General features: G+C 61.4%; 442 protein-coding genes, 7 tRNA genes and 3 pseudogenes (2 of these 452 only partly in view). 214 read left to right on the forward strand and 238 right to left on the reverse strand.

Translation table 11 applies throughout. The features are described from left to right. Positions 1-499: the 5' portion of a ribose-5-phosphate isomerase RpiA gene (gene rpiA / locus V8P86_RS03405; protein WP_336325834.1), read on the reverse strand. The gene continues 182 nt to the left of window position 1, outside the view; 499 of the gene's 681 nt are visible here — the first part of the coding sequence; the start codon lies at positions 497-499; the stop codon falls past the left edge of the window. Between the two features lie 97 nt (positions 500-596). On the opposite strand from rpiA, the gene V8P86_RS03410 reads away from it, so the two are divergent. After that, positions 597-667: transfer RNA gene (locus tag V8P86_RS03410), tRNA-His, on the forward strand. Between the two features lie 502 nt (positions 668-1,169). After that, entirely contained in the window at positions 1,170-2,960 is a 1,791-nt protein-coding gene (locus V8P86_RS03415) for an ABC transporter ATP-binding protein (RefSeq protein WP_442909364.1), read from the forward strand. 17 nt (positions 2,961-2,977) lie between these two features. Here the strand turns inward: V8P86_RS03415 and V8P86_RS03420 are convergent, their stop codons facing one another. Further along, positions 2,978-3,934: an alkaline phosphatase family protein gene (locus V8P86_RS03420; protein ID WP_336325836.1), complete on the reverse strand. Its 957-nt coding sequence runs from the start codon at positions 3,932-3,934 to the stop codon at positions 2,978-2,980. Between the two features lie 216 nt (positions 3,935-4,150). Between V8P86_RS03420 and V8P86_RS03425 the strand changes: the two genes are divergently transcribed. Continuing rightward, a complete protein-coding gene (locus tag V8P86_RS03425; RefSeq protein WP_336325837.1) occupies positions 4,151-5,542 on the forward strand; it encodes a nucleotide sugar dehydrogenase in 1,392 nt (463 codons plus the stop codon). 2 nt (positions 5,543-5,544) lie between these two features. On the opposite strand, the gene V8P86_RS03430 is transcribed toward V8P86_RS03425, so the two are convergent. Then, entirely contained in the window at positions 5,545-6,528 is a 984-nt protein-coding gene (locus V8P86_RS03430; protein ID WP_336325838.1) for an SDR family NAD(P)-dependent oxidoreductase, read from the reverse strand. Positions 6,529-6,579: 51 nt separating this feature from the next. Then, entirely contained in the window at positions 6,580-7,665 is a 1,086-nt protein-coding gene (locus tag V8P86_RS03435; RefSeq protein WP_336325839.1) for a DegT/DnrJ/EryC1/StrS family aminotransferase, read from the reverse strand. Between the two features lie 101 nt (positions 7,666-7,766). Between V8P86_RS03435 and neuB the strand changes: the two genes are divergently transcribed. Continuing rightward, positions 7,767-8,807 carry an N-acetylneuraminate synthase gene (gene neuB / locus V8P86_RS03440; protein ID WP_336325840.1) on the forward strand — a complete coding sequence of 347 codons (1,041 nt, stop codon included), beginning with the start codon at positions 7,767-7,769 and terminating at the stop codon, positions 8,805-8,807. 16 nt (positions 8,808-8,823) lie between these two features. Next, positions 8,824-9,651 carry a sugar phosphate isomerase/epimerase family protein gene (locus V8P86_RS03445; protein WP_336326292.1) on the forward strand — a complete coding sequence of 276 codons (828 nt, stop codon included), beginning with the start codon at positions 8,824-8,826 and terminating at the stop codon, positions 9,649-9,651. 12 nt (positions 9,652-9,663) lie between these two features. On the opposite strand, the gene V8P86_RS03450 is transcribed toward V8P86_RS03445, so the two are convergent. Beyond that, a complete protein-coding gene (locus V8P86_RS03450) occupies positions 9,664-10,308 on the reverse strand; it encodes an acetyltransferase (protein ID WP_336325841.1) in 645 nt (214 codons plus the stop codon). Positions 10,309-10,401: 93 nt separating this feature from the next. Here V8P86_RS03450 and V8P86_RS03455 point away from each other — a divergent pair, with 93 nt between their 5' ends. The 4 genes from V8P86_RS03455 (at position 10,402) to V8P86_RS03470 (ending at position 14,959) form a co-directional block, all read left to right on the forward strand. Then, a complete protein-coding gene (locus V8P86_RS03455) occupies positions 10,402-11,109 on the forward strand; it encodes an acylneuraminate cytidylyltransferase family protein (RefSeq protein ID WP_336325842.1) in 708 nt (235 codons plus the stop codon). Positions 11,110-11,265: 156 nt separating this feature from the next. Then, complete coding sequence (locus V8P86_RS03460; protein WP_336325843.1) at positions 11,266-12,696, forward strand: sulfatase; 1,431 nt, start codon at positions 11,266-11,268, stop codon at positions 12,694-12,696. 299 nt (positions 12,697-12,995) lie between these two features. Next, a complete protein-coding gene (locus V8P86_RS03465) occupies positions 12,996-14,033 on the forward strand; it encodes a hypothetical protein (RefSeq protein ID WP_336325844.1) in 1,038 nt (345 codons plus the stop codon). A 224-nt stretch (positions 14,034-14,257) separates the two neighbouring features. Next, positions 14,258-14,959 (forward strand): hypothetical protein, encoded by a 702-nt coding sequence (locus V8P86_RS03470; protein ID WP_336325845.1) that lies wholly within the window; start codon positions 14,258-14,260, stop codon positions 14,957-14,959. Here the strand turns inward: V8P86_RS03470 and V8P86_RS03475 are convergent, their stop codons facing one another. The 3 genes from V8P86_RS03475 to V8P86_RS03485 form a co-directional block, all read right to left on the reverse strand. Beyond that, the gene (locus V8P86_RS03475; protein WP_336325846.1) at positions 14,960-16,081 is read right to left on the reverse strand and encodes a glycosyltransferase family 4 protein; all 1,122 of its coding nucleotides are present in this window, start codon (positions 16,079-16,081) and stop codon (positions 14,960-14,962) included. Between the two features lie 72 nt (positions 16,082-16,153). After that, complete coding sequence (locus tag V8P86_RS03480; protein WP_336325847.1) at positions 16,154-17,758, reverse strand: alkaline phosphatase family protein; 1,605 nt, start codon at positions 17,756-17,758, stop codon at positions 16,154-16,156. A gap of 82 nt (positions 17,759-17,840) precedes the next feature. Further along, a complete protein-coding gene (locus V8P86_RS03485; protein ID WP_336325848.1) occupies positions 17,841-18,947 on the reverse strand; it encodes a glycosyltransferase family 4 protein in 1,107 nt (368 codons plus the stop codon). A gap of 121 nt (positions 18,948-19,068) precedes the next feature. Between V8P86_RS03485 and V8P86_RS03490 the strand changes: the two genes are divergently transcribed. Further along, positions 19,069-20,463, forward strand: a complete 1,395-nt coding sequence (locus V8P86_RS03490; RefSeq protein WP_336325849.1) for a sulfatase — start codon at positions 19,069-19,071, stop codon at positions 20,461-20,463. A gap of 9 nt (positions 20,464-20,472) precedes the next feature. On the opposite strand, the gene V8P86_RS03495 is transcribed toward V8P86_RS03490, so the two are convergent. The 4 genes from V8P86_RS03495 to V8P86_RS03510 all read right to left on the reverse strand — a co-directional run bounded on the left by V8P86_RS03495 (position 20,473) and on the right by V8P86_RS03510 (position 23,507). Next, positions 20,473-21,444, reverse strand: a complete 972-nt coding sequence (locus V8P86_RS03495; RefSeq protein WP_336325850.1) for an alkaline phosphatase family protein — start codon at positions 21,442-21,444, stop codon at positions 20,473-20,475. A 208-nt stretch (positions 21,445-21,652) separates the two neighbouring features. After that, positions 21,653-22,450 (reverse strand): site-specific integrase, encoded by a 798-nt coding sequence (locus V8P86_RS03500; protein WP_336325851.1) that lies wholly within the window; start codon positions 22,448-22,450, stop codon positions 21,653-21,655. 120 nt (positions 22,451-22,570) lie between these two features. Continuing rightward, positions 22,571-22,768, reverse strand: coding sequence for a hypothetical protein (locus V8P86_RS03505; RefSeq protein ID WP_336325852.1), 198 nt, complete (start codon positions 22,766-22,768; stop codon positions 22,571-22,573). A gap of 124 nt (positions 22,769-22,892) precedes the next feature. Continuing rightward, positions 22,893-23,507: a metallophosphoesterase gene (locus V8P86_RS03510; RefSeq protein ID WP_336325853.1), complete on the reverse strand. Its 615-nt coding sequence runs from the start codon at positions 23,505-23,507 to the stop codon at positions 22,893-22,895. Between the two features lie 318 nt (positions 23,508-23,825). Here V8P86_RS03510 and V8P86_RS03515 point away from each other — a divergent pair, with 318 nt between their 5' ends. Further along, positions 23,826-24,848: a DUF4332 domain-containing protein gene (locus V8P86_RS03515; RefSeq protein ID WP_336325854.1), complete on the forward strand. Its 1,023-nt coding sequence runs from the start codon at positions 23,826-23,828 to the stop codon at positions 24,846-24,848. Between the two features lie 239 nt (positions 24,849-25,087). Here the strand turns inward: V8P86_RS03515 and V8P86_RS03520 are convergent, their stop codons facing one another. Beyond that, positions 25,088-25,519: a hypothetical protein gene (locus V8P86_RS03520; protein ID WP_336325855.1), complete on the reverse strand. Its 432-nt coding sequence runs from the start codon at positions 25,517-25,519 to the stop codon at positions 25,088-25,090. Positions 25,520-26,795: 1,276 nt separating this feature from the next. Here V8P86_RS03520 and V8P86_RS03525 point away from each other — a divergent pair. Further along, positions 26,796-27,959, forward strand: a complete 1,164-nt coding sequence (locus V8P86_RS03525) for a right-handed parallel beta-helix repeat-containing protein (RefSeq protein ID WP_336325856.1) — start codon at positions 26,796-26,798, stop codon at positions 27,957-27,959. A 439-nt stretch (positions 27,960-28,398) separates the two neighbouring features. Here the strand turns inward: V8P86_RS03525 and V8P86_RS03530 are convergent. The 3 genes from V8P86_RS03530 to V8P86_RS03540 form a co-directional block, all read right to left on the reverse strand. Continuing rightward, positions 28,399-28,575, reverse strand: a tRNA-Trp gene (locus tag V8P86_RS03530). A gap of 47 nt (positions 28,576-28,622) precedes the next feature. After that, entirely contained in the window at positions 28,623-28,850 is a 228-nt protein-coding gene (locus V8P86_RS03535) for a DUF5795 family protein (protein ID WP_336325857.1), read from the reverse strand. A 44-nt stretch (positions 28,851-28,894) separates the two neighbouring features. After that, positions 28,895-29,800: a DUF5794 domain-containing protein gene (locus V8P86_RS03540; protein WP_336325858.1), complete on the reverse strand. Its 906-nt coding sequence runs from the start codon at positions 29,798-29,800 to the stop codon at positions 28,895-28,897. 479 nt (positions 29,801-30,279) lie between these two features. Between V8P86_RS03540 and guaB the strand changes: the two genes are divergently transcribed. Both guaB and V8P86_RS03550 read left to right on the forward strand, forming a co-directional pair. Beyond that, the gene (gene guaB / locus V8P86_RS03545) at positions 30,280-31,764 is read left to right on the forward strand and encodes an IMP dehydrogenase (RefSeq protein WP_336325859.1); all 1,485 of its coding nucleotides are present in this window, start codon (positions 30,280-30,282) and stop codon (positions 31,762-31,764) included. 68 nt (positions 31,765-31,832) lie between these two features. Beyond that, the gene (locus V8P86_RS03550; protein ID WP_336325860.1) at positions 31,833-32,270 is read left to right on the forward strand and encodes a GNAT family N-acetyltransferase; all 438 of its coding nucleotides are present in this window, start codon (positions 31,833-31,835) and stop codon (positions 32,268-32,270) included. A gap of 2 nt (positions 32,271-32,272) precedes the next feature. On the opposite strand, the gene V8P86_RS03555 is transcribed toward V8P86_RS03550, so the two are convergent. Continuing rightward, complete coding sequence (locus V8P86_RS03555) at positions 32,273-32,728, reverse strand: SHOCT domain-containing protein (RefSeq protein ID WP_336325861.1); 456 nt, start codon at positions 32,726-32,728, stop codon at positions 32,273-32,275. A gap of 132 nt (positions 32,729-32,860) precedes the next feature. Between V8P86_RS03555 and V8P86_RS03560 the strand changes: the two genes are divergently transcribed. Further along, entirely contained in the window at positions 32,861-33,682 is an 822-nt protein-coding gene (locus tag V8P86_RS03560; protein WP_336325862.1) for a YihY/virulence factor BrkB family protein, read from the forward strand. 1 nt (position 33,683) lies between these two features. Here V8P86_RS03560 and V8P86_RS03565 read toward each other — a convergent pair whose 3' ends face one another. Next, complete coding sequence (locus tag V8P86_RS03565) at positions 33,684-34,496, reverse strand: ArsR/SmtB family transcription factor (protein ID WP_336325863.1); 813 nt, start codon at positions 34,494-34,496, stop codon at positions 33,684-33,686. Positions 34,497-34,736: 240 nt separating this feature from the next. Between V8P86_RS03565 and V8P86_RS03570 the strand changes: the two genes are divergently transcribed. Beyond that, positions 34,737-34,871, forward strand: a complete 135-nt coding sequence (locus V8P86_RS03570; RefSeq protein WP_336325864.1) for a ribbon-helix-helix domain-containing protein — start codon at positions 34,737-34,739, stop codon at positions 34,869-34,871. 39 nt (positions 34,872-34,910) lie between these two features. Beyond that, on the forward strand, positions 34,911-36,077 hold the full coding sequence (locus V8P86_RS03575; RefSeq protein WP_336325865.1) for a 3-dehydroquinate synthase II: 1,167 nt from the start codon (positions 34,911-34,913) through the stop codon (positions 36,075-36,077). Between the two features lie 36 nt (positions 36,078-36,113). Here V8P86_RS03575 and V8P86_RS03580 read toward each other — a convergent pair whose 3' ends face one another. The 5 genes from V8P86_RS03580 to V8P86_RS03600 all read right to left on the reverse strand — a co-directional run bounded on the left by V8P86_RS03580 (position 36,114) and on the right by V8P86_RS03600 (position 38,875). Then, positions 36,114-36,485, reverse strand: coding sequence for a hypothetical protein (locus V8P86_RS03580; RefSeq protein WP_336325866.1), 372 nt, complete (start codon positions 36,483-36,485; stop codon positions 36,114-36,116). Between the two features lie 45 nt (positions 36,486-36,530). After that, a complete protein-coding gene (locus V8P86_RS03585) occupies positions 36,531-36,974 on the reverse strand; it encodes a DUF7575 domain-containing protein (RefSeq protein ID WP_336325867.1) in 444 nt (147 codons plus the stop codon). A 91-nt stretch (positions 36,975-37,065) separates the two neighbouring features. After that, a complete protein-coding gene (locus tag V8P86_RS03590; RefSeq protein WP_336325868.1) occupies positions 37,066-37,746 on the reverse strand; it encodes a type I 3-dehydroquinate dehydratase in 681 nt (226 codons plus the stop codon). A gap of 48 nt (positions 37,747-37,794) precedes the next feature. Then, positions 37,795-38,067: a hypothetical protein gene (locus tag V8P86_RS03595; RefSeq protein ID WP_336325869.1), complete on the reverse strand. Its 273-nt coding sequence runs from the start codon at positions 38,065-38,067 to the stop codon at positions 37,795-37,797. A gap of 58 nt (positions 38,068-38,125) precedes the next feature. Then, positions 38,126-38,875: a DUF429 domain-containing protein gene (locus tag V8P86_RS03600; protein ID WP_336325870.1), complete on the reverse strand. Its 750-nt coding sequence runs from the start codon at positions 38,873-38,875 to the stop codon at positions 38,126-38,128. Positions 38,876-38,928: 53 nt separating this feature from the next. On the opposite strand from V8P86_RS03600, the gene V8P86_RS03605 reads away from it, so the two are divergent. After that, positions 38,929-40,059, forward strand: coding sequence for a hypothetical protein (locus V8P86_RS03605; RefSeq protein ID WP_336325871.1), 1,131 nt, complete (start codon positions 38,929-38,931; stop codon positions 40,057-40,059). A gap of 9 nt (positions 40,060-40,068) precedes the next feature. Here V8P86_RS03605 and V8P86_RS03610 read toward each other — a convergent pair whose 3' ends face one another. Further along, positions 40,069-41,034: a transcription initiation factor IIB gene (locus V8P86_RS03610; RefSeq protein ID WP_336325872.1), complete on the reverse strand. Its 966-nt coding sequence runs from the start codon at positions 41,032-41,034 to the stop codon at positions 40,069-40,071. Positions 41,035-41,306: 272 nt separating this feature from the next. On the opposite strand from V8P86_RS03610, the gene V8P86_RS03615 reads away from it, so the two are divergent. Beyond that, positions 41,307-43,754 carry a penicillin acylase family protein gene (locus V8P86_RS03615; protein WP_336325873.1) on the forward strand — a complete coding sequence of 816 codons (2,448 nt, stop codon included), beginning with the start codon at positions 41,307-41,309 and terminating at the stop codon, positions 43,752-43,754. Then, positions 43,751-44,089 carry a hypothetical protein gene (locus V8P86_RS03620; protein ID WP_336325874.1) on the forward strand — a complete coding sequence of 113 codons (339 nt, stop codon included), beginning with the start codon at positions 43,751-43,753 and terminating at the stop codon, positions 44,087-44,089. The genes V8P86_RS03615 and V8P86_RS03620 overlap by 4 nt, the downstream gene beginning before the upstream one ends. A gap of 1 nt (position 44,090) precedes the next feature. Here V8P86_RS03620 and V8P86_RS03625 read toward each other — a convergent pair whose 3' ends face one another. Together V8P86_RS03625 and V8P86_RS03630 are read right to left on the reverse strand one after the other, a co-directional pair. Beyond that, positions 44,091-44,663 carry a DUF7524 family protein gene (locus tag V8P86_RS03625; RefSeq protein WP_336325875.1) on the reverse strand — a complete coding sequence of 191 codons (573 nt, stop codon included), beginning with the start codon at positions 44,661-44,663 and terminating at the stop codon, positions 44,091-44,093. A gap of 33 nt (positions 44,664-44,696) precedes the next feature. After that, the gene (locus V8P86_RS03630; protein ID WP_336325876.1) at positions 44,697-44,891 is read right to left on the reverse strand and encodes a methytransferase partner Trm112; all 195 of its coding nucleotides are present in this window, start codon (positions 44,889-44,891) and stop codon (positions 44,697-44,699) included. Between the two features lie 162 nt (positions 44,892-45,053). Here V8P86_RS03630 and V8P86_RS03635 point away from each other — a divergent pair, with 162 nt between their 5' ends. Next, positions 45,054-47,378: a PAS domain S-box protein gene (locus tag V8P86_RS03635; protein ID WP_336325877.1), complete on the forward strand. Its 2,325-nt coding sequence runs from the start codon at positions 45,054-45,056 to the stop codon at positions 47,376-47,378. Between the two features lie 21 nt (positions 47,379-47,399). Here V8P86_RS03635 and V8P86_RS03640 read toward each other — a convergent pair whose 3' ends face one another. Next, complete coding sequence (locus tag V8P86_RS03640) at positions 47,400-48,764, reverse strand: adenylosuccinate synthase (protein WP_336325878.1); 1,365 nt, start codon at positions 48,762-48,764, stop codon at positions 47,400-47,402. 182 nt (positions 48,765-48,946) lie between these two features. On the opposite strand from V8P86_RS03640, the gene V8P86_RS03645 reads away from it, so the two are divergent. Continuing rightward, positions 48,947-49,252, forward strand: coding sequence for a hypothetical protein (locus tag V8P86_RS03645; RefSeq protein WP_336325879.1), 306 nt, complete (start codon positions 48,947-48,949; stop codon positions 49,250-49,252). Positions 49,253-49,286: 34 nt separating this feature from the next. Here V8P86_RS03645 and V8P86_RS03650 read toward each other — a convergent pair whose 3' ends face one another. Next, complete coding sequence (locus V8P86_RS03650; RefSeq protein WP_336325880.1) at positions 49,287-51,695, reverse strand: DUF7527 domain-containing protein; 2,409 nt, start codon at positions 51,693-51,695, stop codon at positions 49,287-49,289. 78 nt (positions 51,696-51,773) lie between these two features. After that, entirely contained in the window at positions 51,774-53,474 is a 1,701-nt protein-coding gene (locus V8P86_RS03655) for an acyl-CoA mutase large subunit family protein (RefSeq protein WP_336325881.1), read from the reverse strand. A 179-nt stretch (positions 53,475-53,653) separates the two neighbouring features. On the opposite strand from V8P86_RS03655, the gene V8P86_RS03660 reads away from it, so the two are divergent. Both V8P86_RS03660 and V8P86_RS03665 read left to right on the forward strand, forming a co-directional pair. Beyond that, positions 53,654-55,066: a selenium-binding family protein gene (locus V8P86_RS03660; protein WP_336325882.1), complete on the forward strand. Its 1,413-nt coding sequence runs from the start codon at positions 53,654-53,656 to the stop codon at positions 55,064-55,066. A 102-nt stretch (positions 55,067-55,168) separates the two neighbouring features. Beyond that, positions 55,169-55,480 carry a 2Fe-2S iron-sulfur cluster-binding protein gene (locus V8P86_RS03665; protein WP_336325883.1) on the forward strand — a complete coding sequence of 104 codons (312 nt, stop codon included), beginning with the start codon at positions 55,169-55,171 and terminating at the stop codon, positions 55,478-55,480. Positions 55,481-55,513: 33 nt separating this feature from the next. Here the strand turns inward: V8P86_RS03665 and V8P86_RS03670 are convergent, their stop codons facing one another. The 11 genes from V8P86_RS03670 to V8P86_RS03720 form a co-directional block, all read right to left on the reverse strand. Then, positions 55,514-56,305, reverse strand: a complete 792-nt coding sequence (locus tag V8P86_RS03670) for a CBS pair associated ParBc domain-containing protein (RefSeq protein ID WP_336325884.1) — start codon at positions 56,303-56,305, stop codon at positions 55,514-55,516. A gap of 46 nt (positions 56,306-56,351) precedes the next feature. Then, positions 56,352-57,896 (reverse strand): DHH family phosphoesterase, encoded by a 1,545-nt coding sequence (locus V8P86_RS03675; RefSeq protein ID WP_336325885.1) that lies wholly within the window; start codon positions 57,894-57,896, stop codon positions 56,352-56,354. A 50-nt stretch (positions 57,897-57,946) separates the two neighbouring features. Then, entirely contained in the window at positions 57,947-58,375 is a 429-nt protein-coding gene (lrpA1, locus tag V8P86_RS03680) for an HTH-type transcriptional regulator LrpA1 (RefSeq protein WP_336325886.1), read from the reverse strand. 119 nt (positions 58,376-58,494) lie between these two features. Further along, entirely contained in the window at positions 58,495-59,433 is a 939-nt protein-coding gene (locus V8P86_RS03685) for a thiamine pyrophosphate-dependent enzyme (protein ID WP_336325887.1), read from the reverse strand. Between the two features lie 15 nt (positions 59,434-59,448). Beyond that, positions 59,449-61,341, reverse strand: coding sequence for a 2-oxoacid:acceptor oxidoreductase subunit alpha (locus V8P86_RS03690; RefSeq protein ID WP_336325888.1), 1,893 nt, complete (start codon positions 61,339-61,341; stop codon positions 59,449-59,451). Between the two features lie 239 nt (positions 61,342-61,580). Next, positions 61,581-62,786 carry an acyl-CoA dehydrogenase family protein gene (locus V8P86_RS03695; RefSeq protein ID WP_336325889.1) on the reverse strand — a complete coding sequence of 402 codons (1,206 nt, stop codon included), beginning with the start codon at positions 62,784-62,786 and terminating at the stop codon, positions 61,581-61,583. 58 nt (positions 62,787-62,844) lie between these two features. Continuing rightward, positions 62,845-63,447, reverse strand: a complete 603-nt coding sequence (locus tag V8P86_RS03700; RefSeq protein ID WP_336325890.1) for a chemotaxis protein CheC — start codon at positions 63,445-63,447, stop codon at positions 62,845-62,847. Between the two features lie 114 nt (positions 63,448-63,561). Then, the gene (sppA, locus tag V8P86_RS03705) at positions 63,562-64,554 is read right to left on the reverse strand and encodes a signal peptide peptidase SppA (protein ID WP_336325891.1); all 993 of its coding nucleotides are present in this window, start codon (positions 64,552-64,554) and stop codon (positions 63,562-63,564) included. Positions 64,555-64,602: 48 nt separating this feature from the next. Then, the gene (locus V8P86_RS03710) at positions 64,603-64,857 is read right to left on the reverse strand and encodes an HAH_0734 family protein (protein WP_336325892.1); all 255 of its coding nucleotides are present in this window, start codon (positions 64,855-64,857) and stop codon (positions 64,603-64,605) included. Positions 64,858-64,905: 48 nt separating this feature from the next. Further along, positions 64,906-65,259 carry a twin-arginine translocation signal domain-containing protein gene (locus V8P86_RS03715; RefSeq protein WP_336325893.1) on the reverse strand — a complete coding sequence of 118 codons (354 nt, stop codon included), beginning with the start codon at positions 65,257-65,259 and terminating at the stop codon, positions 64,906-64,908. A gap of 316 nt (positions 65,260-65,575) precedes the next feature. Next, positions 65,576-66,169 (reverse strand): hypothetical protein, encoded by a 594-nt coding sequence (locus V8P86_RS03720; protein ID WP_336325894.1) that lies wholly within the window; start codon positions 66,167-66,169, stop codon positions 65,576-65,578. Between the two features lie 179 nt (positions 66,170-66,348). On the opposite strand from V8P86_RS03720, the gene V8P86_RS03725 reads away from it, so the two are divergent. The 3 genes from V8P86_RS03725 to V8P86_RS03735 all read left to right on the forward strand — a co-directional run bounded on the left by V8P86_RS03725 (position 66,349) and on the right by V8P86_RS03735 (position 71,917). Continuing rightward, the gene (locus V8P86_RS03725) at positions 66,349-67,890 is read left to right on the forward strand and encodes an NADH-ubiquinone oxidoreductase-F iron-sulfur binding region domain-containing protein (RefSeq protein ID WP_336325895.1); all 1,542 of its coding nucleotides are present in this window, start codon (positions 66,349-66,351) and stop codon (positions 67,888-67,890) included. Continuing rightward, positions 67,887-71,234, forward strand: coding sequence for a formate dehydrogenase subunit alpha (gene fdhF / locus V8P86_RS03730; protein ID WP_336325896.1), 3,348 nt, complete (start codon positions 67,887-67,889; stop codon positions 71,232-71,234). Before V8P86_RS03725 ends, fdhF begins: the two co-directional genes overlap by 4 nt. Positions 71,235-71,305: 71 nt before the next feature. Further along, a complete protein-coding gene (locus V8P86_RS03735) occupies positions 71,306-71,917 on the forward strand; it encodes a molybdenum cofactor guanylyltransferase (protein WP_336325897.1) in 612 nt (203 codons plus the stop codon). 12 nt (positions 71,918-71,929) lie between these two features. Here V8P86_RS03735 and yqeC read toward each other — a convergent pair whose 3' ends face one another. The 6 genes from yqeC to V8P86_RS03765 form a co-directional block, all read right to left on the reverse strand. Further along, a complete protein-coding gene (gene yqeC / locus V8P86_RS03740; protein WP_336325898.1) occupies positions 71,930-72,670 on the reverse strand; it encodes a selenium cofactor biosynthesis protein YqeC in 741 nt (246 codons plus the stop codon). A 389-nt stretch (positions 72,671-73,059) separates the two neighbouring features. Beyond that, positions 73,060-73,130, reverse strand: a tRNA-Pro gene (locus tag V8P86_RS03745). A gap of 48 nt (positions 73,131-73,178) precedes the next feature. Continuing rightward, positions 73,179-74,114, reverse strand: coding sequence for an RNA-guided pseudouridylation complex pseudouridine synthase subunit Cbf5 (locus tag V8P86_RS03750; RefSeq protein WP_336325899.1), 936 nt, complete (start codon positions 74,112-74,114; stop codon positions 73,179-73,181). Continuing rightward, entirely contained in the window at positions 74,111-74,695 is a 585-nt protein-coding gene (gene cmk, locus V8P86_RS03755; protein ID WP_336325900.1) for a (d)CMP kinase, read from the reverse strand. Before cmk ends, V8P86_RS03750 begins: the two co-directional genes overlap by 4 nt. 44 nt (positions 74,696-74,739) lie before the next feature. Further along, the gene (locus V8P86_RS03760) at positions 74,740-75,624 is read right to left on the reverse strand and encodes a DUF106 domain-containing protein (protein WP_336326293.1); all 885 of its coding nucleotides are present in this window, start codon (positions 75,622-75,624) and stop codon (positions 74,740-74,742) included. 47 nt (positions 75,625-75,671) lie between these two features. Further along, positions 75,672-76,322, reverse strand: a complete 651-nt coding sequence (locus tag V8P86_RS03765) for an adenylate kinase (RefSeq protein WP_336325901.1) — start codon at positions 76,320-76,322, stop codon at positions 75,672-75,674. A 99-nt stretch (positions 76,323-76,421) separates the two neighbouring features. Between V8P86_RS03765 and hemE the strand changes: the two genes are divergently transcribed. After that, positions 76,422-77,429 carry a uroporphyrinogen decarboxylase gene (gene hemE, locus V8P86_RS03770; RefSeq protein ID WP_336325902.1) on the forward strand — a complete coding sequence of 336 codons (1,008 nt, stop codon included), beginning with the start codon at positions 76,422-76,424 and terminating at the stop codon, positions 77,427-77,429. 5 nt (positions 77,430-77,434) lie between these two features. Here hemE and hemG read toward each other — a convergent pair whose 3' ends face one another. Next, positions 77,435-78,772 carry a protoporphyrinogen oxidase gene (gene hemG, locus V8P86_RS03775; protein ID WP_336325903.1) on the reverse strand — a complete coding sequence of 446 codons (1,338 nt, stop codon included), beginning with the start codon at positions 78,770-78,772 and terminating at the stop codon, positions 77,435-77,437. A 2-nt stretch (positions 78,773-78,774) separates the two neighbouring features. Continuing rightward, complete coding sequence (gene hemH, locus V8P86_RS03780) at positions 78,775-79,821, reverse strand: ferrochelatase (protein ID WP_336325904.1); 1,047 nt, start codon at positions 79,819-79,821, stop codon at positions 78,775-78,777. 172 nt (positions 79,822-79,993) lie between these two features. On the opposite strand from hemH, the gene V8P86_RS03785 reads away from it, so the two are divergent. Beyond that, a complete protein-coding gene (locus V8P86_RS03785; RefSeq protein ID WP_336325905.1) occupies positions 79,994-80,944 on the forward strand; it encodes an AAA family ATPase in 951 nt (316 codons plus the stop codon). On the opposite strand, the gene V8P86_RS03790 is transcribed toward V8P86_RS03785, so the two are convergent. Genes V8P86_RS03790 through V8P86_RS03805 form a run of 4 tightly spaced genes read right to left on the reverse strand, consistent with a single transcriptional unit; the run spans position 80,945 to position 85,453 of the window. Next, positions 80,945-81,457 (reverse strand): DUF7519 family protein, encoded by a 513-nt coding sequence (locus V8P86_RS03790; RefSeq protein ID WP_336325906.1) that lies wholly within the window; start codon positions 81,455-81,457, stop codon positions 80,945-80,947. It abuts the gene before it with no gap. After that, entirely contained in the window at positions 81,454-83,361 is a 1,908-nt protein-coding gene (locus tag V8P86_RS03795) for a DUF58 domain-containing protein (protein ID WP_336325907.1), read from the reverse strand. Before V8P86_RS03795 ends, V8P86_RS03790 begins: the two co-directional genes overlap by 4 nt. Next, entirely contained in the window at positions 83,354-84,250 is an 897-nt protein-coding gene (locus V8P86_RS03800; RefSeq protein ID WP_336325908.1) for a DUF4129 domain-containing protein, read from the reverse strand. Before V8P86_RS03800 ends, V8P86_RS03795 begins: the two co-directional genes overlap by 8 nt. Before the next feature lie 57 nt (positions 84,251-84,307). Further along, positions 84,308-85,453 (reverse strand): ABC transporter substrate-binding protein, encoded by a 1,146-nt coding sequence (locus tag V8P86_RS03805; RefSeq protein WP_336325909.1) that lies wholly within the window; start codon positions 85,451-85,453, stop codon positions 84,308-84,310. Between the two features lie 169 nt (positions 85,454-85,622). On the opposite strand from V8P86_RS03805, the gene V8P86_RS03810 reads away from it, so the two are divergent. After that, positions 85,623-87,578 (forward strand): ATP-binding protein, encoded by a 1,956-nt coding sequence (locus V8P86_RS03810; RefSeq protein ID WP_336325910.1) that lies wholly within the window; start codon positions 85,623-85,625, stop codon positions 87,576-87,578. Between the two features lie 64 nt (positions 87,579-87,642). Continuing rightward, the gene (locus V8P86_RS03815) at positions 87,643-89,469 is read left to right on the forward strand and encodes an acyl-CoA dehydrogenase family protein (RefSeq protein ID WP_336325911.1); all 1,827 of its coding nucleotides are present in this window, start codon (positions 87,643-87,645) and stop codon (positions 89,467-89,469) included. A 394-nt stretch (positions 89,470-89,863) separates the two neighbouring features. Here the strand turns inward: V8P86_RS03815 and lipP1 are convergent, their stop codons facing one another. Then, complete coding sequence (lipP1, locus tag V8P86_RS03820; RefSeq protein WP_336325912.1) at positions 89,864-90,802, reverse strand: LipP1 family hormone-sensitive lipase; 939 nt, start codon at positions 90,800-90,802, stop codon at positions 89,864-89,866. Between the two features lie 116 nt (positions 90,803-90,918). On the opposite strand from lipP1, the gene V8P86_RS03825 reads away from it, so the two are divergent. Continuing rightward, the gene (locus V8P86_RS03825; RefSeq protein WP_336325913.1) at positions 90,919-91,440 is read left to right on the forward strand and encodes a hypothetical protein; all 522 of its coding nucleotides are present in this window, start codon (positions 90,919-90,921) and stop codon (positions 91,438-91,440) included. Positions 91,441-91,449: 9 nt separating this feature from the next. On the opposite strand, the gene V8P86_RS03830 is transcribed toward V8P86_RS03825, so the two are convergent. Further along, on the reverse strand, positions 91,450-92,445 hold the full coding sequence (locus V8P86_RS03830) for a glutathione S-transferase family protein (RefSeq protein WP_336325914.1): 996 nt from the start codon (positions 92,443-92,445) through the stop codon (positions 91,450-91,452). Between the two features lie 161 nt (positions 92,446-92,606). On the opposite strand from V8P86_RS03830, the gene V8P86_RS03835 reads away from it, so the two are divergent. Both V8P86_RS03835 and V8P86_RS03840 read left to right on the forward strand, forming a co-directional pair. Then, positions 92,607-93,137, forward strand: coding sequence for a 50S ribosomal protein L16 (locus tag V8P86_RS03835; RefSeq protein WP_336325915.1), 531 nt, complete (start codon positions 92,607-92,609; stop codon positions 93,135-93,137). Positions 93,138-93,225: 88 nt separating this feature from the next. Further along, positions 93,226-93,999, forward strand: coding sequence for an SDR family NAD(P)-dependent oxidoreductase (locus tag V8P86_RS03840; protein WP_336325916.1), 774 nt, complete (start codon positions 93,226-93,228; stop codon positions 93,997-93,999). 33 nt (positions 94,000-94,032) lie between these two features. Here V8P86_RS03840 and V8P86_RS03845 read toward each other — a convergent pair whose 3' ends face one another. The 5 genes from V8P86_RS03845 to V8P86_RS03865 are packed head-to-tail and all read right to left on the reverse strand — an operon-like array spanning position 94,033 to position 96,307. After that, positions 94,033-94,785, reverse strand: coding sequence for a proteasome assembly chaperone family protein (locus V8P86_RS03845; protein ID WP_336325917.1), 753 nt, complete (start codon positions 94,783-94,785; stop codon positions 94,033-94,035). Between the two features lie 4 nt (positions 94,786-94,789). After that, positions 94,790-94,972 (reverse strand): RNA-protein complex protein Nop10, encoded by a 183-nt coding sequence (locus V8P86_RS03850; protein WP_336325918.1) that lies wholly within the window; start codon positions 94,970-94,972, stop codon positions 94,790-94,792. Positions 94,973-94,998: 26 nt separating this feature from the next. Continuing rightward, positions 94,999-95,853 (reverse strand): translation initiation factor IF-2 subunit alpha, encoded by an 855-nt coding sequence (locus tag V8P86_RS03855; protein ID WP_336325919.1) that lies wholly within the window; start codon positions 95,851-95,853, stop codon positions 94,999-95,001. Next, positions 95,850-96,023 (reverse strand): 30S ribosomal protein S27e, encoded by a 174-nt coding sequence (locus V8P86_RS03860; RefSeq protein ID WP_336325920.1) that lies wholly within the window; start codon positions 96,021-96,023, stop codon positions 95,850-95,852. The genes V8P86_RS03855 and V8P86_RS03860 overlap by 4 nt, the downstream gene beginning before the upstream one ends. 2 nt (positions 96,024-96,025) lie before the next feature. Then, positions 96,026-96,307: a 50S ribosomal protein L44e gene (locus V8P86_RS03865; protein WP_336325921.1), complete on the reverse strand. Its 282-nt coding sequence runs from the start codon at positions 96,305-96,307 to the stop codon at positions 96,026-96,028. 128 nt (positions 96,308-96,435) lie between these two features. On the opposite strand from V8P86_RS03865, the gene V8P86_RS03870 reads away from it, so the two are divergent. Then, the gene (locus V8P86_RS03870; protein ID WP_336325922.1) at positions 96,436-97,473 is read left to right on the forward strand and encodes a sensor histidine kinase; all 1,038 of its coding nucleotides are present in this window, start codon (positions 96,436-96,438) and stop codon (positions 97,471-97,473) included. Between the two features lie 2 nt (positions 97,474-97,475). On the opposite strand, the gene V8P86_RS03875 is transcribed toward V8P86_RS03870, so the two are convergent. After that, the gene (locus V8P86_RS03875) at positions 97,476-97,910 is read right to left on the reverse strand and encodes a universal stress protein (protein ID WP_336325923.1); all 435 of its coding nucleotides are present in this window, start codon (positions 97,908-97,910) and stop codon (positions 97,476-97,478) included. 168 nt (positions 97,911-98,078) lie between these two features. Between V8P86_RS03875 and V8P86_RS03880 the strand changes: the two genes are divergently transcribed. Next, on the forward strand, positions 98,079-99,689 hold the full coding sequence (locus V8P86_RS03880; RefSeq protein ID WP_336325924.1) for a Na+/H+ antiporter NhaC family protein: 1,611 nt from the start codon (positions 98,079-98,081) through the stop codon (positions 99,687-99,689). 55 nt (positions 99,690-99,744) lie between these two features. After that, positions 99,745-101,379: a potassium channel family protein gene (locus V8P86_RS03885; RefSeq protein ID WP_336325925.1), complete on the forward strand. Its 1,635-nt coding sequence runs from the start codon at positions 99,745-99,747 to the stop codon at positions 101,377-101,379. Here the strand turns inward: V8P86_RS03885 and V8P86_RS03890 are convergent, their stop codons facing one another. Both V8P86_RS03890 and trkA read right to left on the reverse strand, forming a co-directional pair. After that, positions 101,380-102,894 carry a TrkH family potassium uptake protein gene (locus V8P86_RS03890; RefSeq protein ID WP_336325926.1) on the reverse strand — a complete coding sequence of 505 codons (1,515 nt, stop codon included), beginning with the start codon at positions 102,892-102,894 and terminating at the stop codon, positions 101,380-101,382. Positions 102,895-102,910: 16 nt separating this feature from the next. Then, positions 102,911-104,248: a Trk system potassium transporter TrkA gene (gene trkA / locus V8P86_RS03895; protein ID WP_336325927.1), complete on the reverse strand. Its 1,338-nt coding sequence runs from the start codon at positions 104,246-104,248 to the stop codon at positions 102,911-102,913. A gap of 315 nt (positions 104,249-104,563) precedes the next feature. Here trkA and V8P86_RS03900 point away from each other — a divergent pair, with 315 nt between their 5' ends. The 7 genes from V8P86_RS03900 to V8P86_RS03930 all read left to right on the forward strand — a co-directional run bounded on the left by V8P86_RS03900 (position 104,564) and on the right by V8P86_RS03930 (position 111,624). After that, the gene (locus V8P86_RS03900; protein ID WP_336325928.1) at positions 104,564-105,445 is read left to right on the forward strand and encodes a bacteriorhodopsin; all 882 of its coding nucleotides are present in this window, start codon (positions 104,564-104,566) and stop codon (positions 105,443-105,445) included. Between the two features lie 141 nt (positions 105,446-105,586). Further along, on the forward strand, positions 105,587-107,584 hold the full coding sequence (locus tag V8P86_RS03905; RefSeq protein ID WP_336325929.1) for a bacterio-opsin activator domain-containing protein: 1,998 nt from the start codon (positions 105,587-105,589) through the stop codon (positions 107,582-107,584). Positions 107,585-107,744: 160 nt separating this feature from the next. Continuing rightward, positions 107,745-108,536 (forward strand): lycopene cyclase domain-containing protein, encoded by a 792-nt coding sequence (locus V8P86_RS03910; RefSeq protein WP_336325930.1) that lies wholly within the window; start codon positions 107,745-107,747, stop codon positions 108,534-108,536. A gap of 17 nt (positions 108,537-108,553) precedes the next feature. Further along, positions 108,554-109,591 (forward strand): Brp/Blh family beta-carotene 15,15'-dioxygenase, encoded by a 1,038-nt coding sequence (locus tag V8P86_RS03915; RefSeq protein WP_336325931.1) that lies wholly within the window; start codon positions 108,554-108,556, stop codon positions 109,589-109,591. A 49-nt stretch (positions 109,592-109,640) separates the two neighbouring features. Further along, the gene (gene ribH / locus V8P86_RS03920; protein ID WP_336325932.1) at positions 109,641-110,057 is read left to right on the forward strand and encodes a 6,7-dimethyl-8-ribityllumazine synthase; all 417 of its coding nucleotides are present in this window, start codon (positions 109,641-109,643) and stop codon (positions 110,055-110,057) included. Beyond that, entirely contained in the window at positions 110,050-111,207 is a 1,158-nt protein-coding gene (locus tag V8P86_RS03925; RefSeq protein WP_336325933.1) for a pyridoxal phosphate-dependent aminotransferase, read from the forward strand. The genes ribH and V8P86_RS03925 overlap by 8 nt, the downstream gene beginning before the upstream one ends. 66 nt (positions 111,208-111,273) lie before the next feature. Further along, entirely contained in the window at positions 111,274-111,624 is a 351-nt protein-coding gene (locus V8P86_RS03930) for a DUF7113 family protein (protein WP_336325934.1), read from the forward strand. 1 nt (position 111,625) lies between these two features. Here V8P86_RS03930 and V8P86_RS03935 read toward each other — a convergent pair whose 3' ends face one another. The 3 genes from V8P86_RS03935 to V8P86_RS03945 are packed head-to-tail and all read right to left on the reverse strand — an operon-like array spanning position 111,626 to position 113,905. Further along, on the reverse strand, positions 111,626-111,910 hold the full coding sequence (locus tag V8P86_RS03935) for a zinc ribbon domain-containing protein (protein ID WP_336325935.1): 285 nt from the start codon (positions 111,908-111,910) through the stop codon (positions 111,626-111,628). A gap of 39 nt (positions 111,911-111,949) precedes the next feature. Then, positions 111,950-113,209: a DNA double-strand break repair nuclease NurA gene (locus V8P86_RS03940; protein WP_336325936.1), complete on the reverse strand. Its 1,260-nt coding sequence runs from the start codon at positions 113,207-113,209 to the stop codon at positions 111,950-111,952. A gap of 33 nt (positions 113,210-113,242) precedes the next feature. Then, complete coding sequence (locus V8P86_RS03945; RefSeq protein WP_336325937.1) at positions 113,243-113,905, reverse strand: DUF7547 family protein; 663 nt, start codon at positions 113,903-113,905, stop codon at positions 113,243-113,245. Between the two features lie 129 nt (positions 113,906-114,034). Here V8P86_RS03945 and V8P86_RS03950 point away from each other — a divergent pair, with 129 nt between their 5' ends. After that, positions 114,035-114,202, forward strand: coding sequence for a hypothetical protein (locus tag V8P86_RS03950; RefSeq protein ID WP_336325938.1), 168 nt, complete (start codon positions 114,035-114,037; stop codon positions 114,200-114,202). A 195-nt stretch (positions 114,203-114,397) separates the two neighbouring features. Here V8P86_RS03950 and dpsA read toward each other — a convergent pair whose 3' ends face one another. Beyond that, complete coding sequence (gene dpsA / locus V8P86_RS03955) at positions 114,398-114,943, reverse strand: DNA starvation/stationary phase protection protein DpsA (RefSeq protein ID WP_336325939.1); 546 nt, start codon at positions 114,941-114,943, stop codon at positions 114,398-114,400. 261 nt (positions 114,944-115,204) lie between these two features. Here dpsA and V8P86_RS03960 point away from each other — a divergent pair, with 261 nt between their 5' ends. The 4 genes from V8P86_RS03960 to V8P86_RS03975 all read left to right on the forward strand — a co-directional run bounded on the left by V8P86_RS03960 (position 115,205) and on the right by V8P86_RS03975 (position 118,561). Then, a complete protein-coding gene (locus tag V8P86_RS03960; protein WP_336325940.1) occupies positions 115,205-115,804 on the forward strand; it encodes a PH domain-containing protein in 600 nt (199 codons plus the stop codon). 89 nt (positions 115,805-115,893) lie between these two features. Continuing rightward, positions 115,894-116,217, forward strand: a complete 324-nt coding sequence (locus V8P86_RS03965) for a thiamine-binding protein (RefSeq protein ID WP_336325941.1) — start codon at positions 115,894-115,896, stop codon at positions 116,215-116,217. A 100-nt stretch (positions 116,218-116,317) separates the two neighbouring features. Continuing rightward, the gene (locus V8P86_RS03970; RefSeq protein WP_442909365.1) at positions 116,318-117,226 is read left to right on the forward strand and encodes a DMT family transporter; all 909 of its coding nucleotides are present in this window, start codon (positions 116,318-116,320) and stop codon (positions 117,224-117,226) included. An 84-nt stretch (positions 117,227-117,310) separates the two neighbouring features. Then, positions 117,311-118,561: a methyl-accepting chemotaxis protein gene (locus V8P86_RS03975; RefSeq protein ID WP_336325942.1), complete on the forward strand. Its 1,251-nt coding sequence runs from the start codon at positions 117,311-117,313 to the stop codon at positions 118,559-118,561. A 17-nt stretch (positions 118,562-118,578) separates the two neighbouring features. Here the strand turns inward: V8P86_RS03975 and V8P86_RS03980 are convergent, their stop codons facing one another. Continuing rightward, positions 118,579-118,824: a glutaredoxin family protein gene (locus tag V8P86_RS03980; protein WP_336325943.1), complete on the reverse strand. Its 246-nt coding sequence runs from the start codon at positions 118,822-118,824 to the stop codon at positions 118,579-118,581. A gap of 123 nt (positions 118,825-118,947) precedes the next feature. On the opposite strand from V8P86_RS03980, the gene V8P86_RS03985 reads away from it, so the two are divergent. Both V8P86_RS03985 and V8P86_RS03990 read left to right on the forward strand, forming a co-directional pair. Beyond that, positions 118,948-119,085 carry a hypothetical protein gene (locus V8P86_RS03985; protein ID WP_336325944.1) on the forward strand — a complete coding sequence of 46 codons (138 nt, stop codon included), beginning with the start codon at positions 118,948-118,950 and terminating at the stop codon, positions 119,083-119,085. A gap of 49 nt (positions 119,086-119,134) precedes the next feature. Next, the gene (locus V8P86_RS03990; RefSeq protein ID WP_336325945.1) at positions 119,135-119,305 is read left to right on the forward strand and encodes a hypothetical protein; all 171 of its coding nucleotides are present in this window, start codon (positions 119,135-119,137) and stop codon (positions 119,303-119,305) included. Positions 119,306-119,318: 13 nt separating this feature from the next. Here V8P86_RS03990 and V8P86_RS03995 read toward each other — a convergent pair whose 3' ends face one another. Beyond that, positions 119,319-119,600, reverse strand: a complete 282-nt coding sequence (locus tag V8P86_RS03995; RefSeq protein WP_336325946.1) for a DUF7111 family protein — start codon at positions 119,598-119,600, stop codon at positions 119,319-119,321. Between the two features lie 108 nt (positions 119,601-119,708). Here V8P86_RS03995 and V8P86_RS04000 point away from each other — a divergent pair, with 108 nt between their 5' ends. From V8P86_RS04000 to V8P86_RS04015, 4 genes are all read left to right on the forward strand, one after another. Then, positions 119,709-120,341 (forward strand): DUF8528 domain-containing protein, encoded by a 633-nt coding sequence (locus V8P86_RS04000; RefSeq protein WP_336325947.1) that lies wholly within the window; start codon positions 119,709-119,711, stop codon positions 120,339-120,341. A 2-nt stretch (positions 120,342-120,343) separates the two neighbouring features. Then, positions 120,344-120,628 (forward strand): PadR family transcriptional regulator, encoded by a 285-nt coding sequence (locus V8P86_RS04005; RefSeq protein WP_336325948.1) that lies wholly within the window; start codon positions 120,344-120,346, stop codon positions 120,626-120,628. Positions 120,629-120,714: 86 nt separating this feature from the next. Beyond that, positions 120,715-121,161 carry a DUF5793 family protein gene (locus tag V8P86_RS04010; RefSeq protein ID WP_336325949.1) on the forward strand — a complete coding sequence of 149 codons (447 nt, stop codon included), beginning with the start codon at positions 120,715-120,717 and terminating at the stop codon, positions 121,159-121,161. A 52-nt stretch (positions 121,162-121,213) separates the two neighbouring features. After that, the gene (locus tag V8P86_RS04015; RefSeq protein WP_336325950.1) at positions 121,214-121,822 is read left to right on the forward strand and encodes an undecaprenyl diphosphate synthase family protein; all 609 of its coding nucleotides are present in this window, start codon (positions 121,214-121,216) and stop codon (positions 121,820-121,822) included. A 6-nt stretch (positions 121,823-121,828) separates the two neighbouring features. Here V8P86_RS04015 and V8P86_RS04020 read toward each other — a convergent pair whose 3' ends face one another. After that, entirely contained in the window at positions 121,829-122,503 is a 675-nt protein-coding gene (locus tag V8P86_RS04020) for an HD domain-containing protein (protein ID WP_336325951.1), read from the reverse strand. 113 nt (positions 122,504-122,616) lie between these two features. On the opposite strand from V8P86_RS04020, the gene V8P86_RS04025 reads away from it, so the two are divergent. Next, complete coding sequence (locus V8P86_RS04025) at positions 122,617-123,117, forward strand: pyridoxamine 5'-phosphate oxidase family protein (protein WP_336325952.1); 501 nt, start codon at positions 122,617-122,619, stop codon at positions 123,115-123,117. A gap of 29 nt (positions 123,118-123,146) precedes the next feature. Here the strand turns inward: V8P86_RS04025 and uppS are convergent, their stop codons facing one another. Further along, on the reverse strand, positions 123,147-124,055 hold the full coding sequence (gene uppS / locus V8P86_RS04030; RefSeq protein ID WP_336325953.1) for a polyprenyl diphosphate synthase: 909 nt from the start codon (positions 124,053-124,055) through the stop codon (positions 123,147-123,149). Positions 124,056-124,148: 93 nt separating this feature from the next. On the opposite strand from uppS, the gene V8P86_RS04035 reads away from it, so the two are divergent. The 8 genes from V8P86_RS04035 to V8P86_RS04070 all read left to right on the forward strand — a co-directional run bounded on the left by V8P86_RS04035 (position 124,149) and on the right by V8P86_RS04070 (position 131,304). After that, positions 124,149-124,343 carry a cold-shock protein gene (locus tag V8P86_RS04035; protein ID WP_336325954.1) on the forward strand — a complete coding sequence of 65 codons (195 nt, stop codon included), beginning with the start codon at positions 124,149-124,151 and terminating at the stop codon, positions 124,341-124,343. Between the two features lie 134 nt (positions 124,344-124,477). Then, positions 124,478-124,915, forward strand: coding sequence for a DUF5778 family protein (locus tag V8P86_RS04040; RefSeq protein ID WP_336325955.1), 438 nt, complete (start codon positions 124,478-124,480; stop codon positions 124,913-124,915). A gap of 57 nt (positions 124,916-124,972) precedes the next feature. Further along, entirely contained in the window at positions 124,973-125,614 is a 642-nt protein-coding gene (locus V8P86_RS04045) for a precorrin-2 dehydrogenase/sirohydrochlorin ferrochelatase family protein (RefSeq protein ID WP_336325956.1), read from the forward strand. Beyond that, positions 125,611-126,975 carry a glutamyl-tRNA reductase gene (gene hemA / locus V8P86_RS04050; RefSeq protein WP_336325957.1) on the forward strand — a complete coding sequence of 455 codons (1,365 nt, stop codon included), beginning with the start codon at positions 125,611-125,613 and terminating at the stop codon, positions 126,973-126,975. Before V8P86_RS04045 ends, hemA begins: the two co-directional genes overlap by 4 nt. 38 nt (positions 126,976-127,013) lie before the next feature. Continuing rightward, positions 127,014-127,292 (forward strand): 4a-hydroxytetrahydrobiopterin dehydratase, encoded by a 279-nt coding sequence (locus tag V8P86_RS04055; protein WP_336325958.1) that lies wholly within the window; start codon positions 127,014-127,016, stop codon positions 127,290-127,292. A 101-nt stretch (positions 127,293-127,393) separates the two neighbouring features. Beyond that, positions 127,394-128,146, forward strand: coding sequence for an ABC transporter ATP-binding protein (locus tag V8P86_RS04060; protein WP_336325959.1), 753 nt, complete (start codon positions 127,394-127,396; stop codon positions 128,144-128,146). Next, complete coding sequence (locus V8P86_RS04065; RefSeq protein ID WP_336325960.1) at positions 128,147-130,525, forward strand: CPBP family intramembrane glutamic endopeptidase; 2,379 nt, start codon at positions 128,147-128,149, stop codon at positions 130,523-130,525. A gap of 47 nt (positions 130,526-130,572) precedes the next feature. After that, positions 130,573-131,304 (forward strand): hypothetical protein, encoded by a 732-nt coding sequence (locus tag V8P86_RS04070; protein WP_336325961.1) that lies wholly within the window; start codon positions 130,573-130,575, stop codon positions 131,302-131,304. Here V8P86_RS04070 and larC read toward each other — a convergent pair whose 3' ends face one another. Both larC and V8P86_RS04080 read right to left on the reverse strand, forming a co-directional pair. Beyond that, positions 131,305-132,624, reverse strand: coding sequence for a nickel pincer cofactor biosynthesis protein LarC (gene larC, locus V8P86_RS04075; RefSeq protein ID WP_336325962.1), 1,320 nt, complete (start codon positions 132,622-132,624; stop codon positions 131,305-131,307). Positions 132,625-132,668: 44 nt separating this feature from the next. Beyond that, complete coding sequence (locus V8P86_RS04080; protein ID WP_336325963.1) at positions 132,669-133,097, reverse strand: universal stress protein; 429 nt, start codon at positions 133,095-133,097, stop codon at positions 132,669-132,671. Positions 133,098-133,238: 141 nt separating this feature from the next. Between V8P86_RS04080 and V8P86_RS04085 the strand changes: the two genes are divergently transcribed. Further along, a complete protein-coding gene (locus tag V8P86_RS04085) occupies positions 133,239-135,461 on the forward strand; it encodes a CDC48 family AAA ATPase (protein WP_336325964.1) in 2,223 nt (740 codons plus the stop codon). Positions 135,462-135,639: 178 nt separating this feature from the next. Here the strand turns inward: V8P86_RS04085 and V8P86_RS04090 are convergent, their stop codons facing one another. Continuing rightward, positions 135,640-137,196 carry an acyl CoA:acetate/3-ketoacid CoA transferase gene (locus V8P86_RS04090; protein ID WP_336325965.1) on the reverse strand — a complete coding sequence of 519 codons (1,557 nt, stop codon included), beginning with the start codon at positions 137,194-137,196 and terminating at the stop codon, positions 135,640-135,642. A 102-nt stretch (positions 137,197-137,298) separates the two neighbouring features. Here V8P86_RS04090 and V8P86_RS04095 point away from each other — a divergent pair, with 102 nt between their 5' ends. Beyond that, a complete protein-coding gene (locus V8P86_RS04095; RefSeq protein ID WP_336325966.1) occupies positions 137,299-138,423 on the forward strand; it encodes an acyl-CoA dehydrogenase family protein in 1,125 nt (374 codons plus the stop codon). A 6-nt stretch (positions 138,424-138,429) separates the two neighbouring features. On the opposite strand, the gene V8P86_RS04100 is transcribed toward V8P86_RS04095, so the two are convergent. Further along, entirely contained in the window at positions 138,430-139,293 is an 864-nt protein-coding gene (locus V8P86_RS04100) for a 3-hydroxyacyl-CoA dehydrogenase family protein (protein ID WP_336325967.1), read from the reverse strand. A 99-nt stretch (positions 139,294-139,392) separates the two neighbouring features. Here V8P86_RS04100 and V8P86_RS04105 point away from each other — a divergent pair, with 99 nt between their 5' ends. The 4 genes from V8P86_RS04105 to V8P86_RS04120 all read left to right on the forward strand — a co-directional run bounded on the left by V8P86_RS04105 (position 139,393) and on the right by V8P86_RS04120 (position 143,038). Further along, entirely contained in the window at positions 139,393-139,713 is a 321-nt protein-coding gene (locus V8P86_RS04105) for an EthD family reductase (RefSeq protein ID WP_336325968.1), read from the forward strand. Between the two features lie 201 nt (positions 139,714-139,914). After that, a complete protein-coding gene (gene purH, locus V8P86_RS04110) occupies positions 139,915-141,528 on the forward strand; it encodes a bifunctional phosphoribosylaminoimidazolecarboxamide formyltransferase/IMP cyclohydrolase (protein ID WP_336325969.1) in 1,614 nt (537 codons plus the stop codon). Between the two features lie 191 nt (positions 141,529-141,719). Further along, positions 141,720-142,136, forward strand: a complete 417-nt coding sequence (locus V8P86_RS04115) for a hypothetical protein (RefSeq protein WP_336325970.1) — start codon at positions 141,720-141,722, stop codon at positions 142,134-142,136. Between the two features lie 50 nt (positions 142,137-142,186). After that, positions 142,187-143,038 carry a phosphatase PAP2 family protein gene (locus tag V8P86_RS04120; protein WP_336325971.1) on the forward strand — a complete coding sequence of 284 codons (852 nt, stop codon included), beginning with the start codon at positions 142,187-142,189 and terminating at the stop codon, positions 143,036-143,038. Positions 143,039-143,044: 6 nt separating this feature from the next. Here V8P86_RS04120 and V8P86_RS04125 read toward each other — a convergent pair whose 3' ends face one another. The 3 genes from V8P86_RS04125 to thiC form a co-directional block, all read right to left on the reverse strand. Then, positions 143,045-143,974, reverse strand: a complete 930-nt coding sequence (locus V8P86_RS04125; protein WP_336325972.1) for a ribonucleotide-diphosphate reductase subunit beta — start codon at positions 143,972-143,974, stop codon at positions 143,045-143,047. Between the two features lie 70 nt (positions 143,975-144,044). After that, positions 144,045-145,085, reverse strand: coding sequence for an NAD(P)/FAD-dependent oxidoreductase (locus V8P86_RS04130; protein ID WP_336325973.1), 1,041 nt, complete (start codon positions 145,083-145,085; stop codon positions 144,045-144,047). Positions 145,086-145,199: 114 nt separating this feature from the next. Next, positions 145,200-146,642 (reverse strand): phosphomethylpyrimidine synthase ThiC, encoded by a 1,443-nt coding sequence (gene thiC / locus V8P86_RS04135; RefSeq protein ID WP_336325974.1) that lies wholly within the window; start codon positions 146,640-146,642, stop codon positions 145,200-145,202. Positions 146,643-146,737: 95 nt separating this feature from the next. On the opposite strand from thiC, the gene V8P86_RS04140 reads away from it, so the two are divergent. Beyond that, positions 146,738-147,364, forward strand: coding sequence for an RAD55 family ATPase (locus V8P86_RS04140; RefSeq protein WP_336325975.1), 627 nt, complete (start codon positions 146,738-146,740; stop codon positions 147,362-147,364). Positions 147,365-147,383: 19 nt separating this feature from the next. On the opposite strand, the gene V8P86_RS04145 is transcribed toward V8P86_RS04140, so the two are convergent. The 9 genes from V8P86_RS04145 to V8P86_RS04185 form a co-directional block, all read right to left on the reverse strand. Further along, positions 147,384-148,112, reverse strand: a complete 729-nt coding sequence (locus V8P86_RS04145) for an SDR family NAD(P)-dependent oxidoreductase (protein ID WP_336325976.1) — start codon at positions 148,110-148,112, stop codon at positions 147,384-147,386. Positions 148,113-148,181: 69 nt separating this feature from the next. Beyond that, on the reverse strand, positions 148,182-149,009 hold the full coding sequence (thiM, locus tag V8P86_RS04150; protein WP_336325977.1) for a hydroxyethylthiazole kinase: 828 nt from the start codon (positions 149,007-149,009) through the stop codon (positions 148,182-148,184). Further along, positions 149,006-149,671: a thiamine phosphate synthase gene (thiE, locus tag V8P86_RS04155; protein ID WP_336325978.1), complete on the reverse strand. Its 666-nt coding sequence runs from the start codon at positions 149,669-149,671 to the stop codon at positions 149,006-149,008. The genes thiM and thiE overlap by 4 nt, the downstream gene beginning before the upstream one ends. Before the next feature lie 58 nt (positions 149,672-149,729). Continuing rightward, a complete protein-coding gene (locus V8P86_RS04160; RefSeq protein ID WP_336325979.1) occupies positions 149,730-150,320 on the reverse strand; it encodes a riboflavin synthase in 591 nt (196 codons plus the stop codon). A gap of 53 nt (positions 150,321-150,373) precedes the next feature. Next, positions 150,374-152,218, reverse strand: coding sequence for a UvrD-helicase domain-containing protein (locus tag V8P86_RS04165; RefSeq protein WP_336325980.1), 1,845 nt, complete (start codon positions 152,216-152,218; stop codon positions 150,374-150,376). 50 nt (positions 152,219-152,268) lie between these two features. Continuing rightward, positions 152,269-152,565: a DUF7521 family protein gene (locus V8P86_RS04170; RefSeq protein ID WP_336325981.1), complete on the reverse strand. Its 297-nt coding sequence runs from the start codon at positions 152,563-152,565 to the stop codon at positions 152,269-152,271. A 48-nt stretch (positions 152,566-152,613) separates the two neighbouring features. Next, entirely contained in the window at positions 152,614-152,961 is a 348-nt protein-coding gene (locus V8P86_RS04175) for a helix-turn-helix domain-containing protein (RefSeq protein ID WP_336325982.1), read from the reverse strand. Between the two features lie 125 nt (positions 152,962-153,086). Then, positions 153,087-154,622 (reverse strand): sodium:solute symporter family protein, encoded by a 1,536-nt coding sequence (locus tag V8P86_RS04180; RefSeq protein ID WP_336325983.1) that lies wholly within the window; start codon positions 154,620-154,622, stop codon positions 153,087-153,089. Further along, the gene (locus V8P86_RS04185) at positions 154,619-154,855 is read right to left on the reverse strand and encodes a DUF3311 domain-containing protein (protein WP_442909347.1); all 237 of its coding nucleotides are present in this window, start codon (positions 154,853-154,855) and stop codon (positions 154,619-154,621) included. Before V8P86_RS04185 ends, V8P86_RS04180 begins: the two co-directional genes overlap by 4 nt. 123 nt (positions 154,856-154,978) lie before the next feature. On the opposite strand from V8P86_RS04185, the gene V8P86_RS04190 reads away from it, so the two are divergent. Then, entirely contained in the window at positions 154,979-155,422 is a 444-nt protein-coding gene (locus V8P86_RS04190) for a hypothetical protein (protein ID WP_336325984.1), read from the forward strand. A gap of 87 nt (positions 155,423-155,509) precedes the next feature. On the opposite strand, the gene V8P86_RS04195 is transcribed toward V8P86_RS04190, so the two are convergent. Together V8P86_RS04195 and V8P86_RS04200 are read right to left on the reverse strand one after the other, a co-directional pair. Beyond that, complete coding sequence (locus tag V8P86_RS04195) at positions 155,510-155,695, reverse strand: HVO_0416 family zinc finger protein (protein ID WP_336325985.1); 186 nt, start codon at positions 155,693-155,695, stop codon at positions 155,510-155,512. Positions 155,696-155,824: 129 nt separating this feature from the next. Continuing rightward, a complete protein-coding gene (locus V8P86_RS04200; RefSeq protein ID WP_336325986.1) occupies positions 155,825-156,358 on the reverse strand; it encodes a YkgJ family cysteine cluster protein in 534 nt (177 codons plus the stop codon). Between the two features lie 93 nt (positions 156,359-156,451). Between V8P86_RS04200 and V8P86_RS04205 the strand changes: the two genes are divergently transcribed. From V8P86_RS04205 to V8P86_RS04220, 4 genes are all read left to right on the forward strand, one after another. Beyond that, positions 156,452-157,237: a hypothetical protein gene (locus V8P86_RS04205; RefSeq protein WP_336325987.1), complete on the forward strand. Its 786-nt coding sequence runs from the start codon at positions 156,452-156,454 to the stop codon at positions 157,235-157,237. 2 nt (positions 157,238-157,239) lie between these two features. Continuing rightward, positions 157,240-157,773: a gluconate 2-dehydrogenase subunit 3 family protein gene (locus tag V8P86_RS04210; protein ID WP_336325988.1), complete on the forward strand. Its 534-nt coding sequence runs from the start codon at positions 157,240-157,242 to the stop codon at positions 157,771-157,773. After that, the gene (locus V8P86_RS04215; protein ID WP_336325989.1) at positions 157,766-159,400 is read left to right on the forward strand and encodes a GMC family oxidoreductase; all 1,635 of its coding nucleotides are present in this window, start codon (positions 157,766-157,768) and stop codon (positions 159,398-159,400) included. The genes V8P86_RS04210 and V8P86_RS04215 overlap by 8 nt, the downstream gene beginning before the upstream one ends. Before the next feature lie 284 nt (positions 159,401-159,684). Further along, on the forward strand, positions 159,685-160,848 hold the full coding sequence (locus tag V8P86_RS04220; protein WP_336325990.1) for a tyrosine-type recombinase/integrase: 1,164 nt from the start codon (positions 159,685-159,687) through the stop codon (positions 160,846-160,848). A 57-nt stretch (positions 160,849-160,905) separates the two neighbouring features. Here the strand turns inward: V8P86_RS04220 and V8P86_RS04225 are convergent, their stop codons facing one another. The 7 genes from V8P86_RS04225 to V8P86_RS04255 all read right to left on the reverse strand — a co-directional run bounded on the left by V8P86_RS04225 (position 160,906) and on the right by V8P86_RS04255 (position 166,821). After that, a complete protein-coding gene (locus V8P86_RS04225; protein WP_442909348.1) occupies positions 160,906-161,253 on the reverse strand; it encodes a DUF7344 domain-containing protein in 348 nt (115 codons plus the stop codon). Positions 161,254-161,473: 220 nt separating this feature from the next. Then, a complete protein-coding gene (locus V8P86_RS04230; protein ID WP_336325992.1) occupies positions 161,474-162,553 on the reverse strand; it encodes a hypothetical protein in 1,080 nt (359 codons plus the stop codon). Between the two features lie 338 nt (positions 162,554-162,891). Further along, entirely contained in the window at positions 162,892-163,023 is a 132-nt protein-coding gene (locus tag V8P86_RS04235; protein WP_020222123.1) for a hypothetical protein, read from the reverse strand. A 495-nt stretch (positions 163,024-163,518) separates the two neighbouring features. Then, the gene (locus V8P86_RS04240) at positions 163,519-163,839 is read right to left on the reverse strand and encodes a transcription factor S (RefSeq protein WP_336325993.1); all 321 of its coding nucleotides are present in this window, start codon (positions 163,837-163,839) and stop codon (positions 163,519-163,521) included. A gap of 424 nt (positions 163,840-164,263) precedes the next feature. Further along, on the reverse strand, positions 164,264-165,022 hold the full coding sequence (locus V8P86_RS04245) for a DUF8135 domain-containing protein (protein WP_336325994.1): 759 nt from the start codon (positions 165,020-165,022) through the stop codon (positions 164,264-164,266). Then, entirely contained in the window at positions 165,019-165,894 is an 876-nt protein-coding gene (locus tag V8P86_RS04250; RefSeq protein WP_336325995.1) for a hypothetical protein, read from the reverse strand. Before V8P86_RS04250 ends, V8P86_RS04245 begins: the two co-directional genes overlap by 4 nt. A gap of 81 nt (positions 165,895-165,975) precedes the next feature. Further along, positions 165,976-166,821 (reverse strand): RAD55 family ATPase, encoded by an 846-nt coding sequence (locus tag V8P86_RS04255; RefSeq protein ID WP_336325996.1) that lies wholly within the window; start codon positions 166,819-166,821, stop codon positions 165,976-165,978. An 87-nt stretch (positions 166,822-166,908) separates the two neighbouring features. Here V8P86_RS04255 and V8P86_RS04260 point away from each other — a divergent pair, with 87 nt between their 5' ends. Beyond that, on the forward strand, positions 166,909-168,564 hold the full coding sequence (locus V8P86_RS04260; protein ID WP_442909349.1) for a uracil-xanthine permease family protein: 1,656 nt from the start codon (positions 166,909-166,911) through the stop codon (positions 168,562-168,564). 3 nt (positions 168,565-168,567) lie between these two features. Here the strand turns inward: V8P86_RS04260 and V8P86_RS04265 are convergent, their stop codons facing one another. Then, positions 168,568-169,539, reverse strand: coding sequence for a beta-ribofuranosylaminobenzene 5'-phosphate synthase family protein (locus tag V8P86_RS04265; protein ID WP_336325997.1), 972 nt, complete (start codon positions 169,537-169,539; stop codon positions 168,568-168,570). 131 nt (positions 169,540-169,670) lie between these two features. Here V8P86_RS04265 and V8P86_RS04270 point away from each other — a divergent pair, with 131 nt between their 5' ends. Genes V8P86_RS04270 through V8P86_RS04280 form a run of 3 tightly spaced genes read left to right on the forward strand, consistent with a single transcriptional unit; the run spans position 169,671 to position 172,488 of the window. Further along, complete coding sequence (locus V8P86_RS04270; RefSeq protein ID WP_336325998.1) at positions 169,671-170,915, forward strand: aminotransferase class V-fold PLP-dependent enzyme; 1,245 nt, start codon at positions 169,671-169,673, stop codon at positions 170,913-170,915. 46 nt (positions 170,916-170,961) lie between these two features. Further along, entirely contained in the window at positions 170,962-171,480 is a 519-nt protein-coding gene (locus tag V8P86_RS04275; protein ID WP_336325999.1) for a hypothetical protein, read from the forward strand. A 60-nt stretch (positions 171,481-171,540) separates the two neighbouring features. Further along, entirely contained in the window at positions 171,541-172,488 is a 948-nt protein-coding gene (locus V8P86_RS04280) for an AEC family transporter (RefSeq protein ID WP_336326000.1), read from the forward strand. Between the two features lies 1 nt (position 172,489). On the opposite strand, the gene V8P86_RS04285 is transcribed toward V8P86_RS04280, so the two are convergent. Beyond that, a complete protein-coding gene (locus V8P86_RS04285) occupies positions 172,490-173,263 on the reverse strand; it encodes an enoyl-CoA hydratase/isomerase family protein (protein WP_336326001.1) in 774 nt (257 codons plus the stop codon). Positions 173,264-173,382: 119 nt separating this feature from the next. Between V8P86_RS04285 and V8P86_RS04290 the strand changes: the two genes are divergently transcribed. From V8P86_RS04290 to merB, 3 genes are all read left to right on the forward strand, one after another. Further along, positions 173,383-174,384: an aldo/keto reductase gene (locus V8P86_RS04290; RefSeq protein ID WP_336326002.1), complete on the forward strand. Its 1,002-nt coding sequence runs from the start codon at positions 173,383-173,385 to the stop codon at positions 174,382-174,384. Between the two features lie 5 nt (positions 174,385-174,389). Continuing rightward, positions 174,390-175,436, forward strand: a complete 1,047-nt coding sequence (locus tag V8P86_RS04295; RefSeq protein ID WP_442909366.1) for a dipeptide epimerase — start codon at positions 174,390-174,392, stop codon at positions 175,434-175,436. A gap of 96 nt (positions 175,437-175,532) precedes the next feature. Then, positions 175,533-176,165: an organomercurial lyase gene (merB, locus tag V8P86_RS04300; RefSeq protein WP_336326004.1), complete on the forward strand. Its 633-nt coding sequence runs from the start codon at positions 175,533-175,535 to the stop codon at positions 176,163-176,165. A gap of 23 nt (positions 176,166-176,188) precedes the next feature. Here the strand turns inward: merB and V8P86_RS04305 are convergent, their stop codons facing one another. Both V8P86_RS04305 and V8P86_RS04310 read right to left on the reverse strand, forming a co-directional pair. Further along, the gene (locus tag V8P86_RS04305) at positions 176,189-176,431 is read right to left on the reverse strand and encodes an amphi-Trp domain-containing protein (protein WP_336326005.1); all 243 of its coding nucleotides are present in this window, start codon (positions 176,429-176,431) and stop codon (positions 176,189-176,191) included. 98 nt (positions 176,432-176,529) lie between these two features. After that, positions 176,530-177,165, reverse strand: coding sequence for a helix-turn-helix domain-containing protein (locus V8P86_RS04310; protein WP_336326006.1), 636 nt, complete (start codon positions 177,163-177,165; stop codon positions 176,530-176,532). A 177-nt stretch (positions 177,166-177,342) separates the two neighbouring features. Between V8P86_RS04310 and V8P86_RS04315 the strand changes: the two genes are divergently transcribed. Further along, positions 177,343-177,750 carry a DUF5518 domain-containing protein gene (locus V8P86_RS04315; protein WP_336326007.1) on the forward strand — a complete coding sequence of 136 codons (408 nt, stop codon included), beginning with the start codon at positions 177,343-177,345 and terminating at the stop codon, positions 177,748-177,750. A gap of 2 nt (positions 177,751-177,752) precedes the next feature. On the opposite strand, the gene V8P86_RS04320 is transcribed toward V8P86_RS04315, so the two are convergent. The 3 genes from V8P86_RS04320 to trmB all read right to left on the reverse strand — a co-directional run bounded on the left by V8P86_RS04320 (position 177,753) and on the right by trmB (position 180,466). Continuing rightward, a complete protein-coding gene (locus tag V8P86_RS04320; RefSeq protein WP_336326008.1) occupies positions 177,753-178,436 on the reverse strand; it encodes a DUF7504 family protein in 684 nt (227 codons plus the stop codon). After that, positions 178,433-179,338 carry a GAF domain-containing protein gene (locus V8P86_RS04325; RefSeq protein WP_336326009.1) on the reverse strand — a complete coding sequence of 302 codons (906 nt, stop codon included), beginning with the start codon at positions 179,336-179,338 and terminating at the stop codon, positions 178,433-178,435. The genes V8P86_RS04320 and V8P86_RS04325 overlap by 4 nt, the downstream gene beginning before the upstream one ends. A gap of 72 nt (positions 179,339-179,410) precedes the next feature. Next, positions 179,411-180,466, reverse strand: coding sequence for an HTH-type sugar sensing transcriptional regulator TrmB (gene trmB / locus V8P86_RS04330; RefSeq protein WP_336326010.1), 1,056 nt, complete (start codon positions 180,464-180,466; stop codon positions 179,411-179,413). A gap of 163 nt (positions 180,467-180,629) precedes the next feature. On the opposite strand from trmB, the gene V8P86_RS04335 reads away from it, so the two are divergent. Both V8P86_RS04335 and infB read left to right on the forward strand, forming a co-directional pair. Beyond that, positions 180,630-181,085: a DUF7992 family protein gene (locus V8P86_RS04335; RefSeq protein ID WP_336326011.1), complete on the forward strand. Its 456-nt coding sequence runs from the start codon at positions 180,630-180,632 to the stop codon at positions 181,083-181,085. 86 nt (positions 181,086-181,171) lie between these two features. Beyond that, positions 181,172-182,980 carry a translation initiation factor IF-2 gene (gene infB, locus V8P86_RS04340; protein WP_336326012.1) on the forward strand — a complete coding sequence of 603 codons (1,809 nt, stop codon included), beginning with the start codon at positions 181,172-181,174 and terminating at the stop codon, positions 182,978-182,980. A gap of 24 nt (positions 182,981-183,004) precedes the next feature. Here infB and V8P86_RS04345 read toward each other — a convergent pair whose 3' ends face one another. Beyond that, positions 183,005-183,733 (reverse strand): GIY-YIG domain-containing protein, encoded by a 729-nt coding sequence (locus V8P86_RS04345; protein WP_336326013.1) that lies wholly within the window; start codon positions 183,731-183,733, stop codon positions 183,005-183,007. Between the two features lie 231 nt (positions 183,734-183,964). Then, positions 183,965-184,201: an HVO_2901 family zinc finger protein gene (locus V8P86_RS04350; protein ID WP_336326014.1), complete on the reverse strand. Its 237-nt coding sequence runs from the start codon at positions 184,199-184,201 to the stop codon at positions 183,965-183,967. Positions 184,202-184,717: 516 nt separating this feature from the next. On the opposite strand from V8P86_RS04350, the gene V8P86_RS04355 reads away from it, so the two are divergent. The 3 genes from V8P86_RS04355 (at position 184,718) to V8P86_RS04365 (ending at position 188,642) form a co-directional block, all read left to right on the forward strand. Next, positions 184,718-186,424 carry a nitrite/sulfite reductase gene (locus tag V8P86_RS04355; RefSeq protein ID WP_336326015.1) on the forward strand — a complete coding sequence of 569 codons (1,707 nt, stop codon included), beginning with the start codon at positions 184,718-184,720 and terminating at the stop codon, positions 186,422-186,424. Continuing rightward, positions 186,414-188,135, forward strand: a complete 1,722-nt coding sequence (locus V8P86_RS04360) for a Coenzyme F420 hydrogenase/dehydrogenase, beta subunit C-terminal domain (RefSeq protein WP_336326016.1) — start codon at positions 186,414-186,416, stop codon at positions 188,133-188,135. Before V8P86_RS04355 ends, V8P86_RS04360 begins: the two co-directional genes overlap by 11 nt. Positions 188,136-188,210: 75 nt before the next feature. Beyond that, positions 188,211-188,642: a JAB/MPN domain protein-containing protein gene (locus tag V8P86_RS04365; protein ID WP_336326017.1), complete on the forward strand. Its 432-nt coding sequence runs from the start codon at positions 188,211-188,213 to the stop codon at positions 188,640-188,642. On the opposite strand, the gene V8P86_RS04370 is transcribed toward V8P86_RS04365, so the two are convergent. Further along, positions 188,630-188,839 (reverse strand): ribbon-helix-helix domain-containing protein, encoded by a 210-nt coding sequence (locus V8P86_RS04370; protein WP_336326018.1) that lies wholly within the window; start codon positions 188,837-188,839, stop codon positions 188,630-188,632. The genes V8P86_RS04365 and V8P86_RS04370 overlap by 13 nt on opposite strands. A gap of 88 nt (positions 188,840-188,927) precedes the next feature. On the opposite strand from V8P86_RS04370, the gene V8P86_RS04375 reads away from it, so the two are divergent. Continuing rightward, positions 188,928-190,106 (forward strand): inorganic phosphate transporter, encoded by a 1,179-nt coding sequence (locus V8P86_RS04375; protein ID WP_336326019.1) that lies wholly within the window; start codon positions 188,928-188,930, stop codon positions 190,104-190,106. Here the strand turns inward: V8P86_RS04375 and cheB are convergent. From cheB to V8P86_RS04410, 7 genes are read right to left on the reverse strand one after another with little or no spacing between them, the layout of a single operon-like run. Beyond that, positions 190,101-191,204 carry a chemotaxis-specific protein-glutamate methyltransferase CheB gene (cheB, locus tag V8P86_RS04380; protein WP_336326020.1) on the reverse strand — a complete coding sequence of 368 codons (1,104 nt, stop codon included), beginning with the start codon at positions 191,202-191,204 and terminating at the stop codon, positions 190,101-190,103. The genes V8P86_RS04375 and cheB overlap by 6 nt on opposite strands. Before the next feature lie 38 nt (positions 191,205-191,242). Further along, positions 191,243-192,370, reverse strand: a complete 1,128-nt coding sequence (locus V8P86_RS04385; protein WP_336326021.1) for a sensor histidine kinase — start codon at positions 192,368-192,370, stop codon at positions 191,243-191,245. Positions 192,371-192,424: 54 nt separating this feature from the next. Continuing rightward, entirely contained in the window at positions 192,425-193,000 is a 576-nt protein-coding gene (locus V8P86_RS04390; protein ID WP_336326022.1) for a response regulator, read from the reverse strand. After that, a complete protein-coding gene (locus V8P86_RS04395; protein WP_336326023.1) occupies positions 192,997-194,046 on the reverse strand; it encodes a PAS domain S-box protein in 1,050 nt (349 codons plus the stop codon). The genes V8P86_RS04390 and V8P86_RS04395 overlap by 4 nt, the downstream gene beginning before the upstream one ends. A gap of 54 nt (positions 194,047-194,100) precedes the next feature. Further along, on the reverse strand, positions 194,101-194,844 hold the full coding sequence (locus V8P86_RS04400; protein WP_336326024.1) for a metallophosphoesterase: 744 nt from the start codon (positions 194,842-194,844) through the stop codon (positions 194,101-194,103). Beyond that, entirely contained in the window at positions 194,845-196,527 is a 1,683-nt protein-coding gene (locus tag V8P86_RS04405; RefSeq protein ID WP_336326025.1) for a hypothetical protein, read from the reverse strand. Further along, the gene (locus V8P86_RS04410) at positions 196,524-197,801 is read right to left on the reverse strand and encodes a Single-stranded DNA binding protein (RefSeq protein ID WP_336326026.1); all 1,278 of its coding nucleotides are present in this window, start codon (positions 197,799-197,801) and stop codon (positions 196,524-196,526) included. The genes V8P86_RS04405 and V8P86_RS04410 overlap by 4 nt, the downstream gene beginning before the upstream one ends. A gap of 100 nt (positions 197,802-197,901) precedes the next feature. On the opposite strand from V8P86_RS04410, the gene V8P86_RS04415 reads away from it, so the two are divergent. The 6 genes from V8P86_RS04415 to glmS all read left to right on the forward strand — a co-directional run bounded on the left by V8P86_RS04415 (position 197,902) and on the right by glmS (position 204,924). After that, positions 197,902-198,912, forward strand: a complete 1,011-nt coding sequence (locus V8P86_RS04415; RefSeq protein WP_336326027.1) for a DUF2249 domain-containing protein — start codon at positions 197,902-197,904, stop codon at positions 198,910-198,912. 76 nt (positions 198,913-198,988) lie between these two features. Further along, positions 198,989-199,804, forward strand: a complete 816-nt coding sequence (locus tag V8P86_RS04420) for a hypothetical protein (protein WP_336326028.1) — start codon at positions 198,989-198,991, stop codon at positions 199,802-199,804. Between the two features lie 54 nt (positions 199,805-199,858). Then, entirely contained in the window at positions 199,859-200,641 is a 783-nt protein-coding gene (locus V8P86_RS04425) for an MOSC domain-containing protein (RefSeq protein WP_336326029.1), read from the forward strand. 66 nt (positions 200,642-200,707) lie between these two features. Continuing rightward, positions 200,708-201,778: a phosphotransferase family protein gene (locus V8P86_RS04430; protein ID WP_336326030.1), complete on the forward strand. Its 1,071-nt coding sequence runs from the start codon at positions 200,708-200,710 to the stop codon at positions 201,776-201,778. A 126-nt stretch (positions 201,779-201,904) separates the two neighbouring features. Continuing rightward, complete coding sequence (glmU, locus tag V8P86_RS04435; RefSeq protein WP_336326031.1) at positions 201,905-203,098, forward strand: bifunctional sugar-1-phosphate nucleotidylyltransferase/acetyltransferase; 1,194 nt, start codon at positions 201,905-201,907, stop codon at positions 203,096-203,098. Next, a complete protein-coding gene (gene glmS, locus V8P86_RS04440; protein WP_336326032.1) occupies positions 203,098-204,924 on the forward strand; it encodes a glutamine--fructose-6-phosphate transaminase (isomerizing) in 1,827 nt (608 codons plus the stop codon). The genes glmU and glmS overlap by 1 nt, the downstream gene beginning before the upstream one ends. Before the next feature lie 6 nt (positions 204,925-204,930). Here glmS and V8P86_RS04445 read toward each other — a convergent pair whose 3' ends face one another. Beyond that, positions 204,931-205,221: a 50S ribosomal protein L21e gene (locus V8P86_RS04445; protein ID WP_336326033.1), complete on the reverse strand. Its 291-nt coding sequence runs from the start codon at positions 205,219-205,221 to the stop codon at positions 204,931-204,933. A gap of 426 nt (positions 205,222-205,647) precedes the next feature. Here V8P86_RS04445 and V8P86_RS04450 point away from each other — a divergent pair. From V8P86_RS04450 to V8P86_RS04460, 3 genes are all read left to right on the forward strand, one after another. Continuing rightward, positions 205,648-205,719, forward strand: a tRNA-Ala gene (locus V8P86_RS04450). A 263-nt stretch (positions 205,720-205,982) separates the two neighbouring features. Beyond that, complete coding sequence (locus V8P86_RS04455; RefSeq protein WP_336326034.1) at positions 205,983-206,144, forward strand: hypothetical protein; 162 nt, start codon at positions 205,983-205,985, stop codon at positions 206,142-206,144. 475 nt (positions 206,145-206,619) lie between these two features. Beyond that, entirely contained in the window at positions 206,620-207,525 is a 906-nt protein-coding gene (locus tag V8P86_RS04460) for an EamA family transporter (protein WP_336326297.1), read from the forward strand. A 394-nt stretch (positions 207,526-207,919) separates the two neighbouring features. Here V8P86_RS04460 and V8P86_RS04465 read toward each other — a convergent pair whose 3' ends face one another. Beyond that, positions 207,920-208,138 (reverse strand): pro-sigmaK processing inhibitor BofA family protein, encoded by a 219-nt coding sequence (locus V8P86_RS04465; protein ID WP_336326035.1) that lies wholly within the window; start codon positions 208,136-208,138, stop codon positions 207,920-207,922. Positions 208,139-208,609: 471 nt separating this feature from the next. Continuing rightward, complete coding sequence (locus V8P86_RS04470; protein ID WP_336326036.1) at positions 208,610-209,980, reverse strand: cytochrome P450; 1,371 nt, start codon at positions 209,978-209,980, stop codon at positions 208,610-208,612. Positions 209,981-210,322: 342 nt separating this feature from the next. Here V8P86_RS04470 and V8P86_RS04475 point away from each other — a divergent pair, with 342 nt between their 5' ends. Continuing rightward, complete coding sequence (locus V8P86_RS04475; protein WP_336326037.1) at positions 210,323-211,597, forward strand: adenosylhomocysteinase; 1,275 nt, start codon at positions 210,323-210,325, stop codon at positions 211,595-211,597. Positions 211,598-211,656: 59 nt separating this feature from the next. Continuing rightward, positions 211,657-211,896: a glutaredoxin family protein gene (locus tag V8P86_RS04480; protein ID WP_336326038.1), complete on the forward strand. Its 240-nt coding sequence runs from the start codon at positions 211,657-211,659 to the stop codon at positions 211,894-211,896. Here V8P86_RS04480 and V8P86_RS04485 read toward each other — a convergent pair whose 3' ends face one another. Further along, positions 211,897-212,325, reverse strand: coding sequence for a cupin domain-containing protein (locus V8P86_RS04485; RefSeq protein WP_336326039.1), 429 nt, complete (start codon positions 212,323-212,325; stop codon positions 211,897-211,899). A gap of 86 nt (positions 212,326-212,411) precedes the next feature. Here V8P86_RS04485 and V8P86_RS04490 point away from each other — a divergent pair, with 86 nt between their 5' ends. Then, positions 212,412-213,299 carry a hypothetical protein gene (locus tag V8P86_RS04490; protein ID WP_336326040.1) on the forward strand — a complete coding sequence of 296 codons (888 nt, stop codon included), beginning with the start codon at positions 212,412-212,414 and terminating at the stop codon, positions 213,297-213,299. A 1-nt stretch (position 213,300) separates the two neighbouring features. Here the strand turns inward: V8P86_RS04490 and V8P86_RS04495 are convergent, their stop codons facing one another. After that, positions 213,301-215,433 carry a CDC48 family AAA ATPase gene (locus V8P86_RS04495; protein ID WP_336326041.1) on the reverse strand — a complete coding sequence of 711 codons (2,133 nt, stop codon included), beginning with the start codon at positions 215,431-215,433 and terminating at the stop codon, positions 213,301-213,303. Positions 215,434-215,519: 86 nt separating this feature from the next. Between V8P86_RS04495 and V8P86_RS04500 the strand changes: the two genes are divergently transcribed. Next, entirely contained in the window at positions 215,520-215,654 is a 135-nt protein-coding gene (locus V8P86_RS04500; RefSeq protein WP_336326042.1) for a DUF7128 family protein, read from the forward strand. Here the strand turns inward: V8P86_RS04500 and V8P86_RS04505 are convergent, their stop codons facing one another. Genes V8P86_RS04505 through V8P86_RS04515 form a run of 3 tightly spaced genes read right to left on the reverse strand, consistent with a single transcriptional unit; the run spans position 215,655 to position 217,542 of the window. Beyond that, positions 215,655-216,080 carry a DUF5796 family protein gene (locus V8P86_RS04505; protein ID WP_336326043.1) on the reverse strand — a complete coding sequence of 142 codons (426 nt, stop codon included), beginning with the start codon at positions 216,078-216,080 and terminating at the stop codon, positions 215,655-215,657. A gap of 40 nt (positions 216,081-216,120) precedes the next feature. Next, the gene (locus tag V8P86_RS04510) at positions 216,121-217,107 is read right to left on the reverse strand and encodes an arsenic resistance protein (RefSeq protein ID WP_336326044.1); all 987 of its coding nucleotides are present in this window, start codon (positions 217,105-217,107) and stop codon (positions 216,121-216,123) included. A 9-nt stretch (positions 217,108-217,116) separates the two neighbouring features. Then, positions 217,117-217,542 carry a hypothetical protein gene (locus tag V8P86_RS04515; RefSeq protein WP_336326045.1) on the reverse strand — a complete coding sequence of 142 codons (426 nt, stop codon included), beginning with the start codon at positions 217,540-217,542 and terminating at the stop codon, positions 217,117-217,119. A 211-nt stretch (positions 217,543-217,753) separates the two neighbouring features. Here V8P86_RS04515 and V8P86_RS04520 point away from each other — a divergent pair, with 211 nt between their 5' ends. Together V8P86_RS04520 and V8P86_RS04525 are read left to right on the forward strand one after the other, a co-directional pair. Continuing rightward, the gene (locus V8P86_RS04520) at positions 217,754-218,605 is read left to right on the forward strand and encodes a shikimate kinase (protein ID WP_336326046.1); all 852 of its coding nucleotides are present in this window, start codon (positions 217,754-217,756) and stop codon (positions 218,603-218,605) included. After that, the gene (locus V8P86_RS04525) at positions 218,598-218,909 is read left to right on the forward strand and encodes a chorismate mutase (RefSeq protein WP_442909350.1); all 312 of its coding nucleotides are present in this window, start codon (positions 218,598-218,600) and stop codon (positions 218,907-218,909) included. The genes V8P86_RS04520 and V8P86_RS04525 overlap by 8 nt, the downstream gene beginning before the upstream one ends. Positions 218,910-218,957: 48 nt before the next feature. On the opposite strand, the gene V8P86_RS04530 is transcribed toward V8P86_RS04525, so the two are convergent. From V8P86_RS04530 to V8P86_RS04540, 3 genes are all read right to left on the reverse strand, one after another. Continuing rightward, positions 218,958-219,344: a PIN domain-containing protein gene (locus tag V8P86_RS04530; protein WP_336326047.1), complete on the reverse strand. Its 387-nt coding sequence runs from the start codon at positions 219,342-219,344 to the stop codon at positions 218,958-218,960. Next, positions 219,341-219,586: an AbrB/MazE/SpoVT family DNA-binding domain-containing protein gene (locus tag V8P86_RS04535; RefSeq protein WP_336326048.1), complete on the reverse strand. Its 246-nt coding sequence runs from the start codon at positions 219,584-219,586 to the stop codon at positions 219,341-219,343. The genes V8P86_RS04530 and V8P86_RS04535 overlap by 4 nt, the downstream gene beginning before the upstream one ends. Positions 219,587-219,890: 304 nt before the next feature. After that, a complete protein-coding gene (locus V8P86_RS04540) occupies positions 219,891-221,285 on the reverse strand; it encodes a PAS domain S-box protein (protein ID WP_336326049.1) in 1,395 nt (464 codons plus the stop codon). A gap of 216 nt (positions 221,286-221,501) precedes the next feature. On the opposite strand from V8P86_RS04540, the gene V8P86_RS04545 reads away from it, so the two are divergent. The 3 genes from V8P86_RS04545 to V8P86_RS04555 all read left to right on the forward strand — a co-directional run bounded on the left by V8P86_RS04545 (position 221,502) and on the right by V8P86_RS04555 (position 223,587). Next, positions 221,502-222,173: an HD domain-containing protein gene (locus V8P86_RS04545; RefSeq protein WP_336326050.1), complete on the forward strand. Its 672-nt coding sequence runs from the start codon at positions 221,502-221,504 to the stop codon at positions 222,171-222,173. A gap of 238 nt (positions 222,174-222,411) precedes the next feature. Next, positions 222,412-222,552 (forward strand): rubrerythrin-like domain-containing protein, encoded by a 141-nt coding sequence (locus tag V8P86_RS04550; protein WP_336326051.1) that lies wholly within the window; start codon positions 222,412-222,414, stop codon positions 222,550-222,552. A 165-nt stretch (positions 222,553-222,717) separates the two neighbouring features. Then, entirely contained in the window at positions 222,718-223,587 is an 870-nt protein-coding gene (locus V8P86_RS04555; RefSeq protein WP_336326052.1) for a hypothetical protein, read from the forward strand. A gap of 25 nt (positions 223,588-223,612) precedes the next feature. Here V8P86_RS04555 and V8P86_RS04560 read toward each other — a convergent pair whose 3' ends face one another. The 4 genes from V8P86_RS04560 to V8P86_RS04575 all read right to left on the reverse strand — a co-directional run bounded on the left by V8P86_RS04560 (position 223,613) and on the right by V8P86_RS04575 (position 228,930). Beyond that, entirely contained in the window at positions 223,613-225,652 is a 2,040-nt protein-coding gene (locus V8P86_RS04560; RefSeq protein ID WP_336326053.1) for a DEAD/DEAH box helicase, read from the reverse strand. A 45-nt stretch (positions 225,653-225,697) separates the two neighbouring features. Beyond that, positions 225,698-226,075, reverse strand: a complete 378-nt coding sequence (locus tag V8P86_RS04565) for a cupin domain-containing protein (RefSeq protein ID WP_336326054.1) — start codon at positions 226,073-226,075, stop codon at positions 225,698-225,700. A gap of 84 nt (positions 226,076-226,159) precedes the next feature. Beyond that, positions 226,160-227,551: a two-component system sensor histidine kinase NtrB gene (locus V8P86_RS04570; protein WP_336326055.1), complete on the reverse strand. Its 1,392-nt coding sequence runs from the start codon at positions 227,549-227,551 to the stop codon at positions 226,160-226,162. Between the two features lie 110 nt (positions 227,552-227,661). Continuing rightward, a complete protein-coding gene (locus V8P86_RS04575; RefSeq protein WP_336326056.1) occupies positions 227,662-228,930 on the reverse strand; it encodes an MFS transporter in 1,269 nt (422 codons plus the stop codon). Positions 228,931-229,080: 150 nt separating this feature from the next. On the opposite strand from V8P86_RS04575, the gene V8P86_RS04580 reads away from it, so the two are divergent. Next, positions 229,081-230,430 carry an outer membrane protein assembly factor BamB family protein gene (locus V8P86_RS04580; protein WP_336326057.1) on the forward strand — a complete coding sequence of 450 codons (1,350 nt, stop codon included), beginning with the start codon at positions 229,081-229,083 and terminating at the stop codon, positions 230,428-230,430. Positions 230,431-230,432: 2 nt separating this feature from the next. On the opposite strand, the gene V8P86_RS04585 is transcribed toward V8P86_RS04580, so the two are convergent. After that, a complete protein-coding gene (locus V8P86_RS04585) occupies positions 230,433-232,277 on the reverse strand; it encodes a S9 family peptidase (protein ID WP_336326058.1) in 1,845 nt (614 codons plus the stop codon). 101 nt (positions 232,278-232,378) lie between these two features. Here V8P86_RS04585 and V8P86_RS04590 point away from each other — a divergent pair, with 101 nt between their 5' ends. After that, a complete protein-coding gene (locus tag V8P86_RS04590; protein WP_336326059.1) occupies positions 232,379-232,519 on the forward strand; it encodes a DUF7557 family protein in 141 nt (46 codons plus the stop codon). Between the two features lie 6 nt (positions 232,520-232,525). Here the strand turns inward: V8P86_RS04590 and V8P86_RS04595 are convergent, their stop codons facing one another. The 4 genes from V8P86_RS04595 to cyaB form a co-directional block, all read right to left on the reverse strand. Next, positions 232,526-233,710 (reverse strand): tRNA sulfurtransferase, encoded by a 1,185-nt coding sequence (locus tag V8P86_RS04595; protein ID WP_336326060.1) that lies wholly within the window; start codon positions 233,708-233,710, stop codon positions 232,526-232,528. 74 nt (positions 233,711-233,784) lie between these two features. After that, complete coding sequence (locus V8P86_RS04600; RefSeq protein ID WP_336326061.1) at positions 233,785-234,165, reverse strand: CBS domain-containing protein; 381 nt, start codon at positions 234,163-234,165, stop codon at positions 233,785-233,787. Between the two features lie 81 nt (positions 234,166-234,246). Continuing rightward, positions 234,247-235,449: a methionine adenosyltransferase gene (locus V8P86_RS04605; protein ID WP_336326062.1), complete on the reverse strand. Its 1,203-nt coding sequence runs from the start codon at positions 235,447-235,449 to the stop codon at positions 234,247-234,249. A gap of 75 nt (positions 235,450-235,524) precedes the next feature. Beyond that, a complete protein-coding gene (gene cyaB / locus V8P86_RS04610) occupies positions 235,525-236,085 on the reverse strand; it encodes a class IV adenylate cyclase (RefSeq protein WP_336326063.1) in 561 nt (186 codons plus the stop codon). A 312-nt stretch (positions 236,086-236,397) separates the two neighbouring features. Here cyaB and V8P86_RS04615 point away from each other — a divergent pair, with 312 nt between their 5' ends. Next, positions 236,398-237,342 (forward strand): FKBP-type peptidyl-prolyl cis-trans isomerase, encoded by a 945-nt coding sequence (locus V8P86_RS04615; protein ID WP_336326064.1) that lies wholly within the window; start codon positions 236,398-236,400, stop codon positions 237,340-237,342. A gap of 82 nt (positions 237,343-237,424) precedes the next feature. Here V8P86_RS04615 and V8P86_RS04620 read toward each other — a convergent pair whose 3' ends face one another. Next, a complete protein-coding gene (locus V8P86_RS04620) occupies positions 237,425-238,045 on the reverse strand; it encodes a fibrillarin-like rRNA/tRNA 2'-O-methyltransferase (protein ID WP_336326065.1) in 621 nt (206 codons plus the stop codon). After that, positions 238,042-238,890, reverse strand: a complete 849-nt coding sequence (locus V8P86_RS04625; protein WP_336326066.1) for an NOP5/NOP56 family protein — start codon at positions 238,888-238,890, stop codon at positions 238,042-238,044. Before V8P86_RS04625 ends, V8P86_RS04620 begins: the two co-directional genes overlap by 4 nt. Positions 238,891-239,082: 192 nt before the next feature. Here V8P86_RS04625 and V8P86_RS04630 point away from each other — a divergent pair, with 192 nt between their 5' ends. From V8P86_RS04630 to V8P86_RS04650, 5 genes are read left to right on the forward strand one after another with little or no spacing between them, the layout of a single operon-like run. After that, complete coding sequence (locus V8P86_RS04630) at positions 239,083-241,128, forward strand: AMP-dependent synthetase/ligase (protein ID WP_442909351.1); 2,046 nt, start codon at positions 239,083-239,085, stop codon at positions 241,126-241,128. A gap of 54 nt (positions 241,129-241,182) precedes the next feature. Continuing rightward, a complete protein-coding gene (locus V8P86_RS04635) occupies positions 241,183-241,734 on the forward strand; it encodes a hypothetical protein (RefSeq protein ID WP_336326067.1) in 552 nt (183 codons plus the stop codon). A gap of 37 nt (positions 241,735-241,771) precedes the next feature. Further along, positions 241,772-242,263 carry a cyclic pyranopterin monophosphate synthase MoaC gene (moaC, locus tag V8P86_RS04640; protein ID WP_336326068.1) on the forward strand — a complete coding sequence of 164 codons (492 nt, stop codon included), beginning with the start codon at positions 241,772-241,774 and terminating at the stop codon, positions 242,261-242,263. 60 nt (positions 242,264-242,323) lie between these two features. Then, entirely contained in the window at positions 242,324-243,157 is an 834-nt protein-coding gene (locus V8P86_RS04645; protein WP_336326069.1) for a molybdopterin synthase, read from the forward strand. A 53-nt stretch (positions 243,158-243,210) separates the two neighbouring features. After that, positions 243,211-243,543: a carboxymuconolactone decarboxylase family protein gene (locus tag V8P86_RS04650; protein ID WP_336326070.1), complete on the forward strand. Its 333-nt coding sequence runs from the start codon at positions 243,211-243,213 to the stop codon at positions 243,541-243,543. A gap of 30 nt (positions 243,544-243,573) precedes the next feature. On the opposite strand, the gene V8P86_RS04655 is transcribed toward V8P86_RS04650, so the two are convergent. The 4 genes from V8P86_RS04655 to V8P86_RS04670 all read right to left on the reverse strand — a co-directional run bounded on the left by V8P86_RS04655 (position 243,574) and on the right by V8P86_RS04670 (position 249,991). Further along, positions 243,574-244,509 carry a TorD/DmsD family molecular chaperone gene (locus tag V8P86_RS04655; RefSeq protein ID WP_336326071.1) on the reverse strand — a complete coding sequence of 312 codons (936 nt, stop codon included), beginning with the start codon at positions 244,507-244,509 and terminating at the stop codon, positions 243,574-243,576. Between the two features lie 2 nt (positions 244,510-244,511). Then, positions 244,512-245,720 carry a 4Fe-4S dicluster domain-containing protein gene (locus V8P86_RS04660; RefSeq protein WP_336326072.1) on the reverse strand — a complete coding sequence of 403 codons (1,209 nt, stop codon included), beginning with the start codon at positions 245,718-245,720 and terminating at the stop codon, positions 244,512-244,514. A 2-nt stretch (positions 245,721-245,722) separates the two neighbouring features. Continuing rightward, entirely contained in the window at positions 245,723-249,298 is a 3,576-nt protein-coding gene (locus V8P86_RS04665) for a molybdopterin-dependent oxidoreductase (RefSeq protein WP_336326073.1), read from the reverse strand. A 261-nt stretch (positions 249,299-249,559) separates the two neighbouring features. Further along, a complete protein-coding gene (locus tag V8P86_RS04670) occupies positions 249,560-249,991 on the reverse strand; it encodes a universal stress protein (RefSeq protein WP_336326074.1) in 432 nt (143 codons plus the stop codon). Between the two features lie 113 nt (positions 249,992-250,104). On the opposite strand from V8P86_RS04670, the gene V8P86_RS04675 reads away from it, so the two are divergent. From V8P86_RS04675 to V8P86_RS04690, 4 genes are all read left to right on the forward strand, one after another. Then, positions 250,105-250,713, forward strand: coding sequence for a universal stress protein (locus V8P86_RS04675; protein WP_336326075.1), 609 nt, complete (start codon positions 250,105-250,107; stop codon positions 250,711-250,713). A gap of 88 nt (positions 250,714-250,801) precedes the next feature. After that, positions 250,802-251,662: a universal stress protein gene (locus V8P86_RS04680; RefSeq protein ID WP_336326076.1), complete on the forward strand. Its 861-nt coding sequence runs from the start codon at positions 250,802-250,804 to the stop codon at positions 251,660-251,662. Positions 251,663-251,737: 75 nt separating this feature from the next. Continuing rightward, complete coding sequence (locus V8P86_RS04685; RefSeq protein ID WP_336326077.1) at positions 251,738-253,699, forward strand: hybrid sensor histidine kinase/response regulator; 1,962 nt, start codon at positions 251,738-251,740, stop codon at positions 253,697-253,699. Positions 253,700-253,874: 175 nt separating this feature from the next. After that, a complete protein-coding gene (locus tag V8P86_RS04690) occupies positions 253,875-255,815 on the forward strand; it encodes a bacteriohemerythrin (protein ID WP_336326078.1) in 1,941 nt (646 codons plus the stop codon). Here the strand turns inward: V8P86_RS04690 and V8P86_RS04695 are convergent, their stop codons facing one another. The 3 genes from V8P86_RS04695 to V8P86_RS04705 form a co-directional block, all read right to left on the reverse strand. Beyond that, positions 255,816-257,456, reverse strand: a complete 1,641-nt coding sequence (locus V8P86_RS04695; RefSeq protein ID WP_442909367.1) for a methyl-accepting chemotaxis protein — start codon at positions 257,454-257,456, stop codon at positions 255,816-255,818. Between the two features lie 174 nt (positions 257,457-257,630). Then, positions 257,631-258,833 (reverse strand): Mrp/NBP35 family ATP-binding protein, encoded by a 1,203-nt coding sequence (locus tag V8P86_RS04700; protein WP_336326080.1) that lies wholly within the window; start codon positions 258,831-258,833, stop codon positions 257,631-257,633. A gap of 64 nt (positions 258,834-258,897) precedes the next feature. Then, complete coding sequence (locus V8P86_RS04705) at positions 258,898-259,350, reverse strand: alpha/beta hydrolase family protein (RefSeq protein ID WP_336326081.1); 453 nt, start codon at positions 259,348-259,350, stop codon at positions 258,898-258,900. 13 nt (positions 259,351-259,363) lie between these two features. Here V8P86_RS04705 and V8P86_RS04710 point away from each other — a divergent pair, with 13 nt between their 5' ends. After that, positions 259,364-259,669, forward strand: coding sequence for a hypothetical protein (locus tag V8P86_RS04710; protein WP_336326082.1), 306 nt, complete (start codon positions 259,364-259,366; stop codon positions 259,667-259,669). On the opposite strand, the gene V8P86_RS04715 is transcribed toward V8P86_RS04710, so the two are convergent. The 3 genes from V8P86_RS04715 to V8P86_RS04725 all read right to left on the reverse strand — a co-directional run bounded on the left by V8P86_RS04715 (position 259,653) and on the right by V8P86_RS04725 (position 263,418). After that, positions 259,653-262,256 carry a PAS domain-containing protein gene (locus V8P86_RS04715; RefSeq protein ID WP_336326083.1) on the reverse strand — a complete coding sequence of 868 codons (2,604 nt, stop codon included), beginning with the start codon at positions 262,254-262,256 and terminating at the stop codon, positions 259,653-259,655. The genes V8P86_RS04710 and V8P86_RS04715 overlap by 17 nt on opposite strands. A 63-nt stretch (positions 262,257-262,319) precedes the next feature. Then, the gene (locus V8P86_RS04720) at positions 262,320-262,997 is read right to left on the reverse strand and encodes a class I SAM-dependent methyltransferase (protein ID WP_336326084.1); all 678 of its coding nucleotides are present in this window, start codon (positions 262,995-262,997) and stop codon (positions 262,320-262,322) included. Positions 262,998-263,070: 73 nt separating this feature from the next. After that, positions 263,071-263,418 carry a hypothetical protein gene (locus V8P86_RS04725; protein WP_336326085.1) on the reverse strand — a complete coding sequence of 116 codons (348 nt, stop codon included), beginning with the start codon at positions 263,416-263,418 and terminating at the stop codon, positions 263,071-263,073. A gap of 106 nt (positions 263,419-263,524) precedes the next feature. On the opposite strand from V8P86_RS04725, the gene V8P86_RS04730 reads away from it, so the two are divergent. Then, positions 263,525-263,755 carry a DUF7472 family protein gene (locus V8P86_RS04730; RefSeq protein ID WP_336326086.1) on the forward strand — a complete coding sequence of 77 codons (231 nt, stop codon included), beginning with the start codon at positions 263,525-263,527 and terminating at the stop codon, positions 263,753-263,755. Here the strand turns inward: V8P86_RS04730 and priL are convergent, their stop codons facing one another. Then, complete coding sequence (gene priL / locus V8P86_RS04735; RefSeq protein ID WP_336326087.1) at positions 263,756-264,826, reverse strand: DNA primase regulatory subunit PriL; 1,071 nt, start codon at positions 264,824-264,826, stop codon at positions 263,756-263,758. A 114-nt stretch (positions 264,827-264,940) separates the two neighbouring features. Here priL and V8P86_RS04740 point away from each other — a divergent pair, with 114 nt between their 5' ends. Further along, positions 264,941-265,429, forward strand: a complete 489-nt coding sequence (locus V8P86_RS04740; protein ID WP_336326088.1) for a hypothetical protein — start codon at positions 264,941-264,943, stop codon at positions 265,427-265,429. Here the strand turns inward: V8P86_RS04740 and V8P86_RS04745 are convergent, their stop codons facing one another. Beyond that, a complete protein-coding gene (locus V8P86_RS04745) occupies positions 265,430-266,887 on the reverse strand; it encodes an RtcB family protein (protein ID WP_336326089.1) in 1,458 nt (485 codons plus the stop codon). Between the two features lie 88 nt (positions 266,888-266,975). Between V8P86_RS04745 and V8P86_RS04750 the strand changes: the two genes are divergently transcribed. The 15 genes from V8P86_RS04750 (at position 266,976) to V8P86_RS04820 (ending at position 278,962) form a co-directional block, all read left to right on the forward strand. Next, positions 266,976-268,184: an acyl-CoA dehydrogenase family protein gene (locus V8P86_RS04750; RefSeq protein ID WP_336326090.1), complete on the forward strand. Its 1,209-nt coding sequence runs from the start codon at positions 266,976-266,978 to the stop codon at positions 268,182-268,184. A gap of 398 nt (positions 268,185-268,582) precedes the next feature. Beyond that, positions 268,583-269,980, forward strand: a complete 1,398-nt coding sequence (locus V8P86_RS04755) for an ABC transporter substrate-binding protein (protein ID WP_336326091.1) — start codon at positions 268,583-268,585, stop codon at positions 269,978-269,980. Positions 269,981-270,022: 42 nt separating this feature from the next. Beyond that, complete coding sequence (locus tag V8P86_RS04760) at positions 270,023-270,865, forward strand: branched-chain amino acid ABC transporter permease (protein WP_336326092.1); 843 nt, start codon at positions 270,023-270,025, stop codon at positions 270,863-270,865. Continuing rightward, entirely contained in the window at positions 270,858-272,033 is a 1,176-nt protein-coding gene (locus V8P86_RS04765; RefSeq protein ID WP_336326093.1) for a branched-chain amino acid ABC transporter permease, read from the forward strand. The genes V8P86_RS04760 and V8P86_RS04765 overlap by 8 nt, the downstream gene beginning before the upstream one ends. Beyond that, on the forward strand, positions 272,033-272,761 hold the full coding sequence (locus tag V8P86_RS04770; protein WP_336326094.1) for an ABC transporter ATP-binding protein: 729 nt from the start codon (positions 272,033-272,035) through the stop codon (positions 272,759-272,761). The genes V8P86_RS04765 and V8P86_RS04770 overlap by 1 nt, the downstream gene beginning before the upstream one ends. Beyond that, positions 272,762-273,478, forward strand: a complete 717-nt coding sequence (locus tag V8P86_RS04775) for an ABC transporter ATP-binding protein (protein WP_336326095.1) — start codon at positions 272,762-272,764, stop codon at positions 273,476-273,478. 115 nt (positions 273,479-273,593) lie between these two features. After that, on the forward strand, positions 273,594-273,788 hold the full coding sequence (locus V8P86_RS04780) for a cold-shock protein (protein ID WP_021043552.1): 195 nt from the start codon (positions 273,594-273,596) through the stop codon (positions 273,786-273,788). 106 nt (positions 273,789-273,894) lie between these two features. Further along, on the forward strand, positions 273,895-274,776 hold the full coding sequence (locus V8P86_RS04785) for an MBL fold metallo-hydrolase (RefSeq protein WP_336326096.1): 882 nt from the start codon (positions 273,895-273,897) through the stop codon (positions 274,774-274,776). Between the two features lie 53 nt (positions 274,777-274,829). Beyond that, positions 274,830-274,994, forward strand: a complete 165-nt coding sequence (locus V8P86_RS04790) for a hypothetical protein (RefSeq protein WP_336326097.1) — start codon at positions 274,830-274,832, stop codon at positions 274,992-274,994. A gap of 49 nt (positions 274,995-275,043) precedes the next feature. Beyond that, positions 275,044-275,952, forward strand: coding sequence for an acyltransferase (locus V8P86_RS04795; protein WP_336326098.1), 909 nt, complete (start codon positions 275,044-275,046; stop codon positions 275,950-275,952). A 102-nt stretch (positions 275,953-276,054) separates the two neighbouring features. Continuing rightward, on the forward strand, positions 276,055-276,651 hold the full coding sequence (locus V8P86_RS04800; protein WP_336326099.1) for a hypothetical protein: 597 nt from the start codon (positions 276,055-276,057) through the stop codon (positions 276,649-276,651). Positions 276,652-276,801: 150 nt separating this feature from the next. Next, the gene (locus tag V8P86_RS04805; RefSeq protein ID WP_336326100.1) at positions 276,802-277,077 is read left to right on the forward strand and encodes a DUF7577 domain-containing protein; all 276 of its coding nucleotides are present in this window, start codon (positions 276,802-276,804) and stop codon (positions 277,075-277,077) included. 3 nt (positions 277,078-277,080) lie between these two features. After that, positions 277,081-277,800: an Nmad3 family putative nucleotide modification protein gene (locus V8P86_RS04810; RefSeq protein ID WP_336326101.1), complete on the forward strand. Its 720-nt coding sequence runs from the start codon at positions 277,081-277,083 to the stop codon at positions 277,798-277,800. A gap of 42 nt (positions 277,801-277,842) precedes the next feature. Continuing rightward, positions 277,843-278,529: an RAD55 family ATPase gene (locus V8P86_RS04815; protein WP_336326102.1), complete on the forward strand. Its 687-nt coding sequence runs from the start codon at positions 277,843-277,845 to the stop codon at positions 278,527-278,529. A gap of 37 nt (positions 278,530-278,566) precedes the next feature. Beyond that, a complete protein-coding gene (locus V8P86_RS04820; RefSeq protein WP_336326103.1) occupies positions 278,567-278,962 on the forward strand; it encodes a DUF8057 family protein in 396 nt (131 codons plus the stop codon). A gap of 6 nt (positions 278,963-278,968) precedes the next feature. On the opposite strand, the gene V8P86_RS04825 is transcribed toward V8P86_RS04820, so the two are convergent. Further along, a complete protein-coding gene (locus tag V8P86_RS04825) occupies positions 278,969-279,256 on the reverse strand; it encodes a DUF5789 family protein (RefSeq protein WP_336326104.1) in 288 nt (95 codons plus the stop codon). 169 nt (positions 279,257-279,425) lie between these two features. Between V8P86_RS04825 and V8P86_RS04830 the strand changes: the two genes are divergently transcribed. Together V8P86_RS04830 and V8P86_RS04835 are read left to right on the forward strand one after the other, a co-directional pair. Continuing rightward, positions 279,426-280,199 carry a PHP domain-containing protein gene (locus V8P86_RS04830; protein ID WP_336326105.1) on the forward strand — a complete coding sequence of 258 codons (774 nt, stop codon included), beginning with the start codon at positions 279,426-279,428 and terminating at the stop codon, positions 280,197-280,199. A gap of 57 nt (positions 280,200-280,256) precedes the next feature. Further along, positions 280,257-280,421 (forward strand): DUF6757 family protein, encoded by a 165-nt coding sequence (locus V8P86_RS04835; RefSeq protein ID WP_336326106.1) that lies wholly within the window; start codon positions 280,257-280,259, stop codon positions 280,419-280,421. A gap of 75 nt (positions 280,422-280,496) precedes the next feature. Here V8P86_RS04835 and V8P86_RS04840 read toward each other — a convergent pair whose 3' ends face one another. The 7 genes from V8P86_RS04840 to V8P86_RS04870 all read right to left on the reverse strand — a co-directional run bounded on the left by V8P86_RS04840 (position 280,497) and on the right by V8P86_RS04870 (position 289,440). Then, the gene (locus V8P86_RS04840) at positions 280,497-280,727 is read right to left on the reverse strand and encodes a DUF8119 family protein (protein ID WP_336326107.1); all 231 of its coding nucleotides are present in this window, start codon (positions 280,725-280,727) and stop codon (positions 280,497-280,499) included. Positions 280,728-280,828: 101 nt separating this feature from the next. After that, a complete protein-coding gene (locus V8P86_RS04845) occupies positions 280,829-281,293 on the reverse strand; it encodes a universal stress protein (protein ID WP_336326108.1) in 465 nt (154 codons plus the stop codon). 2 nt (positions 281,294-281,295) lie between these two features. Further along, complete coding sequence (locus V8P86_RS04850; protein WP_336326300.1) at positions 281,296-282,999, reverse strand: sodium:solute symporter family transporter; 1,704 nt, start codon at positions 282,997-282,999, stop codon at positions 281,296-281,298. Next, entirely contained in the window at positions 282,999-283,469 is a 471-nt protein-coding gene (locus V8P86_RS04855) for a DUF4212 domain-containing protein (protein ID WP_336326109.1), read from the reverse strand. Before V8P86_RS04855 ends, V8P86_RS04850 begins: the two co-directional genes overlap by 1 nt. 24 nt (positions 283,470-283,493) lie before the next feature. After that, positions 283,494-285,470, reverse strand: a complete 1,977-nt coding sequence (gene acs, locus V8P86_RS04860) for an acetate--CoA ligase (protein ID WP_336326110.1) — start codon at positions 285,468-285,470, stop codon at positions 283,494-283,496. Positions 285,471-285,638: 168 nt separating this feature from the next. Continuing rightward, positions 285,639-287,351 (reverse strand): bacterio-opsin activator domain-containing protein, encoded by a 1,713-nt coding sequence (locus V8P86_RS04865; RefSeq protein WP_336326111.1) that lies wholly within the window; start codon positions 287,349-287,351, stop codon positions 285,639-285,641. A gap of 148 nt (positions 287,352-287,499) precedes the next feature. Further along, on the reverse strand, positions 287,500-289,440 hold the full coding sequence (locus V8P86_RS04870) for an acetate--CoA ligase (RefSeq protein WP_336326112.1): 1,941 nt from the start codon (positions 289,438-289,440) through the stop codon (positions 287,500-287,502). Between the two features lie 161 nt (positions 289,441-289,601). On the opposite strand from V8P86_RS04870, the gene V8P86_RS04875 reads away from it, so the two are divergent. Continuing rightward, positions 289,602-290,402 carry an SAM hydrolase/SAM-dependent halogenase family protein gene (locus tag V8P86_RS04875; protein ID WP_336326113.1) on the forward strand — a complete coding sequence of 267 codons (801 nt, stop codon included), beginning with the start codon at positions 289,602-289,604 and terminating at the stop codon, positions 290,400-290,402. A gap of 96 nt (positions 290,403-290,498) precedes the next feature. Beyond that, entirely contained in the window at positions 290,499-290,621 is a 123-nt protein-coding gene (locus tag V8P86_RS04880) for a hypothetical protein (RefSeq protein WP_336326114.1), read from the forward strand. 92 nt (positions 290,622-290,713) lie between these two features. On the opposite strand, the gene V8P86_RS04885 is transcribed toward V8P86_RS04880, so the two are convergent. Further along, a complete protein-coding gene (locus V8P86_RS04885) occupies positions 290,714-291,727 on the reverse strand; it encodes a deoxyhypusine synthase (protein ID WP_336326115.1) in 1,014 nt (337 codons plus the stop codon). Positions 291,728-291,904: 177 nt separating this feature from the next. Between V8P86_RS04885 and V8P86_RS04890 the strand changes: the two genes are divergently transcribed. Beyond that, positions 291,905-292,588: a class I SAM-dependent methyltransferase gene (locus V8P86_RS04890; RefSeq protein WP_336326116.1), complete on the forward strand. Its 684-nt coding sequence runs from the start codon at positions 291,905-291,907 to the stop codon at positions 292,586-292,588. 27 nt (positions 292,589-292,615) lie between these two features. On the opposite strand, the gene V8P86_RS04895 is transcribed toward V8P86_RS04890, so the two are convergent. The 8 genes from V8P86_RS04895 to V8P86_RS04930 all read right to left on the reverse strand — a co-directional run bounded on the left by V8P86_RS04895 (position 292,616) and on the right by V8P86_RS04930 (position 298,268). Continuing rightward, complete coding sequence (locus V8P86_RS04895) at positions 292,616-293,383, reverse strand: Nif3-like dinuclear metal center hexameric protein (protein WP_336326117.1); 768 nt, start codon at positions 293,381-293,383, stop codon at positions 292,616-292,618. Between the two features lie 39 nt (positions 293,384-293,422). Further along, positions 293,423-293,995: a DUF447 domain-containing protein gene (locus V8P86_RS04900; protein ID WP_336326118.1), complete on the reverse strand. Its 573-nt coding sequence runs from the start codon at positions 293,993-293,995 to the stop codon at positions 293,423-293,425. A 1-nt stretch (position 293,996) separates the two neighbouring features. After that, on the reverse strand, positions 293,997-294,866 hold the full coding sequence (locus V8P86_RS04905) for a triphosphoribosyl-dephospho-CoA synthase (protein WP_336326119.1): 870 nt from the start codon (positions 294,864-294,866) through the stop codon (positions 293,997-293,999). Beyond that, on the reverse strand, positions 294,863-295,633 hold the full coding sequence (locus V8P86_RS04910) for a tRNA-dihydrouridine synthase (protein ID WP_336326120.1): 771 nt from the start codon (positions 295,631-295,633) through the stop codon (positions 294,863-294,865). The genes V8P86_RS04905 and V8P86_RS04910 overlap by 4 nt, the downstream gene beginning before the upstream one ends. Continuing rightward, positions 295,633-296,625 (reverse strand): 2-phospho-L-lactate transferase, encoded by a 993-nt coding sequence (gene cofD / locus V8P86_RS04915; RefSeq protein ID WP_336326121.1) that lies wholly within the window; start codon positions 296,623-296,625, stop codon positions 295,633-295,635. The genes V8P86_RS04910 and cofD overlap by 1 nt, the downstream gene beginning before the upstream one ends. Before the next feature lie 129 nt (positions 296,626-296,754). Then, entirely contained in the window at positions 296,755-296,973 is a 219-nt protein-coding gene (locus tag V8P86_RS04920) for a hypothetical protein (protein WP_336326122.1), read from the reverse strand. A gap of 116 nt (positions 296,974-297,089) precedes the next feature. Further along, positions 297,090-297,488, reverse strand: a complete 399-nt coding sequence (locus tag V8P86_RS04925) for a hypothetical protein (protein ID WP_336326123.1) — start codon at positions 297,486-297,488, stop codon at positions 297,090-297,092. A 147-nt stretch (positions 297,489-297,635) separates the two neighbouring features. Further along, positions 297,636-298,268 carry a helix-turn-helix transcriptional regulator gene (locus V8P86_RS04930; RefSeq protein ID WP_336326124.1) on the reverse strand — a complete coding sequence of 211 codons (633 nt, stop codon included), beginning with the start codon at positions 298,266-298,268 and terminating at the stop codon, positions 297,636-297,638. 140 nt (positions 298,269-298,408) lie between these two features. On the opposite strand from V8P86_RS04930, the gene V8P86_RS04935 reads away from it, so the two are divergent. Then, positions 298,409-299,026: a hypothetical protein gene (locus V8P86_RS04935; protein ID WP_336326125.1), complete on the forward strand. Its 618-nt coding sequence runs from the start codon at positions 298,409-298,411 to the stop codon at positions 299,024-299,026. A gap of 15 nt (positions 299,027-299,041) precedes the next feature. On the opposite strand, the gene nreA is transcribed toward V8P86_RS04935, so the two are convergent. From nreA to V8P86_RS04950, 3 genes are all read right to left on the reverse strand, one after another. Beyond that, on the reverse strand, positions 299,042-300,298 hold the full coding sequence (gene nreA, locus V8P86_RS04940) for a DNA repair protein NreA (RefSeq protein WP_336326126.1): 1,257 nt from the start codon (positions 300,296-300,298) through the stop codon (positions 299,042-299,044). 40 nt (positions 300,299-300,338) lie between these two features. After that, on the reverse strand, positions 300,339-301,271 hold the full coding sequence (locus tag V8P86_RS04945; RefSeq protein ID WP_336326127.1) for a WD40/YVTN/BNR-like repeat-containing protein: 933 nt from the start codon (positions 301,269-301,271) through the stop codon (positions 300,339-300,341). Between the two features lie 85 nt (positions 301,272-301,356). Continuing rightward, a complete protein-coding gene (locus tag V8P86_RS04950) occupies positions 301,357-302,322 on the reverse strand; it encodes a transcription initiation factor IIB (protein ID WP_336326128.1) in 966 nt (321 codons plus the stop codon). A 161-nt stretch (positions 302,323-302,483) separates the two neighbouring features. Between V8P86_RS04950 and rnhA the strand changes: the two genes are divergently transcribed. Together rnhA and V8P86_RS04960 are read left to right on the forward strand one after the other, a co-directional pair. After that, complete coding sequence (rnhA, locus tag V8P86_RS04955) at positions 302,484-303,080, forward strand: ribonuclease HI (protein ID WP_336326129.1); 597 nt, start codon at positions 302,484-302,486, stop codon at positions 303,078-303,080. Continuing rightward, complete coding sequence (locus V8P86_RS04960; protein ID WP_336326130.1) at positions 303,073-303,681, forward strand: DUF7108 family protein; 609 nt, start codon at positions 303,073-303,075, stop codon at positions 303,679-303,681. Before rnhA ends, V8P86_RS04960 begins: the two co-directional genes overlap by 8 nt. Here V8P86_RS04960 and V8P86_RS04965 read toward each other — a convergent pair. Further along, complete coding sequence (locus tag V8P86_RS04965; protein ID WP_336326131.1) at positions 303,665-304,024, reverse strand: PadR family transcriptional regulator; 360 nt, start codon at positions 304,022-304,024, stop codon at positions 303,665-303,667. The two genes, V8P86_RS04960 and V8P86_RS04965, sit on opposite strands and share 17 nt — an antisense overlap. Before the next feature lie 217 nt (positions 304,025-304,241). Between V8P86_RS04965 and V8P86_RS04970 the strand changes: the two genes are divergently transcribed. Further along, positions 304,242-304,775 carry an inorganic diphosphatase gene (locus tag V8P86_RS04970; protein WP_336326132.1) on the forward strand — a complete coding sequence of 178 codons (534 nt, stop codon included), beginning with the start codon at positions 304,242-304,244 and terminating at the stop codon, positions 304,773-304,775. A 57-nt stretch (positions 304,776-304,832) separates the two neighbouring features. Here V8P86_RS04970 and V8P86_RS04975 read toward each other — a convergent pair whose 3' ends face one another. Continuing rightward, complete coding sequence (locus tag V8P86_RS04975; RefSeq protein WP_336326133.1) at positions 304,833-305,237, reverse strand: universal stress protein; 405 nt, start codon at positions 305,235-305,237, stop codon at positions 304,833-304,835. 214 nt (positions 305,238-305,451) lie between these two features. On the opposite strand from V8P86_RS04975, the gene V8P86_RS04980 reads away from it, so the two are divergent. Beyond that, complete coding sequence (locus tag V8P86_RS04980; protein ID WP_336326134.1) at positions 305,452-305,940, forward strand: cupin domain-containing protein; 489 nt, start codon at positions 305,452-305,454, stop codon at positions 305,938-305,940. 154 nt (positions 305,941-306,094) lie between these two features. After that, entirely contained in the window at positions 306,095-307,543 is a 1,449-nt protein-coding gene (locus V8P86_RS04985) for an ABC transporter substrate-binding protein (RefSeq protein WP_336326135.1), read from the forward strand. 4 nt (positions 307,544-307,547) lie between these two features. On the opposite strand, the gene V8P86_RS04990 is transcribed toward V8P86_RS04985, so the two are convergent. Together V8P86_RS04990 and V8P86_RS04995 are read right to left on the reverse strand one after the other, a co-directional pair. Beyond that, positions 307,548-308,600, reverse strand: a complete 1,053-nt coding sequence (locus tag V8P86_RS04990; RefSeq protein WP_336326136.1) for a M42 family metallopeptidase — start codon at positions 308,598-308,600, stop codon at positions 307,548-307,550. A 69-nt stretch (positions 308,601-308,669) separates the two neighbouring features. Continuing rightward, positions 308,670-309,578: a haloalkane dehalogenase gene (locus V8P86_RS04995; protein WP_336326137.1), complete on the reverse strand. Its 909-nt coding sequence runs from the start codon at positions 309,576-309,578 to the stop codon at positions 308,670-308,672. Between the two features lie 226 nt (positions 309,579-309,804). Between V8P86_RS04995 and V8P86_RS05000 the strand changes: the two genes are divergently transcribed. Continuing rightward, positions 309,805-310,521, forward strand: coding sequence for an SDR family NAD(P)-dependent oxidoreductase (locus V8P86_RS05000; protein WP_336326138.1), 717 nt, complete (start codon positions 309,805-309,807; stop codon positions 310,519-310,521). A gap of 387 nt (positions 310,522-310,908) precedes the next feature. Here the strand turns inward: V8P86_RS05000 and V8P86_RS05005 are convergent, their stop codons facing one another. Beyond that, the gene (locus V8P86_RS05005) at positions 310,909-311,106 is read right to left on the reverse strand and encodes a hypothetical protein (protein WP_336326139.1); all 198 of its coding nucleotides are present in this window, start codon (positions 311,104-311,106) and stop codon (positions 310,909-310,911) included. Between the two features lie 448 nt (positions 311,107-311,554). Between V8P86_RS05005 and V8P86_RS05010 the strand changes: the two genes are divergently transcribed. Beyond that, positions 311,555-312,901, forward strand: coding sequence for an alkaline phosphatase family protein (locus V8P86_RS05010; RefSeq protein ID WP_336326140.1), 1,347 nt, complete (start codon positions 311,555-311,557; stop codon positions 312,899-312,901). Positions 312,902-312,928: 27 nt separating this feature from the next. Here the strand turns inward: V8P86_RS05010 and V8P86_RS05015 are convergent, their stop codons facing one another. Further along, positions 312,929-314,002 (reverse strand): tubulin/FtsZ family protein, encoded by a 1,074-nt coding sequence (locus tag V8P86_RS05015; protein ID WP_336326141.1) that lies wholly within the window; start codon positions 314,000-314,002, stop codon positions 312,929-312,931. Between the two features lie 144 nt (positions 314,003-314,146). On the opposite strand from V8P86_RS05015, the gene V8P86_RS05020 reads away from it, so the two are divergent. Continuing rightward, positions 314,147-315,250, forward strand: coding sequence for an aminotransferase class V-fold PLP-dependent enzyme (locus V8P86_RS05020; protein ID WP_336326142.1), 1,104 nt, complete (start codon positions 314,147-314,149; stop codon positions 315,248-315,250). On the opposite strand, the gene V8P86_RS05025 is transcribed toward V8P86_RS05020, so the two are convergent. Further along, positions 315,251-315,904, reverse strand: a complete 654-nt coding sequence (locus V8P86_RS05025; protein WP_336326143.1) for a hypothetical protein — start codon at positions 315,902-315,904, stop codon at positions 315,251-315,253. A 101-nt stretch (positions 315,905-316,005) separates the two neighbouring features. Next, the gene (locus V8P86_RS05030; protein ID WP_336326144.1) at positions 316,006-316,992 is read right to left on the reverse strand and encodes a preprotein translocase subunit SecD family protein; all 987 of its coding nucleotides are present in this window, start codon (positions 316,990-316,992) and stop codon (positions 316,006-316,008) included. 202 nt (positions 316,993-317,194) lie between these two features. Here V8P86_RS05030 and V8P86_RS05035 point away from each other — a divergent pair, with 202 nt between their 5' ends. Further along, entirely contained in the window at positions 317,195-317,896 is a 702-nt protein-coding gene (locus V8P86_RS05035; RefSeq protein WP_336326145.1) for an endonuclease III domain-containing protein, read from the forward strand. Between the two features lie 125 nt (positions 317,897-318,021). Here the strand turns inward: V8P86_RS05035 and V8P86_RS05040 are convergent, their stop codons facing one another. Then, a complete protein-coding gene (locus tag V8P86_RS05040) occupies positions 318,022-318,753 on the reverse strand; it encodes a helix-turn-helix domain-containing protein (protein WP_336326146.1) in 732 nt (243 codons plus the stop codon). Positions 318,754-318,811: 58 nt separating this feature from the next. Between V8P86_RS05040 and V8P86_RS05045 the strand changes: the two genes are divergently transcribed. The 4 genes from V8P86_RS05045 (at position 318,812) to V8P86_RS05060 (ending at position 322,210) form a co-directional block, all read left to right on the forward strand. Beyond that, positions 318,812-319,921 carry a hypothetical protein gene (locus V8P86_RS05045; protein WP_336326147.1) on the forward strand — a complete coding sequence of 370 codons (1,110 nt, stop codon included), beginning with the start codon at positions 318,812-318,814 and terminating at the stop codon, positions 319,919-319,921. Between the two features lie 128 nt (positions 319,922-320,049). Then, the gene (locus tag V8P86_RS05050; protein ID WP_336326148.1) at positions 320,050-320,943 is read left to right on the forward strand and encodes an NAD(P)H-binding protein; all 894 of its coding nucleotides are present in this window, start codon (positions 320,050-320,052) and stop codon (positions 320,941-320,943) included. Further along, entirely contained in the window at positions 320,940-321,629 is a 690-nt protein-coding gene (locus V8P86_RS05055; protein ID WP_336326149.1) for a DUF7530 family protein, read from the forward strand. Before V8P86_RS05050 ends, V8P86_RS05055 begins: the two co-directional genes overlap by 4 nt. A 140-nt stretch (positions 321,630-321,769) precedes the next feature. Beyond that, positions 321,770-322,210, forward strand: coding sequence for a hypothetical protein (locus V8P86_RS05060; protein ID WP_336326150.1), 441 nt, complete (start codon positions 321,770-321,772; stop codon positions 322,208-322,210). A 122-nt stretch (positions 322,211-322,332) separates the two neighbouring features. Here V8P86_RS05060 and V8P86_RS05065 read toward each other — a convergent pair whose 3' ends face one another. Then, the gene (locus V8P86_RS05065; protein ID WP_336326151.1) at positions 322,333-324,045 is read right to left on the reverse strand and encodes a sensor histidine kinase; all 1,713 of its coding nucleotides are present in this window, start codon (positions 324,043-324,045) and stop codon (positions 322,333-322,335) included. A gap of 119 nt (positions 324,046-324,164) precedes the next feature. Here V8P86_RS05065 and V8P86_RS05070 point away from each other — a divergent pair, with 119 nt between their 5' ends. The 3 genes from V8P86_RS05070 to alaS all read left to right on the forward strand — a co-directional run bounded on the left by V8P86_RS05070 (position 324,165) and on the right by alaS (position 328,452). Further along, positions 324,165-325,139, forward strand: coding sequence for a replication factor C small subunit (locus V8P86_RS05070; protein ID WP_336326152.1), 975 nt, complete (start codon positions 324,165-324,167; stop codon positions 325,137-325,139). 1 nt (position 325,140) lies between these two features. Beyond that, positions 325,141-325,587: a nucleoside deaminase gene (locus tag V8P86_RS05075; RefSeq protein WP_336326153.1), complete on the forward strand. Its 447-nt coding sequence runs from the start codon at positions 325,141-325,143 to the stop codon at positions 325,585-325,587. Positions 325,588-325,674: 87 nt separating this feature from the next. Continuing rightward, complete coding sequence (gene alaS, locus V8P86_RS05080; RefSeq protein ID WP_336326154.1) at positions 325,675-328,452, forward strand: alanine--tRNA ligase; 2,778 nt, start codon at positions 325,675-325,677, stop codon at positions 328,450-328,452. Between the two features lie 6 nt (positions 328,453-328,458). On the opposite strand, the gene V8P86_RS05085 is transcribed toward alaS, so the two are convergent. After that, on the reverse strand, positions 328,459-329,262 hold the full coding sequence (locus V8P86_RS05085) for a GIDE domain-containing protein (RefSeq protein WP_336326155.1): 804 nt from the start codon (positions 329,260-329,262) through the stop codon (positions 328,459-328,461). A 103-nt stretch (positions 329,263-329,365) separates the two neighbouring features. On the opposite strand from V8P86_RS05085, the gene V8P86_RS05090 reads away from it, so the two are divergent. Both V8P86_RS05090 and ppsA read left to right on the forward strand, forming a co-directional pair. Beyond that, the gene (locus V8P86_RS05090) at positions 329,366-330,259 is read left to right on the forward strand and encodes a PhzF family phenazine biosynthesis protein (RefSeq protein WP_336326156.1); all 894 of its coding nucleotides are present in this window, start codon (positions 329,366-329,368) and stop codon (positions 330,257-330,259) included. 110 nt (positions 330,260-330,369) lie between these two features. Next, positions 330,370-332,643: a phosphoenolpyruvate synthase gene (gene ppsA, locus V8P86_RS05095; RefSeq protein WP_336326157.1), complete on the forward strand. Its 2,274-nt coding sequence runs from the start codon at positions 330,370-330,372 to the stop codon at positions 332,641-332,643. 34 nt (positions 332,644-332,677) lie between these two features. Here ppsA and V8P86_RS05100 read toward each other — a convergent pair whose 3' ends face one another. Together V8P86_RS05100 and V8P86_RS05105 are read right to left on the reverse strand one after the other, a co-directional pair. Next, the gene (locus V8P86_RS05100) at positions 332,678-332,872 is read right to left on the reverse strand and encodes a hypothetical protein (protein ID WP_336326158.1); all 195 of its coding nucleotides are present in this window, start codon (positions 332,870-332,872) and stop codon (positions 332,678-332,680) included. A 112-nt stretch (positions 332,873-332,984) separates the two neighbouring features. Beyond that, a pseudogene (locus V8P86_RS05105) lies at positions 332,985-333,203 on the reverse strand (3-hydroxyacyl-CoA dehydrogenase NAD-binding domain-containing protein); the annotation flags it as partial. 102 nt (positions 333,204-333,305) lie between these two features. Here V8P86_RS05105 and V8P86_RS05110 point away from each other — a divergent pair. Next, a complete protein-coding gene (locus tag V8P86_RS05110) occupies positions 333,306-334,103 on the forward strand; it encodes a class I fructose-bisphosphate aldolase (RefSeq protein WP_336326159.1) in 798 nt (265 codons plus the stop codon). A 2-nt stretch (positions 334,104-334,105) separates the two neighbouring features. Further along, positions 334,106-334,954, forward strand: coding sequence for a class 1 fructose-bisphosphatase (locus V8P86_RS05115; protein ID WP_336326160.1), 849 nt, complete (start codon positions 334,106-334,108; stop codon positions 334,952-334,954). A 33-nt stretch (positions 334,955-334,987) separates the two neighbouring features. On the opposite strand, the gene V8P86_RS05120 is transcribed toward V8P86_RS05115, so the two are convergent. Together V8P86_RS05120 and V8P86_RS05125 are read right to left on the reverse strand one after the other, a co-directional pair. Further along, positions 334,988-335,437 (reverse strand): MaoC family dehydratase, encoded by a 450-nt coding sequence (locus tag V8P86_RS05120; protein WP_336326161.1) that lies wholly within the window; start codon positions 335,435-335,437, stop codon positions 334,988-334,990. A gap of 44 nt (positions 335,438-335,481) precedes the next feature. Then, on the reverse strand, positions 335,482-336,672 hold the full coding sequence (locus V8P86_RS05125; protein ID WP_336326162.1) for a hypothetical protein: 1,191 nt from the start codon (positions 336,670-336,672) through the stop codon (positions 335,482-335,484). A gap of 78 nt (positions 336,673-336,750) precedes the next feature. Here V8P86_RS05125 and V8P86_RS05130 point away from each other — a divergent pair, with 78 nt between their 5' ends. From V8P86_RS05130 to V8P86_RS05180, 11 genes are all read left to right on the forward strand, one after another. After that, a complete protein-coding gene (locus tag V8P86_RS05130) occupies positions 336,751-337,605 on the forward strand; it encodes an HpcH/HpaI aldolase/citrate lyase family protein (protein WP_336326163.1) in 855 nt (284 codons plus the stop codon). Positions 337,606-337,685: 80 nt separating this feature from the next. Continuing rightward, positions 337,686-338,942: a Glu/Leu/Phe/Val family dehydrogenase gene (locus tag V8P86_RS05135; RefSeq protein ID WP_336326164.1), complete on the forward strand. Its 1,257-nt coding sequence runs from the start codon at positions 337,686-337,688 to the stop codon at positions 338,940-338,942. Between the two features lie 39 nt (positions 338,943-338,981). Beyond that, positions 338,982-339,461, forward strand: coding sequence for an SRPBCC family protein (locus tag V8P86_RS05140; protein ID WP_336326165.1), 480 nt, complete (start codon positions 338,982-338,984; stop codon positions 339,459-339,461). Between the two features lie 46 nt (positions 339,462-339,507). Then, complete coding sequence (gene phoU, locus V8P86_RS05145) at positions 339,508-340,182, forward strand: phosphate signaling complex protein PhoU (protein WP_336326166.1); 675 nt, start codon at positions 339,508-339,510, stop codon at positions 340,180-340,182. A gap of 202 nt (positions 340,183-340,384) precedes the next feature. Further along, complete coding sequence (locus V8P86_RS05150) at positions 340,385-341,146, forward strand: DICT sensory domain-containing protein (RefSeq protein ID WP_336326167.1); 762 nt, start codon at positions 340,385-340,387, stop codon at positions 341,144-341,146. Between the two features lie 44 nt (positions 341,147-341,190). After that, a complete protein-coding gene (locus tag V8P86_RS05155; protein ID WP_336326168.1) occupies positions 341,191-341,709 on the forward strand; it encodes a DUF7549 family protein in 519 nt (172 codons plus the stop codon). A 79-nt stretch (positions 341,710-341,788) separates the two neighbouring features. Next, on the forward strand, positions 341,789-343,432 hold the full coding sequence (locus V8P86_RS05160) for a type II/IV secretion system ATPase subunit (protein ID WP_336326169.1): 1,644 nt from the start codon (positions 341,789-341,791) through the stop codon (positions 343,430-343,432). A gap of 2 nt (positions 343,433-343,434) precedes the next feature. Next, positions 343,435-345,933: a type II secretion system F family protein gene (locus tag V8P86_RS05165; protein ID WP_336326170.1), complete on the forward strand. Its 2,499-nt coding sequence runs from the start codon at positions 343,435-343,437 to the stop codon at positions 345,931-345,933. 42 nt (positions 345,934-345,975) lie between these two features. Then, positions 345,976-347,343, forward strand: a complete 1,368-nt coding sequence (gene thiD / locus V8P86_RS05170) for a bifunctional hydroxymethylpyrimidine kinase/phosphomethylpyrimidine kinase (RefSeq protein ID WP_336326171.1) — start codon at positions 345,976-345,978, stop codon at positions 347,341-347,343. A gap of 40 nt (positions 347,344-347,383) precedes the next feature. After that, entirely contained in the window at positions 347,384-348,040 is a 657-nt protein-coding gene (locus V8P86_RS05175) for a class I SAM-dependent methyltransferase (protein ID WP_336326172.1), read from the forward strand. Positions 348,041-348,080: 40 nt separating this feature from the next. Further along, positions 348,081-348,773 carry an SDR family NAD(P)-dependent oxidoreductase gene (locus tag V8P86_RS05180; protein WP_336326173.1) on the forward strand — a complete coding sequence of 231 codons (693 nt, stop codon included), beginning with the start codon at positions 348,081-348,083 and terminating at the stop codon, positions 348,771-348,773. Positions 348,774-348,799: 26 nt separating this feature from the next. Here the strand turns inward: V8P86_RS05180 and V8P86_RS05185 are convergent, their stop codons facing one another. Further along, positions 348,800-351,040, reverse strand: coding sequence for a DUF7282 domain-containing protein (locus V8P86_RS05185; RefSeq protein ID WP_336326174.1), 2,241 nt, complete (start codon positions 351,038-351,040; stop codon positions 348,800-348,802). A gap of 205 nt (positions 351,041-351,245) precedes the next feature. On the opposite strand from V8P86_RS05185, the gene V8P86_RS05190 reads away from it, so the two are divergent. Continuing rightward, a complete protein-coding gene (locus V8P86_RS05190; protein ID WP_336326175.1) occupies positions 351,246-351,497 on the forward strand; it encodes an MTH865 family protein in 252 nt (83 codons plus the stop codon). A 108-nt stretch (positions 351,498-351,605) separates the two neighbouring features. Beyond that, positions 351,606-351,678 (forward strand) — tRNA-Gln (locus V8P86_RS05195). 242 nt (positions 351,679-351,920) lie between these two features. Here V8P86_RS05195 and V8P86_RS05200 read toward each other — a convergent pair. Next, on the reverse strand, positions 351,921-352,406 hold the full coding sequence (locus V8P86_RS05200) for a hypothetical protein (protein WP_336326176.1): 486 nt from the start codon (positions 352,404-352,406) through the stop codon (positions 351,921-351,923). Between the two features lie 343 nt (positions 352,407-352,749). Between V8P86_RS05200 and V8P86_RS05205 the strand changes: the two genes are divergently transcribed. The 4 genes from V8P86_RS05205 (at position 352,750) to V8P86_RS05220 (ending at position 356,237) form a co-directional block, all read left to right on the forward strand. Then, entirely contained in the window at positions 352,750-353,124 is a 375-nt protein-coding gene (locus V8P86_RS05205; protein ID WP_336326177.1) for a thioredoxin family protein, read from the forward strand. A 151-nt stretch (positions 353,125-353,275) separates the two neighbouring features. Further along, entirely contained in the window at positions 353,276-353,557 is a 282-nt protein-coding gene (locus tag V8P86_RS05210; protein ID WP_336326178.1) for an ArsR/SmtB family transcription factor, read from the forward strand. A gap of 100 nt (positions 353,558-353,657) precedes the next feature. After that, complete coding sequence (locus V8P86_RS05215; RefSeq protein ID WP_336326179.1) at positions 353,658-353,963, forward strand: DUF8036 family membrane protein; 306 nt, start codon at positions 353,658-353,660, stop codon at positions 353,961-353,963. 213 nt (positions 353,964-354,176) lie between these two features. Continuing rightward, complete coding sequence (locus tag V8P86_RS05220; RefSeq protein ID WP_336326180.1) at positions 354,177-356,237, forward strand: DUF7282 domain-containing protein; 2,061 nt, start codon at positions 354,177-354,179, stop codon at positions 356,235-356,237. Positions 356,238-356,297: 60 nt separating this feature from the next. On the opposite strand, the gene V8P86_RS05225 is transcribed toward V8P86_RS05220, so the two are convergent. Continuing rightward, entirely contained in the window at positions 356,298-357,179 is an 882-nt protein-coding gene (locus V8P86_RS05225) for an alpha/beta fold hydrolase (protein WP_336326181.1), read from the reverse strand. Positions 357,180-357,374: 195 nt separating this feature from the next. On the opposite strand from V8P86_RS05225, the gene V8P86_RS05230 reads away from it, so the two are divergent. Then, a complete protein-coding gene (locus tag V8P86_RS05230; RefSeq protein WP_336326182.1) occupies positions 357,375-360,089 on the forward strand; it encodes an efflux RND transporter permease subunit in 2,715 nt (904 codons plus the stop codon). A gap of 21 nt (positions 360,090-360,110) precedes the next feature. Here V8P86_RS05230 and V8P86_RS05235 read toward each other — a convergent pair whose 3' ends face one another. Then, positions 360,111-361,031 (reverse strand): SDR family NAD(P)-dependent oxidoreductase, encoded by a 921-nt coding sequence (locus V8P86_RS05235; protein WP_336326183.1) that lies wholly within the window; start codon positions 361,029-361,031, stop codon positions 360,111-360,113. A 124-nt stretch (positions 361,032-361,155) separates the two neighbouring features. Here V8P86_RS05235 and V8P86_RS05240 point away from each other — a divergent pair, with 124 nt between their 5' ends. Both V8P86_RS05240 and V8P86_RS05245 read left to right on the forward strand, forming a co-directional pair. After that, positions 361,156-363,252 (forward strand): acetate--CoA ligase family protein, encoded by a 2,097-nt coding sequence (locus V8P86_RS05240; protein ID WP_336326184.1) that lies wholly within the window; start codon positions 361,156-361,158, stop codon positions 363,250-363,252. Further along, a complete protein-coding gene (locus V8P86_RS05245; RefSeq protein ID WP_336326185.1) occupies positions 363,249-364,310 on the forward strand; it encodes a phosphotransacetylase family protein in 1,062 nt (353 codons plus the stop codon). Before V8P86_RS05240 ends, V8P86_RS05245 begins: the two co-directional genes overlap by 4 nt. A gap of 5 nt (positions 364,311-364,315) precedes the next feature. Here the strand turns inward: V8P86_RS05245 and V8P86_RS05250 are convergent, their stop codons facing one another. From V8P86_RS05250 to V8P86_RS05280, 7 genes are all read right to left on the reverse strand, one after another. Continuing rightward, positions 364,316-364,519 carry a hypothetical protein gene (locus tag V8P86_RS05250; protein ID WP_336326186.1) on the reverse strand — a complete coding sequence of 68 codons (204 nt, stop codon included), beginning with the start codon at positions 364,517-364,519 and terminating at the stop codon, positions 364,316-364,318. 42 nt (positions 364,520-364,561) lie between these two features. After that, on the reverse strand, positions 364,562-364,762 hold the full coding sequence (locus V8P86_RS05255) for a hypothetical protein (RefSeq protein ID WP_336326187.1): 201 nt from the start codon (positions 364,760-364,762) through the stop codon (positions 364,562-364,564). Positions 364,763-364,891: 129 nt separating this feature from the next. Next, positions 364,892-365,272, reverse strand: a complete 381-nt coding sequence (locus V8P86_RS05260) for a secondary thiamine-phosphate synthase enzyme YjbQ (protein WP_336326188.1) — start codon at positions 365,270-365,272, stop codon at positions 364,892-364,894. 51 nt (positions 365,273-365,323) lie between these two features. Continuing rightward, positions 365,324-367,342, reverse strand: coding sequence for a SpoVR family protein (locus V8P86_RS05265; RefSeq protein WP_442909352.1), 2,019 nt, complete (start codon positions 367,340-367,342; stop codon positions 365,324-365,326). Further along, the gene (locus V8P86_RS05270) at positions 367,339-368,670 is read right to left on the reverse strand and encodes a YeaH/YhbH family protein (protein WP_336326189.1); all 1,332 of its coding nucleotides are present in this window, start codon (positions 368,668-368,670) and stop codon (positions 367,339-367,341) included. Before V8P86_RS05270 ends, V8P86_RS05265 begins: the two co-directional genes overlap by 4 nt. Then, positions 368,661-370,940, reverse strand: coding sequence for a PrkA family serine protein kinase (locus V8P86_RS05275; RefSeq protein WP_336326190.1), 2,280 nt, complete (start codon positions 370,938-370,940; stop codon positions 368,661-368,663). Before V8P86_RS05275 ends, V8P86_RS05270 begins: the two co-directional genes overlap by 10 nt. A gap of 3 nt (positions 370,941-370,943) precedes the next feature. Then, positions 370,944-373,013 carry a PrkA family serine protein kinase gene (locus V8P86_RS05280; protein WP_336326191.1) on the reverse strand — a complete coding sequence of 690 codons (2,070 nt, stop codon included), beginning with the start codon at positions 373,011-373,013 and terminating at the stop codon, positions 370,944-370,946. A 415-nt stretch (positions 373,014-373,428) separates the two neighbouring features. Here V8P86_RS05280 and V8P86_RS05285 point away from each other — a divergent pair, with 415 nt between their 5' ends. Both V8P86_RS05285 and V8P86_RS05290 read left to right on the forward strand, forming a co-directional pair. Continuing rightward, the gene (locus tag V8P86_RS05285; protein WP_336326192.1) at positions 373,429-373,809 is read left to right on the forward strand and encodes a DUF5820 family protein; all 381 of its coding nucleotides are present in this window, start codon (positions 373,429-373,431) and stop codon (positions 373,807-373,809) included. Positions 373,810-373,876: 67 nt separating this feature from the next. Continuing rightward, positions 373,877-375,181 (forward strand): hypothetical protein, encoded by a 1,305-nt coding sequence (locus V8P86_RS05290; protein ID WP_336326193.1) that lies wholly within the window; start codon positions 373,877-373,879, stop codon positions 375,179-375,181. A 27-nt stretch (positions 375,182-375,208) separates the two neighbouring features. Here the strand turns inward: V8P86_RS05290 and V8P86_RS05295 are convergent, their stop codons facing one another. From V8P86_RS05295 to V8P86_RS05305, 3 genes are all read right to left on the reverse strand, one after another. Then, positions 375,209-378,895: a carboxypeptidase regulatory-like domain-containing protein gene (locus V8P86_RS05295; protein WP_336326194.1), complete on the reverse strand. Its 3,687-nt coding sequence runs from the start codon at positions 378,893-378,895 to the stop codon at positions 375,209-375,211. Positions 378,896-379,348: 453 nt separating this feature from the next. Continuing rightward, complete coding sequence (locus tag V8P86_RS05300) at positions 379,349-380,620, reverse strand: PrsW family intramembrane metalloprotease (protein ID WP_336326195.1); 1,272 nt, start codon at positions 380,618-380,620, stop codon at positions 379,349-379,351. 113 nt (positions 380,621-380,733) lie between these two features. Continuing rightward, positions 380,734-381,591 (reverse strand): UbiA family prenyltransferase, encoded by an 858-nt coding sequence (locus V8P86_RS05305; protein WP_336326196.1) that lies wholly within the window; start codon positions 381,589-381,591, stop codon positions 380,734-380,736. A 142-nt stretch (positions 381,592-381,733) separates the two neighbouring features. Between V8P86_RS05305 and V8P86_RS05310 the strand changes: the two genes are divergently transcribed. Beyond that, positions 381,734-382,441, forward strand: a complete 708-nt coding sequence (locus V8P86_RS05310; RefSeq protein WP_336326197.1) for a DUF7978 family protein — start codon at positions 381,734-381,736, stop codon at positions 382,439-382,441. A 195-nt stretch (positions 382,442-382,636) separates the two neighbouring features. Here V8P86_RS05310 and V8P86_RS05315 read toward each other — a convergent pair. Then, positions 382,637-382,710 (reverse strand) — tRNA-Lys (locus tag V8P86_RS05315). Positions 382,711-382,759: 49 nt separating this feature from the next. Continuing rightward, complete coding sequence (locus V8P86_RS05320) at positions 382,760-383,416, reverse strand: hypothetical protein (RefSeq protein WP_336326198.1); 657 nt, start codon at positions 383,414-383,416, stop codon at positions 382,760-382,762. A gap of 312 nt (positions 383,417-383,728) precedes the next feature. Between V8P86_RS05320 and V8P86_RS05325 the strand changes: the two genes are divergently transcribed. Further along, positions 383,729-385,180, forward strand: coding sequence for a DHH family phosphoesterase (locus V8P86_RS05325; RefSeq protein WP_442909353.1), 1,452 nt, complete (start codon positions 383,729-383,731; stop codon positions 385,178-385,180). Positions 385,181-385,324: 144 nt separating this feature from the next. Here V8P86_RS05325 and V8P86_RS05330 read toward each other — a convergent pair whose 3' ends face one another. Beyond that, positions 385,325-385,630, reverse strand: coding sequence for a PRC-barrel domain-containing protein (locus tag V8P86_RS05330; RefSeq protein ID WP_336326199.1), 306 nt, complete (start codon positions 385,628-385,630; stop codon positions 385,325-385,327). Positions 385,631-385,737: 107 nt separating this feature from the next. Between V8P86_RS05330 and V8P86_RS05335 the strand changes: the two genes are divergently transcribed. Further along, on the forward strand, positions 385,738-386,385 hold the full coding sequence (locus V8P86_RS05335) for a metal-dependent hydrolase (RefSeq protein WP_336326200.1): 648 nt from the start codon (positions 385,738-385,740) through the stop codon (positions 386,383-386,385). Positions 386,386-386,391: 6 nt separating this feature from the next. Here V8P86_RS05335 and V8P86_RS05340 read toward each other — a convergent pair whose 3' ends face one another. Continuing rightward, positions 386,392-387,540: a pyridoxal-phosphate dependent enzyme gene (locus tag V8P86_RS05340; protein ID WP_336326201.1), complete on the reverse strand. Its 1,149-nt coding sequence runs from the start codon at positions 387,538-387,540 to the stop codon at positions 386,392-386,394. A gap of 42 nt (positions 387,541-387,582) precedes the next feature. After that, a complete protein-coding gene (locus V8P86_RS05345; RefSeq protein WP_336326202.1) occupies positions 387,583-390,048 on the reverse strand; it encodes a heavy metal translocating P-type ATPase in 2,466 nt (821 codons plus the stop codon). A 248-nt stretch (positions 390,049-390,296) separates the two neighbouring features. On the opposite strand from V8P86_RS05345, the gene V8P86_RS05350 reads away from it, so the two are divergent. Beyond that, positions 390,297-391,589, forward strand: coding sequence for an RNA-guided endonuclease InsQ/TnpB family protein (locus tag V8P86_RS05350; RefSeq protein WP_336326203.1), 1,293 nt, complete (start codon positions 390,297-390,299; stop codon positions 391,587-391,589). Here the strand turns inward: V8P86_RS05350 and V8P86_RS05355 are convergent. Beyond that, positions 391,572-392,009 (reverse strand): CBS domain-containing protein, encoded by a 438-nt coding sequence (locus tag V8P86_RS05355; RefSeq protein ID WP_336326204.1) that lies wholly within the window; start codon positions 392,007-392,009, stop codon positions 391,572-391,574. The genes V8P86_RS05350 and V8P86_RS05355 overlap by 18 nt on opposite strands. Before the next feature lie 110 nt (positions 392,010-392,119). Here V8P86_RS05355 and V8P86_RS05360 point away from each other — a divergent pair, with 110 nt between their 5' ends. Beyond that, a complete protein-coding gene (locus V8P86_RS05360) occupies positions 392,120-393,265 on the forward strand; it encodes a hypothetical protein (RefSeq protein ID WP_336326205.1) in 1,146 nt (381 codons plus the stop codon). Between the two features lie 27 nt (positions 393,266-393,292). Here V8P86_RS05360 and V8P86_RS05365 read toward each other — a convergent pair whose 3' ends face one another. The 3 genes from V8P86_RS05365 to gatC form a co-directional block, all read right to left on the reverse strand. Then, positions 393,293-393,667 (reverse strand): hypothetical protein, encoded by a 375-nt coding sequence (locus tag V8P86_RS05365; protein WP_336326206.1) that lies wholly within the window; start codon positions 393,665-393,667, stop codon positions 393,293-393,295. 89 nt (positions 393,668-393,756) lie between these two features. Continuing rightward, entirely contained in the window at positions 393,757-395,034 is a 1,278-nt protein-coding gene (gatA, locus tag V8P86_RS05370; RefSeq protein ID WP_336326207.1) for an Asp-tRNA(Asn)/Glu-tRNA(Gln) amidotransferase subunit GatA, read from the reverse strand. Between the two features lie 2 nt (positions 395,035-395,036). Continuing rightward, a complete protein-coding gene (gene gatC, locus V8P86_RS05375; protein WP_336326208.1) occupies positions 395,037-395,315 on the reverse strand; it encodes an Asp-tRNA(Asn)/Glu-tRNA(Gln) amidotransferase subunit GatC in 279 nt (92 codons plus the stop codon). Between the two features lie 182 nt (positions 395,316-395,497). Between gatC and V8P86_RS05380 the strand changes: the two genes are divergently transcribed. Then, complete coding sequence (locus tag V8P86_RS05380) at positions 395,498-396,475, forward strand: transcription initiation factor IIB (protein ID WP_336326209.1); 978 nt, start codon at positions 395,498-395,500, stop codon at positions 396,473-396,475. On the opposite strand, the gene V8P86_RS05385 is transcribed toward V8P86_RS05380, so the two are convergent. Continuing rightward, positions 396,472-396,858: a hypothetical protein gene (locus tag V8P86_RS05385; protein ID WP_336326210.1), complete on the reverse strand. Its 387-nt coding sequence runs from the start codon at positions 396,856-396,858 to the stop codon at positions 396,472-396,474. The two genes, V8P86_RS05380 and V8P86_RS05385, sit on opposite strands and share 4 nt — an antisense overlap. Before the next feature lie 62 nt (positions 396,859-396,920). After that, on the reverse strand, positions 396,921-397,733 hold the full coding sequence (locus tag V8P86_RS05390; protein WP_336326211.1) for an alpha/beta fold hydrolase: 813 nt from the start codon (positions 397,731-397,733) through the stop codon (positions 396,921-396,923). Between the two features lie 434 nt (positions 397,734-398,167). On the opposite strand from V8P86_RS05390, the gene V8P86_RS05395 reads away from it, so the two are divergent. The 3 genes from V8P86_RS05395 to V8P86_RS05405 all read left to right on the forward strand — a co-directional run bounded on the left by V8P86_RS05395 (position 398,168) and on the right by V8P86_RS05405 (position 403,225). After that, positions 398,168-399,919 carry a hypothetical protein gene (locus V8P86_RS05395; protein ID WP_336326212.1) on the forward strand — a complete coding sequence of 584 codons (1,752 nt, stop codon included), beginning with the start codon at positions 398,168-398,170 and terminating at the stop codon, positions 399,917-399,919. Between the two features lie 287 nt (positions 399,920-400,206). After that, positions 400,207-402,258, forward strand: a complete 2,052-nt coding sequence (uvrB, locus tag V8P86_RS05400; RefSeq protein WP_336326213.1) for an excinuclease ABC subunit UvrB — start codon at positions 400,207-400,209, stop codon at positions 402,256-402,258. A 55-nt stretch (positions 402,259-402,313) separates the two neighbouring features. Continuing rightward, positions 402,314-403,225, forward strand: coding sequence for a hypothetical protein (locus V8P86_RS05405; RefSeq protein WP_336326214.1), 912 nt, complete (start codon positions 402,314-402,316; stop codon positions 403,223-403,225). A 17-nt stretch (positions 403,226-403,242) separates the two neighbouring features. Here V8P86_RS05405 and V8P86_RS05410 read toward each other — a convergent pair whose 3' ends face one another. From V8P86_RS05410 to V8P86_RS05430, 5 genes are all read right to left on the reverse strand, one after another. Next, positions 403,243-404,328: a glutamate--cysteine ligase gene (locus V8P86_RS05410; RefSeq protein WP_336326215.1), complete on the reverse strand. Its 1,086-nt coding sequence runs from the start codon at positions 404,326-404,328 to the stop codon at positions 403,243-403,245. 83 nt (positions 404,329-404,411) lie between these two features. Then, positions 404,412-405,110: an RNase P subunit p30 family protein gene (locus tag V8P86_RS05415; protein WP_336326216.1), complete on the reverse strand. Its 699-nt coding sequence runs from the start codon at positions 405,108-405,110 to the stop codon at positions 404,412-404,414. Continuing rightward, positions 405,110-405,541, reverse strand: coding sequence for an RNA-binding protein (locus V8P86_RS05420; RefSeq protein ID WP_336326217.1), 432 nt, complete (start codon positions 405,539-405,541; stop codon positions 405,110-405,112). Before V8P86_RS05420 ends, V8P86_RS05415 begins: the two co-directional genes overlap by 1 nt. Before the next feature lie 6 nt (positions 405,542-405,547). Then, positions 405,548-405,727, reverse strand: coding sequence for a DUF1918 domain-containing protein (locus V8P86_RS05425; RefSeq protein ID WP_336326218.1), 180 nt, complete (start codon positions 405,725-405,727; stop codon positions 405,548-405,550). A gap of 71 nt (positions 405,728-405,798) precedes the next feature. Continuing rightward, on the reverse strand, positions 405,799-407,124 hold the full coding sequence (locus tag V8P86_RS05430) for a glycerate kinase type-2 family protein (RefSeq protein WP_336326219.1): 1,326 nt from the start codon (positions 407,122-407,124) through the stop codon (positions 405,799-405,801). 89 nt (positions 407,125-407,213) lie between these two features. On the opposite strand from V8P86_RS05430, the gene V8P86_RS05435 reads away from it, so the two are divergent. Further along, complete coding sequence (locus V8P86_RS05435) at positions 407,214-407,900, forward strand: protein sorting system archaetidylserine synthase (RefSeq protein ID WP_336326220.1); 687 nt, start codon at positions 407,214-407,216, stop codon at positions 407,898-407,900. Positions 407,901-407,904: 4 nt separating this feature from the next. Here the strand turns inward: V8P86_RS05435 and V8P86_RS05440 are convergent, their stop codons facing one another. The 3 genes from V8P86_RS05440 to V8P86_RS05450 all read right to left on the reverse strand — a co-directional run bounded on the left by V8P86_RS05440 (position 407,905) and on the right by V8P86_RS05450 (position 411,142). Beyond that, positions 407,905-409,050 carry a DUF5305 domain-containing protein gene (locus V8P86_RS05440; RefSeq protein WP_336326221.1) on the reverse strand — a complete coding sequence of 382 codons (1,146 nt, stop codon included), beginning with the start codon at positions 409,048-409,050 and terminating at the stop codon, positions 407,905-407,907. 48 nt (positions 409,051-409,098) lie between these two features. Next, entirely contained in the window at positions 409,099-410,223 is a 1,125-nt protein-coding gene (locus V8P86_RS05445) for a signal peptidase I (RefSeq protein ID WP_336326222.1), read from the reverse strand. Between the two features lie 76 nt (positions 410,224-410,299). Then, positions 410,300-411,142, reverse strand: coding sequence for a hypothetical protein (locus V8P86_RS05450; RefSeq protein ID WP_336326223.1), 843 nt, complete (start codon positions 411,140-411,142; stop codon positions 410,300-410,302). 633 nt (positions 411,143-411,775) lie between these two features. Here V8P86_RS05450 and V8P86_RS05455 point away from each other — a divergent pair. The 3 genes from V8P86_RS05455 to V8P86_RS05465 all read left to right on the forward strand — a co-directional run bounded on the left by V8P86_RS05455 (position 411,776) and on the right by V8P86_RS05465 (position 413,791). After that, on the forward strand, positions 411,776-412,375 hold the full coding sequence (locus tag V8P86_RS05455) for a hypothetical protein (protein WP_336326224.1): 600 nt from the start codon (positions 411,776-411,778) through the stop codon (positions 412,373-412,375). Positions 412,376-412,388: 13 nt separating this feature from the next. Beyond that, positions 412,389-412,931, forward strand: a complete 543-nt coding sequence (locus V8P86_RS05460) for a hypothetical protein (RefSeq protein ID WP_336326225.1) — start codon at positions 412,389-412,391, stop codon at positions 412,929-412,931. A 272-nt stretch (positions 412,932-413,203) separates the two neighbouring features. Further along, the gene (locus tag V8P86_RS05465; RefSeq protein WP_336326226.1) at positions 413,204-413,791 is read left to right on the forward strand and encodes a DUF7344 domain-containing protein; all 588 of its coding nucleotides are present in this window, start codon (positions 413,204-413,206) and stop codon (positions 413,789-413,791) included. A 4-nt stretch (positions 413,792-413,795) separates the two neighbouring features. Here the strand turns inward: V8P86_RS05465 and V8P86_RS05470 are convergent, their stop codons facing one another. The 3 genes from V8P86_RS05470 to V8P86_RS05480 form a co-directional block, all read right to left on the reverse strand. Continuing rightward, positions 413,796-414,641, reverse strand: coding sequence for a hypothetical protein (locus V8P86_RS05470; RefSeq protein ID WP_336326227.1), 846 nt, complete (start codon positions 414,639-414,641; stop codon positions 413,796-413,798). Positions 414,642-414,680: 39 nt separating this feature from the next. Next, positions 414,681-415,589: a hypothetical protein gene (locus tag V8P86_RS05475; RefSeq protein ID WP_336326228.1), complete on the reverse strand. Its 909-nt coding sequence runs from the start codon at positions 415,587-415,589 to the stop codon at positions 414,681-414,683. An 85-nt stretch (positions 415,590-415,674) separates the two neighbouring features. After that, complete coding sequence (locus V8P86_RS05480; RefSeq protein ID WP_336326229.1) at positions 415,675-416,253, reverse strand: response regulator transcription factor; 579 nt, start codon at positions 416,251-416,253, stop codon at positions 415,675-415,677. A 376-nt stretch (positions 416,254-416,629) separates the two neighbouring features. On the opposite strand from V8P86_RS05480, the gene V8P86_RS05485 reads away from it, so the two are divergent. Continuing rightward, positions 416,630-417,427: an RIO1 family regulatory kinase/ATPase domain-containing protein gene (locus V8P86_RS05485; RefSeq protein ID WP_336326230.1), complete on the forward strand. Its 798-nt coding sequence runs from the start codon at positions 416,630-416,632 to the stop codon at positions 417,425-417,427. A gap of 85 nt (positions 417,428-417,512) precedes the next feature. Further along, entirely contained in the window at positions 417,513-418,520 is a 1,008-nt protein-coding gene (locus V8P86_RS05490; protein ID WP_336326231.1) for a TIGR04024 family LLM class F420-dependent oxidoreductase, read from the forward strand. Between the two features lie 3 nt (positions 418,521-418,523). Here V8P86_RS05490 and V8P86_RS05495 read toward each other — a convergent pair whose 3' ends face one another. Both V8P86_RS05495 and V8P86_RS05500 read right to left on the reverse strand, forming a co-directional pair. After that, positions 418,524-419,240, reverse strand: coding sequence for a type 1 glutamine amidotransferase (locus V8P86_RS05495; RefSeq protein WP_336326232.1), 717 nt, complete (start codon positions 419,238-419,240; stop codon positions 418,524-418,526). A gap of 85 nt (positions 419,241-419,325) precedes the next feature. Continuing rightward, complete coding sequence (locus V8P86_RS05500; protein WP_336326233.1) at positions 419,326-420,120, reverse strand: alpha/beta fold hydrolase; 795 nt, start codon at positions 420,118-420,120, stop codon at positions 419,326-419,328. 107 nt (positions 420,121-420,227) lie between these two features. Between V8P86_RS05500 and V8P86_RS05505 the strand changes: the two genes are divergently transcribed. Further along, on the forward strand, positions 420,228-420,716 hold the full coding sequence (locus V8P86_RS05505) for an acyl-CoA thioesterase (RefSeq protein WP_336326234.1): 489 nt from the start codon (positions 420,228-420,230) through the stop codon (positions 420,714-420,716). A gap of 26 nt (positions 420,717-420,742) precedes the next feature. On the opposite strand, the gene V8P86_RS05510 is transcribed toward V8P86_RS05505, so the two are convergent. Beyond that, the gene (locus V8P86_RS05510) at positions 420,743-421,153 is read right to left on the reverse strand and encodes a Rieske (2Fe-2S) protein (protein ID WP_336326235.1); all 411 of its coding nucleotides are present in this window, start codon (positions 421,151-421,153) and stop codon (positions 420,743-420,745) included. Positions 421,154-421,199: 46 nt separating this feature from the next. Next, positions 421,200-422,741, reverse strand: a complete 1,542-nt coding sequence (locus V8P86_RS05515; protein WP_336326236.1) for an alpha/beta hydrolase family protein — start codon at positions 422,739-422,741, stop codon at positions 421,200-421,202. Positions 422,742-422,863: 122 nt separating this feature from the next. Here V8P86_RS05515 and V8P86_RS05520 point away from each other — a divergent pair, with 122 nt between their 5' ends. Together V8P86_RS05520 and V8P86_RS05525 are read left to right on the forward strand one after the other, a co-directional pair. Next, positions 422,864-423,220, forward strand: a complete 357-nt coding sequence (locus V8P86_RS05520) for an RNA polymerase Rpb4 family protein (protein WP_336326237.1) — start codon at positions 422,864-422,866, stop codon at positions 423,218-423,220. Between the two features lie 115 nt (positions 423,221-423,335). Continuing rightward, complete coding sequence (locus V8P86_RS05525; RefSeq protein ID WP_336326238.1) at positions 423,336-423,740, forward strand: hypothetical protein; 405 nt, start codon at positions 423,336-423,338, stop codon at positions 423,738-423,740. Between the two features lie 46 nt (positions 423,741-423,786). Here the strand turns inward: V8P86_RS05525 and V8P86_RS05530 are convergent, their stop codons facing one another. The 3 genes from V8P86_RS05530 to V8P86_RS05540 all read right to left on the reverse strand — a co-directional run bounded on the left by V8P86_RS05530 (position 423,787) and on the right by V8P86_RS05540 (position 426,168). Continuing rightward, a complete protein-coding gene (locus V8P86_RS05530) occupies positions 423,787-424,659 on the reverse strand; it encodes a DUF6159 family protein (protein ID WP_336326239.1) in 873 nt (290 codons plus the stop codon). A 96-nt stretch (positions 424,660-424,755) separates the two neighbouring features. Continuing rightward, the gene (locus V8P86_RS05535) at positions 424,756-425,727 is read right to left on the reverse strand and encodes an LLM class flavin-dependent oxidoreductase (protein WP_336326240.1); all 972 of its coding nucleotides are present in this window, start codon (positions 425,725-425,727) and stop codon (positions 424,756-424,758) included. 42 nt (positions 425,728-425,769) lie between these two features. Next, positions 425,770-426,168: an acyl-CoA thioesterase gene (locus V8P86_RS05540; RefSeq protein ID WP_336326241.1), complete on the reverse strand. Its 399-nt coding sequence runs from the start codon at positions 426,166-426,168 to the stop codon at positions 425,770-425,772. A gap of 104 nt (positions 426,169-426,272) precedes the next feature. On the opposite strand from V8P86_RS05540, the gene V8P86_RS05545 reads away from it, so the two are divergent. The 3 genes from V8P86_RS05545 (at position 426,273) to V8P86_RS05555 (ending at position 428,607) form a co-directional block, all read left to right on the forward strand. Next, positions 426,273-427,088, forward strand: a complete 816-nt coding sequence (locus tag V8P86_RS05545) for a lipoate--protein ligase family protein (RefSeq protein WP_336326242.1) — start codon at positions 426,273-426,275, stop codon at positions 427,086-427,088. A 53-nt stretch (positions 427,089-427,141) separates the two neighbouring features. Continuing rightward, complete coding sequence (locus tag V8P86_RS05550) at positions 427,142-427,969, forward strand: deoxyribonuclease IV (RefSeq protein ID WP_336326243.1); 828 nt, start codon at positions 427,142-427,144, stop codon at positions 427,967-427,969. A 128-nt stretch (positions 427,970-428,097) separates the two neighbouring features. Next, entirely contained in the window at positions 428,098-428,607 is a 510-nt protein-coding gene (locus tag V8P86_RS05555; protein ID WP_442909354.1) for a phosphate-starvation-inducible PsiE family protein, read from the forward strand. 43 nt (positions 428,608-428,650) lie between these two features. On the opposite strand, the gene V8P86_RS05560 is transcribed toward V8P86_RS05555, so the two are convergent. Beyond that, complete coding sequence (locus V8P86_RS05560; RefSeq protein WP_336326244.1) at positions 428,651-430,546, reverse strand: S9 family peptidase; 1,896 nt, start codon at positions 430,544-430,546, stop codon at positions 428,651-428,653. Between the two features lie 160 nt (positions 430,547-430,706). Here V8P86_RS05560 and V8P86_RS05565 point away from each other — a divergent pair, with 160 nt between their 5' ends. Then, positions 430,707-431,237 carry a hypothetical protein gene (locus tag V8P86_RS05565; RefSeq protein ID WP_336326245.1) on the forward strand — a complete coding sequence of 177 codons (531 nt, stop codon included), beginning with the start codon at positions 430,707-430,709 and terminating at the stop codon, positions 431,235-431,237. A gap of 38 nt (positions 431,238-431,275) precedes the next feature. Then, complete coding sequence (locus V8P86_RS05570; RefSeq protein ID WP_442909355.1) at positions 431,276-432,064, forward strand: class I SAM-dependent methyltransferase; 789 nt, start codon at positions 431,276-431,278, stop codon at positions 432,062-432,064. 13 nt (positions 432,065-432,077) lie between these two features. Here the strand turns inward: V8P86_RS05570 and V8P86_RS05575 are convergent, their stop codons facing one another. After that, positions 432,078-432,731 carry a DUF7095 family protein gene (locus V8P86_RS05575; protein WP_336326246.1) on the reverse strand — a complete coding sequence of 218 codons (654 nt, stop codon included), beginning with the start codon at positions 432,729-432,731 and terminating at the stop codon, positions 432,078-432,080. Positions 432,732-432,840: 109 nt separating this feature from the next. On the opposite strand from V8P86_RS05575, the gene ncsA reads away from it, so the two are divergent. Next, a complete protein-coding gene (gene ncsA, locus V8P86_RS05580) occupies positions 432,841-433,821 on the forward strand; it encodes a tRNA 2-thiolation protein NcsA (protein ID WP_336326247.1) in 981 nt (326 codons plus the stop codon). Positions 433,822-434,028: 207 nt separating this feature from the next. Here ncsA and ftsZ read toward each other — a convergent pair whose 3' ends face one another. The 3 genes from ftsZ to V8P86_RS05595 form a co-directional block, all read right to left on the reverse strand. Further along, positions 434,029-435,216, reverse strand: a complete 1,188-nt coding sequence (gene ftsZ / locus V8P86_RS05585) for a cell division protein FtsZ (protein WP_336326248.1) — start codon at positions 435,214-435,216, stop codon at positions 434,029-434,031. A 2-nt stretch (positions 435,217-435,218) separates the two neighbouring features. Then, on the reverse strand, positions 435,219-435,431 hold the full coding sequence (gene cdrS / locus V8P86_RS05590; protein WP_336326249.1) for a transcriptional regulator CdrS: 213 nt from the start codon (positions 435,429-435,431) through the stop codon (positions 435,219-435,221). 231 nt (positions 435,432-435,662) lie between these two features. After that, positions 435,663-436,268, reverse strand: coding sequence for a double zinc ribbon domain-containing protein (locus tag V8P86_RS05595; RefSeq protein WP_336326250.1), 606 nt, complete (start codon positions 436,266-436,268; stop codon positions 435,663-435,665). A gap of 131 nt (positions 436,269-436,399) precedes the next feature. Between V8P86_RS05595 and V8P86_RS05600 the strand changes: the two genes are divergently transcribed. From V8P86_RS05600 to V8P86_RS05610, 3 genes are all read left to right on the forward strand, one after another. After that, a tRNA-Tyr gene (locus V8P86_RS05600) sits at positions 436,400-436,473 on the forward strand. A 1,285-nt stretch (positions 436,474-437,758) separates the two neighbouring features. Then, positions 437,759-438,523 carry a cell division ATPase MinD gene (minD, locus tag V8P86_RS05605; RefSeq protein WP_336326251.1) on the forward strand — a complete coding sequence of 255 codons (765 nt, stop codon included), beginning with the start codon at positions 437,759-437,761 and terminating at the stop codon, positions 438,521-438,523. Next, the gene (locus V8P86_RS05610) at positions 438,520-439,062 is read left to right on the forward strand and encodes a DUF8054 family protein (protein WP_336326252.1); all 543 of its coding nucleotides are present in this window, start codon (positions 438,520-438,522) and stop codon (positions 439,060-439,062) included. Before minD ends, V8P86_RS05610 begins: the two co-directional genes overlap by 4 nt. 1 nt (position 439,063) lies before the next feature. Here V8P86_RS05610 and V8P86_RS05615 read toward each other — a convergent pair whose 3' ends face one another. From V8P86_RS05615 to V8P86_RS05655, 9 genes and pseudogenes are all read right to left on the reverse strand, one after another. Then, complete coding sequence (locus V8P86_RS05615; RefSeq protein ID WP_336326253.1) at positions 439,064-439,294, reverse strand: helix-turn-helix domain-containing protein; 231 nt, start codon at positions 439,292-439,294, stop codon at positions 439,064-439,066. A 96-nt stretch (positions 439,295-439,390) separates the two neighbouring features. After that, a complete protein-coding gene (locus tag V8P86_RS05620; protein WP_336326254.1) occupies positions 439,391-439,942 on the reverse strand; it encodes a DUF7261 family protein in 552 nt (183 codons plus the stop codon). Then, positions 439,930-440,340 (reverse strand): DUF7262 family protein, encoded by a 411-nt coding sequence (locus V8P86_RS05625; protein ID WP_336326255.1) that lies wholly within the window; start codon positions 440,338-440,340, stop codon positions 439,930-439,932. Before V8P86_RS05625 ends, V8P86_RS05620 begins: the two co-directional genes overlap by 13 nt. After that, positions 440,333-441,004, reverse strand: coding sequence for a DUF7263 family protein (locus tag V8P86_RS05630; protein WP_336326256.1), 672 nt, complete (start codon positions 441,002-441,004; stop codon positions 440,333-440,335). Before V8P86_RS05630 ends, V8P86_RS05625 begins: the two co-directional genes overlap by 8 nt. After that, positions 441,001-441,462: a DUF7266 family protein gene (locus V8P86_RS05635; RefSeq protein ID WP_336326257.1), complete on the reverse strand. Its 462-nt coding sequence runs from the start codon at positions 441,460-441,462 to the stop codon at positions 441,001-441,003. The genes V8P86_RS05630 and V8P86_RS05635 overlap by 4 nt, the downstream gene beginning before the upstream one ends. Next, on the reverse strand, positions 441,455-442,168 hold the full coding sequence (locus tag V8P86_RS05640; protein WP_336326258.1) for a DUF7289 family protein: 714 nt from the start codon (positions 442,166-442,168) through the stop codon (positions 441,455-441,457). Before V8P86_RS05640 ends, V8P86_RS05635 begins: the two co-directional genes overlap by 8 nt. Beyond that, a complete protein-coding gene (locus V8P86_RS05645) occupies positions 442,168-444,066 on the reverse strand; it encodes a type II secretion system F family protein (RefSeq protein ID WP_336326259.1) in 1,899 nt (632 codons plus the stop codon). The genes V8P86_RS05640 and V8P86_RS05645 overlap by 1 nt, the downstream gene beginning before the upstream one ends. Next, a pseudogene (locus V8P86_RS05650) lies at positions 444,066-444,929 on the reverse strand (ATPase, T2SS/T4P/T4SS family); the annotation flags it as partial. The pseudogene V8P86_RS05650 and the gene V8P86_RS05645, both read right to left, overlap by 1 nt. A 734-nt stretch (positions 444,930-445,663) precedes the next feature. Further along, positions 445,664-445,848, reverse strand: a pseudogene (locus tag V8P86_RS05655) (IS5/IS1182 family transposase); the annotation flags it as partial. A gap of 620 nt (positions 445,849-446,468) precedes the next feature. Between V8P86_RS05655 and V8P86_RS05660 the strand changes: the two are divergent. Continuing rightward, positions 446,469-447,279, forward strand: the 5' portion of a protein-coding gene (locus V8P86_RS05660; RefSeq protein ID WP_336326260.1) for a hypothetical protein. Its footprint extends 344 nt past the window's final position; 811 of the gene's 1,155 nt are visible here — the first part of the coding sequence; the start codon lies at positions 446,469-446,471; the stop codon falls past the right edge of the window.

Raw genomic sequence — 447,279 nt, forward strand, 5'->3', positions numbered from 1 at the left:
GGCCGTCTTTCCGTTCTGCGGCCCGGAGTTGTGGCTCCCCGTCGAGGCCCTCAATGCGACTGGCGACGGTCGGCCGCGCGTCGGGCAGCACTTCGACCGGGACCGGATGGTCGAGTATCTCCGCTTCCTTCGTCGGATCGGCGACGATCAACAAGCGATCGGCGGCGCTATCGACGATCTTCTCGCGAGCGTGGGCCGCCCCGCCACCTTTGATCAGCGTCGTCCCCGCGAACTGGTCCGCCCCGTCGATTGCGATATCGGGCCGGTCGTCTTCGAGAGTAGCCAGCGGAATGCCCGCCTTGTGTGCGCGCTGACGTGACTGGTAGGAGGTCGGGATGCCAGTAATATCGAGGCCTTCATCGATCCGGTCACCGAGGTGATCGATTGCGAAGCCCGCAGTACTCCCGGTTCCGAGTCCAACAGTCGTGCCCGATTCGACGGCTTCGGCCGCGCTCTCGGCGGCCCGTCGCTTCTGGTCGTCGGTGCCACCACGTTTCATACCGCTTGCTCGCTGCCCGCGGTGATAAAATCTTCCGGGACGGCTTGAGGAAGTTCGTAACGTATATTTGTCCCACTGGGTTACGTGGAGATGCGTGTCCGGGCTGGGGTAATGGTATCCTTTAGGCTTGTGGTGCCTAAGACGCGGGTTCGATTCCCGCGCCCGGACCTTTTGTAAGGTGTGAGAGCGAATATCGTAAGATTTCGACTGCGAACCGCGAATGCGTGAGTAGTGAAGAGTGAGAATACTGTCGTGAGGGAAGTGTACTCTGGAAGTCGCAGCAGCCGTGCAGAGCGAGGGTGGCCGTCTTCCTCCGGTGAGGTTCTTCGCGCCCGGACCTTCTTGCGAAGAACGGATGTGATGAGCAGACGGTCCACGGCACGGGAATCGAAGCCACGAGGTCGCAGCACACGCAATGAGCGTAACCATCTTCTTCCGGTGAGGTTTCGCGCGCCCAGACCGTTCCGGAAATAAAGAAACCGAAACGGCAGAGAGCCAATCGAAAACTCTGAATTTCAGGACTAATATTATGTACGAACGAAGCCTGAGAGTGTGGTCCTCATGCTCTTGTGGGTCGTTGCATCCAAACTGCTTCAAATTCTGTTTCCCTTGTTCCCAGTGGAGAGAACACTACGTTTTTAGCTATCAAGTGGAAAATGGAGATGAGCGAATGGCAGACGTACAGGATATCACATGGCGGCAAAAGGGTGCTGCGCTCCTCCGAGTTGCAAAGTACCGACCGCGATTCACCGCAGGAATCGTCTTTCTCGGAGGGATCGTTGCCCTTCTCGAAGGAATCGGACTGAGTTTTATTTACCCCATCATGGAAGTCGCCCAAGGTGGGGAGGTGCAGGCCCAAGATGCGATTATGAGTGCGTTTCTGACAATCTACGATATCGCTGGCATTCCATTCAACCTTGGCTTGTTGATTGTCGGAATAGGTACAGTGATGACTGTTCGATTCACCTCGTCGTTTGTGGTCGCTTGGTTTAGGGCGCGGCTACAACAGGAGTACGAGCGCCATCTGCGAACGCAAACCTTTGAGCGGGCGCTCAACGCAAGGGTTGGGTATTTCGACGAGCGTGGTTCTGACGACATTCTGAACGCGATTATTACCGAAACGCGATACTCGGGCCGAGTGATCAAGCGAGCGGTTCTCTCACTGGAAACGATGTTTCTCACCCTCGTCTACCTCTCTATTATGTTCTATATCGCACCGTTGATGAGTGTCTTCGCGCTTGGATTGCTCGGAGGAATTACCTTGATAATGCGGTTCGTCATCGAACCGGCGTACACTGCTGGATCTCGGGTCGCGGAGGCAAACGAAGAAGTCCAGCAGGCGGTACAGACTGGCACACAGGGAATTCGCGATGTTAAACTGTTCGGGCTTGCCGAGGAAGTACTGGACAGTTTTAAAGAATCGATAACTAGGTATACTCGTTCAGAAGTTGACCTCCAGCGCAATGAGGCCGCATTACAGAATTTCTACGACCTCGCCGCCGCACTCTCCCTTTTCGTACTCATCTATCTCGGGTTTCGGTGGTCTGAACTCTCACTGGGGGCACTCGGTATTTTCCTGTTTGCAATGTTCCGTCTCTCACCACTGGTAAGTCGACTGAATAGCCAAGTATACGGGCTTGAAGGTGATCTCTCTCATTTAGTCCGAACACAAGAGTTCGTTGATGAACTAGAGGAGAAAAATGAATCTGATGGCTCGCGTCAGATCGGAGAGATCAGAACCGTCAGTTTCGACGATGTGTGCTTCTCTTACACCGAAGAAGAGACCGTGCTGCGAGAACTCTCCTTAGAGATCCAGAAGGGAGATTTCGTCGGCTTCGTTGGCCAATCTGGCGCCGGCAAGTCTACAATTGTGTCACTGCTTACCCGGATGTACCACCCAGATGCTGGAGAGATCCGTGCTAACGGCGTTCCGATAGATGAGTACGATCTCGACGCGTGGCGCTCCCGTATTGCCGTGGTACGACAAAACCCGTATATATTCGACGATACACTCGAACGAAACGTGACGGTTGGGAATCGAGATGCGACGCGAGAAGATGTAAGACGTGTCTGCCAGATCGCAAACGTCGACGAGTTCCTTGACGATCTGCCGAACGGCTATGACTCTCAACTTGGCGACGATGGAGTACGGTTATCAGGCGGGCAGCGCCAGCGTGTTGCCTTGGCAAGAGCACTGCTGAGAGATGCCGACTTCCTTATATTGGATGAGGCAACGAGTGATCTAGACTCCAATCTAGAACGAGAGGTCCAGACTGCCATCGAAGCGATGGACCGGGATTATGCCATCGTGACAATCGCACATCGACTCTCGACGGTCAAAAATGCCGACCGGATCTATACGCTGGACGACGGCGAGATCATCGAAGAGGGAACTCATCGGGAGTTACTCGCGGACGACGGGGAGTATGCGGAACTGTACGCTATTCAGTCACAAGGATAGCCAATTTGAGTCGCAACTCAGATCTTGTACCCGAGGCTACGTAATCTCTGGTCAATAGAATGTTCGTCACCAACTGTGAGCTCACCGTCAGGTTCTTCAACAACAATGTCTCTGCGCTCGTCGTGATCAACGACGAACCACGGGACTTTGGTTAGAGTATCGCTGTAGTAGCTGGACGGGTGAGCATACAGTTTGATCGGGACAGGGAAACCTCGTTCACCGAGAAAATCGCCGTGGTCTGCCGAAATCACGGTTTTCCCATCGAGATGGGGCAGGAGATTCGAGACGGCATCGAGCGCAATATCGACATTTTCTGCGTACGCTTTCCGAATGAGTTCGTCCGAGGCCGAGAGCGTTCCTTGGTGTCCGCCGTCTCCCCATCCGAGTGGTAACTCGTCAAAATGTTCGATACCAGTCGGCCCAATAAACGGGATGTGTGGCTGGTGGTAGTGGATGATGTGTCGCTTGTGTGGATACTGCTTGACCATTCGCTTGGCCTCTGCTGTTGTCGACTCTGGTCGCACCCACCCGCCCCGGCCAGCGTCCGCAAACTTATAGTAAATCTCGTCATCTCGATTCAGTTCGTGATTATCTTTTATAATCCGTAAATCGTGGACAGAAAAGCCGTCTTGGAGAAAAACTTTCTCATACCATCCATTGGCTGACGTGATGACTAGATCGTGATGTTGCTGGTTACTCAGGTTAGCCCGAACGAACTCGCTACTTGACGATCCGAGCGACTGAAACGGAGTGAGATTGCCCGAAAACGTATTTTTTTGTCGAAAATAATCATATCGGCAAGAGTCAATGATGATTAAATTATCCCAATCTTTCTCATGGATGGACTGACCGGCTGGGTTGTATTCCGCATCACTGTCGCGGTACCACCAACGGTTGATGTCCTTCCCAACGATATGGTACGCTCTCTGGGGATCTTTGAGACCGTTGATCACGCTCCGCCATCCGTCATACATTGATAAGCGTAGGATCCGTCTTACGTTATAAATATGTTACTTTTTGCCGAAACAATACACACAAAATCACAGCGAGTGCATTTCTAGTTTCGTAAGTTACGAGACCGATCTGAAGTATATCGCCGATAACGTCAAACAGTGAATTCCCCGGCATACGATAATTCAGACAGCCCTTGAACCAGAACGTACTTGACCGTCTATATCAAGGGAGATAGTATGGAAACAGACGGTCTCTCTACTTGTGTGATTGGACAGGGGTACGTCGGATTGACGTTGACATCGGTAATGGTGCGCTCAGGGTACGATGTGCTTGGGGTAGAGAAAGATCCTGAAAGGCTACAGAAACTACAGGCTGGTGAACCTCACTTCGAGGAGCGAGGTCTCGAAGAAACGATACAATCGCACCAGTCGATGGGTCGACTTAGATTTAGACAGTCGCTGGAGGGACTCAATGCATCAGAATATTCGATATACATTATTGCGGTCGGATCACCACTCGAAGGCGGAAAACCAGACACGAGTGCGCTCGAATCTGCAGTCGACGAAACAGCGAACGTCGTCGAGCCGGGCGACACGGTCATCATTCGAAGCACGATCTCTGTTGGCACGGCAGACCGGATGCTCGACCGGTTGATCACACAGAGCAGTCTCGATTCACGTCAACAGCTATATTACCTCCAAGCACCGGAACGGACGGTTCAGGGCGACGCGCTAGCCGAGATTCGTGACCTGCCACAGATTGTCGGTGGCTACAATGAAGCGTCGACGAATCGAGGGGCGGAGATATTCAGCGAGATCTCGGACGTGATAATCGATGTCGATTCCCTGGAAGCCGCGGAGATGATCAAACTCTTCGACAACACGTACAGGGACATCAATATCGCAATCGGGAACGCATTCGGTCAGATTGCACGCCAGCACGGACTCGACGGCCAGCAGCTAATCAAGCTCGCAAACTCCGGCTACGGCCGTAACAATATCAAGCAACCTGGTGCGGGCGTCGGTGGTGGATGTCTGCCCAAAGATCCGTACCTACTCATCGAGAGTATGGAGACAGCAGCAGGTGACGGACTTGATTCGGAGGTCCGCCAGCTGATCGAAACTGGACGGCAGATCAACGAATCGATGCCGGAGGTCACGCTGTCTCAGGCAAACGAAGCTCTTCAGAGGACAGGACGAGAGAGTAACACAAAGACGCTCGTTCTCGGTGTAGCATTCAAGGGTCGTCCGACGACAAACGATACCCGCAATACACCTGCCGAGCCGGTGATCGAAGGATTGAGTGAGTACGGGACTGTCGATGCATACGACCCCGATGTCGAGGATTGGAAGATAGAGAGCTTGGGTGCCAACCCGGTTTCACCCGATTCGGAGTTGACCGGCCTGTTCGAGGAACGGACGTACGACCTCGTTGCACTGCTAAATAACAATCCGGCCTTCGAGGATATCGATCTCTATCGGACGTACCAAGGGATGGCAGAAGAGCCAATTATCGTCGACGGTTGGGATGTCTTCCCGACACGAACGGTAATCGATCTCGGATTCCACTACGAAGTAGTCGGTGGCGTGAGCTACGATCCAACGACATCCGACACCAGCGGCGAGTGAAGTTACTGTTCGGAGTTACGCCACTGTGCTGCCGATTCGCCGGTGAAATACTCACAGTACCAATCGAAGGTCTGTTGCAGCCCTTCATCGAGTGAGACAGCTGGTTCGTACCCGAGTTCGTCTCGTGCCCGAGAAATGTCAGGTTGGCGGCGGCGCGTCGATCCCTCCAGTTCTTGAGAATCCGTATGTTCAACCTCGGGCGAGAAACCTGCGATAGCGAACAGGCGCTCTGCAAGTTCATTGATCGTAATTTCGTCCTGCGTACCGATATTGTAGATACCGCTCGCAGCTGAAGGGCTCGTACCAGCACGATAAAACCCGTCGACGGCATCGTCGATATAACAGAAGCTTCGTGTCTGCTCACCATCCCCGTAGATTGTGAACGGAATATCGGTGACGATTTGCTCGATGAACTCAGGGATAACGTGATCTTCTCCCATGGCTTCGCCGTAGACGTTGTGCGGGCGAAGAATAGTAAATCCGGTATTCGTCTGCTCGAGACCGTTCACGACATACTGCTCGCCGAGAATCTTACTGCCAGCATAGGAGAAGCGTGAATTCGTCGGATCCATAATCTGCAGTGGATGGCTCTCTGGCGTCGGGAACGTTGTTGGGTACCCGTACACCTCAGATGATGACGCAAAGACGAGACGGTCACAGTCGCTGTTTCGGACGGCACGAATTACGTTTTGCACACCAGAGACATTCACCTCCATGACATCAACTGGACTGTCGTAGAAGTTCTTTGTCCCGTTCACCGCTGCGAGATGATAGACGAGATCCGGGGAATCGATCGCTGCTTCGACCGACTGGTACTCTTTGATATCTCCCTCGATAAATTCGATGCTATCCGCGACGGGGTCGAGGTTCGTAACTCGACCCCGACTAACGTTATCAAGTACCGTTACGTCGTGACCTTCGCTCACCAGTCGTCGAACCAGACGGGAGCCGATGAATCCAGCACCTCCAGTTACGTGAACGTCCATGCACAGTGTTCATCTAGGAGAAATAAATACATCACGCTGTTCTTGTAGTGATCACACTACCGCTTCGATAACGTTGCAGACCTGTGTAATCTCGTCATCACTCAGAAGTGGACTCGAAGGCAAGTTCACCCCCCGCTCGTACAACTCCATCGCGACCGACTGTGTTGTGTCGTGGTGGGCTCGATACGGTGGCTGATCATGCAACGGATAAAAGAATGGGCGTGTCTCGATATCTGCACGCTGGAGGGCTTCAACCACCTCGTTCTGAATAGAGGATGACTCGAAGATTGGAGTGTTCATCCAGTACGTCGGGGACATCGACGCTGGTTCCGCTTGAAATCGAAGAGGTAATTCAGAGAGTTGCTCGCGGTACGTATCGGCCACGCGTCGCTTTTCGCTAATGATCTCGGTCGCTCGTTCAACTTGGCCGACGCCGATGGCAGCCTGCATGTTCGTCAGCCTGTAATTGTATCCAATCACTTCGTGATAGTATTTTTTCTCGCGGGACATCCCATCACGTCTGTACAGGCGTATACGGTCTGCCAACTCGTCGTCGTCGGTTGTGATCATGCCCCCTTGGCCGGTCGTGAGTATCTTGTTACCGTAGAAACTGAAACAGCCGACATCACCGATCGAACCAACGGACGAGCCGCGGTACTCTGCACCGTGTGCCTCGGCGCAGTCTTCGACTACGAACAGACCGTGGTCTTCAGCAGTATCTAACAATGGATCCATGTCACACGGATAGCCATAGAGATGAACAGGCATGATCGCCGCAGTATCGTCCGAAATAGCGTCCGTAACAGCCTCAGTATCGATGGTGAACGTCTCTTCTGACACGTCGACAAATATTGGATCGGCACCAACCCACTTCACGACGTTGGCACAAGCGATCCAAGTCGTGTCTGGAACAATCACCTCATCACCGGGACCAATGTCGGCGGCGACGAGCGAGAGATGGAGTGCAGCGGTCCCTGTCGAGACAGCGAACGCGTGATCCACTCCGACGAAATCAGCAAAGTCGTCCTCAAACTGCTCAACATAATCACCCGCAGGCGAGATCCAACCTCGCTTAACGGCGTCCGTGACGTATTCCAGCTCTCGTTCACCTATCAACGGTTCAGCGACCGGAATCATGATCTGATGGAGAGTGTCGTGTAGATTAAAACCATTGATCACGATACCGCGGTTCAGAGAGAGACGGAAGATTGATTCCGTCAGATCAAGGGTAGTAGTGTATGAACAGGATCGGTAGATCCGAGCAACAGGCTTGTGAGGTCATCGCCGAGGCCGGGATCAATCATAACGGAGACCTCGGTACAGCAAAGCGTCTAGTCGACGCGGCCGCCGATGCAGGTGCAGACACAGTCAAGTTCCAGACGTTTCAAACCGAGGAAATTGTCACACGCGACACAGAGCGCGCGGGCTACCAGAAGCGTGCTGGAGATAGTAGTCAGTACGAGATGTTAGAAGCAGTCGAACTGCAAAAGAGCGATCATTTCGCTTTGCAAGAATACTGTCAAAACCGCGGCATTGAATTTCTTTCGACACCGTACGACCCAGGGAGCGTCTCTCTACTCGAAGAACTTGATGTTGACCGATATAAGATTGCCTCTGCCGACATCATCAATAAGCCACTCCTGAAATCGGTTGCGGATACCGGCAAACCAGTGATTCTTTCGACCGGCATGGCCAGTCTCGGAGAGATTGAACGTGCCGTCGAGTTTCTGCAGACTCACGGTTGTGATTCAGTCGTACTGATGTACTGCGTTTCGTGCTATCCTGCAACGCCAGACGATATCGATATGCAGTGTATCGACACACTTAGGCGTACGTTTGGTGTTCCTGTCGGGTTCTCCGATCATACTCGGGGAACATCGGTCCCGATCATCGCGGCCGGAAACGGTGCTTCCGTGATCGAAAAACACTTTACGCTCGACCGCAGCATGGAAGGCCCGGACCACGAGGCCTCGCTCGAACCCAGCGAACTTGAGCGGATGGTCAACGGGATACGGACTGCAACGGCGGTGGAGGGCGACGGGACAATCAAGCAGCCACCGTGCGAACGAGAGAACCGTCCGCAAATGCGGCGGAGTCTCCACGTCTGTCGTGACATCTCAGCAGGGGCGGAACTGGCGGAAGACGATTTGATCGTTGTCCGTCCCGATGACGGAATCTCACCATGGAAGATAGACGATGTCGTCGGCTGTACAACGAAACGAGATCTAAAAGCCCAAGAGTCCGTAACCTGGAACGACATAAGGAAGCGGGCCGTATAGAGTAATTTACCAGATGATGCCGAAGCTATACGCATCGACAACGTGCTTAGGCGGAAGGTCGTATGCCGAGACGATAGACGCATACAGGACAGCGGGGATTGATGCTGTCGAACTTGGGTATTGTCACGACACGGGGTTCGACGTAGGAACGCTTGTTACGCAGTGTTCCTTTGATCTGACTGCGCACAACTATTTCAGACCAGTCCCTGAGGAGTTCGTCCTCAATATTGCCTCTCAGGACGACAGTCTGCGACAGCGCAGTGTAGAGTACGTGCGTGACAGTATCGATTTTTGCGCACAGCATGAGATCGACCGGTACACGTTTCACGCAGGATTTCGGGCCGATCCTGACGAGAATCTTCGATTCGACACGGCAGAGCTCTCACCCGTTTTGCCGTGCATGGAGACGTTCGTCGACTCCCTCGAAACTCTCGTGCCGTACGCAGAGCGCCGCGGCGTATCCGTCGCCATCGAGAACAACGTCGTCGAACCACGACACCTCACCGATGAAGGGTCAGTGGTGCTGTTAGCCGATCCAACTGAGTTCGAGATGCTGTTCGACCGTATTGAAATAGACGTGTTACTCGATATCGGCCATCTAAAAGTAGCAGCAGAGACACTTGATTTCGACGCCGAAGAATTTCTCGATATCGTCACACCACAGGTCAGTCACATTCACCTGCACACAAACGACGGCACGCACGATGCACATCAACCGGTTCGACCGGGCTGTTGGGCATTCGACGTCTGGAAGCGGTTCAACGACACCCCGACAACTGTCGAAGCACGGTTCGACACACTGGAAGAACTCATCGAGTATCGCCATCGCCTCATCGAACACTAGAGACTGAACGAATCAGTCAGACTCCTCATCGTGTTTTATCTCGGCTGGCGCACCGGCTACTGTCTTCCCTGCTGGGATATCGTCGAGGATCACAGAGCCAGCACCTGCTGTAACCTCTTTTCCGATCTCGACGTAGTCACGTACCGTCGATCCCATTCCGATGAATGTGTTACTGCCGACAGTCACACGACCAGCTACTGTCGTCCCTGGTGCGATATGTACATGTGGTCCAATGACAGTCTCGTGGTCGACGATACTTCCCGTATTGAGAATCGTGTTCTCACCGATTTCGACGTTCGTGGAGACGTTGACCCCGGCTGCGATGACTGTTCCCGCCCCGACCGTCGCAGTCTCCGAGATTACTGACTCGGGATGAATTGCGCTCACAGGTTCGAGACCCCTGTCTAACAGCGCCTCGAAATGTCTCTGACGAATCTCGTTGTCACCGACAGCGATGATGAACCCACCGACATCCTGCTGCTTGACGACCTCAGGAATAACGTCGTGATCACCGAGAACGGGGATGCCCATGATCGTCTCTTCTGTCCCTCGGGGCGTATTGTCCACGAAAGCGACGACATCGACGTTTTGATCATGCCGAAGAATATCGTACACGACACGCGAGTGTCCCCCAGCGCCGACAACGATGGTATTCACGTTACCATTGTACTGCACTGGCATCTATATGATTTATGGTGTTTGTTGGGGCCTTCATAATACTATTCTGATGGTGGCGGTAAAGTGCTGAATATGGCAAGAAAAGTACTCGGAGTAATCCCCGTTCGTGGTGGTTCAAAACGTGTTCCAGACAAGAATATCAGGACTGTTGGTGGGAAGCCACTCGTCGCTCACGCAATCTCACACGCCGAAAAGTCGACAGCGATTGATCGCGCGGTCGTCTCAACCGACGACCCCACAATACGTGACGTTGCAGAGTCCTACGGCGGTACGGTGCCCTTCGAGCGACCTGCGGAATTAGCTACTGACACAGCAACGAGCGACGATGTTGTGCTTCACGCGCTGGACTGGTTCGAGCAAAGAGACGAGCAGTTCGATATAGTAAGCATGGTTCAAGCGACGAGTCCATTTCGGACGCCAGGGGACATCGACGCTGCAATCGAACGATTACAGGATACGGACGGTGATTCCGTTATTTCGGTCTCAGAGTTCGACATCCCACCGGTTTGGGCCGTCACTGAAAATCAAGATGGACAGCTACACCCGTACCTCGACGAGGGGTACCTCTGGACAGACGACCTTCCGCGAAGCCAGGATACCCCAGCACTGTACCATCCGAACGGGGCAGTATTTGCAGCGTACGTGGATGCATTTCGCAAAGAAGAGAGTTTTTACACCGAGAAAACGGTAGGGTACAAAATGCCGCGGTCTCGCTCACTCGATATCGACGAGCCCTTCGATCTCGACATGGCCAAAGCGTGGGCCGAGTATCAAGAGTGAGTTACCAACCAAACTGTTCTGTTGGTTTTCCCCGAGTGTTGGGAACAGAAACCAGTCTACTACCATTGTGAGTGCCTAAATAGTGCTGTCGGTTGTTGCTGAGATCGATAGCAAGCCCGATGCGTTTATTAGCTGAAGACAGAGTATCTTCACAGTGTGAGTGCGCAGCACCCGAACATCGTCTGGGTCACGTTAGATAGCATCCGTGCGGATCACACCTCGGTAAATGGGTATCACCGAGAGACAACCCCGGAACTCTCTCGCATTGCGAAGACAGCCGCTGGAAACAATTTCTCTCACGCAATTGCACAGAGTACAAGAACACCGGTATCGGTACCATCAATGCTGACAGGACTCTACCCATCCAGTCACCGGATGGTTGGTGAGAACTCCGGCGACAGGCTTCCAGAGTCGATGGTAACCGCACCGGAACTGTTCGCTGAACGTGGCTATCACACCATCGGGATTGCGGAGAACGGATACGCTGGCAGGCTGAAAGGATTCGATACTCGATACGACGACTTCGTCTCGATCAACGCAGACGCACAGCAGTTGTTGTCGGAGCATCTGCCGTCGATGGTGAAGTATCTGTTCAATATCCGGTCACACGGGCCAGGCTTCTCGCCGTATAAGTCGAAACACGGCGAACAGACCTCGTACTTCACGAGTGACATTCTCAAGCGAAAACTGAGACGGCGGCCGGACAAACCCGTCTTTTGCTACGTTCACTACAACGACTCACACCATCCGTACATCCCACCGATTGCGTACCGTGATGAGTTCCTCGACGGGATCGACGCATCGGGAACAGAAGCAGTGACGTTCGCTAAACGGATGAACGAAGAACTGTACGAGTGGATGGCAGACGGTATTCAACTTTCTGACCGGGAGTGGGAGATGCTCTTTGCGATGTACGACGCGACGATCAAGTACATGGACGCCTGTGTGGGCGAGTTGTTCGGTTTCGTTCAGGAACAGTTGGGAGAGACGATCTTCGTCGTGACTTCAGATCACGGCGACCTGTTCGGCGAGGCGGGCCTGCTCGGTCACCACATCGTGCTTCACGACGGAGTAATCAACGTCCCGCTGGTGATCCACGGGCTCGACGGAGTGAGCCATCACACCGACCGGCCGACACAACATATCGACGTGATGCAAACATTGTTATCGGTCGCCGGTGCTGACACCCAACAGTTCCAGGGGATCGATCTCAGACGAGAGTCCAGAGAAGTGGCAATCAGCCAAGATCACAGAAGAACCGTCGACGACGACAGCGCACGGAGCTACGACCGGATTCGACAGTACAACCCGGATATCGACCTGTCACATCTGCCGAAATCGCTTACGACTGCTCTTCGGACGACCGAGTACAAGCTGGTTCACACTGAGGAGTTCGAGAAACTGTATCGGCTCCCCGATGAAACGACAGATGTCAAAGGCGAAGAGCCGTCGGTGTACAGAGAGCTAAGCGAACACTACCGTGAGTGGAAACAAGAGACAGAAAACAGATTCAAGGCGGAACCAGAGGCTGTCGAATTGGACGAGGAGATGGAACAGCACCTCCGAGATATGGGCTATCTCGAATGAGAACTGTTCGAAGGTGTCCCAATCGAAACGAAGCCACTGCCGGTTCATTCGCCAATGTTCCCCCGTAGACGAGAATGGGCAAAAGAGTCGAACGCCGTCAGGAAAATCGTGCGCGCCCAACATACTACGCGGAAACAGATAACGAACCACTCGGCGAATGAGCAATCTCCGGTTCCTCCTTCGAAACGGCACTGCTGCACAAGCAGCCGTGTATGGCCGATCAACGTGTCGCCAGAAGGAATGCAAGTGTTCTTGTGTACTCGTCAGGGTAGTATCGTGCAGCGGGAGAGACAACGAGCGTGAGAGACAAATTACAACGAGCCAAGCGGGCGTACAACGCTGAGGGGCTTGGTGGCCTCGCCACCGGGATATTCAATCACTTCCGGAGACCAATCGAAAAACAGACCGTCAGCCGAACCCGGTTCGAGATTCCGTACTACGTTCGCAAGCACAACAAGCGAGCGAAGCGATTTACTAGACTTTTGGCTGAGAGAGGGATCGGCCCACGGATTGCCGAGGCTGGCCTTTCCGATTACAAGTCGAGTGATACGCTGTTTATTCTTGGCTCTGGGTCTTCCATTACGCAGATTACCGACGCACAGTGGCAACACATCGACGAACGTGATTCTGTCGGGCTTAACCGCTGGCCAATTCACGAGTTTACACCGACGTATCACGTGTTCGAGACCCGGATGGAACCCGAGTACGAGGAATTTACACGAACGTACTGGAACCTGCTGAACAGCAGGCAAGCGGCATACGAGAACATTCCAATCATCCTAAAAGACGTGAGTACGGTGTACCGGCGCTTGGAACCGGACGACCTTCCAGGATGGCTCGCTGGAAACCTGATTGTCTCCTGTGATAGCTCCTACAACAATATCGTTACACCAGCATCGAGTGTCGAACGGAACGAAGCACTGCTACAGCATCTATACGACCGAGGTCACTTTAATTCGGGAGAGTTCAACATCCTCTACCGAAAGCGGGGCTCGATATCGTATCTAATACACTTTGCACTGTGTCTGGGGTACGAGAATATCGTCCTGTGCGGCGTGGATATGGTGGACTCAACGTACTTTTTCGACGAGCGAGAAGCCCACTATCAAGAACAGGGGATCCCGATTCCACGGCCGCCATCTGCCACACACGACAATCACAACAACGAAGAGACACATAAGACAAACGACCCCGATGCGGGGCAACTAACTCTGGAGAAGGTTATTTACTCGCTGCGTGAAATTGTACTGAAAAACGAAGGAGTCACGATATACGTGGAGAACGAAAAGTCAGCGCTACACCCACGGTTGCCCCTGTATCCCTACGAGGAAGTATAGTGGGAACTGGGCGATCAACGAGCATCGGTAGACGTTCCGAGCGGTTTATATTGGCAGCAACTGTAACCAATTCTTATCGGATAGTGAACGAACGAATTGATTATCGGGCACGGAAATGGCTATTACAGCGATTCACCACTGACCGAAATTCGAACCAACTCCAACGGGTTGAGGCAATCGATTGGGACATCCTTGTCATTCTTGATGCGTGTCGAGTCGACACGTTGCGAGAGGTTGCCACATGGCCCATCGAAACCGCAGTCTCGCCGGCCAGTTGCACGCCAGAGTGGCTTCAGAAAGTCGTGGAACGCGGTGCGTTCGACGGGAGTCACGTTCTGTCGGGGAATCCACAGTACGAGAAAATCGAGTCGACGACAGACGCGACAACTGTCGAGCGGTGTTGGGAGAGTGACTGGGATAGCCAACGGCAAACAGTGCTTCCGGAGCCGATTCTCGACCGGGCGACCGAGGTAGCCGAAGAAGCAGACAGTGTGGTCGCACACCACCAACAACCGCACTGGCCGTACGTTGCGAAACTGGACGAAGAGTGGCTACTCGCGTACGACGATCTCGGATCGTGGCAGGGGTCGGACGGTGAGGTTGACTCTGTACAGGTTGCGATGCAACGGGGACTAATCTCGGTACGAGAGGCACAACGAGCGTATCGGGCATCGGTACAGAGCATCTGGGAGACACTCGTTCCATATCTGGTTCGCTGGATCGAGCGAGGAAATACCGTCGTCGTGACCGCGGATCACGGAGAGACGTTCGGGCGACTGCAGGACTTTCTGTTCTACGAGCATCCGTGTGGCTGTCACCTTCCGCCGCTAGTGAACGTACCGTGGGCGGAGTTTCGGCCAGCCGAGACGACCGAAACGGGCGACGATCTCGAAGACAGGCTTCGAGCGCTCGGATATGCAGACTAACTACGCCGTGACGTACTGACTCAGCACCGAACGAATGAGTTCGGCACGGTGTTCGTAACTGTATCGCCGGTCGGTCTCGTCCGGGTTGATTTCACGGTATTTGTCGGCTGCGGCCTCCATAACGGTCGACAGATCTTCCACGTCTCCAGCTTCGTAGGTGAGAATCCGTGGCTCGGTCTCGGCCACTTCTGTGATCGACGGTACGTCTGTTCCGACAACGACCAGCCCCGAAACGAGATACTCGAACAGTTTCAGCGGAGAAGTGTACTTCCTCGCTCGGAGATCAGCGGGCTGTTGGACGACAACGCCCACGTCGGCCGCCTTGAGATACTCAAACACACGTTGCTGTGAGACATGGCCCACGAAGTGAACCGCCTCCGCAACACCAGTGTTTGCCGCGTATGTCTGATATCGCTCAACGTTGGATTCGTCTCCACCCACGATGTACAGCGAAGCCGACCGATGCTGCGTCACGGCGTGGAATGCGTCGATCAGACACTCGATATCGTATTTACTCGCGTAGAGGCTGCCTGCGTATACGAAAACCGGACCATCTTCATCGATTCCGATTTCCGTCCGGAGTTGGCGCTTCGAGGCAGTCGGAACGTGGTCGGTGTTCGCAGCATCCCAGACAACGGCGTCTACGGTAATGCCGAGTTGTTCGAGGTCTTCTCGGATGCCGTTAGAAATCGTAACGACGCCATCGGCGCGGTTCAGTCGTCGGCGCTCGTCGGCCTCGCTCAAGTCTCCGAGTTGGGCGTAGGACTTGTGTGCTTCGTAGACGACGGGTGGGTGGAGGCGACGCGGGATCAGGCGGAGAAATCGGAGAAACGAGACATCCCTCGTGTAGATGGCGTCAATTCCTGCTCGGATACTGTGAGCGAGCGAGAGTGCGTAGTAAGCGGCGCGATCCAGCGTATCGTTACTGAGGGAGAACGGGCGACTAACTAACCGACCGTCGATTGAGAGGTCGTGATAAGATAAGTACTCGTGGACCGACTGCGGAGCAAACAGCGTCGGTGTACAGTTGATTGCGGAGAGAGCGTTGACCGTATTTATTATCTGTGTCCCAGAGGAATTTTGTTCTGCATATTCTGAGTGATAGAAGTATCCAACGTTCATTACGGGAGATATGTATGGCTCACAGCGTGGGATATATTGGTTTTACTCATTAGCAGACAGTAGAGCACGAACTCACAGGTAGCCAAGATCCTCTAACCGGTCAGTAACCTCCGTTCGATCCTGTGAGTACGAAGCAGAGCGACCGAACGGAACGTCGTCGTACCGCTGCTGCTCGATAGGTTTTGAAAGGATGTCTCTGGTCAGCGAGTCCGCGAGTCGCTCCGGAACGGGAGCTTCAAGCGCGCCAAACAGCATCGGCGCGACAGCGAGCAGCGAAATCGGGCCGTCCGGCCGTCGGTCGATCGATGGTCCGGAAGCCACGAAAATCCCATGCTGTTTGTGGTTGTGTGAGTCAATCGACCGCATCGCCCGGCCGTGGAAGTTCGTCGAAATTTCGTGATCCATGCTGGCTGTCTGGAACAGGATATCACAGGCGTGCTCAGCGTACGGTCCATCGTAGACTGCCTCACGAGGCTTGACTGACTCGAAGACCTTCTCGCCGCGATCCGTCTCTAGATTCGAGAGCAACTTAACCAACTCGTCGCGAAGTTGTTCGTACTCGGCTTCCGTGACGACACCTGACTCGTCTCGGCCCGCAAGATTGATTCGAATCCCCTGCTCAGAGGTCCGGCGACAGTACGCCTGTGACGCCCGCCAATCGACGCCTTTTGCCAATGACTGTGTGACCAATTCTGGGAGTACATCGATAATCTGTTGCTCGATACCGAGACGCTGTGCGATTCGGTATCCTTGTTGTGGTCCGAGGCCGATTCGCCCGAGGAGGTCACTGACGCGTGCAAGCGCGGCCATCGAGTCACTCTCTCCGCCGTCTTCGTCCGATTTGACTCCCGAGAGTTCGAGATTGGTTGGATTTGCAGTCGTCTCGACGTAGCCGTGCTCTTCGAGAATGTCGTTGAGATAGAGTTCACCGCTCGTCGGCCCCATCCCGTGATCCGAGACGAGTACCACGGTTGTCTCGTCGTCGACGTGGTCGGTCAGTCGCCCGACGAGATCGTCAGTGGCACGGAATACCCGTCTGAACACCGCCTCTTCAGAGAAGTTGTGGAACACGGTGTCGGTCTTCTGGACCTGGATAAAAGCAAAATCCCAGTCGGTCGTCTCCATGAGATACGTCGCTGCCGATGCTCGAGAGCGGATCAACTCGGCGTACTCTGAGGCCGTCGGCTCGTCTTCGGAAGTTTCAGAAGAAGCGTAGATCCGGTATGGCTCACCGAGCGCATCCGAGAGTTCATCACGAATCCCCTCTGGATGGCCGCCCTCGTCAGCAGGAGCGAGATAGCCGGGAACGACGACGCCATCGATCTGTTCGGCGGGATGGGTGACCGGCACGTTGAGGACGATACTCGTCCGGTCAATTGCCGAGAGGTAGTTCCAGATAGCGGGGGCATCGACATCGTTGCGGGAGACAATCTCGGCCTCGTCGGGATAGCTGTCTCGGTAATCGAAGAAGTCGTACACGCCGTGGGTACTGGGGTCCAATCCAGTGTACATCGACGGCCACGCACTTCCAGTCCACGGCGGATGAGTCGCGGTGAGTGGTGCTTCGACCCCACCGTCTCTGAGTGCGGTGATGTTCGGCAGATCGTCCGTAAACCGGTCGAGATACCGAAAATCGACACCGTCCAAACCAACGACCAGAACCTGTTCAGACCCCATATTGGCCTGTGTTTCGGGGTGAGGTGTGATGTGTGCTTCGGTAGTCGAGAGCAGAACGTGAGCGGCTTTTTTGTACTGCGTGTTAGAGTAACTCGGTGTACGCTTCGAGATAGTGCCTAGTCGTCTGTTCTAGTGTGTACTGATCGCGGATCAGTCGTTCTGCCGATTTCCCGAGCTCCATTCGCAACTGTTCGTCTTCGACGAGAGTGACGAGATTGTCGGCCACGTCCTCCGGATCGTTTAGATCGTGAAACTGTGCGACCTGTCCGAACGGCTCGGTGAATTCGGGAATCTCGGAGAAGAGACAAGCGTTACCGAGCGCAAGCCCTTCGAGCGCAGCAACACAGAATCCCTCCCATCGGGAAGGCATCGCATAAATATCTATCTCGTCCATCATTTTGTACACCTGCTCACGCTCGTCGAGAAATCCGAGGAGGTGGAGTCGGTCGCTGTGACCCGTTCGCTCAATCTGTGCCGTCAACTGCTCACGTAACTCACCATCACCGGAGATGACGAGTTCGATCGGTCGGTCACTCCGGTTGTTTGCTCGGCCTACTCCGTCGATGAGTACGTCGTGGGCTTTCTGTTCGGTAAGCATTCCCGCAGAACCGACCACTATCGCGCTTGAGCCGATCTCAGTGGCGTCGTAAATACTCCACTCTCGGTTCGTCGCTGCTTCGAGTCGGTCGAGGTTGACGCCGTTGTTGATGACACTGACTTTCGAGTCGGCAAGCAGTGTTCGTTCCCAGCGAAAGAGCGACTCGCGGACAGACTCCGAGACGCAGGCGACCGAGTCGACGAGTGGATTTGTTAGCCCATTTGCGGCCCGACCTTTCCGCGTAAATCCATCGTGGTTATTGTGTTCGGTATGGATAATGGGTTTTCCGAGTCGTGTCGCGATGAGTTTCGCGTAAAATCCCGAATGAGGATGGTGTGTGTGGATGAGATCGTACCCCTCGAATACTGATTTGACCGTCGCATACTGTTCGGATGTGATCCGGAAAGTGTCTGGGACATCGAGACAAACTGTCTCGATACTGTCGATACCCTGGAAGGTGTCAATATCGAACCACGAGAGGACACCGACGCGGCCGAAGGAATCGAGCGAGGCTTGTGTCGTTGCGAGATCACCCGGCATACTCGTGTCACCGAGCGCGTTGACCACATGACAGACGCTGAGCCGCTCCATTGGCCACCAATAAACGAAGATACCAGAAATGAGTTGTGGGATGACACGGGTAGTATCTCATGGTGTGCAAGAGCGAGTGATTGAAATACTGACCAGCCATTGATCCCATCAAGATGACCGCATGACAGAGAAGCCCAATATTATCTGGTTGACTCTCGATAGCGTGCGGTACGACCACACGACGATGAGTGGGTACGACCGCAATACGACGCCGGAGATTCGGGCCATCGCAGACCGTACTGACGGAGTCTCTTTTTCGTCGTGTTTCTCACACGCACGGTCCTCTCCTGCCTCTGTCCCCTCGATTCTGAGCGGGACGTATCCGTCCCGACACAGAACGTATTTCGGGAACAGTCGACAGCTTCCAAGCGAGTTATCGCTGATATCAGAACTGTTAGGCGATGTGGGCTACCGGACAGTCGCGCTGTCGAACAACGGCTACGCGAGTTCACTGACCGGGCTTGACCGTGGATTCGATGACTTCACGCTTCTCGGCTCTTCTCCCGGTGAAATCCTGGAGAGTGCAGGACTCAAAAATCTCGTCAAATACGCTGCCAACATCCGACGACACTCTGTCGGATTCTCGACGGACTCTCACGCCCATTCCGCCGGCTATCTGATGAACGAACTCGCAAAAGAAGAGCTCAAATCTCCCGACGAGCCACTCTTTTATTACATTCACTACAACGAACCTCATCGTGCGTACTACCCGCCACTGCCGTATCTCAACCGATACACTGACGAGATCAAGATGGACGGTCGGGAGGCGGCCTCAGTCGCGATGGAGATTCATCACAACCTGCTCGATATCGTCGCCAACGGCTGTGATCTCAGCGAGGCCGAGATGGAGGCGCTCCTCGCGATGTACGACAGCGAAATCGCCTACACCGATCAGTTGGTCGGCGAACTGTTCGACGTGATCGAAGAACACCTCGGGGAAACGATCCTCGTCGTGACTGCCGACCACGGTGAGCTATTCGGTGAGGACGACATGCTCGCTCACAAGTACAGCATGCACAACGCTGTGCTCCACATTCCGATGGTAATCAAGGGGATTTCTGATCTCTCTGACGATGGCATCGTTCAGCATACGGATGTCGTGCGGACGCTACTGGAAATTGCGGGCGCCGAGACGGAGACGATTCAGGGGGTCGATCTCCGAACCGATAGCCGCGAGTACGCGATTAGCCAATCGGGCGCGAGTGACCTGACGCCGCTGCTCGAACGGAATCCCGACTACGATCGGTCGAAATTCTGTACTGAAGAGTACTCAGTAATCCAGGACGGGGAGCACAAATACAGCCAGCGGCCAGACGATCCACGGCTGTACCGGCTTCCGGACGAGGAGACAAATCTCATTGACTCTGCAGAGGAACAGGCCACAGAGATGGCTTCCTGGCTCGAAGAGTGGCTCGAAACGGAGGGGGAGGCGGTCGGTTCGGGAACCGAAGCCGAGGTCGACGAAGAGATGCGGTCACGACTCGCTGATCTCGGATATCTCGATCACGAAATGTAGAGTGCGTGGCTACATGTAGCCCAGATCTTCGAGTTGTTCGCGAACTTCCGACGAATCGCCAAGTTCGGTGTCTTCCTCTCGACCCTCCGGCGTGTGATCATGGCTGTCGAGTTCTGTCTCGATAGCCTGGCGCACGTCGAGCACGCTCGCGACACCGTCGATAATGTCCGGATCCGTCGCGGCGATCATCGCCGTCTCCGTGTGCAGGCCGTCCTGTAAGCCGTGATCGCTGACGAGGACGAGTTCGTCGTCCTCGCCGAGGTCGCCACGAAGTTCACCAACGAAGTCGTTCAGTTCATCGTACGCACGCTCTTGGAGGGCTGGCCGGTCGTAACTGACGTGACCGACGAGATCGAGACCGCTGGTGTAGCCGAAGACGAGTTCGTACTGTTGGCCTCTGAGTGCTCGCCGGACTCGTGCGGTTCGGATCATCGTCATCTCCAGACACTGTTCGTAGAAGGCAACGGGATCGGCGGAGGTGTGACCGCCCTTCGCTTCGGGATCACGCTCGAACAGTTCACCCATCTCTCGGCGGAGTTGGTGCTCTCGGTCTTCGCTGTCGGAATCAGTGACGTAGTTCGGGATGCCGATTGTCTTCGAGTCATAATCGTCGAACACCGTCGAGAGGTCGTTGTCCGCGTAGTACGAGGCTGGTGTTCGGAATGCGTCTTCGTCAGTCTGGTTGAGCAACAAGGCTCCGAGTTGTGTCTGCACCGAGTCCGGCAGGACGTAGTCACCGGCTTTGCTTCCCATGCGGAGCACCGGACTGTCCCACGCGACGCCATCGTCGAGAACGAGTCCGTGCTTGTCCGGTCGAACGCCGGTGATGATCGTCGGCCAGAGTTCGTGCGTGCTCGGCTCTCCTTCGACGCTGTTGATCGTCTCGATCGGGGCGTGTGCCGCGAGCGTGAGATGCGGGTGCTCCTCAGGATCGACGAGGTCGGGGTCGAGCGCATCGATCCCGAAGACGACGACTGTCATACGCTTCGTAGCCTACCGGCGGAGTAATAGATTTCGGCTTTTCGGATCGACAGTGACCTCTGAAACTGTGGTGTGCAGAGGGTTCCACGAGTGCTGTTCGGTCTGAGAACGTCCGATATCGTTCGCGGAAGGAATCGGCTCGGAGGGTTGTCATGTTCTGAGCGCTTGATGGTAATACATCCGAGAGCGTTCGTTTCCGGCATCTGAATCATGCCTGGTCCATCATCTCGCAGATATCAAGGTCAGTTTCAGCCTCCTGTCGTCGTTCGCGGAACTCCTCTGCCTGGTTGGCCTGGTCGTAGTACTGCTTGATCACCGGGATCGTCGCGTTCGCGCGCTTCGAGACCAACTCAACCGGATAGCCCATGTTGAGTTGCCACGTGATCGAACCTGTCCGGACCGCGTGTGGTGATCGCGAGGAAGGGCACTTCGAGCAGTGCGTACGCGTCGTGAAGTCACAGGTCGGTCGGCGATTGCCGTGGGGGCACTCCTGCCAGAGACACGGCTGAGTCGCCTGATAGCACTTCGCGCGAATAGTCGACTTCGAGGCGCGTCCCTCCCGCGTCGCGAACAGTGGCTCGCGGCCGTGATCGTCACGGGCGTCCGCTCGTTCGCGCGCGATGTAGAACTGTAGCACATCGACGACGTTGTCCGAGAGGCCAACGTAGCGCTCCCCACGGTGTTTGTTCTTCAGCGGTGTCTGGGTCGACGGCCGGTGCTTGAACGAGAGTGACTGCTCGTCAGGGTCGAAATCGTCGAGATCGAGCGCTTTCACCGCGCCCATTCGAGCCCCGACGTGCCAGATCACCTCCAGCACTGCGTGCATGCTGGTGCCGTAGTACTCCTGGCTGTCCCGCAGCAGTTCCAGCGCCGCCAGGGCATCTTCCTGTGCGAGTCGTGTTTCGCTCTGTTCTTCGCTCCAGGAGAGGTTCGGTACGTCGATTGCATCTGAGAGACCGCGCTCGACGAGGTCGAGTGTCTCGAGATACTCAATCCAGAGTCGCACCGTGTTCAGCCGACTCTTGATCGTGGTCGGGGCAAAGCCCTGATCGCGCAAGGAGAGCTGGTACTCGTCCAGCGTCCACGCGTCGAGATCAGCGACAGTCTGTAGATCTTCCTCGATGGCCTACTTGAGAAACTGGGTCATCCGCGAACGATAGCCCCGCAGCGTCTCCTCGGTGGCATCGGTCTGTCGTTTGCGCAGCCAGCGGTCGATGGCGGCCTCCAGTGAGACATCTTCGGCATCGGGGCGACTCTCAGGCATCGTCGGTAGCACCTCGGGGTTCCAGCGCGTGATCGTCACGGTGGCGGATCGTGTACGCACACGATGGCCGGTGGCCGTACTCACAGTCTTTCTTCGCCGAGCGGGTCACCTTGCGACTGCACTCGAGACACCAGAACTCACGGCTGGTCAGTCGGGTCGTCAGCGTGGTGGTGTTCGGAACGGCTCATCCCAGCACCTCCGTCTTGTAGTTCGGGGTGTGCTGACTGCCGTAGCCAGCATCGACGGCCGGGCCGATGACGCGCGTGACCAGCCCGTCGCCCCCAGCACCCGCGTGAGCGTAGACGACGTTGTACCCCTGATACGCCGCGACGATCACCCCTGCTAAGATCGACGCGATCAGGGCTTCGCGATCGGACTGGTCCACCTGTCCAGAGTACCAGGTTGTGTAATTGAAGTACTCCGGTGAGAGGGCAACAGCCTCGTGATTCCCCAGCGTTACTCTGACCCGTCCCGGTGGGGCCTGTCTCAATAGCCGGGCAACCAGTGCCAGTGCTTCTTCATTACGCGGCCCGCGATCGACGAGATCGCCATTGAAGAGGAGAATGTAGTTGTGATCCGCCCAGTGGAGGCGGCCGTCCTCGTCTTCGTCGACGAGAGGATCGTATTCACGATGGTCGGAGAGTGTCAACAGCGCACTGCGGGCATCGTCGCGGTAGCCGTGAATATCGCTGATGCTGACGATAGCAGGTGCTGACCGCTCGCCTGTCCGCACCTCCTCAGCTGTGTCTCGACCCTCGCCAGATTCGATCTCTGCCGAGTGGTTGTTGACTGACTTCACGCACGTGCGTAGGGACACACGGAATAAAATACGCGGCCGTATTGGTGCCGACAACTAGACGAGGATTCACGAGTTCTCTTGAAGCTACAAACACTGTGTTAAGTGACTCAGACCCAACTAATCAGCGCGTTGTGCTGCGCAAGATACACTGGGTTACACTATCGACGGGCAACCACACTTGCCCGCTATCTACGCTATGTAAAGCGTTCGATCGGATCAGACTACTGCAGACCAGTGCTTTGCCGGTTATCAATGGGCAAAGTACTGTCACGTCAGTAGTTGATGAGTTATTTTATAAGTGATACTGGATACACAGATATGGTCGAACTCAACGAGAGGGAGATTCGCGAACGGATTCGAGCATTATCTGGTCCCGAATTCGAACGGTTTGTGGCTGCACTCTGGGAGCTACAGGGGTGGACGACAGAGGTAACTGATAGGCGCGGTGATCGGGGGCGGGACATCATTGCGCGCCGAAACTTCCCATTCGAGCTCACGTTGAAAATCGAAGCCAAAGCATGGAACGAGGAGACTAATATATCCAGTCCGACCATCCGACAGTACTCCATCTTGCCCGGCGATGAGGCGGATCATGCTGTCGTGGTCACCAGTAGTTCGTTTACCGGACCTGCCAAGCAGAGCGCCGAACAAAATGAGATTAAGTTAGTCGGCAGTACCAAACTGGTAAAACTCGTGCAGAAACTTGGTGCGGAACCATTGCTGACCGACGATGTTGCTGTGGATGACTGGGAGCACGTACGGTCAGCGAAACATCTCGACTGGACAGTCGATACGCTGGGAGAGAGTGAGTCTGTCGAAATTATTCAGGGCATCGGCCAGCAACGCGCCGACGTACTGGCTACTGCTGGTATCCATACTGTTGCCGATCTTGTAGTTGCGGATGTTGAACAGCTCGTCAACCAGACGCCGTTCGCCGAGTCCCGTCTCCGACGGTGGATCAATCTCGCAGCCTTTCACCGTGGAAGTGAACGGCCAGATGTAATCGATGGAGTTGGGCAGGAGGCAGTCGAAAAGTTATCCAAAGTGGATATCTACACCGCGGATGAGTTACAAACTGCCTGCCCAAAAGAAATCGCTGCCGAGATTGAGATTGACGAACGAACGCTCAAACAGTGGGTCGGTGATGCAGCATATCGTGATGTTACTGTGGTGACTGAACTTCCGAGAATCGGCTCCGAGCGTGCTAGAGAGTTAGCCAAGGCGGATATCTTTACAGTCGATGACCTCGCTGAAGCCGAGCCAGAGGATGTAGCGAATCAAACCGGTCTTTCAGGAAGCTTTGGAAATGAATTGATTCAGCAGGCACAGACACATCAGTAGTAACAGACCGTCGGGGAAATATCCGGCCCAGCTCCATTGACTGTAGTCTATTTTCCCTGTCCTGTTTCAGCTTTAGCGTGTCAGAGGAACATTCACACCGACCTGCTGCGGTCCAGCCTCTGGGAGCGGAAATGTCGGGGCAAAGAGGGTTACAGAAGACAGTGCAAGATGTAGGTCGCGTATTCAGAACCAGAAAGACTCCGAAAGTAGGAGGTACACTCATATCTGCTGCGACGCTCTTAGCCCCAAAGGTACCAGTCGCCACTGGCGTCTTTTACTGCAATGGCAGTCTCACGGTGAGTGTCACCATTGGTTTCTGGATTGGACTCCGCGACAGAAATCTCAGTCCGGTACCGTTTTGCATCCTCTATACTGTCGCTTAGTGCTGACGGACTTGGGCCAGACTCCCAAATCACCGCTCGATCAACACTCACCGTTTCAAATCCATTCAGATCGAAGTCATGGTCATAGTCCGCTTCAGGATGCACGTATGCGTTGGCTGCGGCCTCTCCCCAGTCGGCAAGCGTGTGATAGTATTCCATAATAGCATCAAAGACGGTTGGTGTTTGCCTTCGGTCAGGCGCTTCTTGTGGTTGCTTGACTGGTTCTCCCGGAAGCGAGACTGCCACCAGACTCCCGACGCTCCCAACTAAGAATGCCCGTCGTTGCATATCGTACAATTTATCAGCAGAAAAGTAAATCTGTCTTTTTTATTGCTTGGACCGATCACCGAGGCAGTCGAGTCGCAGTCTTGTAGAACAGCGCCTCCTGAGTCATTTCATAGCTATGGAAGTTAGCGGGGTTCTGCTAAATGGATACTCTGTATCTTGCACGGAGGTGCTGAAGAGTTTCTGATAGACAGTACCCTTCGCTGGTTACTGTCTCACCTGTACTGATCGTTCAAAGACAGTGGACAAATCGGGAATCTCTGAGGAAAGGGCCGGAATGGTCGCTGAGTGTGACGATTTCGGAGCCAACCGCCCCGAGATCGTCAAAGCCGCCCTCACAGCGATCGTTCAATCCGAGACGAGTCACGTTGAACAGGTACGAGAAATAATTATTCGGAAACGAAGGGCACTCTCTAACTAATTTTAAACTGCGTGCACTAAGTGCACGTAGTTCTAATCTACTAACCCACTATAATAGTAATCAAGATGACTGTAGTGTGTGAAGAGTTCTATGACACGTTTGTGCTGGTCTATTTTCGATTGGCTTGGTGATGCCGTCATCCTGCCTGTCCTCGCTGCGAGTGTCACAGTTGGTGCCGGATTCGGCGCACTCACGACCTTTTCGCCGCATTCATTCGAGAGAGCCGGAAGCCTCGGCTACCTCGTCGGGATGGGCGGTATCGAAGTGTTCCTCACATCCGAGAGTCCCGTTCACTTCTTATTATACGGCAGCATCCTGATTGGCATGGGGATTGGTGTCCTGTTTGGTGCGGTCGTAGAGCGTGAAACCAGGGCATCTACTAACGGTGAAAACACCCCCGAAGCGTAGTCAGGTTTCGTTTCGTCCATTCCTATACTGGCTGCAGACAGCTTCACCAACCCGATGACTGGTTAAATATATTCAACAGAACGATGTATCCCGGAATGCTCTGTCAGCTTCTTCTGTAGTGGGGTCGCCCATTCAGACAGCCTTATCGCGGCGTATCCCCGTGCTCTTGAGTCACTCCTGCGATTCAGCGTATTTTTGCAGTTCCGACTGCCAGTACTGAGAATCAGCAGAATGCAGTACGGTAAGGCATTACAACTAAGCTGAGGTCAGTAGATATTCTTGATTACTGAGAGATAATTGGAAAATAACAATTTACGTAGGTATTGAATAAGATAATGCCCCACTTTCGGGGAGTGACAGAGAATGAATTCTTCGAACGAATCCAACAGCGGGGGTGTATCGCGGCGTACAGTAGTTCGACGAGGACTGCTTACGTCTGCAGCAGTCGCAGTGGGAGTGCCAGCAATATCTAGCACGACTGCTGCAGCGAAAATTTCAGTCCCAAGTGACTACAGCAGTATCCAGGCAGCGGTAGACGCTGCTTCACCCGGTGATAGAGTCGTCGTCGATAGCGGAACGTACCGCGAACAGGTACTAATCAATAAATCACTTGCTCTTGAAGGCCGGGGCGCTACCATCGAGCACCCGGATTCTCCCGACGCGTTCACGATCCCTGAGAGTGGCCCGTCGTGGGAACCAACCGTTTTCGCCTACGGTGGAACTACCTCGAGCGGCGCAGTGTCGGGGGCTGAAACTATCGATGTTTCTGTTTCGGGATTCCATATTGACGGGCGCGACCGACAGCCTACCGCTCGGCGCAAACCAGCTCTGCTCTATCGGAACGTGAACAGTCCCGACAAGGCACGAGTTGAGAATAACGTCATCAAGAACATGGGGGTCGGAGGGAAGGAGACCTTCGGGATTCTAGCATACGGCGATACGAGCGTCGCAATTCGAAATAATACTGTGAACAATTACGAGCGTGGCGGGATTGGTGCGAACGGGGACGGCGGTGCTCACCCATCACCGGAGGTTACCATTCGGAACAACACGGTCACGGGGAGTACGGGTCTCGGCGAAGCGTGGGGGCCAAACGGGATTCAGGTCGGGTTCGGTGCCACAGGCATCGTCAAAGGCAACACTGTCACGGATAACAGATACAGCAATGAGGATCCCGTTGCGTCTGCCATCCTTGTTTTCGAGAGTGACGGAATCGTTGTTCAGGATAATGTCATCGAGAACGCCGATATAGCGCTCTCGATTGGCTCATGGGGGTGGTTCCAGTCGTCAGCTGATAATACCAAAGTGAAAGACAACACCGCCGAGCAAGTCGAGTACGGTGCGCTCATGGAATCTGTTGCCGAACCGTACGGTGGCGCTCTCACGCAGATGGCTCCGTCGGTCAACAACACGAAAGTAATGCAAAACGACCTCACGGGCGAAGACGACCCGGAGGGCCAGATTGGCGTCGGTATCATCGTGGAAGACAATATCGACAACGAATTCGATCCCGAGGCCTGGAACAACAAGGTTCGGAAGAACACGATCTCGAATTTCGAGACTGACATAGAAGATCAAGGTTCGGCGACGAAGATGAATCCGGCAAACCCCTGAGTGCGGAGGTGAAGCGCTTACTCCGGGGAAGATGTTCGGCGATGCAGTCACGGCCGATCCAACCCCGTTCGGAACGGCTTTGAAGCTGAATTACGACAATGAACCAGACGCGAAAACGGTAGAGTTGCTGGCAGACGTCTGAGGTACGAGTCAGGATTCGAGCAGTTGTCCAGTACCATAGCCGGACTGGCGACGTCATTGGTGACTGCGTAGTCACAGACGACCATGGATATGGGGAAAACGTATCCACCGTGAGACGCTCATAAACACTGGGAAATCCTCCTCGCGTTACGGACTTACGGCTCACCGTGTGGTTCGCTGAAAGTAAGTGGGCTCGGAGGGATTATGAACCACGGTCACTCCGCTTTGCTTCGTTCCCTGCTTCAAATCCCTCCGCGGTTCAGATTTCACTCCTCACCGTAGTTCGGAGTAGAAATCATGGGCTCGGAGGGATTTGAACCCCCGATCGGCTGATATCTCCGGTGTGTGCCTCGGTACTCCAGAGGGTCATCAGCGCGGTCGGTGATCAGCCGGCCGCTCAGTATATCAGCTGGAGTATCGTCCCTGGCACGTAGCCTCTGGAGTCAGCCGCCTTCCCGGACTAGGCCACGAGCCCGCAGCCACACGTTGGGTGAGTTCTCGTAAATGGATTTCGATTACGTATCAGTCTCGGTCGGTCTCGGACCACTCACAGTCTTGGCACTTCCAGCCGGTGACGAACTCCATCGCGGAGGGCATGTAGCCGACTTCGAGGACGCTCCCACCGCAGTCGGGACACTCGCGGTCGGCATCGGTAATCGGTTCGGCGTCCATCACGTCATCGTCTTCGATGATCTCCGCGAGTTTGTTGGGTGTGACCATACGTCCCTGCACGACACGATTGTCAGCCATATCTGTATCTGGCACTCCCTATCCTAAGAGTTGGCGCTACGGGCTCACAACCACGGCAGTCGTTCTTGCTCGTCGGCGTCGGGTTCGGGATCGGGGGCCGGCGTCTGCTCGCTCGGATCCGACGGCCCGTCAGTCTCGGCGAGATCTGCCTGCCCGCCGTCGGACATCGCTGCTGTGATGTCGATATCATCGGGGTGATAGACCGCATCGCGCTCCCGTGCGCTCCCAGGATCGAATGCCAGCACTGCCGTCACTACGAGCACCAGAAGCGCCACGGGAGCCTCGCTCGGGAGGAGACCGATGATCGACAGCGAAAGCACGCCGAGCGCCACGGCACTCCCGAACCGGAATCGGTCGAGTTCGACCGCGTTGCGGAGCCACGGACTCGTCAGCGCCAGCACGAGCGCGAAGGTCACGCCGACGCCCGCAGCAGCCATCGCGCGAACGATCAGGCCGAGGTCGGTCTGGACACTGAGTGCGATATTCGCCGGCGAGAAACTCGCGACGAGACCGAGCAGGATGACGATTGCCGGCCCGGGGAGATACTCGCCGACACGCGAACTGGCTGTCGAGGCCGCGACCGAGAGGATCACGAGTGCGGCGAATCGCTCGAAGATCCCGATGTTCAGCATCGTCGCAAGCGTCGGGGCAAGGGCGGCCTGGATCCCCGCGAGCGTAATCAGGACAGCACCGACTGTGAGGACGATTTTGGCCTGCTCGCGGGGACTTTCGTTCATCTCGGCGAGGATAACCGCGACCATCGCACTCCCGCCGAAGATCAACAGGCCGACCTCGACGATGCCGACTATCGTGTCGAGCGCGCCCCCGAGAACGAGGGCGACGAAGACACCGTCGAATAGTGGGAGGGCCATCACGATAACGAGCAATCTGGTCGAACTGCTGACCCAGCGCTCGACGTTCAGCGCCCGCGGATGTCTAGAACTGCTCATACGCTAGCGAGGGCCCTCACCCGTGGTCTGTGGGTACTCGCTGCCCCCGGTAAGCCTCCCGGGGCTGTCGGCGCTCCGACCGCCGGATGAGTGCCATCGAACCCCGAAATTGGACCACTCCGTTGTAAAATTACGTCCCTTTGTGAACGCCTTCCCGCTGCTGGCCGGGAAACTCGTCTGCTGAGCGCTTCCTCCGCTGGTGGGACGAACGGAGTACATATTTCATTATACAGTATTATTGGTTAAAATGATTGCGTGAGAAGCGGACACACACATCAAGAATCGACGGAACAAGTTGGCAATCGTTGTCCGTTGTGGGGAGAGTGTGTACAGACTCGTACAAACCGGACGGTTATACCGGATCCGTCAATTGGCTTGCTGGTATGGTTTCGGGTGAGACAGTACTTCTCCAGTGAGTCAAATTCCCAAGAAGGAGTCCATCTCGCAACGTTTTTGGGCGACGCCGTCGGACGGCTTACATGGCGAACACTTCCGAGCCTTTCTCAGAGAAACTGCGGGTGCCGGAGGCGCTGACCTTCGACGACGTACTCCTGCGTCCGAAAAAGAGCGCAATCGAACCCGACGAAGCGGACACGACCACGCGCGTCTCGAAAAACGTCAGGTTGAACATTCCTGTGCTGTCGGCAGCGATGGATACCGTCACCGAGAGCGAGATGGCCATCGAGATGTCCCGTCACGGCGGCCTCGGCGTCCTCCACCGAAACATGAACGTCGAGCAGATGGTCGCGGAAATCGAGCAGATCAAGCAGGCCGACGAACTCATCATCCGCGATGTCGTGACCGCCTCACCGGGACAGACGATCCGTGAGGTCGACCAGATGATGAACGAGGCGGGCGTCTCCGGCGCACCGGTTGTCGACGACGAGGACAATGTCCTCGGAATTATCTCCGGGACAGACATCCGACCGTATCTCGAAGTCGGCGAGAGCGACGAAGTGCGCGAAGCGATGACCGACGAGGTCATCACCACCGGCGAGGACGTGTCTCCCCGCGAAGCGCTCGAACTGATGTACGAACACAAAATCGAGCGTGTCCCCATCGTCGACGAGGACAACCGCCTCACCGGACTGATGACGATGGCGGGTATCCTCCAGCGTCGCGAGTACGACAACGCGGTCCGTGACGAGAACGGCCACCTCCGCGCCGGCGCAGCGGTCGGCCCCTTCGAGATGGACCGCGCACAGGCCGCCGACGACGCAGGCGTGGACGTGCTCTTCATCGACTGCGCGCACGCACACAACGCAAACGTCATCGAGAGCGCCCGGGAAATCAAAGCCGAAGTCGACGCAGATGTCGTCGTCGGCAACATCGGAACCCGGGAGGCCGCCGAAGATGTCATCGACTTCGCCGACGGCGTCAAGGTCGGCATCGGTCCCGGATCGATCTGTACGACCCGCGTCGTCACTGGATCGGGGATGCCACAGATCACGGCTATCGCGCAGGTCGCCGACGTAGCCAGCCAGCACGACGTGCCAGTGATCGCCGACGGTGGTATCCGGTACTCCGGCGACGCAATCAAGGCCGTCGCGGCGGGCGCTGACGCCGTGATGATGGGCTCGTACTTTGCCGGCACAGACGAGGCGCCGGGCCGAGTCATCACGATGAACGGCAAGAAGTACAAGCAGTACCGCGGGATGGGCAGCGTCGGCGCGATGCAGTCCGGCGGCGGCGACCGTTATCTCAAAGACGACGACAACGACGAGGAGTTCGTCCCCGAGGGTGTCGAGGCCGCAACACCGTACAAGGGCACACTCGAATCCGAACTCCGCCAACTCGTCGGCGGGATGCAGTCGGGCATGGGCTACGTCGGCGCGGAGTCGATTCCGGTCTTCAAAGAGCGCGCGGAGTTCGTCCGCGTCTCCTCGGCCGGCCAGCAGGAGAGCCACCCCCACGACGTGGTCATCACCGACGAGGCACCGAACTACAGCCCCGACGGTAGCTAATTGGACTCGGGGCGGCGAGAGACACGATGGCGTAAGAATCAGTGTCCCCCGGATAATACTCCGGGGCAATGTCGTATCACGTCAGTCGGATCCCAGGGTCCGGCACACTCGAAGACGCGTTTGCAGTGCGACGCGCAGTCTTTATCGACGAACAGGATGTCGCCGAAGAGATCGAGATGGACGGCAGAGACGAGGATGCGATCCATTTTGTCATCGTCGACGCGGAGACGGACACGGCCGTCGGCACGGCGCGACTCAGACCCCCCAACGGCGAGTACGCCAAACCAGAACGGGTCGCAGTTCGGGAAACCTACCGTGGCGAGGGACTCGGGGCGCGACTGATGGGACTGATCGAATCTGAGGCCCGGACCTTGGGCTGTGAGCGGTCCGTCTTGCACGCTCAAAAGCAAGTCGTCGAGTTCTATCGCGGACTAGGATACGAGGTGACCAGCGACGAGTTCGAGGAAGCCGGCATCGTCCACGTCGAGATGGAGAAACGGCTGTAGTGTTACTCCCGTTCCATCGAGCGGTCTCGTGAGCGCTCGCTCTCGCTGGCATCGCGATCACGTGCCGGGGAGCGTGACTCTCGGGCATGTGATTCGACATCTTCGAGTGTCTCGGTTTCGAGCAATCGTTCCAGTTTTCGCTCGAACTGCTCGTCGGTGAGTTCCCCATCCGCATACCGACGGCGGAGCCGTTCGAGAGCGTCGTCGCCGTCCGCGTCGGCGGGCTCCGAGTCCGTCCTCGCAGTCTGGCGGCCCTGCACGAACTCCGCCTCTTCCTCCTCGTCGAATAACATCGACACGACGGGGACGACGGCGATGTATCCGAATAGCATGACTGCGAGCCACAGTTCGCTGGCGAAATCGAGCATCAGCATCCCCAGCCACGTCCCGGTCACGACGACAGCAGCGATTCCGGAGGCGTTCGCTCGTGCGCGCTCGCGCACCGAATCGTCAGTCATCTGTACTCATCCTCTTGGTAGCTGGACGTATTCTGTGGGAGCACATAGTACTGTGGGAGATACGCGCGGCTTACTCTCAGTACGAGGTTTCTTCTCATAGGTGTCCGGCGGCTATCAGGGCGGGAACACCTGATGGAACGAGTCCCGTCAGTTGCGTTAATGCGGACCATCGTCTCGCTCGGAATGAGCAGAGATATCTCGTTTCTCGCGGGTGCAATCGCATTTTTTGCGTTTCTCTCACTCATCCCGGCGATATTGCTGGTCGTGACAGTGGGGTCGCTGGTCGGCGGCGACCAGTTTGCGATGCGGATCATCGATAGTATCGGAAGCTATCTCTCTGCGGAAGGAAGCCAGATCCTGACGAGTGCACTGACCGACGCCAGTGGACTCACGCGGATCTCACTCGTCAGTGGAGTGGTGTTGTTCTGGAGCGCACTGCGGGTATTTCGGGCGATCGATATCGCGTTCGCCAGGGTATACGAACTCCAGGGGACGACCCCGTTACTCGACCAAATCAAAAACGGTGCCATCGTCATCGGCGTGATCAGTGTCGGGGGAGTTGCATTACTCCTCACAGATCTGGTCATCGACAGGGTTGCCGGAGGGATTGTCTCGATGCTTGCCCTCTGGATGCTGTTGCTGTCCGGACTGATCGTCGTTCTCCTGCCGCTGTACTACATCCTGCCACCGATCAGACGGCCGATCACGGAGATTCTCCCCGGGACACTCGTGGCTGTGGTTGGGCTAGTCGTCTTACGGCAGACGTTTCAGTTCTACGCTGCCCGGGCCGGACAGTACGAGGCCTTCGGTCTGGTCGGGGCCGTCCTCCTCTTTCTGTTGTGGCTGTATTTCGGGTCGCTGATACTGGTCGCCGGAGCAGTCGTCAACGCTGCCGTGGCAGACCAGAAGACGAACGGGCGGTCATCCTCGGCTTCCGACGGGGTAGATCACTGAGCTACTCGGGTGTCCCGTACCACGCCCACAGTGCCGTGAGAACGACCAGTCCACCGAGAAAGAACGCCAGTCCCACTGCAATCGCTGGGTCGAGTCCGAAGATGTCTGCCGAGGAGGAGACAGTCTCGTTTTGAACCTGCGTCGCGTTGCCGCCGTCGGTGACCAGAACCGGCGACTCGGTGAGGTTCTCCTCGATCAGCACATCGGTCTCCTCGGGGTCGAACACCGTCTCGTTCTCGGTGGTGTCTTCCGTCGCGATTCCGACTTCGTCGTCCCCCGAAGACGGCTGGTCTGACGGATCGACCGTCTGCACGTCGAGATTCTCGCCCCCCTCCGAGTCGAGATTATCGACGGAGGTCGACTCCGAACTGGAGTGGACTCGGCTCGCGGCCCAGGCGACGAGCAGACTCGACGGCGCGAGGATGCTCGCCACCCCGACGAGCCGGTTGAAAATCGACCGGATCGACCGCTCTTTGTCTTTCCCTGCGAACAACACCAGCGATTCGTCCGTCGGGGCGTACACATCCATCTCCGACCCGCGCTCGGAGTACCAGGTGTCGACGGATTCGACTAACTCGACGTCTTTGAGTTTGCCGAGATGGTACTGGACGTTCTGGACGGAAGTGTCGGTCTGCTCGGCGAGATCGGAGGCCGTCTGGGGTTGCTCGTGCAAGGCGAGGAAAATCTCGCGGGTCGTCCCGGCGGCCAGCGCCTCGAATACTTCGTCTGCGGTGTCGTCGTCGAGGTCGAGAAATCGGGGGCCACCCTGCTCCTCCTGGGTGACTGTGTCCCGCAACGGGAAGATACTGCTCATGATTCGTGTATCGGGTTACAACAGCCGTATAAAAAACTCTGTTCGAGGTCCAAAGAGCTGTTTTAGCTATCTCGCGGGTGGGTACAACGGCCCTTTGACCCGAGCGACGACAAGAGAACAGTCATTGAACCCGGCTCCGTCTGGCGACTGATCGATTCGGAACGGTGACTCCCCACCGCCGTCAGCCACATGTCAGACGGCCACAGAAAGTTTATTTCGATCGCTGTCGAGGGCCACAGTATGACCACAGAGAGCGACCACGTCGAACTCGACGTTGCCCTCCCGGAGGATCTGCTGGCAGAATTGGACGAGTACCGCGCCAGTCGTGGCTATCCACCACGGTCGGCCGTCGTGACCGAGGCGTTGCGGGAGTAATCCGCCACGTTCAAGCCACCCCGACGCAAGCGTACCCACATGACACGTGCTGTCTGGCTCAAGGCCGACGACGAGGTCGGTGACTGGGAGCAACGGAAAAAACGGATCACCGCCGGCCTCGAGGCCGGCGTCGACTGGGTCCTCGTCGATCAGGCCGATGTCGAACGCGTCCGCGAACTCGGCGAGGTCAACATCGCCGCCTTCGGCGGCGGGGATGTCCACGTAATGGAAGCCGAAGACGACACCGCCGAACCGGACGCCACCATCGTCGGCAAAGACGGCGAGGGCGACGGGACCGTCGACCTCCCCTCTGATTACTCTGGATCAGCCGACCTCTCCGCACTCCGCCGCGTCGAGGAGATGCCCTACGGCGGCTACGTCAAGATTCTCGACACCGAGTACGAGACCTTCGCAGAGGAGGTCGCCCGCGAGGCCGAGTACACCATCATCATCGGCAGCGACTGGCAGATCATCCCGCTCGAAAATCTGATCGCTCGCATCGGCGAGGAAACCGAACTGGTCGCGGGCGTCCGCACGGCCGAGGAAGCTCGAACGGCCTACGAAACGCTCGAACTCGGGTCCGATGCGGTCTTGCTCGACACCGACGACCCCGACGAGATCCGCAAGACCGTCGAGGTCCGCGACGAAGTCGAGCGCGAAACCCTCGACCTGCAGTACGCCGAGGTGACCGCCATCGAACAGACCGGGTCGGCAGATCGCGTCTGTATCGATACTGGCTCGCTGATGGAACACGACGAAGGAATGCTCGTCGGCTCGATGTCTCGTGGACTCTTCTTCGTCCACGCGGAGACCGCCGACTCGCCGTACGTGGCCTCTCGTCCGTTCCGGGTCAACGCCGGCGCTGTCCACGCCTACGTCCGCTCACCCGGCGGGGAGACGAGCTATCTCTCCGAACTGTCGAGCGGCGACGAGGTTCAGATCGTCGACGCCGACGGCAACACCCGCGAAGCCATCGTCGGTCGCTCGAAGATCGAAAAACGGCCGATGTTCCGCCTGCAGGCCGAGACCGAAGACGGCGACCGAATCGAGACACTGATCCAGAACGCCGAGACGATCAAACTCCGGACGCCGGACGGCCGCAAAGCAGTGACCGATCTGGAGGAGGGCGACGACGTGCTCATCTACTACGAAGACACCGCACGTCACTTCGGCGAGGCCGTCGAGGAGAGCATTATCGAGAAGTAACGACCGAACGGCCCAAACAGCCAGCAGACACGTAGCTTACTCCACAACCCGAAGCAACACCGAAACCGGATTTTCGACGCCGAGTAGCACACAGCCCAACAGCACCAGATACGTGAGCAGTCCCCAGACTGCGACCGCCAGCAGCCACGGGACGAACTGGACTGCGATCACGGCCGCCGCGAGGACGAGACAGAGCGCGGCGACTGGCACGCCTCGTCGTTCCCAGACGCCCATTGCACGGGACGGATATCGCAGAAAGACGAGTTCGACAGCGACGGCAACCGCGACCCCGGCCGCGATTCCGAGCAGATCGACTAGGACGCCGATGCCGACAGTCGCTGCTGCGAGGGCAACCAGTCCGCAGAGTCCGCCGAGTGCCAGCGCTCCGTCGCGATACTGCGGATGCACAGTTCGCGTTCGGTCGGCGGCGAAAAGAGGGTTTGCCCGACGAGGTCACTCCTCGATGTCAGAATCGATTTCCGTCGTACACCAGTGACAGAAGTCGATGTCCTGATCGATTTCTTTCCCGCAGTTGGGACAGCGCTGTGGCGTCTCACCGGCGGCGATGCGTTCCGCGCGCTCGATAAGTTCGTTGCGCCGCAGCGCCATTAGATACACGTCGACGATACAGAGTGCGAGCACGCCCGACAGGAGGACAATCGACTCCAGCGGGAGAGACTGAAACGGCGCGATAGCCGCATCGAGAGAGACGGACTCCGGCCACTGCTCACGCGGGACAGCGAGAACAGCACCGAGCAGCGTCAACGCCACCCAGAGAATCGCTCGGCCCCACAGGCGCAAGTAGAGGTGCCCGAGTCCGGGCACGAGCATCGTCAGTACGACGGCGAACCACGGCCGTTTCCGGGAGTGGTTCCGCTTCGAGTCTTCTGTGGCCACTACGTAACAAGGGAATGTCCGGAGTGTTCAATCTTCCGTCCGCAGCCGTCGACTGGCGACCAGCACCGCCAAGGCCGTCGGACGAGCGGTTTCAGGCGTCGTCGTCGAGCGCGTCGACCAGCGAGCGGAGCTGTTCAAGATGGTACTGCCCCGGCGCGGTCGCTGCCTCGGGGTCGACCGGCGCGTAGCCGATCCGTGAACCGTACAGCGGCGCGACGGCCCGTGAGTGCCGGCCTGCCTCACCCATCGCCATCGTCGCGACGGTGTTGCCAACCGCAGTCTGCTCGTGAGTGACAGCCAACAGATCGAGTACGTCAGCCCGTGACTGTGCCGTGACGGCGAGTTTCCCGATATCTCCGTGTTCGCAGGCCGCATCCAGTTTGGCCGCGAGTTCGTCGCGCTCCGGCGTCTCCTCGAAATCGTGGACGGAGACGATAATAGACACGTCGGTCCCGGTAGCAGCCTCGATGACCGGCTGGCAGTCCTCGACAGCGGCGAGTTCCACGTCGACAGCAGCCACGTTCGGCTGGTCGACGGCGCGGGTGAGCCGGTCGATCCGTTCGGGTGTGTCGGCGGACTCGCCGCCTTCCCACTCGACACGGTCGGTGACGATCAGTGGTAGTTCCCCATCGTAGGCCGCCAGCCCGTCGAATCCCGCTTCGCCGAGATCCATGCGATACTCTACGGCGTCGGCGTGGTCGCGGGCCGCCGGCTCCTCGCTCAGTTCTGCCGTACTCGCCGCGAGCACGAACTCCGCGAAAGAGAGTGTCATATCTGCACTACTCGGGAGCATTTCAAAAGTGGTGTGGATCCGCGGGACTCAGGCCTCTTCGATCTCGAAGTCCTCGATGGATTTCCCTTCCCGGACGACGCCATTGCTCACGAGGAACTTCTCGGCACGACTCAGTCGCTCCCAGTCGAGATGCTCCGGCGGGGACTCCTCGAAGGCGCGGTACTGCTCGAACACGTCGTCGTTGATGAATCGGGCGAACTCGCCACATTCCTCGCAGGTCGTCGAGAGATGAGAGACATCGTAGCTCCGCGTGATCGTCCAGTCCAGACAGTTCGAGCATCGGTACGTCCGCTCAGCCATACGTTCAGCAGGGGCGCGAGAAAAATGAGTGTGTGGTTTCGGCCGGTAGTCCTCGGCGCTACTCCCCGGCTTGTCGGTAAACGATTTCCATCGGCAGTCCCGTCTCGTCGCGCTCGGGTGTCTCGGGCAGCGTCCGAAGTCCCGCCTCGTCACCGCGGGCTGTCAGCGCAACAGCGAAGGCGTCGATCAGGTCGTCAGTCGAGCAGTTCGCCCCGTCGATCTGCTGAGTTGCCGTCCAGATGTGGTCGTACACGTCGGCCTCGCGGTCGCGGAGCACACGGACCCGCTCCCAGTACGCCCGTCGTGGCTGGCCGGTCTTCGAGTACTGCATCGGCTGGCCGGCAAACGCCCAAAAGCACACTTCGGGATGGCACTCGCGGAACCGGTCTCGGGCGGCAGACGATCCTCGGAGCAGATCGTCTGCCTCGGCGATTTTCGGTGCGATCCCCCAGCTCTGGCGATTGAGACTCCCCGTAGTTCGGGCTTCCTGCGTGGCTTTCGCGGCCTCGTAGGACTCCTCGTGGGCGGCCGCGCGGATCGGTGTCGGAAAGACGCTGTGATGGCGACGGGGGCTGAGCCGCTTGCGCGCCTCGGTGTCACAGGCCCGTGGCTCGCTTGATTCGCTCCGGAGTCCGATCGGCACGTCGACGAGAATCCGCTCTGCCTCCCGGTGGTCTTCCCAGAGGTCCCGCAGGGTTGGGGAAAACGACGCGCCCTCGAACGCGGAGTCGGAGTAAGCGACTGCGATCCAGCCGTCGGGACAGCCGTCGACGCCGAGATACATGCTCGGGCCTTCGACTGTGGCCACATCATCACTTCGATGCGTACCGTGATAGCCCTCCAGCCCGTATTGGTGGGTGAATGGCAGCGCGGGCACTCCTGGCGACTCGGAACGGACCACTGACACCCGGCTTCGAGGCAGTCGTCTCCGCGCTCGGATACGAAGTCGTGGACGTGCTGGCAACTGACGGCCCAGAGGACAACCAGTACTATCTGCCGCCGGGACTCGTCGAAAAGCTTCGCAGCCGAATCGCGGGGACAGGGGCCGAATATCTCGCAATCGATGGGATCGCCCACGAGGGACAGATTGTAGACCTCGATACGGCCTTTCCGTCCGTGACAATCAGAGACCGACGGGATGTGGTCGCGGAGCGACTCGCGAGTGGCGATAATCCCGCAGCAGAGGCCCAACTGGCGCTTCGGGAGCGACAGATCGAACTCCGGCGGGCGCGCCGTGACCAGCGCGAGCAGTCGACGACCGGGCCAAGCGGGACGAGTGGGACTGTCTCTGAACTCGACGGGGCCTGTAAACGACAGGCCATGACCCTCGCGAACCAGCAGAAGACCCAGCGACGGCGAATTATCGAATCCTACGAAGGCACCGATACGCACGTCGCGGTCGTCGGGCAGATCACGGCACCGACGACGACGTGCTGGGAAGCACTCACCGGAGAGCAGGGAGAGAGCGGACCCCTCCGTCCGGCGACACCGACGACAGCGCTCACCGAAATCGGGTCACACGCGGTCGCAGTGACGGACACGCCCGGTTCGATTGCCGGGGAGAGCGAGCGGCTTGCCGAGGTGATGCCGGGAACGGCCGCCGCGATCGACCGGGCCGATATCCTCCTCGTGGTCAGTTGGTCGGCGGATCGCGATATCGATGCGCTGCTCTCAGTCGACGAGTTCCAGGGGGCCGTCGTACAGTGCCCGGAGCCAGCGGATGCTGGTGGTGTCTCGGATCGACCGAGCGACTGGGGAGAGCAGATCAGCGATGCGATTCGAGCAGCGCTACCGACGACGCGGATTGGCGTCGCCCTCCCGTACAGTGACGAAGGGCACGCGCTGGTGTCGACGCTACACGAGGAAACGACTGTGGAGACAATCTGGTACGAGGACGAGATTCGGCTGCTGGTCGAGATGCCGGATTCAGCGGTCGAAACGCTCGGTCGGCGGATCGAAGCAGTCGACGGCGAATGGATCGAAGAGAACTGAACGCAGAACTCAGGCCATCGGGATGTCCTGCTCGGCTTCGAGCAGTTCGTGATAGCGGTTGCGGATCGTCACTTCGGAGATATCCGCGACTTCGCTGACTGCGGCTTGAGTCGTCTTTTCGTTTGTGAGCAGCGCAGCGGCGTAGACGGCAGCGGCGGCCAGTCCGACCGGCGATTTACCGGAGTGAACGCCTTTCTCCTTGGCGTTCTGGAGCAGTTCGCGAGCGCGGCGCTCGGCTTCCTCCGAGAGTTCGAGTGAGGAGGCAAACCGCGGAACGTAGCTCTCCGGATCTGCCGGCTGGACTTCCAGACCGAGTTCCCGGACGACGTAGCGATAGGTCCGGGCGATTTCGCTTTTCTCGACCCGGGACACGTCGGTAATCTCGTCGAGCGAACGAGGCACGCCGGCCTGTCGGGCCGCGGCGTAGACAGAGGCCGTCGAGACGCCCTCGATGGAGCGGCCGGGCAGAAGATTCTCGTCGAGTGCTCGCCGGTAGATCACGCTTGCAGTCTCCCGAACGTTCTCGGGGAGACCGAGTGCACTCGCCATCCGGTCAATCTCACCGAGGGCCTGCTTGAGGTTGCGCTCCTTAGAGTCACGAGTGCGGAATCGCTCGTTCCATTTGCGCAGGCGCTGCATCTTCTTGCGCTGTTTGCCAGAGAGGGCGTTGCCGTAGGCGTCCTTGTCCCGCCAGTCGATGTTCGTCGACAGCCCCTTGTCGTGCATCATGTTGGTCGTCGGCGCACCGACGCGGGATTTCTCGTCTTTCTCCTTTGAGTCGAAGGCACGCCACTCGGGACCGCGGTCGACCGAATCCTCTTCGATGACCAGTCCGCAGTCCGTACAGACTGTCTCGCCGTGTTCGTCGTCGGCGACGACGTTACCGCCACATTCCGGGCAGTCGAGTGAGGCGTCAGCTTTCTCGTCGGTCTGTTCCTGTTCTGTCGTCCGTGTCCGCGTATTTGGATTACTCATTGTGAATATAACCGGGCGAAACGGCAGGAATCCCGGGGCAATAGCTAAGTATTCGTTCGTCCGAAAGATATTTAAAAATACCGGAATCCTCAGATCACATCGGGAATCAGCCCCCGACGGGCGGATATCTTCGAACCTTCATCATTATTTTAAATGTGAATTATCCGCAGTGTTCGACAGGTGCGGACCGCAAAGAGATGCAAGCGAGTGGTTTCGGGGTCGGCTGTGTCGGAGTGACATGACTTACAAGCAGGGGGCTCAACAGTGCTGGCATGGCTGCAGAACGGAGCAGACGCGCCCTCCTTGGGGGGCTCGTGGGAGCCGGTGTTGTTGGGGGATATCTCTCGCCCATCGGTGACGTACTCGAACAGTTCGCGCCGCTTTCGGGTGATGTCTGGGGTGCCGCAGACCCGGATCGGCCAGAGACAGTCGAGAGCCCGTACGGGGAGGCGTCGGTTAGCTACGACGACGAAGGTGTGCCACATATCGAGGCTGACGAGGAGCAAGCACTGTATTATGCTGCCGGCCACGTCCAGGCGATCGATCGCGGATTCCAGATGGATCTACAGCGCCGGCTGTACAGCGGCGAACTGGCCGAGGTCGTGGGCGAGGCTGCCGTCGAATCCGACCGGTTTCACCGCAGGCTTCGGTTCAGAGACGCCGCCGAAGCGACCGCCGAGCATCTCGAAGGAACCGTGGCCGAGCCGATACTCGAAGCCTTTGCCGAAGGAGTTACCGACGGGTACGAGGACGCCACGCTTCCGATTGGGTTTCAGTTGCTCGATTACGAGCCCGATCCGTGGACGCCGACGGATTCGATGCTCGTCGAAAAGATCATCGCCTGGCAGCTGACCGGGAGTTTCAGAAGTCTCCGCCGGGAACTCCTCCGAGATGAGTTCGGGGAGGAACTCGCTGACGAACTCTACCGGGCGCGGATGGATCACGATTCGCCGATCATCCGCGAACAGTACCGCACAGAACAGTACCGGATCGACGAGGCCGAACGCCTCTACAGTAATGAGCCAGCCGAGCAGACTGCTGAGGATTCCGTCGAGCGAACCACGAGCGGCACCGTCGACCGTACGCTTGTCGCGTCGCTCACGCAGTTCGAGCCCCAGCAGAATCTCGGCTCGAATAGCTGGGTCGTCGACAGCGACCTGGCCAACGGAGACGCTCCGATTCTGTGTAACGATCCACATCTGCGTCTCCAGGCCCCGCCAGTGTGGTACGAGATGCACCTCGAGGGGCCAGATCACCGTGTCCGAGGGGTTGCCTTTCCGGGGGTTCCCGAGGTGGTTATCGGTGAGACCGATTTCGCGGCGTGGGGCTTTACTAACGCCAACAACGACGTAATCGACTTCTACAGCTACGACAGCGACGGCGATACCTACCAGTACGGCGACGAACGCCGGGAATTCGAGGAACACGAAGAGGAGATTGCGGTCGCAGGGGCACCCGACGAGACGGTTACCGTCCGTCGAACCGTCCACGGGCCTGTCCTCGAAGAAGCGGAACAGGAAGTTGCAGTGGCGTGGACTGGCCACGCCGCGACCGAAACCACCATCGCGCTCTACGAGTTAACACGCAGCAGTTCGTTCGAGGAGACACTGTCGGCAGTCAGGAAGTTCGAATCACCGACGCAGAATTTCCTCTATGCGGATCAGGACGACAACACGCTGTACTATATGACCGGCCGGCATCCGGTTCGCCAGCCGCCAGACGAGACCGTCTCGTGGGACGATTCAGCCGCAATGAACGCCGATGGTGTCTTCGACGGTTCCGCACGGGAAGGGGAGTGGCGCGGCTTCGAACCATTCGAACGACCGAGTTGGGACGGCTTCGTCCCCTTCGCAGAGAAACCACACGTCAAAAACCCGGAGTATCTCGCCACCGCCAACCAGCAGATCATCCCTGACGAGGAACTGCCCTACTACTTCGCGGCGTCGTACGCCGATCCCTACCGCGGCGAGCGAATTTACGATCTGCTCGACAGCCGCGTCGAGTCGGGCGACCCGCTCGATCTGGAGTTTTTACAGACGGTCGGGCGAGACGTTCGGGACGGCCGTGCGGCGACGATCGTCGACGCAATTGTCGACGCCGTCCGCGACGAAGACGATGCGCTGCAGGACGCCGCCGAAACCCTCGAGGACTGGGAGTATCACATGGAACACGACTCCGAGGCGGCGCTGATCTTCCAGCGCTTTGCCGATGCATACCGGGACGAACTACTCGGAGAGAACTTCGACGAGGTTGGACTGGACGAGGAATTCTACCCTGAAGACGGGCGCATACTCGAACTGCCGCCGGACAGCGACTGGTTTGGACCTGGCGGCAGAGCGCCGGTGGTACGGCAGGCACTCCGCACGGCACTGGAGACTATCGACGACAACGATGAGGAGACCTACGGCGACATGTCCCACACTGGACTGATCGGACATCTCACCGAACTAGAGTTCATGGGCTATGACTCCTATCCTCGCGGCGGGTCGGGCTGGACGGTCAGGAACTTCGGGACGCGTGGTCCGTGGGGTGGTAGCTGGGAGATGCAGGTGGATCTCGACGGCGACTATCTGGCAATTCTCCCCGGCGGCAACTCCGGGCGGTACTACTCCGAGCAGTACCAGAGCCAACTGCAACGCTGGGCCAACGGCGAGTATCGCAGCCTGAGCCGCGAACTCGAAGGTGATCTGGCGACGGATTACGTCGGAGGTGAACAATGAGTGTGGCCTCGACGGTCGGCCGAGTTCGGACTGATCCGTTCGTCCACTGGGTTGCAGTACTCGTGGCGACGCTGGCCGGCCTCGCCCTCGCGAGCGTCCACTGGATCGGCCTCGTTGCTGGCGGCGCGCTCGTCGGAGTCGTCGCACCGAACCTGAAACGCGCACTGTTTGCCGGACTCGGATTTGGAATTACAGCCCTCCTCGTCTGGTTCGGCTTCCTTTTCGTGACCGGGACGTTAGGAAAGGTGCTCGCGACCGGGCAGTTCGTCTGGATTGCCGTGGCGGTCGGGGTGGTAGCTCCGCTCGTGGGCAGTCTTCTCCGGGGCGTGGGCTGAGTTAGAGTGGATCGTTATCACGTATCAGGAAAAAGAGCGCGCTGAGGACACCGCCAACCACGACAACGCCGCCGACCAGTAGGACAGTCCCGTCGAACAGCAGGGCAGCGACGGCGAACAGAACGACCGCGAGCGCGCCCAGCCCGAGCATCGGGACGGCCGGTGAGAGCGAGAGATCTGTGTCGTCGGTCTTGGGCTGGGGCGTGGCGAGAGATTCGTCGACCTCGACGGTGTTCGCCTCGGGGTCCGGTTTGCTGACCGTCACGTCGACCCAGCGGGTCTGGGAGCCGTACGCCGAGGCGACTTTCAGTTTGCCGAGCAGTTCGTCGCCGTCGATCCGGTCGGTGTCGACGGCGACCCGGACGTATCGCTCGGACTCACCCTCGACGTAGTGGTTGCCGGCGTCCAGTGTGGCGACTTCCGAGAGGGCGTCGTCGAGGTGGAGATGGATATGTAGAGCTTCGGCGTGGTTGATGAGCCGAACGTCGAACGAGCCAGTCGTCTCGAACGAAGGTGGAACCTCGAGGCTGTGGAGTTCCTCGCGGCTGACGTGGACGGGAAGCGGATCTGGCACGCCTGAATCTCGGTCCGGCGAGTAGAAAAACCTTCAGGCTGGCGACTCCTCGCGCATGTCCGGCGGGAGCAGATTCGGAATGCCATCCTCGATTGGGTAGGCCTCGCCACACTCGGTGCAGGTGAGCGTCCCTGTCAGGATTTCCTCCTCGTCACGCTCGGTCACGTCGAGTTCGAGATCGTGTTTATCGAGTGGACAGCACAGGATCTCCATCAGGTCTTCTTGCATACTTCCGAGTTGGCCGGCGTGGTGAAAAGCGTTTGCGCTTCCAGCCGTGCCCGCGTTATCAAATAAATCACAACAGGATTCAGATATATATACCGTGTTGCTGAAACAGTCGTATGATCGGTTTCGCGGAACAGTCGGCGACATCGGTCTGATAAGAAGTCAATGAGACTCCGACGAGCGTTCGCGATCGTCGTTGCACTGGTCGCGGTAGTGCTGGGTGTGGCGGTCGTCTCGGGGTTTCAGTTGTACGAAGACGCCGTCTCCGAACAGGAACAGGAGTCACTCGAAACCACCGCCGAAGCCACGGCCACGCAACTCGATGGATTGCTCGCCGAACGGACTCGCACGATCCAGCTATACGCGACGGATCCGACGGTGCGCAACGACACCCAACACCGGCGGGTAACCTTACAGCGGCTCGTCCAGCAAACCCCTTATCAGGGAATCTCTGTCATCATGGCCGAGGGGGAGATGGTCGCAATCGAGTCGAAAGGATTGACAGAGCAAAATCGGACAGCGCTACTCGGCTCGGACTTCAGCGACCGGACCTACTTCCAGCGGGCAATGGCGGGCGAGACCTACGTGAGCGAGCCCGTCGAAGCAGCGACCGGGAATCTCATCGTCACGGTGTCGACACCGATCCGTGACGACGACGAGATCGTCGGCACACTCAACGGTGCACTCCATCTCAGGGGCGGAACCTTCTTCGAGTCGTTGTCCGTACTCGAAGGGACCGACAGCGAACTCCGGATCACGGACGGAGACGAGCGGCTGTACGCCTCGGAATCGTTCGCCGAGAGTACAGCAACGTCGGCAGACGCAACCGTCGATTCGACCGGCTGGATCGTCACGGCAGCCCAGCGAGACACCGGTTCGCAACAGACACAACTCGCGACTGGGCTGCAGTTCGGTGCCGGGATGCTCGTACTCGGCTCACTGATCGCGTTCGGCATGTGGTTCAAACGGTCGAATCTCAACCAGATCGAGGAGTTACTGGCTGGCTTCGACCGCCTCGCGGAGCGGTCTTACGGGACACAGATCTCCGTCGGCGGCGCACAGGAGTGGGACGAGATCGGTACCCGGTTCAACGAGGTGAGCGAAGAACTGGCGCGACACGAGCGCGAACTGAAACGGTACCGGGAGATTGTCGAGCGGGTGAGCGACCCGATCACGATTCAGGATACAGACGGCCATCACAGGCTCGCGAATCACGCCTTTACCGAGTTCTCGGGCTACTCGCGCGACGAAATACTCGATGCAGACGAATCGCTGTACATGGACAGCGAGGCCGCCGCCAGGATCGAGAAAAAACGCCAGGAGGCACTCGAAACGGAACGCCCGAGTGAGTTCGACATCTCGATCGAATTCGAGCAGACGGGCGTCGAAGCGACGTTCAACACCCAGTTGTACCCGTACTACGACGAAGAAGGCACCCTGTCAGGAACGCTGTCGGTCTACCGGGACATAACCGACCTCAAAGAGCGCGAAGCGGAGCTCAGACAGTACAAACGGGGGGTCGACGGAGCGACAGATCTGATCTGTGCAGTCGACTCGGACCGACGGTATCTGTTCGCGAATCCGCAGTACTGTGCCTATCACGGCCTCGACCAGGAGACGGTCCCAGGGACGCTGACGAGCAATGTCTTCGAGGGCGAGTCCGAAGCCGAGATCAGGAAAAACGCCCAGCGGGCGCTGGACGGTAAGACAGTGAAATACACGATGACGCGGACCCATCCGACCGGGGGCAAGCGGATTCTCGACGTGCGGTACTACCCCCTCGACGAAGACGACGAGACCGGGTTCGTCGCCGTCCTGCGGGACGTGACCGAACGCGAGGAACGAGCCCGACAGCTCCGCGTCGTCGACAGAGTACTCAGACACAACCTCCGCAACGATCTCACAGTGATCAGCTTGGAAGCCGAACGGATCAGCGCCGGGTCGGACGGCACCATCGCCGAGGCCGCCGAGACGATTCAGGACCACGCCGATGGACTGTTGACGACCAGCGACAAGTCACGGACGATCACGGAGATCCTGAGCGAGAAGGCCGACAGCCGCCAGATCGAGGTGACGGAGCTTCTCGAACGGATCGAAGCGGAGATCGACGACGCAGACGCAGAGATCACGGTGGATTCACCACCCGAGGTGACCGTCTCGGCGGCCGCGAATCTCGACGAAGCGATCGACGAACTGGTGACGAACGCAATCGCTCACAACGACCGACCGAAGCCCTCGGTCGACCTCTCCGTCGAGGAGTGCCCCAATCGCGTCCAGATCTATGTCGCCGACGACGGGCCCGGCATCCCGCAGATGGACCGGGACGTGCTCGAAAGCGGCCGGGCAATCGATGACCTCTATCACGGAAGCGGTCTCGGGCTCTGGCTGGTGCACTGGATCGTCCAGCGTTCGGGCGGTTCGGTCACCGTCCGGGATCGAACCCCGCGAGGCACCGTCGTCAAAATCGAACTCCCGAAAGACGACGAGTAACCGCGGTAAAAGGTGAATCGCTTACTCGAAGGGGCGCTCGCGAACGACGGACTGTTCGCGGCCCGGGCCGACGCCGACGGCGTAAATCGGCGTGTCGAGTTCGTCGCTGATGTATCCGAGGTATGTCTTGGCGTTTTCCGGCAGTGCGTCGTAGCCGTCCTCTGCGACCTGCTCCCAGTCGGCATCCTCCCAGCCGTCGAAGGTGCGCAGATTCGGTTCACAGCGACCCCACTCCTCGGTGGTCGCGGGTACCGTCTTCACTTCTTCGCCGTCGAGGTCGTAGGAGTGGCCGACTTTGAGTTCGTCGAAGCCAGCCAGCGTGTCGACGTGGTTGACTGCCAGTCCAGTGAAGCCGCTCGCTCGGGTCGCGTGGCGAAGAATCGGCATATCGAGCCAGCCGACGCGTCGGGGGCGACCGGTGACAGTACCGTACTCGCCGCCTGCTTCGCGGATCTCGGTTGCGAGTTCTTCTTCCGCCGGGTCAGCCTCGCCGGCGTAGCCGGGCGTATCGCCCTCGACGCCGGCGAGTTCGGTCGGCATCGGGCCGCTTCCGACACGCGAAAGATACGCCTTCACGATGCCGATGATCTCACCGCCCCCGATAACGTCGGGTCCGAGACCTGTCCCCGTCGCCGCGCCGCCCGCGGTCGGGTTCGAGGAGGTGACGTAGGGATAGTTGCCGTGGTCGATGTCGATGAGCGTCCCCTGCGCACCCTCGAAGATCACCTTGTCGCCATCGTCGATGCGGCCGGCGAGGAAATCCCCCGCATTGACGAGCATCCCTTCCTCCGCCAACCGTTGGCCGTACTCGCGGTACTCCTCGTACAGCGCGTCGATATCGAACTCCTCGCCGACGTCGACGCCGTAGACATCTTCGGCGAGGGCGCGTTTCTGCGGGACGACGTATTCGAGTTTTTCTCGAAGCACCTCCGCGTTGGTCAGGTCGCCGATGCGGACGCCACGGCGGCCGGCCTTGTCCTCGTAGGTCGGGCCGATGCCGCGGCCGGTCGTGCCGACTTCTTGATCGTCTTCGCTTTTGACATCCTCTTCGATCCCGTCGAGGATCCGATGGTAGGGAAAGATCACGTGTGCACGGCGGGCGACCCGCACGTCAGGGTCGAGGCCGCGTTCGGCCAACGTATCGAGTTCGTCGAACAGCGTTCGCGGATTGACGACACAGCCGTTGCCGAGCACTCCGATCTTCCCACGGACTGCCCCGCTGGGAACGAGCGATAGCTTGTACTCCACGCCTTCGTGTACCACAGTGTGGCCGGCGTTGTCCCCGCCCTGATACCGGGCGACGACATCGGCAGGTTCGCCGTAGAGATCGACGATCCCACCTTTGCCCTCGTCGCCGAGTTGCGCGCCGACGATTGTAACGGTCATCACGGCTCAATTCCCGCCAACGCGGTAAACCGATTACGGTCCAATACGGCGAACAATCCCCGAAGCCTTTATACCCACCCTTGGCGAACGTCCCCATAGCGCGACCCGCCGGTTGGATTCTGCGGAAAAGTCACTGGCCGACAACAACCTTTAAATCCGGCCACCACAAGTTAACAATTGTCATGATAGACAGACTCGAAAAAGAAGTGGATATGCTGGAACGCCATCTCCAAGTCCTGCGGATGGTAATCGAAAACGAGCCGATCGGGATCGTCAAGATGTCCAACGAGACCGGCTACCCGCATCACAAGGTCCGGTACTCGCTCCGTGTTCTCGAAGAGGAGAACCTCATCGAGCCATCGAGCCAGGGTGCGATCACGACTGAAGACACCGAGGAATTCGTCGAGGATCTCGACGGCAAGATCGATCACATCGTCGAGAAACTCGACGGAATGAAAATCGACGAAGTCGCGGAAGTCGAAGGCTGATTCAGAATAGCTGAAGCCGCTGTTTGTGCGCTCGTTAGAGTTCCGGAACCGCGAGGTGGAAGTTTTCGTTTCGCGCCTCGACCAGACAGAGATGGTAGCCGCGCTTCCGTGAGAGATTGACGAAGCTTTTCCGCTTGTCACGGCTGAGCAGGCCGCCCTGTGTCGCGTCGCTTGCGATTTCAAGCGCACCCGGATCGAAGAAGCTCTCGGTCACGAGGAAGGCACCCGAGAAGCCGTCGGTGGACTGGCCGACTCGCTCCGCGGAGGTGATCAGCCGTTCCATCATCGACTCCGTCGTGGCCTCACGAGTGTCGTTGAGGTTGGCCGCCAGCAGCGGATTGCCCATCCGGTCGCGGAGGACAACGTCGAAGGCCTCCTGACTCTGGGTTTCCTGGCCGTCCTCGGTGTAGGTTACCTCGACGACACCGGAGAGTTCTGCGCGGTCGATCCGTGGGAGTACGTCGTAGAGGTCGGAAAGGGCCTTCTCGTGGCCCGTGTCGCGGATCTCGAAGAGCAGTTCCCGGACGACCCAGCGGACGAACTGGTATTCGAGCGTGGATTCGAGGAACTCGTCGTAGGACTGGCCGCCGACCGCGACGGCGTTGGCGTCGAACTGCGTGTGTTTCTCCAGTCGGAGATTCTCGTTGACCTCGTCTTTGCGCGTACTCGCGCCGTGCGCTTTTTCGAGCGTCGCCTTCCCCTTGGAGCGATAGCGGACGAAGATGTCCGTTCCGGCCAGCGCCTCGTCGGCCGTCAGCCGCTGGTCGGCGTCGGTCGCCGCGCCGAGTTCCTCTTCGAGTCGTCTAAGATCGCTCTCCAACTCTTCGACCTCGGCCTGGAGGTCGTCGCGCTCGTCGCGGACGTTTTCGAGTTCGGCTTCCAGGTCGTCCCGTTCCGTTTCGACTGATTGCAGTTCGGCCTCCAGGTCGTCGATCTCTTCGTCTTTCTCGGCGATTTCCTCTTCGAGTTCTTCGAGTTGCTCGCTATCGATCGCTGGCTCTGCAGGCTGTGGGTCGGCAGGGCTGTCGGGCTCCGCCGGCGGCGCCGCGCGCTGTTCGGCCGGGGCTGGATCGGACTGCGGCGGGCGCTGCTCCCCGGGAGACGGCGCTGGCTCTGTGGGCTCCGGTGCCGGTTCGGGCTGGGGCTTTTGGCCCCCATTCTGTGGCGGGCTGCTCTCGCTTTTTGCGGCTGAGCCGCCGCTCGGGGAGGGGATCGGATCGCTCGACTCCTCGGCGACATCCGGGACAGCGGTCTGATCGGGATCGAGCGACGGGATCGCTTGCGTCTCGACCTCCGCCGCTGGTGAAGTACTCGTCTGCTGGGACTGGCCGTTCGTCTCCTGACGCCGCTGAGACCGGGTCGGTTCCTGTGGCGACTGCGGCGTGCCGCGGGCCTCGGTGTTTCGCTGGCGGCCCGCCTGTCCCGCTCCGCCACTGGCCTGGGCCGCACGCTCGCGAGTCCGGTCCGTCTCCGGAGCGGCCGCCTGCTGGTCGCGTCGCTCGCGGGGCTCGGATTCGGGTTCCGGCGAGGACTCGGCCGTGCTCTGCTGGCCCTGCTCGGTGGTCTCCTGTGTGTCCGACTGGGACGCTTCGCGCTTGGACTCCGAGTGACGAGGCTCCGCATCCGTCTGTTCGCTGGTCGCGGTTGGTTCACTCTCCGCGGCCGCGTCCGGTTCAGCCTCCGCATCCGCCCCGGCGGACTGGGCTTGCTGTTGGACCGAGCCGCCGCTTTCCTGCGCCGCCGCAGGTTCGGCTGGCTCAGTCTCTGTCGGCGGTGCCGAGCCGTCGGCAGAGTCGTCCTGGGAAGTAGACGACGCTGGCTCCGTCTCGTTGGGGTTCTCGCTGTGCGTACTCGCGTCGGCTCCCGCGCTCGCCGCCGACTCGGTGCCGGCTGGCTCGTCGTCTTCGGGTTCGGGAATATCGATCGGGTCGATGTCGACCGGCCGGACCTCGTAGATGCCGACTTCGTCGTCGGCCGTCTCGAAGGCTTCGTCGCCCTCGATCAGTCGACCCGACTCACCGACGTAGGCGACGCTCATCGACGTGCCGGCGTGATAGACGAGATAGTAGTCGCCGCTGAGGACGTTCTCTGAGAGTTCGATGAATCCGGTGAAGCCACCATCAGAGAGCGTCTTGTCGACTTTCGAGATGCTCGTATCCTCGGTGTAGTATTTGGCGCGCACTTCGTCGCTGCGCTCCTGCATGACCGCCAGAAGCGGAAGGGCGTCCGTCGGGGCCTCGTAGACGGTGCCGCCCGACTGGAAATCCTCGATATCGCCGCGGGCAATGCCGACGACGACACCGCGTGTCATGTAGAGTTCGGCCCCGCTAGCCCGGACAACACCGGAAAAGTCGCTGTCGGCGAGGTCCTGTAATTCGCGGTACCCGCCCGAAAACGACCTGTCGTCCCAGGAGTTTACCTGATCGACTACGCGCGTACTCATTGTTTCCCACAAGTTAGATTGGGAGTATATACTTTGCGGGCGAACGGCCGTCCAGTCCGGGTGACTGGTCCCCGGCGACTATGCGACATGGACTGTCTCCCGGTATGCGCCGTACTGCTGCTCGAACACACTCATGATCTCACCCATGGTCGCGTAGGCCTTGACTGCCTCGATTACCGCTGGAACGACATTTTCTTCGGCCTCGGCCGCCTCCGCGACCGCGTCGAGTGCGTCCTCGACAGCCCCCTCGTCACGCTCGGCTTTGACCTCGGCGAGGCGCTCACGCTGGCGCTTCTGGACATCTTCGTCGACTTTCAGAATCTCCGGTTCGGTGTCCTCCTCGATGCTGTACTCGTTGACGCCGACGACCGTCTCTTCACCCGCTTCGACGCGTTGCTGGTACTCGTAGGCAGCGTCCTGAATCTCCCGCTGGAAGTAGCCTTCCTCGATGCCGTTGAGGACGCCCTCGCGCATCGACCCGTCGCCCATCCGTTTGATTTCCTCGATATACGCCATCGCCTCGGCTTCGACTTCGTCGGTCATCGACTCGACGGCGAACGATCCGCCCATGGGGTCGACGATGTCGGCCGCACCGGATTCGTCGGCGATGATCTGCTGGGTTCGCAGCGAGACACGGACGGCATCCTCGCTGGGCAGCGCCAGCGCCTCGTCGTAACTGTTGGTGTGCAGGCTCTGGGTCCCGCCGAGCACCGCTGCCAGCGCCTGAATCGTCACGCGCACGACGTTGTTCATCGGCTGCTGGGCGGTCAGGGACTGCCCCGCGGTCTGGGTGTGGAACTTCATCATCCGGGCCTCGTCGGTCTCCGCGCCGTACCACTCGTCCATGATCCGCGCCCAAATCCGCCGGGCCGCACGGAACTTCGCCACCTCCTCGAACAGCGAGTTGTGCGAATTGAAAAAGAAGGAGAGCGTCGGCCCGAACTCGTCGACATCCAGCCCGCGGTCGAGACAGTCCTCGACGTAGGCCATCCCATCGGCGAGCGTGAAGGCCAGTTCCTGCACGGCGGTTGACCCGGCCTCCCGGATGTGATAGCCCGAGACGGAGACGGGCTTGAATTTGGGGGTCTCCTCGGCGGAAAACTCGATCACGTCGGTCGAGAGTTTGAGCGAGGGCTCCGGCGGGACGACCCACTCCTTCTGCGCGATGAACTCCTTGAACATGTCGTTCTGGAGGGTGCCGCGGATCTCTGCGCGGTCGACGCCCTGCTGGTCGGCCAGCGCGAGATACATTGCGTAGATGACGACGGCGCTGGGATTGATCGTAAACGAGGTGGAGATTTCGCTGAGGTCGATGCCGTCGAAGAGAATCTCCATATCGCGCAGGGTATCGACCGCGACGCCCTCTTTACCGACTTCGCCGTTGGCCATCCGGTTGTCGGAGTCGATGCCCATCAGCGTCGGCATGTCGAACGCCGTCGAGAGCCCAGTCTGGCCTTCGTCGATCAGGTAGTGGAAGCGCTCGTTGGTCTCCTCGGCGGTACCAAAGCCAGCGAACTGGCGCATCGTCCACGTCCGCCCGCGGTACATCGTCGGATAGACGCCGCGGGTGAAGGGTGGCTCCCCCGGAAAGCCGAGGTCCTCGTCGAAATCAATATCAGCGATGTCCTCCGGCGTGTACAGTCGATCGACCCCCATATTCGAGACGGTCGCAAACCGATCCTGTCGTTCCCCGTGTTTCGAGAGGACCGGATCGAGCCGTTCGGATTCCCACTCCTCCCGACTCTCCTGTATTCGTTTGAGTTCGTCTTCGTCGAACATACCACGACGTTACGGGCGGGCCGCCCATCAAGATACCGCCGATTCGAGACAGAGGAGCGACTAGCCGACTCCGGAGACATCCCTGTCGGGACGAGAGAGGTCGCGTTCCCATAGCCTGAACAGCTCACGTCTCACTGCATCCCCTTACTTTTTTGATTTTTACGGCCGTCAGTGTACCTATGAGTGACGCCGAGCCACCAGCAGGTGACGGTAGCACCGACCACGACCACCACGACCACGACCACCACGACCACGTAGGGCCGGGCTACGCGACGCCGCAGGCAGCCATCGAGGAGGCCGACCGAGAGAAACTGGCGTACGTGATGGGGCTGTACGTCGGTACCGACGTCGACGCCCCGGATTTCGTCGCTGTCGTCGACGTGGACCCGGAATCGGACACCTATCAGGAGGTTATCGACCGGATCGAGATGCCCAACAGGGGGGATGAACTGCACCACTTCGGGTGGAACGCCTGTTCGTCGTCGTGTCATGCCGAAGGGCTAGAGCGCAGCCACCTCATCGTCCCCGGCCAGCGCTCCTCGCGGATTCACGTCATCGACGCAACCGACCGCCGCGAGCCGGAGATCGAGACGGTTATCGAACCAGAAGAAGTCTTCGAGTACGACCTCTCGGCGCCGCATACGGTCCACTGCGTCCCCGGCGGCAACATCGTCATTAGCATGCTCGGCGACGCCGATGGCGAGTTGCCTGGTGGCTTCCTCGAACTCGGTGAGGACTTCGAAATCAAGGGTCGCTGGGAGAACGACCGCGGCGAGATGGAGATGAACTACGACTACTGGTACCAGCCACGACACAACGTGATGATCTCCAGTGAGTGGGCCGCGCCGAAGACCTATTACCCCGGTTTCGATCTCGAAGACGTCGAAAACGGGGACTACGGGCGCAGTCTACACGTCTGGGACTGGGACGAGCGCAGCCACGAGGCGACGCTGGATCTGGGCGAGGAGGGTCAGATTCCCCTCGAAGTTCGATTTCTGCACTCCCCGGAGTCCACCCACGGCTACGTCGGCGCAGCGCTGTCCTCGAATATCTTTCACTTCTACGAAGACGGCGGCGACTGGCACGCCGAGAAGGCAATCGACTTCGGGGCCCGCGAACATCCCGATTGGGACATGCCCGTACCGCCGCTCGTGACGGATATTCTCGTCTCGATGGACGACCGCTACCTCTACGGCTCGAACTGGCTCCACGGCGAGCTCTGGATGTACGATATCTCCGACCCTGCCAACCCCCGCAAGGCTGACTCGATCTCGCTGGGCGGGTACTTCGGCGATCGCCAGTCGTTGGGTGACCGCGATCTGGTCGCCGGCCCGCAGATGCTCCAACTCTCGCTGGACGGCCAGCGCCTGTACTGGACGTCTTCGCTGTTTTCCTCGTGGGACAACCAGTTTTTCCCTGAGGAGGCCGAGAAAGGTTCGGTGATGCTCAAAGCCGACGTCGATCCGCGCAACGGGACGCTGACGCTGGACGAGGACTTCATCGTCGACTTTGCCGACATGCCTGCGGGGCCGGCCCGCGCCCACGAAATTCGCTGGCCTGGTGGTGACTGTACCAGCGACGTCTGGCAGTGACACGGTCCGACATGAGACCTGACCCAGCACCGCGAGCAATGCCACAGACGGACCCACCCGACGCGGGATCGAGGGCACAGACGAGAGAAGCCGAGCCGTACGATGTATACGATCGACCTGATCCGAGACGACACCACGACACGAATCGAGGCGACGCCGGAGCAGACGGTGCTTGAGGCTGCCGAAGACGCCGCCGAGAGCCTCCCGTTCGGTTGTCGCACAGGCGCGTGTGGCACCTGCACGGGACGGCTGGTCGCAGGCGATATCGACCACCGGCGACCGCCGCGAGCGCTCAAGGAGGCCCACCTCGAGAAAGGCTACGCGCTGCTTTGCATCGCAGAACCCCGGTCAGACTGCCGCATCGCCGTCGGCAAGGATGTCGTCGCCGAACTCGTCGATAACCCCTGGAAGTGACTGAACAATCGTCCGAAGAACCCAGAATAAGCGCTATTCCTGCAACCGCTGAGTCCGCTCGACGAGCGGGTGGTGGGCGTAATCGACCGCGTCGATATCCGCGACAGATTCCAGATTTTCCTTGCGGGCAGTTTCTGCCATCCCGAGTTCGACTGGCTGGCTGATCTCGATAATGTAGGCGTCCATCTCCTCGATACCGAGTTGGCTGGCGGCCTTCACACGGTGGTGGCCGTCGGCGAGCAACAGATCACTCGGCGTATCGATGACGACCAGCGGTTCGGCCAGCCCCCGTTCGAGTTCGTACCGTCGGCCTTCGAGTTCGTCGGCGTAGACCTTCCCCTGGGTCGGCGTGAGTTTCGAGAGATCGACATCCCGGCGGGTCTCGGACGCCTCGATATCGTGGATATTCTGCAGCGTCTTGACGAGTTTGTCGACCTTCCCGGGCGTGGCGCGTTCGATCTGGCTCCGGATGACGTCAGAGTTAGAGATGATGCCGACGAGGTTGCCGGCATCGTCAACGACGGGGAGCCGGCGGATACCCGAACGGAGGATGACACGGGCGGCATCGTTGAGCTTCATCTCGGGGTGGGCGACAAGCAGATCAGTCGACATAATCTTGAAAATCGGCTCGTGTTCGTCCTCGAGCAGTAGATCACGGGCGCTGACAAAGCCTTCGACGTGACGGCCGTCACAGACCGGATAGCCGCTGTGGTTTTCGCTCTTTGCGATACGCTCTGCAACGTCTCGAACCGTGTCTTCGGGGGCGACCGTCGCGACGTCTTGAGTCATATAATCGCGGACGGTCGGTTTCTCTTGGTCTGCCATTACCCCCTCTGAAGAACGGGGGCCCGAAAAGCCTCTCGTCTGTCAGCTACGAATCGTCGGGCTGATCGGCTGGTTCCCGGCCGAGTGAGAGATTCCGGGGCCCCTCGCCGAGATACTCCTCGTCGACTTCGGTTTCGGTCGCGTACGGGCTCTCTGCGGGCGTGCCGACATCTGAGCTGAGTACGTCCAGAAACCGCGAGGAGACCATCTCCTTGACGATATTGTGGAGCGACTCGTCTCGGTCGTCGGTCGCACCGAGCACGCCGAGTTCGATCTGTGCGCCGGCCATATCGACGTGACCGCCGGCGCTGCCGATCTGCCCGAATGCGTCCCGGAGCGTCTCGCCGAGATCGATCTCCGCTCCGCGAGTACGCGCCGAGATGAAAATCTTCCCGTCCTTGATCCCGTAGACCAGAACTGTCGTAATTCCGTCCAGATTCAGCAGTCGGTCGGCGGCCTGTGCCAGCGCGTCCCGTTCGGAGAGTTCGCCGACACAGGAAAGCAGTACAGGTCCCTCGACCCGCCGGTTGCTGATCGCGTCGGCGATGGTGCCGAAGGTCCGTGGGCTGATACTCGGTGATTCGATCCGTTCTAACATCGCGAAGTCCACCGCCGAGACCAGCCGTGCACCGGCCCTGAAATCCTCCCGCGAGACTTCCCGAGAGAAGCCGTCCGTGTCGACGTGAATACCGAACATGAGCGCGGTCGCGAGGTCCTCCTCGAAGGAGATGTTGAACCGGTCGAGGTAATCGACCAGCAGCGTGCTGGTCGCACCGACGCCGCTGCGAAGATCGACAAACCGGGCGTCGACGGGCGAGCGCGGCGGGTGGTGATCGATCACGATATCGATCGGCAGATCTGACGGCAGTTGATCGTTGACGCTGGGCCGGGAGTGATCGACCAGCGCGATCCCGTCGAACTCCGCGAGGTCCTCGTCTGGGTCGAGATTCCGGAGTTCCATCCCGAGTACGTTGACGAACGCGCGGTTCTCCTGGTGAGTGATTTCGCCGTAGTAACAGACCTCGGTCGGACAGCCAGCCGCCTCGGCCAGCCGGCCGAGTGCGAGTGCGCTCGCGAGTGCGTCGGGATCCGGATTGTCGTGAGTCACGACGGCAAGTCGGTCGATATCGCGGAGAATACGCTGTAGCTGTCGCATCCGCTGTCCCCGGTCACCGATCCGTTCGGAGATGTGTTCTGTCAGGGCTTCAGCGGGATCGACGAGTCGATCTGTGGAGCCGGCCAGTTGGTCGGTTCCGGCGGCGGATCGCACCGTCTGCTCCGGCCCGTCGGCGGGCCAGCCGGTGTAACTGACCAAGTACGCCTCCGGGAAGACGCTCTGGACGGCAGCCGTGAGTCGCTCGTTTCGGTCGCGGTTCTCGTCAAACACACCGACGAGGTTGGGGGTTTCGAGTCGGGTGAGATCCTCGCCGTCGAGGCTGTCGAACTCCGCGACCGAAATGCCCTGCTCTGTGAGCGAGTCGGCGAGGGCGGAGTCGTCGGTCCCGACCTGCAACCGTCCGGGCTGCTCGTGAATAGACTGGGCGACCGTCCCGAGAAGTGAGCCGCCGCCCAGAAGCAGCCACTGGATCATAGGTAACGTTGTGGATGAATCCGTAAAACATCCGGCGGTTCCGCGTCGGATTATTTGAGACGCTCCTGCAGGAAAGAGGGGTGGGCCGCGCTGACACCGTCTAGTTCCATGATTTCGTCGTTGATGATCTCGCCGAGGGAGTCACCGTCTGGCGCTCGGATCTCGGCCATCAGGGTGTGATCGCCACTCGACGTGTAGAGAGATTCGATGGAATCGAGTTCTTTCAACGCCCGAGTCACCTCCACGTACTGCTCGCTCTCGACGTCGACACCGACGATAGCGATAGACTGGCCGGAGAGTTTCTTGGGATCGACGTCGGCAGAGTAGCCGACGATCACGCCCTCCTCTTCCAGTTTCTGAATATACTTGCGGACAGTGGGCTTGGAGACGTCCGCCCGCTCGGCGATCTCCGCGTACGATGCCTGCGCATCCTCCTCTAAAACCGATAAAATACGTTGTTCCGTAGCCTCTGCGCTCATACTCTACTCTTTCACACCACCAGAAAAATATCTTCCGAATCCATAAGTGAACTTTTCCCGGACAAACCCGGAACAGATTCCGGCCGTTCGACCGTCTGTCCGTGGTCGTGAGAAGTCGGTCAGGTGTGTCGGCCGAGCAGTTCGTCGGCGGTCCGGGCCCACTCTGCGTCCTCGTCGAAGTACCGTTCAGCGAGGGGATCGGCCGGCATCTCACCGGTTTTGCGTTTCTCCTCACCGTAGGAAAGTCGGTTATCGTCGCGGTAGAATCGACCGGTCAGGACCTCACCCTCGTAGAGTCGGTTCTCGGCTTCGTACATCATGTCGGCCGCCTCGCGGCGGTTGTTGATATCGAAGTCGAACTCGTCGTCCTGCTGGATGTCGGTGTACGGGACGTACTCCTTGGCGTCCTTGTTCCAGGTCGGACACTGGGTCAGGAAGTCGATGTGAGCGAAGCCGTCGTGCTGGATGGCCTCGGCGAGAATCTCCTGGGCCTGCCGCGGGTTCGTCGCCGCCGTCCGGGCGACGTAGGAGGCCCCCGAAGCCAGCGACAGTGTCAGCGGCCGCACCGGATCTTTCGCGCTGCCGCTGGGCTGCGTTTTGGATTTGTGTCCCTTCGGGCTCGTCGGTGAGGTTTGCCCTTTCGTCAGCCCGAAGATTTCGTTGTTGAACACGATATATGTCATGTCGTGGTTCTCCCGGGCGGTGTGCATGAAGTGGTTGCCGCCGATGCCGTAACCGTCGCCGTCACCGCCTGCCGCGACCACTTCGAGACCGGGATTGGCGAGTTTGGCCGCGCGTGCGACCGGGAGCGAGCGGCCGTGGATTGCGTGATAGCCGTAGCTCTCGAAATAGCTGGAGAGTTTGCCCGAACAGCCGATGCCGGTCACGAGCAACACCTCTTCGGGCGTGCGACCGACTTCCGGCATCGCCCCCTTCAGCGCCTTCAGGACCGCGAAGTCACCACAGCCCGGACACCACGTCGGCTGTGGCTCCACCCCCGGTGTGAAGTCGTCTTTCTCTGCCTGTTCCTCGGTATCGATGGCCGTGAATGCTGTCATCTGTGATCACCTAAATTAATCTCCCGCCGCCGGTTCGAGGCGCATGTTTCCGGTCAGTTCCGCGCTGCCGGAGAAACTCGACTCGAAGCCGTCGACGATTTCGCCGGGCTCGAACGGTTCGCCGTCGTATTTGAGCAGACTGGTCAGTTTCCGGCCGAACCGACCGAGTTCCTTCTGTGTCAGCCCGCGGAACTGCGCCGACGCGTTCATCTCGACGACAAGACACTCCTCGACGCTTTCGAGGAACGCGGTCACTTCGCTCTCCGGATAGGGCATCAGATCGCTGACGCCCAGCGCCTTGACGCTCTCGCCGCGTGCGTTGAGTCGGTCGACGGCCTCGAAAGCGGTGTCCTGCTGGCTCCCCCAGACCAGAATCCCGTGAGTCGCCTCGGACGGTCCGTAGTGGGTCTGGTGCGAGGAGTCCATCTCGTCGAGGTCCTCCCGGATGGAGGTGAGTTTGCGCATCCGACGATCCATCTGTGCCTTGCGGTTGTCCGGCGATTCGGAGATGTGTCCGACCTCCTGTGACTCGTTGCCGGTCACGAGGTGCCGGCCTCCCTTCTGGCCGGGAATCGACCGCGGATTCGAGCCGTCTTCGACGTCGTGGCGGTACCGCTGGAACTTCCCGGAGGCGTCGTGAGCCGCCTCGGCGAGTTCGTCCTCGGTGAGCACGCCCTCCATGCCGGCGGTTGGCTCGCGGTCGAAGAAATCGACCGGCACAGTTCGGAGTTCGCCCTGAATCTTCTGGTCGTAGACGACGATAGCCGGCAGATTGTAGCTGTATGCCAACTCGAAGGCCTTGCGCGTCTGGTCGTAGGCTTCCCGGACGTTCGCCGGCGCGAAAACGACCCGACACGAGTCGCCTTGACTCGTGTACAGGACGTGTTCCAGGTCGGCCTGCTCGGGTTTGGTCGGCATCCCCGTCGACGGCCCGGCCCGCATCGCCTCGACGAGCACGATCGGTGTTTCTGTCATCTCCGCGAGTCCGAGCGGTTCGCTCATCAGCGCGAACCCGCCACCGGAAGAGCCAGACATCGCCTTCGCACCCGCATGCGAAGCGCCCAGCGCGAGCGCGGCGGCCGCAATTTCGTCTTCGACCTGCTCGGAGATGCCGCCGAAATGCGGCAGGTTCTGTGACATGATCGTGAACACGTCCGTCCACGGCGTCATCGGATACCCGGAGATGAACCGACAGCCCTCGTCGAGGGCACCGTAGGCGATGGCGTTCGAGCCGCTGAGCATCGCCATCTCCTGGTCGTGGTCGCCTTCCGGCACGCGGAGGTCGTGTGTGATGTCGAACTCCTTGGCGCGGTCGTAGGCCTTCTGGAGGATATCGAGGTTCTGCTCTTGGTTCTCGCCACTCATCGCCTCCCTGATCAGTCCCTCGAAGTGCGTCGTGTCGATGTCCAGAAGCGCCGCCGTGATACCGATTCCGGCCGTGTTACGCATCACTTCTCGGCCGTGCTCGCGGGCCAGCGCGCGCAGGTCGACCGGGTAGACGTGCCAGTTGTTCTTCTCGGCACGCTCTTCGAGTCCGATCTCGGCGACTGCCTCCTCGTCGATCAACCCTGTATCGTAGACGATCACGCCCCCCTCGTTCAGGTCGTCGAGATGCTCGGTCAGTGGCTTCATCTCCTCGTCGCCGTAGTAAGCGTCCTCGCTCGGGTTGCGCGCGAAGCTATCTCCCAGCGAGAGGAGGAAATTGAAGCCGTCGCCACGCGAGCGGACGCGCTGTTCGCCGGCACGCACTTCGACGTACGTATGACCGCCACGGATGCGCGACGGATAATGCCTATGTGTGAAGATGTGCAAACCAGCCCGCATCAGCGCTTTCGCGAAGTTCTGACTGGTCGAATCGATTCCATCGCCTGATCCCCCGGCGATCCGCCACATCAGTGTGTCACTCATGGTGACCACCTCTCAATCCATGTACACCGCATACCTATACTGTGACGGCCTCGTGACTAAAACCTTGCTACAAAATAACATTCAACATGGTTAATCACCACAAATAACCGGGAAAATATGGGCGCAACTATGTGGAGAGTAGACAAAAACGAAGAAGATCCTAAACGATTGTTCAGGAAAAACCGGGATCGTGGTTGCGGGAGTCCCAGCGCAGCGACTCCCATATCAGGTCGTTGAGATTACCGCGGGGCCTGGCTGTAGATCAGATTTCGCTGGATCGGGTTCGCACCTTCGTAGATGACCGGCACACGAACGTCGCGGTAGACTCGTGAGATGCGGTTTTCGTTCAGCACGGAGCGGCCGCCGTGCAGTTGCATGCCACGTTCGGCACATTCGGTCGCGGCCTCGGTCGCGGTGGTTTTCGCGAGTGCGGCCCAGTAGCCGGGTCGGTCACCGTTCGCGACTTTTTCGACGGCGCGCCAACTCAGCGCACGCGCCGATTCAAACTCCATGCGCATCTCCGCGAGATCATGTTGGACAGACTGGAAATTGTCGATGGTGCGGCCGAAGGCCTCCCTGTCGTGAACGAACGCCGAGGCCTCTTCGATTGCGGCGGCCGCGAGGCCGAGACCGTGTCCAGCAACGACCGCGCGGCCGTGGTTGAAGAAATCAGCCATCACGTAGAAGCCCGCCCCTTCGTTGCCGACGAGGTTCTCTTCGGGAATCCGGCAGTCGTCGAAGGTGATGTGTGCCTGCTTGGAGGCACGATAGCACATCTTCTCGGGGATGTGCTCGGCGTGGTAGCCGGGAGCGTCGGTGGGGACGATAAACAGCGAGAAATTGCCGTAGCGGTTGTCCTCGTCGTGGCCCGTGCGGGCGTAGATCGTCAACCAGTCGGCCTCGACACCGTTGCCGACCCAGTACTTCTCGCCGTTGAGCACCCACTCGTCGCCGTCCTGGGTCGCCTCGGTCGACCCAGGGCTCGCTGAGCTTTGCTCAGGGGTGTCTTTCTCGGCGGTCGTCTGCATCCCGGCCATGTCGCTGCCGGTCTCGGGTTCGGAGACGCCGAGTCCGGAGCGCATCTCGTTTTCGGCGACGGGACGAAGATACTCTTCTTTCTGTTCTTCGGTCCCGTGTTCTTCGACGATGGTCGTCCCGAAGCCCGGAAGTTGCAGCGAGAGACCGAGTCCGGCGTCTGCTTTGTAAAACTCCTCAGCAATCGCGAGTTGCTCGTAAATAGAGAATCCGCGGCCGCCGTACTCCTCACTGATGGACTGGCCGACCAGTCCGGCCTCCTCGCCTTTCTTGACGATTTCCTCGGGATACTCGCCGCGGTCGAAGTACTCCTCTGCGTTGGGTTCGATGTGTTTCTCGGCGAATTCACGGGCCTCCTGTTTGACATCACGTGCGTGCTCCGGAACAATACTCTCTTCTAACAAATCCATATCAATGGTTAGGAGAGGAGACAAATAAAGAGCAGACCTACGAGGTTTGGGAGAAGAGTCAGACTTCGATTTCCTGCATCAGACTCACGAGTTCGTCGAGTTCCGGGAAGGTGTAGACTTTGACGTTGATGTCGGATTCCAGCGCCTGCACTCGCGAGTCGAACATCAGCGCCATCTCGTCATCGCGGTCACCGACGAGTTCGTTGACCATGCCGCTGCCGGGGCCGTAGGTGAACGTCGGCGTCGACATATCGATGGTCGTGTTCAGCACGTTCGCCCACCCGTCGATGAAACCAGAGGTCATGATGTTGCCGATTTCTTGGATCGCCGACCGCTCCATATCGGTGAACCCGTCGCTCGACTCCTCGCCGTTGCCCATATCGCCCATCATGCCGTGGGCGAGTTTCTTCGCGTCCTCAGCGTTGAACAGAAAGAGGATGTGGCCGTAGGGTCGTTCGGTCATCTCGATGCTGATGCCGATCTGTTTCTCGTCGCCGACGTGGGCCCGGATATCGGGGATGTCGATAAAGTTGATCTTGGTAATCTCCATTTCGGTCTCCATCCCGGTCATCTGACTGAGATGGTCGGCCACCGTGTTCCCGCCCTGCTTGGCCATCTTGTTGAACAACCCCAGCTTCCGAATATCGATCATCAGGCTCATGAATGAGTCGTTGTGCTCTCATTTTGCGCCGACCTATATAATACGTGTCCTCGAATTTTCGCAGGCGAGAATTGGCCGACGAAGCGGTCAGAGCGGCCGCAGACAGGCAGCCGGTTAGCGGAACCTGAAGCGGTTGCCGTCGTCGGTAAAGAGACTGGCGATGCCAGCGCCGAAAGCGAAGGCGAACCGCTGCGCGCCGAGTTGGACGCGCTGGGCCAGCGGAGACTGCGGCTCGAACTCCCGAACGGCAACCTCTGTGCCGAGTCGGTCTTCGAGCGTGTCGACCACGTCCTCTTTCGTCCCGAGTTCGTCGACCAGTCCCTCCTCGGCCGCTTTCGAACCGATGTAGACGCGTGCCTCGGTGGCTTCGAGGGCCTCTTTGTCCATCTCGCGGCGCTCGGCGACGTTCGAGACGAACTGCTCGTAGTAGTCGTCGATCAATCCCTGCAGATACTCCCGTTCGTGTGCTTCGAGTTCCTTCAGCGGCGTGCCCGCGTCTTTGTACTCGCCGGCGGTCAGTTGTTCGTACTGGATCCCGAGTCGGTCGGCCAGTTCCGCGGCGGTGACACGCGAGCCGATGACACCGATTGACCCGACGATACTGCCCTCCCGGGCCCAGATTTCGTCACAGCCACTCGCGATTTCGTAGCCACCGCTCGCGCAGGTGTCCGTTGCGTACGCAATTGTCGGCCCGTCGAACTGCTCCGCGGCGAGTTTGATATCCTCGCTCGGGACGATTTCGCCGCCGGGCGTGTTCAGCCGCACGATGAGTGCGTCCGCACTCCCGTCGGCGTCGGCGCGTTCGATCTGATCGACGATTCGATCTGCGCTGGCTCCGGTCGGCGGCGAGCCGAGCCCGCCGCCTGCGTTGCGGGTGATCGCTCCCGTGACGGCAACTTCCGCGACGTTGTAGGAGGGAACGATCGAACTGGCGGTCGAGCCAGCGATTCGGATCACCAGCGGTGCCAGAAGGACCACCAGCAGAATGCCTGCAAGCTCCAGGCCCGAACTGGGATACCAGAGAAACAGCGCCCAGCCAGCAGCCGCACCGATCGTTACGACCGCGACGAACACGACGACTCGAAGGATACTCTTGAGAAGCCCCATCGCTGTCCGTTCAGTTGGGCCCCGGAAATAAAAATCACGCCACTGGCGTCAGGCCGCCGCTTCGAGGACCGTGATCTCCTCGGCATCGGCCGCCTCGACGTCGAGATGCATCGGGATGTACTCTCGGCGTTCGTAGCTCTCTTTTTCTTCGGGCTGGCCGACGGTACACCACAGTTGCACCTCATCGGGGCCGTTCCACTCACACTGGCGGTTGATCCCGAAGCAGACGAACTCGGTACCCTCGTACTCGATGGTCGCACCCTTCCGGATGCCGGGGTCCCCGTGGATGATGAGTTTCTGCATACCGAACCGTTCACACAGTGCAGGTATAACAACTTCGGGTTTGCTCGATCAGGCGGGTTCGACCAGCGCCTCGAACCGGTCGGTGCCCTCCGGGGCCTCTATCGGGATCGTCAACTCGACCGATTCCCCGCCTTCGATTTCGTGAACCTCATCGACGCTTTTGATCGGCTCGTCGTCGCTGTCGAGTGCCCTGATCGTCACCAGAACGTCGCCTGTCGCCCCCTGATTTTCGACAGTCACCGTCGCAGCGACCGTTCGCCGACCCGACGTTGCAATTCGTTGCTCCATCTCGACTAACTCTGGATCGGGTTGGCCGACGAACAGCCCCGTACAGCCGCCGACGCCGCTCGCCACGGCGACCGTCGCGAGCGTAATCGCATCCCGGCGAGACCACTCGACCATGGACCGCACTCGGGTGTACCCGGGAATAAATGTGCCGGGTACGGCCGTTGTCAGAGTAAACGATTGATTGGTTTCAAAGAGTTTATTACCAGCGGATCAATAGAGGCAGATGGGCCTTGGAAGAGCACCCAACCCCACACTATCGAGAGATTCACTCCTGGATCTGGTTTGCAGCCATCATCGGTAGATACCACCCAGGGCCCCAACCCTTACATGCCGGCCAAACGCCGACCTGAACTGCTCGCGCGTCTGGCCGCATACCCCACTGTCTTTGAACTGTGAGTAGTCACCCGGGTGAACACGGCCACTCAGGTTTTCACCTGTCGCGACGACGCCCGTAGCGACGCGACTGCCGTCGCGGTCCGGATTCCGAGCTTGCTTCGTTAGACGCGGACGATTCGCCAGGAGCGCCAATTTCCGGAATTTCACGGCCGAGGTCGCCCACAGCGTCGGGGACTAGATCATCCTCGCCGTCTTCCTCGTCGACCCGATTCCAGGCTCGCAATCCCATCTTTCGGAGTCGGCGAACCTGTGGCAGCGTCACGAGGGTCACGACCAGCGAGGATGCCCCGAGCAATCCCATGAACAAAAGCGCCGCCGCGAGCAGGAGTTCGCCGTCGAGATACCGGTTCAGTCCGAAAAAGAAAAAGCCGATGCTGAATCCGGCTTCGATTTTCGCCTCCAGTAGCGAAATCGTCTCGTCGAACTTGGCGAGGCGGTTGTCGACAGCCGTCAGTGTCTCGTTGGCTTCCCGGACCGCCTGTTCCGCGTCGCCCTCGATTTTCTCGACGCGTTCGAGTGTCTCGTCGGCATTTTCGACCAACGTCTCGGCATTTTCGAGCGCGTTCACGAAGCCCTCGTCGCCGAGGATGTTCATCATCCTGAGCATATTTCCGAGGTCGGAGGCCATACCGTGAGCAATGGAGCCTGAAGCTTTGATTTTGGGGTGGACCACCAGTCAAGAAAACCGGCAGACGAAGCAGAAACCGGCGCCGCTGCCCCGCTGGCTTTCTCCCACGTGGAGACTTTCCCGACGGCCCAGCGTCGACGTCGGATCATTTTTTGCGTTCGGAGAACAAGTGATGTGCGATGAATTCACAAACGGCTGCGGCCGGGATGGAGCGGGGGCTGCGGGTCGCCGCCGCGCCCGCCGATCCGGGTCGTGAGGCGCTACTTGAGGCGGCACGGGGGACCGCCGAGGAGGTTGAGATCGTTGGGACCGGCTCGATCGGACAGCCAACTCTGGAGCCGCTGGTTCTCGCGACCGTCGACGGCCGCACCGCATTGTTGCCGACGCCGGGAGAGGAGGCGGTTCGGGCGGCTGTCGACCGACTGGCAGGCGGCGATCTTCCCGAGTCCGCATCATACGTCATCGAACACGAGACGGAAACGAAAACACTGCCAGTCCCCGATGACGGCCCGCTCGCGGTCGGACAGAGACGAGTAACTGCGTCCTGCGGCTGGCTGAACCCGCTCGCTTCCGAGGACTGGGACCTCTGCTCGGCCAGCGCGGACGCGAGCGAAATCGCCAATCTGGGAATCAGAGCACGCGGTCGGGGAGACGCGGTCGCAGATGACTCGGCGGCGACTGCCTGGGAGCAGGCCCGCGAGAGCGACGGCGACCCGTTGGTGGTGGTCAACGCCCACGAGTCCGACCAGCGCTCACGGGCAGACCGGTTGTTACTCGAAAGTTCGCCCATCGCCGTCCTCGACGGGGCCGCGGCCGTCGCGGGTGCTGTCGGCGCCGAGAGGGTGATCTGCTATCTGAACGAAGCCGACGACGACCTTCGCGAGCACCTCCGAGCGGTCGTCGACGCGGCAACAGATCTCCCCGTCGACACCGAGATAGCGACCGGGCCGGACCGATATCTCGCCGGCGAGCCGACGGTCGCGCTGGAGGCGATGGAAGAGGCGGATCGGCTCGAACCGCGGCTGCAGCCACCGGGGCCGGCAACCCACGGGCTGTACGGTCGTCCGACAGTGCTCCACACGCCCCGGACCTTCGGACAGATTCGGGCCGCGCTGGCGACACCCGAGGTCTTCGACACCGGCGCGGACGACCCCGGCACGCGACTGGTGAGCGTCACCGGCGATGTCGAGGAGCCCGCTGTCGTCGAACTCCCGACCGACGGGTCGCTCGCGGCGACCCGAGAGGCAGTCTCCGTCGACGGACGCTTCAAGATGGCCTGCGTCGGCGGCGCGCTGGGTGGACTCACGCGGGATCTTTCAGTCCCGCCGTCTGCCCCTGCGCTCCGGAGTGCTTCGCTCGGGACGAATGGGGTGGTCGAACTGTTCTCCGACCGTCGGTGCCCACTCGCAGTCGCCGGTGAGCGCGTCCAGTTCGCCGCCGAGGAGAACAGCGGCCGGTGCGTCCCCGGTCGGGAAGGGACAGTCCAGTTGACCGGACTGCTGCGCGATATCTACGACGGGACAATCGAGACGGAGAAACTACGCGAACTCGGCCGCGTCATGGAACGCTCTGCGAACTGTCAGATCGGCGCACAGGCACCACGGCCGGCACTCACCGCCGTCGAAGAATTCAGTTCAGAGATCCGTGCCCACGCCGATGGCCGCTGCCCGAGCGGCGCCTGTGAGGTCACTACGAGCGGATTTCACGGAGAATCAGTATGACGACAAATCAGCATCTCCCACGAACGCCAAACGTACAGAATCCCCAGCGAGAGACGCCGGTCACCGAGACATTCGAGAGCGGAACCGCGAACGATCCCGAGGTTGGCACACGGGACGACGAATCCACGACGCTCACTGTCGGCGGCGAGACGGTGACGGTTCCACCGGGGTCGACGATCATCGACGCGCTCCGGGCGCTCGACTCGGTGGCCGTCGACACCGGTGCCGACGGTATCGAGGACGGCGGCGTCGCCATCTCCGAGGAGGCGGATATCGCGGCACTCTGCTATTTCGACCGGACGGGCGATTGCAGCGACGAAATCGGACCAAGAAGCGAGTGCCGGACCTGCATGGTCGAGACCGACGAACACGGGCTCGTTCCCGCCTGTTCGTTCCCGGCCGAAGACGGGCTGTCGGTCAGCGTCGACGCGACGGAGGCTGTCGAGGCGCGGTCGGTCAATCTCGACCTCGTGCTCTCGAATCACAACCTCCGGTGTACGACCTGCAACGGCAACGGCCGCTGTGAACTCCAGCAAACGAGCGTCGAGCAGGGTGTCGAACACCCGCGGTACGGTGTCTTCGACGAGCGCGATCAGTACGAACCGCTGGACAGCACCTCGTCGTTCATCCAGATCGACCGCAACAAGTGTATCCTCTGCAACCGCTGTGTCGAGAGCTGTAACGACGTGCAGGTCGAAGGCGTCCTCCGGATCGAGGGGTCCGCAGGGGACACGAGAATCGCCTTCCAGAACGGCGCCGAGACGATGGCCGACTCGACTTGCGTCTCCTGTGGCCACTGCGCCACGGTCTGTCCGACCGGCGCGCTGACTGAGAAGGACATCAGCGGGACGACGACGCTGCCCATCCCTGGCTTCACCCAGGAGAACTCGGTCGGGACGGTAAAGCAACACGAGAACGTCGAGACCATCGACGACACCACAGCGCCGAATCGGTCGTTCGAGAAGCCACCGGGCAAGGGGGACGGACTCGGAACACTGGCCGACGGTGACTCTGCCATCTCTCGTGCGGCCGAGCGCGCGGAGTCGACACTCCGGACTCTCGCCAGCCAGTACAAACGCAGCGTGGTACAGATGGGTGAACACACCGCCGAGAACATCGCGGCGCGGATGCTTCCGGAGGGGCTACTCTTCGATATCGCGACGACTGTCGCCGACGTACAGATGCGACGGGTCGACCGCGAGGAGACGACCTGTGGGTTCTGTTCGGTCGGCTGTCGCTTCGAGATGTGGGGCAAAGGCGAGGAGTATCTCGGCGTCGAACCGGTTTCGGACCCTGACATGGCGCCGGCAAACAACTTCTCGACCTGCGTCAAGGGGAAGTTCGGTCACGAATTCGCCAACAGCGAGAAGCGACTCACGGAGCCACTGGTTCGCAACGACGAGGGCGAGTTGGAGCCAGCCTCGTGGGACGAAGCACTGGAGTACGTCGCTCGCGAACTGGATGGGATTCAGGAAGATCACGGAATCGACGCCGTCGGCTGTCTCGCCTCCTCGAAGGGGACCAACGAGGAGGCCTACCTCGTCCAGAAGTTCGCCCGTGAGGTGCTCGGCACCAAGAATATCGACAACTGCGCACGGCTCTGTCACTCCTCGACGGTCGCGGCACTCCAGCAGACGGTCGGCTACGGCGCGATGACCAACCGCATCAACGAAGATGTCGGCGAGGCCGACGCGTACCTGCTCACTGGCTCGAACACGACCGAATCACATCCAGTGCTGGCGACGCGGATCAAGCAGAACGTCCGCGAGGGAGCCGAACTGGTCGTCTTCGATCCCCGGAAGATCGGAATCGCTGAACACGCCGATCAGTTCACCCGGATCGAACCCGGCTTCGACACTGCCTGGATCAATGGTCTCATCCGCTATATCGTGGAAAACGACCTCCACGACGAGGCCTTTATCGAACGCAACACGACCGGCTTCGAGGAGGTCGTAGAGAAGGTCCAGCCCTTCACCCCCGAAAAAGTCGAGGAGCTAACTGGTGTTCCGCCCGAGGAGCTGAAGAGCGCGGCGGAGACGCTCGCCGCTGCCGAGGACGTGGTGATCGGTTGGGCGATGGGAATCACCCAGTCCAGTCACGGTACGCAGAACGTGCTCGCGCTGGCGGACCTGGCGCTGGTTCTCGGGCAGGTCGGCAAGCCCGGTGCCGGCCTCTCGCCGTTCCGCGGGCAGAATAACGTCCAAGGCGGTGGCGGTGACATGGGAACGCTGCCGGGCAGTCTCCCCGGGTATCAGGACGTGACCGACGACGAAGTGCTCGACAAGTTCGAGCGGGTCTGGGAACGTCGTCCGCCGGACGAGCCGGGTCTGAAGGTTCCGCAGATGTTCGACGAGATCCACGAAGGCAACCTCCGCGGGATGTACGTCGTCGGGGAGAATCCGGCGCTGTCGGAACCGGATATCAGTCACGCCGCCGAGGCGCTGGAGGAACTCGACCTGCTCGTCGTGCAGGACATCTTCCTCACGGAGACGGCAGAGTACGCCGACGTGGTGCTCCCGGCGGCGGCTTCGCCGGAGAAACACGGCACCTTCACCAACACCGAGCGACGGATCCAGCGCGTGCGGCCGGTCTCCGATGCACCCGGGAAGGCTCGGCAGGACTGGGCGATCCTCCAACAACTCGCGAACCGGCTCGGCTACGGCTGGGAGTACGATCATCCCCGGGAAGTCATGTCGGAGATCAACGATCTCGCACCGATCTACGGCGGTGTGACCTACGACCGCCTGGAGGCGGGCGACGAACACGGCCTACAGTGGCCCTGCCCGGACACCGAGCATCCGGGGACGCCCTATCTCTACGATTACGAGGACGGCGAGTTCAACTTCGGCGACGGCAAGGCTCGATTCGTGCCCGCGGACGCCCAGCGCCCGGGCGAGGAAATCGACGAACAGTATCCGCTGACGCTGACCTCCGGGCGGGTGCTCTATCACTGGCATACGGGCCAGATCACCCGCCGCGTCGAGGGGTTGATGAGCCACGTCGGCGAGAGTTTCGTCGAAATCCACCCCGACACCGCTGCCGAACTCGGCGTGGCAGACGAGGAGTACGTCCGCGTCGAGTCCCGCCGCGGCGAAATCGTCGTCAAAGTCGAGGTGACCGACCGTGTCGGACCCGGCACACTCTTTATTCCGATGCATTTCGCCGCCGGCGCGGTCAACAAGCTCACTCAGGAGAATTTCGACCCACAGGCCGGAATTCCCGAGTACAAAGTTGCGAGCGTCCGGGTGGATCCGCTCGGCCCTGACGCTGACGCAGCGGTGTTGCGGCGCCCCGACGTGGGCCGTGGCTCCGAGGGGACCGACACCTCGGCGGACGACGACTGATCGCAGACGTCGATTTTTGTTCGCGACAGCACGCCGTGAGAGTCATGCCTCGCGGTCCCGAACGGCCGGGTATGCGAGGTGGCGTTATCGTCGCGGGTGGACGCTCGACGCGCTTCGGTGAAACTGACAAGGCCGTGGCCGCACTGGCCGGCACGCCGATGATCCGCCGCGTCGCGGACCGCCTGCAGCCAGTCGTAGACGAACTGGTGATCAACTGCCGAGACGATCAACAGCCCGCGATTCGCGACGCGCTGGCTGGCTATCCGCTGGCAGTCAGCTACGCACTCGACGAAGAACCGGATCAGGGACCTGTCGCTGGAATCCGCAACGGATTGACTTCTGTCGAATCGGAGTACGCGACGGTCGTTGCCTGTGATATGCCCTTCGTCCAGTCCGACGTGCTCTCGCTTCTGTTCGAGCGGGCGGAGGGTCACGACGCGGTCGTCCCTCGACTCGACGACGGATGGCTGCAGACCACACAGGCGGTCTACCGCGCGGACGCAATGGGCGCGGCTTGCGAGGCAGCCCTCGCCGAGGGGAATCCGCGCGTTCTCGCTCCACTGGAGAATATCGAGTACGTCGTCGTCGAGGCCGACGAAATCGAGTCGGTCGGCTCGACACAGAGCTTCGAGAACCTCAACACTCGCGAAGAGTTTGAGGAGGCTGCCGACCGTCTGGCCTGACTCCCGACAGCGCTACTCGATCACGTCGACGACCGGGTTGTCCGCGACGAGACTCGTGAGCACGACCCGCGGTACGTCCGCGCGGTCGAGAATCCCTCGCGCGATGTCGCGCCCGACACCCGCTAGTTCCTCGTCGTCAACCTTGTTGAGAACCGGAATCGCAGTCGCGCCCTCGGGAACTCCTTTGAGTCCCCCATCGGGACTGGCGACCACTGAGGCCACGTCCGCCGGGGTGATTTGCTCACCCTCGCTGAGGCCGGTGATGGTGGCGACGCGCTCGGGGCGATGGACGGTTTCCTCGCTGAGTGGCTCGCCGACCGCGTGGACGCTCGCGATGGGGAGAACAGTGTCCGTCGATTCCGGAAGCTGTGGCTCTTCGTTGCCGGGTGCTTTGAACTCCCTCGTCCGAGCACCGTCGGCTTTGGTCAACAGGACATCCGCGACATCCGACCGGGCCAGTTCGTCGACGACGGCGGTGTCGTATCCCCGGTATCTCGTCTCCCCGTCGCGTTCTGGGACCACGCCGAGCGGGTATTCATCGGTGGCCGCCAGCGCGGCCACTGGATCCTCGGTCGTGACGACGTTGCTCACCTGCTCGTCGAAGATCGGGATGCGGACCGTCGCGGTGACGACGCTGCGGAGACCTGCTTCGGCGGCCCGGTCGGCGAGGGTGTACAGCGCGGTTTTCTTGCCCCCCGCGCCGACGACACAGACGAGTCCTGATCGGGCATCGAGAGCGTCGAGAAGGTCCATATTTGGGGATGAGCCGGAACTACCTAAGACGTTGTGGAAGCCAAGTGTGTCCAAGCAAATCGCGCCCTCTAGATGGATTCAAGAGGGAGTCCAGTACATCGCGGACATCTGGGTGATAGTCCAGTAGATATGGACCGAACAGAGTGCGGTACAAGCATCCGCCGAGCTGCGCGAACGGCGACGCCGTGAGCGCGAAGCGAGGCGGTTCACCGAGTCTGAACGGAGTGAGGACTCGGCAGTTTTTCCCCAAGTTTTTGCAAGGAGCGGTTCGCTCTTCGAGCGAACCCGACGCAGCAAAAAGTGGTATGGGACCACCGAGGACTCGCTTCGCTCGCCCTCGTAGTCCCACGTTTCCATGCGTCGCTCGCGGGCTCGCTCCTTTGGAAAAGTGGGACCGCCGAGATTCGAACTCAGGTCCGACGCACCCCATGCGCCGAGGATACCGCTACCCCACGGTCCCGCGTTTCGAGTAGACGACGGTCCCGGGATTAAGGCCTTCGATTCGCAGTCACACCAGCACCCGTTCGAGTTCCACGACCGTGCCCGATTCAGCCTCCGGATCGCCGACGAGCGTCCCGAGACAGACTGCCGACCCGTTCGGCGTGAAACAGGCAATCAAATCTCCCTGAGTCGGTTCACTTCCGTCCAGCGGCGCAGACTCGCTGTCGATCACACCGGGCGCGTAAACCGGCGCGCCCTCGGCAATCTCGCGGGCAGCACTGGGGGCGACGATCAGCCGCGGCAGCGAGCGCAGAGCCTCCTCGGCCGGCGAAACCACCTCGCGAATCCACTGCTCCTCGCCGTCCTCGGCCCAGAACGCCAGCGCGTCGGCGAACTCCTCCATCGTCACCAGAGCACTGTCGTCGAACTGGCCGGTCATGCTTCGCCGGAGGTCGCCCATGTGCGCGCCCGTCCCGAGGGCGAGGCCGATGTCGTGGCAGAGCTTTCGGATGTACGTCCCCGCCTCGCAGCGAATCCGCAACAGGGCCTGTCGGCCGTCGCGTTCGAGCAATTCGAGGTCGTGAATCCGGCGAGTCCGCAACTGCCGTCTGACGGCGCTCTTCAGTGGTGGCTTCTGGTAGAGGTCGCCCTCGAACTCCGCGAGCGTCGTCTCGAAATCCGACGGCGGTGGTCCCTGTAGTTCGAGAACCGCGATGTACTCCTTGTCGCTCTTTGCGAACACCTGTGCGAGTCTGGTCGCGTCGCCGAGCAGCGACGGCAACGAGCCGGTGACTTTCGGATCGAGCGTGCCGGTGTGCGCGACACGGTCGAGAAGGGACTCCGCGGTGTCACCAGCAGCCTGCTCGACAGCGTCGTTGACGAGGCGTTTGAGCCAGTCGGCGACCTGATGAGAGGTCGGTCCCGGCGGTTTGTCGAGATTGCAGACGCCGAAGGCGAGCAACTCCTCGACAGAGCGCTCACCAGGTGGATCGCGGAGTGTCATTCGCCGAAGTCGTACTCAATACCGGTGACGGGTGTCTTGCCTTCGTCGGTGCCCTCGTCGTAGGTCTCGACGGCTTGCAGCGCGAGATCAGTGACGCCGTCGGGGCCCCAGCGAGCAGTGTTGATGACGAGATCGTAGATTCCCAGATCGTCGATATCGATGCCGTAGTACTCCCGATAGCGGAGGGCTTCGCTGTCGGCGCGGGCCTGGGTTTCCTCGCGGGCCTGCTCGACAGATTTCTCCTCGCGGTCGGCGATCCGTTCGGCACGAACGGCAAGCGGTGCGTCGAGCCAGAGCCGAAGGTCGGCGTACTCGCCGGCCATCCAGCCAGCCAGCCGAGATTCGAGAACGAGATGGTCGCTGTCGCGGGCCGTCGAGCGCAGGCGGCGATCCAGATCACGGTCGATCTGGTCGTCCTCTTCCGCACGACGATTCAGTTCGAGTGGCGTCAGATCGCGTTCCTCGGCAATCGAGCGAAAGATATCACCGCCCGAGACGTGTTCATATGAAAGCTCCGCAGCGAGCGAGGCAGCGAGTGTGCTCTTGCCCGAGCCTGCGGGGCCGGATACGGTAATCAACATACGAAATATGACGCGGTGGGGCTAAAAGAGGTTGCGTGTTTCGATCAGCCAGGCGTCGTCTGCACGTTCAGGGCCTTTCGCATGATCTGGCCGAAGCCCAGCGAGCAGACGAAATACCAGATGATCCAGACTTCCATCGGACCGACCAGTTGCGTCCGCCACGAGGATATCTCTCCCGCGATGGGGAGCACGAGTGCCGGCGAACCGCCTGCGATGCCGACGTCGATGGTCATCCAGTACAGCCAGAGGAAGACTGGAATGGTGAACAGCATGATCCAGACCATCGGTCGGAACTGCGCTTTGAAGACGCCGAGGTTCTCCGACATCATCTCCATCTGCTCTTCTTGAATCTTTTCGAGCGCCTCGTCGTCGCCGCGCTCTTTGGCCTTCTCGCGGCGTTCCTTGAGTTTCTCCGTCTTCTCGCGGTACTCACCCATCACTTCCGTGTTGCCGAGATTGTCCTGGAAAATCGCCGAGGCGAGACCAGTCATCACTGCAAGAACGAGGATGACCATGTAGAACGGCAGGAGTTCGTTGAGCGGCCCGACGATCAGGTCAATCGTGCTGCCGATCATCTGTCGGACAGATCCAAACGCGTAGCCCGCGAAGAGGCCGACTGCGCTCATCGCTGCCAGTTTGTCGTAGGTCGTCCACGACATGTCCTGATCCGAGCCGTCGGTCGGATCCGCCTCGTCGAGCGCTTCGCGGATCCCATCAGGATCCTCGACGACGAAGCCCTCGCCGTCGGCGTCGGTGAGCATCCCTTTCTCGATGAGTCGTCCCCACTCACCGCTGGTGATGTCGTCGGAGACGTCGCTCCAGGTCACCGTCCCCTGCTCTTCGGCGACTGAGAGGACCTCCTGCAGAGCATCGGTCATATGCTCGCCTTCCTCGGCGAGTTCGTCTACTTTCTGTGCGGTCCGTGGCATTGTGTGCATCTAAGCTGTCCGAGTACTATCAAGCTTTTACTCCTCGATTACTCGGCACGTTCGTCGACAGTTGCGTTGATCTCTTCCCAGACTTCGTCGGGAGTCTGTTCGCCGTCGATTGCGACGAACTCCTCGCGACCCTCGTAGTGGTCGATCACGGGCTGGGTCTCCTCGTCGAAGACGTCGAGTCGGTTCTCGACGGCGTCGCGGGTGTCGTCGTCGCGCTGGATCAGGTCGCCGCCACACTCGTCACAGACTCCCTCAGTTTCGGGCTGGTCGAACTCGACGTGGTAGTTCTCGCCACAGTCGTCACAGACCCGCCGGCCGGTGAGTCGGTCGATCAGTTCCTCGCGGCCGACCGACAGCGAGAGGATCACGTCGAGGTCAGTCATCGATTCGAGTTCCTCGGCTTGGTCGGTGTTTCGCGGGTAGCCGTCGAGGACGAAGCCGTCGGCGTTCGACAGTGCCTCGTCGACGATTTCGTTGACGACCTCGTCAGGGACGAGATCGCCCGCCTCCATGTACGCACGCGGGGTATCTCGATCCGTGTCGAGGTGGCTCAGATCCATGTCCTTGTTGGCTCGGAGCGCGTCGCCAGTCGTGATGTGGTCGACGCCGTACTCCGAGACGAGATTGCTACTCTGTGTTCCTTTGCCTGCACCTGGCGGGCCGATGATGAGAATCCGTGGCGCTGCCATAGACGTAGCTTCCAAGCCTGTCGTTAAATGATTATCCAAATTCGCCTGCGACCCGCGCTATCAAAAGCCCTTAACTCCCCACAGTCGAACCAGTGAGCAATGGATCATCTCCTCGTCCGTGCTGCCCGTGGGGAACACACCGAACGGCCGCCAGTCTGGCTGATGCGCCAGGCCGGCCGACATATCCCCGAATATCGCGACCTCCGCGAAGAATACAGCTTTCTCGAAGCCATCAAGACGCCCGAAGTCGCCACCGAAATCACGCTGCTCCCGTGGGAGTACTACGAGCCAGACGGCGTCGTGATGTTCTCAGACATCCTGACTGTCCTCGAACCGCTCGGCTTCTCCTATCACATCGAAAGCGGCGTCGGCCCGGTGATCGAAGACCCCGTCAGCGGTCCGGACGATGTGGACCGCACCCACGGCGACGTGACGAAAGAACTCGATTACGTCGGCGAACTGCTCGTCAACCTGAACCAGCGCGTCGGCGACGAAACCGCAGTGATCGGCTTCGCCGGCGGCCCCTTCACGCTGGCCTCCTACGCCGTCGCTGGCGGGCCGAGTCGGACGAACATGCCGCTGCGACGACTCCGCGCACAGCATCCCGAAGCCTTCCGGACGCTTTTGCAGTCGTTCACCGACATCGTCAAAGACTATCTCCAGTTCCAGGTCGGCAACGGCGCGGATGTCGTTCAGTTGTTCGACACCTACGCCGGGACGCTCACCCCGGAGGATTACCGGGAGTTCGTCCTGCCGCTACACCAGGAGATTTTTGAGGCCGTCGACGCCCCGACAATCGTGTTCGTCCGCCGGATGAACGGCCGACTCGATCTGCTCGACGAGTCGGGTGCGGACGCCGTCGGACTCGACTGGACGGTCGATATGGGCGAGGCCCGCGAGACGCTCGGAGACACGCCCGTACAGGGCAATCTCGATCCCTCCTATCTCTTCGCCGACCCGGACTTCGTCCGGGAGAAGACCCGCGAAGTCATCGAGAAGGCCGGTCCGCAGGGACACATCCTCAATCTCGGCCACGGCGTCAACAAGGAAACGCCGGTCGAATCCGTCAGGGCCTTCGTCGAAACTGCGAAAGAAACCGAGCGGTAGCGGAGTTAGTCGTCGCTCGGGGCCGCTGTCGTCGAACTGTCTGCGTTCGTGAGCGACCTCGAATCGAGAGTTTCGGCTCGCTCCGTCAGCGATTCAGCGAGTTCCTGCGCCTCGCGCACGCGACTCGGAATCCCCATCCGCGCGGTGTAGTTCGTGGCGAGATCGATTCCTTCGGGTGTCTCGACGTCTTCGAGCGTCCACCACGACTGGTCCCACGCCGGGAAACCGGGTTCGAGGCGAGCAACGTCGATGACCGACGACTCTGCGCCCGTGACAGTCTCGAACTCTTCTTGAGCGATTTCGGCCAGTCGCTCGTCGTTCTCTTCCAGCAGTTCGGGTTCGTGCATCCCGCCGAGGAAGATCGTGTGGACGCCGTCGCGGTCGAACATGCTCGCGTTCCAAGAGGAGCCGAGCGTGTGCAGATCCTCGCCGTAGCCGACCTGATAGCCGAAGCCCTCGCGGCCGAGGTCGGATTCGAGATAGACCAGCGCGAGCGGGTTGTACCGAAGCGAGTCGAGGTCCTCGACGCCGGTTGCGATTCCGTCGAGCAGGTCGGCCGTCGCGCTTGCTGGCGTCGTGCAGACGACGTGATCGAACTCCTCCGTTCCTGCTGGCGTCTCAACGCGGTACATCGTCCCCGTGCTACGCTCGACCGGTTCGAGATCGGTCACTGGCGTCTCTAGTTCGATCCGGTCGCTGTAGGCTTCGGCCACGGCGTTGGGGAGTTGTTGCATCCCCTCTTCCATCGACGCGGGCGGGGCCTTCTGTCCCTGTCCGACGCGTTTTCGGAAGGCCTGCAGGAAACTCCCGGCCTTCTCCTCGCGTTCCATGAGGCTATCGAGGGCGTAGGCGGCGGGCATCTCTGCCGGGTCCGAGCCGTAGATGCCGCCGTACAGCGGCCCGATGAACTTCTCGTAGGCCTCCTGTCCGAACTTGCGGACGAACAGATCCCGGGCCGTCTCCTGTTCCATCCCCGGACGGGTGAAGACCTCCGCGAGCAGGCGGGCCTTGCCCGTCCAGGAGAGCAGATCGGTTCTAAAGAATTCTTCGACAGACAGCGGTGCGCAGCCGAGTTTCCCGTCGGCGTAGACGTACAACTTCTCGTCGCCGGCCTCGACGAAGGCGTCCTCGATGCCGCCCGCCGCCGCGAGCTCGGCCACGCCAGGCGTCTTGCGCATGCGCTGTGGCCCCGCTTCGAGGACGTGGCCGTCCACATGGCGGGTCTGGATGACGCCGCCAGCCTCTTCGCTGGCCTCGAAGGTCACCGAGTCGATTCCCGCCTCGGCGAGGTAGTGCGTCAGCGCCAGCCCAGTGATTCCGCCGCCGATGATCCCAACTCGCATGCTCATTCTCGGGGCGCGTTCAGACACATCGTTCCCGGTTCGTCCCGGCACTGGCACTGTCTGAACTGATAGTAGGAAGCGTCGAAGTCAGTGATGAACGGTTCGACGAGATCCGCGAAGACCTCACCGATGCGTTCGTCGTCGTGGGGAATTGGAACGCGGTAGAAGTCCAGTCCTTCCTCCTCGGCCTCTTCTTTGAGTTCGACATCCAGTTCCGAGAGCGTCTCACTCTGCTCGTGGAGGAAACTGACCGGTTCGACGACGACGCGTTCGGCGTCGATGTCTTCGATCAGATCCTCGATTTCGGGTTCAGTCCACGGAATATCGCGATTCGAGTGGTTCTGGAAGCCAAGATGATAGTCGTCGACTCCGAGTAGGGAGGTCGTCACGTCACAGAATTCCTCGACGTAGATGTCGTAACGGCTGCCTTCTTCGAGATAGTGTTTCGGCGTCCCGTGGGCAGAGAAGACGAGCGCGGTGTCCTCGTCGTTCAGGTCGAGGCCCTGCTCGGTCGCGAACTCGTCGATGTTCTCCGCGCGGATCCGGTTGTAGGTCGGGTGTTTGTGCCAGCCAGTGATCGCGTCCTGTTCGACATCCCACTCCAAATCCTCGATGACCTCGTCGAGTTCGTCCAGCGAGATGACGTTCGTCGAGGGACCACAGAGCGGATAGATCGGCAGGCCGATCAGGTGGTCTACCTCGTCGTCCATCGCCTGCTCGGCGGCGTCGCCGATGAACGGTTCGGTGTACTGCGTGCCAAAGTAGGTGTTCACGTCGTAGCCGCGCTCGCGGAGAACTTCCTCGGTCAGTTCGACCTGTGCTTTCGCCTGCGGATTCAGCGGGGAGCCACCGATGTCTTCGTACTCCTCCATCAGCCCCGGGAGGCGTCGCTTGGCGAGGGTACGGGCGCGTTCACGGGCCGCCTCCTCGGAGTCGGCTTCCTCCAGATCCGCGTTCGCGAAGAAGATGCGTTCGAGATAATCGAGGACGCGCTCACGATCCGGTTCGGACGGTTCGCCGAAGTTCAGCATCGCAACGCCGGTAGTCATACTCAGCATTTTGACCTGGTAAATGTATGTCTGTCGCTTACTCCCAGGTTGTCGGCATTCTCTCGGGCCGAAACGGGACACAACAGTGAAGTGTCGACCAGTCGAAACACGCGCCAGACGGAAAACCGCAGTGACCCGGTCCCCGCACCCGGGCGAGTGTTCTCAGAGAATTATGAATACAGACCAACCGGCCCACGATTGTGACGCAGTGATCGACTCGGTGAGTGCAGCGGTCATCAGCGACCGGCGCTTTCTCGAAACGGTATTGCTGGCGATGCTCGCTCGCGGTCACGTCCTCCTCGAAGATGTCCCCGGCACGGGCAAGACGCTGACTGCACGGAGCATGGCGCGAGCGCTCGGCCTCTCCTTTTCGCGAATTCAGTTCACGCCCGACCTGCTCCCCGCGGACGTGACCGGCACCTACGTCTTCGACGAACAGGCCGGCGACTTCGAGTTTCGGGAGGGCCCGATCTTCGCGAACGTCGTCCTCGCGGACGAGATCAACCGCGCACCGCCGAAAACCCAGTCGGCACTGCTCGAAGCGATGGAGGAACGACAGGTGACCGTCGACGGCGAGACGCACGACCTGCCTGAGCCGTTTTTCGTCATCGCGACGCAGAACCCCGTCGAGCAGGAAGGAACCTTCGCGCTGCCGGAGGCACAGATCGACCGCTTCATGATCAAGACGAGTCTGGGCTATCCCGAGTTCGACGGCGAACTTGACCTGCTCAAACGCCGAGACGGGCGGGACACGCGGAGCCCGACAGTCGAGACAGTCCTCTCGACGCAGGAGGTGCTCGATCTGCAGTCCCACCCCGAAGAGATCCGCGTCGACGAGGATCTAATGCGGTATGTGCTGGAACTGACACGTGCGACGCGGTCAGATTATCGCGTCTCCATCGGCGTCTCGCCCCGTGGCTCACAGCGACTGTTCGAGGCCGCCCGCGCCCGGGCAATGCTCGACGGTCGCGAGTTCGTCACGCCAGATATGATCAAGCGGATCGCCAAGCCAGTGCTCGCCCACCGACTCGTGTTGACCGCCGAGTCACAGGTCGACGACGTTGACAAGCGGGCGATCATCGACGACATTCTCGCGGAAACGCCAGTCCCGACGATCGAGTGATCAGCTAATCGGCTGCTGGCGGCGCAACGCGACGAAGAGGACGACGACCGCCAGCAGCAACCCGACGACCGCCGAAATCGGCTGCCCGCCGGTTCCCAGCGCGTAGACGAGATAGCTCACGACAGCGACGGCGACCCCGGCGAACGAACTCGTGGCGACGTGGATCAGTTCGAGTCGCCGAGTGTCGGCCTCTCGGCCGAGTTGTGCGCCGAGATCGATCGCCGTCGCGGCGAAGTCGTAAGCGAGGACGGCCGCGAGAACACCAACGAGGACGACAGCCACCGGTGGATCCCTCACGCCGGCCGCGACAGCCCCGGCGAACAGACCGATCGGCCCGACCGTCGCCAGCGACCGCGAATTCCGGACAATTCCCACGACGAGCGCGACGAGTCCGAATCCGGCGAGTCCGAGCGCGAGTCCGGAGTACGGACCAACCGAGACGAACCCGAGGACGCCGGTTAGGAGGGCTGCAGCACTGCTCAGCCGTGTCGGCTGGCGAGTAATCTCCTTCATGGGTCTCGCCCCCGGAAGCGGGCTTCCAGCGAGTCGGTCGGTCGCCAGTCGATGACGGGAATGGACGCTCGCCGGAGTTCAGTCAGGGTCAGCGCACGCCGGAGAGCGAGGAGTGTCTGCGCAGTCGTCGCCCTGCCGGTCGGATCCGGGCTGATGACGGTCACCGGGAAGCCGCGGGCGTCGAGATCACGGAGCGTCCGTGCTGTCGTGGGATTACACAGCGGCGAGAAGACGATCAACTGCGTGCCCGGGTCGAGACGCTGTCGAAGCTGTCTGAGCCACGTCTTCGAGCGTCTGGACCGCTCGGGCGGCGAGGGAGCGAGTGCGGAAGAGGTGCCGAACAGTTCCCGTGCGCGTTCACGGTGTGCGCTGCCGGTCCCGGGAGCCAGCCAGCAATCCGCGTCGCCCATCGCCGCGATACCAGCTTGATTACCATCGTCGAGCAATCGCTCGAAGATCCGCGACGCCCCCGCGACCGACCGGTCGACGGCGTGGGCGGCCGCCGGGGCCGGACCGACGTAGGCAGACTCCCGAACGTCGATCAGCAGGACGACCGACGCGGCCCGCTGCTGGCGGAAGTCGACGGTCGCGAGTTCGCCGGTCCGAGCGCGGTAGTTCCAGTCGATCCGGCTCAGCGGATCGCCAGGCTGGTACTCCCGGATGGTCTGAAAGGTGATCCCGGAGCCGCCTGTCTCGGTCTCGATCTGTCCGGGCAGACCCGTAACCGCCGGCTGGAGCGGCACCGACTGCTGAACCGGGTGGATCGACGGCAGACAGTCGATTGTAGTTTCGTCGGTCAGATACACGTCCCGTTCAACCGATCCCGGTAGGTTCCGGACCAGCGCCAGCGCAGGACTGAACTCGTGGTGGCCCCGGGTCACCGTCACAGTGTAGGAGAGTGTCGCCGTCTCGCCGGGGCGGAGAACCGTCCCTAACCGTGGCGAGCCGTCTGTCACGGCCAGCGAATCGGGTACGCCGTCGGTCAGGCGGAGGTCGGCGAGCAGACGTGATCCCTCGTTGGTGAGCCGAACTGTGATCTCCACCTCGTCGCCGGGCTCGGGGCTCGGTTCGTCGATGCTTCGTTCGAGAGAAAGGGAGATTCCATCGAGAGAGTGCGTGCGGGCGTAGGCAACGTAACCGACGCCGATGCCAGCCCCGAGTAACACCGCCGGCGAGCGGGTCAACACGCCGACACCGAGACAGACCAGCGCAGCGAGTCCGACCCCGAGCCAGTGTCTGGTCAGTCGTCGCCGGCCAAGCGTCATCGGTCCGTCGACCTCGAATGTACCCGGATCGACGGTCGTCTCGCCGAGTGTCTCGAAATCGATCTCGCTGTCTGTCGGTTGGGAGAACTCGCTGTCCGGAGACCGGCCGGCGACTTCGAGTAGCGCCTCGACCGTTCGGGCCTGTGGATCGACAGTCGGCTCTCGTCCCACGAGACTGCGAAGCTGTTCTCGAAGCGATCCACCTCGCTCGCGGTCCGCGAGGTGGTCCGCGGCAACCGGATCGTCCGTCCACGTCCCCTCCCGAATCGCCGCCGCTGCCGCTGACTCCGAGCGGTCGCCGTAGCGCGAGAGGACGGTAATCGCGACCTGCTCGAACCCCTCCCGAATATCCGCGCGTCTGGAAACGGAGACCTCGGGGAAAGAGTTCAACACCGCGGACAGACTCTCTCCCGGGACGGTCGTCGGCCGGGTGAGTTCGACATCGGGCGTCTCGGCCCGTGTGACCGTCTGCTCGCGCCGTCGCTGGAAGATAGAGAGCGCGTACAGGAGCACCGCGACCCCGAGAACGACAGCCGTGGCATCGCCGAACGGGAGTCCGAGTGTGTTCGGTGCGACGAGTTCGACGACGGCTATCGCGAGCAGCGCGAATCCGACTAGATAGTAGTACCGCCTACTCATCCGTATATCTCCGTTCGATCCGGCGGAGTGTCTCGACGGCCTCGGCCTCACGATCCGCTGTCGCCGTGTACCCGCCGTAGCGCACCGCCTCGAACAGTGCGGTCAGGTCGGCCACGTCATCGTCGGCCATCCCTCGCTCGGCGGCTGCCTCCGCGAACTCCCGCGGCGTCGTCGATTGCTCGGACGGTACGTCGAGTCGGTCGATCATCTCGCTGTAGGCCTCGTAGACCTGATTATCCAGTGGTTCGTCGCCGTCTTGATTCTCGATCCGGTCGGCGACTCGGCCGGCAATTCTGCCCACGTCGCTCACGTCGTCGTCGACAGCAGCCTCGTCGTCCGGCTTATCGTCATCAGCGACAGAGGAACGGCGATCCGATCCGGTGAACAGGTACGCAGCGAGACCAGCGAACCCGACGACAGCGACGATCAGTACGAGATTTCGGACCGACCGCAGTTCGCCACTCCCGGAGCCGTCCCCACCGGCGAGGCCGGAGAGGCCGCCGAACAAGCCGCCAATCGTGCCGTCCGGTGCGGTGAGCAAAGAGAGCAACTGCACGAACAGCCACAGGATCACTACCGCGCCGATCAGCAGCCCGGCGAAAACGGCCGCCCGTTTGCGATACAGTAGCCCGTAGACGAGACAGCCGAGGGCGAGGAGGACGAACAGCGCGGCGATAAGCCGGGCGACAATGGGCGGAAGTTCGTCTCCGCCGCGGGGGTCATCGAGATCGAAATCCGGCGTCCCCGAGAGGTCCGGTATGCCGCCGCCACCTCCGCCGGAGCCATCGGAGCCGGTTTGCACCGTCGAGTTCAGCGTCGCCGCAGAAATTCCGAGTGCGAAGACCGCAACCACGGTGATCAGGAGGGCAGTCCGTGTCCGGGGGTCCATCGTGTGGCGTTCGTTGCCGGGCTAACTTATGACTTGTTCGATGTTTCAGCCTGAGAATCACTCGAGATTTCCGTCGACGATGTCGGCCACGCGCTCGCGGTCGAACAACTGATCGTCGACATCGTAGAGCTGATTTGCGGCCCGCTCTGTGAGAACGAGATTCGTGATCGGGCCTTGATAGAGAGAGCCACCCCGGTAAACGTCGCCGTTCTGAACGGCGGTGAGTTCACTCGCCACGTCGTGCTCGCGCATGAACGAGACCACCGTCTCCTCGAACTCCGCCGCGGATCGGTGTTCGTTCCCCCGAAGCAGGAGCACGTCGGGATCGATTTCCAGCAAGGTTTCGTAATCGACCTGCCCGCGGTTGTTGTGGAAGTCCTTGACGCTCGTCGTCGCAAAGGCATCCTCGACACCGAGATCACGCCACTGTTTGAAACTCGTTCCCTCGTCGATGAGATACGGCGAAAACTTCGTGGGTTCGTCCGCCGGCTGGGGCCACATGATGGCGACGGAGGGTCGCTCCTCTGCCGGTGGGACCACGTCGTCGAGAGTCGACTGAAACTCCTCGTGTAGCGACTCGAAAGCCTCGTAGCGCTCGGTTTCGCCGAAGAGTTGAGCGAGTTTCTCGAAGGCTTCGTAGAGGCCGAGATACTCGTAGTCGTGCCACTTGTACCCGCGGGAGAAGATGCTGTTGCCGAAAAACGGCGTCCCAGCAGACTTGATCTGATCGATGTCGTCCTGGTCCAGACTCTTCGAGCGGCCGACGAGGAAGTTCGGGTCCATGACGAACACCTCGACGTTCTCGCCGAGTGCGAGGAATTTCTCGACGCTCAGTTCGCTCGTCCACAGCGAGTCGATACCGCTACCGTCGACGCTCACGCCCGGAATCTCGTCGTAGTATTTGGTGTGATACCGGCGGGCGAGATAGACCGCTTCCGGCGGATCCTGACCGAGCGCGATGCCCATATCCGCCCAACTGCCGTTGTTCGCAGCCCACGTCTCGGGCGGGTCCTCGAATTCGAGTTCGCCGACTGGTTCCATCGTCACGGTCCCGTCGCCCGCAGGCTGATTATCCGAGTCGTCGCCGTCTGCGGGGTCGTCTTCTACCGTACAGCCAGCCAGGGCGGTTCCAGCCGCAACCGTACCACCAATCTTGAGAACTGTTCGACGTGTCGATCCACGTGCGGAAACGTCGTGTGCCATATTTTAGGCTAGCCTAAACCACATAAAACAGTTTCCTTTCTTAGGTGGGCCTAAATCACGAGTGGAGTTTTCGTCTTTCGCTTTCCGTTGGACCGCCGTCATTCGAGGGAGCGCGTGTCCGCCGTCTGTCTGACGGAGAGTTATGGATGAGGCTCGTTCTGTTCAATACATGAGCGAGACGGAACAGATCACAGTCGCCGAGCGGAGTAGCGGATTCGGCGGCGACGGGGAAGTTGGGACGGAGATTTCCCTCCCCGTCGTCGAGTTGCTGACCGGGCGTGGCTTCGTCACCGGCAAGTCCGGCAGCGGGAAATCGAACTCGGCGAGTGTCATCGCCGAGAAACTGCTCGACAACGGATTCGGACTACTCATCGTCGACATCGACGGCGAGTACTACGGCCTCAAAGAAGAGTACGAGATTCTCCACGCGGGCGCAGACGAGGAGTGTGACATCCAGATCACCGCCGACCACGCCGAGAAACTCGCCTCGCTGGCGCTCGAACAGAACGTCCCCATCATTCTCGATGTCTCCAGCTATCTCGACGAATCTGAAGCCGAAGAGGTGCTGACTGCGGTCGCACGGAGTCTCTTCGCCAAGGCGAAAAAGCAGAAACAGCCCTTCCTCCTGCTCGTCGAAGAGGTTCACGAGTACATCCCCGAGAACGGCTCTGTCGGCGAGTGCGGCCGAATGTTGATCAAAATCGGCAAACGCGGGCGCAAACACGGACTCGGCATCTGTGGCATCAGCCAGCGCCCGGCCGACGTGAAGAAAGATTTCATCACCCAGTGTGACTGGCTGCTGTGGCACCGGCTGACCTGGAACAACGACACCAAAGTCGTCGGCCGGATTCTCGACAACGACTACGCCGACGCGGTAGAGGACCTGGACGACGGCGAGGGCTTTCTGATGACCGACTGGGCCGAATCGATCCAGCGAGTCCAGTTTTTCCGCAAGCAGACCTTCGACGCGGGCGCGACCCCCGGCCTCGACGACTTCGAGCGGCCGGATCTCAAAAGCGTCAGCGACGATCTCGTCTCCGAACTGGAAGAGATTTCCGACGAGAAAAAACAGCAGGAAAACCAGATCAAGGAACTGCGGGAGGAACTGGACCAGAAGAACTCCCGGATCGCCGAACTCGAACGCGAGTTGCAGGACGCCCGCGATTTGAGCCGAATGGCCGAGCAGTTCGTCGACTCGCTGGTCGAGGAGGTCAACGGCGTGCAACCCGGCCGAACTGAACGCGAGCGAATGCAACGCTCCGCTATCGACAGCCACCAGACGCATTTCGAGGACCCCGACGACGAGGAGTCGACGACCGAGACCGACGAACCCGAACTGCAATCAGACGACGAGAGCGACGGCAACGGCGGCGATGCGTTCGCCGACGACGAGATGTTCGGGGACGGAGCCACTGCCGAGGACGGACTGTTCGCGGACGAGACAGACGAAGCCGACGATGCCGCCGACGCGAGTGCCGACGAGACAAACACGCCGACAGTCGAGAGCGAGGACGGCAGTGCAGAAGCGTCCGCGCCTGAGGAGGCAGACATCGCCTGGGCGGCCGACGCCGAGTTCGCCTCGACCGACGGCGGCACTGTCGCCCAGAACGGCGCGTCGAGTGAGTTCAGCGCCGACGCGGTGCTGGAGGCGCTCAACTCGGTCGACGAGATGGGTACGGCGACGGAAGGCGAGGGGATGACGGCACGGGAGGAAATCGAGCGGACGCTCCGCGACGACACCGAATTCATCGACGCCGACCAGAGCGATTCCAGAGCACCGACGGAAAACGAGGACGCAGACCTGGTCGTCAGGGAACTGAAAGCCGAAATCGCCGGGTTGGAGACGAAAACGCGGAAGATGCTGGAGTTCTACCGCGAGACGGGACCGGAGACGCCGCTGAACGCGCACTTCTCGGCCGGCGGCGACGGAAGCCGAACCGACGCCTACGCGCACAACCGACGGCTCAGGACGAAGGGACTTATCGAACACGCAGGCCGGGGCCACTACAACTACCGCGTTCCCGACCTGCTCGCCGAGCGATTCGAGGACAGTGATCTCTCCGTCGACGAGGAGACGTTCGAGGAGTACGTCGCCGACATCGAGCAGTCCGCACTCCGGGACTGATCGTTTTTGAACTGCCGGATGGATACGCGACAACCCTTATTTTCCGGGTGTGTGATGTGGGCATATGGGTCAGGAGTACGGTCAGTACGAGGAGGGGAGACATCTCAACTACTGGGCAATCGACGAGACAGCCCAGCGGGAAATCGAACGCGTCTACGACGACGACGATTTCGAGTGGGCCGAGCCGAGACTGGACGAACTCGGCTCGATCATCGGTAACGTCGTCGCCGACAACGCGGATTACGTCGACAAACACGGTCCGGAACTGCACAGCTACGACAAACACGGCAACATCCAGAACTTCGTCCGCTACCCGGCCGAACAGATCGAGAACGAGCAGTTAGTCTACGAGACGGGACTGATCGCGGACTGTTTCCAGACGCCGCCGGATCGAGAGGAGAAGCTACCACTGACGCACTTCCTCTCGATGTTCTACATGCTCACCTACGCCGAGGGGAGCGGGTTCGGCTGTCCGGTCGCGATGACCGCGGGCGCGGCGCACGTCCTCGAACTGTTCGACGACGGTGACCTCGAAGCGTACTACGAGGCGCTGACGAGCCGCGAGCACAGCGAGATGATCGAGGGCGCGATGTTTCTCACCGAGGAGCAGGGCGGCAGCGACGTGGGAGCCAACGAGACGACCGCCGAGTACGACGAAGAGGCTGGCTGCTGGCGACTCACTGGCGAGAAGTGGTTCTGTTCGAATATCGACGCCGAGGGAACGCTCGCACTCGCCCGCACACCCGATGCACCCGAGGGTACCGAGGGCCTCTCGATGTTTCTCGTCCCGCACGGCGACCCCGACGACGGCGTCATGACGAAGGGCAAACGCCAAGAATTCGATGGCCCGCCGCCGGCCGACGCAGTGAACGATCAACTCTACCGCCGACTGAAGGACAAACTCGGGACGACGGCCGTGCCGACCGGCGAGGTGGAACTAGAGGACACGAAGGCCTATCTCGTCGGCGAGGAGGAGAACGGCTTCAAGCAGATGACGGAGATGCTGAACCTCGAACGGCTCTCGAACGCGACGGGGGCCTGCGGGATCATGGCCCGCTCGCTGCTGGAGAGCAAGATCCACGCCGCCAACCGCGAGGCTTTCGGCGAGACCATCGATCAGTACCCGCTGATGCGCGGTGATCTGGTCGATATGGCCGTCGACCACGAGGCTGCGACCGCGTTCACCTTCGAGGCCGCCCGCCTGTTTGCCGAGCGCGAGCAAGCCGTCCGGAACGGTGAGGAAGCCGACGAAACCTACCGGCTGATGCGGCTGTTGATCCCGATTGCCAAACTCCGAACGGCGCGGATGGCCATCGACACCGCTTCCTACGCGATGGAGATCCAGGGTGGTAACGGCTACGTCGACGACTTCGTCACCAACCGCCTGCTCCGGGACGCGCAAGTGTTGCCCATCTGGGAGGGCACCGAGAACATCCTCGCGCTCGACGTGTTGCGCGCGCTCGAACGCGAGAACGCACACGAGCCGTTTATGCAGGTGATGCAGGAACGGCTGGACGGTATCGATCACCCCGCGCTGGAGGAACACGCCGACATCGTCGAGTCCGAATATCAGCAGTTGACGATGGCGCTTGGCGAACTCGCGACGGCCGACGGCGACTACGCGCAACTGCAGGCCAAGCGGCTGTCGAACTACATCTTCGACGTATTCACGGGGGCGCTGCTTTTGGAGGAAGCACAGGCAGAACTCGAAGACGGCGACGGACGACTCGCGCTGGTTGCACAGCGCTTTATCGACCGAGAACTGGCCGATCAGGACGGCCGTGGAATCACCAACGGCGACCGCTTCCCGCTGGAACAGTTCGACGCTGTCGTCCGGTTCGCATCGATCGAGCCTGATGCGCTCGTCGAGCGCGCAGAAGCCGACGACTAGCAGCGATTAGCGCGGGATATAGGGATTGAACTGGATCGCGATTCGTCTCAGTAGATCGTGTCGCTGTTCTGAAGTACCCGTTTCAGATCCACTCGCAGGCGTTCCGGTGTGAAACTCCCGGCCCCCGCAGTCCGGACACTCCTGTGTGAAGGAGTCGAACTGCCGCCCGCAGTTCAGACACGCGTACGATCGGTCCCCTCTCCGATCAGTCGTCGCTCCTTGCAGGTCGTCCGTCCCCGTACCGACTGGCTGTCGCTCTGTTCCCCCCACTGAATCCAAGTCTCCTGGTCGTGCATTCATTGACCTGGCAGTCCGGTGGTGGAATCCGGACTACTTTAGTAATAACATCCTACTCTCGGAACTCGCGGGGTGCGGGCAGTCGACGGCGCGGCCCTCACTCGAAGGTGGCTCGGAGTTGTTCGCCCATCCGGTCGATTGCCTCGACGCCGTCATCGAGGTGTTCGTACAGGCTGACGAAGGCGTGGATCTGCGATTCGTAGTGCATGTGTTCGACATCGACGCCATCCTCGGCGAGGCGGTCGGCGTAGGCGATTCCCTCGTCGCGGATCGGATCGAAGCCGGCGGTGATAACCGTCGCGGGCGGCAGGCCCGAGAGATCACGCGCTCGCAGCGGGAAGGCGTACTGGTTGCCGTGGTCGGCGTCGTCGACGTACTGGTCGAGATACCACTCGACGCTGTCCAGTTCCAGCAGATAACCCGACTCGTTCTCGTCGTAGGAGTCGAACCACCGCACCAGCGGCGAGTTCGTCGCCGGATAGATCAGCAGTTGGTGGGCCAACTCGGGGCCGTCGCGGTCCCGGGCGGCAAGCGTCACCGCGGCGGTCAGGTTCCCCCCGGCGCTGTCTCCGCCGACTGCGATTCGGTCCGGATCGCCGCCCAGATCCGTCGCGTACTCGGCGGCCCACTCCGTCGCCGCGTAGCAGTCCTCGAACCCGGCCGGGAACGGGTGTTCCGGCGCGCAACGATAATCGACCGAGACGACCAGTGCCTCGGCGCGGTTCGTGAGTCGTCGGCAGAGACCGTCGTAGCCGTCGAGTGAGCCCCGAACCCACCCGCCGCCGTGGAAGAAGACCAACACCGGATGCGGCCCCTCACCCTCCGGCGCGTAGATTCGCAGCGGAACTGGCCCGTTCGGCCCCTGAATCTCCGTGTCCATCACCTCGCCAACGTCCTCCGGATTTTCCACCTCGAAGAGGTCGTCGAGCATCTCGCGGCCCTGCGAGACCGACAGCGTGAACGTCGGCGGCGTGATTCCCGCCCCGAGTGTTTCCAGTAGCGCTTCAGTCTGTGGATCGAGTTCCCCATCACTCATACCAGTCGCCACGAAGGCGCGCCTCTTAATTCGGTCGGCGGCCTCCGGCATTGCAGATGGGATACATTCATCATGATTAATTATTTTATTATCCAGCTCATACCACGTCGTAATTCATGGCAATCAGCGATCATTACGGGCGGGAGATAGACAGTGAGTCCGCGTTCGACGTGCCGGTGGCCTGGCGTGGGGGAGCAGTTTCGGGATGTGTCGCGACACTTGCGACGATGCTCGTGATTTTGCCGATCGAACCCGAGATGTTCAGCGAGACGATTGCGGGGATGTACGGACTGGAGGGGGTGATGGCGGTCGGCGTCCTCGCTCACGTCCTCCACGGCACGCTGTTCGGACTCCTCTTCGCGGGCGTGCTCTCAGACCCGGGCGTGGTGGGGATCACGAACTGGCTGTGGAAGACCGTCCTCGCAGGAATTATCTTCGGCCTCTCGCTTGCGGTGATGGCGACCGGGTTCGTCCTCCCGGCCTGGGCGCAGTTTGTCGGCCTGACCGACCCGCCGACGATGCCGTACGTGACCAGCACACTGCTGGCGTGGCACGTGCTGTACGGGGCGGTTCTCGGAGTCGTCTTTCCATTCCTCGAAAACCCGGATTCGGTCCTCAGATCAGTGCTCGGCTGGTAACGGGTCGATTCAGGCCAGCGTGAGCGCTTCCGGCGGACCGCCGAGGAGTTCGTCTCGGTCGTGTTCGGCCTCGAAGTCGAGGTCGGGGCCGGCGGCGATGATCCGGGTCGGCGTCACATCGGGGTGAGTCGTGTAGTAGTGTTCCTTGATGTGATCCATGTTGACCGTCTCGGCGACACCGTCGGTCTGGTAGAGGTCACGCAGGTACGGCCAGAGGTTGTCGTACTGCTGGATCTGCTTTTTGTTGCACATGAAGTGGGTGTGATAGACCTGATCGAAGCGGATCAACGTCGTGAACATGCAGATATCGGCCTCGGTGAGTCGGTCACCGGCGAGATAGCGCTGGTCGGCGAGCACCTCGTCCCAGTGGTCGAGCGCGTCGAACAACTCGGTGACAGCCTCGTCGTAGGCCGACTGTGACTTGGCGAAACCAGTTCGGTAGACGCCGTTGTTGATCGGCTCGTAGATTTCCTCGATGATGCGGTCGACTTCCTCCTGATACCCCTCGGGATAGAGGTCCACGTCGCGGCTCGCGACATCGTCGAACTCGGTGTCGAGCATCCGGAGGATTTCTTCGGACTCGTTGTTGACGATGGTCTCTTCCTGTTTGTCCCACAGCACCGGGACGGTCACGCGGCCGGTCATGTCCGAATCGGCTGCCTGATAGACTTCCCGGAGATAGTCGCTGCCGTGGATGCTGTCAGTCGTGCAGCCCTCCTTCTCGGGCGTGAACTGCCAGCCGCCATCGTCGCGGAACGGATCGACGTAGTCGATGCTGATGGCGTCTTCCAGCCCCTTCAGTTTGCGAACGAGCATCGTCCGATGGGCCCACGGGCAGGCGTTGCAGACGTAGAGGTGATACCGGCCAGCCTCTGGCTGGAAACGGGCGTCGGGGTCGTTCTGGATCCGATCCCGGAAGGAAGTCTCGGAGCGCTCGAACTCCCCGTCCTCGTTGGTTGTTTCGTAGGCGTCGGTTCGCCACTCGCCGTCGACGAGCATATTCATGACTCTTAGTTGGGTCTCTCACCTCATAAGGAGGGTAGTGAGTGCCGTGTCACCATCATGTCCGTTTCCGGAAACAACTGCGGTATGAGAGGGGTAGACAGGACGGCCCGACTCCGAAGGCTTTATCCTCGCTGTTGGCCACGTTCGTTTAAGAACAAATTATGTCCGAGAAGCCAGCTTCGATGTACCGGGACATCGACAAGCCCGCATATACGCGACGGGAGTATATCACGGGCATCCCCGGCTCGAAAATTGCACAGCACCAGATGGGCGACCGAAACAAAGACCCCGAGGATTACCCCGTCCAGATTTCGCTCGTGGTCGAGGAGACCGGCCAGCTCCGGCACGGATCGCTGGAGGCCTCGCGGCTGTCCGCGAACCGCTACCTGATCCAGGAACTCGGCGAGCACAACTACAAGATGGTGCTCCGGAAGTTCCCACACCAGGTGCTCCGAGAGAACAAACAGGCGACCGGCGCAGGTGCGGACCGTGTCTCCGACGGAATGCGTCAGGCCTTCGGGAAAATCGTCGGCACCGCCGCACGAATCCAGTCCGGCGAGCGCCTGTTCACAGCCTACTGCGACGTCGACCAGGCCGAAGCCGTCAAGGAAGCGTACCGACGTGCGTACAACAAGATCACGCCGCCGTGCCGGATCAAAGTCGAACGCGGCCAGGAACAGCTGATCGCGTAACGACTCGGTCTTCTTCCGTTTTCTCCGCGCCGAGCGACTGCTATGCTGGTACCCTAGCTATTAGTGTCGTACATTGGTACAGACTCACATGGACCTACTACGGGGGAAGACGGCGGTCATTACGGGGGCAGCGAGTGGGAACGGACGGGCAATCGCTCAGTCGTTCGCCGAACAAGGTGGGGCAATCATCGTTGCCGACGTACAGTCTGAGCCACGGCAAGGGGGAACCCCGACCCACGAACTGATCACCGAAGCAGGTGGTGACGCCACGTTCGTGGAGTGTGATGTGACCGAGTACGAGGACTGTGTCGCGGCAGTCGAGGCCGCCGAGGAGTTCGGCGGTATCGACGTGATGGTGAACAACGCGGGTATCGTCGGTCCGCAGGGACCGCTGGTCGAACTGGATTTCGAGGAGTACCAGCAGTTGATGGATATCAACCTCACTGGCGTCTTTCACGGCGCAAAAGCGGCCGCACTCCAGATGATCGAACACGGAAACGGCGGCAGTATCATCAACATGTCGAGCGTTGCCGGGATGAACGGCTACGGCGAGATTACGCCGTACTCGGCGGCGAAAGGAGGCACTCGACTGTTCTCCTACGCACTGGCGAACGAACTCGGCCCCGACGGCATCAGAGTCAACGCGGTCCACCCCGGCGTCATCGAAACCGCGATGACTGTCGAGGATCAGCCAGTCGTCGGGACCGAGGAAGGCGAGCAACTAAAACAGATGATTCCCTTGCGGCGGTTCGGCGACCCAGAAGATGTTGCTGGAGTCTGTGTCTTTCTCGCCAGCGATCTGTCGTCGTACGTCAGCGCCGAATCTATCGTCGTCGATGGCGGAAACCTGAACAGTTCCTGAGAACTTCGTCGGTTTCGCTCACAATTGTCCGGATCAGCCGATATACCGCAGATCCTCGTCCGACGGCGTCGGCGTCCCCTGCTCCATCTCCTGAATCTTGCGGACGACTTCCTCCATCTCGTCGGCGCGGTCTTCGAGCGAACTGTAATCGACCTCGAAACCGAGGATCTCCTGCAACACTTCGAGGACAGCCTGTGCGCTTTTCGGATCGACCAGATAGCCGCTGGTCTCGCCCATCAGACAGGCCGCGGGCAGATCACGGCGCTCGCCCAGTCCCAGCAACAGGCCGCTGACACCGACGATACCACCGGCGGGTTCGTCGCCGCGGAACTCCACACCCACGTCTTCGAGTTCGTCGCGCTGGTCGTCGTCGTTGATCGCACCGATCACGTCGTACTCCTCGATGAGTTCGCCCGTCGGGACGCCGCCGAGGGCGAAGGCTCTGCTCGCGTCGAACTCGTCGGCGATATCGAGCACGGCGTCGGTCAGGCCGTAGTGACCGACGGTATCCTGTGCCTGGTGATCGCCGGTCAGTACAAGCAGATCCACGTCATCCACGGAGACGGCGTGAATTTCCGCACTGGCCAACTGTGTCCGGCCCTCGTCGACGCTGACCTGTGGCGGCAGGTGTGTCGAGTAGACGCGGCGGACCAACTCTCCGTCGAGTTCCTCGACGAGATGCTCCGCTGCGAGTTTGCCGACGTGGCCGACGCCCGGCAGTCCCTCGACGAACACTGGATCTGATAGGTCTGGTTCCCCAACCGTTTCGACCTCGAACTCGTTCATACACTCACTCCCGGTTGCGCCGCTTAAGAGCGCGTCGATACTCCCCATATGGGTCCTCGGGCGAAAACGGCGCTGGGGCGCTGTTGATTGCCTCGGCCCCGCATTCGGGACAGGACTCGCCGAGAGTGTAGACCGGTCGGTTGTGAGTCGATTCCCAGACAGAACAGACGCGAATATCTGATTTCATTGGGCGATACGTTCGCTGAATCCGGATTATTCGTCGTCGGAGCGGCGTTCGCGGTGGAACTCGCCCGAGCCACCGTGCTCTGCGATCTGGGCGCTCGCGCGTTCGGCGCTGGCTTCCAGTTGATCTTCGGCGGTCTTGTAATCGGGCGCCTGCACCTCGATGCGGTACTCCGGTGCGCCGACGTAGGTGACCTCCAGATCGACCTCTTCGGGAATATCGGAAGACCCATCTTCCGACGACTCGTTCGAGCCGTCGCTGCTCACGGGACTCTCGCCGTTCCCTTCGGCGGCCCGCAGAGCCTCCTGGACGGCGTCGACCCCGTCACCAGACGGGCAGGTGAGATCGACGTAGCCGCTGACGGTGACGTATGGAACAGAGACGTTCTCGCGTGCCGTCTCGACGATGGCGTCGATCTGGTCCTCGTCCAGATCAACGTCGTCGAGGGCTTCGTGGCCGTGGATCGCGGCCTTCTCGAAGCCGTCGTACAGCGAACCGAAGTCGGCGAGGATGGTGTTTGCAATCGTCGAGTACTCCTCGTCGGAGATATCTTCGCCGAAGGCGATTTCCATCCAGTTGTCCGCCTTCTGCTCGTTTTTCCACTCCTGAATCTTGTTTTTGCGCTGGTGGTCGCTGACGTCTTTGATCGAGAGATCGATCTGCTGGGCGCTCTCGTCCACGTCGAGCACCTTCGCGACGACCCGCTGGTCGGTGTTGACGTGATCGCGGACGTTTTTGATCCACCCGGAGGCGACCTCGCTGATATGACAGAGGCCGCGCTTGTCCTCGTACTCGAGCAGATCGACGAACACGCCGAAATCCTCGATCTCGTCGACGCGACCGACGACGAGTTCACCGGATTCGGGCCAGCCGCTGAACTTCATCGGGCCTCGACGGTCTCGGTGACCTCGCCTTCGAGAATCGCCTCGCCGCCGGTCGGCTTGGCGAGCGTGTGCCCGCAGACCGCACACGCGACGGTGCTTGCGGCTTTCCCGAAGACGATCTGTTCGTTGTCACAGTCCGGACAGGCAACGGTGTAGAAGCTTCCTGCCATTGTTATTCCTGGAATGTGAGTCGACCGGCGCGCCATCCTTCACGCTGGTGGGCTTTGCCACAGTCGCTGCAGCGGTAACTCAACTGGGTCTTTTTCGTCGGCTTGTCTCCACCGGGGACCTTCGAGAACTTGCCGTCGTTCCCGATGCCGGACTGGCGTTCGCGCTGGCGGTCGTTGACTTTCTTCATTCCCGACGAGCGACCGGACCGGACCTTCTCGACCTCGTGTTCGTGGTGTTCGTTACAGTGCGGACAGTACGTATTCATTCGTCGTGGCATCTCCATAGATATCGACCTTGCGGGCAGTTCGATACGAGTCCTTAAAATCCCCACGTTTCGGCCCCGAGGCGATTTTCCACCGAGTGGGAGACTCCCGAAGGTTTAGACGTGCCAGTGGGGTACGGCCGGACGAGATGGGTCGCGCAGAGTCGCTGGTCGACAACGTGCTCGTTGTCCTGGGAGCGGGACTCACAGTACTGACGATGCTGGCCGTCGGACTCGCCGGTCCGACGGAGTTGACCGTCTGGGTACAGGCGACACTTCCGATCGGAATCGCCCTCTGGATGCTGGTATACGGCGCATCGACCCACGACGAGATGGGCGACCTCTCCTCGCGCACGATTCTCTCGTGGTTCGGAATCGGCGTGTTAGTCTTTTTCGGGGTCGGATTCTGGTTCGGACAGGTCAGCCGCCATTTCGAGACGTCGTTCGGACTCGCGGTGTTCGCCTCGCTCGTGACGGGGGGTGCGCTGGGCGCGCTGATCGGGGTCTACGCGGCACGGCTTCGCCGTGCCAACGCCGAACTCGAACGGCGAAGTGAGCGGCTGTCGGAGTTCGCCAGCATCGTCTCACACGACCTCCGAAATCCGATTACTGTCGCCAGCGGACAGGTCGAACTGCTCGAAACCGACAACGAGCGGACCGAGCGGATCCAGCAGTCACTGGACCGGATGGAGCGAATCATCGACGGGATCCTGACGCTGACCCGCGAGGAAGGCGATCCCGACATTGTCGACGGGGTTGACCTGGAGACAGTTGCGCAGGAAGCCTGGGGGACCGTCGAAACCGACGGGGCGACACTCGACATCGAAGCTACCAGAACGCTCGCTGCCGATCCGGATCTGCTCGCCGAGATGCTCGAAAACCTCTTCCGGAACAGTATGGAGCACGGTATGCCGGAAGAGGGCGGCGAGCACGCCCCCGACGGCTCGGAGGTGCCGCTGCTGACCGTTCGCGTCGGCAGTAGGGAAGAGGGCTTCTTTGTCGCCGATGACGGGCAAGGAATCTCGTCGGAAGACACCGAGCAAATATTCGAGACGGGCTATTCGACCGGCGGGAGTTCCGGGCTCGGATTGATGATCGTCTCGCGGATTGCGGAGACCCACGGGTGGACGGTGTCCGTCGGCGAGAGTCGAGACGGCGGTGCCGAGTTTCGCTTCACGATCGACTAGCGCTACTCCTCGGGTTCGACGCGTGGCAGGGCGACCACCGGCAGATCTGCCTCTGTGACGAGTTTGAGTGCCGGATTGCCCGAGAGAAACTGTACGAGTCGGCTCCCGCCGCGGGTCTGGTAGGCGATTGCCGACGCGTCGACCTCCTCGGCCGCCTCGAAGATTGCCTCGATCACGTCGCGGCTGTAGGCGGTGTGTTCCGCGGCATCGGGGAAGATTGTCCGAACAGCCTCGTAAACGTCCTCCGCCAGCCCTTCGGACTGCTCGACTGGCGTCTTGTCGGGAACGCCCCCGCCTTTTTCGACGACATGCAGCGCAGTCACTTGCTCGGGTTGATACGGTTCGAGCGCGCTCGCCGTCCGCACGGCGTCTTCTTCGTTAGCGAGCGGGAGGAGAACGTGTTCGAGGAGATTGGGGCCGGGATCGGTCTCGGTCATACTCGAATGTAACTCGACAACAGCCTAAGAATGTATGTCCTGTCTCGGCGACTGAAACGGGACGAGGATATGGCTCGGTAGTTCCGGCCAACCATGGAATCTGTGAGGTGGGGGGAAAATCCCGGTGCGATTCGACAGCCATATCCGAGGCGGGAAAAGCTCAGCCGTATGGCCGAGTATGGACTGCTCTCGCTGGTTCCACCGCTGCTGGCTATCGGGCTGGCAATCGTCACCCGGAAAGCGGTACTGGCGCTCTTTCTGGGTATCTGGGCAGCCGGGATGATTGTCAGTGGCGGGCTGGGAATCGTGCAGACGTTCGACTGGATCGTCACCGCGCTGAGCGACGAGTTTCAGGTTCGGATCCTGCTCTTTACGCTGCTGATCGGCTCCGGTGTCGCGATGGTCTGGCGACTCGGCGGCTCGCTCGCACTCCGAAACTGGGCGACCGACCGAATCGAAACGCCACGGAAAGCTGGATTGATCGCTTGGCTGCTCGGACTCTTGCTGTTTTTCGACGATTATGCCAACACAGCCATCGTCGGCAGCACGATGCGAGAAATTTCGGACAAGTTGGGTGTCTCTCGCGAAAAGTTGTCCTACATCGTCGATTCAACATCGGCCCCGGTTGCGACGCTCGGCATCTCGTCGTGGGTCGCGTTCCAACTCGGGCTGATCTCCGATGCCTACGCGGAACTCGATGTCGAGTCAGCCCCGCCGGCGGTCGAGATATTCCTGCGGTCGATCCCGTTCAATACCTACGCCATTCTCGCAATCGCGATGGTCGCAATCGTCGTCGTGAGCGGGCGGGACTACGGTGAGATGCTCACTGCGGAGGCGCGGTCCCGGCAGACGGGTGCGGTCGTTCGCGAAGAATCGACGCCGATGCAGAACGTCGAGGAACAACTGGGCACACCGAGCGTGAACAACCCCCGCCTGCTCGCGTTTTTCGGACCAGTCGTCGTGTTGATCGCCGTGACGATCGGTTCTGCGGTGTGGACGGGCTACGAGCCGGGCGCGTCGGCGTACGACGTGGTCACGGGCGCGGACTACGCGGCAGCGCTCGTCTACGGCTCGTTCGCTATGGTTGGCTCCGGCTTCGTGCTGGGCAAAGCCCTCGGCGTGCTCTCGCTTGGCGAACTGACCGACACGGTCGTCGACGGCTTCGGCGTGATGCTCACGGCAGTGTCGATTCTCGTCTTGGCGTGGAGTCTGGGCGAGGCGGTCGACGCGCTCGGAACCGGGACGTTCGTCGCTGGCTACGCCGAGTCGGTGATCAATCCGACGCTGCTCCCGGTCGTCGTCCTGCTAGTCGCGGCGTTCGTGGCCTTTTCGACCGGAACGTCGTGGGGAGCGATGGCGATTCTGACCCCGGTCGTCGTGCCGATTGCCTGGAACCTCGCTGGCGATCACACGATGGTCGCAGCGGTCGTCGGTGCGGTCTTCTCCGGTTCGATCTTCGGCGATCACACCTCGCCGATCTCGGATACGACCGTGCTCTCGGCGACGTTTACCGGAGCCGATCTGATCGACCACGTCCGGACACAGCTATACTACGCAGTGACTGTTGCGGTCGTCGCAATCGGTGTGCTGCTCGCGTGGGGCGTGACCGGAGTAACACCGCTCGTGTGGCTTCCAGTGGGTGTGCTCACGCTCGTCGGTCTGGTATACGGACTCTCGACGCTCGACGCCCGTCGGAAGGGACTCGATCCGGCGGTGGCTGCCTCTGTCGGTGACTCGCCTGAGGGAAGTGCAACAGCGGTCGACGACGGAGACGAGTAGCTCACAGCAATCTGGAGAGTTACACACTTTTATTCCCGGACGGCATCCAGCCGGTATGGACGGGTGGAAACGCCGGGCATTTGGCTATCTCGGCTTCGTCGCGCTGGCGCTAACGCTGACGGCAGTTGGCTATCAGTACGGCATGCGAACCTTCGAGGGGCGACCACGGACGTTTCTCGATTCGTTTCAGTTCGCCGTCGAGATGTTCACCACCACCGGATTCGGCGGCGATTCGCCGTGGACGAGCCCCGAGATGCAACTGTTCATCACGGTCACGGATCTGCTGGGAATGGCCGTGCTCGTGGGGGCGCTGCCGGTGTTCGTCGGGCCGCTGCTAGAGCAGGCGCTGTCGACCTCGGCACCGACAGAACTGGAAGACAACCTGACCGATCACGTCGTGATCTGTTCGTACACCTCCCGGGCGAAGGAGTTGATCGACGACCTTGGCTCACAGGACGTTCCGTACGTGATCGTCGAACCCGACCGGGACCGGTCGAACGAACTGTACGAGAACGACCACCGGGTGATCAGAGCCGACCCCGAATCGACCTCGGGGCTGGAAGCCGCTCGACTCGCCGACGCTCGTGCACTGTTCGCTGACGTTTCCGATCAGGTCGACGCGAGCATCGTCCTGGCAGCCAAGGAGGTCGCCGAAGACGTTCCGGTCGTGAGTGTTGTCGAGGAGCCAGAGCTAGCGAAATATCACCGCCTCGCAGGGGCGGATCACGTCCTCTCGCCGCGGCAACTACTCGGCCGGAGTCTGGCACAGAAGGTGACGACAGCACTGCGGTCGGAGGTCGACGAAGCTGTCGAGATCAACGGAGATCTGGAACTGGTCGAGGTATCGATCCAGCACGGGAGCGGGTTGGCCGGGAAGACACTCGCCGACAGCACGATCAGAGAGCGGTCGGGCGTCAATGTAATCGGCGTGTGGATGCACGGTGAGTTCATCCCCTCGCCAGCGCCGGAGACGACGCTCCCACCGGGGACGGTACTGCTCGTCTCCGGGAAGCCAGACCAACTCACCGAACTGGTCAAGATGACCCAATCCTCTGTCCGGCGGTTCCAGACTGGACGGACAGTCGTCGTCGGGCACGGCGCGGTCGGCCGGACGGTCGCGAGTGCGCTCGATGGGGCCGACATCGACCACACGGTCGTCGACATCGAGGAGAATCCGGGCGTCGACATCGTCGGCGACGCGACGGAGACAGAGACGCTCGAAGCCGCGGGAATCGAAGACGCCCAGACGGTCGTTCTTGCGCTCCCGAGCGATACGATGACCGAGTTCGCAACGCTCGTGGTCCGGGATATGGCTCCCGAAATCGAGATCATCACCCGAGTCGACGACAACGCCAACATCTCGAAGACCTACCGCGCAGGAGCCGATTACGTGCTGTCGCTTGCGACGGTGACCGGACGGATGTCGACATCGTTTCTGCTCGAAGACCGGGATCGGCTCTCGGTTGATCAGCAAGTCGAGATCAGGCGAGTCAGCGCCCCGACACTCACCGGCCAGCAGATCGGTACTGCGAACATCCGTGAGCGAACCGGCTGTACCGTGATCGCAATCGAGCACGGTGAGAAAACACAGACCGAAATCGGTCCAGAGACGACGATCAGTGAAGAGGATAGACTCGTCGTGGTCGGGACCGACGACAGCCTCCGGGAGTTCGATCGACTCTTCACCTGATCACGAGGTCCAAAAGGCCTTCGTGAACAGCACGAGCACCGGGATGATCTCGATACGGCCGATCCACATCAACACGATCATCACTAGTTTCGTACTCGTCGGGAAGATGTCGTAGGTGCCGAACGGCCCGGCAGCACCGAACGCCGGACCAATGTTCAGAAACGTCGAGGCTGCCGCCCCCATCGCATCGAACTCGCTGACCGTCACGTCCGAGAGACGCTGGGCGTCGACGACGATGAAGACCGTAAGCGCGAAAAAGATGATGAGACTCAGCAAGAGATAGGCGTAGATATCTCGGATCGTTCCCTCCTCGACCGGATTGCCGGTGATGCGAACCGGACGGACCGCCTCCGGGTGGATGCTCGTATACAGCGAGCGCTGCAGCGATTTCAGCGCGACGAGCCACCGCAGTGATTTGATCGAACAGGTCGTCGAGCCGACCATCCCACCGAGAAACATCCCCAGGAAGATCATGTGCTGGCCAGCGGCCGACCACGCGGTGTAGTCGGTGCTCGCATAGCCCGTGGTCGTAATGATCGACGCAATATTGAACAGCGCGTGCCGGAGCGTCGCCTCGACGCTGAACTCGATCGTGGGATCGGCGGCCAATGCCCCAACGACGATTGTGGTACAGACCACGACCGTTCCCAGATAGAAGTGAAACTCCTCGTTTTTGAGCAGTCGCATCGGCTGGCCGTTGATGAACAGATACAGCAGCACGAAGTTCGTCGACCCGACGAGCATGAACGGGATCATCGCCCACTGGACGATGGGCGCGAAGGCCCCGGCGCTGTCCGGTTCGGGAGAAAAACCCGAGGTCGCGACGGAGGTAAACGCGTGGGCGACGGCATTGTAGAGATCCATGTTGGGCGCGAGGCCGGTCAGCCCGAGCGTGTAATAGACGACGATCGCGAGGCCGGTGATCCCGACGTACAGACTCCAGATGAGCCGGGCTGTCTCGGAGATTTTCGGCGTGAGCTTGTCCACATTCTGCGTCTGTGTCTCGGTTTCCATGAGTTGGGCACCACCGACGCCCAGCGAGGACAGCACCGCCGTCGCGAGGATGAGGATGCCAAGCCCGCCGAGCCACTGGATGAGCTGTCGCCACATCAGGATCGATCTGGAGTGGACCGAGAAATCCCGAAAGACCGTCCCACCGGTGGTCGTCAGCCCACTCATCGACTCGAACAGTGCGTTGATCGGTCCCGCAATTGTGCCGTTGCCGGCGACGACGAACGGAATCGCACCGATGGCTGCGACGAGAAACCAGATCAGCGCGACGGCGAGAAACGCCTCCCGCGGTCCGAGATTCGCCTCTCGGTCGCCAAGCAAATCCATCCCGCCGCCGACGAGCAGCGTCGCCGCAATCGCTGCGACGAACGGACCGACCGGATCGCCGTAATAGACGGCGAGGACGAGTGGAACGACCAGCGGGACGGCCAGATAGACCAGTACCGTCCCAATCAGATCGAAGCTCGCATCCACGTCGACACGGATTCGGGGAAGAGAGACCATTAGCTGAGCGTTTCACCTACACCACAGCCATCAGCTCTTCGGCAAAGCTGGTTTCGACGAAGACGACGATTTTGTCGCCGGCCCGGAGTTCTGTATCGCCTCGCGGGGTGATGAGCGAGCCCTCGCGGGTGATCGCTCCGACGACGAACCGGCCGTCGAGATCCGCGTCGAGTCCCCGAATCGTCTTACCGACCATCTCGCTGTCGGCCTCGAGTTGGAGTTCGAGAACTTCTGCCTGGTCGTTTTCCAGCACTGCCAGGTTCTCCGCGACGTTCTCGAAGCTGAAGCGAGTGATATCTTCGGCGGTCACGTCCCGCGGATTGATCGCCACATCGATCCCGATTTCCTCGAACAGTGTCACGTATTCCGTGTTGTCGACGACGGCGATGACGCGGTCGACACCGAGACGTTTGGCGAGCACGGCGACCAAGAGATTCCGCTCGTCGGATTTCATCGCCGCAATCATTACGTCTGACTCGTCGACGTGTTCGCGGGCGAGGAAGTCAGTATCTGTCGCGTCGTGTTGCATGACGACAGTGTCGGGGAGATCCTCTGCGAGCGCTCGCGCCCGCTCCTCGTTAGCCTCGATCAGTCGCGGCTTGGCCGATTGCTCTTCGAGTAGCCGTGCAGTGTGATAGCCAATCTCTGTGCCGCCGGCGATCACCACGTCGTCGGCCCGCTCAGCCGTACCGTCGGGCGCGATATCGCTTCCGAAGGCTCTGACACTCTCTGGACTCCCGATAACGACCGCTCGATATCCCGTCTCGATTCGCGTCTCGCCGTCCGGGATGACGAGGTCGTCCCCGCAGAACAGGCCGGCGAAGGTCAACGAGTCGAAGCGGTCGGCCTCGGCGACGGTCTGCCCGGCGACGGGGCTGCCCTCGACGATCTCGAACTCGGCCATGTGGACGAGGCCGCCGACGAACAGATCCAGATCGATAGCGGTCGGCAACCCGATCACGCGGACGATGTTCTCCGCGGTCAGCAGGTCGGAGCAGACGACGTGGTCCGCGCCGAAGGCACCGTGCTTGCGATCCCACGTCCGGAGGTACTCGATGGATTTGACGCGGGCGATGGTGAACGGATCGCCGAGTGTCTTCGCCGTCCCGCAAGCGACGAGGTTCGTCCGGTCGTCGTCAGTACAGGCAATAAACATATCCGCTTTTGCGACATCTCCGGCCTCCTGCGTCTCCATCGAGGTCCCATCACCGACAATCGTGAGAATATCGAGTTCGTATTTGAGTTGTTCTGCACGACGCTCGTCGGCTTCGATGACGACGACATCGTGTTTCCCAGAGAGATTTGCAGCGATCGAGGTGCCCACCTCCCCCGCACCAATAATCACAACGCGCATACCGCAACAATTCCGCCGACTCACAAATGGTTTACCCCATAGCTCTATCGGCGACAACCATTCTCGTCGATCGCTGGCGCCCTGGCGTTTCTGCTGCCGGCAACCACTGAGAGAGAACGACCGCAGCGAACGACCACTACAAAGTTAGGAGATATAGGGAATTGCCAATAGTCCGTTATATTTCACCCCCAGTAAAAAACTATTTATTCAGATCAACAGGGTAATTCTGGAATGATATTCGATTCGAGGGCAGTGATCCCCTGACTAGTATGCACTCGGTTTCTTTGCAATATTGGGCGTAGACAATAATCAAGCATGACTGGTGCAGATACGCTTTCGACAGTTGTACTGAACGCACAGGACGGTCCGACACAGACAGAGTTGTTCGAGCACGTCCTCAACGACCCGTTGCTGGGGAGTTCGATCTACATCAATATCGCGATAGCTGGTCTTTCACTACTTTTGTTCGCGTACATGGCGCGGAATTTGACAGATCCGCGGGCGAAACTAATCGTCGTTTCGACGATGGCCGTCTCGGCAGTCTCGGTTGCGAGCTATACGGGGCTGGCATCCGGGTTGACGATCAGTGTCATCGAGATGCCGAGCGGCCACGCACTGGCGGGTGAAATGACAAATCTCGCTGGCGGCGGCGGCGAGTACGAGGGAACGATCAGCCTGTGGGGTCGGTATCTGACGTGGGCGTTCTCGACGCCGTTTATCCTGCTCGCGCTCGGGTTGATCGCAGGCTCGAACCTGACGAAAATCGCCACCGCAATCGCCTTCGATATCGGAATTATGATCACTGGGTTGGCCGCCGCGCTGACGACCTCTTCGTACGCCATGCGGTGGGTCTGGTACGGGATTAGCTGTACCTTCTTCCTCGTCGTCGTCTACATCCTGCTGGTCGAGTGGCCGGAGGACGCGAAAAGCGCGGGAACACAGGACATCTTCAACACGCTGAAACTCCTGACCGTCGTGCTGTGGTTCGGATATACCGTCTGGTGGGCCATCGGGAACGAAGGACTCGCGCTCATCCAGAACGTCGGTATCACCTCGTGGGGCTACAGCGCGTTCGACATCGTCGCCAAATACGGCTTCTCCTTCCTTGTGATCCGATACGTGCTCAACAATGTTGAGACGATCAGCGCCGGCGAAACGTACGGATCGACGACCGAAGCCATCCCTGCTGACGACTGAACTGCCAACTCCCAGCGCCGCCGAGAGCTTTTCTGAGTGGTCCCGAAGCAGTCGGTTGTGACGCTTGTGTCTCCCGGATCGGACTCCAGTATTCGGAACTGGCCCACCAAATTATATATGCGTGGTACTCTGGTTATGTGTGTGGCACGAGCACGAGTCTTGCTCGTCGATGATGGATCCGTCGACGAGACAACCTCGGCACTCAGAGACCGGGACTGCCGAGTGACGGTTGTTGGGTCGATTGCAGACGCGCTGTTGAATCTCCAGAACAACAGAGTGGATACTGTCGTGACGGAGTACGAGCTTCCGGACGGGACGGGGCTCGATCTGCTCGCCGAGATCCGGGAGAGCTACGAGACGTTGCCGGTCGTGTTGTACACCGCCCACGGTGACGAACACGTGGCGAGTCAGGCAATCGACGCCGGCGTCTCGTCGTACATCCCCAAAGACGAGCCGACGACGGCGGCCCGACTCGCCGAGACTGTGACAGAACTGACGATTGCGGACGTGACGGGCGTGACCAGCGACGACGTTCCGGCACCGACGACGGAGACGATCATCAGAGCGGTCGACGAGGCGCCGATTGGCATCACGATTTCGGACCCGTCGCTGCCGGACAATCCCATGGTCTACATCAACGAAGCCTACGAGGAGTTGACGGGCTACGACGCGGATCTGGCGCTCGGGCGGAACTGTCGGTTCCTGCAGGGCCCCGACACCGAGGAGGAAGCCGTCGCCGAGATGCGCGAAGCGATCGAAGCCCGGGAACCAGTCGACGTCGAGGTGGTCAACTACCGGGAAGACGGAACGCCGTTCTGGAACCACGTCACCATCGCGCCGCTGTTCGACGAGGACGGCAATCTGACCCACTTCGTCGGCTTCCAGAATGACGTGACCGACCGGAAGGAAGCCGAGGCGGTGGCCAAACAGCGCGCCGACTCGCTTCGGGAGGAACGACAGGCCCTGGAGCGGGTGCTGGGGCGGATCAGTGGGCTGGTCAACGAGACCAGCCAGATCCTCGTCAACTCCGGGACCCGGACGGAGATCGAAGGCGAAGTGTGTGCGGAGATCGCACAGACCGACGGCTACAGCCACGCCTGGATCGGCGAGTCGAAGGTGACCGGGACGAGAACGACCGTCTCGGTCAACCAGACGGGGACGAGCGGTGCGGTCGAGATGGAAACCGCAGGAGAGTGGACGGAGACGATCTTCGAGGAGGCTATCGAGCAGGGGACTGTCAAGGTCGTTTCCGGAGACAACGATCTGCCCGCGGGCATCGCTCCCTCGAAGTACAACGCCAGTTCGATGGCCGTGGTTCCGCTGACCTACCGGCGGGCGACCTACGGCGTCCTTGCGGTCTACGCCGAGCGGTCCGACGTACTGGATCGCCGTGAGTGTAAGATCTTCGAGGCGCTCGGGCAGATGATCGCCAGCGGCATCAACGCCGTCGAGACCAAACAGGTTCTCACAGCCGATCGAGTGACCGAACTCGGCTTCGAGATCACGGACGAGTCGTTCCCGCTGATCGAGTTGGCGCAGGTCTCGAACGGGTCGGTCAGTTACAACGGCTCGACATTGGACGACGACAGCGCACTCCGCGTGTTCGTCACGATGTCTGCGTCCGAATCTGAGTTCGAGGACATTCTCAACCAGTGTAAGACGATCACCGACGGATTCGTGATTGCACAGCAAGAGGGAACGATCGCCGCCTCGCTAGAGTTACAGGGTGCCGATGTCTTCAGAGAACTCGCGGAGTACGGGGCGACGTTGCGGGATCTGTCTGTCTCGGGCGACTCCAAAACCGCACAGCTCCATATCGACCTGCCGGTCGAGGGTGACGTTCGATCTGTGCTGTCGGAACTGGAATCCGCGTACAACGGCGTCAATCTGGTCCGCCAGCACGAACGCGAACGAGACCCACGACCCACCGCAGAGTTCGTCGCCGCCGTCGCGGATCGACTGACCGACCGGCAGTACACCGCCCTGGAGACGGCCTACCTCAGCGATTACTTCGAGTTCCCGCGCCCGGTTTCGGGCGAAGAACTCGCCGATTCGATGGATATCTCCCGGCAGACCTACCACCAGCATCTCCGCGCTGCACAGCGAAAGCTCCTCGAAGAGTTCTTCGAGACGAAGTGAGCGGAACCACCTGACACGTATGCTGGCAGCGTTTTTATACTGCCGTGCGAAGGAATAGTATGGACTGTCGCGTCGGGACTCTCCGCTGTCGAATGTCGTCGAGACATGACCGCTTCACCAACCGACCCGGCCGACGACTCGTCCGGGAGTGATCGCTCAGATGGCACCACTGACCTATCTCGAATTTCATCTGCTGTTCGTCATCCCGCCGATGATCCTGCTCGGGGTGCTCGCGTACACCCGCGAGAACGCGTGGTCGGGGCCGAAGCCGCTGAGTGGCCTCGCCATCCTGCTCGTGCTCGCGCTCGTCTACACGATTCCGTGGGATAACCTGCTGATCGCCGAGGGCGTCTGGTGGTACGGTGCGGGTGCGACCACCGGCTACATCTGGCACGCACCGATCGGGGAGTATCTCTTCTTCGTCTTCCAGCCGATTGTCGTCTGCTTGTGGCTGTTTCAGTTCCCGACGATTGCCGACGTGTCGCTGGTCAGGATTTCGCTCTGGAAGCGCGGCGTCGGCGTCCTCGCGGGCGCAGTCGTCAGCGTCGTCGGCTATCTGATGCTCGGCGTCCAGTCGCTGTACTATCTGGGTGCGATCCTGTTCTGGTCGGGGCCGATCCTCTCGATCCACTGGGGCTTCGGCTGGCCGTATCTCTGGCGACTCAGAAAGACCCTGCTGGTAGGTATCGCCGTTCCGACGCTGTACCTGGCGACGATCGACCGCCTGGCAATCGAGTGGGGCATCTGGGTGCTCTCGGATCTCCACACGACGGGAATCACCGTGCTGGGCCTGCCAATCGAGGAAGGCGCGTTCTTCTTCATGACGAGCGTCTTTGCCGTCCAGACGCTGCTGATGTACATGTGGCTGCTCGACCGCGTCGAACGAGGAGAACTGAGCGAGTGGAAACTCGCGCTGACGAACAACAATCCCGCTCCGGATCTCGACTCATGACCACGACAGCGTGATCGATGACCACGAAACACATCGCAGTTCCGAGCGCGCGTGCCCGAGCTATCGCCGAAACGTACTCGATCAGACCTGGGTGGCTCGCACTGGCTGTCGTTGCCGTCGTTGCCCTCGCTGTCGGTGAGATGCCGCTGACCTACCAGTACGCGCCACTGGTTGTCAGCGTCCTCCTGCTCGGGCTTCCCCACGGCGCTGTCGATCACCTCGTAATCGCTCGTCAGCGCGGCGAGGGACTCACGGCTCGCTGGCTCGGTATCGTCGCCGGCATCTATCTCGTCTTCGGCGTCGCCTACGGGCTGGTCTGGTTCGTCTGGCCCGTCGCCGCATTCGTCTTCTTCATCCTCATGACGTGGTTTCACTGGGGACAGGGCGAACTCTACCCACTGATCGATATCGTCGGCGCAGACTATCTGCGCGCGCCCAGCCAGCAGGCGCTGACGGTGCTGGTCCGTGGCGGTGCGCCGATGGCCGTCCCACTGGTCGCCTTCCCCGGCCAGTACGAGTTCGTCGCCACCTCGCTGATCGGGCTGTTCGATCCCGGCGCGGCCGCCGCGCTCGCACCGGCGTTCGAGACCGGACCGCGGCTGGCTGTCGCGGCTGTCTACGGAACTGCAGTTCTACTGACGATCACGCTAGGCTACCTGCGGACCGACGAGCGCGGACCGTGGCTCGTCGACGCGGGCGAGATGGGCCTGCTGTCGGCGTACTTCCTCGTCGTCCCGCCGATTCTCGCCATCGGGATCTACTTCTGTTTCTGGCACTCGCTTCGCCACGTCATCAGGACGGTCCTGTTGCACGACGATTCGGCGACAGCGCTGGATCGCTCGGACGTGACTGCCGTCGCTCGCCGGTTTGCTTGGGACGCGGCACCGATGACGGCAGGTGCATTGGTCTTTCTCGGTCTGCTGTACGTTCTCGTTCCGCGAGAGCCGGGCGAATTGTCTGGCTTGGTGGCACTGTATCTCGTCCTCATCGCGGTGCTGACGCTGCCCCACGTCGTGATCGTCAGTTGGCTGGACCGCGAACAGGCTGTCTTCTGAGTGAGTGAAGAACGGTAGTTCTTTTAGGACACACACCCGGTTTTGGAACATGGTACGCCTCGGGCTGGTGGTCGCGCAGTTCAACAAAGACCGGCCGATCACGATGGAGATGGCAGAGCAGGCGCGCGAGGCCGCGGCCGACCGCGGCGCTGAGATCGTCGAGACGCTAGAAGTGCCGGGTTCGTACGATACGCCCCTGGCCGCCGACCGGTTGGCGCGCCGCGAGGATATCGACGCCGTCGCGGTGATCGGCGCAATCGTCACCGGCGACACCGACCACGATCAGGTGATCGCCGACGCCGCCGCACAGGGCCTGACCGACGTTAGCCTCGACCGCGACACGCCCGTCGCGCTGGGGATCACCGGCCCGGGGATGAGCCAAGACGAGGCTGTCGCCCGAATCGACTACGGTGCGACCGCCGTCGAGAGCGCAATCGATCTCGCTTCCGAACTTACAAATGACTGAGTACAATTTCACAGACCGCGTCGAACGTGTATCGCCGAGCGCCACGCTCGCTATCAGCAACAAGGCCGCCGAACTCGAAGCCGACGGCGTCGACGTCGTCGATCTGAGTGTCGGTGAGCCGGATTTCGACACGCCGCAGAACATCAAAGACGCCGCCGAGGAGGCACTCGAAGCAGGGCACACCGGCTACACGACATCGTCGGGGATCCCGCAACTCAAAGAGGCTATCGCCGACAAACTCGACGACGACGGCCTCGACCAGTACGGCCCCGAGAACATCATGGTCACGCCCGGTGGGAAACAGGCGCTGTTCGAACTCTTCCAGACGCTGACCCAGGAGGGCGACGAAGTCGTTCTCCTCGATCCGGCGTGGGTGTCCTACGAGGCGATGGCCAAAATCGCCGGCGCGGATCTCAAGCGCGTCGACACCGCAGCCCACGATTTCCAGCTCGAACCCGCGCTGGACGAACTCGCCGAGACGGTTTCGGACGACACCGACATGCTCGTCGTCAACTCGCCGGGCAACCCGCACGGCGCCGTCTACTCGGATGCTGCGCTGGAAGGCATCCGGGACCTGGCTGTCGAGCACGACTTCCTCGTAATCTCCGACGAGATTTACAAGGAGATCACCTACGACGATGTCGAGATGACGAGCCTCGGCACCCTCGACGGGATGGAAGACCGGACGCTCACGCTCAACGGCTTCTCGAAAGCCTACGCGATGACTGGCTGGCGGTTGGGGTACTTTGCCGCGCCCGAAGAAATCGTCGAGCAGGCCGGCAAGGTCCACGGCCACTCCGTCTCCTGTGCTGTCAACTTCGTCCAGCACGCCGGCGTCGAGGCGCTGGAGAACACCGACGAGGAAGTCGCCGAGATGCGCGACGCCTTCGAGGACCGGCGTGATTTCCTCGTCGAGGAGTTCGAGTCCCGCGGTGTCGAGGTCTCTGAGCCGAAAGGTGCCTTCTACATGATGCTGCCCGTCGCCGACGACGATCAGGCCTGGTGTGACGACGCGATCAGCGAGGCCCACGTCGCGACGGTGCCCGGCAGTGCCTTCGGCACGCCCGGCTACGCGCGAATCTCCTACGCCAACAGCAAAGAACGCCTGCAGGAAGCGATCGACCGACTGGAAGCCGAAGACCTGCTGTAACGGTTCAGAATTCGGTTCGCTGGCGGGGAACGGACGACTTTTTGCCCACGACAGCGTAAGACGAGTATGTTACTTGTCCGCGGTTGGGCTGGCGATAGCGCGCTGACGGGGACGATTTTCGAGGAGGGCGAGTCCCCTCCGGAGTACAGCGGATCGCCGAACACAGACGCGCCGTACGTCTGGGTCTGCGACGAGTTCTACGAGGTCGAGAGCGGTGGTTCCACCCAGACCATCGACGGCCGAGAGCTACAGGTCGCCTTCGAGTCGCCGATGCCTCGCGGGTTCGAGAGTCGCGAGGCCGCGCTCACGGCCGCGAGAGAACACCTCCGGACGCAGTTCGTCCGTCTCGGCGTCGACCGCGAGGCGGTCGAAATCGAAGTCCTCGACGAGGACGAAAACGCGGTTCAGCCGTCCTGAACTACAGTTTTGCGGCGCATTCGCTACAGTACTGGAACGAGGGATCGTTCGGGGTTTGGCAGTTCGAGCAGATCAATTGCGGAATCCCTTCGCGGTCTGTTTCGAGCACCGCTCGTTCGTCGGGCGTGGGATCCACAGGCTCGTCGCCCGGGCTGCCCGGCCCCTCTCCACGGTTTCGCTCGCGGGCCTCTCGAACGATATTGCGGAGCACGTACAGCCCGATAGCGAGGCCGATCAGCCCGAGACAGAGCCAGCCGACCCAGATGAGGAACCCAACCCCGACCATATCGGAGCTACGGTGTCGACAGTCCTGAATGTTCGGGCCTTACAGATCCATCCGCTCGGCCGGCCCCCAGCGTTTGTCGTTGTAATCGGTCTGTTGACCGGTCTCGAAGGTGTGTTCGATCCGGCGGCGGATCGTCGCCTTGCCCTGTCGGTCGATCCGCGCCAGTTCGTCGGCCTTCCCGACGGCCAGCGGCGGCCCGCGCTCGCGTGCCACCGCGCCGAGAAACTGCGTCGTCAGTGCCTCGCGACGCTCTCGCTCGCGGGTGAACACGTAGGGAGCTTCCACCCGATAGATCAGGTCGTCGCGAGGGTCGTAGATGACGAAGAAGGTAACTTCGTAGTCCTCGTCGTCGAGTTCGCGCTGTTTGTCGAGTTCGATGGTGCCGTCGGCGAGGACGCCGTCAGTTCCGGCGCGGGAGCGATACCAGCCCGTGAAGGTCAGCGTGTCGGTTTTCGGGTCGCCGTTCTCGTCGGGGCGTTCGAGCACCCGCCGGAAGAAGTCCTGGTCGTTGACCCACGGCGCGCCGACCGCCCGGCGGAGTTCGCGGGTGAGCGCCTTCGAGGCGCTGTTTTTGACGAAGCCAGCCAGCGGAATGTCTCGCTCCACGAAGGTCTCGACCAGATCCAGATAGTTGGCGATTACGTCGGTGAACTCCTCGCGTTCGATGATCAGCCGTTCCAGTTCGGGGTCGCGCTCGACCCACTTCAGCAGGCCAGTTGGGTAGATCGGGCCGTCGAGCACGAGCAGATCCTCGACGACATCGCTCTGCTGGAGGGCGTGCTCGCTCTCGGCGAGATACAGCGCCAGCGCGTGGACGACGACCTGTTCGTGGCGGTCGACCCGCGGCGCGCGCAGGATGCGTCGACGCGCGTACCCTTCGTCGACCATCCGCCAGTCGGTCTCGTCGAAGGACGCCGCGGTGTCGTTCGTGTGGACAGTCATCACGATACTCCGAGCGCGGTGCAGATCCACGTCAGATGGAACGGCCGCCATCGCGGCCTGGGAAACGTCGATCACCAGCCCGTTTTTGAACGTCGTCGGATTGATCGTCCCCGCGTCGAGACCGTGCTGGGTGGGAAACGGCGCGTCGGTCAACGCGATATCGGCAATCGGGACTTTGTGTTTGCCGTGCTCGCCCAGCGGATCGAGCACGACCGAGCCATCGCTGTCGTACAGCGGATCGAGAAACTCGGCGAAGGCCCGCTCGGCGAGTTCCGTCTGGTCGGTCTCGTCGACGGCCGTCTTCACCTCGGTTGCGAGGTCGGCGATGCCGTCCACGTGGACGGGATCGAGTGTCATGGCTGCCGTTGCATGGCCACGGGTAAAAAGCTATCAGGGAGCGTCGTGTCCGCCCGAGTCGTATTCCCCACTGTCCGAACCATCCGCTCCGGCGTCCCCGTCTCCGTTCGTTCCGTCCGGTTCGTCGCCATCGTCGTCTTCGAGATTGTCCTTCAACGTCTGCAACTCTGCGTCCACATCGATGTTCACCGGTTCGCTCTCCCCGGAGTCGACGCCGACGGTCGTCCCATCCTCAGTCCTGTCTTCTCCAGTGGACTCTTCGGTCGCGAGTTGTTGGCTGATCTGGTCTTGAAGCGAGCGCGCCTCAGCCAGCAATCGGCGAACGTCCTCGTCGGCACCCTCCTCTTCCAGCGAGGACTGGACAGTTTCGAGGGTCTGGTCCAGTCGGGACAGCGCCTGCTGTCCCAGTAGCTCCGCCCGGTCACGAACCTCTCCGGCCGCTCGACTGTGCTGGCTCCGCGGCTCGCGGCCCTCCGCGAGTCGGATCGTCCGGCGGAGCAGTTTCAGTGCGCGGATGTTCGTCTCGAGCACCAGGATGACGCTCGGAATCGCGATCTCGCTGGTGAACCGCGAGAGTTGGCGACGGGTGGACAACCGCCCAGACCCCTCGGAGTCCAGTTCCCGCTGCAGCGTCTGCAGTTCCCGCGTGAGATCGCGCAACAGCCGCGTCACGTCCGGATCTCCCGAATCACTCATGTCTCGGACGTACGCCTGCCTGCTACAAAAACGCTCTCCGCTGTTTCTGTGATATATAGATTTTCCCTGACCCCACTCGTTTAGGTAAGCCAAAACCCTTTTAGTTTTAGGGTCGCCTAAGTCCAGGTGATGAAAGCCACCGATTACGAGATGGAGAAAACCGAGCAGTCCCCAGATATCTGCCTGGACTGTGACGTGACTGCCCACGTCAGTTGCCCCGAAAAGGTCGTGTTCACCGAACAGGACAACACCGACGGCTGGATAGCGACCGATTACACCGTCGAGTTAACCCGGTAGCTCCAGATCGAACCCCTCTGACGCCTGCTCTCCAGTCAACTCTCCACCCCGAGTTCGTTTCTGTGCGTCCGAGCCATCCGGTCAGCGATGCGTGACTCTTCTCGGTTAGCGAGGGCTCGACGTGGCGAGTCGTCCGGAAAAAACCCGTCGCAAAATCAGTTGTCTGTCGAAATCGGGGGGACGTAATGCACCCAATTAGTTCATCGTCTCCTCGGTGACCAGCGTGTCGTCGCCGAGGTAGTGTTCGATGTGGTGAGCGTCTTCCTCGACTTCGACGAGGATCTGTCGGAGAATCTCCGCCGTCGCGTGGTCGCCGAGGTTCGTCGCGAGTTCGACGTGGTCACGCAGCGACTCGATGATGTCGCCGTACATTTCGAGGTCGTGCGCGAGTGAGGTCCGAATTTCGTAGATGTCGTCGTCCTCGGCTTCGACTGGGGAGTGCTCCTGAATCTGTCCGAGACCGGCGACCGGCGTCCCGCCCAGCGCCTGTGCGCGCTCGGCGATTTCGTCGGCTGCTTCTTCGGCGCGCTCGGCGGCCTCGCCGAGGAAGATGTGCAGATCACGGAACTCCGCACCCTCGACGTTCCAGTGGTGTTTCCGGAGCTGGTGATAGAGCGTGAACGTCGCCGCGAGGTCCGTGTTCAGCGCGTCGATGATCTGCTCTGATTTGTCTGTGTCGAGTCGCAGGTCGTTTTCTTCTACTGTGCCGAATTCTCGCATCGCTTCTTTCTGGGTGCTCATACAAGCCATAATTCTCGCGCCAAGGGTATAAATCTACCTGTTTAGAAAATATATTTTGGTATCCCAAAACCAATTGTTCCGATACCGAGTATCGCTTTTTGATATCCGACATTCGTTTGGGGCCAAAAACATGTTCGGGAGGAGACTCACGACGGCGTTCAGCGGGCGGAGCGAACAGCGAGCGCGTAACAACGCAGAGCAGCCAAATGTAAATATATCTAAATAACTATTATTTAGAAGTTTACTTGTAGTAGCTAACGAATGTCACGAGACGATCAGACACAACAGTCGGATCACCAGCGCTCACGGGACGACCAGGGCCAACGACAGCAGTCACAGACAGCCCAGCACACACAGCAGCCACGGACCGCACAGCAGTCGAACCCGCCACAGCAGGCATCGGTGTCGCTGCTGGACGGTGAAGAAGTTCTGATCGATGCCAGACCCGCGTGGTCGGCGTACAGTCTCCAGTTGATAGTTGCCGGACTCATTATCATCGGCGGATTCGTCGCCGGCAACGAGGCCGTAATCGGCGGTCTCCTCGTCGGCGGAGTCATCGTCGGCTACGTGTTCTATCAACGGCGGAAACTGAGATACGTGGTCACTGACCGCCGAATGATGAAGGTGATCGGGCTTTCGTCGAAGACGACCAGCGAGGCCTGGATGGTCGACATCCGAGGGCTGCAAACCGGCGCATCGCTGATCGAACGGCTGCTCGGCCACGGTCACATCACCGTCTCGGCGGATATCCTCTCGACCGGAATCGGGCGGTTCCAGGGGATGACTTTCGGTGGCATCTCCAACTACGAGCAGATCGCACAGATCATCAGAGAACGACAGAACGCCTCGAAGATGGACTGACGGGACTGTTGAGGAGGGTGCCCCACGCACGGTAACGCGTGGGGGAGCACCCGCAGGGCATTTAGTTCGGTCCGACCGTATCCAGGAGTATGACAGCGACAGCATTCCTGAGCGTCTCGCCGAGAGTCGAAGGGAGCATGGCACCAGAAATCGCGAAGGCCGTCGACGCCTTAGAAGAGTTCGACATCGAGTACGAGACGACGCCGATGGGGACGATTCTCGAAGCCAGCGAGGTAGGCGAGTTGTTCGCGGCCGCCGAGGCCGCACACGAGGCCGTCGACGGCCATCGAGTGGGGACGTTCCTGAAAATCGACGACAAGCGGACCGTCGAGGAGGCTGCCGAACGGAAGGTCGAGAAAGTCGAAGAGCATCTCGGACGGGAAGCGAAAAGCCAGGGCGGGCGAAACCAGTAAATCCCGGAGACTCCACTGCCCAGCCGTGAGGACACTGTCGTCGGTCGCGATCCGCCGCCGGTTCGGTGAGTATGTGGCCGCCGTCCGTTCCGGCGATGGAATCGCACCGTACGTCGGACTCGCCGTCTCGATCTGTGCGATCAGCACCGGCGCGATTCTCGTTCGCCTGAGTTCGGCCCCCTCCGCAGTCGCCGCCATGTATCGCGTCCTGTTCACGACGCTACCGCTACTTCCGGTCGCACTCCTCCGGTACCGCCAGCAGTTCCGGGCGATGGACCGGCGTGACCTGCTGTTCGCCGGTCTGTCAGGGCTCGCGCTCGCAGTACATTTCGCCTCGTGGTTCGAGAGTCTCGCGTGGACGAGCGTCGCCGCCAGCGTCACGCTCGTTCAGTCCCAGCCGATTTTCGTCGCGGTTGGCGCGTGGGCGCTGCTCTCGGAGCGGGTGACCCGACGAGTCACAATCGGTATTCTCGTCGCCGTCGCCGGCATCGTCACGATGTCACTCGGTGATCTGTTCGGCGGCGTCGTCGGGGCGAATCCATTACTCGGAAACAGCCTCGCGCTCCTCGGCGCGGTCATGGCTGCGGGGTACGTCCTCGCCGGGCGCTCGCTGCGCCAGCGGCTGGCATTGATCCCCTACGTCGTGGTCGTCTACAGTGTCTGTACGGTCGGTCTCCTCGCGCTCGTGCTGGCGCAGGGCCACCCGCTGACCGGCTACGGTAGCCAGGAGTGGCTCGTCTTCGTCGGGCTGGCGGTCGGTCCAGGTCTGCTCGGGCACACCGTGATCAACTGGGCGCTAGCTCATCTCGAATCCAGCGTCGTCTCGGTCTCGCTGCTCGGCGAACCGATCGGTGCGACTGTCCTCGCGGCGCTGTTACTCGCCGAGACGCCGACGCCCCTGACTCTCCTCGGCGGGGCCGTCGTCCTCGCTGGCATCGTGACGACCGCGACAGAACGGACCGACGAAGCCGAAGAGCCAGCGGCCGATGTGCCGAGGGAAAGCGAATAGCGACTGGTCAGCAAGCATTTGTGACACGAAACTAATCCGACCGTAAGCTAATCATTATCTGTGATCCACTCGAAGGTGAACGTAATGAGTACACCCAGCAACGAAGTTGGACCGGAAGAGGCCACGACCTTCGATACTGACGCCGACGCGCTCAGAGTGCTGGCCGAGACACTGCTGCCAGCCTCCCGGAGCGAGACCGAGTCGTTCGTCACCGAACAGTTGGCTGATCAACCCAGTGGACTCCAGACCTGTACGACGGAGTACTTCACGAACACGCTTCCGAACGGGGAGGCTGCTTACGGGAAACTCACCAATCTAGTTGCCGACAGGGATGTGGCTAGCGGAGATCTCTTTGCTGCGATCTCGACCGTTCAGGCGGCGCTCCTCTCCGGCGAGTATCGCCCTGTCAAACAGCCACCCGAGGGTGCCGAGGCGGCACTCGGCCGCGTAATCACGACGGACACCGCTTCGCTGGCACCCCGACTCGCTGGAGGGGGGCAATCGATCACCGCCACGGACGCTCGCGAATCGGTCGAGCGCCTGATCGACCGCGCGACCGAGATCGAGGAAAGTTCCTTCGAGATCGAGACCCTCGTCGAACAGCAGGCCGACAACACCGACAACATCGCGGGCGAGGTCAGCGATATCAACGCCGCGACCGAGGAGATTGCCGCCACGACACAGGAAGTCAACGAGCAGAGCAACAGCGCCCAGGAGTTGACTCGGGAGGGGTACGAGCGCGCCGAGGAGATGACCGACCGAATGGAGCGGATCAACCAAAATGCCGTCGAGGTCCGCGAACAGGTCGACTCCCTGCAGGAACGGACCGACGAAATCGACGACATCGTCGACGTGATCAACGACATCGCCGACCAGACGAACATGCTCGCGCTGAACGCCTCCATCGAGGCCGCCCGCGCGGGCGGCGACAGCGACGGATTCGCCGTCGTCGCCGACGAGGTGAAAAATCTCGCCGAGGAGAGCAAGACACAGGCCGGCGAAATCGAGGAACTGGTCGACAGCATCCAGGCCGGGACCGAACAGGCCGCAGAGGAACTGGACGAACTCGAAGACGAGACCAGCGAGGGCTACGAGGCGAGCAAGCGCGCCCTGGAGACGTTCAGTGATATCGAAGAACTCGTGACGAACGTTTCGACGGCGCTGGACGAGGTCGAAACGGCGACCGAAGAACAGTCCGAAAGCGCCGAGGAACTGGCGATGATGATCGACGAAGCCTCTCGAAAGGCCTCGCGGATCTCCGAGGAACTCTCACAGATCGCACAGGCAAACGAGACTCAGCGCTCCGATCTCAAGACGTTCGCGCAGTCCCTCTAAGCGTTCAGGCAGGGCCCTCAGTTGTACTGCCGGTCCAGATAGGCGACGATTTCGTTGCTGTCCGCGAGAAACTCCTCGTCCATCTGCTCGTCGAACAGCACCGGAACGCCGGTCTGACCGGTTCTGTCCTCGACTTCCGTCCGGTCACTGTGGGCGTCCGGGACGACCGTTTCGTCGTAGTCGAGGTCGAGGTCGCTGAGTTTTGCGCGCACTTTCTGTGAGTAGGGGCAATCTTCTCTGTCGTACAGCTCGATCTGTGTCATGGTCCAGTATTCACCCAAGTCGGCATTAACTGTGCGGCCGACGTGTATCACCGTTGCACGACCGACTCCGCTCCCGTCGAAACAGTTCCACAGAATTAAGTAACCACATTTCTGAACACAGGTATGGAACTCCCGAACGAACTCACACATCCCGCGTTTTTCACCGGCGTCGGCGCGATTGTCGGGTACGGCATCATTCTGGCGGTTCTCACGGCAGTCGTCTTCGGCATCCCGTATCTTATCTTCTCGCTGCTGCTGTAAGCGGCCGCTTGCCCACCGATTTTTTATCGGCGGATGACCTCGATAACGTATGGCAGACCAACGCTACGTCTACACGACACACGCCACGGAGGCCCGGGGCCGAAAGATGGGCAACATCGAGTCGGTCATCAACGAGTACGCCAGCGAAGGCTGGCGACTGACTGAAACGCTCGAACGCGACGGGACGACCATCGGAATGGTCTTCGAGCGGGAAGTCTGAGTCCGCCGAAAAGTTACATTCCCATGTCGGCCGCGGCGTCGGGGACCGGCAGATCGTGGCCCGAGACGCCGAGGAGTTCGCCGGCGTGGTCCAGTGCCATGTCGAAGCCGTAGTATCGTTCGAGTTCGTCACCGTCGGCACTGTCACGAACCTTGAGCATCGCGTACCCCTCGATATTCTGTGCGATGGCTGCTTCCGAGCCGTCGCGACGGAAGACCAGCAGTCGCTCGGTCTCGGTCTCGCGGTACTGCGCGGTCACGGAATCCGCCTCAGCCGTGGTTTCGTCCTCACTCATACGCCGCTGTTGGCCTGCTGGCACCTTTGTGTGTCGGTTCCCGACCGGATTGCCGTCGCCAGCCGGCGTTCGATACGCTTTTTTGCGGCTGCGTCGGTAGTCATCCCCATGCGCGCACTTCGGAGCTGTGAGTTCTGTGGCGAACAAGCGGTCGGAACCTTCGAGGTCATCCCCGAGGAACTCGATCCGACAGAGGCCGAGCGACGCCGGATCGTGCTCTGTGGGTCTTGCAAGGACACCTTGCAGACGCTGATCGAACCACTCATCGAGCGGGCAGAGAGAACCACCGACGGGGGGCGAGAACCGCAGGCGGGTTCCCAAACAGAGACAGCGACCGACGAGGACAGCAGGAACGACCTGATCGAATCGAGTGCCGACGAAGACGGCTCACTCCTGGGCGGGATGGACGACAAACCGTCCGAAAAATCAGGATCTGAAGATGCTGTCGACGCCGACGCTGAGACGAGCACCACCTCCGACGGTGAGAACAGCAGTACCGAGTCAGGTGCGTCGTCTCAGACGGGCCAGTCATCGGAGACGGTGAAAAGTGACAAGCCGGACAACTACGGGCAAGTGCTCAGACTGCTGCGGAACCGGGAGTTTCCGATGACGCGAGAGGAAGTCGTCACAATTGCGACCAGCGCGTACCAACTCGACGCCAGAAACGTCCAGGCAGTCATCGACGAAGCGATCGACCGCGGGGAGTTCGTAGAGGCCGACGGCCAACTCCAGCACGCGTAACGATGCCACGGTTTCTCCAGAGCGGACGGCGGCGTGATATCTGTGCGATCCTCGCGGGCGAATCCCTGCAGGCCCAGGCGCTGAAGTCCCGCCTCGAATCGACCTACGAGACGCGGATCGATCCGAAGTCGTTCTACGGTGCGCTCGACGCCCTCGAAGATCAGGGGTTCGTCGAGACTCGGACCGAGGGCATTCACGACGTATACGAACTCACCGATGCAGGGGCCGACCGACTCGACGACCATCTCGACTGGCTGCTGGGTGAGACCGGTCGGGCCGAGCGCTGAGTATGTGACGTACTCACACGTATGTCTTTCGCCACCGGTACGGTCGTTACGTTCATTGGAGAGGGAGTCGTAGAGTAAACTACCGGATGAGGCGAGACCACTTCACAGTCGCGGCCGAGAGTTTGGACCCAGCAGACGCGGATAGCCCGACGCTCGATATCGAATACGACGGCCCCGAGGAGACACTGACAGCACAACTCAGTGAGGACAGCGGCGAGCAGATCACAGCATCAGAGATCGATGCGGCGTTCCGGTATCAGGACGACCACGAGGCGGACGACGCGATGGGTGTCTGTAGTTTGACCCACCGGGTCACCGGCGAATATCTTCTCGAAGTCAACGCGGCCGGCGAGGATATTCTCGACCTCGTCGCGGCGGCGAGAGAGGAGACCGACGAGGGGAGTTACCGCGTTCGGATCCACCGCTCCGACGGCGAACCCATCGTCTACGACCTCGATGCGTTGCTCGTCTACGACGCCGAAGGGAATCTCCTGCGCCAGCACAGCCTGATTCCGAGCGGCGTCGAACTCTAACTCGAGAGCGAATCCACCTACGTTTACTGTCCCCCCACTCGAAGGGGCCGCTGTGGGACTGTACGACCGATATCTGGCGACCCGTATCCGTCTCGCAGAGGAGTCACTTCCCGACACGGTTGCGCTGATCATCACCGAGAGAGATCTCCTCGAAGACGGCGCATACGACACGCTAGAGGCGTTTCTCGACTGGGCGTTCGGGTTCGGTGCCGACCGAGTCGTCGTCTACGTCAGTGTCGGCAACGAAGACGTGATCTCGACGCTCAGGCGCGAACTCGAACGGATCGACGCACCGCATCCGATATCGGTTCGGTCGCCGGACGACGAGAGTCGGGCGACGACACCGGTACAGGTCAGCATCGGCCTCGGCGGCAAACACGAGTTCGCAGCGGCGGTTCGGGGAATCGCGACCGCCGTCGAGAACGGGCAACTCGACCCCGGAGAGATCACCGGCGAAGAGATCGAACGACGCCTCGTCTTCCCGTCGGACCCGGATCTCATCATCAAGACTGGCGCCGAACGACTCTCGGATTTCATGATCTGGCAGTCCGTCTACTCCGAGTTGTACTTCACCGACGTGAACTGGCGGAACTTCCGGCGGCGGGATTATCTCCGCGCGCTCCAGGACTTCCAGCGCCGACAGCGCCGGTTCGGGCGGTGACCCCGCTTAATTCCTGGTTGTCGGCGGTCGAGTCTGGAGTTCACGCTCGAACTGCTCGAAAAACGTCGTCATAAACTCCCAGCGCGACTGCCCGACCGACCGAGCCGGATCGGTATACAGCGCATCGAGGCGTTCTCGGGTCCACTCACGAAGTAGCGTGATGTCCGGCCCATCGATCGACTCGACGCCGTGGGCCGACGCATCGTCGATAACGGCATATCTCTCGCCGGTGCGACCCGAGCGCTCGCCGACGATACAGGCCAGTCGGATTAGCCCTCGCGCGCCAGCAGCGTCCAGTTTGTCGGCATCGAAGAGGAGTTTCGCTTCGATTGTCTCTGGCTCCGGGGAACTCGGTCGGATGCTGTGTGCCCGGAGACAGTGCGAGATTGCCTCGATGCGGTCGTCCGAGACTGGTTCGGTAGCGAGTAGATCGGTCGCTTCCGTCGCCGCCCACGCGCCGTGGTCGTCGATCTCACCGGCCCGCTCTCGGGGTCGGCCGATATCGTGGAACCAGGCTGTGGCCGCGAGCGTCTCTCTGTCGACGGGTTCGTCGACGCGATTTGCCAGCGCGACAGCGAGATTCCGGACGCGTCGCGCGTGAAACTGATCGTGGGCTGGCAGTGCATCGTCGTAATACGGCACAGCTAACGCACGGGCACGGGAGCCTAACTCCTCCGTCATCGTGTGGACGTTCAGCGGTGGTCTGATATGCCTTGCGTACCCTCAAATACCGATTGCAGTCTGGTGGCCGGCGCACCCAAATCGATTTAGCTTGGGCGGGTGATTGCTACGCAATGGTACCAGTCAAGGGGCCGTGGTCCCGCGAGCAGTTGGCGCAGTTTCTCGACGAGGCGCTCATGCCGCTACGGATCGGCTGTCACCGCCCGGACGGCGGACTCTGGATGCTCTCACTGTGGTATCACTTCGAGGACGGCGAGTTCCGGTGTGCAACGGGCGAAGACTCCGACATCGCTCGATTTCTCCGGAGTGACGACGCCGTCTCCTTCGAACTCTCGACGAACCGACCGCCGTACATGGGCGTGCGCGGCAACGGAACCGCGACGCTGGAACCGGACGCAGACAAGGAACTGCTCAGAAACCTCCTCGACCGCTATCTCGGCGGGACAGAGTCAGAGTTAGCCGAGATGCTGCTGGCCGACGACCGCGAAGAACTTGTGATCCGGATCGAACCCGATCGACTGTTCACCTGGGATTTCACGGATCGGATGCGCTCGGCACGAACGGAGACACCTGCCGGTCGAGAGCCGGAACCGGACTCACCGCGCGATAAGTGAGATCTGTCGCAACGACCGGCAGCGGGATATCAACTGGGCGATTCGACAGTCTGCTCCGCGGAGTCGCCGTCCTGCATATCCTCCTCGCCGGAGGACGTGACTCGCTTGCCAGATTGGCCAGCCATCTCACTCAAAACCTTCGCGAGCGCACGGGCACGGCGGATCCGACTCTGGTGCCAGCTTTCCTCGCGGTAGTTGTAGGTTCTAAGTGCTCGGAGGAAGTCGATCCGGCGAAACTCCGGCCAGTACGGAGTCGTGAAGTAGACGGCAGCCTCGTTGCCGTTGGCCTGCCACGGCAGGAAGTTCGAGGTGCGTTCGTCGCCGCCCGGGCGGATGATCAGATCCACGCTGCGGGTCGGCCCGTCTGGCAGCGCCTCGTCGATGGTCTCCGTCGTCACCTCGTCAGGATCCAGTTCCCCTGCCTCGACGGCGCTGGCGATACTCCGGGTTGCCCCGAGCAGTTCCGCCCGACCGCCGTAGGCCAGCGCGATGTTGAGGTGGAGGCGGTCGTACCCCTCGGTTCGGGACTCCGCGTAGTCGACGGCATCGCGGACGCGCTCTGGGAGTTCCTCCGTCTGACCGATTGCGCGGATGCGGACCTCCCGTTCGTGGACATCGTCGGCGTCGGCAAAGTCACGGAGTTTCTCGGTGACGAGATCGAACAGCGCTTCGCGCTCGTCGGCAGGGCGCTCGAAGTTCTCGGTCGAAAACGTATAGAGCGTCACTTCTTCGATATCCAGATCGGCACACCACTTGAGCAGGGCCTCCGTCGTTTCGGCACCTTTCCGGTGACCGGCCGTCTTTTCGACCCCCTGTTTGGCAGCGTACCGGCGGTTACCGTCCTGAATGACCGCGATATGCGACGGCGTCGCTTCGAGTTCGGATTCAAGCACGCGTGCGTACAACTGCTCTACGGGAGCCCGAAGCCGACGGAACATACCTTTACTTCGCCGCAGTCCGGTGTTAATCTTGTGTTGCGCGTTAAACTGACCACAGCTTATTAATATAGTGACGACGTTCGTTCATATGCAATGGCGCAAGGTACGGTTGATTTCTTCAACGACACAGGCGGTTACGGTTTCATCGATACTGAAGACGCGGACGAAGACGTTTTCTTCCACATGGAGGACGTCGGCGGGCCGGATCTCGAAGAGGGGCAGGAAGTCGAATTCGAAATCGTCGAGGCCGACAAAGGGCCACGAGCCAAGAACCTCGAACGACTGTAACAGGTCTCGAAGTGACTGGCTGTGGGGAGTCTGGTAGCTGCTGGACTCGTCTCCGAATTCTTCCATTTTCACACGCCGACGAGCAGCCACGCTCGAACCGTGAGTGGTAAACACGCGCCGCGGGAACGCCCAGTATGGCCGAGATACTCGACAGCGAACTCCGACGACGGACCTGGAAGCTCCTCCAACCGGGCGAAATCGAACTCGACGGGCTGGTCGTCCAGACCGAATTTGACGGCAGTCAGGAACCGGAGATGCACCAGGCGACCGTCGAAGTCGGCGAACTGATCGCCGAGTATACGGGCTACGAACCGAGAGATACGTTCGTCTACTCCGGGACCGACGACTCCGAGTTCGCCTCGAACCAGCATCAGGGGCTCACGCTCGACGACGAATCGTTCGTCTGGGAGTGTCAGCAACTACTCAGAGACGGCAGTTTCGACATCGTCTTCTATTTCGAGGCCGAGGCCGATTCGACGGGCTTGCTCGATGCAGTCCGCGCAGCGGGCTACGACGCGACGGTAATCCGGGGCGATGCCGAAGAACCCGACGACGCAGTGCTGGATGTATAAACTGGGAATTGGCGAGTCATTTAAGCGGGCTGGTTCCCGAAATTCACCAGAACGCGGATGATTCCACTGGTGCACGACTTCACGGGCGAGCGAGTGTTGGTCGTCGGCGGCGGCCCGGTCGGCGCGCGGAAGGCGAGACGGTTCGCCCGCGAGGCCGAGGTCGTCGTCCTGAGTCCGACCTTCGATGCCGAATCCTACGGCGATGGTCAGCGACTACGTGCTGCGCCTGACCCCGAAGAGATACCGGACTGGCTCGACAGGATCGATCCGGCGCTGGTCGTCGCGGCGACAGACTCAGCAGAACTGAACGACGCTATCGAGCGGGCGGCCGACGAGCGTGGAATACTCTCGAACCGGGCCGATCGGTCCGGCTCACGCGACCCCGGACAGGTCGTCGTGCCCGCGACAGTGCGGGATGATCCGGTCGTGGCCGCGATTTCGACGGGCGCGAGCAGTCCGGCACTGAGCCGACATCTTCGACAGGAACTCGAATCGACGATCAGTGGTGCCGGTGCGATGGCCGAACTGACCGGGTCGCTCCGGGACGAACTCGACACTGTCAGCGCAGAGACACGACGGGCTGCACTCCGAGCCGTCATCGACAGCGAGGCCGTATGGAAGGCTTTAGATACCGAGAGTGCAAACGCCCGTCAGGTAGCTAAAGACGTGATCGCAGACGTAACCGGTGATTCACTATGACATCTAATTCCGGTATCATTTCCGGCGTCAGTATCTCTCATCAGCGCGCATCTCTCGATCAACTCGAAGCCGCCGCTGCCGATAGCCAGCGGTCGTTCGTGGCCGACCTCTGCGCCGATCCGGCGGCGCGAGAAGCCTACGTTCTCCAGACGTGCAACCGTGTCGAGGCCTACGTCGTCACCGACGGGGCCGAGACCGGCGCGGAACTACTCGCCGATCACTTCGCCGAGACGTCCGACGAGATTGTCCGGACGCTCGGCCACGAGGAGAGTCTCGAACATCTCCTTCGTGTCAGTGCTGGGCTGGAATCGCTCGTGCTCGGCGAAGATCAGATCCTCGGGCAGGTCCGGGACGCCTACGAGGACGCACGCACTATGGACGGGATCGGTCCCGTCCTCGAAGATGGCGTCACGAAAGCAATCCACGTCGGCGAGCGTGCCCGCACGGAGACGGCGATCAACGAGGGCGTCGTCTCACTGGCCAGCGCGGCCGTCCGACTCGCCGCCGAAAAGCACGGCCTCGACGGTGCCAACGCCGCCGTGGTCGGAGCGGGCGAGATGGGCCAACTCGCCGCGAAACGACTCGCCCCCCGCGTCGGAAAACTCGTTCTCGCGAACCGAACGATTTCGCGGGCGAATTCTGTCGCACAGGGCATCGACGAGCCAGTCGCTATGGAAACGAAGGGACTCGAAGAACTCGCCGCCACAATCGACGAGGCGGATATCCTGATCGCGGCGACAGCGAGTACGGACTGGCTCGTCGACGCGGAGACGCTGGCCGAGACCAGCGAGACGTTCATAGTCGACATCACGCGACCTCGCGATATCCCACCGGAGGTCGACGAGTTCGAGCACCTGACGGTGTACGATCTGGACCGCCTCGAAAGCGTCACCGAAAAGACCCGACAGATGCGCCGCGAAGCGGCGCAGGAAGTCGAGGACATCGTCGACGAGGAGTTCGCCTTGCTACTCGATCAGTACAAGCGCAAGCGAGCCGATCAGGTCATCTCGGCGATGTACGAGAGCGCAGAGCGCGTCAAGGCCCGCGAACTGGAGACAACCTTCGAGAAACTCGACCTCGACGAGGAGAGCGAAGCCGTCGTCGAATCACTGGCCGACACTCTCGTCTCACAGTTGCTCGCGCCGCCGACGAACAGCCTGCGGGACGCGGCGGCCGACGACGACTGGACGACGATCCACACGGCGCTTCGCCTGTTCAACCCCCACATCGACGAGGCCGAGGAGGGGATGGCGCTGGCCGGGATGGCACCCGATTCCGCCGACATGTCCGATCCCGAGGCGATCCCCGATCACGTCCGCGAGCAGTTGCCGGCCGGTCTCCTCGAAGAGTTCGAGGAGTAGGCTAACTGTTTTGTCCGTTCCGGCCGATGCGTGTACGTATGAGTGAACTCCTCTCAGACGACGAGATCGACGAACAGCTTCCCGACGGTTGGGACCGCGACGGTGACGAAATCGTCCGGACCTACGACTTCGACTCCTATCTCGACGGCATCGGCTTCGCCTCCGGTGCCGGCGGCGTCGCCGAGGAAGCGTGGCACCACCCCGAGATGACGATCACCTGGGGGGAAGTCGAGATTCGACTCACGACACACGACGCTGGTGGCCTGACCGAGAAAGATATGGATCTCGCCGAACGGTTCAACGAAATATACGAGTGACCGCCCGGGCCACATAAACCAGCAGACGGACACGGTCCGGAGTTTCTCGGCGAGCAACTGAACCGAAGTGTCTTTCCGCTATGTGCGAGACTGTTCGGGCAATGGGAACGTCCGATCAGTTGGCAATCGAGGCGGATGGGCTGACCAAACGCTTCGGTGAGACGGTCGCTGTCGATGGTGTCGACCTCGAAATCCCGACAGAGAGTGTCTACGGCTTCCTCGGGCCGAACGGGGCCGGCAAGACGACGACCATTGAGATGCTGACAACGCTGCTGCCGCCCAGTGCTGGGACGGCCCGTGTCGCAGGCGTCTCGATTACGGATCGGGACCGACTGAAACAGTACATCGGCTATCTGCCGCACGACCCGCCGGTCTACGAATCGTTCACCGCCCGGGAACAACTGGCCTACGCGGCCGACATCCGCCGAATGGACGCCGACCGGGCCGACAAGCGCATCGATAACCTGCTCGACCGGGTCGGCCTGCTCGCCGACGCCAGCGACCGAATCGGAACCTACTCGCAGGGGATGCGCCGGAAGGTCGGACTCGTGCAGGCGCTGTTGCACGATCCTGACGTGGTCTTTCTGGACGAACCGACCAGCGGCCTCGATCCGCGCTCGTCGCGGACGGTCATCGAGTTGATCACCGAGCAGGTCGAGAGCGGGACGACGGTCTTTCTCTCCTCGCATATCCTGCCGGTCGTCGAGGAACTCGCCGACACCGTCGGCGTGCTCTACGAGGGGCGACTCGTCGCCGAGGATAGCCCCGAACGGTTAGTCGAACGGACCGAGGAAGGGCGCGGAACCCTCGAAGAGGCGTTTCTGGATATCACGACCGAGGGAGGGCCAGTGTGAATGTCGTCGCTGTGGACTGATCTGCGGGTCGGCATGCGGATCGGACGGGCAAGTGTCCGCGACCGGTTCCGACGCCACACCAGTACCCGCCGTGAGAAGGCGATATTCGTCCTGCTCGGACTGTTCGTATTGCCGGGTATGCTCCTGTTTATCCGGCAGGCATACTCGCTCGGCGTGCTCAGCAGAGGCGGCGTTGCCGCGCCGGTGTTGCCAGTCGCGCGCAACGTCCTCGTGCCGATGATGCTCGTGTTCACTGTCGTCGCAGGGCTAGAGGCGGTCCAGCAACTCGGCAGCGACTCGGTGCGCTCGCTCGTCCTGACCAGCGCGTCGACCCGTGCAATCGTCGTCGGCAAGGTCAGTTCGCTGCTGGTCTCGTGGCTAATCCTGTTCGCGCTCGGATTCAGCGTCGTGATTAGCTACGCCGCAGGGGCCCAGACACCGCTGTTTCCGGTTGTGTTCCTGCTCGCGCTCTTACCGGTGTTCGTACTCGTCTTGCTCGCCGGCCTCGCGCTCGGCTATCTCCTCTGGCTCGGCGTCGAGCGACTCGGCCTGTCGGAAAGCAGCCGGCAATTGCTCACCGCCGGACTCTACATGGGCATGGTGGTCGTGATGTTCGCCGGTGGCTCGCTGGTCGGCGGTGCCTCCGCGGAGGGCGGGCTAACTGGCCTCATTCCGACGGGAGACCCGACGACACCGCTGGGCTGGTACGCCGACCTGTTCTTCCTCGGGTCGCCGGTGACGCCAGCGCTCGGCGTCGAGACGCTGGTCGCCGCCGGACTGGTCATCGGTGCGATCCCGCTCGCGTTCGTGCTGGTCGTCAGGCTCGCACCACTGTACTGGTACGCATCGCCGGCCGAAGAGTCCGCAGACGAAGACGAGACAACAGACGGGGCCGACCTCGAAACCCCACCGAGCGCGTTGATCGGGCGGACTCCCGACAGCCTCGTCGGGCGAGTGCCAACGCTGCGCGTATTGCTCGCGGTGGCTCGCAACGCCCGCCGAAATCCCGGCCAGTACGTCTATCTCTTCTACTATTTCTTCCCCGTCATGCCGGTGCTCGTCCAGCAAGCGATTTCGGCGCCAGACCTGTTGCCGCTGACCGGCGGTGGCGCGCTCGTCGTCCTCGGTGTCTGGCTGGCCGGCGGCGTCTTCTGTCTCAACCCGCTCGGCTCCGAGGGATCGATGCTCTCACAGATCGTCCTCGCAGAGCGACCCGCAGAGACGTTCGTCCACGCGCGACTGCTCGCTGGGAGCATCCTCGGCGTCACGCTGACGACCCTTGGAGTCGTCCTCTTCGCGAGCGCACACGGACAAGTGACAGCAACGACCGCCGCACTCGGTGCCGTCTTCGCCGCTGGGGCCGCCGTGACCAGCGCGGGACTCGCGCTCGGACTCGGGTCGGTCCTCCCGAAGTTCGAGGCCGTCGAAATCTTCGAGAGCGTCGAGACGGTCGCGCCCTCGATCATCGCCGCGCTGGCTCACGCCGTCATCTCGGTGCTAGTGCTCGTCGCCAGCCTCGCCGTTGCACTCGGGGTTGCCCTTCCAGAGAGCCCACTCTCCGTCGAGCAGAAACTGCTGGCCGTCGGTGGGTTCCTGCTCGTGGCACTCCTCATCACCGACGGCTCCCGCCGGTACGCCACCGCACGGCTCCGCGATTACGGCCACGAGGTCGCCCGGACGGACCGACCGTTCGCCATCTACACCGCGGTTGGGCTCTCTGTGCTGGCCTTCCTGATGGGGCAGGCGGTGTCAATTGCCGCGCTCCCCTTCCTCGGCGTCGATCCGCGACCGGTCGTGCTCTATCCGGTGCTGTTCGTCGTCCAGTACCTTGGCTTCGCACTCGTTGCACTCGGCTTCCTATACGCGACCCACCGCGGACTCGGCTATGTGGACCTCTCCTGGCCCTCCGTCCGGGACCTCGGGATGGTTGCCGGCGGCGTCGTCGCTTCCTTCGGTATCTGGGCGGCTGCCTCGGTCATCATCACCGGCCTCGGACTCCCGGCGACCGATCACGCGCTGTTCGAGCCCGGCGAAGACGGCTCCGCGCAGTTGCTGTTGATTCTCATTCCGCTCGTGTTGTTCGTCAACGGCCCCGTCGAGGAACTGCTCTATCGCAACGTCATCCAGAAGTATCTCGCCGAGCGGTTCTCGACGCCGGTTGCAATCGGAACTGCGAGTGCCGTCTTCGCCCTGGCACATGTCCCGGCCTATTTCACCGCCGGATTCACTGCGCTGTCGGTGACGCTCTCGCTTCTGTTCGTCGTCTCCTGTCTGTGGGGACTGATCTACGCTCAGACAGAAAGCCTGTTTGTCGTCTCTGCGATCCACGGGCTGTACAACGCTTTACTGATCGCTGGGCTGTACATCCAGGTGACCTGACCGAGGGCCTCGAAATTCGTAAGTAGGGCGCTCACAAACCCGGAGATGTGATCGTCGTCGCCACGGGGGACTTCGAGCTCTATCACGACGCCGTCACGGAGCTACAGGACCGCGGCGTGACCTTCACCACGGTCGAACCTGGGGACGAACTGTCCGAGGAGACTGAGATCGTGCTCACCGGAACCGACGACGAACTCGATGTTGCGCCGGATGTCGAAATCGTCCGTGCGGAGGGCGGCGAGGCCCGGAGCGCAGTCGAAGAGGTGATCGCACTGCTCCGCGGCGGGGGTGGCCGAACGATCATCGGCATCGATCCCGGCGAACAGCCCGGTATCGCCGTACTCGCGGGTGACATGATCGTCGCGACGTTTCAGGTCCCGCCCGAGAGGGTCGCCGAGGTGGTCCACGACGAGGCCGAAGGCGCGAGCAATCCGCTGGTCAGAATCGGCGACGGCGCGCGGCTGATCGGCGCGCGCATCATCGACGACATCGAAGGAATTCCGATCGAACTCGTCGACGAGACGGGCACGACGCCGTATCTCGGTGCAGGCACACGGGGCGTCGCCGACGTGCTCGCCGCTGCGAACATCGCCCGGATGGACGGCGAGCGAGTGGACGAGCGCGACCTCGAACCGACCGGCGGCGAACTCAAGCGGATTCAGAAGCGCTCCCGCGAACTCAGCGAGGAGAACAGAACCATCGACGCCGACCTCGCCAAAGCGGTCGCAGTCGGTGAGATGACGATCAGAGAAGCACTGGACACGCACCGCGAGGAGTAGCTACAGGCCCTCTCGGGCGAGTTCTTCGGCGCGGCGCATCAGTCCCCGAACCTGCTCGTCCGTCTCTGCGGCGGCGGCCTGCGCATCGTCAAATTCCGCGCTCACGTCGAAGACTTCCTCGCCGAGTCTTGCAATTTTCACGCTGATTTCGACCGATCCTGTGTCCGTCTCGACGGCTACGGTTCGCTTCTCGCGGTCGGCGATCAGCCGATGGCCACGGCCGTGCTCGCGGACGCCGAGCGTGCCAGTCTCGACGGCGAGACGGCGCGCCACGCGGTCGGCGTCGTCAGGTTTGACGATTACCTTCACGAGGTGGCCCGGCCGGGATTTTTTCATCGTCGCCGGGAGAATCGACACATCGAGTGCGCCGGCATCGGAGAGGCTCTCCTGCAATCCGCCGAGTTCCTCGGGCGTGGCGTCGTCGAGGTTTGTCTCCAGGACCGTCACCGGGTCGCGGCTGAGGCCGGCGGTTGCGGTCCCGCGCACCGCTCGCAGCACGTTCGGATACTCCTCGAAGGTGTAGCCGCCAGCGCCGTAGGCCGACGTGTCGATATCGAGCGTCGGGAGGCGGTCGACCCCGTCGGCGAAGGCCGCGAGAATCGCCGCGCCGGTCGGCGTGAGCAGTTCGGCTTCGACCGGGCCGCCGCGAAGCGACCAGTCGGCCCGCTCGGCGAGTTCGAGCACCGCCGGCACGGGGACTGGGTAGGTGCCGTGGCTCATCGAGACTTCACCGCCGCCGGTCGCGACGGGCGTCGTCACGACCCGTTCGGGGTCGAGGTCGTCGAACAGCAGTGCCGCGCCGACGATGTCTGCGATTGCGTCGTCGGCACCGACCTCGTGGAAGTGAGTGTCGTCGAGATCAGTCCCATGGACGTTCGATTCGGCTTCGCCGAGCAGCCGGACAATTTCGAGCGCGTCTGTTTCGACCGAGGCCGGGAGATCCATCCCTTCGATGATCTCGACGACTTCGGCGTAGGTGCGCGTCGGTCCCGCGCCCTCTGCGTGGTCGTGGCTGTGATCACCATGGCTGTGATCGTGACCGTCGTCATCCTCGTGGCCGTCGTGGCTATGATCGTGCCCGTCGTGGCCCTGATCGTCGTGGCTATGGCTGTGGTCAGCCTCGTCGCTGTCGCCAGCGAGGCGAACAGTCACCTCGGTGGCGGCGATGCCGTTGCGAGTCGTCTCGCCGATATCGTAGGAGACATCGAGCGCCGCTTCGACAGGAGCCAGCACCTCGGGGTCGCCGCCGGCGTCGATCAGCGCGGCGAGGAGCATATCCCCGCTCGCTCCCATCCGGGCGTCGAATGCGAGTGTCTGCATACCCCGTAGTTGCGGGGCTCACGGCAATAGCCTGACGAACCGACCTAATATGATCGGACGAGATGCACGTCGTATTTCCCGTTCGGCGCGATGGGACCGAACGGCGTCGTCACGTCGTCTTCGTCGTCGCCGTCGTTGGTGCCGACGAAGAGAATGCTGGCCTCGACATCGTCTGCAACCTGTCTGATTCGTTCGGCCAGTCCGTCGTGGACGCCGGAGGCACCAGTCTCCTCGAAGGTCCGTTCGGCGCTGTCTGTCGTCTCCTCGATTTTCTGCTGAAGCTGCTGGTGGGCGGTGTCGGCGGCGAAGTCCTCGCTCGGCTCGATCCACTTCCGACGCTGGGCGTACTCCGAGCCGGTCGGAACGAAACTGACCGCGATAACCTGTTCGTCGAGTGCTTCCGCGTGCTCGACTGCGCGGTCTAGGGCCGCCCGCGCGACCCGCGAACCGTCGTAGGGGACGAGAAATACCATGTCAGCAACTACCAAGGACAAGTATATGAATCCACGGGGACGTTTCAAATTCAGACAACGAGTTACGGTCCCCCGGATCACCGCCGGTAGCAAAAAACATATCTCCGGTGGTGACTGAATGTCCCCAAGGCACAGTCTACTATGAATGAAGTGCAACTCGAGGTCGCAAAAGCGTACCCGAACGATTCGGGGCGAGGAATCGCCCGATTAGATCCGGATACGCTCCTGCACCTCAAGCTTTCGCCGGGGGATATCATCGAAATCGAAGGCGCGGACACGACGGCCGCGAAGGTCTGGCGTGCCGACCGTCAGGACTGGAACACGGACACAGTTCGCATCGACGGCTTCACACGACAAAATGCCGACGTAGGTATCGGCGAGCGCGTCGAGATTCGGAAGGCCGAAGCCGAGAAGGCGGAGAAGTTGGTGTTGGCCCCACCCGAAGAAGCGAGCGTTCAGTTCGGGAGCGATGCGGCCGGAATGGTCAAGCGTCAGATCCTGAAACGACCCGTCGTCGAACGCGACATCGTCCCCGTCATGAGCAGCACGAACCATCCGTTCATGCGCTCTCCGGGGCAGGCGATTCCGCTGATCGCCGTCGAGACTGACCCCGAGGGGGTCTGTCTCATCACCGAGGATACGGAGGTCGAACTCCGCGAGGAGCCAATCAGCGGCTTCGAGAAGACTGGCGGCGGTATCACCTACGAGGACATTGGCGGCCTCCAGAAGGAGATCCAGCGGGTCCGCGAGATGGTCGAACTGCCGATGAAACACCCCCAGATCTTCAAGAAACTCGGCATCGAGCCACCACAGGGGGTGTTGCTCCACGGGCCTCCGGGCACCGGGAAGACCCTGCTTGCGAAGGCGGTGGCCAACGAGACATCTGCGAGTTTCTTCTCTATCGCCGGTCCCGAGATCATCTCCAAGTACTACGGTGAGTCCGAACAGCAGTTACGCGAAATCTTCGAGGACGCAAGCGAGGAAGCCCCCTCGATCATCTTCATCGACGAACTAGACTCCATCGCGCCCAAACGTGAGGACGTGACCGGCGAGGTTGAGCGGCGTGTCGTCGCCCAACTGCTGACGATGATGGACGGGCTTGAATCGCGCGGACAGGTCATCGTCATCGCGGCGACCAACCGCGTCGACAGCGTCGATCCCGCCCTCCGTCGACCCGGTCGGTTCGACCGCGAGATCGAAATCGGCGTCCCGGACGAGAGCGGTCGGCAGGAAGTGCTGCAGATCCACACCCGCGGCATGCCGCTGTCGGACGACGTGGATCTGGGCAAACTCGCCGAGGAGACTCACGGCTTCGTCGGGGCCGACATCGAGAGCCTGACCAAAGAGGCGGCGATGAAGGCCTTGCGGCGGTACCTCCCCGAGATCGATCTCGACGAGGAGGATATCCCGCCGAGTCTGATCGACAGGATGATCATCAAGCGCGAGGACTTCCGCGGGGCGTTGAACGAGGTGAGTCCATCGGCGATGCGGGAAGTCCTCGTCGAGTTACCGAAGATCACGTGGGACGACGTGGGCGGCTTACCCGGACCGAAAAAGGAGGTCAAAGAGAGCGTCGAGTGGCCGATCAACTCCCCGGAGAAATTCGAGCGGATGGGGATCAACGCGCCCTCGGGAGTGTTGCTATACGGCCCACCCGGGACAGGGAAGACGCTGATGGCCAAGGCCGTCGCCAACGAGACGGACGCGAACTTCATCTCGGTTCGTGGGCCGCAACTACTCAGCAAGTGGGTCGGAGAAAGCGAGAAGGCGATCCGGCAGACATTCCGCAAAGCGAAGCAGGTTGCCCCGACGGTGATCTTCTTCGACGAACTCGACTCGCTCGCGCCGGGCCGAGGCGGCGAAGTCGGCTCGAACGTCTCCGAGCGCGTTGTCAACCAGCTCCTGACGGAACTCGATGGACTGGAAGAAATGGAGGAAGTGATGGTCATCGGTGCGACCAACCGGCCGGACATGATCGATCCGGCGCTGATTCGCTCCGGTCGGTTCGACCGACTGGTGATGATCGGCGAACCCGACGTGGAAGGTCGTGAGCAGATCCTCAAGATCCACACCGATGATATGCCGATGAATCACAACGTCAGTCTGCGCGAACTCGCAGAAGCGTCGACGGGCTACGTCGGCTCTGACCTGGAATCGATTGCCCGCGAGGCAGCCATCGAGGCACTGCGCCAGGACGAAGACGCCGACGAGGTCGAGATGCGCCACTTCCGGCAGGCGATGGACAACGTCCGTCCGACCATCACCGAGGACCTGCGTGAGTACTACGAGGAGATGGAAGAACAGTTCCGCGGCAGCGGCCCGGACCGAGATCAGCGTACCGGCGGCCGGATCGGATTCCAGTAAGCGACCTCCGTTTTTGTCGGATAGCGTTCTTCGTGCGGAAACCAGATACTGCGAACCCGCAACACTGTGCAGTTACAGGTCCAGCCGGTAATTCACTCCAGAAAGACTGGTTGTCGAGCGTCGCAACGGACGCTAAGGAGCGACACGGAACACCTCGTCGGCGATCCGAGCGACCAGATCAGCGGACGTGCTCGGTCAGATCGAACGGTTCGTCGCGGAAGATGTCCGCATCCATCTCTTCGATGTCGTCTGCCATCTCGGGTTCGAACTCCATTGCTGCCGCGATATCTGCGAGTGGATCCATCCCGGGCGCAACTTCGACGAGGGTGAGTCCGTCCGGGCGCAACTCGAAGACGCCGCGTTCGGTTACGTAGATCACGTCCTGTCCGATCTCGGTGGCGTATTCGCCACTGAACGTGACTTGTTCGAGTTCCGCACGGAACTTCCGTGTCTGGCCTTCGGATTCGACGGCAATCTCGCCGCCGCCGATATCGACTTCCAGCCCGTCGGCGGTGAGCGTCCCGCCGTAGACGACTGTCTCGGCGTTTTGCGTGATGTTCGGGAAGCCACCACAACCGGGAATCTGCGACTCGAATTTGCTGACGTTGACGTTGCCCATCGAGTCAATCTGCGCCATTCCCAGGAAGCCAAAGTCGAGACCGCCGCCGTCGTAGAAGTCGAATTGCTGGGGAGAGGTGACCAGCGCCTCATGGTTGACCGCAGTCCCGAAGTTGATCCCGCCGGACGCCGACCCGCCGATCGGCCCGGATTCGACGGTCTGGCTGATCTCCTCGTCGATGCCCCCTTCCTCGGCGACCGGCGGAATCGTCTCCGGGACGCCAACACCGAGGTTGATGACCGAGTCCCGCTCCAGCTCCATGGCCATCCGGCGGGCGATCACCTTCCGCTCGTCGAGCGGTGCGTCGCCGTCGCCAGTCGCGGGCCGTTTGACCTCGCCGCTGAACTCCCCGCTGTACGGTTCGGCGTAGGTCTGGGGATGTTCCTCCGGCGGTGCAGTGACTACGTGGTCGACCATCACTCCCGGGACGGCGACTTCTTTCGGTGATTGGGTGCCGCTCCGAGTGACTCGCTCGACCTGTGCGATGACGGTCCCGTCGTTGTTGGCGGCCGCTCGTGCCATCGCGAGGTGATTCGCCTGCAGTGCCTCCCGCTCCATCGTGATGTTCCCGTTCTCGTCGGCCGTCGTGCCCCGAATGATCGCCACGTCCAGCGGCTGGGCGTGGTAGAACAACTGTTCTTCACCGCCGAGTTCGACGACTTCGACGAGGGATTCGTCGGTCACGTCGTTGGCTTTTCCTCCCTCACGTCGCGGATCCGCAAACGTCCGCAGGCCGACGTTCGAGATGGTTCCCGGCTTGCCCGCGCCCATGTCGCGGGCGAGATGGTCCATAACGCCGAAGGGGAAGTTGTAGGCCTCGACTTCGTTGTTCGTGATGAGATCCATGATCTCCGGGACGAATCCCCAGTGACTCCCGAGAATCCGCTCGATCATCTCGGGATCAGCGAGATGGTCGAGCCCCTTTCCTGCCATATCCCCCTCGGCGGCGGGATGATAGATGGTCAGATCCTTCGGATGGCCCGTCTCCTCGAACCGTTCGCCCAGTTTGCGGAGGAGATGTTCTGCGATCCCGACCGCAACGAACCCCCCGAGACCGACTGTGTCGCCGTCTTCGATCACTTCGACTGCGTCCGTCGCTGATCGTTCGATTGCCATACTCGATACTGAGCGCCGGGTTCCGTTATGTAATTGCCCCTCGTTCTCAGCGAGATACAGTAGCCGTTACTGGTTATTTGCTGGGGTTCGAAGGGCCAGAATATGCAACTTACAGACGAACAAGCGATGATGCGTGACAGCGTTCGGGACTTCGTCGAAACAGAGGTCGCTCCCGTCGCCAGCGAGGCCGAGGAGAACGCGGAGTTCCCCGAAGCGGTGTGGGATATGCTCTCGGAACTGGATCTGACCAGCATGACCATTCCAGAGGAGTACGGGGGGTTCGACGCGGACATGGTCACCTACAGCCTCATCAACGAGGAACTAGCCCGAGGTCACCTCTCGCTGGCGACAGCCCTGTCAGTACACTGTCTGGCAACCTCCTGTATCAGCAAGTTCGGCACAGACGAACAGAAGGAACGCTGGCTTCCGGAGATGCGCGACGGCCGGCCCGTTGGGGCCTTTGCGCTCTCGGAGCCACACGCTGGCTCGAACCCCGCAGAGATGAGTACGGAAGCGCGCAAGGAGGGCGACGAGTACGTCATCAACGGGACCAAACAGTGGATCACGAACGGCGAGCGCTCCGGCGTCGTCATCCTCTTCGCCAAGACTGACCGTGACGACCCGAACACGGTAACGCAATTTCTCGTCCCGAAGGACATCGACGGGCTAGAGGTCGGTCCCCACGAGGAGAAGATGGGACTCAAAGCCAGTGACACGACGACACTCATCTTCGAGGACGCACGCATCCCCGCCGAGAACCGCCTGACAGAGGTCGGAAAGGGACTCAAAGCGGCCTTCTCTATTCTGACGGGTGGGCGGATCGCAATCGCGAGCCAGGCAGTCGGGTTGGCTCAGGCCGCCTTCGAGGACGCAGTCGAGTACGCCAACGAACGCGAGCAGTTCGGCGAACCGATCATCGAACACCAGGCCATCTCGCAGAAACTCGCCGACATGGGGACGGATCTCCAGGCCGCCCGCCTGCTTACCCGCGACGCTGCTCGGAAAAACCAAGACGGCGTCCACCCCAAATCCGCGAGCATGGCCAAGTACTTCGCCAGCGAGGCCGCCGTCAGCATCGCCGAAGATGCCGTCCACGTCCACGGCGGCTACGGCTACACGAAGGATTTCGACGTGGAGCGATACTACCGCGACGCAAAGATCACGACAATCTACGAAGGCACCTCCGAGATTCAAAAGAAGGTCATCGCGCGCCACCTCAAAGAGTAACCGCGATCAATCGTATTCGTAGAATCCCTTCCCGGTCTTCTTGCCGAGGTCGTCCGCTTCGACTTTCCGTTTCAACAGATACGCAGGCTTGTAGCGGTCGCCAAGTTCCTCGTGCAGCGTCTCGCTGGCGTGCAGGCAGATATCCAGTCCGATGTGATCTGCCAGTTCGAGCGGACCCATGGGGACGTTCGTTCCCAGTTTCATTCCGCGATCGATATCTTCCTTGGTGGCGACACCTTCGTCGAAGGCGCGAATCCCCTCGTTGATCCACGGCATCAGGATTCGATTGGCGACAAAACCAGGCTTGTCGTCGGATTCCCAGGTCGTCTTTCCGACAGCCTCCGAGAACGCGTGTGCGAGATCGACGACCTCCTCGTCTGTCTTCTCCCCGACGACGACTTCGACGCCCTCCATGATCGGCACCGGGTTCATGAAGTGGATCCCGACGACCTTCTCGGGGCGGTCGGTCGCACTCGCGATAGTCGTAATCGACAGCGTGCTGGTGTTCGTCGCCAGTACCGTCTCTGGATCTGCCATGTCGTCGAGGTCAGCGAAGATGTCCTGTTTGATCTCGATTTCCTCGACGGCGGCCTCGACGACGAGGTCGGCATCGGCCAGATCTGCCAGTTGTGTCGTTCCGGTGATCCGGTCGAGTGTTTCCTCGGCCTCCGATTCTGTGAGGTCGTCGTTGGCGACGAATCTGTCGAGACTGTCCTCTATCGTCTCGAAACCGTTTTCGACGAATTCCTCTTCGATGTCCCGCAGTACCACGTCGTACCCGTTCATTGCCGCGACCTGTGCGATTCCGCTACCCATCGTCCCCGCACCGACGACGCCGACGGTTTGGAGTGAATCGAGGCTGTCAGACATCACTGGATGTTCACAGACAGGTCGCATATATCGCTCGGTTGTTCTCAGAAAGACGTGCAAGGCGGATAGAACGAAATACCGTCCCTGTGAAGCGACCCTATGCGCAAAGTCGTAAACCTGCTCGTCCGCAAAGACGAGATGACACACGCGGAATTCGAGGCATACTGGCTCGAAGAACACGCTCCGATGGCGGAGTCACTGCCCGGCGTTCGACAGTACTCCACGTCGATTCCCAGCGATCCTGAGAAGGCCACCTACGACGGGATTGCGGAGCTGTATCTCGAATCGGGGACGACCGTCGGGGACGTGTTCGGCTCTGAAGCAGGCGAGCGTATCCAGGCGGATACTGCCAACTTCCTCGACAACGAAGCGAGCGACCTGCTGGTCGTCGAGGAAACAGTGCAGTTCAGTGAAGGGTGAACTGCCCCGGTGTCGTACCGTTCGAGAATCGCCCGATTCTCGTGATGACTGAACGAGAAAATTGACGAGGCTCGCCTTCGCGGAACCGCTCTCCGTGCGCGTGCAGCGCGGCGCGACCCCCAGCGCCCGTTTGCGTGGTTCGCGCAGGTCGAAAGAGGTGGTATCGCAATACATTTGCACCCGCCGGACTGCCTCTCGAATATGAAACTCGCCGGGATGGCAAGCAACCGCGGACGAAATCTGATGAACATCGCGGACCGGTCGCCGGGCGGCGCGGACTTTGGCGTCGTACTGACAAACTCCGAGGACGCACCGGTCGTCGAGAAGGCCGAGAAACGCGGCATTCCGACCGAGACGGTCGTCCAGAAAGAGGGGGAATCGCGCAAGGAACACGAACAGCGCGTGGTCGAGGCACTCGCTGACTACGAGTTCGATCTGGTCTGTCTCGACGGCTACATGCGCATCCTCTCGGATACCTTTCTCGACGAAATGCCGACGACGCTGAACGTCCACCCAGCGCTGCTCCCGTCATTCCCGGGAATGGACGCCTGGGACGACGCGCTGGCGGAGGGCGTCTCGGTCACCGGCTGTACCGTCCACGTCGTCACCGATGCGACCGACGAGGAGGGCAACGTCATCGAATCCGAAGTCGACGGCGGCCCAATCGTCACGCAGGAACCAGTTCCAGTCTACGAGGGCGACGACAGCGACGCCCTCGCTGATCGCGTGCTCTACCAAGGCGAGTTCGCGGCCTACCCCCGCGCGGTCAAGTTCTTCGCCGAAGACCGCGTCTCGGTCGATTACGAGTCGAACACTGTCGATATCGACGGTGACGAGGGCGGGAACTTCCCCGAACGGCGACTCAGCAGCCACGACCGCGCCGCCGAGTTGCGCTACGGAGAGAACCCACACCAGGACGCCGCGCTGTACATCGACAACACCGTCGACGAAGCGAGCGTCGTCCACGCCGACCAACTCAACGAAGGCGCGAAGGCACTCTCCTACAACAACTACAACGACGCCGACGGCGCGCTCAACCTCATCAAGGAGTTCGACGAACCGGCCGCGGCAGTCATCAAACACACCAACCCAGCGGGCTGTGCGACCGCGGACACGCTCGCGGAGGCGTACGACCGCGCGCTCAGCACCGATCCGATGAGCGCCTTCGGTGGAATCGTCGCGCTCAACCGAACCTGTGACGAGGAGACGGCCACGCAGATCATCGACTCGTTCAAAGAGGTCGTCGTCGCACCGGGCTACACCGACGACGCACTCTCGGTGCTCTTCGAGAAGGGCAACCTCCGCGTGCTGGAGGTGGGCGACCTCGGCGAGATCACGGAACCACTCACGGAGAAACCGCTGGTCGGCGGCCGCCTCGTCCAGGAGCGGGACCTCCAGAGCCTCGACGAATCCGACCTGGAGGTCGTCACCGAGCGCGAACCGACGGCGGATCAGATCGAGTCGATGCTCTTTGGCTGGCAGACGCTGAAACACGTCAAGTCCAACGGCATCCTCTTCGCGAAGGGAACAGAGACGGTCGGTATCGGGATGGGTCAGGTGTCCCGCGTCGACGCCGTGCGACTCGCGGCGATGAAAGCCGACGAACACGCCGAGGGCAAGGACGCCGAGGGCGCAGTGATGGCCTCGGACGCCTTCTTCCCGTTCCCGGACGGCATCGAACACGCCGCCGAGGCGGGCATCGAGGCGGTCATCCAGCCCGGTGGCTCGAAAAACGACGACATGGTGATCGAGGCGGCGAACGAACACGACATTGCGATGGTCTTCACCGGCTCTCGGTCCTTCCGTCACGACTGACCTGCGAGTTTTCGACTAACGGTTCGTTTGTGATAGCTATCGAATATATATTGGTAGCTGATTGTATTATTGTTCCGTTAGAACAGTTCTAGTCATCTCGAAGAGCGGCTGAGGCTATCAATCACGGGAGCGACAATGGAGACAGGAGCAGGAAACGAATTTATTATCATGATCCAAGCAAGGTAGCCAGTATGGACCGGAGGGAATTCATCGCTCACAGTGGTGTCGCGACAGCGATAGTTCTCGCAGGATGTAACGGTTCGGATAATTCTGGAAGTCAAAATAATTCCGGAGGTTCAACCACAGACAGTCCCGCAACTGTCGTCAGAGAGTACCTCCAGACGTTGTACGACGGCACGGTGTCGGAGATCAACGCGTTCTTTCATCCCAACTCTGAGACACCGAAACTCACCGAGACTCAGGCTCAGCAGTACCAGAGCAGGTCTATCGAGATCCGAAGTGTGGAGACACAAAACACGGAAGGTAACACCGCAGAGGTAACCGCGTCGGTGACAGTTGAGACGAGTAGCAGAGAAATTGACGATACCGCGACCTACGAGTTGCGAAAGTCCGACGGCGAGTGGAAGATTTATCAAATTAACTCCTGAGCGGTCACACCGGTTTTATAACCGACCGGCGTCAACCGGTGGCCTGACAGATGCGCCTCGAAGAGCAGAGCCGCTGGATCTGGGAGCAGTACCCGGAGAAGTACCTCGATATCGCTGTCTTCGTCACCGACCTCGGTGACGTGACCGCCGTCATGGTGTTGCTGTCGGTGCTGTACTGGGTCGTCGACCGCCAAAAAAGCGCGCTGGTCGTGAGTTACATTGTCGCCGGGGCCTCGGTCGTGCTGCTGTTGAAGATCGGATTCGGCCTGCCACGGCCGGAAGTCGAGTTGATCGCCCGCGAGTACGACAAGTTTGGCTTTCCCAGTGGTCACGCCTTCACGGCGACGGTCGTCTACGGCGGCCTGCTGTGGACGTTCGACAGACACCGCGAACCCGGCCCCGCCATCGCAACCGCCGGCCTGATCGGGGCAATCGCGCTCTCCCGCGTCGTGATCGGCGTCCACTATCTCGCGGACGTGATCGCTGGCGTTGCCGTCGGCATCGTCTTCTTGATAACGATGGATCGACTGACTGACCGGATCCCGTGGCGCGGGTTCGCGATCGGCCTCCTGCTTGCACTCCCCGCAGTCGCGGTCGCATTCAATACCGGCGCGGAACGATCGCTCGCGGTCGTCGGTCTCGGCACGGCACTTGGTGGACTGGTCGGCACCGCCGATCTCGACGTGATGCCGGGATTGCGATCCCGCCGGGAGGGCATCCTGTTGACGGTGCTGGGCGTCGTCTATCTCGGCGCGCTGAGTTCGCTCGAGGACACGCTCGTGGCCGTCCATCCGGCACTGGGAATCGGTCTCTTCGCAGCCCTCACGGCCGGGATTCTGTTCGCGCCGCTGGTCGTCAATCGCGCCGTTCCCGACTGGCTGGTCGGTGCGGCCGCAGGGTGAGGACAGTCAGTCGGCGTCGACGCCGTCGAGTTGGGTCAGCGTCTCCACATCCGGGATCTCCTCGCTCGCATCGGTAATCTGTTCCATCCGGTCGACGTGTTTCTCGCTGGCGAACGCCCGGAGTTCGTCGGGCGTCGGCCCGAAGTCCTCGTTCTGTTCGTTCTCCTCGGCGGTGATTCCGTTGACCAGCGGCATCAGTTCTACCACCGTCTCGCTGAGCAACGACGGGTCGACATCCTCCTCGGTCAGCAGTTCCTTGAGTTTCGTCATACCGAAGCCGACGTGTCTGCCCTCGTCCTGTCTGATCTTGGTAAAGCCCTGGTACAGCCCCGGCAGCGCGGGCAGTTCGGGATGGGAGTCCTCGGCGAACGATTGCTGCATCCCGTAGTAGCCAGTCTGAGCGAGAATCCCTTCGATTGTCAGGTGGTAGTGGCAGTACGCCTCGGCGAACGTCTCCGGCGTCGGGTCGTCGAGCAGGGCTGCCATCGCGCGCTCGTTGCGCTCGAACAGTTCGTTGTAGTCGTCGTTGTACCAGACCGGATCGGTCGGCGAGGACCGTTCGAAACCCAGTTCGTCTTCCGCAGCGTGGATGACTTCCCGCCAGTACCGATCGAAGAAGTCGGTGTGTTTGGCCTCCTCGTAGATCTGGGTGGTGATGAACATCTGATCGTCGATATCGTCCAGCGCAGTCGCCAGCGGTGCGAGGTCCTCCGTGACGGCCTGCTCGCCGGCCCCGAACCGGGCGACGTTCTGCCGGAGCACGTCGAAAACCTCCTCGCGATCCGAGTTCGCTTCGAGATATTCGATCAGCCGGTCGCGATCTGTATCGAGGCTGATCTCGCCGGGATCCCAGTGCCGTTCAACGGCGTTTCGGTAGTACCGCATCCCCTTGCTCCCCCTGTCGAGCTGTAAATCGCGATCACTATCGAGTGCCATACTCCATAGTAGGGAGAGCGCCACTACAATCTTTCTGCGAATAATACCTTCGAAGGAGACCGTGGAGTCGTTATTTCGATCCCGAGAGTCGGTGTGCAAGTCGTTCGCCGGTATCGAGTCCGTTCCGCAGGGCGGCGTGGAGACGGGCCTCGCCCGCGACCCAATCACCGAGGCAGTACAAGCCCTCGCTCTCGGCGGAATCGACCGGGCCGCTGGCGACACCACCCTCCGTCAGCGCGTACCGCCAGCCCTGGTGGTCGGTCCATGTCGGGGTTCGCAGGTCGTCCTCCCCGATGATGTCAGCAGTCATCTCGGTCAGGGCCTCGACGTTGTCCTCGGCCGGGTCATCGTAGTGTTCGACCGACCACTCGTGGCTGGCCTGGACGATCAGGACCGACTCGCCGTCGGGGACGTGGCCGCCCTTGCACTCCTCGCGTGAGATCCAGCCGACCTCGTGGTTCTTGTCGGTGTTGACCAGCGCGTAGTACGGGACATCGAGTTCGAATTCGTAGCCGAGAACGGCCGAATAGATCGAGCGATACTCGACAGCTGCGACCGCCTCGACGAGATGGTCACGGACCTCGGAGTCCCACTCGGCTTCCCGCAGCAGCGTCTCGGTCTGCGGCGCAGGCGGGTTACAGAGCAGGATATCGAAGGGACCGTGGGAGTCGCCGTCGGCATCGGTCAGTCGCCACTGCTCGTCGTCACGGCGGATCGTCTCGATTCGGGTCCGGCGATGAATCGTCGCATCAGTGTCGCCGAACAGACGCTTCGCGATTTGTGTCAGCCCGTCCTCGTAGCTCCACTTGCGTTCGGTTTCGCGTCCCTCCGAGACGGTCCCTTCCTCGTCGAAGACGTAGATCGGTTCGTCGATAGAGACCAGCCCCTCGTCGTCGAGCGTCTCGGTCAGAAGTTCGACGACGCGCTCGTCGTCATCTTTGACGTAGTTCGCGCCGTAATCGTAGTACCGACCGTCGCGGCGGCGGGTGGCGGCGCGGCCGCAGAGCCCGCCAGATTTCTCGAAGACCGTAACCTCCGCGTCAACCGTCTCGTTGAGGACGTAGGTCGCTGCCGCGCTCGCGGCACCGGCACCGATAACACCGATTTGCATGTCTGTCTCTTGGGCTCCGTGCGTAAAAAGGCACAACGCGCGGCAATCGATGCGTGGCATCCGACGCGAGATGCTGTCGGAGGGAGAGCCGAAACCGTCGGGGGACCGGCGGCGTCAGTCGTCGGCCTCGGAGGCTTCCGAGTCCGTTTCCGTCTCGTGGTCGACACCGGGCACCGCGCTCGTGTCATGCTCGCCGACCGGCGGGAGATTCGCCTCCGCTGCCGGAGAGTCCGACAGGTCGGTTTCGCCGTCGATATCAGCCATCTCACCGTCGGCCTCTCGCGCATCCTGGTCGATCCGCATCGAACAGAAGTCGACGCCGCACATCGAGCAGAAACGGGCCTCTTTGTAGTTGTCACCAGGCAGGGTCTGGTCGTGATAGGAGCGTGCGCGCTCGGGGTCGAGCGCGAGATCGAACTGCTCGCGCCAGTCGAAGTCGTAGCGGGCCTCCGAGAGCGCATCGTCCCAATCCTGTGCCCCGTCGCGGCCGTTCGCCACGTCCGCAGCGTGGGCGGCGATCCGGTAGGCAGCCAGTCCGTTTCGAACATCTTCTTCTTCGGGGAGTCCGAGGTGCTCTTTCGGCGTGACATAGCAGAGCATCGCCGCGCCGGCACGGGCGGCCTCGGTCGCGCCGATTGCGCTCGTGATATGGTCGTACCCCGGTGCGATGTCTGTCACGAGCGGGCCGAGGACGTAGAACGGCGCGCCGTCGCAGACTTCCTGCTGGCGTTCGACGTTGTCCTGAATCTCGTTCATCGGAACGTGGCCCGGCCCTTCGACCATCACTTGGACGCCGTGATCCTGTGCGGTCGCGGTGAGTTCGCCGAGTGTGTCCAGTTCGGCGAACTGTGCTTCGTCGCTGGCGTCGGCAATCGATCCCGGTCGCAGGCCGTCACCCAGTGAGAAGGTCACATCGTGTTCAGCGAAGATTTCGCAGATCTCCTCGAACTTCGCGTAAAGGGGATTCTGCATCCCGTTTTCCTCCATCCACTGTGCAAGGATCGACCCGCCGCGGGAGACGATACCGGTCTTGCGGCCGTCGGTCAGCGGCAGATGTTCCATCAACACGCCGGCGTGGATGGTCATGTAGTCGACGCCCTGTTCGGCCTGTTTCTCGATCACGTCGAGCAGGAGTTCGTGGGTGATCTCGGTCGGATCGTCGACGTGTTTGACCGCCTCGTAGATGGGCACCGTGCCGATTGGCACCGGTGAGTGCTCGACGATCGCCGCGCGGATTTCGTCGAGGTTGCCGCCCGTCGAGAGGTCCATCACCGTATCAGCACCGTAGTGGACCGCCGTGTGGAGTTTGTCGAGTTCACCCTCTAGATCGCTCGTCTCCTCCGAGTTGCCGATGTTGGCATTGACCTTCGTCGAGAACTCCCGGCCGATGATCATCGGATCGAGCGCCTCGTGCGCGTGGTTGTTCGGGATGACCGCCTGTCCGGTCGCGACCTGCTCGCGGACGAATTCGGGATCGCACTGTTCGCGCTCGGCGATCCGCGCGATCGCTTCCGTCACGTCTCCGTCTCTGGCCGCTTCGAGTTGGGTTCGAGCCATAATTAGCTAGTTATACTATCGACTAATATACTCTGCGGTGGTGGCAGGTCGTCGCTGCCAAAGGTTATTGCCGGTTGCAGCGCCTACACGAGGCCATGGCACTGTCGACGGGGATCGAGACACTCGACCGAAAGCTCTCGGGCGGACTGCCAGCGGGGACGCTGGTCGCGGTGATCACGCCACCGGGCGTCCAGCACGATCCCTTGCTGTGTGCGGGGACCGACGAGCGGGCATCGCACTTCTACACGACGATGAAAAGCGAGGCTGCCGTTCGGCGGTCGTTCGAGCGGTCAACTGGCGGCTCGAAGATCGAGTACATCGAGCAGATCGATCCCGCCGAAGCAGACAATCAGTTCGCGGCGCGGATCCACGACATCGGCGAGGGAGAGGATTTCTACGTCGACACGATCGATCCCATCGAGGAGTCACTCGACCGAGACAGCTACGCCGACCTGCTGAACAGCTTCGACGACAAACTCGCAGAGATCGACTCGATCGGCTATCTCTACGGGCTGGCGACCGAAACCCCGCCGCACAATCGGCGGTACACGCTCGATTTCGCCGACTGCGTCCTCAGATTGCGAGCACGCCAACAGCGTGACAAACTCAACTACTATCTGGAAATTCCAAAAGCGACGGGCGTCGCGCTCGGCGGCAAAGACAGATATCTCGAAATCGATATCGATCGGGGCGTGGATATCGACCAGACGAGAAACATCTGACGCTGTACTCGGCGAGCCGTCAGAACTGCATGCCGCCGTTGACGTCGAGGATTTCACCCTGCACGTAGTCGTTTTCGAGCAGATACTCGATGGTGTGTGCGACCGTTTCGGGCTCGCAGGCGTACTCCGGGAGGTGGGTGTCGACGTTCTCGTGACCACGGAACTCCACTTCCTCCAGATAGGCGAGAATGTCGTCGTTCATATCGGTCTCGACTGGCCCTGGTGCAACGGCGTTGACCTGCACGCCCTCTTCGCCGTACTCGCGTGCAAGCGAGCGTGTCAGCCCGTGGAGCCCGGCCTTACTCGCGGCGTAGCTCGTATCCACCGTGCCAGCGGTCCCTCCAATAGAGGAGACGAAGACGACGTTGCCGTCCGGCTGGAGGTGCTCCATCGCGGCCCGGGTCACGTAGAACGCCCCGGAGAGGTTCGTCTCGATGACTCGCTGCCAGTGCTCGTCGTCCAACTCCGTGAGTCGTGCCGGGTCGGCGATGCCAGCGTTGTTCACGACAGCGTCGAGTCCGCCCAGTGTCTCGACTGTCTCCTCGACCATCTCCTCGACCTGCTCGGAATCGCTCACGTCGGCCTGGACGGCCATCGCTGTGCCACCTTGCTCCTGAATGTTATCGACGACCGATTCGGCAGCGGACTCACTCTCGTTATACCCGACAACGATGTCGTGTTCGGGTGCGAGTGTCTGTGCTGCTGCACGACCGATCCCACGGCTCGCGCCGGTGATGAGGATTCGCATATATGCAATTTGTACAACCGACTAATTACCATTCCGGCTGCGGCATTCGCTGAAAAGATGATTGGCCCGCTACTCGCCAGTTTCGAGAACCTGCTCGACGCGACTGTCGGCGTCGTCGTAGTCGGTGTTCCGGAGGCCGGCAACGCTGTCTTTGAACGCGACGTTGTAGCTGCCCGGGCCGTGGACCTCGCCAAACTCGCCCGCCGCTGCGGCTTCACCGGCGAGGCCAAATGCAACCGTTCCCGCCAGCGCGGCCTGTTCGGTGTCTTCGATTGCACCGGCGAACGTCGCGACGGAGGCTCCGAGCATGCAGCCAGTACCGACGACGGTCCCCATTCGCGGATGACCCACAGTGAGTTCGTAGGCCGCATCAGCCGTCGCGACGATATCGGCTTCACCCGAGGCGACGACGACGGTGTCGTACTTCTGTGCGCAGGCGACTGCGGTCGTTGCAATGTCGCTGTACTCGCCGACGGATTCGACACCGCGGACTTCGGCGTCGTCGCCCGCGAGCAGCGTGATCTCGCCGTAGTTGCCCTTGATCGCGGCCACGTCGAGATCGCTGGCCAGTCGGTCGGCCACGCGGTCCCGTGTCGGTGTCGAACCGACGCCGACGGGGTCGACGACGACCGGAACACCCGCCTCGTTCGCGGACTCGCCAGCGGCCATCATCGTCGCCTCACCCTCCTCGCTGACCGTGCCCATGTTGAGCAGGCAGGCCTGTGAGGCAGCGACCATATCGCCAACCTCGCGCTCGTCGTCGGACATCACCGGCAGTCCACCCCAGTGCAGGATGACCTGCGCGACATCGTTGACGGTGACGTTGTTCGTGACGGCGTTGACCAGCGGCGACTCCTCCGCGACAGCATCGAGACTCTCGGTCAGATCGACAGTCATGCTTCGCCCTCCAGTGTGTCTCGACGACGTTTCCCCTGTTCGACCGCCTCGCCGAGTTCACGAGTGGCCTGTTCGGGGTCGTCTTCCTCCGTGATAGCCGTGATGACCGCCACGCCGTCGGCACCGGCCTCGACAACATCCGGTGCACGCCCCGGCGTCACTCCGCCAATTCCCACGAAGGGAATATCGACGGCATCGGCAATGTCCTCGACAGTTTCCAGTCCGATACCGTTGTTCTCGTCGTCGACATCCTTCGAGGCGGTCGTGTAGACCGCACCCACGCCGAGGTAGTCTGCACCGGCCTCCTCGGCCTCGCGGGCCGCCTCAACCGTCGAGACGGAGCGGCCGATGATCGCGTCGTCGCCGAGTTGCTCCCGTGCAACGGAGATCGGCAGGTCGTCGTCGCCGAGGTGGACGCCGTCGGCATCGGCGGCGAGGGCGATATCGATGCGGTCGTTGATAATCAGCGGTACGTCGGCCTCCGCCGTGGGTTCGCGGAGAGATTCGGCAACGTCCAGTTGCGTGCGAGCGGTGCTGTGTTTCTCTCGGACCTGCACGACATCGACACCGCCGGCGAGAGCAGCATCGACGATCGATTCGGTGCTGCGGCCGGCTGAGAGCCCTTCCTGTGTAACCAGGTACGTATCGAGTGTGAAAGCCATGCCAACCGCTATGTACCACGGCGATATACCAGTGGCGAATTTTCGAGACGAGCGCGATCTACTCGGTATAGCCTTCGGTGAGACTCTCGACGTACTTGGCGATCACGTCGACTTCGAGATGGACCGGATTACCGACGGACTTCTCCGACAGCGTCGTGATGTTGTAGGTTTCGGGGATGATCGCCACTGCGAACTTCTCGCCGTCCTGGGCGGCGACGGTCAGACTAATGCCGTCGACGGTAATCGAACCCTTGTCGACGACGTAGGGCGCGAGGTCTTCGGGCAACTCGAAAGTGAACTCCCAGTCGTCACCGAGTTGTTCGATCTCTGTCACCGTGGCTGTCGAGTCCACGTGGCCCTGGACGAAGTGGCCGTCGAAGCGGCCGTCGGCAGGTAGTGCGCGTTCGAGGTTGACAACATCGCCGACTTCGAGTTCGCCCAGATAGGTCTTCTCTAGTGTTTCCGTCGCGGTGAACACCTCGAAGGAACGCTCGTCGAACTCCTCGACGGTGAGACAGGCACCGCTGACGCTAATCGATTGTCCAACCGTTAGCCCGTCGAAGGTCGTCGAAAGTGTGAGTCGCTTTCCCTCCGCCGTCTCTTCGATATCGAGAACCTCGCCGGTCTCCTCGACGATTCCAGTAAACATACGAGTGAGTTGGCCGCAACGGGCGAAAAGCTGACGGTCCGGTCGATTCGGTGCTACTGCGTCGGGGTCGGCGCGTCCTGAATCTCGTCGATCTGTTCTTCGAGACTCTTCTCGCTCAGTTCGTTGTGCAGCAACACGTCGACCGGCAGCGTCGGCGCGCCGTCGACGAGATTTTCGAGGATGACCAGCCGTTCGCGGGCCCGGGACATCCCGACGTAGAAGACACGGCGTTCGTTGTCGGTCAGCATCGGGACGGGGCTGGTGTGTTTGGTGAACTGCTGGGACTCCGGAATCTCCTCGTCGGACTGCTCGACAGTTGCAGCCATCTGCTCGACGACCTTCTCGGTGAGATCCGTGCCGACGAAGACGTGGTCGGCCTCACGACCCTTCGCGGAGTGGATCGTGCCGAGTCGGACGCGGTTGTACTGCATCCCCTGATACGGGCCGTTGAAGTAGGCGTCGACGCTGCGTTCCTGGAAACTCGTCACCTTCCGGAGCATGTCCGCGGCCGCCGGCGGGTCCGGCGCGAACGGCGCGTGGTCCCGAACGATCTCGGGGTCGACATCGAGATTGGTCAGGTCGTCCACGCCGGATTCCTCTTCCATCTCGTCGAGTTCGTCGAAGAAGTCGTCGCGTTCGCCGGTGCCGAACGCAGAGTCGGCGAGCATGTCGGCGAGTCGGCGGGCCTGCAGACCAGTCAGCGGTTCGTCGGCGGCCAGCGCTTCGACCCCCTCGACGTACTGGGTGAGCCGGTCGGTCCACATCCGCTGGTCAGTCAGGCAACTGAACGGGATCCCCTCGTCGATGAACTCGTCGATAAACTGGAACATCTGGTAGCGAGCGCGGAACAGGACCATCACCGTCTCGTCGGTCTCCTCGACGGTCCCGCGGACCTCCCGAGAGAGATCCAGCATCGAACGGTTGGTCAGCGCCTCGACTTTTCCGCCCTCTTTTCGAGGTTCGAGGTCTTTCTCCTGTCGTTTGTCGATGTGACTGACCTCCTGGTTGACGACGTTGAGGATCCGGGAGGGCAGGCGGTAGGAGTTCGGCAGCACCTCGTCGATGTCGACATCCTCTTCGAGCAGCAGATCGGGGTCGGCACCCTGCCAGGCATAGACGACCTGGTCGTCGTCGCCCGCGATCAGCACGCGGTCCATGTGCGGCCGCCACTCGGAGTAGACCTGGTACTGCAGCGTCGTGATATCCTGAAACTCGTCGATGATGAGGTAGTCGACGCTCGGAAGCAGCGAACGCTGGTGGACGCGTTCGAGCATGTCTGCGAAGCCGACGACATCGTTCGAGCCTTTCCAGTTGCGCCAGGCGCGGATCGCTTCGGGAATGTCGAGGCGGTCGTCGTCGCTGGGCCACGTCGGCGTGTACTTGTTGCCGGTCTGTGCGTTGTCGTCGATTTCGGGCGGCAGACGGACCTCCTCTTCGTCCCACTGGAAGGGAACGTCATACCAGTCACCAACGTCACGACAGGTCCGCTGAAGCCACTGGCTGGTGGCGATGACCTTGTTGCCAAGTGTCGTCGAGCGGGCCGACCGGCGGCGCGAGCCCTCGTACTCGTCTTCGAATTCCATACCGAAGTCCTCACAGAACTCCTCTTTGTCAGATTCACCGACGACATCGCTCCGCGAGAGATTCAACAGATCGTACGCTTTCGCGTGCATCGTGCTGACGTTTCCCCGGAGTGCTCGGGGAGTCGTGTCGAGTCGCTCGGCCAGTCGTTCGCGAATCTCTGCCGCGGCCGCTCGCGTATAGGAGACGACGAGAATATCGCGGACCTCCAAGTCGTCGTTAGATTCGATCAGTTCCTCGACCCTGTCGAGGAGGGCTGTCGTTTTCCCGCTCCCGGGCCCCCCGAACAGTCGGACGACTTCCGTGTCGTTGGTCATTAGACATTAAATGACGCCCGGGGTTCATAAACGACGCGACTCGGTTTTTATTATCGATAGAGCGAGAGATACAGCATACTGAAGCCGATGATGAAGGGGATGGTTTCGACCATCTGGAAAAAGAGGAGGATGAGTTCCTCGGCGTCGGCCCCAAGCTGTGTGATCACGCTGCTGATGGCAACCCCCATGCTGATGAATGCGAATCCAACGAAGGCATACTGAAGTCGTTCAGTTTGCTTCTGTTGATACGCCTGAAAACTGATCAACGTGATTCCGAGGGTCAACCCAAACACTGCGAATCGCATCAGTGTGAGTACAATCCTCACAATCGGCTCGACATCGACCATCGATTCAGCGATACTACAGCTAGGGGTCTAATAAACGTGACTACTACGTTATTCGGCGCCCAGATCGTCCCACAGTTGGCTGAACCGATCGGGGAGATTCTCCTCGCGATAGATGCGAACTTTGTACTCGTCGTCTTCGAGCGTGATGACGGTGCTCTCGAAGTTCGACTGGTAGACCTTGTAGTGGTTGCCGTCGTCGGCGACGAGCGTCTCGTCGGTTATGAGGTCGTACTCGTCGAGCATCTCGATTCGGCGGTAGACGGTCGGAAGCGAGAGATCACACTCCTCGGCCAGCGCCTTGGCCGATTTCGGTTCCCGACTGATCGCCGCCAGCACCTCCCGCGCGTGCTGGTCGCCGATCGTATCTAGGATGTCTTCGATACTGCGGTCGTCCACGTTCCTACCAATCAAACCGGACGGCTATAAGCGTTATTACAGGCTCCCACTCGGGTGAGGAGCGGCCCCATACGGAGCGTAAACGACCGTCTTCGGACCACCGTCGCTAGCTCGAACTAACCGGGCTAGTCCGCCCGGAGCCGGTCGAAGTACAGCGCCGACTTCTCTTCGGGAGCCTGAGAGGTCACCGCCGAGAGACCGACCGTGACGACCAGTCCCACGAGCATGCAGTAAATCGAGATTCCCCAACCGAAGTAACTCCCCGCGAACACTCTGACCCCAGCGATTCCCGTTTCGGGCAACATGTTGAACGCGAGGTAGACGAGTTGCGGAAGCAGGATCCCGGCGGCGATTCCCCGCCGTGTCGTCTGTCGCCAGTACAGCGCGACGAGAACGGGAATCGTCAGTTGTGCGAACCCACCGAATGCGAGGTCGCCGATTTCGACCAGCAGTGAGCCGACCGATCCCGCACCGAACGCGCCGACTTCCTCGATCCAGATGCTCGCTGCGAGCGCGAGAAAGGCGAACACGCCGACACCGATCCGCCCGAGCAGATCCTCACGCCGCTGTGAGAGTCCGTCGTCGACGAGCGGCCGATAGACGTCCCGCGTGAAATACGACGACCCGGACAACAGCATCGAATCTGACGAGGACATCATCGCGGCCACTGCACCGGCGATGACCAGTGCCGCGAACCACGCCGGCGCGAACTCGTTGAGCACGACCGGAAGGATCGATTGGCCAGCACCGACGTTGGCTTCGAGTCCCAGCCCCTTCGCCCACGTCCCGAGCAGAAAGGCCGGCACGAAAAGCAGCACGACGATCAGCGGCCACAGCGCGAAGGAGCGTTTGAGGACCGTCTCAGACGACGCCGCGAAAAATCGCTGGTTGACCTGCGGGAACATCGCGACACCGAAGCCGATCGAGATGGCGAAGGTGAGCATCCGCGAAGGGGTATAGAAGTCGCTCCCGAGCGCGAGAAACTCGGGGCTCGTCGCTTCGAGTCCGGCGTTGATCGTCGAGATCCCGCCGTCGACGGAGACGAGCACCCACAGCAGGGCGGTCCACACCATAACCAGCATGAACGCGCCCTGTAGGGTGTCAGTCCAGGCGATCCCGCGCATGCCTGCCAGCGTCACGTAGATGATCATGAACACCGTGATGAGCGTTGCACCGAACCAAAAGGGGACCGCGCCGTCGGTGAGTGAGGCGAGTGCCCCGCCAGCCCCGATCTGTTGGAGCATGATGTACGGGAACAACCAGAACAGTGAAATCCCGGCAACGAGCGCCCGCAACCGGCGTGAGCCAAATCGGTCGCCGAGCATCTCGCCGAGGGTGACGTAGCCGTACTGCTGGCCGAGTAGCCACTGTTTGTAGCCGACGAAGTACCACAGTAACGCGAAGATGACTCCGTCCATCAGCCCCATGACGAGGATCCACTCCGGTCCGAACGCGTAGGCGTTGTCGGGGCCGCCGAAGAAGGTGAACGCCGAGAGCAACGTCGCGAACACAGTGAAGATGAGAACGACAGTACCGAACGACCTGCTCGCCAGATAGAAGTCCTCGGCGGTCCGTTCGGTTGCGCGGTAGGCGATCAGGCCGATGGCCAGCGCGAGGATCAGATAGCCGACGATGATTGCGATCTGGAGGGTCGCACTCACGGTCGATCACCCCCGCTGTGTGTGACGATTCCGAGCCCCCACGCTCGCCGCGTAAAGAGCCAGAAGACGAACGATGCGAGGATCATCCAGCCGATATGCCACCAGAGCCACACGGGTAATCCGAACACCAGCAGGTCACTGCCCCAGAGAAACCACGGAATCGCGAAGACGGGCAGTGAAGCCAGCGCGGCGATCCAACCGACTCGTTCAATTGTCGAGACGTGCGAATCCACTGGTAACAGTTCGATCAGCTGCTCTCTTAAATATTGAGCCGAATTCACTCGTTCGCTGGTTGGGCGAGATCACCAGCACAGAAACACAAAGGTATATTCACGCCTGAGAGCTAGGAAGATACAATGGTTGGCGTCGACGATCTCGATACTTACAGACAACACAACGACATCGAGCCGGACGACCCAGCACCCCGAGAACCGAAGGGTGAACCCCACCGGCAGACTGAAGACTTCGATATCTGGCTGTTCGATGCGGAGGCGTCGGCGACGATTCCGGACACCTACGTCGTGGCGCGTGACCCCGAACCGCTGGATTTCCGCATGTGGGTCTTCGCCGGCAAGGACGACGATTGCTATTTCATCATGCGCGCCTCCCACAAGTACGGCGAGGACGAAGTCGTCGAGGGCAGTCGAGACGACTGCTGTGAGGTCCTCATGGACGGCCAGTCGCTCAAGGGCCGGCACTGCCCCGCCGAAGTCGAAGCCGTCGTCTCGGAGCTAGTCGGCACCGACATCATCATGCCACAGACCCGCTCGACCGGACAGGACGGCCCGATCGACTACTGACGGCCGAGAAATTGTCCTAATCACTGTAGCCGACAGCCGGGGCTACCTGGTTACGAACTGAAGCCGAAAACGGAGGATTCGCGTAGTTTAGCGGCTTGCTACGGGCGACCAGCCACAGACTGTACAGGTTGTCGCGTCCGTCTCGTGAAGTCCCCCACAGTCGGGGCACTGTTTTTTGTTATAGTTGTCTTCCCATCCCGCATCACTAGTTTCGTAGCCACGCTGCGAGAGGAACTCGTCGAACACATCTTCTTCAGCCTGAGACTGGGCCATACATGACATGGTATGACACACCAGTATATATGTTTGGTGGTACTGGCCCGTGTTGCCACCTACCATAACAAAGCTGGACAGAGCCGTCAGTATGCGGACGGAGATCCGACGCAAAAGCGCAACCAACCGTCAGAGCGTCCGGCGGGTTTCGGGGTCGTCGAGTTCCCAGAGCACCGCCGGGAGGAAGGCGTCGAGGTGGTCGATGACGCGGCGTTCGCTGACGTTCAGCCCCTCGCAGTGCTCGTGGGCCGTCTCCCGAACGGAGACGTGGATGTCACCGTTCTCGACCGAGACGGAGAGCGGAAAGACCGAACACCGGGCGGGTTTCCAGTCTTCTTCGGCGTGCAGCGAGCAGAGTCCGTCGTCGCGGAGGAAAAAGCAGGCTTCGCCCTCATCGTCGACGTGCTCCTCGCGGTCTTTCTCCTCTTTGCGGATGAAATCCTCGCCGCGGACCTGCGTCGTGGCCTCCGAGAGGGAAGCGCAGTTGGCGAGTTCGAGGAAGTCCGGCTCGTAGAGCAAGACGCCGTGCTGGCAGCACCACGTACACTCGTCGACGCACTCGAAGGTCAACGAGGGATCGAAGTCGGCGACGGCTTCCTTCCCGGGATGGACCTCGACGCGGCGTGGCTCCCACGTCGCACCGGAGTCGTTTGGCTGGCTCACAGCCCTATTCGGGGACTGAGCGCAAAGAGTCCAGTGGTCTTTCACTCGTCGACAGCCGGAACAACTTTGATCACCGACACAAAACGGCCTGGCGTGTTCGACGCCGACCGCCGAAGATGGGTGAGTGCAGGGCTCACAGCGGTCGGTACGGCCGTCGGCTTCACGGTTCTGTCCGTGCTCACCGGCGGGTTCGTCGTGGTCCCGCTGCTCGGCCCGGTCGACGTGGCGGTTGGCCTCGCCGTTCCGCTCGGACTCTGGTTCGGAGGGCCTGCCGCAGTTGGGATCGGAACCGGCGTCGCTCTCTCGGCGGTAGTCGAGTCGACCCTCTCGTGGTGGACCCTCCTCGACGCGACCGTGTACGGAGCCGTCGGGGTACTCACACGCCGTCTCTGGGGAACTCTTCCGAAGGTGGCCAGCAGCCAACCGCCGGGAATCCGTTCCCCGGCCCAGTGGCTGGAGTTTGTCGCTGTCACGGTGATCGTCACGACGATTGCCGCGTCGGCCTTCGCCTGGGGCGCGGTCGTCGGCTGGGCGAGTCCCTTCCACGCGGTCGCACTCCCGGAGTGGACGCTGTTGCTCCGCTCGACGCTCGTCATCGGCCCTCCAGTTCTGCTTGCAGGTTCGGCTGTCGATCAGACGATCGTCTTCGAGGACGACCAGCGGCTGTCGATTCGATCAGGGGCGTTCTGGGGCGGAATCGTCGTCCCGATCCTGTGGTTCACCCTCGGGATTGCGAGCAGCATCGGTCTCGGCAGTCGGCGACTGGAGATGATCGGCGGCGCGCTCGCGCTCTCGGTGATCGCAGTCACGTATCTGCCGCGGTACGAACGCGAATCGGACAACAACCCCTCACAGCAGCCAACACCGACCGACGCATGACGATGGAACTCACACGGAGAGACGCACTCCTCGCGCTGGGCGGCGGCGCTACCCTCGGTGTCGGGGCGCTGGCCGTCTCCGAGCGGACCGAAGACGACTCCGCCGACGGCACCCTCGACGACGGAGACCTGTCGACACTCCTCGCGCTCGCAGAAGCCATCTATCCGGCGGAAGTAGCACCGACGATGGAGTTCGTCAGGACCTACGTCGAGGGCCATCGGCAGCAGCGCCAGCACCAGATCATCGAAGCCATCGAACGGCTCGACGCTGGCTCACGACGGTTCACCGGAAGTGATTTCGCCAATCTCCCGGAATCGAAACGGACGGTCGTTCTCGGCCGAGTCGGCGTCGACAGAGCCCAGTCCGATCCCGACGGATCGGTCCCCGAACGCATCCGCTATCACCTGGTCAACAGTCTGCTCTACGCACTGTTCAGTTCGCCGACCGGGAGCGAACTGGTCGGCATCGAGAACCCGACCGGTCATCCCGGCGGCTACGAATCGCTCGCGCGCACCCCGGAGGAACCCAATGAGTAACCAGTCCGACCGAACGCCCTCGGAACGTGTCGATCTCTGTCTCGTCGGTGCCGGAATCGCCGGCGCAATCGTCGCCGCAGAACTTGCCGAACGGGGATTCGACGTGGTCCTGCTCGAGAGTGGCGAGCGGTTCGATCCCGACGACCGACTCGCTCAGATGGAACAGGCAATTCGCCCGGAACACGACGATAGCGAAATCTGGAACATGGGCGGGCCACGGGACAGATTCAGCAGTTCTGGTGCGGTGGAGTACGCGCTCAACGACCGCCGGGTCAAGGGTGTCGGCGGGACGACGCTGCACTGGCTCGGGACCACCCCTCGCCTACACCCGCGGGATTTCGAGCTGAATTCGCGGTACGGAATCGGGACCGACTGGCCGATCAGCTACGACGACCTCCGGCCGTACTACGCGCAGGCCGAACGGGAGATGGGCATCGCGGGCGGGCAGAGCCGCTCTGCACCCCCGCGTGAGGTGCCGTATCCGATGGACCCATTCCCGGAGACGCACTCTGACGGACTGTTCGAGTCTGCCTGTGAGGAGTTGGGAATCTCGATGCGGCCGTGTCCGCAGGCGCGCAACTCCGAGGCCTACGACGGGCGCAGCGAGTGTGTCGGCTACGGCACCTGTATCCCGGTCTGCCCCTCCGGCGCGAAGTACAGCGGCGATGTCCACGTCCGCAAGGCGGAGGACCACGGCGCAAAAGTGATCGACCGCGTCACCGTCGAGTATCTGGAACACGGCCCGGATTCGGTCGAGGCCGCACGGTACGTGACTCCGGACGGCACCCGGCACCGACAGGAAGCCCGGCACTTCGTCGTCGCCGCTGGTGGCGTGGAGACGCCCAGATTGCTCCTGCTCTCTCAGTCCGAAGCGTACCCCGACGGGCTGGCGAATTCGAGCGGTCTCGTCGGGCGGTACTTCATGGAACACCCGGCGGTACGGACCACCGCACGGATCGATCAAGAGACGAATCCGGAGCCGGTCCGATTCCTCACACGAATCAGCGAGCAGTTCTACGAGGGGGCGGACGGCCCGCCGGGCAGTATCCTCCTCAAGTTCGGGAATCCAAACCCCGACTCGCCGGTCGATCACGCCCTCTCCGAGCCAGATGCTGACTCGCTGGACGGCATCGCCGACGCGGTGACTGGGACGGAGTGGGGCGATGACCTGCTCGACGGGTACGATGGGGTGAATCACACGCTCTGGATCGGCGGCAACCTCGAAATGCTCCCCGACAAGTCCAATCGCGTCAAACTCGATCCAAACACCACCGACAAGTTCGGAAACCCGGTGCCGGATGTCTCCTTCAGCGTCGGTTCGTACGCGACACAGACCGCCGAGGAAGCGCTCGATATCCAGCGGGAAATTCTCGAAACGGCCGGCGGGGAAGTGACCAGCCAGACCGACCCGACCGATCCGAATTTCCTCTCACACCATCTCGGAACGACGCGGATGGGGACCGATCCGGAAACGAGCGTCGTGGATTCGCGCCTGCGGACTCACGACATCGAGAATCTCTGGTGTGTGAGCAGCAGCGTCTTTCCGACTGCGGGCGCGGCGAATCCGACACTCACGATTGGAGCGCTCGCGCTCAGAACGAGTGAATTTCTGGCAGAGCAGTTGTAGTCGAGAGAGCAGATCAGTTGTACTCCCGCCAGCGGTTCCCGCACTCTTTGCACTTGCAAGATTGTGGCTCAGCGGGTGTTGCCTATAAAGGCTGAGCAAGCCTTATATGCAAGTTACCTATCGAGGAGAGAATACTCCGAGTGGAAAGATTCATCGGTCGAATCACCCCATCGCTGTCTTGCGGTTTTCTTACCAGAGTCCTGTCATAGCGGGTTTGCTCTGAAAGAGCGTAATCGCCAGACAGCGTCGGGGATACACTTAAGTGCAACAATCCCGCACGGGCTATGAGCAAGACAGCTGATACTTCGACCGACGAACCGCAGACGAACCAAGCAGAGAGCGACCTTACTGACTTCCTCGCAGAACGGGCAGAGCTTCGCGTGAGCTTCGAGGAACCCGACGATGAGAGAGAGCGACGGTACGACCGGCTACCTGTTGCACGCACGCAGGCAGGCACTCAGGCCGACGTGAGCGACTTCCCCTCTGGCAAAAGCCACGGTCGGGGCAACTTCTCGAAGAAGACCTACACCCGCTACCGAGACACGGTAAACGACTTCATCCAATCGCAAGACGCGAGGGACTTGATGGAAGTCACACCTCGGGAAATCAACCGCTGGAACCAGTTGCTACAGCGGCGTGACTACGCTCGCACCACACGAGACGGCAAGCTCGAAACGCTCGAAGTGTTCTTCAAGTGGGCAGAGACGGAGTGGCGTGCCCCACGGGACGACAAGATTAGCGAGACTATCGCCCGAAAGCGAAACGACCTGAACGTGTCTGGTGATGAAAAGTCGCGGTCGGGCGACGACAATCACCGAATCTCGTCCGAGCGGGCAGAGGAAATTATCGGCCATCTCGCCAAACACCACTACGCGAGTCGGCAGATGGTCGAATTTCTGCTCATCTACCACATAGGCTGTCGGAAATCTGCCCTCCTGTCCATCAACTGCTCGGACGTGAAACCACGAAAGAGTATCATCCAGATTCGCAATCGCCCCGAAGAATCTGGCGTGAGACTCAAGCGCGGAAACAAGGGTGAGCGAGACGTGAATATCTCGCCCGACATTATGGCGGTCATTACCGACTATATCGAGGAACACCGCTCGGAACCGAACGACGGGAGTGATGCGCTCCTAACGTCTTGGGCAGGGAGGATAGACGACAGCACGCTCTATCGGGACATAGCGGGACTCACGAAGTGTGGTGAGTGCTCAGACGAGGGCGGCGAACCGCTCACCAAGCAGAACGCTTCGGACTGTCCCGAGAGTATCGGATGTCACGACCTACGCCGTGTTGCGATTACTCGGATGAGAGACGAAGGAATCAGTTGGGATACTATCAGCGGTCGGGTTAACGCGACTGTGCAGATGCTCAAGCAACACTACGATTCTCCGACCTACGAAGGAGCGGCAGAGCGTCGGAAACAAGAGGTACTAAACGCTCTATAGACCCGACAAACGACTGAGAAAATCTATCGTCAGAACATCATTTTCCTGACTGTCCAGTCACGGCCAGTCGTCTGGCAACTCGTCTTGGTGGTTATCCATCAACTTGATGAGTGGCTCTATCTCCACAAATCGAGGGCCGCGCGTGATAGTTCCTGCATCTCTGTCCCAGTTGATGAAACCAGCCTCCTCAAGTTTCGGCAGGTGGCTGTGATACATCTCCTGTTGAAGCAGTTCAAGGTTATCACTGTCACTCGCTATCGAGTCGGAGACCAAGTCGTCCTCGTCCCGTGGATTCTTTTTGTCGAGTGCGACGAGCAATCGACGGCGTACTGAGTGACTGAGAATGTCGAACTTTCCGTTTAGTGTCTCTCCGCTTTTGCCGCTTTGGGTGTTAGATTTGGACATCTGAGGGTACCGTTGCTTTGGAGCGTGTCATACCCCCGATACGAACCGCACTACAGTAGTGCGACAAGAACGATTACTGCACCAACGGATTAACCTTGTTCAAGCGCCCCCTGATATAGGGACGAACGTACTGTGTATGGCTCCGTGTATGTCAACGGGCACCACAGACATATAAGGTTAGTTACCAAGTGCTTGCAACGCCGTATTGAGGCTTTTCACGTCAGTTTTCCCCAACTTCAGTGAAGACGAATCGGCTCTCATTAGATGGCACTGTGTTCGGAGCGAAATCTTCGACTACCTCTGGTTCGCTTTCACCCCACACGTCGTAACTCGATTTACGGAAGTGGTTTCCTCCGTCCCATCCCCGTACCGTACTCGCCCACAGTCGTTCGTCGTAATCCATCTCATCGACGGGAGGCAGATGAGCGAGTTGGGAGAGGGCGTAGGTCGCACCTGCGCTTCCTCCATCTTCGGTGCGAGGTATCGTATCAGTCGCTTCCGTTCCTCGAATCCGAATCGCTCCGCTTGCTGGCAGATTTCCGCGACCGCTCGACGGAGCGTATTCACACGACTCGACAAATCGCTCGACTACTGGGACAAGCGCATCTCGTGGTACGTCGCCCTCCGTCCACACGAGGACGTGTGCGTGTGGCGTAGCGTACTGGCGAGTCCCTGCGAGAACGCACATCCACTGATACGAGTCGGTGTGTTTGCCGAGTCTGTACCGAAGGGCGGAAAGTGTCGATTCGAGGGCATCAGAAAGTCCTTCGAGGAGCGTAATCCGTGACTCGACCGGCCGCTCGACACGGAGTGATAGGAGGGCCGTAGTGGGGTTCTCGTAGGCTTCGAGGAGTTGTCTGTCCATCTCCTTCCCGCGAGCGTAGTTCCGCCTGTCGTGCCACTGACGCCCTCTCTCGAAGCCGTGCCTCTCGGCGGAAGTGTTCTCACCCCGCCGCTCCTCGACGTATCGCTCGACGGCTTCCCCTGCCGAGAGAGGTTCCCCATCTTCGACGTATGCAGGATGGCACGTCTCTCGGTCGAGAGCGATAGGTTCCTGCAAGGCGAGGAAGTCGTCGGGTGGGTCGAGAGGTTCCGTGTTTGGTGTGGACGGATTTTTCGCGCTTGACACAGTGTTATCGACAGCCCACAACTCACCGAATAGCTCACCTTGCGGTGGAATCGTAATCTCGTCGGCAGAAGAAAGGCCGTCTGCTTCGAGCATCGCCCGTATCTCGTCGTCCGTATATCCGTTTGCCTCGGCCTGTAGACGGACTTCTTCGACGGGTATGGTTTCGCCCACATCATTACCGAGATTCGCACCTGCGGCTACTGCGAGCCTCTGAAGCCGTTTGCTTGACGGTGTTGTGGCTGCTGTTGCTTGGGATGTAGCTATGCTCACTCGTCTGCCCTACTGCGATTAGGAATCGTACCCTGGCCGAGTCCCGACTGCCGTACCTCGACGGCGAACCCGTCGAATCTCCCGACGCTTGCGCTCCGCCTTTGACAAGTTGGCGTGCATCAGCTCATCGGCAGGTGGTGCGTTTTCGTCTACGACTTCTCGGAGAGCTTCGGTGATTAGCTCATCGTCAATTTCCTTCAAGCGCGAGGCAAGCTCATCATCAACGCTGACGTAGTATTTCACGCTTCCACCTCGTCCAAGAGACGACCGATGATGAACCCGTATGGCACGGTTTCGTCAAATTCTTCGGTCTTGTAGTTGTGTAATCGGTTCTTCTCGGTGTCAGAAAGCCTGATTTCGTTACTTCTCATACTACAGAAGACGGACGACTATCCGAAGTCTGTCCGTTCCTCCACCTATATACTATATGCGTCGGCCCTTTTAAACGAGTAACCGATAGTAACCTGCATCGGGTGTATCCTATATACGTTCATATTAGCTTAGAGGGCCTAAAAACCACACAGAGGGGTGCATTTGCCTGAACAATATCTGAGCATATTTTCTCTGGCGGGTTGGCCTATCTCACGTCGGCCCCGCGATTTTTGCGATATAAAAAAGCGCTCGCACCAGCCGCGCTTAGGCCGTCTTTCGTGCCAGAAGCCTCGGTTTCGAGGGCGAAAACAGACTTCGAGCAACCTCAAACCCCTTGTTCAAGGCCAGAACCACAAGACGAAGAAGGGGTTGCTAAACTCAGTCGGTAAAACTAAGTAACCCCGAACCCGCGTTTCGAGTGGACGCTACACCGATGCAATCTTGCCAAGGCCCAAAACCACGAATCTGCCGAATACGGCAGTCTCAGGCGGGTCTTAGTTGTATTCTCTCCAGCGGTAGCCACACTGTTTGCACTTGAAAAATCGCGTCGGCGGTTCGTCTGCTGCGCCGGTCTGTTTGATCGTGTACCACGCTTCGCCGTGGCCGCACTCCTCGCAAGTCACATCGTCGGCGGTCGGTTTGCCCTCAAAGTTCGCGTCTTCTTCGGTCTCGATCAGTTCGTCACCGGATTGTTCGGTCGTCGTGACGAAATCCTCGTCGTCGACCGTCTGTTCGGCACTCTCCCCACAACTGGTGCAGACCATCACACCGTCCTCTTTTTTCATCATCGAACCGCAGTCGTCGCAAAATTGCATGGTATCACTGTATTCGGAGTGACGGTCCAATCAATCTTTCCTGTCGCTGATGGAGTGCGTTTTCTGGAGGTGAAACAGGAATCAGCGCCAGTACGAACAACCAGAAAGCCCCGGTGTGCTACGCTCCCGCGACTCGCTGCGCGCTGTAGGTGTTTGCGTCACCGGGAGACACCGTCTCCCGAGGCCGCGGCGAAGCCGCGACCGTCGGGGTTCGCGTAGCCAGGGCGACGGCACAGCCGTCGCCTTGTAACGTGGCGGCGAAGCCGCCACGCTTGCCGCCCCTTTCAGTCCCACCCTGTGGCTTGTGTCGCAGGCCACCGTGGGCAGGACTGAAAGGGGCGGGTCAAGTGGCCCGGGGCTTTCTGGTTCCCTGAGACCAACCACTACCACTCGACGAAGAGTTGTTATAATCTCTTCAAACAACTCACGCGTCGCCAAATCCATCGTCGTCTTCGAGTTCTTCGCGTTCGGTGACGATAGGGCAGTCGACGACCCGGACCGTGTCCATGTCGAGGAATTCCACGATTTCGGTCCCTTCGTGGCCGCAGGACACGTCCGGCGGCGGCGAGAAGTGCTCGCACTGCTCACAGTAGCTGTGTTTCGAGACATCGGCGTAGGTGCGCTCCTGTGCGTCGCCGACCGAGCCCCGCGATTCCGCGCTCGCGAGTTGCTGCCAGACGACATCGGGATCGAGTTTGTCGACATCCATCTCGTCGAAGGCGTCCTCGAACGAGTCGAACGGATCACCCTCACGGCGACCCGCGTCCGACCGAAACTTCTCCTGCGTCGGATCCGCGTCCTCGCGCTGGCCGATATCGAACGCCATCTCTGCATCGTCGACTGGCTCCGCCGACGCTGCCGGAGAGTCGTCGTCCGCCGACGAGTGCTGTGGTTCGCTGTCGGTCTCGTCGGGCGCGAACAGCCCCCGCTCAACGAGAGACTCTTCACTCGTGTCTTGCTCGGTCTCCGGCCCCGGTTCTGCCGGATCCCGGGGGTCGGGCGCGCCCCGGAACTGCTCCGTTTCGGGTTCTCTTTGTCCAGAATCGGCCGCCTCGCCGCTGGACTCCGAATGGTCGCCCGGGGAGTCCTCGGACTCGTCGCCGAGTGTCTCGAAGGGGTCGCCGTCGCGGTCACCGACGGCGTCGTCGAGTTCCTCGAACGGATTCTCCTCGTCGTCGCTCATGCCCGGTCACCGGATTCCAGTTGGGCGGCAGTCAAAAGCGTCGGACTGCCGAACCAGCCACTGGCCGGTTCGACGTTCGTCACCGTCGCATTGCAGTGAGGGCACTCCGGATCGGTCAACAGCGACAGCGTCACGCCTTCGCCGCAGTTCTCGCAGTCGGCCCGCTCGATATCCGCCTTCGCGGCTGCGCGTTTGATCCGCTCGACGGCTTCGAGTCCGCCGGTCGACTCCTGGGCCTCCCGCAGGTCGCTGACGACCCACGCGACAGTCTGGAGTCGGTCCTGCATCTCCTCGACCCGGCCGCCGATATCGGTGATCGTTTTCTCTTGTTCGGGGACTGTCTCGGCAAACTCGGTCTGGAGCTCGTCGAGTTCCGCTTCGAGCTCTGTCAGTGTGCGCTGAATCTCCGGGATCGATTGCAACTGATCGTGAGTGTGATCTTTCGGCGCTTTTGCGTCGGTCTCCTTTTTAATCTGGATGACACGCTCGCGAACGTCGTCGATTTTCTCGTCGAACTCCGACTCGACGGAGTCGATTCGCTTCGAGAGCTGTCGTTGAACCGAATTGGTCGCCTCCGAGAGCTGATCGGTCAGCGCCTGATCGACAGCCTGTTCGATGCGACTGTCGAGTTGGGCCGAAAGTTGTTCGTCGAGCTGTGAGCGGACGGCGTCAGCGATTTCCTCGTGGTCCATCAGCACGTCGCCGCCAGGGTGGCCGTCGCCGTCGGCGGCCATCCGGTAGGAGGCCAGTAGCTGAACCAGAAGCTCCTCACGGTCGATCTCCGCCGCAGAAGCCTGCTGGTCGAGCCACTCGTCGAGGTCGGCCGGCAACGTAATCGACACCGTCCGCTCGCCGCTCGACTCGCTCGCCATACCCGGTTGTTTCTCGACTGGATAGTTAAGCGTTTGCCGCCAGTTTCAGTTTCCGAAAGTATCCGTCGTGCGAAAGATTGGCTATCGGATCTTGCGAACGTCGCTGATGTCGAAGCCGGCGTCGCCAAAATCAGTCTCGAATTTGACGATGTTCTCAGCTTCGATCTGTGAGAGCACGCCGCGGAAGTTCTTGACCACCAGCGTCCGCGCGCGGTTCGAGCCGCCTGTCTCCCACTCGAATTTCAGCGTCCCGCTGCAGGCGTCGATCAGTTGCCCCTGCTGGGTGTCGGTCAGCGTCTCGTGGTTGACGTGGAGCAAGATGAGTCCGCCCCAGCTATGACTGGCCTTCTCCAGTCCCTTGACGATGTAGCTCACGTCCGACCAACTCATCCCGTCCTCGTCGTCAACCGTACTGACCAGATCCGACAGCGAGTCGATGATGACGACGTTGCCCGGCGCGCGGTCGTTGAGTGTGTCACCGAGCGCGCTCAACAGTCCCTGTCGATCCTCGTGACGCTTCCGAAGACTCGTAATATCTGTCGTCTCCTCGGCGTACCAGTCACGGGGCACCGGACTGACGTGGAAGAAATTTTTCGAGAGTGAGGTGAACTCGACGGGTTCGAGTCCCGAATCCGCAATCTCGTCGTCCATCGTCATCGCAATCTCGTTGCGAAGTTGGTCTTCCTCGGAAGTGAACGAGACGTAGTGAATCTCCTCGGGAAGTGTTGCGTTGTCCGACAGATCCCCGTAGTGGAGGTCGAATATATCGTCTTCTTTGTGTGCGAGACCGTTCATGACTGCCGTCGTGAACATGAATTCTCGGGCACCGGCCCCGGCCTCGCCGGAGAGAAGGACGACACTGCCCCGCGGTGCGCCCCCGCCGATCGTGTTGTCGAGGCGAGTGATTCCGAATGGTAGCCGCTGCATATACCCCTCTCAGGACGGCCCGCGGTAAAAAGCACAGGGCACGAGAAACAACGTTTATCCCGGCCTGCTAGATACAGCAAAGCAGCAATGGGTGAGTCACGCGGCGAAGCAGCCGAGGAACGCGCCGTCAGGACAGACGGCGGGTCAGAGACAGCTACTGAGTCATCCCCTGTCGTAGATGGCTCAGCAGAAACCGTCGAGTACGGAATGGACGACAAGCCGCCGATCGAGCGGTCGATCCTGCTCGGCTTCCAGCACTATCTGACGATGATCGGGTCGAACATCGCGGTCCCGCTCGTCCTCGCAGCGGCGATGGGCATGCCAGCCGACGCGACAGCACGACTCGTCGGGACCTTCTTCGTCGTCTCGGGCGTCGCGACGCTCGCACAGACGACGATCGGTAATCGCTACCCGTTGGTTCAGGGGGCGAGCTTTGCGATTCTCGCCCCAGCACTGGCGATCATCGGCGTCCTCCAGGCCAGCGGCGCGGGCTGGGAGACGATGATCGTCGAGTTACAGGGTGCGATGATCGTTGCCGGCATCGCACAGGTTGCGATCGGCTATCTCGGGCTGTTCGGACGGCTCAAGCGATTTTTGAGTCCCGTCGTCATCGCGCCGGTCATCGCGCTCGTCGGGCTGGCGCTGTTCGACGTGCCACAGATCACGAATCCCGAAACGCAGAGCATCTGGCTGTTTTTGCTGACACTTGTGCTCATTATCGGCTGCTCACAGTACCTTGACAGATACAGCAACGTCCTGCGACTGTATCCAGTGTTGATCGGGCTGGCGGGCGCGTGGCTGCTCGCTGCGGGACTGTCGGTTGGCGGCGTCATCGAGAGTGGGTCCAGTGCCTACGTCGACCTCACCGGCGTCAGCGAGGCGTCGATCATCCAGCCCATCGTCCCCTTCCAGTGGGGCACGCCGCAGTTCACCTCCTCGTTCGTCATCGGCATCTTCGCCGGCGTGCTCGCGTCGATGGTCGAAAGCTTCGGCGACTACTACGCGGTGGCCCGGATCTCCGATGAGAAGGCACCGAGCGGCAAGCGAATCAACCACGGGCTGGCGATGGAAGGCTTCGGCAACATCTTCGCCGGCATCATGGGCACCGGCAACGGCTCGACATCCTACTCGGAGAATATCGGCGCAATCGGCATCACCGGTGTCGCCTCCCGATTCGTCGTACAGGTCGGCGCTGTCGTGATGCTCATCGCCGGCTTCGTCGGCTTCGTCGGGGCGATTGTGACGACCATCCCCGATCCCATCGTCGGCGGCCTGTTCGTCGTGATGTTTGCCCAGATCATCGGGATCGGCCTCTCACAGTTGCAGTACGTCGATCTCAACCAGAACCGGAACGTCTTCATCATCGGCATCACGCTGCTCAGCGGCCTCTCGATTCCCTCGCTGGTCGGAAACTTCGCTGGCGGTGAGGGCGCAGCAGCGATCGAATCGGCACTCGCTGGCGTGGCAGTGCTCGGGCCGGCCCTGGAAGCAGTCGGGGAGATTGCCTATCTCGGCGCCGTCTTCGGGCTCGAACCGATCGCACAGATCCTGTTCGTCATCGGAACGACTGGGATTGCGGTCGGTGGCATCGTCGGCTTCGTACTCGATCTGACGATTCCCGGCTCCAGAAAGAGCCGCGGGCTGACTGAATGGGAGGATATCACGGAAGGCGACAACGAGTTTTTGGCCTTCCACGAGCGGTTCGGGTCGTCCGAACCAGAGCCAGAACCGAGTGACGACTGACCGTCAGGATTCCCGGACGGTCGCCCCCGAATCGCTCGGAGCCACGACCCGAACCGTGCCGTCGAGGCCGAACTCGTCCAGTGCATCGCTGCCTGCGGTTTTCGCGCTCTCGGCGCGCTCGGCGTTGGTCACGCCGTAGACGGTCGGCCCCCACGAGGACTGGCCGGTCCCCAGGACTGCTGGACTCGAATCGAGGGCGTCGATGAGTTGTCCTGCTGGCGGGCGGTAGACGCCGCCCTGTTCGTCGGCGAACCACGCGCCGTTGAGCCGACCGAGTCGCGACACGGCAGTTCCGAAGGCGGACAGATCACCCTCGACGACGGCCGGGAGCAGGCGGCGGGTCAGCAGCGTCGCGATATCGTCGGCGATGGAGCCATCGGCGCGCTCGACGATAGTTCGGATGCTCTCGTCTTCTTCTTCGCCGCTGCGGCCCGGGGGCTCTTCTGGTGTGACGAGCAGGAATCGCCACGAGTCGGGGAGCGTCCACCGACCGAGCGGCTTCGGGACGGACCAGGAACCGGGACCTGGCGGGGCCGTCGTGAACCGCTCGGTTGGATGGCCCACGTCGACGACGAAGCCGCCGGACTCGAAGGTCGCGACACCGACGCCGCTGCGCCCGCCGCGGCCGAGTTGTGGGGCGAGTTCGCGCGGATCGACCGATTTCCCGTGAGCGCGAGCGATAGCGACCAGCGCTGCGAGCGCGATCTGTGTGCCGCTGCCGAGGCCGACGTGGCGGTCGTACCCGTCAGTGAGTTCGACGGTCGCACCTTCGACGCCGAGGGCGTCGACGGCATTGTCGATGTACGAGCGCAACTCCTCGGGACACTCGATGGTCGTGGCCGGTTCGGCGCGGACCGTCAGCCGTGGCTCGGCCAGCCCGACGCCGACGCCGCCGTACAGGCGCTCGTGAGCCAGCGAGAGATTCTGAAAGCCGAAATGGAGCCGCGCCCCGGTCTCGACCGCAACGGTCGTCATGTCCCCCCGTTACGAGCCCCCAGCTATGAAACCACCGAGACCCGACGGCGGACCCCTGATATGAGGGGTGCGGGAAAGTTTGTTTTTGGCAAACCGAAATAATGTTGTCTGTTCGTCCCCTTGTTCCGGTAATGGCAACGACTGAGCCCGATATCCTCGATGTCGAGGCGATTCGCGCTGATTTTCCGATTCTCGAACGCGAGTTCGGAGACCAGCAGCTGGTCTATCTCGACAACGCCGCGACGACACAGACACCCGATCAGGTGATCGACACCATTGCCGACTACTACCGGGAAACCAACGCTAACGTCCACCGCGGCCTCCACCAGCTCTCGCAGGAGGCTTCGATCGCTTACGAGCAAGCCCACGACCGCGTCGCCGAGTTCATCGGCGCCAGCGGCCGCGAAGAGATCGTCTTCACCAAAAACACGACCGAGAGCATGAACACCGTCGCCTACGCCTGGGGACTGAACGAACTCGGCCCCGGCGACGAAGTGGTGCTGACGGAGATGGAACACCACGCCTCGCTCGTGACGTGGCAACAGATCGCGAAGCGAACCGGCGCGGAGGTCAAGTACATCCGCATCGACGAGGACGGCCGCCTCGACATGGACCACGCTCGCGAACTGATCGGCCCCGATACGGCGATGGTCTCGGTCGTCCACGTCTCGAACGTTCTCGGCGTCGTCAACCCCATCGAGGAACTCGCCGAGATGGCCCACGACAACGATGCCTACATCTTCGCCGACGGAGCACAGGCGGTGCCGAACCGCCCGGTCGACGTGGAAGCACTGGATGTGGACTTCTACGCCTTCTCGGGACACAAGATGTGCGGGCCGACGGGCATCGGCGTTCTCTACGGGAAAGAGCACATTCTGGAGGAGATGGAGCCGTACCTCTACGGCGGAGACATGATCACGAAGGTCACTTTCGAGGACTCGACGTGGAACGAACTCCCCTGGAAGTTCGAGGCCGGAACGCCGATCATCGCCGGCGGGATTGCGCTCGCAGAAGCAGTCGACTATCTCGAAGACATCGGGATGGAGAAGATCGAACGCCACGAGAACGAACTCGCCCAGTACGCCATGGAGCGGTTCAACGAGTTCGACGACATCGAAGTCTTCGGGCCGCCGGCGGGCGAGCACCGGGGCGGACTGGTCTCGTTCAACGTCGAGGGCGTCCACGCACACGACCTCTCGGAGATTCTCAACGACTACGCCGTGGCGGTCCGGGCCGGCGATCACTGTACCCAGCCGCTGCACGACAAACTCGGCGTCGCCGCGACGGCGCGAGCCTCCTTCTACATCTACAACACGAAGTCCGAAATCGACACGCTCGTCGAGGCGCTAGACGACGCGCGCCAGCTATTCGCCTGAGCAGGTAATCAGCAGTGTTATTTTTCGGCGGCCGGTGGGTGTTCTCATGTCGGAGTGGCTGGTGGATATCGATCCGGAGTCGCTCGATCCCTTCAGAGTCGGGACCGTGCTGAGTTGTCTGGTGATCGGACTGAGCTATCTGCTCCCGTGGGCGACCGTCGACGGGATCGGACAGCGAATCGGCGACAGCGGCGGAATCGTCAACGTCAGCACGACGGTCCAGGGTTCGATTTCGCCGCGAGAGATCGCGCTCTTTCCGGAACTGGTCGTCGGCGTCGCCGTCGGGGCGGCGCTCGTCGCTGCCGTCCGGTGGACCATCTTCTGGCAGTTCGTCGTCGGTGTGCTGGGGCTGGGGGCTGGCTTCGTCGCGCTGATCGCGTGGGCCGTCGTCGACGCCGACGGGCAGAGCGAACTGGTCGAAGTCGGCCCCTACGCCGCGATTCCGTCTGCGTTCGAGCCCGCGACGGGGCTGTGGCTCGCCATCTTCGGCTCGCTTGGACTCATCGCCTGTGGCTTCGCCGCCGCTACCCGGAGATACGTCCGGCTCAAAGAACTCGACGAGTGAGCGGTTGTCTGGCCACGCGGGATCGAAACTGTTGATTATGGGCCACCGCTGAAACCAACCGTGTCGCTGCTCTCGGTGCTGACTTCGGCTATCCTCCCGGTCGTCTCCGTCGCCGGTGTCGGATTCGCACTCGGCTCCGTCCGAGACGTCGATGCCGACCCGCTCTCGACGATCACGATCTACGTGCTGGCTCCGGCACTGATTTTCTATAGCCTGGTGACGACACCGATCGAAGGACCAACCGTCGTCCGGCTAGCTGTCGGTATCGTCGCCTTCGTCGTCGTCATCATTGTCCTCGCGGAGGGGGCCGGCCGGCTGGTCGGCGAGGAGGAACCGATCCTCGGCGCGTTCGTTCTGACGAGTACGTTCTCGAACGCGGGCAACTACGGGATCCCCCTCTCGGCGTTTGCCTTCGGTGCACTCGGGCGGAGCACCGCCGTTCTCTACATCGCCGTCCAGTCGGTGCTGATGTACACTGTCGGCGTCTACGTCGCTTCTCGGGGCCAGGCCGGGTCGATGCGGGGTGCTCTCGGCAAGGTCTTCCGCCTCCCCCTCGTGTACGCCGTCGTCACCGCAATGATCGTCCGTGCGTTCGATCTCGCGCCGGCGACCGACACCGCGGTCATGCAGACGATCCAACTCACCGGCGATTCAGCGATTCCCGTGATGCTCCTGTTGCTCGGGATTCAACTCACGAACTCGGGCGGTGGCGGGACCGTCGGGCGAGTCCTGCCGGCGGCGGGATTGCGGTTGCTGGTCGCGCCGGTCATCGCGGCCGCGATCGCGCTGGCGTTAGGGCTGACCGGAACCGTCGGTCGCGTGTTCGTCCTCGAATGTGCGATGCCGGCCGCGATCACGCCGCTGATGCTCACCATCGAGTTTGGGAGCGACCGTGTCGGGCTGTCGGCGGCCGATTACGTCAGCACGACGATTCTGGTCAGCACGCTCGCGAGTCTGGCGACGCTGACCGGCCTGATCGTGTTGTTGCAGTCCGGAATGGTGCTCTAACTCACTCGAATTCCGGCTCTCTGTCATCGACGAACGCGGCCATCCCCTCACGCTGATCTGGCGTCCCGAACAGGCTGGCGAAGGCTCGCTTCTCGTAATCGAGGCCGGCCGTCTGGCTGCCCTGGTAGTGCTGGGCAATCGACTGCTTCGCGGCCTGCAGGGCGAAGGCAGGTTTCGCGGCGAGGTCGTCCGTTAGCTCCGCAACGCGGTCGGTCAGGTCGTCGTCGGGAACGACCTCGCCGACGAGCCCCTCCTCGCGGGCGGTGTCGGCGTCCAGTCGCTGGCCGAGATAGATCATCCGGCGTGCCGTCTCGTCACCGACGAGTTTCGGGAGTCGCTGGGTTGCCCCCCAGCCAGGAATGATGCCGAGATCGATCTCCGTGTTGCCGATGATGGCCGATTCGCTGGCGACGCGGAGGTCGCAGGCAATCGCCATCTCACAGCCCCCGCCGAAGGCGAAGCCGTTGACTGCGGCGACCGTCGCGCCGGGGAAGGTTGCCAGCGCGTTTGCGACCTCGTGACCGAGTGCTCCCCAGGCCTGCGCCTCCTCGGTCGAGAGATCCTGCATGTACTTGATGTCCGCACCGGCGATGAACGCGTCGTCGCCAGCGCCGGTGACGACGAGCACGCGTGCGTCCTCCGCTTGGGCTTCGGCGATGGCGTCGCGCATCGCTTCGAGTGTCTCGACGTTCAAGGCGTTGAGCGCCTCCGGTCGGTCGACAGTCAGCGTTGCCACGTCTCCGTCCCAGTCCAGTTCGACGTACTCTGAATCCATGTGCCAATCCACACTCGGGACCGCGATAAAGCTAGTGTCAGCCAGACGACGAACCGACCCCCGCCCACTGGCGAACGCGAATCCGTACGTTTCTACATCGTGGGGGCGCATCTCGGTGTATGGACGAGATCATCGATGCCGTACCGATGGGGCGGACGGGACTGGAAGTGAGCGGAATCGCATTCGGAACGTGGCGGTTCGGCCGCGAGACGGCCGCGGGCAACCTCGAAATTGACCGCGAGCGTGCACACGAACTGCTCGACACCTACGAGTCGGCAGGGGGGCGATTCATCGACACCGCCGACGTGTACGGTGGCGGCGACAGCGAGCAGTGGATCGGCGAGTGGCTGGAGGACCGCGACCGCGAGGACTTCGTTATCGCCTCGAAAATCTACTGGCCGACCCGCGACGACGACCCCAACGGCAACGGCCTCAGCCGGAAACACCTCCGGCGACAGATCGATCTGATGCTCGACCGCCTCAATACTGAGTACCTCGACGTGCTCTACATCCACCGCTGGGACGAGAACACGCCAGCCCGCGAACTGATGCGGACGCTGGACGGCTTCGTACAGGACGGCAAGGTCAACTATCTCGGCGCGTCGACGTTCAAGCCGAACACCTGGCGCATCGCCGAGGCGAACGAACTCGCCCGCCAGTACGGCTGGGAACCGTTCACCGTGACCCAGCCGCGATACAATCTCGTCGACCGCGAAATCGAAGGCGAGTACATGGACTTCTGCAGCGAGCACGATCTGGCGGTGTTCCCGTGGAGCCCGCTCGCACAGGGCTTTCTCACGGGCAAATACGAACGAGGCGAGGGCGCACCCGCCGAGTCGACGGCCTCCGACACCGACGGCTGGGAGGACCGCTATCTGACCGAAGAGAACTTCGACACACTCGATGTCGTCCGCGAGGTCGCCGAGGAAGTCGGGGCCTCAGAGGCGCAGGTCGCGCTCGCCTACCAGTGCGCGCATCCAGACCTGACAGCGCCCATCGTCGGCGCGCGGACCGTCGACCAACTGGAGGAGAACCTTCGGGCGGCGACGGTCGACCTCTCGGCCGAGCAGTTCGAACGCCTGGAAGAAGCCGGTGACGGCCCCTTCGCCGACATGGCATGAGCCAGATCATCGACACCGAAACCGAGCGACTCGAACTCGCCATCGACGGAGAGTTCACCATCTCCCGAGGGGCCAGCGAGACGGTCGAGACGGTCGTCGTTCGATTCGAAGACGAAGACGGACAGCGGGGACTCGGTGCAGCAGCACCCTCCGAGTACTACGACGAGACGGTCGACAGCGTGGAGAACGCCCTGCCGGATCTGCTCGACACTGTGCTCGAAATCGGGGACCCCACCCGCCAGCAGACCGTCGAGCAAGCAATGCGCGAGGCGGCACCCGACGAGGCGGCAGCGCGGGCGGCCGTCTCGGTCGCCGTTCACGACCTCGCGGCGGGGCAGGCTGAGGAACCCCTCTATCGGCGGCTCGGTCTCGATCCGGGCTACGCGCCGACGAGTTCCTACACCGTCAGCATCGACTCGCCGGCGGGGATGGCAAGCGCCGCACAGAAGGCCGCCGGCGCTGGCTACTCGATCCTGAAGGTGAAACTCGGGACCGACGACGACCGCTCGCGGATCGACGCGATCAGAAAGACCGTCCCGCAGGCCCGAATCCGCGTCGACGCCAACGGTGCGTGGACGCCCGAGGAGGCAATCGAGAAGATGGAGTGGCTCGCAAACGCCGGCGTCGAGTTCGTCGAACAGCCGGTCCCGGCCGACGACCACGAGGGATTGGCACGTGTTGCCGAGGACGGCTTCCTGCCGGTCGCCGCCGACGAGTCCTGCGTCACTGCCGCGGACGTGCCAAAAGTCGCTGACGCGGTCGATATCGTCGTCGTGAAGCTGATGAAATGCGGCGGGATTCGCCCGGCAATCAGACAGATCGAGACGGCGAAGGCCCACGGACTCGACGTAATGATCGGCTGTATGGTCGAGAGTATGGCGTCGCTGGCTGGCTCCTGTCAGCTCGCGCCGCTGGTCGAGTACGCCGATCTCGACGGCTCGCTGCTGCTCGCCGACGATCCGTACGACGGCGTCCCGATGCCCGACGGCAGGATCGACCTCTCGGCGGTCGAGGCGGGGACCGGCGTCGAACGAGCAGACGCCGAAGACTGACCTGCCGGCGACTGTGAGACCGCCGAAGCGGCTGGTATAAATACCCCCAGCGCGCTGGGAGTCAGCCAGTCCTCGGCCGGCGACGTAGGGTGGGATATGACAGAGCATTGCTCCTGTTGTGGCACAGTCACCGAATCGCAAACAGAGTCGGCGGGAAGAAACCTCACCGCGGAGAATCCGCTTCAGGCGGAACTCCCCGCAGAGATGAGCGCCACACTCGGTCAGTTTCTCGGCCGAGAGTCGGTCACCACCTTCGACGAGTGGGCGGCAGAAATCCGTCAAACGGTCGGTGGCAGTATCGCTGTGGAGGATCTCTGTTCGACCGAGGAGCGAACAGCCCACTGGGCGGTGCGGGACGGTGAACGGCAGTACTTCCTCTGTTTCTACGACGCAGTGATCCTCGCGGCGCTGTCCGAGCAGTCCGTCGAGATTCACACGAAGAGTCCGGGCGGAACCGTCATCGAGGCTCGTGCCGTGGGGACTGACACGCTCGAAGTCACACCCAAAGAGGCGGTGTTCTCGCTAGGAGTCGAAGAGAACGCTGCTAATCTGGTCGACGGCAACCCAACTCTCGAAGACGCCTACGGGGCCGTCTGTCCGTACGTGAAGGCCTTCCCCAACGCGGATTCGTACCGTGAGTGGGCCGAGGCAGTCCCAGCCGCAACGATCGGGCTCGAACTCGACGGAGCCACAGAGTTCGCCGCAGCGCTACTCGAGGACGTGCAATAGGGACATCCAGCGGAACGACGTTGCTACTTCGTCCACCTGATCTCGTACTCGAGTTCGTACCGCTGGTCGCCGGTTTCTGAATCCGTGAGTCGCTCAAGTTCGACCTCGAACCGGGGACGTTCCGGGACGGCCACCGTCTGTTCGTCGGTGTCACTTCGGAGCGTGACATCCCCGGATTCGACTTGCTCGGCGGCATCGCGTAACGCTTCAGCGATCTCTGTTCTCGAACTCTGTGTTTCAGTTTTGAAGAGCTCCTCTTCTGGCATCGGTTCTTGTTACGTCCACATTCGTTATATATTCCAACCGGAATCTCAGCCCGAAGAAAAGACTAGCTCTTCGGGAGGAGTCCGATAAGCAAAACCAGTCACCCGAAAATCTGCTCGAAGAGGTTTCGCTCGGCGCGCTGGAGATGTTCGGAGACGGTCGAATCGTCGAGGTCGAGTTCGGCAGCGACCGCCGCCGTCGAGATGGTCCGGGGCACGTCGTAATATCCCATCTCGAAGGCGGTCCTGACGACCTCCTCCTGTCGGTCAGTCAGTTCGTCAGTGAGTTCGGCGGTGCCATCGTACGAACCCAGTTTCTGTAGATCGGGCGATGCGCCAGCAGACTCGTACTCGCGGATCGTTCCGGAGATGGCGTCCTGGGGGCCGACCAGCGAGAGCGAGACAGTGCTGTCCTCGACTTCGGGATCACAGGTGCCGATCAGATCGTCGGCTTGGTCGGCCACGTCCGCCGGTAATTCCGGGGCGGTGAAGGCGATGACGTAGAGGTGCCCGCCGTCCGTCTCGGCGACGTACTCCCAGGTGTCGACACACTCCAGTGTGGCGAGTCGCTGCTCGTCGTATTTGGATTCGAGTTCGATCTGGACTACTGCGCCGTTGCCGTGGCAGGTGAGTTCGGTGAACTCCCGAATCCCTCGCTCCCGACTGATCGACAGCAGATCCGCGATACCCATCGCATCGAAGCCCGCATCGCTGAGTGAGAGGTCGGCTTCGCGCATACCTAGAGATTCTCCGAGAGTAGCGAAAAAGTTGTGCCCAATATACTGGGCATGAACCAGACTGCCCACTCACCGTCGAAGCTTCGCCGCAGTATACGGAGTCGTCATAAATGCTTCCAGCCTGCTGGGAGCAACGCCGACCCGGACAGCGCCCGTTCGTTCAGGTAGGTGGAACAGATGAGCCACACAGACCACCAGACGGAGTACAGTGGCGGAACCAGTCCCCCGTCCGGGAGGGAAATCAGTCTGCGAAACGGCCTCGTCGGGGGCGTTGTCGCCGTGGTGTTGACCCTACTGCCGCTGTCGACGCTGTTGGGCGGGGCGGTCGCGGGCTATCTCGACCGGAGAGCGGGCCGCGGCGGCTCGGTCGCCGGAGCGGTCGCAGGTGTCGTCGCCGCCGTCCCGTACCTGCTGGGCGGCGTCTACTTGAGCGTCAGCGGAGTTGCGGTGCCCGCCCCCGAATTCGGCGTCCCCACAGGAGTCCTCGTCGCGGGAGCAACGGCGTTCATGATCGTCTACGCGGTCGGGCTGAGCGTCCTCGGCGGAGTCGTCGGGAGTTGCGTCTACGACAGACGGGTCGACTGAGCTCAGGGCAGCGAAAAGGGTTGCCAGCCGCTGGGCTGGTCAGGAAGGCCGCGAACGCGGAGTTCCCCGTCGGCGTCGCCATCTTCCTGGTCGCGAACCTCGATGCGTCCGTCGGCAGCCTGACTGAGCGTGTTGACCGTCTTCGTGTCGTGAGTCGTCGGATCGATAGCGAACACGCCGAGTCCGTCGGCGCTGTCGATACGTCCCGAGAGCGTCTGTGCGAACTGGAACAGTGCGCGCATATCGACGTACATCGACAGCGAGGAGAGACTGATCAGCCCAGTTCGAACACGTCCCTCGCTGACGGCCGGATAGAGTGACTCGTACAGCGCCGAGAAATTCATTCCGATGCCGGTCAGGTCGCTCTGTGTCGAGACGTACTTGATTTTCGCCTCGGCCTGTGTCTGACCGATATCCTGCCCGCTGCAGTCGATGATGCCCATGTGGGTGGGGTCGACGGTTGGATCGCCGCGCTGGCAGGACTGCAGCAGTCGCTTGCAGGTCATGTTCGTCGAGATGAACAGCGCGCCCTCGCCCGAACTCGTCCCGGAGGCGGTCATCGAGCGGACGAGGTCTTCGGCCGGAGTGAGTGCTGGGCCGGCAACCAGTACCGTCGTCCCCGGGCCGATGGGTTCGATCGGCAGATCATCGCCGAACTCGTAGCTGTCCGGGACACCCTGACTCATCGTGATCCCTCCGTCGCGTCGAGTTGTGTGTACAGTTCGATGAGATCCATCGCCGTCGCCGCGAGTTTCTGGAGATAGGCTTCGTCAGCGGGCGAAAACGACCGCGGTTCGGAGTCGTAGACACAGAGCGGGCCGATCACCAGCCCTGACGGCGCGACGAGATTTGCACCCATATACGAACGGATCCCCATCTCGATGAGCGTCTCACTGCGGGACTCGAATCGCGGATCCTCAGTCACATCCGACACAGTCATCACGTTCTCGTCTTCGAGAATCGTGAACGTACAGATCGAATCACTCCGATCCATCGACTCCCACTGTTCGGCCTTGCCGTAACAGGCCAGAAAGTCCTGACTGTGTTCGCTGATGATGTTGATCGACGACTGGTCGACATCGAAGTGCTGGGCCGCGAGGTCGGTGATCCGGTCGAGCGATTCCAGTAAAGCAGGGTCGTCGAGATCGTACGAGCGAAGCGCAACCAGCCGTTGCTCTTCGGTCTGTGGGAGCGGATACGACCGCTGGGTACTATCCTCGATGGTCGTCCGGAGTAGTTCGGCCAGTCGTTCGGTGCCAAACACCGATCCCTTGCCGACGTATTCGGTGATCTCCCCCTGTAGCTCCGCGCTGTCGATACTGTCAGGGTCGGTTTCCGTGTAGAGGACGACGCCCGCATCCGGACAGCGATCCCGTGCTCGTTCGATCACCTCGAAGCCAGTGCCGTCGGTCAGTTCGTACTCGGTGATGACCGCAGCAGTCCCCGTCGTGAGTTGCTCCGTCGCGGTGGCGACCCCGTCGGCCGTCTCGATCATGGGGTCGAGAGCGGATAGTTCCGATCGGAGATAGGCGACAGTCTCGGCCCGCGACTCCTCGTCGGGGTCGACACAGAGAATGCGATGTGACATAGCAGATGGCTGGATAATCGGCGCAAGACAGTATGTACGTACCGGCCCAGCTATCAGCGGCGAAAACAGGAGTTACAGCTCTGGCGGCGCTTCCAGCCCAACGGCGAGTTCGTAGGCTTCGAGATCTTCGAGCGCGGCGAGTTGGCCACCCACATCGACCAGTTCGTCGCCGGTATCGACGGTGATCGCGGCCGTCTCGCGGTTCGAGCCGACCGAAACGTCGACGATTTCACCGGAGACTGTCCGGCGCTCACCGGATTCGACATCGCGGCCGCGGACGGCGGCGAAAAACCGCTCGTCGCGGTGATCTAGATCGTCGACACAGCGACGCATCGTCGCATACCGGCGCGGGAACGGCCGGTCGTCTCGGCTGTCGGTGAGCGTCGTCCCGGAGCTCCAGACGACCGTGTTGAGAAAGCCAGAGACCAGAAAGCCGAGTTCCGAGCGGTTGAAGATTACGCCGTAACGGTCCTCACCGCCTTTTTTGGCCCCATCCTGTGGCTTGTACACCGAGTATTCACCGTCAGCGACGGCGACGACCGGCGTCGTCACGCCACGGCGGGAGCGAGCGGTCGTGGCGACGCGGCTGTAATCGTATTCCTCGGGATCCGGGATATCGGCGGCCGGCGCGACCAGCAGTTCGATCGTGACACCCGCTTCGCGGCGCTGCGCGAGCAGATCCTCGTACCGCCCCAGAAGCGTCGGCGTCAGCGCGAGCACGAGTTCGTACTCGGCCTCGGAGATGACCTCCTCGATGTACCGCAAGATGGTCTGGCGGGACTTGACCAGCGAGACGACTTCGTCGTCGCGGGCCGGCGTGACGTAGCGCTCCGAGAGCCCCGAAACCAGTTCGTCGAGCGTCGACCGGACGTTCCGGAACGCCTCCTCTGGATCGATTGCGACGACGCGCATCGGTCGGGATTCGTGCAGTTCGACCAGTCCGCTGTCGGCCAGACTCCGAACTGTATCGTAGACGCGGGGCTGTGGGATGTCGGTTTTCTCTGCGATCTCCGCAGCAGTCAGATCGCCGTGTTCGAGAATGATGAGATACGCCTCGGTCTCGTACTCCCCGAAATTGAACCGCTCCCCGACGGCGGCTAACTCGCGCTCAAGCGCGTCACTGCTCATGTGCCCCATTTGGAACAGGATCGTATTAGCTTGTTCATACTCGGGAAGGCCTACGTGTCTCCGGAAGACCAACGCGTCTCCAGGAAACCTCCGTGCCTTCGGGAGACCGATGCGTCCCCGAGAGACTCACGAGTTTATACCGACGGCGACCCAACCGACGCGTATGAGTCTGGACGTGGCAGTCCCCGACCCGCCGGAACTGGAAGGGATCGATCCGAACGAGTACGAGGACGCCGAGGTCGTCGGTGATACCGACTACAAACGAGACGAACTGGAGGAATTTCTCCGAGACGGGGCGTGGGAGGAGGCCTTCGAGCAGTGGGCCGCCGAGACCGACATGAGCGAGGCCGACTTCGAGATCATGCTCGATCTGGCGATGATCGAACAGTTCGATTTCTTCTGGGATTCCTTCGCCGAACGTGTCGGCTATCACGCCCCCGGCATTCCCGAGAACTGGAAAGAACAGAACTACCACCCCGACATCGAATCGTGGGGAACAGTATCAAGTATCAATGCCTCGCTGACGGAACTGGGACAGATCGTCTGTGACGTGCTGAAAGACGAATATATCGACTGGGAGACAGAGTACGACGCGCCCGACGATCTGCCGGATTTCTAATCGCCGGACAGCAGGTGGTCGAATGACGAGCCGATGTACTTAAATGCGAACGACGGCTGGTTTTTACCAATTCTAGGTGAGACGGGATGTCTGAACACCACCAGACCGAGCGTGACGAGGCCTCATCGTTGCGGACGCCCATCGTCGCAGTGCTCGGCCACGTCGACCACGGCAAGACAAGCCTCTTAGACCAGATCCGCGGCTCCGCAGTGAGCGAGGGGGAAGCCGGTGCGATCACCCAACACATCGGATCGACAGCGGTGCCGCTCGATGTCATCTCGGATATCGCCGGTGACCTCGTCGATCCGGACGATTTCGATCTTCCCGGCCTGCTCTTTATCGATACGCCAGGCCATCACTCCTTCTCGACGCTTCGCTCTCGCGGCGGCGCACTCGCTGATATCGCGATTCTCGTCGTCGATGTCAACGACGGCTTCCAGCCACAGACCCACGAGGCAGTCGATATTCTCAAACGCACCTCGACGCCCTTCGTCGTCGCGGCCAACAAAATCGACACCGTTCCGGGCTGGAATCCCGAAGAGGGTCGGCCCTCGAAGGTCGCCATCGAATCCCAGAGCGAACGCGTTCAGGGCGACCTCAACGAGAATCTCTACGAGATCATCGGTCAACTCTCCGACGAGGATTTCTCGGCGGATATGTACTGGCGGGTCCAGAACTTCCAGTCGAACATCGGCGTCGTTCCCGTCTCCGCAGAAACTCGCGAGGGGATCCCCGACCTGCTCACGGTGCTGATGGGCCTGTCCCAGCGGTACATGAAAGAGGAGATGGCCATCGACGTCGACGGCCCCGCCGCCGGGACAGTCCTGGAGGTGACCGACACGCAGGGATTCGGTGCGACAATCGACGCGGTCATCTACGACGGAACGATCCGCGAGGACGATCAGATCGTCGTCGGCGGGCAGGCGGGGCCGATCGTTACCGACGTGCGGGCGCTCTTGCAGCCGAAACCGCTCTCGGAGATCCGGTCGGACGACGAGTTCGAGAAAGTCGACGAAGTTGTCGCCGCCCAGGGTGTCAAGATTGCCGCGCCGGATCTCGACGACGCGATGGCGGGCGCGCCGGTGCGGGTCGTCCGAAATCAGGACGTCGAGGAGGTCATCGCCGAGGTGAAAGCCGAACTCGCGGATATTCAGGTCTCGACCGAAGAAGAAGGCGTCACGGTCAAAGCCGACACCCTCGGCAGCCTCGAAGCGCTCGCGAGCACGCTCGAAGAGGCCGAGATCCCGATCATGTCGGCCGAAGTCGGCGACGTGGCACCGCGGGACGTGCGGATGGCCGAGACGGCCGACACCGAGAAACACCAGGCGATTCTCGGCTTCAACGTGGACGTGCTCGACGACGCCCGCGATCTGGCCGAACAGGAGTCGGTCCGACTGTTCGAGCACGACGTGATCTACCGGCTGATCGAACGCTACGAGGACCACGTCGAGGAGATCGAACAGGCCCAGCAGGAGCAGGTGCTCGAAAACATCACCCGCCCCGCGCGCTTCGAGATTCTCGACGACCACACCTTCCGCCAGTCAGATCCCGCGGTCGTCGGGGTCGAGATCCGCGGCGGACTGCTGCGTCGGAACACCCGGATCGTCAACTTCGACGGGAACAAGCCCGAACGAGTCGGCCAACTCAAGTCGATTCAGGACGGCGGCGAGGATGTCGACGAGGCCCGGACCGGCGAGCGCGTCGCCGTCTCCATCGACGGCCCGACCGTGGGTCGACAGATCAAGGAAGGCGACGAACTGTGGGTCGAAATTCCCGAGAAACACGCGAAGATTCTCGAACAGGAACTCGGCGACGATATCTCTGCAGACGAGCGAGAGGTACTCTCGATGTATCTCGACAAACACCGGAATCGGGATCCCTTCTGGGGGAAGTAAACGACTGCTGGCCGACTCCTTCGGCTACGGCGGTATCGTCTCAGCGACAGCCTCTTCGAGGCGGTCCAGAAACGCCCTGTCGTACTCCTCCTCGACGTGGTTCACGTTCCAGAGACCCGAGTCGCGGATTTTGCGGCTTCGACTATCTCTCCCGAGCCAGTTGTCGGCTCGCGGGTCGATAGTCTGGTCCTCGAAGTTGCTGAGCAGCGCAATGGTATTCTGCTCGACGTACGCTCGGTCGCTGTCTGCGCTCGGTTCGTCGTCGATGTCGACCCAGAGAAAGGGCTGTTCGCGGATGTACGCACTCACGCGGCGTTCGAGGATGTACTCCTCGTCACGGACCGCCGAGCGGTCGCGGTCGATGCTCGCCCAGCGCTCGTCCCACTCGGGATAGTCGTCCTGCAGGTCGTGTCGCTCGATGATCGCCTCGCCCACTCGCTTTCGATAGACAGAGCCGCGATGATTGCCGCCGTGGGGGTGATCGCTGCTCGCGCTGCCTGTCCCGGAGTGTTGTTTCAGTCGATTCCACAGTGACGTGGCGCTACCCGTGGACACGGCATGGGTGCCGACCCGAGTGACCCGCTGCTGGTCGGTGTCGGTTCGCGTCTCACCGGGTTCGAGAAAGAAGTAGACCCCTCGGTCCGGCCAGTCCATGTAGCCGGTACAGTTCTTGAGTTTGCGGGGACCGCCGACTCGGTTCGCGAGGGTATCCAGCAGATCGTAAAACCGAGCGATATCGTCTGTTCGAGCCATAGGAGCCACATTTTGTCCGAGGCACAAATATCTGAAGACAGAGCAGAGTGAAAGAGAGACGAGACCTCCGCTCGACGAGACACTGCTCCAGTACGAGCGCTCAAAGAGTAGCGATGCTTGAAACAGTCGCTTACTCACCGATCTGAGCAGAAATCACGGAAGACCCCCGGTAGCGATGCACATACCGAGAAGATAGAAAACAGTCAGCGCCACAGAGGCGAGCGGCCAAATCTAGGGTGTTTGTAGTCGTACGTCCGTTACCTGGTGGATATCTTCGCCGATTCCTTCCCCGTCACAGTCGGCTTCAGGGCAACGATAGTGCCAGCCATCCTCGGTTGCGGTCTGCTCCGCGAACCGGTTCCCACACCGATCACAGAAGAGGTCCCCATCCTCACAGTTGTCCCGGTGCAGGTCGAGTTCGAGTTCGGAGCTGAATGTCCGCTTGCAATTACGGCAAGTATGTGGCATATTAGAAATCTACCGTGTTCTCTCTTAAAATTGTACCGGAACGTTTACTGCTGTCGGTTTTGCCAGAATACACGGTCGATTCGCACGACTGCGGCCGTCCAGCCACCGTCCTGCTATCCGGTCACATGCCCCGGACGTACCCTAAATAGTCGACTGTTGTCCCCCGGTCTGGCCCGGAGACGACTCTTACCGGCCAGTAAGTGACTCTTATTTCCCTTCGCGCCCGCGTGCATGGCATATACCGGAAACAAACGCCGGTAGGAGCGACAGAGGACCGACTGTTGCGAGCCGAACTGACGATAAACCCCCAGACAATGGCCGAATACGGGGAGTCGATGAGAGAGCGTCAGAGAAAGAGTGGGCAAAATTGTCCGCTACAACTGAAGGGTGGCGGAATTCACCGAGAGTGAGCAGGTAAAGTGTACCGGGATATAGAGGGTAGACAAAGCGGCAGTTGCACAAACTGTCGACGAATCAACCTATGAATACGCACAACTGCCGACGAGGTGTTCAGACATGAATACAGTCGAAGAGTGGAAAGAGAAGAAACACCCCCTGGACGTGATCGAAGACGTCAAGCGGTACGCCGAGGAAGGGATGTCTTTCGAGGAGATTGCCGAATCCGAGGGCGACGGCGAGTTCGAGCGCCTGAAGTGGGCCGGGATGTACACCCACGGCGTCCACGACGATTACTACATGATGCGGACAAAAGCGCCCGGTGGCTATCTCACGCCCGAGCAGGCCGAGGTCATCGGCGAGATGGCGACGAAACACTCCACCGCCCCCGAGGAACACGGCGGCGAGGAACAAAACGACATCTGGGGTGACGCCTACCTCGACATCACGACTCGACAGGATATCCAGAAGCACTGGATCGAAATCGAGGACGTGCCGGAGATCTGGGCCAAGTACGACGAGGTCGGTCTGACGACGATCCAGGGCTGTGGTGACTCCGCCCGGAACGTACTCGGCTGCCCCGTTGCCGGCGTCTCCGATCACGAAGTATTCAACGCTCAGCCTGTCATCGAAGCCGTCTCTGACTTCTTCACCGAGAACCGGGAGTTCGCCAACCTCCCGCGGAAGTTCAAGATGACCATCACTGGCTGTAAACACGACTGCGGTCAGTCACAGATCAACGACGTGGGTATGACCCCCGCGAAGAAGGAGATCGACGGCGAGTGGAAGTACGGTTTCCACGTCAAGGTCGGCGGCGGTCTCTCTGACGGCCCCCGTATGGCCTCACCGCTGGACGTGTTCGTCCTGCCGGAGGATGCAGTCGAGTTCACCCGAGCGGTCGCCCAGACATTCAAGGAACTTGGCGACCGGAACAACCGCGGCGTCTGCCGGATGCGGTATCTCGTCCAGCAGATGGGTCCCGAAGACTTCGAGCAGGCCATCCGCGACCGCAGCGAGATCGACTTCCACGAGCGCGGTATCGATCTCACGGAAGGCTACACCGGCGACCACGTCGGTGTCCACGACCAGAAACAGGACGGTCTGAAATTCGTCGGCTTCAACGTCATCACAGGTCGGATGGGCGGCGACGAGTTCGCCGAGGCCGCTCGCGCGGCCAAGAAGTACGGCACCGACGAGGCGTCGGTCCGACTCGCGACCGACCAGAACTTCGTGCTAACCCACATCAAAGAGGAGAATATCGGCAAACTGATGAACGAGCCGTTTGCCCGCAAGTACAAGCCAGACCCCGGTCCGTTCTCTCGCGGCGCGGTCGGCTGTACGGGCTCTGAGTTCTGTAATTACGGCATCATCGAGACGAAAAACCGTGTCCGCCGATGGGCGAAAGCACTGGACAAGCGTATCGACACGCCGGATGACCTCGAAGTCGTCCGCATGCACATGTCGGGCTGTTCGGCCTCCTGTGCACAGCCACAGATCGCAGATATCGGCTTCCGCGGCGAGACCGTCCAACTCGACGACCCAGAAGGGACGACCAACGAGGAAGGCGACAACATCGTCGAGGGAATGGACTTCGGCCTCGGTGGCGCGCTCGGTACTGACAACGAGTTCATCGACTGGGTCGAAAACGCCGTCCCGGCGAGTTCGGTGATCCCGGCACTCGAACAGCTATTCGACGCCTACGCCGACGAACGTCACGAAGGCGAACGCTTCTACGAGTGGTGTCGCCGGACCGACAACGACCGACTCCGCACCATCATGCAGGGAGCAGACGCCAACGTCGCCGGGGGTGTTGCCCATGGCGACTGAGGACGATCCGGAACTCGTCGAGGACGGACCCGCCATCGGTGGCGGCGACCCCGGTGTCGGAGAGGCTGGCGGCGAGGTCGACGAGAAGCAGACACTGCCCGGCGTTCCTGCCAGCGATTCGGAGGGGACGACGAGTGTCCCGCCGATGTCCGGCGACGACGACCGGACGCGCGAGCAGACCGAGACGATTCCCGCCGAGAAGAACAAGCAGTCTGGCGGAAGTTGCGGCTCGAACTGTGGCTGTTCGAGCGACGACGCGCCGGCTGAGGAGCCTACAGCAGCGCAGGAATCGGCAGCGACCGACGGCGGCCGCGCGATGGCCGACGGTGCTGGTGCCGAGTCCGCCGGCGGCACACCGACGAACGTCGACGAGAACGGCGAACTCGGCGACATCGAGTTCACCGAACCCGCCAGCGGTACGAGTCAGGTCCTCCCCGGCGAGAACCGCGAGGACCCGGACCGTCCCGACGAGCGGGTCAATCTCCCCGGCGATGCCGAGCTAGAGACGCCCGGATACGGCATCCGGTCGGAGATGAACGACATCGACAAACCAGACGACAAGACGTGGTTCATGGAACTGGACGAAGGCGTCATCGACGAGGGCCGCTGTATCCAGTGTGGAACCTGTGTCGCGGCCTGTCCTTCCGACTCCATCGGCATCGGCGACGACGGCCTGCCGGAACTCGTGAAGATGTGTACCGGCTGTTCGCTCTGTTGGGACTTCTGTCCCCGCGGTGGCCTACGCTACGAGCGCCAGTGGAAGATCACCGGCGGCGAGGACAACGTCAAGGGTGCAGGCGACCCGATAACCGAGTTCTCCGCCCGCGTCGAGGAAGACTGGCGGCACAACTCACAGGACGGCGGTGTCGTCACCGGTGTGCTGATTCAGCTGTTGGAAGAAGGCGAAATCGACGGTGCGCTCATCGCGAGCGAGAGCGGCGACGAGTCCTGGAAGGCAGAAGGCTTCATGGCCACCACCCCGGAAGAACTCAAGGCCAACACCGGCACCATCTACAATCAGACGATGGCGCTCGGTCATCTGGACTTCTCGAAGTGGGAAGACAAGTTCGAGAAAGACTGGGAGGACATCTCGCTGGCGCTGGTCGGCACGCCCTGTGAGATCGAAGGGATCAGCGCACTGCAGGACTTCGAGTGGGAGTACGGCTCTCAGGAGGCAGGCGTCCGCGCGATCGACTACAAGATCGCGCTGATGTGCACCAAGAACTTCAATTACAAGCAACTCGTCGGCGAAGAGATCCAGGAGCAGCGCGGCATCGACATCGACAACGTCGGCAAGATGGACGTGCTCCACGGCAAGTTGATGGTCGACGATCTAGAGGGTAACCGCATCCTCGAAGAAGACATCGAGAACTTCCACGACGCCGCGCTGAAAGGCTGTGACGAGTGTGCAGACTTCACCGGCTTCTGTGCCGACCTGACCGTCGGCTCTGTCGGTTCCTCGGACGAGTACTCCTCGGTCATCGTTCGCTCAGAGCAGGGACTCGACGCGTGGAACCTCACCAAAGAGCACCTCGATTACCACGACCTCGAAGACAAATCCGCAGTCGGAAAGCTGCAGGGCTGGGACAAGAAGAAAGCCTTTGAAGCGCTCGACCGGCCCTTCGAGCCCGACGCACCGCGGTTTATCGACTACAGCGATCACGTCGAACAGTACGGCGGCGAACTGAACCCACACGACGCCGATCACTGATCGGCGCCAGACACGGAGGTCACTGTTTTTCAGCGACCACCGGACGCTAAGTAGCTTGGCCCCGTACTCACACGTGTGATCTATCTCACGGAAGGGCTGGTCGAGACGCTGTTGGGATTTGCCAGCGAGAAGGATCCGGATTCGACGACGGTGCCGCTGGCGGTGACTGACGCTGCGGATCTGTCGGGGTTAGATCTCGACGACGACGCGCCCGTGTTCACCCACTTTTACATGCCCAACGAAGAGGGAGCCGTCAACGCAATCTTCGGTGTCGACCTCGGCACGCCGGCGGGACAGACCCCCGGCGTCTTCGTCTCACACCCCCGCGGTGATCTCCGTGTCTCGAAGCGTGACGATCTGCGCGAAATCGTCTTCGTCGCCGTTCCGCCGTGGGACACTGATTCGTTCAGAGCCTTCGACCGGAAGGGGAACCGAGTCGAATACGAAATTCTCGATATCGAACCGCCAGAAGAGACCGCAGCAGTGAGCGGCGATCACTCCAGGTAGCCGAGATCCTGCAACTGATCGGTGATCTCCTCGAAATCAGCCTCGGTGAGTTCGTCGTGCTGTTGATGCTGGATGACGATGCTACGGAGCAGAAACCGGACCAGATCGCTCGTGCTCTGGAAACTAGTTCCCTCGATGGTGTCCTCGACGCGGTCGGCGAGATCTTTCGGGATCGACACCGTGGTGTACTCGGTCATACCTCCCGTGAAGTGAGACGGCCCCATATGCGTTGTGCTCCCATCGAAAAGGCCACAGTTAACCCCCCGCGAATAGTTGCGTACAGTAGTGATCGACCCTCTCTTCGCAATCGGCATCCTCGTTGCAGTGTTCGTCGGATACAATATTGGGGGATCGACAACCGGGCCCGCGTTCGGCCCCGCTGTCGGTGCGGACGTCATCTCGAAGGTCGCGGCCGCAGCCCTCTTTTCTATCTCGTTTGCCGTCGGTGCGGTGACAATCGGACCTGAAGTCATCGATACGCTCTCGGACGGCATCATCGACGGTGAGGGGGTCTTTACGTTGCGCAGCGGCGTCGCAGTCCTGTTTTTCATCGGGTTGGCGCTATTTGTCGGCAATATCTTCGGGGTCCCCGCCTCAACCTCGATGACGACCGTCGGCGCGATTGCTGCCCTTGCTCAGGCCGCCGGCGCGCTCGACTGGGCTGTTCTCGGCGAAATCGTCATCTGGTGGATCGTTGCACCGATCATCGGGTTCTGGGTCTCGGGGGTGATCGGCCGGTATCTCTATCCAAAACTCAACCGGATGGTCGCCATCGACGCCAGCGAAGGACCCGTGATCGAAGTTGATACCTCCGGAACGATCCCGCGGATCGTCCGCGGCCCCGGAACCACGCGGCGAGAACTGACCGGCGTGACCGTCGTCGTCGCCATCGGCTGTCTGATGGCGTTCGCGTCGGGCACCTCCAACGTCGCCAACGCAGTCGCACCGCTGGTGGGTAGCGGTGATCTCGAAGTCGGCGCCGCAGTCGTGATCGGGTCGGCCGCGGTCGCGCTCGGTTCCTTTACGATCGCTCGCCGGACACTCGACACGATGGGCAGCGATATCACCGCGCTCCCGCTGACCGCGGCAATCATCGTCGCCTCGGTCTCCTCGATACTGACCGTCGGGCTCTCTGCCATCGGCATCCCCGCGAGTTTCGTCATCATCGCCACGATGAGTATCATCGGACTGGGCTGGGGTCGGGCGACCCGGACCGCGACCGCCGTCGGCGGAATGCGCGGTGAGGAATCGACGACCGTCTCCGTGGGTTCGCTCGCGGGCGACGAGGAAGGAGAAGAACTTCCGGAAATCGGCGAAGAAGAACCGGAAGACATCCCGGCCGCCAGCGAACTATTCAACCCGTCGACGACCGCACGGGTCGTCATCATGCAGAATGTTGTCCCGATTATCTCGACGCTCGGTGCCTACCTCACCTTCCGGTTCGTTCCGATCTTCGGGCTATAGCTCGGTCCGGGCCGACCTGAATGCCTCCAGAATCGCTTCTGGAAGCTCTTCAGTGGGGTGCATCTCGTCGACAACCCCGGTTTCGATTGCGTTCTCCGGCATCGAGCCGATACTCGCCGAGTCGGGATCCTGCACTATGACGGTCCCGCCAGCGTCGGCGATCCACTCCGTCCCGACTGCGCCGTCTGTTCCCATCCCCGAGAGAACGACACCGACCAGCGGGCCGGAGACGGTCTTCGCGCCGGATTCGAGCGTGACATCAGCGGCCGGGCGGACGCTGTGCACCGGCGGCTCTTCGGTGAGGGTGACAGCGAGTTCGTCTCCGAAGTCACGGTCGACTTCGAGGTGGTGATCACCGCGGGCCACGATGGCTTCGTTCGGACCGACTCGGTCACCGTCGGCTGCTTCTCTCACGTCGAACGCCGAGATATCGTCCAGTCGGTTGGCAAACCGGTCGGTGAACTGCTCGGGCATGTGCTGGACGACGACGACTCGGATCCCGGCAGTCGCGGGCAGTGCCCCGAGCACGGTGTGAATCTCCGAGGGGCCGCCGGTCGAGGCCGCGATGAACAGCGTCGGCGGTGTCTCCCAGTCGGTCGTTGCGAGTTCGGGAGCCGAAAGCTGGTCGGGAACAGTCGGTATCGACGGCGAGTCTGGGGATGCCGGGACGGAGGCAGCCGCCGGCGTTGACTCTCTCGACTCGACATCCGCCTGTGCTACGACACTGACGAGTTCGATCAGGTCGTCCGCGTACTCGACGAGACTCGCGGTCACCTCACCATCCGGTTTCATCATGAAATCGACAGCCCCCGCATCGAGAGCGTCGAGGGTCGTCTCGGCACCCTCCTCGGTGTAGCGACTGAGCATGAGGACCGGCGTCGGATCGGTCGCCATGAGTTCGCTCACCGTCTCGATGCCGTCCATGCCCGGCATCTTCACGTCCATGGTCACCACGTCAGGCTGGTGCTCGCGGACCGCCGCAATTCCCTGTTTCCCGTTTTCGGCTTCCGCAACGACGGTGTGTTCCCCTTCCTCCAGAATCTCGCGGATCTGGACCCGCATAAACTGCGAATCATCCACGACGACGACATCGGCCATTGTCGAACCTTGTCACCCCAGCGCCATATGTTTCACCATCACCACGTCACAGTTCGGATCTCGATTCGGGTTCCCTCCGCCTCGGCAATCTCGACAGCCCAGCCGAGTGCACCCGCAATCTCGTCGACGAGCGCGAGTCCGTGTCCGTCCCGTTCGGAGTCCGTCGTGTATCCCCGGTCGAAGACGTACTCCAGTTCGTCGTCCGGGATTCCCGGTCCGTCGTCTTCGACGTAGAAGCCGCGTTCGCCGGAGAGCGGCCCGACACGCACCGTGACCGGATCGTCGCTGTGGACGACGGCGTTGTCGAACAGTTGGTTGAGGAGCATCCGGAGCCGCTCCGGTTCGGCGTACACCCTCATCGGCTCGACGGACAGGGTGGCATCGGGGTCGTCGATCAGCTCCCAGCACTCCCGAGCGAGCGCCGCCAGATCGAGTTCGGACTGCTCGTCGAGTTCCCGGCCAGCCTTGACGAACAGGAGGCCCTCGTCAGCCAGCGATTCGAGTTCTTCTAGCGCCGACTCGACGTGTTCGATGTGTTCGCTGTCACACTCCGTCCGCACCAGATCGAGGCGACCGGCAGCGATGTTGATCGGATTCCCCAGATCGTGTGAGACCAGCGAGCGCAGCGCTTCGAGACGCTCGCGCTCTCTATGTAGTTCACGTTCTGCCTCTTGATGCTCGAAGCCCTCAGCCAGTAGCTCTGCAACCCGGCTAAACGTTTCCGAGGCGCCGGGATGAGAGATATCGCCGTCGGTGTACAGCTGCAAAACAGCGGCGTGGTCGAGGGCAGGGATCGGAATCACCACGGCCGCCGTAGCCGCGGGCAGGTCGCCGGACTGGTGGAGCCGGTCGTACTCGGGGCAGTCCGCAGCGTCGAGGAAGGCCGGAGAGCCGGAATCAAGCACCTGCTCGGTCGTCGAGTCCTCGATATCGGTGATCGTGTCGGAGAGTGTGGGCGAACTTGCCCGAATCGTAATCGCCTCCGACGAGCGAGCAGGCTGTCCGATCCAGGCGGCGCTATTTTCGGCCGGCTCGGTGAGTTCGCCGGGAAGGCGCCGGGCGAGTTCTGCCGCGTCTGTCGCTCCGGTTATCACCCGGGAGACAGCATCGAGCGTGTCGAGCAGCCACGCTTCGGCAGAGCGCTCCCCGTGATCGGCTGTGTCCATGCGGGATACTCGCGTCCCAATCGGCAAAATACTATGGCCTCGCCGGATCCGGAGCTACTGTTTCGAGTCGATCATCTCGAAGACGTCGTCGAGTTGCTCGCGCTCCATCTCGTCGACCAACTCGTGGGTCTGTTCGCGGAGTCGGTCGCGTTTGTCGACGAGGGCGGCGTACTCGTCGTGATGAGAGAGCCGCGAGTCGGTCATCTCGTCTTCGAGGGTAGCGATCTTCTGGGTGACGCGGTAGAGTTCGTTTAGCCGCTGGTCGTACGTCCCCATGTCGACGAGACGGCCAACGATCTCGCTGAGATCAGACTCGTCGATCGGTTTCGAGATGTAGTGATCGAAGGACATATCGACGATATCGAACTCCGGCGCGACGGCGGTGACCATCGCCACGCGGCAGTCGTAGCCCTCCTCGCGGATCTGTTCGAGCACCTCGTCACCGGACAGATCCGGCATGTGTCGGTCGAGCAGGACGACATCCACCTCGTCGGTGATCTGGTCGAGCGCCTCGCGGCCGCCGGTGGCCGTGATGACCTCGAATCCGTCGCCCAGCCAGATATCGAAGGCTTGGACGACACGTTCCTCGTCGTCGACGGCGAGCACGAGCGGGCGGTCGTCCCCCGTCATGTCTCGACCTCGAACCGTGCACCGCCGCCCGTGCTGTCGGTCGCCCGCACCTCCCAGCCGTGCGCTTCTGCGATTTCTGCGACGATACTCAGCCCGAATCCGGTGCCGTCTTCGTTGGTCGTGTAGCCGTACGTGAACAGTTCCTCGGTGTCGGCATCGTCGAAGCCAGGGCCATCGTCGGCGACGTAGAAGCCCGCGGCGTCCGCGAGCGGTCCCACCTCGACCGTGACTTCCTCGGAGCCGTGTTCGATCGCGTTACGGAACAGGTTCGCAAACAGCGCCTCCAGCCGTTCGGAATCCGCCGAGACGGTCTGCAGCGACCCACGCAGGTCCAGCGTCGCGCTATCGACACCGGCGGTCGACCACGCGCGTTCGCTAACCGACGCCACCGACACTGGTTCTGTCTCCCCGACGGCCTGGCCCTGTTTGGCCAGCGAGAGCACATCCTCGATCAGTGCCTCCATCCGGTCGTGAATCTCCTCCAGTTCTTCCAGCGCCTCCTCGTCACCTGCTCTGGCGACCGCTGTCGTCGCCTTGGCCGCCTGGAGCGGATCACGGAGGTCGTGGGAGACGAGACTCGCGAACTGTTCGAGTCGTTCGTTCTGGCGTTCGAGTTCGCGCTGTTTTTCGACACGCTCGGAGATATCCCGCATGATTCCCGAGAAAATTCGTTTTCCCTCGTAGGTATGTTCCTCGAAGGTAATCGACAGCGTCAGTTCGTGGCCCTCTTTGTGGACGGCTGGGAGACGGATATTGTTCCAGTCGAGTTGTCGTTCCCCCGTGTCGAGATACTGATCGACCGCCTCGAAGTGTTGGGCGTGAAACCGGTCGGGCATGATCACCGTCAACTGTTCGCCGACGAGTTCGTCGGGTTCGTAGCCGAACACCCGCTCGACCGCCTGATTCGCGTACAGGATCGTGCTGTCTTTGTCGATCGAAACGATCGCGTCGGAGCCGTTCTCGACCAGCGAGCGGAAAAAATCGGTATCTCGAACGAGCGAGTCGAGTTCCGGGACTGACCCACCCATCTCTTCGGACGATGCCATCTTCTGTACACATACTTCGGCCATCTGTATCAGCCTTATGGGCTGCTACCGGGTTCAGACCGCCCGGAACGGCCCGAGACGGGTACCGTTCAGGAGATACGCTTCCCCGTCGGCGAGACCGTCGGGCAGAAACGGCGAGAGAAACTCCTGGCCCTCGACGTTGATCCACGTCCCGCCGGAGCGGTCGTTGAAGACAGGAAACACGACCAGTTCGCCGTCGATTTCGGCCTCGGGGACGGCGTCGGCGAAGGCCTCTGGGGCGAGTCGGCCTCGCAGCCAGACGTGTTCCATCCGACTGCCGCCGACACTGTCTTCCAGCCTGACGACGGGGTGTTCGTGGCCCTGACAGACGATATCGGCTTCGAGTACCTCGCGATCCGGCCAGGTGTGGCCGTGGACGAATCCCACCGAACCGATCCGGACTCCCTGCGGGTCGGTGACCGTGACGTGGTCGTACTCCTCGGCGAACGCGTCGATCTGGCCGTCGTGGTTGCCCTTGACGAGCGTGATCGGAACCGCGACGGCGTCGAACAGCGCGGCCAGTTCCTCGCGTTCGCTCTCCCAGGGGTCGCCAACGGCGTGGATCAGGTCGCCGAGAATAACGAGACGGTCGGCGTCGGTCTCAGCGAGCAGACCGAGGAGGCGTTCGCGGCGTGTCCCGGCTTGTGAATCGAGTTCGACCCCCTCTACGCGGAGCACGCTCTCGATACCGGCGTGGTAATCCGCGATTACCAGCATCGTCTCTCCGTCAGTTCGGGCGACGGCGGCCCGCTCGTCGGGGATCGGTTCGACGGACATTCAGATCGGTTTGAGGTGCTCGTCGTCGGGCTCGTAACACTGGCCTTCCATCAGCGCCGACTGGATCGCGTCTTCGACTGTCTCGCTGTCGAGCCCGTAGCGCTCGCCCATCTCCGCGACGAGTTCCTCCCGAGCCGCACCGTCACCGTCGTCGAGTTCGCCCATGAGGTCGACGACGGCCTGCTGTGGATCGTCGACTGTCTCGGTGTCGCCGCCTCCAGTCTCTTCCTCGTCCGCTTCGTCCACAGGGGATTCCACCTCCCCTGGCTCTTCCGGTTCGTCGTCAACAGGCTCCGGCTCGTCCGGTTCGGGCTCAGCGTCGGCAGACTCCTCGATCGGTTCGGATTCGTCGCCCACTGGCCGTTCGTCCGGCGCGTCTTCGACTGGCTCGGCGTCGGCCGGTTCGTCCTCGGGGCCGTCGACATCCGCCGGATCTGGTGTGTCGATATCCGCGCTGCCGGGCTCGTCGACTTCCGTGCCGGACTGGAACTCGGTCCCGTACTCCTCCTCGATTTCCTCGCGGGTCTCCTCTTCGAGTTCGAACTCCTCGGGCTCGAAATCACCGAGTTCATCGGATTCGGCCGCGGAACTGTCAGCCTCGGGCTCAGCAGCACTGTCCTCACTCGCCGGTGGCTCCTCGGTCATCTCCGTCGCCGGCTCTGCCGTGTCTGACTCTGTCGGTTCCTCGGTCGCAGGTTCCTCGGCGCTAGCAGTCGTGGATTCGGCTGATTCTGTCGCTGGCTCTGCGTCCGTCCCGTCACCGGACGGGCTGGCGTCAGATTCGGTCGACACCTCCTCGCTCGACGTTGTCTCCCCGTCATCGACGGACGCTGTCGCAGTCGCTGACTCGTCCGTCTCTGCGGTCGGCTGCTCGTCGTCAGTGGATGTCGTCGTCTCGGGTTGCTCGTCGTCAGCGGACGCCGTCGTCTCGGGTTGTTCGTCTGCCTCGGGGAGCGTGAAGCTCGCGGCCAGGTCGGCGACGGTCACGTCACCGGCGGCGTCCGGGGCGGTTCCGAACTCCTCGACTTCGTCGGCCTCGCCGGCGACGACGCGAGCGGCGTCGAGTGACAGGTCACGGAGCGCATCGAGATACGTCGGCGTCGTCCCGTAGTGATCGAGTGCCAGTTCGACCCCGTGAGCCAGCCCGCCGTCCGCGCCGCGACGGCGGAGGTCGGCACGTACGTCCTCACTCTCGGTCGCCAGTGCGGTCGTCATCCACCGAATCCGGTCGATGGTCTGCTCGGCGGTCTGGACCGTCCAGCGGTCGCGGGTCTCGTCGTCGACTTCGCTGATCGACTCCGGCCGAACAGACGTGAAGACCTGGTCGGAGTCGTCCGGCTGGAAGGTTCGAGCTTTGCCGGTGACAGCGACGAACGTCGGCGGCTGAATCTGTTCGAGAAAGGCCTGTTCGTCGGGCTGGTACTGGCCGGCGTAGAGGACGAACGCGCCCGTCGGATCGACAACGCGGGCGCGAAGTACGTCCTCGCTGACCTGCTCGATCTCGGTCAGGACGCCGACGATAAACAGCCGGTTCGCCCGTGCACCGGTTGGCGTGATGACGTAGTTCGGCGCTCGCTCCTCGTCGCTCTCGGAGTAGTCGTAATCGGCGGCCTCGAACTCCGCGGCGAAGATGCGGTACGCGACCTCGCGCTGGCCCGCGCCGCTGCCCTCGGACTCGCTCATGACTGGACCTCCGAGAGCAGACGGCTCGCGCGCTCGGCCGGATCGTCGGCGTGTTCGACGAACTCCGCGGCTTCGAGATTCGCCCCGAAGTCATCGACCGTCAGGGAGCCACGAACGCGATACTCGCGGCCGACAACCTCGCTCGCGATTTCCTCCGCGACGACCTCCCGGTCCATCGCGTCGCGAGCGTGGTCTTTGGCTTCTTCGAGTCCGCCGCCGTAGATCTCTGCCGTCAGTTCCTCGTCGAGGACGACGGTGACGGTCCCGGTGCCGTCGTCGAGGATGGCCTTCGTTCGCAGGTCATCCTCGCCGTCGACCGCGCCGTGACTCCGGCACTCGCCGTTCTGCGTGACGCGCCCACACTCCGGACAGCGCTCGATCAGACCAGAGCCATCCCGGATCGCGACGATGTTGCCGACGAGTTCGACATCATACAGGCCGCCGTGGTTGATCGCCTCGTGGATCGAGTGTCGCGGCGCGCGCTCAGAGATTTCGACATCTCGGCCCAGCGTCGTGACCGTCGAGAACTCCGAGATATTCACGGACGGAACGCCACGGAACTCCCGGATAAAGGAGTCCTCGATGCGGACGCTCGCACCCGCCTCGATTTCGGCTCGTGGCTCCCAGTCGGTGAAGGGAAGTTTGCCGGTCTCGTCGGCGAGTTCGCCGCTCAGAATCTCCGTCTCGCCGTCGCGGCCGTCGATGGTCTTTGTCTCGCAGTCGAGGATCTGGACCTCGACGTTGATCCCGCGGTCGCCCGGTGTCAGTTCGGCAAGTGTCGCGTCGCCGCCGACATCGTAGGGGACCTCCAGCGTCGAGTCCTCGCGGTCGACAGTCGTCGACTCGCCGAGGTTCAGTTCGGGCCTGTCGTCCCACTCCCGAACTCCGGCGTTGCCAACCGTTAGCGTCTCGCCGGCTTCGAGGTCGAAATCCTCCCACGAGGTGTAAGAGATCTTCCCAGTCTCGTCGGCGACTTCGCCCTCGAAGATGACGCTCTCTTCGCCGTTGTACTGGATCGAGCGCTTGCCGACCGAGAGCACGCGCACCGTCACGGAGACGTTGCTGTCGCTCGTCTCGATCTCGTCGACGGTTTTCGTCGCGACAGCATCGCTGCCGCCACCATCCGAGCCGTCACCGTACTTACGACGAAGACTCTGTTTCGCTTCCTCGACCGGCACGCTGTAAGACAGCAAGTTGTCGAGATCGTCCTGGACCTCCTCTTTGTCAACACCGAGGTCGGAGGCGAGTTCCTCGGCATGGTCTTCGAGTTCCATATCCCCCGGTTCGGCCCCCACTCCTAAAATCATTCGTCTATGCTGAACCCCGAATATGATCGGGAGCAGGGTTTCCCCATCGGACCGACTGCATCGAGATATGAGCCCGCAACTGGACCTCCGCGAAGACGAAGTTGGCGCGTACTACGAACGACTGGTCGACAGCCTCGATGAGTCGAGTGAGCTGACGATTCTCGCCGCGGCCGATCCAACGATCAGCCTCAAACGCTATGAGATCGAGCACCGACGAGCGCTCGACTGGACCGTCGATCGCGCCGGCGAGAACGACTGGCGCGTCACCGTCGAGGTGGGCAGCGAGATGGACGAGGACCGACTTCCCGACTTCGACGTACGCTCGATTCCGCCACAGCGCCGCCATTCAGTACTGACAGGCACCTTCGACGCGCTGGATCCCGGCGACGGGTTCGTGCTGGTCAACGATCACGACCCCAAGCCGCTGTATCACGAACTTCGCTCGCTGTACGGCGAGGTCATCGACTGGGAGTACGCTAGCCGCGGCGGCGACGAGGGCTGGCGCGTCGAAGTCACGAAAACCGCCGCCGGCAAGGAGACAGACAGCGACGTACACACGAAATTCGACGTGCGCGAGATTCCCAAGCCGGAACGGCACTCCACCATCCATCACCGCTACGGGATGATTCCCGAAGGCGAAGTCATGGAGATTGTCGCTCCCCACGAACCCCGGCCGCTGAAAGGGGAGTTCGACGAGCAGTACGGCGACTCCTTCAGTTGGGATGTCGTCGAGAAAGAAGCAAACAAGTGCCGCGTCCAGATCACGAAAGGCGGCGAGAGCGAGGAAGAGAGCGTCGACCTCGAAGTCACGCGGGAGTTGGACGTGCGCGAGTTACCACCGGCACAGCGCCACGAACAGATTTTCGAGGCCTACGACGACCTCGACAGCGAAACCGGGTTCGTGCTGGTCAACGACCACGACCCCAAGCCGCTGTATCACCAGTTCGAGGCCGAGGCCGGACCGGAGTTCCACTGGGAATACAAAAAGGAAGAGCCTGGCGAGTTCAAGGTACTGATCGGCAAGACCGACGCTGACTCCGACGACGTCCCCGAACAAGGCCAGCAAGCACCGTTCTGAGGTTTTTGGACCGTCTTTCGAGGGGTCCGATCCCTTCGATATGTTTTACTTTTGGAACTGAATAGTACCGGACACGATGGATCAGTGTCCCCACTGCGGTTCTTCGATCACAGACGGGCCGAAATGCCCGAACTGTGGCCAATCGCTCGACGCCCTCCCGGAGTATCAGTCCGAACCGACAGGTCACGGAGCCGCCTCGCCGGCCCAGACAGACGGCCTTCCCGGCCCGGGAGAGCCTCTGGAACCCGAACAGCCCGAAGCCGAGGGCACACCAGACGGGGACGCCGCGGAGGCTACCGAGCAACCTGACGGGCCGATTGGCGGGCGACTCAGTCGCCGGGCACTGCTCGGTGGTGCGGGTGCGTCGGTCGCACTGCTCGGCGTCGGCGGCGCAGGGTGGATGTATCTGCAAGACGGTGGCGCAGGCGATGCCGTCATCAGATCCTACTTCGACGCGATGACCACCGAAAACTGGTCCCGGGCGGAAGACCTGTACCACGACGATTCACCGACCATCTCCCGAATCGAGGAGAGTCAGGAGATTGCCGATTACGAGGGATATCTCGAATCACGGGAGGTACTCGAGACGTGGAAGAATATCGACCCCGAAATCGACGGGATTCAGGAGTTCTATCACGCGACAGAGGTCACCGAAGAGTCGATCGAGGATCTGCGGATCCAACTTGATACTGACGCGGTGAAGATGGTCGACGAGGTCCGCTCGGCGATTGCATTTCTCGCAGTCGAAGTAGGAACTCTCAACGAGGAACAGAAGAGCGCAAAAGAGTACTACAAAGACGGAACGCAGAACAGACCACTGACCTGTAACCTCGTGCTGGTCGACGGCGATTGGTCGCTCTGGACGGTCCGAGGGCTGGGGCGGTTCGGATAGAGCGCGACGTCTCTCCGACGGATTTTTTTACAACTGTAGTCGGATATAGCAGTAATGGCTGCAATCGAAGAGATTTGTGCCTATCCAGTCAAGGGACTCGACGGAATTCGCCTCGACGAAGCAGAGATCACCGACGGCGGCACCCTCGCCTACGACCGGGAGTTCGCCCTGTTCGAGGACGGTGGGATCATCAACGCCAAAGACAGCGACAAGTTTCACGATCTCTCGACGACGTTCGATCCCGAGGGGAGGACGCTGTCGGTGACAGTCCCGGACGGCGAAACGTTGTCCTTTACGCTCGCGGAGGACACCGATCAGCGGCGCGCCGAGGACTGGTTCAGCGAGTATTTCGGGATGGATCTCAGACTCCGCCGCAACACCGAACTCGGCTACGTCGACCGACGGAAAATGGGACCGTCGGTCATCAGCACCGCGACGCTCGAAACGGTCGCCTCGTGGTTCGAGGACCTGACTGTCGAGGGTGCGCGCCGCCGCCTCCGCGCGAACGTCGAAGTCTCAGGGGTCGAACCCTTCTGGGAAGACCGCTTCGTCGGCGAAGATGTCCCGGCGTTCGAGGCCGACGGCATCACTTTCGAGGGCATGACACCGTGTGCGCGGTGTGTCGTTCCACAACGCGACCCGGACACCGGCGAACCGATCGAGCGATTTCGCCAGCAGTTCATCGAGAAGCGCCGCGAGACCTTCCCCGAGTTTGCCGACGACGACGCATTCGATCATTTCTATACACTGATGATTATCAGCCGAATTCCCGAACGTGATCGGAACGGTTCCCTCGCTGTGGCCGATTCTGTTAGCGTAATTGAAAACACCTCGTAACGTTGTAAACTTTCGCGCGGAGTTTACCCGCAGTTTTTCGTACCGGGGCCTCGATAGGGGTAGACGATGACAACAGAGGAGACAGATTACTTCGACCGATTGGTCGACGTCGACGCGCTGGGCGAGTTCCTCAGGGCGGAACTCGGCTCCGTAGAGGAGTACGACGTCTATCGCCACGAAGAGGGACACTCGAACGAGACGCTGTTCGTCGATTGGGGGGACAGAGAACTCGTCATCCGGCGGCCGCCGCCGGGCGAGACTGCCGATACCGCCCACGACGTGCTGCGGGAGTACAAGGTCATCGACGCGCTGCAGGACACCGACGTGCCCGTGCCGCCGACGGTCGCTGCGACGGACGATCACAGCATCATCGGCAGTGATTTCTACGTCATGGACCGGCTCCGCGGCGAAGTCCTGCGGGATTCCGAGCCGGAGAGCTTCGCGAACGAGAATGCCCGCCGACGAGTCGGCACCGAACTCGTCGATACGCTCGCCTCGATTCACGAACTCGATTACGAGTCGGTCGGTCTCGGCGAGTTCGGCCGTCCCGAGGGGTACACGCAGCGACAGGTCGACCGCTGGGGCAAACAGCTATCCTGGGCCTTCGAGGTGACCGCCGAGGAACGGGAGGTGCCCGTTCTCAAGGAGGTCGGCGACTGGCTGCAGGAGAACTGCCCCGACGAGCACCCGCACACGCTCGTTCACGGAGATTTCAAGCTCGACAACGTGATGTTCGACGGCGAAGCGCCGGTCGAACTGATCGCTGTCTTCGACTGGGAGATGGCGACGCTGGGCGATCCGCGGGCTGATCTGGGCTGGATGCTCTCCTACTGGCGCGAGGACAAAGACCAGACGACCAACCGTGAAGAGTTCGTCAGCACCTTCATGACCCACCCGGACTACTCCACCCGCGAGGAACTGGTCGAACGCTGGGAAGAGCAGACCGGCTACGAGTTCGAACACGAGCGGTTCTACCGGGCGCTGGCAGTGTACAAACTCGCCGGCCTCGGAGAGATGTTCTTCCGCCGGTATCTCGAAGGCAACTCCGACGACCCGATGTATCCACGCATGGAACAGCAGGTGCCCGAACTCGCGGACCGAGCCCTCCGGATCATCGAAGGCGAAGAACCACTCTGAGCGAGCGAACGGGCACCTGTATCGATTAAACCCTGCTGAATTTCGAATAATACGAGCATATTCACCTTGGGTTACGATATTGTCGGGGCCCAAAGGTACAAACCGGAAGCCATCTCATCATATCATATGCACACCCGGACAGCAGTGGTCCTCGCGGCTGGGGAAGGAACGCGGTTGCGGCCGTTGACGCAGAACCGGCCGAAACCGATGCTCCCAGCAGCGAACCGTCCGATTCTCGAACACGTTCTCGACGCGCTCGTCGAAGCAGGAATCAAGCAGATCGTGCTGGTCGTCGGCCATCGCCGCGAGCGCGTCCAGAGCTACGTCGGCCCGAGTTACCGCGACGTGCCCGTCGAGTACGTCATCCAGGGTAAGCAACTCGGCAGCGGTCACGCGCTGTTGCAGGCAGCCGAGACGGTTTCGGAGCCCCTTCTGGTCGTCAACGGCGACCGACTCATCGAATCGGCAGCCGTCGAAGCCGTCGGAACAGCCTTCGCTGGCTCCGAACGACCGGCCGCGATGGCGGTGATCGAACGCGACCACGTCAGTCGCTACGGTGTCGTCTCGCTGGACGGTGAGGAGGTGACTGAACTGATCGAAAAGCCGGACTCCGAAGGACACGGCATGATCAACGCTGGGATCTACGCCTTCGAGCAGTCGATTTTCGACGAAATCGACGCCACACCGAGACAGTCGGGCGAACTCGCGTTGACAGATACGATCGGGAGACTCGTCGACCGGCGCGCAGTGACCGGCGTCCCCATCGAAGGAATGTGGGTCGACGCGACCTATCCATGGGATCTGCTCTCGGTCGCTCGCGAAGTGCTTGACCGCGGTCGGACGAGCGAACCGGAATTGGATCACGGCGTCTGGATCGACGACCAAGTCGGGATTCACGACGATGCGACGCTGCAACCGCCGGTTGTCGTCGGGCCGGACTGTGAAATCGCGGCGGGGGCTGTCGTCGGCCCGAACGTCGCTCTCTCGCGAAACGTCACCGTCGAACCGAACGCGACGGTCGAGCGCGCGGTCGTCGACGAGGACAGTCGAATCGGCCACGGCTCGACTGTCATCGACACCGTCGTCGGACAGGACACGGACATCGGTGCTGGGACGGTCATCCCCGGCGGCCCGAGTGACGTTCGGGTCGGCAACCAGATTCACGAAGAGCAGGCGCTCGGGGCCGTCCTCGCCGACCGAGTCGAGGTCGGCGGCGGCGTCTCCTTCGAGCCAGGCACGCTCGTTGGAACTGAAGCGAAGATTGGGCCAGGCGCGTACGTCCACGGCCACGTTCCCATCGACGCGGAGGTGCTCCGCTGATGTGTGGGATCATCGGCTGTGTCGGCCGCGACGGTGACACGCTGGAAACGCTCGTGCACGGTCTCGAGAACCTGGAGTACCGCGGCTACGATTCCGCCGGTGTCGCGCTCGGCGGGAAAGGACTGGGCGTCCGCAAGACCAGCGGCAAGATCGAACAGCTCCGAAACACCCTCGACCACGAGCCGCTGTCCGGCACTATCGGCATCGGCCACACCCGTTGGAGCACCCACGGCCCGCCGACGGACGAAAATGCGCACCCGCATCAGGACTGTACGGGTGACGTTGCTGTCGTCCACAACGGCATCATCGAGAACTACCAGACGCTTCGCGACGACCTGACCGAAGCGGGACACACCTTCACCAGCGACACCGACACCGAGGTCGTCCCGCATCTGATCGAAGACGCGCTGGGACGTGGCGCAGAGCCAGAAGAAGCCGTCCGGACGGCAATCGACCAGCTCGAAGGGAGTTACGCCATCGCCGCGGTCATCGACGGCACCGACGCGCTGTTTGCAGCCCGAAACGACTCCCCGCTCGTGATCGGCGTCGGCCTCGATCAGGACGGCAGCGAAGGCGCCAGTGTCACCGACGGCCCGTACTTCATCGCGAGCGACGTGCCCGCGTTCCGCGAGTACACCGCTCGCGTGATCTATCTGGAAGACGGCGAGTTCGCCCGACTCGACGGCGGATTGACAGTCACCGACGCCGACGGGGCGGAAGTCGAGAAAGCTGTCGAGACCATCGAGTGGGACGCCGAGGAGACCGGCAAGAGTGGTTACGACCACTACATGCTCAAGGAGATCAACGAACAACCCCGCGCGCTCCGGCAGTGTCTCCGCGGCCGAGTCGACGAACTCGGAAGCGCGGTCGATATCGAGGGCGTCGGCGATCTCTCGCCGACGGGGATCCAGTTCGTCGCCTGCGGAACCTCCTATCACGCTGCGCTGTACGGCGCTCGGCTCTTCGATCAGGCCGGGATTCCCGCACAGGCACATCTCGCCAGCGAGTACGCCACCTCACCGCCACCGATCGGCGGCGACCTCGTGGTGGGAATCACCCAGAGCGGCGAGACCGCAGACACGCTCTCGGCGCTGCGGGAGGCGAAGAGTCGCGGCGCGGAGACCCTCGCAGTGACGAACACTGTCGGCTCAACAGCCACGCGGGAGTGCGATCACGCGCTGTACATCCGCTCCGGTCCGGAGATCGGCGTCGCGGCGACGAAAACCTTCGCCGGCCAACTCGCTGCGCTCAATCTGTTCGCACTCGCAACCGCGGAGGGGAGTCAGACCCGCAGTGACGTGATCCCGGCACTACGTGATCTGCCAGGGGATATCCAGAGCGTGCTCGACAACTCGACCGCGGCGGAGATTGCCGGCGAGTACGCCGACGCCGAATCGTTCTTCTTCATCGGCCGCCGCTACCAGTATCCCGTCGCCCTCGAAGGTGCGCTGAAGCTCAAGGAGATCAGCTACGAACACGCCGAGGGCTTCGCGGCCGGCGAACTCAAACACGGCCCGCTCGCGCTCGTAACCGAAAATACGCCCGTCTTCGCGCTCGTGGTCGGCGACGGGGAAATTGCTCGCAAGACTGTTGGCAACATCAAGGAAGTCGAAGCGCGGGACGCCCCCGTCGTTGCGGTGACTGACGGCCAGAGCGACGCGGAGTTGTACGCGGACCACGTCCTCGAAATTCCGGAGACCCATCCGCGGGCAGCGGCGCTGTTGACGAACGTCCAGCTACAGTTGGTGGCCTACCACGTGGCGAACAATCTCGGCCGGCCCATCGACAAGCCGCGAAATCTCGCAAAAAGCGTGACCGTCGAATAGAGACGCTTACTCCTGGGTCGTCAGGTGGGCGGGCTTCGTGATGACGATTTTCTCGACGTCGCCGTCGGTGATTTCGACCTTGTAGGCCTGGCCCTGCTCGCCGATGACGGTCCCGACTTCGCCGTTGAAGCGAGGGTGGAAGCGACCTTCCTGCACGCTGGGGTCCAGCGAGAGGTGGACGGAGTCACCTGCCTCGAACTCTTCGACGGCCTGCTGTGGCGGGGATGTGCCCTGATCCCGCGGATCGTTCTGAAGTTTGTGCCGCGTGCCCTGCTGTGGTCCATTCGAGTTTGGCATTCGTAGGACCTTCTAATCCAGTCGGCGTTATAAAACGTGCGTTCCGTCCCTGGCAGAGCGGGTGGTGTTTCGTCGAGTGATACGCGTTTGAAGAACCAGAAATCCCCCGACCGCTTGACCGCCCGGGACTCGCTGCGGTCCAGTGGGTCCTTGCTTCGTCCGGGACGGATCAAGCGGTCGGCCCCTTTCAGTCCCACCCTGTAGCTTGTGACACAGGCCATCGCGGGTGGGACTGAAAGGGGCGGCAGGCTACGCTCCCGCGACTCGCTGCGCGCGCTTCGCGTGCTTGCGTCGTCGAGGTTCGCGTAGCCAGCCGGGGCTTTCTGATTGGTTCGACCCGAGATGAACCCGAATCGTGTTAACAGGAACACTACCGCAGACCGTTCCGATGGGTTTAAGCAAAGCCGCCGGAAATTCAGGGATGGAGGGCTCGTAGATCAGTGGTAGATCATCCCCCTGGCACGGGGAAGGCCTCGGGTTCAAATCCCGACGAGTCCACTCCCTCACTTCGTTCGGTCATTTCCTCGTCGACCCTCGCAAACGCACAGCGTTTGCTCGGTCCCGACGAGTCCGGCTGAGTTTTACGAAGGAGCGAGACTGGACGAGTCGAGCGTGAGCGAAGCGAACGCGTGGATTTGAAGCGGTTATGAAGTGGCGAATTACCACACGCCGCTGCTCAAACGCTTTGCCAAGATCAACACTGACGCGATCCACTCGGTCACTCCGGCTACGACGTTCACAAGGAACTCCGCGGGCCGACGATGATCACCGAATTCGTATGCAAGACCGAGGTAAAGACAGCAGAAGTGTACGAGGACATGATCGAGGACGAAGGTAACACGCTGAAATACGAACTCACCGGCGTGCCGGATACGTCGGTCACCTACGACCCGGACGATATGGCGCCGTGGTCGTGGGAGTAAAGCCTGGTTTCGTTCCACAGCGCTCCAACCACAACCTCAATTGTCCGGTCTCCGTTCTCGCCTCGATCACCGCGAGCACCCCACCTGAAGCACCAAGCCTGCTTGATCTCTCCTAAGGAGTCATAGAAAAGTTTGCACACCTATCTTTTGAGGTCCTGAATCGATCAGTACAGGGCTTACAACAGCCTGTTGGGGCCACCAATATAGAGGAGAACTGGAATAGAAATCACACTACGATAATTGCCACTCCCGACAGTTGAAAGCTCAAGCGAAATATTCCCACAAGCCACGGTAGTGGTATAATGACAAACCCAGCAGACGCTCCGAGAAAGACACTTGGAAGAAGGACTTTCGATTTCAGGTAACTAACCGCTCCAACGACAGCGAGCCCGGCAGCGTCGTTCAACTCGACACAAGAGCCAAGTACCACCCATGAATCCTACGCACCATGGTCGCCTTCGGTCTGGACCCGTGGATGCTGGCGCTCGTCGCAGCGGGCGGGTTCGCCTGCTACACGGTTATCGTCGAATACGGGATGGCCTGGACGCGGGGCGATGGCTCCCCCGTCCTCGCAGCCGCCTTCTACAGCACGCTCGTCGTCGTCGCAGGCTTCTGGGCGCTGGCGGCGCTCCGCGGAATTCCTGCGGCGGCGACCGACCCCGCACAGATTTGGCCCTTCGTCGTCGCCGGGACGGCCTACCCCGCGCTCTTTCGCTTCCTCTACTACGAGGGCATTGACCGCGTTGGCGCGAGCGTCACGGCGGCAATCATGGGCGCGTACCCGGTGGTCTCAGTACTGCTCGCAGTCGCCGTGCTGGGCGACGCCCTCGGCCTCGTCGCAGCGGCGGGCGTCGGCCTTGTGGTCGGGGGGGTCGTCCTTCTGCAGTTCACTCAGGATACGGACGAGAGCGATATCGAGGACGTTGTCACTGCGAAACTCGCCGGCGCCAGGCCGCTGGATCTCCTCTACCCCGCAGGCGCGACGCTGCTGACGGGCAGCGCGTTCGTCCTCATCGACTATGGCCTCGCTGACTTCCCCGACCCTGTGGTGGCGACGGCCATCACGCAGACCCCTGCGCTCGTCATCTTCGCAGGGTGGGCAGGCGCGGTCGGCGTTCATACGGGTAAACTCCGGCTCAGCTGGCCCGTCTTGGGCACGTTCGCCGTCGCCGGGGCGTTCAACTTTGTCGGGTGGCTGGGCAACTTCTACGCGCTCCAGTTGGGCGACATCGTGACCGTCGTCCCGCTCATCAACACGATGCCGCTGCTCATCATGGCCATCACCTACGGCGCGGAGCGCCAACTCCCGCGCTCCAGGCGCCTCCTCGTTGCGGTCGCAGCCATCGTCGCCGGCGCGACGCTCGTCCAGATTGGCGGGTGAACTCATCCGGCGCTGTTGGAGCACACATTAAATGGGTGTGATTACTTTTGTCGAGTTCGATACCGCGCTTCACACGGTAGATGATGTAGCAGGGTGTTATAGAACAGTTCGCAAGGTGGGTTGATTTCAGGACTGCTGGTAGTGAACCGCCTGCTCAGTGTGGTCTCTGTACTGGAGCTGTCTGGAACAATATCCTGAATCTGCTACAAGTGGCATGCAAGACTTAGAAGTTGAATACAGCAAAGGGATAGTCTGGAGTACTCGGGAGTCACCTGTGGCGACGTGACATCTACCCGCATCGAATGACTGCTCCCAAGATGGGACGCGAGCACCTGACAGAGGGCATCGAAGTACGATGTCCCTCAGCGCGTGAGTAGCCGCATTCGCGGCGGTCTCACACGAAGACCGCAAGGACTGCGGGAACCACCGTGGCCACGAAGGCGATATTGAGGACTGCGAGCAGTATCACCAAGATCGCCCCGGGAACTCCGAGAATTGCACACACCAAGAGCGTGACGAGCGATATCTGTACACCGAGGCCGAGGACGTTCGCGATGAACAGGATGACGAGGCCGACGATCGCATTGACGGCGAGGGCTACTAAGGAAACCATGTAGTAATCAACGGACTTGGACTGTGAATGACTGCTGCATGGTGTACCATACCATTCAGCATTGAGACTGTTGAAATCACAGAGGTGAGGCGCGAGATACGCGCGTTCAATTTTCCACGGCGTTCAGAAATCGTAGGGAGGTTGTCAGCACTCCCGGCGATCAGTTCGCACAGCTACTAAGCGGCGTTTTCAGCTCGTTCGACGATGAAATAATGTCTTTCAGAATATTTCTGTTACCTTCCTCCTTAGAGACCGGTGTGACTAGATTGACAACTAAACAGTGTTATTTGTGAAATACAACGTTTTTATTGAGTACGGAGTAGCACTGAGAACGATGCCGACACAGACAGACCTGATCCAAGAGTGAACCGCACTCACTTCGCTCGGCGGATGCTCTTCACCTGAAGCAGTCGCGCCAGCCGTTTTTGCCGATGATTTCCAACAATTTGTTGTGAACGATTGTCGCAATACCTACTCCCGTGGCTCGGCACGCATTCTGATCGAGTCAAGCGGACGGGTCGTGATACTCACTGAGAGGTCGATATTCGGATCGGAGAGCAGCGTGAGGTGATACTGCCGGGCAAGCGTCGCGAGGATGAGTTTCGCCTCGACGAGCGCGAACTGCTGACCGATACACCGCCGGGGGCCGCCGCCGAACGGGAAGTACGCGAACTTCGGTCGCTCGTCGTCGCCGGCGAATCGCTCGGGACGGAACGCCAGCGGGTCGTCCCAGAAACGCTCGTCGCGGTGAATCGTCCACTGCATCGGTGCGACCGTCGCGCCCGCCGGAAGCGTATACCCCCCGAGTTCGAGTCGTTCAGTCGTCTCCCGCGGAATCGAAGGGACCGGTGGGTACAGGCGCATCGCCTCGCGAATCACCTGCTCGGTGCACTCCAATTCCGGAAGGTCGTCGAAGGTGGCGTACTCGCCGTCGAGAACCTCCGCAGCCTCCTCGGCAATCCGCTGCTGGCTGTCGGGATGCTGGCCGAGCAAGAGCCAGGTAAACGTCAGCGCCGTCGCGGTCGTTTCGTGACCCGCGAACAGAAACGTCATCATCTCGTCGCGCAGCAAGGTATCCGACATCGTATCACCGTCCTCGTCGGTCCCCGTCAACAACATGGAGAGCAGGTCGTCACGTCCTCCGACACCGTCGCTTCTGCGCTGGCTCACGAGTTCCTCGATCAGTTCCTCCATCTCGTCGATGCCCTGCTTGTACCGTCGCCACATCGGAATCGGGACCCACTTCGGCACCATACGTGCGACGGGTTGTTTGGCCGGTTGCCCTGGCTCTTGCAGTGCGCGGACAGTCTCGCGGACCCCTCGGTCCTCGTAGTCGAGTTCCGACCCGAACATCGACTTGACGAGAATGCGCAGGGTGAGCCCCTTCATCTCGTTTTCGACGTTCAGCGTCGGGCGCCCGCGCCACTCCGCCGCCGCGGACTGGACTTCGGCGGTCATCGTGTCGGCGTAGTCGGCGATCCGATCCATGTAAAACGCCGGTTGGATGCGCTCGCGCTGTCGTTTCCAGAGATCCCCCTCGCTGAGGACCAGCCCTTGCCCGAGCAGGTCGCCGAGATCCTCCTGACTCAGACTCGCTTTGCGAAACCGCTCGCGGTCCTCGACCAGAATTCGCTCGGCGAGGGCAGGATGGTTGACCTGGTAGAAGTCGCCGATCCCGAGAATCTGGAGACGAACCACGTCACCGTGTTCGGCGGCGTTCTCGTAGAGACCGCCCTGCTCACGGACGAGCTGGTGTGTATTGCCGATCACAGGGAGTCCGTCGTGTGTCGGCGGTTCTGTCCGGTGTGTCGGTACCGTCACAGTCTCATCGTGGTTAGCCATGGTCGTCACTCCGTGAATGTGTGAGTTGCCTGCACCGTCGTTTGGCGGAGGGATGCGACGCGTCTCACCCCGTGTACGCTGCCACCGTTCGACCGTGTCTCGATGCTCATACGTCAACAAAGACTGCGAATCGAAATAAATCGGCAATCCACGTTTCTCCCCCCGCAACAGAGCTTCGTGAGGCGAACCGTCCCCGACGAGCAGAACTGCACAGTTTCGACGGCAGAGCCACTGTGGACGCTGGAACGCAGTGGGCCACAACAGTCGGAAGATCCGCGGACCGGTTCGTTCCCATCGGCAGCCTTCGGTACAGTTATCCCATCTCTAGCCCACGTTCTGACCATGACAGCACCTATAAGCGAACAACTCCCGGCCGACGAACTCCGGGAGGAGGGACAGCGGAAGATGGAGTGGGCTCGCCAGCACATGCCGATTCTCGAATCGCTGCGCGAAGACTTCGAGGCCAACCAGCCTTTCGCGGGCGAGCGCATTGGGATGGCGATGCACGTCGAGGCAAAGACGGCCGTCCTCGCTGAGACGCTGGCCGCCGGCGGCGCGGAAGTCGCGATCACCGGCTGCAACCCCCTCTCGACGCACGACGACGTAAGTGTCGCACTCGATGCAATCGACGGCGTCACCTCCTACGCGAAACGCGGCGTCGACGACGACGAGTACTACGAAGCCATGGAAGCGGTCATCGGCCACGAGCCGACGATCACCGTCGACGATGGCGGCGATCTGGTCTTCGCGATCCACGAGGACTACCCGGAACTGATCGACACCATCCTCGGCGGCTGTGAGGAGACGACCACTGGCGTCCACCGCCTGCGTGCGATGGACGAAGACGGCGCCCTGGACTACCCGATGTTCGCGGTCAACGACACGCCGATGAAACGGCTGTTCGACAACATCCACGGCACGGGCGAATCCTCGTTGGCCTCGATTGCGATGACGACGAATCTCTCCTGGGCCGGCAAAGATGTCGTCGTCGCCGGCTTCGGCTACTGCGGCAAGGGCGTTGCGCGGAAGGCCTCCGGCCAGAATGCGAACGTCATCGTCACCGAAATCGAGCCACGGCGCGCACTCGAAGCCCACATGGAGGGCTTCGACGTGATGCCGATGGAAGAGGCCGCCGCCGAAGGCGACGTGTTCATCACGACGACGGGCAACCGCGATATCATCGTCGACGAGCACTTCGACAAGATGGACGACGGCGTCGTACTCACCAACGCCGGCCACTTCGACGTCGAAATCGATCTGAACGCGCTGGAGTCGAAAGCCGTCGACACCTACGAGGCCCGCGACGGAATGCAAGCCTACGAGATGGACGACGGCCGCCGGATTCACGTCCTCGCAGAAGGTCGACTGGTCAACCTCGCCGCGCCCGTCTCGATGGGTCACCCGGTCGAGGTGATGGACCAGAGCTTCGGTATTCAGGCAGTCTGTGCCCGTGAGGTCGTCGAGAACGGTGACGCGTACGAGGCCGGCGTCCACGAGGTGCCGGACGACCTCGACCGCGAAGTCGCGGAGATCAAACTCGCCGCCGAGGGCGTTGCTATCGACGACCTCACCGACGAGCAAGAAGAGTACATGAACAGCTGGCAGCACGGGACGTAAAACGAGCATCGTCCGCAGACTGCCGGGTATTTTAGTGGGTTCGGTGCGCAGGAAGAGATATGACACTCACGCTGTACCGGTTGGAAGGCTGTCCGTTCTGTGAACTGGTCGTCGACAAGCTAGACGACCTGGATCTGGAGTTCGAGAGCGTCTGGGTCGAGGGACTGCACTCCCGGCGAAACGAAGTGAAAGAAGTCTCCGGCCAGCGGGTCGTCCCGGTCCTGATCGACGAAGAGCACGGCGTCACGATGGCCGAATCCGACCGGATCAACGAGTATCTCGAAACGACGTACGCCTAATCAGTCTTCGAGCGCGTCGTCGATTTCTTCGTCGCTGAGGCTGTGCGGATCGAGTCCGGGGTCTTCGACGCTCGGCGCACCGATAGCCAGCACAGTCCCGCCGTCCTCGCTGGTGCAGCGGTGGCCGTGGCCGATCATCGGCGAGGCGGCCCACGCCGTCCCGGCGGATGCCTCGACGAACTCCGCATCACCGGAGCGGCCGAGTTTCAGCGAGAATTCTCCCTCCAGTATGTAGTAGATCTCTTCTTGCTCGGAATGGGCGTGGAACTGGATCTCTTCATCTTCCTCGAAATACCAGAGTTTCAGCGAAGCGTTCTCGATACCGAGGGCTTCGTCGAGCGCCCGGATGTCGAGATCCGGCGGTACCTCCTCGATCTGTGAGAGATCTGTGACCGGTACGTCCTCTGTGTCGGCAACGTTGTACTCCATACGGATTGGGCCACGATGGCCGGGGATAAATAGCTACGCGCTCCGAACAACGAAGCTTATGCCGCCTGACCCTCCGAGGAGCTAACATGAGCGAGAAACGTCCAGACTGGTCCCGACGGAAGCTGATACAGTACAGTGGTGTCGGCATCGGACTGGCGATCGCCGGTTGTAACAGCGCCGATAATTCGGACGACAATTCAGACGATGGAGACAGCGGGCTACCGGACGACCCCGCCGACGCGTTCGAACTCGCTGGAGACGGATCGGCCGGGTTCCGGGAGTGGCTCGGCCCGGAGTTCACCCTCGAATCCCGGACTGACGGCGAGCAACGGCAGTTGTTCCAGTTCGTCGACTACGGCGAGATTCCCGACGGTGAGATGGAACAACAGCGAAATCAGCGAGAAACCTTCGCCGAGCAGATCGGAATTTCCCCGGAGAGCATCGAGCGGGAACTGCTGTTGGGGCCGATCACCGACAATCTCCCGTACCGGACACTGTTCGGGACGTTCGACGCCGCGGCACTGATCGACAGCTTCGAGAGCAGCGGCTTCGAGCGGACGAGTGAACCGGGCGAGTTCGTCATCTTCGATGAGTCCTTCGCGATCAGTTCGGACACGATCATCGAACATCCCCAGAGTGCGACGCTCGTCGAGAATACGACCAACGGTCGACAGTCGTTCGAGGGAATCGACGAGGAGATGGAACTGCTCCTCGATCTCGTCCCCACTGGCCCACAGATAACGATCAACAGTCGGGGGGATCACGACGACATCGTGATGGACGGACTGACGATTTTCGAGTTGAACGGGCCGGTTGCAACCCACGGGATTCGGACGTTGATTTTCGAGGACGCATCGGCGGCGACCAGCGAACGGGTCCGAGAGATCGAGATCGACGGCTCAGCCAGAGACGAGGTCATCACTGAGGAGATTCAGGGTCGGGTCGCGATGATCGAATCGCGGCGATCGGAGTAGCTTACTGCTGGTCGTCGAGTAGCTGTTGGGCCTGCTCGAAGTGTGCCGCCTCGACAGTAATCGCGTTAGCGCGGTCGGCCGCCTCCGCAGGATCGATTTCGGTTGCAACTTCCCGAACGGCACGCATCGAGGCTTCGCGGACCAGCGATTCGAGTTCTGCCCCCGAGTAGCCGGCCGTCCGCTCTGCAAGACTCTCGATATCGACCTCCTCACCCAGCGGCGTCTCCGCGGTGTGTACGGCCAAAATCTCGGTACGGGCGGCCTGATCAGGGTTCGGCACCTCGATGTGCTGTTCGAGTCGACCGGGCCGCAGCAGTGCAGGGTCGAGGTTGTCGTAGCGGTTCGTCGCCGCGACGACGACCAGTTTCGGGTGTTCTGCGGCCCGGTCCATCTCCGTCAGAAGCTGCGAGACGACCCGCTCGGAGACTTCCGAGCCCTCGCCGCGACGGTTCGCAATCGCATCGATTTCGTCGAGGAAGATGATGGCGGGGGCAGTCTGTCTGGCCCGGTCGAACAGTTCACGGATCGTCTTCTCTGTCTCGCCGACGTACCGGTCGAGCAGTTCCGGCCCCGCAACGCGGATGAAGTTGACGCCGCTCTCGCCGGCAATCGCCTCCGCCAGCAGCGTCTTTCCGGTCCCCGGCGGGCCGTACAGCAACACGCCCGAGGGCGGATCGGTCGATGCCGCCTCGAACAGCGGCCCGTACGAGAGTGGCCACTCGACGGCTTCCCGGAGTCGGTCTTTCGTATCGCCGAGTCCGCCGACATCCGCAAAGGTCGTATCGGGCGATTCGGCGACGTACTCGGCCATCGCGGAGGGATCGACACCGGTGAGGGCTTCCTCGAAGTCACCGGCGGTGACGACCAGATCCTCGATGCTGGGATGGTCGCCGTCAGTCTCCTCGTGTTCGGTCCGGCGGAGCGCGATCATGCCGGCCTCGCGGGCGAGCGAGGCGATATCGGCACCGACGAAGCCGTGGGTTCGGTTCGCCAGCGTATCCAGATCCACGTCGTCGGCAAACGGCATGTTGCGGGTGTGTACGTCCAGAATCTCGCGGCGGCCCTCGACGCCGGGGACACCGATCTCGATCTCGCGGTCGAAGCGGCCGCCGCGTCGGAGCGCGGGATCGATGGCGTCGACGCGGTTGGTCGCGCCGATGACGACCACTTCCTCGTTCTGTTCGAGGCCGTCGAGCAGCGTGAGCAGTTGAGCCACGACGCGGTTTTCCATGTCGGCGTCCTCATCCCGAGAGCCCGCAATCGAGTCCACTTCGTCGAGGAAGAGAATGGCCGGCGAGTTCTCACGGGCACGCTCGAAGGCACCACGGAGCCGTTCCTCGGACTCGCCTTTGTACTTCGAGACGATTTCGGGGCCGTCGATGGTCTCGAAATAGGCGTCGACTTCGTTGGCGACGGCGCGAGCGATCAGCGTCTTGCCGGTGCCCGGCGGGCCGTACAACAGCACGCCTTTCGGTGGATCGATGCCGAGGCGGGTGAACAGTTCCGGCTCAGAGAGCGGGAGTTCGATCATCTCCCGGACCAGTTCGAGTTCCTCGTCGAGGCCGCCGATGTCCTCGTAGGTCGTCCCGGTTTCGGTGACTTCCTCAGATTCTTCGGTGTCGCTGGGCTCGGTTTCCTCCGGCGAGACGACATCGGGTTCGACCCGGATTCGGGTCGAGTCGACGATGCGGACCGACCCCGACGGCGTCGTCTCGGTGACGACGTAGGGGCCGTAGCCCTCGATTCGGACCTGTTTGCCGACCCTGACGAGTCGGTCGACCAGTCGCTGTCTGAGTCCTTCCGTCGCGGGTGCGTCGTCGGCGTGGTCGGTGGCTGGCTGGAGCGTGACCCGGCGGGCATCTTCAACCGAAGCCTTCCGAACGCGGACGGTGTCGCCGATGTTCACGTCGATGCTCGCCCGCGTGTCGCCGTCGACGCGGATGATTCTGCTCCCGTCGTCGCTGGGCCAGACCTTCGCGACGGTCATCTGATCGTCCTCGATGATCACTGGATCGCCGCTCAACACCCCGAGTTCGCGCTGAATGTCCGGCGAGAGCCGGGCAATTCCCCGGCCGGCGTCACGCTTGCGAGCACCCTCGACGCGGACCTCGACGACTCCGTCACCGGCTGTCATGACTCGGCGTAGGGCCGGCAGCAAGTTAAGCCCGTTCGACCGTTTCCGGAGTAACGACTATATCGGATCCTGACAGATTTTCGAATATGGTCTCGACAACCACGCGTGACGAGATGACGTGGTACGAGTGTGAGCACTGTGGCCTGCTGTTCGACGTAGAAGAAGACGCCCGGGAGCACGAACAGAACTGCGACGCCGAAGAGCCCTCTTATATTCAGTGATCACTCCGCTGGCAGGAGTTCGTAGGAGTGTTCGCTGAACTGGTCTTCCTCGAAGACGAAGACCCGGCCCGACACGTCCCCTTCGACGACGATGTCGCTCCGCAGGCCGCCACCCTGGACGGTCACACCCGGGAACAGCGTCGTCTCCTCACCCTCGTCCAGCAGCACACGACCGACGCCAGTATCCGCCAGAATCTCCGCATCAGTGCGGCGTTCGTTCACGTAGAGGAGCACACCACTCGTTTCGGATTCGTCGACGACGAGCACGTGGGTGTCCTTGCCCGGTGCCGTCTGGTGGGGCGATTCAATCTGCTCGGGGACGCCGCGGTAGAACGCCTCCCGTCCGTCGGTGTACTCGACGACGATACCGTCCTCGACGAGTTCGACCGACAGCGTATCTGGGGGGACCTCCTCGAAATCGTCCATACCCGAACTTCTCGGCCCGGCGCTAAAAACGACTGCCTTCTCACCGTGGCTCTGTCGCCTCGGTCGACCACCACTCCCGAGCACTGATCGCGGTGTGGACCTGCGCGACGAGCCCCAACAGTGGGAGTTCGAGCAGCGGTCCGATGACCAGCGCCAGCGGAATCAGCGGCTCCGTCGGGAAGGCCACGACAGCAATCGCGAGCGCCGTCGGCGAGTTCCGCGAGAGGATCGTATTGTTGAAACAGACCATCTCGGAGTAGGAAAAGGAGAGTACGCGCCCGACTCCGAAGCCAACGGCGAGGTTGATCCCGTAGAACGCGACCACGGGCAGCGCCATCAGCGCGAGCAGTCGCGGGTTGTCAAGGATCACCTCGCCTTGCGAAGCGAACATCGCACCGATTGCCAGACTCAGGAAGATGATCTGCAGCGGACTCAACCGCGGCAGGAACTCCCGAGCGTACCACTCCCGCCCAGCGGTTCGAGTCAGGAGCCGGCGCGCCACGATGCTCAGCACAATCGGAACCACCAACACGAGGACGACGCTTTCGAGCAACAGTTCCAGCGGGAGTTCGACGAGTCGACCGGCGAAGAGATACAGATAGACCGGGAGCAAAATTAGCTGGAGAACGAGATTGTACGGCAGAATCGAGGTCGCGAGCGGCACGTCTCCGTCGGCAATGTCCGTGAAAATGAGATACCAGTCCGTACAGGGAGTCACGAGCAGCATGAGCAGCCCAACCCACAGTGCGGGGTAATCTCGAAGAAAGACCGCCCCGAGCGCGACGGCAAGCAGCGGACTCCAGACGAAATTGACCAGCAGACTCGACCCGACGACCCGGCGATTGCCGAAAGCCTCTCGAACTCGCGAGAAGGAGACGCCGGCGAAGGCGGCGAACAGCATGACCATCAGGAAGGGGAGAATGAGCCGGTCGGCGACGGCCGGAATGCCACTTTGCTGGCCGAGTGCGAGGCCGCCGAGGATACCCGCGAGGACGAATCCGCTCTGGTATCGCTCGACGAAATCCATCTGCGGAGATTACTCCGTCGACGTGCCTGAATCCGGCGATTTCGTATCGGAGTCGTCCGCCGAGTTGCCTCCAGCTCCAGACCCCTCGGAGTCCTCGGCGCCGTCGCTGGCTGCAACTTCACCCGGGAAGATACTCCCGGAGATAAGCCGGAACAGCAATATCCCGGCCATTCCGCCGGCGAGAATCCAGAGCGTGCGGTACGCGGGATACCGCTGGATCAGACTCACCGCCAGTGCGCCGCCGCCGATGAGCGAGCCGACGACGGCGAAGAGAAACTGCTGTCTGCGGAGCGCGGCCGGCTGTGCCGTGTAGGAGTCCTCTGAGTCCGTGGTCTGCCGGCCAGAATCGTCAGCTCCATTCTGCTCACCGTCGCTGCTCTCGCCCTTCGTCGCTGGCTCGTCCGGCACTGAATCGTCTTCGGCCGTCGAATCCATGCGAGTGAGTTCAGTCCGCGAGCGAAAAACAGTTGGGACCGGTAGGGCAGTGGTGTTCGAGTCCGCGGAGGAGCCCCGGACAATCCACCGCAAGGCGGGACTGGAAGGGGCCGAGCGGGAGGGGGCTCCCGGAGTGGTATCAGTTTCTAACCAATCGTCTCGAAGCGCAATCACCACAAGTAAGTACTGTCGTGTGGGACAGTGAGACAGGATGGACGGGCAGGCAGCCGCGCCGGCCGCGGGAACGGTACTGAACGCACTCGCAACCGGGACCGGGTCGGCCTTCGCAATCGATGAGTACACCACCGCGACCGTCGAACTCACCGACAAAGACGGCGTGAGTGGCGAGATTAGCGGTGCCGAGGACGCTGACACCCGACTGATCGAACGCTGTGTCGAACTCGTAACCGACCGGTTCGGCGACGGCCAAGGCGGCCGCGTCGAAACCGAGAGCGAGGTCCCGATGGCCTCGGGATTGAAATCTTCCAGCGCGGCCGCGAACGCGACCGTCATGGCGACGCTCGACGCCCTCGACGCGACCGAGGAGATTAGTCGAGAGGACGCCGCCCGAATCGGCGTCACCGCGGCCAGGGATGTCGGCGTCACTGTCACGGGTGCGTTCGACGATGCGAGCGCGAGCATGCTCGGCGGCCTGACCGTCACGAACAACGACGAGGACGAACTCCTCGCGCGCGAGACCCCCGACTGGGACGTGCTCGTCTGGACACCGCCAGAACGAGCGTTCAGCGCCGACGCGGATGTCGAGCGCTGTCGGGCGGTTGCACCCATCGCCGAGGTTGTCGCCGGCCTCGCGCTGGACGGCCGGTACGGTCAGGCGATGACGATCAACGGACTGGCCTTCTGTGCGGCGCTTGGCTTCCCGACAGATCCGATGATGGAAGCGATGGCAACGGAGGGCGTCTCGCTGTCCGGAACCGGACCGAGTTTCGTCGCCGTGGGCACCGGGGAACAACTCGACCCCGTCCGCGAGCGCTGGGAGCAACGCGAGGGAACAGTCTGGCTGACACACACACAAACCGAGGGGACACTGACAGATGTCTGAACACAACGACGACGAGAGAGGAATCGACCCGCAAACGATGTCGCTCGACGAACTCCGGACGGAGATCCGCGGTATCGACCGCGAAATCGTCGAGTTAATCGCCCGACGGACCTACGTCGCCGATACGATCGCACAGGTCAAAGACGAGAAGGGACTCCCGACGACCGACGAAGAGCAGGAGCAACAGGTCATGGATCGAGCGGGCGAAAACGCCGAGCAGTTCGACGTAGACGCGAATCTCGTAAAGGCAATCTTCCGACTGCTGATCGAACTGAACAAGGTCGAACAGCGGGAGAATCGGTAGTTACCGTTCACATTTACCAGCGAGCCACGACGGAGTTTCAGTCCGCAGTTATTCCTCGTTGGCCGGTTCAAGTGGTACTCGTTGTACCTCGATCTCTTCGTAATCTTTCTCAGAAGAGAGGACGGCCATTCCTCGCGTTTCCGCAGTCGCTACGTGGAACGCGTCGAACGGCGTCATTCCCTCGTCGTAGTAGTTGACGGCTTTCAGAACGACCTGTTTCTCTTCTTCGTTTCGCACAGAGACGAGTTCGAGCAGGTTTGCCACCAGCGGAACGTAGTCGAACTCGTAGCGTTCCCGAGCGAGGAGGAGTTCGAGATACGAGAACGGTGACGTTTCGACATCGTATTCCACAAGTGCGTCTTCTGCGGGGCCCTGTAACCAATCAGTATCTTTGGCGAGTGCAAGCAGAAAGTCCGTCTCGACGTACACCGTCATCTATTCCCGCCGGCTTCCTCGGCCTCGTCTTTCGCCTCCGCCTCGATGTCCTCTTGGATCTCTTCGACGGATGCATCGTGAAGTTCGCCTGCTGCCTCGCGGACAGCGGCGAGTGGGTCATCCGCGACCGGAATCAGCTCGATTCTGTTTTCGTACATGACGATGTGATACTTCTGGCCGTACTTCTCGCGCACCTCCTTTGGGATGTACAGCCGTCCCTGTGCATCCGTCTCCGTTGACATAGATAAGGTTACGGTACCATAGATGAAGAATTTTACCATCACTGTGTGATTGATGGTTCCCACAAACCGTTTGAATAGTGTGTATGGTGGATTTTATCTATCTGAACAGGGTCGAACAGCGGGAGAATAGATAAGAGTCGAACACAGGCGGATGAGACATCTTTCGAGGTACAGTTTGGAGTTATTTCTGCGGGATGGGTCGCGTTCAGTCGGAGTAGAGAGTTCTTGCGCTGTCTCGGTCGCTACGCCCACTCAGTTACACAGACCATCACGAGTAGAGGTATGAATACACCGGGTGTATCGGTCAGTCAGCGAATTCGACGTCAGTGAACTCAAATCTGGCTCCCCCGTCAGTTCCGTCGACAACCTCGACTTGCCAGCCGTGGGCCTCGGCGATCCGTTTGACGATTGTCAGCCCAAATCCGGTCCCGCCACTTGCCGAGGTGTGGCCGGGTTCGAACACAGTCTCACGAGCGTCTGCAGGAATCCCCGGACCCGTATCTTCAATGTAAATCCCTCGGTCGTCGATTCGGCCGACGCGGACAGTTACGTCTGCCCCACCGTGTTCGAGTGCATTCCGGAACAGGTTCTCGAAGACGTGCTGAAGCCGACTCCGGTCGCCACGAATCGTCACTTCGTCTGCTATCTCGATTGTCGCCTCGTCTGTTCGGACATTTTTCCAGCATTTTCCGATCAAATTGACGACTGCTATCGATTCCGCGTCCGAAACAGCCTGCCCCTGTCGAGCGAGTGTGAGCGTGTCCGACACGATTTCTTCCATCCGGTCGAGTGACTCGATAATCGGCTGAAGATGCTCGCTTTCGCATTCGATAGCGAGTAGTTCTGCTCGGGCCTGGGCGACGTTGAGTGGATTCCGCAGGTCGTGCGACACCACGCTGGCGAACTCGTCGAGTTGTTCTTTCTGGTTCCGGAGTTGTCGTTCCCGTTTGACCCGCTCGGTGATGTTCCGTGTGATACCGATTATCTTCGTCACCTCGCCGTTCGTGATGACCGGTGTGAGAATCGTTTGCCAGAACCGCGCACCCGTCTCGACGGGGAGTTCTTCCTCGTACGAGATCGGTTCCCGGGCTTGGACACACCGATAGTAGTTTGCCTGGAGGTCTGCTCCGAGTTCCTCGCCAAACACGTCGATCGGTGTCTCTCCCCGAACTTCGTCGGTCGTGATCCCGGTTTGTTCCTCGTAGGCACGATTGAGGCGTTCGAATCGGAACACGTACTCTCCATCCGCCGACTCGACGTTTATGAAGAAGATACTGTCATCGACATTCTCGAGGAGTGTTTTGTACTCTTCGGCAAGGGCCTGATGTTGGTGTTCCCGTCGTTTTCGCTGAGAGATATCACGGCTATTCACGAGAATACCGTCGATGTCGGAATCGTCGAGGCGGTTTTGCAGCGTCGATTCGACCCAACGCCACGAGCCGTCAGCATGGCGAAACCGTGTCTCGATCACCCGAGAATTAGCAGTCTTCGTCTGGATAGCCTCGATGGCGTCAGCAACGGCGTCACGGTCGTCGGGATGTTGATACTCGTATCCGACCTCACCGACCAACTCCTCGGGGTCGTACCCAAGCGTGTACTCGACCGAGGGACTGACATACGTGATCGTCCCGTCCGAATCGATGATGGTAGCAATATCGAGAGATTCTTCGATGAGTTTCCGATACAACGGTTCTTGCATGTGTGAAGTAACCGGCCAACGAATAAATAAGACACCGAGTGAGGAGAACACTGGCCCCGCTGAATTGAGGCCTCGTGTAGCCACACTCGGAAGGGTCCTGACTAGCACATCGCAATAGAGTTCGCTCGATGCTGCGGAAATATTATTTATCGCCGTGGACGACCGTCCCACATCGATGTCGGAGAACAGAACGAGTGGTGAAAGCGAGCAACCGGCATGTTGTCGGACCCGGCGCCGACGAGAGGCGACCACCCCGGCGGCGCTCGACACCACGACGATCCGTTCCCCACCGTCGCAGCGAACGTGCGTGAACATCTCTCTGCGGACTCTTCTGGACACGACATGCATCACGTGTGGCGAGTCTTTCGACTCACACAGCAGTTTGCTGATGAGTTAGGGGCAGACAGCGAAGTGGTCGGCTGTGCGGCACTCGTCCACGATCTGCATCGGGTATTGGGTGACGGTACTGGCTGTGATCCAGAAGAAACGCTTCCGGTAGTAGAGGAGATGCTCGAGGAAACAGAGCTTGACGACGAACAGATCGCTGCAATCAAAGGTTGTATCGCAGTTCACGACGACCTCGCCTTTCGGGGAGAGGACCCCCAACCAGCGACGGTCGAGGCAAAGATACTGCGCGATGCCGACAATCTCGATGCGATGGGTGCCGTCGGTATCGCACGGACATTCGCATTCGGGGGCGTCCACGGAACACCTCTCTGGGATCCTGCCGGAAAAGATTATTCGCAGATCTATCATTTCGAGGATAAACTTCTCCGCTTGCGGGACGAACTCCATACCGATCCAGCACAGCAGTTAGCTGAGGAACGATACGCGTTCCTCGAGACGTTCTTCGAGCGATTTCTGGCGGAGTGGCACGGTGAGGCGTAGCAAGTCGGTGCGAACTCGCTGTACTGGGTTCCCGTCTTGGAGCCCCCTACGCCTGAAGCGATCCCATGCAGTTGTTATGTGGCCACCCGATTGGGTGATTCTCTGAACGTGGACGAACAGCACGAAAACAGAATGTACTGAGAACCACACAATCGTCCACCTATTTCGCTTTTTATGTTTATTCTCTACTAGGAATATTAGGGATAGCAACAAATCCACTCGAAGCCTACTGTGGTATATGCGACCATTAGACACAGAACCGGAGGCAGAACTGTACGAATGTTTCGATTGCGGGCGTCGTGTCGAGGGTCCCGAGACGAAACGGTGTGATGGCTGCGGCGGGCAACTCAGAAATCTCGGCAAGCCGCGGGATCTGTAGAATCTCACGGCACCCCGATACGGGTCCCGAGCAAGTCGCAGAGGACCCAGTCCACAGTTGTCCTGCCGGTATCCCCCTCGTTTCGGGCCCCAATCCGCTCGCGTCGTTTCTCGTCGTGAGACGTTCATTTCTCATTATATACCTGCAGACAAAGGATAAGACACGATGCACCGCAGAACGTACCTGATTGCCGCTGGCAGTAGCCTCTCGGCCCTCCTCGCCGGATGCGTGAGCGACAGCGATGGAGACGATCCCGACGAGAACAGCACCGATCAGTCCAACGGCAACGGAGACGAACAGAACGACGAACCAACTACGAGCGACGAGCATCCCGCACTCACCGTCGCAGACCAGTACGTCCAGGCCGCGATGGAGGAAGATTTGGACGGGTTAAGCGAGTACATGCACTCAAAACATCCGTTCAATCCGGCCGAACTGGACGACGAGCAGCGAGAAAACGTCGAATTCGAGTTCCCAGATTCCACAGAGTACGAGCGCGAACTCATCGACGAGTTCGACGGTGAGGATCTCCGCGACAAACGCTCTTCAGCGACGTGGTTCGGAGAAGACAGCGAGACGCTTACCGAGATTACCGACGGCGAACAGGCAGCACTCGTCGAGATATCCTGGGAGACCGACGACGAGACGGCCGGAACTCCCAGGCGGCAGTTTTTCATGCTCACCGAGGGTTCGGAGTGGCGCGTCTTCCTCCCACACGAGCAGTCTCGTGAGTTCCCCGACAAGGCGACTGCGAGCGAGGAATACCAGATCGTCGACCGAATCGAATACGACACCGAAACAGAGCGTGCGAAAGTATACGTATCGGGTACCAAGGACATCGAGGCCGAAGAGGTCGTGGTGTACTCCGAGCGTCTCGGTGAACAGAACCGTCTCTGGTCGCAAGACTCGGAGACGCTGCCGAGCGTGAACTATCTCACGGCAGGGTTCGATTCCAGCGGCGACGAGCTCGTCGTGACCGTTCTTATCGACGACGAGGAACACATCGTGTACCGCGACAAGTACCGTCCAGAATAGCCGGAAAACGCCGACTGGAGCGTTCTCAGTCTTCGCGGTCACGCTTCTCCATGCGCGCGACCAGATCGTAGGGACTCTCGCCCTGTCGGATGCCGTCGAGCAGCGCGAAGGCGTCGCCAGGCGAGAGGAAGTGACTGGTCACGGCCCGGCCGAGCGGCGTCGGTTCCAACCCGTCAATAAAGTTGTACTCCAGTAGTTTCCCGAGGGCGTGTTTCGTCGGCACGTCGCCGACCATCATCTCGTTGAGTCGTTTGGCCTGACTCCCGCCAACGGTGACGTTCGCGAGCGTCTCCTCGACGGCCGCGGACTCGTCGTACCGGGTCTGAACTGGCTCCATTTCGCCTTTGAGCAGTTTGAACGCGACTTCGTCCTCCGTCATCTCCTGACTGTTGTGGTACGCGCCGTCCGGTTCGACGAGCAGGTAGACCGTCCCCTTATCGTGGTAATCCGGCCGCCCGGCGCGACCGAGCATCTGGTGGAACTCCTGAACGGAGAGCCACTCGATACCCATCGCCAGCGAGTCGAAGATGACCTGCGAGGCCGGGAAGTCGACACCCGCCGCGAGTGCTGCGGTGGTGACGACGGCGGACAGTTCCTGGTCAGCGAACTGCTCTTCGACGCGGGTCCGGCGTCGGTTGTCCAGTCCGGCGTGATACGGTGCCGAGGAGTAGGTCAACTTGCGGGAAATCTCGTGACAGCGCCGTCGGGAGTTGGTGAAGATGATCGTCTGGCCGCGATACCCCTTGCTGGATTTCTGGTCGAACGCTCGCTGTGTGAGTTTGTCTTCGACATCGAGTTTCTCCCGGCCGTCGAGGAAGGTGACGTGGCGCTCGATGGGCACTGGTCGCTCCTCGAACTCGATCAGCGTCGCTTCGAGTGCCTTGGCGAGCGTGCCGGGATTGCCGACAGTCGCCGAGAGGTAGATCCACTGGGAGTCCCCGCTGGACTTCTCGCGGCAGTAGTATTTCAGCCGGGAGATCAGCCCGTCGAGGCGGTGACCCCGCTCGCCCTCGCCGAGAGTGTGCACCTCGTCGATGACGACGGTCCCGATGTCGCCGAGTTGTTTGTTCGTCCGCAGCGCGTGGTCAACACCTTCGTAGGTGCCGACGATGATGTCGGCACTGGGGTCGAACTGCTCGCCGTCGTCGTTGATTCTGCTCGCGCCGACGCGGAGAGTCACGTCGGCGATATCGCCGTAGCGGTCCTGAAACTCGCCGTATTTCTGGTTCGCGAGCGCAACGAGGGGGACGAGGAAGAGCATCTTCCCCTCGCCGTTTAGCACGCGGTCCAATCCCGCCATCTCGCCGACCAGCGTCTTTCCGGTCGCCGTCGCGCTGACGACGAGTTGGTCTTCGCCGTCGGTCGCGCCGTTCTCGACAGCGAGGCTCTGGACCGGCAGCAGGGTATCGAAGCGGTCTTCGAGTTTCCCCTGAATGCCCGGATGCAGCGACAGCGAATCGACGGGGACCGGATCCACGTCCTCGACGGTCGGGCTGATCTCGTCGAATTTTGTCAGTTCGGGGTCGAGATCGCCTTTGAGCAGGTTGATGATTCGTTCGAGATCCTGCACCTCGAACAGCAGCGATTCGAGCCGTTCCTGTGCTGTGCCGGTGATATCGCCGTGGTATGCGAGTTGACGGTCGAGTTGTTCGCGGGCGCAATCTGGACAGACAGTTTCATTCTCAGTCTCGATAGCCGTCTCAGATGTGATCGGCGAGTACGTCCCGCTCTGGGCGCAGAGCCGGCAGGTGCGGACGACCTTCGCGTCGAGTTGGTAGCCGTCGAGAAGGTCCCGCAACTCTTCGCGGCCCCGCGAGGAGGTCTGCTGTGAGATGCGAATGCGGTCGGCGCGGCGGGCGAGTTCGACGAATTCGTCGGGGCTGCGCAGTTCCTCTTTCGAGCCCTCGACGATACGCAATCGTGCTGGCCGCGGTCCGGCACTCGTCTCCTTCACTTCGAGAAAGCCGGTAAAGACGCGGCTGCCCTCGCGCTGGACGACGACCCGGTACTTGTCGTCGTCTTCGTGTAAGAATAGCGTATCGACCCGCGCGACCTGCTGTGACACGTCCCTCTGTACGAGCAGGGAGTATTTGAGTCGTACGAACTCAACTCACTCGACCAGTTGGATCTCGTCGTCGCCGGTCGGTACCGCACAAATGAAGACGCCGGGCTGATCGCCCTCGTTGCGGTACCAGTGGACGGTTCCCGCGGGGATGTGGATCGTATCGCCGGCCGTGACGGTGTATTCCTCGTCGTCGATGCCGACGACGTACTGCCCGGCGAGGACGTGCTGTTCGTGTTCGATCTCGTTTGTGTGTTCCGGGACGGTGGCGTCTGGGTCGAGGACGAATCGCCGCAGGGCGACGTTTGGCGCACCGTGTTCCTCGTTGACCAGCACACCTTTGGACATCCCGTCAGCGGCGTCGACGGACTCGTATTCGATCTCGTTGGCCCGACGGATCAGTGGCTCTGAGACTGTTTCTGACATACCTCTCGTTTGGCGCCGGCCGATTAGGAGGTTTTCGATGGTCGGAATTGCGAGTTGGCTCCGAACACCCCACGAACGTGCTCGCTATTCAGCAGACGTGACGCCGCTGATCTCGAAGCGCGCGCCGCCATCCGAGCCCGCAGTTACGCAAATCTCCCAGCCGTGGGCCTCGGCCACCTGTTTGACGATATTGAGTCCGAAGCCGGTCCCCTCCGCTGCGGTCGAATAACCCGCGTCGAAGACCTCCGATCGGTCCGCCTGTGGGATTCCGAGGCCGTCGTCTTCCACGTAGAAGCCATCGTCGAGGTCACCGATGGTGATGGTCACGTCGGCACCGCCGTGTTCCACAGCATTGCGAATCAGGTTTTCGAGAAGTTGCTTGAGGCGGCTCCGATCGGCCCGGATCGGACCGTCGATCCGCGTGTGAAGCGTCGCCTCGTCAGTTGCCACGTTCTGCCAGCAGTGCTGAGAGAGCGCCCCGAGGTCGACAGTCTCCAGGTCGGTGACCGTCTCCCCTTCGCGGGCCAGCGTGAGGAGCGTCTCGATGAGGTCGTCCATCCGCGTGAGCGCGCGGTCGATCGGTTCGATGTGCTCGCTGTCGTACTGCTCGTCGAGCAGTTCCAACCGCCCGGCCGCGACGTTCAGAGGGTTGCGCAGGTCGTGACTGACGACGCTCGCGAACTCGTCGAGACGCTTGTTTTTGCGTTCGAGTTTTCGCTCGTTCGCCCGCCGTTCGGTCACGTCACGGGCCACGCCCATCACTCCGTCGTAGGCACCATCGTCGGTGGTGAGGACAACGAAGCGGACGGCGACAGTGATCTGCTCGCCGTCTTTGGTCGTCATCTCCAGATCGACAATGTCGCTTTCGCGCTGGTCGTCTTCGAGGATCTGTTGGATGAGTTGCTGGCCGCGTTCGAGTTCGCCCTCGGCCATCGCCTGGGAGGCATGGGAGCCGATCATTTCGCTGCGCTCGTAGCCGAGCATCTGCGACCAAGATTCGTTCGCGTAGACGAGATTGCCGTTGGCGTCGAGTCGGTAGAGACCGTCACGGGCGGACTCGACGAGCATCCGGTACATCTCGTCGTCGCGGCCGTCGGGGACCGTTCGGAGGGTCCCTCGGATCTTCTCGGCCAGAAACGCCCAGCTTTCAGGGTCGTCCGTTCGCTCGACGAGGGTGCTCGTCTGTTCGAGCAGGTCGTCCTCGATGGCGTCGGCGCCGACGCTGGTGAGCAGGACAACCGGGCAACTCGCCGCAATTCGGCCCGCATCTGTGACGAACGTCCGGCTGTCAGCCGTCTCGAAGGATTCGAGATTGACGAGGAGACAGTCGATAGCCGCGGCGGCTAGCTCCGTTCGTGCCTGATCCAAGTCGGATTCGACTCGGATCCGAACGGGCGAATCCTGAAACTCCTCGCGCAATCGATCAGCAACCGTGTCTCTGGAATCCACGAGCAGGACGGTTGCGACATCTGTCATTAACTCCCACCTCCGGCTGGACACAACTTAAGAATACCTCGACCTGTTCTTAGAGCGGTAGTTGGACGAGTGATGGGCCGACACAGCGGCGGGGGATGGCGGAGTGACAGTCAGTCAGCGGGTTCGGTCTCGTAGCGCTGGATGAATCCGATCCGGTCCTCGCCGACGAGGAGAACGACTGCCAGCCCGGAGCCCGCGAGTGCAAACGCCGCGAGCACCGCGAAAAAGGCACCGAGGGCGAACTGATCGAGCACGAAACCACCGATTGCGATGCTTGCCGCTCCGAAGCCGAACTCCGCGAGATACGTATAGCCGTAGGAGAGTCCCCGGGTGTCCGGCGGGGTGTACTGGGCGACGGCGACCTGGTAGAACGGCTGGATGGCAAAGAGGAAAAATCCGAGCACTCCGCAGAGGACGACCAGTGCGGCCAGCCCGAGATTCGAGACGGGGACGAAGGCGAGCGCGAGGACGGCGAGAATCACGAACACGACGGCAAGCCCGCGCTCGACGGGAATCCGTTCGGTCAGTTTCCCGCCCACGTACTGCCCGCCCATCCCGACGACGAGCAGCCCCACGTAGATGTAATCGCCCGGTTCGATCCCAGTCAGCCCCGCAGTGAGATCGAGTCCGTTCATCGCGGGCAGTCCCTGGAGAATCTCCGGGAGGAAGGTGAGCACGCCGCGGTAGAACAGCCCCTCGAACGCGACGAGGACGAACACGACCAGAAACGCGCTGACGAGCAACTGCCGGCTGTTGGCGAGAAACGACGGCAGGGTGAGTCCCTCTTCGTCCTCTGTGTCGAGATCATCATCGACGGCCGCGGTGGTGTCGAACTCCACGCGGAGGCCGTAGAGGACACCGACGGCGGCGGGAAGAGCGAGCAGCGCGGCGACAAGGGGCCAGTCGAGGAAGTACAGAAGCGTCGCCGCGGCAAAGGGTCCGAGTGCGATGCCGGCATTGCCGGCCATGCCGTGATAGGCGAAGACCGTCCCCTGCTGGGACGCGCCGGTGCTGATCAGGGCCATCCCCGCCGGATGATAGACACTCGCGGCGACCCCCCACCCGACCAGCGCTACGCCGATCAAGTAGACAGAGTTCGCGACGGCGAGAGCGAGAAAGGACAGTCCCATGCCCGTGAAGCAAGCGAGGACGAGTCGTTTCGGGCCGAACCGGTCAGCCAGAATCCCCGCCGGGAGGGCACCGATCCCGAACGGAGCGTAGCCGAGCGAGACGACGAGTCCGAGCGTGGCCAGCGAGACATCGAACGAACTGTGCCAGGTAACCAGAAAGATCGGAATCGAAAGCTCGAACCAGTGGACGAGTCCGTGTCCGAGCATCGTAAATCTCGCAATCGCTCGGTCGTTTGCGTTCAGTGCCATCGAACTTGCTTTGGGCAACGTCGCGGAGTCACTTAGCCACACTGACTCGGATCGCTCGACCTGATATATACGTGACTATAACCAAACGAACGGTACGTCCATATCCATACCAAAATATACATTACGGCGTGTGATATTCATTGAAACAACATGTCCCCGCGGAACCCTCAGACGCCGAATCGCCGGCAATTCCTCCAGTTGGCCGGCTGTACCATCGGATCCGCCACATTGGTAGGAGCGGCTACACCCGGACGTGCCAGCGAGCCGGCAGATTGGTCGTTCGATACCGGTGGCCCGGTATTTTCCTCTCCGACAGTTGTCGAGAACACAGTCTACGTCGGTTCACAGCGCGGCGCGGTCTACGCGCTCGATGGAGCGACGGGCGAGCAGATCTGGGCGTTCGAAACGAGCGAATCCGTCGATAGCTCGCCGTTCGTGATCGATCAGAGCGGAGGCGGCGACAGCGCGGATCGACTCGTGCTCGTCGGCTGCGACGACACGAATCTGTACGCCCTCGACGCCGAGAGTGGCGATCAGGAGTGGCAAATCGAGACGAACGGCCGGATTCAGGCCTCGCCGGTCGTCGGGGCCGAGACGTTGTTCATCGTCAGCGACAACGACGGTCTCTACGCAGTGGATACAACCAGCGGCGAGCAACGCTGGTTCTCCGAGTACCGCTCGGCGAGTTACGCGTCGCCGACGGTCATCGAGGATACAGTGTTCGTGCGTGGCCAGAAACTCCGAGCGCTCGACCCCCGGTCGGGCTGGCAGCGCTGGCAGTTCGACCTCGGGAGTGGGACCTACTCTTCACCGACAGTCGCCGACGGAACCGTCTACATCGGCGACAGGGAACGAAACGGCGGACCGAACTCTGCCGGAAACCTCTACGCGCTCGATATCGAGTCAGGCGAGGAGGAGTGGGTGTTCGACACCGACGAGTTCGTCGACGCCTCGCCCACCGTCGCGGGAGAGACAGTCTACGTCGGCGGCTGGAAGACGCGATTCAGATCCAGCGACGACGAATCGTCGGGAACCGGGTCGGTATTCGCAGTGGAGGCCGACAGCGGAACGAAACGCTGGCAGTTCGAGACTGACGGTCGAGTGCTATCCTCACCGACGGTCGCCGACGGCGTCGTCTTCGTCGGGAGTTGGGATGGCACGGTCTACGGACTGGATGCAGCCACTGGCGACGAACGCGTCGCGCTCGAAACCGGCGGCCGCGTGAGTTCCTCACCGACAGTCGCCGACGGACGGCTGTACGTCGGGAGTAACGACGGTCACGTCTACGCGCTGTCAGCAGGCGTCACGGGCACGAGTACCGATTCCCGTGTCGAACTCGGAACACTCGGACACACCGGGAGCAAGCGCCTGCCGGAGAACCTCCAGCCGAGCAGCCGCCTCGACGGATTCACCGCACGTTCGCTGGGTGCCGGCGGCGCTGTTGGATTTCTCGCCGGGAGCGGGCTGCTGTACTACGGCGACGACAGCCTGAATTCCTAAGCTCAGACGTGGTCGTCGAGGAAGTCGACGACAGCACCGTATGCTTCGATCTGGTTGTCGAGTTTCGAGATGCCGTGGCCTTCGTCCTCGAAGACGCGCTTTCGGACCGGAACGCCCTGCTCGCGGGCCTGCTCGACGATCTGTTCTGCTTCGCCGACCGGCACCCGCGGGTCGTTCGCGCCGTGAAGCACGAACAGTGGTGCCTCGATTGCCTCGATGTTGTTCGTCGGGCTGATCGATTCGAGAAACTCCCGATCCTCGGCGAGCGAGCCGTATTCGGCCTCGCGGAGTTCTCGCCGCCACGATCCCGTGTTTTCCAGGAAGGTGACGAAGTTCGCAATCCCGACAACGTCGACCCCTGCCGCCCAGAGGTCGGGATATTCCGTCAGCGCAGCCAGGACCATGAACCCACCGTAGGAGCCGCCTTTGGCGACGATTCGGTCGGGGTCGACGGCCTCGTGATCGGTGAGCCACTCGACGGCGTGTTCGATGTCCGCGACAGAGTCCATGCGCTTCTCGACATCGTCGAGATGGGTGTACTCCCGGCCGTAGCCCGACGAGCCGCGGACGTTGGGCTCGAAGAGTGCGTAGCCCTCCGCGAGGAAGTACTGCCGGAGTCCCGAGAAGGAGGGCCGGCGCTGACTCTCGGGACCGCCGTGGATGTCGACGATGACGGGCGCGCCGCCGTCGGGCACCGTCTCGGGCAGCGAAAAAAAGGCGGGAATCTCCCGGCCGTCGAAGCTCTCGTAGCGAACGAGGGTGGGGTCGATAAACGTCTCTCGTGGGATGCCTGCCGTCGATGCGTGGGTCCACCTCGTTGCGGCCCCGGCGGGATCACCCGCGAGGGCGGCGTCGTCGTCCGCGAGTTGGCGGAGCGCGGTCAGATCGACGACCGACACGTTTGTGTTGATCTGCCGGCCCGACGAGGAGAGCGCAATACGGTCTCCGTCGGGGCCGAAACTGACGCCGCCGGCGACACTGCCCGGAAGGTCGGGAATCGGAAGCTCCCGAATCCCGTTCTCGGTCAGTTCGCCGAGCGTGAGTTCGGTGTAGCCGTCGACGTTGCGTGAATAGACGAGTGTGTCACTCTCATCGTCGACAGCGACGCCGTCGATGTTCCACTCGCCGCCGGATCGAATCCCTGTGAGATCGCCCGTCTCCGGGTCCATTCGGGCAAGAAACAGCGTTTCGCTGCCATCGTCGGTGACGAGATACAGGTGCTCGCCGTCGGGCCCCCACTGGACGCTCGAATAGCGGATCTCTTCGTCGTGTGGCGTGAGATGGCGGCGCTCGCCGGTGTCGAGATCGAGGACGTAGATGTCCTGGTCGAAATTCGAGTAGGCCTCCCGGAGGACGAGTGCGTCGCCGTCCGGGTGCCAGCCGGTGACGCTCAGCCAGCCGTCGCCCTCGAAGACGAGTTCCGCCTCCTCGCCGACCGCGTCGCGGTCCTGCACGTAGATATCGAAGACCGACTCGTCGCGGCGGTTCGAGGCGAAGGCAAACTGCTCGCCGTCCGGGCTCCAGCCGCCCCAGCGGTGTTTTGCCTCGGGCATCCCCGTCAGATTCGTGATTCGCCCGTCGGCGTCCAGTCGGAACAACTGCATGCGTTCGTTGCCGCCTTCGTCCATGCCGAAGACCATCTCGGGCCGTTCGGGGGAGTAGGTGACGAAGGAGACTGGTTCGTCGTAGAAGGTGCGCTGGGTGGGCCACTCGCCCGGGTCGTCAAGGGTGTAGACCTGTGCGACGCCAGTCGTATCGAGCAGGAAGGCGAGCCGTCCGTCCGGGCCCAGCGACGCGCCGTAGGCGCTGCGGACCGTCAGATACCGTTCGAGATCGTAATCGCTCACGCCAGAGTCCAGACGCGGCGAGTACATAGCGTTTGTGCGCCCGGCGAGTGCTCGTGAAAACGAGAGATATACTTATACAACTCGCTGTCGAACTGACAGATATGCCAACAATCGATATCGACGAGGAGACCATCGAACGGCTCGACGCCCTCCGCATCGACGACGAATCCTACGACGAGATCATCAACGAACTCATCAATATCTACGAGGCGGAGGAGCTGGTACTGTTCAAATCCGAGTAGCGACGGTTACTCGACCAGCGTGCGCTCGGCCGCTGCGCGGGCGGCCCGTCGTTCGAGGTCGTCGGGTTCGGCCTCATGGACCTGCGCCAGCGGTGGCTGTGTCGCCGGTCGGTCAGGAGCGAGCAGGTGACAGCCCGTGTCGATGGTCGAGTCGGGATACGTGCCAATCTCTTGTGCGCACTGGCTGATCGTCGACTTGTCGGTCGTGAGCAGCGGCCGGTGGACCGGCAGGTCGGTCGACGCGCTCGTCACCCGGAGATTTGCAGTCGTCTGGCTGGATTTCTGTCCGGTCGACTCGCCGGTGACGATGCCGACCGCATCGAGATCTGCGGCGACGTTCTCGGCGATCTGAAACATGTACCGCCGGACAGCGAGCATCCGGTACATGTCGAGATCGGCGGCAATCTCCTCGATCGTCTCGCCGGCCGGCGCGATCCGGAGTCGGGTGTCGAAGTTCGGGGCGTACTCGCCGAGTGTCGCCGCCGTCTCCTCGGCGCGGAGTCGGTGGTCGACGCCGCTGTACTCCCCCAGATCGATGTACAGCGGGTAGACAGGCGCGCCGCGTTTCATCGCCAGCCACGCCGCCACCGGCGAGTCGATCCCACCGCTGAACAGCGCGACCAGCGGCTCCTGTGTCCCGAGCGGCAGCCCACCCGGTCCGGATCGGCGGCCGACGAAGACGTACGCGTCGTCCGGTCGGCACTCAACGGCGAAGGTGAGGTCGGGGTCGTCGAGATCGACCGTCGGCTCGATGCCCGCCTCCCGTGCGACGGTTCCGACAACGTCGCCACCTTCGCGTTCGAGGTCCGTGCTGGCGAATGGATGGGCCGATTTGGGGCCAGCGCGGTCGACGCGGACGGCATAAGACTGGCCATCGTACTGTTCGCGGGCCGTCTCAGCGAGTGCGTCCGTGATCGCTTCCATCGTTGGCTCGACGCGGCGAGCCGGACTGGCCGAGACGACACCGAAGGTGTCCGTGACGGCAGCCGTCACCGCGTCGATCTGTGCCGGCGTCGTCTCGACGTAGAGGCGGGTGTTCTCGCGGATTACGTCAGCGTCGAATCCGCGGTCGTCGAGGATCGCCAGCAGGTTCTCCTGAAGCCGTTGTTCCATCCGGCCGCGGAGCTGTGGGCTTTTGATCCCGATTTCGCCGTACCGAACGAGGATTGTCCCTGCTCCGGGCGGGTGCATGCCAGCCCGTTACCTGCGAGTGAATAAACGCGCTTTGATCAGGCGGGAGCGATCCGATTCTGCGCTGTGATGTATCACGCGGTGTTGCTCTCCGTGATGTCCGTCTTCGAGAGCACACCCACGATATCTCCCTCGTCGGTGACTGGTACGTAGCTGATTTTCTCCTGCAGCATCGTCGAAGCCGCATCCTTGATGTGCTGTGTCGGATTGATCGTCGTCGTCACTTCTGTCGCGGCGTCGTCGACGTGGAGCTGTGAGGTGTCGGCTCCCTCGGCGACCTGCCGGACGATATCGGTACTCGTGACGATACTGGTCGGCTCCCCCGTGACGATCACTGCCCCCATGTTCGCCTCACCCATCCGCTCGGCGGCGGCAACCAGCGACGAGTCCGCTCCGACCGTCTCGAAGGACTCCGACATGTACCGCGCGACCGTCTGATCTTGTTGCTTGCTCACAATACACAATTTGCGTGTACAATAATTATAGTTGGGGCTGTTCGGGCGGGAGAAATGAGAAGCCGATCGCAGAAACAGAGTTCAGAACGTCGACAGTTCGTTCTCGATGACGCGCTCGGTGATGTCGGTGACGTTCGCCAGTTCGTCGTCGACGTTATCGACGATATCCTCGCGGATATCCTCGATCGTGACGCCCTCTTCGGTGAGGACCTGTGCATCGGCGACGTGAGGGTGATCGATGGGCTGGCCAATCTGGCTCAGCAGGCGCATCTGGAGCTGTTTGATCCCGTCGACATCCTCGACGACGGACTGGGCGATCTCCGTCGAGAGCAGGTTGTAGATCTTCCCGATGTGGTTGACGGGGTTTTTCCCGCTCGTGGCTTCCATACTCATCGGGCGGTTCGGCGTGATCAGCCCGTTGGCACGGTTGCCACGGCCGACCGATCCGTCGTCGCCCTGCTCGGCGCTGGTCCCGGTCGTCGTCAGATAGATCGACCCCTCGTCGTAGTTGTCGGCCGTATTCACGTAGACGGTCACGTCGCGGTCGGTGTACTCACTCGCAAGATCCTCGACGTAATCCTCGACGTCGCGGACAGCGCGCTTGTACTCTTCGAGGTCGTCGATATACCGATCGACCATCGCGACGGCGACGGTCACGTCGATCTGGTCGCCCTCGCGTTTGCCCATCACCTTGATATCCTGTCCGACCTCGGGATTGTCGTCGGAGTACGTCCCGTTCAGCCGGTGTTCGGTGTTGTAGACGATCTGTTCGGTCTCGGTCAGCGGCGCGTGGCCAACGCCGTAACTGGTGTCGTTGGCCATCGGCACCGCACCCTCCTCGCCGAAGACATCCTGCAGATCACCGCTTCCCTCCCCGAGTTTGATGTCGACGATGATGTCGGTCCCCACGTCGAGATACGGGAACGTTTCGTCGAGATACTCCCGTGCAGCACGGAGCGCAATCGTCTCCGCCGGGATCTTTTCACCCTCGTAGCTCTTTGTCGCGCGGCCGACGATCAGCAGATAGATCGGTTCGAGCATCTCTCCGCCGCCAAAGGCCGGCGCGGCCGTCCCGGCGACCAGTTGGGTCTCGTCGGTGTTGAAATGCAGCAGCCGTCCGAACCGGTCGAGGTAGGTCTGAGCCAGCGCCCGCGCGACTTCTTCGGCGACGCCGTCACAGATCGAATCGGGATGACCGATCCCCTTCCGCTCGACAATTTCGATATGCTGATCCTCGACGGCCGTCGCCGCTGCAGGCTCGACGTGAATATTCCGTTCAGTCATTACACGAACCTTCGACAGCGCTCCGTCTATAACTTTCGGAAACAATGACGGGTGAGAGAATACACTGTAGTAATATCACTCGTCGGCAAGCAGCAGACCGAGATAGGAAGTCCGGATCTGGTCGTCAGTATCGAGTCCAAGGTCGGTCAGAATCGTCAGCACCCGGTCACGTGCGCTGTCGATATCGTCTTCGGTTTCGAGTTCCCCCTCGACGAACTCGCCGAGGCCCTCGACGGTGTCGAGCGTGACGGTGATCCCGTCGACAGTGTACCGTTCGCGTTCCTTGCGGACGGTCGCGGCGGGGTCGTAACCGAGTCCGTTGAGGATATCGCGCAGTTGTTCGGGGTCGACGACGGCCGTTTCGGCCTCCTGTCGCGTCTTCGAGTCGCTGTCGATCAGTGGTCCCTTGTAGGTGAGTCGCGTGTCGGTCGTTCCCGCCTCGTCGTCACACCGGTTCGTCGCGGAGCGTTCTTCTCTGATCCGCAACGCCTCGTCGGTCTGTGCGAAATCCCGATCAGGCGCATCGTAGTAGATATCCTCCTGCTCGACCGATTCGACGTGAGTTGCACCGACCGACTCCAGCGAGTCCCGAACAACATCGTGATCCGCGCTGACTTTGACCTCAACTTCGTACATACGATTTGGTGTGGCCGAAGGCACATAAACGGTGCCGCAAGAGCCGTTAAGCGTGCCGAGAGCCCGAATAAGGAGTGTTAAACGCTATCGAACGCTGAGGAAACAGCCGAAGCGAGAGCAGAGAGATCCTGCGCCAGAGCCCCTGAACGGTTGCTCTAGAAATCGCGGTCGTTCCGAGGGCCGAACAGCCGACTCGGCCACCGCGGCTGAACCGACCGACTGCGGGGACAATCACGGTAACGCGGCCCACGATGACAGCGATGAGCGTTGCGAAACGGTGTTCTTAAGAGTATTACGACTGACCCACACGGTATGAGCAACGATTCCGAAGAGGAGTCGACTGAGAGTGAAGAGACACAGGAAGAGGAAGTAGACGGGCTTCAGGAAGGCGATTTCATCAAGCTCGGCTACACCGCACGCACCGTCGAGGACGACCGCCTCGTCGACACGACCGACCCCGAGGTCGCCGAGGAGGAGGGAATCGACGACGACGAGCAGGAGTTCGCCCCGCGAACCATCGTGCTCGGTGAGGGCCACATCTTCCCGTCGGTCGAAGACGACATCATCGGCAAGGAGGTCGGCGACACGGGCACCGCGGGCGTCGAAGCCAGCGAAGCCTTCGGCGAGTACGACGACGACCAGGTCCGAACGATCAGCAAGGACAAGATCCCGGAAGACGACCGCTACCCCGGCGCACAGGTCCAGATCGACGGCGAAGAAGGATTCATCGAGACGATCATCGGCGGTCGCGCACGCGTCGACTTCAACCACCCACTCGCGGGTGACGACATCGAGTACGACTACGAGATTGTCGACGAAGTCGAGGACCGCGAGCAGAAGGCCCAAGGCCTGATTGACATGTTCCTCGGCATGGATCTCAACATCTGGTTCCAGACCGACACCGTCGAGGAAGAGCAACTCGTCGAGGACGAGGATGACGACGAGGAGGACGAGGAAGAGAGCGAGCCCGAGTTCGAGACGGTCGAAGTCGAGAAAGACTCGCTGTACATCGAAGCCACGCCACAGCTGACGATGAACCAGCAGTGGATGATGCAGAAACAGCAGATCGGCCAGCAGCTGATGGAACTGGTCGGTGTCGACCGGATCGTCATCGAGGAGATCATCGACGGCGCCGGCGGCATGGGCATGGGCGGCATGATGGGCGGCATGGGCGGCGGCATGGGTGGCGGCGACATCGAAGAAGCGCTCGAAGACGCCGACATCGACGCCGACGACCTCGCAGAAGAACTCGAATAACGACGGCTTTCCACTCCCTATTTTCAGACGCCAAACAGCGACGGTTGTCGCGCTTAATTTGGGGTCACGGCGATTGTCGTGATTACTCTGGAGTGGCGACGATCCCGAGATGGTCGTCGTGGAACGGGTCCAGCGATTCGGCGTACTCGATCTCGTATCCGTCTTCGAGTCGCTGGCGCACATCCTCGAAGACTGATTCCGGATCGCGCGTCACGTCTTCGCTCCTGGCTTTCACCGAGAGGACAAGTCGCCCGTCATCGCGGAGGAACTGCTTGTTTGTCAGCGCCACATCGGCCTGCCCACGGATCGCAACGTCCTGTACGATCACGTCGACTGGTTCGACGACGTGGGCGTAGGTCTCCGGTTCGCGAGCGTCCTTGAGCAGTGGAAAGAGATTCGGCCGGTCAGCCGCCACGTCGAGCAGATCCCGCGTCGGCCGGGGTGCGAACTCCACCGCATAGGTCGGGCCGGCGACATCGGCAACGTGGCTGACGGTCGTCCCACTGGCGGCACCGAGATACAGCACCGTCGAGTCGTCGTCGAGGCCTGTTTCGACATCGCGGTCGAGCAGGACGGCAAGTTTCGATCGCGAGCGATCCCACAGCCGCCAGCCATCCTCGGTCGGTTCGCCGTACACTGGCTCACCCTGTGTCGCCAGCCCCGTCTCGCCGTCGATGGTCTTCCGGGAGAGGCCGTCGATCATTCGTGTTCACGAGCGCGGATACGCTCGATCCGGTCGTCGAGTTCGTCCTCCAATTCCGGACGATACTCTCCGGAGTAGTTGTCGATCCGGGCGGCGATTGCGAGTTTGCCCGCGAGTGCGCGGGCGGCCGACCCGCGGTCCTCCGGGCGGATCCCACGCACGTACTCGTGGGTGTAGATCACCCCGTGTTTCGGCGAGGGCGCACCCCCGCGGAGGTGGGCGAAGAGGGCGTCCTCGGCACCGAGCACCTGCACCGTCCCCGCGGGCTTTTTCGCCAGTTCGTCCAGTCCACCCGCGAGTGCGATCAGGCGGGCGGCCAGTTCCGCGCCCGCGAGCGCGGTGAGATTCGGCGCGACGGAGGTGGCCGTCGAGTCGACGACAGTCTGCAGCGACTGCGTTTCGTCTTCCAGATCGACGATGCGACCGGCCAGCGAGACGAGTCGCTCCTCCATCGGGTTGTCGGGGTCGCGTTCGGCGAGGTCGGCGATGTACTCGCTGTCGACATCGGCATCGGAATCCTGACTGCCGGCCCACTCGCCGACTCGTTCGGTGAGTTCGTTTCGCACCCGCTGACAGTCGTCGAGCGCGCGAATGGCGTGAATCAACTGCTGGTCGTCGGCCTGCTCGCGCTCGCGGACTTCCGCTCGGGTGGCCGCCGTGGTGGCCTCGTGAAGCAGGTCGTAATACTCCGTCTCGGTGTCGGCAAAGCCGCTCTCGACGGCGAGGGTAGGCCAATCGGCCGTCTCCGGGGCCTCGCCGTCACGAATCGCCGCACGCGCGGCCTCGGTATCGCCCGGGTCGACCCCAGCGAACCAGCCAGAAGCGGCGGACTCGTCGTCGTTCATACGAGCCCATACAACTGCGCCCCGTTTATGTGTCGTGGTCGCCGACCCAGCCAGACGGACGTGTCAGTCGGTGACAGAAATCCGTAATAAAACCGCAAAAATAGGTATCAAAGGTATATATTGGACAACTGTTAACACGGCCTATCCAAAAGACCGATCTTTTTGTAGGGGTATTTCGTATCCAGCAACAAGATGTCGAACGAGATTCAGGAGCCAGACTGGTTGGCGGCCGAGCGTAACTACGAGGATCCGATGCGTGAGCGGGGGACGATTCCGGAGCTGTTCGAGAAAAGCGCCGCGGCCAACCTCGATGGGGAGGCCCAACTGTTCAAGGGTGGTATCTACGACCGATCGATCGATCACCTGCTTCCCGACGCGCAGGCAGGCGAGTACGAATCGATTTCCTACCGACAGATGCGCCGAATCGTCCGTAATCTCGCGACTGGGTTCCGCGAACTGGGGTTGGAGGCGGACGACCGGGTTGGGCTGTTCTGTAACACGCGCATGGAGTGGGCACAGACCGACTACGCGGTGCTCGCAGCGGGCTGTGTCGTCACCACCGTCTACACCGATTCCTCGCCGACGCAGGCGGAGTACCTACTCAGTGATCCCGAAGCCAGTGCTGTCGTCGTCGAGAACGAACAGCTACTGGAGAGGGTGCTCGAAGTCGAGGACAGCCTCGATCTGGAGTTCATGGTCGTCGTCGACGAACCGGAGTCGGAGTACGAGCGAGACGATATCTACACCCTCGGGGACGTTCACGATATCGGCGAAGAGCAGTTCGACGAAGCGACCTACGAGGGATGGATCGACGACCGCCAGCCGGACGACCTCGCCAGTCTCGTCTACACGTCGGGAACGACCGGTCAACCCAAAGGGGTCCGTCTGACACACTGGAACTTCCGGTCGAACGTCCACATGATCCGGCGACGCGCCGGCCCGCGGCCGGACGAACCGGATCGACCCTGCATCAGCAGCGACTCGACGACGATTTCGTTTTTGCCGCTCGCACACGTCTTCGAGCGAACAGTCGGGAGTTTCGTCTCCTACGGCTCCGGGGCGACGGTCGGCTACGCCGAGAGCACAGACACGATTTCCGAAGATATCAACAAAATCCAGCCGACGACAGCCGCGAGCGTCCCGCGAGTCTACGAACGCATCTTCGACAGTATGCGCGAGCAGGCCGCAGAGAGTTCGGTCAAAGAGCGAATCTTCAACTGGGGGCTGGATGTCGCCATCGACTACCAGCAGGCCGAGGATCCAGGATCGCTCCTCCGACTCAAACACTCGGTTGCGGACAAACTCGTCTACTCGACGGTCAGAGAGCAACTCGGCGGCAACATCGAGATCATGGTCTCCGGCGGTGGCAGTCTGAGCACCGATCTCTGTCGGATGTTCAACGGCATGGGCATCGTCGTAACGGAGGGATACGGACTGACCGAGACGGCACCGGTCGTCTCGACGAACTCCGTCGACGACATCCGGCCGGGGACGCTCGGTACCCCGCTGATCGGCGTCGACGTCGCAATCGACGAATCGGCGGTCGATCAGGACGATGTCGACCGGGAGGTCGAGGGGAGCACGGTCGGTGAACTGCTCGTCCGCGGCGAAAACGTGACCGACGGCTACTGGAACAAGCCGGGTGCGACCGAGCGAGCGTTCACTGACGACCCCACCGAAAGCACCAGGACAGCCGAGGCGGTGGCTGCCGACGGTGCAGGTGCTGACACCGGCAAGTGGTTCCGAACCGGCGATCTGGTCGAACAGACGCCCGACGGCTTCCTGCTCTTCCAGGAGCGACTCAAGCAGATCATCGTTCCGGACACCGGGAAAAACGTCGCACCGCAGCCGATCGAGGATCTCTTCTCGACGAACGACCGCGTCGAGCAGATCATGGTCGTCGGCGACAACCAGAAGTTCGTCGGCGCGATCATCGTGCCGAACTTCGAGTCGATGCGCAAGTGGGCCGACGAGGAGGGGATCGATCTGCCCGAGAACAACCACGCCGCAATCGAAGACGACCGCGCCAGAGAGTGGGTCAGCGAGGCCGTCGACGAGGCCAACGAGCAACTCGAAAAACACGAGAAGATCCGCGACTTCGCGCTCGTCGGCGAGGAGTGGACGCCGGAGAACAACATGCTCACCCCGTCGATGAAGAAAGTCCGGAATACGATCCTCGACGTCCACGAGGAGAAGATGGCAGAGATTTACGGCGAGGATTACCGCCCGAAGAACTGAGGCTGTCCGGACAGCGACCCACACTGGTTTGTTGCTCGACACAGTAGCCGGGGTATGGGTAGCGACGAGGAGGCCAGTTCACACGAACGAATGCAGCGGTACGAGCAACTCGCCGAGCAAGAGCGAGAGTACCGCGCACGCAAACGGACGATGCTCGACGACGTCAGCGAAGAGTTGACAGGAGTCGTCGAACGAGCAATTTCGATGGAGGGAGCCAACGCCGCGGTCGATTCGACGAGTTCGGACGGCCGGACACAGCGAATCAAAGCCACGCTCGACCGGGCCGCGCTCGTCGCGGCCGTCAGCGAGCAACTCCCGTCGGGATTCGCCGTCAAAAGTATCAACGACGACGGCACGCTCTCGATCGAGTGGTCGCGTCGGGAGACCTCCGCCGAACAGCGTGCGATGGTTATCTTACAGGCCATCGTCGCCGAGGAAATCGTTACCGACGCCGACGAACTGATCGTCGAGGCACCCACCCGACAGCAGGTGATCAAGCGAGCAGTCGAACTCGGCGTCGAGGAGGATCTGGCCGGAGAGCGCCTCCAGCGACTCGACGATATCGGCAAAGTCGGCATCGAAGAGGGGCAGGTCTTCCCCGGGTGACCGGTGAGCATTACTGGCAGGGCCACCCAGCAGTGATATGAGCGATCAGGAGACGGATCCGAGCACGGATCTCACCCACGTCGAAGACGGCAACGCACAGATGGTCGATGTCGGCGACAAAGCCGACTCCAAACGCCGGGCGGTCGCAGAGGGGCGGATCGACCTCCAGCCCTCGACCATCGAGGCGATCCGGTCGGACGGCATCGAGAAGGGTGACGTGCTCGCCACGGCCCGGATCGGCGCAATTCAGGCAGTAAAACACACGTGGGAAACAATTCCGATGTGTCACCAGATCCCGATCACGAACGTCGAGACGAGTTTCGACGTCGGCGAGGAGTCGGTGACGCTGACTGTTGCTGTCGAGACAATCGGCAAGACCGGCTGTGAGATGGAAGCACTGGAGGGTGTGACGACGGGACTGAACGTCGTCTGGGATATGGTCAAAGCCGCTGAGAAGGACGACGACGGCGAGTATCCGGCGACGGGTATCGACAACGTGGAAGTGGTCGAGAAGACTGTCGAGCGGTGAGCGAGCCCAGACGACAGGAACAGGCCGAACAATCAAGCCCTCCGACCGTGAAAGATGGGTATGCACGTTCTCTCGATTGTCGGTCACTCGGACACGGGGAAGACGACACTGGCCGAGCGACTCACCGAACGCCTCTCGGAGCGCGGTCGCGTCGGGACAGTCAAACACATCGATTGTGAGCCTGATCTCGACACCGAGGGCAAGGACACCGCCCGACACCGCTCGGCCGGCGCGGTCCAGACCTACGGCATCGGCGAGGAGGAGTGGTTCGCGACCGGCGCCACCTCTGAGATGGATCTCCACGAGGCACTCGAACGACTGAGCGAGCGCTGTGAGTACGCCATCGTCGAGGGGTATTCGGATCTCGCACTGCCGACGGTCGTCCTCGGTGATCGGGAGGTCGAACGCGGCGAGGTACTCGCCCGCGAACCGAGTGGGGAAGAAGCCGACGTAGATGCGATCATCGAGGCGCTCGACGAGACGGAACCCTACGAGACGCTGTCCTCGCTCGTTGCGGAGATCAAACGGTCACCCGACGAGGTGTACAGCGGCGCGGTTGCGACCTTCACTGGGCGGGTGCGGGCGAAGGAGGACCCCGACGACGAGCGAACGGAGGTTCTGGAGTTCGAGAAGTACGACGAGGTGGCCGAACAGAAGATGGCCGAGATTCGCGAGGAGTTAGAGGAACGCGACGGCGTCTACGAGGTCCGACTGCACCACAAGACTGGCGTCATCGAGGCCGGCGAAGACATCGTCTTCGTCGTCGTGCTGGCGGGCCACCGCACCGAGGCCTTCCGAACTGTGGAGGACGGAATCAACCGGCTGAAAGAGATCGTTCCGCTGTTCAAGAAAGAAGTGACCGTCGGCGAGGAGTTCTGGGCCCACGAGAAGTGAGTCGGGCCGAGCGTGGGAATTTCTTTGTACGAGGCTCGTGATATTCCGGCTGTATGACAGACACAATCGATGATCCGACAGAGGACCTGCCGGCAGCGGCCGGCGAGTTCGCCGAGGAGTACCCCGAAGTCTGGGAGGCATACTCCGAACTCGGAGAAGCGACGGCCGACGGGGGACCGCTCGACGACGAGACGAAACGACTGGTCAAACTCGCACTCGCGATTGGCACCCAGTCCGAGGGCGCAGTTCACTCGCATGTCCGCCGCGGACTCGACGAGGGAGTCGACCCCGAGACGCTGAAACACGCCGCAGTCCTCGCGATTCCGACAGTCGGGTTCCCGAAGGCGATGGCCGCGATGACGTGGATCGAAGATATCGCTGAATAAGAGAGACGAGGTGACTACCGGACAGATCGGTCAGTTCGGACCGGACTCATCGAGTTCTTCCGGGGAGAGATCCGACTGGTCCGGCGGACCGGACGGCATGACGCCTTTGAACTCCTCTTCGATGCTGTCGTCGCCCATGCCACAGCCGCCGCAGCCGCGGCCGGAGTCGCCGAAGATGTCCTCGTTCCACTCGATCACTTCGGGGTCGTCCGGCACCCACTCGGGATCGACATCGAGCACGTCGATCTCCGCCTCGACGAAGGCCGAGAGGAGATCAGTCAGCGCGGCGTAGAAGTCGTCGTCGTGTTTGCAGACCTCGTCGGCAAAGCGCCAGAACCAGCGGCCGAGATGTTCCTCGACGAAGCTTCGGCGCGCATCGACGACGACCTCGACGCCTTCGTCGTCACCTTCCTGCCGGAGGTACGCCTCCCGCAGACAGAGGTGGCTGAGGAACTCGAGTTGGAAGACCAGCAGGTCTTTCCGGTCGTTTTCCCCGTCGCCGAGTGCGAGATTGAACGCCTTGTAGAAGCCGTTGATGTCGGCGATCTCGCGGGCGGTCGTCATCAGCGGCCCCGGCAGGTAGGTGAGTTCGTACTGTGAGACAGTCACGCCTTCTTCGACACCGAACAGCGACCCCCACTCGAAGTAGAGGTCGTCGCTGTCGGTCCCGGCAATCTCGTCGATCATGGCGTCGACGGCCGTGGTGAGTTGCTTATCGTCGAGTTCCCCGGCGGCCTCCCGGATGTCCTCGGTGAACACACCCTCGTTCAGGAGGGCTTCGAGCTCTTCGCCCGGTCTGTCGAATCCGATCGACAGCAGCGAGTACAGGCGGGCCCGCTGGACCGCCTCCTCGGCAGTTGTCCGCTCGACGACCCGTCTGGTGTCGCTTTCACTGGGGGGCGATGGAGCCGACTCCGTGGAAGGGTCGGGCGCATCTGATTTCGACTGTAAGATGTTGTTGCTCATGGTTATGCGATGTCGAGTCTGTAGACCTCTTCGTCCTCGTCGTAGCGGTCGCGCTCGGTCTGCGGTTCTTCGAGCGGCACGCGGCCGACTTCGTCGCCCTCGTAGTAGCCGATGGCCTCGTCGCCGTCGATCTCGAAGCCGGTCAGCGACCACTCGGTGCTGCCGATCAGGTGCAGCAGCGCTCGCACCGCCGGCTCCTCGCCGTTGCGGGCGGCGCGGTAGGTCTCGATGGCCTCCTCGACGCCCGGCCCGAACATCTGGGTCAGGTAATCGACCGGCGCAGTGATCGGCGGGATGTAGTAGACGTTCGGCTCCAGCCCGAACTGCGGGTACAGCGGTTTGGCGATCTCTTTCTCGTGGACCATGAAGTCGATCGGATTGACCACTTCCTCACGGGGGTCGCCGACCTCGGCGTCGTCCGGATGGTTGACGTAGCCGTGCATCCGGATCTTCCCGATGCAGTTCTCGAAACACTGCGGGGCTTTCCCCTCCTCGATTTTGGGGTAGCAACCGACGCACTTCTGGGAGACACCCTCTTTGGGGTTGAGGATCGCCTTCTTGTACGGACAGGCCTCGTTACACTGCGTCGTCGCCTGACAGTTCTCCTGATCGATCAGGACGATCCCGTCTTCCTCGCGTTTGTAGATCGCCTGGACCGGACAGGAACCGGCACACGCCGCGTACGTACAGTGGTTGCAGATCCGCGGCAGGTAGAAGAACCACACGGGGTGGGTCTCCTCGTCGAAGTGCATGTCCTGGCTCATCTCCTGTCCTGCTGGTTCGTCTTCGCCGAGGTTCGGGTACCGCCAGTCGTCTTCGCCGGGCATGAAGCCGGCCAGGTTGTCGGCGGACGTGCCGAGGTTTTCCGTCGGGTGGTTCTCCGGATCTTCCCAGTCGGTCCCCTTGGCCTCGAAGATCGTATCGCCCTGATAGGTGCCGTCTTCGTCCCACTCCATGTCGCCGAGTTCGTTCAGCAGCCGGCCGTCCCAGCCGACAGGGTGCGAACCGTAGGGCTTGGTCTCGACGTTGTTCCAGAACATGTGCTCCTGGCCTTCGCCGTGTGTCCAGGTCGTCTTACAGGCCAGGGTACACGTCTGGCATTCGATACACTTGTTCAGATCGAAGACGCCCGCCCACTGGTTGTCGGGTCGGGCCTCTTCGTAGGGGTAATCCATCTCGCGGCCGAGCTGCCAGTTTTCGACTTGTGGCATTGTTAGTCACCTTCGTTGTTGACGTATTCGCCGGCGATGTACTCCTCCATCGCGTCGTTTTCGTATCCGGGGCGCATGCTGAGGACGTCCGAGAAGTGCCCGTCGGGTCGCCAGCGGCCCTCTCCGTCGGCGGCACCGTCCTCTGCCTTCTCGATTCTGACGAACGATTCCTTCGGCGCGCCGTTCGCACAGTGAGCGTCGGGCGCGAACCCTTCACCCATTCCCTGTCCGAACAGGTTCTTGCGAGCCATCGTGTCCGTGAGCCAGGTCCGACGGAGCCACGTGGTCGTCATCGACTGGTGGCCGCCCTGGCGGTACAGCGAGACGTAACCGGTGCGGTCGTTTTTCGCCCACTCGCTCTCGTCGTCCTGCTGGGCCTCGTAGGTGGTGTGTGAGGTCTGGTTGAGGTTCATCCAGCTCCGGGTGATCCCGCTGGGGATGGCCGGCTGGTGGCGCACGCGCATCATCGCGCGGGCGTAGTCGTCCTCGTCCTGGGCCTCTGCGCTGGGGTACGGACGGTCGCTCGGGTCGGCGTCGACCCAGACGTAGTCACCGTCCTCGAATCCTTCGTCGCGGGCGTCCTGCGGGTTCATCTCGATGTAGCCCTCGCCGATGTACGGCTTGCGGTCGTCCTCGGGATCCATGTCGCCGTAGTTCCCCCACCAGACCGCGATGTTCGGCATCGCGTTCGAGAACGTGTGTGCGCCGTGGCGGTACTTCGGCGTGATGTAGACGTAGTCGTAGCCGTCCTCGATGTCTTTCAGCGGGTGGTTCGTGTCGGTGAGATCCGTCGGCGAGTAGACCACGTTCCGGACCTGTCGGTCGCTGGTGTCCCGGGCTTTGGCCTCGCTGTCCCAGCCGCGGTCCTCCGGCGTATCGGGATCGATCACCGGGCTGTCGCTGTCGTCGACGAGGACGTTCGGTTCGTATGGTGTGCCGTCCATCGGCTCGCGGTGCAGCGGCAGGTTCTCCCCGGCCTCGGTGAACTCCGGTTCCTCGCGGAAGAACTCCATCCGGCCGGTCTTCGTGTACCACGGACTGTCGTCGAGGACCTGCTCGCTGCCGACTTTCTTCGGCGTCGTCCGACTCATCAACACGGTCGGAATCCCGTCGCGGGCGTCTTCGAGCATCTCCGTGGCGTCGTAACCGGCGGTTGCGTTGGAGTTGTCGAGGATCCGCTGGATGTACGGCTTGCCGCGGTAGTCGTCCTCGTCGATGAACTCCCACATGTCGACGAAGCGGTCGTCGCCAGTAATTTCGGCGAGTTTCTTCGCCACGCCCTTGTAGTGCTGGGCGTCGCCTCGCGTGTTGTAGACGCGGTCGTCCAGCCCCGTCTCGGGCATGATGTTGATGAACGGATTCGTCACGGAGGCCGTGATGTCGTAGACGTGGTTCTCGGCCCACGAGTCGGCGGGGAAGACGATGTCGGAGTACTCGCAGGTCATCGTCCACCACCACTCGCTGCAGAAGAAGGCCTCGATCTTGCCGCTGCGGAGCATCTCCTCGATGATCTTGTAGGCCCCTTTTGCGTTGCCGAGAATCGAGTTCGAGCCCGCGACCCACAGCGACTTCGTCGGCGTGTGCATGTGGCTGTCGCCCTGGAAGTACTCGCCGTCGACCTTGAGCGGTTTGTCGAGGTTCGTGTAGAAGTGCGCCGACTGCATGTCGATGCGGTTGTCGACAGTCGCGTTGGTGCCGGGGTCGTCCTGGATGTCGAACGGTGACTCGTGGATGTACTGCGGGATACCGTTGAAGTAGGCGGCGCGGTAGTTGCCGGCGTAGCTCCCGATGTTGCCGCTGTGGGTGCCGATATTGCTGGTCAGACTGGCCAGCAGGAAAGCGGCCCGATCCTTGTTGTCGGAGTTGGCGAAGTGGTTCGGGCCCATCCCGGTCATGATCAGCGAGTCGTCGTTGTTGGTGAAGTCGTCGGCGAGATCCTGGACGGCTTGCTCGGACGCGCCGGTTACCTCGGCCGTCGCCTCGATATCCCACGTCTCGTCGAGGTGTTCTCGGATCAGGTCGAACACCGGGCGGACCGTCGCCGTCTCGCCGTTGGCGAGTTCGACCTCGAAGGTACCCTCCAGTTGGGCCGGCACTTCGAAGTCGTCGCCGTAGTCGTCGCGGCTGACCGCCTCGAACTCGCCAGTCTCGGCGTTTCGGACGACGAAATCGCCCCACTCGCGGCGCATGTCCTCGCGGACGATCTGTTCGTTGAGCGAGGGCACGTCCGGACCCGGTGGCTCCTCGTCCTCGCCGATGGTCTGGGTCTTGGCGAGGTCCTCGTGTTCGTACTCCTCGAAGAGGTCGCTCGCTCGGAGGAACTCCTTGCCCTCGACATCGACCAAAAGCGGCATGTCCGTGTGCTTGCGGACGTACTCGGTGTCGTACTCGCCGCGGTCGATGAGTTCGCGGGCCACGCCGAGGAACAGCGCGGAGTCAGAGGCCGGACGAACGTTGATGAACTCGTCACATTTCGTCGAAGTGGCGTTGTAGTCGGTGAAGATGCCGGTCACTTTCGATCCCTTGAGTCGGGCCTCGGTCAGCCAGTGCGAGTCCGGCATCTTCGTACAGATCCAGTTCATCCCCGACAGGACGATGTGATCGGCGTAATCGGCGTTAGCCAGATCGAAGTCGACGGTCTGCTGGCCGGTGACCATCGTGTGGCCCGGCGGCAGGTCGGTGTGGAACGAGTAGTTGTCCCAGCCGACCGCCCCGAGAGCCTCGTTTTCGTCAACATCGCGGACGTACCGGTCAAGCAGTGCCATCGAGTTGGCCTGTCGGTACTGGCCGAACAGTCGAAGCACGCCCAGAATTGGCATGCCGCCGCGGAACGCCATCGTTCGGACGCCCGCGCCCTGCGTCTCCTCGACGACGCGCTCGTCGTACCCCTGATCGAGGAGGCTCTGCATTCCCGACTCGCCGCTGTAGTAGTCCGCGAGGTGGACGAAGGTTCTCGCGGCCAGTTCGTAGGCCTCGTCGTAGTCAGCCTCGATCCAGTTGTCCTCGCCGCGCTGTGCGTATTCGGTCGGCATCGAGCCGTCTTCCTCTCGCGGGAAGCCGTCTTCGACCCACTGCTTGAACCCTTCGCGGATCATCGGGTTCTTGACGCGACGCTCGCCGTAGAACCGCTCGATCATCGCAAGCCCCTTGTTACAGACCCGCGGGTCCCACCGGTCGGAGACGCCGTTGCCGTCGAGATCTGTCGCCTCCCCGTAGTTCATCGTCGGGCCGAGTCGCGTGACTTCGCCGTTTTTGACGTTGGCTTCGAGATAGCAGTTGTGCGTGTCGTTCGGCGTACAGGTCAACACGTACGAGTCGTCGACCTCGTAGTGATCGCGGTAAAAGGACTCCCAGTCCCGGTTGGGGTGTTCCGCGAGCGGGTTCCGAACGTCCGCGAGTGGATCCTCCTCGGGTTCCTCGGTGTCCTCGCTCGGCGATCCGCCCTCGTCGTCCTGTGAGAAGCGACGGTAGCCGAGATATCCCAGACCGACCGACGTGGCGGTACTCGCCGCACCGCCCAGAATCTCACGTCTGGAGAACGGGAGCACACCGTCACCACTGTCTTCGCTGTCAGACATAGAAAGACCACCTCGCAGTCGAGGTGCTGTGCGTGATTCGGGGGGTCTGTTCGGTAGTCATCGGTTACAGCTACTCGTTTGAAGCCCCAATATGAAGACCTGTATTTGATTCCCGTCCCTTGAGAAGGGGAGCCGAATTCTCCCGAATATCGAGGTATATTAAGATGGGGTACCGTATGCAACTGCCTGAAAACTGTTCTCAACGAGATGAAAATCGCTCACCACAGGGGAGACAGGAGAGAATAGAAACCGAAAAAAGTGTTACCGGTCAGAGACGTCGACAGTCAGGACCGGGACGGGCGATTGGGTGACGACTTTCTGTGAGGTACTGCCGAGGATGTTTTCGGTGTACTCGTCGCCTTGCGTGCCCATCGTGATCACGTCGATATCGGCCGTTTCGGCGTACTCGACGATCTGTTCGGCAGGTCGACCGCGCTTGATCGACGTGACCGTGTCCAGCCCTGCGGCTTCAGTCTCCGAGACGACAGCGTCGAGGGCGCGCTCGCCTTCGGTTTGCATTTCGGTGAGCACCTCGTCTTTCATTTCGTCGTCGAGCGTGAGAAACGCCTGGTCGTCGATGACGTAGAGGACGTGAACCGTGGCCTCTCGTCGCGTTGCGATATCGACCGTGTGTTCGAGGACGGTATCGACGGAATCGCTTCCGTCGGTCGGCACCAGAATGTCGTCGTACATACCTACCGCTATCTCCGGTGTGTACACACTCCTTTCGATTTCTCCCGAGAAAGAATCCCAGTCAGTTGGTAACACCCTCGCTGTTTTTCTTGTCTGCTAGCAAACTAACAGATGTGTACGAACGTATCCTTCATCCAACCGACGGGAGTACCGGATCAGCACACGTGACGCTGCAGGCGATCGATCTGGCAGAGCAGTACGGCGCGACAGTCCACGGGGTCAACGTCGTCGACTCGGATGTCAGCGCGCTGCTCGGTTCGGACAGTGACACCCTCGAACAGCAGGGGAAAAACGCTGTCAAAAGCGTCGAAAACATGGCGAAAGCCCACGGCGTCGAAGTCGAGACGGAGGTACTGAACGGCGACCCCGCCGAGACGATTCTCGACTACGCCGAAGAGATCGATGCTGATATCATCGTATCGGGGACCCACGGCCGGTCGGGGGTGAAACGACAACTGCTAGGCAGCGTCGCCGAGCGACTCGTCAGACACGCATCGATGCCGGTGATGACCGTCCAACTCCCCGAGACTGACGTGACCGTCGAGAACAGCGAGCAGGCCAAAACGATCGCGAGCGAGGCACTCGAAGAGCAGGGCTACGACGCGGAGATCACCTCCGTCAGCCGACAGCTCACGGTCTGGGTGCTCGATGCCGAGACCGAGGACGGAACGCTGCTGGTCTATCTCGATCCGGAGACACAGCGAACCAGCATCATCGACTGACGATGGCAGGAACCCGTCGACTCCGGATGCCAGCCAGTCCCTCGGTGAGCCCACGGATACTTTGTAGGGGGGCGGTGTAGCTGTGGATATGACTGTCCTCGTCGCGTACGACGGTTCAGAACAGTCGGAGTTCGCACTGGAGATGGCGACCGAAGCGTTTCCGGATCAACAGCTCTGTCTCGCCTACGTGATCGAACCGTTCGCCGATCACACCGAGGCCGGAGGATACAGCGCGACCCGATACCAGCAGGAGTTCGAGCGCGCCGAATCGATGCTGCAAGAGGTCATCGACTCGCTCCCGGAAGATCGATCCGCGAAGCAGGTCGTTCGGTACGGCCGGCCGATCCACGAACTGCTCGCCGTCGCCGAGGATGAAGAAGTCGATCATATCGTGATCGGCAGTCACGGACGAGACGGCGCAAGACGGCTGCTGCTGGGAAGTGTCGCAGAGACGGTCGTCCGCCGGGCATCGGTTCCAGTAACGGTCGTCCGGCAACCGCCGAGCGTCGACGGTGATTCGCCCGCACAGATCCTCGTGCCGTTCGACGGCTCCGACCCCGCAAAAGCCGCGCTGGACTACGCGGTGAAACGGTACCCCGACTCCGAGATTACGGCCGTCTACGCGGTCTATCCCCCGAAAGAGGTGACCGATCCCGAAATAAACTCGCCGGGCGAAATCGAAAACTGGGCCGATCATCTCGACGAACACACCGAGGAGGTGATCCACACCGCCGAGGAGTACGCCGACGAGCAAATCGAGACCGACACTGTCGGTGGCGACCCCGCTCCGTCGATTGTGAGATACGCCGACGAACACGAGACGGACCACATCGTGATGGGGAGCCACGGCCGTGATGGGCTCCAGCGGCTCATCATGGGCAGTGTCGCGGAGACGGTCGTCCGCCGTTCCCCGACCTCCGTGACGGTCGTCCGGGACCCCGAGGCGTGAGTAGCCCGAAGAGCAATTTAAAAGAGTTTATTTTGCAGTCGGGAAGGGATCCGTCTGAGCATCCAAAACTGGCTGATGACTGACGGCGCTAACAGGAGTCTGCAGGAATCTGAGTTCGTCTCTTCTGAGGACGCTGTCTCCGAATACCGGGACCGCTCGGAGCAGTGTCCGCCCCGCGTGTTACTCGTCGACGATCGGACAGATCTATCGGCGCGGTTCGGGCAGAGCGTCGACGTGCGGGCGGTGGCTGACGAACAGGCCGCACTGGCTGTGCTCGCCGAGGCTGATATCGACTGTCTGCTCGTCAGTGACCGACTCGAAGCCGACGTGGTCGAGTTTATCACCAGCATCCGAAGCCGCGACTGCGCCGTCCCGATCGGATTGCTCGCGTTCGATGGCTCCGAGTCACTGGCGGGCGCAGCCACTCGTGCCGGTGTCTCCGAGTACATCCCAGTCGAATCGGGGACAGATCTCGATCTGTTGACCCGAGTCGACTCGCTTCTCGAAGCCCAGGAGGGGCTACGGAGTGTCGAACTCGACGGGATCGAGGCAGCAATCGAACACGCGGCCGATGCGGTCGTCATCACCGACGACGAAGGTGTCATCGAGTACGTCAACCCCGCCTTCGAGAATTTGACCGAGTACGACAGAGCGGAGGCCATCGGCCGGACCCCGCGCATTCTGAAGTCTGGAGAGCAGGGACAGGCGTACTACGAGCAGATGTGGGAGACTATTCTCGACGGCAAGGTCTGGGAGGAAACGATCATCAACGAAACGCGTTCGGGAGAACAGTACATCGCTCATCAGACGGTCGCACCGGTTACTGGAGCGGACGGAGCGATCGAGCGATTCGTCGGCATTCAGCGGGACATCACGAGACAACAGCGGCTGGAGGAGCAGGTCGAACGGTCGGAGACGACACTGTCGCGGTTGTACGACATCACCGCCCATTTCGACGGTGACCTCGAAACAAAAATCGAGACCGTCCTGCAGATGGCGGCGGAACAGCTCGGCTACGAGATCGGATACTTCACCCGGATCGCGGACGACAAACAGGAGATCCTCGCCGCCGTCGGCGACCACGAGTCGATCGAGGCGGGGAAGACGGATCCGCTCGAACGGACGTACTGTCGAAAGACCATCGAGAGCGACGAGCCAGTTATTATCGGAGACGCGGTGACCGAGGGGTGGGAGGGTGACCCCGCCGTCGAGGAGTTCGGACTGAGATGTTACGCCGGAGCGCGCGTCCTCGTCGACGAAGAGTTGTACGGCACGCTCTGTTTCGGCGGCCGCGAACCGACAGATCGACTCATCCTCGATGCGCACAAATCGACAGTCAGAACGCTCGCGAACTGGGTCGGCTACGAAATCGAGCGCGAACAGTACAGCCGAAAGCTCGAACAACAGAACGAGCGTCTGGAGCGGTTCGCCAGCGCTGTCAGCCACGACCTGCGGAACCCACTCACCGTCGCCCAGAGTTACGTGAGCCTCGCGCGGAGTGGTGATACCGACGCGGACGCACTCGACAACGTCGCCGAAGCACACCAGCGGATGGAGGGGATCATCGACGATACTCTCACCCTCGCTCGCGAAGGGGAACTCGTCGAGGAGCCAGCGACCGTCTCGCTGCGGTCGATCGCTACCGACTGCTGGCAACACGTCGACACTGAAGACGCGTCACTCGACGTCGAAACAGAGACGACACTGCGGGCCGATCCGGACAAACTCCGGCACGTCTTCGAGAATCTCTTTTGCAATGCTATAACCCACGGCGGGTCGGACGTGACCGTCCGCGTCGGTGCGCTGCAGGAGGGATTTTACGTCGAAGACGACGGGCCGGGTATCGACGACGATGCCAAAGACGAGGTGTTCGAGTTCGGCTACACGGCAGACGAGGGGAGTGGCTTCGGCCTCGCTATCGTCGAGACAGTCGCACAAGCACACGACTGGCGTGTACGAGTCACTGACTCGGACGCCGGCGGGGCGCGGTTCGAGTTCGAGACCGACGGCTCGACGGACCGGTGTTTCGTCTGCTGAGCGGTTGGACTGCCCCGGCCGAACGAACGGAGCCAAGGGGCCAGATGACGGGAAAAAGCCTTCATATTTTCCACGCAATTTTATTTCGGAAATTACGACACATAACGGTTTTCAGGATTGCAAGTCCGTGGAATTTCCACGTCGGCTTAACACCGTTGGCGGGTAAATTTTGCACATGCAACCAGAGGTGGACGAGGGCGATCAAGAGCGATTTATCGAGTGGGACGACGACCGGTACAGCACCGGTATCGAGCGGTTCGACGACCAGCACAGGCGGCTGTTCGAGCTATTGAACGATCTCTCGACCGCCATGGACGAGGGGCGATCCGAGGAGGCTGTCGGTGAAATCCTTCGCGAACTCGAGCGGTACACGGAGTATCACTTCGGCGACGAAGAGGAGTTCATGCAGGATTGTGGCTTCGCGATGGACTGTGCGAACTGTTTTTACAACCACCGGGAGATGCACGAACAGTTCGCAGAGAAGGTCAGCGAACTCAGAGAGAAACACGAGGCGGGCAAGACGATCAGCATGGAGGTGTTGCTCTTTGCCCGGGACTGGCTGGACTCACACATCGCCGGACTGAATCAGGATCAAAATTACTCGGAGTACTACGAGGACAAGGTCGGCGAGGACTACGAGTACGAGCCCGGAAAACTGAAAGCCGACCGGGACAGCGAGGACCCACACGAGGGCGACGACGCATCCAGCGAAGACCAGCAACCGACAGCTTCCGCGGATAACGAGCCCACCAACGAGTCCGGTATCGCCGAGAATACCACCGACGAGCAGGAGAGCGTGACGATTGCCAGCGAGGTGTACAGTGGCGAGGAGCTATCGGTGCCGTCGGAGTCGACGGCTGTTTGGCTCGAATCGACCGTCGACGAGTACGGCGACCGAACCGCGACGGTCGAACTGACTGACGATGGACGAGAAACGCGACCGTTCAAGGAGCTATACAAAGACGCCGTCGCCGTCGCAGGCGGACTCCTCGACATGGGACTCGAACCTGGCGACAGGGTCGGAATCCACGCAGCAGCCTCGACGCAGTGGACGACCGTCGAGATGGCCTGTCACCTCGCCGGCCTCGTCTCCGTTCCGCTCTCGCCGCTTTTCGACACCAACCGGGCACGACACGTCTGTCAGGATGCCGGTCTCGAACTGCTCGTGACGGACTCGAACCTTCCTGAGGGGGTCGAAGAACTCGTCTCCGAGACGCGATCGATCGACGCCCTGCCGACGGGCCGGGCAGACTCCCTTCCCGGGTTCGAGGCCGATCCCGACGATCCAGTGACCATCCTCTACCGGGTTGACACGACCGAACACCCCAACGGCTGTGCGATCACCCACCGAAACCTGCGCGCGACCATCGAGATGCTCGACACCGCGCTCCCGCTGGATCCGGGGGCGACGGGGACCTGTTTCCTGCCGCTTGCCCACCCCTACCAGCGAGTGCTGACCTACCACCTCTGGAACACCGGCGGCACGGTCGCGTACACCCGCCGCAATCAGCTACTCGACGATCTCCGGACCGTCCAGCCCTCGGTGCTGATCGGTGTCCCGACGGTCTACGAGCGACTGCACGAAGAGATCGAGAACAGACGCGAGGAGTCCGGTGGACTGACTGGCTCGCTCGCAAGCGGTGTCGCCGAGTCCGTCGGCAACGCAAAGACCGAAGGCCGGTCGGTCTCGACGTCACTCTCACTGAAACACACGATTGCGAACAAGACGGTGTTCGCAAATCTCCGCGAGGAGGTCGGGCTAGGCAACATCGAGTACGCACTCACCGGAACGGCAGCGATCGACCGCGAACTGCTCGATTTCTTCCGCGGGTTCGACGTGCCGCTGAGCGAGATCTACGGCGCGACCGAACTCACCGGCTTCGCGACGATCAACCGTGCCGGCGCTTACGACGTCGAGACGGTCGGTGGCCCGCTGCCGGGCGTCGAAATCGCGCTGGCGGAGGACGATGAAGTGCTCGTCCGCGGACCCAACGTTATCGACGGCTACTGGGCGGATGCGATGACGTGGCGGGAGAAACTGAGCGATGGCTGGTATCTGACCGGCGATCTCGGCGCGTTTGAAGAGGACGCCCTGGTAATCGAGGGACCGAAGTGATCAGGAGGTCTGTGTGATCGGCTGATCGCTGCGTTGCTCGCTGTCGGTCACGGTGAACTCGGCGAGCAGAGAATTGAGATCGTCGGACTGGCCCGACAGTCCCCGGATCGTCTGCGTGACAGCCGTCACGGACGAGGCCTGTTGCTGTGCCGCTGCGGCGACGTTCTCGGCTTCGGCGGTCGTCTCCTCGCTCACACTCGCAACGTCGTCGATCATCCCGACGACCCCCTGGGTCGTCTGGGCCTGTTCGTCGGTCGCGTCGCTGATCTCCTGCATCGACTGGTTGACCGCTTCTACCTCGTCAACAATATCCTCGAAATCGACCAGCGCCGCCTCGATCGTTCCGACACTTTCGGACACCTGCGATTCCATCTCGCGCACGTCGGTGACGGTCCGTTCGGAACTCTCTTGGACCGTGTCGATCCGTGCCGAGATTTCACTGGCGTACTCGCGGGTCTCCTCGGCCAGCGATTTGACCTCGTCGGCGACGACGGCAAAGCCCTGCCCGCTCTCGCCGGCGCGAGCGGCCTCGATGGAGGCGTTGAGCGCGAGCATGTTGGTCTCCTCGGCGATATCTTCGATGAAGGAGACGATTTCGTCGATCTCGTGGACCTGATCGGCCAGTTCTTCGACGGCTTCAGCCGTCGTGTCGATGCCGCGTTCGAGTTCGTCCAGTTCTTCGAGTGCTCCCTGTGCCGACTCCCGGCCGGACCGACTCTTCTCGGCCGCTCCCTGTGCGGTCGTCGCGGCGTCGTCGGCCGAGGCGGCGATCTCTTCGACCGTCGCCGAGAGGGTGTTGATCTCCTCGGCGACCGTCTGCAGATCCTCCGACTGGCCCGCTGCTCCCGCAGAGATCTCCTGCACGGACCGGGAGACCTCGGAACTGGCCTCATCGATTTCTGACATGCTCCGTTCGGCGTCATCGCTCGCTTCCGAGACCTCGGTTGCAAAGGACTGGACCTCTCGGATGGTCTCGGCGAGCGTCTCGACGAGTTGGTTGTAGTTGTCGACGAGTTCGGCGTGCTGTTCTTCCTCGATGTCCAGGTCTGCCTGATCGAGCGTCGCCGTCAGATCTCCATCTTGGGCCCGATTGGCAGCCTCACCGAAGGCAGCAACGAGTTCGTTCAGTCGCTCGGAGCGGCGTTCGAGGCGGTTGGTCATCTCCTCTAGTTCGTAGGTGTACGCTTCGAGATTCTCCGACATCCGCGAGAGGGACTCGCCGAACTCACCGGGCACTTCCTCGTCGAGGACCGGATCGTCGAACTCCTGTGCTGCGAGCGCGTCGGCCTGTGCCGAGACCGTCTGCAAGTACTCGTGCATGTCCCCGAACGACCGGGTGAGACCGCCGACTTCGTCGGTCTGGTCGCTCCCCGTGACCTCGACGTCGAGATTTCCGTTCGCAATCTCCTCGGCAGTCGCTTCGAGTTGGGAAATCGGCTCGGTGAAATCCTGCCGAACGATCAAGACCGTATTGAACATCGCGACGATAGCCCCGAAAAAGAGCACGCCAGCGAGGAGATACCACGCGATACCCGAAACCACGAACGGGGTCAGAAAGATGCTGACGGTGACCAGAAACTGGATCAACACGGCGGTGAATACTTTTCGTTCAATCGATTCTGTGACCCCCAGCCAGTCCATCATCCCCCATAGGAACGACTCGTACTGGGTTCTGAGGCCAGAGGACTCATTCGATGCCATACTCCGGCCTTCGAGACAGCGGGATATTAAAACCCCCGTTGTTTTCAACTTATGAAAAATAGAGGGAAGACCCGGCAAAGACTGGCCAGCAGCGGAGAAATAGACAGGTGTCGATCAGCTACGAGTCAGTTCGAGCATCACACCGGTCGTCCCGCCCTGTGAGCTATCGACCTCGTCGAGCAGACCACCGACATCTCCCTTGAGCGTGTCGACGACCTGCGTGGGATCCTCGACGACGGCCCGAACGGTCTCTCCAGGGTTGGCGATAGCGAGTTCGGCACTGAGTTGGCGAACCTGATTCTCCGGCGGGAGGCTTCGCAGATCGACCGCATCCTCGGGAATCGCTCCTAGCACCTCGTCGACGAAGTCCTCGACACTGTCCGCGACACCGTCGAGTGCCTCGTGACCACCTTTCCCGCCTGGATTGCGCTGGAGTTCCCGGTCGAAGGGGAGTCGGTGAATCGTCGGCACGTCCAGATCGACCGTATCGTCGAACAGATCGTTTTCCTCGCCACAGCAGTCACACTCGTAGGTGCTCATGTTCTCGACGGCCGCGATAGGGGTGACGCCGTTCTCCTCGAAGAGATCGAGCGTCCGCTGGGTGTCGTCGATACTCGCGTCGAACGGCGTCGTCACGAGCACTGAGCCGTCGACGGGGACGTGTTCGAGTAGCGCCCCGGCTACGTCGTCGGAGCCGGCGGGCATGTCGATGATCATCACGTCGCAGTCCTCCCACGCCCCCTGTCCGAGCAGGTTCTCCATCGCGCCGTAGGCGATTGCACCGCGACGGGCGGTCGGTGCCTCGCCGCCGACGACCCCTGGGCTGAGCATCTGGATACTCTCGGTTTCGAGTGGCACTGGCTGACCGAGGTCGTTCTGCAGCACCGGCCCCTCGACATCTTCGAGGAGGTGCGGGACGTTCGGGCCGTAGATATCGGCGTCGAACAGTCCGACCTCGTACCCGCGAGCAGCGAGTGTTCGGGCGAGCGCAACCGAGACGGTCGTCTTCCCGACACCGCCTTTGGCGCTTGCGACCGCGAGGACGTGCTCGGCTTCGGGAATCTCGACGTCCTTGTCGCCGTGGTCGATGGGCTGGATGCGGACGTGTTCGGCCTCGGGCAGGGCCAGCGCTGCCCCCCGAAGCTGCTGGACGATCCGCTCTTTGAGCCCGTCGCCGAGGCCGTCGATGGTGATGTCGACGAAGACGGTCCCGTCCTCCCGGCGCACGCGCTGGACGACGCCTTTCGAGATGGGATTGCTGCCATCCGGTAGTTCGATCTCCCGGAACGGTTCTGGGGGTTGACCACTCGTAGCCATTAGCTGAGATTACACCGAGGACGGGATTAAAAAAGCTCCCTGTTCCCAGGGTGTGAAAATCCACTCACTGGGCGAGCGAGTCGAGCCACCCGAACAGTCGATCCCGCATCCGCGTCTCGGCCGCCCGCGAGAAACGGTGACCCTCCTCCTCGTACAGTTCGAGGGCAGTATCGACCGACAGCGCGCCGACGGCTTCGAGGCTGTCCTCGACGGGGACGGAGTCGTCCTCGTGGCCGTGAAAGATCGCAACCGGAACCGAGATTTCGGCCGCGGCGGACTCGAAGGGATACGAATCGAGATCGTCGAAAAACACTGGTTCGATGCCGACGACCAGATCGTCGGTCGACTCGGAACTCGACCGGTACTTCTCGAAGGCCCGGGTGTACGTGACCGGCGCACGGGTCGCGATTGCTTCGACATCGACGGTCGCCCCCACGTGGAGCGCGACTTTCCCACCGAAACTCGACCCGAAGAGGACGACTTTGCCGGGGTCGAAATACGAGAGGACTGCCCGCAAGTCGTCGATCCGAGTGCTCAGCGTCTGGCCGCCGAACGAGCGCGAGGACTGCCCGCAAGTCGTCGATCCGAGTGCTCAGCGTCTGGCCGCCGAACGAGCGCGAGGACTCCCCGCAGCCGCGAAAATCGAACCGAACCGCGTTGTACCCCTCTGCAACCGCCCGCTGACAGCGGGACTCGTAGCTGCCGCTCTTGTCGCTGATGAAGCCGTGACAGCAGACCAGCCAGCGGTCGCCCTCGGCCTCGTGATGCACCGCGACGACAGTCTCGCCCTCGACGGAAATCTCGTGTCGTGTCGTCATCTCACTCGACCCCGCTGATCTCGAACCGTGCGCCACCCGTCTCGCTTTCCGTGACAGTGGTGGTCCAGCCGTGGGCATCGACAATCTCCGAGACGATGGTCAGCCCCAGTCCGTTCCCGGTGGGCGACCCCGAGAAACCCTCCTCGAAGATTCGATCCCGATCTTCGGCCGGGATGCCGGTTCCGTCGTCCTCGACGTAGAATCCGTCCTCGATCGTGCCGACCGTGATCGACAGGCCGGGGTCGTCCGCTCCGCTGTCGGCTGGGCCGTGTTCCACGGCATTGCGAAACAGATTCTCGAAGAGTTGGACGAGCCAGCTCTCCTCGGCCGAGACCACCCGATCACCGTCGACCGACAACGATGCCGGCCCCGTCTCGACGGTCTCCCACGCTGCCTTTGCGACAGCTCCGAGATTGAGATCGGTCTGGTTCTCGACTGCGCCGTCCTGTCTGGCCAGCAGGAGGATGTCCTCGATCAGCGCCTGCATGCGGTCGTGGGCGTCAGCGACCGAACCGAGATGTTCGCTGTCAGACTCCTCGGCAGCGAGATCCAGCCGCGTCATCGCGACGTTGAGCGGGTTTCGCAGGTCGTGTGAGACCATACTCGCGAACCGCTCTAGCCGGTCGTTTTGCTCTTCGAGTTGCTGGCGGTAGGCCCGTTGGTCGTACTCGTAGGAGAGCCACTTTGCCATCACCTCGACGAGCGTCCGTTCGCTGTCAGAGAACTCCCGCTCGCGCGGCTCCGTCGAGGCGAAACAGAGCGTTCCGTACAGCTCACCGTTGACCAACAGTTTCGCGCCGACGTAGGTCCCGAGATCGAAGGTCTCGTAAGCGGGATCGTCCTCCCAGCCCTCGATGATCGCGTTCTGGACAGCGAGCAGATCTGTCTCGCTCGTGATCGTCTTTCTGCAGTAGGACTGGTCGAGCGCACACGTTTCACCGGGTTGCAACAGATGGTGATCTCCGATCGAGTCGACGATCAGTTGTTCGCCGTCCTCGACTTTGGTGACGAAGCCGTACGGGAGATCGAAATATTCCGCACCGATTCGGAGCATCTGTCGACGCTTTTTCTCGAACGGTCGGTCCTGATCGGACGCCAGTTCGTACAGCGTTTCGAGTTCCTCGATCGTCCGGCGAAGTTCTGCCTCGATATCTCGCTCGTGGGAGATGTCCCGTAAGTAGATCGTCATCCCCGTCTCGGAGGGAAACAGACGGATTTCGAGGTGTTTTGCCAGCGGTTCGTAGTACGTCTCCGTCGTCAGCGTCGTCCCGGTCGCGATCGCTTCGCGGTACTGGTCTTCCAGATCGGTCCCCACCAATCCCGGAAACGCATCCCAGAGTCTCTTCCCAAGCAGATCACTGCGGTCCCGGCCAGTCAGATCGGTTGCCCGGTCGTTGACGTAGGTGAACTGCCAGTCGTCATCGAGTGCACAGACCGCATCGCTCATCCGGTCGAACACCGGCTCACGGGCGTTTGCCGCCCGAACCGTTTCGGAGAGATCGCGGTAGTACAGCGCGGTCCCGAGGCGGTCGCCCTCGGCCGTCTGCAGCGGAACGATGTACTGTTCGAGCATCCCGCCGTCAGCGAGTGAGATCTCGTCACGTCGTGGTTCTGTGACCGCCCACAGATCCGACAGCCGCGACGCTGGCGTATCCGTGCCATCGATGCTATCGGACAGCAACATCCCGATGAAATCGACCGTGGCGGCGTCGAGCGTCGCCGGATCGATCCCCCACAGCGAGGGGAACCGGTCGTTGTACGTGAGAACTGACCCGTCGGGGCCGACGAGAAGAATCCCGTCCGGGGCGGAGCGAAAGGCCGTCTCGAGTACGTCACTTCGGGACTCAGCAGTGGTCAGATCTCGGCCGCCTTCGGGCGAACAGACGTAGACTGCGCCCGAGTGATCGTCCCACTCGATTGCGCGGGCGGTGACCCGAACAGATGTCGAACCTGCATCGAGACGAAGCGCCGTCAGCCGACTCTCGCCGGCCTCGACGGCCGCGACAGTCGAGTCGTCGATATCCAGCACGGACGCCAGCGGCCTGTCGGCAGGTTCCTCACCGAGCAGGGACCGCGCGGCGGCGTTCGCGTAGACACAACTTCCGTCGACGGTAATAAACACGGGATCGACAGCGGGTTCGAGTGTCGCCGTCGCCTGCTGCTCGGGATCGGCCATCTGTCTGTCGCGCCGATACTGGTCGACGGCGGTCGTGATTCGAGAAGCGAGTCGGTCGTACTGCTCGACACCGGTCGTCTGTTCGACGTAATCAGTGACGCCGGCGGTAATCGCTCGGCTCGCGACTCCCTCGGAGCCGCGACTAGTGAACAGAACGAACGGAAGCGCCGGGTGACTCGCGCGGATCGCCTCCAGCAAAACGAGCCCGTCAGCGTCGCTGAGGTGGTATTCGCTGACGATACAGTCGATCTCCCCCTCTCGAAGCCGCTCGAACGCCTCGGCGACGGTCAGTGCCGTAACCGTGCTGATCCGACTGTCCGACCGTTCCAGACAGGCCCCCGTTAGCTCTGCCATTCCGGGCTGTGTCGCAACGCAGAGCACGGTCAATCGCTCACTGTCCGTGCCCGAGGAGCCTTCTGCTTGTGCCATACTCTTCAATTCGGTCGGGGAATTACAAGCTTTGTTACGAATGTTCAGGATTGATAACGGAACTCACGCGACGCCGACTGTCAGCAGTGTCCCCCACGTCCGGTACCGGTCGACCATCGCCTCGCGTGACTCCCACTGTTCGGTGGGGAACGCTTCCGCTGGTGGAATCTCGACTTCCTCGTCGGGAATCGTATCCTGTTCGGCGACGGCGAAGCCAGCCGTTCGGAACGCCTCTCGATACTGTCCGCGGTCCCAACGAAGCATCTCGATACTGATCGAGTCCTGCCACTCGTGGGTGTGCACCGACTCCTCGAAGTAGTTGACCGCACAGTAAAACGTCCCGCCGGGCCGGAGCACGCGGCGCAGTTCTTCGAGGACCGCAATCGGCTCCTGTGCGTAATAGAACGCCTCCATACTCCAGACGTGATCGAAGCTATCGTCGGCAAACGGCAGGTGATGGAAGTCGCCCTGAAGAAACCCAATCGACGGGTCATCGGTGTAGGCTCGGGCGTTGTGAGCCATCTCCGCAGAGCCGTCGAGACCGACCGAACGGCCAGTATCGTGGGTATCCCGCAACGCCCTGAGTGCGTAACCCGATCCAGTACCCAGATCGAGAATCCGGTCGCCGGCCTCGACGGGCATCCGCGCCAGCGCGTGTTTCGCCGTGTGCCAGTGCCGATCCTCCATCCCGCGGTCCTTGCCCGACTCCGCCCAGGAGTCGAACTCTTCCTGTACGCTCATGCAGACAGAAGGAGACGGAGCAACAAACCGCTACTGTTCCGACAGCGCCGTCGTGTTCCGTCGGCTCCTCGGGTTACTCACTCCACTCGTCGGTCGGTTCTCTGCGAAATTCCTCGTCGTCGTCCTCGTCGATCACGTCCGGATCGCCGCCGCGAGCGATTCGGGTGTCGTCGGCACGATTCTCGTGAATCTCGAAGACGCCGTCGGTGTACATGTCCCGATCGGGGTCCGGCGTCCGTTCGTCGCGCTCGAAGAGATAGGCGAAAAACCCAAAGAAGGGAACGAAAAACGAAATCGCAGCCCACTTCGTCGGATTCATGCCGTAATCAGGCGCGTCGACGTAGGCGAATCCGGCGCAAAACGCAAGCAGCAGAATCGGCACGGCGATCATCAGCGAGATGAGGACCGGGCCCAGAGTCATACTTTGTTATTGGGGTGGAACTACCTAAACGTTCAGCCTGCTGCTGCCAGCCGATCCCGTGCCCACCTTCGAAGCCCTTTTAGCCATGCCTGCGGAATCCGCTCGCATGGACGTCGATAAAAAGACGGGGGCGCAAATCCTCGCCTCGATCGTGGCCATCGGATTATTTATCGCCGGGCTGGTCGTCCTCAGCGCACAGTACGGGACGAGATCCAACGGCGCGATCGAGATGTCACCGACCGGTGGGCTCGTGCTCGTCGGCTTTATTTCACTCTTTATTATCGCGATGCCGGTGTTCGGCTATCTCGTCGAGCGGGCCGACCTCGAATCGGAGTAGCTACGATTCCGAGGCCGCGTTCTGTTCGCGCCAGTCGATCAGTTCTTCTTCGTCGGCATCGTCGAGTTTGGCCTCGTAGTACGCCAGCGGGTGTGAGATCTCCTCACAGAGCTCGTCCATGTTGACACAATCACCGTACGATTGCATCGTCGAACAGGCCGGCGGTGAGTACTCGGTCGGACTGGTCTTCCCGCGGATGTGATCGACCTGATAGCGGGTCGCTTCCTCGCCGAAGCCGGGGTTGACCTCGAATAGATCGACGATTTCGTCGGTTGTCATCCCGATCGTGGTCAGGAACGTCGCAATCGCGAACCGAGAGTGATGTTCGAGATGTTCGCCCTTCTGGACCTGATCGAGCAGGTAGGTCATGCAAGGTGGGAACAGATCCGGGACGACAGTGTCGATATCGCGGGTGAGTTCGAGGTCAGCGAGTCGCTCTCTGATCCGCTCGCACTCCGCTTCGAGTTCGGCCGCGATCACGTCCGGGACCGACAGCGGCAAGCCATCTGTGACCCGCTGTCTGATCGCCTGCTGGACGAGAACAAGCAGTTCCGATTCGGAGAGTTCGACGTCGCCGTTCTCGAGCGGTCGGTTGACAAGTCGCCACTCGTCGTCGCGCTCCTCGGTCGCGTATTCGAGATAGGTGCCGACGCCGACGGCGTATCCGTCGGCCGTCTCGCGGACAGCGTCGGTCATGTCGAACTCTGCGAGAACAGTCTGGATAGAGAGGCTGTCGCGGTTCCGGCTTTTGAGTTCGGTCGTCTCCGTGAACTCCGCCTGTAATCGGTCGTAAGCTGTGGCTGCCTCGGCGCGGGCGTACTTGCGTGTGAGGACGTGTTCGTCGATCAGCGAGACGAGGACGCGAGCCACCGGATACGAGAGCAGTTCGACCCGGTCCCGGCGGTGGGGCGAGCCGATTTCGCCGGAGTCGAGTGCAGTCTCGATGCGGTCGAGCGCGCGGGTGCGGACCTCCTCGTTACGGCTGACGACGCGAGCGAGGTCGATATCCGCGGCTTCGACGGCCTCCCGGGCCGCGCGGAGAAACGGATACCGGGCGTGCAGCGGCTTCATCGACATCTGCTTGGCGGGCCGAGCGCAAAAAGCCGGCGTTGCCGAACCGCGATTATCATTTCTTGATGGGCGGCCGAACCACATTTATTACACCCTGTCCTACCGCCGCCTAGAATGGAATCGCCGGGGTTCGCGTGGCTCGACGAGAAAGCGTCATCCGAAACCCTCGGTGTTGCAGTTCTCATCGGAATGACGGTGCTCGTCACTGCCGGACTCGGACTCGGTGTCATCTTTATGGACGAACAGGACCAGAAGCGAACCGCAGAGGTTGATTTTACCTTCCTCTCGGATAGTATGGTGGTCCAGTATCAAGACGGGACTGAGCGCAGAGCCGGCAGTCTCTTCGTCGAGGGGCCACGGAACAACGTGAGTTGGGCCGACCTCGACGACTCGCGCGGCCCGGACGATATGGTCAATCAAAGCAGTCGGGTGCAGGTAACCGCGGACAATTTCGGTGCCACACCCAGAGACAATCAGCGGTACGCACTCGTGTTCATCACCGAAGAGGGAGAGCGTGTGGTCCTCGCGAGTGTCAACGACGACGCCGAAGAAGGTGCAGGCGAATCACCGACCGGCCCCGACGCTCCCGCACCCGGCGGATAGTCAGCCCTTGATGTTGCAGACCGGGTACGTGCGTGCGACTTTGTCTCCGATACCCAGCGCGTCCGAGACACCGACAACCTCGTCGACATCCTTGTAGACCCCCGGCGCTTCCTCGGCGACCGTCGCGCCGCTCTGGGCTTTGACGTAGATGTGTTCCTGTTCGCGCAGGTCGTCCTGCACGTCTTCGCCCCAGAACTCGTTTTTCGCCTGCGTGCGCGACATGAGTCGCCCCGCGCCGTGGGCGGTCGATCCGAACGTCTCCGACAGCGAGTTCTCCCCGCCACGGAGGATATAGCTGCCAGCGCCCATGCTCCCGGGGATGAGGATTGGCTGGCCGACATCGCTGTAGGCGTCGGGTAGTTCCGGTCGTCCCGCGGGGAACGCCCGGGTCGCGCCCTTCCGGTGGACGAACACCTCCCGGTCCTCGCCGTCGATATCGTGGCTCTCTCGCTTGGCGATGTTGTGGGCCACGTCGTAGAGCAGTTCCATCTCCATGGCTTGCCAGTCGCGGTCGAACACGTCGGCGAAGACCACTCGGGTCTGGTGCATGATTAGCTGGCGGTTCACCCACGCGAAGTTGATCGCCGCACACATCGCCCCGTAGTACTGCTCGGCCAGTTGCGACCCCGCCGGTGCGGCGGCCAGTTCCTTGTCCGGCAGTTGGTTCAGCAGGCCCTGGTGGGTCTGTTCGATCTCACGCAGGTAATCTGTACAGACCTGATGGCCCAGCCCCCGTGAACCACAGTGGATCAGAACGACGATCTGATCGCGTTCGAGGCCGAACTCTGCGGCGACATCCTCCCGGAAGATGTCGGTGACACGCTGGATTTCGAGGAAGTGGTTGCCGCTGCCGAGACTGCCGACCTGGTTGCGGCCGCGGTCTTTGGCCTTCTGTGAGACTGCGGAGGGGTCGGCGTCCGGGCGTATTCCTTCGTCTTCGCAGTGTGCGAGGTCCGATTCGACCCCGTAACCCTGCTCGACGGCCCACTCGACGCCGCGGTCGAGGATTTCGTCAACCGGCGCGTTCTGGATGACGCCACCGCCGCCGAGGCCGCTCGGAACTGCCTCGAACAGCGCGTCGACCAGTTCCTGTTCACGGCCCTGGATGTCCTCGTAGGTGAGATTCGTCGTCAGCATCCGGACGCCGCAGTTGATATCGTAGCCGACCGCTCCGGGGCTGATACAGCCGTCTTCGGCGTCGATAGCCGCGACGCCGCCGACCGGGAAGCCGTAGCCCTGATGCCCGTCGGGCATGCAGATGGCGTAGTTCTGGATGCCGGGGAGGTGAGTCGTGTTCGTGATCTGTTCGAGGGTCTTGTCCTGTTTGATCTCTTCGAGCAAAGCCTCGCTCGCGAGGACGCGTGCAGGCACGCGCATGTCCCCTGTTTGGGGTACTTCCCAGACGTACTCGCGAACCCGTTCGAGAGTTACGTCACCGGCGTCGAATGTTTTGGTCATGTGTATATATCCTGCGAGGACCGGTAAGAACATTCGGAACAGTGGTCGCGTGGCCAGAGTTAACATCCTGCGGTAGCATTGAGAGGGTATGAGCGAGTCAGGAATCAGCTTTGCACACGACGAGGAGACACGGATGATCATCGACAACCTCGAACAGTTCATCGAACAGGAGGTGAAACCGATCCAGGAGGAATTAGGCGAGACGTTCGAGAATCCGCGGCTACGACACGAACCGGACGGCCGCCTCGTGCCCGAGGTTGTCGAAGCAATGCAGGAAGTGCGACGACGGAGCGCCGAGGCCGGCTACTACGCGATGAATCTACCCGAGGATGTCGGCGGTGGCGGCGTCTCCAACGTGACGTGGTACGAAGCCAAGAAGGCCGTCGCCGCCTCCGGGGTCGAGATGGCCGAACACGCCCTCGCTGGTCCCGAGGGGCCGAAGCCGCTGCTCATGCTTGCGGAAGGCGAACAGGTCGACCGGTATCTCGAACCCGCGATCAGAGCCGAGAAATCGACCGCCTTCGCTCAGACCGAACCCGGCGTCGGCTCCGATTCGCCGAGCATGTCGACCAGCGCCGAGAAAGACGGCGACGAGTGGGTGATCAACGGGCAGAAACAATGGATTACCAACGGTCCCTACGCCGACTTCGTCCAGGTCTTCGCGCGCACGACCCCACAGGACGAAGTCGGCCGGTACGGTGGGATTACCTGCTTCATCGTCGAATCGGACGAGTACGAAGTGAGTTCGCTGAACAACGCCGTCGGCACCGAGGGGCTACAGGCCGAACTCGTCTTCGACGACGTGCGCGTGCCCGAAGACCGCGTGCTCGGGCAGGTCGACGGCGCGTTCTATCAGGCGATGGACTTTCTCTCACTCGGTCGGCTCGAACTCGGAGCCGAGGCAATCGGCTACGCCGAGTATCTGCTAGAACGTGGTGCGGAGTACGCCAACGACCGAGAGGCGTTCGGCCGACCGATCGGCAAGTTCCAGCAGGTGTCGGCGAAGTTGGCCGAGGGCCGCACCAAGACCTACGCCGCCGATTCGGCCGGCCTGCGCTGTGCCTGGAAGATGGATCAAGGTGAGAGTGTTATCGAAGACGCGTCGATCCTGAAATACTACGGAACGAACGTCTTCTGGGATGTCGTCGACGATGTCGTCCAGATCCACGGGGGCAACGGCCTCTCCGAGGACAACCCCTTCATGCGCCATCTCCACATGGCCCGGATTCTCCGAATCGTCGAAGGGACCGACGAGATCCAACTGAACACCATCGCCTCCGAGTTTGCCGGTCTGTGACAGTCTCACGCCCTGTGGGCCTGTTGAATCAGATAGGAGTTTACAGTTTACACGAACGCTACTGAATTGGTGAACGCAATATGGACAGTTCGCCCAGTCGTGTCGGCTGAGATAGAGAGTCTCTCACAATTGCGATATCATCCATCTTCATTTTGTGGGTTAAATTGGAAGAACGGAGCCGTTTTTCGCGGAACTCGCGCGCGAATGAGGTGTGCGGACGGCGGCAGGGTTGCGATTTGATCCCCATCCATTGCCATTGATGTGTTAAATACACTGTTTGATGGTCGAATTAATCAACGCGGAGAGCACAACCGAGGATGTAAACGCCTACTTATAAACAAGGCCTTACACACGACAATAATCGTTATATATGTCGAAGTAGATTACACGGACAGACCATGTCGGAAGACACAACGGGAACCTACGAGGGAACTACGAGACGGAGAGTCATTCAGACGATTGGTGCGGGGACGGCCGCGACGGCACTTGCAGGATGTGGGGACCTGCTCGGTGTTGAAGAAGAAGGAGCGGGACAGCTCACGATCGGTCACATCGGTCCGGAGGCCAGTCCGCTGGGGGTCGGTTCGCTCCGGGCAGCCAACATGGCCATCGATAAGGTCAACAACGACGGCGGTGTCATGGACGAGGATGTCGAACTCGTCACCGGCGACACCGCGGTCTCATCGACAGAGGCCGAGATCGTCGTCGAGGAGTTGATCCAGCAGGAGAACGCTGACGTGATCGTCGGTGCGTTCCAGTCCGAGGTCGGTCGTGCAGTCATCGACCTGACATCCGAGTTCGAGGTGCCGTTCGTCTCCTCGGGGCCGGCAGCACCGGACCTGACGGCCGGATTCGTCGGAGACGATTACGACACGTACAAACACTACTTCCGGGTGGGTCCGATCAACTCGGCGCTGCAGGCCGAAGCGATGGGAGACTACATGACCTATCTCTCGGATCGCCACGGCTGGAACTCGCTTGCCTTCTACCGTGACCAGGCAGCCTGGACCGAAGTGTTCGGCCGAGACATCCCCGGAATCGTCGAAGAGCGAGGGCTGACGATCGAAGCGTCGGATGCGATTACGATTCAGGAGCCCGACCTCTCGCCGATTATTACCGCTGCCGAGGAAAACGACGTCGACTTCGTGCTTCGGTTTTTCGCACACATCGGCGCCTCACCGCAGCAGATCTACCCCGAATGGCGGGACAACCTCGAGTTCGGTCTCGAGGGAATCCACGTGCCCGGGATGCATCCCGAGTACGACATCGCGACGCAGGGGACCAACATCTACGAGACGACCTCCCAGAGCGGTGCCGGCGGAGCGGCTCCGATCACGGAGTTCACCCAGCCGTTCGTCGAGGACTACGTCTCCGAGTACGCCGCCGACCAGTTCAGTGCAGGTACGCCAGACGGCTCCCCGATGTACATGGGGTACGGAACGTACGACGCAATCCTGCTCCTGCAGGACGTGCTCAACGAAGTCGGGACCACGACGCCGAAAGACAGCCTCGACGATTACGTCGACGAGATGCTCAGCACGGAATCGGGTCGAGTCGACTCGATCTCCGGTGGGATCAGCTTCTACGGCGCGGACGAAGAGTACCCACACGACTTGCGAGCCGAGCGAGACAGCGACGGGAAAGTCACGAACTTCCCCGTCACCCAGTTCCAGCCGTACGACGGGGGCAACGTCGCGACAGTCGATTACGGCAGCGAGCGTCCCGGACAGGTCGAGTGTGTCTTCCCTGAAAGCTTCCGAACCGCAGAGCACCAGCAGCCCGATTGGATGGCATAAAGGATGATAGACGCAATCGTAACGGCCATTATACAGGCCACGATGGTTAGTGCCGTATACGCGCTGATCGCAATTGGATTTACGATGATCTTTGGTGTCGCCGGCGTGCTGAACCTCGCTCACGGGGCGTTGCTCATGGCCGGTGCGTACGTCTACACCATTGTCGTAATGCCAACCACGGTTCCGGCGCTGAACTATCAGCCAGTCGTCGGACTCATCGCAGGCATCGTCGTAACAGCGATCCTGTCACTACTGCTGTACGAGGTCTTGGTCAAGCGTATCGAGGACAACGTGGTCATCACGTTCCTCTCGACGGTCGTCGTCGCCGTTTCAGTCTCGCAGTTCCTGACCTGGTACTTCGGCTCGTCGGTGCAGTCCGTGCAATTTACCGACGGGTTCTTCAACCTCGCGGGAACCAGCATCGCGTACTGGGAAGGGATTGGATTCGTCGTTTCGTGGATTGCGATCGGACTGCTGTGGTTGTACGTGACCAAGACCGACGACGGACGATCAATTCTCGCAACGTCGATGAGCGAACGCGGTGCACAGCTTACCGGCGTCAACATTCGAGCGGTCCGCGCGAAGACGTGGTTGATCGCAGGCGCACTCGCCGGCCTCGGCGGGATGTTCCTGGGCTTCGACAGCGGGGCCTCGCCACTCATGTGGCTCAATCCACTCGCAGTCGCGTTCATCGCTGTCGTCGTCGGTGGTATCGGTTCGATCAAAGGCTCCGTCGCCGGCGCGTATCTGATCGGCTTCGTCGAACAGATTACCGTCGAGACGATCGGGAACGGGTTCCGCGGGATGCCGACGCTAATCCTGCTGGTCCTGTTCATGCTGTACATGCCGGAAGGTCTCTTCGGGAGGGAATTCGCACATGAATAGCATTGTAACACTGTTCACGGTACTGGCAGCGGCGAGCGGACGAGCGCGTGAAGCAGTCGGACGAGCGATCCGAGGGATCCTCCGTCCGATCGGACGGGTCTTCGACATCCTACTCGCGCCAGTCGATCGAGCGTTCCAGCCGCTGGCGAACGGATTCAACAACACACTCGGAAAGTACTTCGGGACGGCGACTGGCCTCCAGTTCGCCTTCCTGCTGCTCACGATTGTCCTGCTGCTGACCGGCGGCTTCTGGGGCCAGTCGATCATCCTATACGAACCCGGTGTTGGACTCGTCGCACAGCCGATCCTGCGACCGTTGGCCTATGCGTCGATCTGGGCCATCTTCGCGATGGGTTGGGACTTCCAGAGCGGATACACCGGCTACATCAGCTTCGGGCACTCGGTGCTGTCCGGCGGTGCCGCGTACACGACCGCAGTGCTGTTCAGCCAGTACGGCGCGATGCCGATCTACATCACGGCACCGATCTCCGTATTCGTCGCGGTGGTCATCGGGCTCATCATCGCCCTGCCGTCACTGCGACTCGAAGGACCGTACTTCTCGCTGATCACCTTCGCCGCCGTGTTGCTGTTCTATCAGGCGACGCGGGCATTCGATCTCCTCGGCGGTTCAGCGGGGCTCCGGGTCGAGCGACTCGTCCCGGCCGCAGAGCCGGTCGTTCGGTACTATATGCTCGCGATTCCGATGCTGATAGTCGCGCTGTTTCTGACCTTCCTCGCACGGTCGAACCATGGGCTGATCCTCATGGCGATCCGTGAGAACGAAGACGCCGTCTCGGCGGCGGGGATCAATCCGACCAAATTCAAGATCTGGGCGTTCTTCATCAGTTCGATTGTGATGGGGATCGGTGGCGTAATGTTGACCGCCGCGGTCAGCAACGTCGACCCGACCACGTTCGTGCAGGTCGACCGCAGTATCGAGATGATCGCGATGGCCGTCCTCGGCGGGATGAGTTCCATCCTCGGCGCGTTGGGTGGGGCCTTCGTCTTCTACATCCTGCGGGACGTCCTACTCGATCTGTTCATCGATTCCACCTCGCTGAAATACGGTTACCTGTTCCTGCTGATCGTGTTCATCCTCGTGGTCGCACGGGATGGACTGTTCAGAGGACTCTGGCGTCGACTCGGCAAAGTTGGAGGTGACGAGTAATGAGTCTGCTCGAAGTCGACGGACTGACCAAGAAGTTCGGTGGACTCACCGCAGTCGACAATCTCTCCTTCGACGTCGAACAGGGAGAGATTCTCGGTGTGATCGGCCCGAACGGAGCCGGGAAGTCGACCGTCTTCAACTGCGTGATGAGCCGCTACAGTGTGACAGACGGCACCATCACCTTCGACGGTGACGACATCACCGACACTCCAACCTACAAGATCGTCAACAAGGGACTCTCGCGAGTGACTCAGGAGTCCGATCCGATCGATCTGTTGCCGGTCGGCGGGAACATCAAGCTGTTCACGCTGCCGAACTCCCTGCGGTCGCTACACGGCGGTGCATCCGACCGGGAGATTGCGGGTTACGCCGCGCGGGTCGACCTCGAAGACAAACTCGAAGAGACGCCGGACGAACTCCCGCACGCGGACGTTCGCCGGCTCGAAATCGCGAAGGCGCTCGCGACAGAGCCGGAGATGATGCTGCTGGACGAGCCTTTCGCGGGCATGAACCAGCGGGAGATCGGGATTCTCTCCGAGCAGATCGAATCGCTCCGCGAGGAAGGGATGACGATGATCGTCGTCGACCACAATATGAGCGGGCTGATGCAACTGGTCGACCGCGTCGTCGTCATTCACAACGGCGCGAAACTTGCGGAAGGAACACCAGAAGAGATCGCAGACAACGAAGACGTGCAGGATGCCTACCTCTCTGGGGAGGAGATCTAGATGAGCGATCCAAAACTACAGCTCGAAGACGTGGACGTGTCGTACGGCAAGACGCAAGCGCTGAAAGACGTCTCTCTCGAAGTCAACGAAGGCGAAATCGTCGGGATGATTGGGCCCAACGGGGCCGGCAAGACGACCATGCTCGATTCGATCGCCGGCTACAAGGAATACAGCGGCTCGATTACCTACGAGGGTACCGAGATCGCGACGACCAACAGCGGAAAACTGGTCAACGAAGGACTGGTGTACTGTACGGAAGATCGGGATCTGTTCCCGTATTTCACCGTCCACGAGAATCTCCAGATGGGCGCGCAGTTCCGCGACGACCGCGACGCAGTACAGGAGAGTTTCGACTTCGTCTACGATCTGTTCCCGCGGCTCGACGAGCGGCGTGAGCAGGAAGCGCAGACGATGAGCGGTGGCGAGCAACAGATGCTCGCAGTGGGTCGGGCGCTGATGAGCGATCCCGATGTGCTGATGCTCGACGAACCGACGCTGGGGCTGGCCCCGGTCATTATCGACGATATCAGCGAGGCGCTCGAACGCCTGCAGGACGAGGGGCTGACCATTCTACTCGTCGAGCAGAACTCCACGTTCGCACTGCGACACGCCGAACGACTCTATCTCCTCGAACAGGGATCGATCGAACTGTCGGGGAGTGCGGAAGAACTCCGCGACGACGAGTACATCCGCGACGCCTACGTCGGCGTGACGTAGTCGGTCTCGAACTCCTTTTTGGCACGCTTACGGGCGAACAACGACGCATCCAGACGGTCGTCTGGCATACCGCTTCGCAACCGTTATATGTGGGCCCACACTCTGTCCAGAGGCAATGGCAGAAGGAACGGTTGATTTCTTCAACGACACAGGCGGTTACGGTTTCATCGAGACTGAGGATGCGGACGAAGACGTGTTCTTCCACATGGAAGACGTCGGCGGCCCCGATCTCGAAGAAGGACAGGATGTAGAGTTCGAAATTGAGGACGCACCGAAAGGGCCGCGGGCGACGAATCTTACCCGTCTTTAAGGTCGTTTACTGACGTCCTATATTCTCGGTTTATTTTTCACGGCGAGCGACAGCGTCGGGTGGTTCAGCCCAGTACACTCAAGTCTATCCCTCGAAAAGGAGAGGTATGTCGCTGCATTCGGTCTCCGGCCACGCTGACATCTACTACGTCGACACAGAGATGTTCGGCATGCGGCAGGTAAACTCGCCGTATGTCCTCGATACGCCCGAGCCAGCGATCGTCGATACGGGAACGGCACAGGCGAAGAGTGATATTCTCGCAGGACTAGACGAACTCGGGATTGCGCGGGAGGATCTCTCCTACATCATCCCGACACACGCACACCTCGACCACGCCGGCAGTGCCGGCTATCTCGCCGAGGCCTGCCCGAATGCGACGGTCGTCTGCCACGAGCAGGGAATCGACTACCTGACCGACGAAGCGAAACTCGATCAGTTGACCGAGAGCGTCGAGCGAGCGATCGGGATGGAAGCACCGTACGGTGAACCACAGGTGATCGACCCCGGTCGCTGTCGAGCAGTCAGCGGCGGCGAGGAGTTCGATCTGGGTGATCGCCGTCTTCGAGTGATCGACGCACCAGGCCACGCACCTCACCAGTGCGCGCTGTTCGAGACGGAGACGGCAGCACTGTTCAGTGCCGACGCCGCCGGGATGGCCTTTCCGGACGTGGACCACCGCCCGACAACACCCCCGCCGAATTTCGATCTGACGGCAGCACTGGAGACGATAGACCGCCTGCTAGAGTCCGGCCCCGAGACACTGCTGTTCGCTCACTACGGTCCCGGCGAACAGGGAGCGGCCATCGACGAACTACAGCGGTACCGGGAGATGCTCCCGGCCTACGTCGACCGGATCGCCGACCTGCGGGCGGAACACGGTGACGATGTCGGAGAGATTGCGGCAGCGATGCAAGCGGCGTGGAGTCACTGGTCGCTGACGACCGACATCGCGGGCGTGTTGCGGTATCTGGACGGGTCAGCGCACTGAGAGAGCGCGACCGAAAGCGAGTCGTTGATATGCCGAGCGGGAAAGGGACAGACATGCTCGAGACAACACTCCATCTCGGAACCGAACATCCGTCGCTTCTGTTGCTCGGTGCGAGTAGCCTGCTCACGTTCGCTGCCGGAGCGGGACTGGGACTGTACGCGCGCCTGAAATCGACCGACTCGCAGGCCGAATCTGTTTCAGAACCGACCGAACAGTGACACCGGCCGAACCGAACGCTGATGTGAATCCGAGTGGGAGTAATACCGTATGACAAAGCGAGCGGTGTCGCTTCCCGACGAGGCAGCCGAGGGGATGCGAGAGTTCATCGACGAGGTCGACCAGCGACTCGCGAGCGACGAGGACACCTGTTCGGTCGTCGAGGACGTGCTCGTCGACCTCCACGGCGACCGGGCAGCCTACGAGCGCTGGCAGTCCGGCGAGGACGTGTCGCCCGCGGCACAGGTCCGACTGCAAGGGTACGATCCCTGTAACACGACTCTAGAGAGTGAGTACTACGCCGAAGTCGACGCACAGAGCGAGCAGTTCAGGCGGTCGAAACACCTCCAGTGGCTCTGGCGACAGTTCGACGCGACGCCGATGGCCGACAACGTCGAGTTCGCGCTGCAGTTCCGGCGGATGCTCGCCGATCACCTCTTCGAGGAGTGTGGCGACAACTGCCGGTTTTTCAAGGGCATTTCGATGACCTACGGCCACAATATCTCCGTCGGGGACAACGTTGTCATCCACGACGACGTTCATCTCGACGACCGGGGCAAACTGACCATCGGTGATCGAGCCTCTATTTCCGACGATTCACACATCTACAGCCACCGTCACGATACCGTCGACCAGACCGAGGTAACGAACTACCACACGATCATCGAAGACGACGTTCGACTGACGTACGACTCGATGGTACAGGCTGGTGTTCGGGTCGGGCGCAACGCACTGTTGGCACCGAAATCCATCGCAGGAGGGGACATTCCGGCCCACCATATCGCCGCTGGCTCGCCAGCGGAGTCCGTAGGCGTCAAATCCGGCTGGGAATCGGTCGCCGAACCCGCCGGATCGGAACTGGTCGACAACCGTGAACAGCGGCGGATCTCCTACGAAATCTCCGACGACGTCGATGTCTTCGACGAGTTCCAGCGAGACCTCTCGCCACCGGATCGCTGAGCCGAATCCGGATCGCTGGCCGGCTACAATGGCAGTTTACGTTAAGTTCGCATTTGACTCTGTCTCGGACTTTTTTATACGGAGTCTGTAGCCGCAACTGCAATGAAGTCCAAAGCAATCACGCTGTTGGCAGTCGTCGCAGTGGCGCTTTTCGCCGCTGGCGGCGCATCCGCAGCAGCCCTCAGCGATTCCACAGAATTGGCCCCCGAAAACGAAAGCGACGGTGGAGACGCCACGGTCGGCGTCTGTGTCGTCGGTGCCGACTCGCCGTGCAACGGCGAGGGCGCCGAAGAACTCCCGAGCAAGGACACCGAGAGTAACGAGTCTGACGGACCAGACGGACAGATCTTGCTCCCGGAGGATCAGAACCGCGACGGTGAGATCGACGAGCGATTCACCGGTGAGAACGGGTCCGACGAGGCGGTCCATCCGGATCCGATCAGTGAACCCATCGACCACACGCACCCGACGCGTCACACCGGAGAAGAGAGTGACGACAAGGGAACCGACGGCGCTATCGACCACACGCATCCGACTCCCCACACGGGTGAGGAGATCGGCGACGACGGGTCCAGCGACGGCGTGGAGGTTTGGATCCCCGAAGACCAGAATCGTGACGGTCAGATCGACGACCGCTTCACCGAGGACGCCCGGGAGATTGCCGGTGCTCTCCTCTCCGGTCTCCTCGGGTTGTTCTGAGACCGCGTCGAAAACGCTCCGTTGTTGAATCGAGGTCCCCTGAGACGCTCGTGCCTGTCAGCGGGCCCGAACAGGTCGAAATTCCACGGATCGGCTGGTGTCACCGATCCGAGCCGAACGCTGAAGTAGACGGATCGTCTATATACAATTATGGAGACGTGGGCGTGGCTCATCGCGTACCTGCTCGGGTTCGCCCTCCTGCAGTTGTATCTCTACCGGTACTTTATCGGCGGCGAATCGACTGCAAACTCGTCGACGGACAAGGCGACGCCGCGGTTCGAGGGCGGGTCCGGACCGGTCGACACGGCCGACAACGAGCCACAGTCGGAACCGGACGGTGAGTTCGTGACCTGTACGCAGTGTGGTGGACACAACGAAAGTAGTTCGGTGTTCACGTACTGCAAACACTGCGGGGCTCGCCTCTGAGCGATGCGCGCCGTCGCGATCAATATCGGAGCGAACACGAACGAACCTGGTTTTCGCGGTCCGATCTATCCCGACGGAAGCTTCGAGTACATTCCGATTCCGGAGTCCAAACCGACAGCGGAGCCGGTGACGACCTACGGGGACCTGGCCCCGCATCTCGACACACCGATTCCCGACAACCTGGCCGACACACCGGTCCATCTCGATCCCGAGTTTGCCGAGTATCCGGAGTGCGACCGATACACCTACGGGGACGAACACGGCATCAAGGCCGGCCCGCTGTCGGAGCTCTCTGCCGGCGACCTGGTGCTCTTCTACGCGACACTGACCGTCGGGGAGGGCGCAGAGTGGCTGCCGCCGACGTGGGGCGCGTTCGTCATCGGCGAGTTCGTGCTGGCTGCGGACCCGCTCACGCCAGAAGAAGAGCCCATTCCCGACGGCGCACGGGTCCACTTCCGGAGCAACGCGCACATGAAGCGTGACCCGCCCGATGCGCGCGTGCTGCTCCGCGGCGACGCCGACCAGTCACAGTTGTACGAGCAGGCAATCCCGCTGAGTACGCCTGCAGGCGGAACCGAACCGAACACGCTCGTGACAAAACTCTCGGCCGATTCTGGCCGCGGCCCGTGGTGGCGACGGCCGCTCAGGTTCGATACCCACGCGACAGCGCGGCTTCGAGAACGACTCGACGAGCCACCGGCCCAAGACTGTCAACAAAAGTGAACGAGAGCAAACATCTATACGACGAGCCGAATTTGTTTAGGTATGCGCGTTTCGAGTGGTGTCCCCGGATTCGACGAACTCATCCAAGGGGGCCTGTTGAGTAATCGGCTCTACGTTGTCAGCGGGCCGCCGGGTAGTGGGAAGACGACCTTTTGCTCGCAGTTCATCACGCAGGGTGCCAAAGAGGGAGAGAACTGCGTCTACGTCACGATGCACGAGACCAAAGAGGAACTCATGCAGGATATGTCCGGCTTCGACTTCGGCTTCGACCGGGCGATCAAATCCGACAGCATCCAGTTTCTCAATCTCGTCACCGAGTCTGGAAAGCGGACGATCACGCAGTTCGGGACCGATGGTGGGCTGACGAACCGACTCATCGCGTTTCTGGAATCCAACGACGTGGACCGTGCCGTGATCGACTCGACGATGCTGTTACAGCACTTCTTCGAGGATATGAACGACGAGATCACTGGCTTTCTGTCCGCCCTGAAACAGACCGACGCGACGATTCTGTTGATCTCGGAGATGACCGATCCGACCTCCTACTCCGACGAGCATTATCTCGCACACGGCGTGGTCTTCTTCCACAACTTCCTCGACTCGGCGGGAATGACCCGCGGCGTGCAGGTCATCAAGATGCGAGGGACGGCAATCGACAGCGACATCCGGGAGCTTTCCTTTTCGGATCAGGGGCTACGGGTACACACCGGCAAAAAGATACAACCATGATTCACAGGGAGGGGCAAACTAGGGGGATCGACCGGCAATGAGCCAATACGAATCACAATACGGCACCGACTGGGAACAACTCGATCCTGACGAGGCAGTCGACAGAGCGTACGCGCTCGGTGTCGCCGCCACGATGGGTGAGTACCATCCCGACGAACTCGACGCGATCCGCGGAGAGATGAACTCCTCGTACAACACCAGTATGGTCGAGTTGGCGTTTCAGGAAGGCAAAAAAGAGGGCACAGAGATCGACGAAGAAGAGAAAGAAACGGTCTGGAACGAACTCGTCGTCGGAGAAATCCCGCTGGAGGACGAGGAACTGCCGATGGGCGGGCGCAGCGGTCTCCCCGAAGCGATCGATATCACCGAAGCACTCGACCGTCCGGATCGGGATAGCACCGACGCTGTCAACCTGCCCGAATTTCTGGAATAAAAGGTCTTACAACGAGAGCGGTTCGGAGTCACGCTCGCCCGGTGCGAGAGGATCACGGTCGCTGTATCCTTTCCGGCCAATGGCTTCCTCTCCCAGCACGCCGTACGCGGCTTCGAGTGCTTCCTCGGAGCTTTCGTATTCCGTCTCGGGAAGCCGAGAGAGCACGTCAGCGAGCGTGTTCTGGCCGTTTGGGAGTTCGAGTTCCATCTCGCCGTACTCCTCGATCAGTTCCTCTGTCGTCGACGGAAAGGTGTGCGTTGCGAACGAATCTTCTGCGTCACTAACCAATCTCATACATCCACAAAACCGATTCCGACAGATAAACCTTCACTATTTATAATGTATATTTGTTCTAGGTCGCGATATGCGTATAACCAACATGGACATTCGTGATGATTGTGTGAGTGCGGAGACTCACTTCGGAGGACCAAACGGTGAAATCCATCGAGAGCGAGAATGCCGTATGGTCGTTGCCGATCTCCACGTGCACACGACGAATTCAGACGGACAGTTGACCCTGGAGACGGTTCCGGGGGCCGCAGACGAGGCCGGTGTCGAGGTCGTTGCCATCACCGATCACGACCGACTGCACCCAGAACTCGACGAACCGATCGTCGAACGCAACGGGACGACGATCATCCACGGGATCGAACTCCGGGTCGAGGCCGGCGATCACCGCCTCGATCTGCTCGGCTACGCCGCCGAGCGGACCGACCGGCTGACAGCCCTCACAGAACGACTCCAGACAAATCGGATCGAGCGTGCGCAGAAGATTATCGAGCGCGTAGAGGAGCGGACGGACGCGACCCTGTCCGTCGAACTATCGCCTGGCGTCGGGCGGCCACATATCGCCCGCGCAATCGCGGAGAGTTCTGCTCCCTACGATTACGGCGAGGCCTTCGAGGAGTTGATCGGTGACGGCGGGCCGTGTTACGTCTCCCGAGAGATCCCCTCGTTCGAGGAGGGGACGGCAATTCTGCAAGAGGCCTGTTCGATCGTCGGCCTCGCGCATCCGTTCCGCTACGACGACCCGCAGGCGGCGCTCGACCGAGCGAGCGAACTCGACGCGGTCGAGATTCCGTATCCGTACGGCCACGAGGTCGACTGCGGACCGGCCGAGCAGCTGGCCGCGGAGGCAGATCTACTCGTCACCGGCGGCAGCGACGCCCACGAGGCGACAGTGGGGATTGCCGGGTTAGACGGAGAGCAGTACCGGGCCGTCGAAGCGGCGCTGTGAGCGGCGGCGTTGACCGGCTCCGGAGGGTTCAATTGTCAGGGGACTCTACACGCAGGTATGGAGTGTCACTACTGTGAGGACGAAGCGGATGTCGTCGTCGAAAAAGACGGCATCCGTGTCGGTGTCTGCGAGGAGCACTTCCGCGAGCAGATGGACGAACTCGCGGAGTCGGACTGGATCGAAGAGATTCAGGATCAACTCGACGTCGACCGAGCAGAGTAACGGCACCGGTTCGTCGACAGTTTTGCTAGCGCAGATCGAAATCCGTCGAAGAAGAGCCCCGCAGAGGCAGCGACGCTACTTTGACTCTGCCTGTGCCAGGGCCATATCCAGCGAAATGAAGAATCCAAAATACGCCGGAATGCCACAGAGCATGAACAGATAGTACGTCCACGTCGGTGCGGTGACGAAGACGTAGTCGAACAGCAGTGAGATGAACGTCACCCAGGCGAGCGCGAAGACGGCATCGTGGAAGATACCGCGCTTCTCCTCGCGAAGATGGTTCTGGAGTCTATCGACGAGACTCATGATTTGTGTCCTCCTGTTGCGCCAATCGAGAGTAGAGACATTGTGTTGTTGTCGTATTTTGTCCGGGAACAAATAAGAAGGTAGTGTCAGTACCGGCTGCGTTACTCGTCAGTCCCGAGGTAGTCGACGACCAGTACCGGAACGTGTGTCGACCGAAGCGTTCGCTCGGTGACACTGCCGAGTAGCGCGCGCCGGACACCAGCACGGCCGTGGCTGCCCATCACGATCAGGTCGATATCGTGATCGTCGGCGTAGTTGCCGATCATCGTGTGGGGCTGCCCACCGGCGTGGTGTTCGACGGCGTCGATCCCGTGTTCTTCGGCCAGATTGGCCACGTGTCCGGTCGCTTCTTCAGCCTGTTCGCGCAACTCCGTCATCTGACTGAAGTTGCCCTGCCGGATACGATCCACCTGCTCCGTCCCGAGGCCGTACGCCACGGCGTCGGTATCGGCGACGTACAGTGCGTGGATCTCCGCACCGTACTTCTCGGCGAGGTCAATTGCCTGTTCGACTGCTGCTTCTGCGACATCGCTGCCGTCCGTCGGAACGAGTATGCGATCGTACATTGTTATTCCTCCTGTGAATCGGCGTCTGTCTCGTCGACGCCACCGTCGGTCATCGGTTCGTCGTCGTCGGAGACTGCCTCGCCGCCGTCAGTCGCAGGTTCGCCGCCGTCGGTCGCGGCGTCCTCGGCGTTGAGTTTCCGTTCGACGACTTCTGCGGCAGTAACGTCCCTACTCATCGGCTTCGGACTGTGACACTGTCGAACCATCATCTTGGTCTTCCTGTCGGGTTCGGCAGTGACAAGCGAGACGAAGATCGTGACGATGAAGACGAGCGGCGTGCCGGGCAGTGCCGCACCGATTGCGGGCACGATGTCACCGTAGAGATCACTGAACGGCACGATGAGGTCGTTGATGACGGCCAGCGTCCAGATCGTGAGTCCAGTGAGCATTCCCGCGAGTGCGCCCTGGCGGTTCGTGTTCTCCCACCAGAGACCGAGGAAGAACATCGGGAACAGCACCAGCGCTGCGAGCGAGAACGCGAGCGCGACCAGTTCGCCGATCAGTGCCGGCGGGTCGAGCGCGGTCAGCGTCACCAGCGCACCGATACCGAGGATGGTCGCACGGCCGAGGAAGACCTGCTGGCGCTGGGTCGCGTCTGGGTTGATCAGTTCCGCGTAGATGTCGTGTGAGACCGCAGAGGAAGCCGTGATGAACAGCCCCGCCGTGGTCGCAATTGCCGCGGCCATCGCACCGGCCGCGACGAAGGAAATAACTGGCGTGGGCAACTCGGCGAACTGCGCCGCTAACACGACGATCACATCACCTTCAGCACCGGACATGGCTTCTAGACCGCCGGGGAATAGATTAGTCCCGAGCGCGGCCATCGCAGGGGCCGACCAGTACAGGAGCATGATGAAGAACAGTCCGGAGACAGTCGACCAGCGGGCGGTCCGCTCGTTCTGGACGGTGTAGAACCGGACCAGCACGTGCGGAAGGCCACAAGTTCCGAAGATCAACGAGAATGCGGTCGCGACCCACAGGTAGTAGCCTGCACTCGTGAACGGCTCGGAGAACTGCGTCGAGAGTTCACCGATCAGCGCGCCGTACTGGGCCTGAGGAAGGATGTATCCCTGCTGTGTGAAGCCGACCGCGAAGACGCCCACGAGGAACGCCACGATGAGGATGACGTACTGGACGGCCATCCCTTTCGTCGCGCCCAACATTCCGGACAGGGCGAGGTAGCCGACCGTAATCGCCATCATCACGATGACCATCGGGACGAAATCGAGCCCGAAGACGTACTGGCCGACCAGGCCCATTCCGCTTGCCTGTCCGACCGAGTAGACGTACGCGATCAGAAGCGTCGTGAACGCGGCGAGTGCACGCGCAGTCGAGGAGTTGTACCGATCACCGACGAAGTCGGGTGCGGTGTACTTCCCGAACCGGCGCATCTGGGCGGCCAGGAAGATGAGCAGGACGAAGTAGCCCGTCGTCCAGCCGACGACGAAGGCCAGTCCATAGAATCCTGACAGCGCGATCAGTCCCGCGAGTCCGAGATAGGATGCTGCCGACATCCAGTTGGCAGCGATCGCCATCCCGTTTTCGACGTATCCGATCCCACGACCGGCGACCCACATGTCGTCGGTGTCGGCGACCCGGAAGAAGTACCCGATTCCCAGGAACGACAGCATCATCGCCGTGACGATGAGTGCGCCGACGGGCTTGAACGAAATGTTGAGCGCGTCCGCCTGCAGCAGTACGTCCATCATTCACTGACACCTCCGTCAGTCGCTGCGGCCTCTTCGGTCCCACTTGCGGTCTCTTGACGCCGCGAAGTGTCGATCCCGTACTTCTCATCGAGTTTGTCACGTTGGCGGGCGTACACCGCCGCCAGAATGAGCGAACTCGTCGGCGCGAAGACACCGACCAGGAAGTAGTGCGCCGGGAAGCCGATAATCGACAGCGACGTCATCGTATCCTGGGCGAGCCAGGTCGCGGTGACCGGCCCCCACGTCGCGACGATCCAGACGATGAAACTGCCCCAGATGAGCTTCAGGTGGTCGCGCATGAAGCCCTGTCCAGGTTTGAGCAGATTGATGCGAGTGTCGAGATAATCGACATCGTCGCTGCTCCCGGCCTCAGCCGTTCCACCGTCGGTCATGACCGTCGAGTCCCCCGCATCGGTTGGTTCATTCTCTGTTCCCCCCGTCGTATCGTGTGATTGTGATTTGTCCATGTGTAAGTCCCCCCTATGGGTCAGTTAGTCGCCCTGCACCTTCTCCTCGATTTCATGGACGACATCGGGATTACGCAGCGTGCTCGTGTTCCCGAGTTCGTCGCCGTTCGCGATATCTTCGAGTAGTCGTCGCATGATTTTGCCCGAGCGCGTCTTCGGCAGTTCGTGGGTGAACACGACTGCCTCAGGCCGTGCGATCGGGCCGATGGCGTCCTCGACGCCTTCGATGATCTCCTGGCGGAACTCTTCGGTTTCCTCCTGATCGTCAGCAGTGATCACGTAGGCGTAGACCGCCTCGCCTTTCATCTCGTGGTCGCCGCCGACGACGGCCGCTTCCGCGACGCCCTCGACGCCGACGATGGCGGATTCGATCTCCATCGTGCCCAGTCGGTGTCCGGAGACGTTGATCACGTCGTCGACGCGGCCGAGTACCGTGATGTAGCCGTCGTCGTCGATTTTCGCGCCGTCTTCCGGGAAGTAGACCCACTGGTCGCGATCCGGAATCGAGTACTCGTCCCAGTACTCGTTGATGAACCGCTCGTCGTTCTTGTAGAGCGTCCGCAGCATGCCGGGCCACGGCTTGTTGACGATCAGGTGGCCAGCGCGGCCGGCTTCGACCGGATCGCCGTTCGTGTCGACGATATCGGCGCTAATCCCCGGCAGCGGCGGCCCCGCGGAGCCGGGTTTCATGTTGTTGATCGCCGGCAGTGTCGTGATCATCATCCCGCCGGTCTCGGTCTGCCACCATGTGTCGACGACCGGACACTCCTCGTTGCCGATGTGTTTGTAATACCACTTCCAGGCCCGCGGGTTGATCGGTTCCCCGACTGTGCCCAGCAGGCGCAGGCTGGACAGGTCGTGTTGCTCGGGGTACTGCGTGCCCCATTTCATGAACGCGCGGATGGCCGTCGGGGCCGTGTATAGCTGGTTCACGTCGTAGTCGTCGACGATCTCCCAGAGCCGGTCTTTGTCCGGGTAGTCCGGTGTCCCTTCGTACATGACGGAGGTCGTCCCCAGCGCGAGTGGGCCGTAGACGATGTAGGAGTGGCCCGTAATCCAGCCGATATCGGCCGAACACCAGTAGGTGTCGTCCGGTTTGACATCCAGCACAGCGTGGCTCGTCCAGGCAGCGTAGGAGAGGTATCCCCCGGTAGTGTGTTTGACCCCCTTGGGTTTGCCAGTCGTCCCCGAGGTGTACATCAGGAAGAGCATGTCCTCGGCGTCGCGGACGACCGGTTCGACCTCGGCCCCCTCCTGTTCGTCGACCAGCGCGTCGTAGTCGAGTTCGCTCCCCTCGTGGTCGACCTCCCGTTCGTCACCGAGTCGGTCGACGACGATGGTCGTCGCGTCGTGACCGACGTTGCTCAGCCCTTCGCGGGCCTTGTCGAGGTGGTCGAGCGCCTCGCCGCGGCGGTAGTAGCCGTCGCAGGTGACCAGCATGTCCGAATCCGCAGACTCCATCCGTTCGGCCAGCGCGTCGGCCGAGAAGCCGGCGAAGACCACGGAGTGTGGCGCGCCGATCCGGGCGCAAGCGAGCATCGCAATCGGCAACTCCGGAATCATCGGCATATACATCGTCACGACATCGTCCTCCTCGACGCCCTGCTCGCGAAGCGCCGCCGCGAACTCGTTTACCTCCCGGTGCAGTTCGTTGTACGTGTACGTTCGTGTTTCGTCGACCGGTTCCCCGACCCATTCGATGGCGACTTCGTCGCCGCGGTCGTCGAGGTGACGGTCGAGACAGTTCGCCGAGGCGTTCAGTTTGCCGTTGACGAACCACTCGTAGAATGGTTCGTTGTCGTCGTTGAGGACCTCGTCGTACTCAGATTCCCAATCGAGCAACTCAGCCGCACGCTCCCACGCGTCCGGCCAGTTCTCCTCGAATTCCTCGTAGATCCCCTCATCCGAGACGTTCGCCTGCTCGACGAACGACTCCGGCGGCTCGAACTCCTCCTGCTCGGCGAGCCGTGCCTCCAGTTCGACATCTGGCTGGTCAGACATTGCACTTGCCACTGCAAAGAGATCCATATTAATGGGACGGGCTAACTATCATAATCGTACATTTTTCTCACGCCGGAATCGCTGGAATAAGATGTCGTATGCCAACATCCACCTCGATTCGCTTGCAAACCGAGTTGACAGAGAGCGGCTCGCGGTGCCGCGCGGGGGTTACCGGTCGAGAATTTCGTCGAGAATGTTCTGTTGGGCGCGCCGGAGGTGGTTGTGAAGCGTCGGCGAGGAGATGTCCATCGATTCGGCGAGGTCCTCGGCAGTACTCCCGCGGGGCCACTCGAAGTAACCGGAGTGATAGGCCGTTCGGATCACGTCCCGCTGTTTTTCGGTCAGTTGCTCGTCGAGGAAATTGGTGTGATCGAACCCGGTCGTCGTCGAGGTGTGCTCCTGTTTAGCTCGGAGTTCGACGCCGAAGGCATCGTACAGCCGGTCGTGGATCGCCCGGAGATCAGCCTCCGGGGCGAGTTCACAGGTGAGCGTCGCCTGCTCGCCCTCGACAGTCAACTCGGTTACCGTCCCGCCGCGGTCGGTGACGACCAGAAGCGGCGACGAACCCGACAGGGAGAGTTCGAGGACGCCACCGCTTTCGCTGCTCCGGATCAGCCGTGCGTCCCCGAATCCAGGGATCTCCGTCGTCGCCTCCAGCGCCGCCTGCGGCGAGGCTTCGTCGATACGAACGAAACAGAGCAACCCCTCGTCGCTGGGAATCGCGCCGTCCAGTGCCAGCGAGGAGTCGAGCGCCTGCGAGAGCGCGACAAAGGCGGCGTCGGTGTCAGTGTACTGGAACTGGATTTCGAGGACGACACCGCCAAGTAACAGCTGTTTGCGGTCGAGCGCGGTGAGCGCGAAGCCGATCTGCCGGCCGAGCATCCCCAGTGCGGTCCGTTCGGGGTCGTCGAAGGCGTCGCTGCTCTCCGACCGAACGACGAGAACGCCGTGTTCGGTCTCGCCGTGGCCCAGTGGAACCGCCGCAAGCAGCCCCGACCCCCCGCGGTCGGCGGTCGGTCCCGGATCGTCGGGTGCGACGAAGGAACGGCCGGTCTGGAGCGTTCGCCGGACAATTCCCGAATCGCCAGCCCCCTCGAATCGGTCCGGATCTGCGCCCGCGTGCGTCCGAACGACGACGCGGTCCCGTTTGGAATCGCGTTCGAGAACCCACGCCGCAGCGTACTGCTCGGCGGTCAACTGCCGGCAGACCCCCTGCTCCAGCGCCGACCGAGAATCGGCGTCGGTCAGCGAGTCGACGACCCGATCAAGCGTGTCCACGACGGAGGGAAGTCGCCTGGTCGTGGTCGGTTCGACGCTATCGATGCGCTCGAACGCCGCCGTCAGTTCGGCATCGGACGGCGATGACAGCGCGGAGAGTAGCGAATCGACTCCCTCCCAGCCACCGACTGCCGTGACGACCCGAACGTCGACGCCGTGTTCGACCAACAGCGTGTGGGCGAAATACTGCCGGAGCATCGTCGGCGTCACGTCCTCAACGCCGGGCAGATCAGATTCGGTTCGCGACCGCTCGGAAACCTCCGAGACGAGCATCTGAATCCGGCGTTCGCTCACGTCGATGACCGAGTCGTCGTCCTCGATATCGTTCGACCGGACGTACTGCCAGAACGCGTGGGCTACCTCAGAAAACAGCGGGACGGATCGCCGTCCGCCATCTGCTTCCCGGACGGTCAGGACGTACCGAATGCCCGACCCCTCGCCGCGGTCGGTAACATCAGCGGGCCTGATACGGGGAATTTCACCGGCGCGAACACCTGCCTCGCCAGCCAGCCGAACCACGAGTTCCTCGCGGTGAGTCCGGCACGCCCGGCGAAGCTGTTCGTACCCCCGGACTGTCAGTCGTGGCGTCCCCTCGACGAGCATTTCGCTTCTACTATCTACCGCGAAACGTAAAAAACTGATCGACAGGGTGGCTGTGCAACTCTCCACGGATTTGGCGACGAAAAATCAGGGCACGGGACAACTATTTCGTATTTTGAACGAGATACGAAACGGTCGGTCGAGGGGTCACTCAGTCGCTCTGGGTCGCCGATTCGATCTCACCGACCACTTCGGGATTCCGGAGCGCGCTCGTATCACCGAGTTCGTTGCCGTGTGCGATATCAGTCAGCAGTCGGCGCATGATCTTCCCGGAACTGGTTTTCGGGAGTTCCGGCGTGAAGACGATCCGATCCGGGCGCGCGAACGGGCCAATTTCGCGCTCGATTTCGCGGTTGATCCGCACCCGCAGGGCCGGTTCGTCGGCGGAGTCGCTATCTGGATTCGCGAAGGCGTAGATCCCCTGATCGTGGTCGTCGTAGCCGCTGACGACGGCCGCTTCGGCGATGCCGTCGACACCGATCATGATCGATTCGAGTTCCATCGTCCCGTACCGACGACCGGAGACGTTGATCACGTCGTCGACGCGGCCGAGGATGGTGATGTACTCGTCGTCGACGACGGCACCGTCGCCAGTCATGTACGCCCACTCGGAGTTCGGGAGTACGTCACTCGTCTCGGCCCATCTGGTCTCCTCGGAGAGTTCGCGCGGCATGCCGGGCCAGGGCGTCTCGATGGCGAGATAGCCACCGGTGGTCTCCTCGACTTCGGTTCCCGTCTCGTCGACGACTGTCGCTTCGACACCGGGTAGCGGCGGTCCCGCAGAGCCGGGTTTCATCCCGTCGACGCCCGGGATGGTTGTAATCAGGTGCCCGCCGGTTTCGGTCTGCCACCACGTATCCACGACCGGGCACTGTTCGTCGCCGATCTGTTCGTACAACCACCGCCACGCTTCCGGGTTGATCGGTTCCCCGACCGTCCCCAAAAGACGCAGGCTGGAGAGGTCGTATTTATCGGGGTACTCCGCGCCCCACTTCATGAACGTGCGGATAGCCGTCGGTGACGTATAGAGGATGTCGACGGCGTGTTTCTCGACGAGTTCCCAGAGTTTCGTCTTCGGCGGTTGGTCGGCCTCGCCCTCCCGCAACAGGACGGTCGTGCCCAGTGCGAGCGGGCCGTAGACGATATAAGAGTGGCCGGTAATCCAGCCGAGGTCCGCGGTACAGAGGTAGGTATCACCCGGTTCGATGTCCAGCACGGCGTGGCTCGTCCACGCGGTGTGTGCGAGATAGCCGCCGGTCGTGTGCGTGACGCGTTTTGGCTCGCCGGTCGTCCCCGAGGTGTAGATCAGAAATAGCTCGTCGGTGGCCCGCCGGGAAACCGGCTCGACGGTTTCGCCGCGATGCTCGTCGAGCAGTCGGCGGTACTGGTAGTCGTTGTCACCGAGACTGTACTCGTGGTGCTCACCGAGTCGGTCGACGACTACCGTCGTCACCTTCTGATCGAGCCCCGCCCGGACCGTCTCCGCGCGGTTGGTCAGCGAGACTGCGTCACCGCGCCGGTAGTAGCCGTCGCTGACGACGAGATACGACGAGTCCGATTCAGCCATCCGCGTCGCGAGCGCCTCCCCGGAGAAACCGGCGTAGACGACTGCGTGGACGGCACCGATCCGGGCGCAGGCGAGCATCGCCACCGGGAGTTCGGGGATGACCGGCATATGCAGCGTGACGACATCGCCCGCTTCGACGCCGAGATCTCGGAGCCCGGCGGCGAAGGCGTTGACCTTCCGGGAGAGTTCGAGATACGTTTCGGTTCGTGTCTCGCCCAGTTGGCCCTCCCAGACCAGCGCGCGCTGGTTTTTACGGCTATCGAGGTGTCTGTCGAGGCAGTTCGCCGTGGCATTGAGCCGGCCGTCGGGAAACCAGTCGCCGTCATCTTCGTCGAAGACCGTCCGGTACGGCTGATCCCACGTCAGGAGATCCCCAGCCATCTCCCAGGCGTCGACACCTTCCTCGGAGAACCGCTCTAGTTGTGTGGGTGTGACGTTTGCCTGTTCGACAAAGGACTGCGGTGGAGCGATTCGCTCCGTTGCAAGCTTCTCGGTTTCGAGTTCAAACTCGTCGCCGCCAACCATCTGTCTGTATGCGACACTACGGCTTCCTCTGCATAAGCGTTGGCACCAGAACCACAGGGAGAGAGCAGACAAGCAGATGGCCACCGACGAGACGGCCGTCGCTGGGTCGTCTCGATAGCGAGACACACCGATTTTTGGTCGCCAGCACGAACTGTCGGTCGATGATTACGCTGAGTTCGGATTTCGGCTCGCCGTATCCCGGAGCGATGAAAGGCGTCATCAGCCAGTGGACCGACGCTCGGCTGATCGACGTGAGCCACGACCTGCCGCGACAGGACCTCCGACAGAGCGCCTTCTGGCTGCGCGAGACGCTGCCGTACTTCCCGCCGGCGGTCCATCTCGCAGTGATCGACCCCGGCGTCGGCACCGACCGCGACGCAATCGTGATCCGCGCTGGCGAGCACGCGCTGGTCGGTCCCGACAACGGCGTCTTGCTGCCGGCGGCGCGCGCTATCGGCGGCGAACACGTCGAGCTATTCCGCGTCGAGACGCGCGACCAATCGGTCGACAGCACCGACCGCACGGACTGGCCGCCGCGACTCGCGAGTTCGACCTTCCACGGCCGGGACGTGTTCGCGCCGGCCGCCGCGCGCGTTCACGAAATCGGCGTCGACGCGCTCGACGACGACGAGGGGCTGACCCGACTCGACGAGTACGAGTCGATTCGATTCCCCGAGCCAGTCGTCTCGGAGGAGGCAGCGACGGGAACGATCCTCGCCGTCGACGATTTCGGCAACGCCATCACGAACATACCGGGCTCGTTCGTCGAGGGAGCGTTCGGCGGGACAATCGGCGTCAACGACGATACTGCTCCGCTCCGGCCGTCCTACGCCCGAGTCGAACCCGGCCAGCGGCTGGTCACCGTCGGCAGTCACGGCAACGTCGAACTGGCAGTCAATCAGGGCCGCGGGACCGAGGCGTTCGGGCTTGCGGCCGGGGAAGATGTTCACTTCTCACTCTGAGAGTGTGCCGTGATACCAAGAAGCGTGTTACGGACTCAGTAGAACCATAATGATTAATAGTCTACGTCGATTCTAAAGGAATGCATGTACGAGATCATGTGCGAAAGTTGCGGCAAGATCGGATTCCACCCTTCCCGGGTCGCGGCGGAATCCCGAGCAGAAACACACATTGACGACACCGGCCACGACTGCTCGATTGTGGAGATGGGCGACGTATAAGGTCTCGTTTTTCGCTTTCCGTGATCGGTTTTCGGCTCGACTGACCAGCGTAGCGATTAGCCGTCGATCAGCAGGGACGCTCAGCCAGACAGCTAGAGACGACTCCGAGCACCCGCGACGACCAGCGGCAGCGTGATCGTCGCGTCGGCGTAGACGGAGACGTTCCGGGCGGACTTTTCGAGTTTGCCCCACGACCGGGCCTCGTCCAGCGTCGCGCCGGAGAGCCCGCCGGTCTGTGGCGGATCCATCGTCAACTGGACCGCGTAGTCGTAGGCACCGGGCACCACGAGCATCGTCTGGAGGACGTAGTTTTTCGGCACGCCACCGCCGACAATCATCGCACCGGCTTTCTCGGCCTCGTAAGCCACGTCGTTCAACCCAGTCATATCGGCGAGGGCGTCAAGCGAGAACGACGAGGTCTGGCTGTACATCCACGCCTGCAGGCCGAGCACCGAGTCCTGCACCGCGGGACAGTAGACCGGCACGTCGTGCTCGTAAGCCGCGGCGGCGATGCCGGCATCTTCGTCGATATCCTCGCTGTCGTTGATCTCGCTGTTGGCCTTGCCGAGCACTTCGGTAAAGCGCTGGATGCTGACGACCCCCTCCTCTTCGAGTGGTGGGAAGACCTCCTCGCGGAGGTGCTCCTCGAACAGCGCGAAGTGCTCCTGTGGAAGATAGACGTTGTAAATCCGGTCGACGCCCTCGTCGCGGAGTTGTTCGTCGTACTCCGTCGTCTCCGTCGGCGTGTCGCCGAGTTCGCCGTGGTGGTGTTTCCCGCCGATGGCCTCGATGGTGTCGTGAGTGAGGTTCGCGCCCGTCGTGACCAGCGCGTCGATGTGGCCGTCGCGGATGAGGTCGGCGACGATCTGACGCATACCGGAGGGAACCATCGCACCCGCCAACCCGAAGACGTTGGTCACGTCTTCAGAGAGCATCTCGGCGTACACGTCAACGGCCTCGTTGATCTGGGCCGCGCCGATGCCGGCGTGGCCGTACTGGTCGATCAACTCCCCGACGGTCATCTCGTCGCCGATCTGAGCGTGACCGATGGGGTCGTGGGCGAACTCCTCGCGATTGGGCATCTCGTCGGAATCGTGGTCAGTCATTGTCTGTTTGTGTCGGGGCTGGAGGTTTCAACCACTCGATTGCAGTTCTCTGTCCCCGGATGAATGCAGGTACGGCACTGCTGGGGTGTGAGCTATCGCCGCCCGCGGAACGACCGGATCGCTTCTCGGCACCGCCGCGTCGTGGGTTCAAATAGTGTAGCTGCGTAAACAGGAACAATGAGTGAGAGTGACGGCCGCGGACGGCAATCGAGGGACAGGGACCGAGAGATGGGCGTTCTCCGGAGCGGGCGGGCCGCGAGTCGGTGGTACGAGTACGTATCCAACTGGTACGAACCACTCGTGGCCGACGTGTTCTGGCCCGAACGCCTCCAGCGGAAGATCTTGGCACGACTCGACGTGGGCGGACGTGACCGCGTTCTCGATGTTGGCTGTGGAACCGGACTGACGAGCCAGTATCTCGGCGAGCGCGCTGGCTGCATTGACGCCATCGACCTCAGCGACGATCAGCTACAGCAGGCCGCCGACAGCGACGAGATCCGGTTCGTTCGCGGAGACGCCCATCACCTCCCGTACGCCCCGGACACCTTCGACGCCGTCGTCTCCGTGGGCGCGATTCTCTACTTTTCAGCGCCTGCGACCGCACTCGCCGAGGCTCGTCGGGTCACGAAACCGGGCGGAGAACTCCTCGTCGCGGGCTTCAACCGCCCGTCGGTTCCATCCTCCGTCCCCATCGAGAACTGGGCGCACGCCGTCACTGCGCCGCTATTTTTCACCTACGATCGGGAGGACGCTCGGCAGTTGTTCACGGAGGCGGGCTGGGACCAGGTCGAAAGCGAACTGACCGGGCCGGTCTGGCATCCGCGGCTGGCGCTCGTCACGACTGCGAAAGCGACCGGGTGAGTGGCACCTGCTCCGACGGTTCCGAACTCACAGACCCGTCGGATGGTCGATGAATGTCGTCTCGATCCCCCACTCGTCGACCAACGCCTGCAACGAACGGACGCCGAAGGTCTCCGTCGCGTAGTGGCCGCCGAGGACGACGTTGATCTCCGATTCGCGGGCCTCGTGGTAGACGTTCTGTTTCCCCTCACCCGTGACGAGCACATCAGCGCCAGCATCGATGGCTTCGTCGAGCCAGTCGACGCCGCTGCCGGTGACGATGGCCACGTCCTGAATCTCCGACGGACCAAAGTCGAGGACCTGTACGTCCTGCTCGCCGGTATCCAACTCTGCCGAGAGCGTCGCCGTAATCTCGGACAACTCCCGCGGTGCTCCGAATCGGCCTCGCTGGCCGATGTACTCGCCGCCGTGGGTTCCGAACGGTTCCCGATCTGTGAGTCCGAGCAGGTCGGCCACCCCTGCAGCGTTGCCCAGTTCCTGATGGCCGTCCAGCGGGAGATGAGCCGTATAGAGCGCCACGTCGTTGTCGATCGCTGCGCTGATACGGTCGTACTGGCGGCCGGTCACGCGCTCGATTCCGCTCCAAGAGATGCCGTGGTGGGTCACGAGCACGTCGGCATCCCGTTCTGCGGCAGCTTCGATGGTCTCGACGGCAGCGTCGACGGCGAACGCCGCTCGGTCGATCTGCTGAGTATCGGGCCCGATCTGGAGGCCGTTCGCGCTCGCGTCTGTACTCGCGTACTCGGCGACAGCCAACCGGTCGTCGAGCCGATCAGCAAACTCCTGACAGTCCATATCCGTCCCGTCGACTGGGACGCACGTAGGCGTTGTCCCTCAGTCGTCGACGAGTTCCAGCAGGCGGTCGTAGGCCTGCCGGTGTGCCGGGCCGCCAGCGCGGTCGACGACCGCCTCGAAGTACTCGATCCGTTCGCGCAACTCCTCGGAATCGTGGCCCTCAACATCGAGCCGCGAGGCGGCGACAGTTCCCTCGACGACGGCCGCATACGCCCGTGAAAAGGTCGGAAGGGCCCGTGATTCGATTCCGGACTGGCTGGCCGGCAGCGCCCAGTCGACCCACTCCGTCCCCTCGGCTGTGCCGCTGTCGATCTCCTCGGGGTGGACCCGGACCCAGCCGTGGGCCTCGTCGAGGCGTGGCTGCTCGACTTCGGTCACGGCCAGCGCGGCCTCGACGAACAGGACGGGATCGGTCGTGAACTGGACGTAGCCCTCGCCGCGCTCGCGGAAGTTCCGCCAGGTGCGGGTCCGGCCCCAGGTTCGCGCCGTCGGCGGGCCCTCCCCGTCCGGAGCGTGGACACCGAGCGCGGCGACGTTCCAGCGGTCGTTGGGCCCGAGCGTGGTCACGAGCGTTTCGGTGACGCCCGAGAGTTCGACTGGCCATCCGGACATCTCAGACCTCCAGCCCGCGTTCCAGCGCGACAAAGAACCCGCCAGCGATGAGATCCGCCGTCGTCCCGGGGTTGATCCCGCGGTCGACGAACTCCGCGGCGAGATCATCGGGGGACTCATCGCCGTCGAGGGCCGCCGCCGCTCGGCGTTTCACTTCGCGGGCTGTCTCGCGGTCGTGCTGGGTGACGACGAACGTATCGATCTCCTCGCCGAGCGCTTCGAGAAAGACACTCGCCGCACGGTCGGTGACCGGCCCCTCCCGCGCGCTGATCCGGCGGGCAATCTCGAAGGTGCGCTCGAAGCCGCCGACCCACTCCGCAGCCAGCCCGTCGATTTCGGCGCTGTCGGCCATCACGTCTTCGAGTGTCAGCTCCTGCTCGCGGAGGGCGGGCGCAGCGTCGCTGCCGAGACGAACGTCCGGCGCGTCGAGGTTCTCCGGTGGGTCGTCGACAGCGACCCCGACGTGGTCGAACGCCCGGTAGAAACCGATAGCGTCCTCGACGGTCGTCTGGGCGACTACCTCGCTGGCCATCTCCGGCGTGAGTTCACGAGGCGGATCGCCAGGAGAAGCCGGATCGTCCCGTCCGCGAGCGGCGGCGACGACGAGCGGCGTGACCAGCAGGATCGCCCCGAACTGAGTATTGCCGCCGGATTGGGTACTCATTCCGGCAACTGCCCGCTCGAAGGCCTCGCCGACAGGGCCGCCCTCGGCCGCGCGTTCGAGCCCTTCGCGGGCACCGACTCCGCCGGCCACGAAGTGCTCGAATCGAAGATCAGCGTACTCGTGTTCACGGTCGACATTGCCGGGTTTGGGCGTGCTCGACACTTCCAGCAACAAGGCTAGCTGGGCGTTGTCGGCGATGGATCTCACAGATCCACCTCCATCGGCTCGTCGGCGAACCACGACTCCGCCGCGTCTCGGACGCGGGAGAGCACTCGCGGATCGTCGCTCGGTCGCCCGACGCTGACCGCGTCCGCTCCGTAGGAGAGATACTCTGCGACCGATTCGCGGTCCCGAACCTCGTTGTTCGCGATGATCGTCGCCGTCGTCTCCTCGGCGATATCCGCGATAACCGGCTCCGAATCCATCGCGTCGACATGCAGATAGTCGGCTCCGGCCGCGTCGAGTTCTGGCGCGAGCGCTGGAAGCGAGACGCCGTCGAGTTCGGTCCGCACCTTGACGCTGACTGCCGCGCCACTCTCGGCGGCTGTGCGAACTTGCTCACAGAGTCGGTCCTCGTTGCGGAGCAGCGACTCCCCAGCACCGGCGGCACACATCTCGTCCTGCCGGCAGTGAGCGTTGATCTCGATAATCGCATCGTGGTCGGCACAGACCGCCGCGGCCCGAGCGAGCGGTTCGAGGCTGGTCGTCCGGACGTTGAACCCGGGAGTCAGCGAGAGATCCGAGAGCGCGGCGAGTTGGTCGTCGATAAAGGCAATCGGATCAGATGGCAGGAACTCCGTGCGGTCGCGGTCGACCATCTCCTGGGCGGCCGCCCGGGTTTGCTCGTCGAGGGCGATTCCCCCGAGAAAGGCAGCACCGGCGTACTCGGCACCCTGCTGTGCCCACTCGGCGTCCGCCTCGCCGCTCAGACTCGCCAGCGCGACCGGCGGGTCGAATGCGGGAGAGTCGGCCATCACTGCACCCCCCCGAGTGCCTGCTCGACTGCGCGGGCGACTCGCGCGGCGTCGTCGTCGGTGTTCATCTCGGTGTCGGTCTGGACGACCGGCCGATCCAGTTTTGTGCCGTCCGCATTGTCGAGGACGAACGCGTCGGCGAAGGGATAGGCCTCGGCGACGCCCGCAGTCGACGCCTCGTATCCTTCGGCAGCCATCAGGTCCGCCGCCGGGCCCGAGAATACCTCGTCCTCGACAAAAGGCGAGACGACGACGACTGTCGTCTCTGCGAGCGCGTCGCGGATACCGTCGATGGCGAGCATCGGGCCGATGCTGGTGATCGGATTCGACGGACCGAGCACGACTGGATCGGAAAGTGCATCGCGGACTGCCGGCGTCGCCGACGCCTCCGCTGCGCCGCAGAACTCGACAGACTCAACCTCGGGGTCGCCGTCGTTGGCGACCCAGAACTCTTGGAAGTGCATGACCCCCTCCGGCGTGTGAATCAGCGTCGCCACCGGATCGTCGCTCATGGGGAGCAGCCGCCACGGGACGTCGAACGCATCGGCGAGCGTCTCCGTCACCTCGGTCAGGGAGTCGCCCTCGTCGAGTAGGCCAGTCCGAGTGAGATGGACTGCACGGTCTCGATCACCGATGTACATGAACTCCGCGACCGCCGAGAAGCGCCGCCAGCGGGCAATCTGCCGGCCGGAAGTCTGTGCGTCGTCGTCGAGATACCGCGGACCCGACTCCAGTCCAGCCGCCTCGGCCAGATCCTGCAAGTGTTCGTGGGTTTCGGCCGTGTCCTCGGCGATGCCCCACCACGTCTCTGTGTCGAGTTCGTCACCGCCGAGAAAAAGCACCGTATCGAGATCCGGACAGACAAGAAAGCCGCCGAGTTCGACATCGTCACCGGTGTTAGAAACGACTGTCGTTGCTGCCGGGTCGAAGACATCATCCGCCCCGGCGAGCAGTTTCGGGGTTCCCGTCCCACCGGAGAGAAACGTAACCATACACGTGGTTTGATTCGCTGGTTGAGAAAGCTTTCGAGCCCCAGCGACTCATACTGGTGGCTGTAAATTCGTAAAGATATTCGACTCCACGTGGGGTCGAAATTCTTCAATTTCTTACAGCCACCAGTATCACGCGACTGGCTCGTCGGCATCCGAGCGGTCGGCGCGGTACTCGAACTCCTTGCCAAGAAACTCCTCGACGTAGGCCTCGAAGCAGTCCCAGCAGAGCCGTTCGATCCGTGCCGGCTGGGGCACCTCGATGAAATTCCGACGAACGATTTCCGTGTGTCTCGCTGTTCGCGAGAAATCCGCGCCACACCGTGTGCAGGTGTACATCTTCTCTTCCATGGCTATGCGCCCGTTTCCATCTACGGACAAAGCAATAAAATTTCTTAGGCTTGTTCCAACAGATCAGTTTGAACGAAATACCGCCGAGGGCCGTGTTGGCCCGTCAGCGATCAGCGTTAGGTGTCAGAGACGACTTCCGTCTCCACGTCTTCGTCATGCAGATTCATCGTGAACGATTCGTCGGCAGTTAGCTTCTCGTCGTACTCCTCGTTGCCGACGACTTCCATCTCCACGTCTTCGTCATGCAGATTCATCGTGAACGATTCGTCGGCCGTCAGTTTCTCGTCGTACTCCTCGTTGCCGACGACTTCCGTCTCCACATCCTCGTCGTTCAGGTTCATCGTGAACGATTCGTCGGCCGTCAGTTTCTCGTCGTACTTCGTCTGTTCGGGGGTATCGGTCGATTGATCGGGCTGTTCGTGTACCGTTCCGAGTTCGCTCGCTCCGACACCGCCGGCGATTAGTGCCAGCGCCGTCACAGCGGCGAACGCAAGTGTGAGTGCTTTGGTTCGCATGGTTGCTCCGAGGCGCTCGTCCAGCAGGACCGTCCCACTGGGACATCGTTCGCGCCTCGGTCAAGGCTTGTCTGAAAACCCGGATATAACCCCGTTGGAAACACGCCGAAAACCCGCCTGAAACAGCTCGAAACGGCTGTTTTGGGCTTACTGAAGAATGATTACATTTCCCATCCCGCGGCGTTTGCGCTCGACGAGCTGTTTCGCTTCGAGCCCGTCTAACGCTCGGCTAACGCTGGCTTTCGATAGATCCGCCTGCTCGACGATCTCACTCTGTGGAAGCACACCGTCGGCCTCCAGCACGATTTCGTAGACTGTCTGCTCCTTGTTGGCGAGACGATCAGCTGTCTCCTCCCACTCCTCTTTGCGTACTTCGAGCAGTTGCTCGCTCGGTGCGGGCCCCTCGTCTGCGGATCCGTTGGTGCTGTTGTCCGAAGGATGGCGTATCGCCTCGCCTGTCTCCTCGGACGGCACCTGTGGTGTGACGGGTGTGCGTGCGACCGTCTCTCTGGCGGCCACCTGCTCGGACGGCTCTCGGTCCGTCTTCGACGGGTCGGCAGTCAGAAGATAGGTTCCGCTAATACCAACGAGACAGGCAGATAGCGCAACCACCAGTACATCGCGGTCGCTGTAATGCTCACCGACTTCGACGACCTCGGAACCGTTCTCACCAACTTCGATGACGACCGGTGAGGGGTTGATGAGTTGTAACGAGAGTACGACGACTGCGCCGACGAACACGACCGCTGCGAACAGACGCTTACCATCGACGGGGACCATTCCTCACCTCATCCTGCTTCGAGCAGCCCCTAATGTGCGTCGATTTCCATCCCCAGAAACGCCCGTGAAACAGGCTTGAAACGCGTTTCAGTGGCGTTTCAACGATAGATTCATCTGGTCTTTCACCCAACGTCAATACGATGGATTCGGGAGTTGCTGTTCGGTTCGGCGTTGTAGTTGTCCTCTCGATTACCGGTCTCTGTGTGGGCGCCGCTACGGCAACCCTCGGTGTCGACGATACATTCCAGGGTGACGAGGATGTCGCCGTCACCGTCGACGACGATTCGGTCGTCGTTTCAGATGGAGACGAACAGCAGGTCGCTGTTGAGAACATGAGCTGGGTCCAGTCGGTCGAGATTTCCGGACAGAACGGCCAATATAGAATCCAGACGGCCCGAGAACGCCCCTTTACATCCGAACAGCGTTCGACTGCGCGTGAGATCGCCCGCACGAGCGACGCCGTGCCGATCAACCTCACTACGTACGATCTAGCGATCGAGCCGATTCCTCGGCTGAGCGCTGACAGTGCGCACTCGGTCGAGGTCAGTAACATCACCGATTCCGACGGGACATTCAAAACAGATGGCATCGCGTTCGGTGAGAGATCGGTCACGATAGATACCGGGCGATCCTACGTCGAGGAGCAACTCAACGTCCGTGTTCTCGGTTCCGACGGCGAAGCCCGAGCCTCGCTCGTCGTCGACCTCACTACCGGAACAGTTGTTGACGTGACCGACTTCAGAACGATTGACGACTGAACTGCCAGTCACTGCTCAGAAATCGGTCAGTTGGGACTGGATGCCGGCGACGAACTCGGATTTTCGGCGGAGATCGGCAAGTGAGACGGGCAATTCGCTGGCGAGTCCGCGGACCGCGTCGTGGAACGTCTCTGCGACTGCGTGCTGGCCGTCCTCGAAGGCGTGACGGATCCCCTCGCGGATCTGCCAGACCCCCACTGGAGCCCAGTAGCCGTCGCTGGCGTGGCGAATGACCAGACAGGTCGCCTGGCGGTCGATCTCCTCGAGATATTCGAGCACACCGAGGCGGGAGGCGTAGTACGCGCCGGAGGTTTCGTCGACGTAGCTGTCACGGCCAGCATAGGCCTCGTTGTCGGCGGCCATGTAGTACTCGCCGCCCTCGTCGGGATTCCAGATACTGCCCGGCGCTTTCAGTTCGACGAGTTCGAACTCCCAGTTGCCCGGCGCGAGGATGATCCAGTAGTCGTTGGCCATGTACTCGTTGTACCAGACCTGGACCTCGTCGATGCTCGGAGCGTTGCGGATCGACCCGCGGAGGTACTGGCCGACCGTATCGTCGACCGCGGTGATCGACCACCGCGTCGGGACGAGTCGGCGGTTCTGTCCGCGTCCGAGTGCCCCCGCCGAGAGGATCGTGTTGATCTCGTAAACGTCGAAGCCGCGCCGATAGAGGTAGGTCATCGCGCCCTCGGCCTGCCAGTCGTCGTCTTCGAGGGTCTTCTCGACGGCACGAGGCACAGAGGGATTCTCCGCGAGAGTCGCATCAGTGGCCCGGGCCCTCGGTCCCGTCGGTGTGGAGATATCGTCTAAGGAGAGATCGATTTCAGGAGAGCCATCGAGGCCGAGTTCAACATCGACTGGATCGTCGGCGATTGCGACCTCACGCTGGACGCCGACGAAGCCGTCCCACACGTCTTCGACGTTGACTCGCGTCGAGTGCGTGGAGTTGAGCAGGCCAGTCCGGCGCTGGAGGACATCGTCGACGCCCAGTCCCTGCTGGTACCACTCGCCGCTGGTGGCGAACTGGGCAGCATCGGCTTCCCGGTCCATCGGCGAGAGCACACCCGTCGAGATGTTGGGGTAATTCGACCGGCCGACGAAGATTTCTGGGGCCGTCGAGCCAAAGAGCGAGTCACCCTGGACGACACGCTCGAACTGCTGTTCCACATCGTCGAGATGGTCGGTGATCTCGTAGGATTTCTCCCGGGCGAGGCGGCGACGCTCGGCGGCCTCGTCGCGCTCGAAATCCTCGATGAACTCGTCCAGGCGCATCTATCGGATCGTTGGCTCCGCGGGGGTATGAATCTTCCATCTACACCGCCACCAGCGACTTGACCGCCGCGGGCGTCTCACACAGCGTCGACCACTCGCCGTCGGGGTTGCGGACAGCGACGCGCGCTGGCGCCATCGGCTCGAAGTCGTCGGCGTGGCGCATTGTCCCGGCCAGCAGTCGGTCGCCGTCGGACGCAAACGAGAGCGGGAACTCCGCCGGCGCACCCGGCGGCGATACCCGTCTAGCGGCTCCGTACGTGCCGCTTCCATCGTGTTCGAGTATGACTGCATCGGGCTGTTCTGGCCCCCAACTCCGGGCAGCCGAGACGAGCATCCCCTCGTGGATCGTCGCTTCGCGGTGGTAGTTGTCCCAGAACTCACGGAAATCGGTATCGAGTCGAAGCCACGTGTCCGCCCCGTCGGTCGAGCGGTAGAGGCCGTTGCCTGTCGAAGCGACGTACTCGTCCGCGCCGGCGACGAGCAGATGGTGTACGTCGTCGTGCAGTCCGCGCGAGCGTCGGCCCCACGACTCGCCGCCGTCAGCACTCACGAGTACACCTCCGGGCTCGATGCCGGCAAGTAGCCGGCCGGCGTGGTCGTCAACGGCTAGCGTTCGGACGCTCGCGCCATCCCGAAACGAGCGATCCGCCCACCGCTCTGCGTCCGGATGGGCCAGGTCCGCAGCCACCCTCCAGTCCGTGCCGTCGTCGCTCGCAAGGATCTGGGCCGGGTTCGTCCCCGCGATCAGTCGGCCGTTATCGAGGACTTGCACGGAGTGGACGATCCCATCAGTTGCGGTCAGTTGCTCCCAGTGTCGGCCATCGGTCGATTCGTAGACCCCAGCCACCGTCGCCGCCAACAATCGCTCCGAGAACCGTCTGAGCCGCGTAACTCGCTCGTCGAGTACGTGGTCGAACGTCTCCTCGGTCTCGGAGTAGTACACTCCGTCCGGTGTCCCCAAGACGAGCGCCATATAGCCGGCTACGCGGGTGACGGTCAAAAAGAATCGGGCAATCGCTACCCGAGAAGTACAGCGGTTCCGCGGTTCGTGTCGCGGGTTAGCTGTGGATTCCCATCGCTTCGATCTGCTCCTGGTAGCGGTTGCGGATGGTCACTTCGGTCACCTGCGCCACGTCCGCGACCTCTCGCTGTGTCTTTTTTTCGTTGCAGAGCAGCGAGGCGGCGTAGATCGCGGCGGCGGCGTAGCCGGTCGGGGATTTCCCGGAGAGAAGCCCCTTCTCGGCGGTTGTTTCGATGATTTCGTTTGCCTTCGTCTGTACCTCTTCTGACAGCTCGAGTTCCGAGCAGAAGCGAGGGACGTACTTTTTCGGATCGACCGGCTCCATCTCCAGACCGAGTTCCTGAGAGATGTACCGATAGGTCCGACCGATTTCCTTGCGTTCGACCCGAGAGACCTCCGAAATCTCTTCGAGACTCCGCGGAATTCCCTCCTTGCGGCAGGCGGCATACAGCGCACTCGTCGCGACCCCCTCGATCGAACGTCCCCGAATGAGATCCTCCTTGAGCGCACGGCGGTAGATCACGGATGCGACCTCCCGAACGGACCGCGGCACGCCCAGTGCACTCGCCATCCGATCGATTTCGGAGAGAGCGAACTGCAGGTTTCGCTCGCCCGCGTCTTTCGTTCGGATGCGCTCCTGCCACTTGCGAAGCCGGTGCATCTGGCTTCGCTTCTTGGAGGAGATCGACCGTCCATAGGCGTCTTTGTCTTTCCAGTCGATGGTGGTGGTCAGCCCCTTGTCGTGCATCGTCTGAGTCGTCGGTGCCCCGACACGTGACTTCTCCTGGCGTTCCTGATGGTTGAACGCACGCCACTCCGGTCCGGGATCGATGTTCCCCTCCTCGACGACCAGACCGCAGTCGTCACAGATGAGTTCGCCCCGGTCAGAGCTTTTGATCAGGTTATCCGAACCACACTCCGAGCATTCGCGGACCCCCTCTTCTTGTTCATTGTTAGTTGTAGACTCGCGCTCGCGCTCCCGCTGGCGGCTAGACCGTGTCATCGCATTTTTATAGTAGTAAGATAGTCAAACTTAAACCCTTGGTAAGAATTTTGTGGTTATGTCGTGGTCGGAATTGTGTTTCGAAACGTCCCCGGCCCATATTACCGCATCTAGCGGAGAACCCGAAACCGATAATCCGCTCGGGGACTGCGGTTTCGTAGATGCCAGTACTGAACTGCGATGTCGAGCAGGCTCGCGAGCGGTTGGAGGCCGCCGGCGTCGAGATCACGGCGGGAAACACGGACCACGAGCGCTGGCGCGCAAGCTACGAAGGCGCGACAGCGGTCGCCTACGACGACAAAGTCGTCGTTCAGGGGAGCGATCCCGGGCGGTTGCAAGCGTTGCTCGAAGGCGACGGCGGCGGGCGCGCGCACGTCTACTTCGACGGGGCCTGCCGAGGCAATCCGGGCGAGGCGGCTATCGGCTGGGTGATCGTGACCGACGGCGGCATCGTCACCGAGGGTGGCGAGCGCGTCGGCCGCATGACCAACAACGCCGCCGAGTACGAGGCGCTGGTCAAAGCGCTCGAACTCGCCGCGGAGTACGGTTTCGAGGAGGTGGAGATCCGCGGTGACTCGGAGTTGATCGTCAAGCAGGTTCACGGCGAGTACGACACGAACGACCCAAACCTGCGGGAGTACCGGGTCCGGGTTCGGGAGCTACTGACGGAGTTTTCCGAGTGGTCGCTCTCGCACGTACCGCGGGACATAAACGAGCGAGCGGACAAACTGGCAAACGAGGCGTTCGAGGATGGCTAACGAACACGACGGCGTCGACGAGTCGGCCGAGGCCGGCGAGATCGATGCTGACGATTCGGAAGAGACAGCACTCCCGACAGAGGTCGTCGACGAAGCCGAGCGGCTGACTCGTCTCGCGCGCGAAGCAATCGACGAGGCCGAGGCCGCGGCCTACCGGGAGGACCGCGCGGAGTTGCTCGACGAGCACGACTACACGGCCCGCGTCCGCGAGGAGGATCACGACGTGCTCGTGGTTCACCCCGAGGAGTGGGTCGAAGACGGGACGGTCTATCCGGAGCAGATCGACGATCTGGATCGGGGAATCGAGCGCCCGCTCTCCGGGCCGGGCGACCCCGACGACTGGGAGGCCGTCTGGGAGCACAACATGGCGATTGCCGAGGAAGTCGAAGCCGAACACGGAGAGGCACACGGCGGAAACGCCGAGGCGCTCGCGGAGTTCATGAGCAACCACTACGCCAAAGAGATCGAACAGGCGACGGAGTCGGAACTATCGGAGTTTGTCGAGGAGTACTATCCGCGAAACGTGTGGCCCACCGACGACCAGAAAGCGGTCGTCGAGGAGTCTGTGGAACTCGTCGACGAGTTTACGCAGCGTCGTTGACGAGCGATTCGATGTCTGCTTTGCGGTCCTCGTTTGTGATGATCTTGCCAAACGTCCAGTCGAGCTGATCGAGGACGGCCTCGTAGCCCTCGTCGGTCAGCGCGTACTGGTTCGTTCGTTTGTCGAGTTCACTTTTCTCTACGAGATCCATCTCGACGAGTTCGTCGAGGTTCGGGTACAGTCGCCCATGGTTTACTTCGGAGTCGTAGTAGGTCTCGAGCTCTCGTTTGATCGCGAGACCGTATCGGGGTTCTTCGGCAAGAATTGTGAGGATATTCTGCTGGAACGCCGTAAGTTCTCGTGCGATGCCTGGTGTGTCAGGAACTGCTTGTGCCTCTGACATACTTGGTTGAATGTCATCTATATACTTAACCCTTGCCAATTCATCTTATCTTTGTCACGAGAAAATCGGCGTACGGGGGGCGGTTACACTGGTGTAACTACCGAACATCGTACATATAACGCTCTGTGGGAGAGCGCTCGCCGGATCGCGTGCCTACGAGGGAGGTAGGGAGATAGACCGAAAGTAGTTTTTGGCCAAAAAATCAGATACGATAATGATGGCAAATCTCTGGGAAGACCTAGAAACCGGACCGAACGCGCCAGAAGAGATCTACGCAGTCGTCGAGTGTCTCAAAGGCGAGCGAAACAAGTACGAGTACGACAAGGACATCCCCGGCGTGGTGCTGGACCGCGTGCTGCACTCGAACGTCCACTATCCGTCGGACTACGGTTTCATTCCGCAGTCCTATTACGACGACGAGGATCCCTTCGACGTGCTCGTGCTCGTCGAGGATCAGACCTTCCCCGGCTGTGTCGTCGAGGCACGCCCGGTCGCGCTGATGAAGATGGACGACGACGGCGAGCAGGACGACAAGGTCATCGCGGTCCCGACGGAGGACCCGCGATACGACCACATCGAGGACCTCGAAGACATCCCACAGCAGACGCTGGACGAAATTGACGAGTTCTTCGCGACCTACAAGAACCTCGAAGAGGGCAAGGAAGTCGAGACGCAGGGCTGGGAGGACAAGCAGGCCGCGATGGACGCGATCGAACACGCACAGGACCTCTACGAAGAGCACTTCGAATAACCGTCGGCGACGGCCGCCGACCGGACGGCGTGAGTGACAACACTCTCACGCAACGACTCATTCGGCTGCCGGTGTCTGATATTCTGGGAGGGGGACCAACAGCAGCGGAATCGTGGCGCGCTCGATGAGCGCGTGTGAGATGCTCCCGAGGATGATGCGCTCCGTCCGAGAGTGTCGACGAAGACCGATCACCATCTGCTCCGCATCGACTCGCTCGGCCTCGTCGAGCAGCGCCAGCATGGGACCGCCTTCGCGGCCGGGGTCGATGACATCTGCGTCGACGGTAGTGATCTGCCCCAGTCGATCCTCGAGTATCTGTACCGCGTGTTCGGCCCGCTCGTTGGATGCGGTCGTGGCGTACACTGCACGGATGTGATCGTCTGCAGTCACGTGGTTGCTGAGCTGGTCGGCGATTGCTGTGCTTGCTGATTCACCGTCCGTACCGACGAGATATGTTACCATACGTCTAGAGCTACGCGACACCCCGAATATGTGAGTTATTCTTGATTTATTGCAGAATTATCACACAGACGGACAGACAACAGACAGAAGCAGTGAAACTGTGGATCGGTCGAGTTTCCAGCCCACTCAGTATGGCCGCAGACAGACTACATCGGTAACGAAACGGCCTGCGAGAGCCGACAGCATTAACTCGTCTCGCTCAGACGCCTTCCGTATGGAGAAAGTCACGATAGACGACGTGCGCAACGAGGTCAACCCACTGCAGGTCCACGACGTTCGCCGGCCGGTGTCGGACGAACTCGGAACCGAGCATTTTGCGATGAACTACTTCGAGCTTTCGCCCGGCGATTCCTTCTCGGGGGGGCTACACACACACCACGATCAGGAAGAGGTCTTCTACGTCGAATCCGGGACCGCCGAGTTCGAGGTCGGCAAAGACCGCGAGAAGGTGACTGTCGAGGAAGGCGAAGTGATCCGCTTCGAGCCCGGCGAATTCCAGACCGGCTACGCCGTCGAGGAGGAGGGCAACGAAGTCGTCGGCTGGGCACTCGGTGCGCCCACCTCACAGCACGACTGGGAGGAACTCGAATCGATGATTCCCTGCCAGGAGTGTGGCGAAGAACTGCCCCACGGCACGACCATCAACGACGAAGGCCGCTTCGAGTTCACCTGCACCGAGTGTGGTAACACCTTCGCGATGTAAGGCTGCTGTCCCACGACCCGCCCGAATAGGCCCGATTTTGACGAAAGCGCTGCTGATGAATTGCGACCGACCAACGACGAACAGCAACCGGTTTGCGGTAATATTATTACAAGTATACAGAAAATATTTACAACGTTATTCTTAGATAGTAAGTATGTCACGTAACGTGATCAGAACGAGGCGGCGGTATCTGCAGGGGATCTCCGCTGCCGGTGTCGTCGGTGTTGCGGGATGTATCGCGGAAGACGAGACAGGCGAGAACGACGGCCCGGACGACGACAGCGAACCGGACGACGACACTGAGCCCGACGAGGACAGCGAGCCAGCCAGCGGCGACGGAGTGACTATCGGCCACATCTCTCCAGAGTCGACCGTGCTGGGGGTTGGCTCGGCTCGGGCCGCGGCGCTGGCCGTGGAAACCGTCAACGACAGTGGGGGAATCATGGACGAGCGTGTCGAGCTCGTCACGGGAGACACGCAAACATCCGCGGCAGAAGCGGAAGTCGTCGTCGAAGAGCTAATCCAGCAGGAAGGCGCCGACGTGATCGTCGGCGGGTTCCAGTCCGAGATCGGCCGTGCGGTGACCGACCTGACAGCCGAGTTCGGCGTGCCCTACATTTCGACCGGTCCGGCAGCGCCGGATCTGACTACTCACTTCCCGGGGGATGAGTACGACCGCTACAAGCATTACTTCCGGGTTGGACCGATCAACGCCGCGCTGCAGGCCGAGGCGATGAGTGAGTATCTGACCTATCTCTCGGATCGCCACGGCTGGAATTCGCTCGCGTTCTACCGGGATCTGGCCGCCTGGACCGAGCCGTTCGCCGAGCATCTGCCCGCCTTGCTCGAAGACCAGGGGCTCACAATCGAGACACAGGACTCGATCACGATTCAGAACCCGGATCTCTCGCCGCTCGTCTCGACCGCCGCGGAGGAAGGCGTCGATTATGTCCTGCGCTTTTTCGGGCACATTGCCAGCTCACCCCAGCAGATCTTCCCGGCGTGGCGGGGTGATCTTGACTTCGGTCTCGAAGGAATCCACATTCCCGGCTCTCATCCCGAGTACGACATCGCGACTGAGGGGCTCAATATCTACGAGACGACCGCCCAGAACGGTGCCGGCGGTGCAGCTCCAATCACCGACCACACCCGGTCGTTCATCGACAGCTACGTCGACGAGTACGCCGGCGACGAGTTCGAGGTCGGAACACCAGACGGCTCGCCGATGGAGATGGGCTTCGGGACCTACGACGCAATCGTGCTCCTGCAGGACGTGCTCAACGAGATCGGGACGACCAACCCCGAGGACCATCTCGACGATTACGTCGACGAAATGCTCAGCACGGAACCCGGCCGAATCGAGTCGGTTTCGGGTCCGATTCAGTTCTACGGGTCGGACGCCGAATTCCCGCACGACCTGCAAGCCGCCCGCAGCAGTGACGGGACGATCACTAACTTCCCCGTGACACAGTTCCAGCCGTACAAGGATGGCAACGCCGCGACTGTCGAGTACGAAGGCGTCGTCCGACCCGGACAGGTCGAGTGTGTCTTCCCCGAACCGTACCGCACTGCAGACCACCAGCGGCCATCGTGGATGGGCTGACCGCTCAGAGCGTGTAATCCTGCGATGGGGATTCGGTGTCCAGAAACGCCGCGAGCAGATCGATCGTCGCCTCGATATCCTCGACGTGGGCGCTCTCGGTGACGGTGTGGAGATACCGCGTCGGGATCGAGAGGGCACCCACGGGAGTTGCGCCGCCGAAGCGCTGGAGGCCGGCGGTGTCGGTCCCGCCCGCAGGAAGCACTTCGATCTGGTACTCGATCCCCAGATCGTCGGCCACGTCTTCCAGTCGACGGTTCACTTTCGGGCTGGTGATGACACTCGAATCTTTGAGCTTGATCGCCGTCCCCTCGCCGAGTTCGGTGACGTGATCAGCCGGCTCGAAGCCCGGCACGTCGTTGGCGACGGTCACGTCCAGCGCGATGGCGAGATCCGGATCGAGATCGACACCAAGCGCCTGTGCGCCGCGGATGCCGACTTCTTCCTGAACCGTGGCGGCAAAGTGGATCGTCACCTCTGGGTCCTCGATCCGCTGGGCTGCTTCGAGAATCGTAAAGAGACAGACCCGGTCGTCGAGGGCTTTCCCGGTGACTGTGTCGCCGACGAGTTCGGTCGTCTGTTCGAGTGTTACCAGATCACCGCGCGAGACGCGTTCCTGTGCGGTCTCGCCGTCGAGACCCAGATCGATGTGGATGTCTTCGACCTCCGGGTCGGCCTCCAGTTGCTCCTCGTCGAGGGTGTGTGGCGGCGGCGAGCCGATCACGCCCGTGATATCCTCCTCTTCGGTGTGGACGGTCACGCGCTGTGCTTTGAGGACGCGGGCGTCCCAACCACCGAGGGCGTCGACCTGTACGAAGCCGTCCTCGGTGACGTGACGGACCATGAACCCGATCTCGTCCATGTGTGCGGCGACGACGACTTCGGTGTCGGACGCACCCTCGATCGTCCCGACAACGTTGCCCATGCTGTCGGTACGGAGCCGATCTACCTCGGGATCGAGTTCGCGCCGGACGATTTCTCTGATCCGGTCTTCGTAGCCGGGGACGCCGCTGGTTTCTGTCAGTTCCTGGAGCAGATCGGTGTCGAACGACGGTGTCATAACCGTCGATAGTCACGCCAGTCCCAAGAGCGTAACCGAACCGGTAGCACAAAACGAATGTTTTCGGGATTACGACGTTCGGTCGACGAACTTCACCACTTCCTCGGCAATCTCCTCCCCGGCGTCCTCCTGCAGGAAGTGCATCGCGCCCTCGATCCAGACATCCGGCTGTTCGCTCGCTGTCGGGAACAACTCTCGCATGGGATCGCGGGCATTGCCGGTGATCGGATCCGAATCCGAGAAGAGCACGAACGCCGGTTTTTGCCACTCAGAGAGCCGTTCCTTCGCGGCGGCCATGTGATCCGCACCGGGATCGTCGGGCGAGGTCGGAATCAATCGCGGGAGGATGCGCGCGCACGCTTTCGACTCCTCTGTGTGGAAGGGGGCTTCGTAGGCGGCGACAACCTCGTCTGAGAGTTCTGTCGCCGTCGCGTTCTGGATCAGCATGCCGATTGGGAGTTCGTCGGCGCGTTCGACGAAGTCGGCGAACTCGTGCCAGTCGTCGCTCATCTTCTGTGTCCCGTCGGGGACGCCGGTGTTCATCGGGACGAGTCGGGCAAAGCGCTCGGGGTTGTGTCCCGCCAGCGCTAGCCCGAGGATGCCGCCCCAGTCCTGACAGACCAGCGTGATCTCGTCGAGATCCAGTTCCTCGAACAGCAGTGTCTCGAAGGAGTCGTAGTGCAGGTCGAAGCTGTACGCGTCCGTGTCGGTGTACTTATCGGAGCGCCCGAGGCCGAGCATATCCGGCACGATGACCCGGCCGCGCTCGGCGAGAGTGGGGATCATCTTCCGGTAAAGGAAGCTCCACGACGGCTCGCCGTGCATCAACAGGAAGGTTTCGTCGGCGTCGTCGCTCGTTGGTTCGACATCGACGTAAGCCATCTCCGCGCCGTCGTCGGTCACGGGCACGCGCTCGTATGGATAATCGAAGTCCGGGACATCCTCGAAACGATCTTCGGGTGTGGTTACAAAGCTCATGGTATGTCGGTCACGAGCCGCCATTAAAATTGTTCGGGAATATAGCGAATGTGTTACCGCGGGAAAGCTGACAAAACGGATCGTAAAACGTTGTCCAATCTCGGATCCACGCGGTCGTGACACCCAGTACAGTTGCTTCGGCGGGCGCAGATGGGGTGGAACCCGGAGAGTCCGTGGTTCCCTGTAGACAACAAGAGTGAAGCAGAGACCGGTCGAACGGGCGGGTATGACAGAAAGAGCGATGGTGGTCGGGGCATCGTCCGGGATCGGCGAGGCACTCGTGCGAACACTCGCAGCGGAAGGGTACGAGGTCGGTCTGACGGCCCGTTCCGTCGACAAACTCGAAGCGGTTGCTGAGTCGTTACCGACCAGGGCCTACGTCGCACGGATGGACGTGACCGAGACAGACGCGGCGCGGAAGGCGTTCACTGAACTCGCCGACGCGATGGGGACCGTCGACGTCGTCGTCGTCAACGCCGGCGTCGGCCCGGAGAATCCGGATCTGGAGTGGGAACCCGAACGGGACACCATCGACACGAACGTCCGCGGGTTCACGGCACTGGCTGTCGCCGCGATGGATCAGTTCGAGCAGCAAGGCCACGGCCAGCTCGTCGGCGTCTCGTCGGTCGCCTCCTACGTGGGAAGTAGTCGCGTCCCCGCCTACTACGCCTCGAAGGCGTACGTCTCGAACTATCTCGATGGTCTGCGGTACAAATCACAGTATCTCGACGCCGATATTACCGTGACGACGGTCGAACCCGGCTTCGTCGATACCGACCTTGCCGGCGGCGAGTTCTGGATGTGCTCGCCGGAGACGGCCGCGGACCTGATCCACGAAGCCATCGCGGAGAAGAAACGACAGCAGTTCGTGACGAAACGGTGGCGACTCGTGGCGCTCGCGCTGACGCTGATGCCCGATCTGCTCAAGCGTCGGTTGTTCTAGGCTGGGACGAACGGATTGACCGGCCGACTGAGCCTCGCAAGCCGGGACTCGAACGCGTCCTGTTGCTCTGCCGACTCCGAAGCACTCGATCGACTTCGGTAGTGGGACTCGCCGCAGTTCGAACATTCAGTCAAGAATGAGTCTGATTCTACGCCACACGAAAGGCACACGAGCACTCTTTCACTCATGTACTAATCCGACAACCCTGTAACTGAAAAATGCGTAACTAGGAGTATAAGAGCGATGAATGGCCACAATCAGACTCGAAAGCGACTAATTCGATCAGCGAACGGCAGAATTACCAAACATTTGGGTTCACTGGGCCGCATACACAGACCCACTCAATAGGGGCGGCTCTCGATCAAAAACAAAGAAAAATCGGCCGCGTCAGTCGCCTGCGGCGGGGGCGATGGGGTTCACCGGACGAGTGAGTTTGGCGATCTCGTCGGTGATCTGTTCGTCGTCCTCTTCTTCGGACTCCTCGGTCTTACTCTCGAACTGCTGGGAGCCACACTCCGGACAGGGGTCCAGAAAGCTCTCGACGTGAGTCCCGCAGTCGAGACAGATGAATTCACGTTCTGACATATCTAGATGTTCCTGCCATACATATTTAAACATGTTCTTGTCTGGCCACTCTGTGGACATCTGGCACATTGTAGCCCAGCAGGTGGTACGGAACCCCCCGAATGTCAAAACCACACACGGAAACCGTTCGTCCGTTCAGTATTCCTGTCGCGCATCACGGCAACTGTTGCCGATTAGTTATGAGCATGGGTAATTATTTGAGTATCCACGTGTTATCACTGAGTGTGATGGCGGCAAGCAATCAGACTGTCGGAGTCGACCACGTGACAGTAGTGCCCGAGAATTTCGAGTCGGACGAGGAGGACCGACGCGAGGACCGGGAGGCAGAACAGACAGACCGAGAGTGACAGATTTCACTGCTTTTGACGACGTGAGAGTCCGGTCGTTCGGGTAGCGAGCACCGCGTAGAGAGAAGAAGCTTCTTGTGGGATACCCCAGTAGCAGACGTATGGGATTGTTCGATCGGATCCGCGGTGACGACGGCCCGCGGGTCGCTTTCATCGGTATCGACGGCGTGCCGTACAGTTTGCTGGCCGACCACCCCGAAGAGTTCCCGAATTTCGCTGCAATCGAAGCGGAGGGAAGCGCCGGCCCAATCGATAGTATCGTCCCGCCGGAATCCAGCGCCTGCTGGCCCGCGCTCACGACGGGGATGAATCCGGGGGAGACGGGCGTCTACGGCTTCCAGGACCGCGAAATCGGCTCCTACGAGACGTACGTCCCGATGGGCCGGGACGTGCAGGCCAAACGACTCTGGTCCCGCGTCGACGACACGGGCCGGGAAGCGACGGTGATGAACGTCCCCGTGACCTTCCCGCCGGACCGGGAGATCCAGCGACAGGTCTCTGGCTTTCTCTCCCCCGGCGTCGACAAAGCCGCCTACCCCGACGAACTCCGTGAGTATCTCGAAGGTATCGACTATCGGATCGATGTCAACGCGAAACTGGGTCACGACGACGACAAGACCGAGTTCGTGGAAGACGCCCACGAAACGCTCGACAAGCGCTTCGAGGCCTTCGAGCACTACCTCACCGAAGACGACTGGGACCTCTTTTTCGGCGTCTTCATGACCACCGACCGAGTCAACCACTTCCTGTTCAAAGACTACGAGGAGGACGGCGAGAACTACGACGAGTTCATGGAGTTTTATCGGAAAGTCGACGAGTACATCGGCAAGATTCGGGAGATGCTTCCCGACGACGTGACGCTGGTCGTCGCCTCCGACCACGGCTTTACCAGCCTGGATTACGAGGTCCACTTCAACGAGTGGCTCGAACAGGAGGGCTGGCTCGAATACGAGGGCGACGACCCGGACGAACTGGGCGACATCGCCGACGAGACGCGGGCGTACTCGCTCATTCCGGGCCGATTCTACATCAACCTCGAAGACCGCGAACCGCGCGGGAGCGTCCCGGAATCCGAATATCAGGAGACCCGCAGCGAACTGAAGGAGGCGCTCGAATCGCTGACCGGCCCCGACGGCGAACCCGTCGTCGACCGCGTCGAGACCAAAGAAGACGCCTTCCGCGGCGGCCACGACGACATCGCGCCGGATCTGGTCGCGATTCCGAACCACGGGTTCGACCTGAAAGCCGGCTTCGGCGGCGACGGCGACGTGTTCGGGACTGGCCCGCGAAACGGCATGCACAGTTTCGACAACGCCTGTCTGTACATCGACGATGCCGACGCTCGGGTCGCGGATGCAGACCTCTACGATATCGCGCCGACAATCCTGACGCTGATGGACATGGATTACGACCGTGGCTCCTTCGACGGCGCGACGCTGATGAAGTAACTGGGTCGGAAAGCCAGTAGTGGCTGGTCAGAACAGATCGTCCAGATCGTCGTTGTCGAACTCTTCGGTCGGATCGCGTTCTTCGACTTCTTCGTTCGCTTCCCGGGCCCGGTCCATGAACTCCTGGACTCGCTGGGATCGTTCGACACCACCGAGGAGCACCAGTGCCGCGAGGCGGTCGCTGTCCAGCGGGAAGTCACCGCCACGAACCTGCAAGGAGCCGGTTTCCTCTTCGATCCACTTCCGCGCGCGCTCGACACCTTTCCGGGAGATGCGGTCTGGTTGCCCGGCGATGACCAGCAGTGCGGCCTCCGCGTCGACGGCGTTCGGGAGACTCATGCCGGTCAGCAGCGATTTGCGCGTGAGACTGGTGATCGTGTTGACGTTCTCGCCGGCCTCTTCGGCGGCCTCGGCGCTGGCGTAGCCGAGACTGGCGATTCCGCCGTCTCTGAGCGTGTTGATGATCTCCGAGGAGTCGACGACGCTTTCGCCCACGCCTTCGACGACCTCGCCGGAGGCGAGCAGCAGTCCGACTCGCTGTGCGATCTGCTGGTTGATGTTCTCGAAGCCCTCCTGAACGGTTTCGTCACTGGTTCGCCAGGCGTCGTTGTCTATCAACAGCGCGGAGTCGGACTCCCTGATGATCGTCTTGAGCGAGCGACCGGCGTTCGCCTGATACAGTGACCCCTCGTTGCGACCCGGGAGGATGCCGAGCGTGTAAATCGGCACGTCGTAGACTCGGTTGAGTTCGTGTGCGAGCGCGGGCGCGCCTCCGCTGCCGGTACCGCCGCCCAACCCCGCGACAATCATGACCGCCTCGGCGTCGGTCGCGATCCGAGCGTCGAGTTCGTCCATCACCTCTGTCGCTTCCTCTTGCATGATCTCCGCACCGAGTTCGTTGTCCCCACCCACACCGTGGCCTTTCACTCTGTCCTGTCCGATCAGCATCGTGTCGATATCGAGCGACTGCAGATCCGTCTCCGCAGTGTTCACCGCAAACGCACCACGAATCGCGTTGAATCCCATCTCGTGGTCGAATTCGGCGAGTACCTGCGTCACCTTCCCGCCGGCTTGCCCGACACCAATCAGGACGACTTTCATACCTCATACTGTTGGCAGGCCATCTAATAATCGTTGGGTCATTGATTCGATGCCGGAGAAACGCATCGGACGTGTGTTTCCCTCGTGAGTGAGTTTGGAATAGACGGAGATGGATTGATACGTCCCGCGACCACAGCCCATTGCATGGATCCCGAGACGCTTCGCAACGAGATTCCCGCCTTCGAGGAGTGTATCTACCTCAACTGGGGCGCGAGCGGCCCGAGTCCGCGGGCGGTCGTCGATGCAGCCGCGGAGTTCGAGCGCTACCACCAGTACGAGAGTCCGGCCGACGAGGGGATGTACGAAGCAGCGGACAAGGCGACGGCGAGCGCCCGCGAGGCCGTCGCGGGACTGCTCGGCACCCAGAGCGAAAACGTCGCGCTGACGCAGAGCACCGCCGACGGTATCAACCACGTCGCGACGAGCATCGACTGGCAACCGGGCGATGTCGTCGTTCGGACCGATACCGAACACAGCGCCGCCCGCCTTCCCTGGGAGCGGATGGCCGAACGTCACGACATCGAGATTCGAGTGCTCGAAACGACTGACGGACATCTCGATCTGGACGAACTCAAGACAGCCGTCTCAGACGCGCGCCTGCTCTGTTTCAACTCCCCGACCTGGAGTTACGGCAACCGCCAGCCCGTCGAGGAGATTGTCGACATAGCGCACGACGCTGGCGCACGCGTGCTCGTCGATGCAGTACAGGCCCCGGGCCAGCAGCCCGTTGCAGTCGACCAGTGGGGCGCGGATTTCGTCGCCGGGTCGGGCCACAAGTGGCTGCTCGGCGTCTGGGGCGCGGGCTTTCTGTACGTCAGCGACGACGCGCTAGACGCGCTTACGCCGACTCGGATCGGCTACTACTCCGTCGAGGATTACAACGCCGAGCAGTACGCCTTCTACGACGACGCCCGGAAGTTCGACCTCGGAACCCGCTCGCTGGCGCCCTTCGTCGCCCTGGAGACTGCAATCGACACGATGCAATCGGTCGGACTCGACACCATCGACCAGCGAATCACTCGCCTGAGCGACCGACTCAAAGACGGACTGGGTGATCGGTTGCTCTCACCGTCGGATTCACAGAGCGGCCTCGTTACGTTCGCGGCCGACGATCCGGAGGCGACAGTCGAACGACTCGCCGAGCAGGGTATCCAGATCCGTCCACTTCCCGACCCCGACGCCTGTCGGGTCTCCGTGCACGCAGTCAACACCGAGGAGGATATCGACCGCCTGCTCGCGGCACTGTGATTACTCGTCACCGAGGGGATTGCGTCGGAGTTCGTCAATGAGGTCGTGGAGGTAGTTGAGTTCGGATTCGAGTTTCTCGCGGCGGTCGATCAACTCGCTCAGTTCGTCGGTGTTGACCGAGTGGTCCTGCTGCAGCGCCGCCTCCAGCGAGTCGTTGGTCGCCTGCACGAGATAGCTCGCCGACTGCAGCACTTCCTCGGGTGAGCCGCGGTACTCGTAGAGGTCGACGCCGCCGGAGTAGGCAGTGTAGGCGACCAGCGGCACCTCCTCCTGTGAGTGATAGGTCGTCGTCACGTCGAGGCCCGTCAGCGGGTTGTATCGGTCGTTCGAGACCTCCATGCGGACGAGACTGAACGGTTCGGCCAGTGAGGGATACGTTTCAGAGAGCTCTCTGAGTTTGTCGGCCGGGTCGCCACCGAGTTGGGATTCCACGTCGCCGAAGAAGTGCTCGGAGCCTGTGAGCGCGAGTGCCACAGTGTAGAAGACCTGCTGGTTGTTCTCTGCGAACTGCCGGATGCGCTCGCGGAGAGCCTCGTGTTCTCCTTCGATGGACAGCTGTTCGAGATCGTCGAGTAGTGCCAGCGTGCCGCGTTCGCGTTCGAGATACTCCTCGACCAGCGCGCCGGGCATGTCCTGGCTGTCCACATCGTCCATATCTCCCCTTCAGGCTCCGCCCCCTCATATGTTTTCCCGGGCCAGCGTCGGCGAGTCTTCGCCCGGTGAGGTCGGAAAATCGTGCCGGCGACCAGTGTAACTCACTCCTCGACTCGTTCGAGATCCACCTCTGTCGGGAGCGAGCCGGTCCGAAGCGCACTCGACATCTCCCGCGCTTGCTCGAACGACGATGCTGTGACGACGTAGCCGCCGTCAAACGAGCCAGATTCGAGGACGTTTGCAAATTCAGGGACCATGCCCGCACCACTGACAACGTCGCCGTCGAGTACCGTGCACAGACAGTACTGGTTCGAATCGGGCTCGTCGCCGTCCTCCCACTTACACGCCTGCTGGCCGGTGACCCCGTCGCTCGTGAATCCACTCTCGACGAGTCGGTGCTGAAAGCGCTCGGCGGCGTCTGCCGTCAGTTGGACCTCGACACGCGGCTGTGAGAAGCCGCCGTCAGCCCGCTTTGCCTCGGAAATCCGCAGGAAGTCGTTCGCTTCGAGGAGCACTTCTGTCTCGGGTTCGGTCGCATCCTGCTGGTCGTTCGGCGTGGCGAGGAGGACCTGCGCGCGACTCTGTACGTCGAGAAGACTGGCCACCTCGCTGGAGTGCTCGTCGTCGACCTCGATCAACAAGGCTGGAGCGTCGTCGTCACCCGAGACTGTCACGTCGGCACCGGTCACGTCTGCCCGCTCGAAGCGGTTGCGAACAGTCTCACGGGCCTGTTCTGCAGTCTCTGCCGTGACACCGGAGCGGACAGCCTCGCTGTCGACGGGCAGTCCTGCTGTCGTGAGGGCGTTGCTGAACTCGGTTGCCGAGACATCGGACCGGCGAACTTCGACGGCTGCCGCAGATGGGAGAACAGCGATATCGATCGGATCGACGCCGAGTTCCGTCGCAATCGTCGTCTCCAGTTCGACCGTGCTTTCATCCTCGCTATCGACATCAGTTGCGGTCTGTCCGAGCAACGAGGCACGGAAAGACACACCAGGACTCTCGTCGTCTTCGGGAGAGCTTTCGGTACAACCAGCGAAACCGACTGAAAGGGCGGCTCCGGCCGCGAGTATCTGTCGCCTTTTCATCATATTTGAGTTATATTTCAACCAATAAGATGCTTTTCCATCGATTCTGCCGGAGAAAGGAGGGTGGAACTCCCGTCCAGCGCGCTGGGAGGAACTGTTCGTGTAGTGAGCGGACCCGGCGTTATCAACTGCCCCGCGCACGGTGTCGCGAGGAATCCGCCTCGCTACCTAGTTTGAAGTTCGGAGAGTCCAAGAGCCGGGCATGTCGACAACAGCGGAGTGGGACGAGAGCCGCGTCAAACAGTTGCACGACGACCTCACCGATCTCCACGTGGCCGTCGAATCGACCAGCGCACACGGAGCAGAGAGCGACCCGGATCCAGGCGAGGGTGTACGCCAACTCGTGACGACCATCCTCTCGCAGAACGTCGCCGACGAGAACACCCGGAGAGCCTCGGAGTCACTGTTCGAGACCTACGAGGACTTCGCCGCCATCGAGGCCGCTGATCACGACGAACTGGCCGAGACGATCCGGGTCGCCGGCCTCCCGAACCAGAAGGCCGAGCGCATCCAGCGCGCACTCGCTGCTGTTCGCGAGGAGACCGGCGGGGCCTACTCGCTGGCCTTTCTGGACGCGATGAACACAGACGACGCGAAGACGTGGCTGACCGACATCAAGGGCATCGGCCCGAAGACAGCGAGTGTCGTCCTGAATTTCACCTTCGGAAAGCCGACGATGGCCGTCGATACACACGTCGAGCGCGTCTCCAAGCGGTTCGGGCTAGTCCCCGAATCGGCGAGCAACCAGCGCGCCCACGACATCCTGGGCGAGGTGGTGCCCGACGAACTGACTTATCCGCTGCACGTCCTGCTCATCCGCCACGGCCGAAGCTACTGTTCGGCCCGGAATCCAGACTGTACGAATCCGGTCTGTGAGCGCTACTGTGATTGCGAAGGGTGTTGAGAGCAGCCGCGGATAGAGACAGTCTCGATTCAATTAGTCGATAGCTGCCGTCAGTTCCCGGGTGGACGTCTGAGTTTCAGACAGCCTTCGTCCGCGAGCGCGTCTGGCCGGACTCGGAGGTGTTGTCAGGGTGAGTTACTGGAGACGAGACTCGTCATTACGTGGTGTTCGGCCCGCCGGAGCAGTTCGCCCGCAGTCCCGGTCGAACAGCCGAGTTGGCTCGCGACGTGATCAAGTGTGACTTCCTGTGGGAGGTCGTAGTAACCCGCCTCCACGGCGACTGTGACCGCTTCGTGCTGGCGGTCGGTGAGTAAATCAGCAGTGTCGATTCGGCTCGAACGGAACTCGCCGATTTGTAGAATTTCCACGTCGTTCGCTTCCGGAACGTTGTCGGCGGCCGTCTGGATTGCATCCGCTGGACCGATCAGTCGCAGTCGAACTGTCTTGTCCGTCCGGAATTCGATCGGTTGGACGAGGATCAATCCCGGTTCGGAGAGGGCACTGACGAGTTCGCGGTCCTGCGGAGAGACCTCCTCCCGGATATACAGATAAAACGAGTCGTCGGAACAGGGCGTAATCTCGAATTCGATCACCGACGAGAGGGAGGCAACCTCTCGGCGGTATGGCTCTTCCGGACCGTCGATGTGGAAGAGAAGCGCGTGTTCGGCGGAGTCGTACTGGTGGCGATACATCTGTTTTGCAATCGTATACTCGTCTCGCTCGGCGACAAACTCGTGCATCGGATGGCGGGCGTCTGGTGGCTGCTGGAAGCTCAGTTCGAGATATCGCATCCCTGTGCAATGGTCGATGGCCGGCCAATTATGACCACCGGATCCACCGCGTACCTGGGCTGTCATAAACACCCCGCAGGCCTGCGGAGCAGTCCGTACGTTGCTGTGACACCCATCTGAACACATGACTGCGACAGCACCACTCGAGTATCGCTCCGTCGACTGGCCGGACGGTGAAGCCCCTTCGGTGATCCAGCGCGCCGGCGTTGCGGGCGCAGGCGGTGGAGGATTCCCGTCGTACGCGAAATGGGCGGCGGCGGATTCAGCTGAGTACCTACTGATGAACCATCAGGAAAGCGAACCGAACTACCGCATTGACAAATGGCTCGGTCGGGAACACGCGGCCGAACTCGCGTCGCTGTTCGATGCGTTGCTGGATCACGTCTTCGAGGTGGTCGTCGTCGGAGTCAAGCGCAAAGACCGGGACCCACATATGAGAGCACTGGAGGCACACACGGATGGAACCGTCCGCATGCCCGAGGAACTCCCGCTCAACCCTGACGCCGAGAGCGGCGTCGTCTTTGCGTATACGGACAACAAATACCAGTACGGGATGGAAAGCGTACTGTTGCAGACGGTCGCCGGGACGGTCATCGGTAACGATCTGCCAATCGACCACGGCTGGGTGGTTCAGAACACGGAGTCACTCTACAACATCCACCAGGCAGTGACGGCTGGAAAGCCAGTCCTCAGAAAGTACGTCCACGTCGACGGCGTGGGTCTCCGCCATCGATTTCTCGATGTTCCCGTCGGGACCCCCGCGAGTGTGCTCGTCGAAACGGCCGGACTAGACCCCGAAACAATCGGCACGGATGCGGTGCTGGCAAACGGTGGGCCGGGCTGGTGTTTTGCCATCGACGAGTCGCCGTCCGAATTCGGTGTTCGCAAGCAAACGAACGGTCTCTTGGTGCTCGATACAGAGACTGCCGAGCAGAACAGGCTCGGAGAAAGCCGGATCGATGCGCTCGATGCACACGACTGGCTCGAACAGCAAATCGAATCCGAGCCGACCGCACAGATCGAACCCGAGTTCGTTCGCGTTCCGTTGATTACGAATCCAGAACTTGCGGGGACAGTCCAGCCGAGCGAGCCCACGGTCAGCGTCGGGAACTGCGTCGAGACTGGCGATGTAATCGCGGCACCCGCTGCCGATGGCGTCTCCACGCCCACATATGCCTCAATCGACGGCACGGTGACCGACATAGACGACCAGTATATTACGATCCACAGGTAGTAACACCACGTCGTGAGGCGGTCGGAGCCGGAGAATTTCGGCGGTGCTGACCGCCTGACAGACACCGATATGCGAACCACGTCGTCGGCCATCCCGAGTGTTAAGACAGACGGCTCCTATGTCCGTGTATGCGCATTCTCGTCACCGGTGCGACGGGCTTCGTCGGTGGGCAACTCGTGGGGGAACTGCTCGCCGCCGGCCACGAGGTCCGCGCGCTCGTCCGCGATCCCAGCAGCTACGACGCGCCCAACGGCGTCGAAGTGTTCCAAGGCGATGTCCTCGACCGGGGAAGCTTCGAGGACTCGCTTTCGGGCGTCGACGCCGCCTACTACCTGATTCACTCGATGTACGCCGGCGAGGACTTCGAGGAGCGTGATCGGTTGGCTGCTCGCAACTTCACCCGAGCGGCGAGCGAAGCGGGGGTCGACCGGATCATCTATCTCGGCGGCCTCGGCGAGACGGGCGATCAACTCTCGGCACATCTCCGCTCGCGACGGGAGGTCGAGTACATCCTCGGCGACGGCACCCCTGAGTTGACGACGCTGCGGGCATCGATCATCGTCGGCGCGGGCAGCGTGAGCTTTCAGATCGTCACCCAACTCGTCAAGCGCCTCCCGGTAATGATCGCCCCGCAGTGGGTGCGAACCCAGTGCCAGCCCATCGCCGTCATCGATGCGCTGGCGTATCTCGTCGGCGTCGTCGACGCACCAGAGACGGCCGGGAAGACCTACGAAATCGGCGGTCCAGACATCCTCACCTACGGGGAGATGCTCCAACAGACCGCGCTGGCGATGGATCGGCGACCGCCGCCGATCGTTCCCGTCCCGGTGCTCACCCCCAAGCTATCGGCGTACTGGGTCGGGCTGGTGAGCGACGTAGACTGGCAAGTCGCGCGACCCCTCATTCACGGCCTGAAGAATCCGACTATCGTCACCGACGACTCCATTAGAGAGTTCGTCAGTCCGGAACTGACGCCGTTCAGCGAGGCCGTACAGCGAGCGCTCGCGGAGGAAGGGGGATGAGTTCACCGTACAGCGACTCGTGGGTCTACGAGGGAATCGTCGGCGCACTCCCGGGTATCGCCGTCAGCCCACGGGTTGCCCTGTTGCTTCAGTTTCTGCTGTTCGAGGCTGCCGTGCTCGTACTGGGGCTCGTCTACAATCTCCCGGAGGCAGCGGTGGCGGGGACCGTCGCGGTCGTCGTTTCGACGGTCGGGAGTGCAGAGTTGATCAGGATCGGCGATCAGATCCGAGATATTCCCCTCCCCGAGGCCTACCGTCGACTCCTCTTTGGCTCGAACATCGAGGTAGTCCTCTCGGTGCTCGCGTACATCGCGCTGATCACACACCTGTTCGTCTTCGATCCGGGACGGGCCGAGGTGCCGCTGCTCGAGGACTTGCTCGGCCCCGACCCGCCGGTACTCGGGGTCTATCTCATGCTGTTGATCCTTTGGGACGTCTGTTACCGGATCGGTGCGGGCTGGTGGGCGAGCGTCGCAGCGCTGTGGCGGACGGTCCGCTACGAGTTCGATCCGAAGACACGAGGGAGTCTCCGCCGGGCCGATGGTGAGATTGCGCTGTTCGGCCTCGCTCAGGGAGCCTTCCTCCCCTTTCTGATCGGTCAGCCCGTCCTCTTTCTCGTCGTTGCTGGCCACATCGCCGCGGTGCTCGCAGTCACCGGAACCTCGATGCTACTGCTCTCGCGGTGATCCAGCGAACCGACGCTGGTGAAACGCCCAGGAAGTGATATCGAGATGCGTGCTGAATATAGAGGTTGTAGTCAGCACAGGCGATCTAACAAAACGCGAGTTTCAAAAAGCATTCATTAGAGACATGATTAGTCCGATACATGAAGCGCCGTACTGCCCTCCAGCTCGGTGGTTCAATGCTTCTCGCAACGACGGCCGGCTGTTCTGTGCCACAAGGAGGTACATCATCCGACATTGAAATCTCCAAAATTAATCTCCGAAGTTATCTCGACCGCGCCGTGGAAGCAAGCGTCATGTTAGTTGACAGTGACGAGGTCGTCCTCTGGCGCACCGTCACCCTCTCAACTGGCCAGGATCGGTTCGCAACCCTCGATGAATTACCCGCACAGGCTGGTGAGTACACACTGTACGCACACATTCCAGGGACCGACACAGGGGACGCTGTTCAGGTGGATCTCACCGAAGATGTAGATGAGAAGGACCTATCCTGTATCGTGGTCGAACTCGTAATTGATCCGACTTTCTCAGGAGAACGCCATCTGAGCTATAATTATATAGCCCAGTGCGAGAGTGAGAGTTAATCGTCCTGTAGGGATTGCTTGAACAGACCTGCTCTCATCAATATGCGCGTGTATTCAGCACGCCCGACAAAATCTATCACCATTTGAGGGTTTCAACAAAACCGACGAGCCGAAGCCGTCGGTCAGCGATCAGGCATCGGCGGTTCCCGGTCCGCCGAGTCATCGACACCGGCACGCTCGAAGCGGAGTTCGACGGTCGTTCCCGCATCGCATGTCTCGAATCGGAGGTCGCCGCCGGACTTCTCGGCGACCCAGTAGACGATCCACACCCCCAGTCCAACCCCCTCCTCCGGCGTCACTCGATCACCGTCGAGAACTGCATCGACGATGTCGTCGTCGATACCCGGGCCGTTGTCTTCGACAGTGAGAGTGGCCCAGTCTCCGTCGGCCGCTGTCCGAACGGTAACGACCGGATCGGCAGCGGTGTTGTGTTCTGCGGCGTTGTCGATCAGATCTTTGATTGCCCGGTCGATCTGTGCGACAGCGATGACACTGAGAGCACCGTCGAGGTCGGCCTCGAACGTGACATCAGGGTATCGCTCCCGGGCATCGGCGAGTACCGGTTCGACACTGTCGCTGAGTGAGGACTGGGTAGGCTGTTCGGCCTCGATCAGCCGCTCGATTCTACGGGCTTTCTCCGTCCAGTCGAGGAGTCGATCCGTCTTCTCCATCAGTTCCTCGTAGGCCGCTCGGGAGTCGTCATCGGCGAGCAGTTCCGCGTTCGTGCGGATCACGTTGAGTTCGTTTCGGAGGTTGTGCCGGAGCACGCGGCTCTGGAGGTCTTTGAGCAGGCTAAGCTCTGATTCCCGACTCCGCAGTTGCTGTTGTCGACGCTGCTGTTCGGTAACGTCCCGACAGACCACCACTGTCGCCAACGACGCCGCCTGGTGGCTGCCGACTGTCGAAGCCGTCACGCTGAAGTGTCGTCTGCCGGTCGCCGTCTCGACCCAGCAGTCGGCCTGGCCGGTCGACTCCAGCCGTGAGAGGGTCTCCTCGCCGAATACCGCCGGGCCGGAGCGACCGATCAACGAGCCAGACTCGCTGAGTCGGTCAGCGGCCGCTGCGTTGGACATGACGATTCGAGCTTGTTCGTCGAGCACGACGACCGGATCGTCCATCTCGTCGAGGACGCGCTGGCGGGCGATCGGAATGGTATCGAGCAGTCGGAGTCGGAAGACACCGGCAGTCAGTAACAGCCCGCTTGCCATGAAGCTCACTGGCGTGATATCGAACGGAATGATTCCAATCTGGAAGAGCACACTCACCGAGAACGGAATCGTGACGGCCAGAAACAGCGCGAGGCTCTGCAGTCGATACCGCGAAGGCGAGCGGACCATCACGCTGCCGAGCAGAAGGATGCCGGCGAAGGCGATGCCGTAGGAGTAGAGGATGTGAGCGAGAAACGGCCCCGTCAACTGGAGTTCGTATCCCAGCGGGACGCTCGCAGCGACCGTCGAGAACACGGCAGTCCGGAATGGCGAGAGGATCACCGCCAGCATCACCGCCGGTTTGATCAGCAACACGGCGAGCGTTCGGACGGAGACGAGATGCTCACGGCCCGTGTAGCTCAACCCGAGCAGGAGGAATCCGATCACGGTCAACTCGATGCCGAACACGCGGATAAGCAGTCCCCCGCCAGCCATCGGATCGCCGTTCGTCTCGACGAGAAGAACGTGCATCGTGTCGGCGAGCACCCAGCAGGCGATGCCAGTGAACATCACCGCCAACGGCACAGCCCCCCGTTTGTCGTCGTACCGGAGGCAGTAGCCAAGAAGACACAACGAGAGAACAAACGTCACAATCATGCCGGCTCCGATTATGACGTGTGTCGCCATGATCAGCCAATAGAGAGTGATTAGAATAATGGTTATGTTTCTGAGACAACAAACCGATGCCGGACGGTCCGGAGATCACTCTCGGGGGGTTTATTGGCTGCCCGTTCTTCGACACTCTCATGAGCGAGGCTGATAACGCGGGGGCCGGCCGCGAGGAAATCTGGCTCGAACAGTACCGGCCAGAGCAGTTTTCTGATATCGTCGGGCAGGAATCAATCGTCGAGCGACTGGAGAGTTACGTCACGAGAGATGATATCCCGAATATGCTGTTCGCGGGCCCGGCAGGCGTCGGCAAGACCACGTCGGCCGTGACGATTGCCAAAGAACTCTACGGCGAGGACTGGCAAGAACACTTTCTCGAACTGAACGCCTCCGACGAGCGCGGCATCGACGTGGTTCGTGATCGTATCAAAAGCTTCGCGCGAACCTCCTTCGGCGGCGTCAACTACCGCATCATCTTCCTCGACGAAGCTGACGCCCTCACCTCGGACGCCCAGTCAGCACTCCGGCGGACGATGGAGCAGTTCTCGAACAACGTCCGGTTCATCCTCTCCTGTAACTACTCCTCACAGATTATCGACCCAATCCAGTCGCGCTGTACCGTCTTCCGCTTCTCGCCGTTGTCGGACGAGGCCATCGAGACGCAGGTCCGGCGGATTGCCGAGGACCAAGACATCGAACTCACGGAAGATGGAGTCGACGCACTGGTCTACGTCGCGGGCGGGGACATGCGCGCGGCGATCAACGGACTGCAGGCCGCCGCCGTCACCGGTAGTGTCGTCGACGAGGAGGCCGTCTTCGAGATTACGAGCACCGCTCGCCCGGAAGACATCGAGGAGATGGTGACGCTCGCACTCGACGGCGACTTCACTGCCTCGCGGACCCAACTGGATCGACTGCTGACCGAGGAAGGGATCGCTGGCGGCGATATCATCGACCAACTCCACCGCTCTGTCTGGGAGTTTGGACTCGAAGACGAGGCCGCGGTGCGCGTGCTCGACCGGATCGGTGAAGCCGACTACCGGATCACCGAAGGAGCCAACGAGCGCATCCAACTGGAGGCACTGCTGGCGTCGCTGGCGCTGGAAGAGTAAGATGGTCGACGAGCAGTACATCCGTGAAGCCATCGAACTCGCCGAGGAGAGCGTCGAGAAGGGGAACACCCCGTTCGGATCGCTGCTCGTGATCGATGACGAAGTCGTCCGGCGCTCCCGGAACACGACCGTCACCGAGGCGGACATCACGGCCCACCCGGAACTCAAACTCGCTCGGTGGGCCGCGCGCGAACTCGACGAAGAGGAACGGGCGAACTGCACCATGTACACGAGCACGGAGCCATGTGAAATGTGTTCGACAGCGGTCCACTACGCGGAACTCGACCGGGTCGTCTTCAGCGTCTCGACGGGGGCGCTCGCAGATCTGCGCGGAACACCGAGTGGGTTCACCTGTGCGGAACTGATCGAGGCTAAGGGCGGCGAAGCGACCGTCGAGGGGCCGATTCTCGAAGCGGAGGGACTGGCGGTCCACGAACAGTTCGACTGACGGTGGCCAGTCGCGGCTGGGGGGACCGCCAGCAGGAGCGTGTTCGGAACTGTTTTACCCGAACGCTCGCCAAATACGTGCCAACGAATGAGCGATCTCGACGAGGAATACGAACTCACGTATTTCGAGGAAAACGGGTTTCACCGCCTGGAATGCTCGGAATGCGGAGCACGATTCTGGACCCGCGACGAGACGCGGGACACCTGCGGCGAACCGCCGTGTGACACCTACGGCTTTATCGACGACCCGGGTTTCGCCGAGGAGTACACCCTCGCGGAGATGCGGGAGGCCTATCTCTCCTTTTTCGAAGAGCACGGCCACTCCCGGATCGATCCGTACCCGGTCGCGGCCAACCGCTGGCGCGACGACGTGCTCCTGACACAGGCATCGATCTACGACTTCCAGCCGCTGGTCACGAGCGGGCAGACCCCGCCGCCGGCGAATCCGCTGACGATCAGCCAGCCCTGCATCCGGATGCAGGACATCGACAACGTCGGCAAGACCGGCCGGCACACGATGGCCTTCGAGATGATGGCCCACCACGCCTTCAACGCCCGCGAGGACGTGGAGGGCGAGTACGCCTACTCGGGCGAAGTGTACTGGAAGGACCAGACCGTCGAGTACTGCGATACGCTGCTAGAGGAACTGGGAGCCGATATCGAGGAAGTCACCTACATCGAGGATCCGTGGGTCGGCGGCGGCAACGCAGGCCCGGCAATCGAGGTCATCTACAAGGGTCTCGAACTGGCGACGCTCGTCTTCATGTCCATGGAGCAGGACGACGAGGGGGAGTACCTGCTCAAGGACGGCAACCGCTACTCGAAGATGGACACCTACGTCGTCGATACCGGCTACGGCCTGGAGCGCTGGACCTGGATGAGCCAGGGGACGGCGACAGTCTACGAGGCCATCTACCCCGAGATGATCGACTTCCTGCGGGAGAACGCGGGTATCGAGTACACCGAGGAAGAAGAGCAACTCGTCCACGGCGCTGCCCGACTCTCCGGGAATCTCGATATCGACGACGTGGACGACGTGGAGGCCGCCCGTGGCGACATCGCCGACGAACTCGGTGTCGATGTGGAGCGTCTGCGTGACCTCGTCGAACCGCTCGAACAGATCTACGCGATTGCGGATCACTGCCGGACGCTGGCGTACATGCTCGGCGACGGCATCGTCCCGTCGAACGTCGGCACCGGTTATCTCGTCCGGATGGTGCTACGCCGCACAAAACGGCTGGTCGACACCGTTGGCGTGGACGCGCCGCTGGACGAACTCGTCGACATGCAGGCCGACCGCCTGGACTACGAGAACCGCGATACGATCCGTGACGTGGTCCGCACCGAGGTCGAGAAGTACCGTGAGACGCTCGAACGCGGGACCCGCCGGGTCGAGCAGTTGGCCGAGGAGTACGCCCGCGAGGGCGAACCGATTCCGCGAGACGAACTGGTCGAACTGTACGACTCCCACGGGATCCAACCGGACACCGTCGAGGAGATTGCGTCGGATCACCACGCCGACGTGGACGTGCCCGACGACTTCTACTCGCTGGTCGCCAAGCGACACGGCCAGGAGGGAGAGGAGGAGGCCGACGACGGGGAGTTCGACCCCGAGGAGTTCACCAACCTGCCCGAAACAGAGCGGCTCTACTACGAGGACCAGAACCGCACGGACTTCGAGGCAGTCGTGCTGGATGTCTTCGAGCGAGAGGACGAGTACGACGTGGTCCTCGACCAGACGATGTTCTATCCCGAGGGCGGAGGTCAGCCCGCCGACCACGGAACCCTCTCGACGGACGACGTGACGGCGGACGTGACCGACGTACAGCGTGTCGGGAACGTCATCGTTCACCGGGCCGACGCAGACCCCGGCAAAGGCGAGTTCGTCCGCGGACAGATCGACTCCCGCCGACGCCGCCAGCACATGCGCCACCACACCGCAACCCACCTCGTCGGCCACGCGGCCCGACAAATCCTCGGCGACCACATCCGACAGGCCGGTGCCCAGAAGAGTACCGACAGCGCCCGGATCGACCTGAAACACTACGAGTCGGTCACTCGCGAGCAGGTCAAAGAGATCGAACAGTTGGCCAACGAGTTCGTGATGGAGAATGCTCCGGTCGAACAGGAGTGGGTCGACCGCAATGACGCCGAGGCGGAGTACGGCTTCGACATCTACCAGGGCGGGATTCCGGAAGGCGAGCAGATCCGACTGATCCACGCCGAAGAGGACACGCAAGCCTGCGGTGGCACACACGTCTCTCGGACTGGCGACGTGGGTTCGATCAAGATTCTCGGCACCGAGCGAATCCAGGACGGCGTGATCCGCTTTACCTACGCCGCGGGCGACGCGGCGGTCGACGCGAGCCAGCGGACCGAGGACGCGCTACTGGAGGCGGCGGAGATTCTGGACGTGACACCACAGGACGTGCCGGAAACCGCCCAGCGCTTTTTCGACGAGTGGAAACAGCGAGGCAAGCGCATCGACGAACTGAAAGAAGAACTGGCGGCGGCCCGCGCGGGTGGGTCTGGCGGCGGCGAGGAAGTCGACCTGGACGGAACGACGGCAGTGATCCAGCGCCTCGACGCCGACATGGACGAACTCCGCGCGACGGCGAATGCGCTGGTCGAGGACGGAAAGGTCGCGGTGGTCGGTTCCGGTGCCGAGGGCGCGCAGTTCGTCGTCGCAGTCCCTGACGGTGTCGGTGTCGATGCCGGCGACGTTGTCGGCGAACTCGCTGCCCGCGTCGGTGGTGGCGGCGGCGGCCCGCCGGATTTCGCACAGGGCGGCGGTCCCAACGCCGACGAACTCGACGACGCACTCGACGATGCGGCCGAGATTCTCAAGCAGATTCTAAACGCCTGATCCTGATCAGGCCAGGAGCGGCCCGATTCCGAGCGCAATCCCGTACAGCCCGATCAGCAAACACCCCAGCGCGAGCAGCGGCCAGCCCAGATGGCCCTTGACGATTCGCCACGCCGTGTCCCGTTCCGAACCGTCGGAGATGACCAGCGGCGTCTTCTCGCTGCTCGTCAGCATCGCATCGACCAGATCACTCCCCCACTCACCCGCCGGCGCGCGCCCGACAGTCCCGTAGACGTGGACAGATTCGTCGATGTCGAGGCGGCGTTCGATGAATCGCTGTTTGTTGCCGAAGTTGAGTTCGGTGATGCCGAGGTCGAGCGTGCTGTCCTGCTGCTCGATGTCGTCGGTCTGCTGGATATACTGGTCAATCCGTGCGGGCGGTTCCTCCCCGGGAGAGAGTTCAAGCGTCTCCGAACTGAGGTGCAGTTCGGCATTAGCGCCGTCGATCTGAACCCGACCGGTGTCGTCCTCGACGAGAAACGGAACCGAATTCGTCCCCTCGTCCAGTGTCTTCCAGTAGCTGCTCTTCCCGCTGCTGCGGTACTCCTGGACTTCGTACTCGTAGGCGAGACAGACAGTGCCGGTAAAGGGGGCTTCGACACCCTTCTCGTCGCCGCGGGCGATTCCCTCGACTTCGGCCGGGCCGTCGTGATAGACCAGATCCTGTACCGCCAGCGGGTCGTTTCTGAAAATCGCCAGCGCGGGGCCGAACTCCTGGCGGGTTTTGACGAGCGCGCCGGCACCGATCAACAGCATCAGTGTGCCGCCAGCGAGTCCAAGTCCCGACCCGGAGAAGGCGAACTCTGACATATCTGAGTAGACTCGGTCAGGTCGTGTAAATGATGTCGGTCACTCTCTGACCGGGAAACACGCGAGCAACAGCTTCATTCCAACGGCGGGAGACGATGAGGGTATGCAACGGCAAGCGGTTCTGTTAGTCGACGCGTTCGCCGACGAACCGACCGGCGGCCGGTCGGTCGCGATCGATCCATCGGGATCGATGTCCGGGAGTCAGCACGCCCGGGTCGCGAGCGAACTCGGAACGAGTGGCGTCGTCTCGGTCGACGGCGAGACCATCGAGTACACCGACTGTGACGGCTCGCAGGCCGTCGTCTCGGCGGCGACAGCGGGGGCGGCCGGCCTCTACAACCGCGGCGCACTCGACCCCAGCGCGTACGAACTCGCCGTCGCCGGCGAGAGTAGCCCCGCCGGTCCGTTCGGCGTCGAACTCGACAAACACGGCACGGTAACCGTCGATATCCCGACCGCAACACCGGAGTTGCCGGCCGTCGACGCCGACTGGATCGCAGACGCGATCGGCGTCGACGTGGCGGCACTGGAAGACGTGGGTGCTGACCTTCCGGTCGCGCGCGTGGACTCCTTCGGCGGCACGCTGCTGGTCGCCGTCAACTTCCTCGAACACGTCTCGGGCGCGGTGCCCGACACGGGGACGGTTGCTCACCTTCTCGACGACGTGGACGCGAGCCGACTCGTTGCGTTCACATTCGACACGCTCGCCGCGGAGACAGACGTTCATGCACGCGTATTCGATCCGGAGGCACGCGGCTGTGAGCGAGCGGCAAGCGGCGTCGGCGTCGCCGCCTGCACGGCGCATCTCGCGGACCACGCTGTCTTCGACGGCGAGCGCGAGGAGATCGCCGTCGAGTCCGGGATGTTTCTCGACCGGCCGGCGACGGTGCGGGCGACCGTCGAAGCCCAGCCAAGCGTCGGTGGAACCGCGCTGACGACACTCGACGGAGAGCTTGCGGTCCCCGAAGACGAGGACGACGGGATCATCGAGGTCTGAGGTCCTCGATTGAGTCCTGTAGACCAATGTGAATCGGTAACAACACAGTCACTACTCGGCAGCGGTTCAGAAGCTTCATTACGTTCGTCGCTGATGCTACGAGCACGTACATGGCTGTACTCTGGCTGGACGACATCCGGGGAGATGACCTGGAAACCGTCGGTGGGAAAGCGGCATCGCTCGGGGAGATGACCTCCGCGAGCCTGCCGGTCCCACCCGCGTTCGTCGTGACGGCGGATACGTACCGCTCATTCATCGAGGCAACTGGCATCGACGAAGAACTGTTCGAGCTCGTTGATATCGAGACCGAGGACTCGGCAGCGCTCGCGGAGGCGGCCGACGCCGCTCAGGAACTGATCCGCGAGACGCCGATGCCCGACGACCTCCACGAGGAGATTCTCGGTGCCTACGACGAACTCGGCGACGAGGTCCCTGTGGCGGTCCGCTCCTCTGCAACCGCAGAGGACCTCCCAGACGCCTCGTTTGCCGGCCAGCAGGAGACGTTCCTCAACGTCACCGGCGAAGATCTGGTCGACAAAGTTCGGGAGTGCTGGGCCTCGCTGTTCACCCAGCGTGCGCTCTACTACCGACAGGAACAGGGCTTCGCCGAGGAAGTCGTCGACATCGCGGTCGTTGTCCAGCAGATGGTCGATGCCGACAAAAGCGGCGTCATGTTCACCAGCCACCCCTCCACTGGCGCGCCGGTCGTCACCATCGAGGCAGCGTGGGGACTCGGCGAAGCCGTCGTCTCCGGGGCGGTCACGCCGGATAACTACATCGTCGACCGCAACTCCGGCGAACTCCAGCAGCAGACTGTCGCCGAGAAGAAGGTGATGCACGTCCGCGACGAGGAGACCGGCGAAACCGTCGAGCGCGAGGTGCCCGCCGACAAACAGAACGAACAGGTACTCTCCGAGGCCGAACTCGAAGAACTCCGTGAGACCGGCGAGATGATCGAGGAGTACTACGGCGAGCCACAGGACGTGGAGTGGGCGATTTACGACGGTGAACTCTACTTGCTCCAGTCTCGCCCGATCACGACCATCAGCGAAGGTGCCGCCGAGGGCGGCGTCGCCGACGGGGGCGCTGCCGCTGCACAGTCATCGAGCGGCGACGACGGCGTCGTCGTCTCCGGACTGGGCGCGACCCCCGGCCGTGCCTCCGGCGAAGCCAAGATCATCGACAGCGTCGACCAACTCGACAAGATTGGCGAGGGCGACATCATCGTCGCGGAGATGACCACCCCGGACATGGTCCCGGCGATGAAACGCGCCGCCGGCATCGTCACCGACGAGGGTGGAACCACCTCCCACGCCGCCATCGTCTCGCGGGAACTCGGCGTTCCTGCAGTCGTCGGCGCGGAGACGGCAACACAGACGCTAGAGGACGGCCAGTTCATCACCATCGACGGCGAGAAAGGAAGCGTCGAGGCCGGTGCCGACGAAGATGCCGACCACGACGCCGTCGAAGAAGTCAGACCGGACACGCCGGTCAAGCCGATGACCGCGACCCGCGTCAAGGTCAACGTCTCGATTCCGAACGCCGCCGAACGGGCGGCCGCGACCGGCGCGGACGGCGTTGGACTGCTTCGAATCGAGCACATGATCCTCTCGCTGGGGAAGACGCCCGAGCGATATATCGAGGACAATGGCAAAGAGGAGTACATCGATCAGATCGTCGAGGGCGTCCGGACCGTCGCCGAGGAGTTCTATCCGCGGCCCGTTCGAGCCCGGACGCTGGACGCGCCGACCGACGAGTTCCGCCAACTCGAAGGCGGCGAGGACGAGCCAGACGAGCACAACCCGATGTTGGGATATCGGGGCATCCGGCGCAGTCTCGATCGGCCCGAGGTCTTCAAGTACGAACTCGAAGCCTTCCGGAAACTGTACGCGATGGGCTACGACAACGTCGAAATCATGCTCCCGCTGGTCAACGACAGCGAGGACGTACTCCGAGCGAAACAGCTCATGGAAGAGGCTGGCATCGACACCGAAAAGCGCTCCTGGGGCGTGATGGTCGAGACGCCCGCCGCCGCGCTCGGCATCGAACAGATGGCCGAGACGGGCATCGACTTCGCCAGTTTCGGGACGAACGACCTCACCCAGTACACGCTGGCCGTGGATCGGAACAACGAGAACGTCGCCGACCGCTACGACGCGATGCACCCGTCGATTCTCGAACTGATCAGCCAGACCATCGAGACCTGCCGCGAACACGATATCGAGACAAGTATCTGCGGACAGGCCGGCTCAGATACCGAGATGGTCCGATTCCTCGTCAACGAGGGCGTCACGTCGATCAGCGCCAACATCGACGCCGTGCGAGACGTGCAGCACGAAGTGAAGCGGGTCGAACAGCGATTGCTGCTGGATTCGGTTCGATAGCGGCTGAAACGCTGGCGCGCTGACTGCTCTTTCGCTATGCGGCGCTAGCACACTCCTCACAGCACTCCTCGTCGTCGATCAGCACCATCGCTGCGACGCCGACGGCGGCGAGAACAGCACTCGCGGGCATCGCCCCAACCGAAACCTGCGGGACGAGGACGAGTGCAACCACGGCGAGTACACTGTACAGGATACAGCGCGAGCCACATTTGATCGTGAGATCGATCATATGGAGTCGTGAAATTTCATAGACAATAAAGATAGCGCTCGATATCCGGGAGCGAAACGAGCTATTCGTACTCGTAAGAGCCCTTTCCCGTCTTCTTGCCGAGATCTCCCGCCTCGATGACTCTCTCGGCGGTCGTCTCGTCGATCGCCTCGCGTGAGACGAGTCGGTCGAGGCTGTATTCGATGCTCTCCAGTCCGTTCTCGACGTACTCCTGTTCGATATCGCGCATCACCACGTCGTAGCCGGCCATCGCGGCGACCTGTGCGATTCCATTGCCCATGTTGCCAGCACCGACGACGCCGACGGTGTCGATAGCATCCAGTTCGGGCAGATCTGGCACTGATACTGCAAGCAGTGTACGTCTGGGGGACTGACTCACGGTGGCTGTGGTGAGTAAAGCATATACGGTAACTGTCCGGACCAAACAGTAGAGATGCGACCTATCGACGATTCACCACTCACGCGCGATGGCAAGGTGCTCATCCTGGCGTACGACCACGGACTCGAACACGGGCCGGTCGACTTCGAGGCGGTGCCGGAGAGCGCGAATCCGGAACACGTCTTCGAGGTTGCCCAACACCCGGCAGTGACCAGCCTCGCTGTCCAGAAGGGGGTTGCCGAGGGGTATTATCCCGACTACGCTGATGACGTGACGCTGCTCGCCAAACTCAACGGCACGTCGAACCTCTGGATGGGCGAACCGAACTCGGCGGTCAACTGGTCGGTCGAGTACGCCGACGAAGTCGGCGCTGAATCGATCGGATTCACACTGTACGGGGGCTCGAACCACGAAATCGAGATGGCCGAGGAGTTCCGCGACGCTCACGAGGCCGCCAGAGCAAACGACATGCCAGTCGTCGCGTGGGCCTACCCACGCGGTCAGGGGATCAAAAACGACAAGAAAACCGGCATCATCTCCTACGCCGCCCGGCAGGCGATGGAACTCGGGGCCGACGTTGCCAAGGTGAAATACCCCGGCAGCCCCGAAGCGATGGAAGAGGTCGTCGAGATGGCGGGCCGGACGAAAGTCATCATGTCCGGCGGCTCGAAAACCAGCGACCGGGAGTTCCTCGAAACGGTCAAGGGCGCGATGGACGCCGGCGCCGCGGGACTGGCCGTCGGCCGAAACGTCTTCCAGCGAGAGAACCCCGAAGCAATCCTCGACGGCCTCGAACAGATCATCTTCGAGGAGAGTTCCGTCGAGACAGCCCTCGCTGCAACTGAGGAGTAGCGATGGACGAACCCCTCGATCAGATCTTCGAGACCGTCGCCGCCACTGCCGGTGACGTGCTATCGATCCTCGGCACGCGGCGCTCCTACGAGGAGGGCCAGAATCCGAGCGGCGAACAGCAACTGGCAGCGGATGTCTACGCCGACGAGCAACTGGAAGAAAAGCTCCTCGACATCCCGGCGGTCGGTTCCTACGCCAGCGAGGAGCGAGACGAAATCGTCGAAGACTCCGGGGAGTACCATATCGCCTGTGACCCACTTGACGGCTCCTCGAACCTCAAACCCAACAACGGGATGGGAACGATCATCGCGGTCTACGACGAACCAGCACCCGCGCCGGGAGAGGCGCTGGTCGGTGCAGCGTACGTCCTCTACGGGCCGACGACGACGATGATCACCGCCGCGGATGGGACTGTCACCGAGTACCTGATCGAAGATGGCGAGCGATCCATCCTCGACGAGGACGTAACGGTCCCCGACGACCCAGTCGTCTACGGCTTCGGCGGGCGGGCACCGGACTGGACCGACGACTTCGCTGCCTTCGTGGAAGAGATCGAGTCGCGGCGGCTCAAGCTCCGCTACGGCGGCGCGATGGTCGCAGACGTGAATCAGGTGCTCACCTACGGCGGGATCTTCGGGTATCCGATGCTCGACGACCGGCCGGAGGGGAAACTCCGCCTGCAGTTCGAGGGCCATCCCATCGCCGCCATTGTCTCGATGGCCGGCGGCGCGTCGACCGACGGCACTCAGTCGCTGCTCTCGAAGACCCCGGGGCATATTCACGAACGGACGCCGCTGTTCGTCGGAACCGAGTCGCTGATCGACGATCTCGAAGCAGCACTCGACGAATAGTATTTCCGTCGACGGGATACTCTCTACAGGCGTTCAGGGGTCGCGTTTCAGCGAGAGGGCAGTCCGTTCGAGCGAGCAGACGACTTCGTCGTCCTGATTGAACGCCTCGACGAGCATCGTTACGATTCCTCGCTCGCCGTCGCTGGTCTCTCGCTTGTCGAGGACTTCTGTTTCTGCCCGGATGGTGTCACCGTGCGTGACCGGCGTCGGGTGTTCGACGTTGTCGTAACTGAGATTCGCGACGATCGTTCCGTCTGTCGTGTCAGGGATCGTCAGCCCGACCGCCAGCGACATCGTATAGAGGCCGTTGACGATGCGCTCGCCGAACTGCGTCTCGGCGGCGAACTCGCTGTCGAGATGCAACGGCTGCTGGTTCATCGTCATATCACAGAACTGCTGGTTGTCGGCTTCGCTGATCGTCCGTCGCTTCTCGTGTTCGATCCGGTCGCCGACCTCGAACTCTTCGTAGTACAGGCCAGTCATACTCCGCAGGTCGAAAGCCGGCCCAAAATAGCTACCGCCGGATCTCAGGAGTAGAGGTCTTCCTCGCTGATACTGCGCTCTTTGAGGACTTTCTCGGTCTCCCCATCCGGGGACACCCAGACGACAGAGGCGTACCACATGCTGAGAACCCCACGGTCGACGACGATGGAGTCACCCTCGCTCACGGTGGTTTCCGCGTCGTATGCCTCGAACTCGGTCCAGCGGTAGGTTCCGGTGCCGCTGATTCGCGTGTTCTTGATGACGAGTTGGCCCGCCTCGATGTCGTCACCACCGGTGTGGGTGACCGTCATCGTGGTTCGACCCTGCTCGAACTCGAACGAAGCTTCCGGCGGGCCCTCCGGTTCGGTGTCCTCCGAGTTCGTCGTTCCGGCACCGCGTGCTAACAGACCGGCCCCGCCGAGAACGCCCAGACCGATCACACCGACGACAGTCCGACGGCTGGCCTGTCCCGGGAGCGACTGTGGAGGCGATTTCTCGGACTCGTCGGCGCGGGCCGTCGCGGGTTCCTCCGGTGTTCCCACCGGTGGCGTCGCTGGGCCGAACAGCAGTGCCCGTTTCAGTTCGTAACAGGAGTCGGGTGTGTCGTCCGCGAGCGCGGATTCGACTGAGCGCCAGAGCTGTGGTGGATCCCCGCGTTCGGGCCAGTCGGGGGCACCCTCCGATGGTGGTTCCTGCCCGGTCAGTAGTTCGTGTCCGACAGCCCCGACCAGTTCGACGCCGTCTGATTCGGACTGTCGAGTCGGATCGATCGGCCAGCATACCCGGGCACTTCCGGTCTGAGCGTCGAGACAAAGCTGGTCCCGTTTCGGCAGTGGGACGCTTCCGGCAGATTCGATCAACCAGATCCCCTCCGCGAGATCGATCACGAGCGAGCGAACCCGCTCTGATCGCACCATCTCGGCTGTCGACGGCGGTATGGGATCGATAGCGAGCCACGGCCGAGGCGTATCTCCGTGAGCAACGACCGAGACGATCACGGACGCCTCGTCGTGTGTGAGCCACTCCGAGCGCGCCCGCTCGAACGCCGACCGCTGGCTGGCCGTCGCATCGGCGTCGACAGTCAGAACCTGGAGTTCTCGGCCACTGTCCGAGCGCGCCGCGAGCACTCGCACAAAATCGGTCTCCCCGTACGCCGCGGTCCACTCCTCGGGGGCTGGCCGGCCATCCTGGAGGCCGGTCGCCTTCGTAGTGAACTCTGCTGGGGATGCCGTCATACCTCGTATTGGGCTTCGAGACCCTTATTGTTCGGGTCGAGGGCACCGTTTTTGTCCCCCCCGGTGCAACGTCGGCGTATGGCTCGCAGAACAGTGTTGTTCTCCCCGGGCGATCAGCCGGATCTCCTCCGGAAGGCACCGGACAGTGGCACAGATGTCGTCGTCTTCGATCTGGAAGATGCCGTTGCACCCGGCGAAAAAGACCGCGCTCGGAAGACTGTCTGCTCGGTCCTCGACGAACTCACGGCGGACTGTGAGGTCTGTGTCCGAATCAACCCGTTGGCAGGCTCGGGAATCGATGATCTCGACGCTCTGTCGGGGCACTGGGACGCCGTCGACAGCGTCATGCTGCCGAAAGTCTCCGGCCCGGACGCCGTCGGTCGTCTCCGAGAGGAATTCACCGACCGCGGCGTCGAGCGGCCGGTGCTCGCGCTGCTTGAGAGCGCCGGCGGGATTCTCGACGCCGAAGCCATCGCCGACGAGCGCGGCGTCGACGCGCTGTTGGTCGGGGCCGAAGACCTCGCCGCAGATATCGGGGCGACGCGAACCGACGACGGCGACGAGATTAGCTACGCTCGCCAGCGGGTCGTCCTCGCCGCCAGCGCCGCCGGAATCGACGCCATCGATACGCTCGTGACCGACTTCGAGCGGACGGCCTATCTCGAAGCCGAGAGCGAGCGAGCCGTCCAGTTCGGATTCGACGGGAAGATGGCGATCCACCCGGCACAGGTTCCGGTTATCAACGACGCGTTCACGCCGAGCGAGGAGACACTCGACTGGGCACGACGAGTGCTTTCGGCCAAAGCGGAAGCCGAGCGCGACGGGAGAGGAGTATTTGCCGTCGACGGCGAGATGATCGACGCACCGTTGATCGCACAGGCCGAGCAGGTGGCCGAACGGGCAGAAGCGGCTGGTATCGACGTGACCGAGTGACCGTTCGTCAGATATCGCGGGTGTTTTTATTCGTCTGTCCGTCGTCAGCCTTTTGCGCCTGCTAGGCGAGAGATCAGATAATGACAGGCGATGCTGACCCATTCGAGAGTCTACAAGAGCAAGTACAGGAGGCAGCGGCGGTCATCGATCTCGACGACGATGTCGTCGAACGCCTGAGCAATCCCGAACGGATTCTGGAACTGAACCTCTCCGTCGAGATGGACGACGGATCGATCGAAGTGTTCGAGGCCTACCGGTCGCAGTTCAACGGCGACCGCGGCCCCTACAAAGGGGGAATCCGGTATCATCCCGGCGTGAACCGGGCGGAAGTCAAGGCACTGTCTGGCTGGATGGTCTACAAGTGTGCGGCCGTCAACGTCCCCTACGGCGGCGGCAAGGGGGGAATCACGGTCGATCCTTCGGAGTACTCCGACGCCGAGATGGAACGGCTCACCCGGGCGTACGCCGAGGAACTCCGACCACTAGTCGGAGAGGACCGCGACATTCCCGCGCCGGATGTCAACACCGGCCAGCGAGAGATGAACTGGTTCAAAGACACCTACGAGACGCTGGAGGGGACGACCGAACCCGGCGTCGTCACCGGGAAATCCATCGAGAGCGGCGGCAGCGAGGGCCGCGTCGAAGCAACGGGGCGCTCTGTGATGCTCGTCGTCCGGGAAGCCTTCGAGCACTTCGACTGGGATCTGACCGACGCAACAATCGCCGTGCAGGGATTCGGAAACGCCGGATCGATCGCCGCACGCCTGCTCGACGACCTCGGTGCAGACATCGTTGCAGCGTCCGATTCGACCGGAGGGATCTACAACGACGACGGCCTCGATGTCGTGGCGGCAAAAGACCACAAGGCCGAAACCGGATCGCTCTCCGGGTTCGACGGTGCGACCGAGGAAATATCCGACGAGGAGTTGCTGACCATGGATGTCGATGTGCTGGTTCCCGCCGCGCTGGAAAACGCCATCGACGCCGACCTCGCCGAGGAGGTCAGCGCAGACCTGATCGCCGAGGCCGCGAACGGACCGCTGACGCCCGATGCCGACGACGTACTCGCCGATCGGGATATCTACGTGATTCCCGATATTCTGGCCAACGCCGGCGGCGTGACGGTCTCGTACTTCGAGTGGGTGCAGAACCGCCAGCGGTTCCCCTGGACCGAACAGCGGGTCAACGACGAACTCGAACGGTACATCACCGACGCCTTCGACTCGATGATCGACGCCTACGAGCAGTACGACGTGCCGAATCTCCGCGTGGCGATGTACACGGTCGCGCTCGAACGAGTCGTCCAGGCGGCCGAAGAAGGCGGCATCTGGCCCTGACAACCACAGCGTTTTCTCTCCGGCGGCCGACCGTTCTGTATGGCTACCTACGAGCGGTCGGTGCGGGTCGCTGCGCCCTTCGAGGAGGTCTGGGAGTTTCACTCCGACGAATCCGGACTGGTTGCGCTGACACCCGAGTGGATGAACCTCGAAATCGAATCGGTCGTCGGTCCCGACGGCGAGTCAGATCCGGGCGTTCTCGAAGCAGGCGCGGAAATCCGGTCGTCGGTCCGACCGCTGAACGTCGGTCCGCGACAGGACTGGGTCTCGAAGATCACCGAGCGCGAGGAGTCCGGTGGCTCGGCGTACTTCGTCGACGTGATGGCCGAGGGCCCGTTCCCCGAGTGGGAGCACACGCACATGTTCTACGCCGACGGCGAGGAGACGATCATCCGGGATCGGGTCCGCTACGAGTTCCCCTTCGGCGCGCTCGGGCGTGCGGTCGGCCCGTTCGGCGTCGTCGGCTTCGAGCCCTTCTTCCGGTATCGCCACCGCCGGACGAAAGAACTACTCGAATAATTGCGGGACACACAAGCTACAAACCGGATGAGGGTCATGTCCAAGTATGCCCAGAGACGGTTATCAACAACGCCTCGAAAAACTATCCGACGATATCCTCTACATGAGCGAACTCGTCATCGAACGCCTGCAGAAGGGCCTCGATGCGCTGCAGGACAAAGACGACGACCTCGCGTGGGAGGTGATCGAAGGCGACCACGAAATCAACGAGATGTATCTCGAACTCGAACAGGAGTGTATCGATCTGATCGCCCTCCAGCAACCCGTCGCCGGCGATCTGCGCTTCATCGCAGCGTCGTTCAAGATCATCACCGATCTGGAGCGAATCGCCGATCTCGCGACGAATCTCGGCGACTACTCGCTGGACGCCCAGAAAGACACCTTCCCCGAGGTCGACATTCAGGCCATCGGGTCGAAGACCATCGAGATGGTCGAGGCGTCGATGGACGCCTACGCCGACGAGGACGCCGAGGCCTGCTTCGAGATTGCCGACCGCGACGACGATATCGACGAGATGTGCGAAGAGGCCTCCGAACTGGTCGTCCGCGACCTGATCGAACGACAGGACATCACCGAAGAGGACAAGATCCAGCAGACGATGCAGGATGTCTACCGTCTGCTGTTGACGATTCGGGACCTCGAACGCGTCGGCGACCACGCCGTCAACATCGCCGCACGGACGCTGTACATGGTCGAATCCGACGACGCACTGCTGTACTGAACTAGCCGTTCACGCCGAGAGCACTGTGTCCGGTTACACAAGTGCTATCGTACAGTTGTTTTTGAACGAACTCTGTTGTGCTAACACGCATAAAGTTGGGCAATCGAAGCGAAAGAGACGTAAATAAGCGTTGGGTGCGAAATTTATCGCTGATAATCGACACCAGATTCAAACCCACTGATAGTGTACAGCCAGCAACCGCATGTCCCTGGATAGGTTCCTCTCGGTGCCCGAAACCCCCGCCCGAAGGCTGGTCGTGGCCAACCGAACCCAGCCCGAACCGTTCCAGCGGATGGTCGAGAATCTATTCGCCAAACAGCGTGTCGCCGTCGAAGAGATCACCGACGGGGAGTATCCCGAAAACACAGTCCTGTTACTCGAAGACGGTGAAGTAATCGCGCAATCGTCGCTGGATGCCCTCCGGGATGCGATTCTGATGGTCAACTCCGATCTGTATTTGACTGGTACCCGGAAACTCGACGAGACGACGGTTCCGGCTGTGATCGACAAGTTGACCGACGTTCAGTTTTCACTTCGCGGCTATCCGGAGTCGAACACGGAGAAACTCCTCCTTATCCTCATTTCCAGACACATCGAACGCCGGGCATACGAGGCCGGGGCGGGAACCCTGCGCTCGTCGTTTCAACAGCTCTCCCGGATCAAAGACGAACAGGGGACGCGTCGAGCCTACCGGAAAGTGTCGAACACAGATGTCGACGTACACGTCTACGGCAAGCCAGACTGGCGGCCCACGAGCGAACTCGACGTGACGATGCACGGCGGCAAAAAAGACGATTTTCAGTACTCGTGGTTCGTTCTCTATCAGCCACCGCCGAACTACCCCGCCGAACGAAGCGCTGCGTTGCTCGCAATCGAGACGGGTAACTCGGAATGGGAAGGGTTCTGGACCTACGAGCAATCCCTGATCACAGATCTCGCCGAATATATTAGGGCGAACCTCTGACCGACAGCGATAGTTTTTACCGGCGGGGCCGCTCCGAGAACTGTATGTGGGTTCGTTCCGAGTACGCCGGTGAACTCGCGGTCCTGTCCACGTGGCTCTGTGCGATTTCGCCGTGGGCGGTGACGTGGGTCGCCCGCGAGGAGGCATCGGGCTATTTCTTCTGGTTTCACATCCTCAATCTCCTTTTCGTCCCCGAAATCGAACTCCCGGGATCGCGGCCGCTGTGGGTCTGGGGCTTTCTGGACTTCCCGGTGTACACCGGCGAAACCTACGTCAGCTATCTCTGGCTCGCGGGGACCGCCGTGTTCACCGTGGCACTCGGGCTCAGCATCGCCTACTATCTCGACGAAGATCGGATTCAGTCACTCGATATCGACCCGGTAAAGACGCTGGGCGGGCTCTTACTCGCCAGCGCAATCCTGCTGGCCGGTGCCTACGTCCTGCTCGTACAGCACCACATCGGGACCACGCTGCCGGTCGGAGTGGCCTTTCAGTTCATCTTCGGAATCGTGTTACTCCGAACTGAGCGTCTCGAACGGACGGAAGGCTCGGCGACAACCTAAGCGTCGCTCCCGGGTGCCATTTAAGTAGCTGGCCCGGTAAGCGAGCATATCCACGCTGCGGTGGGCCGGGGGAAAAACCATGGCACAAGACGAGTCAGCTGACCGAAGTCGAACGCTCGCACGGGATACCGAGGAGTCCGGCGGTCTCACCGAGTGGCTCTCACAGACCGCGCGGGCGCTGACTGGCTCGACTGTTTCTCCGACCGACTACGACCCAAAACGTCACGACCAACTCGTCACCTTCGACGGACTGGAAGGTCACGAAGAGATCGAACGATACTGGGTCAACGCACCCTTCGCCTTCGTCTCGATCAATTACTATCCGGAGGAGACCGAACACCGCTACTACGTCGTCGAGCCCGAACTGACAGAGTTCGAGCAAGAACTGCTCGACCGACTGTTCGAGGACATCCGCGGCCCGCTTCTGTACCGCACGGAAATCGCGGACAGTCCCGAGCACGCACTCCGAGAGGAACTCATCGACCGACTGGAGGAGTACGGCGTCGAGGTCCCGGACGAGACGTTCTATCGACTGTTCTACTATCTCTACCGGGCGTTTCAGGGCTACGGCCGCCTCGATCCGCTGATGCACGACCCGCACATCGAGGATATCTCCTGTGACGGCCCCGACCTCCCCGTGTTCGTCTATCACGACGAGTACACCGACATCGAGTCAAACATCGTCTACGAAGACGAGGAACTCGCAGATTTCGTCATCCAACTCGCACAGCGATCCGGCCGGCACGTCTCCGTCTCCGACCCGGTCGTCTCGACGACGCTGCCAGACGGTTCGCGGATCGAACTCGCACTCGGTGAGGAAGTGACGCCGAAAGGGTCAGCATTTACGATCCGGAGATACGCCGACGAACCGTTCACGCCCATCGATCTGCTCGAATACGGGACCGTCAGCCGGGAGATACTCGCCTTCATGTGGCTGGCCATCGAGAACAACCGCTCGCTGATCTTCGCGGGCGGGACGGCGGCCGGGAAAACCACGTCGATGAACGCCGTCTCGATGTTCATCCCGCCGCGGTCGAAGGTGCTGACCATCGAGGACACGCGGGAACTGTCGCTGTATCACGACAACTGGCTGTCCTCGGTGACCCGCGAGCGGATGGGTGATTCGGACATCACAATGTACGATCTGCTGCGGTCGGCACTGCGCCATCGCCCGGAGTACATCATCGTCGGTGAGGTCCGTGGCGAGGAGGCGATTACGCTATTCCAGGCGATGAACACCGGCCACACCACCTTCTCGACGATGCACGCCGACTCGGTCCAGACGGTGATCAACCGACTGGAGAACGAACCGATCAACGTCCCCCGGCCGATGGTCACTTCGCTCGATATCCTCTGGGTGCAGGTGCTCGGCCGGACGGACGACCAGCGCGTCCGCCGCGCGAAGACCATCGCCGAAATCGAGGGTATCGATCAGCGGACCGGAGAACTGGACTACTCGAACACCTACTCGTGGAATTCGACCGGCGATACCTTCTCGCAGAACAACTCGGAGTTGCTCGACGAGATCCGCGAGGAACGCGGCTGGAGTCAGTCGGAACTGCTCGAAGAGTTGCGCAACCGTCGGCGCTTTTTGAAGTATCTCCAGGAAAACGGCGTCGACGATTACCGCCGCTTCACCGCGATGGTGAACAAGTACTACGCCGACTCCGAGGAAGTCATGCGTCGGATCGAAAACGACGGGATCGAACTCGACGAGGGCTAACGATGGTGCCGCTCTGGCCGCTTCCCAGTTTGCTCGGCCTCGTACTCGTGGCGGGGTGGCTGCTCGGCAAATTCAGCCCGCGAGTCGAGAAGCTACTCAACCGCGTCAGTCGAGTGCTGTTCAGCCGGTTCGTCTCCGAAAACCGAACGCGGAAACGACGGCTCGAAGCCGCATACGTGACGAATACCTACCGAACGTATGCGACCAAGACACTTTTGTTCGTTCTCATGGCCTTCGTCGCGGGGAGCATACTCGGCGCGTATGTCGTCGCGATTGTGCTCGCGGTCCTCGAACCGCTGGTGTGGGCGCTGGCCGGGCTGCCGGATACGATCACCGATCCGCTCGGTATCACGACCGATTTCGTGCTGGTCCTGAGTTCGGAGACTCGCTGGCTCGTCTTGATCGTCGGCGGTCTCGCGCTCGGCATCCTCAGCGCGACGCTCTCGTACGTGTTCCGCTGGCAACTGCCGGCCAGTACCGCCTCGGTCAGAGGCCAGGGGATCGAGGAAGGGCTCCCGCGGACGACCGCGTTCATGTACGCGCTCTCCCGTGGCGGGATGGAGTTTCCCCAGATCCTGCGGACACTCTCGCGCAACCGGGCCGTCTACGGTGAGGCGGCCGAGGAGATGAACGTCGCCGTCCGGGAGATGGATCTGTTCGGCCGCGATATGATCTCCGCGTTGCGACGGATGGCCCGGCGAACCCCCAGCGAGCAGTTCAAGACCTTCGCGGAGAACATGACGAGCATCCTCCAGAGCGGCAGCGACCTGCCGACCTTTTTCCGCGAGCAGTACGAGCGCTTTCGCGACGAGCAGGAGGAACGACAGGAGGAGGTGCTCGAACTGCTCGCGACCATCGCGGAGATGTACGTCACGGTCCTCGTGGCGGGGACACTCTTTCTCATCACAATCTTGCTGGTCTTCGGACTGCTCGTCGCGGACACGCTGATGCTGTTGATGCTGATGATCTACCTGATGATCCCGCTCGGGAACGCCGCATTCGCGCTGATCCTCCAGCAGAAACTCGACGAACTCGGAATCGCCCGAGAGACCGGGACGAACATCCTCGATCAACTCGAAACCTCTACGCCGACGAACGTCTCACCGACCACCAGTGCCACCCGCCCCGACGGCGGGACGGTCGATGCCCGCGAGGCGAACAACTGGCGGATGCTCGAACTGTACGACCGCCTGAGCCGGATCAAGACGTGGCTTCGCAATCCGTTTCGGAGCTTCCTCTGGAACCCGACGAAACTCCTGTGGGTGACGGTTCCGATTGCCGCAGTCGTCATGCTCGTACGGATGCCTGTGGCGTTTCAAGCCGAAGGAGTAACGACGCGCATTCTCGACGACATCGTCATTCAGTCGGCGCTGTTCGTGCTCATCAGCTACGCAATCGTCCGGGAGTACTACAAGCGACGGCTGAACCATATCGAGGCTGCATTGCCGGAACTGCTCGAACGACTCGCCAGCCTGAACGAGGCCGGGATGTCCGTCGTCGAGGGATTCGAGCGACTCCGAGGGAGCGACCTCGGCGTGCTCTCGCCGGAGGTCGAGCGGATCTGGCGGGACCTCGAATACGGCTCGAACATCGGCGACGCGCTGGTACGACTCGGCCGGCGGGTTCGGACGACAGCCGTCACGCGAGTCGTGACGCTTCTGACCAACGCGATGCGGGCCAGCGGCGACATGGGGCCGGTGTTGCGCGTCGCCGCCGAGCAGGCCCGCGCCGAGGTCAAACTCCGCCGCCAGCGTCGCCAGCAGATGATGACCTATCTCGTCGTCATCTACGTCTCCTTTTTCGTCTTCTTGCTCATCGTCGGAGCGATCAATCAGGTGCTCATTCCGAGCCTTCCCGATGTCGTGCCCGCCCCCTCTAGCGATAGCGTGGGTCGGTTGCCAAGCGGATCGACCGGGTTCGATCAACTCGGAAGCGTCGACAAGGCGGCGTACTCGCTGGTCTTCTTCCACGGCGCGATGATCCAGGCGGCGCTGGCGGGCTTCATCGCGGGCCAACTCGGCGAGGGATCGCTGCGCGACGGCGCGAAACACGCCGCCATCATGGTGACCATCGCCTACGTCTTCATGATCCTGCTCACCGGCCCCGTGGCCTCGATCTCGGCAACGGGGGTGACGGCCGATCAGAACAACGTCTACGGGATTGAAGAAGTGTCACTGTCCGAGGGCGGCTACATCGCGATTTACGATGAAGAGGGCGTCGACGGGGAGTTACTCGGCAGGACGGACTATCTCGAACCGGGCACACACAGTGAACTCGTGATCCCGGTCAACCAGGAGTTAGGGGACGGACAGACGGTCCGGATCGTCGCCCATCAGGAGACCACCGACAACGAACAGTTCGACTACGTGGGACCGTCTGCCGCGGGCGAACAGCCTGTCGACCAGCCGTACAAATCGATCGGCGACAGCGACCACCCAGGCGTCGAGGTCCAGATCACGCGCATCGACCTACAGGAAGAGAGCGAGTCCAGTACCGGCTGAAGTTCCATTACCGATTTGTATGTGCCGGTGATAGCTCTGTGTATGACTCGACAACGGGCACCCGTAGAACCGCCAGTCGTCCTCACTGTGGCGGGGAGTGACTCCGGCGGCGGCGCGGGCATTCAGGCCGATCTGAAGACCATCGAAGCCGGCGGCGCCTTCGGCACGAGCGTCATCACGAGCGTCACCGCCCAGCACACCCGCGGTGTACAGAGCACACACCTGCTCCCGCTCGAAGAGATTCGAGCCCAGTACGACGCCGTCACAGACGACTTCGCAGTCGGAGCGATGAAGACGGGGATGCTCGCGACCGAAGATGTGATCGAACTCGTCACCGAGCGAGTCGCCGAGTCGTCGATTCCGGCGGTCGTCGATCCGGTGATGGTCGCTGCGTCCGGCGATCGACTACTCGATGACGGTGCAGAGTCGGCGTATCACGAACTCGCTCGGGAAGCGACCCTCCTCACGCCCAACGCCGACGAAGCCGAAGTGCTCACCGGGATCGAAGTCGACTCGACCGAGGCGGCGATCCGGGCGGGCGAGCGGTTGGTCGACGACGGCGTCGACGCGGCGCTGGTGAAGGGGGGCCACGTCGACGGTGAAGACGTCGTCGACAGCTTCGTCACCGACGACGAGATCGAACAGATCAGCCATCCGCGGGTCGACACGGAGGCCAACCACGGCTCGGGCTGTATGCTCTCGGCCGCAATCGCGACCCGCCTCGCCTACGGCGACGACCTCTCGACGGCGATCAAAACCGGCACCGATCTACTCGCCCGCGCGGTCAGGTACAGCCTCAATGTGGGCGAAGGACCCGGCGCAGTGCATCACATGGTCGCCGCCCGCGACCGGGCCGAACGCGAACCAACGGCCGAGCAGGTCCGCGAAATAGTCGACGCGCTCGCCGAGGCGAACGTCGGCCCACTCGTCCCCGAAGTTGGGATGAACGTTGCTGGTGCCACACCTTACGCGGAGGTCCCCGAGGAGTGCGCTGCCGTCGAGGGACGGATCGGTCGAACCAGAGCGGGCCTCACGGCCCGCGGTGACATCCGCTACGGCGCGTCGGATCACGTCGCCCAGTTTCTGCTGGCCGCTCGGGAATACCATCCCGAGTACCGCTTCGCGCTCAACACCCGATTCGACGCCGATGTTGAGGCCGCGCTACAGGGACTGGACTGGCCAGTCGGCGAGTACGGTCGGACAGAACAACCCGCCGAAGTCGCCGCCGAGGAGGGGGCGACAATGGAGTGGGGAGTACGACAGGCGTTCAGCGAGGCCGTGACGCCCCCCGTGGCAGTGATCGATCGGGGTGAACACGGCAAAGAGCCCCTGGTGACACTGCTTGCCGCCGACGCTCCGACACTGATCGATCGAACGACGACACTACACGAGACCGTCGGCGGTAACTGAACCCCGGCATCGTTTTTGTTCTGCCGGGCGAAGGTCGGATATGTCGACTGACGGTCACCCACTCGTTGCGCAGTTGTACGACGCTGTGATGGCGATTCCCGAGCGGACGATGCTGCCCGAACACCGCGAAGCACTCGCAGCAGACCTCTCGGGACGCGTCCTCGAAATCGGAGCCGGGACCGGCGCGATGTTTCCCTACTACGACGAGGCCGCCGATCTGCACGCGGTCGAACCCGACCCGCACATGCGAGAACAGGCCGTCGAGCGCGCCGAACGGCTTGGTCGTGCCGTCGATATTGCAGACGCGGGCGGTGAATCGCTCCCCTACGAAGACGATTCCTTCGACGCGGTGGTCGCCTCGCTCGTTTTCTGTACGATTCCCGACCACGAAGCCGCCCTCTCGGAGGTCGCTCGCGTCCTCAAACCCGGCGGGGAGTTTCGCTTTCTCGAACACGTCCGCGGCGAGGGTCGGATGGGTCAGGCCCACGACGTGCTCGCGCCCGCGTGGCACACCGTCGCCGGGGGCTGTCATCTCAACCGCGAGACTGGAGCGTTGTTCAGACACGACGACCGCTTCGAGGTGCTCGACTACGAGCAGGTTTCCGAGGGCGTCGTCCCGATGGTCCGCGGTCGGATGCGGCTGGTCGACGGCCGGGGCCGACTCCGGAAATCTCTTTCCCGAGTGCCGCTTCTGTGACGGGAGTCGGAATTAAGGGATCGCCACCCGAAAAGCCGGTATGGACGGAGACACAGCCGTCGTCACGGGAGCAAGCCGGGGAATCGGGAAAGCCGTCGCTCAGGCGTTCGCGGAAGCCGGCGCACACGTCGTCCTCTGTGCCCGGAATCGCGACGCGATCGACGCCGTCGCCGAGGAAATCGAAGCCGGGGGTGGAGAGGCCACGGCAGCGCGAGCGGACGTACGCGACGAGTTCGATGTCGAGCGCCTGATGCAGATGGCCGCCGAAATCGGCGGCGAGATCGATTACGTCGTCGCCAACGCCGCAGTCTATCACGGCGAGACCGGATCGACACCGCTGACCGAGGAGAGTTACGCGGCGTTCGACGATCACATGCGAACGAACGCACGGGGGACCTTCGCGACGATCCGCGAGTCGTTCCCGCATCTCGCCGACGACGCCCGGATTCTCGTCGCTTCCGGGTCGGTCGCACGGGAGCCGTATCCGGGCTACGGATCCTACGCCGTCTCGAAAGCCGCCGCAGAAGCAATCGCCCGCGGATTCGGTGCCGATACCGACCGTGTCGTCGGGGTCGTCGATCCGGGACAGGTGGCGACCGACCTCTCCGGGGGAGACGGCCACGACCCGGAGGATGTCGCGGCGCAGTTCCTCTGGGCGGCGACCGAGGCATCCGCCGAGGTTCTCGACGGCGAGGTCGTCGACCGGAAACAGTGGCGAAAAGAAACGCGGTAAGAGGGATCTACAGTCTATACTGGCGATTATTCGTCGTCTTCCTCGAGGTCGTCGTCCTCGGGTGTCGCCGGTTCGCTGTCGATGCCGAGTTTTCGGTACGCGTAGGCCGCGAGGCCGCTCAGCCCGGCCGCGCCGGCGACGGGGCCGAATCCGGGGCCGGATCCGTCGGAACTATCCTCGCCGTCATCGCCGCCATCGTCACCGTCCATACCGTCGCCGTCCGTCTCGTTATCACCGCCCATATCGTCGCCGTCATCCATGTCGTCACCATCGTCCATATCGTCGCCGTCATCCATATCGTCGGCTTCGGCGGTAATCTCGGCGCTCGCAGTCACACCACCCGGAACCGCACCGGCCTCGGCGTCGGCGTTCGGGACGACCGGACCCGTGCCAGGCGTAGCAGCGTCGCCAGCGCTGGCGTCCGGGGCGAGGTGGATCATCGCGACGAAGGTGTCTGTCCCGGAGAATGGCAGCTCGTTGAAATCGCCGTCCTCGGGCGCTCGCTCGGCAATGATCTCTGCACCCTCGTTCTCGCCGGTCAGGACGTTCGAGGAGCCGATCCACTCGGCTGCGACGAGGCTATCCTCGTCGTCGGTCACGTGGACATCGACGGTGTACGGAACATCGCCGGACAGCGAGGCGTCGACCGTCGCCATCGCGTCGCCGCTCTCGACGGGCCCGTCGCCGGTCTGATCCTCGAAGGTGAGTCCAGCCTGGTGGACTGTCGTGCTATCGTTGTCGACGACCGCGTTAGTGGTGTCGCCGGAGACGGTATCCCCGGGTGCGTACTCGCCGCTGAGATCGGCCGTCGGAATGGCGTGGGCGACGTGGTCGCCGGGGAAGCCACCGGTGTCTTCGACGGCGACGACGACATTCTCCTCGCCGTCGAGTTCGTCCGCGCCGAAGACGCCCAGTCCCGCGATGACGAGATCTTCGCCGTCTTCGTAGGTGACGACGACAGCACTCTCGGTGTTGGCAGTCACGTCGACCACGACACCGGGGGCAGTCGGGTCCTCCTGAGTGAACGTCGGTGAGGCGGTCGCCTGTTGGGGGAAGGTGACTGCGGCGTCGACGAGTTGCACCTCGCCGCTGTCCGTAACCGCGCCGCTGTCGTTCGTGTACGGACCGTCCTCGCTCCCTTCCGAGGAGACGAAGTCGTACGTCTCGTTGCCGTTCGTATCCCGGTGCGGCATCGCGATCAGCGTATCGCCCCCGGCGAGCGGTTCGTCGAGAGTGACTTCGAGTTCGTCGTGCTCACCGGAGTCGAGATACTCCGAGGTGCCCCGGACGCTCGGGATGGTCTCACCGTCGAGGAGACTGCTGTCGTGGATGGTCACGAATCCGCCGTCGTCGAGACGAGCGTAGTCGACGGTCACGGAGTCGCCGGCCGTCACCTGATCGTCGATCCGCACCGCGGCGGCACCGTCGACCTGTACGTCGGCGTCATCGATTACTGCGCCGCCGTCGAAAGAGTATGGGCCGTCCTCGCTCCCCTCTGAGGAGACGAAGTCGTAGCTCTCGTTGTCGTTGCTGTCCCGATGGGCCATCGCGATCAGCGTATCGCCGGTCGTGAGCGGATCGTCGAGTTCGACTTCGAGATTCTGGACGCTACCGACCTCGATGTACTCCGAGGTGCCGCGAACGCTGTCGAGTGTTGCACCGTCGTTCAGGCTACTGTCGTGGATCGTCACGAACCCGCCCTCGTCGAGACGGACGGAGTCGACAGTTACCGATGTGCCGTCGGTGGACTGGTCGCTGAATTCGACCGCTGCGGGTGCGTCGCTGTCGCTTTCCTGTACCGTCCGGATCGATCCTTCCATCGATCCGTGGACCGTACAGACGTAACTGTCGAGTTCGTCGGCCAGTTCGCCCGTGACCGTGAATGAAACCGAGTTTTCGTCGTCGACCCAGTCGGTTTCGGAGTCGCCTTCGAAGGAACCGTCGCCGCTCTGGCTCAACAGCGCTTCCCCGTCCGGCCCGCGGAAGGCCAGCGGGTGAGAGCTCCAGCCGTCGTTCTGGAAGGTGTACCGGACGCCCTCTCGAAGCGTGAGTTCCGGATTCTCGACGCCCGTCTCCGCGAGTTCGTCGTCGCCCTCGATATTCGTCACTTCCCACGCGCTGGCGCCGACGTTGTTCAGTGTTGCCTGCACTTGTTCTTGGCTCTGTGCCGCCGTTGCGCCGATGCCTGCGCCGTAGGCGACGATTCCGGTACCGACGCCTGCGAGTAATCTTCGCCGCTGGGGATTATCGACTGAGTTGTCTGGCATACACTCTTGTTATTATGTAGAAAGGTATGATAAAGAGGGTGCTAACATGTATGGGAGACAGAGATGATCGATACTCTCGCGCAGCGCGTGTTCGTGTCGGCCGCGAGTCAGTGGCTGAGAGATGCCAGACTGAAGGCGGATGTGTGCGAATCCCTATCGAGTCTAAACCACCAATCTTTTTGTACCGACTTACAAACAAATGAGTATGGTCGACAAAGACGACCTGCGCGAGCAGTTCACTGAAGCGTTCGAAGGTGCAGACTATCCGATCAACAGCCCGATGGATCTCGTTCCGGCGCTGCCGAACGGCCCATCGACGTCCTTCGAGTCCGGCGACTTCTCGATGACGGCCATGGAGCTCAACCAGACCGTCAGCGGCGGCGACTTCCCATACGATGACGTCGAGTCGTTCGTCGGCGACATCATGGAAGCGCTCGAAGAAGACGGCGAGATTTAAATAACGAATCGGCTGGTCGCCCAGCCGAGATTTTTATTCGGGTGTCGTCTGGAGATGCGCAGTCACGACAGTAAGACACTTGTAGGGGAGTCAGCAATGAGCATATGCAGTCCCGTGGTGTAGTGGCCAATCATAGGGGCCTTTGGAGCCTCTGACGGCGGTTCGAATCCGCCCGGGACTATTCTGTTCGAGCGAAGTGAGAACGAATAGTCTCACGAGCGGATTCGGGCCAGAGGACGAGCGTAGCGAGTCTTCGCGGTTCGAATCCGCCGAGTGAAGGGCTCACTCGAATCTGTGCTCACAACACTCGCACAGACCGCGGGAGAGCCGTGCTCTCTCGTGCCTTCGTTCGCTATACTCACGAAGACACCGCGGAGCAAAGCTCCGCGAGTCCGGGACGACTGATGTGGTGGCCGGCGTTCGTCAGTTGTTCGACTCGGCGACGGCTTCGAGCAGTGTCTGTCGGTCGTCGAAGTACGCCGGTGCATCTCGGTCCTGTTCGAGTCGGACGATCTGTTCGAGCGCATCTTGGCCGTCGTCGGCGGTCGTTTCGAGGTCTTCCGCCAAGTCAGCGTACGCCTCCGACAGTTCCTGAAAGGCAACCATCCGCGCCCGTTTGGCCTCGGCAACTGCCTGTTTCTCTTCGAGTTCGGTCTCCAACGCTTCGAGTTGCGTGACTTCGTCGGCGGTGTCAGCGCCGGCCGTCGGCGAGGAAGCGCCGGGACTCTCGGGACCATTCGCCTGTGCCGTGAGACGCTCTCGCATCCCCGAAATCTCCTCGTCGATTTCGTCGAGCAACTCGTCAGTCTCTGCGGCGAGGGTTTCCGTGCGACCCGCAAGGAGTCGGGCTTGAGTACTGCAGTAGTCGGCCAGTTCCGCGACCGAAAGACTGGCGCTGTCGTCTTTCATTGGTACTACTTCGCGCTCGATCCCAAAGACAGTTGCCACGGAGAGAAGGCTTAGATGCACAGTGCTCAGCAGCCCTCGTGCCGGCCCGGTGGGAACTCCGTCGGTGAAATGCAGATTTGACTCTCCGAGGCGGTCTTTACGCTGTGGGCCGTCGGGTAGACTGCCGACGCACGGTCGGCAGGGGTCCCACGTCCGATCATCGCCAGTCGTCCGCCCTGTCCCGAACCCACTCGACCCTGACAGCCGCTGTGGGACCCGAACAGCCCGCTAGTCACACGCCCTCCCGCCCTGTCTTCTTTCTGTGTGCCGAAGCGTTTAGTCGGCCAGAACACCAAGGAAGAGCATGAGTCAGCCAGAAAGCGACCAGGCAGATCCAACGATGGACCAGCACCGACCAGTCCAGCTTGCCGACGAGGCCGATCTGGACGCCTTCTGTGCTGAGGCAGACGTTGCACTCGTCGAGTTCTACACGAACGGCTGCGGGCTCTGTCAGAGCATGGAGCCGGTGGTCGGTAACGTGGGCCGCGAACTCGGACTCGATGTCGGACTGATCAACCCGCGAGACGACCCGCCGCTGATCGAGCGGTTCGACGTGCGCCGGGTGCCGCTTTTCGTGCTGTTCGTCGACGGGGAGCCAGTGGCGCGGCGGGACGACGGCTTCGTCGCGGGCGAGGAACTAACCGAGTGGATTCGGACGGAGACGGACACACAAAGATAGCGACAGCCGATCAAAGCCGGCAGTCGTCCGCGGTGAGAGGAAGCGACAACTCCGGTGAGACAGTGGTTTTTCGGTATCGTCTCGAACTGCGGGAGCGGCGGGTTCCGGGAGAGCGATACTATTAGGGCCCGGGCCATTGACTACCAGCCTAATGGAGGGCGTTCTCTGGTACGTGCTGACGGGCACACGCGGCGGGACCAATCGCGTGCGCCTGTTACGCGCGCTGGACGAGCGCCCCCGGAACGCGAACCAACTCGCCGACGATCTCGATCTGGATTACAAGACGGTCCGACACCATCTCGATGTTCTCGTCGAGAACGATGTCGTCAAAAGCAGCGGTGACGACTACGGGGCGGTCTATCTGCCGACCGAGCGGACGCGAAGCCACTGGGAGACGGTAACTACAATTATCGAACAGGTGGACGAGACATGACCGAAAACACACGATTACGGCCACATGCTGCGGTTTTGGGAGAGTTTTGGGACGAAATTGGGAAAGTGGTTAAAGGGATAGCCAGGGTAGGTGAACTATCATGAGTCTCTGGTTCGATGTCGCCCGCCTTTCGGCGGGAATCAATATCGTGTTGCTCGCGGCGCTGCTGAGCGTCTGGGGGCGGAACTATCTCGACCTCCGGTCGAAACACGCCCTCGGTCTCGCCATGTTCGCCGTCTTCCTGCTCGCGCGAAATGCGCTCTCGCTGTATATCTACATCGTCGATCCGACGCTGTCGGCGTGGTTCAACTCGTCGGTACCGAACATCGTCTGGCGAGCGCTGATGGCACTGCATCTGCTCGAAACGGTCGGACTGGCGGTGCTCGTCTGGATCACCTGGGACTGACTCGCGAACCGCGGCCCGGCTATTTTCGAGCTCGGTTACGAGTCGTGGACGGCCGCGATTTTAAATACCTCGCTGAGGCCGTAACCAATCCGAATACAATCAGCAAAAAAGTGGGTATATCGCGGTACGTGGGGCATTTTGGGGACGAAATTGGGTGAGAGTTCGGTCGGATTTCGGAAAATCTTCTTTTAAGTACCCGTCTTCGGATAGGGTATGCGTCAGAACGCATACGATGTGATGAGAGTTGCACTCCTCGTCGCGGCGGCATTCGCCGTCGGGGCCGGGGCGCTCGCAGCACCAGTATCGGCCGACGAACACCAGGCAGACGTGACATTCGAGAATACCACCTCCGGCGGCGAGACAGTCGTCGTCGACGAGGTGACCGTCCCCGACGGCGGGTTCGTGACGATCCACGATAGCACGCTCACCGACGGGAACACGCTCGGCAGTGTCGTTGGAACGAGCGCGTATCTCGAACCCGGCACCCACGAGGATGTCGTTGTCGAACTTGACGACGGTATCGAGGGCGGCACCTTCCACGCGATGGCTCACCAGGATACGGACGGTGACCGCGCGTACACGTTCGTCTCCTCGAACGGCGAGGCTGACGGACCCTACACCCTCGACGGTGAGATCGTGATGGACAACGCCGAGGTGACCGTCTCGGCCAACCTCTCCTTCAGCGGACAGAGTTCCGAAGGCGAGTACATCACCGTCGACCGAGTCGAACTCGCAGAGCCCGGATTCGTGACCGTTCACGACTCCAGCCTGCTCGACGGCGCTGTCTTCGAGAGCGTTCGCGGCACGAGCGCGTACCTCGACGCGGGCATCTACGAGGATCTTCGGATCCAACTGGACGAGCCACTCGAAGACGACGACACGCTCGTCCCGATGGCTCACCGAGACACGAACGACAACCAGGAGTACGACTTCCCAGCCAGCAACGGTGACGCAGACGGACCGTTCTCGAACAGCGCTGGTGACGCTGTCGTCGACAGCGCAGAGGTCGCGCTGAGCGAGAACGCATCGGTCGCGTTCGACGCACAGGCATCCGGTGGGACGACCGTCGTCGTCGAGGAAGTGTTCCTGCCAGATGGCGGGTTCGTGACGATGCACGACTCGACACTCCAGGATGGTGAGGTCATCGGGAGCATCCGAGGCACGAGCGAGTATCTCGCACCCGGAGTCCACCGCAACATCGAAGTCACCCTCGACGATCCGCTCGCGGAGGATGACACGCTACTGGCGATGGCTCATCAGGACACGAACGACAACGAGATGTACGACTTCGTCGACTCCGGTGGTGCCGCTGACGGGCCGTACACTACCGGCGGTGATATCGTCATGACACCAGGCAACGTGACCGTGTCGGCGAGCGTCGACTTCACCGCACAGAGTTCCGACGGGACGACCGTCGTGATCGACAGTGTCGACCTCTCTGAGGGCGGATTTGTGACGATTCACGACTCTTCGCTGGCCGCCGGTGACGTGATCGACAGCATCCGCGGCACCAGTGAGTACCTGGATGCCGGCACCCACGAAAATATCGTCGTCGAACTCGATGCCCCGCTGACCGAGACCAACCAGGTCTTCGCGATGGCTCATCAGGACACGAACGACAATGAGATGTACGACTTCGTCGACTCTGGTGGTGACGCTGACGGTCCTTACACCGCAGGTGGGGACATCGTCATGCAGTCAGACACGGTGAGCGTCACCGCGGCAGTCAGTGCAGATGTCGAGAACTCCGACGGCGAGACGGTCGTCATCGAGAGCGTGACGCTCCACGACGGCGGGTTCGTGACCGTTCACGACTCGACGCTCGCGGACGGCGCTGTCCTCGACAGCGTCCGCGGCACCAGCGAGTACCTCGCACCGGGCACCCACGAGAACGTGGAGATCAGCCTCGACGAACCGCTCGAAGAGGACGACACGCTGTTTGCGATGGCACACTTCGACACCAACGGTAACCAGATGTACGACTTCCTCACGAGTGAGGGCGCCTCGGACGGTCCGTACGTCGCCGCCGGCGCTCCCGTGATGGATAGCTTCGGCGCATCTGCCGTCGAGCAGATGGACGACACGGATGGAGACGACGAGATGGATGGCGAGGAAACGGACGGAGAAGACGACATGGACAGCAGTGATGAGGAAATGGACGACGAAGAAGCTGACGACAGTAGCTCCGACGGCAACGGCCCCGGCTTTGGGATCATCGCGGCCCTGGTCGCGATGCTCGTTGCGGGACTGTTCGCGGTCCGACGGCTGACCTAACTGCCACACAGCGGCCCTTTTTATTTCGTCGACTCCGCGAGACACCGACAGCGACTGCTCTCAGATCGCGCCGACGAACTCGCGGATCTCCTCGCTTACGATGTCCGGGCGCTCTCGGTGCATGAAGTGGCCGGCGTCGCGGATCTTCACGACCCGGCAGTCGGCGGTAAACGGTTCGTCAGCACGGTCGAACAGTTCCGCACCGATACAGCCGTCACGCTCCCCGGCGATAACCAGTCCGGGAACGTCGATCGGCGGCTGCGAGTCCAGCGTCAGTCGGCCATTGCGAGCGAGATCCCTGACTGCAGGATTGACGAACTGTCGGTAGTACTGCAGTGCTGCTTCGGGCGTTCCTTCGGAGCCGAACGTCTCGATGACGGAGTCGAGGTGGTCGTCGTCGTACTCCCAGTCGGGACTCCAGAGCCGCCAGAGGCGCTCGATCAGCGCAAAGTCGTCGGCTTCGAGAATCCGCTCTGCGACGCCGGGAAACTGGAACAGCCAGATGTACCAGCTTCTGAGTAGCTGGCGCGGCGAGTCCAGTACGAGCGCCGAAAACCCCGGCGGCACGGCCATCGTCACGAGGTGAGCGAACTGGTCGGGGTCCTGCCGCGCGGCCGCGTAGCCGGCGACAGCCCCCCAGTCGTGGCCGATCAGTACGGCCTCTTCGCAGTCTTCCCGTTCGAGCAGTTCGTCGGCGAGAGCGAGTGCGTCAGCACCGAGCGCGCGGGTCGAATAATCGTCGTCGGGCGCGAGCGACGTGGGTCCGTACCCGCGCATGTACGGCGAGACGGCGGTGAATCCCTCCGTTGCGAGTCGGTCAGCGATCGGGAGAAGTGAGTCCGCGTTGTCGGGAAAGCCGTGCAGACAGAGCGCCAGCCGATCCCCGTCGCCGCGGCGATGATACGCGAACTCGACTCCGTTTGCGGTCAGTGTCTCGGTCATAATTGTCCTCCGGACCGACGGCGCATAAAATCGCCTGCCTCGCTGCGAACAGGGCAACGAGCGGCTCCAACGGGCCGTATTTCAGAGTAAGGAATGATGTCAGTATGAACGTAACAACAAGTATTTAGGCTGACAACGCCTTCCCTCTAGCGACAAAATGAGACAGAGTGCCGGCAGTTTCTACGGAGGGCAACCGTGAGTGATCTTCCCCAGCGGTTCGCCGATTTCCTGACGACGTACAGCAAGACAGTCATCGTTGTGATGCTGCTTCTCACCGCCGGTATCGGGGCCGGTGCAGGGATGGTCGAACAGGACTCTGATACGGGACAGTTCGAGTCCGAATCGGACGCAACGGAAGCAAACGAGTACATTCAGAATAACTTCGTCGTCGAGGACAGAGAGAATCAGACGACAGTTCAGTTGATCCAACGTGGAGAGAACGTCCTCACGGAAGAGGCGTTGATCGAATCGCTCGAACTCCAACAGGAGTTCCGTGACAGCGAGACGATCAACGGGACGCTGGCCGACGAAAACGCCATATTCGGCGTCGAGAACCTGGTTGCGCAGGCACAACTCCAGCGGGAGGCACGAGCGCGCCAGCGGGCGGCTGCCGACCAGCCTGACGGCGGTTCCGCACAGCAAGACCGCGAACAGAACCAGTCGGCACCACAGCCGCCGACGCTCGACGAACAGATCGCGGCCATCGAACGGATCGAGGACAGCGAGTGGACACTCGAAGCGCTTCTGACCGAGGATCCGGGCCTTCTCCGGGATAACGGCAACTCCCAAGGGCTAGCGTTGATGCCCAGAGATTACGAGCCAGGGACGGCGACGGCATCGGCGCGGCTCACCTTTATCACGCAACGGACGGACGGCGGATCGCTCGAATCCCCGGACGGACTCGGCGAGAGAATCACCAACTCGCAGCTGGAAATGCGCGATATCACGCAGGAACAGGACTTCGAGTACACCGTGTTTGGAGCCGGGATCATCACAGAAGAAATCGATCAGTCTCTCGGTGACAGCGGAGCCATCGTCGGCCCGCTCGCGTTGCTGTTCGTCGTGCTGGCGCTGACGGTCGCGTACCGTGATCTGTTGGATATCATCCTCGGCGTGGTCGGAATCTTCGCGGTGCTGATCTGGACGTTCGGCTTCATGGGCTGGACCGGCGTCGCGTTCAATCAACTCCTGCTCTCGGTGCCGGTGTTACTGATCGGGCTCTCGATCGACTACGCGATCCACGTGTTCATGCGCCACCGGGAGCAACGGGCCGAAGGAGGGGAAGACGAAGACCTCCGCCGTTCGATGGGGCTCGCACTCGGCGGCGTCGGCGTCGCGCTCATCTGGGTGACGGCGACCGCGGCGATCGGTTTCCTCGCCAACCTGACCAGCCCGATCGGACCACTCCGGGACTTCGGCGTCGTCAGCGCCTTCGGCGTGACCGCGGCGTTGCTCATCTTCGGGGCACTCATTCCGGCACTCAAAATCGAGATCGACGGCTTCCTCGAAGCGCACGGACTGGACCGACAGAAACGGGCCTTCGGGACCGGAGACTCGCGGTTCTCGCGGGTCCTCGCAAGCGGTGCGATGGCGGCGCGACGGTTCCCGGTCGCAGTGGTTGCCGTGACCCTGCTTCTGACTCTTGGCGGGGCCGTCGGCGCGACACAGGTCGATACGAGCTTCCAGCAGGAAGACTTCCTCGCGGACAGTCCGCCGGAGTGGACCCAGGATCTCCCTGAACCGTTCAAACCCGGGGAGTACCAGGCCAAAGAGGACATCGAGTATCTCTCCGCGAACTTCCAGCAGGAGGGGAGCGAAGGGGAGATCCTGATACGCGGCAACGTGACCGACGAACGGACCTTACAGTGGGTCGACGATGCGAACGCAGATCTGAGCGAGCGCGAGACGATCTTCAAGCTGGCAAACGGCGAACCCGACATTCGCTCGCCGCTGTCGGTCATGCAGCGGACGGCGGCGGAAAACCCCCAGAGTGAGTTCGCGGCCAACTTCGCCGCCGCAGCGGGCGCTGAGAACCCCTCGCCGAGAGAGATGGCAACGTTAGTTCCCGAGGAGAACGTCTCTGCGCTGTACGACCAGGTGCTCGAACTGAATCCGAGAGCGTCGCAGGTCATCTACCAATCCAGCAACGGTGAGTACGAAGCACTGCGGATGACCGTCGCCGTCGAGGGAGACGCCTCGGGATCGGCTGTGGCGAGCGATCTACAGGGCGCAGCCGACGAAATCGAGAGCAACAGCGAGAACGAACTCACCGCGATCGCAACGGGCGATCAGGTGATCTTCAACGAAGTCGAGCAGGATCTACTCTCGACGGTTATTCAGGGGCTGATCATCACCCTCGTCGCGGTGTTCGTCTTCCTCGCCATCGCCTACCGGCTGACGGGGAATCCGGCGTCGCTCGGCGTCGTGACGCTGCTCCCCGTGGTCTTCTCGGTGAGTTGGATCCTCGGCTCGATGTGGCTGCTCGGCATCTCGTTCAACACGCTAACGGGGACGATCACCTCGCTAACGATCGGTCTCGGAATCGCGTACAGCATTCACATCAGCTCCCGATACGAACTCGAACTCAGACGGCAGGGTAACGTCTGGGATGCCATGGAAACGACAGTCACCGGCACTGGCGGTGCGTTGCTCGGGAGTGCAGCGACGACTGTCGGTGGCTTCGGGACGCTCGTGTTTGCCATCCTGCCGGTGTTGCGACAGTTCGGCATCATCACCGGACTGACGATCATCTACGCCTTCCTCGCGAGCGTACTGATCTTGCCCTCGCTTCTGGTCCTCTGGACGCGCTATCTCGGCCCATCGGGATATTTCCCGGACGAGGGGGCCGAAAGCAGTGACGGACCGCCAGCGGCCGAAGAGACGACGGCCGCTGACAGCGGCACCGACTAGCCCACCGCAGAAGCAGTTCGTTTATTCGGCGAATTCGGCCAGCGGTTCCTCGTTATCTAGAATCTCCGCGCTTCGCTCCCAGAGCCTGCGCTGGGACTCGCGGTCGCGGGCGGCCGGCGACGCTTTGATCTCTCGACGCCGAGCGAAGTACGCGCCGGTCGTGTCGGCAACCTCCGGTGATACGGTGAGATAGACGAGTGTCGACGCGCCCTCCTCGACGGACTCGGTAAACGGCGACTGGTCGAACAGTTGCCACAGTTCCGTGCTGAAACCGGGGAAGGCACGGCCGAACTCGCTGCCGGGAATCACGCCCGGATGGAAGGAGGTCGAGGTCACGTCCCGATCCGCAGCGGCCAGCCGTCGGCCGAGTTCGTTCGCGAACTGGATGTTCGCGAGCTTCGAGCGACAGTAGGCGGCGACCGTCGACAGCCCCGTCAGATCCAGCAGTTCGTCGAGATTCAGCGTCGTCCCGCGGTGAGCGATGGAGGAGGTGGTGACGACCCGGCTGCCCGAATCGAAGCTGTCGAGCAATTCTACCGTGAGCTGATACGGCGCGAGATGGTTGATATGGAAGGCAGGATCGACGCCCAGCGCCGTCGGTTCGGTCGTCTCGAAGAGCCCACCGGCGTTGTTACAGAGCACATCGAGCGTCTCGACCGAGTCGTGGACGTGTTCGGCCAGCGCCGACACCTCCTCGGGATCCGCGAAGTCGGCGCGAACGAACTCGGCTGTCCCGTCGCTGTCCTCGATTTGGTCGACAACTGCTCCGCCGGCCTCGGCGTTGCGGCCGTGAACGATCACGTGGGCGCCGAGTCGGCCCAGCGAACACGCCGTGACCCGGCCGATGCCGCTGGTCGAACCGGTCACCAGTACCGTCATCTCGGAACAGTCCTCGTCGGCCACCTTCGCTTGCTCCTCGGGTGGACGGTCGAATCCAAACATATCCGTGCTTGGTGTGCGTGCACATCTACCTATCGATAGAATGCCATGTCAGATCCGCACGACGAGACTCGGCCAGCGAGAATGAGGCGAACCTATAATCCGACCGCAGGCGAAGGGAACACTGATGGGTGAGCTATCCACGCTCTTTGCTCCACAGCGGGTTGCAGTCGTTGGCGCCTCCGACGAGCAAGGCACAGTTGGTCACGCGATAACCAGCAATCTGCTCGCGGAGTTCGAGGGAGAGACCGTCGCCGTCAATCCCAACCAAGAGACCGTGCTCGGATTGGACTGTTACGACAGCCTCACCGCCATCGAGGAGATCGATGTCGCAATCGTCGTCGTCCCCGCACACATCGCGGTCGACGTCGTCCGTGACGCCGCCGAGGCTGGAATCGAGAACGTCGTCGTCATTACCGCCGGATTCAGCGAGGCCGGCAGCGAGGGTTCGGCGCGGGAGGCGGAACTCGTCGAAGTCGCGACAGAGTACGACCTCAACGTCGTCGGCCCGAACTCGCTGGGCGTGATGTCCACCGGCGTCGGCATGAACGCGACGTTCGGTCCCCGAATGGCGACGCCGGGCAGCATCTCGTTTATGAGCCAGTCAGGAGCCTTTATCACCGCGGTGCTGGATTGGGCCGTCGATCAGGAAATCGGGTTCAGAGATATCGTCTCGCTGGGGAACAAGGCCGTCCTGGACGAGTCAGATTTCGTCCGCCAGTGGGGCAACGACCCCGAGACCGATGTCATCCTCGGCTATCTCGAAGACGTAGCCGACGGCCGGGAGTTCATCGACGCCGCTCGCGAGGTGACCCGCGAGACACCGATCGTGGCGGTGAAGTCGGGTCGAACGGAAGCCGGCGCGTCGGCCGCCGCCTCCCACACCGGTGCCATCGCCGGTAGCGAGGCGGCCTACGAGGCCGGACTCCGGCAGGCGGGGGTCCTCCGGGCCCACTCCGTCCAGGAGTTGTTCGATTTCGCGTCGATTCTCGACGGCCAGCCGCTCCCGGAAGGCGACGGCGTTGCGATTATCACCAATGCTGGCGGTCCCGGGGTGATGACGACCGATGCCGTCGGCGACGCCGACATTCAACTCGCGGACTTCGAAGACGAAACACTCGACGATCTCTCGGAAGCGTTGCCCGACGGAGCGAACATCTTCAATCCGATCGACGTGATCGGCGACGCTGATGTTGACCGATTCGCCGACGCGATCGAAATCGCGCTCGCGGATCCGGAAGTCGGCATGGCGGTCGTGCTCGCCTGCCCGACGGCGACGCTAACCTTCGACGATCTGGCTGCGGAGACGGTCCGGTTACAAGAGGAGTACGGCACCCCAATCGCCGCGACGCTGATGGGCGGTTCGGGAACCGAGACGGCCGCCGGGCGACTTCGGGAGGCGGGCATTCCGACCTACTTCGACCCCGCGCGAGCGGTCCGGAGTCTGGACGCGCTACAGGAGTACGCCACCATTCGCACCCAAGAGCGGGTCGAGCCGACGACCTTCGATGTCGACCACCAGCGAGCGCGAGCGGTTCTCGAATCCGCGGCCGACCGCGGACGGACACAACTCGGGGTCGAATCGATGGACTTGCTCGATGCCTACGGCATCTCGACGCCACAGGGAGAAGTCGTCGACAGCCCCGGCGACGCCGAGCGCGTTGCAAGCGAAATCGACGGCGATGTCGTTATGAAGATTGTCAGCCCCGACATCAGCCACAAATCCGATATCGGCGGCGTCGAAGTCGGCGTTTCTCAGGATGCAGTCCGGGACACCTACGAGGATATCATCGTCCGGGCGCGCAACTACCAGCCGGATGGCTCGATCGTCGGCGTCCAGATTCAGGAGATGGTCGATCTCGACGAGGGTACCGAGACGATCATCGGCGTCTCCAGAGATCCGCAGTTCGGCCCGCTGGTCATGTTCGGACTCGGGGGAATCTTCGTCGAGGTGATGGAAGACACGGCTTTCCGGGTCGCGCCGGTCGCCGAACCCGAGGCCAGCGAAATGCTCGACGAGATCAAATCAGCGCCGCTTCTGTCCGGTGCTCGGGGGCGAACGCCGGCAGACAAGGGGGCACTCGTCGAGACGATTCAGCGGGTTTCACAGCTCGTGACAGATTTCCCGGCGATTTCGGAACTGGACATCAACCCCGTCGTCGCACAGCCTGACGGAGCGATTGCGGTCGATCTGCGGCTCACACTCGATCAGGAGGAACTATGAAAACAGTACTCGTCACCTCGACCACGGGAGGTACAGGAAAGACAGCGATTACGGTCGCACTCGGGCGACTGGCACAAAAGCGCGGACTGACGGTCGGCTACATGAAGCCGAAGGGAACGAATCTCGAAAGCGTCGTCGGGAAGACACGCGACGAGGATCCGATGCTCGCCCGCGAACTACTCGACCTCGATGCGGGCATGCACCAACTCGAACCCGTCGTCTACTCGCCAACCTTCGTCCAGGAAGCGATCCGAGGCCGCGCCGACCCGGAGCAGTTGCGCGCAGACATCGAGGAGAACTTCGAGACAGTCGCGGAGGGCGTCGATCTCATGTTGCTCGAAGGCTCGAAGTTCCACTGGACGGGCGGCAGTATCGAACTGACCGACGCCGATATCGCGGAGTTGCTCGACGCCGAAGTGATCCTGGTCAGTGAGTACACCGAAGCCGGCGACGTCGACGAAGTGCTCGCGGTGAAAAAGGAGTTCGGCGACAGATTCGCCGGCGTGTTGTTCAACGACGTCTCGCCGGATCGATACGACGAACTCGTCGAGGACGCGATGGCGTTTCTGGATGGGAGAGGGATTCACAGCTACGGGGCGCTTCCGCACGACGAACAGCTCGGCGGCGTCACTGTCGCCGATCTGCTCGACGGGATCGGCGGAGAACTGTTGACGCCAGACGTCTCGACCGACGGCCGAATCGAGCGGTTTCTCGTCGGCGCGATGAGCGGATCGAGCGCGCTGTCACGGCTGCGTCGGACCCGGAACGCGGCGCTCATCACCGGTGGTGACCGCTCGGATATCCAGACCGCAGCCCTGCAGGCCAGCGGAATCGGCTGCATGATCCTGACCGGCGGCCACCGCCCGTCGCAGGCCGTGCTCGGAAAGGCGACGAGCGAGGGCGTGCCGATCGTCCTCGTCCAGTCAGATACGCGGACGACGATCGATCGAACGGAGTCAGTACTCGGCTCCGGACGGACCCGAACGCCGGAGGCAGTCGAGCGAATGGCCGAACTGCTCGCCGAGAGCGTCAGCGTCGATTCGATGCTGGAAGAGTGAGCGGCTCACTCCGCGACCTGCGGTTGTTCGTCCCACGTCCACCGGTAGGCGACGTAGCCCACCCAGCAGACCTGTATGAAAAAGATCGTCGCCCACGCTGCGACACGGGCGAGTTCGGTTGGATAGACGACGTACGCGAAAAAGATGAGGGCGAGCGAGACCAGAACGACTGCGAAGTCGTACCGATATCGTGAGAGGAGCCCGGACATACCCGGAGTACGGACCCGGTCGGTATATGGGTAGCGACTGCGTCAGGAGGGGTCACCTTCGACGCCGTACATCCACTTGGTGCCGTAGTAGACGAACCACGCCATCCAGATGGTGAAAATGACGAGCCACGCACTATACTGGACGATCGTATTCGGGTAGATCACGTAGGCGAACACGAGAAGGGCAACGGCAGAGAGCCCTGCCGCGTAGTCGAGAAGACTGGGTGTCGGTGGCTCTACCATTACCCTGTATTGGCGGTCCGAATAAATGAGCAGTTCGGTTCCCCGCGGTCATACTGGTGGCTGTAAATTCGTAGAGATATTCGACTCCACGTGGCGTCGAAATTCTTCAGTTTCGTACAGCCACCAGTATCAGCCCACGACCCTGACGGTCCGACGCCGCGGGCCGTCACACTCCACGAACAACACCGACTGCCACCGCCCGAGTTGGGGCGACCCGTCGACGACCGGAATCGTCACGTCGGGGCCGACGAGCAACGAGCGGATGTGTGAGTCGGCGTTATCATCGATCTGATCGTGTTTCCAGCCGGAATCGTCGACGAGATCCGACAGCGCCGATTCGAAGTCTTCGAGCAACCGCGATTCGGCCTCGTTGACGGTCACGCCGGCCGTCGTGTGCTCGACGAATACCGTCACCGTCCCGTCGGCGTCGTCCGGAATCGCCTCGCTGACGCGCTCTGTGATGTCGATCACGGAGAGTCGCTCCGCTGTGCTGACCTCGAACGATTCCATACTGGGTGCAACGAAGACGACAAAAAAGACAGTTCGGGTCGGGCTAGCCAGTCAGGCTAGCCACTCCTCGGGCTTGGTGTCGTAATCGATATCGGTAGCCGCGAGGTGTTCGACCTCGGTCCATTCGAGGTCCTCCTGCCGGAACTCCTTGCCGTTGTACCGAATCTCCAGGCCTTGCTCTTTGGGCTCGGGTTCGCGGTCCCGTCGCCGGGCGACTTCTAGATCGTGGTCGTCGTATTCTTTGACGATGCTCCGCAGAGCAACCGGCCGACCCCAGAGCTCGAAGATCCGTTCGAGGGTATCCTTGGCCTGCTCCAGATCCAGTGCCACGCCGTTGTATCGGTGTTCCAAGAGCAGTTCGTTGCGGTTGCGGTAGTTGCCGTCCGAAACCACGATTGTCGGCTTCCCGAAGTTGGTGAACTGCAGCATCAGCTTCTTTTTCACGTCCCGATAGTCCGTCGACGTAGCCCGGTAATCACCCGAGGACTGCATGTACTCGTAGGTGAAGTAGTTGTGTTCGTCGACGAACTCCTGGGTGAGGAACTCGTCGAGGAAGGTCACGTCGTTGTGACTCTCGCGGATCTCCCGCATCCGGTCCCAACCAACGGTATAGTCGACGTTCGACAGCGCCTCCTCGATGCTGTCGTATTTCGAGTCGTCGAACATGTATCGGGAGATCTGCTCTAACTCCTCCATCGAGATCCGAGAGACGAACCCGCGATTCTGCGGTTTGGTCAGCGAGTAGTGTCGCTCCGCCATACCCTCGTAGGTGAGAACCTTCCACGGATACTTGTCGAGGTCGGCCTCACCCGCCCGGGCCGCTTCGAGTGCCTCGGCGTCGATCCGCGGATCCTCGGGATCGATGCCATCCAGGTGGTCCGGATCGATACAGGCGACCATCGGGTCGGGTTCGAGCGCGGAAAGGACTGCCTCGAAGTCGACAGTGTCGTGGAAGTTCCGCCAGGAGATGCCCTCGATGCAGAGCAGTTCCTCGACGACGTGGCGGCGGTTGGCGGTGTTCTCGACGAACTTCCAGAGTTGCAGCCCCAGGCTGTAGGGGTTCAGTCCGCCCGATCCGAGCACTTTCGACATGTGATCGGCGTAGGTGATGAACTCGTTGCCGTCCGCGAAGTTTTCGTCGGCCATCATCAGCGACTCGTAGTAACTGGCCCAGCCCTCGTTCATCACCTTCGTCATCTTCTGGGGCGCGAAGTAGTACGCTTCCGTCCGCAGGATTTCGAGGATATCTTTCTGCCAGTCTTCCATCTCGACGGCTTTCTCGGCGTCGCGGTCGTACCGCCGCCCGTGTTTTCGCAGGAAGGCAAGAATGTCTCGCTGGGGTTCCTCCGGGAAGGTGCTCGCGTCGTCGTCCTCCCGTCGGGCTTCGAGCCACTCGTCGTCGAAGACTTCCTGGCGGACTTCCTCGGAGAGTTGCAGATCACCGAGTTCGTCGGAGAGTTCCTCGGTGTCGATATCCGGGGCGTCCTCGTCCAGATCGAGCGGAGCGTACGGCTGATGCTGGTCGATGTTGTCCTCCAGACAGAGGACGTGGTCGATCCACTTCTCAACCTCGGCGCGTTCGATGTCGGGATCCTGCATATACTCCCGGATCGTCTCGCCGTGACGGGCGAGGCGGGCGGCCGCGTCGGGATTGTCGGTGAACATCCCGAACCACTCGTTGTTCGCGAAGAAATCGGAGTGAGCCTCGACGTGGGTGATGACCGCCTTCTGGTCGGCCAGGGCGTTCGAGATCTGGAGGAAGGCGTGGGCGGGGTTGTCATTGTTGACGATCTCGAAGGCCTTGCCGCCGAGGAACTGGCCCTGCTTCTGCTGGCGGTCGTAGGTCATCCCCCACCGCCAGTGGGGATACCGCTGCTGGAACCCTCCATAGGCGATCAGTTCGTTCATCTCGTCGTAGTCGACGATCCAGTAGTTGACCGGGTAGGGGTCGAGACCGACCTTCTTTGCCAGTTCGGCCGCTTCCCGGACCGGCTCTTCGAGGCGGTCAGCCTCGCGTTGCATCTCGATGTCTTCCGGTGCGGTGATCGGACTGTCGTTGGTGTCACTCATTGCTCTCCTCCATCGTTGTCCTCAGTGCTGAGAATCTCGTAGATCGCGTCGGTCACGTCGTCCGGACTGGAGACGTACGCGACCGCCACGTCGTCGCTGCCTGTGAAGTGCTGTTGGACCTCCTCGGCGTGGGTCGCGTTGATCGCGTTGCCCGAGGGCTGGGTTTCGACGTAGGCGTGCAGGTTGGCGTCGATTTCCTCCATCAGCGGGATCACCTTGTCCTCGGTGTCGTTCGAGGAGTTCTCGGAGTCACCCGCCGCGAAGACGTAGCGGTTCCAGTCGCTGAAGGGGTACTCCTCGTCCAGTCGCTCCTTCGCGAGTTCGTACGCACTCGAAATGCGGGTGCCACCGCCGGATCGGATGCCGAAGAAGTCGTCGCGTTCGACCTCCCACGCGTCGGCGTCGTGGGCGATGTAGACGAACTCCGCGTTGTCGTATTTCCCTTGGAGGTACCAATCGAGCGGGGTGAACGTTCTCTCGACGAGTTCGCGTTTCTTCTGGCGCATGCTGCCGGAGACGTCCCGGATGTTCACCACGACGACGTTCTTCTCGCGTTCTTCGATGATCTCGGGGTAGCGGTAGCGTTCGTCCTCCCGGCGGAATGGTACCTCGTCGATACCCTCCCGGCGGATTCGCTGGGCGGTGCTCGTCCGCTCGACATCCGTTTCCATCTCCTCCAGGTCGTCGTAAGTCCCGCGTTCCTCGCGGGACAACTCCTCGTAGGCGTTGTCGATCCACGCCCGCGAGACGGGGAAATTCTCCTGATTTCGGGCCCACTCGAAGACCCTGGCGGGCCCCCAGCCGTCGATTTTGAGGGCTGCACGGACGTAATCACGGTCGAAGTCCATCGCGAGTTTGCGCTTCAGGCCTTTCTTGAACAGTCGCTCGAAATCCAGCGTTCCGGTCGGGCCGGTTCGCGTGAGGTCGGTGTAATCGCCCTCTTTCTCCTCGATGACTTTCTTCCCTTTCGGGTCGAGATCCAGCCCCAACTGCTCGTCGAGTTCCTCGGCGAACTCCTCGGGATCCATCTCGTAGTACTCGTGTTCGCCACCTTCCTCGCCGGGGTCGCCGTCTTCGCCGTCCTCGTCGCCGGGTTCGGGGTCGCCGACCGGGTCGCCGGGTTGCGGCGTGCCGTCTTCGCCCTGGCCGACACCGCCCATATCGCGTTGGTCGTACTCGAACTCCGGGAGGTCGATGATCTTGATCGGGATGCGGACCTCGTCGCGTCTGCTCTGCCCGAGGTCACCGTACTGGATGAACTCCGAGAGATCCTGCCGGCGGTCCTCGCCGACTTCTTTGTACCGTTCGAGGTCGTCTCTCAGTCCCATCTGTAACTCACCTGGCTCATGACGTATCGGCTGGTTAGCTCGGCCGAGGCCTCGCTGTACTCGAAGAGTTCTTGCATGTTCTGGATGGTCTCACGTTTGATGTCGGCCGTCTCCGTGCCACTCGGTGGGTTGTCCCACTGCCGGGGATCGAAGTCCTCGAAGGTCCGCTTGATATCGTCCCAGTCGTGGGTGCCGAGCACCGACTTGATGACGGGAATCTCTTTGGGATTGACATCGGAGACGCGGAACTCCTCGTCGCGGTGACGCCACGCGTGGCGGTTCAGCGCCGTGATGATCTTCTCCTTGCGGAAGAGACGGACCTCCTCGTGGGGCTTGTCGCCGGTGTAGTTGTCCTCGTTGAACCGCCCGAGATGTTCGATCTCGAAGACTTTCATCTTCAGCAGATCTGGTTCGACCAGTTCGCCGCGGTCGTTCTCGATGCGTTCGCCCTCGGCCCACGCGTAGACGTGTTCGACGTACTCCTCGACGGTTTGCTCGTCGACGCGTTTGTCCCGCATCATCGCATCCAGTACGTCCTCCTCCTGCTGGCTGAAGATGTAGTTTTTCACCGGTGCGACCCGGTCCTCGAACTCCGTGGCCTCGGTGTTCGAGAATACCGGCGCATCGGAGAGTCGTTCGGCCATCGCATTGATCAGATCCCGCGGCATGATCACTTCCTCGACCGGCAGATGTTCGTCGAAGCGATCTGACTCTTCGTGCAGCAGGTCCGCGATGATATCCCGGGTGTAGGTGACCGGGATGCCGTGTTTGCCGTCGCTGGCCTCGTCGCTGAACTCGAACTCTTCGATCTCGATGCGCTCGTCGCCGTCCCGGAGATAACCGCGGTCGAACAACAGCGCTTTGTCGGTCAGATCGAGGTCCTCGGGGAGATCCGACGCGTCCAGCCGCGAGACGACGGCGTACAGCGCCGCCCCCTCGATGGCGTGGGGTGCGAGTTCGCGCTCGGTCACTGCCCCGCTGCTGTCCCGGACACTGATCGTAATCGGTTCGCGGATCCACTCCTCCAGTTGATCCCAACTGTTTGCGTCCCAGACGGTCGTCTCCTCTGTGAGTTCCCGGCGCAGTAGTTCGGCCTCCAAAGAGAGGTTTGTCAGGTAGGTGAACTGGTGTTTGTCCAGCCGCCGTTTCAGCGCCTTCAGCGGGTCGGTTCCGTTGCGGTCGGCGTGCTGATTCAGTTGGTCCTCCAGGTCGGGATTCGAGATGACGATCAACTGCGTGTCGACATCCATCCCGATCCCCTTGTCGAGTTTGACGCGGCTCTCGTCGGGAACGTTGAGCAGCTTCTGGAGCAGGTCGGCGTGCTGGGCGGCGTCCTCGACGATGGTCACGAGGCCGTTGCCCTGCGAGAGGACGCCGTCGAAGGAGAACGCCTGCGGGTTCTTTCGGCCCCGCGAGTCCAATTCTCGTAGCATTCCGTGCATCCACGAGCCGACCAGTCGCTCTTTCGGCGAGCCGTCGTCTTCGCTGTGGAGGACGCCGATGCCGTGGCCCACGTCGACGACGAAGTTCTTGATCCGGAGGTGGTTCGGGCTCGTCACTGCGGAGAACAGGTCGCCGACGCCGTCGCGGCGATACTGCTCTTCGAGGTAGTCGTAGGCCTCCCGGCAGAACGGATCCATCTCCGCCTCCATCCGGACCGGGATGTGGTCGTCCAGTCGCTCGTTGAGTTCGGCGAGCAGTTCCGCTCGAACGTCCTCGGGGAACACGGAGAGGGGGTGTGACTGGACCGGGCTCTCGTACCAGTCGTCCTCGTCGGCGGAGACTTCGTCACCGTAGGTCAGGCCGGGTTGGTCGCTGACGCCGGCGATGTTCCATTCCATCGTGTACCGCCGGCCGGCCTCGGTTTTCGAGTACTCCCGGAGGCCGTTGATCAGACAGCGCTTGAGTTCGGATTTGCCCGTCGCCGTCGGGCCGTCGAGCCAGAGGATCTTCTCGTCTTTCCCCCGGCCCGCGGCAATCGATCGCAGGTCGTCGACGAAGCGGTTGAGCACCTCGGTGTTGCCGAGAATCGCGTGCTCGCCGTCGTTCCACGGGTCGTCGAAGAAGCGATACCGCTCCTTTTCTTCGCCTTCCTCGATGACCGTTCGGGTACCTGCGTGCTCGATGGCGTTGAGCAGATACTTCGATGCGTGGGCGGCTTGCTGGGGATGGTTGAGCAGATGCTCGACGTACTCGTCGAGGCTCATCGGGCGCTGGTAGGCCTCGTCGAGTTCCCGGTTGGCCGCCTCGATGTAATCCTCGGAACTCACGGCTTACTCCTCCATTTCACTCTTTGCGACCTCGGCGCCGGCGAATTCGAGCACTTCCTTGGCTCCTTCCTCGGAGTAGCCCTGCTCCATGAGCGCGTCGATCCACTGGTTGCGCTCGTCGTCGTCCATCTCACCGCTGGAGACCAGCGCCGAGAAGTTGATGTTGTGTTTCTTGTCCTCCCAGAGTTTTCGCTCTAGCGCGCGGCGCAGGCGGTCGTTGTCCTGCGGATCGAAGGTCTCCCCTTCGCGAGCACGGCGTGAGACCCAGTTGGCGACCTCCTGACGGAAGTCGTCCTTGCGGTCCTCGGGGAGATTCAGTTTCTCCTCGACCGAGCGGAGGAACTGCTCGTCCGGTTCCTGCTCGCGGCCCGTGATCTCATCTTCGACGGTGTCGTCGTCGATGTAGGCCATGACGTGGTCCATGTACTTCTCGCCCTGGCGCTGGATCTCGTCTAAGTCGTACGCCAGCGCGTGCCGGACATCCTCGATGGCCCGCTCCTTGTACTCCTCGCGGACGAGTTCGAGATAGCGGTAGTAGGTCTCGAACATCTCGTCGGAGATCGAGCCGTGGTTTTCGAGGTTGTCTTCGAGATGGTTGAACGTCGTCAACGGCGAGAGGAAGTTCCGACTGCGGTGCATCGAGTCCATGATCGCCTCGGCGATCTCGTCGCCGACAAAGCGCGGGGAGACGCCGGTCATCCCCTCTCCGATCTCGACCTTCTCGGCGGCCTCTTCTTGCAGTTTCTTCACGTCGATGTCGTCGGTCTCGTCGATTTCGCCGTTGTAGGCTTTGGCCTTCTGGACGAGGTCGATACTACTGGTGTCGGGTTCTTCGATCCGGGTGAGCACGCCGAACAGCCCCGCCATTTCGAGGGTGTGTGGCTCGACCTGAATATCCGGCAAGTCGGCGTTTCGGAGCATCTTCCGGTAGATTTCGGCCTCGTTATCGTAGGAGAGGACGTACGGGAAGTCGATCCGCTTGGTCCGGTCGTTGAACGCCTCCATCTTCTCGTCGCCTTTCTTGTCGCGGTATTCGGGCATGTTCGTCCGGCCGACGATCACCTGATCGATGTCGATCCGGGGGTTGTTCTTCGGCTTGATCGTCTGCTCCTGGGTGGCGTGCAAGAAGTCGTAGAGAAACTCCCGTTGCAGTTTTAGTAACTCCTCACCAGAGAACACGCCCCGGTTGGCATTACAGAACGCACCCGAGTAGTCGAAGGCACGCGGATCGGACTCCCCGTAGACCGCGATTTTCGAGTAGTTGACATCGCCGGTAAGTTCGGTCTCGTCCTGGTTTTTCTTGTCTTTGGGCTCGAAGGTCTCGATGCCCTGTCGCTTGTTCTCGTCGGCGAGCAGGCGAACGATCTCAATGTGGTTTTCGAGCACAGACTGCAGGTCGTCGTCGTAGTGGGCGAGCAGTCTGTCCATGTAGAACTCACTGGCCGGGTCCAGCGCCTGCTCGTTGCGGATGGTATACGGCGCGTCAAGGTTCTCGTTCATCTCCGTGATGACCGACTGGCGCTGCTTTTCGGGGAGGAGAACGATGGGATCCTGATTCATCGGCGAACGGACCACGTCGTCGCCGGGGTCCTGGTCGTCGATGATATCACAGAGATTCGTCCAGCGGAAGGTGTACATCCGACCGTCGTCGCGGGTCGTGTAGTCCTCGAAGTACTTCCGGACCTGCGAGTCGAAGTCGGACTTCCCGGAACCGACCGGACCGAGCAACAACAGAATACGGCGCTCGGGGCCGAGTCCGCGAGCGCCTGATTTGACCTTGTTGACGAACTCGTGGATCGCTTCGTGAATCACGCGACCGTAGAAGGTGTTCTCCCCGTCGTCGAGCGGATCCTCGGAGGCGAGTTTGTACTCGACGACGCCTTTGTCCTCGTCGTACTCGGTCCCGTAGAAATCGAACATATCCGCGATCCGCTGGTGGGCACTACGGGCGATTTTCGGATCTTCCTGCAGTTCGTCGAGATACCAGTCGAACGGGTGGGTCCGACGCAGGTCACTTGGGATGGTATCGCGGTACTCCTGGCTCAGTGATTCGAGCGTGTTGTGTTTACTCATGGTGGGTCCTGAAGGTAGTTTGCTGGCGATCAGCCGGCACGGCGAAGCGGGTGGTCCGCTCGCTACCAACGACCGCCGATCTGAACGGTGGATGCTGGGGCGCGCAGCCGACAGGTGGCAGTGATTCACGTGGTTTCGACATGTGTTTCCATACCATGCGGTTGTCAGCTAACAATCAGTATTGGGGTATGATTGTGTGTGGATGACTACCGATACTATTTATTATACGAGTGCTCTGCGCATATAAATCTGTATGCCGTCCCGGAGTTATCGGGGAACAGCACCGGGGCCGAGACACACAGAAACCCCGTGACGAGAGCCGGTCGGCGGAGACTGGCCGCCCCAAATGTCGATTTGGGTTTTTATATCGACTCGGGTGAAAAAGCCACATGCCGGTAGGGCTCGAACGGGACATATGGGATTCGAGGAGTTACCCGAGGGATGGACGGTCTGGAACGAAGAGCCTCGGAAGATCATTCTCACGTACAGACCAGACGTGTTCAATACGGACGCCTATCCGGCCCCTTGCCTGCCGACGATTCACATCCGACAGGGCCGGCCGAGTCGCAAACCGGGCCGGAACACCCCAGCCCCCGACGCGCCGTGGTACGTCCAGTTGTTTCTCGAACCGGACGTGTCGACGGACGACGACTCCTACGACGGACGCGAGGCCGCCGAAGCGGGCGCGAGACGACTCGCCGAGCAGTTTGCAAGCGGAGCACTCGATTACAGAGCACTCTATCAGGTGCCCCGCGAGGAGTATCTCGACAAACTTGACGACCTCCTCGGCTCCTAAAGGGACTCCTATACACACGGCAGGCGTTATGTTCGTCTCTGTTGACTAGACAGTAATCGAGCCGATCATGTCCCGGACTGTCCCGTTCACTGTTCTCGAAGAGGCCGTGTACAACATCGAGCAGACGTTCACACCGTGGAACATCCAACTCGAACTCGAAACGAGCGAACCGATCAGCATCGACCGGCTCGAGTCCGCCGTGCGCACGGCCTGTGCGATCCACCCCCTCGCGCGAGCACAAAAGTGTCCCGCGAGCACGCTCGACACCGATTACGTCTGGGAGATTCCGGACGTTCCCGACGCAGGATCGATAACCGAACGAACCGACAGCTCATCGGTATCGGCGGCACGGAGCGAGTTCTACGCCGAGTCGTTCGATCTCGAAGAAGAGCCACCGTTTCGCGTTCTCGTCCTCCGAGGTAAGGGGATCGACGACGGCGACCGCCTCTGTCTGTCGGTCAGTCACACGCCGGCGGACGGAGTCGCGACGCTTCGACTGCTCCGAACGATCTGTCGGGCCTACCGTGGCGAGAAGCCCGCAGCCGAAGGCATTCCGCTGGCAGAGTCCCGCCAGTTAGTCGAGGAGATTCGCCCCTCGGGACTGTCCGATCGCGTCCAGTTGCTCGGTGCCGCGACGAGCCATCTCGGAAAGCTACTCGACCGGCCGTCTCGGCTGGCGAGTGACTCTACCACAGGGCAGTCGGGCTGGGGATTCGTCCACCGGCAACTCGACGAGACGCTCTTCGAGAGCGTGGTCGAGAATCGGCCTGCCGACACCTCAATCAACGACATGCTCCTGACAGCGGTCCATCTGGCGGTCGATATCTGGAACAGCGACCACGGTGACCCCGCGGGCAAGATCAGTCTCCTGATGCCGGTCAACCTTCGCCCCGAGGAGTGGTTTTACGACGTGTTCGGTATGTACGCGCTCTTCGAGAGCATCGTCACACGACCGACACACCGCGACGATCCGCAATCGGCCGTCGAGGCGGTGCGCTCACAGACGACCACGATCAAACAGGAACAGCGGGCGGCAGCGCTTCTCGAATCGCTCAACCTCGTTCCGAACGTGACGCCAGTCGGCATCAAACGTCGCTCGCCCGAACTGTTGCGTGGCCCGGGCGAGAGTCTGGTTGATACGGTGATGCTCTCGAATCTCGGCCGAGTGCCGGAGCTTTCCGGAATCGGCGAAGCGGAGCCGACGCTTTGGTTCTCGCCACCTTCGTGGCAACCGACACCAGTGAGTATCGGTGTCGTGACTGCCGGCGGGACAATGCAGATCGTCTTCCGGCACATGTACACCGCGCTTGACGACGCTGCCGCGATCGAATTCGCCGACTGCTTCGAGAGACAGCTCCGACGGCTCGTCTAAAAAAGAAGTGTGGTCCGGCTGGAGGACTTACTGGTCGCTAAACTCGAACTCGAAGGGGAGTTCGAGCCAAGCGAGGCCAGGATCTTCGAGCGGGAGTCCGAGCTGGTCGTCCAGCAGCGGGTTGCCGCTTTTCTCCGGCACTGTGTACTCGTTGTCGACGAGCGTGGCCTGGTTGTTCTCGAAGTCCGCACTACCCTGGAGGCCGTCTTCGCTCGCCGCACCGTCGCTGAGTTCGGTGACAAGTTTGACATCGAACTGGAAGGAGTCACCGGTTAGCGCCAGGGTGACGTTGAGCGTCCCCTCTGCGGTCATCACGTTGTTCTCACGGTCGATCTCGCCCTGCAGCCCGTTCGGGGCAGTCGCCTCGGCGTCGAAGCCGCTGGAGGTCGTCAGCGTCGGGAAGTCGACTTTCGTCGATTCCCACTGACCGCCCTCGGCCTCACCTTCGATGACGATCGGACTCTTGTCGCCGGAGCCGTCGGGGAAGCTGATCCCGTTCGCACGAGCATCGTCGATAGTCGTCTCGTCGAAGGAGATGAATCCGCCGGTGCTCGTCGCCGTGAAGCTGTACGATTCGACCAGATCGAGGGACAGCGACAGTTCGGTGGTCGAATCAGCCTCGATAGTCGCCGATCCCGTCGTCGTCTTGCCCTCGGCGTCGACACTCACGTCGTACGTGCCGGTTTCGAGGCCGCTGAAGGTTGCGACGCCGCTTGCGTCGGTCTGTGCAGTCTGCCCATCGACCGTGACGGTCGCACCTTCGATGGCGTTGCCGTCTTGGTCAGTGGCACTCACTTCGAGTGCGCCCGTCTCCGGCGGCAGTTCGAGTGACACGGAGGCGCTGACAGTCGAATCGGCCTCGACGGTCGCCTGCGTGGTCGCACTCTCGTCCTCTGCTTCGACGGTCACGTCGTACGTGCCGGTTTCGAGGCCGCTGAAGGTTGCGACGCCGCTTGCGTCGGTCTGTGCAGTCTGCCCATCGACCGTGACGGTCGCACCTTCGATGGCGTTGCCGTCTTGGTCAGTGGCACTCACTTCGAGTGCACCTGTCTCCGGCGGCAGTTCGACCGTCACGTCTGCCGTCGTGGTCGAACCTGCTTCGACGGTTGCGGAGGTGGTTGCGCTCTCACCGTCGGCTTCGACAGTCACGTCGTAGTCGCCGGCGGCAAGTTCCTCGAAGGTCGCAACGCCGTTTGCATCAGTCTGTGCAGACTGGCCGTCGACGGTGACCGTTGCACCGTCGATCGCGTTTCCGTCCTGGTCGGTCGCACTCACTTCGAGCGTGCCAGTCTGTGGCTGCTGGTTCGAGTCGAAGTCGACATCGAGTGGCAGTTCGAGCCACGCGAGACCCGGCTCTTCGATCGGCAGGCCGAGTTGCTGGTTCAGAAGCGGACTGTCAGTCGTGGTCGGCACCGTGTACTCGTTGTCGACGAAGGTCAGCGTGCCGCCGTCCTCGCTGACATCAAACTCGCCCTCGAGTCCGTCGTCAGTCGCTTCACCGTTACTGGCGCCGGTCGTCATGGCGACATCGAAGCTGAACGTTTCGCCGTTGAGCAGGAGTTCGATCTGCAGCGTCCCTTCGGCCGTGGCGACGCCGCTGGCCGGATCGAACTCACCGCTGAGTCCGTTCGGCGCGGTCGCCTGCGCGTCGAAGCCGCTGCCGTCTTCGGCGGTGTTCAGAACCGGGAAGTCGACTTTCGTCGATTCCCACGTCCCGTCGTCATTGACCTCTGCTTCGATGACGATCGGATCGCTGTCTCCGGAGCCATCCGGGAAGGCGAGTCCTTCGGCGATTGCGTCGTCGAGGCTGGCCTCGTCGAAGGAGATGAACCCGCCAGTGCTGGTGGCCGTAAAGCTATCGACGTCGATGCTCTGGACCTCGATCGTGATGCTCTCAGTCGTCGTCGCATCGGCTTCGATCGTGACCGTTCGCGTGATGGTCTCACCAGCAGCCTCGATAGTCGCCTCGTACTCGCCGGGAGCGAGTTCGAGGGTCGCGAGGCCGTTGTCCGTCTCCGCGGACTGGTCGCCGACCGTAACGGTCCCGTCGAGCGCGTTATCGTTCTGATCGGAGATGTTCACTTCGAGCGTGCCTGTCTCCGGCGGCAGTTCGAGCGTTAGGTCGGCTGTCGTCGTCGAGTCGGCCTCGACGGTCGCCTGCGTGGTCGTGCTCTCGCCGTCGGCTTCGACAGTCACGTCGTACTCGCCGACTTCGAGGTCGCTGAAGGTTGCGACGCCGCTTGCGTCGGTCTGTGCAGTCTGCCCATCGACCGTGACGGTCGCACCCTCGAGTGCGTTGCCGTTCTGGTCGGAAACGCTCACGTCGAGCGTGCCCGTCTCCGGCGGCAGTTCGATCTGGACGCTTTCGCTGGTCGTCTCGCCAGCCTGGACCTCCGCAGTCAGGGAAGCGCTCTCGCCCTCGGCTTCGACCGTCAGGTCGTACGTGCCGGGTTCGACATCGGTGCTGATCTGGCCGTTCGCGTCAGTCGTCGCGTCGATGCCGTCACCGCTCACGCTCGCGCCTTCGATGGCATCGCCGTTCTGGTCGGTCACGCTCACTTCGAGCGTGCCCGTTTCGGGCTCGTCGCCACCGTCGTCGGCCTGTTCGATACTAATATCGAGCGGCAGTTCGAGCCAGTTCTGCCCTGGCTCTTCGATCGGCAGGCCGAGTTGGCTGTCGACGAGCAGGTTGCCCGTCGAGTCGTCGACGATGTACTCGTTGTCGACCAGCGTGGCCGTACCGCCGTCAGCGCTGAGGTCTGCCGAACCGCTCAGCGCACCACTGTCTTCGGTCGTCGTCGCGATATCGAACTGGAAGGTGTCACCGAGAACGTTGACTTCGAGCGTCCCCTCGGCGGTCATGAAGTTACCGTCCTGGTCGATTTCACCTTCGAGTCCGTCGACGGCGGTAACCTCGGCTTCGATTCCGGAGGTCGTGACCGTCGGGAACTCGACGTTCGTGGATTCCCAGGTGCCGTCGTCGTTGATCTTGGCGTCGATCTGGATTCCCTCTGCGGGGAACTCGATACCGTCCGAGCGTGCGGCGTCCTCGGAGTCGGTACCGAAGGAGATGAACCCGCCAGTGTTCGTGGCCGACAGCGTCGACTGCTGCTGTCCACCATCGCCATCGTCGCCATCGTCGCCGTCATCGCCGTCACCGCTACCGATGACGTCGATGGTGCCGGATTCGTAATCAACGTCGTGCTGGAACGCCGAAATATCTTTCAGGAAAGACGGACCCCAACCAACGTTCGAGTCCTCGCTCGGAGTGACTGCCACTTCGGCATCGGAGCCACTACTGGCGGAGAACTCGAGTTCGGCCAGCGTCGCCGGTGCTTCGTCGGGGTCGAGGAAGAAGTCACCGAAGTCGTACCCGTTCTCGATGGTGAGCCGTCCGGGCTTGTCTTCGGTTACCTCGACATCGCCGACCTGGGAGCCAGCAACGCCCTCGAAGTCGAGCGCCTCGTCGTCGTATTCGACGGTGAGAACGAACCAGTTGATCTTCTCGTTACGGGGAACAAAATAGCCGAACCCGGAACGATCAGTCGGCTCGATTTCGACATCGACGGTCGTTTCTGACTCACTCTCTACTGTTGCATCTTCAGCCTCGACGACGAAATCCGCGTCGTCGTCGAAGAAAAACGTCGAGGAAGCGGTCGTTTCTGTACTGAACTCGTCTGTAGACGTATCGTCGGCCGCTGCAGCCGGTGCCATTCCGACACCGACGACTGCAACAGCGATCAGAAACAGCGCAACCGCGAGTATTCTCGCCGCGTTTGTGAAATTATACGTGCGTCTGGAAGTCGTTCGCTTGTGAGCACCCATGTGTCTACCCCACACTCTCCACAACAATCTAATGGTATTTAAAACTACATCATTTGAAACTAATTTACTGTTTCTTTTACCAGACTTGTTAGTAACCGACATACTCTACAATAATTAAATATTCGTTAGCTTGTTCTACGTATACTACAACATATATATAGTTTATACGTAGTATAGCCATACGTATGGCCATATTCCAATTATTGCGATATCATTATTGATATCGAATAGAGATAGTAAACTCAAAGACTGTTTGATAGAGTTTCTACATTTCAGCGATATTGAGACGATGTGCTGACGAGTTGGTCAACACTGGCAGCCAGAAAGAGCAGGGGTGAAGCGTCAGTTCGGCGGACGGCCGTGGTGATACTCCCGGCGTTGGTACAGCGAGCGGTACGAGCGAATCTTCCGGTAGAGGATGGTGAACCAGAATCCGTGGTAGACAACGAGGAAGCCGATGAACGTAATCAGCGAGAGCGGAAGCGTCGTGACGAGGGTGTTGTACAATGCGTGGATAAACGCCGCGATCATAAGCCCCTTGACGACGATAGGCCCGCGCTTCCCGTGATTGAATTTTGCCAGCCCGAGATAGAAGCCAGCCCACGCCGAGAAGATCACGTGACCCGGGCCGACGAACGCGCGCTGGGTGGCAATTTCGATCGCTTGCCCCTGCTGGACAGCGAGGCCTGCCGTGGTCATCTCGACAGAGAACATCAGGATGTAGAGGAGGTTTTCGATCGCAGCGAAGCCAACGCCGGCCATCGCGCCGTAGACGACACCGTCGACGACGGTGCGAAAGGCGTCAGTCCGGAACGCGTAGACGCGGACAGCCAGCCACTTCACCGTCTCTTCGATCGGGCCGACGATCAGAAAATAAAACAGTGTGATGCCGACGACGCCGAACAGCTGAAAGAACGGCTGAACGACGGTATTGACGATTCCTGCGACGCTCGCGAAGCCAACCGCGAGCAGAAACGTCACTGCGAGTCCGATCAACGGCTCCCGTGTTGTCGGGTCGCCGTACCAGAAGTAACCGGCAAGCCCCAGCGCAGGCAGTGTCGAGGCGACGGCCAGTGCGCCGAGGATCGGCTGTTCGAAAACCAGAGCGCCGGCGATGACGAATTGGAAGACAAACAGCGTGATTGCGATACTGAGCAACAACAACCGTTTGCTCGTTTCGAGAGCGTTCGTGATCCGAACAGCGAACCGATCCAGCGGCGAGCGTACCTCCCAACTGGCGATCTCGTAAAGATCGACCCGTCCAGTGAACGAGGCCTGAACCGGATCGCTCGGCTCTGAACCGCGAGTTCGCCGAAACGCTTCCGGGTGGGTCGGCGAACCCGGCGAGGAAGTACCCGGCTGCTGATCACCTGTCGGCCGATCCGTTCTAGTGGTTCGCTGCCGGCCCTGTCGCGGCGGTTTCTCGTTCAACCCCGTCGAACGCGGTTCGCCCTCGGGAGCCAGCCGGACTCCTTCATTGAGGCCGGCTGCCGGATCCGAATGGCGGTCTGACTCTCCGGATGTCGACCGATCAGCGCCGAGCCGTCGCTGTTCGGAGTCGCTGTGGTCTGTATGCCAACTGTCGTCACGCTCGTCGTTCCCCGGCGGTGCCATCGATTGTCGATACGGCCCCGTGGATGTAGAAAGTTCGTATCGACGAGGTGAACAGATTTTCGGGATGGACGGCGCTCGGAGTGGTCGGCCCGTGCCGATCACTCCTTGGGAGGTCACACGATGAGTTCGCTACAGAGGAGTGCAACGGCGAGAAAGATGTGCTCGCTGTCGATGACGAAGCCGTAGAACAGCGGTGTTCGGTTCACCTCGGCAGTGAGGCTATACCCGATCATGTACGCTGTAAACGGAACGAGCAGGAGATACTGCCAGTCGACGACGCCGAGTTGTACGGCGACGGCGACGAGCAGTCCCAAAATTGCACTGGCGGCGGCGGCGCCCTGTCGCGTGCGTCTAACCCCGACGACCAGCGGGACGGTACGGATCCCTTCCGCCCGATCACCCTCGATATCTTTGATGTCGAAGACGACAGCCGCGATCGTCAGCGCCGCGGTGATGAACGCGAACACGAACAGAATATCGACGGTAAATAGCCGCTCGTAGTAGACACCGACACCCAGTGGAATCATCCCCCACGAGAGGCCGACAAGGAGATTTTTGACGATCAAAATCCGTTTCACGCCGACGACCGAGTACAGCACTGCGACAGTGAGCGGGACGATCATCGCCGGTGCTCCCGGAATTCCCGTGAGAATCGCAATCGCCGTCGCGATCAGATAGAGCGTCACCCCCACTGCGAACAGCATCGTCCCGTATCGCTCGACGAAGGATGCTCGCCTCGGAACGTTCTGTTCGTCTTCCGCAAGATCAGTCAGCCGATTGAACGAGTACACGAACAGCGTGACAGCGAAGACGATAAACAGCGGCACTGGATCGAGTGGGAGATCAGCGAGAACGATCGTACTCACAGCCACGCTCGTCGCCGACAGCGAGATGAGCAGATTCGAGTGGACAACCAACAACAGCGCTGATCGAAGGGCTGTAGCCGGGGATCGTCCCAGGTCGTCACTCATCGGTCGATCAGCCCGCTCGTCGGTCTCCCAGCGAAGACGGTTGTGGATGACAAGCCGTCTCGACGTTTGGTCGGGGCGGGAATCAAAATTACGGCAGATCGAGACAGTATCCTTTTGAGGCTGATCCGGTGAGTGACTACGTATGCCTGAGCAAGCCAGCGACCCCGTCGGGAGAGTGCGCGAATACGTTCGGGATGCACCCGTCATCGGGGCGATTCTCGTCGGCGGCGGAAGCTATCTGCTCGGATTCGTTCTCACGTATCTGTTCGTGCTCATCGACGGTGGTCTCGATGCGCAGTCGAGTACTGACGCTGCGGTGGCCGAAACGGGAGTCTTCCAGCAAACGGGACTCGTCGGATTTCCACAACCGGAACCGACGACGATGGAGTTCGTCGGCTGGATCTTCTACAACGCACACTTCGCCGACACGGTCATCACACCGCGGGTCGCCAGCCGCGGCGGGCAGGCAGGCGCCCAGACACAGACTGCGCCCGAGTCGATCAACATCCTCTCGACTGCCTCGACACAGATCCCGAGCGTGGTGTATCAGCTCATTCCGGTGCTCTTGTTGACCGCAGGCGGATACGCGCTCGCGCGAGCGGCACACCTCGCGGTCAGTCGCGATATCCTTCGCGTCGGCCTCGGCGTCCCGATCGGCTACGTTCCCCTCGCTCTGCTCGGGACCTTCCTCTTTCGCACCTCGACGACGGCAGAACCGGAGGGAATCGAGGTGACCGTCAGCGCGAGTCCGAGTCTCGTCGGGCCAGTTGCGATGGCGGTTATCTCGACGCTTTTCGGCATCGTCGGGCTCTATCTCGGCGCACAGAGTCGCGGGGCTGACAGCGATTGACGAAAAATTCTGTTCGAGGAAACGGTTAAGGGATTGGAGCCGACGCAGTTCGGGCCAGCATACGGCGACCGAAGGGAGCCGTTTCACCGGGCGCGATTATGAACTACGTCCGAGAACCTGCGCTTCGCGCAGAACCTCGACCTACTTCAAATCCCGCCGTGGCGTTTTCACTGCTCACAGTTATTCGCAGGAAAACGGGCCGGGCGCGATTTGAACACGCGACCGACGGATTAAGAGTCCGTCGCTCTGCCAAACTGAGCTACCGGCCCAAGCAACCGGACATAACTGCACCGCGCTAAAAGGCGTTTCCTTTCGTCGCTATTTGGGAGACTGATTCAGCATCGTCCACGCCCCGCCCGCCGAGACGCCGCCAGCGAACAGAGCACCGAGGATAGTGTTGATCAACAGTCCGCCGAATTCGAGCGAGGGTCCTTCGAGTGTCGTCGAGACGAGAAACGCCGAGAGAAGTCCGACAATGGCCGTCCCAGCAGCGAACGACGCTGCGGAAATCTTGAATATTTCCTGCTGTGGCTCCTGCAGGCGACTCGCCAGACCGGCTCCGACAAGCGGCCCGATGATGATCATCACGAAGAACGGAATCAGGAAGAAAAACGAGAAGAAAAACGACGTAAGTCCCGCACCGAGACCGCCACTAGCGTCCACAATTGGCGAATCGAGCGCATCCGAGATGACGAAAAAGAGCCCGACGCCTGCACCGGCGATGGCGAACAGAATCGACATGAACTTCGTCCAGTCGATGAGAACCTGATTCTGATCGGCAAAGGACTGGCCACCGCGTGCACGGCCCTGCGGTTGGCCGCCCTGTGGTGGCTGCCCGCCCTGCGGTGGCTGGCCGTTCTGTGGCGGTTGCCCACCCTGTGGTTGCCCACCTTGTGGTGGCTGCCCGCCCTGGGGCTGGCCACCCTGTGGTTGTCCGCCTTGTCCGCCCTGATTATCGCCTGGATTCCCTGACATCACGTCATACGTGCTGTACCAGATACTAAAAGATTTGTTATTTCACAAAAGACTGTAGCAAATTTCGGCCAAAGTTGCGAGAACGAGGACCGAGACTCCCGTCTGAGAGCGAAACTCTCGGCAATCAGATCTAATGCGTTCGTTTCATGTTCCGGCGCGTGTCTCGTAAGCGAACAAATAGCCGACTCCCGAGATTCGTCACACCAATCAGATCGCTTGGACTGGTCGGTCTGAAACGCGGACTGGCCGAGGGGGACCGATCTGCCGAACCCGGACATTATATAGCTTGCCGCTCGAAAGCCCCACATACTGATGGGTACCGGTATCACGATGACGTCGATGTCGACGTATGCGATTTTGGGCTGTGGAAGCGTCGGGCACGCTGTCGCCGAGGAACTCGTCGACGAGGGCAAAGACGTGCTCATTATCGACGCAGACGAGGGTCGTGTCGAGGCGCTTCGAGATCAGGATCTCGATGCCCGCCAATCAGATATTCGAGACGTCGAAGTCGCCGATGTCGTCGCCGACCGCGATGTAATTCTGATTCTCTCCTCCGATGTCGAAGCGAATACGGCAGCAATCGAGAACATTCGGGCACGCGAGGACGACCACTTCATCGTAGCGCGAGCATCTGACCCAGTATCGAGCGACGCACTCACCGAGGCCGGCGCGGATGTCGTCATCAACCCCTCCGCGGTGATCGCCGACTCCGCACTCCGGGCACTCGAAACGGGCGAGTTGGAGTACAAAACCCGGAAACTCGCCGAGGTGATCGACGAGACCGATGGCAAACTCGCGATCCGGATCCACCGAAGTCCCGACCCCGACTCAATCGCCAGCGCGGCCGCACTCCAGGCAATCGCCGAGAGTCGGGATGTCAAGGCCGATATCATCTACGAGGGCGAGATTGGCCACCAGGAGAACCGAGCGTTCGTCAACCTCCTCGGGATCGAACTCGTCTCGGGAGGGACAGTCGACGAGACGGAGTACGACACCGTCGCAATCGTCGATCACGCGAAAGGTGGCGAACCCGACGAGGACCAGCAGATCGACATTATCGTCGACCACTACGAGCAGGAGCACGAACACGACGCCTCGTTCAGTGACGTTCGCCCGAACGTCTCCTCGACCTCGACGATCATGACGAAATATATCCAGGAACTCGATCTGACCCTGGAGCAGGAGGTCGCGACAGCGCTTCTGTACGGTATCCGCGCGGAGACACTCGATTTCAAGCGGGATACGACGCCGGCCGATCTGACCGCCGCGGCCTATCTCTATCCCTTCGCCGACCACGACACGCTCGAACAGGTCGAATCGCCGTCGATGTCCGCCGAGACGCTAGACGTGCTGGCCGAAGCGATCCGCAACCGCGAGGTCGAAGGATCTCACCTCGTCTCGAACGCGGGCTTTGTCCGGGACCGTGACGCCCTCTCACAGGCCGCCCAGCATCTCCTCAATCTCGAAGGAATCACGACGACAGCGGTGTTCGCCATCGCCGACGACAGCATCTATCTCGCCGCCCGGTCGAAGGATATCCGGATGGATATCGGGCGGATTCTGGAGGAAGCCTTCGAGGAAATCGGCGAGAGCAAGGGTCACTCGACGGAGGCTAGCGTCGAGATACCGCTGGGGATTTTCACCGGTATCGAGGTCAGCGACGACAACCGCGAGACACTGCTGGAACTGACCGAAGAAGCAGTTACGAAGAAACTGTTCGAGTCGATGGGCGTCGAGTCCAGCGACGGGAGTAACGGGAGTTAATCTAAGCGGATTTTTTACCGGTCGAGCATCCGGCAGCCCTCGGCTGCCGTTTCACTGCTGGCGAACGAAGTGAGCCAGCAGGGAGTTTTGAACTAAATTGTGCGACTGAGCGGTTCGCCGGAGGCGAACCCGAAGGAGTAAAATTTAGGCGGTGACCTCTTCTTCCTCGTCGTCGCCTTTCGAGCGCTGGATGCGTTCGGCGATGTCGTTGACGATGATCACGTCGCCGACGGCCTGTACCCAGCGGTAGGGGATGATGACGCCACGCGCGCTGGCCGACTCCTCCCGGAACAGTTCGCGGTTGAGTTCGTGCAGCGCGAGTCCGGTGACGCTCTGGGCGTCGAGATCGAGACGCAGATCCTCTACTTCACCGAGGTAGACGCCGTTGTTCGTGTAAACTTCCCGGCCCACGAGAGTGGTGATCTCTTGGGGCATGCTGTTGCGGTCCATATATTCGAGTGGCGCGGTGGTCCCTTAAATTTGTGGCGTCATCCTACCGACAGGTCGGTTCGAACGACCCGAGAAATTACGGTCGTCGGTCACCCAGATACGACGGGATGCCATCGACGATCGTTCACGTCGCGGTCGCCGGCCTCATCGGTGCCGCGTTGCTCGGTGAGGCATTCGACAGACGAGCGCTCCTCGTTCTCGCCGTCGTCGTGGCGATACCGGACCTCGATTCGTTCATCGCGCTGCTCTCCTCGGCCGGTCACCGAACGTCGCTACACAACCTCTCGATTCCAGTGCTGGCGGGCATTCTCTGGTGGGTCGATGTCCGCGTCCGCGAGGAGTCGCTGCTCAGATCACGCTGGGGTGCGTGGGGCGTCCGGGTCGCGTGGGTCGCGATTTGCTGTTACGGCCTCGGTCACGTCTTGCTCGATCTCACCGACGGCGTGGCGAATCTCTTCTGGCCACTGCACGATCAGTTCTACACCCTCCGAGGCGAGATGGAACTGTCGAACCAGCACGGCCTCGTCCAGACCTTCCGAGACGGAGAGGGCGGTTTTCTGCTGCTCGATACGGTCGGGACGAGTACCGAGACCGAGATAACGACCGGCGTCGATCCCGGGACGACACCCGACGGAGAAACTGCAGAGCGAACGTTCCCGCTGTTTGGCTCGGGACTGGAACTGCTCGTTGCGCTCACCGGTGCAGTCATCACGGCGGCCCGGTTCCGGCTCTCACAAGAACTGCCCGACGAGTGAGCAAACTTAGGAGTCGACCGCATCGAGCGCCGTCGCCGTATCCTTGAGTCCGTCCCCAGTCAGAACGGCGACGACGCGGTCGCCGTGGTCGACAATGCCGCGGTCCACGGCCGTCTCGACGCCGGCGACGGCGGCGGCCCCCGCGGGTTCGACGAAGATACCCTCGTTTCCACCCAATCGACGGAGCGTCGCCCGGATCAGATCGTCTTCGATCGTGATCGTCGCGCCGCCACTCTCCTCGATGGCCCGCGCCGCACCCGCCGCTCGATGGGGTTCGTGAACGTCGATACTGTCCGCACACGTTCCGCCCGCAGTGGTTGCGGTCGGAGCCTCGTCGCTCAGTTGGTCGTGAATGATCGGACAGTCCGCGGCCTGCACGCCGAGCAATCGGGGTGGGTCGGTGAGATAGCCGGCCCGGGTGAACAAATCCAGTCCCCGCCAGAGGTCTGCGAGCGTGCCGCCGTTGCCCATCGAGACGGCGATCCAGTCCGCTGCGGGTGCCTGTTCGGCGAGTTCGAATCCCAGTGTCTGTGCGCCGGCCGGCGTGTACGGACTCGCGCCGGCACTCCTGTCGATAACGTCTCCCTCCGTTGCGCGTGTGCGACACCGCTGGTAGGCGTCGGCATAGCCACCGGGGACAGTGACGAGGTCGGCGTCGTAAACGAGCGGCTGCACTGCTTTTGCCTCGGGGAGGCGTTCGGGGACGAACAGCGAGCAATCCAGATTTCCCCGAGCGGCGTAGGCAGCAATCGACGCCGCGGCGTTGCCCGTAGAGGCACAGACGATCCGCTCAGCGTCCATCTCGCGGGCGTGTGTCGCGACGACTGTGCTCCCACGGTCCTTGGCGGCCCCCGTCGGGTTCGCGCCTTCGAGCTTCAGGCCGAGATCGACGCCGAGCGTATCGCCAATCGTCGGCGCGTCGACGAGATCGGTCCACCCCTCACCGAGCGAGACTGGCTCACTCTCGACGGGAAGGAGAGGGTCGTACCGCCAGAGATCGGGTCGGGTCCGCGTCGTGGGATCGAATCGCTCACGGACAGTCTCGATGTCGTAGGAGAATTCGAGGCCTGTGTCAGCGTGAGTCGGGCATCGGCGTCCGCCGTTGGAGGTCTCCCAGTCACACTGAGAACAGCGGAAGGCGATCCCATCGGTCATTCAGCCCTTGCTATCATCGGGGCGAATATCTGTCTTCCGGCCTCAGAGAAGCGACCGCGAGGAGTTCGTGACGACGAGCAGACTCGAAAAGGCCATCGCAATCGCCGCGAACAGCGGATTGATCAGTCCCGTGATCGCCAGCGGAATCGCGACACCGTTGTAACAGAACGCCCAGCCGATGTTCTGTTTGACCCGAGAGTTCGCTGCCGCGGCGAGGTCGAACACCGTCTCCAGCGAGGACAGCGAGTCGTCGACGATGGCCACGTCGGCGGCGTCTGCGGCCAGCGCCGTCCCGCTCCCGAGTGCGATACCGAGATCGGCCGTCGCCAACGCCGGAGCGTCGTTGGTTCCGTCGCCGACCATGACAGTCTGCTTGCCCGCGCCGTACCGCCGGACCGTCTCGGCTTTAGCCTCCGGCGGCACGCCCGCAAAGACGTCGTCGACACCGGGGTGAGCGGCGAACGTCGCACTGGCCTCCTCGCTGTCGCCGGTCAACACCGCGACTTCGACCCCGCGCTCGTCGAGCATCTCGATCACTTCTTCCCAGTCCTCTCGTGGCTGGTCGCCGACGACTGCAATTCCTTCTGCCGTGCCGTCGCGGCCGACGACGACCGGCGCGTTTCCGGCGGTCGTGGCCTCTTCGGCGCGCCGTTCGATCTCCTCCGAGACGGTCCAGCCTCGCTCGGCAAAGAGACCGACCGTCCCGACGAGCAGTTCAGTGCCGTCGACGGTGCCGCCGACGCCCGTCGCGTAGCTCTCGAAGTCGGTGACGCGGCTGTCCATCGGATCTGCCGTGTCGGGCCCGCCTTCGCTGTCCTCGCGACCGGGAGATTCGGCGACGCCGCCGTCCGTGGCGGCTTCGGTCGGGCCGAACCGACTGGCGATGGCTGCCGCGACCGGGTGCGAGGAGTGAGTTTCCAGCAGTGCCGCCTGCTCGAAGAGATCGGTCGGGCCCTCGGTATCGAGCACTTCCATGTCGCCGGTCGTCAGTGTTCCCGTCTTGTCGAAGATGACGACATCCACGTCTTGCAGTCGCTCGAAAATCGTCTCGTCGAAGACAACGATGCTCCGTTCGAGTGCTTCTCGGACACTGGAGGCGATAGCGAGCGGCGTCGCCAGCCCGAGCGCGCAGGGACAGGAGACGATCATCACCGTCAGCGCAGTGAGGATTGTCGTCGAGAGGCTGGCACCGAGCAGGAAGTAGACGACCCCCACGGTGGCGGCCAGCGTCAGGACGAGCGGGACGAAAATCGTCGCCAGCCGGTCGGCGAGTTGCTGGATGCCGTGGTTCGCGCTCTGCAGATCCCAGACCATGTCGGTCAGCCGGTCGATACTGCTGCCCGCGCTCTCGCCGACTTCGACGACCAATGAGCCGTCCTGCAACAGTGCGCCGCCAACGACTTCGTCACTCGGCGTCTTTCCGACCGGCAACGACTCACCCGTGACGACTGCCTCGTCGACCGTTCCTGTTCCCTCGACAACCTCGCCATCGACGGGGACTCGTTCGCCCTCCTTGACGAGGATTTCCCCGCCGGGAGCGAGTTCGTCGACAGCGACCGTCGTTGTCGAGCCGTCGGATTCGTAGCGGTGCGCGTCTTCGACCTGTGCTTCGGTGAGTCCGGCGAGGCGTTCGTTGGCCTTCTGTTTGATCTGGTTCTCGTAGTAGCCGCCGGCGGTCACGACCAGAATGACCGTCAGCGTCACGTCGTAGTAGAGACTCGGGATTCCGCTCTCGACGAAGATGGCAATGGTGCTGTACAGCCACGCGCTCGTGGCCGCGACAGCGATGAGCAGATCCATGTTCGGCTGGCGCGTGACGAGACTGACGTAGGCCCCTTTCAGTATCGGCCCGCCCGTGTAGACGAGGACGATTCCAGTCAGCAGCCCCATGACGAGGAAGGGATAGCTGGCGGAGGTCCCCGAGAGCATCTCCGCGAGAAAGTCGGCCTGACGGTCGGGATACCACAGCCCGCCGAAGTACAGCGGATAGATCAGCGCGACGTAGGTCATCATGATCGCCATTCCGAAGGTGACGCCGACGACCAGTCGCATGAGATTATTCTCCTCGGCGCGACGCTCGGCGAGGGGGTCGTCGCGGCTATAGGCCTGATAGCCGAGGCCGCTCAGCAACTCCCGCAGGCCCGATTCGCCGACCTCGTCCGGATCGTGATCGACCCGGACAGCGTCGGTGATGTAACTCGCATCGGCGTCGGCGACGTTGTCGTGTGCGGCCGCCTGTGATTCGATGAACGTCTCGCAGGTCGCACAGTGCATGCCGTCGACGCTGAGAAAGGTCGTCTCGTAGTCGTCGGGAACGTCGCGCTCGTCGTCGTCGAGGGCGGCATCGATTTCGGAAAGATCGGCGTCGGCAGAGAGATCCTCGCGCTCGTCGAGGGTCGATTTGATCTTCCGACAGCCCTGACAACAGAAGCGCTCGCCAGCGTCGTTTTCGACCGCCGTCGCAGACAGAGGGAGATCACAGAGCGTACACGTCGCTCCGTCCGTCACGGGCGGTCACCTCGGAACCGGCTCAGTTCCTCGAACATGGACGATTCTGGGAAATCCTAGCGGAGCGAGGACAAATATACTGTCGGTCCACCCAGGTTGCGGGTCACAGCAGTAACAGCGCGGAAGCCCACGGCTTCAGCCGTGCGGAGGAAGCGCGTAAGCTCCGTAAAACAAACCACCGATACCAGCATGGCCGACTCCCCCAAGTAGTCAAAAACATTAATAAATATTAGCAGTTGCTGTGAAATATGGCGTGGAAAGTAGCTCGCACGGTTCGGGTGCGTCTCGACATTCCCGACGACCGCAAGAGTGACCTCCACGCCACCAACTCCAAATTCCAATACTGTGCCAACCGCACCGCAGACTGGGCGTGGCGCTACCCCGATGAAGACTGTGTAACAAGCAAGAGGGAGGCCGAAGCCGCCATCTACGACGCCCTCCGCGAAGAAACCGACCACCTACATGCCAACCTCGTACAGAAAGCAATCAAACGCGCCACCGACGACATTAGCAACTGCGTTAACCGGCTTGCAGACAGCGAGAATACCAGCAAACCCGAGTACAATACGTTCAGCATCGTCTACGACAAGCGAGCCGCCACGTACTACCGCGACAAGGTAAGCCTCGCTACGGTCAACGGTAGAGTCGAATGCGAGTACGACCTCCCAGACGACCCCGAAGACACACCACACGGCGAGTACCTGTTGAACGAGGACTACTCGTTTTCCACGAGTACCGTCCACTACGACTCTGAAACTGACGAGTTCTACCTACACGCGGCGATGGAACGGGAGATAGACGCGAGCACTCCTGAGAAAGCCGAGGATTCGAGAGTCCTTGGCGTGGACTGCAACGTTGACGACCACATTGCCGTAACTTCGACAGGTAGGTTCGTCGGCAATGCCGACTACTTCAACCACCAGCGCCGCGAGTTCGAGAAACGGCGCGCCAGTCTGCAACAGACCGGGACGCGAAGCGCCCACCTGACCTACCACCGCATCGGTGACAGGTTCGGGCGCTGGAGCAAGGACTACCTGCATCGGTGTTCGAAAGAACTCGTCGCGGAAGCCGAACGCCACGGCTGTACGTACATTGCGTTCGAGGACTTGGAGCAGATCCGAGAGCGCATCAGCAACAGCAAGAAGTTCCAGCAATGGGCGTTCCGCGAACTGCAAGAGCAGGTGGCCTACAAAGCTGACGAATACGGGATCATTGTGAGAACGGTAGAGCCACAGTACACAAGTCAGCAATGCTCGACGTGTGGCACGACGCTGGAAGAAAATCGTGACGGGCAGCACTTCGAGTGCTTGGACTGTTCCTACACGGTAAATGCCGACTACAACGCCGCGAAGAATGTTGCTCGAAAACTCGCACTCAAACTCCAGCGAGGGCAGAAGTCCCCCGCTGGAGGGGCGTTCTGTCAGTACGCCCTGAAGTCGGGGGTGATGACCGTGAACGCTACTGAAGTGGCGTCCGACAGTTACGTGTCGGTAGAACGGGAGTCCACCGACAAACCCACCGCTTCAGCGGTGGGTAGCTGACTGGTTCCAGTCGTCGCTCCGATCGAGTTTTGCTGTCGCCGCTTGCACTTCCTCGGGCAGGTGGTGGGCGATATCGCTCATCGTCACGATGCCGACTGGCTCGAAGCCATCGACGACAGGGAGTTTCTTGATGTTGTGTTTCTCCATCGTCCGGAGCACACTCCGAAGTGTGCGCGTTCGCTTCGTCGTGAGTAGATCTTCGGACATCGCCCGGGAAACCGGAATCTCCCGCAGGTCGCAGCCAGCGTGGTACGCGGCCCGCAGGGCATCGGAACGGGTCATAATCCCCACCGCGTTGCCGTCAGCGACGACCACGACACTCCCGACGCGATTGCGGAGCATCTCTTCGATCGCATCGTGGACCATCATCTCACGTGGGACCGTCACCGCCGGTTCCGACATGATATCTTCGACACGCATGTATACACATACCACCATCATACCCGTTACTGTTTGGGTTATCAACAGACACGCCGGGACGGTCGGGACAAACCTCACGTTTTAGTACAGACGGTAGAAACAGAGTTGACATGAACGCCGTACTCCCAGCGGAGTCACCCGGCCGGGCGGAACTCGTCTTCGCGCTCGGCGTGGGACTGCTCCTCGTCAGCGGGTTACTTCCGTGGATCGCCGCGTCGGAGGCGATCCCGGTCGCCGATCCAAGCGAGGAGGCCGAGGGACTGGCCTCCTTCGACGAGGAGCACACGAGTGAGGAAATTCTTGGGATCGACCGCGTCGACTGGGTCGTTCTCGCTGGCGTCGGCCTCGTTGCCACTATTCTCGTCGTGACTGAGCCGTGGAGTCAGATCGTCCTCGCGTTCGCGGCCGCCAGCGGCGTGGCCGCAGTTGGGCTGGGTGCGGTGTATCTCGTCGATCCGGTATGGATGTACAGCGACTGGATCAAACCCGACGTTGCGGCCGTCGCCAGCACAGGTCCCGGCGTCTATCTCGCCATCTGCGGCGGCGTCCTCCAGCTAGGTGGGTGTTATCTGGCGTACAGCGAGTCGGAGTCGACGAGCGGTGCCCAGCAACTCGACGCGCCGTCGCCGGCACAACCGGGTGCGAACCAGCCAGGGCAGCCCCAGGGACCACGAGGCGGACAGCCGCCACAACAGGAGCCACGCCGACAGCAGCGCCCGCCTGGCCAGCAACCACCACAGGGAGCCGGACCGAATCAGGGCCAGCCCTCGCAGGGACAGCCACGACAGCGTGGCGGCCAACAACAGCCCTCAGGGCAGCCGCCAGCGAATGAACAGCCGCCCAACGAGCAACGGTCCCCGGGACGGCAGCCGCCACAGAATCAACACGAGGGCGGACAGCAACCGCAGGGAACACCCCCGAATCGCCAGCAGTCGACGGAGACGCCCCACGATCCGAGCGGACAGCCCGGGAACAATACCCCGGAGCCGGAACGCTCACCGACGGAGGGCGACCCGGAACAGCCACCGACAGAGCGTGGTCCGGAACAGCCACCCTCGGGACAACAACGAGATGCGAGACAGCAGCCCTCGAACCGAGAGCCGACTGAGGCCGATCCGGTGGAAGAGCCAGAGCGCTCAGATCAGCCCGCAGGGGAGTCACGACAGGGTACTGGGACTGGCCAGCCGAAAAAGTCACCCGAAGAACAGACAGAGCGTCGAAGCAACTCGGACGAGACGGACCGACAGGAAAAGTAGCTCGTAGTTACGTCGACTGCGCTGGATTTACTCGCGAGCCCACTCGACGGCTTCGTCGAGCGAACCGAAGGTTTTGATTTCCTGTGGCACGTCCAGATTTGCACTGACTGCGCGTGCCTTGAGCCCCTCGGAGACGAACGCGAGTTTTTCGATATCTGCCTCGTGGCCGTTCTCGCTCCACTCCTTGGCGAGGTGGTTCTGCGTCTCCCGGCCGAGGGTCATATCTGCGCTGAATTCGGTGACTGCAGCCGTAATCTGTGACTTGCTCGCCCGAGAGAGCCAGTCGGCTTCAGACTGGTTCATTCCCTCTGTCTCGCCAGACCAGTCTGTGAGGTCCATTATCAAGACGTTCTCGCGTTCTTCGAAGCTGTACTCGAATGGAGGTTGCTGTGTTCGTGCCATACGAGAGAAGACGCAGCCAATCCATATCGTCCGACTAGCTAACAGAGTTGGAACCGAGCCGAGAATCGGGAGCTAACAGGTGAGGTGTATCAGGCGAGCGCACTGCCGGCACGGACGAGTCGCTTCTCGCCGAAGGCGGGGCCGACCAACTGCAGTCCGACCGGCAGACCGTCGTCATCGCCGACCGGGACGGAAATCGCGGGGAGGTTCGCGAGGTTGACCGGCGTCGTGTTCGCGTCTGCGAGATACATCTTCATCGGATCGTCCAGACTCTCGCCGAGTTCGAAGGGTGTGATCGGCATCGTCGGCGACGCGAGTACATCGGCCTCCGAGAGGGCCTCGTCGAAGTCCTGCTGAATCCAGGCACGAGCGTCTTGGGCCTTCTTGTAGTACTTGTCGTGATAGCCCGCCGACAGCGCGTAGGTGCCGAGTAGGATACGACGTTTGACCTCCTCGCCGAAGCCCTCCTCGCGGGCCGTGGCGAACGTCTCGTTCCAGTTGCCGTCGTAGCCGCCGGAGGTGCCGTAGCGGACGCCGTCGAAGCGAGCGAGATTCGACGAGGCCTCGCTCATGGCGATGACGTAGTAGGCCTCGACGGCGTGTTCGAGACTCGGGAGACTAACCTCGTGATAGCTCGCACCTTGGGCTTCGAGGTCCTCGATGGCGCTCCAGAACTGGTCGACGACGCGTTCGTCGGCCCCGTCGAGCAGTTCCGTCGGCACGCCGATTTCGAGACCCTCGACGTCGCCGTCGGCGGCCGCGGCGTACTCGTAGTCGCTGCCGTGCTCGCGGGCATCCCGAGTCGTCCCATCCCGTTCGTCGGGGCCGGCGATCACTTCGAGCAGTTCCGCCGCCTCCTCGACACTCGGCGCGAGCGGACCGATCTGTTCGAGGCTGTTGGCGTAGGCGATCAACCCATAGCGGGAGACCAGTCCGTAGGTCGGCTTGATGCCGACGACATCACAGAACGCGGCCGGACAGCGGACCGATCCGCCAGTGTCGGTGCCGAGCGCCAGGTCGGCCTCACCGGCGGCGACGGCGGCCGCGGAGCCACCGGAGGAGCCACCGGGGACGTAGCCCGGCGCAGCGGGGTTGTCAGTCGACCCGAACGCAGAGGTTTCCGTCGTCGTTCCCATCCCGAACTCGTCCATGTTCGTCTTGCCGGGGATGGTCGCACCGGCGGCTTTCAGGCGCTCGACGACGGTGCCGTCGTAGGGTGGGACGTAGTCGTCGAGCATCGCGGAGCCACACGTGGTTCTGACGCCTTCCGTGGAGATATTATCCTTGACAGCGACAGTCTTGCCGGCGAGTGGGCCCTCCTCGTCGCCCTCGATTTCCGTCTCGGTGATGTAGATGTTCTCGGCCATGCTCAGGAGACCCGTGGACCTTTGAATCGGCCGTCTTCAGTTTCCTCGGCGTTGCGAAGGGCCTCGGCCTGGTCGAGACTCTCCCGGACCTCGTCGGCCCGCATCACGTTGGTCAGTTCGGGCTCGCTTTCGGTCTCGGGGACTTCATCGAGCGCCTCGAAGGCGGCAAGAATCTCGCCGAACTGCTCGGCGAAGCGCTCGCGTTCCTCGTCTCCGAGTTCGACACGAGCGAGGTCGGCGATATGTTCGACCTCGTCGGGATCGACGGCAGAATCGCTCATAGATACCGGCAGTGCTCTCCGGCCACTAAGCGTTTCGAATGCCCGCGTCGGCGGACGGTAACGGCCGTGTACAGGGCCGGCATTTGGGGGAAGGGTTTAAGTTGCTTGGCCACCAACATAAATGTACCGCTGGATACCGCTGGACGTTTTCCGTGAAATCCCCTTCACCAGCAGAGACCAACATGACTGACACGACAACAAGGCGCTACGCGCGCGAAAGCGAGAGCGAAGAAACTGAAGAACAGGAGACAGACGAGGAAACGCTCGTCTGTCCGGAGTGTGGTGGCAACCTCGCATCGGATGCAGAACACGGCGAGACGGTCTGCGAGGACTGTGGACTGGTCGTCGAAGAAGACGAGATCGACCCCGGGCCAGAGTGGCGAGCGTTCGACTCCAAGGAGAAAGACGAAAAATCCCGCGTCGGTGCCCCGACGACGAATATGATGCACGACAAGGGGCTGTCGACGAACATCGGCTGGCAGGACAAAGACGCATACGGCAACGCCCTCTCGAGCCGTCAGCGTGAGAAGATGCAACGGCTGCGAACCTGGAACGAACGGTTCCGAACGCGTGACTCCAAAGAGCGCAATCTCAAGCAAGCGCTCGGCGAAATCGACCGAATGGCATCTGCACTCGGACTCCCAGAGAACGTCCGGGAGACTGCCAGTGTGATCTACCGGCGAGCACTCGAAGAGGATCTCCTACCAGGACGCTCTATCGAGGGTGTCGCGACGGCTTCGCTGTACGCTGCCGCCCGGAAGGCAGGCACCCCGCGGTCGCTCGACGAACTCACGACAGTATCACGAGTCGACAAAGACGAAATCGCCCGGACGTACCGCTACGTCGTACGGGAACTGAGCCTGGAGATCAAGCCAGCCGATCCCGAGAGCTACGTCCCCCGGTTCGTCTCTGATCTCGAACTCTCCGAGGAAGTCGAGCGCCGCGCTCGACAGCTCCTCCAGAACGCGAAAGAACAGGGCGTCCACTCCGGCAAGTCCCCGGTCGGACTGGCCGCCGCCGCAGTGTACGCCTCCTCGCTTTTGACCAACGAGAAGGTCACACAGAGCGAGGTCAGCGAAGTCGCGAATATCTCAGAAGTGACAATCCGGAACCGGTACCACGAACTACTCGAAGCCGAAGAGAACGTCCCCGGCCTCTAATCGGCTGGTCCCGCCTGCGCGAGCAGGCCATCCGCGAGTGGTCCCGGCTCGATTTCTGTCGTCACCGTGCGCTGTTCGTCTCGATCGAACGATTCGACGAACGAAACAGACTCCGTAATCGCCTCTTCTGGTTCGTCCGGGTCCGCATCGAGATTCACTGCCTCGACAGTGATTTCGATGTCGGCCGAGATGCCGACGTTGTGGACCATCACAGTCGCCTCGATCGTCCCTTCGACCGGGGCGTCGAGATCGGCTGGTTCCACGTAGACTGCGCTGGCCCGTGGCTCGCCCTCTGTCACGTCCCCAGTACAGCCCGCAAGCCCGACAAGCGTCCCCGCGCCGGCACACCGAAGCAGTCGCCGTCGGGTCAGATCGATGGCCATGTCTACCGATCGTACGGCGTCGACGAGTAAGAGTTTCGCGTTTGTCGCCGACAGTAGTCCCCTCAGTACACGTCGCCGAGGAACTCTCGAATCGCGTCGTTGACGGCTTCGGGCTGTTCGATATTCGAGGAGTGACCGGCCTCGGGGATCAGCGCCTGCTCGGCGTCGAGGGCCTCGACGGTCGGTTCAGCGCGCTCGAAGGGGATCGACTCGTCTTCCTCGCCGTGGACGAGAAGCGTCGGTACGTCGAGATCATCGAGTTGGTCGGTCACGTCGGGCCGTTCGAGCCACGAACTGACCTCCTGGTAGACCGCTTCGCCGGGGTAGGTCTGCCAGCGATTCATCCACGACTCGACGAGGTCCGTGTTCTCTTCGCGGGTCGTCTCTCCGAACAGGAAGTGTGTGACTGTTTCGGCCATCGTCTCGGGCATGACATCGTCGTCCCGAACTCGGTCGATCATTCCCTGGTACAGTTCGATGTCGTCGTCGGGATGCGGCCGCGAGGTGGAGTCGATCAGCACGATCCCCGAGATTTCGTCGGGATACTCCATCGCGAGTCGAATGGCCATGAACCCCCCCATCGACATCCCCGCGACGACCGGTTTGTCCATCCCCAGCGAGTCGATAGTCGCTCGGCAGTCCTCGACGAGATCGTGGAGATCGTAGGGTTCGTAGGCCCGCTCGGTTCGTGCCCGGAGGTTGTAGGCGGCGACGCGGTATTGGTCGGAAAGCCCCTCGATCTGCGGATCGAACATGGTGCGATCCATCAGCGTGCCGTGGGCACAGAGCAGCCCCGGCCCGCTGCCCGCTTCACGGCTGAGTGCATCCGCTCGCTGTCGGTACATCGCGGTCGCAGGTGTGTCGTCGGATGACATACCTCACCTGCGGCGGATACTAACAAAAAAGTAGGTGTCAGATGTTCCCGTGAGTCTGGCCACGCGATACGTGGGTAGTTCACCAAAGCCTCCTTGATCAGTAGGGCCGTATGTTGACTGCTGCGGAAACTCACACATCTCGAATATCTTCTGAGGCCCGTGCTGAATACAAGGCGCGAACTTGCCAGACGCTAATTCATACGAATGTTGTGAATATAGGAATACTTATTATAAATTATAACCTATTTTATATGATCATGAATTCACAAAGACAAGAGAGTCGCGCAGATGATATGCGACGTGCCACCACGACTCGACGAGCGCTCCTCGCAGCGAGCGGCGCCGTTGCAATCGGCGCGCTAAGTGGCTGTATGGGTCGAGATTCGTCGTCAGTCACGAACACGGAGTCGTCGCCTGCAGCGGTGTTCGCAGGTGTGGATTGGAATGACGATGAAACGGAAGTCACGGTTACGCTCGAAGGCGAACTCTTTGCCGAACCGCACGTCGCTCGGTTGACACCGACGCTTGCTGGGCGAGTGGAGTTGGAAGGGTGGGTCACCTCAACCGGGCTCACCGCGGCGAACTACAACAACTCTCGGAGTAACAAATCAACAATCCGGGCTCATGACGGGGATGGAGATGCCGATTCCGATGGTGTTGACGACGACGTTCGCGGTGAGGACTACAACTCGCCCCGAAGTAATCGGAGTATCGCGGGACCCAGTGATATCATCGACGACGATATCGACGAAGACGATGAGACGTTCCGGCGTGTCTCGCGGCTTGACGCGCAGCTCGAAGGGGCGACGACTGCGGCTGCGGCAGCAATTTCGAAGCGGAGTGCGCGGACAGGGCGGAATCCGGAGACGGAGAAAGAGATTACTGAGGCGTTAGGTGATATGGAAGCAGTGCTGGCCGAGATGCGGGCAGTGCTGGAGCGGTGTTCAGACGAGTCCTGTGTCGCGGCACTGGCGAACGTCGTAGATAGGGAGGCAGACGTTGTCCGAGCACAAGAGCACGCTCAGGACGGCGAGTGGGAGGCATTCGGTCTTGATAGTGGTGGTGACGGGAACGATATCCTCGTCGGAGATTACTTGCTTCCACCAGTCGAGTTTGACTCATCGGGGTTGTTCAGTCCGGGAGAGCAGGCGGAGCTTTTCAGATATCTTGAACAGAAGCCTGTTGTTGCGGAACGGTTCTCGGTGTGTTTGCCTGATGCTGAGGTTCCGGGTGGGAACGGCAGTATCGAGGACGCGGTGACGCCGGAGCGGCTCTTCGCCTACCTGACGGGTCGGTCCGATGGTGAGGGTAAGGTGTACTCGTGGGGGCATTCGGAGTATGCTGGCCCGGATGAGAGCGGTGATTGTGACGATGTCGATTCCACTGTGTCCCCGGGTGCGGTGTGCGGGGCAACGCCCCACTTCGTTGCGGAGATGACGGGGCCTGTGGCGACGGGCGGTGGGCTCGTGGCTGAGCGCACTGCTGACGGTCACGTTGTTATAACGAACTCTCCACCATCTGCTGAAGCTGGTGCATCTGTTGTGGTGTGTCCGGTCAAGGGTGAGCCGTTCGAGCCGGAGGGGTTGGATGCGTGGGCAAAGAAAATGGATGACGTACCTGTGGAAATTACTCAGCAGGGTCGGTTGCTCAACCTGACAGTAGCGCAGGTGATGGTTCAGCCACCGGGTTGTCCGGAGCCGGTTCCAGCCCTCATGTACGTGGGTCGAGGGCGAAGCGACGGACAGCTCATGTACTCGGGTGGGTGGATTATCGATGATGCTGCGTTGTACGAAAATTCGACGACAGTGTTGTCGATGGCTCGGGCTGCGCAGGTGGTTGGTATTGAGTGCTGTTTCGATTACTCTGCTGACGCTGATGGAGATGGGCTCAGTGACTTAGTGGCACGAGCAGGGCTGAGTGAGCGTGCTCGTCGGGGGGCGCAAATGGACTCGGGAACGGTCGATGAGTTGGTCAAGGCGGGAGTGTTTTCGGCGGACTCGTTTGATCCTGAGAGCCCTGTGGTGAATGACTTTATTCGGTCCCGGTCTGGAGGAGGCAGTGGTAGTCGGGTGGCCCTGACGCACGTGGCGGCAGATGCGCCAGTGTTACACTTGGTAAACGCTGCGAGTGCGTCGGATGAGGTGAAATTCAAGACGGGGGCTGAGCTGTCGAAGAGCGTGAACTGATTGTCCGTGTGGCACCGTGGTACTCCTGGTGTCAACTCGGGTTCCTGAAGGGTACCTCTGTGCTGAATACAAGCTCTCTATTTTGCATGCCATTCCAACCAACATCCAGACAGATCGTGATTTGTTGCGTTACATCGTCCACTTCTGCTGAGCGAGTGCAAGAGAGACAGAGTTGATCAGAGAAACGATCAGAACCACATCGTTCCGACTCACGGTTCGGCGGTTCGGTCTCCAGTAGCCACCCCGAAAGCGCATCCGTGAAGTGCGTCGGGACGTACTATATATTGATGTCTGATACAGGGGGTCCACTGTCGCCCGACCGACCCGAGGCCGAAAGTCGATTCCGCGTCGACGCACCGTTTGAGCCGGCCGGCGATCAGCCCGAAGCCATCGAACAACTCGTCTCCGGCTTCGAGCAGGGCATGGACAAACAGACGCTGTTGGGAGTCACCGGATCGGGAAAGACCAACACCGTCTCGTGGGTGCTCGAAGAGGTCCAGAAGCCGACGCTGGTCATCGCCCACAACAAGACCCTCGCAGCGCAACTGTACGAAGAGTTCCGCGAGCTGTTTCCCGACAACGCTGTCGAGTATTTCGTCTCCTACTACGACTACTACCAGCCCGAGGCCTACGTCGAACAGACCGACAAATACATCGAGAAAGACGCCTCAATCAACGACGAAATCGACCGCCTGCGCCACTCCGCGACCCGCTCGCTCCTTACGCGGGACGACGTGATCGTCGTCGCCTCCGTCTCCGCGATTTACGGACTTGGTGACCCGCAAAACTACGTCGACATGGCGCTGCGACTCGAACAGGACCAACGGATCGACCGCGAGGAACTACTGGGCCGACTCGTCGATCTGAACTACGAGCGCAACGACGTGGATTTCACGCAAGGCACCTTCCGCGTCCGAGGAGACACCGTCGAGATCTACCCGATGTATGGCCGCCACGCCGTGCGAGTCGAACTCTGGGGCGACGAGATCGACCGCCTGCGGAAGGTCGATCCCCTGGAAGGAGAGATCGTGAGCGAGGAACCCGCGACGCTGATCCACCCCGCAGAGCACTACTCGATTCCCGAACAGCGACTCGAACGCGCGATCAAAGAAATCGAAGACCTGCTCGAAGAGCGTGTCAGCTACTTCGAGCGCACGGGTGACCTGGTCGCCGCCCAGCGCATCGAAGAGCGGACGACCTTCGATCTAGAGATGCTCAAAGAGACCGGCTACTGCTCGGGTATCGAGAACTACTCGGTGCATCTCTCGGATCGGGAAACCGGCGAGGCACCCTTCACGCTGCTCGATTACTTCCCCGACGATTTCCTGACTGTAGTCGACGAGTCCCACCAGACAATCCCGCAGATCCGCGGGCAGTTCGAGGGTGACAAATCGCGCAAGGAGTCGCTCGTCGAGAACGGCTTCCGACTGCCGACCGCCTTCGATAACCGCCCGCTCACCTTCGACGAGTTCGAGGAGAAGACCGACAAGACGCTGTACGTCTCCGCGACACCGGGCGATTACGAGCGCGAGGAATCCGACCAGATCGTCGAACAGATCGTCCGTCCGACCTACCTCGTCGATCCACAGATCGAGGTCGCCGACGTGGAGGGCCAAGTCTCGGATGTCATCGAACGACTGGAGAACCTGCCCGACGACGAGCGCGCGCTCGTGACGACGCTCACCAAGCGCATGGCCGAGGACCTCACCGAGTATCTCACCGAGGCCGGCATCGACGTGGAGTACATGCACGACGAGACCGATACCTTGGAGCGACACGAACTGATCCGCAGCCTCCGACTCGGAGAAATCGACGCCATCGTCGGTATCAATCTCCTCCGTGAAGGATTGGACATCCCGGAAGTGTCTCTCGTCGGCATTCTCGACGCCGATCAGGAAGGATTCCTGCGTTCGGAGACGATGCTCGTCCAGACGATGGGCCGGGCCGCCCGAAACGTCAACGGGAAAGTCGTCCTCTACGCCGACGAGCCGAGTTCCGCGATGGAGTCGGCAATCGAGGAGACCAAGCGCCGCCGTCGAATCCAGCGGGAGTTCAACGAGGAACACGGCCACGAACCGACGACCATCGACAAGGAAATCGGCGAGACGAACCTCCCCGGTAGCAAGACCGAAACCGAGGGTGCAGCATCGATGGAACCGGCCGATGCCGACGAAGCCGCTCGCGCAATCGAAGAACTCGAACAGCGGATGCAGGAGGCCGCCGACAATCTCGAATTCGAACTCGCGGCGGACATCCGCGACCGGATTCGGAAACTCCGCGAGGAGTACGACCTCGACGGCGGTGACGACGAGGGCGTTCCCGCGCCAGATATCGAGTGAACCTACCAGCGAGCGTAGAATAGTTTGAATATCGGGGGGTAATCTTATACTACCAATGGAGCGTCGTGACGCCTACGGGTGGGGTATCGCAGCCGCTGGCCTCCTTCTCGGGGCGATTCAGCTCGTGCAGGGCGGTCAACAGCTGTCAGAGTTGACTGGCCTGTCAGAGTCGGATCTGGTGATCGTGTTCGCTTTCGAGACGGTGCCGTTCGTGCTGATCGGCCTGAGTCTGGTCTACGTCGGCTACTGGCTGACCGAGCAGGCAGGATTCGAGCCGGATCTGAACCGAATTCTCGCCTGGGGCGTCGGAAGTACGGTAATGTTCGCCTCGATTGCGGCGCTGATTCTGTTCAGCCAGCAGGTTACCCTCGATACGCTCGCACAGGGACAGTACGTCACAATGAATCTCGTGACAGTCGGTGCCGTCGTCGGTGTGCTGGTCGGCATCTACGACGCGCAGAGCCGGCTTCGCCAGCGCGAACTCGAAGCCGAACGCGATCGGATCGAGGCGTTCGCCGGCAAAGCCGCCGATATCAACAACTACGGCCGCGAACTGAACCGCGCCCGCTCGGTCGACGAAGTGAGCGCGCTCTGTATCGAGGCGATTCAGACGCTGTTGGGTCTGACCGAGACGGCACTCGTTGCAGTCGAATCCGACGACGGAACCGTCATCGACAGTACGATCGTCGGCGTAGAGAACGCGGCGTTGGTCGACGTTGCACAGGAAGCGATGAATCAAGAGCAGACGAACGCGGTCGTCCGCGAGGATGCCGCGATCGACTCCGACAGATTGCTCTCGATGCTCGTCACTGCTCACGAAGACAATGGCATCGTCCTGCTCGCGCCAGCGGCCGGATCCAATGGCTTCGGCGACGAGGACCTCCAACTACTCGAACTGCTGGTCTCCCACGCCGGGACGGCACTGGACCGCATTCACGACTCCCGCGAACGAGAGGCGTCGGCCTGAGTGAGCCGGAAAATTAACTACTGACTGCCCTGCAGCAACAGCGCCCCACAGAGCGCGTCAGCCCCTTTTTCCTCGCGGAGTCGGCGCTGTCGACTCGCGCCACTTTCGGCCTCGTAAATCTCTCGGAGGCCCGTCACACCGAGGCGGTCAGATTCGGTCTCGACGAACTCCCCGAGGGAGATGGTCCCCTCGCCGTCCTGCTCGATGAAGGAGGCTCCGTGGCCGTGGCGGATCGCACGCCACTTGTTCTCGTCGAGGATCTCTCGGCGATGTCGATACCCCGTCTCGCCGTCCTCGTAGCGCTCGCAGAGATCGACCACGAGCGCGCGGATGTACTCGACGAAGGCGAGCACTTTCTGTGGGTCGTGCTGGCCGTCCGGCGTCCGCACCTCGACGGTGCCGTGTTCGGAGTGTGGTCGCACGTCGTACCAGAGTTCGCCCCGGTCGTCGATCGATCCGCTTTCGAGCATGCGCCGCTCGAAGCGGTCGAACTCCTCGTAGGAATCGAACGTCGTCGGCATGCCGGTGTTGGGCAACCCCTCGAAAATCTTCGCCCGGGCAGAGTGCAATCCCGTGTCGAAGCCGTTCCAGTACGGCGAGTTCGCCGACAGTGCAAGCAGCGGCGGGAGATACCAGCGGATCTCGTTCGCCACCCAGACCGCCTTGTCGGCGTCGTCGACGCCAACGTGAACGTGTAAGCCGGCGGTTGTGTTCCGGTGCTGTGGGTACTGGATTCGGTCGAGCTGGGATTTGTAGCGTGGCTTCTCGGCGTGTTCGAGTTCGCGCCAGCGTGCCAGTGGGTGCAGTCCTGCGGCGGCGATCTGAAAGCCCTCGTTGTGGGCGTGGTCGATCAACGCGTCCCGGACGGCGAGCAAGTTCTCCTCGGCGTCGCCGGGTTCCTCGATCAGCGGCGTCTGTGTCTCGATGACGAACTTGAACAGTTCGTGGTCGAGTCGGCCGTCGAGAATCTCCGGCGGCGTCGATTCGTAGACGAGTTCGTCGGTCCCGGCGGTCGGCCGACCCGCCTCGTCGACGACGAAAAACTCCTCCTCGATTCCGAGTGTTCCCATCCGGCTAAAGTTCTCGGCGTCACCGCGATCCATCTGTTCTGTCACTCGGTTGTGCGCGCCCGGGCTAAAGTATTCTGCTCCGATGTGCCCGGTGCGCGCGGCCGCGATAACGAAAATTATTCGCCGTCGTCGACTCGCCGAACGCCCGGCTCGACGTACGACTCGGATTGGCGGTCGCGGTTTCGCTCGGCGAGTCGAGCCCACTCGGCGAGGCCGTCGTCGATCGCCTCGGCATCGAAGCCGACGGCTTCGCCGACCGCACGCAGTTCCCGCGGCGCGCGAAGCTGAAGATGTGAGTGTGGATCGGCGCTGACGACGTACGGCGCGTCGTACTCGGTGACGATCTCGCGGAGTTTCCGTAACTCGCGGAGCCGTCTGACTCGGGTGCCGCCTGACTTCCGGAGCACGCCGCCGAGGTTGAACTCGATCCGCACGGCGTTTCGAGCCGCGGCTTTGGCGAGGACGTGATTGAAATCACCCTCCCCGACCATCGGATGTGCGAGCACGTCGACCTGCGGTTGTTCGACCGCGAAGCGGTTGATCGCCGGCGTGCCGCCGTGGACGGCGACGATCCGCTGGTGATCGCGGTGTGACCCGACGAACCCGCTGGCCTGTGAGGGATCGGCCGCACGGATCTCTACCCCCGGGACGATATCGATATCGTAGGTGTCGGCGATATCGTCGGGGCTGTAGGAGGCCGGTTCGTCGCCGTGGTTACGGACGACCAGTCCGTCGAAGCCGTACTCGCTGGCGGTCAGGGCGAGCCGGGCGACGGTGCTCCGTCCGTCCGAGTGTGCGTGGACGGCCTCGTACATCACAACTCGGAAAGCAGTTCTTCGACGTTCTCGATAGCAGACTCCTTCTTCGCGGGGTAGGCCTCGACCTTGCCCCGGAGGGTGATCCCGTCGCCGAGTTCGACCGCACCGTTGAACGCCGCCTGTTTATCGAGGGTGAGGAAGAAGGCACAGTTCTCGTTGACTCGGTCGTCGAGTTGGTCGACGACCCGTGAGAAGTCCTCATCGGCCAGATCACCGAGTGCGTCGAGTACGCTACGCATCCCGCTCGCGCTCTCGACCCGTGCCGAGAGGACGAGAATCCGGTCGCCGTAGTGTCCTTCCGATTCGGCGCGCTGCAGTTCGAACTCCTCGGGCAAAAACAGTCGCAGGGCGTCTTCGACCCGCTTGTCGTCTTCCGTCACGTAACAGAAGGCCCTGAGATCGATGTAGTGGAGCGGGATCGAAGACATCGCTACTTACTCGGCCGCTTCGAGGTTGTCTTCGGGGATACCGGCTTCCTGGCCCTCTTCGAAGCTGATCGTGTAGTTCTCGTCGCCGAACATCGTCTCCGAGACGCGGGTTATCTCGCCGGTCTCGCCGTCGTACTCGCTGTGCTCGTCGTGGAGAATGACCTCGTCTCCTTTCTCGAAGCTCATAGCTCACCGTTGACGACCGGCGGGTAAAAATCGACTGCATTCCCCTCGCCGTCCGGAGCGAATCCAGCGGGTCACTCCGGGCCGCCCACGAGCAGGAGTCGCAGGTCGTTGACGTTCGTTCCGGTCTGACCCGTCTCGACGAGCGCGCCGAGTTCGTCCAGATACGGATAGACATCGTTCGCGTCGAGGGCGGCCAGCGCGTCTCGTTCGTTCTCGATCACTTCGGGATCGAGAATCGCACCCGCCACGTCGGTCGATCCGTCGATCCCGTCCGTGTCGACGGCGGCGACCACTCCCCCTTCCAGATCGAGTGCGGCAGCGAGCGCGAACTCCTGGTTCGGGCCGCCCGCACCGTCGCCCTCGACGGTCACTGTCAGTTCACCACCGGAGAGCAGCGCGACCGGTGGCTCGAACGGTTCGCCCTCCGACCCGCATCGATTCGCAATCGCGGCATTGACTCCGCCAACGTCCTGTGCTTCGCCCTCGATGTCGGCCGCGAGGATCACGGCCTGATAGCCGTCCTCGCGCAGCGACGCGGCGGCGGCGTCGAGGGCGGTCTGGTTGTCCGCGAGGATGTGCGTCTCGACGCGTTCGAAGACGGAATCGTCGGGACCCGGCGTCTCCGCTCGCTCGCCGCGTTCGCCTTCTTCGAGGACGTTCTCGATCGCCTCAGAGGGATCGAGATCATAGCGGTCGATCACCCCGTGGGCATCGGTGTATGTCGTCTCGTCGGGGGTGATCGGCCCGCTGGCGATCACGTCCTCGCGGTTGCCGACCACGTCGCTAAAGAGGAGTCCGACCGTCGTCGCCGGCGCGAGTTCGGCCGCGAGTCGGCCGCCCTTGATTCCCGAGAGATGTTTGCGGACCGCGTTGATCTCGTCAATCGTCGCTCCGGAGGTGATGAGCGCGTCCGTGAGTTCGCGGTACGCGCCCAGATCGACGCCCTCGGTCGGGTGGGCCAGCAGCGCGCTCCCGCCGCCGGTGACGACGACCAGCGCGAGCGTTTCCGCCCCCACACCGCGTGCGCGGTCCCGCAGTCGTTCGGTTCCTTCGACGTTGGTCTCCGAGGGGAGCGGATGAGTCCCCTCGACGACCTCGATCCGGTCGGTCTCGGCCGGGTCGTCAGTGACGACGAGTCCGCCGTCGAGTCGGTCACCCAGCACCGCTTCGAGCGCTTCCGCGGCGGTTCCCGCCGCGTTGCCACCGCCGAGGACGAGAATCTGCTCGTAGTCGCGGAGATCGTACGTACGGTCTCCGATACGGAGCGTGTCGTCTTCGAGAGTGACGGCTTCCTCGATCACACGGCCGGGGTGAGCCGCCCCGATCCCGGCAGCGAGTGCGCGGCAGGCGTCGTCGTGGGCGGGCGAGCGGACGAGCGCGTCCCGATTCGTGATCATAGTGGATCGTCGAGCGGCGAGCATATTATCTCGGGGGGTCGGGCGGTGGAATCGCGTCCTTCTTGTACACCCTGACCGACGGTGTGGGTATGTCCCTTCGGGTGGCCGACCGACTCGGGTTGGCTGACGTGATGACACTCGCGAACGCAGCGGTCGGCGTGGTTGCCATGACGGTCGCTGTCCTTGGGGAAGTCCAACTGATCGCACAGCTGATTTTGCTGGCGGCGGTCGCCGACGGACTCGACGGCATCATCGCCCGGACCCGCGGCGGGACTGCTGTCGGCCCCTACCTCGATTCGATGGCCGACATCGTCTCCTTCGGCACTGCCCCTGCGCTCTTCGTCTTCGTCGCTGCCAACGACGTGTGGGGCCCACTCGGCGACGAGCCACTGTATTTCGCTGCCGCGGCCGGCGTCGCAGCGCTGTTTGTCGTCTTCTCGCTGGTCCGGACCGTCCTCTATACGGTCTACGTAGACGAAGACGAAAATAGGCCCGGCATCCAGAACACGCTGGCGTCCTCGATCCTCGCGGCGGCCTATCTCGCCGGCCTGACAATGGTGCCAGCGCTTCTGGCCGCGACGGTCGTCCTCTCGGTGCTGATGGTCGCGCCGGTTCCGTACCCGAAACTTGCCGCTCGCGACGCGCTCGCGATGGGGGTCGTCCAGATGGGCGCGATCGTCGCACCGACGTCACTCCAGCGGGTCTTTCCGCGAGCCTTGCTGATCGCTGCGCTCGCCTACCTCACGCTCGCCCCACGGTTCTACTGGGAAGAATAACCGACTACGACGCCTCGTCGCTGTCGTCGGTCTGATCCGCATCACCTTCGGCCGGCGGATCCACCGACGTTCCCGAGACTGCGAGGGGATCGTCACCTGGCGGATTCGGTGGTTCGTATCGATAACGGGTCTCTTCGAGCACGACCACGAACTGATTCCGAGATTCGTCGAAGACGACCCGGCGGTTGCTGTCGATAGCGACATCGACCAGCCCCTCCAGCGAGTCGATTTCGATGGGTCCCGCAGTTCCGCCGTCATCCGGAACCGTTCCCCGGCTAACCCACTCCTCGAAGGTGTCGAGATCGGACTGAAAGGCCAGCCAGTCGCGTTCGGGCTCAGACAGCGCCAGCGAGTCGGTCGCCCACAGCACGGCGAGACCGCCGAGGGCAACCAGCGAGAACACGGCGAGGATCGGGCCGCCAACGGAGCGGAGCGGCCCGTAACTCGCGGTCACTCGCTCGCGCTCTGTCTGTTCGCCGCCGTCCGCGTCGGCCGTGTCATCCGTGACGCTGTAGGTCTGGCCATCACTGTCGATCGAAAACGTATGGTTTCTCGTCTGTTCGACCGGTTCGCCGTTTCGCTGGCCGGTGAGGGTGAGCGTCGTCCGGACAGTGAACGCTGCCGTGCCCGGTGTGCCGCCTAATTGGGATTCGATCGTCTCAACCCGGCGCTGCTGGTCGGTGATATTGATCGAAAACGGCACGGTCAACTGCTCGTTCGGCCCGAGTGACTGCTCGGCGGCCGTCGCCAGTTCGCGTTCCTCACGCCAGAATTCCGTCTCCTCACTGACCGAGCGCGTCACGAGCGAGACTGTCGCGTTCGCCGAGAGTGAGCCACCCGCAGAGGCCCGATAGCTGTACCGAAACGAGCCGTTCAGTTCGGGGGCGATCGATTGCAGATAGACCGATCGGTCGGTAAGCGTTTCGCCCTCGGCGAAGACGGGCGACTCCTCCTGAACCGTTGCCTGGTGGGTATAGCTCGCGGTCGAACTCCAGGTGGCCGTCTCTCGCTGTTCGATCTCGGTTCCGGGACTGACGTGAGTCGTATACGTCACGAACCCACCCGCGAGAACGAGTACCGCGAGGACGATAGCGAACGCTGCCGCGTTATCGTCGACGAACAGCCGTAGCTGTCCCAACCACTTACTCATGCGTTATCTCATCTCGGTTATGGTGTAAAGTACTGTTGGCATTCATGATCACGACCACCACGATCTCCGTGACCGGGATCGGTCTTTGAGCCGTCTCCCGCCGAGCAGCCAGAGCCCGACGAGATAGAATGGCACTGCAACGACGGCGTTGATGACGACGATCGGAAGCCACGGATGCAGGCGATAGAGCTGTTCGATCACTGGCGTCGGGAGAATCCTGAGATAGCGGTACTGCTGGACGAACGCGCGATACGCGCCGGTTTCCTCCGGTGCGGAGATAGTGACTGTCGCGTTCTCGGCAGACCTGCTGTCGAGTTGGAGTTGACGTGGTTCGGTATCGATCCGTTCACCGGTCGGTTCGAGGAAGACGACCGTCGAAATGATACCGGTGTTCCGGACCGAGTAGTTGAACGACTCGGTCGTCCCCTGCTCGATGACGGTCGGCGAATCGCTCTCGAACTCCGCGCTGACGATTCCGAACTCCTGTGATCCCGCGGGAACGATCATCGCAGCCGTCACACCCGCGACGACGACCAGCGTCAGCACCGCCATCAACTTGTGCGAACTCGTCCCGGTCTCGCGGCCCCGATCCCGGTCCCGCCGCCGGTCGTCCTCGAACCGTCCCGCGATGACGTACAGGACGACCGAGCCCCCCAACATGAGATGGGCCAATCCTTGCGTCCCGAGAAGCGCTCGCGTCCCGAATAGCTGTGCGAGTTGCACCTGTACCGAACTCATCGTCGACTGCAGCCACATCACAGCGCTCCCGACGAACGGAATCGTCAGCACAGCTCCCCCGGGTTGCCACGCGACTGCGCGGACTTGGGCCTCATCGACCGGCGGCTCGCCGCCGTCCTGATCGGTAAACGGGTTGTTGTCACCCTGCGTGATGTACCCTTCCTCGGTCACGTCGACGACGCGGTGGGTCGTCAGCCCGCCGCCCTGAATCTCTTCGGCCTCGAAGACGACGACATCACCCTCCTCTACGTCTCCCGCCAGTTCCGGCGGGACCGCGACGAATCCGTCGCCGACATCGATCGTCGGCTCCATGCTGTCGGTCGTGACGAAACTCAACAGGATCGGCTGGCCGAGAAACTGGCCGACGAGCAGTGCAAGGACGATCAACACCAGCCCGATCTGGCTGGCGGACCAGACGAGTTGTTTCGGTTCCATGTGAGATCGATCTTCGTGTCTGTGTGAGGCCAGTCTTCTCGGCCGGAGACGGGGTTTCGGTTCTTGGGGCGGGAGATTACTCGGGATCGAACGTATCGAGTGCCGGGCTGTTCAGTGCTGTTTGGATGTCGATATCGCCGTTGCCGCGCTGGGCCGCCCTTCGATTCGGATGGGTGAAGGAAACACCCTGCCCTTGCAGTTCGACCCCCACGAGTTCGTACCCGTTTCCGAGATCGGTTTCGAGTCCTCCTCGCGGGACCGTCCAACTCCCGGAGACGCGTTCGACGGTTCCGTTCTCGTTCATAATCGCAAGCTCCGCCCGGACCCGCTGCCCGGCCGTCACGCGTTCACCGAGGCGCATGCCGGGGGCAGATTGTGCCGTCGTGGCAGTCGACATGCCCCCGCGCTGGGAGTGTTTGAGTTCGAGATTATCGAAGGGATTGCTGACACAGAGGACGGTGAACTCGCGTGATGTGGTCTCGCCGTCGATTTCTGCCTCGACGCTCGTCGCTTCCACCTCGACTGTGATGCCGACCCGTTCTTTGGCGATGAACGCGTCGTTGCAGGTGAGTCGGCCGGTGATATCCGCGTTCGATCCGGCCCCGACGTTCGTGGGCCTGCCCGTGAGATCAACCCCGATGGTGTCGCTCTCGGATTCGACGCCCGTGACTTCCAGCGGGCTGTCGAGCCGGTTTTCGATCTCGACCAGTGAATGTTCCGGGTGCCCCTCAACGCTTATAACGAAATCGAAGGGGGCGTGCGGAACTTCGTCGTAGCCGACGTACGCGTTCTCGTCGTCGGCAACACCCACAGAGACGCCACGGTCGGCAGTCGTCGAGGTGAACCCGAGGCTCCCAGAGACGAGGAGCAGGGCAGCGGTGATCGCCAACCCCAGACTCAGGAGACGTAACGTGTTCATGGATCCAGACCCGACACAGTTTCTTGATTGTGATACCCAGTTTCTTCAGCTGTCATGTCCCGACCAGTGCTGGAGAGTGATTTCCGTTGGAGTGTCGTACTGCACAGCACATAAACCCGAACGATATTTTACCGCAAAAATAATCAGATATCGGATAGTAGAATTAGTATTCTGCTCTGGTGAGAAAGAGAGGACAGCGAAAAGGCCCCTCCAAGGATTGTGTGGCGACAATCGGCAGACCGTATTATTGAACAGAACTTACCAACTACATATATTTTATACACTCGTTCTGTCGCTGCCGGTCGATCAGGCGGAGTCAGATGCGTTTTGACACTGTTTCAGTCACCCACTGATGGCAAATCGGAGCAGATCAGTTCGAGGATGAGAGTGATCTCTCGTTCAGAAATCGGTTCAGGCCTGTCTTGACACAGGTGGAAAGTCAACTTGGTCGCCTCATGGAGGGCCTGTCAGTGCTCAGCCCGAGGCTGTCGTGATTCAGGAAGGGTTGGATTTCCGCGCCGATTCTTTCAGGTGGATTGATACAACAGGGGTAGCGGATAGAGGTAGAGACGAGTTCGTCGGTGGCAGTCCACGCGGGCTGGCACGCGGCGAGCAATAACGGTGATCACAACTATGGAACGACGCAAGTTCTTGATCGGCGCAGGATCGCTCGCTGCCGGCGGGGCAGCTGCACTAGGAAGCGGCGCGTTTACGACGGTCGAAGCAGACCGAGAGCTTTCAATCGAAACCGCTGGCGATGCTAACGCGTTCCTGAGTATCAAAAGGGCGACTGACGGGAGTAATGTGTACCCCAACGCAGAGGAATACGTAGAGGGCAACCAGAATTCGGGAACACTCCGTCTCGACTTCACCAACGCTGATGACACCGCGGATGCATCGGCGTCCGGTATCAATCAGAACGCGAAGACGGTTTTCGACAATCTGCTCGACATCACCAACAACGGAACCCAGGAGGTGGAAATTTCCGTCGATTCCGATCTGATCGCCTCACAGGGAGGTTCGTTAGGAGTGTACGCGGAGAATACACTCGGCGATGGCGGTAGCGATAACACCGGCCTCAGCAGCAGCGATACAGGCCAGACAGCGACGCTGGGGGTCGGTGATAGTCTGACGAACATCGGTGTCTACGTCCCGAAGGGTAAAGCCGTGGAAGACCTGAGCGGTGGCACTCTCACCATCGTTGCTGAGCGCACAGGCGGAAATCAAGACTAACCGATAAATTACCATGAAACGGCGTAGTTTCCTCGCAGGCGTTGGGGCGTTTGCCAGTGCCGGTGGCTTTGCGCTCGGCACTGGCGCGTTCACCAGCGTCAGCGCCGAGCGAAAAGTTTCTATCGCTGTTGCGAGAGACTCCCAGGCCTTCCTGCAAATGCTGCCAATTGATGATGAAGGCCTCAGCGGAGAGAATACTGGCCGTTCATTCGCCAACGGGCACGAAGTCGAATTCGAGATCCCAGGCGACGAGAACGGCGAGAACTCGAACGCCGCCGGCCTTGGACTGGACTCGATCTACGAGTTCCACGATCTACTCGAAGTAGCCAACCAAGGCACACAGCCAGTCACGCTGTCGAGCACCTACGATGGTGACGCTCTGGCGGATCTCGCGCTCGTCACCGACAACGGCGTTCTCCGGGACGATCCGCCCACGCTCGATGTGGGAGATAGCATCGATGTTGGCCTGTACATCGACACACATGGATCAGATCTCGGTGCGTTTGACGAGACGCTGACGATCGTCGCCGAACGCGTCGCCGGAAATCAGAACTGAGCCGACGTACCATCCCGCGGCCACATCTTAGGACGGACTCGGCGTGTATTTTTCCGGAAAGGTTGGCTCTCGTCGAGGGTCGAATTCAGGATAGTTCTTGGACAGACAGAATTTCTGCTCGAAAAGAGACAGCTTGCTACAAAGATATAAGCCGTTTTGTGACATTTACAAGCACAGTTAAGATAGCTTGTGTTATTCTCATTTGTGAATTTGATACTGTCATTATGGTTTATACTACAGACGGACTACGCTAAATATGTGCCAACGGCAACATGAGTGCCACGAAAGATCCTGCCCAACAGTCCCCTGCCGACGAAGCCGAGACGATGACCCACGACGACTGCTTCGAGTTACTGAGCAACCACCGTCGTCGGTTCACGCTGCATTATCTCCAGCAGTCAGAGAACGGGACCGAACTGGGCGAGCTAGCCGAGCAGGTCGCCGCGTGGGAAAACGATATTCCCCGAGAGGAGATTTCCTACGACCAGCGCAAACGGGTCTACACATCCCTCCAGCAGGTTCACCTACCGCGGATGGACGACGCTGGGGTGGTGGAGTTCGACGACCGGGAGGGAATGATCACGATGGGCCCCGCGTCCGACGAGGTCGAGATTTACATGGAAATTGTCAGCGGGCGAGAGATTCCCTGGAGTCTCTTCTATACCGGCCTCGGACTCGTCAATTTCGGGGTAATCGCTCTCGTTGCGCTCGGACTCCCCCTCTTCGGCCTGCTGTCGGGGATCGAGGCTGCAGTCTTCGTCGCGACGACGTTTCTGGTCACGTCGCTGGCTCATCTCTACATCACCAGAACGGAAATGCGGCTGGGTGCGAGCGACGGCCCGCCCGAAGCGGGAGAGTGATCCGCTACGGTTCGACGACCGCGACGTAGGCGTACACAATTATGAACGCCAGCGAGTAGCCGAGGAGATGGATGTACACGTCGAGAATGCCCGTCCCCACGGTAACGAACCGGCGGAAACCGACGAACGGATACGAGACGATCAGTCCGAAGCCAGCGCCAGCGAGTTCGGCGTAGCCGAATCGGTCGAATCCCTCACGGATCGTGTCGAGCGTCGGGTACTCTCCTCGACGCAGCCAGAGGAGAACGTACCCCACCCCGAGACCGAGCGATACGATGGCGATTTCCAGCCGCCACGCCCGAGAGGGAAGAGTGATCAGCGCGATGGCCCCCATCATCACGAACAAAAGCGCCGGGGCGTACCGTGTACTGGTTCCGCCGGCAAAATGTCGTCCGGCATAGATGATCCACGCGACACAGAGCAGCCCGAAAAAGCCCGCATTGATCCCCGAAAAGCCGAGAATCTCCCGCTGGCGGGGAAAAAGCAGTTGCATCACGGAAAGCGCGAACGGAAAAACGGTAAACAGCATCACGAACGCCACCGCAAAGAGCTGTCGACGACGGCTGAGTATGCAGAGGAGATAGGTAACGGGCACGACGACGAGATAGACCAGCAGATTCCCGAGGAGATGAAACTGCTGTCGGTGGACGAAATGAGCCGCATACGCGGTCCGGACGGTTGGTTCGGCAGTCTCGAACACGAACCGTTCCCGTATCGAAAGTGGGAGAAAGAACAGTCCAGCGAGAATCAGCGGAACGGAGACGAGTACCGCGATATCGACCGGACGGGCCTCCGAGGCAACCGCTCGCCGAAATCCCAATCCCGTATCCAGTGAATCCGATCCGGTCATCGTTGTGTTCGTGCAGGTGTGAGTGGACACACAATGGTGTTACGACATCTCTCCGGAGACGAGACGCCGCAGGGCGACTCCACCCAGCGCACCACAGATCACCCCCGAGACTAGAAGCAGGATCCATCTGACGCTGGCAAGACTGGTCTGTGTCGTGTCAGGAGCGGTTCCCGGTTCAGTCACCGAACCCGCTGTTGTTCCGCCCCCACCGGGACGTTGATCGGGGCCAGCACCACCGGGCCCGACTCCATCTCCGAATATCGATCCCGGATCAATGTTTGGGAGCGGGATGTCTGGAATGTCGGGCGGCGGATCAGCCGTCGGCGGGTCTTCCGACCCGTCCTGCTGGTCGCCACCAGGGTCGGTCGGAGTATCGTCGGGATCACTCGGACCGCCCTCGGCCGGAGTGCCCTCAGCGCCGCCTCCGTCGGTCGAACCTGCTGGATCGACAGGAATCTGTTTCGTGTCGTCTGCGCTGTCAGTTCCCACCCCGCGAATCCCAACCCGGAATACGTCGAACTCCGCGAGTGGGGAGTCAGTTTGTGTCGTATCGAGGAGAATCCCAACTCTGACCGCGTCACCGCTCGTCATCGTCATGGTTTCTTTATCGTCGATCTGCTTCCCTGGATTCGGCCCGCGGTAGAACTGGACACCGGAGACAGGCGCTTCGAGCCAGACCGTGGCGGATCCGGGCCCAGTATACGTAATCTCGAAGACTGAATCAATGGTCGTAATAGCCTCGTCGTTGAGCCCACGCTCCCCGTGACCGACCCGGATCTGGAGTTGTTCTCCGTCGGTGGCGCTGGTGTAAGCCCCATCGTGAGCCGAGGTTGCGGACAGTTGGAGATCGTCCGTCGTGGGTGATTGTGCGCTCGGCGCTCCCGTCGTAGGAAATAAGAGGAGACAGAGCCCAGCGAAGACACAGACGACGAGTAGAAATCGTTTCATATTCGCACCGCCTCTCCGCGAGCGTACGGCTCTGACTGCCGTAGTATTGTGCTGCCTGACTCGTCTCTGGCGGTGCCAGAGGCGGTTACGTCCGTTCTGGCAGGAGTGCGTCGATGTTCTCGACGGTCGCTTCGAGATACGGATCCTCGTTGACGTCACCCAGCGTTGTCTCCTCTCGAAGCTGATCGAACTCCTCGCGGAGTTCGGCGTAGCGGTCGCTTCGTTCGAGTTGTTCGTACCCCAGTTTGGCTTCGAGTGTCGCTAGTTTCGAACCAACTTCGACGATCCGCTGGATCTGTGCGTCCAGTTGCTCCCGCCGGAGCAATCGATCGATCGTCTCGCGCAGTTGGTCGCCGGAAACCGGTTTGACCAGATACTCGTCGAACGCCATCGTGACGATATCGAGATCCGGATCGACGGCCGTCACCATGACGACCCGACAGTCGACGCCGCGCTCGTGTATCCGTTCGAGCACCTCGTCACCGTGCATTCCCGGCATCCGCCGATCGAGTAACACGACATCGACCCATTCGCCCAGGGCATCGAGTGCCGCTTCCCCCGACTGGACAGTCCGGACTGAGTAGCTGTCGGCCAAGTGCTTTCGGTACGTTTCGACAACCTCTGGCTCGTCATCGACGATCAAAACTCCTGAATCCCCCGTCATCTATCAACAAGTTTGGCCGATCAGTAATTAATCATACCATTGGAATACGTCAGGTCGGCGTCCAAAACCGTCGACAGACTCGTACCGACGTGTGACTATTCGGATTGCACAAGGGAAAAGTGGGGGAACAACCCCCAGCGTGTGACACTACGGAGCCAACTGGCTCCAAATAACGATATGGCGTCGAGAGGAATAAGATTGCTGGAAGGCTATCAGATCTGATTTTGGCCGGTCCAGTGAGACGGGGTACCGTGCTGCCGCCGGAAAACAGCAGAACAGCGTGCCTGGTCAGCGGAGACTGGTTCGAGTTTCGCGGCGTTTCAGAGCGGTAACATCTCCCGGAGTTATATACGCGGCGGACATGAACAGAAGATAGATGGCAATCCGCGATCTGCTCAGGGGGGCCGTACCCGACGAGGAACTCGAATCCGTCGGCGAAGAGACGGCAATCCGTCACGGCGAGTCCTTCGAGTGCGTTCGGCTGCTGGACGCGGACAACTGGCTCTCGACGCCCGCGGTCGTCAACGAGCAGTTTTTCGTCAAGATCATCAGCGGTCAGAACACGCTCGTCCACGGTCTGCTGACGACCGGCCGGAACATCGGTGTCTTCGCCAGCGGCTCCGAAGGCTTCTTTCAGCGGTTCGGGACGCCCTATGCGATGGCCGAACACGAACTCGAATCGACCCGAAAGATGCGAGAACTGGGCGTCAACGTCCCCGAACCGCTCGAAGCCTTCGAGCACGAGGGGTACGGCGTCGTCGTCCTCGAATACCTCCCTGATTTCGAGACGCTCGACGAACTCGATTTCTCGGCCGTCGAGTCGTACGCCCCCGATCTGTTTTACGCCCTGTCACGGATGCACGATGCCGAACTCGTCCACGGCGACCTCCGGGCCGAGAACGTTCTGATCGCCGGCGGAGAACTGTACTTCATCGACGCGACGAAAGTCAACGCCGACGGGATCAATGACGCCCGCGCGTACGATATCGCCTGCGCGCTGGCCGCACTCGAACCGATCATCGGTGCTGGGACCACGGTCGGTGTTGCGACCGAGTACTACGACAGTGACGTACTCGCCTCCGCAGAGGGGTTTCTGGACTTCGTCAACATCCGACCGGACCACGATTTCGACACGCTCGCGATCAAAGGCGAGATCCACAAACAAGCCGACTGAGTCCAAATCGCCAATCGTTTCACTCCGCTGAAACTCGCGGCCGCGGTAACCTACTACTATATACTGCGCCTCGTAAAGAGAGAGTATGACAGACCGAGACGTGTTCCTCTCAGTCGGGGCACAGCCGTCACTCGACGCGATGGTCGACCAGATCGAACTGGCCGAACAACTGGGCTACGACATGGCCTGGGCACCCGAAACGTGGGGCCGCGATGCCGTCACACTGCTCGCGACGGCCGCTCACCGCACCGAAGAGATTGGTCTCGGGACGAGCATTCTCAACACCTATTCGCGCTCACCCTCGCTGCTCGGCCAGACCGCTGTGACGCTGCAGGAAGCCAGCGACGGTCGGTTCCGACTCGGTGTCGGCCCCAGCGGTCCCATCGTGATCGAAAACTGGCACGGCGAGGACTTCGGTAACCCCCTCCGCCGGACCCGCGAAACCGTCGAGATCATTAAACAGGTCCTCTCGGGCGAAGAAGTGTCCTACGAGGGCAAATACTTCGATCTCGATGGCTTCCGACTGCGCTGTGATCTGCCCGAGACGATCCCGAAAGTCGACGCCGCAGGGCTAGGGCCGAAGGCCGTCGAGATGTGCGGTCGCTTCGCCGACGGCTGGCACGCGACGACCTTTACCCACGACGGACTGGCCGACCGGATGGACGATCTCGAACGCGGCCTCGAACTCGGCGACCGCGATCCGGAGGAGTTCCGGACGACCGTCTCTGTGACCTGCCTCGCTCTGGACGACAGCGAGTACGCCCGCGAACAGGTCACCCAACATCTCGCCTTCTACCTCGGCGGGATGGGTACGTACTACCGCGACAGCCTCGCCAGACAGGGTCACGAGGATCTGGCGCACACGATCTACGACGCCTGGCAGGACGGCGACCGCGAGCACGCCCAGCAACTCGTCAGGGAGGAACTCCTCTCGGAGATGGGCGTTGCAGGCACGCCGGAGGAGGCCCGCGAACAACTCGACCAGTACGAGTCGATCGAGGGCGTCGATGCGGTCTACACCTCCTATCCTCGCGGCGCGGACGTCGACGAGATCAAACAGACGATGGAAGCGCTCGCGCCTGATCGGTCCTAACACTCAGTCACTGGCGACGCTCGATTGCGTACCGCCTTCCTCGCGCTGTCGGCGGACGAACCGTGTGAAATTCTCGAACAGCGTCTTCGTTCGGCAGGCAGCAGCGTAGTTCTCTTCATCGATCCCGTCGAGGATCGACTCGCGGCGCTCGGCCGAGAGTTGATCCTTGCCACGGGTGATCTTTCTGGCGGTCTGCATGTCGTACTCGGGGTGGAACTGAACGGCAAAGACCGATCCGTTCCGGAAGCCGTGGATTCCGTAGTCGTTTTTCGCCAGCAACTCCGCGCCCGGCGGCAAATCCGCGACGTGATCGGAGTGAGTGGTGAAGGCGGTGAACCGGTCGTCGATGCCCTCGAACAGCACCGAGTCACCGTCGTGTTCGATCTCTCTGTACCCAATCTCGTACTCACCCATGTCGGCGACGCTGCCGCCGAGCACGTCGGCGAGCAACTGGTGGCCGTAACAGACGCCAAGAAACGGCATTCCAGTCTCGATGGCCTCGCCGACCCACCGCTTGAGGTCGCCGATCCACGGCTCGTCCCAGTAGACAGAGGCCCGCGACCCCGTCACGAGAGCGGCGTCGAACGCGAAGCTATCGGGCAGGTCGCCGTCGGTGACGTTGTACTCGACGAGGTCGGCGTCGATTTCCCGCCGGAAGTTCCGCCGGGTATGGTCACCGTCGTGGGCCGCATTCAGCAGCGCAATTCGCAATCGACTCATTGCCAGTCCGTAGTCGATGACCGTATATAAACTTCCCAGCGCTGGCGAGTTCTGCCGCGCTCACGGTCACGCCTCTCGCTGCCGCTCACTCGGATCGGTGTTCGTCGACGAACTCGTCGAGTCGGTCAGTGACAGCGCGAGCGTGTTCGACGTGGGCGAGTCGTCGTCCTTCGACCGCCTCGAACTCGCCGCGAGGGAGGTCCTCGGCGAGTTCCCTCCCGACTTCGGGGTCAACCACCGGATCCTCGACACCGTGAAAGACCAGCGTCGGCACCGTGAGTTCGTACAGCGGTCCGGCCTCGAACGATTCGACGGCGGCGGTCTGTGCGTCCAGTCCAGCACCGAGTGAATCCTCCTCGCTCCGCCACTCGACGATCTGCTCGCAGGCCTCAGATTGGCGAAATGCCTGTGAGAACGCACCATCGAGTGTGTCTCGGAACGCCGCCGGAGCGCTGTCCCCACTCGTGTCGTCCGGGTCGGGGAACAACCGCCGGAGCGCAGCAGTCTCGACCTGCTCGCCAGATGGCGCGGTTCCAAATAGCGACAGCGACGCCGCGCGACCGTACTCCCGGGCGTACCGAAGCGCGATCATCCCCCCCAGTCCGGCCCCGACGACGTGGACCCGGCGGACCGAATTATCGGCAAGAACCTCCTCGAGGTCGGCGGCGAGGCGGTCGACGTCGTACGGACCTGCCGGCGTGTCGGACTGGCCCGTTCCCCGGAGATCCCAGACCAACGTCTCGTAGGGACCGGCCAGCGCGTCGTACTGCCAGGCCCACTGCCAAGCGCCGAAGCCACAATCACCTACGAAGGCAATGCACTCGCCGTCGCCGGCAGTTTCGGAGAAGAGGTCGACACCGTCGTCGGTGGTCGTGTACACAGTCGAGAGTTCGGCAACTGCGGTCAAATGTGTGTTGGAACGAGCGAGACGGCCGGATGAAACAGCAGTCACAACTGACATGTACCGGTGTGCCAATTTGTGCGGATATGGCAGAAAACACCGATACTGCAACGCTGACATCGTCGTACACCGAGATGACGGAGATGCTCTTGCCGAACGACACGAACGCGCTCGGTCGCGCACTCGGTGGCGCAGTCCTCCACTGGATGGACATCTGCGGTGCCATCGCCGCACTACGTTTTAGCAATCAGGCCGTCGTGACCGCCTCGATGGATCACGTCGACTTCAAAGGCCCCATCGATCTCGGCGAAATTGCCGTTATCGAAGCCTACGTCTACAACACCGGCGAGACGAGCATCAACGTCAAAGTCGACGTGCGCGCGGAAGATCCTCGGGAAAACGAGATTCGCGAGACGACCTCGTCGTTTTTGACTTTCGTCGCTATCGACGACGACGGGAGCCCCACAGCAGTCCCCGACCTCGTCTGCGAGACTGAAAACGAGGAGATACTCAGAGAGGAGGCCAAGAGCCAACGTAAAGAAGAACTCGAATCGCTCGTCGAGCGACTGGAGTGAGTCCCAAGACTCCGTTCCCGTACCAATCAAAAGCGCAGGTGTGATGTCGAACTCGGGTCATCGTCGTCGTCGACTCCCCCTTCGTGAACGAATTCGTACTCGTCGTCGGTGAGGAACACGTCGCCGCGATTGACCGAAACCTGCACGGCCCACAGTTCCGATCCGGCGGCGGGGCCGTTCTCACAGCCACCGCCGCAGGCGTCGAACACCGATCCGTGCTTCGGACAGACGATGCCGCCGTCACGCAGGACCGCGCCGATGTCGCCGCCGCGGTCGAGTCGCTGCTCCTCGTGGGTACATCGGTTCACCCACGCTTCGACGCCATCCTCGCAGGGAACGAGTGTCACTTCGGTCTGCTCACCGCTGCCGTCGGTCGCGGTGAACAGCCACGAGCCCTCTTCGTGGACGGTCTCGACTGCTGTCAAACGCGTTGGCACGTCCTCAGGAACGGGTGTCTCGATCAAAAATCCACCGTCGTCGCAGTCACCTCGATCCCAACAGCCCACCAACGTGCATCGCTCGGGAGTCCCCTGACGGATCCTCGACGAAGCCCGTGATATCGTCGATCACGCGCTCGGCGACTGGACTGTTCGGTTCGACGTACTCCGCACGCGTCCGGCGGCCCTCGCTGACCTGCAGGAGATGGTTCAGATCCGGGTATTCGATGATCCGCGCGTTGGCTTTGTCGGCGAGGGCCTCGCGCCAGATGGGGAGGTCGTCTTCGATGGTGACCTGCCAGTCCTGCCCACCCTGTAAGAGCAACACCGGAGTGTCGAGTTCGGCAACCGTCTCGGTGTGATCGTACGACTGGAGGCTCTCGTAGAACTCACGGCCGCCGAAACGAACGATTTCGTCGTCACCGAGGTCGAGCGAGCGGATCTGCTCGGCTTCAGCCTCCACCTGTGCGAGTTGTTGTTCGCGCTGGACGCCGGAGACCCCCTGCAAATCGAGCAGGTGTTTGGCCTGATCGACGATGGTCGTCGCGAACGACCGTGCGGGACCAGGTGCGAGCATCACCGTCCCGGCGAGGTTGCCGTCGCGGGCGGTGATCCGCGGCGCGAACAACCCGCCGAAACTCTGTCCAGCCACGAATATCCGCTCGGGGTCGGTTGCTTCGTGAGATCTGAGTCGATCGATCGCAGTGAGCGCATCCGCAGTCACGATATCGTCGACCGTCGCGTCGGCGTGGTCGACCGGACAGGCGAACGTGCGTTTGTCGTAGCGCAACACGGCAACGCCTCGCGTCGCCAGCCCCCACGCCAGTTCTTTGAACGGCCGATTCGGCCCCGTCGTCACGTCTCGATCCTGCGGGCCGTTGCCGTGGACGAGGACGACTCCGGGAACCGGTTCGTCGGCATCTGCAGGGCGTGTGATCGTCCCGCCGAGCGAACAGTCGAGCGGCGTCTCCAGTTCAATCTCCGTCTCGGTGATAGCCGTCTCATCGACGTAGTCGGGTGGGGACCACTCGGGAATCGGCGTCGCGATGAGCCGACGGATTCCCTCGTCACCGTACGTGAGCGCCACCTCGACCTCTCTGTCACCGTCGACGATCCAGAGAGTGATGTTGTCGTTTCCGGCGTTGTTGCTGGTGTAGGCGACGGATCGGTATCGCTCCGGGGGGCCATCGAGCGCCAGTGCGTTTTGCCACTCCTCGACGATGTCGGTCGGTGTCTGCGGACTGCGCTCCAGCGCATCCACAACGGCGGGACTGAGCCACTGCGTCGCCGTCTCGGTTTCTCCGGCCGCAAGTAGGTCGACGAACTCTCGGGAGTACTCTCTGAGTGCGGTGTGATCGCCGAACGCTTCGGGGACAGATTGGTCGGGGCTATTCGCGTCGTTTTCGTCACGCTGGTCTGTTTCGTTTCCGTCGGCCGTCTCGTTTTGCTCATCCGGATCGTCACCGGAATCGTCCCCGCCAAGACAGCCGGCGAGTGCGGCCGCCGAGCCAGTTGCGAGGGCTGCGAGAAGCCGACGCCGAGACAGCGTCGACGGAGCACGAACGACAGCGCGAGGAATCCGTGTCATACTCCCGGGTACGAAGACGGGCATACTGTACGTACCGCCGCGTTTCGCGGTCAGAAGCTCGTCACCGTTTCCGAAGGTATTTTGCCCTCGGTTGTCTACACCGTACAAATTAGCGTCCAGTTATGAGCATCTTCAAAGAGAAAGTCGACGAGGAGTATCTCACCGTCGCAGAGACCAAAGAGATTCTCGAAGGGATCGAGATGGACCGAGCCGAAGACGAAGACCGCGAGATGCGCTACGAACTCTCCCGAGCGATCGAACACGTCAACCGCTTTGCGGTACTCGACCCAGAAGAGGCACGCGAGTTCGTCGACGAACTGCTCGAACTCGAAAAGGTCGACGACAAGACGGCACACAAGATCGTCGATACCAAACCGCTCGACCGTGACGAACTCCGCGCGCTGTACGCCCAGGAGCGGTACTCGCTGTCCGGCGACGAACTCGACGACATTCTCGATGTCGTCAAAAAGTACGCCTAAACTGCGCGATCAGTTGCGACCTCGTTTTTTGCCTAGAGTCCAATTTCGAGTGTGAGATCTGCCGGCGCGATAAGCGTGTAGAAAGCGTTTAGTGTGCCGATTCGGAATCTCGCCCATGGGCGTTTCCGACTTATCGATCGGTGAGAAGTTCGTCCTCCTCGGCGGAGTGCTCGCAGTCGTCGGTGCCGTCCTCCCGTGGACCGGTCCCGGGCTGGTTGACGGCGTCGGCCTCGGCGGCCGCGAGATTATCGCATTGCTGATGGGCATCGTCGCCGTTGGACTCCTGTACGTCGCGGACTGGACGGAATCGGCACAACTTATCGCTGCGCTGCTCGGGGTGATCATCGTCGGCGTCGCTGGCTATACGCTGGCCGAAGCCCTCGGCGTCGTCGGCTCGGCCGATCTCGCCCCCAGTCTCGGCCTGTACGTGAGCCTGCTCGCAGGCGTGCTCCTCCTCGGGGTCGGGCTCCGCGCTTACACCGACTCCGAACCCGAAGCCGGAATGTACAGTCACCGATAATCGAGCGGAAAACAGTATTTTTTCTTCCTGATCGACGAGCGCAGGACTACCGATTCGATCCCGGGACCAGGGCGTCGAGATCCGTCGAATCGAACCCCTCGGGAGTCTCTCCATCAGTCGCATAGACGTACAGCAGCGTCTTGAGAATTCCTCGAATCGTCGTCGAGAGCAACTGTGCGAGGATCAGCCCGCCGACCAGAATGGGGGCTAACACGAGCGCGCTGCTGGTGAGATCGCTCAGGACGATAACGAAGCCGACCGTGACAATGCCGACGACGCCACCGATCACACGCGGTGCAGCCAGCCCGATCACCGTCTCACCGATGTTCTCCCGAAAGGTTCGACCGCTCCGGCTGAACATCTCCCGGATCGTGCTCTCCGAATCCAGGATCGCGACCGGAACGACGAAAAACGTGATGATCGTCCAGGCGACGCCGAACACCGCCGCGAACACCTGCGAAACCGGCGAGTCCGAACCCTCGATAGCGTCGATGATGATCCCGACGGTCGCGGCGATCAACGCCCAGGCGAACAACTTGTATTTCGCGGCCCAGGCCCGAGCCATCCCACGTTTCAGATTGATCGATTCGCCGGCGAAGGCGCGGCGGGACTCGGCGACGAGCGCGCCGGTGAAAAACACCGAGGCGAACGTCGTCCCGAGATAGCCGAAAAACAGCGCTGCGACGGTGATTCCGGGGTTGTTGTTGATCGTCGTTTCGAGCGCCGAAGGCGTCTCGATCGCTTCGATTCCGCCGATACCCACGAAGGCGCCAAACGTCGAGCCGAGCAACAGCGCGAGGAAGGCCAGCGAACTGATCCCCGCGAACAGGGGGAAGACCAGCAGTTTCGGGTTCCGCTTCAGGACGGCGAGGCTCCGGATTGCCATGCCGAAGCCGCGTTTGAGTTGTGTGAATCTCATCGCGTACGAGAGACTACTCGCGGACGGGTCATAACGGGTCCCGCGCTCTGTCAGCACTCGAAACGGCGTTTCTCGATCAGAGACGTGGGTCGCAGATCAGGCCGGGCTCAGCACGTCGATCGTTTGCTCTTTGATATCCTGTGGCGTTCCGTTCGGGATGACTACGAGCGGATCGTCGATGCTATCCATCGACGCGACACGGTCGAACTGGTCGCGCGCCTCGTCGGGTGAGCCCCAGACGCCAAGGGCGTCGACCATCTCGTCAGTGACTTCTTCGCGTGCGCGCTCGCGCTCGCCCGCTGCCCACGCCTCGGCGACCGCCTCCGCACCGTCGGGGAACTGCTGGGCGACCGCCCGCCGGTAGCCCTCCCCGCTGCCGACGTAGTAGGCGACGTGGCCGCGGATCGCTTCTCGGGCACGGTCGGGGTCGTCGCTCACTGCGGAGGGGATATAAGGTGCGACTGTGATCTCCTCGGGATCGCGGTCACGTTCGCGGGCCGTCTCCGCGATGGTCTCGAAGGCCTCCGAAAGTCTCCCAAAGGGGATGTTGTGTGGAAGCCAACCGTCGGCGACTCGGCCGGTCGCCCGGCGTGTCGCCGGCCCCAGCGCCGCGGTGTAGACCGGTACGTCCGCGCCGAGGGCCGGAAAGTCGGCGACCTCGAACAGCTCGCCGTCGTAGGAGACTCGGCCGGAACCGTTGAGAAACTCGCCGGCGAGTTCGGCCGTCTCGTGGAGTCGCCGGGCCGGATTCTCGAAGGACATCCCGTGCAAGTCCTCGACGGCCTTCCGCGTCGACGTACCGAGACCGAGGCGAGCGCGACCGTCGGAGACGCGATTCAGCGTCGCCGCCGCCTGCGCGAGCGTCGCCGGCGTGCGGCCGTAGACGTTCGCGATGGCCGTCCCGAGACCGATGTCGGTCGTCACGTCGGCGGCCTGAGTCAATGCGATGAACGCGTCGCGAGTCCAGAGTTCGCCGGTCCACAACGAGTGATAGCCCAGTGACTCGACGCGCTCGGCGAACGATGCGAGGTCGGGTTCGTCGTTCGGAACAAGAATCCCCCGTGGCATACGCCACCGGAGACACCGCGGGGGTAAAAACCTGGAGGTGGGCTACAGCCCTTCGTGCTCCTCGATGCGCTCGCGGATCTCTTCGGGCATGGCCCGGGAGTTACCCTCGTCGTCGATGGCGACGAGGATCGTACTCCCCGTCGCGGCCACCTCGTCGTCCGTTCGAACCGTGTACTCCATCGTGACGCTCGATTCGCCGATTTCCGTGACACCCACGCCAACCGTGACCGTCTCGCCGAAGCGGACCTGCCGCTTGAAGTCGATATTGAGGTTGACGAGTGCGACGTTGATCTCCTCCGGGCGGCCGCCGAAGACCTCGTCGATGTACAGCGTCCGGGCATGCTCGAAGAAAGTCGCGTAGACAGCGTTGTTCACGTGGCCCATCGAATCCAGATCGCGGAATCGAACGTCGATCTCTGTCTCGTAGTTGAATTCGGTCATACCGAATAACCGCCGAGGGGATAATTTGGTCTGTCGATTCTCGACAGCTGTGCAAACTGCTCACGGGGAGACACGCCTTTGACAGTGCCGGCCATACGGCGAGTATGACCGATCTGGCCGACCGGAAGTGGCGACTCGTTACCGAAGAGCGTCACCCGGGCCCGATGCAGATGGCACTCGACGAGGTCGCCGCCGAAACTGCCGCGGCGGGCGGCCCGCGAACGCTGCGGCTCTATCGATGGGACCCGAGCACGCTCAGCGCCGGCTACCGCCAATCAGCGGAGAGCATCGACTGGGAGTACTGCGAGCGCGAGGGGATCACCGTCACCCGCCGGCAGACTGGCGGCGGCGGAATCTATCACGATGTCGACGCCGATATCTCCTACTCGATCATCGCCCCGGCGGAGGAGCTGCCTGGCGACCTGATGGATTCCTACGAACTGCTCTGTGAACCGATCCTCGATGCTTTCGATCGCATGGGCGTCGACGCGGCCTTCGCCGAGGCCGAACAGGATGCGATCTACCAGCCAGCCTGCTATCTGCGGGCGATCCATCCGGCTCACGATATCCTCGCCGGCGGCCGAAAGATCAGCGGCAACGCCCAGTACCGCCAGCGCGACGCTGTTATCCAGCACGGCTCGCTCTCCTATTCACGCAACGTGGACCGTCATCTCGGCGTCTTCGCGACCGAGGAGATCGCCGCCGAGCAGTTCGCCGAGCGAGTCACCTCGATCCGCGAACAGTCCGGCATCGACCGACCGACGGCTGTGAATCGACTCGAAACGGCACTGGCGGAGTGGGCCGATGCCGAGGTGGGGACGTGGACCGACGAGGAACTGAATCGAGCTCGTGAGATCGCAGCAGAAAAATACGACTCGGAGAAGTGGAATCGCGAGCGGACGGATCCGCTGGCGGAGTGAGCGCCGCGGCGGAAGCCGAAGCCACTATGATCGCAGGTTCCGTTCGATTGAGTATGCACGTAGGCGCACACGTTTCGGTGGCAGGCGGAGTCGACAACGCGGTCCAGCGACAGTTGGATGTCGGGGGTAACTGCGGACAGATCTTCACGACATCGCCGCAGGTCTGGCAGGAACCCGAAATCGAGGACGACGAAGTGGATCGGTTCGTCGACGGCTCCGTCGAATCGAGCGTCGGCCCGTGGGTCATCCACTCGGCGTATCTCGTCAACCTCGCTACGCCGAAAGCGGATCTTCAGGAGAAGTCCCGATCCAGCATGCAGGCCGAACTCGACGCCGCCGACAGACTGGGGATCGACTTTGTCAACGTCCACCTGGGAGCGCACACCGGCGCGGGCGTCGAGGGTGGTCTCGACAACGCTGCCGAAATCATCGACTCGCTCGACATCCCTGACGACGTGACCCTGTTGATCGAATCCGACGCGGGCAGCGGCACCAAACTCGGCGGTGAGTTCGAGCACCTCGCCGGTGTGATCGACCGCACCAACGCCGACATCGAAGTCTGTCTAGATACCGCCCACGCCTTCGCCGCGGGCTACGATCTCTCGACGAGCGATGCCGTCGAGCAGTCACTCGGCGAATTCGACGACGTGGTCGGCTTCGACAAACTCTCTTATGTCCACCTGAACGACTCGAAACACGACTGCGGGACGAACAAGGACGAACACGCCCACATCGGCGAGGGCGAGATAGGCGAGGCGGGAATGCGTGCGTTCATCAACCACGATGCAATCCGCGACGTGCCACTCGTCCTCGAAACCCCAACCGAGAACGGCAAGAGCTACGAGTGGAACATCGACCGCGTACAAGAACTACGAGACTAGATCGTCGAGCGAGGCTGATTTTCCCGGATCGTTGACCTGACGGTCACCCCACAGGTTATGCGTGTGAAGCCCAATCAAGGGATAGATGACAAAACAACTACGCCCGACGGAGAGAACCGGCTGGAGCGATGGCGAGTGACGAACAATCTGCTGACGACCCGGGGATGGCCGAGCCAAGTTTCATGCACGAGATCTCGGAGCGATACACACTGGCGGTAAACGGATTCGTCCGTGGCGTCGAGCTAGCTGCAGCGACCGTCTTCGCCGCACTGTTCGCCATCGGCGTTATCGATCTGACACTCCAGATTTTCGGTGCCGTCGAGAGCGGAGATATCACCGATCCGCTGGTCGTGATCGGGTTTATCGACACTGGTCTGTTGCTTTTGATCATCGTCGAAGTCTACCAGACGGTGCTTGCCTACGTCGAGGAGAGTGACACTCGCAGGATCGTTCGACTGGTCATCTACACAGGAGTAATCGCGATGGTTCGGAAAGCAATCATCTTCCGGACCGGCGAGTACGACACGCTACAGGACGCCATGTTCGCCGCCAGTTCCTACGCGGTCATCATATTCGCGCTGGTCGCACTCCTGTTCGCCGAGCGAGTGTATGGCGGCGACGTTTCGATTTCGTCGTAAGTCACCGAGTTGACGGAGATCCGCCGCGGACGGAATGGGGCGGTCAGAAGGTCTGTTCGGTGCCGATCCGTCGGTCGAGGAAATCGGCCAGCGACTCGAACATCCGCAGTTTCTGCTGTTGGTCCGAGGATGCGTGGCCCTCCTCGCCAAGTTCGCGGTACTCGTAGTCGCCGTCGGTTCCGGTTCCGTCGCCTTCCTCGTAGCCGGACTCTTCGAGGGCATCCTGGAAGATCCGGGCCTGTGAGACCGGCACGCGGCGGTCGTTGACCCCGTGGACGATGAACAGCGGGGCGTCGAGATTATCGACGTGTGTCACCGGCGAGCGCTGCTCGTACAGATCTGGATTCTCCTCTGGTGTGCCGAGGTACTTCTCCATCAACTCCGTCCGGAAGTGCGGCATCGTGTTCTCGAACATGTCGTCCAGATCCGTCACGCCGATCCACGCCACGCCAGCGTCGTACAGATCTGGATACTGGACGAGTTGCCAGTACGCGGAGTAGCCGCCATAGGAACCGCCGAAGACGACGACCCGATCCTCGTCGAGGTAGTCGTACTCGGCGAGGACGTGCTCGGCGGCGATTGCCACGTCACCCTGCTCCGCGCCGCCCCAGTCGTCGATCAGTTCCTCGACGAACTCACGGCCGCGACCGGTCGACCCGCGGTAGTTCACCTGCAGGACCGAAAAGCCGAGCGAGACCAGCACCTGCGTGTAGAGATCGAACGATTTCGTGTCACGTGCGCGCGGACCACCGTGCGGGTTGACGATCAATCCCGACGGACGAGCCCCCGAGTCGTACAGCAACGCCTCGATTTCAAGTTCCTCATAGGGGTCGTGGTCGATGGCCGCCTGTCGAGTCTCTGGTACCCCATCGGAGTCGACGCGGAAGTACTCCGCGTCGGCGAACTCGTCCGGCGAGAACGGTCCGTACTCTGGTTCGACCAACGTCTCCGTCTCGTGAGTATCGACGTTGTAGGCGAGCAGTTCTGGCCGGGTCGTCGGCGTCGTATGTGTCAGCACGACCCGGTCGTCGCCGAGCACCGGATCGCCGGCCATGCCGAAGGAGGCGACGCCTTCGGGAAGGTCGAACTCCGTTGCCTCGCCTGTCTCCAGATCGTAGACGATCGGGATCGTCTCGGCCGTGCGCTGGCGCGTGCCGAGCACGCGCTCGCCGTCCGACAGGAACGCTTCGGCGGCCTCCTCGTACTCGCCGTCGCCGAGCCATCGTACGTCGTCGTTTTCGAGAGTGTAGACGCCGATTCGGCCGAGATCGTCCGTGTTGTCTCCGACGAGCAATCGTTCACCGTCGGGCCCCCAGTCGACTGGTGCGCTCTCGGCACCGTCCTCGCCGAGATGGAGGTTCCGAGGGTTCGAGCCATCGACATCGGCGACGTAGACATCGCGGTTGTCGAAGTCGTCGCTCTCGTTGGTCGAGTACGCGACCTGAGAACAGTCCGGCGAGAGTTGTGCGCCACCGGCAGCCCGTTCGTAGTCGGTGATCTTCGTCGTCTCACCGGAGGGAATGTCGTGGCGGTAGAGGTTCATCTGCCCGTCGCGACTGGAGCCGACGATCAGCGTCTCACCGTCCTCACCGACCGACTGGAGGGCAACCTGCCCGTCCATCTCGACGACCGGTTCGACCGTGCCGTCCCGTGAGAGTGCGTGGATATCGTTCTGCTCGTTGCCCCCCTCGTCGAGATGAAAATAGACCTGCTCTCCGTCGGCCCCCCATTCGACGTACCAGCGGGCGTTCCGCGGAACTTCGCCCTCACTCCACTGGTCGAGTTCCCCGGTCTCCGTATCGACGACGTGGAGTTCATTGCGCCCGGTGATATCGTAGTAGACCGCAATCTCGTCACCATCCGGCGAGGCTGTCGGATGCGCGAGTGTCGGCAGGCTCGCAAGCTCTTCGAGTACGTCGGCGTGTTCCTGTTCGGACATCCTCCGAGACTAACGGGCGAGAGCAGTGTAAAACCCATGTGTGTGTTTCTCCGTCTGGTACGAATCGGACGTGAGACTGCGCGAGATGGCGAGCAAATTAACTTGGTTTAATCAAGTCGGTTGTACCAAGCTATAAGACATTCGCCGAGAAACAGAAGGTATGAGCGAGATACCGCCAGGAGAGCACCTCTCGCCGTTCGAGACACAGCGGGAATTACACGCCGTCTTCGCGCAGGAAACCCGCCACCGGATCATCCAGACGATTCTCGGCCATCCAGCACACCTGCCGTCGCTTGCCGAACTGGCCTACTACAGTCAGAAGAGCGAGTCAGCCGTCCTCGACCAGTTGGCCGAACTCGGAGAGTTCGGTCTCACCACGACCTACGATCTCGAAGCCAGCCAGCGGAAACGGAACCTTCCGGGGACGTTCTACGGGTTCACCGAACGTGGGGTCTTGCTGCTCGACCGGTTCGAGTATCTCCGCGGGGCCCCGATGTTGCAGGCGGTGCACGAGCAGACGGCCAAGACCGAGCGCATCCGCCGCCACGAGAACGCCCCTCGACCGGAGCTACCGGACACCGTCGCGACGATGCTCGAAAGCGGCGGCTCGGAAGGAGACGGTTCCGAGCTGGCGGCGGCGCTCAGTGAATCGATCACCGGCGAGGCGGACTCGCTTCGGGATCTGTTCTGAACCCCGCTCTTTTTATCGGTCTGCCGGCAAGGACGGCCGTGCGCCGGTTCACAGCCGAGTATCTGGAGACGACCCGCGAGGGGATGTGGGAGGACTCCCGGAGCGCACTCGCCGACCTCGCGCTCGACTCGCGAGAGCGCGTGCTCGACGTCGGGGCGGGAACCGGCGAGCTGACGCGCATTCTCAGAGCCGAGACGCCCGGTGAGGTGGTTGCCCTCGACGCCGACCGAGAACTGCTGGAGCACGTCGCTGCGCCCCGCGCGCTCGGTGATGCGACCAGACTGCCCTTCCAGACGGACAGTTTCGATCTCGTCGTCTGCCAAGCATTGCTCGTGAATCTGCCCGATCCAGTCGAGGCCCTCGGAGAGTTCGCCCGCGTCTCGCGTGACCGCGTCGCGGTCATCGAGCCAGATAACAGTGCCGTCGCAATCGAATCGACGGTCGACGGCGAATCCACACTCGCCGAGCGAGCGCGAGCGCTGTACTTCGACGGTGTCGATACTGACGTGACGATGGGGGAAGCGAGCGAACTGTTCGCTGCCGCGGGCCTGGATGTGATCGCTATCGAGCAGTACAACCACGAGCGGATCACCGAGCCACCGTACTCCGAGCAGGCCCTGGAATCGATCCGCCGGAAGGCAAGCGGGACAGGGATCGACACCGACCGGGAGACGATTCTCGCCGGCGAGACCACTCCAGAGGAGTTCGACGACCTGCGCGAGCAGTGGCGGGCGATCGGTCGTGAAGCAATCGAACAACTACAGGACGAGCAGTACCGACGGACCGAGACGATTCCGTTCTACGTGACTGTCGGGACAGTGCGGTAACAGTCAGAAGCGATCAGATCACGTCACCACGAACAGAACTGCCCTCCTGTCGCTCGCGTGATCCAGCGAGAGTGTCGGCGGCCGCCTCGGCAGTCTCCGCATCCGCGCCGAGCATCTCCAACGCGTCGGGTAGTGTCGGGAAGACGAACTCGCCGGCCCGGAGTTTCTCGACGGCCTCCGTCGAGCGGGTGCCCTCCATCCAGAGACAGACACCGCGAGGATCGAGGATTTCTTCGTAGCTCTCGCGTGCGAGTGCCCCCTTGAGCCGCTGTTTCACGTTGTCCTCGAAACTCGCGTTACAGACTTCGAGATGAATCGGCTCGTCGTCGCCGAGGAGATGTGCAGCCAGACACTTCTCGGGGGCAGCGTGGCCACCCGATGTCGCCCGGAGATACTCGGGGTTGGCGTCGGCCCACTCCGCCCGAACGGTCTTGCCGACGCTCTCGATGCCGTACTCCTCGACGAACTCCGCCTCCCGGTCGGCGTCGTCGTGCAGCAGGATATCCTTGGTCAGGTAGATATCGAGTCGTTCGACCGGATCGAGGCCGAGCGCGATATCGCCGTAGACCCAGATTTCCCGGACTGGGACTGGCATCTGCTCGCGCTCGACAGTTTCGACGACGTGCTCAACGCGGTCGACCGCCCGCTCCCGGTCCCATTCTGCCATTGGAATCAGTAACGGCCGCGAGTGCAAAACGATGATGGACCGTAGGAAGATCCTACTGGCTGAAGTGGAGTCGAAAGGGTCAACCGGCCCAGTCGACTATCCCGCGGTAATGGAGTGCGATAAGTGTCCGAACGAGGCAGTCATGCACGCCGCCTACTCCGGCCTGCACATGTGTGAAGAACACTTCTGTGCCTCGGTCGAGAAGCGGGTCCGCAGTCGAATCCGGGAAGACAATCTCCTCCCCGACGACGCGACTGTCGAGGACCCCGAGACGTGGGTGATCGGCCTCTCCGGCGGCAAGGATAGCGTCGTCCTCACCCAGATCCTGCACGACACCTTCGCGAAAGACCCCCGTGTCGAGATGATCGCGCTGTCCATCCACGAGGGCATCGACGAGTACCGCGACAAGAGCCTCGACGCCTGTGAGGAACTGACGGCCGATCTCGACATCCGACACGAGACGGTCTCCTACGCCGAGGAGTTCGGCGTCGAGATGGACAACGTCGTCGAAGAGGACCCACACAACATGGCGGCCTGTGCCTACTGCGGAGTCTTCAGACGGGACGTGCTCTCGCGCTACGCCGAGGAGTACAACGCTGACAAACTTCTGACTGGTCACAATCTTGATGACGAAGCCGAAACGGCACTGATGAATTTCTTCGAGGGCGATATCAGAAAGATGTCACAACAGTACGACTCGAGTATCGGCCCGTTCGAGGGGGCCGACGCTGCCCGCACGCGCGGTGAGTCAGACGACTTTATTCCGCGAGCGAAACCGCTGCGAGATATTCCCGAAAAGGAGGTCGCGCTGTACGCACACCTCCAGGATCTGCCCGCGCACATGACCGAGTGTCCCCACGCAGACGAGGCCTTCCGAGGGGAGGTCCAGGACCTGCTGTACAAACTCGAAGAGAAACATCCCGGGACGCGACACTCAATCATGTCCGGGTACGAAGAACTCGCCGGATTGGCCTCAGACGAGTACCGTGACGGATCACCCGATCTCGACGAGTGTGACAACTGCGGCAGTCCAACGACCGGCGAGTTCTGTCGAAAGTGCGATCTGCTGGAAACCCTCGAAGCCGTCTGATCGGCACGCGAACCCTCTTGGGTCGACCGGTAGCAGACGGGACACTTCTACTGTCTCACGGCGAGTCAGACACGGGATTGTCGACAGTGTCGGACACTCGCTGTCGTGCGGTTATGTACTCACACGGTGAGTCAAATCGTCTCACAGCGAGCAGACGATGCGCTGTCAGACAAAACAAAAAAGGAAAATATCGCGTCCGATGCCGAATTACTCGGTCCGGACGACGTCGAGTCCGTTTTTCGTCTCGACTTCTTCGTGGCCGCCGTCGGTCTCACCGAACTCCTGGTTCGACTGCTGGAAGTTGTTGGCCGCGTCGAAGGCCTCGTCGTTCTCGTCGACGCCGTCGATTGCTTGGCGGGACTTGTCCGCCTGTTTCTGGGTCGTCGGACCGAGCACCTGGGCGCTTTTGACGCCGGTCATGATCGCCATGACCCGCACCTTACCCTTGTACTCTTCCTGAATCCGGGCCCCCCAGATGACGTTCGCGCTTGCTTCGAGGCGGTCGGTGATGTTCTGGGCGATTCCCTCAGCCTCCTGCAGGGTGAGGTCGGGACCACCGGTGATGTGAACCAGTCCACCACTCGCGCCGCGGTAGTCGACATCGAGCAGTGGATGGTTCATCGCATCCTTGACAACCTCCTCGGTCTTGTTTTTGTCCTGTGTCTCTCCGACCAGCATCACCGCGACGCCGCCCTGGTTCATAATCGAGGTCATATCCGCGTAGTCCAGGTTGATCAGCGACGGCTGGGTGATCGTCTCGGAGATGCCCTTGACCGTCTCGGCGATGATCTGGTCCATCACCGAGAAGGCCTTGCCAATCGGCAGGTTCGGAACGTAATCGAGTAGCCGATTGTTGTCGAGCACGATGATCGAGTCGGCTTCGTCCCGGAGCCGCTCGAGTCCTTCCTCGGCCTTGACCGTCCGGGCGCGTTCGACGTTGAACGGCGTCGAGACCATCCCGACAACGATTGCGCCCTGTTCTTTTGCGATCTTGGAGACGACGGGTGCGGCGCCAGTCCCGGTTCCGCCACCCATACCCGCGGTGACGAAGACCAGGTCCGCGTCGCCGAGCACCTCTTTGATCGTTCCCTGTGCCATCTCGGTCGCCCGCTCGCCCATCGAGGGGTCGCCACCGGCACCGAGGCCGTTGGTGAGGGATTTGCCGACGAGGATCTTCGTGTCGGCTTCGATCATCTGCAGGTGCTGTTTGTCGGTGTTGATCGCGATGGTCTCGGCACCGTCGACACCGATGTTGTACAGTCGGTTGACGGTGTTGTTGCCAGCGCCGCCCGCGCCGACGATGACGATCCGCGGATCGCCGAATCCGTCGACGTCTTCCATCTGCTGCTGTTCTTGCTCGTCGCGTTCGAGGGCTTCGTTGACGATATCCTGCATCGTTACACCTTGGCCCACGAGCGGTCTTTCTGCCGCTGGCTGTTGCGCCGTTTGCGTTTTTCTGACGGTCGTTCTTTACCAGTCTCCTGATCCGCGAGCATCTCCCGCACCGCCGAGCGAATTGCCTCGCTCCGGTTTGGATACTCGCCGGTATCGACCATCTGCTCTACCTCTTCGATCTGCTCTTTCGGAATCCGCAGTGTCACACGCTCCATTGTTGTTAGTTTCCCCTGTGGTAAGACGGGGCGGAGTTTACGGCCCGCCCGACCGTCTTACACAACAGAACCGCCAGAAGGCGGCGGGCCGCACACGACAACCCACGTTGTGTAAGACGACCGTCTTACGCAGACTTAACCACAGACCAGAGGATAATAAAAGTACCGGTCAGCGTAAGACACAGGTGCGTTTACCCGAGTAAACAGCCGCTGAGCCGCGTTTACAGCACTTCATGGTTGGTCGAGAACATCCGCAGCGGGGGTTCGTCTCCCACAGCTGGGGCAGTGAGACCAGTCAGATCGGATCTCGTCACCACATTCGCAGAACACTCGGTGGGATGTCTTCTCTCCACAGTTCGGGCAGTAAACGTGGGAAGGCTCTACGTTTTCACCACATTTCGTGCACGTCGTACTTTGTTGTACACGCGCGTTTTCGGTGTCACCCGCCTCTGTCTTACTCCCCTCGACCTCGTGTGACACGTCGTTGGACGCAGTGTGTGACGAGGTGCTTTCAGTGTTCGCCTGTGTGTCAGACTTTACGGTAGAAGGTGTTGCTTGCCCCTCTAAGGTGATGTTTACGTTGACGTCCTGTGGCTGCGCGGGCGTAAACGCGCCGTCGAGTCGGTCGGCGATGATGTTGTCGACGCGGTCGGCGACCAACTCGTCGAGACTGCCACTGTCTGTCTCGGTGGCACTCTCGGTCACGACGGCTTCGTCTTCGCCATGAGTTTCGAGATACTCTCGAAGTGCCTCTCGCATGACCTCGCTCTTGGAGGCGTCGAACTCCTCAAGTTGGGTGATGAGCTCGTCGTCCGCCCGGAATGTGATTTTGCTCATCGAGTTATCGGAGGTATTCACCCCACCTATTTCAATCTTCCCTGGATGTCTGACAGCCGTCAGACTCGGGTGGCCGGACAACCTGAATGCATAATGGTTAAGTTGCCCAGCCATCCTACACTTTGATGCGACCGCCCTTAGCTCAGACTGGTAGAGCAGTCGACTGTAGATCGACTTGCCCCCCGTTCAAATCGGGGAGGGCGGACTGCTTTTCCGCGAGCCAACTTGTGAGCGGAAAGCACGTCCAATCGAGCCGATTTGAACACGACAGTCGCAGCGCCGAGCGAAGCGAGGCGATCGTCTGTCACCTGTTCAAATCGGGGAGGGCGGACTGCGAGATCCGAACGTCGTGAGGATCTCGTTCTGTGAACGGCGAACGCAGTGAGCCGCGAACGCTGTTGCTGCGAACTACGTGAGCAGTCAAAAGTCCACGGCGACACGATTTGAGCAGACGAGTCACAGCCCGGAACGACGAGCAAAGCGAGTCGCATGCCCGGACTGTCTCGGCGAGTTCAAATCGGGAAGGGCAGATACCTCTGATTCTGATCGGTGAGCGAAGCGAGAATCTCGATGCCACGAGCGGCGAATGGAGTGGGGATCGTCGGGGGAGTAGCCGAAACTGCGGGCCCGCGCACGCAGGAAATGTAGATCGAAAGCACACTGTTATTGAGAGACTGTCGCTCGATGGTGAAGGGGTGTCGTCAGAAGCGTTGGGGAGCCCTCTGGTGAGGATCCATCACCGTCTCGGCTGAGTCGTAAACCAGATTCGCTCGCTAGAATAAACGCGATGAGATCGTTCTTTCCCAGCGATCGTTCGCTCAAAAGTGACCATATCAGAAACCCGATCAAGAGAAATAGTAACAGATTCATTATACATATGCGTACGGAAACAAAGAGCCGTATAGATACTAATCGGATAATTACAGAATACGTATATTTGTGGTTCACTCTGACTGTTTAGAAGTGGTACTGAATGATGACTATCTGTAGGAACAATGAGATTATATAGGGGATAAACAGAGACGATTCTTAGCCAGCGATACCGAACTGGCAAGTCCTAAGAAAGCAGGCCACAACCAAAGAATCGCAAGACAGCGGGGCCAAAAAATGGCGTAAACTATCTCGCCTCTTTATACTCATCCAACTCTACGTGGTAAGTGTGGTCGCAATGGGTGTCTTCAGCAGGGCAAAGCGGATGTCCGGACTCTCGACACGGACAGATAACTCTCTTCCCTACATCTGTCTCGCCTGTGAAACAGCGTTCGAGGTCCAGCATCACAGTTGCCCTGTCTGTGGGAGTTTCGACATCCGTCGCTCCAGATGGGTCCAAGAGTGACGGAACACCCGACCACCGTACCCGCACGGGTCGGCCACGGTTGCGGGTGCGAATACATCATTTTATGAGACACTGACCACAGCGATGCACGAGTGAGTTCGAGGCGCGACCGATCCGAGCGTTTATATGTGGACACAGGAACAGGTTGACCTGTATGGTCGAGGTATTCGCTGTTGCCAGCGGCAAGGGCGGGACTGGCAAGACAACGAGCACGCTAGCGCTCGGGATGGCCCTCGCCGAAGAGTACGACGTGACGGTGATCGACGCGGATACGGGCATGGCGAACCTGCTCTTTCACACCGGACTTTCGGATCAAGAGACGACGCTGCACGAGGTTCTCGGTGGCGACGCTCCAGTGCAAGCGGCGATATACGAACGGTTCGGCATGGATGTCATTCCATGTGGCACCTCGTTGTCCGGGTTCAGGGAGGCAGATCCGACACGACTCAGGGACGTGGTTGCGACAGTTGCAGAGCAGACTGATGTCATCCTGCTGGACTCGGCGGCCGCGCTGGGAAGCCGAAGCGCCGTCTTGCCCATCGTGCTCGCTGATCGAGTGGTGATCGTCGTCCAGCCGACCATTCCGGCAATTTCTGACGGGCTCAAGGTTCAGGAGTACGCGACAACCTATGGGACGGGAGTCGCTGGCGTTCTCTTCAATCGGGTTGCACCGGACGAGGATATCGAGCGGATCAATGACAAAGCAGAGCGGTATTTCGAGGGAAGCATTCTCACGAGTATTCCCGAAAGCGAGACGGTCCGAGAGGCCAGGCGAGCGAGCAAACCGTTGCTCGCGCACGCACCCAACTCTGCTGTCGCGAGCGCGTATCGGGAGGCAGCGGCGGCAATAGACGTGCAGGATGGCTCCGGAACGACCGTCGCGGATCGCTTTCGGAATGCCGTCATTCCCGAGCCATGAATCTGCCACAGGGACAACTCCTCCGACAGCGGGTGCTCAACAGCATCGAAACAGTGCTAACTGGTGCACTCGACCGTGATCTAACGGGATACGCGCGACTCGAACCACAGGAGACGCTGCTGTTGAGTGCGGATCGAGCGGGCGTCATTACGTTCACTGACGGCGTCCCGGTCGCGGCCTACCACACAGAACCGGACGCGACCGGTGCCGACGCACTCACCGAAATTGCAAGCAGTGGCCCCTATCGGCTGGGATTGTATGCGCTCGACCGATCCGCTCTGCAGCCGCTTCAGGAGAGCGACTCCGCGCGTGTCCCGCCGGGACTCCCTGCGGAGGTGCTCACCGGCGATCAGGAATTGGCCGAGCGAACCCGCGACCGAGCGCCGAGCGAGCGGATCGAACGGGATGAGCACGAACAGAGCGGATTAGCCGCTGTCGAATCATTTCTCGACGACGAAAACCAGATCGAGACGATTCGCTCCCGTGCGCAATCAGAAGCCGAATCACGAGCCGACGAGTGGAATCTCCCGGTCGAGTAGCTCAGACGTGGACTGGAATCCACCAGACTCGACTCCGACCGCCGACTTTCTTGCTCGTGAGATCTGTGTTCTCCTCTAGCCGATGAAGTTTGTTCAGCGCTGTCCGTCGTGAACAGCCGAGTCGCTCGGCGATTTCCGTCGCGGTGAGCGGTTCGGCGTAATCCTCGCGGTCCTCGAACACAGCGGTCACGTCCTCCAGTTCGAATTCGGTGTCTCTCCCCTGCTTGCTCATAGTTGTCAGGAGACACCGACTTCACTTATGTTTTCCCACATGTCGGCGAAGCGAAGAGGCGACGATTCTCGACAGACTCGGTAGATAATCGGGATTTCAGCCCGTCTGCACACGGATAATCGTCGTGAGTGTGCTCTCACGCGCAGTGGCTGTCGTCGTGAGATCGACGGCGACTGCGAGGACGTGCGTCCGGCCTGCGCGCTCCTGGAGGACGATCCCACCGATCGATTCACAGGGACCGAACTGCCGGTCCGGCCCGCCGGGACAGTGGGTGTCTGTCCACTCGTCGGCGCGACTCTCGTTGTACGTCAGTTGCTGTGTGACGCCGCTATCCAGACGAGACCATTCTACCCCCTCCGCAGTCGGCTCGAGTCGACCACGGACGCGCTCAGCCGCATTCTGACGTTCGCTCCACTCGTAGGTCGCCGGAATGGTATTCGTCGCCTCCTGGACGCTACGCTCCAAGAGTCGCTGCGTATCCTGTTCGGGTTCGCTATCGATCCCGGTGTGGGTCTCTCCCTGGTACCCGAGTTGGAGGTACGCGGCAACGATGGGAACCAGCGCGACAACGAGAACGAGCGCAGCGAGGAGGACGACCTGTCCGCGCTTGTTAGCTTGGGTTAACCAAGTTGGTTTTACACGTACCATACGTTGAGTGTGACGGGATCGTTCGTCGTCGGAATCGTTGCTGTGCCGGTACGGACATCGCTCGGGAGCGGGTGACCAACGCTACCGTGTGCCGTGTCGAGTCGAAACAGTACGTTCTCGGGCAGAATTTCCTCGATGCGTCGTTCGAGCGCAGGCGCTTCCCGCTCGAAAGCCGTCTCCGAGGCAGCGATCTCTGCCAGGCGTGTCTGACCTGTGTGGCGTGGCTGTTCTTGTGCGAGGATCGTCGTCGTATCCTCGGCGTAGGCATCCAACTGTGCTTGGCTAGCCGGATCGCCACCCCCGGGTGCCCCGAGCGCAAACACGATCGAGAGCGCGAGAACGAGCAGGATGCCGACTCCTGCCTCGATAGCAGTGATCGTCGCCTGTCCTCTACGCATCGACGGTCACCTCCAGTGTCTGTTTCTCGGTCTGAATTCGATCGTGTGTGATCTCGACGGCACCCGGCGGAAGCGGACCCAGTGCCTCGAACCGAAGCCGTTCGGTCTCGAACGGTGACAGGGAGATCCGCGAGACACCACGAAGCCCACTGCTGTTCTGGAGGAGAAGACGGTCGTCTGCCCAGAGTCGCTCGACGGTCGTCGTCGCCGGTGGGTCGATATCGATAGTCGCGGCCGAGGTTCGTTGTGGAAGTGTCACCGTCCGATTGTCCTCGAAGGGAGGAACGAGCGTTGTCTTCGTGCGCCGTTCGACGACGACCAGACGATCGATGGTCGTCCCGCCGGTAGGGTCGCCCGATTCGACCAGTGTCTCGCCGTCGAGTCGAATTCTGAAATCGTGATCGGAATCCGCGCCGTACTCGGATTGGAGACTGTCGATACTCAGGTTTGCGAGTGCTGCCGCGTCGAGAGTGTTTGCCCGCGTCGTCACGTTGGCACTCGGTGCGGTCAGTTGCTCGGAGAGCCCGACGGCTGCCTGCTGTTCGAGTGCGGGTCTGTCAGCACTCGATAGAGCCGAGTCGGCAGCACTGATTCCGAGGACGAGGACGCTCGTCAACAATACCAGCGCAATCGCGACCGCCGGGAGTTCTGTCTGTCCCCTCATTGGTCGAGTGTGATGGTGCGGTTTTTACGGGGACCGCTAACCCGTATCTGCAGGTCGGTTCCGCTACGCCAGGTACTGTTCTCGACGATGGCCGTCGGCGGGAGTGACAGACGTATTTCGCCGCCAATCTCTGGATTTGAGTGGTGCAATCGAAGTCTACCCCCGGTGAGTTCGAGTTCGTAGCTCTGCTCGCGGATCGTGGGCGGCAGATCGACGGTCTGGTTCGTCTCGACTGTGCCGTTGGCGTTCGGGACCGACTGCTCGATCGAACCACCGGCCGTTGCGAGGACGCGGTCGCCCAGTTCCGAACCGGCGTGCGTCCGGTACTCCGGGACGGTCCCGCCAAGTAGAATGGTGGCCATCCCACCGAGATACAGGAGGACGATGCCGATTGCGAGGCTCTTTCCAACGACCGGCGTCATCGCTCGTTCGTCGCCCACGAATCGCTGCTCAGGCATGGCTCACCTCCAGTCGAAGATCGTGAACGACCAGATATCCCTCTCGGAGCCCGGGGTAAGTCGCGACGACGCTCTCGGTCTCGTCGCCGGAGAACTGCCGGCTCTCGACGGTTGCCCCCTGATCAGCGAAGAACCGACGGAACGGATCCGGCGAGGCCGTCTCGATGGCGACGGCGTACCGTCCGGTCCCGAGTTCGCGGCGGTCGTGTGAGACGTTGGTCTGAATCGTCGTCGTCACACCACCACCGCCGCTGATCGAGACCCGGCCGGCGTTCAACTTCGGTGCACCAGCGATCAAGACTTCGTTGCGCTTGGAGTGGGTGATTGATGGGGGTTCGGCGAGTGCGGCACTCGCCCCGCTGTCGCGGACGACCGCACCGCCGAGCGAGACGACGCGGCCCTCGCTGTGCTCGTAGACCAGCGCATCGACCTCGACTGCTGCGACGACGGTCCCGTTCTCGAGGATCCGCATCGTTCGGTCGACGGTTCGCAGTGTCCCCTCGGCGAAGTGGAGTTGGTGACTGTGGACGCCAGTTCGTTCCGCACCCTGTATGGCGCGATCGAACCCGTCGGCGACCCGCTGGGCGTCGGCGTCGGCAGTCTGTGAATCGATGAGCGTCCCGACGCCGGCAGTCAGGGTACCCAGTGCCAGCACGGCCACGCCGAGCATCAGTGCCACGCCGACGATGTGTGACTGCGCGCGCATCAGGCCACCCCCAGTCCGGCGAAGACGAGGTAGGTGATCACGACGAGGGCACCCGAGTGGAGCAGCGCTTCGTACGTGCCGCGACTCGCAACGCCAGCGAACCAGCCACAGGCCAGCACTGTCGCCTGTGCGATCAGGTAAAACCGATACTGGTCCCGAGCCGGATCGACAGCGTTCGGATCGAGTGTCATCTGTGCCGAGGAATCGGCAACGCCAGAGAGTTGTGAGAAGCTATCGAGGACGGTCATGTTGACCGCGACGATGATGCCGACGACGAGCAAAGCAGTCGTCCAGCCGACGGCCGAGTAGACGAGCATGCGCGAGCGGAGCGTTTTGCGCTCGTGGTAGAGGCGGCCGATCTCTGTCTCCAGTGTCTCGAAGACACTCTCGGTATCGCTACCGGATTCGAGTGCTCCGACGACCAGCCCGACGGTCTGAGATGCCAGCGGCGTTCCGATCCGGTCGACGAATCGATCCAACGCCGCAGCACGCACGTCGTCGCCGTCCTCGGTTCCAGTCGTCAGGCTGAGGTTGAACGCGAGTGCCTCGACATCGGACTGCAGCGGGCCGAAATCCACCTCTTGAGCGACGCGCTGGACCGCGTCGGGAAACGGCCGACCGAGGCTGACGTGGCCGCTGATTGCGTGGACGAAGTCCCGGATCTCCCGGTCCTTCGCGTCGTCGACGCGGGCCCGACGAACCGAAACGAGGCCGACCGGGATGCTGTAGGCGGCGTATCCAAGCAAGAGCACATCGGCCACTCGGTAGCCGAGAGCTGCGAGTACCAACAGCACAAGTGCCGCGGGAAGGAGACAGACGACGGCTGCGCTCGCCGGATTCTGTCCGGCCGTCCGCACGATGTTGAGCGGATGCGACGGTGGTTCGTAACTCGGCGTCGCGTGATTGGTCGGCCTGAGTGCACTCACGGCCCACGCACCGCCGATCCCGGCGACGAGCACGAACACGAGGCTGCCGGCGAAGATTAGTCCCCTGATCGTGAACTGGCCGAGCGGCGTTGTGGTTTCCTCACCGAGACCGGGAGAGAGCACGCCGGCGACAGTCAGAATGAGTACTGTAAGTGCGGGGAAGATGAGCACGACGACGAACAACTCCGCGATGAGTTCGAGGTAGCCAGTCGCGCGCTGGTGGGCCCGTTCCTGCTTGTGCGAGAGCAATCGGCCCTCCATCTGCAGATAGCCTTCGAGTGAATCGCCGCCCTGTGAGGCGTGTTCGTTGAGTTTGAGCAAAAAGGGAGCCAGCCCGTCTCGCGACGGTGTATCCCGGGCCACCAGCGACAGCCCTTCGTCGAGACTGCCCGCGAGCGCGGCCCGGTTGAGCGCGTCCTGGAGCGACTCGGCTGTGGCGCCGTAGGCGTCCTGACCTGCGACGCGGTGGAGCAGTTCACGGGTATCGCTATTGCCCGAGGCCAGCACCCGCATGTATCGAACGGCGCCCGGCAGCGTTCGCTCGATCCGGTCTCGGCGGGCGGCCCCAAGCCGACCCAGATACCAGCCGCCAGCACGGATGACCAGCCACCGGATCACCGCACCGGTGAACAGTGAGACAGTGACAGCGAGGGGCACCGAGCCGACAGATGGGATCCGAAGCTGGTTGATGATCGGCAAGCCACGACTGAAAAACTCGAAGACCCGTCCAGCTAGCGACGGTGGCAAGGCGGTCGTGACAACGAACACGAGAACAGCAGCGGCAATCCCAGCGAGCCATCCGAGGCCGTAGAGCCGAGCGATGAAGACATCGAAACTCGTTTTCAGCCCGGTCGAGCGGTATCGCTGTCGATCCCGGTCGTGGGTGCTGCTGTCCGCGTGTCGCGAAAACAGCGCATATAGCCCCTTGTCGACGGCTCCGAGCTGTCTCGGCGAGCGATGGTCGACCGACATCAGTCCATCTCCCTCCCGGCGTAATCCGCCGAACCACCGGCGGTGGACTTCTCGGTCGCTTCTGAGCGACCCCGTCGGTCATCGTCGGCCTGCCGGTTCAGCCGTTCGACTGTCGCAGCCTCGTTGGTCTGAAGATCAGCGAGCAACTCGAACAGCGCGTCAAATTCGTCGATTCCCTCTCGAATCATGTGCTCGACGTACCGGTGCTTTCGGTGGAATTCGGCTTCGACATCGGAGCGATCCCGGTCGGTCAATTCGGCAATACGTGCGAGCGTCTGGATCCGGCAGTCACGCTCGTCGTCACCGAGGTCGGGGTGGCTGTAGGCGAACTCGAACTCGCCGTCGGGAGTGCGGTTGGCGATTCGGTTCCAGTAGACTGCACCCTCGTCTTTTCTGATGACCCCGCAACCCTCGTCGGCGTCGAGGTCACGAAACGACTGCTCGTCGAGTAGTTCGACGACTTCGCCGACGTAGCGGTCGCCGTCGGCCTTGCGCGGGAAGACGACCAGATCGACCTCTCTGAGCAGATACGGCGGCAGCCCCTGTTCGACGGCGCGGTTGACCAGCGAATCGATATCGGTCGCGTGTGTGGTCCCGAGGATGCCGTGGCCGGTGTTGATCGATTCTGCGAAGGTTTCGAAGCTCGCGCTGGTGTTGATTTCGGCGATGACCTCGATATCCGGATTCAGGTAGTTACACTCGGTCATCAGATCGGCCATCGTGACCCGCTTGTGCTCGCTCTCGTGCTCGCGGGTCGTCAGGGAGACGCCGGTCTCGTGGGGCAACCGAACCTCCCGCGAGCCCTCGTCGATACTGATCGGCCGGTCCTCGAAGGGGATGAAGGGCATGTGTGCATTGCACATTCAGAAACTACTAGTAGATGTTTGGCTAGCAAAACCGATGCACTACGCTGTATTTTCCACGAAGGTATCTTGATTCGACACGAGACATCGCCTATCCCACAGGAGGGGATTCGAGTGGCACCGTGTAAAATCCGGAACGAACTGTTCCAGTTGAACAAATGGGGGTGATGGTGATTCGCGTGTGCGCGCGCAAAGTTAGTGAGCGCGCCTATTGATCAGTGGGATTTCTATCTGGTTACAGCCATTTTTCTGAGGGCGTGCAAGATACAGGGCGCGTATCGGTCACCGATTTCGAGGGAAAAACAGGGCTTTCAACCGAGGATAGAGGGTTGAGGGCCTCGGACAACGGGAAAGCGAAGTGGGAGGGGATTGGATGTCCACTAAGACCAAGTTTGAAAGCCCTATATTACTAAAGTGTTAATAAAATAACTATATTGCCCATTATGAACCAAGGCGTTTAAGTGATAAAGTTGAAATTAGAAGATGAGAAGGTTGTGCTGTCTGGTTTTGTTCAATACGCAACCGACCATCTAACGGCCAATTCAAACGACGGATCGTGGATCAAGTCGGTTCTATTTGCTGCACTCACGCTCTGTCTCGGTCACTGTGCTACCTACCATCTGTTGGATAGATCGATTCAACGTGTGCAAGATAGATCGCGCGAATCTTGCGCGGGACTGCCACCGGTTTTCTGGTCAGCGGATTGCTCAGTAGAGCCTGTCATAGAATCCATCTCATAGCTTCTCAAAGCCCGGATCGTTTCCTCTCTCGTAGTTGGTGGTGGCAACAACGAACCGGAGACAGAGCGCAATGAACACCTCTGTTCGTGCGTGAACGCGGTCTCGGGCGCGGACGTGTCCGAGGCCGCAGTCCTTGACTGCATCGCTCGTTCGACTCCTGTCCGGTTGTTGTACGTCTCGCAGTGTGTCAGATAATCAGTCGTAGCGACGTTTCAGGGCTGGTAACTCTGCCCTTGGATTTAATATCGCACGCGGATGTCGGTCACGTATGCCCGGAGCAGGTCGTTCGGATTCACCAGCGGTCAGAGCCATCGGGGCTCTCATTGCGCTGATTGCCGTCGTCGGTTACCTGATTTTTGACTGGTCGTTCAACGGTTCTGCGGACACGCTCCCGACAGCTATCGGCATTATCGTCGCGGTCTCAGCCATCGGATGGACGCTATACAGCCGTATATACTCGCATGGGGGTTCGTGATAATGGCTGGCTTGAGTAGAGATGAGAGTGCAAGTATCGCAGCTATAGGCATTACCGTCGCCGTGTTTGCTTGGTATCGAACCGGCTTGACCGGAATACAGCGATGGACAAACGCTATTATCGTGTTACTGGTGAGTGTCGCCGTGGCAACGGCTACAACCTTTGTTCTGAAAAAATGGAATCCGAGATGGTATCGTTCATAGCAGGAGAAGGGCGTACCACGGGTTGTGGCGCCGACTCGATACCTGAACGTACAATGAGCTATCAGCGAACCTTCGAATTGTGACGAGCAGTCTTTCTCTCCGCCTGACTCCCCCTCATGCCATGCTCTGGGCACTTTGCGCAGCGTTCGTACTGGCTGGCGCCGCCGCCGCTGGTGCTACGGCGAACACGCTTGGCGTCGTACTCTGGCTTGCGGGCTATGTGGTCGTGGGATGGGCTGGTGTCATCGGACTTTTCGCCGAACGTGAGGCAGCGTTCAATTACGACTTCGGCGTCTACGGGATGACCGTTGATGATCTTAGTACACGCCACGGTGGCGTATCGTTGGGCCGCTTTCCCCCACTCTATCCTCGGAACACCCCGGTGTTCACCGGGGTCGTTGCTGTCATCTATCTCTGGACACTGTTGGGCCTTGCTGTGATCACACCGCAATCAGCAGTCAGTGATTTGCGTGGAGGGACGCTGGTCACCGCGTCGGTAGCCGCCGTCGGACTGGCGCTCGCCACTGAGACCCGCGATGTGTACTTTGGCCGCCGGCAATTCACCGACATCGGCGTTCAGACACCCATCCGGCGGGCGCTGGAATTGCTCCTCGTTTCGGCACTTCTTATCGGTCTGAGTCAAGTTTCGACCGAGGCGACTGGGCAACAGTCACTACTCATCTGTGGCGGGTGGGCTGGCTATTGGCTTTTGCGTCAGCGACCCGGAAAATTCGACCACTGGACCGGCCGAGTCGCCTCCGCGCTCCGACTCTCTCCCGATCCCCAGCCCGCTCCAGACCCGCCAGTCTCTCCCGAGGGACGCCCGCAAGCAGTAGTCGAGACTTCGCAGTCGGCTGTCTGGCGGGGCGCAATCCGAGCAACTGTGACGGACGATGCGCTGCTCCCGGCATGGATTCTCGTTTTCCTCAGCG

The organism is Halovenus anhuiensis, from assembly GCF_037080055.1.
Classification (GTDB): domain Archaea; phylum Halobacteriota; class Halobacteria; order Halobacteriales; family Haloarculaceae; genus Halovenus.

What these genes read in the sequence shown, in the direction of transcription:
- V8P86_RS04745 (WP_336326089.1), bottom strand. Translation starts at nt 266,887, where the DNA reads ATGACCAAAACATTCGACGCCGGTGACGTAACTCTCGAACGGGTTCGC.
- V8P86_RS04845 (WP_336326108.1), bottom strand. Translation starts at nt 281,293, where the DNA reads ATGTACGATCGCATACTCGTTCCGACGGACGGCAGCGATGTCGCAGAA.
- V8P86_RS05490 (WP_336326231.1), top strand. Translation starts at nt 417,513, where the DNA reads ATGACAGACCGAGACGTGTTCCTCTCAGTCGGGGCACAGCCGTCACTC.
- V8P86_RS03420 (WP_336325836.1), bottom strand. Translation starts at nt 3,934, where the DNA reads ATGTATGACGGATGGCGGAGCGTGATCAACGGTCTCAAAGATCCCCAG.
- priL (WP_336326087.1), bottom strand. Translation starts at nt 264,826, where the DNA reads ATGAAGCCGCTGCACGCCCGGTATCCGTTTCTCCGCGCGGCCCGGGAG.
- V8P86_RS05010 (WP_336326140.1), top strand. Translation starts at nt 311,555, where the DNA reads ATGGGATTGTTCGATCGGATCCGCGGTGACGACGGCCCGCGGGTCGCT.
- V8P86_RS04805 (WP_336326100.1), top strand. Translation starts at nt 276,802, where the DNA reads ATGGAGACGTGGGCGTGGCTCATCGCGTACCTGCTCGGGTTCGCCCTC.
- thiC (WP_336325974.1), bottom strand. Translation starts at nt 146,642, where the DNA reads ATGGCTCGAACCCAACTCGAAGCGGCCAGAGACGGAGACGTGACGGAA.
- V8P86_RS03765 (WP_336325901.1), bottom strand. Translation starts at nt 76,322, where the DNA reads ATGGCAGCGCCACGGATTCTCATCATCGGCCCGCCAGGTGCAGGCAAA.
- V8P86_RS03840 (WP_336325916.1), top strand. Translation starts at nt 93,226, where the DNA reads ATGGACCTACTACGGGGGAAGACGGCGGTCATTACGGGGGCAGCGAGT.
- V8P86_RS04565 (WP_336326054.1), bottom strand. Translation starts at nt 226,075, where the DNA reads ATGTCAGAAACAGTCTCAGAGCCACTGATCCGTCGGGCCAACGAGATC.
- V8P86_RS04465 (WP_336326035.1), bottom strand. Translation starts at nt 208,138, where the DNA reads ATGGTTTCCTTAGTAGCCCTCGCCGTCAATGCGATCGTCGGCCTCGTC.
- trmB (WP_336326010.1), bottom strand. Translation starts at nt 180,466, where the DNA reads ATGAGCAGTGACGCGCTTGAGCGCGAGTTAGCCGCCGTCGGGGAGCGG.
- V8P86_RS04575 (WP_336326056.1), bottom strand. Translation starts at nt 228,930, where the DNA reads ATGGCACTGAACGCAAACGACCGAGCGATTGCGAGATTTACGATGCTC.
- V8P86_RS03965 (WP_336325941.1), top strand. Translation starts at nt 115,894, where the DNA reads ATGACAGCGACAGCATTCCTGAGCGTCTCGCCGAGAGTCGAAGGGAGC.
- V8P86_RS04240 (WP_336325993.1), bottom strand. Translation starts at nt 163,839, where the DNA reads ATGCAATTTTGCGACGACTGCGGTTCGATGATGAAAAAAGAGGACGGT.
- V8P86_RS03660 (WP_336325882.1), top strand. Translation starts at nt 53,654, where the DNA reads ATGAGTGACGCCGAGCCACCAGCAGGTGACGGTAGCACCGACCACGAC.
- V8P86_RS03425 (WP_336325837.1), top strand. Translation starts at nt 4,151, where the DNA reads ATGGAAACAGACGGTCTCTCTACTTGTGTGATTGGACAGGGGTACGTC.
- V8P86_RS05475 (WP_336326228.1), bottom strand. Translation starts at nt 415,589, where the DNA reads ATGAAACGATTTCTACTCGTCGTCTGTGTCTTCGCTGGGCTCTGTCTC.
- V8P86_RS03985 (WP_336325944.1), top strand. Translation starts at nt 118,948, where the DNA reads ATGGAACTCCCGAACGAACTCACACATCCCGCGTTTTTCACCGGCGTC.
- V8P86_RS04840 (WP_336326107.1), bottom strand. Translation starts at nt 280,727, where the DNA reads ATGAGTCTCGTCGATAGACTCCAGAACCATCTTCGCGAGGAGAAGCGC.
- V8P86_RS03750 (WP_336325899.1), bottom strand. Translation starts at nt 74,114, where the DNA reads ATGACACTCCGCGATCCACCTGGTGAGCGCTCTGTCGAGGAGTTGCTC.
- V8P86_RS04420 (WP_336326028.1), top strand. Translation starts at nt 198,989, where the DNA reads ATGGATCAGTGTCCCCACTGCGGTTCTTCGATCACAGACGGGCCGAAA.
- V8P86_RS04190 (WP_336325984.1), top strand. Translation starts at nt 154,979, where the DNA reads ATGGTTGGCGTCGACGATCTCGATACTTACAGACAACACAACGACATC.
- infB (WP_336326012.1), top strand. Translation starts at nt 181,172, where the DNA reads ATGTCTGAACACCACCAGACCGAGCGTGACGAGGCCTCATCGTTGCGG.
- V8P86_RS05635 (WP_336326257.1), bottom strand. Translation starts at nt 441,462, where the DNA reads ATGCCTGAGCAGCGATTCGTGGGCGACGAACGAGCGATGACGCCGGTC.
- purH (WP_336325969.1), top strand. Translation starts at nt 139,915, where the DNA reads ATGAAACTCGCCGGGATGGCAAGCAACCGCGGACGAAATCTGATGAAC.
- V8P86_RS05270 (WP_336326189.1), bottom strand. Translation starts at nt 368,670, where the DNA reads ATGGGACTGAGAGACGACCTCGAACGGTACAAAGAAGTCGGCGAGGAC.
- V8P86_RS04795 (WP_336326098.1), top strand. Translation starts at nt 275,044, where the DNA reads ATGACAAAGCGAGCGGTGTCGCTTCCCGACGAGGCAGCCGAGGGGATG.
- sppA (WP_336325891.1), bottom strand. Translation starts at nt 64,554, where the DNA reads ATGGGGCTTCTCAAGAGTATCCTTCGAGTCGTCGTGTTCGTCGCGGTC.
- V8P86_RS04700 (WP_336326080.1), bottom strand. Translation starts at nt 258,833, where the DNA reads ATGGCTACGAGTGGTCAACCCCCAGAACCGTTCCGGGAGATCGAACTA.
- phoU (WP_336326166.1), top strand. Translation starts at nt 339,508, where the DNA reads ATGCCCAGAGACGGTTATCAACAACGCCTCGAAAAACTATCCGACGAT.
- V8P86_RS05390 (WP_336326211.1), bottom strand. Translation starts at nt 397,733, where the DNA reads ATGTCATCCGACGACACACCTGCGACCGCGATGTACCGACAGCGAGCG.
- V8P86_RS04445 (WP_336326033.1), bottom strand. Translation starts at nt 205,221, where the DNA reads ATGCCAAACTCGAATGGACCACAGCAGGGCACGCGGCACAAACTTCAG.
- V8P86_RS04570 (WP_336326055.1), bottom strand. Translation starts at nt 227,551, where the DNA reads ATGACAGATGTCGCAACCGTCCTGCTCGTGGATTCCAGAGACACGGTT.
- V8P86_RS04425 (WP_336326029.1), top strand. Translation starts at nt 199,859, where the DNA reads ATGGCTGCAATCGAAGAGATTTGTGCCTATCCAGTCAAGGGACTCGAC.
- V8P86_RS04055 (WP_336325958.1), top strand. Translation starts at nt 127,014, where the DNA reads ATGAGTGAACTCCTCTCAGACGACGAGATCGACGAACAGCTTCCCGAC.
- V8P86_RS04785 (WP_336326096.1), top strand. Translation starts at nt 273,895, where the DNA reads ATGTCGCTGCATTCGGTCTCCGGCCACGCTGACATCTACTACGTCGAC.
- V8P86_RS05120 (WP_336326161.1), bottom strand. Translation starts at nt 335,437, where the DNA reads ATGACTGGCCTGTACTACGAAGAGTTCGAGGTCGGCGACCGGATCGAA.
- V8P86_RS05015 (WP_336326141.1), bottom strand. Translation starts at nt 314,002, where the DNA reads ATGAAAGTCGTCCTGATTGGTGTCGGGCAAGCCGGCGGGAAGGTGACG.
- V8P86_RS04755 (WP_336326091.1), top strand. Translation starts at nt 268,583, where the DNA reads ATGTCGGAAGACACAACGGGAACCTACGAGGGAACTACGAGACGGAGA.
- V8P86_RS03935 (WP_336325935.1), bottom strand. Translation starts at nt 111,910, where the DNA reads ATGGTCGGGGTTGGGTTCCTCATCTGGGTCGGCTGGCTCTGTCTCGGG.
- V8P86_RS05090 (WP_336326156.1), top strand. Translation starts at nt 329,366, where the DNA reads ATGCAACGGCAAGCGGTTCTGTTAGTCGACGCGTTCGCCGACGAACCG.
- V8P86_RS03785 (WP_336325905.1), top strand. Translation starts at nt 79,994, where the DNA reads ATGAATACAGACCAACCGGCCCACGATTGTGACGCAGTGATCGACTCG.
- gatA (WP_336326207.1), bottom strand. Translation starts at nt 395,034, where the DNA reads ATGGCCGAGAACATCTACATCACCGAGACGGAAATCGAGGGCGACGAG.
- V8P86_RS04650 (WP_336326070.1), top strand. Translation starts at nt 243,211, where the DNA reads ATGACAGACACAATCGATGATCCGACAGAGGACCTGCCGGCAGCGGCC.
- V8P86_RS05550 (WP_336326243.1), top strand. Translation starts at nt 427,142, where the DNA reads ATGCACGTAGGCGCACACGTTTCGGTGGCAGGCGGAGTCGACAACGCG.
- V8P86_RS04505 (WP_336326043.1), bottom strand. Translation starts at nt 216,080, where the DNA reads ATGGACGATTTCGAGGAGGTCCCCCCAGATACGCTGTCGGTCGAACTC.
- nreA (WP_336326126.1), bottom strand. Translation starts at nt 300,298, where the DNA reads ATGCGCCTGGACGAGTTCATCGAGGATTTCGAGCGCGACGAGGCCGCC.
- V8P86_RS03720 (WP_336325894.1), bottom strand. Translation starts at nt 66,169, where the DNA reads ATGGCCTCCGACCTCGGAAATATGCTCAGGATGATGAACATCCTCGGC.
- V8P86_RS04345 (WP_336326013.1), bottom strand. Translation starts at nt 183,733, where the DNA reads ATGGCTCGAACAGACGATATCGCTCGGTTTTACGATCTGCTGGATACC.
- V8P86_RS04395 (WP_336326023.1), bottom strand. Translation starts at nt 194,046, where the DNA reads ATGGCATCGTCCGAAGAGATGGGTGGGTCAGTCCCGGAACTCGACTCG.
- V8P86_RS05320 (WP_336326198.1), bottom strand. Translation starts at nt 383,416, where the DNA reads ATGTCAGGGAATCCAGGCGATAATCAGGGCGGACAAGGCGGACAACCA.
- V8P86_RS04130 (WP_336325973.1), bottom strand. Translation starts at nt 145,085, where the DNA reads ATGCAAATCGGTGTTATCGGTGCCGGTGCCGCGAGCGCGGCAGCGACC.
- V8P86_RS05075 (WP_336326153.1), top strand. Translation starts at nt 325,141, where the DNA reads ATGGTCGACGAGCAGTACATCCGTGAAGCCATCGAACTCGCCGAGGAG.
- V8P86_RS05515 (WP_336326236.1), bottom strand. Translation starts at nt 422,741, where the DNA reads ATGACACGGATTCCTCGCGCTGTCGTTCGTGCTCCGTCGACGCTGTCT.
- V8P86_RS05505 (WP_336326234.1), top strand. Translation starts at nt 420,228, where the DNA reads ATGGCAGAAAACACCGATACTGCAACGCTGACATCGTCGTACACCGAG.
- V8P86_RS05630 (WP_336326256.1), bottom strand. Translation starts at nt 441,004, where the DNA reads ATGAGGGGACAGACAGAACTCCCGGCGGTCGCGATTGCGCTGGTATTG.
- V8P86_RS04670 (WP_336326074.1), bottom strand. Translation starts at nt 249,991, where the DNA reads ATGTACGACGACATTCTGGTGCCGACCGACGGAAGCGATTCCGTCGAT.
- V8P86_RS03930 (WP_336325934.1), top strand. Translation starts at nt 111,274, where the DNA reads ATGTTACTTGTCCGCGGTTGGGCTGGCGATAGCGCGCTGACGGGGACG.
- V8P86_RS05575 (WP_336326246.1), bottom strand. Translation starts at nt 432,731, where the DNA reads ATGGCAGAATGGGACCGGGAGCGGGCGGTCGACCGCGTTGAGCACGTC.
- V8P86_RS04100 (WP_336325967.1), bottom strand. Translation starts at nt 139,293, where the DNA reads ATGTCTGACAGCCTCGATTCACTCCAAACCGTCGGCGTCGTCGGTGCG.
- V8P86_RS05350 (WP_336326203.1), top strand. Translation starts at nt 390,297, where the DNA reads ATGGCGTGGAAAGTAGCTCGCACGGTTCGGGTGCGTCTCGACATTCCC.
- V8P86_RS05175 (WP_336326172.1), top strand. Translation starts at nt 347,384, where the DNA reads ATGTCGACTGACGGTCACCCACTCGTTGCGCAGTTGTACGACGCTGTG.
- V8P86_RS04455 (WP_336326034.1), top strand. Translation starts at nt 205,983, where the DNA reads ATGATCACCGAATTCGTATGCAAGACCGAGGTAAAGACAGCAGAAGTG.
- V8P86_RS04725 (WP_336326085.1), bottom strand. Translation starts at nt 263,418, where the DNA reads ATGACTCTGGGCCCGGTCCTCATCTCGCTGATGATCGCCGTGCCGATT.
- V8P86_RS05535 (WP_336326240.1), bottom strand. Translation starts at nt 425,727, where the DNA reads ATGCCACGGGGGATTCTTGTTCCGAACGACGAACCCGACCTCGCATCG.
- V8P86_RS04265 (WP_336325997.1), bottom strand. Translation starts at nt 169,539, where the DNA reads ATGACGACCGTTGCGGTCGAGACCGGGGCGCGGCTCCATTTCGGCTTT.
- V8P86_RS04305 (WP_336326005.1), bottom strand. Translation starts at nt 176,431, where the DNA reads ATGCCAGAAGAGGAGCTCTTCAAAACTGAAACACAGAGTTCGAGAACA.
- ftsZ (WP_336326248.1), bottom strand. Translation starts at nt 435,216, where the DNA reads ATGCAGGATATCGTCAACGAAGCCCTCGAACGCGACGAGCAAGAACAG.
- V8P86_RS04910 (WP_336326120.1), bottom strand. Translation starts at nt 295,633, where the DNA reads ATGGCCGACTCTCCCGCATTCGACCCGCCGGTCGCGCTGGCGAGTCTG.
- thiE (WP_336325978.1), bottom strand. Translation starts at nt 149,671, where the DNA reads ATGGCTTTCACACTCGATACGTACCTGGTTACACAGGAAGGGCTCTCA.
- V8P86_RS04260 (WP_442909349.1), top strand. Translation starts at nt 166,909, where the DNA reads ATGGGTGAGTCACGCGGCGAAGCAGCCGAGGAACGCGCCGTCAGGACA.
- V8P86_RS04400 (WP_336326024.1), bottom strand. Translation starts at nt 194,844, where the DNA reads ATGTCCGTCGAACCGATCCCCGACGAGCGGGCCGCCGTCGCCCGAACT.
- V8P86_RS05180 (WP_336326173.1), top strand. Translation starts at nt 348,081, where the DNA reads ATGGACGGAGACACAGCCGTCGTCACGGGAGCAAGCCGGGGAATCGGG.
- minD (WP_336326251.1), top strand. Translation starts at nt 437,759, where the DNA reads ATGGTCGAGGTATTCGCTGTTGCCAGCGGCAAGGGCGGGACTGGCAAG.
- V8P86_RS04225 (WP_442909348.1), bottom strand. Translation starts at nt 161,253, where the DNA reads ATGTCCAAATCTAACACCCAAAGCGGCAAAAGCGGAGAGACACTAAAC.
- V8P86_RS05640 (WP_336326258.1), bottom strand. Translation starts at nt 442,168, where the DNA reads ATGCGCGCGCAGTCACACATCGTCGGCGTGGCACTGATGCTCGGCGTG.
- V8P86_RS05255 (WP_336326187.1), bottom strand. Translation starts at nt 364,762, where the DNA reads ATGGTAGAGCCACCGACACCCAGTCTTCTCGACTACGCGGCAGGGCTC.
- V8P86_RS03665 (WP_336325883.1), top strand. Translation starts at nt 55,169, where the DNA reads ATGTATACGATCGACCTGATCCGAGACGACACCACGACACGAATCGAG.
- V8P86_RS04865 (WP_336326111.1), bottom strand. Translation starts at nt 287,351, where the DNA reads ATGCTCGTCGAGGGGACGCCACGACTGACAGTCCGGGGGTACGAACAG.
- V8P86_RS05020 (WP_336326142.1), top strand. Translation starts at nt 314,147, where the DNA reads ATGGATCCCGAGACGCTTCGCAACGAGATTCCCGCCTTCGAGGAGTGT.
- V8P86_RS03540 (WP_336325858.1), bottom strand. Translation starts at nt 29,800, where the DNA reads ATGAGCAGTTCTAGACATCCGCGGGCGCTGAACGTCGAGCGCTGGGTC.
- V8P86_RS05130 (WP_336326163.1), top strand. Translation starts at nt 336,751, where the DNA reads ATGGCTCGCAGAACAGTGTTGTTCTCCCCGGGCGATCAGCCGGATCTC.
- V8P86_RS05260 (WP_336326188.1), bottom strand. Translation starts at nt 365,272, where the DNA reads ATGGAATCGTTCGAGGTCAGCACAGCGGAGCGACTCTCCGTGATCGAC.
- ncsA (WP_336326247.1), top strand. Translation starts at nt 432,841, where the DNA reads ATGGAGTGCGATAAGTGTCCGAACGAGGCAGTCATGCACGCCGCCTAC.
- V8P86_RS04920 (WP_336326122.1), bottom strand. Translation starts at nt 296,973, where the DNA reads ATGGAAGAGAAGATGTACACCTGCACACGGTGTGGCGCGGATTTCTCG.
- V8P86_RS03850 (WP_336325918.1), bottom strand. Translation starts at nt 94,972, where the DNA reads ATGAAATCAGATATTCGCGTCTGTTCTGTCTGGGAATCGACTCACAAC.
- V8P86_RS04165 (WP_336325980.1), bottom strand. Translation starts at nt 152,218, where the DNA reads ATGACCAACGACACGGAAGTCGTCCGACTGTTCGGGGGGCCCGGGAGC.
- glmU (WP_336326031.1), top strand. Translation starts at nt 201,905, where the DNA reads ATGCACACCCGGACAGCAGTGGTCCTCGCGGCTGGGGAAGGAACGCGG.
- V8P86_RS04045 (WP_336325956.1), top strand. Translation starts at nt 124,973, where the DNA reads ATGATTCCACTGGTGCACGACTTCACGGGCGAGCGAGTGTTGGTCGTC.
- dpsA (WP_336325939.1), bottom strand. Translation starts at nt 114,943, where the DNA reads ATGAGCACCCAGAAAGAAGCGATGCGAGAATTCGGCACAGTAGAAGAA.
- merB (WP_336326004.1), top strand. Translation starts at nt 175,533, where the DNA reads ATGACAGAGCATTGCTCCTGTTGTGGCACAGTCACCGAATCGCAAACA.
- moaC (WP_336326068.1), top strand. Translation starts at nt 241,772, where the DNA reads ATGAGCGATCAGGAGACGGATCCGAGCACGGATCTCACCCACGTCGAA.
- V8P86_RS04945 (WP_336326127.1), bottom strand. Translation starts at nt 301,271, where the DNA reads ATGGCGCTCGTCTTGGGGACACCGGACGGAGTGTACTACTCCGAGACC.
- V8P86_RS04535 (WP_336326048.1), bottom strand. Translation starts at nt 219,586, where the DNA reads ATGTCAACGGAGACGGATGCACAGGGACGGCTGTACATCCCAAAGGAG.
- V8P86_RS05445 (WP_336326222.1), bottom strand. Translation starts at nt 410,223, where the DNA reads ATGGAACCGAAACAACTCGTCTGGTCCGCCAGCCAGATCGGGCTGGTG.
- V8P86_RS04690 (WP_336326078.1), top strand. Translation starts at nt 253,875, where the DNA reads ATGCAACCAGAGGTGGACGAGGGCGATCAAGAGCGATTTATCGAGTGG.
- V8P86_RS03575 (WP_336325865.1), top strand. Translation starts at nt 34,911, where the DNA reads ATGACACGTGCTGTCTGGCTCAAGGCCGACGACGAGGTCGGTGACTGG.
- V8P86_RS04025 (WP_336325952.1), top strand. Translation starts at nt 122,617, where the DNA reads ATGGTACCAGTCAAGGGGCCGTGGTCCCGCGAGCAGTTGGCGCAGTTT.
- V8P86_RS05525 (WP_336326238.1), top strand. Translation starts at nt 423,336, where the DNA reads ATGGGCGTTTCCGACTTATCGATCGGTGAGAAGTTCGTCCTCCTCGGC.
- V8P86_RS05485 (WP_336326230.1), top strand. Translation starts at nt 416,630, where the DNA reads ATGGCAATCCGCGATCTGCTCAGGGGGGCCGTACCCGACGAGGAACTC.
- V8P86_RS05625 (WP_336326255.1), bottom strand. Translation starts at nt 440,340, where the DNA reads ATGCGTAGAGGACAGGCGACGATCACTGCTATCGAGGCAGGAGTCGGC.
- V8P86_RS05545 (WP_336326242.1), top strand. Translation starts at nt 426,273, where the DNA reads ATGACCGATCTGGCCGACCGGAAGTGGCGACTCGTTACCGAAGAGCGT.
- V8P86_RS03790 (WP_336325906.1), bottom strand. Translation starts at nt 81,457, where the DNA reads ATGAAGGAGATTACTCGCCAGCCGACACGGCTGAGCAGTGCTGCAGCC.
- V8P86_RS05645 (WP_336326259.1), bottom strand. Translation starts at nt 444,066, where the DNA reads ATGTCGGTCGACCATCGCTCGCCGAGACAGCTCGGAGCCGTCGACAAG.
- V8P86_RS04010 (WP_336325949.1), top strand. Translation starts at nt 120,715, where the DNA reads ATGAGGCGAGACCACTTCACAGTCGCGGCCGAGAGTTTGGACCCAGCA.
- V8P86_RS05110 (WP_336326159.1), top strand. Translation starts at nt 333,306, where the DNA reads ATGCGACCTATCGACGATTCACCACTCACGCGCGATGGCAAGGTGCTC.
- V8P86_RS05360 (WP_336326205.1), top strand. Translation starts at nt 392,120, where the DNA reads ATGAACGCCGTACTCCCAGCGGAGTCACCCGGCCGGGCGGAACTCGTC.
- V8P86_RS05340 (WP_336326201.1), bottom strand. Translation starts at nt 387,540, where the DNA reads ATGACCGATGGGATCGCCTTCCGCTGTTCTCAGTGTGACTGGGAGACC.
- V8P86_RS03915 (WP_336325931.1), top strand. Translation starts at nt 108,554, where the DNA reads ATGACCACGAAACACATCGCAGTTCCGAGCGCGCGTGCCCGAGCTATC.
- V8P86_RS04290 (WP_336326002.1), top strand. Translation starts at nt 173,383, where the DNA reads ATGGACGAGATCATCGATGCCGTACCGATGGGGCGGACGGGACTGGAA.
- V8P86_RS03760 (WP_336326293.1), bottom strand. Translation starts at nt 75,624, where the DNA reads ATGCCACGGACCGCACAGAAAGTAGACGAACTCGCCGAGGAAGGCGAG.
- V8P86_RS04115 (WP_336325970.1), top strand. Translation starts at nt 141,720, where the DNA reads ATGGACCGGAGGGAATTCATCGCTCACAGTGGTGTCGCGACAGCGATA.
- V8P86_RS03815 (WP_336325911.1), top strand. Translation starts at nt 87,643, where the DNA reads ATGGGTCAGGAGTACGGTCAGTACGAGGAGGGGAGACATCTCAACTAC.
- V8P86_RS03830 (WP_336325914.1), bottom strand. Translation starts at nt 92,445, where the DNA reads ATGAATATGCTCGTCGACGGCGAGTGGCGAACCGACGCCTACGAAACA.
- V8P86_RS05045 (WP_336326147.1), top strand. Translation starts at nt 318,812, where the DNA reads ATGACTGCGACAGCACCACTCGAGTATCGCTCCGTCGACTGGCCGGAC.
- V8P86_RS04885 (WP_336326115.1), bottom strand. Translation starts at nt 291,727, where the DNA reads ATGACTGACCACGATTCCGACGAGATGCCCAATCGCGAGGAGTTCGCC.
- V8P86_RS05060 (WP_336326150.1), top strand. Translation starts at nt 321,770, where the DNA reads ATGAAGCGCCGTACTGCCCTCCAGCTCGGTGGTTCAATGCTTCTCGCA.
- V8P86_RS05425 (WP_336326218.1), bottom strand. Translation starts at nt 405,727, where the DNA reads ATGAGCTTCGAGAAAGGAGACGAGGTCATTCTCCACGACGAGCACAGC.
- neuB (WP_336325840.1), top strand. Translation starts at nt 7,767, where the DNA reads ATGAACAGGATCGGTAGATCCGAGCAACAGGCTTGTGAGGTCATCGCC.
- V8P86_RS03480 (WP_336325847.1), bottom strand. Translation starts at nt 17,758, where the DNA reads ATGGGGTCTGAACAGGTTCTGGTCGTTGGTTTGGACGGTGTCGATTTT.
- V8P86_RS04590 (WP_336326059.1), top strand. Translation starts at nt 232,379, where the DNA reads ATGCCAACAATCGATATCGACGAGGAGACCATCGAACGGCTCGACGCC.
- V8P86_RS03990 (WP_336325945.1), top strand. Translation starts at nt 119,135, where the DNA reads ATGGCAGACCAACGCTACGTCTACACGACACACGCCACGGAGGCCCGG.
- V8P86_RS04870 (WP_336326112.1), bottom strand. Translation starts at nt 289,440, where the DNA reads ATGGTTGGCGGCGACGAGTTTGAACTCGAAACCGAGAAGCTTGCAACG.
- V8P86_RS03435 (WP_336325839.1), bottom strand. Translation starts at nt 7,665, where the DNA reads ATGATTCCGGTCGCTGAACCGTTGATAGGTGAACGAGAGCTGGAATAC.
- V8P86_RS05520 (WP_336326237.1), top strand. Translation starts at nt 422,864, where the DNA reads ATGAGCATCTTCAAAGAGAAAGTCGACGAGGAGTATCTCACCGTCGCA.
- V8P86_RS04765 (WP_336326093.1), top strand. Translation starts at nt 270,858, where the DNA reads ATGAATAGCATTGTAACACTGTTCACGGTACTGGCAGCGGCGAGCGGA.
- V8P86_RS04980 (WP_336326134.1), top strand. Translation starts at nt 305,452, where the DNA reads ATGGAGAAAGTCACGATAGACGACGTGCGCAACGAGGTCAACCCACTG.
- V8P86_RS04515 (WP_336326045.1), bottom strand. Translation starts at nt 217,542, where the DNA reads ATGGATTCGACGGCCGAAGACGATTCAGTGCCGGACGAGCCAGCGACG.
- V8P86_RS03945 (WP_336325937.1), bottom strand. Translation starts at nt 113,905, where the DNA reads ATGAGTGATTCGGGAGATCCGGACGTGACGCGGCTGTTGCGCGATCTC.
- V8P86_RS05240 (WP_336326184.1), top strand. Translation starts at nt 361,156, where the DNA reads ATGGGTGAGCTATCCACGCTCTTTGCTCCACAGCGGGTTGCAGTCGTT.
- V8P86_RS04880 (WP_336326114.1), top strand. Translation starts at nt 290,499, where the DNA reads ATGTGCGAAAGTTGCGGCAAGATCGGATTCCACCCTTCCCGGGTCGCG.
- V8P86_RS03675 (WP_336325885.1), bottom strand. Translation starts at nt 57,896, where the DNA reads ATGATCCAGTGGCTGCTTCTGGGCGGCGGCTCACTTCTCGGGACGGTC.
- V8P86_RS05050 (WP_336326148.1), top strand. Translation starts at nt 320,050, where the DNA reads ATGCGCATTCTCGTCACCGGTGCGACGGGCTTCGTCGGTGGGCAACTC.
- V8P86_RS04235 (WP_020222123.1), bottom strand. Translation starts at nt 163,023, where the DNA reads ATGAGAAGTAACGAAATCAGGCTTTCTGACACCGAGAAGAACCGATTA.
- lipP1 (WP_336325912.1), bottom strand. Translation starts at nt 90,802, where the DNA reads ATGAGTGATGGGGAACTCGATCCACAGACTGAAGCGCTACTGGAAACA.
- thiD (WP_336326171.1), top strand. Translation starts at nt 345,976, where the DNA reads ATGACTCGACAACGGGCACCCGTAGAACCGCCAGTCGTCCTCACTGTG.
- V8P86_RS03725 (WP_336325895.1), top strand. Translation starts at nt 66,349, where the DNA reads ATGAATTCACAAACGGCTGCGGCCGGGATGGAGCGGGGGCTGCGGGTC.
- V8P86_RS05355 (WP_336326204.1), bottom strand. Translation starts at nt 392,009, where the DNA reads ATGCGTGTCGAAGATATCATGTCGGAACCGGCGGTGACGGTCCCACGT.
- V8P86_RS05235 (WP_336326183.1), bottom strand. Translation starts at nt 361,031, where the DNA reads ATGTTTGGATTCGACCGTCCACCCGAGGAGCAAGCGAAGGTGGCCGAC.
- V8P86_RS03620 (WP_336325874.1), top strand. Translation starts at nt 43,751, where the DNA reads ATGAGTGTGGCCTCGACGGTCGGCCGAGTTCGGACTGATCCGTTCGTC.
- V8P86_RS03595 (WP_336325869.1), bottom strand. Translation starts at nt 38,067, where the DNA reads ATGGCTGAGCGGACGTACCGATGCTCGAACTGTCTGGACTGGACGATC.
- V8P86_RS05065 (WP_336326151.1), bottom strand. Translation starts at nt 324,045, where the DNA reads ATGGCGACACACGTCATAATCGGAGCCGGCATGATTGTGACGTTTGTT.
- V8P86_RS04875 (WP_336326113.1), top strand. Translation starts at nt 289,602, where the DNA reads ATGATTACGCTGAGTTCGGATTTCGGCTCGCCGTATCCCGGAGCGATG.
- V8P86_RS05285 (WP_336326192.1), top strand. Translation starts at nt 373,429, where the DNA reads ATGGGATTCGAGGAGTTACCCGAGGGATGGACGGTCTGGAACGAAGAG.
- V8P86_RS04360 (WP_336326016.1), top strand. Translation starts at nt 186,414, where the DNA reads ATGGCGACTGAGGACGATCCGGAACTCGTCGAGGACGGACCCGCCATC.
- V8P86_RS04415 (WP_336326027.1), top strand. Translation starts at nt 197,902, where the DNA reads ATGAGCCCGCAACTGGACCTCCGCGAAGACGAAGTTGGCGCGTACTAC.
- V8P86_RS03710 (WP_336325892.1), bottom strand. Translation starts at nt 64,857, where the DNA reads ATGCAGAAACTCATCATCCACGGGGACCCCGGCATCCGGAAGGGTGCG.
- V8P86_RS04825 (WP_336326104.1), bottom strand. Translation starts at nt 279,256, where the DNA reads ATGAGATTGGTTAGTGACGCAGAAGATTCGTTCGCAACGCACACCTTT.
- V8P86_RS03880 (WP_336325924.1), top strand. Translation starts at nt 98,079, where the DNA reads ATGGCCGAGTATGGACTGCTCTCGCTGGTTCCACCGCTGCTGGCTATC.
- V8P86_RS03445 (WP_336326292.1), top strand. Translation starts at nt 8,824, where the DNA reads ATGCCGAAGCTATACGCATCGACAACGTGCTTAGGCGGAAGGTCGTAT.
- V8P86_RS03630 (WP_336325876.1), bottom strand. Translation starts at nt 44,891, where the DNA reads ATGCAAGAAGACCTGATGGAGATCCTGTGCTGTCCACTCGATAAACAC.
- V8P86_RS04550 (WP_336326051.1), top strand. Translation starts at nt 222,412, where the DNA reads ATGCGACCATTAGACACAGAACCGGAGGCAGAACTGTACGAATGTTTC.
- V8P86_RS04320 (WP_336326008.1), bottom strand. Translation starts at nt 178,436, where the DNA reads ATGAGTCAGGGTGTCCCGGACAGCTACGAGTTCGGCGATGATCTGCCG.
- V8P86_RS03685 (WP_336325887.1), bottom strand. Translation starts at nt 59,433, where the DNA reads ATGACAGCATTCACGGCCATCGATACCGAGGAACAGGCAGAGAAAGAC.
- V8P86_RS03550 (WP_336325860.1), top strand. Translation starts at nt 31,833, where the DNA reads ATGTCGTATCACGTCAGTCGGATCCCAGGGTCCGGCACACTCGAAGAC.
- V8P86_RS04850 (WP_336326300.1), bottom strand. Translation starts at nt 282,999, where the DNA reads ATGGACGTACTGCTGCAGGCGGACGCGCTCAACATTTCGTTCAAGCCC.
- V8P86_RS03655 (WP_336325881.1), bottom strand. Translation starts at nt 53,474, where the DNA reads ATGTTCGACGAAGACGAACTCAAACGAATACAGGAGAGTCGGGAGGAG.
- V8P86_RS04495 (WP_336326041.1), bottom strand. Translation starts at nt 215,433, where the DNA reads ATGACAGCCGGTGACGGAGTCGTCGAGGTCCGCGTCGAGGGTGCTCGC.
- V8P86_RS04800 (WP_336326099.1), top strand. Translation starts at nt 276,055, where the DNA reads ATGAAGTCCAAAGCAATCACGCTGTTGGCAGTCGTCGCAGTGGCGCTT.
- V8P86_RS05330 (WP_336326199.1), bottom strand. Translation starts at nt 385,630, where the DNA reads ATGGACCGCAACAGCATGCCCCAAGAGATCACCACTCTCGTGGGCCGG.
- V8P86_RS03645 (WP_336325879.1), top strand. Translation starts at nt 48,947, where the DNA reads ATGATAGACAGACTCGAAAAAGAAGTGGATATGCTGGAACGCCATCTC.
- V8P86_RS04770 (WP_336326094.1), top strand. Translation starts at nt 272,033, where the DNA reads ATGAGTCTGCTCGAAGTCGACGGACTGACCAAGAAGTTCGGTGGACTC.
- V8P86_RS04615 (WP_336326064.1), top strand. Translation starts at nt 236,398, where the DNA reads ATGAGCAACGATTCCGAAGAGGAGTCGACTGAGAGTGAAGAGACACAG.
- hemH (WP_336325904.1), bottom strand. Translation starts at nt 79,821, where the DNA reads ATGACTACCGGCGTTGCGATGCTGAACTTCGGCGAACCGTCCGAACCG.
- V8P86_RS04460 (WP_336326297.1), top strand. Translation starts at nt 206,620, where the DNA reads ATGCTGGCGCTCGTCGCAGCGGGCGGGTTCGCCTGCTACACGGTTATC.
- V8P86_RS04370 (WP_336326018.1), bottom strand. Translation starts at nt 188,839, where the DNA reads ATGACCGAGTACACCACGGTGTCGATCCCGAAAGATCTCGCCGACCGC.
- V8P86_RS04855 (WP_336326109.1), bottom strand. Translation starts at nt 283,469, where the DNA reads ATGGACAAATCACAATCACACGATACGACGGGGGGAACAGAGAATGAA.
- V8P86_RS04390 (WP_336326022.1), bottom strand. Translation starts at nt 193,000, where the DNA reads ATGACGGGGGACGACCGCCCGCTCGTGCTCGCCGTCGACGACGAGGAA.
- V8P86_RS04215 (WP_336325989.1), top strand. Translation starts at nt 157,766, where the DNA reads ATGAGTAACCAGTCCGACCGAACGCCCTCGGAACGTGTCGATCTCTGT.
- V8P86_RS04645 (WP_336326069.1), top strand. Translation starts at nt 242,324, where the DNA reads ATGCACGTTCTCTCGATTGTCGGTCACTCGGACACGGGGAAGACGACA.
- rnhA (WP_336326129.1), top strand. Translation starts at nt 302,484, where the DNA reads ATGCCAGTACTGAACTGCGATGTCGAGCAGGCTCGCGAGCGGTTGGAG.
- V8P86_RS04160 (WP_336325979.1), bottom strand. Translation starts at nt 150,320, where the DNA reads ATGTTTACTGGAATCGTCGAGGAGACCGGCGAGGTTCTCGATATCGAA.
- V8P86_RS03560 (WP_336325862.1), top strand. Translation starts at nt 32,861, where the DNA reads ATGGAACGAGTCCCGTCAGTTGCGTTAATGCGGACCATCGTCTCGCTC.
- V8P86_RS04040 (WP_336325955.1), top strand. Translation starts at nt 124,478, where the DNA reads ATGGCCGAGATACTCGACAGCGAACTCCGACGACGGACCTGGAAGCTC.
- V8P86_RS05435 (WP_336326220.1), top strand. Translation starts at nt 407,214, where the DNA reads ATGTCCCTTCGGGTGGCCGACCGACTCGGGTTGGCTGACGTGATGACA.
- V8P86_RS05000 (WP_336326138.1), top strand. Translation starts at nt 309,805, where the DNA reads ATGACAGAAAGAGCGATGGTGGTCGGGGCATCGTCCGGGATCGGCGAG.
- V8P86_RS05155 (WP_336326168.1), top strand. Translation starts at nt 341,191, where the DNA reads ATGTGGGTTCGTTCCGAGTACGCCGGTGAACTCGCGGTCCTGTCCACG.
- V8P86_RS03520 (WP_336325855.1), bottom strand. Translation starts at nt 25,519, where the DNA reads ATGCAACGACGGGCATTCTTAGTTGGGAGCGTCGGGAGTCTGGTGGCA.
- V8P86_RS05295 (WP_336326194.1), bottom strand. Translation starts at nt 378,895, where the DNA reads ATGGCACCGGCTGCAGCGGCCGACGATACGTCTACAGACGAGTTCAGT.
- yqeC (WP_336325898.1), bottom strand. Translation starts at nt 72,670, where the DNA reads ATGGACCTTCTCGACGCTCTCGATGCCCGATCAGGACTCGTCTGTGTC.
- V8P86_RS05470 (WP_336326227.1), bottom strand. Translation starts at nt 414,641, where the DNA reads ATGACCGGATCGGATTCACTGGATACGGGATTGGGATTTCGGCGAGCG.
- V8P86_RS05185 (WP_336326174.1), bottom strand. Translation starts at nt 351,040, where the DNA reads ATGCCAGACAACTCAGTCGATAATCCCCAGCGGCGAAGATTACTCGCA.
- V8P86_RS04625 (WP_336326066.1), bottom strand. Translation starts at nt 238,890, where the DNA reads ATGAACGACGACGAGTCCGCCGCTTCTGGCTGGTTCGCTGGGGTCGAC.
- V8P86_RS05430 (WP_336326219.1), bottom strand. Translation starts at nt 407,124, where the DNA reads ATGATCACGAATCGGGACGCGCTCGTCCGCTCGCCCGCCCACGACGAC.
- V8P86_RS03700 (WP_336325890.1), bottom strand. Translation starts at nt 63,447, where the DNA reads ATGAGCCTGATGATCGATATTCGGAAGCTGGGGTTGTTCAACAAGATG.
- V8P86_RS04620 (WP_336326065.1), bottom strand. Translation starts at nt 238,045, where the DNA reads ATGATCGACGGCCTCTCCCGGAAGACCATCGACGGCGAGACGGGGCTG.
- V8P86_RS04750 (WP_336326090.1), top strand. Translation starts at nt 266,976, where the DNA reads ATGAGCGAGTCAGGAATCAGCTTTGCACACGACGAGGAGACACGGATG.
- V8P86_RS05040 (WP_336326146.1), bottom strand. Translation starts at nt 318,753, where the DNA reads ATGACAGCCCAGGTACGCGGTGGATCCGGTGGTCATAATTGGCCGGCC.
- V8P86_RS05035 (WP_336326145.1), top strand. Translation starts at nt 317,195, where the DNA reads ATGTCGACAACAGCGGAGTGGGACGAGAGCCGCGTCAAACAGTTGCAC.
- V8P86_RS04410 (WP_336326026.1), bottom strand. Translation starts at nt 197,801, where the DNA reads ATGGAACTCGAAGACCATGCCGAGGAACTCGCCTCCGACCTCGGTGTT.
- V8P86_RS03975 (WP_336325942.1), top strand. Translation starts at nt 117,311, where the DNA reads ATGAGTACACCCAGCAACGAAGTTGGACCGGAAGAGGCCACGACCTTC.
- V8P86_RS03980 (WP_336325943.1), bottom strand. Translation starts at nt 118,824, where the DNA reads ATGACACAGATCGAGCTGTACGACAGAGAAGATTGCCCCTACTCACAG.
- V8P86_RS04990 (WP_336326136.1), bottom strand. Translation starts at nt 308,600, where the DNA reads ATGACACCGTCGTTCGACACCGATCTGCTCCAGGAACTGACAGAAACC.
- V8P86_RS03995 (WP_336325946.1), bottom strand. Translation starts at nt 119,600, where the DNA reads ATGAGTGAGGACGAAACCACGGCTGAGGCGGATTCCGTGACCGCGCAG.
- V8P86_RS04540 (WP_336326049.1), bottom strand. Translation starts at nt 221,285, where the DNA reads ATGCAAGAACCGTTGTATCGGAAACTCATCGAAGAATCTCTCGATATT.
- V8P86_RS03495 (WP_336325850.1), bottom strand. Translation starts at nt 21,444, where the DNA reads ATGACAGTCGTCGTCTTCGGGATCGATGCGCTCGACCCCGACCTCGTC.
- V8P86_RS04335 (WP_336326011.1), top strand. Translation starts at nt 180,630, where the DNA reads ATGAGTCTGGACGTGGCAGTCCCCGACCCGCCGGAACTGGAAGGGATC.
- V8P86_RS04405 (WP_336326025.1), bottom strand. Translation starts at nt 196,527, where the DNA reads ATGAGCGAGTCCGAGGGCAGCGGCGCGGGCCAGCGCGAGGTCGCGTAC.
- V8P86_RS04145 (WP_336325976.1), bottom strand. Translation starts at nt 148,112, where the DNA reads ATGCGAATCCTCATCACCGGCGCGAGCCGTGGGATCGGTCGTGCAGCA.
- V8P86_RS05245 (WP_336326185.1), top strand. Translation starts at nt 363,249, where the DNA reads ATGAAAACAGTACTCGTCACCTCGACCACGGGAGGTACAGGAAAGACA.
- V8P86_RS03565 (WP_336325863.1), bottom strand. Translation starts at nt 34,496, where the DNA reads ATGAGCAGTATCTTCCCGTTGCGGGACACAGTCACCCAGGAGGAGCAG.
- V8P86_RS04430 (WP_336326030.1), top strand. Translation starts at nt 200,708, where the DNA reads ATGACAACAGAGGAGACAGATTACTTCGACCGATTGGTCGACGTCGAC.
- V8P86_RS05465 (WP_336326226.1), top strand. Translation starts at nt 413,204, where the DNA reads ATGAGTGCCACGAAAGATCCTGCCCAACAGTCCCCTGCCGACGAAGCC.
- acs (WP_336326110.1), bottom strand. Translation starts at nt 285,470, where the DNA reads ATGTCTGACCAGCCAGATGTCGAACTGGAGGCACGGCTCGCCGAGCAG.
- V8P86_RS05335 (WP_336326200.1), top strand. Translation starts at nt 385,738, where the DNA reads ATGCCATCGACGATCGTTCACGTCGCGGTCGCCGGCCTCATCGGTGCC.
- V8P86_RS04350 (WP_336326014.1), bottom strand. Translation starts at nt 184,201, where the DNA reads ATGCCACATACTTGCCGTAATTGCAAGCGGACATTCAGCTCCGAACTC.
- V8P86_RS05310 (WP_336326197.1), top strand. Translation starts at nt 381,734, where the DNA reads ATGCCTGAGCAAGCCAGCGACCCCGTCGGGAGAGTGCGCGAATACGTT.
- V8P86_RS04195 (WP_336325985.1), bottom strand. Translation starts at nt 155,695, where the DNA reads ATGGCCCAGTCTCAGGCTGAAGAAGATGTGTTCGACGAGTTCCTCTCG.
- cdrS (WP_336326249.1), bottom strand. Translation starts at nt 435,431, where the DNA reads ATGGAGCGTGTGACACTGCGGATTCCGAAAGAGCAGATCGAAGAGGTA.
- V8P86_RS04170 (WP_336325981.1), bottom strand. Translation starts at nt 152,565, where the DNA reads ATGGTCGATGTCGAGCCGATTGTGAGGATTGTACTCACACTGATGCGA.
- V8P86_RS04080 (WP_336325963.1), bottom strand. Translation starts at nt 133,097, where the DNA reads ATGGTATTTCTCGTCCCCTACGACGGTTCGCGGGTCGCGCGGGCGGCC.
- V8P86_RS04605 (WP_336326062.1), bottom strand. Translation starts at nt 235,449, where the DNA reads ATGACTGAACGGAATATTCACGTCGAGCCTGCAGCGGCGACGGCCGTC.
- glmS (WP_336326032.1), top strand. Translation starts at nt 203,098, where the DNA reads ATGTGTGGGATCATCGGCTGTGTCGGCCGCGACGGTGACACGCTGGAA.
- V8P86_RS05100 (WP_336326158.1), bottom strand. Translation starts at nt 332,872, where the DNA reads ATGATCGATCTCACGATCAAATGTGGCTCGCGCTGTATCCTGTACAGT.
- V8P86_RS03650 (WP_336325880.1), bottom strand. Translation starts at nt 51,695, where the DNA reads ATGAGTACGCGCGTAGTCGATCAGGTAAACTCCTGGGACGACAGGTCG.
- V8P86_RS03455 (WP_336325842.1), top strand. Translation starts at nt 10,402, where the DNA reads ATGGCAAGAAAAGTACTCGGAGTAATCCCCGTTCGTGGTGGTTCAAAA.
- V8P86_RS05160 (WP_336326169.1), top strand. Translation starts at nt 341,789, where the DNA reads ATGGCACAAGACGAGTCAGCTGACCGAAGTCGAACGCTCGCACGGGAT.
- V8P86_RS04960 (WP_336326130.1), top strand. Translation starts at nt 303,073, where the DNA reads ATGGCTAACGAACACGACGGCGTCGACGAGTCGGCCGAGGCCGGCGAG.
- V8P86_RS03900 (WP_336325928.1), top strand. Translation starts at nt 104,564, where the DNA reads ATGACTGGTGCAGATACGCTTTCGACAGTTGTACTGAACGCACAGGAC.
- V8P86_RS03690 (WP_336325888.1), bottom strand. Translation starts at nt 61,341, where the DNA reads ATGAGTGACACACTGATGTGGCGGATCGCCGGGGGATCAGGCGATGGA.
- V8P86_RS04740 (WP_336326088.1), top strand. Translation starts at nt 264,941, where the DNA reads ATGGAATCGCCGGGGTTCGCGTGGCTCGACGAGAAAGCGTCATCCGAA.
- V8P86_RS05595 (WP_336326250.1), bottom strand. Translation starts at nt 436,268, where the DNA reads ATGAGCAAAATCACATTCCGGGCGGACGACGAGCTCATCACCCAACTT.
- V8P86_RS04095 (WP_336325966.1), top strand. Translation starts at nt 137,299, where the DNA reads ATGCAACTTACAGACGAACAAGCGATGATGCGTGACAGCGTTCGGGAC.
- V8P86_RS05410 (WP_336326215.1), bottom strand. Translation starts at nt 404,328, where the DNA reads ATGGATCGCGGTGACGCCGAGAACTTTAGCCGGATGGGAACACTCGGA.
- V8P86_RS03865 (WP_336325921.1), bottom strand. Translation starts at nt 96,307, where the DNA reads ATGGAGATGCCACGACGAATGAATACGTACTGTCCGCACTGTAACGAA.
- V8P86_RS04315 (WP_336326007.1), top strand. Translation starts at nt 177,343, where the DNA reads ATGAGCCACACAGACCACCAGACGGAGTACAGTGGCGGAACCAGTCCC.
- V8P86_RS05530 (WP_336326239.1), bottom strand. Translation starts at nt 424,659, where the DNA reads ATGAGATTCACACAACTCAAACGCGGCTTCGGCATGGCAATCCGGAGC.
- hemE (WP_336325902.1), top strand. Translation starts at nt 76,422, where the DNA reads ATGGATCATCTCCTCGTCCGTGCTGCCCGTGGGGAACACACCGAACGG.
- V8P86_RS05030 (WP_336326144.1), bottom strand. Translation starts at nt 316,992, where the DNA reads ATGAAAAGGCGACAGATACTCGCGGCCGGAGCCGCCCTTTCAGTCGGT.
- V8P86_RS05115 (WP_336326160.1), top strand. Translation starts at nt 334,106, where the DNA reads ATGGACGAACCCCTCGATCAGATCTTCGAGACCGTCGCCGCCACTGCC.
- V8P86_RS04595 (WP_336326060.1), bottom strand. Translation starts at nt 233,710, where the DNA reads ATGCACCCGCCCGGAGCAGGGACAATCCTCGTTCGGTACGGCGAAATC.
- V8P86_RS03695 (WP_336325889.1), bottom strand. Translation starts at nt 62,786, where the DNA reads ATGGATTTGTTAGAAGAGAGTATTGTTCCGGAGCACGCACGTGATGTC.
- alaS (WP_336326154.1), top strand. Translation starts at nt 325,675, where the DNA reads ATGAGCGATCTCGACGAGGAATACGAACTCACGTATTTCGAGGAAAAC.
- V8P86_RS05460 (WP_336326225.1), top strand. Translation starts at nt 412,389, where the DNA reads ATGAAACGGCGTAGTTTCCTCGCAGGCGTTGGGGCGTTTGCCAGTGCC.
- V8P86_RS04790 (WP_336326097.1), top strand. Translation starts at nt 274,830, where the DNA reads ATGCTCGAGACAACACTCCATCTCGGAACCGAACATCCGTCGCTTCTG.
- V8P86_RS04250 (WP_336325995.1), bottom strand. Translation starts at nt 165,894, where the DNA reads ATGGCGAGCGAGTCGAGCGGCGAGCGGACGGTGTCGATTACGTTGCCG.
- V8P86_RS04480 (WP_336326038.1), top strand. Translation starts at nt 211,657, where the DNA reads ATGACACTCACGCTGTACCGGTTGGAAGGCTGTCCGTTCTGTGAACTG.
- V8P86_RS05215 (WP_336326179.1), top strand. Translation starts at nt 353,658, where the DNA reads ATGAGTCTCTGGTTCGATGTCGCCCGCCTTTCGGCGGGAATCAATATC.
- larC (WP_336325962.1), bottom strand. Translation starts at nt 132,624, where the DNA reads ATGCAGACACTCGCATTCGACGCCCGGATGGGAGCGAGCGGGGATATG.
- V8P86_RS04275 (WP_336325999.1), top strand. Translation starts at nt 170,962, where the DNA reads ATGTCGGAGTGGCTGGTGGATATCGATCCGGAGTCGCTCGATCCCTTC.
- V8P86_RS05200 (WP_336326176.1), bottom strand. Translation starts at nt 352,406, where the DNA reads ATGAAAGACGACAGCGCCAGTCTTTCGGTCGCGGAACTGGCCGACTAC.
- V8P86_RS03805 (WP_336325909.1), bottom strand. Translation starts at nt 85,453, where the DNA reads ATGGCACACGACGTTTCCGCACGTGGATCGACACGTCGAACAGTTCTC.
- V8P86_RS04630 (WP_442909351.1), top strand. Translation starts at nt 239,083, where the DNA reads ATGTCGAACGAGATTCAGGAGCCAGACTGGTTGGCGGCCGAGCGTAAC.
- V8P86_RS05565 (WP_336326245.1), top strand. Translation starts at nt 430,707, where the DNA reads ATGAGCGAGATACCGCCAGGAGAGCACCTCTCGCCGTTCGAGACACAG.
- V8P86_RS03875 (WP_336325923.1), bottom strand. Translation starts at nt 97,910, where the DNA reads ATGACCGAGACCGATCCCGGCCCCAATCTCCTCGAACACGTTCTCCTC.
- V8P86_RS04580 (WP_336326057.1), top strand. Translation starts at nt 229,081, where the DNA reads ATGTCCCCGCGGAACCCTCAGACGCCGAATCGCCGGCAATTCCTCCAG.
- V8P86_RS04815 (WP_336326102.1), top strand. Translation starts at nt 277,843, where the DNA reads ATGCGCGTTTCGAGTGGTGTCCCCGGATTCGACGAACTCATCCAAGGG.
- V8P86_RS05210 (WP_336326178.1), top strand. Translation starts at nt 353,276, where the DNA reads ATGGAGGGCGTTCTCTGGTACGTGCTGACGGGCACACGCGGCGGGACC.
- V8P86_RS03485 (WP_336325848.1), bottom strand. Translation starts at nt 18,947, where the DNA reads ATGGAGCGGCTCAGCGTCTGTCATGTGGTCAACGCGCTCGGTGACACG.
- V8P86_RS05150 (WP_336326167.1), top strand. Translation starts at nt 340,385, where the DNA reads ATGTCCCTGGATAGGTTCCTCTCGGTGCCCGAAACCCCCGCCCGAAGG.
- V8P86_RS05250 (WP_336326186.1), bottom strand. Translation starts at nt 364,519, where the DNA reads ATGTCCGGGCTCCTCTCACGATATCGGTACGACTTCGCAGTCGTTCTG.
- V8P86_RS03670 (WP_336325884.1), bottom strand. Translation starts at nt 56,305, where the DNA reads ATGGCAGACCAAGAGAAACCGACCGTCCGCGATTATATGACTCAAGAC.
- V8P86_RS05085 (WP_336326155.1), bottom strand. Translation starts at nt 329,262, where the DNA reads ATGTCAGAGTTCGCCTTCTCCGGGTCGGGACTTGGACTCGCTGGCGGC.
- V8P86_RS03825 (WP_336325913.1), top strand. Translation starts at nt 90,919, where the DNA reads ATGGCAATCAGCGATCATTACGGGCGGGAGATAGACAGTGAGTCCGCG.
- V8P86_RS05055 (WP_336326149.1), top strand. Translation starts at nt 320,940, where the DNA reads ATGAGTTCACCGTACAGCGACTCGTGGGTCTACGAGGGAATCGTCGGC.
- V8P86_RS04270 (WP_336325998.1), top strand. Translation starts at nt 169,671, where the DNA reads ATGGCAACGACTGAGCCCGATATCCTCGATGTCGAGGCGATTCGCGCT.
- lrpA1 (WP_336325886.1), bottom strand. Translation starts at nt 58,375, where the DNA reads ATGAGCGCAGAGGCTACGGAACAACGTATTTTATCGGTTTTAGAGGAG.
- V8P86_RS03810 (WP_336325910.1), top strand. Translation starts at nt 85,623, where the DNA reads ATGAGCGAGACGGAACAGATCACAGTCGCCGAGCGGAGTAGCGGATTC.
- V8P86_RS03940 (WP_336325936.1), bottom strand. Translation starts at nt 113,209, where the DNA reads ATGACACTCGATCCCGTCCACGTGGACGGCATCGCCGACCTCGCAACC.
- V8P86_RS04730 (WP_336326086.1), top strand. Translation starts at nt 263,525, where the DNA reads ATGGACGTCGATAAAAAGACGGGGGCGCAAATCCTCGCCTCGATCGTG.
- V8P86_RS04810 (WP_336326101.1), top strand. Translation starts at nt 277,081, where the DNA reads ATGCGCGCCGTCGCGATCAATATCGGAGCGAACACGAACGAACCTGGT.
- V8P86_RS03885 (WP_336325925.1), top strand. Translation starts at nt 99,745, where the DNA reads ATGGACGGGTGGAAACGCCGGGCATTTGGCTATCTCGGCTTCGTCGCG.
- V8P86_RS03415 (WP_442909364.1), top strand. Translation starts at nt 1,170, where the DNA reads ATGGCAGACGTACAGGATATCACATGGCGGCAAAAGGGTGCTGCGCTC.
- V8P86_RS04000 (WP_336325947.1), top strand. Translation starts at nt 119,709, where the DNA reads ATGCGCGCACTTCGGAGCTGTGAGTTCTGTGGCGAACAAGCGGTCGGA.
- V8P86_RS03605 (WP_336325871.1), top strand. Translation starts at nt 38,929, where the DNA reads ATGGCAGCGCGGGCACTCCTGGCGACTCGGAACGGACCACTGACACCC.
- V8P86_RS03845 (WP_336325917.1), bottom strand. Translation starts at nt 94,785, where the DNA reads ATGAACGAGTTCGAGGTCGAAACGGTTGGGGAACCAGACCTATCAGAT.
- V8P86_RS03515 (WP_336325854.1), top strand. Translation starts at nt 23,826, where the DNA reads ATGGTCGAACTCAACGAGAGGGAGATTCGCGAACGGATTCGAGCATTA.
- cyaB (WP_336326063.1), bottom strand. Translation starts at nt 236,085, where the DNA reads ATGTACGAAGTTGAGGTCAAAGTCAGCGCGGATCACGATGTTGTTCGG.
- V8P86_RS04470 (WP_336326036.1), bottom strand. Translation starts at nt 209,980, where the DNA reads ATGGCTAACCACGATGAGACTGTGACGGTACCGACACACCGGACAGAA.
- V8P86_RS04005 (WP_336325948.1), top strand. Translation starts at nt 120,344, where the DNA reads ATGCCACGGTTTCTCCAGAGCGGACGGCGGCGTGATATCTGTGCGATC.
- V8P86_RS05555 (WP_442909354.1), top strand. Translation starts at nt 428,098, where the DNA reads ATGGCGAGTGACGAACAATCTGCTGACGACCCGGGGATGGCCGAGCCA.
- V8P86_RS04520 (WP_336326046.1), top strand. Translation starts at nt 217,754, where the DNA reads ATGGACGGGCAGGCAGCCGCGCCGGCCGCGGGAACGGTACTGAACGCA.
- V8P86_RS04140 (WP_336325975.1), top strand. Translation starts at nt 146,738, where the DNA reads ATGGCACTGTCGACGGGGATCGAGACACTCGACCGAAAGCTCTCGGGC.
- V8P86_RS03430 (WP_336325838.1), bottom strand. Translation starts at nt 6,528, where the DNA reads ATGGACGTTCACGTAACTGGAGGTGCTGGATTCATCGGCTCCCGTCTG.
- V8P86_RS03615 (WP_336325873.1), top strand. Translation starts at nt 41,307, where the DNA reads ATGGCTGCAGAACGGAGCAGACGCGCCCTCCTTGGGGGGCTCGTGGGA.
- cofD (WP_336326121.1), bottom strand. Translation starts at nt 296,625, where the DNA reads ATGGTTACGTTTCTCTCCGGTGGGACGGGAACCCCGAAACTGCTCGCC.
- V8P86_RS04780 (WP_021043552.1), top strand. Translation starts at nt 273,594, where the DNA reads ATGGCAGAAGGAACGGTTGATTTCTTCAACGACACAGGCGGTTACGGT.
- V8P86_RS04660 (WP_336326072.1), bottom strand. Translation starts at nt 245,720, where the DNA reads ATGCCACAAGTCGAAAACTGGCAGCTCGGCCGCGAGATGGATTACCCC.
- V8P86_RS04510 (WP_336326044.1), bottom strand. Translation starts at nt 217,107, where the DNA reads ATGGATTTCGTCGAGCGATACCAGAGCGGATTCGTCCTCGCGGGTATC.
- V8P86_RS05480 (WP_336326229.1), bottom strand. Translation starts at nt 416,253, where the DNA reads ATGACGGGGGATTCAGGAGTTTTGATCGTCGATGACGAGCCAGAGGTT.
- V8P86_RS04325 (WP_336326009.1), bottom strand. Translation starts at nt 179,338, where the DNA reads ATGTCACATCGCATTCTCTGTGTCGACCCCGACGAGGAGTCGCGGGCC.
- V8P86_RS04220 (WP_336325990.1), top strand. Translation starts at nt 159,685, where the DNA reads ATGAGCAAGACAGCTGATACTTCGACCGACGAACCGCAGACGAACCAA.
- V8P86_RS03960 (WP_336325940.1), top strand. Translation starts at nt 115,205, where the DNA reads ATGTCACGAGACGATCAGACACAACAGTCGGATCACCAGCGCTCACGG.
- V8P86_RS03640 (WP_336325878.1), bottom strand. Translation starts at nt 48,764, where the DNA reads ATGACCGTTACAATCGTCGGCGCGCAACTCGGCGACGAGGGCAAAGGT.
- V8P86_RS04930 (WP_336326124.1), bottom strand. Translation starts at nt 298,268, where the DNA reads ATGGTCCCCGTCGATGGTAAGCGTCTGTTCGCAGCGGTCGTGTTCGTC.
- ribH (WP_336325932.1), top strand. Translation starts at nt 109,641, where the DNA reads ATGGTACGCCTCGGGCTGGTGGTCGCGCAGTTCAACAAAGACCGGCCG.
- V8P86_RS04820 (WP_336326103.1), top strand. Translation starts at nt 278,567, where the DNA reads ATGAGCCAATACGAATCACAATACGGCACCGACTGGGAACAACTCGAT.
- V8P86_RS03590 (WP_336325868.1), bottom strand. Translation starts at nt 37,746, where the DNA reads ATGACACTCTCTTTCGCGGAGTTCGTGCTCGCGGCGAGTACGGCAGAA.
- V8P86_RS04655 (WP_336326071.1), bottom strand. Translation starts at nt 244,509, where the DNA reads ATGAGCAACAACATCTTACAGTCGAAATCAGATGCGCCCGACCCTTCC.
- V8P86_RS05220 (WP_336326180.1), top strand. Translation starts at nt 354,177, where the DNA reads ATGCGTCAGAACGCATACGATGTGATGAGAGTTGCACTCCTCGTCGCG.
- V8P86_RS05300 (WP_336326195.1), bottom strand. Translation starts at nt 380,620, where the DNA reads ATGGCACCGCCGGGGAACGACGAGCGTGACGACAGTTGGCATACAGAC.
- hemA (WP_336325957.1), top strand. Translation starts at nt 125,611, where the DNA reads ATGACATCTAATTCCGGTATCATTTCCGGCGTCAGTATCTCTCATCAG.
- V8P86_RS04935 (WP_336326125.1), top strand. Translation starts at nt 298,409, where the DNA reads ATGGATTCGGGAGTTGCTGTTCGGTTCGGCGTTGTAGTTGTCCTCTCG.
- V8P86_RS04035 (WP_336325954.1), top strand. Translation starts at nt 124,149, where the DNA reads ATGGCGCAAGGTACGGTTGATTTCTTCAACGACACAGGCGGTTACGGT.
- trkA (WP_336325927.1), bottom strand. Translation starts at nt 104,248, where the DNA reads ATGCGCGTTGTGATTATTGGTGCGGGGGAGGTGGGCACCTCGATCGCT.
- V8P86_RS04245 (WP_336325994.1), bottom strand. Translation starts at nt 165,022, where the DNA reads ATGAGCGACGACGAGGAGAATCCGTTCGAGGAACTCGACGACGCCGTC.
- uvrB (WP_336326213.1), top strand. Translation starts at nt 400,207, where the DNA reads ATGTCTGATACAGGGGGTCCACTGTCGCCCGACCGACCCGAGGCCGAA.
- V8P86_RS04985 (WP_336326135.1), top strand. Translation starts at nt 306,095, where the DNA reads ATGTCACGTAACGTGATCAGAACGAGGCGGCGGTATCTGCAGGGGATC.
- gatC (WP_336326208.1), bottom strand. Translation starts at nt 395,315, where the DNA reads ATGAGCGATTCTGCCGTCGATCCCGACGAGGTCGAACATATCGCCGAC.
- V8P86_RS03735 (WP_336325897.1), top strand. Translation starts at nt 71,306, where the DNA reads ATGCGAGGTGGCGTTATCGTCGCGGGTGGACGCTCGACGCGCTTCGGT.
- V8P86_RS05325 (WP_442909353.1), top strand. Translation starts at nt 383,729, where the DNA reads ATGGGTACCGGTATCACGATGACGTCGATGTCGACGTATGCGATTTTG.
- V8P86_RS04210 (WP_336325988.1), top strand. Translation starts at nt 157,240, where the DNA reads ATGGAACTCACACGGAGAGACGCACTCCTCGCGCTGGGCGGCGGCGCT.
- V8P86_RS04285 (WP_336326001.1), bottom strand. Translation starts at nt 173,263, where the DNA reads ATGGATTCAGAGTACGTCGAACTGGACTGGGACGGAGACGTGGCAACG.
- V8P86_RS04720 (WP_336326084.1), bottom strand. Translation starts at nt 262,997, where the DNA reads ATGAGCGTACAGGAAGAGTTCGACTCCTGGGCGGAGTCGGGCAAGGAC.
- V8P86_RS05290 (WP_336326193.1), top strand. Translation starts at nt 373,877, where the DNA reads ATGTCCCGGACTGTCCCGTTCACTGTTCTCGAAGAGGCCGTGTACAAC.
- V8P86_RS04775 (WP_336326095.1), top strand. Translation starts at nt 272,762, where the DNA reads ATGAGCGATCCAAAACTACAGCTCGAAGACGTGGACGTGTCGTACGGC.
- V8P86_RS05405 (WP_336326214.1), top strand. Translation starts at nt 402,314, where the DNA reads ATGGAGCGTCGTGACGCCTACGGGTGGGGTATCGCAGCCGCTGGCCTC.
- V8P86_RS04385 (WP_336326021.1), bottom strand. Translation starts at nt 192,370, where the DNA reads ATGGACACAGCCGATCACGGGGAGCGCTCTGCCGAAGCGTGGCTGCTC.
- V8P86_RS04475 (WP_336326037.1), top strand. Translation starts at nt 210,323, where the DNA reads ATGACAGCACCTATAAGCGAACAACTCCCGGCCGACGAACTCCGGGAG.
- V8P86_RS05025 (WP_336326143.1), bottom strand. Translation starts at nt 315,904, where the DNA reads ATGGACGATGTGGACAGCCAGGACATGCCCGGCGCGCTGGTCGAGGAG.
- V8P86_RS05620 (WP_336326254.1), bottom strand. Translation starts at nt 439,942, where the DNA reads ATGGTACGTGTAAAACCAACTTGGTTAACCCAAGCTAACAAGCGCGGA.
- V8P86_RS04530 (WP_336326047.1), bottom strand. Translation starts at nt 219,344, where the DNA reads ATGACGGTGTACGTCGAGACGGACTTTCTGCTTGCACTCGCCAAAGAT.
- V8P86_RS04485 (WP_336326039.1), bottom strand. Translation starts at nt 212,325, where the DNA reads ATGGAGTACAACGTTGCCGACACAGAGGACGTACCGGTCACAGATCTC.
- guaB (WP_336325859.1), top strand. Translation starts at nt 30,280, where the DNA reads ATGGCGAACACTTCCGAGCCTTTCTCAGAGAAACTGCGGGTGCCGGAG.
- V8P86_RS03555 (WP_336325861.1), bottom strand. Translation starts at nt 32,728, where the DNA reads ATGACTGACGATTCGGTGCGCGAGCGCGCACGAGCGAACGCCTCCGGA.
- V8P86_RS05455 (WP_336326224.1), top strand. Translation starts at nt 411,776, where the DNA reads ATGGAACGACGCAAGTTCTTGATCGGCGCAGGATCGCTCGCTGCCGGC.
- V8P86_RS05005 (WP_336326139.1), bottom strand. Translation starts at nt 311,106, where the DNA reads ATGTCAGAACGTGAATTCATCTGTCTCGACTGCGGGACTCACGTCGAG.
- V8P86_RS04105 (WP_336325968.1), top strand. Translation starts at nt 139,393, where the DNA reads ATGCGCAAAGTCGTAAACCTGCTCGTCCGCAAAGACGAGATGACACAC.
- V8P86_RS04965 (WP_336326131.1), bottom strand. Translation starts at nt 304,024, where the DNA reads ATGTCAGAGGCACAAGCAGTTCCTGACACACCAGGCATCGCACGAGAA.
- V8P86_RS05610 (WP_336326252.1), top strand. Translation starts at nt 438,520, where the DNA reads ATGAATCTGCCACAGGGACAACTCCTCCGACAGCGGGTGCTCAACAGC.
- cheB (WP_336326020.1), bottom strand. Translation starts at nt 191,204, where the DNA reads ATGGCCGATGTCGTCGTCGTGGATGATTCGCAGTTTATGCGGGTCCAG.
- V8P86_RS03635 (WP_336325877.1), top strand. Translation starts at nt 45,054, where the DNA reads ATGAGACTCCGACGAGCGTTCGCGATCGTCGTTGCACTGGTCGCGGTA.
- V8P86_RS05070 (WP_336326152.1), top strand. Translation starts at nt 324,165, where the DNA reads ATGAGCGAGGCTGATAACGCGGGGGCCGGCCGCGAGGAAATCTGGCTC.
- V8P86_RS04090 (WP_336325965.1), bottom strand. Translation starts at nt 137,196, where the DNA reads ATGGCAATCGAACGATCAGCGACGGACGCAGTCGAAGTGATCGAAGAC.
- V8P86_RS03925 (WP_336325933.1), top strand. Translation starts at nt 110,050, where the DNA reads ATGACTGAGTACAATTTCACAGACCGCGTCGAACGTGTATCGCCGAGC.
- cmk (WP_336325900.1), bottom strand. Translation starts at nt 74,695, where the DNA reads ATGTTGATTACCGTATCCGGCCCCGCAGGCTCGGGCAAGAGCACACTC.
- V8P86_RS05305 (WP_336326196.1), bottom strand. Translation starts at nt 381,591, where the DNA reads ATGAGTGACGACCTGGGACGATCCCCGGCTACAGCCCTTCGATCAGCG.
- V8P86_RS04255 (WP_336325996.1), bottom strand. Translation starts at nt 166,821, where the DNA reads ATGCAGCGGCTACCATTCGGAATCACTCGCCTCGACAACACGATCGGC.
- V8P86_RS05540 (WP_336326241.1), bottom strand. Translation starts at nt 426,168, where the DNA reads ATGACCGAATTCAACTACGAGACAGAGATCGACGTTCGATTCCGCGAT.
- V8P86_RS03870 (WP_336325922.1), top strand. Translation starts at nt 96,436, where the DNA reads ATGGGTCGCGCAGAGTCGCTGGTCGACAACGTGCTCGTTGTCCTGGGA.
- V8P86_RS05265 (WP_442909352.1), bottom strand. Translation starts at nt 367,342, where the DNA reads ATGAGTGACACCAACGACAGTCCGATCACCGCACCGGAAGACATCGAG.
- V8P86_RS04120 (WP_336325971.1), top strand. Translation starts at nt 142,187, where the DNA reads ATGCGCCTCGAAGAGCAGAGCCGCTGGATCTGGGAGCAGTACCCGGAG.
- V8P86_RS05135 (WP_336326164.1), top strand. Translation starts at nt 337,686, where the DNA reads ATGACAGGCGATGCTGACCCATTCGAGAGTCTACAAGAGCAAGTACAG.
- V8P86_RS05415 (WP_336326216.1), bottom strand. Translation starts at nt 405,110, where the DNA reads ATGTACGAGGCCGTCCACGCACACTCGGACGGACGGAGCACCGTCGCC.
- V8P86_RS04355 (WP_336326015.1), top strand. Translation starts at nt 184,718, where the DNA reads ATGAATACAGTCGAAGAGTGGAAAGAGAAGAAACACCCCCTGGACGTG.
- V8P86_RS05280 (WP_336326191.1), bottom strand. Translation starts at nt 373,013, where the DNA reads ATGAGTAAACACAACACGCTCGAATCACTGAGCCAGGAGTACCGCGAT.
- V8P86_RS04685 (WP_336326077.1), top strand. Translation starts at nt 251,738, where the DNA reads ATGACTGACGGCGCTAACAGGAGTCTGCAGGAATCTGAGTTCGTCTCT.
- hemG (WP_336325903.1), bottom strand. Translation starts at nt 78,772, where the DNA reads ATGCGAGTTGGGATCATCGGCGGCGGAATCACTGGGCTGGCGCTGACG.
- V8P86_RS05365 (WP_336326206.1), bottom strand. Translation starts at nt 393,667, where the DNA reads ATGGCACGAACACAGCAACCTCCATTCGAGTACAGCTTCGAAGAACGC.
- V8P86_RS04310 (WP_336326006.1), bottom strand. Translation starts at nt 177,165, where the DNA reads ATGCGCGAAGCCGACCTCTCACTCAGCGATGCGGGCTTCGATGCGATG.
- V8P86_RS04545 (WP_336326050.1), top strand. Translation starts at nt 221,502, where the DNA reads ATGTTGTCGGACCCGGCGCCGACGAGAGGCGACCACCCCGGCGGCGCT.
- V8P86_RS04835 (WP_336326106.1), top strand. Translation starts at nt 280,257, where the DNA reads ATGGAGTGTCACTACTGTGAGGACGAAGCGGATGTCGTCGTCGAAAAA.
- V8P86_RS03795 (WP_336325907.1), bottom strand. Translation starts at nt 83,361, where the DNA reads ATGAGTAGGCGGTACTACTATCTAGTCGGATTCGCGCTGCTCGCGATA.
- V8P86_RS03715 (WP_336325893.1), bottom strand. Translation starts at nt 65,259, where the DNA reads ATGGTCGAGTGGTCTCGCCGGGATGCGATTACGCTCGCGACGGTCGCC.
- uppS (WP_336325953.1), bottom strand. Translation starts at nt 124,055, where the DNA reads ATGTTCCGTCGGCTTCGGGCTCCCGTAGAGCAGTTGTACGCACGCGTG.
- V8P86_RS05140 (WP_336326165.1), top strand. Translation starts at nt 338,982, where the DNA reads ATGGCTACCTACGAGCGGTCGGTGCGGGTCGCTGCGCCCTTCGAGGAG.
- V8P86_RS04950 (WP_336326128.1), bottom strand. Translation starts at nt 302,322, where the DNA reads ATGACACGGTCTAGCCGCCAGCGGGAGCGCGAGCGCGAGTCTACAACT.
- V8P86_RS04830 (WP_336326105.1), top strand. Translation starts at nt 279,426, where the DNA reads ATGGTCGTTGCCGATCTCCACGTGCACACGACGAATTCAGACGGACAG.
- V8P86_RS03610 (WP_336325872.1), bottom strand. Translation starts at nt 41,034, where the DNA reads ATGAGTAATCCAAATACGCGGACACGGACGACAGAACAGGAACAGACC.
- V8P86_RS05380 (WP_336326209.1), top strand. Translation starts at nt 395,498, where the DNA reads ATGACTGACACGACAACAAGGCGCTACGCGCGCGAAAGCGAGAGCGAA.
- V8P86_RS04695 (WP_442909367.1), bottom strand. Translation starts at nt 257,456, where the DNA reads ATGGACTGGCTGGGGGTCACAGAATCGATTGAACGAAAAGTATTCACC.
- V8P86_RS05560 (WP_336326244.1), bottom strand. Translation starts at nt 430,546, where the DNA reads ATGTCCGAACAGGAACACGCCGACGTACTCGAAGAGCTTGCGAGCCTG.
- fdhF (WP_336325896.1), top strand. Translation starts at nt 67,887, where the DNA reads ATGACGACAAATCAGCATCTCCCACGAACGCCAAACGTACAGAATCCC.
- V8P86_RS03950 (WP_336325938.1), top strand. Translation starts at nt 114,035, where the DNA reads ATGAAAGCCACCGATTACGAGATGGAGAAAACCGAGCAGTCCCCAGAT.
- V8P86_RS04900 (WP_336326118.1), bottom strand. Translation starts at nt 293,995, where the DNA reads ATGTCCGGATGGCCAGTCGAACTCTCGGGCGTCACCGAAACGCTCGTG.
- V8P86_RS04680 (WP_336326076.1), top strand. Translation starts at nt 250,802, where the DNA reads ATGACTGTCCTCGTCGCGTACGACGGTTCAGAACAGTCGGAGTTCGCA.
- V8P86_RS04500 (WP_336326042.1), top strand. Translation starts at nt 215,520, where the DNA reads ATGGTCTCGACAACCACGCGTGACGAGATGACGTGGTACGAGTGTGAG.
- V8P86_RS04715 (WP_336326083.1), bottom strand. Translation starts at nt 262,256, where the DNA reads ATGGCACAAGCAGAAGGCTCCTCGGGCACGGACAGTGAGCGATTGACC.
- V8P86_RS03475 (WP_336325846.1), bottom strand. Translation starts at nt 16,081, where the DNA reads ATGAACGTTGGATACTTCTATCACTCAGAATATGCAGAACAAAATTCC.
- V8P86_RS05205 (WP_336326177.1), top strand. Translation starts at nt 352,750, where the DNA reads ATGAGTCAGCCAGAAAGCGACCAGGCAGATCCAACGATGGACCAGCAC.
- V8P86_RS04975 (WP_336326133.1), bottom strand. Translation starts at nt 305,237, where the DNA reads ATGGTAACATATCTCGTCGGTACGGACGGTGAATCAGCAAGCACAGCA.
- V8P86_RS03910 (WP_336325930.1), top strand. Translation starts at nt 107,745, where the DNA reads ATGGCACCACTGACCTATCTCGAATTTCATCTGCTGTTCGTCATCCCG.
- V8P86_RS03860 (WP_336325920.1), bottom strand. Translation starts at nt 96,023, where the DNA reads ATGGCAGGAAGCTTCTACACCGTTGCCTGTCCGGACTGTGACAACGAA.
- V8P86_RS04925 (WP_336326123.1), bottom strand. Translation starts at nt 297,488, where the DNA reads ATGCGAACCAAAGCACTCACACTTGCGTTCGCCGCTGTGACGGCGCTG.
- V8P86_RS04125 (WP_336325972.1), bottom strand. Translation starts at nt 143,974, where the DNA reads ATGGCACTCGATAGTGATCGCGATTTACAGCTCGACAGGGGGAGCAAG.
- V8P86_RS04490 (WP_336326040.1), top strand. Translation starts at nt 212,412, where the DNA reads ATGAGCGAGAAACGTCCAGACTGGTCCCGACGGAAGCTGATACAGTAC.
- V8P86_RS04065 (WP_336325960.1), top strand. Translation starts at nt 128,147, where the DNA reads ATGTCGTCGCTGTGGACTGATCTGCGGGTCGGCATGCGGATCGGACGG.
- V8P86_RS04665 (WP_336326073.1), bottom strand. Translation starts at nt 249,298, where the DNA reads ATGTCTGACAGCGAAGACAGTGGTGACGGTGTGCTCCCGTTCTCCAGA.
- V8P86_RS04970 (WP_336326132.1), top strand. Translation starts at nt 304,242, where the DNA reads ATGGCAAATCTCTGGGAAGACCTAGAAACCGGACCGAACGCGCCAGAA.
- V8P86_RS05420 (WP_336326217.1), bottom strand. Translation starts at nt 405,541, where the DNA reads ATGTCTTCGATCCCGCTCCACTACATCGATCTCAGGGCCTTCTGTTAC.
- ppsA (WP_336326157.1), top strand. Translation starts at nt 330,370, where the DNA reads ATGGCTGTACTCTGGCTGGACGACATCCGGGGAGATGACCTGGAAACC.
- V8P86_RS05225 (WP_336326181.1), bottom strand. Translation starts at nt 357,179, where the DNA reads ATGACCGAGACACTGACCGCAAACGGAGTCGAGTTCGCGTATCATCGC.
- V8P86_RS04895 (WP_336326117.1), bottom strand. Translation starts at nt 293,383, where the DNA reads ATGGACTGTCAGGAGTTTGCTGATCGGCTCGACGACCGGTTGGCTGTC.
- V8P86_RS05385 (WP_336326210.1), bottom strand. Translation starts at nt 396,858, where the DNA reads ATGGCCATCGATCTGACCCGACGGCGACTGCTTCGGTGTGCCGGCGCG.
- thiM (WP_336325977.1), bottom strand. Translation starts at nt 149,009, where the DNA reads ATGACTGTCGATCTGACCGAGAGTCTCGATGCTGTCGCGGAGGAGTCG.
- V8P86_RS04525 (WP_442909350.1), top strand. Translation starts at nt 218,598, where the DNA reads ATGTCTGAACACAACGACGACGAGAGAGGAATCGACCCGCAAACGATG.
- V8P86_RS04060 (WP_336325959.1), top strand. Translation starts at nt 127,394, where the DNA reads ATGGGAACGTCCGATCAGTTGGCAATCGAGGCGGATGGGCTGACCAAA.
- V8P86_RS03835 (WP_336325915.1), top strand. Translation starts at nt 92,607, where the DNA reads ATGTCCGAGAAGCCAGCTTCGATGTACCGGGACATCGACAAGCCCGCA.
- V8P86_RS04760 (WP_336326092.1), top strand. Translation starts at nt 270,023, where the DNA reads ATGGTTAGTGCCGTATACGCGCTGATCGCAATTGGATTTACGATGATC.
- V8P86_RS05165 (WP_336326170.1), top strand. Translation starts at nt 343,435, where the DNA reads ATGGTGCCGCTCTGGCCGCTTCCCAGTTTGCTCGGCCTCGTACTCGTG.
- V8P86_RS03490 (WP_336325849.1), top strand. Translation starts at nt 19,069, where the DNA reads ATGACAGAGAAGCCCAATATTATCTGGTTGACTCTCGATAGCGTGCGG.
- V8P86_RS03855 (WP_336325919.1), bottom strand. Translation starts at nt 95,853, where the DNA reads ATGAAGTTCAGCGGCTGGCCCGAATCCGGTGAACTCGTCGTCGGTCGC.
- V8P86_RS04555 (WP_336326052.1), top strand. Translation starts at nt 222,718, where the DNA reads ATGCACCGCAGAACGTACCTGATTGCCGCTGGCAGTAGCCTCTCGGCC.
- V8P86_RS04890 (WP_336326116.1), top strand. Translation starts at nt 291,905, where the DNA reads ATGAGTGAGAGTGACGGCCGCGGACGGCAATCGAGGGACAGGGACCGA.
- V8P86_RS03890 (WP_336325926.1), bottom strand. Translation starts at nt 102,894, where the DNA reads ATGGTCTCTCTTCCCCGAATCCGTGTCGACGTGGATGCGAGCTTCGAT.
- V8P86_RS04635 (WP_336326067.1), top strand. Translation starts at nt 241,183, where the DNA reads ATGGGTAGCGACGAGGAGGCCAGTTCACACGAACGAATGCAGCGGTAC.
- V8P86_RS03800 (WP_336325908.1), bottom strand. Translation starts at nt 84,250, where the DNA reads ATGGACCCCCGGACACGGACTGCCCTCCTGATCACCGTGGTTGCGGTC.
- V8P86_RS04995 (WP_336326137.1), bottom strand. Translation starts at nt 309,578, where the DNA reads ATGAGCTTTGTAACCACACCCGAAGATCGTTTCGAGGATGTCCCGGAC.
- V8P86_RS04085 (WP_336325964.1), top strand. Translation starts at nt 133,239, where the DNA reads ATGAATGAAGTGCAACTCGAGGTCGCAAAAGCGTACCCGAACGATTCG.
- V8P86_RS03535 (WP_336325857.1), bottom strand. Translation starts at nt 28,850, where the DNA reads ATGGCTGACAATCGTGTCGTGCAGGGACGTATGGTCACACCCAACAAA.
- V8P86_RS05495 (WP_336326232.1), bottom strand. Translation starts at nt 419,240, where the DNA reads ATGAGTCGATTGCGAATTGCGCTGCTGAATGCGGCCCACGACGGTGAC.
- V8P86_RS05190 (WP_336326175.1), top strand. Translation starts at nt 351,246, where the DNA reads ATGGTCGACAAAGACGACCTGCGCGAGCAGTTCACTGAAGCGTTCGAA.
- V8P86_RS04020 (WP_336325951.1), bottom strand. Translation starts at nt 122,503, where the DNA reads ATGACGGAGGAGTTAGGCTCCCGTGCCCGTGCGTTAGCTGTGCCGTAT.
- V8P86_RS05615 (WP_336326253.1), bottom strand. Translation starts at nt 439,294, where the DNA reads ATGAGCAAGCAGGGGAGAGACACCGAATTCGAACTGGAGGACGTGACC.
- V8P86_RS03570 (WP_336325864.1), top strand. Translation starts at nt 34,737, where the DNA reads ATGACCACAGAGAGCGACCACGTCGAACTCGACGTTGCCCTCCCGGAG.
- V8P86_RS05125 (WP_336326162.1), bottom strand. Translation starts at nt 336,672, where the DNA reads ATGACGGCATCCCCAGCAGAGTTCACTACGAAGGCGACCGGCCTCCAG.
- V8P86_RS05440 (WP_336326221.1), bottom strand. Translation starts at nt 409,050, where the DNA reads ATGAGTAAGTGGTTGGGACAGCTACGGCTGTTCGTCGACGATAACGCG.
- V8P86_RS05450 (WP_336326223.1), bottom strand. Translation starts at nt 411,142, where the DNA reads ATGAACACGTTACGTCTCCTGAGTCTGGGGTTGGCGATCACCGCTGCC.